The organism is Vibrio echinoideorum, assembly GCF_024347455.1.
GTDB lineage: Bacteria > Pseudomonadota > Gammaproteobacteria > Enterobacterales > Vibrionaceae > Vibrio > Vibrio echinoideorum.
The window spans coordinates 2,131,553-2,592,925 of the sequence record NZ_AP025483.1 but is presented as its reverse complement, the minus strand read 5'-3'; the positions used below and the strand labels follow the sequence as shown (position 1 = coordinate 2,592,925).

The 461,373-nt window shown below is 43.8% G+C and carries 390 protein-coding genes, 7 tRNA genes, 1 other RNA gene, 5 pseudogenes, 1 riboswitch and 1 other annotated feature (1 of these 405 running past the window's edge); of the genes and pseudogenes, 253 read left to right on the top strand and 150 right to left on the bottom strand.

The features are described from left to right. The 29 genes from fliM to OCV36_RS11520 all read left to right on the top strand — a co-directional run. On the top strand, positions 1–741 hold the 3' portion of the coding sequence (fliM, locus tag OCV36_RS11660; RefSeq protein WP_010439360.1) for a flagellar motor switch protein FliM. Its footprint begins 303 nt before the window's first position; 741 of the gene's 1,044 nt are visible here — the last part of the coding sequence; the start codon falls outside the window, past its left edge; its stop codon occupies positions 739–741. Between the two features lie 29 nt (positions 742–770). Beyond that, positions 771–1,181 (top strand): flagellar motor switch protein FliN, encoded by a 411-nt coding sequence (gene fliN, locus OCV36_RS11655; protein WP_004736208.1) that lies wholly within the window; start codon positions 771–773, stop codon positions 1,179–1,181. Beyond that, a complete protein-coding gene (gene fliO, locus OCV36_RS11650) occupies positions 1,181–1,660 on the top strand; it encodes a flagellar biosynthetic protein FliO (RefSeq protein ID WP_017073198.1) in 480 nt (159 codons plus the stop codon). Before fliN ends, fliO begins: the two co-directional genes overlap by 1 nt. Beyond that, positions 1,647–2,576, top strand: coding sequence for a flagellar type III secretion system pore protein FliP (fliP, locus tag OCV36_RS11645; RefSeq protein WP_135457936.1), 930 nt, complete (start codon positions 1,647–1,649; stop codon positions 2,574–2,576). The genes fliO and fliP overlap by 14 nt, the downstream gene beginning before the upstream one ends. An 11-nt stretch (positions 2,577–2,587) precedes the next feature. Next, positions 2,588–2,857, top strand: coding sequence for a flagellar biosynthesis protein FliQ (gene fliQ / locus OCV36_RS11640; protein WP_017073196.1), 270 nt, complete (start codon positions 2,588–2,590; stop codon positions 2,855–2,857). A 6-nt stretch (positions 2,858–2,863) separates the two neighbouring features. After that, on the top strand, positions 2,864–3,646 hold the full coding sequence (gene fliR, locus OCV36_RS11635; RefSeq protein WP_017073195.1) for a flagellar biosynthetic protein FliR: 783 nt from the start codon (positions 2,864–2,866) through the stop codon (positions 3,644–3,646). Between the two features lie 9 nt (positions 3,647–3,655). Further along, a complete protein-coding gene (flhB, locus tag OCV36_RS11630) occupies positions 3,656–4,786 on the top strand; it encodes a flagellar biosynthesis protein FlhB (protein ID WP_017073194.1) in 1,131 nt (376 codons plus the stop codon). 257 nt (positions 4,787–5,043) lie between these two features. Beyond that, positions 5,044–7,143, top strand: coding sequence for a flagellar biosynthesis protein FlhA (gene flhA, locus OCV36_RS11625; protein ID WP_017073193.1), 2,100 nt, complete (start codon positions 5,044–5,046; stop codon positions 7,141–7,143). 27 nt (positions 7,144–7,170) lie between these two features. Beyond that, positions 7,171–8,727, top strand: a complete 1,557-nt coding sequence (flhF, locus tag OCV36_RS11620) for a flagellar biosynthesis protein FlhF (protein WP_135457938.1) — start codon at positions 7,171–7,173, stop codon at positions 8,725–8,727. Between the two features lie 13 nt (positions 8,728–8,740). Continuing rightward, a complete protein-coding gene (locus OCV36_RS11615) occupies positions 8,741–9,628 on the top strand; it encodes a MinD/ParA family protein (RefSeq protein WP_017073191.1) in 888 nt (295 codons plus the stop codon). Beyond that, a complete protein-coding gene (locus OCV36_RS11610; protein ID WP_017073190.1) occupies positions 9,621–10,355 on the top strand; it encodes an RNA polymerase sigma factor FliA in 735 nt (244 codons plus the stop codon). Before OCV36_RS11615 ends, OCV36_RS11610 begins: the two co-directional genes overlap by 8 nt. Positions 10,356–10,396: 41 nt before the next feature. Then, positions 10,397–10,765: a chemotaxis response regulator CheY gene (cheY, locus tag OCV36_RS11605; RefSeq protein ID WP_016767062.1), complete on the top strand. Its 369-nt coding sequence runs from the start codon at positions 10,397–10,399 to the stop codon at positions 10,763–10,765. Positions 10,766–10,871: 106 nt separating this feature from the next. After that, positions 10,872–11,603, top strand: coding sequence for a protein phosphatase CheZ (locus OCV36_RS11600; RefSeq protein ID WP_017073189.1), 732 nt, complete (start codon positions 10,872–10,874; stop codon positions 11,601–11,603). Between the two features lie 9 nt (positions 11,604–11,612). Continuing rightward, a complete protein-coding gene (locus OCV36_RS11595; protein WP_135457939.1) occupies positions 11,613–13,790 on the top strand; it encodes a chemotaxis protein CheA in 2,178 nt (725 codons plus the stop codon). A 13-nt stretch (positions 13,791–13,803) separates the two neighbouring features. After that, on the top strand, positions 13,804–14,928 hold the full coding sequence (locus OCV36_RS11590; RefSeq protein WP_135457941.1) for a protein-glutamate methylesterase/protein-glutamine glutaminase: 1,125 nt from the start codon (positions 13,804–13,806) through the stop codon (positions 14,926–14,928). A gap of 10 nt (positions 14,929–14,938) precedes the next feature. Continuing rightward, positions 14,939–15,721, top strand: coding sequence for a ParA family protein (locus OCV36_RS11585; RefSeq protein ID WP_017073186.1), 783 nt, complete (start codon positions 14,939–14,941; stop codon positions 15,719–15,721). Continuing rightward, the gene (locus OCV36_RS11580; protein ID WP_135457943.1) at positions 15,708–16,856 is read left to right on the top strand and encodes a chemotaxis protein CheW; all 1,149 of its coding nucleotides are present in this window, start codon (positions 15,708–15,710) and stop codon (positions 16,854–16,856) included. Before OCV36_RS11585 ends, OCV36_RS11580 begins: the two co-directional genes overlap by 14 nt. 54 nt (positions 16,857–16,910) lie before the next feature. Then, positions 16,911–17,405, top strand: a complete 495-nt coding sequence (locus tag OCV36_RS11575) for a chemotaxis protein CheW (protein ID WP_017073624.1) — start codon at positions 16,911–16,913, stop codon at positions 17,403–17,405. Continuing rightward, positions 17,405–17,917 (top strand): DUF2802 domain-containing protein, encoded by a 513-nt coding sequence (locus tag OCV36_RS11570; protein ID WP_135457945.1) that lies wholly within the window; start codon positions 17,405–17,407, stop codon positions 17,915–17,917. Before OCV36_RS11575 ends, OCV36_RS11570 begins: the two co-directional genes overlap by 1 nt. 280 nt (positions 17,918–18,197) lie before the next feature. Then, positions 18,198–18,815, top strand: a complete 618-nt coding sequence (ccmA, locus tag OCV36_RS11565; protein WP_102553583.1) for a cytochrome c biogenesis heme-transporting ATPase CcmA — start codon at positions 18,198–18,200, stop codon at positions 18,813–18,815. Between the two features lies 1 nt (position 18,816). Beyond that, complete coding sequence (gene ccmB / locus OCV36_RS11560) at positions 18,817–19,485, top strand: heme exporter protein CcmB (RefSeq protein ID WP_004736228.1); 669 nt, start codon at positions 18,817–18,819, stop codon at positions 19,483–19,485. 148 nt (positions 19,486–19,633) lie between these two features. Next, positions 19,634–20,374 carry a heme ABC transporter permease gene (locus OCV36_RS11555; RefSeq protein WP_017073621.1) on the top strand — a complete coding sequence of 247 codons (741 nt, stop codon included), beginning with the start codon at positions 19,634–19,636 and terminating at the stop codon, positions 20,372–20,374. A 14-nt stretch (positions 20,375–20,388) separates the two neighbouring features. Continuing rightward, on the top strand, positions 20,389–20,595 hold the full coding sequence (ccmD, locus tag OCV36_RS11550) for a heme exporter protein CcmD (protein ID WP_017073620.1): 207 nt from the start codon (positions 20,389–20,391) through the stop codon (positions 20,593–20,595). Next, entirely contained in the window at positions 20,592–21,074 is a 483-nt protein-coding gene (gene ccmE / locus OCV36_RS11545) for a cytochrome c maturation protein CcmE (protein ID WP_017073619.1), read from the top strand. The genes ccmD and ccmE overlap by 4 nt, the downstream gene beginning before the upstream one ends. After that, positions 21,071–23,041, top strand: a complete 1,971-nt coding sequence (locus OCV36_RS11540; RefSeq protein ID WP_135457947.1) for a heme lyase CcmF/NrfE family subunit — start codon at positions 21,071–21,073, stop codon at positions 23,039–23,041. The genes ccmE and OCV36_RS11540 overlap by 4 nt, the downstream gene beginning before the upstream one ends. A 5-nt stretch (positions 23,042–23,046) precedes the next feature. After that, positions 23,047–23,598, top strand: coding sequence for a DsbE family thiol:disulfide interchange protein (locus OCV36_RS11535; protein ID WP_135457949.1), 552 nt, complete (start codon positions 23,047–23,049; stop codon positions 23,596–23,598). Continuing rightward, a complete protein-coding gene (locus OCV36_RS11530) occupies positions 23,595–24,083 on the top strand; it encodes a cytochrome c-type biogenesis protein (protein ID WP_135457951.1) in 489 nt (162 codons plus the stop codon). Before OCV36_RS11535 ends, OCV36_RS11530 begins: the two co-directional genes overlap by 4 nt. Then, entirely contained in the window at positions 24,083–25,303 is a 1,221-nt protein-coding gene (gene ccmI, locus OCV36_RS11525; protein ID WP_135457953.1) for a c-type cytochrome biogenesis protein CcmI, read from the top strand. Before OCV36_RS11530 ends, ccmI begins: the two co-directional genes overlap by 1 nt. Before the next feature lie 124 nt (positions 25,304–25,427). Then, positions 25,428–26,216 (top strand): MlaA family lipoprotein, encoded by a 789-nt coding sequence (locus OCV36_RS11520; RefSeq protein ID WP_135457955.1) that lies wholly within the window; start codon positions 25,428–25,430, stop codon positions 26,214–26,216. A 94-nt stretch (positions 26,217–26,310) separates the two neighbouring features. Here the strand turns inward: OCV36_RS11520 and OCV36_RS11515 are convergent, their stop codons facing one another. The 4 genes from OCV36_RS11515 to OCV36_RS11500 form a co-directional block, all read right to left on the bottom strand. After that, positions 26,311–27,633, bottom strand: a complete 1,323-nt coding sequence (locus OCV36_RS11515; protein ID WP_135457956.1) for an outer membrane protein transport protein — start codon at positions 27,631–27,633, stop codon at positions 26,311–26,313. 295 nt (positions 27,634–27,928) lie between these two features. After that, positions 27,929–29,182, bottom strand: coding sequence for an outer membrane protein transport protein (locus tag OCV36_RS11510; RefSeq protein ID WP_135457957.1), 1,254 nt, complete (start codon positions 29,180–29,182; stop codon positions 27,929–27,931). 297 nt (positions 29,183–29,479) lie between these two features. Continuing rightward, entirely contained in the window at positions 29,480–30,208 is a 729-nt protein-coding gene (locus OCV36_RS11505) for a DUF3379 domain-containing protein (protein WP_017073611.1), read from the bottom strand. Beyond that, a complete protein-coding gene (locus tag OCV36_RS11500; RefSeq protein WP_029224857.1) occupies positions 30,201–30,749 on the bottom strand; it encodes a sigma-70 family RNA polymerase sigma factor in 549 nt (182 codons plus the stop codon). Before OCV36_RS11500 ends, OCV36_RS11505 begins: the two co-directional genes overlap by 8 nt. A 564-nt stretch (positions 30,750–31,313) precedes the next feature. On the opposite strand from OCV36_RS11500, the gene fadI reads away from it, so the two are divergent. Together fadI and fadJ are read left to right on the top strand one after the other, a co-directional pair. Next, on the top strand, positions 31,314–32,621 hold the full coding sequence (gene fadI / locus OCV36_RS11495; RefSeq protein ID WP_135457959.1) for an acetyl-CoA C-acyltransferase FadI: 1,308 nt from the start codon (positions 31,314–31,316) through the stop codon (positions 32,619–32,621). Next, positions 32,621–34,867, top strand: a complete 2,247-nt coding sequence (fadJ, locus tag OCV36_RS11490; RefSeq protein WP_167853051.1) for a fatty acid oxidation complex subunit alpha FadJ — start codon at positions 32,621–32,623, stop codon at positions 34,865–34,867. Before fadI ends, fadJ begins: the two co-directional genes overlap by 1 nt. Before the next feature lie 431 nt (positions 34,868–35,298). Here the strand turns inward: fadJ and OCV36_RS11485 are convergent, their stop codons facing one another. Further along, complete coding sequence (locus OCV36_RS11485; protein ID WP_135457961.1) at positions 35,299–38,076, bottom strand: insulinase family protein; 2,778 nt, start codon at positions 38,074–38,076, stop codon at positions 35,299–35,301. Between the two features lie 304 nt (positions 38,077–38,380). On the opposite strand from OCV36_RS11485, the gene sixA reads away from it, so the two are divergent. Then, positions 38,381–38,845, top strand: a complete 465-nt coding sequence (sixA, locus tag OCV36_RS11480; RefSeq protein ID WP_017073606.1) for a phosphohistidine phosphatase SixA — start codon at positions 38,381–38,383, stop codon at positions 38,843–38,845. Positions 38,846–39,014: 169 nt separating this feature from the next. Here sixA and smrB read toward each other — a convergent pair whose 3' ends face one another. Continuing rightward, on the bottom strand, positions 39,015–39,545 hold the full coding sequence (gene smrB / locus OCV36_RS11475) for an endonuclease SmrB (RefSeq protein WP_029224856.1): 531 nt from the start codon (positions 39,543–39,545) through the stop codon (positions 39,015–39,017). A gap of 62 nt (positions 39,546–39,607) precedes the next feature. Here smrB and prmB point away from each other — a divergent pair, with 62 nt between their 5' ends. From prmB to hflX, 10 genes are all read left to right on the top strand, one after another. Beyond that, positions 39,608–40,540 (top strand): 50S ribosomal protein L3 N(5)-glutamine methyltransferase, encoded by a 933-nt coding sequence (prmB, locus tag OCV36_RS11470; protein WP_135457962.1) that lies wholly within the window; start codon positions 39,608–39,610, stop codon positions 40,538–40,540. Between the two features lie 239 nt (positions 40,541–40,779). Further along, positions 40,780–41,421: a LysE family translocator gene (locus OCV36_RS11465; protein ID WP_135457964.1), complete on the top strand. Its 642-nt coding sequence runs from the start codon at positions 40,780–40,782 to the stop codon at positions 41,419–41,421. Positions 41,422–41,982: 561 nt separating this feature from the next. Then, positions 41,983–43,440 (top strand): protein adenylyltransferase SelO, encoded by a 1,458-nt coding sequence (locus tag OCV36_RS11460; RefSeq protein ID WP_135457966.1) that lies wholly within the window; start codon positions 41,983–41,985, stop codon positions 43,438–43,440. A 157-nt stretch (positions 43,441–43,597) separates the two neighbouring features. Beyond that, the gene (locus OCV36_RS11455; protein ID WP_102576057.1) at positions 43,598–44,326 is read left to right on the top strand and encodes a response regulator; all 729 of its coding nucleotides are present in this window, start codon (positions 43,598–43,600) and stop codon (positions 44,324–44,326) included. 72 nt (positions 44,327–44,398) lie between these two features. Then, positions 44,399–45,844 carry an ATP-binding protein gene (locus OCV36_RS11450; RefSeq protein ID WP_135457968.1) on the top strand — a complete coding sequence of 482 codons (1,446 nt, stop codon included), beginning with the start codon at positions 44,399–44,401 and terminating at the stop codon, positions 45,842–45,844. A gap of 110 nt (positions 45,845–45,954) precedes the next feature. Further along, complete coding sequence (locus OCV36_RS11445) at positions 45,955–47,202, top strand: ABC transporter substrate-binding protein (RefSeq protein WP_135457970.1); 1,248 nt, start codon at positions 45,955–45,957, stop codon at positions 47,200–47,202. 181 nt (positions 47,203–47,383) lie between these two features. Next, entirely contained in the window at positions 47,384–48,322 is a 939-nt protein-coding gene (locus OCV36_RS11440; RefSeq protein ID WP_135457972.1) for a carbohydrate ABC transporter permease, read from the top strand. Beyond that, positions 48,319–49,176, top strand: a complete 858-nt coding sequence (locus tag OCV36_RS11435; RefSeq protein WP_102553078.1) for a carbohydrate ABC transporter permease — start codon at positions 48,319–48,321, stop codon at positions 49,174–49,176. The genes OCV36_RS11440 and OCV36_RS11435 overlap by 4 nt, the downstream gene beginning before the upstream one ends. 6 nt (positions 49,177–49,182) lie before the next feature. Further along, positions 49,183–50,295 (top strand): ABC transporter ATP-binding protein, encoded by a 1,113-nt coding sequence (locus tag OCV36_RS11430; RefSeq protein ID WP_135457974.1) that lies wholly within the window; start codon positions 49,183–49,185, stop codon positions 50,293–50,295. Between the two features lie 293 nt (positions 50,296–50,588). After that, on the top strand, positions 50,589–51,950 hold the full coding sequence (gene hflX / locus OCV36_RS11425; RefSeq protein WP_135457976.1) for a GTPase HflX: 1,362 nt from the start codon (positions 50,589–50,591) through the stop codon (positions 51,948–51,950). Between the two features lie 108 nt (positions 51,951–52,058). Here the strand turns inward: hflX and pfaD are convergent, their stop codons facing one another. The 4 genes from pfaD to OCV36_RS11405 are packed head-to-tail and all read right to left on the bottom strand — an operon-like array spanning position 52,059 to position 69,644. Then, the gene (pfaD, locus tag OCV36_RS11420) at positions 52,059–53,696 is read right to left on the bottom strand and encodes an eicosapentaenoate synthase subunit PfaD (protein ID WP_135457978.1); all 1,638 of its coding nucleotides are present in this window, start codon (positions 53,694–53,696) and stop codon (positions 52,059–52,061) included. A gap of 38 nt (positions 53,697–53,734) precedes the next feature. Further along, positions 53,735–59,743: a hotdog fold thioesterase gene (locus OCV36_RS11415; RefSeq protein WP_135457980.1), complete on the bottom strand. Its 6,009-nt coding sequence runs from the start codon at positions 59,741–59,743 to the stop codon at positions 53,735–53,737. Then, complete coding sequence (locus OCV36_RS11410) at positions 59,740–61,797, bottom strand: PfaB family protein (RefSeq protein WP_135457982.1); 2,058 nt, start codon at positions 61,795–61,797, stop codon at positions 59,740–59,742. Before OCV36_RS11410 ends, OCV36_RS11415 begins: the two co-directional genes overlap by 4 nt. Beyond that, positions 61,797–69,644, bottom strand: a complete 7,848-nt coding sequence (locus OCV36_RS11405; protein ID WP_135457984.1) for a type I polyketide synthase — start codon at positions 69,642–69,644, stop codon at positions 61,797–61,799. The genes OCV36_RS11410 and OCV36_RS11405 overlap by 1 nt, the downstream gene beginning before the upstream one ends. Before the next feature lie 720 nt (positions 69,645–70,364). Here OCV36_RS11405 and OCV36_RS11400 point away from each other — a divergent pair. Next, positions 70,365–71,198, top strand: coding sequence for a 4'-phosphopantetheinyl transferase family protein (locus tag OCV36_RS11400; RefSeq protein WP_135458020.1), 834 nt, complete (start codon positions 70,365–70,367; stop codon positions 71,196–71,198). 20 nt (positions 71,199–71,218) lie between these two features. On the opposite strand, the gene OCV36_RS11395 is transcribed toward OCV36_RS11400, so the two are convergent. Further along, positions 71,219–71,626 carry a thioesterase family protein gene (locus OCV36_RS11395; RefSeq protein ID WP_009847292.1) on the bottom strand — a complete coding sequence of 136 codons (408 nt, stop codon included), beginning with the start codon at positions 71,624–71,626 and terminating at the stop codon, positions 71,219–71,221. Between the two features lie 356 nt (positions 71,627–71,982). Between OCV36_RS11395 and OCV36_RS11390 the strand changes: the two genes are divergently transcribed. The 3 genes from OCV36_RS11390 to OCV36_RS11380 all read left to right on the top strand — a co-directional run bounded on the left by OCV36_RS11390 (position 71,983) and on the right by OCV36_RS11380 (position 75,163). Next, complete coding sequence (locus tag OCV36_RS11390; protein WP_135457986.1) at positions 71,983–72,978, top strand: TRAP transporter substrate-binding protein; 996 nt, start codon at positions 71,983–71,985, stop codon at positions 72,976–72,978. Between the two features lie 65 nt (positions 72,979–73,043). Beyond that, positions 73,044–73,799, top strand: coding sequence for a TRAP transporter small permease (locus OCV36_RS11385; RefSeq protein ID WP_135457988.1), 756 nt, complete (start codon positions 73,044–73,046; stop codon positions 73,797–73,799). A gap of 2 nt (positions 73,800–73,801) precedes the next feature. Further along, positions 73,802–75,163: a TRAP transporter large permease gene (locus tag OCV36_RS11380; RefSeq protein ID WP_102364462.1), complete on the top strand. Its 1,362-nt coding sequence runs from the start codon at positions 73,802–73,804 to the stop codon at positions 75,161–75,163. 31 nt (positions 75,164–75,194) lie between these two features. Here the strand turns inward: OCV36_RS11380 and OCV36_RS11375 are convergent, their stop codons facing one another. The 3 genes from OCV36_RS11375 to OCV36_RS11365 form a co-directional block, all read right to left on the bottom strand. Next, entirely contained in the window at positions 75,195–75,368 is a 174-nt protein-coding gene (locus OCV36_RS11375; protein ID WP_167853052.1) for a hypothetical protein, read from the bottom strand. A gap of 78 nt (positions 75,369–75,446) precedes the next feature. Beyond that, positions 75,447–76,796, bottom strand: coding sequence for a sigma-54-dependent transcriptional regulator (locus OCV36_RS11370; RefSeq protein ID WP_135457990.1), 1,350 nt, complete (start codon positions 76,794–76,796; stop codon positions 75,447–75,449). A 128-nt stretch (positions 76,797–76,924) separates the two neighbouring features. Next, on the bottom strand, positions 76,925–78,742 hold the full coding sequence (locus tag OCV36_RS11365) for a sensor histidine kinase (protein WP_135457992.1): 1,818 nt from the start codon (positions 78,740–78,742) through the stop codon (positions 76,925–76,927). A 157-nt stretch (positions 78,743–78,899) separates the two neighbouring features. Between OCV36_RS11365 and OCV36_RS25475 the strand changes: the two are divergent. The 8 genes and pseudogenes from OCV36_RS25475 to OCV36_RS11330 form a co-directional block, all read left to right on the top strand. After that, positions 78,900–79,088 (top strand): annotated as a pseudogene (locus tag OCV36_RS25475) (hypothetical protein); the annotation flags it as partial. A 319-nt stretch (positions 79,089–79,407) separates the two neighbouring features. Beyond that, positions 79,408–80,706, top strand: coding sequence for a trigger factor (gene tig, locus OCV36_RS11360; RefSeq protein WP_017073585.1), 1,299 nt, complete (start codon positions 79,408–79,410; stop codon positions 80,704–80,706). A gap of 105 nt (positions 80,707–80,811) precedes the next feature. After that, a complete protein-coding gene (clpP, locus tag OCV36_RS11355; protein WP_017073584.1) occupies positions 80,812–81,438 on the top strand; it encodes an ATP-dependent Clp endopeptidase proteolytic subunit ClpP in 627 nt (208 codons plus the stop codon). Between the two features lie 81 nt (positions 81,439–81,519). Next, positions 81,520–82,800: an ATP-dependent protease ATP-binding subunit ClpX gene (gene clpX, locus OCV36_RS11350; protein WP_017073583.1), complete on the top strand. Its 1,281-nt coding sequence runs from the start codon at positions 81,520–81,522 to the stop codon at positions 82,798–82,800. Between the two features lie 132 nt (positions 82,801–82,932). Further along, entirely contained in the window at positions 82,933–85,284 is a 2,352-nt protein-coding gene (gene lon / locus OCV36_RS11345) for an endopeptidase La (RefSeq protein ID WP_017073582.1), read from the top strand. 192 nt (positions 85,285–85,476) lie between these two features. Next, complete coding sequence (locus OCV36_RS11340; protein ID WP_004736083.1) at positions 85,477–85,749, top strand: HU family DNA-binding protein; 273 nt, start codon at positions 85,477–85,479, stop codon at positions 85,747–85,749. A gap of 220 nt (positions 85,750–85,969) precedes the next feature. Continuing rightward, positions 85,970–87,835: a peptidylprolyl isomerase gene (gene ppiD, locus OCV36_RS11335; RefSeq protein WP_135457993.1), complete on the top strand. Its 1,866-nt coding sequence runs from the start codon at positions 85,970–85,972 to the stop codon at positions 87,833–87,835. 261 nt (positions 87,836–88,096) lie between these two features. Further along, positions 88,097–88,396, top strand: coding sequence for a ComEA family DNA-binding protein (locus OCV36_RS11330; RefSeq protein ID WP_017073580.1), 300 nt, complete (start codon positions 88,097–88,099; stop codon positions 88,394–88,396). 43 nt (positions 88,397–88,439) lie between these two features. On the opposite strand, the gene rrtA is transcribed toward OCV36_RS11330, so the two are convergent. Then, entirely contained in the window at positions 88,440–88,976 is a 537-nt protein-coding gene (gene rrtA, locus OCV36_RS11325; RefSeq protein WP_135457995.1) for a rhombosortase, read from the bottom strand. A 9-nt stretch (positions 88,977–88,985) separates the two neighbouring features. Here rrtA and OCV36_RS11320 point away from each other — a divergent pair, with 9 nt between their 5' ends. Then, positions 88,986–89,585, top strand: a complete 600-nt coding sequence (locus OCV36_RS11320; protein WP_017073578.1) for a tRNA-uridine aminocarboxypropyltransferase — start codon at positions 88,986–88,988, stop codon at positions 89,583–89,585. Between the two features lie 31 nt (positions 89,586–89,616). On the opposite strand, the gene OCV36_RS11315 is transcribed toward OCV36_RS11320, so the two are convergent. The 3 genes from OCV36_RS11315 to OCV36_RS11305 form a co-directional block, all read right to left on the bottom strand. After that, entirely contained in the window at positions 89,617–90,960 is a 1,344-nt protein-coding gene (locus OCV36_RS11315; protein WP_135457998.1) for an anti-phage deoxyguanosine triphosphatase, read from the bottom strand. A 54-nt stretch (positions 90,961–91,014) separates the two neighbouring features. Beyond that, the gene (yfbR, locus tag OCV36_RS11310; protein WP_017073576.1) at positions 91,015–91,599 is read right to left on the bottom strand and encodes a 5'-deoxynucleotidase; all 585 of its coding nucleotides are present in this window, start codon (positions 91,597–91,599) and stop codon (positions 91,015–91,017) included. A 169-nt stretch (positions 91,600–91,768) separates the two neighbouring features. After that, positions 91,769–93,001 (bottom strand): pyridoxal phosphate-dependent aminotransferase, encoded by a 1,233-nt coding sequence (locus OCV36_RS11305; RefSeq protein ID WP_017073575.1) that lies wholly within the window; start codon positions 92,999–93,001, stop codon positions 91,769–91,771. A 296-nt stretch (positions 93,002–93,297) separates the two neighbouring features. On the opposite strand from OCV36_RS11305, the gene OCV36_RS11300 reads away from it, so the two are divergent. The 7 genes from OCV36_RS11300 (at position 93,298) to OCV36_RS11270 (ending at position 101,003) form a co-directional block, all read left to right on the top strand. Next, positions 93,298–94,605, top strand: coding sequence for an isochorismate synthase (locus OCV36_RS11300; RefSeq protein WP_135458000.1), 1,308 nt, complete (start codon positions 93,298–93,300; stop codon positions 94,603–94,605). Beyond that, positions 94,602–96,326: a 2-succinyl-5-enolpyruvyl-6-hydroxy-3-cyclohexene-1-carboxylic-acid synthase gene (menD, locus tag OCV36_RS11295; protein ID WP_135458002.1), complete on the top strand. Its 1,725-nt coding sequence runs from the start codon at positions 94,602–94,604 to the stop codon at positions 96,324–96,326. Before OCV36_RS11300 ends, menD begins: the two co-directional genes overlap by 4 nt. Positions 96,327–96,335: 9 nt before the next feature. Further along, on the top strand, positions 96,336–97,136 hold the full coding sequence (gene menH, locus OCV36_RS11290) for a 2-succinyl-6-hydroxy-2,4-cyclohexadiene-1-carboxylate synthase (RefSeq protein ID WP_135458003.1): 801 nt from the start codon (positions 96,336–96,338) through the stop codon (positions 97,134–97,136). Between the two features lie 102 nt (positions 97,137–97,238). Next, complete coding sequence (gene menB, locus OCV36_RS11285) at positions 97,239–98,105, top strand: 1,4-dihydroxy-2-naphthoyl-CoA synthase (protein ID WP_135458005.1); 867 nt, start codon at positions 97,239–97,241, stop codon at positions 98,103–98,105. A gap of 74 nt (positions 98,106–98,179) precedes the next feature. After that, positions 98,180–99,187, top strand: coding sequence for an o-succinylbenzoate synthase (gene menC, locus OCV36_RS11280; RefSeq protein ID WP_135458007.1), 1,008 nt, complete (start codon positions 98,180–98,182; stop codon positions 99,185–99,187). Positions 99,188–99,239: 52 nt separating this feature from the next. Beyond that, positions 99,240–100,682 carry an o-succinylbenzoate--CoA ligase gene (menE, locus tag OCV36_RS11275; protein ID WP_135458009.1) on the top strand — a complete coding sequence of 481 codons (1,443 nt, stop codon included), beginning with the start codon at positions 99,240–99,242 and terminating at the stop codon, positions 100,680–100,682. Positions 100,683–100,838: 156 nt separating this feature from the next. After that, a complete protein-coding gene (locus OCV36_RS11270) occupies positions 100,839–101,003 on the top strand; it encodes a hypothetical protein (protein WP_017073568.1) in 165 nt (54 codons plus the stop codon). Positions 101,004–101,141: 138 nt separating this feature from the next. On the opposite strand, the gene OCV36_RS11265 is transcribed toward OCV36_RS11270, so the two are convergent. From OCV36_RS11265 to OCV36_RS11255, 3 genes are all read right to left on the bottom strand, one after another. Next, entirely contained in the window at positions 101,142–102,062 is a 921-nt protein-coding gene (locus OCV36_RS11265; protein ID WP_135458011.1) for a YeiH family protein, read from the bottom strand. A 247-nt stretch (positions 102,063–102,309) separates the two neighbouring features. Continuing rightward, positions 102,310–104,184 carry an MFS transporter gene (locus OCV36_RS11260; protein WP_135458013.1) on the bottom strand — a complete coding sequence of 625 codons (1,875 nt, stop codon included), beginning with the start codon at positions 104,182–104,184 and terminating at the stop codon, positions 102,310–102,312. 17 nt (positions 104,185–104,201) lie between these two features. Continuing rightward, positions 104,202–104,792, bottom strand: coding sequence for a TetR/AcrR family transcriptional regulator (locus OCV36_RS11255; RefSeq protein ID WP_017073566.1), 591 nt, complete (start codon positions 104,790–104,792; stop codon positions 104,202–104,204). Between the two features lie 197 nt (positions 104,793–104,989). On the opposite strand from OCV36_RS11255, the gene OCV36_RS11250 reads away from it, so the two are divergent. After that, entirely contained in the window at positions 104,990–105,898 is a 909-nt protein-coding gene (locus OCV36_RS11250; RefSeq protein ID WP_135458015.1) for a TIM44-like domain-containing protein, read from the top strand. Positions 105,899–106,563: 665 nt separating this feature from the next. On the opposite strand, the gene OCV36_RS11245 is transcribed toward OCV36_RS11250, so the two are convergent. From OCV36_RS11245 to OCV36_RS11215, 7 genes are all read right to left on the bottom strand, one after another. Next, a tRNA-Tyr gene (locus tag OCV36_RS11245) sits at positions 106,564–106,648 on the bottom strand. 103 nt (positions 106,649–106,751) lie between these two features. Next, positions 106,752–106,836, bottom strand: a tRNA-Tyr gene (locus OCV36_RS11240). Between the two features lie 103 nt (positions 106,837–106,939). Then, a tRNA-Tyr gene (locus OCV36_RS11235) sits at positions 106,940–107,024 on the bottom strand. Positions 107,025–107,127: 103 nt separating this feature from the next. Next, positions 107,128–107,212, bottom strand: a tRNA-Tyr gene (locus OCV36_RS11230). Between the two features lie 103 nt (positions 107,213–107,315). After that, a tRNA-Tyr gene (locus OCV36_RS11225) sits at positions 107,316–107,400 on the bottom strand. A gap of 103 nt (positions 107,401–107,503) precedes the next feature. Continuing rightward, positions 107,504–107,588 (bottom strand) — tRNA-Tyr (locus tag OCV36_RS11220). 103 nt (positions 107,589–107,691) lie between these two features. Next, positions 107,692–107,776 (bottom strand) — tRNA-Tyr (locus OCV36_RS11215). Positions 107,777–108,326: 550 nt separating this feature from the next. Between OCV36_RS11215 and OCV36_RS11210 the strand changes: the two genes are divergently transcribed. From OCV36_RS11210 to OCV36_RS11155, 12 genes and pseudogenes are all read left to right on the top strand, one after another. Next, complete coding sequence (locus OCV36_RS11210; protein WP_135458017.1) at positions 108,327–109,424, top strand: efflux RND transporter periplasmic adaptor subunit; 1,098 nt, start codon at positions 108,327–108,329, stop codon at positions 109,422–109,424. Further along, the gene (vexH, locus tag OCV36_RS11205; RefSeq protein ID WP_054546784.1) at positions 109,424–112,537 is read left to right on the top strand and encodes a vibriobactin export RND transporter permease subunit VexH; all 3,114 of its coding nucleotides are present in this window, start codon (positions 109,424–109,426) and stop codon (positions 112,535–112,537) included. The genes OCV36_RS11210 and vexH overlap by 1 nt, the downstream gene beginning before the upstream one ends. A 198-nt stretch (positions 112,538–112,735) precedes the next feature. After that, entirely contained in the window at positions 112,736–113,962 is a 1,227-nt protein-coding gene (locus tag OCV36_RS11200) for a tyrosine-type recombinase/integrase (protein WP_123284582.1), read from the top strand. Between the two features lie 65 nt (positions 113,963–114,027). After that, on the top strand, positions 114,028–115,698 hold the full coding sequence (locus OCV36_RS11195; protein WP_261887523.1) for a hypothetical protein: 1,671 nt from the start codon (positions 114,028–114,030) through the stop codon (positions 115,696–115,698). Positions 115,699–115,700: 2 nt separating this feature from the next. Next, positions 115,701–117,854 (top strand): site-specific integrase, encoded by a 2,154-nt coding sequence (locus tag OCV36_RS11190; protein ID WP_123284584.1) that lies wholly within the window; start codon positions 115,701–115,703, stop codon positions 117,852–117,854. A gap of 2 nt (positions 117,855–117,856) precedes the next feature. Then, positions 117,857–118,264: a hypothetical protein gene (locus tag OCV36_RS11185; protein ID WP_123284585.1), complete on the top strand. Its 408-nt coding sequence runs from the start codon at positions 117,857–117,859 to the stop codon at positions 118,262–118,264. Positions 118,265–118,490: 226 nt separating this feature from the next. Next, a pseudogene (locus OCV36_RS11180) lies at positions 118,491–119,557 on the top strand (IS3 family transposase); the annotation flags it as partial. A gap of 553 nt (positions 119,558–120,110) precedes the next feature. Next, positions 120,111–121,643, top strand: coding sequence for an IS21 family transposase (gene istA / locus OCV36_RS11175; RefSeq protein WP_135459315.1), 1,533 nt, complete (start codon positions 120,111–120,113; stop codon positions 121,641–121,643). A 10-nt stretch (positions 121,644–121,653) separates the two neighbouring features. Continuing rightward, entirely contained in the window at positions 121,654–122,394 is a 741-nt protein-coding gene (gene istB, locus OCV36_RS11170) for an IS21-like element ISVch3 family helper ATPase IstB (RefSeq protein ID WP_135459317.1), read from the top strand. Positions 122,395–122,988: 594 nt separating this feature from the next. Then, on the top strand, positions 122,989–123,201 hold the full coding sequence (locus OCV36_RS11165) for a hypothetical protein (protein WP_135458998.1): 213 nt from the start codon (positions 122,989–122,991) through the stop codon (positions 123,199–123,201). Between the two features lie 59 nt (positions 123,202–123,260). Then, positions 123,261–123,524: a hypothetical protein gene (locus OCV36_RS11160; RefSeq protein WP_135458996.1), complete on the top strand. Its 264-nt coding sequence runs from the start codon at positions 123,261–123,263 to the stop codon at positions 123,522–123,524. A gap of 368 nt (positions 123,525–123,892) precedes the next feature. Beyond that, positions 123,893–125,593, top strand: coding sequence for a YadA-like family protein (locus OCV36_RS11155; protein WP_135458994.1), 1,701 nt, complete (start codon positions 123,893–123,895; stop codon positions 125,591–125,593). Positions 125,594–126,422: 829 nt separating this feature from the next. Here OCV36_RS11155 and OCV36_RS11150 read toward each other — a convergent pair. Together OCV36_RS11150 and OCV36_RS11145 are read right to left on the bottom strand one after the other, a co-directional pair. Then, complete coding sequence (locus OCV36_RS11150; protein WP_016786656.1) at positions 126,423–126,626, bottom strand: hypothetical protein; 204 nt, start codon at positions 126,624–126,626, stop codon at positions 126,423–126,425. A gap of 368 nt (positions 126,627–126,994) precedes the next feature. Beyond that, positions 126,995–127,465 (bottom strand): arsenate reductase/protein-tyrosine-phosphatase family protein, encoded by a 471-nt coding sequence (locus OCV36_RS11145; RefSeq protein WP_016786657.1) that lies wholly within the window; start codon positions 127,463–127,465, stop codon positions 126,995–126,997. Positions 127,466–128,242: 777 nt separating this feature from the next. On the opposite strand from OCV36_RS11145, the gene OCV36_RS11140 reads away from it, so the two are divergent. The 6 genes from OCV36_RS11140 (at position 128,243) to OCV36_RS11115 (ending at position 139,041) form a co-directional block, all read left to right on the top strand. Then, entirely contained in the window at positions 128,243–130,369 is a 2,127-nt protein-coding gene (locus tag OCV36_RS11140) for a GTPase (RefSeq protein WP_135458992.1), read from the top strand. Then, on the top strand, positions 130,369–132,090 hold the full coding sequence (locus OCV36_RS11135; RefSeq protein ID WP_135458990.1) for a GTPase domain-containing protein: 1,722 nt from the start codon (positions 130,369–130,371) through the stop codon (positions 132,088–132,090). The genes OCV36_RS11140 and OCV36_RS11135 overlap by 1 nt, the downstream gene beginning before the upstream one ends. Before the next feature lie 261 nt (positions 132,091–132,351). Next, positions 132,352–132,603: a hypothetical protein gene (locus tag OCV36_RS11130; RefSeq protein ID WP_135458988.1), complete on the top strand. Its 252-nt coding sequence runs from the start codon at positions 132,352–132,354 to the stop codon at positions 132,601–132,603. A 1,572-nt stretch (positions 132,604–134,175) separates the two neighbouring features. Beyond that, positions 134,176–136,338, top strand: coding sequence for an ATP-dependent nuclease (locus tag OCV36_RS11125; RefSeq protein ID WP_135458986.1), 2,163 nt, complete (start codon positions 134,176–134,178; stop codon positions 136,336–136,338). Between the two features lie 9 nt (positions 136,339–136,347). After that, the gene (locus OCV36_RS11120; protein ID WP_135458985.1) at positions 136,348–138,273 is read left to right on the top strand and encodes a UvrD-helicase domain-containing protein; all 1,926 of its coding nucleotides are present in this window, start codon (positions 136,348–136,350) and stop codon (positions 138,271–138,273) included. 447 nt (positions 138,274–138,720) lie between these two features. Beyond that, complete coding sequence (locus OCV36_RS11115; RefSeq protein WP_010439576.1) at positions 138,721–139,041, top strand: DUF1244 domain-containing protein; 321 nt, start codon at positions 138,721–138,723, stop codon at positions 139,039–139,041. A 129-nt stretch (positions 139,042–139,170) separates the two neighbouring features. On the opposite strand, the gene OCV36_RS11110 is transcribed toward OCV36_RS11115, so the two are convergent. Continuing rightward, on the bottom strand, positions 139,171–140,238 hold the full coding sequence (locus OCV36_RS11110) for a PLP-dependent cysteine synthase family protein (protein ID WP_135458983.1): 1,068 nt from the start codon (positions 140,236–140,238) through the stop codon (positions 139,171–139,173). Positions 140,239–140,367: 129 nt separating this feature from the next. Here OCV36_RS11110 and OCV36_RS11105 point away from each other — a divergent pair, with 129 nt between their 5' ends. Next, on the top strand, positions 140,368–140,841 hold the full coding sequence (locus tag OCV36_RS11105) for an Lrp/AsnC family transcriptional regulator (protein ID WP_017078855.1): 474 nt from the start codon (positions 140,368–140,370) through the stop codon (positions 140,839–140,841). 90 nt (positions 140,842–140,931) lie between these two features. Next, a complete protein-coding gene (locus OCV36_RS11100; protein ID WP_135458981.1) occupies positions 140,932–141,597 on the top strand; it encodes a hypothetical protein in 666 nt (221 codons plus the stop codon). 158 nt (positions 141,598–141,755) lie between these two features. Here OCV36_RS11100 and tesB read toward each other — a convergent pair whose 3' ends face one another. Then, a complete protein-coding gene (gene tesB, locus OCV36_RS11095) occupies positions 141,756–142,616 on the bottom strand; it encodes an acyl-CoA thioesterase II (RefSeq protein WP_135458979.1) in 861 nt (286 codons plus the stop codon). A gap of 168 nt (positions 142,617–142,784) precedes the next feature. On the opposite strand from tesB, the gene OCV36_RS11090 reads away from it, so the two are divergent. Beyond that, positions 142,785–143,225: a YbaY family lipoprotein gene (locus OCV36_RS11090; protein WP_029222253.1), complete on the top strand. Its 441-nt coding sequence runs from the start codon at positions 142,785–142,787 to the stop codon at positions 143,223–143,225. 100 nt (positions 143,226–143,325) lie between these two features. Here OCV36_RS11090 and OCV36_RS11085 read toward each other — a convergent pair whose 3' ends face one another. After that, the gene (locus OCV36_RS11085; RefSeq protein WP_102450202.1) at positions 143,326–143,628 is read right to left on the bottom strand and encodes an MGMT family protein; all 303 of its coding nucleotides are present in this window, start codon (positions 143,626–143,628) and stop codon (positions 143,326–143,328) included. A 51-nt stretch (positions 143,629–143,679) separates the two neighbouring features. Here OCV36_RS11085 and OCV36_RS11080 point away from each other — a divergent pair, with 51 nt between their 5' ends. Beyond that, positions 143,680–144,423: a VP0952 family biofilm-associated protein gene (locus tag OCV36_RS11080; protein WP_102450203.1), complete on the top strand. Its 744-nt coding sequence runs from the start codon at positions 143,680–143,682 to the stop codon at positions 144,421–144,423. A 196-nt stretch (positions 144,424–144,619) separates the two neighbouring features. After that, an RNA gene (gene ffs / locus OCV36_RS11075) (signal recognition particle sRNA small type) lies at positions 144,620–144,716 on the top strand. Positions 144,717–144,820: 104 nt separating this feature from the next. Here the strand turns inward: ffs and OCV36_RS11070 are convergent. Together OCV36_RS11070 and OCV36_RS11065 are read right to left on the bottom strand one after the other, a co-directional pair. Further along, on the bottom strand, positions 144,821–145,582 hold the full coding sequence (locus OCV36_RS11070; protein WP_004736414.1) for a transporter substrate-binding domain-containing protein: 762 nt from the start codon (positions 145,580–145,582) through the stop codon (positions 144,821–144,823). A gap of 253 nt (positions 145,583–145,835) precedes the next feature. Then, complete coding sequence (locus tag OCV36_RS11065) at positions 145,836–146,468, bottom strand: LysE family translocator (protein WP_054541729.1); 633 nt, start codon at positions 146,466–146,468, stop codon at positions 145,836–145,838. Positions 146,469–146,558: 90 nt separating this feature from the next. Between OCV36_RS11065 and OCV36_RS11060 the strand changes: the two genes are divergently transcribed. Further along, positions 146,559–147,467 (top strand): LysR family transcriptional regulator, encoded by a 909-nt coding sequence (locus tag OCV36_RS11060; RefSeq protein WP_102462573.1) that lies wholly within the window; start codon positions 146,559–146,561, stop codon positions 147,465–147,467. A 42-nt stretch (positions 147,468–147,509) separates the two neighbouring features. Here OCV36_RS11060 and OCV36_RS11055 read toward each other — a convergent pair whose 3' ends face one another. Next, the gene (locus OCV36_RS11055) at positions 147,510–147,848 is read right to left on the bottom strand and encodes a hypothetical protein (RefSeq protein WP_019350604.1); all 339 of its coding nucleotides are present in this window, start codon (positions 147,846–147,848) and stop codon (positions 147,510–147,512) included. Between the two features lie 237 nt (positions 147,849–148,085). On the opposite strand from OCV36_RS11055, the gene OCV36_RS11050 reads away from it, so the two are divergent. The 5 genes from OCV36_RS11050 (at position 148,086) to OCV36_RS11030 (ending at position 151,297) form a co-directional block, all read left to right on the top strand. Further along, positions 148,086–148,919: an AraC family transcriptional regulator gene (locus OCV36_RS11050; protein WP_135458978.1), complete on the top strand. Its 834-nt coding sequence runs from the start codon at positions 148,086–148,088 to the stop codon at positions 148,917–148,919. A 106-nt stretch (positions 148,920–149,025) separates the two neighbouring features. Further along, positions 149,026–149,754 carry an AzlC family ABC transporter permease gene (locus tag OCV36_RS11045; RefSeq protein ID WP_135458976.1) on the top strand — a complete coding sequence of 243 codons (729 nt, stop codon included), beginning with the start codon at positions 149,026–149,028 and terminating at the stop codon, positions 149,752–149,754. A 2-nt stretch (positions 149,755–149,756) separates the two neighbouring features. Beyond that, positions 149,757–150,086: an AzlD domain-containing protein gene (locus OCV36_RS11040; protein WP_108208910.1), complete on the top strand. Its 330-nt coding sequence runs from the start codon at positions 149,757–149,759 to the stop codon at positions 150,084–150,086. A gap of 50 nt (positions 150,087–150,136) precedes the next feature. Continuing rightward, complete coding sequence (locus OCV36_RS11035; protein WP_029189615.1) at positions 150,137–150,442, top strand: NIPSNAP family protein; 306 nt, start codon at positions 150,137–150,139, stop codon at positions 150,440–150,442. Between the two features lie 81 nt (positions 150,443–150,523). After that, positions 150,524–151,297, top strand: coding sequence for a ribonuclease H1 domain-containing protein (locus OCV36_RS11030; protein WP_135458974.1), 774 nt, complete (start codon positions 150,524–150,526; stop codon positions 151,295–151,297). A gap of 187 nt (positions 151,298–151,484) precedes the next feature. Here the strand turns inward: OCV36_RS11030 and OCV36_RS11025 are convergent, their stop codons facing one another. Further along, a complete protein-coding gene (locus tag OCV36_RS11025) occupies positions 151,485–152,630 on the bottom strand; it encodes a glycosyltransferase (RefSeq protein WP_016785723.1) in 1,146 nt (381 codons plus the stop codon). Positions 152,631–152,891: 261 nt separating this feature from the next. On the opposite strand from OCV36_RS11025, the gene OCV36_RS11020 reads away from it, so the two are divergent. The 7 genes from OCV36_RS11020 (at position 152,892) to OCV36_RS10990 (ending at position 158,800) form a co-directional block, all read left to right on the top strand. Further along, positions 152,892–153,818, top strand: a complete 927-nt coding sequence (locus tag OCV36_RS11020) for a glycosyltransferase family 2 protein (RefSeq protein ID WP_016785722.1) — start codon at positions 152,892–152,894, stop codon at positions 153,816–153,818. Positions 153,819–153,834: 16 nt separating this feature from the next. Beyond that, positions 153,835–155,271, top strand: a complete 1,437-nt coding sequence (locus OCV36_RS11015; RefSeq protein ID WP_065205632.1) for a lipopolysaccharide biosynthesis protein — start codon at positions 153,835–153,837, stop codon at positions 155,269–155,271. A gap of 139 nt (positions 155,272–155,410) precedes the next feature. Continuing rightward, positions 155,411–155,728, top strand: a complete 318-nt coding sequence (locus OCV36_RS11010; protein WP_135458972.1) for a hypothetical protein — start codon at positions 155,411–155,413, stop codon at positions 155,726–155,728. Positions 155,729–155,858: 130 nt separating this feature from the next. Then, positions 155,859–156,473 carry a LysE family translocator gene (locus OCV36_RS11005; RefSeq protein ID WP_135458970.1) on the top strand — a complete coding sequence of 205 codons (615 nt, stop codon included), beginning with the start codon at positions 155,859–155,861 and terminating at the stop codon, positions 156,471–156,473. A gap of 3 nt (positions 156,474–156,476) precedes the next feature. Then, positions 156,477–157,487: a phosphotransferase enzyme family protein gene (locus OCV36_RS11000; RefSeq protein ID WP_245300944.1), complete on the top strand. Its 1,011-nt coding sequence runs from the start codon at positions 156,477–156,479 to the stop codon at positions 157,485–157,487. Between the two features lie 63 nt (positions 157,488–157,550). Next, complete coding sequence (locus tag OCV36_RS10995; RefSeq protein ID WP_135458968.1) at positions 157,551–158,327, top strand: phosphotransferase family protein; 777 nt, start codon at positions 157,551–157,553, stop codon at positions 158,325–158,327. A gap of 38 nt (positions 158,328–158,365) precedes the next feature. Beyond that, entirely contained in the window at positions 158,366–158,800 is a 435-nt protein-coding gene (locus OCV36_RS10990) for a GNAT family N-acetyltransferase (protein WP_135458966.1), read from the top strand. 56 nt (positions 158,801–158,856) lie between these two features. Here OCV36_RS10990 and OCV36_RS10985 read toward each other — a convergent pair whose 3' ends face one another. The 4 genes from OCV36_RS10985 to OCV36_RS10970 form a co-directional block, all read right to left on the bottom strand. Then, positions 158,857–159,324: a DUF3429 domain-containing protein gene (locus tag OCV36_RS10985; protein WP_135458964.1), complete on the bottom strand. Its 468-nt coding sequence runs from the start codon at positions 159,322–159,324 to the stop codon at positions 158,857–158,859. After that, positions 159,321–159,866 (bottom strand): glutathione peroxidase, encoded by a 546-nt coding sequence (locus OCV36_RS10980; RefSeq protein WP_135458962.1) that lies wholly within the window; start codon positions 159,864–159,866, stop codon positions 159,321–159,323. Before OCV36_RS10980 ends, OCV36_RS10985 begins: the two co-directional genes overlap by 4 nt. Positions 159,867–159,991: 125 nt before the next feature. Further along, positions 159,992–161,314, bottom strand: coding sequence for an ABC1 kinase family protein (locus OCV36_RS10975; RefSeq protein WP_135458960.1), 1,323 nt, complete (start codon positions 161,312–161,314; stop codon positions 159,992–159,994). A 234-nt stretch (positions 161,315–161,548) separates the two neighbouring features. Beyond that, positions 161,549–161,935, bottom strand: a complete 387-nt coding sequence (locus OCV36_RS10970; protein WP_135458958.1) for a thiol-disulfide oxidoreductase DCC family protein — start codon at positions 161,933–161,935, stop codon at positions 161,549–161,551. A 162-nt stretch (positions 161,936–162,097) separates the two neighbouring features. On the opposite strand from OCV36_RS10970, the gene OCV36_RS10965 reads away from it, so the two are divergent. Together OCV36_RS10965 and soxR are read left to right on the top strand one after the other, a co-directional pair. Further along, entirely contained in the window at positions 162,098–162,655 is a 558-nt protein-coding gene (locus OCV36_RS10965) for a DUF1439 domain-containing protein (RefSeq protein ID WP_135458956.1), read from the top strand. Between the two features lie 258 nt (positions 162,656–162,913). Further along, positions 162,914–163,354 carry a redox-sensitive transcriptional activator SoxR gene (gene soxR / locus OCV36_RS10960; protein WP_017073537.1) on the top strand — a complete coding sequence of 147 codons (441 nt, stop codon included), beginning with the start codon at positions 162,914–162,916 and terminating at the stop codon, positions 163,352–163,354. Positions 163,355–163,371: 17 nt separating this feature from the next. Here the strand turns inward: soxR and OCV36_RS10955 are convergent, their stop codons facing one another. Then, positions 163,372–164,136 (bottom strand): carbohydrate deacetylase, encoded by a 765-nt coding sequence (locus tag OCV36_RS10955; protein ID WP_135458954.1) that lies wholly within the window; start codon positions 164,134–164,136, stop codon positions 163,372–163,374. 76 nt (positions 164,137–164,212) lie between these two features. Further along, entirely contained in the window at positions 164,213–165,553 is a 1,341-nt protein-coding gene (locus tag OCV36_RS10950; protein WP_135458952.1) for a 6-phospho-beta-glucosidase, read from the bottom strand. Positions 165,554–165,655: 102 nt separating this feature from the next. On the opposite strand from OCV36_RS10950, the gene OCV36_RS10945 reads away from it, so the two are divergent. The 3 genes from OCV36_RS10945 (at position 165,656) to OCV36_RS10935 (ending at position 167,524) form a co-directional block, all read left to right on the top strand. Next, the gene (locus OCV36_RS10945) at positions 165,656–166,540 is read left to right on the top strand and encodes a LysR substrate-binding domain-containing protein (RefSeq protein WP_135458950.1); all 885 of its coding nucleotides are present in this window, start codon (positions 165,656–165,658) and stop codon (positions 166,538–166,540) included. A gap of 78 nt (positions 166,541–166,618) precedes the next feature. Beyond that, a complete protein-coding gene (locus OCV36_RS10940) occupies positions 166,619–166,999 on the top strand; it encodes a VOC family protein (RefSeq protein ID WP_135458948.1) in 381 nt (126 codons plus the stop codon). Between the two features lie 120 nt (positions 167,000–167,119). Continuing rightward, on the top strand, positions 167,120–167,524 hold the full coding sequence (locus tag OCV36_RS10935; protein WP_010439685.1) for a globin family protein: 405 nt from the start codon (positions 167,120–167,122) through the stop codon (positions 167,522–167,524). Positions 167,525–167,627: 103 nt separating this feature from the next. On the opposite strand, the gene OCV36_RS10930 is transcribed toward OCV36_RS10935, so the two are convergent. Further along, complete coding sequence (locus OCV36_RS10930; protein ID WP_135458946.1) at positions 167,628–168,218, bottom strand: hypothetical protein; 591 nt, start codon at positions 168,216–168,218, stop codon at positions 167,628–167,630. Between the two features lie 365 nt (positions 168,219–168,583). Next, positions 168,584–169,351 (bottom strand): hypothetical protein, encoded by a 768-nt coding sequence (locus tag OCV36_RS10925; protein ID WP_017073531.1) that lies wholly within the window; start codon positions 169,349–169,351, stop codon positions 168,584–168,586. Positions 169,352–169,488: 137 nt separating this feature from the next. On the opposite strand from OCV36_RS10925, the gene OCV36_RS10920 reads away from it, so the two are divergent. Continuing rightward, the gene (locus OCV36_RS10920; RefSeq protein ID WP_016768515.1) at positions 169,489–169,878 is read left to right on the top strand and encodes a DUF4345 domain-containing protein; all 390 of its coding nucleotides are present in this window, start codon (positions 169,489–169,491) and stop codon (positions 169,876–169,878) included. Positions 169,879–169,887: 9 nt separating this feature from the next. Continuing rightward, complete coding sequence (locus OCV36_RS10915; protein ID WP_016785700.1) at positions 169,888–171,390, top strand: arylsulfatase; 1,503 nt, start codon at positions 169,888–169,890, stop codon at positions 171,388–171,390. A gap of 146 nt (positions 171,391–171,536) precedes the next feature. Here OCV36_RS10915 and OCV36_RS10910 read toward each other — a convergent pair whose 3' ends face one another. The 4 genes from OCV36_RS10910 to OCV36_RS10895 all read right to left on the bottom strand — a co-directional run bounded on the left by OCV36_RS10910 (position 171,537) and on the right by OCV36_RS10895 (position 176,580). Further along, positions 171,537–172,568 (bottom strand): LacI family DNA-binding transcriptional regulator, encoded by a 1,032-nt coding sequence (locus OCV36_RS10910; RefSeq protein ID WP_135458944.1) that lies wholly within the window; start codon positions 172,566–172,568, stop codon positions 171,537–171,539. Positions 172,569–172,767: 199 nt separating this feature from the next. Next, positions 172,768–173,844 (bottom strand): porin, encoded by a 1,077-nt coding sequence (locus OCV36_RS10905; RefSeq protein WP_135458942.1) that lies wholly within the window; start codon positions 173,842–173,844, stop codon positions 172,768–172,770. A 279-nt stretch (positions 173,845–174,123) separates the two neighbouring features. Continuing rightward, the gene (locus tag OCV36_RS10900) at positions 174,124–175,140 is read right to left on the bottom strand and encodes a nuclear transport factor 2 family protein (protein ID WP_004736372.1); all 1,017 of its coding nucleotides are present in this window, start codon (positions 175,138–175,140) and stop codon (positions 174,124–174,126) included. A 144-nt stretch (positions 175,141–175,284) separates the two neighbouring features. Then, complete coding sequence (locus OCV36_RS10895) at positions 175,285–176,580, bottom strand: MFS transporter (RefSeq protein WP_017073526.1); 1,296 nt, start codon at positions 176,578–176,580, stop codon at positions 175,285–175,287. Between the two features lie 348 nt (positions 176,581–176,928). On the opposite strand from OCV36_RS10895, the gene OCV36_RS10890 reads away from it, so the two are divergent. Together OCV36_RS10890 and OCV36_RS10885 are read left to right on the top strand one after the other, a co-directional pair. Continuing rightward, positions 176,929–178,470, top strand: a complete 1,542-nt coding sequence (locus OCV36_RS10890) for a sodium:solute symporter family transporter (RefSeq protein ID WP_017073525.1) — start codon at positions 176,929–176,931, stop codon at positions 178,468–178,470. Between the two features lie 43 nt (positions 178,471–178,513). Continuing rightward, entirely contained in the window at positions 178,514–179,884 is a 1,371-nt protein-coding gene (locus tag OCV36_RS10885; protein WP_135458940.1) for an L-serine ammonia-lyase, read from the top strand. A 117-nt stretch (positions 179,885–180,001) separates the two neighbouring features. On the opposite strand, the gene OCV36_RS10880 is transcribed toward OCV36_RS10885, so the two are convergent. After that, positions 180,002–180,487: an Lrp/AsnC family transcriptional regulator gene (locus OCV36_RS10880; RefSeq protein WP_004736367.1), complete on the bottom strand. Its 486-nt coding sequence runs from the start codon at positions 180,485–180,487 to the stop codon at positions 180,002–180,004. Between the two features lie 122 nt (positions 180,488–180,609). On the opposite strand from OCV36_RS10880, the gene OCV36_RS10875 reads away from it, so the two are divergent. Beyond that, positions 180,610–181,209, top strand: a complete 600-nt coding sequence (locus tag OCV36_RS10875; protein ID WP_017073522.1) for a LysE family translocator — start codon at positions 180,610–180,612, stop codon at positions 181,207–181,209. A gap of 141 nt (positions 181,210–181,350) precedes the next feature. Here OCV36_RS10875 and ahpF read toward each other — a convergent pair whose 3' ends face one another. Continuing rightward, complete coding sequence (gene ahpF / locus OCV36_RS10870) at positions 181,351–182,943, bottom strand: alkyl hydroperoxide reductase subunit F (RefSeq protein ID WP_135458938.1); 1,593 nt, start codon at positions 182,941–182,943, stop codon at positions 181,351–181,353. Between the two features lie 229 nt (positions 182,944–183,172). Further along, complete coding sequence (ahpC, locus tag OCV36_RS10865) at positions 183,173–183,730, bottom strand: alkyl hydroperoxide reductase subunit C (RefSeq protein ID WP_017073520.1); 558 nt, start codon at positions 183,728–183,730, stop codon at positions 183,173–183,175. 465 nt (positions 183,731–184,195) lie between these two features. Between ahpC and OCV36_RS10860 the strand changes: the two genes are divergently transcribed. After that, positions 184,196–184,687 (top strand): VOC family protein, encoded by a 492-nt coding sequence (locus OCV36_RS10860; RefSeq protein ID WP_029224848.1) that lies wholly within the window; start codon positions 184,196–184,198, stop codon positions 184,685–184,687. Positions 184,688–184,822: 135 nt separating this feature from the next. On the opposite strand, the gene OCV36_RS10855 is transcribed toward OCV36_RS10860, so the two are convergent. Next, entirely contained in the window at positions 184,823–186,037 is a 1,215-nt protein-coding gene (locus tag OCV36_RS10855; RefSeq protein WP_135456700.1) for a 4Fe-4S binding protein, read from the bottom strand. A gap of 423 nt (positions 186,038–186,460) precedes the next feature. On the opposite strand from OCV36_RS10855, the gene OCV36_RS10850 reads away from it, so the two are divergent. Beyond that, positions 186,461–186,952 carry a VOC family protein gene (locus OCV36_RS10850; protein ID WP_135456698.1) on the top strand — a complete coding sequence of 164 codons (492 nt, stop codon included), beginning with the start codon at positions 186,461–186,463 and terminating at the stop codon, positions 186,950–186,952. Positions 186,953–187,253: 301 nt separating this feature from the next. On the opposite strand, the gene OCV36_RS10845 is transcribed toward OCV36_RS10850, so the two are convergent. Both OCV36_RS10845 and OCV36_RS10840 read right to left on the bottom strand, forming a co-directional pair. Then, positions 187,254–188,384: a GGDEF domain-containing protein gene (locus tag OCV36_RS10845; protein WP_135456696.1), complete on the bottom strand. Its 1,131-nt coding sequence runs from the start codon at positions 188,382–188,384 to the stop codon at positions 187,254–187,256. A 423-nt stretch (positions 188,385–188,807) separates the two neighbouring features. Then, a complete protein-coding gene (locus OCV36_RS10840; protein ID WP_135456694.1) occupies positions 188,808–189,752 on the bottom strand; it encodes a metallophosphoesterase family protein in 945 nt (314 codons plus the stop codon). A 489-nt stretch (positions 189,753–190,241) separates the two neighbouring features. On the opposite strand from OCV36_RS10840, the gene OCV36_RS10835 reads away from it, so the two are divergent. Next, positions 190,242–191,618, top strand: coding sequence for a uracil-xanthine permease family protein (locus OCV36_RS10835; RefSeq protein ID WP_135456692.1), 1,377 nt, complete (start codon positions 190,242–190,244; stop codon positions 191,616–191,618). A 242-nt stretch (positions 191,619–191,860) separates the two neighbouring features. Then, positions 191,861–193,765 carry a bifunctional metallophosphatase/5'-nucleotidase gene (locus OCV36_RS10830; RefSeq protein WP_135456690.1) on the top strand — a complete coding sequence of 635 codons (1,905 nt, stop codon included), beginning with the start codon at positions 191,861–191,863 and terminating at the stop codon, positions 193,763–193,765. A 160-nt stretch (positions 193,766–193,925) separates the two neighbouring features. Here the strand turns inward: OCV36_RS10830 and OCV36_RS10825 are convergent, their stop codons facing one another. After that, a complete protein-coding gene (locus OCV36_RS10825) occupies positions 193,926–194,822 on the bottom strand; it encodes a LysR family transcriptional regulator (protein ID WP_135456688.1) in 897 nt (298 codons plus the stop codon). A gap of 219 nt (positions 194,823–195,041) precedes the next feature. Here OCV36_RS10825 and OCV36_RS10820 point away from each other — a divergent pair, with 219 nt between their 5' ends. From OCV36_RS10820 to OCV36_RS10805, 4 genes and pseudogenes are all read left to right on the top strand, one after another. Then, positions 195,042–195,752 (top strand): SDR family oxidoreductase, encoded by a 711-nt coding sequence (locus tag OCV36_RS10820; protein WP_135456686.1) that lies wholly within the window; start codon positions 195,042–195,044, stop codon positions 195,750–195,752. A gap of 411 nt (positions 195,753–196,163) precedes the next feature. After that, a complete protein-coding gene (locus OCV36_RS10815; RefSeq protein ID WP_135456684.1) occupies positions 196,164–196,616 on the top strand; it encodes a septal ring lytic transglycosylase RlpA family protein in 453 nt (150 codons plus the stop codon). A gap of 205 nt (positions 196,617–196,821) precedes the next feature. Next, positions 196,822–197,835 (top strand): manganese-dependent inorganic pyrophosphatase, encoded by a 1,014-nt coding sequence (locus OCV36_RS10810; protein WP_135456682.1) that lies wholly within the window; start codon positions 196,822–196,824, stop codon positions 197,833–197,835. A 189-nt stretch (positions 197,836–198,024) separates the two neighbouring features. Further along, positions 198,025–198,663: pseudogene (locus OCV36_RS10805) on the top strand (MFS transporter); the annotation flags it as partial. 24 nt (positions 198,664–198,687) lie between these two features. Here the strand turns inward: OCV36_RS10805 and OCV36_RS10800 are convergent. Then, positions 198,688–200,328 (bottom strand): amidohydrolase, encoded by a 1,641-nt coding sequence (locus OCV36_RS10800; RefSeq protein ID WP_245300923.1) that lies wholly within the window; start codon positions 200,326–200,328, stop codon positions 198,688–198,690. Positions 200,329–200,604: 276 nt separating this feature from the next. On the opposite strand from OCV36_RS10800, the gene OCV36_RS10795 reads away from it, so the two are divergent. Beyond that, positions 200,605–201,129 (top strand): lipocalin family protein, encoded by a 525-nt coding sequence (locus OCV36_RS10795; protein WP_135456678.1) that lies wholly within the window; start codon positions 200,605–200,607, stop codon positions 201,127–201,129. An 85-nt stretch (positions 201,130–201,214) separates the two neighbouring features. Here OCV36_RS10795 and OCV36_RS10790 read toward each other — a convergent pair whose 3' ends face one another. Then, on the bottom strand, positions 201,215–201,589 hold the full coding sequence (locus OCV36_RS10790; RefSeq protein ID WP_135456676.1) for a hypothetical protein: 375 nt from the start codon (positions 201,587–201,589) through the stop codon (positions 201,215–201,217). 84 nt (positions 201,590–201,673) lie between these two features. Next, positions 201,674–201,979, bottom strand: a complete 306-nt coding sequence (locus tag OCV36_RS10785; RefSeq protein ID WP_135456674.1) for a monooxygenase — start codon at positions 201,977–201,979, stop codon at positions 201,674–201,676. Positions 201,980–202,200: 221 nt separating this feature from the next. Here OCV36_RS10785 and OCV36_RS10780 point away from each other — a divergent pair, with 221 nt between their 5' ends. Then, the gene (locus OCV36_RS10780; RefSeq protein ID WP_135456672.1) at positions 202,201–203,121 is read left to right on the top strand and encodes a LysR family transcriptional regulator; all 921 of its coding nucleotides are present in this window, start codon (positions 202,201–202,203) and stop codon (positions 203,119–203,121) included. A gap of 48 nt (positions 203,122–203,169) precedes the next feature. Here the strand turns inward: OCV36_RS10780 and OCV36_RS10775 are convergent, their stop codons facing one another. Next, entirely contained in the window at positions 203,170–203,784 is a 615-nt protein-coding gene (locus OCV36_RS10775) for a TetR/AcrR family transcriptional regulator (RefSeq protein WP_135456670.1), read from the bottom strand. Positions 203,785–204,040: 256 nt separating this feature from the next. Between OCV36_RS10775 and OCV36_RS10770 the strand changes: the two genes are divergently transcribed. The 7 genes and pseudogenes from OCV36_RS10770 to cyoE all read left to right on the top strand — a co-directional run bounded on the left by OCV36_RS10770 (position 204,041) and on the right by cyoE (position 213,782). Then, on the top strand, positions 204,041–205,156 hold the full coding sequence (locus OCV36_RS10770; protein ID WP_135456668.1) for an efflux RND transporter periplasmic adaptor subunit: 1,116 nt from the start codon (positions 204,041–204,043) through the stop codon (positions 205,154–205,156). A gap of 8 nt (positions 205,157–205,164) precedes the next feature. After that, a complete protein-coding gene (locus OCV36_RS10765) occupies positions 205,165–208,263 on the top strand; it encodes an efflux RND transporter permease subunit (RefSeq protein WP_135456667.1) in 3,099 nt (1,032 codons plus the stop codon). Positions 208,264–208,998: 735 nt separating this feature from the next. Beyond that, entirely contained in the window at positions 208,999–209,895 is an 897-nt protein-coding gene (gene cyoA, locus OCV36_RS10760; RefSeq protein WP_135456665.1) for a ubiquinol oxidase subunit II, read from the top strand. 5 nt (positions 209,896–209,900) lie between these two features. Next, positions 209,901–211,983: pseudogene (cyoB, locus tag OCV36_RS10755) on the top strand (cytochrome o ubiquinol oxidase subunit I). Beyond that, entirely contained in the window at positions 211,973–212,590 is a 618-nt protein-coding gene (gene cyoC / locus OCV36_RS10750) for a cytochrome o ubiquinol oxidase subunit III (RefSeq protein ID WP_245300922.1), read from the top strand. The pseudogene cyoB and the gene cyoC overlap by 11 nt, the downstream one beginning before the upstream one ends. Further along, complete coding sequence (cyoD, locus tag OCV36_RS10745; RefSeq protein ID WP_004736302.1) at positions 212,590–212,901, top strand: cytochrome o ubiquinol oxidase subunit IV; 312 nt, start codon at positions 212,590–212,592, stop codon at positions 212,899–212,901. The genes cyoC and cyoD overlap by 1 nt, the downstream gene beginning before the upstream one ends. Continuing rightward, on the top strand, positions 212,862–213,782 hold the full coding sequence (cyoE, locus tag OCV36_RS10740; protein ID WP_135456663.1) for a heme o synthase: 921 nt from the start codon (positions 212,862–212,864) through the stop codon (positions 213,780–213,782). The genes cyoD and cyoE overlap by 40 nt, the downstream gene beginning before the upstream one ends. 140 nt (positions 213,783–213,922) lie before the next feature. On the opposite strand, the gene OCV36_RS10735 is transcribed toward cyoE, so the two are convergent. From OCV36_RS10735 to OCV36_RS10715, 5 genes are all read right to left on the bottom strand, one after another. Beyond that, positions 213,923–214,411: a hypothetical protein gene (locus OCV36_RS10735; protein WP_017073894.1), complete on the bottom strand. Its 489-nt coding sequence runs from the start codon at positions 214,409–214,411 to the stop codon at positions 213,923–213,925. A gap of 182 nt (positions 214,412–214,593) precedes the next feature. Further along, positions 214,594–216,570: an alkyl sulfatase dimerization domain-containing protein gene (locus tag OCV36_RS10730; protein ID WP_017073893.1), complete on the bottom strand. Its 1,977-nt coding sequence runs from the start codon at positions 216,568–216,570 to the stop codon at positions 214,594–214,596. Positions 216,571–216,915: 345 nt separating this feature from the next. After that, positions 216,916–217,905, bottom strand: a complete 990-nt coding sequence (locus tag OCV36_RS10725) for an efflux RND transporter periplasmic adaptor subunit (protein WP_102552574.1) — start codon at positions 217,903–217,905, stop codon at positions 216,916–216,918. After that, complete coding sequence (locus tag OCV36_RS10720; protein WP_135456660.1) at positions 217,905–218,441, bottom strand: magnesium transporter; 537 nt, start codon at positions 218,439–218,441, stop codon at positions 217,905–217,907. The genes OCV36_RS10725 and OCV36_RS10720 overlap by 1 nt, the downstream gene beginning before the upstream one ends. A gap of 561 nt (positions 218,442–219,002) precedes the next feature. Continuing rightward, positions 219,003–219,914 carry a hypothetical protein gene (locus OCV36_RS10715; RefSeq protein ID WP_135456658.1) on the bottom strand — a complete coding sequence of 304 codons (912 nt, stop codon included), beginning with the start codon at positions 219,912–219,914 and terminating at the stop codon, positions 219,003–219,005. Between the two features lie 374 nt (positions 219,915–220,288). On the opposite strand from OCV36_RS10715, the gene OCV36_RS10710 reads away from it, so the two are divergent. The 4 genes from OCV36_RS10710 (at position 220,289) to OCV36_RS10695 (ending at position 224,033) form a co-directional block, all read left to right on the top strand. After that, entirely contained in the window at positions 220,289–221,224 is a 936-nt protein-coding gene (locus OCV36_RS10710; RefSeq protein ID WP_017073889.1) for a LysR family transcriptional regulator, read from the top strand. Positions 221,225–221,565: 341 nt separating this feature from the next. Continuing rightward, positions 221,566–221,943 carry a lactoylglutathione lyase gene (gene gloA, locus OCV36_RS10705; RefSeq protein WP_135456656.1) on the top strand — a complete coding sequence of 126 codons (378 nt, stop codon included), beginning with the start codon at positions 221,566–221,568 and terminating at the stop codon, positions 221,941–221,943. Between the two features lie 14 nt (positions 221,944–221,957). Next, a complete protein-coding gene (locus tag OCV36_RS10700; protein WP_135456654.1) occupies positions 221,958–223,055 on the top strand; it encodes an alkene reductase in 1,098 nt (365 codons plus the stop codon). A 111-nt stretch (positions 223,056–223,166) separates the two neighbouring features. Continuing rightward, complete coding sequence (locus tag OCV36_RS10695) at positions 223,167–224,033, top strand: DMT family transporter (RefSeq protein WP_135456652.1); 867 nt, start codon at positions 223,167–223,169, stop codon at positions 224,031–224,033. 86 nt (positions 224,034–224,119) lie between these two features. Here OCV36_RS10695 and OCV36_RS10690 read toward each other — a convergent pair whose 3' ends face one another. The 5 genes from OCV36_RS10690 to OCV36_RS10675 all read right to left on the bottom strand — a co-directional run bounded on the left by OCV36_RS10690 (position 224,120) and on the right by OCV36_RS10675 (position 227,327). Next, complete coding sequence (locus OCV36_RS10690) at positions 224,120–224,548, bottom strand: MarR family winged helix-turn-helix transcriptional regulator (protein WP_135456650.1); 429 nt, start codon at positions 224,546–224,548, stop codon at positions 224,120–224,122. Between the two features lie 247 nt (positions 224,549–224,795). Then, positions 224,796–225,290, bottom strand: a complete 495-nt coding sequence (locus OCV36_RS10685) for a peptidylprolyl isomerase (protein ID WP_135456648.1) — start codon at positions 225,288–225,290, stop codon at positions 224,796–224,798. 261 nt (positions 225,291–225,551) lie between these two features. Beyond that, positions 225,552–226,151, bottom strand: a complete 600-nt coding sequence (locus tag OCV36_RS10680; RefSeq protein WP_135456646.1) for a thiol:disulfide interchange protein DsbA/DsbL — start codon at positions 226,149–226,151, stop codon at positions 225,552–225,554. 90 nt (positions 226,152–226,241) lie between these two features. Then, entirely contained in the window at positions 226,242–226,577 is a 336-nt protein-coding gene (locus OCV36_RS25470; protein WP_017073883.1) for a hypothetical protein, read from the bottom strand. A 138-nt stretch (positions 226,578–226,715) separates the two neighbouring features. Then, the gene (locus OCV36_RS10675; RefSeq protein ID WP_017073882.1) at positions 226,716–227,327 is read right to left on the bottom strand and encodes a TetR/AcrR family transcriptional regulator; all 612 of its coding nucleotides are present in this window, start codon (positions 227,325–227,327) and stop codon (positions 226,716–226,718) included. A gap of 284 nt (positions 227,328–227,611) precedes the next feature. Here OCV36_RS10675 and OCV36_RS10670 point away from each other — a divergent pair, with 284 nt between their 5' ends. Then, positions 227,612–228,568 (top strand): glycosyl transferase family protein, encoded by a 957-nt coding sequence (locus OCV36_RS10670; RefSeq protein ID WP_135456644.1) that lies wholly within the window; start codon positions 227,612–227,614, stop codon positions 228,566–228,568. A 123-nt stretch (positions 228,569–228,691) separates the two neighbouring features. Here OCV36_RS10670 and OCV36_RS10665 read toward each other — a convergent pair whose 3' ends face one another. After that, a complete protein-coding gene (locus OCV36_RS10665; RefSeq protein WP_135456642.1) occupies positions 228,692–228,988 on the bottom strand; it encodes a hypothetical protein in 297 nt (98 codons plus the stop codon). Positions 228,989–229,214: 226 nt separating this feature from the next. After that, on the bottom strand, positions 229,215–229,448 hold the full coding sequence (locus OCV36_RS10660; RefSeq protein ID WP_017073880.1) for a hypothetical protein: 234 nt from the start codon (positions 229,446–229,448) through the stop codon (positions 229,215–229,217). A 303-nt stretch (positions 229,449–229,751) separates the two neighbouring features. Here OCV36_RS10660 and OCV36_RS10655 point away from each other — a divergent pair, with 303 nt between their 5' ends. From OCV36_RS10655 to udp, 4 genes are all read left to right on the top strand, one after another. Then, positions 229,752–230,168, top strand: coding sequence for a CBS domain-containing protein (locus OCV36_RS10655; protein WP_017073879.1), 417 nt, complete (start codon positions 229,752–229,754; stop codon positions 230,166–230,168). A 172-nt stretch (positions 230,169–230,340) separates the two neighbouring features. Further along, positions 230,341–231,804: an MATE family efflux transporter gene (locus OCV36_RS10650; protein ID WP_135456640.1), complete on the top strand. Its 1,464-nt coding sequence runs from the start codon at positions 230,341–230,343 to the stop codon at positions 231,802–231,804. A gap of 152 nt (positions 231,805–231,956) precedes the next feature. Then, entirely contained in the window at positions 231,957–234,308 is a 2,352-nt protein-coding gene (locus OCV36_RS10645; RefSeq protein WP_135456638.1) for a zinc/cadmium/mercury/lead-transporting ATPase, read from the top strand. 284 nt (positions 234,309–234,592) lie between these two features. Then, on the top strand, positions 234,593–235,351 hold the full coding sequence (gene udp, locus OCV36_RS10640) for a uridine phosphorylase (protein WP_004736272.1): 759 nt from the start codon (positions 234,593–234,595) through the stop codon (positions 235,349–235,351). A 204-nt stretch (positions 235,352–235,555) separates the two neighbouring features. On the opposite strand, the gene OCV36_RS10635 is transcribed toward udp, so the two are convergent. Beyond that, a complete protein-coding gene (locus OCV36_RS10635; protein ID WP_004736271.1) occupies positions 235,556–236,722 on the bottom strand; it encodes a DUF1887 family protein in 1,167 nt (388 codons plus the stop codon). Positions 236,723–236,920: 198 nt separating this feature from the next. Beyond that, on the bottom strand, positions 236,921–238,912 hold the full coding sequence (locus tag OCV36_RS10630; RefSeq protein ID WP_135456636.1) for a methyl-accepting chemotaxis protein: 1,992 nt from the start codon (positions 238,910–238,912) through the stop codon (positions 236,921–236,923). Between the two features lie 275 nt (positions 238,913–239,187). On the opposite strand from OCV36_RS10630, the gene hinT reads away from it, so the two are divergent. From hinT to OCV36_RS10595, 7 genes are all read left to right on the top strand, one after another. Further along, positions 239,188–239,538 carry a purine nucleoside phosphoramidase gene (hinT, locus tag OCV36_RS10625; RefSeq protein ID WP_010439874.1) on the top strand — a complete coding sequence of 117 codons (351 nt, stop codon included), beginning with the start codon at positions 239,188–239,190 and terminating at the stop codon, positions 239,536–239,538. Between the two features lie 228 nt (positions 239,539–239,766). Then, on the top strand, positions 239,767–241,158 hold the full coding sequence (locus OCV36_RS10620; RefSeq protein ID WP_017073875.1) for a COG3014 family protein: 1,392 nt from the start codon (positions 239,767–239,769) through the stop codon (positions 241,156–241,158). Further along, positions 241,158–241,541: a YcfL family protein gene (locus tag OCV36_RS10615; RefSeq protein ID WP_102551552.1), complete on the top strand. Its 384-nt coding sequence runs from the start codon at positions 241,158–241,160 to the stop codon at positions 241,539–241,541. The genes OCV36_RS10620 and OCV36_RS10615 overlap by 1 nt, the downstream gene beginning before the upstream one ends. Before the next feature lie 92 nt (positions 241,542–241,633). Then, positions 241,634–242,224, top strand: coding sequence for a penicillin-binding protein activator LpoB (gene lpoB, locus OCV36_RS10610; protein ID WP_004736264.1), 591 nt, complete (start codon positions 241,634–241,636; stop codon positions 242,222–242,224). Positions 242,225–242,415: 191 nt separating this feature from the next. Continuing rightward, positions 242,416–243,270: a phosphotransferase gene (locus OCV36_RS10605; protein WP_135456634.1), complete on the top strand. Its 855-nt coding sequence runs from the start codon at positions 242,416–242,418 to the stop codon at positions 243,268–243,270. Between the two features lie 109 nt (positions 243,271–243,379). Then, on the top strand, positions 243,380–243,919 hold the full coding sequence (gene ycfP, locus OCV36_RS10600; protein ID WP_017073873.1) for an alpha/beta hydrolase YcfP: 540 nt from the start codon (positions 243,380–243,382) through the stop codon (positions 243,917–243,919). A gap of 484 nt (positions 243,920–244,403) precedes the next feature. Beyond that, on the top strand, positions 244,404–245,693 hold the full coding sequence (locus OCV36_RS10595) for an NAD(P)/FAD-dependent oxidoreductase (protein ID WP_017073872.1): 1,290 nt from the start codon (positions 244,404–244,406) through the stop codon (positions 245,691–245,693). A 128-nt stretch (positions 245,694–245,821) separates the two neighbouring features. On the opposite strand, the gene OCV36_RS10590 is transcribed toward OCV36_RS10595, so the two are convergent. From OCV36_RS10590 to OCV36_RS10575, 4 genes are all read right to left on the bottom strand, one after another. Further along, positions 245,822–246,367 carry a GNAT family N-acetyltransferase gene (locus OCV36_RS10590; protein WP_135456632.1) on the bottom strand — a complete coding sequence of 182 codons (546 nt, stop codon included), beginning with the start codon at positions 246,365–246,367 and terminating at the stop codon, positions 245,822–245,824. Between the two features lie 190 nt (positions 246,368–246,557). Then, positions 246,558–247,340: a peptidoglycan binding protein CsiV gene (locus OCV36_RS10585; RefSeq protein WP_135456630.1), complete on the bottom strand. Its 783-nt coding sequence runs from the start codon at positions 247,338–247,340 to the stop codon at positions 246,558–246,560. A gap of 63 nt (positions 247,341–247,403) precedes the next feature. Further along, positions 247,404–250,865: a transcription-repair coupling factor gene (gene mfd / locus OCV36_RS10580; protein WP_135456628.1), complete on the bottom strand. Its 3,462-nt coding sequence runs from the start codon at positions 250,863–250,865 to the stop codon at positions 247,404–247,406. 6 nt (positions 250,866–250,871) lie between these two features. After that, positions 250,872–251,441 carry a PilZ domain-containing protein gene (locus tag OCV36_RS10575; protein WP_102551558.1) on the bottom strand — a complete coding sequence of 190 codons (570 nt, stop codon included), beginning with the start codon at positions 251,439–251,441 and terminating at the stop codon, positions 250,872–250,874. A gap of 227 nt (positions 251,442–251,668) precedes the next feature. Between OCV36_RS10575 and lolC the strand changes: the two genes are divergently transcribed. From lolC to lolE, 3 genes are read left to right on the top strand one after another with little or no spacing between them, the layout of a single operon-like run. Next, positions 251,669–252,877, top strand: coding sequence for a lipoprotein-releasing ABC transporter permease subunit LolC (gene lolC, locus OCV36_RS10570; RefSeq protein WP_135456626.1), 1,209 nt, complete (start codon positions 251,669–251,671; stop codon positions 252,875–252,877). Continuing rightward, positions 252,870–253,562 carry a lipoprotein-releasing ABC transporter ATP-binding protein LolD gene (gene lolD / locus OCV36_RS10565; RefSeq protein WP_017073299.1) on the top strand — a complete coding sequence of 231 codons (693 nt, stop codon included), beginning with the start codon at positions 252,870–252,872 and terminating at the stop codon, positions 253,560–253,562. Before lolC ends, lolD begins: the two co-directional genes overlap by 8 nt. Continuing rightward, complete coding sequence (lolE, locus tag OCV36_RS10560) at positions 253,563–254,807, top strand: lipoprotein-releasing ABC transporter permease subunit LolE (RefSeq protein ID WP_102551560.1); 1,245 nt, start codon at positions 253,563–253,565, stop codon at positions 254,805–254,807. Between the two features lie 206 nt (positions 254,808–255,013). On the opposite strand, the gene OCV36_RS10555 is transcribed toward lolE, so the two are convergent. Beyond that, complete coding sequence (locus OCV36_RS10555) at positions 255,014–255,526, bottom strand: DUF2062 domain-containing protein (RefSeq protein ID WP_010439904.1); 513 nt, start codon at positions 255,524–255,526, stop codon at positions 255,014–255,016. 215 nt (positions 255,527–255,741) lie between these two features. Between OCV36_RS10555 and OCV36_RS10550 the strand changes: the two genes are divergently transcribed. The 11 genes from OCV36_RS10550 to pyrF all read left to right on the top strand — a co-directional run bounded on the left by OCV36_RS10550 (position 255,742) and on the right by pyrF (position 267,093). Next, positions 255,742–257,853: a DNA internalization-related competence protein ComEC/Rec2 gene (locus OCV36_RS10550; RefSeq protein ID WP_390903443.1), complete on the top strand. Its 2,112-nt coding sequence runs from the start codon at positions 255,742–255,744 to the stop codon at positions 257,851–257,853. Positions 257,854–257,884: 31 nt separating this feature from the next. After that, on the top strand, positions 257,885–259,633 hold the full coding sequence (msbA, locus tag OCV36_RS10545) for a lipid A ABC transporter ATP-binding protein/permease MsbA (protein ID WP_135456622.1): 1,749 nt from the start codon (positions 257,885–257,887) through the stop codon (positions 259,631–259,633). Between the two features lie 15 nt (positions 259,634–259,648). Beyond that, on the top strand, positions 259,649–260,656 hold the full coding sequence (gene lpxK, locus OCV36_RS10540; RefSeq protein WP_135456620.1) for a tetraacyldisaccharide 4'-kinase: 1,008 nt from the start codon (positions 259,649–259,651) through the stop codon (positions 260,654–260,656). Next, on the top strand, positions 260,637–260,816 hold the full coding sequence (locus OCV36_RS10535; protein WP_004736429.1) for a Trm112 family protein: 180 nt from the start codon (positions 260,637–260,639) through the stop codon (positions 260,814–260,816). Before lpxK ends, OCV36_RS10535 begins: the two co-directional genes overlap by 20 nt. Next, the gene (kdsB, locus tag OCV36_RS10530) at positions 260,816–261,562 is read left to right on the top strand and encodes a 3-deoxy-manno-octulosonate cytidylyltransferase (protein WP_017073304.1); all 747 of its coding nucleotides are present in this window, start codon (positions 260,816–260,818) and stop codon (positions 261,560–261,562) included. Before OCV36_RS10535 ends, kdsB begins: the two co-directional genes overlap by 1 nt. A 259-nt stretch (positions 261,563–261,821) precedes the next feature. Further along, a complete protein-coding gene (cmk, locus tag OCV36_RS10525; RefSeq protein WP_017073305.1) occupies positions 261,822–262,502 on the top strand; it encodes a (d)CMP kinase in 681 nt (226 codons plus the stop codon). A gap of 106 nt (positions 262,503–262,608) precedes the next feature. Continuing rightward, positions 262,609–264,279 carry a 30S ribosomal protein S1 gene (gene rpsA, locus OCV36_RS10520; protein WP_017073306.1) on the top strand — a complete coding sequence of 557 codons (1,671 nt, stop codon included), beginning with the start codon at positions 262,609–262,611 and terminating at the stop codon, positions 264,277–264,279. Between the two features lie 100 nt (positions 264,280–264,379). Then, positions 264,380–264,664 carry an integration host factor subunit beta gene (ihfB, locus tag OCV36_RS10515; RefSeq protein ID WP_017073307.1) on the top strand — a complete coding sequence of 95 codons (285 nt, stop codon included), beginning with the start codon at positions 264,380–264,382 and terminating at the stop codon, positions 264,662–264,664. Between the two features lie 129 nt (positions 264,665–264,793). After that, positions 264,794–265,066 carry a LapA family protein gene (locus OCV36_RS10510; protein WP_102551568.1) on the top strand — a complete coding sequence of 91 codons (273 nt, stop codon included), beginning with the start codon at positions 264,794–264,796 and terminating at the stop codon, positions 265,064–265,066. A 12-nt stretch (positions 265,067–265,078) separates the two neighbouring features. Beyond that, positions 265,079–266,254: a lipopolysaccharide assembly protein LapB gene (lapB, locus tag OCV36_RS10505; protein WP_029224810.1), complete on the top strand. Its 1,176-nt coding sequence runs from the start codon at positions 265,079–265,081 to the stop codon at positions 266,252–266,254. A 143-nt stretch (positions 266,255–266,397) separates the two neighbouring features. Continuing rightward, positions 266,398–267,093: an orotidine-5'-phosphate decarboxylase gene (pyrF, locus tag OCV36_RS10500; protein WP_135456618.1), complete on the top strand. Its 696-nt coding sequence runs from the start codon at positions 266,398–266,400 to the stop codon at positions 267,091–267,093. 97 nt (positions 267,094–267,190) lie between these two features. Here pyrF and miaE read toward each other — a convergent pair whose 3' ends face one another. Both miaE and OCV36_RS10490 read right to left on the bottom strand, forming a co-directional pair. Beyond that, entirely contained in the window at positions 267,191–267,985 is a 795-nt protein-coding gene (miaE, locus tag OCV36_RS10495; RefSeq protein WP_017073311.1) for a tRNA isopentenyl-2-thiomethyl-A-37 hydroxylase MiaE, read from the bottom strand. A 102-nt stretch (positions 267,986–268,087) separates the two neighbouring features. Then, positions 268,088–268,852, bottom strand: coding sequence for a hypothetical protein (locus OCV36_RS10490; protein WP_017073312.1), 765 nt, complete (start codon positions 268,850–268,852; stop codon positions 268,088–268,090). Positions 268,853–269,174: 322 nt separating this feature from the next. Here OCV36_RS10490 and cysB point away from each other — a divergent pair, with 322 nt between their 5' ends. The 3 genes from cysB (at position 269,175) to OCV36_RS10475 (ending at position 271,692) form a co-directional block, all read left to right on the top strand. Beyond that, a complete protein-coding gene (gene cysB, locus OCV36_RS10485; protein ID WP_017073313.1) occupies positions 269,175–270,149 on the top strand; it encodes an HTH-type transcriptional regulator CysB in 975 nt (324 codons plus the stop codon). 218 nt (positions 270,150–270,367) lie between these two features. Beyond that, on the top strand, positions 270,368–271,570 hold the full coding sequence (locus tag OCV36_RS10480) for a methyltransferase (RefSeq protein WP_135456615.1): 1,203 nt from the start codon (positions 270,368–270,370) through the stop codon (positions 271,568–271,570). After that, complete coding sequence (locus OCV36_RS10475; RefSeq protein WP_261887522.1) at positions 271,564–271,692, top strand: hypothetical protein; 129 nt, start codon at positions 271,564–271,566, stop codon at positions 271,690–271,692. The genes OCV36_RS10480 and OCV36_RS10475 overlap by 7 nt, the downstream gene beginning before the upstream one ends. 76 nt (positions 271,693–271,768) lie before the next feature. Here OCV36_RS10475 and ald read toward each other — a convergent pair whose 3' ends face one another. Then, a complete protein-coding gene (gene ald / locus OCV36_RS10470) occupies positions 271,769–272,893 on the bottom strand; it encodes an alanine dehydrogenase (protein WP_135456614.1) in 1,125 nt (374 codons plus the stop codon). Positions 272,894–273,049: 156 nt separating this feature from the next. Between ald and lrp the strand changes: the two genes are divergently transcribed. From lrp to OCV36_RS10440, 6 genes are all read left to right on the top strand, one after another. Continuing rightward, the gene (gene lrp / locus OCV36_RS10465) at positions 273,050–273,544 is read left to right on the top strand and encodes a leucine-responsive transcriptional regulator Lrp (RefSeq protein ID WP_004734558.1); all 495 of its coding nucleotides are present in this window, start codon (positions 273,050–273,052) and stop codon (positions 273,542–273,544) included. Between the two features lie 163 nt (positions 273,545–273,707). Then, positions 273,708–276,875, top strand: a complete 3,168-nt coding sequence (locus OCV36_RS10460; RefSeq protein WP_135456612.1) for a DNA translocase FtsK — start codon at positions 273,708–273,710, stop codon at positions 276,873–276,875. A 75-nt stretch (positions 276,876–276,950) separates the two neighbouring features. Then, positions 276,951–277,547 (top strand): outer membrane lipoprotein chaperone LolA, encoded by a 597-nt coding sequence (gene lolA / locus OCV36_RS10455; protein ID WP_135456610.1) that lies wholly within the window; start codon positions 276,951–276,953, stop codon positions 277,545–277,547. A gap of 64 nt (positions 277,548–277,611) precedes the next feature. Beyond that, a complete protein-coding gene (locus OCV36_RS10450) occupies positions 277,612–278,967 on the top strand; it encodes a replication-associated recombination protein A (protein WP_277869521.1) in 1,356 nt (451 codons plus the stop codon). Positions 278,968–279,110: 143 nt separating this feature from the next. Then, positions 279,111–280,418 carry a serine--tRNA ligase gene (gene serS, locus OCV36_RS10445; RefSeq protein WP_017073320.1) on the top strand — a complete coding sequence of 436 codons (1,308 nt, stop codon included), beginning with the start codon at positions 279,111–279,113 and terminating at the stop codon, positions 280,416–280,418. Between the two features lie 210 nt (positions 280,419–280,628). Beyond that, positions 280,629–280,895 carry a DksA/TraR family C4-type zinc finger protein gene (locus OCV36_RS10440; RefSeq protein WP_135456608.1) on the top strand — a complete coding sequence of 89 codons (267 nt, stop codon included), beginning with the start codon at positions 280,629–280,631 and terminating at the stop codon, positions 280,893–280,895. A gap of 104 nt (positions 280,896–280,999) precedes the next feature. On the opposite strand, the gene bioA is transcribed toward OCV36_RS10440, so the two are convergent. Beyond that, complete coding sequence (gene bioA, locus OCV36_RS10435; RefSeq protein WP_135456606.1) at positions 281,000–282,277, bottom strand: adenosylmethionine--8-amino-7-oxononanoate transaminase; 1,278 nt, start codon at positions 282,275–282,277, stop codon at positions 281,000–281,002. Between the two features lie 159 nt (positions 282,278–282,436). On the opposite strand from bioA, the gene bioB reads away from it, so the two are divergent. From bioB to bioD, 4 genes are read left to right on the top strand one after another with little or no spacing between them, the layout of a single operon-like run. Then, entirely contained in the window at positions 282,437–283,489 is a 1,053-nt protein-coding gene (gene bioB, locus OCV36_RS10430) for a biotin synthase BioB (RefSeq protein ID WP_017073323.1), read from the top strand. Beyond that, complete coding sequence (gene bioF / locus OCV36_RS10425) at positions 283,476–284,687, top strand: 8-amino-7-oxononanoate synthase (protein ID WP_135456708.1); 1,212 nt, start codon at positions 283,476–283,478, stop codon at positions 284,685–284,687. The genes bioB and bioF overlap by 14 nt, the downstream gene beginning before the upstream one ends. After that, entirely contained in the window at positions 284,688–285,491 is an 804-nt protein-coding gene (gene bioC, locus OCV36_RS10420; RefSeq protein ID WP_135456604.1) for a malonyl-ACP O-methyltransferase BioC, read from the top strand. It begins immediately after the preceding gene. Next, the gene (gene bioD / locus OCV36_RS10415; RefSeq protein WP_135456603.1) at positions 285,488–286,171 is read left to right on the top strand and encodes a dethiobiotin synthase; all 684 of its coding nucleotides are present in this window, start codon (positions 285,488–285,490) and stop codon (positions 286,169–286,171) included. The genes bioC and bioD overlap by 4 nt, the downstream gene beginning before the upstream one ends. A gap of 111 nt (positions 286,172–286,282) precedes the next feature. Here the strand turns inward: bioD and OCV36_RS10410 are convergent, their stop codons facing one another. Then, positions 286,283–286,450, bottom strand: a complete 168-nt coding sequence (locus tag OCV36_RS10410; RefSeq protein WP_017073327.1) for a hypothetical protein — start codon at positions 286,448–286,450, stop codon at positions 286,283–286,285. Between the two features lie 277 nt (positions 286,451–286,727). Between OCV36_RS10410 and htpX the strand changes: the two genes are divergently transcribed. Next, positions 286,728–287,591 carry a protease HtpX gene (gene htpX / locus OCV36_RS10405; protein ID WP_010439977.1) on the top strand — a complete coding sequence of 288 codons (864 nt, stop codon included), beginning with the start codon at positions 286,728–286,730 and terminating at the stop codon, positions 287,589–287,591. A gap of 313 nt (positions 287,592–287,904) precedes the next feature. Here the strand turns inward: htpX and purB are convergent, their stop codons facing one another. The 3 genes from purB to mnmA form a co-directional block, all read right to left on the bottom strand. Then, a complete protein-coding gene (gene purB, locus OCV36_RS10400) occupies positions 287,905–289,275 on the bottom strand; it encodes an adenylosuccinate lyase (RefSeq protein ID WP_135456601.1) in 1,371 nt (456 codons plus the stop codon). 143 nt (positions 289,276–289,418) lie between these two features. Beyond that, complete coding sequence (gene hflD, locus OCV36_RS10395) at positions 289,419–290,036, bottom strand: high frequency lysogenization protein HflD (protein ID WP_017073329.1); 618 nt, start codon at positions 290,034–290,036, stop codon at positions 289,419–289,421. Positions 290,037–290,084: 48 nt separating this feature from the next. Next, positions 290,085–291,221: a tRNA 2-thiouridine(34) synthase MnmA gene (gene mnmA, locus OCV36_RS10390; RefSeq protein ID WP_054546659.1), complete on the bottom strand. Its 1,137-nt coding sequence runs from the start codon at positions 291,219–291,221 to the stop codon at positions 290,085–290,087. Positions 291,222–291,425: 204 nt separating this feature from the next. Here mnmA and OCV36_RS10385 point away from each other — a divergent pair, with 204 nt between their 5' ends. Together OCV36_RS10385 and OCV36_RS10380 are read left to right on the top strand one after the other, a co-directional pair. After that, positions 291,426–291,695 carry a hypothetical protein gene (locus OCV36_RS10385; protein WP_017073331.1) on the top strand — a complete coding sequence of 90 codons (270 nt, stop codon included), beginning with the start codon at positions 291,426–291,428 and terminating at the stop codon, positions 291,693–291,695. A gap of 102 nt (positions 291,696–291,797) precedes the next feature. After that, complete coding sequence (locus tag OCV36_RS10380; protein ID WP_017073332.1) at positions 291,798–293,102, top strand: inosine/guanosine kinase; 1,305 nt, start codon at positions 291,798–291,800, stop codon at positions 293,100–293,102. 213 nt (positions 293,103–293,315) lie between these two features. Here the strand turns inward: OCV36_RS10380 and OCV36_RS10375 are convergent, their stop codons facing one another. After that, positions 293,316–293,726 (bottom strand): H-NS family histone-like protein, encoded by a 411-nt coding sequence (locus OCV36_RS10375; protein ID WP_004734569.1) that lies wholly within the window; start codon positions 293,724–293,726, stop codon positions 293,316–293,318. Between the two features lie 363 nt (positions 293,727–294,089). Then, positions 294,090–294,267, top strand: a riboswitch (Lysine riboswitch). Between the two features lie 112 nt (positions 294,268–294,379). Here OCV36_RS10375 and OCV36_RS10370 point away from each other — a divergent pair. The 9 genes from OCV36_RS10370 (at position 294,380) to hisIE (ending at position 303,654) form a co-directional block, all read left to right on the top strand. Beyond that, positions 294,380–295,972, top strand: a complete 1,593-nt coding sequence (locus OCV36_RS10370) for a Na+/H+ antiporter NhaC family protein (RefSeq protein WP_135456599.1) — start codon at positions 294,380–294,382, stop codon at positions 295,970–295,972. Between the two features lie 188 nt (positions 295,973–296,160). Beyond that, positions 296,161–296,296 (top strand) — a sequence feature (His leader region). Between the two features lie 53 nt (positions 296,297–296,349). Then, entirely contained in the window at positions 296,350–297,246 is an 897-nt protein-coding gene (hisG, locus tag OCV36_RS10365) for an ATP phosphoribosyltransferase (RefSeq protein WP_004734571.1), read from the top strand. Continuing rightward, positions 297,246–298,565, top strand: a complete 1,320-nt coding sequence (gene hisD / locus OCV36_RS10360; RefSeq protein WP_135456597.1) for a histidinol dehydrogenase — start codon at positions 297,246–297,248, stop codon at positions 298,563–298,565. The genes hisG and hisD overlap by 1 nt, the downstream gene beginning before the upstream one ends. A gap of 9 nt (positions 298,566–298,574) precedes the next feature. Then, positions 298,575–299,615, top strand: coding sequence for a histidinol-phosphate transaminase (hisC, locus tag OCV36_RS10355; protein ID WP_135456595.1), 1,041 nt, complete (start codon positions 298,575–298,577; stop codon positions 299,613–299,615). Positions 299,616–299,742: 127 nt separating this feature from the next. Beyond that, the gene (hisB, locus tag OCV36_RS10350; RefSeq protein WP_135456593.1) at positions 299,743–300,831 is read left to right on the top strand and encodes a bifunctional histidinol-phosphatase/imidazoleglycerol-phosphate dehydratase HisB; all 1,089 of its coding nucleotides are present in this window, start codon (positions 299,743–299,745) and stop codon (positions 300,829–300,831) included. A gap of 25 nt (positions 300,832–300,856) precedes the next feature. Then, positions 300,857–301,471: an imidazole glycerol phosphate synthase subunit HisH gene (gene hisH, locus OCV36_RS10345; RefSeq protein WP_017073338.1), complete on the top strand. Its 615-nt coding sequence runs from the start codon at positions 300,857–300,859 to the stop codon at positions 301,469–301,471. A 43-nt stretch (positions 301,472–301,514) separates the two neighbouring features. Then, positions 301,515–302,252: a 1-(5-phosphoribosyl)-5-[(5-phosphoribosylamino)methylideneamino]imidazole-4-carboxamide isomerase gene (gene hisA / locus OCV36_RS10340; RefSeq protein WP_017073339.1), complete on the top strand. Its 738-nt coding sequence runs from the start codon at positions 301,515–301,517 to the stop codon at positions 302,250–302,252. After that, positions 302,234–303,007 (top strand): imidazole glycerol phosphate synthase subunit HisF, encoded by a 774-nt coding sequence (gene hisF, locus OCV36_RS10335; protein WP_017060270.1) that lies wholly within the window; start codon positions 302,234–302,236, stop codon positions 303,005–303,007. The genes hisA and hisF overlap by 19 nt, the downstream gene beginning before the upstream one ends. Then, complete coding sequence (hisIE, locus tag OCV36_RS10330; protein ID WP_135456591.1) at positions 303,004–303,654, top strand: bifunctional phosphoribosyl-AMP cyclohydrolase/phosphoribosyl-ATP diphosphatase HisIE; 651 nt, start codon at positions 303,004–303,006, stop codon at positions 303,652–303,654. Before hisF ends, hisIE begins: the two co-directional genes overlap by 4 nt. A gap of 182 nt (positions 303,655–303,836) precedes the next feature. Here the strand turns inward: hisIE and OCV36_RS10325 are convergent, their stop codons facing one another. The 4 genes from OCV36_RS10325 to OCV36_RS10310 form a co-directional block, all read right to left on the bottom strand. Continuing rightward, on the bottom strand, positions 303,837–304,361 hold the full coding sequence (locus tag OCV36_RS10325) for a YchJ family protein (protein WP_135456589.1): 525 nt from the start codon (positions 304,359–304,361) through the stop codon (positions 303,837–303,839). A gap of 118 nt (positions 304,362–304,479) precedes the next feature. Continuing rightward, positions 304,480–305,697, bottom strand: coding sequence for an EAL and HDOD domain-containing protein (locus OCV36_RS10320; RefSeq protein ID WP_017073342.1), 1,218 nt, complete (start codon positions 305,695–305,697; stop codon positions 304,480–304,482). Between the two features lie 111 nt (positions 305,698–305,808). Further along, positions 305,809–306,555, bottom strand: coding sequence for a UDP-2,3-diacylglucosamine diphosphatase (lpxH, locus tag OCV36_RS10315; RefSeq protein ID WP_135456587.1), 747 nt, complete (start codon positions 306,553–306,555; stop codon positions 305,809–305,811). A gap of 84 nt (positions 306,556–306,639) precedes the next feature. Continuing rightward, a complete protein-coding gene (locus OCV36_RS10310; RefSeq protein WP_004734582.1) occupies positions 306,640–307,134 on the bottom strand; it encodes a peptidylprolyl isomerase in 495 nt (164 codons plus the stop codon). 191 nt (positions 307,135–307,325) lie between these two features. Between OCV36_RS10310 and cysS the strand changes: the two genes are divergently transcribed. Together cysS and OCV36_RS10300 are read left to right on the top strand one after the other, a co-directional pair. Beyond that, positions 307,326–308,711 carry a cysteine--tRNA ligase gene (cysS, locus tag OCV36_RS10305; RefSeq protein WP_135456585.1) on the top strand — a complete coding sequence of 462 codons (1,386 nt, stop codon included), beginning with the start codon at positions 307,326–307,328 and terminating at the stop codon, positions 308,709–308,711. A 101-nt stretch (positions 308,712–308,812) separates the two neighbouring features. After that, complete coding sequence (locus OCV36_RS10300) at positions 308,813–309,391, top strand: thymidine kinase (protein WP_017109910.1); 579 nt, start codon at positions 308,813–308,815, stop codon at positions 309,389–309,391. A gap of 135 nt (positions 309,392–309,526) precedes the next feature. Here OCV36_RS10300 and OCV36_RS10295 read toward each other — a convergent pair whose 3' ends face one another. The 3 genes from OCV36_RS10295 to OCV36_RS10285 all read right to left on the bottom strand — a co-directional run bounded on the left by OCV36_RS10295 (position 309,527) and on the right by OCV36_RS10285 (position 311,569). Beyond that, entirely contained in the window at positions 309,527–310,201 is a 675-nt protein-coding gene (locus OCV36_RS10295) for a YdcF family protein (RefSeq protein WP_135456583.1), read from the bottom strand. Further along, positions 310,194–311,048 (bottom strand): NAD(P)H-binding protein, encoded by an 855-nt coding sequence (locus tag OCV36_RS10290; protein WP_135456581.1) that lies wholly within the window; start codon positions 311,046–311,048, stop codon positions 310,194–310,196. Before OCV36_RS10290 ends, OCV36_RS10295 begins: the two co-directional genes overlap by 8 nt. 290 nt (positions 311,049–311,338) lie before the next feature. Then, positions 311,339–311,569 (bottom strand): TIGR02647 family protein, encoded by a 231-nt coding sequence (locus OCV36_RS10285; protein ID WP_017073347.1) that lies wholly within the window; start codon positions 311,567–311,569, stop codon positions 311,339–311,341. Positions 311,570–311,829: 260 nt separating this feature from the next. Here OCV36_RS10285 and OCV36_RS10280 point away from each other — a divergent pair, with 260 nt between their 5' ends. Both OCV36_RS10280 and focA read left to right on the top strand, forming a co-directional pair. Next, positions 311,830–313,137, top strand: coding sequence for an ATPase (locus OCV36_RS10280; RefSeq protein WP_135456579.1), 1,308 nt, complete (start codon positions 311,830–311,832; stop codon positions 313,135–313,137). A 362-nt stretch (positions 313,138–313,499) separates the two neighbouring features. Next, a complete protein-coding gene (focA, locus tag OCV36_RS10275; RefSeq protein WP_135456577.1) occupies positions 313,500–314,342 on the top strand; it encodes a formate transporter FocA in 843 nt (280 codons plus the stop codon). Positions 314,343–314,715: 373 nt separating this feature from the next. On the opposite strand, the gene OCV36_RS10270 is transcribed toward focA, so the two are convergent. Next, positions 314,716–315,510, bottom strand: a complete 795-nt coding sequence (locus OCV36_RS10270) for an ABC transporter permease (protein WP_017073349.1) — start codon at positions 315,508–315,510, stop codon at positions 314,716–314,718. 437 nt (positions 315,511–315,947) lie between these two features. On the opposite strand from OCV36_RS10270, the gene torE reads away from it, so the two are divergent. Genes torE through torA form a run of 3 tightly spaced genes read left to right on the top strand, consistent with a single transcriptional unit; the run spans position 315,948 to position 319,849 of the window. Beyond that, entirely contained in the window at positions 315,948–316,130 is a 183-nt protein-coding gene (gene torE / locus OCV36_RS10265) for a trimethylamine N-oxide reductase system protein TorE (protein WP_017073350.1), read from the top strand. 50 nt (positions 316,131–316,180) lie between these two features. Then, positions 316,181–317,362 (top strand): pentaheme c-type cytochrome TorC, encoded by a 1,182-nt coding sequence (gene torC, locus OCV36_RS10260; RefSeq protein WP_017073351.1) that lies wholly within the window; start codon positions 316,181–316,183, stop codon positions 317,360–317,362. 24 nt (positions 317,363–317,386) lie between these two features. Continuing rightward, positions 317,387–319,849: a trimethylamine-N-oxide reductase TorA gene (gene torA, locus OCV36_RS10255; protein WP_135456575.1), complete on the top strand. Its 2,463-nt coding sequence runs from the start codon at positions 317,387–317,389 to the stop codon at positions 319,847–319,849. 358 nt (positions 319,850–320,207) lie between these two features. Here the strand turns inward: torA and OCV36_RS10250 are convergent, their stop codons facing one another. Beyond that, positions 320,208–321,428: a putative manganese transporter gene (locus OCV36_RS10250; protein WP_135456573.1), complete on the bottom strand. Its 1,221-nt coding sequence runs from the start codon at positions 321,426–321,428 to the stop codon at positions 320,208–320,210. A gap of 201 nt (positions 321,429–321,629) precedes the next feature. Here OCV36_RS10250 and OCV36_RS10245 point away from each other — a divergent pair, with 201 nt between their 5' ends. Together OCV36_RS10245 and OCV36_RS10240 are read left to right on the top strand one after the other, a co-directional pair. Further along, entirely contained in the window at positions 321,630–322,535 is a 906-nt protein-coding gene (locus tag OCV36_RS10245) for a manganese-dependent inorganic pyrophosphatase (protein ID WP_102551062.1), read from the top strand. 140 nt (positions 322,536–322,675) lie between these two features. Then, a complete protein-coding gene (locus tag OCV36_RS10240) occupies positions 322,676–323,065 on the top strand; it encodes a DUF2750 domain-containing protein (RefSeq protein WP_004734596.1) in 390 nt (129 codons plus the stop codon). A gap of 164 nt (positions 323,066–323,229) precedes the next feature. On the opposite strand, the gene OCV36_RS10235 is transcribed toward OCV36_RS10240, so the two are convergent. The 7 genes from OCV36_RS10235 to pspF all read right to left on the bottom strand — a co-directional run bounded on the left by OCV36_RS10235 (position 323,230) and on the right by pspF (position 330,409). Beyond that, a complete protein-coding gene (locus OCV36_RS10235; RefSeq protein ID WP_135456571.1) occupies positions 323,230–324,009 on the bottom strand; it encodes a DUF2927 domain-containing protein in 780 nt (259 codons plus the stop codon). A 36-nt stretch (positions 324,010–324,045) separates the two neighbouring features. After that, on the bottom strand, positions 324,046–324,828 hold the full coding sequence (locus OCV36_RS10230; RefSeq protein WP_017078996.1) for a peptide ABC transporter ATP-binding protein: 783 nt from the start codon (positions 324,826–324,828) through the stop codon (positions 324,046–324,048). Next, positions 324,825–325,826, bottom strand: coding sequence for a peptide ABC transporter ATP-binding protein (locus tag OCV36_RS10225; protein WP_135456569.1), 1,002 nt, complete (start codon positions 325,824–325,826; stop codon positions 324,825–324,827). The genes OCV36_RS10230 and OCV36_RS10225 overlap by 4 nt, the downstream gene beginning before the upstream one ends. Next, a complete protein-coding gene (gene sapC, locus OCV36_RS10220; RefSeq protein ID WP_017073360.1) occupies positions 325,826–326,713 on the bottom strand; it encodes a putrescine export ABC transporter permease SapC in 888 nt (295 codons plus the stop codon). Before sapC ends, OCV36_RS10225 begins: the two co-directional genes overlap by 1 nt. After that, positions 326,700–327,662 (bottom strand): ABC transporter permease, encoded by a 963-nt coding sequence (locus OCV36_RS10215; RefSeq protein ID WP_135456567.1) that lies wholly within the window; start codon positions 327,660–327,662, stop codon positions 326,700–326,702. Before OCV36_RS10215 ends, sapC begins: the two co-directional genes overlap by 14 nt. Further along, the gene (sapA, locus tag OCV36_RS10210) at positions 327,662–329,284 is read right to left on the bottom strand and encodes an ABC transporter substrate-binding protein SapA (protein ID WP_017073362.1); all 1,623 of its coding nucleotides are present in this window, start codon (positions 329,282–329,284) and stop codon (positions 327,662–327,664) included. Before sapA ends, OCV36_RS10215 begins: the two co-directional genes overlap by 1 nt. Before the next feature lie 102 nt (positions 329,285–329,386). Continuing rightward, positions 329,387–330,409 carry a phage shock protein operon transcriptional activator gene (gene pspF, locus OCV36_RS10205; protein ID WP_102551058.1) on the bottom strand — a complete coding sequence of 341 codons (1,023 nt, stop codon included), beginning with the start codon at positions 330,407–330,409 and terminating at the stop codon, positions 329,387–329,389. 298 nt (positions 330,410–330,707) lie between these two features. Between pspF and pspA the strand changes: the two genes are divergently transcribed. From pspA to OCV36_RS10160, 9 genes are all read left to right on the top strand, one after another. Further along, positions 330,708–331,379: a phage shock protein PspA gene (gene pspA, locus OCV36_RS10200; RefSeq protein WP_017073364.1), complete on the top strand. Its 672-nt coding sequence runs from the start codon at positions 330,708–330,710 to the stop codon at positions 331,377–331,379. Between the two features lie 14 nt (positions 331,380–331,393). Further along, a complete protein-coding gene (pspB, locus tag OCV36_RS10195) occupies positions 331,394–331,627 on the top strand; it encodes an envelope stress response membrane protein PspB (RefSeq protein ID WP_009848775.1) in 234 nt (77 codons plus the stop codon). Further along, positions 331,620–332,006: an envelope stress response membrane protein PspC gene (gene pspC, locus OCV36_RS10190; RefSeq protein ID WP_029224819.1), complete on the top strand. Its 387-nt coding sequence runs from the start codon at positions 331,620–331,622 to the stop codon at positions 332,004–332,006. Before pspB ends, pspC begins: the two co-directional genes overlap by 8 nt. Before the next feature lie 156 nt (positions 332,007–332,162). Next, positions 332,163–333,197: an efflux RND transporter periplasmic adaptor subunit gene (locus OCV36_RS10185; protein ID WP_017073366.1), complete on the top strand. Its 1,035-nt coding sequence runs from the start codon at positions 332,163–332,165 to the stop codon at positions 333,195–333,197. 1 nt (position 333,198) lies between these two features. Then, positions 333,199–334,284: an efflux RND transporter periplasmic adaptor subunit gene (locus tag OCV36_RS10180; protein ID WP_029224820.1), complete on the top strand. Its 1,086-nt coding sequence runs from the start codon at positions 333,199–333,201 to the stop codon at positions 334,282–334,284. Further along, complete coding sequence (locus OCV36_RS10175; protein WP_017073368.1) at positions 334,277–337,387, top strand: efflux RND transporter permease subunit; 3,111 nt, start codon at positions 334,277–334,279, stop codon at positions 337,385–337,387. Before OCV36_RS10180 ends, OCV36_RS10175 begins: the two co-directional genes overlap by 8 nt. Before the next feature lie 135 nt (positions 337,388–337,522). Beyond that, a complete protein-coding gene (locus OCV36_RS10170) occupies positions 337,523–338,089 on the top strand; it encodes a DNA-3-methyladenine glycosylase I (RefSeq protein ID WP_135456565.1) in 567 nt (188 codons plus the stop codon). A 109-nt stretch (positions 338,090–338,198) separates the two neighbouring features. Then, on the top strand, positions 338,199–339,188 hold the full coding sequence (locus tag OCV36_RS10165; protein ID WP_135456563.1) for a winged helix-turn-helix domain-containing protein: 990 nt from the start codon (positions 338,199–338,201) through the stop codon (positions 339,186–339,188). Continuing rightward, positions 339,179–339,652: a hypothetical protein gene (locus OCV36_RS10160; RefSeq protein ID WP_135456561.1), complete on the top strand. Its 474-nt coding sequence runs from the start codon at positions 339,179–339,181 to the stop codon at positions 339,650–339,652. Before OCV36_RS10165 ends, OCV36_RS10160 begins: the two co-directional genes overlap by 10 nt. A gap of 91 nt (positions 339,653–339,743) precedes the next feature. On the opposite strand, the gene OCV36_RS10155 is transcribed toward OCV36_RS10160, so the two are convergent. Together OCV36_RS10155 and cls are read right to left on the bottom strand one after the other, a co-directional pair. Further along, complete coding sequence (locus tag OCV36_RS10155; protein ID WP_135456559.1) at positions 339,744–340,928, bottom strand: cystathionine beta-lyase; 1,185 nt, start codon at positions 340,926–340,928, stop codon at positions 339,744–339,746. 188 nt (positions 340,929–341,116) lie between these two features. Beyond that, positions 341,117–342,571, bottom strand: a complete 1,455-nt coding sequence (cls, locus tag OCV36_RS10150) for a cardiolipin synthase (protein WP_135456557.1) — start codon at positions 342,569–342,571, stop codon at positions 341,117–341,119. A gap of 367 nt (positions 342,572–342,938) precedes the next feature. Between cls and OCV36_RS10145 the strand changes: the two genes are divergently transcribed. The 4 genes from OCV36_RS10145 (at position 342,939) to OCV36_RS10130 (ending at position 347,978) form a co-directional block, all read left to right on the top strand. Beyond that, positions 342,939–344,372, top strand: coding sequence for a sodium-dependent transporter (locus OCV36_RS10145; RefSeq protein WP_017073374.1), 1,434 nt, complete (start codon positions 342,939–342,941; stop codon positions 344,370–344,372). A gap of 162 nt (positions 344,373–344,534) precedes the next feature. Next, positions 344,535–346,151, top strand: a complete 1,617-nt coding sequence (locus OCV36_RS10140; protein ID WP_135456555.1) for a methyl-accepting chemotaxis protein — start codon at positions 344,535–344,537, stop codon at positions 346,149–346,151. A 166-nt stretch (positions 346,152–346,317) separates the two neighbouring features. Further along, the gene (locus OCV36_RS10135) at positions 346,318–347,016 is read left to right on the top strand and encodes a TIGR01621 family pseudouridine synthase (protein ID WP_135456553.1); all 699 of its coding nucleotides are present in this window, start codon (positions 346,318–346,320) and stop codon (positions 347,014–347,016) included. Positions 347,017–347,024: 8 nt separating this feature from the next. Further along, entirely contained in the window at positions 347,025–347,978 is a 954-nt protein-coding gene (locus tag OCV36_RS10130; protein ID WP_135456551.1) for a class I SAM-dependent methyltransferase, read from the top strand. Between the two features lie 94 nt (positions 347,979–348,072). Here the strand turns inward: OCV36_RS10130 and OCV36_RS10125 are convergent, their stop codons facing one another. From OCV36_RS10125 to OCV36_RS10105, 5 genes are all read right to left on the bottom strand, one after another. Beyond that, positions 348,073–348,690: a CDP-alcohol phosphatidyltransferase family protein gene (locus OCV36_RS10125; RefSeq protein ID WP_135456549.1), complete on the bottom strand. Its 618-nt coding sequence runs from the start codon at positions 348,688–348,690 to the stop codon at positions 348,073–348,075. Continuing rightward, positions 348,680–349,330: an ATP-binding cassette domain-containing protein gene (locus tag OCV36_RS10120; protein WP_017073379.1), complete on the bottom strand. Its 651-nt coding sequence runs from the start codon at positions 349,328–349,330 to the stop codon at positions 348,680–348,682. Before OCV36_RS10120 ends, OCV36_RS10125 begins: the two co-directional genes overlap by 11 nt. Further along, positions 349,296–350,996 carry an ABC transporter permease gene (locus OCV36_RS10115; protein ID WP_135456547.1) on the bottom strand — a complete coding sequence of 567 codons (1,701 nt, stop codon included), beginning with the start codon at positions 350,994–350,996 and terminating at the stop codon, positions 349,296–349,298. The genes OCV36_RS10120 and OCV36_RS10115 overlap by 35 nt, the downstream gene beginning before the upstream one ends. 5 nt (positions 350,997–351,001) lie before the next feature. Then, a complete protein-coding gene (locus tag OCV36_RS10110; RefSeq protein WP_135456545.1) occupies positions 351,002–352,168 on the bottom strand; it encodes an ABC transporter substrate-binding protein in 1,167 nt (388 codons plus the stop codon). A gap of 406 nt (positions 352,169–352,574) precedes the next feature. Beyond that, positions 352,575–353,021: an META domain-containing protein gene (locus tag OCV36_RS10105; protein WP_029224825.1), complete on the bottom strand. Its 447-nt coding sequence runs from the start codon at positions 353,019–353,021 to the stop codon at positions 352,575–352,577. 194 nt (positions 353,022–353,215) lie between these two features. Between OCV36_RS10105 and OCV36_RS10100 the strand changes: the two genes are divergently transcribed. Both OCV36_RS10100 and OCV36_RS10095 read left to right on the top strand, forming a co-directional pair. Further along, the gene (locus OCV36_RS10100) at positions 353,216–353,479 is read left to right on the top strand and encodes a DUF1289 domain-containing protein (RefSeq protein WP_210114722.1); all 264 of its coding nucleotides are present in this window, start codon (positions 353,216–353,218) and stop codon (positions 353,477–353,479) included. A 109-nt stretch (positions 353,480–353,588) separates the two neighbouring features. After that, positions 353,589–353,756 (top strand): hypothetical protein, encoded by a 168-nt coding sequence (locus tag OCV36_RS10095; RefSeq protein ID WP_010440154.1) that lies wholly within the window; start codon positions 353,589–353,591, stop codon positions 353,754–353,756. Positions 353,757–353,808: 52 nt separating this feature from the next. Here the strand turns inward: OCV36_RS10095 and OCV36_RS10090 are convergent, their stop codons facing one another. The 3 genes from OCV36_RS10090 to OCV36_RS10080 form a co-directional block, all read right to left on the bottom strand. After that, positions 353,809–354,111, bottom strand: a complete 303-nt coding sequence (locus tag OCV36_RS10090; protein WP_029224826.1) for a thiamine-binding protein — start codon at positions 354,109–354,111, stop codon at positions 353,809–353,811. Positions 354,112–354,235: 124 nt separating this feature from the next. Next, on the bottom strand, positions 354,236–354,457 hold the full coding sequence (locus OCV36_RS10085) for a hypothetical protein (RefSeq protein WP_135456543.1): 222 nt from the start codon (positions 354,455–354,457) through the stop codon (positions 354,236–354,238). A 284-nt stretch (positions 354,458–354,741) separates the two neighbouring features. Then, positions 354,742–355,980: a DEAD/DEAH box helicase gene (locus tag OCV36_RS10080; RefSeq protein ID WP_135456541.1), complete on the bottom strand. Its 1,239-nt coding sequence runs from the start codon at positions 355,978–355,980 to the stop codon at positions 354,742–354,744. Positions 355,981–356,222: 242 nt separating this feature from the next. Between OCV36_RS10080 and OCV36_RS10075 the strand changes: the two genes are divergently transcribed. Then, positions 356,223–356,849: a LysE family translocator gene (locus OCV36_RS10075; RefSeq protein ID WP_135456539.1), complete on the top strand. Its 627-nt coding sequence runs from the start codon at positions 356,223–356,225 to the stop codon at positions 356,847–356,849. Between the two features lie 147 nt (positions 356,850–356,996). Continuing rightward, positions 356,997–357,353 (top strand): hypothetical protein, encoded by a 357-nt coding sequence (locus tag OCV36_RS10070; protein WP_017073387.1) that lies wholly within the window; start codon positions 356,997–356,999, stop codon positions 357,351–357,353. A 239-nt stretch (positions 357,354–357,592) separates the two neighbouring features. Here the strand turns inward: OCV36_RS10070 and OCV36_RS10065 are convergent, their stop codons facing one another. Together OCV36_RS10065 and OCV36_RS10060 are read right to left on the bottom strand one after the other, a co-directional pair. After that, positions 357,593–358,717 carry a M14 family metallopeptidase gene (locus tag OCV36_RS10065; protein ID WP_029224829.1) on the bottom strand — a complete coding sequence of 375 codons (1,125 nt, stop codon included), beginning with the start codon at positions 358,715–358,717 and terminating at the stop codon, positions 357,593–357,595. Between the two features lie 243 nt (positions 358,718–358,960). Next, positions 358,961–359,236 (bottom strand): nitrogenase-stabilizing/protective protein NifW, encoded by a 276-nt coding sequence (locus OCV36_RS10060; RefSeq protein ID WP_135456537.1) that lies wholly within the window; start codon positions 359,234–359,236, stop codon positions 358,961–358,963. A 317-nt stretch (positions 359,237–359,553) separates the two neighbouring features. On the opposite strand from OCV36_RS10060, the gene OCV36_RS10055 reads away from it, so the two are divergent. The 3 genes from OCV36_RS10055 (at position 359,554) to OCV36_RS10045 (ending at position 363,480) form a co-directional block, all read left to right on the top strand. Further along, positions 359,554–360,648 (top strand): NapC/NirT family cytochrome c, encoded by a 1,095-nt coding sequence (locus OCV36_RS10055; RefSeq protein WP_135456535.1) that lies wholly within the window; start codon positions 359,554–359,556, stop codon positions 360,646–360,648. A gap of 19 nt (positions 360,649–360,667) precedes the next feature. Further along, complete coding sequence (locus OCV36_RS10050; protein ID WP_135456533.1) at positions 360,668–363,115, top strand: molybdopterin guanine dinucleotide-containing S/N-oxide reductase; 2,448 nt, start codon at positions 360,668–360,670, stop codon at positions 363,113–363,115. 152 nt (positions 363,116–363,267) lie between these two features. Then, a complete protein-coding gene (locus OCV36_RS10045; RefSeq protein ID WP_017073392.1) occupies positions 363,268–363,480 on the top strand; it encodes a TIGR02450 family Trp-rich protein in 213 nt (70 codons plus the stop codon). Positions 363,481–363,545: 65 nt separating this feature from the next. Here the strand turns inward: OCV36_RS10045 and OCV36_RS10040 are convergent, their stop codons facing one another. Beyond that, complete coding sequence (locus OCV36_RS10040) at positions 363,546–364,289, bottom strand: HAD-IIB family hydrolase (protein WP_135456531.1); 744 nt, start codon at positions 364,287–364,289, stop codon at positions 363,546–363,548. A gap of 675 nt (positions 364,290–364,964) precedes the next feature. Between OCV36_RS10040 and proV the strand changes: the two genes are divergently transcribed. The 3 genes from proV to proX are packed head-to-tail and all read left to right on the top strand — an operon-like array spanning position 364,965 to position 368,259. Beyond that, positions 364,965–366,152 (top strand): glycine betaine/L-proline ABC transporter ATP-binding protein ProV, encoded by a 1,188-nt coding sequence (gene proV, locus OCV36_RS10035; RefSeq protein ID WP_017073393.1) that lies wholly within the window; start codon positions 364,965–364,967, stop codon positions 366,150–366,152. A 3-nt stretch (positions 366,153–366,155) separates the two neighbouring features. After that, complete coding sequence (gene proW, locus OCV36_RS10030) at positions 366,156–367,259, top strand: glycine betaine/L-proline ABC transporter permease ProW (protein WP_102552798.1); 1,104 nt, start codon at positions 366,156–366,158, stop codon at positions 367,257–367,259. Next, entirely contained in the window at positions 367,252–368,259 is a 1,008-nt protein-coding gene (gene proX, locus OCV36_RS10025; RefSeq protein ID WP_135456529.1) for a glycine betaine/L-proline ABC transporter substrate-binding protein ProX, read from the top strand. Before proW ends, proX begins: the two co-directional genes overlap by 8 nt. A gap of 226 nt (positions 368,260–368,485) precedes the next feature. On the opposite strand, the gene OCV36_RS10020 is transcribed toward proX, so the two are convergent. Continuing rightward, positions 368,486–368,860, bottom strand: a complete 375-nt coding sequence (locus tag OCV36_RS10020) for a YybH family protein (protein WP_135456527.1) — start codon at positions 368,858–368,860, stop codon at positions 368,486–368,488. Between the two features lie 142 nt (positions 368,861–369,002). Here OCV36_RS10020 and OCV36_RS10015 point away from each other — a divergent pair, with 142 nt between their 5' ends. The 4 genes from OCV36_RS10015 (at position 369,003) to OCV36_RS10000 (ending at position 373,504) form a co-directional block, all read left to right on the top strand. Next, complete coding sequence (locus OCV36_RS10015) at positions 369,003–369,869, top strand: LysR family transcriptional regulator (RefSeq protein WP_017073397.1); 867 nt, start codon at positions 369,003–369,005, stop codon at positions 369,867–369,869. 234 nt (positions 369,870–370,103) lie between these two features. Then, positions 370,104–371,351: a paraquat-inducible protein A gene (locus OCV36_RS10010; RefSeq protein ID WP_135456525.1), complete on the top strand. Its 1,248-nt coding sequence runs from the start codon at positions 370,104–370,106 to the stop codon at positions 371,349–371,351. A 24-nt stretch (positions 371,352–371,375) separates the two neighbouring features. After that, positions 371,376–373,001, top strand: a complete 1,626-nt coding sequence (pqiB, locus tag OCV36_RS10005; RefSeq protein WP_135456524.1) for an intermembrane transport protein PqiB — start codon at positions 371,376–371,378, stop codon at positions 372,999–373,001. Next, positions 373,001–373,504 (top strand): PqiC family protein, encoded by a 504-nt coding sequence (locus tag OCV36_RS10000; protein ID WP_135456522.1) that lies wholly within the window; start codon positions 373,001–373,003, stop codon positions 373,502–373,504. The genes pqiB and OCV36_RS10000 overlap by 1 nt, the downstream gene beginning before the upstream one ends. Positions 373,505–373,613: 109 nt before the next feature. Here the strand turns inward: OCV36_RS10000 and OCV36_RS09995 are convergent, their stop codons facing one another. After that, entirely contained in the window at positions 373,614–375,473 is a 1,860-nt protein-coding gene (locus OCV36_RS09995) for a helix-turn-helix domain-containing protein (RefSeq protein WP_135456520.1), read from the bottom strand. Positions 375,474–375,779: 306 nt separating this feature from the next. Between OCV36_RS09995 and OCV36_RS09990 the strand changes: the two genes are divergently transcribed. The 3 genes from OCV36_RS09990 to OCV36_RS09980 all read left to right on the top strand — a co-directional run bounded on the left by OCV36_RS09990 (position 375,780) and on the right by OCV36_RS09980 (position 390,786). Beyond that, positions 375,780–386,171, top strand: a complete 10,392-nt coding sequence (locus OCV36_RS09990; RefSeq protein WP_135456704.1) for a DUF11 domain-containing protein — start codon at positions 375,780–375,782, stop codon at positions 386,169–386,171. Positions 386,172–386,198: 27 nt separating this feature from the next. After that, positions 386,199–389,714, top strand: coding sequence for a hypothetical protein (locus OCV36_RS09985; protein WP_135456518.1), 3,516 nt, complete (start codon positions 386,199–386,201; stop codon positions 389,712–389,714). 73 nt (positions 389,715–389,787) lie between these two features. Then, on the top strand, positions 389,788–390,786 hold the full coding sequence (locus tag OCV36_RS09980; protein ID WP_135456516.1) for an OmpA family protein: 999 nt from the start codon (positions 389,788–389,790) through the stop codon (positions 390,784–390,786). Between the two features lie 92 nt (positions 390,787–390,878). Here the strand turns inward: OCV36_RS09980 and OCV36_RS09975 are convergent, their stop codons facing one another. The 3 genes from OCV36_RS09975 to OCV36_RS09965 form a co-directional block, all read right to left on the bottom strand. Then, complete coding sequence (locus tag OCV36_RS09975; protein WP_135456514.1) at positions 390,879–391,298, bottom strand: BLUF domain-containing protein; 420 nt, start codon at positions 391,296–391,298, stop codon at positions 390,879–390,881. Between the two features lie 231 nt (positions 391,299–391,529). Then, positions 391,530–392,270 carry a lipoprotein gene (locus tag OCV36_RS09970; protein ID WP_135456512.1) on the bottom strand — a complete coding sequence of 247 codons (741 nt, stop codon included), beginning with the start codon at positions 392,268–392,270 and terminating at the stop codon, positions 391,530–391,532. A 268-nt stretch (positions 392,271–392,538) separates the two neighbouring features. After that, positions 392,539–392,730 (bottom strand): hypothetical protein, encoded by a 192-nt coding sequence (locus tag OCV36_RS09965; protein ID WP_017073407.1) that lies wholly within the window; start codon positions 392,728–392,730, stop codon positions 392,539–392,541. A 484-nt stretch (positions 392,731–393,214) separates the two neighbouring features. On the opposite strand from OCV36_RS09965, the pseudogene OCV36_RS09960 reads away from it, so the two are divergent. The 4 genes and pseudogenes from OCV36_RS09960 (at position 393,215) to OCV36_RS09945 (ending at position 395,600) form a co-directional block, all read left to right on the top strand. Continuing rightward, positions 393,215–393,639 (top strand): annotated as a pseudogene (locus tag OCV36_RS09960) (hypothetical protein). A gap of 204 nt (positions 393,640–393,843) precedes the next feature. Then, positions 393,844–394,656 carry a hypothetical protein gene (locus OCV36_RS09955; RefSeq protein WP_135456510.1) on the top strand — a complete coding sequence of 271 codons (813 nt, stop codon included), beginning with the start codon at positions 393,844–393,846 and terminating at the stop codon, positions 394,654–394,656. A gap of 83 nt (positions 394,657–394,739) precedes the next feature. After that, positions 394,740–395,273 (top strand): GNAT family N-acetyltransferase, encoded by a 534-nt coding sequence (locus OCV36_RS09950; RefSeq protein WP_135456508.1) that lies wholly within the window; start codon positions 394,740–394,742, stop codon positions 395,271–395,273. A gap of 75 nt (positions 395,274–395,348) precedes the next feature. Beyond that, on the top strand, positions 395,349–395,600 hold the full coding sequence (locus OCV36_RS09945; RefSeq protein WP_017073411.1) for a TIGR03643 family protein: 252 nt from the start codon (positions 395,349–395,351) through the stop codon (positions 395,598–395,600). A gap of 191 nt (positions 395,601–395,791) precedes the next feature. On the opposite strand, the gene OCV36_RS09940 is transcribed toward OCV36_RS09945, so the two are convergent. The 3 genes from OCV36_RS09940 to OCV36_RS09930 form a co-directional block, all read right to left on the bottom strand. Beyond that, entirely contained in the window at positions 395,792–396,955 is a 1,164-nt protein-coding gene (locus OCV36_RS09940) for an Lcl C-terminal domain-containing protein (protein ID WP_135456506.1), read from the bottom strand. Positions 396,956–396,989: 34 nt separating this feature from the next. Further along, positions 396,990–397,940, bottom strand: coding sequence for an MBL fold metallo-hydrolase (locus OCV36_RS09935; RefSeq protein ID WP_135456504.1), 951 nt, complete (start codon positions 397,938–397,940; stop codon positions 396,990–396,992). 387 nt (positions 397,941–398,327) lie between these two features. Continuing rightward, positions 398,328–398,849 carry a type II secretion system protein gene (locus OCV36_RS09930; RefSeq protein ID WP_135455085.1) on the bottom strand — a complete coding sequence of 174 codons (522 nt, stop codon included), beginning with the start codon at positions 398,847–398,849 and terminating at the stop codon, positions 398,328–398,330. Positions 398,850–399,053: 204 nt separating this feature from the next. Between OCV36_RS09930 and OCV36_RS09925 the strand changes: the two genes are divergently transcribed. From OCV36_RS09925 to OCV36_RS09910, 4 genes are all read left to right on the top strand, one after another. Then, positions 399,054–399,716: a DNA alkylation repair protein gene (locus OCV36_RS09925; RefSeq protein WP_135455083.1), complete on the top strand. Its 663-nt coding sequence runs from the start codon at positions 399,054–399,056 to the stop codon at positions 399,714–399,716. 152 nt (positions 399,717–399,868) lie between these two features. Continuing rightward, positions 399,869–400,630: a nucleotidyltransferase domain-containing protein gene (locus OCV36_RS09920; RefSeq protein ID WP_135455081.1), complete on the top strand. Its 762-nt coding sequence runs from the start codon at positions 399,869–399,871 to the stop codon at positions 400,628–400,630. A 144-nt stretch (positions 400,631–400,774) separates the two neighbouring features. After that, positions 400,775–401,284: an RDD family protein gene (locus OCV36_RS09915; RefSeq protein ID WP_135455079.1), complete on the top strand. Its 510-nt coding sequence runs from the start codon at positions 400,775–400,777 to the stop codon at positions 401,282–401,284. Between the two features lie 30 nt (positions 401,285–401,314). Next, positions 401,315–401,713 carry an NUDIX hydrolase gene (locus OCV36_RS09910; RefSeq protein ID WP_135455077.1) on the top strand — a complete coding sequence of 133 codons (399 nt, stop codon included), beginning with the start codon at positions 401,315–401,317 and terminating at the stop codon, positions 401,711–401,713. Between the two features lie 155 nt (positions 401,714–401,868). Here the strand turns inward: OCV36_RS09910 and rplY are convergent, their stop codons facing one another. Further along, positions 401,869–402,147 carry a 50S ribosomal protein L25 gene (gene rplY / locus OCV36_RS09905; RefSeq protein WP_004734628.1) on the bottom strand — a complete coding sequence of 93 codons (279 nt, stop codon included), beginning with the start codon at positions 402,145–402,147 and terminating at the stop codon, positions 401,869–401,871. A 368-nt stretch (positions 402,148–402,515) separates the two neighbouring features. Here rplY and OCV36_RS09900 point away from each other — a divergent pair, with 368 nt between their 5' ends. The 3 genes from OCV36_RS09900 (at position 402,516) to OCV36_RS09890 (ending at position 405,272) form a co-directional block, all read left to right on the top strand. Continuing rightward, positions 402,516–403,244 carry a glycosyltransferase family 2 protein gene (locus OCV36_RS09900; RefSeq protein WP_135455076.1) on the top strand — a complete coding sequence of 243 codons (729 nt, stop codon included), beginning with the start codon at positions 402,516–402,518 and terminating at the stop codon, positions 403,242–403,244. A gap of 14 nt (positions 403,245–403,258) precedes the next feature. Beyond that, positions 403,259–404,566 carry an LssY C-terminal domain-containing protein gene (locus OCV36_RS09895; protein ID WP_135455074.1) on the top strand — a complete coding sequence of 436 codons (1,308 nt, stop codon included), beginning with the start codon at positions 403,259–403,261 and terminating at the stop codon, positions 404,564–404,566. A gap of 325 nt (positions 404,567–404,891) precedes the next feature. Beyond that, positions 404,892–405,272, top strand: a complete 381-nt coding sequence (locus OCV36_RS09890; protein ID WP_102552780.1) for a VOC family protein — start codon at positions 404,892–404,894, stop codon at positions 405,270–405,272. Between the two features lie 107 nt (positions 405,273–405,379). On the opposite strand, the gene OCV36_RS09885 is transcribed toward OCV36_RS09890, so the two are convergent. The 4 genes from OCV36_RS09885 to OCV36_RS09870 form a co-directional block, all read right to left on the bottom strand. Further along, positions 405,380–406,729, bottom strand: a complete 1,350-nt coding sequence (locus OCV36_RS09885; RefSeq protein ID WP_135455071.1) for an ATP-binding protein — start codon at positions 406,727–406,729, stop codon at positions 405,380–405,382. Between the two features lie 102 nt (positions 406,730–406,831). Next, positions 406,832–407,491: a response regulator transcription factor gene (locus tag OCV36_RS09880; RefSeq protein WP_102552778.1), complete on the bottom strand. Its 660-nt coding sequence runs from the start codon at positions 407,489–407,491 to the stop codon at positions 406,832–406,834. A 28-nt stretch (positions 407,492–407,519) separates the two neighbouring features. After that, positions 407,520–407,918 carry a PepSY domain-containing protein gene (locus OCV36_RS09875; RefSeq protein WP_135455069.1) on the bottom strand — a complete coding sequence of 133 codons (399 nt, stop codon included), beginning with the start codon at positions 407,916–407,918 and terminating at the stop codon, positions 407,520–407,522. 104 nt (positions 407,919–408,022) lie between these two features. Next, on the bottom strand, positions 408,023–409,765 hold the full coding sequence (locus OCV36_RS09870; RefSeq protein ID WP_004734668.1) for a DEAD/DEAH box helicase: 1,743 nt from the start codon (positions 409,763–409,765) through the stop codon (positions 408,023–408,025). Between the two features lie 97 nt (positions 409,766–409,862). On the opposite strand from OCV36_RS09870, the gene rsuA reads away from it, so the two are divergent. From rsuA to OCV36_RS09855, 3 genes are all read left to right on the top strand, one after another. Continuing rightward, positions 409,863–410,558 (top strand): 16S rRNA pseudouridine(516) synthase RsuA, encoded by a 696-nt coding sequence (gene rsuA / locus OCV36_RS09865; RefSeq protein ID WP_029225004.1) that lies wholly within the window; start codon positions 409,863–409,865, stop codon positions 410,556–410,558. Between the two features lie 131 nt (positions 410,559–410,689). Continuing rightward, positions 410,690–411,907 (top strand): Bcr/CflA family multidrug efflux MFS transporter, encoded by a 1,218-nt coding sequence (locus OCV36_RS09860; RefSeq protein WP_135455066.1) that lies wholly within the window; start codon positions 410,690–410,692, stop codon positions 411,905–411,907. Continuing rightward, positions 411,907–412,566: a DUF2913 family protein gene (locus OCV36_RS09855; RefSeq protein WP_017074638.1), complete on the top strand. Its 660-nt coding sequence runs from the start codon at positions 411,907–411,909 to the stop codon at positions 412,564–412,566. The genes OCV36_RS09860 and OCV36_RS09855 overlap by 1 nt, the downstream gene beginning before the upstream one ends. Before the next feature lie 101 nt (positions 412,567–412,667). Here the strand turns inward: OCV36_RS09855 and OCV36_RS09850 are convergent, their stop codons facing one another. After that, a complete protein-coding gene (locus OCV36_RS09850; protein ID WP_135455064.1) occupies positions 412,668–414,110 on the bottom strand; it encodes a DUF2867 domain-containing protein in 1,443 nt (480 codons plus the stop codon). Between the two features lie 96 nt (positions 414,111–414,206). On the opposite strand from OCV36_RS09850, the gene OCV36_RS09845 reads away from it, so the two are divergent. From OCV36_RS09845 to nhaA, 5 genes are all read left to right on the top strand, one after another. Further along, entirely contained in the window at positions 414,207–415,580 is a 1,374-nt protein-coding gene (locus OCV36_RS09845) for an MATE family efflux transporter (protein WP_135455062.1), read from the top strand. A 122-nt stretch (positions 415,581–415,702) separates the two neighbouring features. Then, entirely contained in the window at positions 415,703–416,374 is a 672-nt protein-coding gene (locus OCV36_RS09840) for an ABC transporter ATP-binding protein (protein ID WP_020477143.1), read from the top strand. Then, entirely contained in the window at positions 416,355–418,808 is a 2,454-nt protein-coding gene (locus OCV36_RS09835; RefSeq protein ID WP_029225003.1) for an ABC transporter permease, read from the top strand. The genes OCV36_RS09840 and OCV36_RS09835 overlap by 20 nt, the downstream gene beginning before the upstream one ends. Further along, positions 418,798–419,946 carry a lipocalin-like domain-containing protein gene (locus OCV36_RS09830; RefSeq protein WP_135455060.1) on the top strand — a complete coding sequence of 383 codons (1,149 nt, stop codon included), beginning with the start codon at positions 418,798–418,800 and terminating at the stop codon, positions 419,944–419,946. Before OCV36_RS09835 ends, OCV36_RS09830 begins: the two co-directional genes overlap by 11 nt. Before the next feature lie 274 nt (positions 419,947–420,220). After that, positions 420,221–421,384, top strand: coding sequence for a Na+/H+ antiporter NhaA (gene nhaA, locus OCV36_RS09825; RefSeq protein WP_029225002.1), 1,164 nt, complete (start codon positions 420,221–420,223; stop codon positions 421,382–421,384). A gap of 269 nt (positions 421,385–421,653) precedes the next feature. Here the strand turns inward: nhaA and OCV36_RS09820 are convergent, their stop codons facing one another. Both OCV36_RS09820 and OCV36_RS09815 read right to left on the bottom strand, forming a co-directional pair. Then, positions 421,654–422,265: an OmpA family protein gene (locus OCV36_RS09820; RefSeq protein ID WP_135455058.1), complete on the bottom strand. Its 612-nt coding sequence runs from the start codon at positions 422,263–422,265 to the stop codon at positions 421,654–421,656. Then, positions 422,265–423,572, bottom strand: coding sequence for a TolC family outer membrane protein (locus OCV36_RS09815; RefSeq protein ID WP_135455056.1), 1,308 nt, complete (start codon positions 423,570–423,572; stop codon positions 422,265–422,267). Before OCV36_RS09815 ends, OCV36_RS09820 begins: the two co-directional genes overlap by 1 nt. A gap of 653 nt (positions 423,573–424,225) precedes the next feature. Here OCV36_RS09815 and OCV36_RS09810 point away from each other — a divergent pair. From OCV36_RS09810 to fabV, 3 genes are all read left to right on the top strand, one after another. Beyond that, a complete protein-coding gene (locus OCV36_RS09810; protein WP_029225000.1) occupies positions 424,226–424,855 on the top strand; it encodes a TetR/AcrR family transcriptional regulator in 630 nt (209 codons plus the stop codon). A gap of 55 nt (positions 424,856–424,910) precedes the next feature. Then, a complete protein-coding gene (locus OCV36_RS09805; RefSeq protein ID WP_017074628.1) occupies positions 424,911–427,193 on the top strand; it encodes an acyl-CoA dehydrogenase in 2,283 nt (760 codons plus the stop codon). A 210-nt stretch (positions 427,194–427,403) separates the two neighbouring features. Further along, on the top strand, positions 427,404–428,606 hold the full coding sequence (fabV, locus tag OCV36_RS09800; protein ID WP_029224999.1) for an enoyl-ACP reductase FabV: 1,203 nt from the start codon (positions 427,404–427,406) through the stop codon (positions 428,604–428,606). Between the two features lie 314 nt (positions 428,607–428,920). Here the strand turns inward: fabV and OCV36_RS09795 are convergent, their stop codons facing one another. Further along, positions 428,921–430,603 (bottom strand): aspartate:alanine antiporter, encoded by a 1,683-nt coding sequence (locus OCV36_RS09795; protein ID WP_017074626.1) that lies wholly within the window; start codon positions 430,601–430,603, stop codon positions 428,921–428,923. Between the two features lie 250 nt (positions 430,604–430,853). Further along, on the bottom strand, positions 430,854–431,117 hold the full coding sequence (locus tag OCV36_RS09790; RefSeq protein WP_009847069.1) for a GrxA family glutaredoxin: 264 nt from the start codon (positions 431,115–431,117) through the stop codon (positions 430,854–430,856). A 464-nt stretch (positions 431,118–431,581) separates the two neighbouring features. Here OCV36_RS09790 and OCV36_RS09785 point away from each other — a divergent pair, with 464 nt between their 5' ends. After that, positions 431,582–432,874, top strand: coding sequence for an iron-containing alcohol dehydrogenase (locus OCV36_RS09785; RefSeq protein ID WP_135455054.1), 1,293 nt, complete (start codon positions 431,582–431,584; stop codon positions 432,872–432,874). Between the two features lie 123 nt (positions 432,875–432,997). Here the strand turns inward: OCV36_RS09785 and OCV36_RS09780 are convergent, their stop codons facing one another. From OCV36_RS09780 to OCV36_RS09760, 5 genes are all read right to left on the bottom strand, one after another. Next, positions 432,998–433,852, bottom strand: a complete 855-nt coding sequence (locus OCV36_RS09780; RefSeq protein ID WP_004734686.1) for a MurR/RpiR family transcriptional regulator — start codon at positions 433,850–433,852, stop codon at positions 432,998–433,000. A 358-nt stretch (positions 433,853–434,210) separates the two neighbouring features. Then, positions 434,211–435,854, bottom strand: coding sequence for a pyridoxal-dependent aspartate 1-decarboxylase PanP (gene panP / locus OCV36_RS09775; protein WP_135455053.1), 1,644 nt, complete (start codon positions 435,852–435,854; stop codon positions 434,211–434,213). A 119-nt stretch (positions 435,855–435,973) separates the two neighbouring features. Further along, positions 435,974–436,501 (bottom strand): hypothetical protein, encoded by a 528-nt coding sequence (locus OCV36_RS09770; RefSeq protein WP_017074623.1) that lies wholly within the window; start codon positions 436,499–436,501, stop codon positions 435,974–435,976. A gap of 174 nt (positions 436,502–436,675) precedes the next feature. Further along, positions 436,676–437,581: a lysine exporter LysO family protein gene (locus OCV36_RS09765; protein ID WP_135455051.1), complete on the bottom strand. Its 906-nt coding sequence runs from the start codon at positions 437,579–437,581 to the stop codon at positions 436,676–436,678. Positions 437,582–437,635: 54 nt separating this feature from the next. Next, positions 437,636–438,556 (bottom strand): HDOD domain-containing protein, encoded by a 921-nt coding sequence (locus OCV36_RS09760; RefSeq protein WP_017074621.1) that lies wholly within the window; start codon positions 438,554–438,556, stop codon positions 437,636–437,638. Positions 438,557–438,912: 356 nt separating this feature from the next. On the opposite strand from OCV36_RS09760, the gene OCV36_RS09755 reads away from it, so the two are divergent. Next, positions 438,913–439,494 (top strand): TfoX/Sxy family DNA transformation protein, encoded by a 582-nt coding sequence (locus OCV36_RS09755; RefSeq protein WP_017074620.1) that lies wholly within the window; start codon positions 438,913–438,915, stop codon positions 439,492–439,494. A gap of 132 nt (positions 439,495–439,626) precedes the next feature. On the opposite strand, the gene OCV36_RS09750 is transcribed toward OCV36_RS09755, so the two are convergent. The 3 genes from OCV36_RS09750 to OCV36_RS09740 all read right to left on the bottom strand — a co-directional run bounded on the left by OCV36_RS09750 (position 439,627) and on the right by OCV36_RS09740 (position 442,895). Next, entirely contained in the window at positions 439,627–440,169 is a 543-nt protein-coding gene (locus OCV36_RS09750) for a hypothetical protein (RefSeq protein ID WP_004734692.1), read from the bottom strand. Between the two features lie 292 nt (positions 440,170–440,461). Continuing rightward, positions 440,462–440,959 carry a response regulator gene (locus tag OCV36_RS09745; protein WP_017074619.1) on the bottom strand — a complete coding sequence of 166 codons (498 nt, stop codon included), beginning with the start codon at positions 440,957–440,959 and terminating at the stop codon, positions 440,462–440,464. Next, the gene (locus OCV36_RS09740; RefSeq protein WP_135455049.1) at positions 440,952–442,895 is read right to left on the bottom strand and encodes an ATP-binding protein; all 1,944 of its coding nucleotides are present in this window, start codon (positions 442,893–442,895) and stop codon (positions 440,952–440,954) included. The genes OCV36_RS09745 and OCV36_RS09740 overlap by 8 nt, the downstream gene beginning before the upstream one ends. A 183-nt stretch (positions 442,896–443,078) precedes the next feature. Here OCV36_RS09740 and OCV36_RS09735 point away from each other — a divergent pair, with 183 nt between their 5' ends. Together OCV36_RS09735 and serC are read left to right on the top strand one after the other, a co-directional pair. Then, positions 443,079–444,341 carry a DUF945 family protein gene (locus tag OCV36_RS09735; protein ID WP_135455047.1) on the top strand — a complete coding sequence of 421 codons (1,263 nt, stop codon included), beginning with the start codon at positions 443,079–443,081 and terminating at the stop codon, positions 444,339–444,341. 162 nt (positions 444,342–444,503) lie between these two features. Then, positions 444,504–445,598 carry a 3-phosphoserine/phosphohydroxythreonine transaminase gene (gene serC, locus OCV36_RS09730; protein ID WP_135455045.1) on the top strand — a complete coding sequence of 365 codons (1,095 nt, stop codon included), beginning with the start codon at positions 444,504–444,506 and terminating at the stop codon, positions 445,596–445,598. 212 nt (positions 445,599–445,810) lie between these two features. Here serC and OCV36_RS09725 read toward each other — a convergent pair whose 3' ends face one another. Next, complete coding sequence (locus OCV36_RS09725) at positions 445,811–446,623, bottom strand: AraC family transcriptional regulator (protein WP_135455043.1); 813 nt, start codon at positions 446,621–446,623, stop codon at positions 445,811–445,813. Between the two features lie 87 nt (positions 446,624–446,710). Between OCV36_RS09725 and OCV36_RS09720 the strand changes: the two genes are divergently transcribed. Next, a complete protein-coding gene (locus OCV36_RS09720; RefSeq protein WP_135455041.1) occupies positions 446,711–446,953 on the top strand; it encodes a hypothetical protein in 243 nt (80 codons plus the stop codon). A gap of 142 nt (positions 446,954–447,095) precedes the next feature. Beyond that, positions 447,096–447,788 carry an MOSC domain-containing protein gene (locus OCV36_RS09715; RefSeq protein ID WP_135455039.1) on the top strand — a complete coding sequence of 231 codons (693 nt, stop codon included), beginning with the start codon at positions 447,096–447,098 and terminating at the stop codon, positions 447,786–447,788. A 106-nt stretch (positions 447,789–447,894) separates the two neighbouring features. On the opposite strand, the gene OCV36_RS09710 is transcribed toward OCV36_RS09715, so the two are convergent. Both OCV36_RS09710 and OCV36_RS09705 read right to left on the bottom strand, forming a co-directional pair. Next, on the bottom strand, positions 447,895–448,611 hold the full coding sequence (locus OCV36_RS09710) for a 3'-5' exonuclease (RefSeq protein WP_017074612.1): 717 nt from the start codon (positions 448,609–448,611) through the stop codon (positions 447,895–447,897). 5 nt (positions 448,612–448,616) lie between these two features. Beyond that, positions 448,617–450,506, bottom strand: coding sequence for a DUF294 nucleotidyltransferase-like domain-containing protein (locus OCV36_RS09705; RefSeq protein WP_017074611.1), 1,890 nt, complete (start codon positions 450,504–450,506; stop codon positions 448,617–448,619). A 152-nt stretch (positions 450,507–450,658) separates the two neighbouring features. On the opposite strand from OCV36_RS09705, the gene OCV36_RS09700 reads away from it, so the two are divergent. Further along, positions 450,659–451,300: an outer membrane beta-barrel protein gene (locus tag OCV36_RS09700; protein WP_135455036.1), complete on the top strand. Its 642-nt coding sequence runs from the start codon at positions 450,659–450,661 to the stop codon at positions 451,298–451,300. 131 nt (positions 451,301–451,431) lie between these two features. Here OCV36_RS09700 and OCV36_RS09695 read toward each other — a convergent pair whose 3' ends face one another. The 3 genes from OCV36_RS09695 to OCV36_RS09685 all read right to left on the bottom strand — a co-directional run bounded on the left by OCV36_RS09695 (position 451,432) and on the right by OCV36_RS09685 (position 454,966). Next, a complete protein-coding gene (locus OCV36_RS09695) occupies positions 451,432–452,622 on the bottom strand; it encodes an amino acid aminotransferase (RefSeq protein ID WP_102553147.1) in 1,191 nt (396 codons plus the stop codon). Between the two features lie 202 nt (positions 452,623–452,824). Further along, entirely contained in the window at positions 452,825–454,327 is a 1,503-nt protein-coding gene (locus OCV36_RS09690; protein WP_135455034.1) for an HD-GYP domain-containing protein, read from the bottom strand. Positions 454,328–454,666: 339 nt separating this feature from the next. Further along, the gene (locus OCV36_RS09685; RefSeq protein ID WP_017074608.1) at positions 454,667–454,966 is read right to left on the bottom strand and encodes a hypothetical protein; all 300 of its coding nucleotides are present in this window, start codon (positions 454,964–454,966) and stop codon (positions 454,667–454,669) included. 218 nt (positions 454,967–455,184) lie between these two features. Between OCV36_RS09685 and OCV36_RS09680 the strand changes: the two genes are divergently transcribed. The 4 genes from OCV36_RS09680 to OCV36_RS09665 all read left to right on the top strand — a co-directional run bounded on the left by OCV36_RS09680 (position 455,185) and on the right by OCV36_RS09665 (position 459,258). Continuing rightward, positions 455,185–456,588: an aminotransferase-like domain-containing protein gene (locus OCV36_RS09680; protein ID WP_135455032.1), complete on the top strand. Its 1,404-nt coding sequence runs from the start codon at positions 455,185–455,187 to the stop codon at positions 456,586–456,588. Between the two features lie 216 nt (positions 456,589–456,804). Beyond that, positions 456,805–457,011, top strand: a complete 207-nt coding sequence (locus OCV36_RS09675; protein WP_102553151.1) for a hypothetical protein — start codon at positions 456,805–456,807, stop codon at positions 457,009–457,011. A 407-nt stretch (positions 457,012–457,418) separates the two neighbouring features. Next, entirely contained in the window at positions 457,419–458,096 is a 678-nt protein-coding gene (locus OCV36_RS09670; protein WP_135455093.1) for a hypothetical protein, read from the top strand. A gap of 1 nt (position 458,097) precedes the next feature. Further along, positions 458,098–459,258 carry a trypsin-like serine peptidase gene (locus tag OCV36_RS09665; protein WP_135455030.1) on the top strand — a complete coding sequence of 387 codons (1,161 nt, stop codon included), beginning with the start codon at positions 458,098–458,100 and terminating at the stop codon, positions 459,256–459,258. Positions 459,259–459,403: 145 nt separating this feature from the next. Here the strand turns inward: OCV36_RS09665 and asnS are convergent, their stop codons facing one another. Beyond that, positions 459,404–460,804: an asparagine--tRNA ligase gene (gene asnS, locus OCV36_RS09660; RefSeq protein WP_017074603.1), complete on the bottom strand. Its 1,401-nt coding sequence runs from the start codon at positions 460,802–460,804 to the stop codon at positions 459,404–459,406. Positions 460,805–461,373: the final 569 nt, after the last annotated feature.

The following is a 461,373-nucleotide window of genomic DNA, read 5'->3' as shown; positions in this document are numbered from 1 at the left end:
AACATGGTTCGTTTCCGTCCGTTAAAAGGTACGGCGCTGATCACCATGGAAGCACGTCTTGTTTTTATTCTTGTAGAGAATTTTTTTGGTGGCGATGGCCGTTTTCACGCCAAGATTGAAGGCCGCGAATTCACGCCGACTGAAAGACGAATTATTCAGTTATTACTGAAAATTGTGTTTGAAGATTACAAAGAAGCTTGGTCACCAGTAATGGGAGTTGAGTTTGAATACTTGGATTCTGAAGTGAACCCAAGCATGGCGAACATTGTGAGCCCAACAGAAGTGATTGTTGTGAGTTCATTTCACATTGAAGTGGATGGCGGTGGTGGTGACTTCCACGTCGTTATGCCTTATTCCATGGTAGAACCGATTCGTGAATTGTTGGATGCCGGTGTTCAGTCTGACAAAATGGAAACTGATGTTCGTTGGAGCTCAGCACTTCGTGATGAAATCATGGATGTGCCAGTCAACTTTCGCGTGAACTTGCTTGAACAAGATATTTCCCTGCGTGATCTTATGGAGTTGCGCCCAGGTGATGTTATTCCAATGAACATGCCTGAGCACGCGACCATGTTTGTAGAGGAATTGCCTACATATCGCGTAAAAATGGGACGTTCAGGCGAGAAGCTCGCCGTACAGATTTCTGAAAAGATTCAAAGACCGCATGTGGTTAAAACTGATCTCGCATTTCTAGGCAAAGACTTAATGTCTGAGCTAGAAAATAGCGACGATAACGAATAGCAAAATAGATAAAAGTATAGGAATTGGTAATGGAACCTAGTGAAGATCAAAAGTTAGCAGACGAATGGGCTGCTGCACTTGGTGAAGACCCTTTAGCACCGTCAATTGATGTCGACGACGTGCTCGCTGCACCACTTGATGAGTTAACTGATTCATCGTCTCCGATTTCTGAAGATGAGCGTCGTAAACTGGATACCATCATGGATATCCCAGTGACCATTTCCATGGAAGTTGGCCGCTCTCAGATTAGTATCCGTAATTTACTGCAACTGAACCAAGGTTCGGTTGTCGAGCTAGATAGAATTGCTGGTGAATCACTGGATGTGATGGTTAACGGTACTCTGATTGCGCACGGTGAAGTGGTTGTGGTAAACGACAAATTTGGTATTCGTTTGACTGACGTGATTAGCCAAACAGAACGAATTAAGAAGTTACGTTAATGCGTTTTTCGCCAAAAATATTGGTGGGCTTGTCTCGCGGGATAGCTGGTTTGTTTAGCGGAGTGACGGGCTTGTTTCGTGAAATCACAAGCTTGTCTCGTGGAACATTGGGAGTAGGGCTGTTGTCTGCGCCTTCTATTGCTTTTGCCGCGCCTCCTTCTCTTGATTTAGCGACCACTTTTGGGTCGCTGATTTTCGTTATCGCCTTCATCTTATTTATTGCTTGGTTACTCAAGCGAATGCAAGTGCCAGCGATGTCGAATCAACAAGGCCTAGCCATTGTTAGACAAATTCCTGTTGGAACTAAAGAACGCATTGCGATTGTTCAAGCGGGTGATGAACAGTTCTTAGTCGGCATTACTACGCAATCCATTCAGCTGATCTCTAAGCTCGATAAACCTCTTACTCAGGAGATGCTGGAAAAAAGTACGTTTTCAAGTCAGCTTTCCCAGCTAATAAAAAAAGATGCAAATAAGTAACGGATTTTCGAATTCATCTTACTTTTACCAAATCGGATCATTCCGAACGGTAAAAGTGCTGTTAGTTCAGCTCATTCTTCTCTGCTCTATCGTATTCAGTGGGTCGGTATTTGCGCAGGCCGAAGACGGCACAGTTATCCCTGCGAATACGGCTGGCTCTGAGTCGGTAACCATTAGCTCGATGGAAAAAGATCAAACCACGTCGCAAACCATGACCACAGGCAGCTTAACGGGTAATGGTGGTGGTATTCCTGCCTTTACCATGACGACTAATGCTAACGGTGGTGAAGACTACTCCATCAACCTGCAAATATTGGCCTTAATGACCATGCTTGGCTTCTTGCCTGCAATGGTGATTTTGATGACGTCGTTTACCCGTATTGTTGTGGTGATGTCTATCTTGCGTCAGGCAATGGGCCTACAACAAACGCCTTCGAACCAAGTGATTATTGGTATCGCGATATTTTTGACTTTCTTCATCATGTCGCCGGTGATCAATCAGGTCAACGAGCAAGCGGTTCAGCCTTATCTCAATGAGCAGATATCAGCACGACAGGCCTTTGATGTTGCTCAAGGCCCGATCAAGTCTTTCATGCTTAAACAGACCCGAATCAAAGATCTTGAGACCTTTGTTGAGATCTCAGGAGCGGAAGTGACTAACCCTGAAGACGTTTCAATGGCGGTTCTGATCCCTGCATTTATCACGTCAGAGTTGAAAACGGCTTTCCAGATAGGCTTTATGCTGTTCTTGCCATTTTTGATTATCGATTTGGTGGTGGCCTCGGTATTGATGGCTATGGGTATGATGATGTTGTCACCGATGATTGTATCGCTGCCGTTTAAGTTGATGCTGTTTGTCCTTGTTGATGGTTGGAACTTGATACTCTCCACTCTCGCCGGCAGTTTTGCCTTGTAGCTGGGGGAATAATGAATCCTGAAATATTCGTAGATTTGTTTCGAGACGCACTTTGGATGGTACTTGTAATGGTTTGCGCCATTATTATTCCTAGTCTGCTGATTGGTTTGGTTGTTGCTGTCTTCCAAGCGGCGACGTCTATCAACGAACAAACTCTGAGCTTCCTGCCGCGTTTGATCGTGACGTTATTGGCGTTGATGATGTTTGCTCACTGGATGACTCAGATGATGATGGAGTTCTTTTTTGAACTCATCGAACGCTTGCCGCAAGTTTTGTATTAAACCTATATGGAATACCCAACGAGCCTTGTACTAGAGTGGTTAGCCAATTATTTTTGGCCATACACTCGCATCTCAGCAATGCTGATGGTGATGACGGTAACAGGGGCACGCTTTGTGTCCCCGCGTATCCGTCTGTATTTAGGTTTGGCGATTACCTTTGCTGTGATGCCTGCGATTCCTGCCGTTCCTAAAGAGATAGAACTGCTGTCTTTCCAAGGATTCTTGACGGTATTTGAACAAATCGTGATTGGCGTTGCCATGGGGTTTGTCACCCAGTTCCTGATTCAAACCTTTGTTATGCTCGGTCAGATTCTCGGTATGCAATCGAGCTTGGGCTTCGCTTCTATGGTTGACCCAGCTAACGGGCAGAACACGCCAGTACTTGGCCAACTGTTTATGCTGTTGGCTACCATGTTTTTCTTAGCGACTGATGGTCACTTGAAAATGTTGCAGTTGGTGGTGTTTAGCTTTAAGACCTTGCCGATTGGTAGCGGTTCTTTGACGGCTGTAGACTTTAGAGAACTGGCACTGTGGCTTGGCATCATGTTCAAAACGGCATTAGCGATGTCCTTATCGGGCATTATTGCGCTGCTAACGATTAACCTTTCGTTTGGTGTAATGACGCGCGCCGCACCTCAGCTTAATATATTTTCTTTGGGTTTTGCATTTGCACTACTCGTGGGCCTGTTGCTTTGTTGGTACATCCTTGGCGGCTTATTTAGCCACTATGAACTATTCTGGGTGCAAGGCGAACAACAGATATGTCGTCTAATCCGATTAGATTGCTAGGAGACTGAAATGGCAGAGTCAGACGGTCAAGAACGCACAGAAGACGCCACGCCCAAACGCTTGCAACAGGCCAAAGAAAAAGGGCAGGTTGCAAGATCAAAAGAGTTAGCGTCGGCGTCGGTACTCATTGTCGGTGCAATTTCCTTAATGTGGTTTGGCGAATCAATGGCGAAGGCTTTGTTCGAGGCCATGCAACGCTTGTTTTCTCTGAGCCGTGACGAAATATTTGATACCAATAAACTCCTAGAAATAGCGGGTGGCGCATTGGTGAACCTATTGTTTCCTTTATTCTTGATCCTTATTACTTTGTTCGTTGCTGCAGTTATCGGCGCTGCTGGCGTTGGTGGGGTTAACTTTTCGATGCAAGCAGCGATGCCTAAAGCGTCTAAGCTAAATCCATTGAGTGGTATCAAGCGTATGTTTGGCCTACAAAGTTGGGTCGAACTACTGAAATCTATTTTGAAGGTAGCCCTAGTATCGGGCATGGCCATTTATCTCATTCAAGCTTCTCAGCACGATTTGATGCAGCTGAGCCTGGATGTGTACCCGCAGAATATATTCCACGCTTTAGATATATTGCTTAACTTCATTCTATTGATCAGTTGTACTTTACTCATCGTGGTAGCCATTGATATCCCATTCCAGATCTGGCAACACGCGGATCAACTGAAGATGACCAAACAAGAAGTCAAAGATGAATTCAAAGACACCGAAGGTAAGCCCGAAGTTAAAGGTCGAATTCGCATGCTACAACGGGAAGCCGCTCAACGACGTATGATGGCGGATGTTCCTCAAGCGGATGTGATTGTTACTAACCCCGAGCACTTTTCAGTGGCTTTGCGTTATAAGCAGAATCAAGACAAGGCACCAATTGTGGTCGCTAAAGGGGTTGACCATATGGCGATGAAGATCCGTGAAATCGCCCGTGAAAATGACATCTATATTATTCCAGCACCGCCGTTGGCTAGAGCGCTTTATCACACCACTGAGTTGGAACAACAAATTCCTGACGGTCTATTTACGGCAGTGGCGCAAGTTCTTGCATATGTATTCCAGCTTAAACAGTACCGAAAAAAAGGTGGTGATAGGCCAAAATTGCAAGATTCTAATATGCCGATCCCACCTGACTTACGTCATTAGATCAATTGCTTGAGCTCAGCTGAATGAAGGCTGATAATACCGAGATGACAAAGCCTCTTTTTATTGAGGTGATGGCAATAAATTGACGTGAGATGTTGGTACAGTGTTTGCTATATCAACCCCGAACATTATAAAGCTGATCGTTATAAAGTTGACTATTTTAAACCTGATCATTTTAAACCATTGCAACATAGCTTAGACCTGAGCCTCAATTCGCTTGGTGAGATAGCTACAACATAGCGAAACTGCCCAGATTTATGAAATTCTCCCTGCCTTTTGCGGACAAGCTGCCTAAAATCCCTAACCGTGCCATGCCTGCGATTGGCGCACCCGTTATGGTACTTTCAACGCTTGCTATGGTGGTGTTACCCATTCCAGCATTTTTGTTGGATATGTTTTTCACCTTCAATATTGCCCTGTCTATGGTTGTACTACTGGTTTCTGTATATACCCGTAGGCCTTTAGACTTCGCCGCATTTCCTACCGTACTTTTGATTGCGACTCTACTTCGTTTAGCCTTGAACGTTGCTTCTACGCGTGTGGTATTGCTTCACGGCCATGAAGGTGGCGACGCTGCTGGTAACGTTATTGAAGCGTTTGGTAACGTCGTTATTGGTGGTAACTATGCGGTTGGTTTAGTGGTGTTCTTGATTCTGATGATCATCAACTTCATGGTTGTAACCAAAGGTGCGGGTCGTATCTCGGAAGTAAGTGCGCGTTTTACATTGGACGCTTTACCGGGTAAACAAATGGCAATCGATGCCGATTTGAATGCGGGTTTGATCGACCAAGATCAGGCTCGTACCCGCCGTTTTGATGTAACCAAGGAAGCCGATTTCTACGGCTCGATGGATGGTGCCTCTAAGTTTGTTAAAGGTGATGCGATCGCCGGTATCTTGATCTTGTTCATCAACATTATTGGTGGCTTAAGTATTGGTATGGTTCAGTTTGACCTTGGTTTTGGTGAAGCAATCGAAATCTACACACTATTGACTATCGGTGATGGTCTGGTTGCACAAATTCCGTCTCTATTATTGTCTATCGCAGCAGCGATGATGGTTACGCGTCAAAATACTGATGAAGACATGGGTGAGCAACTTGTCTTCCAAATGTTCGATAACCCGAAAGCCCTAATGATCACTGCCGCTATCCTTGGCATCATGGGTATTGTTCCTGGTATGCCACATTTCTCATTCTTGAGTCTTGCCTTGGTTGCGGGCGCGGGTGCGTACTACATCGATAAAAAGAACAAGAAGAAGGCTGAAAAACCAAACCTTCCTGCTACCGTTGAGGCTAACGGTGAAAAGGGTTCCCAGAAAGAGCTCTCTTGGGACGATGTTCAACCCGTCGATATTATTGGTTTAGAAGTTGGTTATCGTTTGATTCCTCTTGTAGATAGAGATCAAGGCGGTGAACTGCTTGAACGTGTAAAAGGGGTGCGTAAGAAGCTCTCTCAAGATTTTGGCTTTTTGATCCCAGCGGTACACATCCGCGACAACCTAGAATTGACGCCAAATAGCTACCGAATTACCCTGATGGGGGTCGCTGTTGGTGAGGCTGAGATTAAGCCTGATATGGAATTAGCCATTAACCCGGGTCAAGTCTACGGGATGATCGATGGCGAGCCGACGATTGACCCTGCTTTTGGCCTTGAAGCGGTGTGGATTCGTGAAGAGCAGCGTGAACATGCGCAAGCCTTAGGTTATACGGTTGTAGATTCATCAACAGTATTGGCAACACACCTCAGTCAACAGCTAACCAACAATGCATCGCAGCTAATTGGTCACGAAGAAGTTCAGAACCTCCTTGAAATGCTTAGTCGTTCAACCCCTAAACTGGTTGAAGGTTTTGTTCCGGATCAACTGCCACTTGGTGTGGTGGTGAAAGTACTGCAGAATCTATTGAATGAAGCGATTCCAATTCGTGACATTCGAACGATAGTCCAAACTTTGTCGGAGTACTCAAGTAAGAGTCAAGAACCTGACATATTGACAGCGGCTGTTCGTATCTCATTGAAACGACTAATTGTTCAAGAAATCAATGGTATAGAGCCAGAACTACCTGTGATAACCCTAATTCCTGAGCTGGAACAAATCTTGCATCAAACCATGCAGGCATCCGGCGGTGAATCTGCTGGTATCGAACCTGGTTTAGCCGAACGTTTACAGAGTTCTCTCAGCCACGCCACACAAGAGCAAGAGCTGAAAGGGGAGCCAGCTGTGTTACTGACCTCTGGTGTATTACGCTCGACTTTGGCTAAGTTCGTGAAAAACACGATCCCAAGCTTGAGAGTTTTATCTTACCAAGAGATACCGGACGAAAAGCAGATACGCATAGTACAAGCTGTTGGTAATTAAGCCGCCTAATTAGAACGGACGATCGAATTGAAAATTAAACGATTTTTTGCAAAAGATATGCGAACTGCGCTGCTCCAAGTTAAAGAAGAACTTGGCTCAGAAGCTGTGATCATGTCTAACAAAAAGGTCGCAGGTGGCGTGGAAATTGTTGCCGCTATTGATGGTGAATCTAGTCCATCGACAGCAAGCCCAAGATTAAACAAACCTCAGCAGCCTGCGCAAAGTCAATACACGCAAATGGCAGCGCCTGCGGTTCCTGCAGGACGTCGCCAATTAGATGATGACAAAGTCAGCCTACAGTCGAATACTGAAGGCGGACGCTCAATGACCAAGCGTTTCGCGAACATGCTTAAGCAATATAGCCATGGCGCAGACGAAGATTCGCAACATCGTGCAGAAAATGAAGATTCGTTGTCAGCGTTACTTAATCGCCAAACTGGCAGCAGTCATCAGTCTCACGGTCATCAAAGCTTGCCTAGTCATAAAGGGTCTCAAAGCAACCAACAGTCACCGTCTCGTAATAGCAATATAGATTCTGCGTTTGCTCGTGAAACTGGCCTATCTAAGTTGATTGCTGAAGACCGCAGAGTAGAGCGCCCAGCGCCTCGTTTGGATCCTACTCGTTACGATCGTGGTCGTGACCCCGTTCAATCCAAAGGTTCTGACACCGAAATGGAAACGATGCGTGAAGAGATGACTTCAATTCGTCGCTTGTTAGAACATCAAGTATCAGGATTAATGTGGCAAGAAGTTGAACGTCGCGAACCTTTGAGAGCGATGCTGATAAAGCGTCTTGAGCGCATGGGTGTTTCAGCTGAGCTTGCGGACCAGATGGCCTGCTACATTCCTGAAGACACCAAACCAGCGCGTGCTTGGAAAGCTTTGCTAGCATTGGTTGCTGACCAAATCTCTGTAACACAAAAAGATATTTTAAAACGCGGCGGTATTGTGGCCTTACTGGGCCCGACCGGCGTAGGTAAAACAACGACCGTTGCTAAACTAGCTGCACGTGCCGCCATGGAATATGGCGCAGACAATGTTGCACTAGTGACAACTGACACATATCGCATAGGTGCACATGAGCAGTTATCAATTTATGGTCGAATTATGGGTTGTCCGGTAAGAGTTGCTAAAGATTCTAGTGAATTGGCCGATGTAATATATCAATTACGTAATCGTCGCCTAATTCTGGTTGATACTGCCGGTATGGGACAGCGAGATGTTCGCTTATCTGAGCAGTTAGACACATTGATGCAAGAGAGTGGTTCAGTCATTAATAGTTACCTTGTGTTGCCCGCAACCGCGCAACGTAAAGTACTACAAGAGACGATAGAACACTTTCGAAGAATCCCGTTGTCGGGATGCATCCTAACTAAGCTGGATGAATCTCTAAGTTTAGGAGAGTTCATCAGTGTAGTAATACAAAATGCATTACCAGTTGCTTACATAGCAAATGGTCAACGAGTTCCTGAAGATATCGTCATAGCTCAGCCAAAGTACATGATTGCTAAGGCTAACGAGTTATTAGAAAAATCTACAGAGAATGAACCTCATTACTGGAATAGCGATTCTGAAGGGCTCTAGGCGGCGGATAAATATGAATGAAAATATGATACATGATCAAGCTAGCGGCCTCCGTCGCTTAACCAAGCCTTCATTAACAAAAGTTATTGCTGTAACGGGTGGTAAGGGTGGAGTAGGTAAATCTAATGTGACGTTAGGTATGGCTATTTGTATGGCTCGCCAAGGCAAAAAAGTCATGGTGCTGGACGCCGATCTAGGGCTCGCCAATGTAGACATTATGCTGGGTATTCGCTCTAAACGAAATCTTGGACATGTGTTGGCTGGCGAGTGTGAACTGAAGGATGCGATTGTTGAAGGACCGCATGGAATTAGAATAATTCCAGCGACATCTGGCACACAAAGCATGACTGAACTGTCACACGCCCAACATGCGGGCTTGATTCGTGCGTTTGGTTCGCTAGAAGATGAGATGGATATCTTACTTGTCGACACGGCTGCTGGTATATCTGATATGGTAATCAGCTTCTCAAGAGCTGCGCAGGATGTAGTTGTGGTCGTTTGTGATGAACCAACCTCGATTACAGATGCATATGCCTTAATCAAGCTGTTGAGTAGAGAGCATCAAGTTCAGCGATTCAAAGTTGTTGCAAATATGGTCAGAAGCTACCGCGAAGGCCGAGAATTATTTGCAAAGTTGACTTTGGTCACAGAGCGCTTCTTGAATGTGAGCCTGGAACTCGTAGCATGTATTCCTTTAGATGATAAAGTACGTCAATCAGTCAAGAGACAGAAAATCGTAGTAGATGCGTATCCTCGCTCTCCTGCTGCATTGGCAATCAGCTCATTGGCAAATAAAGCATTGACCTGGCCAATACCAAGAACACCAAGTGGGCACTTGGAGTTTTTCGTTGAAAGGCTGCTGAACCGTACTGAATTTGTAGAGGAACCATTTGGTGAATAAAGCGCTTACTTACGACCAGCATGCTAATCACAATAGCCAACAGGCTTTTTTTGAGAAGTACTCTGTGTTGGTTAAACGTATCGCTCATCACTTGTTGGGGCGATTACCGCCTAATGTATTGGTTGATGACTTAATTCAAGCCGGCATGATCGGCTTGATTGAAGCGCAACAAAACTATGATGGTACCAAAGGCGCAAGCTTTGAGACGTATGCAGGCATCCGAATTCGCGGGGCGATGTTGGATGACATTCGTCGTGGGGATTGGGTACCAAGATCGGTTCATAAAAATAACCGAGAAATCAGCAGTGCAATCGCGAAATTGGAGGGGACTCTCAACCGCGACCCAAGTGATGCCGAAGTGGCAAAGCATATGGGACTCAGTTTAGACCAATATCATAGTGCTTTAACGGATATTAATTGCTCAAGACTGGTTGGGATCGAAGATTTAGGCGTCTCAGATGATGTAATATCTCCGAATGAAGATTCTCAAGATAACACGCCTTTTCAAGGCGTTGCTGATGAGTCATTCCGCCAAGCTTTGATCGATTCAATAAAACAGCTTCCAGAAAGGGAAGGCCTAGTGCTTTCGCTTTATTACGACGAAGAACTCAATTTAAAAGAGATTGGGGAAGTGTTAGGTGTCAGCGAATCTCGCGTTAGCCAAATACTGAGCCAATCTATGCAGCGTTTACGCACTAAGTTAAGTGCTTGGACACAGAACGACTAACAACACTGATTTACTCAGTGGAGGCTAATTTGAACAAAAACATGAAAATTCTCATTGTTGATGACTTTTCAACGATGCGCCGAATTGTTAAAAACCTACTTCGTGATCTAGGTTTCAACAACACTCAAGAAGCAGATGATGGCTTGACCGCATTACCTATGCTGAAAAAAGGCGAATTTGATTTCGTGGTAACTGACTGGAACATGCCTGGCATGCAAGGTATTGACCTGCTAAAACACATTCGCGCGGATGCGGAACTTAAGCACCTTCCAGTGCTTATGATCACAGCAGAAGCGAAGCGTGAGCAGATCATTGAAGCAGCTCAAGCGGGTGTAAATGGTTACATTGTGAAGCCTTTCACTGCTGCAACGCTGAAAGAGAAACTTGATAAGATTTTTGATCGCTTATAAGCATCAATAAGTTTTAGGCACCTCTAGGTAAACACTGACAGAAAAGTTATCTGTTTATCTCGATAGCCTAAGCGTACACAGTATGCGGAGTAAGGCCGAACTCAGGATGATTTCATTAGAACAAGCAAAACAATTAGTAGAGCTGCTTGAGAACGACGAGCAGCAAGGTGCTGATTCTCTTGTTAGAAGCATTTATGAAGACAACTTTAGTCTTCAAGACAATCCAATGCTTCAAGAAATAGGTAGTTTGACTCGTGACCTCCATGACTCTTTGACACAATTTAATTTCGATGAGCGCATCAGCGTTATCGCAAATGATGAAATCCCTGATGCAAGGGATCGCCTTCAATATGTCATTGATAAAACGGAAGTTGCGGCAAATAAAACGATGGACGCTGTCGATCGCTGTATGCCAATAGCAGACAACCTACACGAGTGTTTACTTCAAGTAAGGCCTCAATGGAATGAACTGATGCATGGCCGCATTGAGCTGGCACAATTTAAAGCTTTATGTCACCGCATTGATGGATTGCTTGTCCAAGTAGAAGGCGATAGTACCGAACTACGTGGACAACTGACTGAAATCTTGATGGCTCAGGATTTCCAAGATTTAACTGGGCAGATAATTAGCAAAGTTATTACCTTGGTAAATGAGGTTGAAGGACGTTTGGTCGAGATTCTTACTGTATTCGGTGCGAATCAGGTAGAGCCAACGCCAAAATCAGAGAAGAAAGCGTCTATTGCTCCTGAAGGTCCAATTTTGAACCCAGAAGAACGCGAAGACGCTGTTGCATCTCAAGATGAAGTCGACGATTTGTTATCCAGTCTTGGATTTTAAAGGTAACGTATGAGCTACGATTTAGACGAAGATATTCTTCAGGACTTTTTAGTCGAAGCAGGAGAAATCCTTGAACTCTTATCAGAACAACTGGTAGAGCTTGAGAATAATCCTGACGACAAAGACCTATTAAATGCTATTTTCCGTGGTTTCCATACAGTAAAAGGTGGTGCTGGTTTCCTAGCATTAACTGAGCTGGTGGATACTTGTCATGGTGCTGAGAATGTGTTCGACATTCTAAGAAACGGCCAACGCAGCGTAACGTCAGGTTTGATGGATACGATGCTACGCGCTCTAGATACAGTAAATGTACAGTTTCAAGCCGTGCAAGATCAGGAGCCTTTAGTGCCAGCTGATCAAGTTTTATTGGATGAGCTTCACCGTCTCTGTAAACCACAGTCTGCCGATGAAGTTGCCCTAGTAGAGTCCCCAGCCCCAGTAATCGCTGAGCCAGTTTTTGAGACGCCTGCTGAACCAATCGTTGAAAGCTCAAGCCTTAATGCATCTTCAGTTGATGATATCTCTGAAGATGAGTTTGAGCGCCTACTTGATGAACTTCATGGCAAAGGTGGCTCACCGACAACGGCTTCTACCCCAACACCGCCGCCAGCACCTCAGTCAGTTTCTGACAGCGGTGATATTACTGACGACGAATTTGAAAAATTATTAGATGAACTGCATGGTGCGGGTAAAAGCCCGACAGCGGTAAGTTTAGCGCCACCAGCTCCGCCAGCACCTTCTGCCGCACCAGTTTCGGCGAAGTCTGAAGGTGATGATCTGATGAGCGATGAAGAGTTTGAGAAGTTACTTGACCAGTTACATGGTTCAGGTAATGGGCCAACTATTGAAGAGCTGGATGCGGCCACTAAACCTGCCGCAGCGAAGCCTGAGCCTGTTGCTCCTGCTCCACAAGCAGCTCCAAAGCCGAAGCCTCAGCCATCTGCGCCCGTCGCTGTAAAAGCAGCACCCGCGAAAGCTGAAGTTAAAACGCCAGCGAAGAAACAACAAGCCGACGCAACGGTTCGTGTCGATACATCAACACTTGATACCATCATGAACATGGTGGGTGAATTGGTGTTGGTTCGTAACCGACTTGTGAGCCTAGGCTTAAACAGTAACGATGAAGAAATGGCGAAAGCCGTCTCTAACTTAGATGTTGTTACCGCAGACCTACAAGGCGCGGTAATGAAGACTCGTATGCAACCGATCAAGAAAGTATTTGGTCGTTTCCCTCGAGTTGTCCGCGACCTTGCTCGTAGCTTGAAGAAAGACATTGTTCTTGAGATGCGCGGTGAAGAGACGGACCTTGATAAGAACTTAGTTGAAGCACTTGCTGATCCCCTGATTCACTTGGTGAGAAACTCTGTCGACCATGGTATTGAAATGCCGGAAGACCGTGTTGCTGTGGGTAAATCACAAACGGGTAAAGTGATTCTTTCCGCCTCTCAAGAAGGTGACCACATTGAACTGGCTATCGTTGATGACGGTGGTGGTATGGACCCTGATAAGCTTCGTGCTATTGCGGTTAAACGTGGTCTGATGGACGAAGATGCCGCATCTCGTTTATCAAATAAAGAGTGCTTCAACCTGATTTTTGCTCCTGGCTTCTCAAGCAAAGAGCAGATCTCGGATATCTCAGGTCGTGGTGTAGGCATGGACGTTGTGAAAACAGCGATCAACACACTGAATGGCTCGATTGATATCGATTCAGAGATGGGACAAGGCACCAAGATTACGATCAAGGTTCCATTGACTCTAGCGATTCTACCAACTTTGATGGTCGGTGTTGCAGGTCACCCATTCGCATTGCCATTGGCATCTGTAAACGAGATCTTCCACTTAGATTTAAGCCGCACAAATGTGGTTGATGGTCAGCTGACTATCATCGTTCGCGATAAGTCTATTCCGTTGTTCTACTTGCAAAACTGGCTGGCACCTAAAGCGGGCATTGTTGAGCTACGCAAAGGGCACGGACATGTTGTTATCGTACAACTTGGTAGTCAACGTGTTGGTTTTGTTGTCGATACGCTTATTGGTCAAGAAGAAGTAGTCATCAAGCCACTTGATAAACTACTACAAGGCACGCCAGGAATGGCAGGCGCGACAATTACAAGTGACGGACACATTGCATTGATTCTAGATGTGCCGGACTTGTTGAAGCAGTACGCAGCTGCGTCAAGAATTTAATTTAAGGATAAATATGGCGATTAAAGTATTAGTCGTTGATGATTCGAGCTTTTTTCGTCGTCGCGTTAGCGAGATCATCAATTCAGAGGCTCGCCTAGAAGTCATCGATGTAGCAGTAAACGGTAAAGAAGCGGTTGAGAAAGCGAAACAGCTAAGACCGGACGTAATTACGATGGACATCGAGATGCCTGTTATGGACGGTATTACAGCCGTTCGTGAAATTATGGCCGCGTCTCCGACGCCTATTTTGATGTTTTCATCGTTAACGCATGATGGCGCGAGAGCAACGTTGGATGCGTTAGACGCAGGTGCTCTAGACTTCCTACCAAAGAAGTTTGAAGACATTGCGCGTAACCGAGATGATGCAGTCGCATTGCTTCAACAGCGTGTGATTCAGATTGCCGCAAAGCGTGCGTTTATGCGCCGTACACCGGTTGCACCAAGAGCTACGGCAACAACTTCTACGTCGACATCAACACCATTACGTCAACCGATTTCAGCGGCAGCTTCGGCTGTGAAGCCAACTGTGGCTTCAACTGCGAAGTTCAGAGCATCGGGTAAAAAGTATCAGTTGACAGCAATTGGTACGTCTACAGGCGGCCCAGTTGCACTACAGAAAATTTTGACACGCATCCCTGCACACTACCCGCATCCAATTGTGTTAGTTCAGCATATGCCAGCTACGTTTACCGCCGCTTTTGCTAGCCGATTGAATACATTGTGTAAGATTGAAGTTCGTGAAGCTCAAGACGGAGATGTGTTGAAACCTGGAGTGGCTTATCTTGCACCAGGCGGTAAGCAGATGATGATTGATGGCCGCGCAGGGTCCGCACGCCTAAGAATTATTGATGGCGGCGATCGAATGAATTACAAGCCTTGTGTGGATGTAACCTTCGGTTCTGCTGCGAAAATCTACGGTGACAAAGTCTTGTCTATGATTCTGACCGGAATGGGTGCTGATGGTCGAGAAGGTTCGCGTATGTTGAAGACCGCGGGCTCGACGATCTGGGCACAAGACGAAGATAGTTGTGTTGTATATGGTATGCCTCAAGCTGTAGCAAAAGCTGGCATTTCTACTGAAGACCTACCTCTAGACCGCATTGCGGAAAGAATTTTGGTTGAAGTTGGGTTAGCTTAGGTAAATCGAAATGATTGTTTGGAGTGTTGCAAACCAAAAAGGTGGTGTTGGTAAAACAACCACGACCGTGACCTTGGCAGGGCTACTTGCTTTGAAAGGGCACCGAGTGTTGTTGGTTGATACTGACCCACATGCATCACTAACCACGTATCTGGGTTACGACTCAGATAACGTGGAGTCAAGTCTGTTTGATCTTTTTCAACTGCGAGAGTTTACTGCTCAGACGGTAAGACCTTTGATTTTGCAAACGGAAGTCGAAGGTATCGATATTATTCCTGCACACATGTCATTGGCGACATTAGACCGTGTCATGGGTAATCGCAGCGGCATGGGTTTGATCTTAAAGCGAGCTTTGGCTGCTTTAAAAAATGACTACGATTATGTGCTTATCGATTGTCCTCCAATTCTTGGTGTGATGATGGTCAACGCATTGGCTGGCAGCGATCGTATTTTGATTCCAGTACAGACTGAGTTCTTGGCTATGAAAGGCTTAGAGCGCATGATCCGCACTTTGGCTATCATGCAAAAGTCACGCAAAACACCGTTTAAAGTGACGATTGTCCCTACGATGTACGACAAGCGAACCAAAGCATCGCTGCAAACATTAACTCAGCTTAAAGATGACTATCCGAACCAAGTTTGGACATCTGCTGTTCCTATTGATACCAAATTTAGAGATGCGAGCTTAAAACGCTTACCAGCATCTCATTTTGCATCGGGTAGCCGTGGTGTATTTGCTTATAAACAGCTGCTTATTTATCTCGAGAGGTTGGCGATAAATGAGCGCGAATAAAGAATTAACAGTGGAGCGACCAAGTCTATCAAGTGAACAAGCACTGGATGACTACTTTACTGCGCTATTAGGCGATGAAAACTTTGAATCTGATGAGTTTTTTGTTGACGAGCCTAGCGACGAACCACAATCTGAAGAGCCAGAGCCAGAGCCAGAGCCAGAGCCAGAGCCAGAGCCAGAGCCAGAGCCAGAGCCAGAGCCAGAGCCAGAGCCACAAATTACTACAAATTACTCAAGCTACGCAGAAATACGCGCGGCTGAGTTTGAGGTTCCAAACCTTGAGGATGTTCAGAAGCTACTGAGCCGTTTAGAGGCGACCAATGTTGTTGATGATCTGAACCTCGATGAATTGATGGATCAAAATACGCAGAAAATTGCGCAGCAAGCAGACATGCAAATGTTCGATGCCGCTGTCGAAACAGTTCAAGTATCTGCGGAACCTGAAATTCAAGATTGGAATCTTCCAGAACCGGATTTATCCATTACTGCAAAGCCTCAAGTAGAATTGCCGCAAGCTCAGGATGAATTGGTAGAAACTGAACAAATAGAAGCGAAAGCCGAACATCCTGATACAGAGGTTGAAGATCCTGAAATGGACGCTCAAGATCCTGACATCGAGAGTGCTATCGAGCCGGAAACTCAAGCCGGAGGCGCTGACCAGTTCACCTCGTGGGAAAGTACGGCTCGAACAGAAGATTTTCAAGTCTTGTATTTTGATGTGAACGGTGTGACTTTTGCGGTGCCACTTGATGAGCTAGGTGGTATCCATCGACTTGAAGAGTTAAGTCACATTATTGGTAAGCCTGCTTGGTATTTGGGTTTGCAAACCAACCGTGATAGCCAATTAGATGTGGTCGATACCGCAAAGTGGGTGATGTCTGAGAAACTATCGGGTGACGAATACAAAGAAAACTATCAATATATAGTCATGCTTGGAGAAAGCTTGTGGGGCCTTGCGGGCACCGAGTTAAAAGGCACCGAGCTACTTAATACAGATAAAGTACGTTGGCGAGAAATGGCAGGGAAACGCCCATGGCTCGCCGGTATGGTAAAAGAAAAAATGTGTGCTTTGATCCATGTTGAAGCATTAATCGCCATGCTAAATGCAGGGCTAGATGTAAAAGCATTAAGCTAGTAATAAGCATCAAGTTAATAATAGTGGTCGGTAACGACGGCAAGAGGATTATCTATGTCTCATATGAGTGAAATTGAAGTAAGAAAAGATCAAACGAATGATGAAGTACTTCAATGGGTGACATTCCAACTGGAAGAAGAAACTTACGGCATTAACGTAATGCAGGTTCGTGAAGTTCTGCGTTATAGCGAGATTGCTCCAGTACCGGGTGCTCCAGACTACGTTCTAGGTATTATCAACCTACGTGGTAACGTTGTTACCGTTATCGACACTCGTTCTCGCTTTGGTTTGATGCAAGGTGAAATCACGGATAACACTCGTATCATCGTTATTGAATCTGAGCGTCAAGTTATCGGTATTCTAGTGGATAGCGTTGCTGAGGTGGTTTACCTACGTTCTTCTGAGATCGACACAACTCCAAGTGTGGGTACTGATGAAAGTGCTAAGTTCATCCAAGGTGTAAGTAACCGTGAAGGCAAGCTGCTTATTTTAGTAGATTTAAACAAACTACTAAGCGAAGACGAATGGGATGAGATGGCTCATCTGTAATGTTTGAAGCGCTCCCTATAAGCCCTGTTGCTCTACTCGTTGGAGTCGGGGTTTTTACGTTATTCATTGTTGTTTTGATTAGCAAAGTAAAAAGTGCGATTCAAAAGCAGCTCGATCAGTCACGCCTGCAAGTTCGAAATTTGGACAAAGAGCTTCAAAAATCGAGTAAGCAATTACTTGAGGTTCGCTCTGTAGTAATTGGCCTTGGCCAAAAAGTGACTGAACAGCAAGATCTGATAAAACACTTGAATGAACGTATTGTTGAGCTAGAGCATGTTGATACCGACGGACGCTTGTACACACGAGCAACGAAAATGGTTCAACTTGGCGCTGGGATTAACGAATTGATCGAAGAATGTGAATTGCCTAAAGCTGAAGCCGAGCTAATGATGTCTTTGCAGAATAAGCTTGCTGGTAAGGAAAAAATTCCTTCGCTAACAAGTAATCCTTCATCGTTTGATGAACAGCCAACAGCCTCTCGTGATCGCAGAGACCCTCCTCGACGTCGTTAAATTGAGCGCTGAAAGCGTATTAGGCACTTTATGTTTATTGTGCACAACTCTTAAAAAGAAGCCTCGGCTTCTTTTTTTATACCTGTCATTTTATTTATAGAACGATGTTTATAAGTGACTGTATCTATGAGGATATCTTCTATTGGGATAAAAATGTGTAAATTGTGATGCGGTGGTAACAGTTTCTTACGGAGTTTGTTCTATCGAAAACGCCTAGTCCTGTTTTGTCACCATATTGGTGTGCTACTATAGCCCTTTCATTACTCGACTAAATTTACCTATGCTAGAAGTCTCAAATTTAACTGCTATTCGTGACGACAGGGTTCTGTTTGAATCGTTATCTTTTCAATTGAAACCGGGTGAATTGGTTCAAGTTGAAGGTCGAAACGGTACCGGGAAAACGACACTCCTTAGGATTATTACAGGGTTAGGCGACCGTGATGAAGGCACTATTTCTTGGGATGGCGATTCTATTGAATCGAGTCGAGATGTTTATCATCAAAATCTCCTTTTTCTTGGGCATCAAACTGGCGTTAAACGCGAGCTCAGTGCTTATGAGAATCTGAGTTTTTACCAGTCGATTCATAGTGACGGCACAACTAAAGAAGAGCTTTATCAAGCTTTGGCTCAAGTAGGTCTTGCTGGAAGAGAAGATGTGCCCGCCGGTCAACTTTCAGCGGGTCAACAGCGCCGAGTGGCATTAGCACGACTGTGGTTGAGTAAGCAAATGTTGTGGATTTTAGACGAGCCGCTAACAGCTATAGATAAGCAGGGTGTCAAAGTTTTGGAGTCTCTTTTTTCTCAGCATGCAGATAACGGCGGTATTGTGTTGTTAACCACACACCAAGACATGTTTGCTGATAGCCCTAAACTAAGAAAAATTAAGTTGGGTGATTAATATGATCTCTTCAATGACCACGATCATTCGACGTGAACTGCTGATTGCGTTTAGACGCCAAGCGGATATTTTTAACCCTTTGTGGTTTTTTATCATTGTAATTACCCTTTTTCCTTTAAGTATTGGCCCTGAGCCAAATCTACTTGCACGCATTGCCGCGGGTATTGTTTGGGTGGCCGCTTTACTTTCTGCGTTGCTCTCTCTAGAGCGCCTCTTCCGAGATGATTTTCAAGATGGAGCTCTCGAGCAGATGATGCTGATGCCCATCCCGTTGCAGTTGGTAGTCTTGTCCAAGGTCATAGCACACTGGTTATTGACCGGGTTACCATTAATTTTGATCAGTCCGTTATTGGCTGTGCTGCTTTCTTTGGATTTCGATACTTGGTTATCGGTTGTCTTAACGTTGTTGGTTGGTACGCCAGCATTGAGCTTTATCGGTGCGATTGGTGTTGCTCTAACGGTAGGGCTTCAGAAAGGCGGTGTGCTTTTAAGCTTACTTATTTTGCCGTTGTATATCCCAATTCTTATTTTTGCTACATCAGCGATTGATGCGGCAGCACTAGGTGTTGCGTATAACGGTCAATTAGCGGTTCTTGGTGCGATGTTGATGGGTGCGATGACTCTAACGCCTTTTGCGATCAGTGCCGCACTTAGAGTTAGTGTGAACTGATAACGATACGGTTATCGTATAGCTAATGTGAACCAAAAGCCTCGACCGGACTCATAGAGTCAGCAAAACTGAAAGCAAGACAAAATAAATTATTATAATTATAGCTTTAATAGCTGTAAGCAATATGAAGTAAGAGTGAGATTACAACATGTGGAAATGGCTCCATCCCTACGCCAAAGCAGAAACATCCTATCAGCTTGCTGGTAAATTTCTGCCATGGTTCTCGATCCTAGCGCTATTGTGTTTATCCGCCGGTACGGTTTGGGGGTTAGCATTTGCGCCTTCAGATTACCAACAAGGTGATAGCTTTCGAATCATCTACATCCATGTCCCTTCTGCAATTTGGTCTATGGGCGTGTACATGTCTATGGCGATTGCTGCCTTTATCGGCTTAGTATGGCAGGTAAGGCTATCTGACATGGCGGCATTGGCTATGGCGCCGATCGGTGCTGTATTTACCTTCATCGCACTGTTAACGGGTGCTGTTTGGGGGAAGCCAATGTGGGGTGCTTGGTGGGTTTGGGATGCACGATTGACCTCAGAGCTTATTCTTCTATTCCTATACTTGGGTGTGATTGCCTTACACCACGCGTTTGATGACCAAAAAACAGCAGCAAAAGCGGCTGGAATTCTGGCTATCGTAGGCGTAATCAACCTACCTATTATTCACTTTTCAGTAGAGTGGTGGAACACACTTCACCAAGGCGCGACGATCACTAAGTTTGATCAGCCTTCTATATCTAGTGACATGCTATGGCCGCTTCTTCTCAACATCTTCGGCTTCGCCTTTTTCTTTGGTGCTGTGACTATGGTTCGTTTTAGAAATGAAATCATCAGTAAAGAAAGTCACCGTCCATGGGTTCGCAAGCTTGCGGCCGAAAAAGCGTAGTAGGGTAGGTAATTATGTATTTTGAATCTTTAAGTGATTTCTTTGCTATGGGGGGCTACGCCTCATATGTATGGAGTGCATTTGGAATCACATTCTTCGCGATGATCGTCTTATTAGTCGTAAGCGTTCGTCGTGGTAAGCAATTACTCAGTGAAGTACAAGCTAAGATTGATCGTCAAGCTCGTATCGATGCAGCAAAAAATATGGAGAACACTCTATGAACCCAAGACGTAAAAAGAGGCTAGGTATTATCTTAGCGATCTTTTTTGGTATCAGTGCAACTGTTGGATTGATGGTTTACGCACTTAACCAGAACATGGATCTGTTCTACACACCAACTGAGCTTGTTAATGGTAAAGACGGTAAAAAACCTGAAGTTGGCCAGCGCTTGCGTATTGGTGGCATGGTTGTAGTCGGTTCTGTAAGCCGTGACAACGAATCACTACGTGTAAGCTTTGATTTGAAAGATGTTGGTCCTAAAGTAACGATTTTATACGATGGCATTCTTCCTGATCTTTTCCGTGAAGGACAAGGTATTGTTGCTCAAGGCGTTCTAAAAGATGCGACAACAATTGAAGCGTTCGAAGTATTAGCGAAACACGATGAAGAGTACATGCCTTCTGAAGTTGCTGAAGCAATGAAGAAGACCCATGAGCCAATGCAGTACTCGACAGAACAAAAAGAAGGAAGTGCTCAATGATAGCCGAGATCGGCCACTTTGCCATGATCCTGTCCTTAGGGCTGGGACTGCTATTGAGTGTGCTCCCACTGTATGGGGCCGCTCGAAATAACACGTTATTGATGAACAGTGCTCGACCGTTGTCATGGGGTATGTTCGGATTCCTAGCGATTTCGTTTTTCATCTTGTGTTACGCGTTCTACACCAATGATTTTACGATTCAATACGTTGCAAGTAACTCAAACAGCCAACTTCCTTGGTACTACCGTATAACAGCGGTTTGGGGTGCGCACGAAGGCTCTTTACTACTTTGGGTTCTAATCCAAGCGGGTTGGACGGTTGCTGTTGCGACGTTTAGCCGTGGTATGCCTCAAGAGTCGGTTGCTCGCGTACTTGCGATTATGGGTTTGATTACTGTCGGCTTCTTGCTGTTCATTATCGTAACGTCTAACCCATTCTTACGTACACTGCCTTTCTTCCCTGTCGATGGCCGTGACTTGAACCCACTATTGCAAGATCCGGGTTTGATTATTCACCCGCCAATGCTTTACATGGGTTATGTAGGTTTCTCGGTAGCGTTCTCTTTTGCTATTGCTTCTCTAATGAGTGGTCGTTTAGATACGGCATGGGCTCGTTGGTCTCGTCCTTGGACAATCGCGGCTTGGTTATTCCTAACAGTAGGTATCGCACTAGGTTCATGGTGGGCTTACTACGAACTTGGCTGGGGTGGCTGGTGGTTCTGGGATCCAGTAGAAAACGCTTCATTCATGCCTTGGTTGGCTGGTACTGCGTTAATGCACTCGCTTGCGGTAACAGAAAAGCGCGGCACGTTTAAAGCTTGGACCGTTTTACTTGCGATTTCTGCGTTCTCATTAAGCTTACTAGGTACGTTCCTAGTTCGTTCGGGCATCTTGGTTTCGGTTCACGCGTTCGCATCAGATCCAGCTCGCGGTATGTTTATTCTAGGTTTCCTAGTCTTCGTTATTGGTGGCTCACTGCTGTTGTTTGCTGTTAAAGGCGCATCGGTTCGTGTTCGCGGTAATTTTGATTTGGTTTCTCGTGAAAACGCACTACTTGGCAACAACGTATTGTTGATTGCGGCGTTAGTGGTTGTGTTAGTCGGTACGTTATTACCATTAGTTCACAAACAGTTAGGTCTGGGTTCGGTTTCTATCGGTGCACCATTCTTTGACATGTTGTTCTTCTGGTTAATGATTCCGTTCTCGTTCCTATTGGGTATCGGTCCACTTATCCGTTGGAAGCGTGACAACCTGTCTAAGCTTATTAAGCCAATGTTGGTTTCGGGTATTTTCTCGTTAGGTTTAAGCGCGCTAATGGTGACCCTGCTGGCTGACCGCTTCAGTGGTACGGCTTATACCGGTTGGGTAATGGCGTTCTGGATCTTCTTCATGCACGGCTTTGAGCTGCATGAGCGTGCAACTCACCGTCATACCTTCATGAAAGGCCTAACTAAACTGCCTCGTAGCCATTGGGCGATGATCTGTGGTCACATAGGTTTAGCCGTCACCGTAATTGGTATCGCGATGGTGCAAAACTACAGCATTGAACGTGATGTTCGTTTGGCACCTGGAGAGAGCTACCAGCTTGAAGAGTACAGCTTCTTGTTCACAGGCGTTCGTGACAAAGACGGCCCTAACTACGATGGTTATATTGCTGACTTTGAAATTACAAAAGAAGGCAAATACATCAACACGCTTCATGCTGAAAAACGTTTCTATACGACTGCCAAGTCCATGATGACTGAAGCTGCGATTGACCGCGGCGTAACACGTGACTTATACATCGCAATGGGCGAGCGCTTAGACGACAACAAATCTTGGGCTGTACGTATTTACTACAAACCATTTGTACGTTGGATCTGGGCTGGTTCTTTGATCATGTCGATCGGTGGTGTTATTGCCATCAGTGACCGTCGTTACCGTTTCCGTAAGCCAACGAAAAAATCGGCTCAAGAGCAGGAGGCTTAACTCGAATGAACAAAAAGATTTTATTCATTCCATTGATCGCGTTCCTGGTTCTTGCTGGAATCTTTGCAACTCAGTTGATGCGCAATCAGTCGGGTGATGACCCGACTAAGCTTGAATCAGTATTGATCGGTAAACAGGTTCCTGAGTTTGGTTTAGAAGACTTAGAGCAACCCGGTAAGTTTCATGATCAAGCGATTTTCAAAGGTGAGCCATTGCTCCTTAACGTGTGGGCTACTTGGTGTCCTACTTGTTATGCAGAGCACTCTTATCTGAACAAGCTTGCTGATCAAGGCGTTAAGATCATTGGTCTTAACTACAAAGATGACCGTAATAAAGCGGTAGGTTGGTTAAATGAGCTGGGTAACCCTTACCTGATCAGTTTATTCGATGGCAACGGTATGTTAGGTCTCGACCTTGGCGTATATGGCGCTCCTGAGACTTTCCTAATTGATGCTAACGGCGTAGTTCGTTACCGCCATGTGGGCGACGTGAACCCAACTAACTGGGCATCGAAGCTTGAGCCGATGTATCAAGAGTTGTTGGAGGAGGCGAAATGATTAAAAAGGCATTGATAACGCTGTTCGCCACGTTCGCCATTTCTGCGACTGTTTTGGCAGCTCCTATCGAATTTCATGAATTTGATACGGTTGACCAAGAGCAACAATTTAAAGACTTGAGCAATACGCTTCGTTGCCCAAAATGTCAGAACAACACGATTGGTGATTCGAACGCAGAGCTTGCGGTCGACTTGCGTCAAAAAGTGTATGAGATGACAAAAGATGGCAAGTCTGAGCAAGAAATTATTGATTACATGATTGCTCGTTACGGTAACTTTGTAACGTACAACCCGCCACTGACCTTAGCGACATCGATCCTTTGGGTTGGCCCATTTTCGGTAGTTGTGTTTGGATTCGGTTTGATCATTTTACGAAGCAGAAAGTCAAAGTCGAAAGCAGTAGAGTCAGATAAAGACTGGGATGCAGACAAAGAAGCACGTTTAAAAGCGTTACTCGACGAAGAGAACGACGGAGATAAACAGTAATGACTCTATTTTGGATTTCTACAATTGTCCTTTCGCTAGCCGCAGTTTTATTGATTGTTCTGCCTTTCTTGAATAAGAAAGAAAACAACGATGACGTGCTTCGCGATGAGTTGAATAAAGCCTTCTATAAAGATCGCTTAGTTGAATTAGAAGTAGAAGCGGAAGAAGGCCTTGTTGATAATCAGCAAGAACTGATCGCTGACCTAAAACAGTCGCTACTTGATGATGTTCCAACACAAGAAAAAATCAAGAAGACACAAATCTCTACGCTGGGTGTTGTCGTTCCTTCTGTGATTCTGGTTCTTGTTGTGACTTATGGTATGTACTTTCAATTCGGTGCATTAGAGAAGGTTCAACATTGGCAAGAAGTGAGTTCAAACCTTCCTGAGTTGTCTAAAAAGTTAATGTCATCAGAAGGCGGTGCGTTAACGGATGATGAACTTGAAGATTTGACTCTGGCGCTTCGTACTCGCCTTCATTATCAGCCAAAAGATTCAACAGGTTGGTTGTTGCTTGGTCGTATTGCGTTAGCAAACCGTGATGCTGAAACAGCGAAAGATTCTATGGAAAGAGCTTACAAGCTTGAGCCCAAGAATGAAGATGTTCAGTTAGGCTTTGCTCAAGCATTAATGCTTTCACCTGATGAAGCAGACCAAAACCAAGCGCGTCTGATTTTGAGCCGCTTGATTCAAAATGACTATGTAGACCTTCGAGTATTCTCGCTGCTAGCGTTCGATTCGTTTGAGCGTCAAGATTACCCTGGTGCTGTTAAGTACTGGAGCATCATGCAACAGATGATTGGTCCACAAGACAGTCGTTACGAAATGTTGTCACGCAGTATTGAAAGTGCTCAGAAGAAAATGGGCGACACCATGGGTGTTGACCAAGGCAAGAGTGTTGCAGTAACGCTTGAATTGGCCGCTGATGTGAACGCTGATCCTAAGTCTGTGTTGGTTGTTTCAGTACACAGCGCTGATGGTTCGCCAATGCCTATCGCTGCCGCTCGTTACCCATTAGGTTCTTTCCCACGAACGGTTGTACTCGATGACGGTAACAGCATGATGGAAGGATCGAAGTTGTCTAGCCTTGAAACTCTGATGGTTAGAGCTAGGCTTGATACAGATGGTAACGTTTCAACTCGCGATGGTGACTGGTACGGTGAAAGTGAAGTGGTTGAACTGGGTGCTCCAGTGACCATTAACATCAATAAGCAATATTAATCATCACTTTGCATAGGTGTTAGCTATTCCGATTTTGCGATAAACGGTATAGACTTACGCAAACAATTGAGGCCAGCGATTGCTGGCCTTTTTTATTATATGAATTCCTTATGGAAAAGGTGATATGTCTATCAGTGTTTTAAGACTCTCGAGTTTATTATTTATCGCAAGCTTAACGGTGGGTTGCTCTAGCGCACCAGAAGATAGTAATAGCGATGAGAACCTCGAAACCTCTGAATACGTCGAAGAGTCCCACCCCAATGATCCTTTCGAAGGGTTCAACCGAGCGATGTGGGATATCAACTACGAGTATTTAGACCCTTATTTAGTTCGACCTGTTTCTCTCGCTTATGTTGACTACACCCCCGTACCCGTTCGCTCTGGTATCTCCAATTTTCTAGCCAACTTAGATGAACCAGCAAGCATGGTGAATAACCTGTTTATGGGCAATGGGAATAAAGCGCTCGATCATTTCAACCGCTTTTGGATTAACTCAACATTTGGTCTTTTGGGCTTGATTGATATTGCGAGTGAAGCCGGGATCACCAAGTATGATGATAAATCGTTTTCTGATGCGATTGGCCATTATGGAGTAGGGAATGGACCTTACTTCATGGTTCCGGGTTATGGACCTATTACGACTCGTGAGGTGACAGAGCAAGTAGACAGCTTGTATGTTCCTTTGTCCCTGTTGAACTTCTGGGCTAGCTTAGGTAAGTGGGCATTTGAAGGTATGGAGACACGTGCTCAGTTAGTATCACAAGAAGCCTTGTTGGATGACTCTCCGGATCCGTATGCTCTGACTCGTGAGGTCTACATTCAACGTCGTGACTTTAAAGCCGAAATAGAACCTGAAGAAGTTGACCTTGAAGAAGAAGATTTCATTGATGGCTATCTAGAAGAAGAGTATTAAAAAAGATACGTTGAACAGTAGATAAAAGAAAGGCTCGATGTTGATAAGAACATCGAGCCTTTTTAATGTTTATTACTTTGATTCAGTAAACTGATTAGAAACGGTAGTTAGCTTGGATACCTACTAGCCAAACATTACCAGTCGTTGTGCCGATAAATTGACCGCCAACAGCTTCGGCTGCATCGTCAGATGCGTAACCACGAGATTCTGTGATCGGAGCATCTTTAGCAATGATGTAAGTAAAGCCAGCATCCAATGAAAGCTGTTCAGACCATTGGTAACCAGCACCAACACTTAACCATGTGCGGTCAGTTTCTGGAATAGTGATAGTACGGTTTTTATCGCTAACTGCAGAAGTATCGTAAGCCACACCAGTACGTAGTGCTAGTTTTGGGTCAACTTGGTAAGTTGCACCTAAAGCAAGGCGGTAGTTATCTTCCCAGTTTTCAACTTTAACTGTATGGCTGCCATATGTGTTCAGCTCTGCTTGAAGCTTCTCGAAAGAGCTCCAATCAGTCCAGTTGAAACTAGCGTGAACTGCCAATGCTTTTGTTAGTTGATGGAAACTTGCAAGTTCTGCTGTTGCAGGAAGTGCTAACATCATATAGCCGTTGTCACGTTGACCTGGTGTCATGCCAAAGCCAATGCCTTCTGCGTGACCTTCTAATTTCAGTTCAACCTCAGACTTGTAGGCAAAACCGATGCGGTGGTCTTCGTTGATCTGCCACGCTGTACCTACTTGCCAACCCCAAGCTGTATCATCGCCTTCCATATATTTCAATGTAGTACCAGCAGGAACGGAGATTGGCATTTTATTTGAGTCTAGTGCGACTGCGTTTTTTGCTGGTGCTGTCGCGCCAAAGCTACCTTCACCCATAACGTAACGAATGCCACCACCAATGCTAACTTGCTCAACAATTTGGTAAGCAAAGTTTAGGTTAGCTTCTTTAGTGATTACGCTTGCTTCGTTACCGAAATGAGATGCGTTGAAGTCGTCACCTAAATTGGTTTCCATGCCGTAGTTCGTACCAAACGCAAAACCAATAGCGAATTTTTCGTTGTAACGGTGAGAAATGTAAAGGTTAGGGATAATAGCGTCATCTGCGAAATCATTTGAAGACGCTTGGCTTGTACCTATTGCAGGGTGAGCGTGGTTTACTTCGCCTTTTACATCAATGTTAGGGTTGACGTAGATACCACCAATAGAAACTTGAGTACCTTCTAGGTAAGTCAGCATTGCAGGGTTACGCCATTGAGCATCAGCACCGTCTGCCATTGCTGCTTCACCAGCGTACGCACGACCTAGGCCTGTTGCTGAGTATTCTGCTAGTTGAAAACCTGCCGCGTGAGTCGCGGTAGAAGTCGAAAGTAGTCCAACTGCCACTGCAGCAGATAGAAGAGTCTTATTCATTTTCATTATTATGTTCGCTGAATCATAAGTATTTAGTGGCGTGATTCTACTTTTAGAGTCATTACTTTAAAAATGAAATTCGAATAAAACAGTGTTTTAGCGATTTAATTATTAAATATGTCCATTTTCTAGATAGATGAACTGAATGTTTCGGGCATGTTGCGGAATTTGAGCGTACACCTGTAGCGTCATATGACCTCTGTGGAGTACACCTGTAAGCCTAAATGTTTAGTTTTGATTAATTTTGGGCAAAGAAAAGGGCCGCAATGCGACCCTTAAATTTTTCTAACTGAAGCTTATATTAGAAGCTACGGCTGTACTGCAGACCTAGTAGGATTGCATCTGCACGAGTTGTTGCAGAGATTGATGTACCAAGAGGAGAGCTTTCACTTACGTTTTTAACGTCTTCACCTAATAGGTAAGTGAAGCCGAAATCTACGTTAGAAGCTGTATCAATGTGGTATGTGAAACCTGCAGAGAACCATTGGCGGTCTGAGTCTGGAACAGAAACTGATTTTAGGTCGTCCTGAGCTGCGATGTCGTACATATAACCAGCACGTAGATCCCAATCGTTGTTCAAGTAGTAAGTAGTACCAACGGAGATATGACCAGCGTTTTTCCACTCGTACGGAGCGTCAGGTAGTGCATTTGCTGAACCGCCAAAATCGATCTTGTCAAATGCTTTCCAACCTACCCACTGTAGAGAGTAGTGTACTGCAAACTTGGTATCTTTAAGTTTGTGGTAACCAGAGAATTCAGCCATATCTGGCAGAGGAAGAGTGATCTCCTGCCCTTTGTCATCTTTAGCTGTGATCTCAGGGCTATAACGGTAAGATAAACCAAAGCGGTTGTTTTCGTCTAGTTCGTAAACTGTGCCTACATTGAAGCCAACGCCCCAACCATCTGCACCATCGATATCAACAAGGCTGCGACCATCAAGAGGTGAATTACCGCCAGGAGTAACTGAGGTACTTGTTGTTCGTTTTAACGTACCTTTACCGTAAATTAGATCAAGACCAGCACCAAAGCTCCATTGGTCATTCAAGCGGTATGAACCAGCAAGACCGAAATTAAGGCTCATGATATCGGTTTCGCCACCAAATTCTGAAGCAGAAAAATCGTTACCAAAGTCTGTAGATGTACCGAAATTAGAGTATGCGTTTACACCCCAAGCGAACTTCTCGTTTACAGGAACGATAAGGTGGATGTTAGGTGCAACTGATGTGCCGCCAGCGTCATCGTAGTTTGATGATGTTGGGGTACCTACTGGATTCATTGCTGAAGTGTAAGTTGCATCAGATACTTTAATGTCTGTAGTGATTGTTTCAAAACCAAGAGATAACTCAGTTTTGTCAAACAGTGCCATTGCTGCAGGGTTACGTGCCATTACTGATGCGTTATCTGCGATTACTGCGTCACCAGCGAAAGCACGACCAAGGCCGGTTGCTGATTGTGCGTTAAGTTGGAAACCTGCTGCCATCGCTTGCGAAGACGCCAGTGTAATTGTTACTGCTAAAAGAGACTTTTTAAACAGACGCGTGTTGTTGGTAGTCATTCATTTATTCCTTTATATATCCGCCTCTACAGGGCGATTAATTTGAGCAATTGCTCAATGGTGGCTGATCCTATTCGCAAGTATACGATATACAAATCCGACCATTGGAAATTTTGAGGGTAAAATTATGGAAATGACGCCTATCTGGCACGAAAATGGTGTGAAATGCTGTTTTTTAGAGTTTTAACTCTAGAGGTATTGGTGTGATGAATGATTTTATGGGAACTTGATAAGTAAAGCCTAGCAATATCAAGAGTATAATTGCTGGGCCTTTAATTACGGGGCTTTAGAGGCTTGTTAGCTCATCGGTTTGATCATTTTGGTTAGCTTTTCGGCGATCTTAGAAACGTCCTCGCCATCTTCACCTACAAGGATCAGGCTGCTGTTATCGATTGGTGTTACCGAACCAGACATGCCTTCTTCGTCAAAGTCGACAGGTTTGTCTGTCGGAATCCCAGTTAAAAATAGCGTTACTTTGCCTTTTTCACCTTGGAAAACCATGTGCATTGCGTTGGACTTACCAAAACCGCAATGGTTTAGGTAATACACATGATAAGGGAAGGCTTCATCAAACTGGTAAGCAAATGGATTCATTTTTGCGTTGATCTGTTGTGATGTCACTTGTTCGTCGATTGAACTAACAAAACTTTTCTCATCAACAACATGTTTCATCGCGGTATCGACCAAACTTGCTTGAGCTGGAGCAACCAGTGCGTTTCCCCAATTAACCTGTCCAACCAATAAGCCTGCAACGAACGCAACTGAAGCAGCCATCGCCATTGCTCGTCGAGCAAAAGTAGGTCTTACGACTTTACTTTCTTCGCTCGATGTTTGATTGAATAGAATGCGATCAGCAAGATCGTCTGGCACATCAACATTCATTGCTGAATGGATCTGCTTATCAAGCGATAGTACATCGTCTAAGAAGTGACTATTGGCTTCACTGCTTGCTACAGCATCGATAATATCTGGTGTTCGTTGTTTAGGTTCCGACAAAACACGACGACGAAATTCTAAATCATCCATTATGTTGCCCCCTCTCTGCCTCTTCTGTATCCAGCATCTCTTTCAACTGATTTCGAGCTCTGAATAAACGTGTCATTACTGTGTTTTTGTTGAGATTGAGGATATCCGCAATCTCTTCACCACTAAATCCACCAATGACTTGTAGGAAGAGTGGTTCACGGTAATCGACTTCAAGTTTCATGATCTGAGCTTGCAACCACAAATGTTGATGGTGCGGGTCATCACTGACACTAGCATCATTACCATGATCGTCGATATCAACCAGATCAAACTGTTTGCGTTCAAAGCGACGTGCGTTCTCGCGCCTCAAGATAGTAATAAGCCAAGACTTAGCGGCTTTTTCATCTTGAAGGCTATCTAATGACTTCCATGCACGAAGGCAAGTTTCTTGCACTAAGTCTTCGGCAATGGTTTTGTCTTTGCATAACCAATAAGCGTAGCGAAAGAGGTCACGATGATAAGCACGCACGAGTGCTTCGTATTTTCTTTGTTTGTCCATATCAGAGTTGACCGGACGCTTGGCAGTTTTCTTTCCAAACATTTTTATTATCGACACACGAGCCTCCATAATTGCTCTGTGTATAGCTGTCTTCTATACGTTGTGCTTTGTTTTTATATTGTGTTTCGTTTTTAGAGCTACCGATTTGCAGGAAATCGTAAAATCACAATGAAAATTGATCTACTTCAAAATCTAAGGCTTCGAACAAGCTATAGTACACCTTGTCGTCTAGTTAGTCATTCGTGGCTAGCATGTTGAGCAAGACGACACTTCCTTTTGAAGGCTGACTTTACTTTCTCCTAATCAGGAAACTGATTATTTCAATTGGCGTTAAGTTAATTGCTTTATATACATTCCGACCACACAGCTTTGTGTGGTTTTTTTTTGCCTCAAGAAAACAATCCTCACACACTGCAATAACAGCGCCTACTCATAATAGTTTAGTCTCTTAGGACAACCTTTCCCCCCAAAAGGTTCGCCTGAAGGTGCAGTTAAATTTTCAAACAGTGAGATACTCGTATCACGTTTATTTAAACGCTCGTTTGATTTTATTAACAACTTCTTTACAATGCTTCAGGTCAGACCTCTTAACATTAAGGAGAAACCATGGGCAAACAGGAAGTCAAAACTCGTTCTGGAGAACGTGTTGCCGTTGTCGCTGGATTACGAACCCCATTCGCTCGTCAGAGCACTGAATTTAGTCAAGTGCCTGCGGTTGACCTAGGCAAAATGGTCGTGAGTGAAATGCTTGCGCGAACAGATATCGATCCTGCTCTTATTGAACAAGTCGTGTTCGGTCAAGTAGTACAGATGCCAGAAGCGCCAAACATTGCACGTGAAATTGTGCTTGGTACTGGTATGGATATTAATACCGATGCGTACAGCGTGACACGAGCTTGTGCAACTAGCTTTCAAGCCGCGGTTAACGTGGCCGAGAGTATTATGGCTGGCACGATTGATGTTGGTATTGCTGGTGGGGCGGATTCTTCTTCTGTATTGCCTATCGGTGTTTCCAAAAAATTGGCTGCAAATTTATTGGCATTGAGTAAAACGAAAACGTTGGGCCAAAAGCTCAAGATATTAAAAACGTTGTCCGTTAAAGATCTTATGCCTGTGCCACCTGCTGTTGCTGAATATTCTACAGGCCTTTCAATGGGTCAAACCGCAGAGCAGATGGCAAAAACTCATGGTATCACTCGTCTAGAACAAGATGCGCTCGCTCATCGGTCTCACTCTCTGGCTTCTAAAGCTTGGAAAGAGGGGAAAATCAAAGATGAAGTGATGACGGCATTCCCGGCACCTTATAAAAAGTATCTAGCGGAAGACAACAATATTCGCCACGACTCAACGGTTGAAGGCTACGCTAAATTACGTCCAGCATTTGATAGAAAGTACGGCAGTGTAACGGCAGCCAATGCCACGCCTCTTACCGATGGCGGCGCTGCGGTGATGTTGATGCGCGAAGGTAAAGCTAAAGAGCTAGGCTTAGAAGTGCTTGGCTATATTCGTGGCTATGCATTCTCAGCGATTGGTGTTGAAACGGATATGTTGATGGGGCCGACTTACGCGACCTCTCAAGTATTGAAGAATACCGGTCTAGAATTATCAGATCTAACGCTTATCGAGATGCACGAAGCATTTGCAGCCCAAGTTCTGGCTAACGTTAAAATGTTTGCAAGCGATGAATTTGCTCAGAAAAATCTTGGCCGTGAAAAAGCGATTGGCGAGATTGATATGGAGAAGTTCAACGTACTCGGCAGTTCAATTGCCTACGGACATCCGTTTGCAGCGACTGGTGCACGCATGATGACCCAAACACTACGTGAACTGAAACGTCGTGGCGGCGGCTTAGCACTGAATACAGCTTGTGCAGCTGGTGGCTTAGGTGCAGCAATGATCTTGGAGGTGGAATAATGTCTACGACTCTTGATGTGAAAAAAGAAAAGAAAGCAGTCAAAAAAACGGATTCAACTCCAGTGGCTGCATCCAAAAGTGACAAGACAGTTACAAACGATGAAGCCGTAAAACAGGCGACCGCATTTTCTTTAACTATCGATGACCAAGATATTGCATGGCTTGCGATTGACGTGCCAAACGAGAAAATGAACACGCTGCAGGCCGCTTTTGCTGAAGAAATGAAAGCAATCTTCGAGCAGTTGAAGGAAAAGCAAAGCCGCGTAAAAGGCTTGATCGTTCACTCACTGAAACCAGATAACTTTATTGCTGGTGCTGATGTGCGAATGCTTGATGCGTGTAAAACCGCTGACGAAGCACAATCTTTGGCTCGCCAAGGGCAGGAGATGTTCCAAACATTGTCTGATTTGCCTTATCCAGTCGTAGCTGCGATCCATGGCCCTTGTTTAGGTGGTGGTTTAGAGCTAGCTCTTGCCTGTGATTATCGCGTATGTACCGACTCAGATAAGACTCGCCTTGGTTTGCCAGAAGTTCAATTAGGTTTGTTGCCTGGCTCGGGCGGCACACAACGTCTTCCTCGCCTTATTGGTTTGCTGCCTTCTCTTGACCTTATTCTTACGGGTAAACAACTGCGCGCTAAGAAAGCGAAATCGCTCGGCGTAGTCGATGCTTGTGTGCCAGAAACTATCTTGCTCGAAGTGGCTAAAAGCTTTGTTGAAAAGAATGTTGGTAGCAAAAAAGGCAAACGTCTGGCGTCTCAAAATCAGGCTTCAACTAAAGAAAAGCTGATTTCACGTAATGGTCTTGGTCGTAAAGTAATTTTCGAACAAGCTTCTAAGAAAACTAATCAGAAAACACGCGGCAATTACCCAGCAGCAGATGCGATTCTAGATGTAATTCGCTATGGCCTAGAGAATGGTTTTGATAAAGGCCTTCAGTATGAAGCGAAGCGCTTCTCTGAATTGGTGATGACCGCAGAATCTAAAGCTCTCCGCTCTATTTTCTTCGCAACCACTGAAATGAAAAAAGAACACGGTGCAGACGCAGAACCTAAAGCCGTTAAGCGTGTTGGTGTATTGGGTGGCGGTCTAATGGGGGCGGGTATTAGCCATGTTAGCGTTGCTAAAGCTAAAGTACCGGTTCGTATTAAAGACGTATCCAATGAAGGTGTTCTGAACGCACTTAACTACAACTTTAAGTTGTTCGACAAGCAACGTAAGCGTCGCATTTTGAGTAAAGCTGAACTTGAAAGCAAAATGCTGCAGCTTTCTGGTGGTATCGACTTTACGAGCTTTAATCACACCGATGTCGTGATTGAAGCAGTATTTGAAGATCTCGATCTTAAGCAATCGATGATTGCCGACATTGAGGCGAATGCGAAACCTGAGACTATTTTTGCGACCAACACTTCTTCATTGCCAATCCACAAGATTGCAGAGAAGGCACAGCGACCAGAAAACGTTGTCGGTCTTCACTACTTCAGTCCTGCAGATAAAATGCCATTGGTTGAGGTTATTCCTCATGAAACAACGTCAGAAGAGACGATTTCGACAGTTGTTGCATTAGCGAAGAAGCAAGGCAAAACCCCGATTGTTGTGAAAGACACGGCTGGTTTTTATGTGAACCGTATCCTTGCGCCTTATATGAACGAAGCCGCGCATCTATTATTGGCGAATGAGCCGATTGAGAAGCTCGATAGTACCTTACTCGATTTCGGTTTTCCGGTTGGCCCAATTACCTTGCTAGATGAGGTAGGCGTTGATATCGGAGCGAAGATTATTCCGATTCTAGTCAATGAACTAGGCGACCGTTTCCAAGGCCCTGATGTGTTCGATATTCTTTTGAATGACAACCGTAAAGGTCGTAAGAGTGGTAAAGGATTCTATACCTACAAGGGTAAGAAGAAGGAAGTGGACAAGTCAGTTTACAAACTGCTTAAGCTGCAACCTGAGCCTAAGCTAAGTGACAACGATATCGCTATGCGCTGTGTACTGCCGATGCTTAACGAAGCGGTTCGCTGTCTAGATGACGGTATTATCCGCAGTCCAAGAGACGGTGATATCGGTGCTATTTTCGGTATCGGTTTCCCTCCATTCTTAGGTGGTCCGTTCCGCTATATGGATCAAATCGGTATTAAGTCATTGGTTGAGATGATGAACGATTTTGCTAAGAAGTACGGTGATCGTTTTGCGCCTTGTGATGGCCTACTGACACGTGCTGGTTTGGATGAGTCTTTTTATAAGTAACTCACTCTACAAGTAACGTTTTAGCACATTGATTATCAAGCCCGTATCAAGCGATTGATGCGGGCTTTTTGTGTCTGAAACTTTTATGGTCAGCGAATTCACTTAAGAAAGATTCCCGACTCAGTCGTTACTCTTTCTCGGGAATGACAGGGGAGATTGGTGCTGCTCAGTGAGAATGTTGATGTAAGTGGGAGAAGTTCCCGACTCAGTCGTTCACTCTGCCTCGGAGTTATGGAAGAGGGTGTTGTGTGCTGACTGAGATATGTGAGTTGGATAAGCTTGCGATGTTGGTTGTAGATCGAACCTACCGCATCTCCTAAAGCGACGAAGAAGCGTAATAGGAGATCTGCTTTTAATGTTGTATCCAATAAAAAAGGTTGATGTTTTCACATCAACCTTATGATTATTATCTCAACCGTGCAAAATAGGTGTTAACCCAGTTCGCAGTCTTTCGGACGTAACTGAAACTCATCTATAGACCCAATCTCAACGCCTGCTGACAACTTTTCTTCTTCATGGTGAGCGTTACCTTGAGCGTGCATAATAAGACGGTTTGCCGTGCGAGGTTTTAGCTGACTCACGACAAAGCGCATCATGTCAGATCGCGTTAAGCCTTTAAGATCTTCGAGTACACGGTCTCTTTGGTTGAATTCAACATCCTTATTGCCAATCGCAACCCACAAGCGCTGAGCTCGACCTCGTAAGGTGGTATCTGGTGTGGAAATCTGATTCCAAAGGCCTCGCTTACTGCTGTGCCATTGATAGTCGTTAAGTTCCAACAACACCATATAAAAGGCATTAAGGAATTCATCTATAGAAGCTAACAAGTCTGCTGGAGCTGCATTAGGTGACTGCACGTAAAGTACAATACCAGGGTGTCGGTTGAGTGGCATATTACCAGTGCCAACCATATAACCCAGCTGTTGCTTAGTGCGAATCTCATGAAAGAAAGTGGCTGACATCAGGTGGTTTGCCAATGAATACAGTGCAATATTTTTAGGTGATATATCGGGACATTGGTAGTAAACCACAATCGCCGAATCATCTTGATTACACACAACTTCACGCTGGAAACTACCGTTTTCACCAAGCATGATTAACGGACGTAATGACTCTTCGTAGGCTTGATCTTGAACACGCAGTGCATCTTTAAGTGTCTCAGCCATCTTATGAGCATCAGCTTGTCGCCAATCACCATACACAAACATTTCTACGTGCAGTTCTGCCAAGATAGCTTGAACAAAGGAAGAAAGCTCATCGACCTCTATTGTTTCTAGCGCTTCTATTAAAACGGAATAGGGCGGGTTGTTTGGCTGAAGTATTCCAGTCATTGCATTAAACAGCTGCGAAATAGGGCGATCTTGCGATGCGTTATTCCAGTTTCTGAGTAATTGATTTTTTATCGTTTCGAAGCGTGTTGGACTAAAGTTGCGTGCTTGAAAATGCTCAAGGATCATATTGAGTAATTGTGGCTGTTTCTCGCTGAACCCAGAAAGAGTCAGAGTTACGCCGCCTTGATGGGTATACATGTTGTAACCCATACCTGCAATTTCAGCCTGATAGGTGTCTTTTTCAAGCGAGTCTAAGAACATCTCAACACACAAGCGTGTTTTAACGATGTTTCTCGGACTGGCTACTGAGTGCGGGCTGTCGATGGCAATATACACCACACCTTTAGGCACTCGAAACTGATGGTCTTGCAGGTGCCACAGTTTAAAGCCGTCAAGCTCTTCCAATAGTTGTGGATGTTCAGCGTTGCCTTCGAGCTCAGCAGGGTCTAGGTCATAGCAAATAAATGGGTTTTTACTTGGGAGTTCAAACTGCCAGCCGGGATTGATGCACATAAAGTTCTGAGTTTGCTCTGTGCTAAAAGGCGTGACTGAGTAAGGCGTAAAATACCATTTCGCTTCTCTATCATACTCGAAACCCTGAGCAACGATGGTCGCTCGCATGTTGTCGACAGTTAAATAGGGAAGTAAAGAACGTTGTAATTCGTCATCGAAATGCGACATTTTATAATCGCCATACACCACGTCTTGTTCTTGGTAGTGCTGCATGTTGATAACGAGATGACTGACGACATCGAGCGGCCTTGAGGGTTCTTGAAAACGGAATGCCGATTCTAAAACGGCACGCTTCTCTAGGTAACGCCATTCCTCAATGCCTTGTTGCTCTATGAGTTTGATGTATTGGAATACCGCTTGGATGATGCTGTTCGTTTTGGTCAAACCTTCAATGGTCAATGAGCAGCTAACAGTGAAGTCACGATAGTTACTGCCGCTTGCTCCGCCACCAGCCGACAGAGAGGTAATCCAACCTTTCTCTTTTAGCTGCATCATCAAACTGCCTTCACCTTCATAGCCTAAAAGGTGTGCAAAGAATGACAATGGCTTAATGCCGTAGTGCTCATCCATGCTTGGCATGGGGAAAGTTAAGATCAGTTTTCGTACTTCTTTTATCGGTTCAACGTGGACTTGTACGCCTGTGCTTAACTCTCCAACGATTGGCACCTTGACCTTCTTACCTTGTAAGTGGTGGTTGGTGATTGAGCTAAAACGTTCTTCCACCCAGTTTTGCATCTCATCTAATGATTGGTTGCCAGACAATGTCAGCGTCATTAAATCTGCAGAGTACTGTTGCTGGTGGAAAGACAAAATCTCTTGTCTAATCGTCTCACCGTTTCGGTCGCCTAACGTATCGATATTGCCAACAGAAAACTTGGAGAATGGGTGATCGTGATTAACCAGCTCTTTGGTCACTTGGTACAAGCGTCTTGAGTCGTCATTGAGTTTCATCTTGTATTCTGAATCAACCGCTTGACGTTCTTTGTCTAAGGCTTCTTCATTGAACAGAGGAGCTGTGAAAAATTGGCTGAAGCGATCGAGTGCGATTTCAAATGCATTTAACTCAACATCAAAAAAGAAGCAGGTATGTTCTGTTCCGGTCCAAGCATTGTTGCTACCGCCATGTTGGCTGATAAAACTTTGGAATTCTCCGACCTTTGGATACTTTTCTGTTCCCAAAAATAGCATATGCTCTAAGTAGTGAGCTAATCCCTCTCGATCTGCAGGGTCATCAAAGTGCCCGACATTAACGGCGAGTGCGGCTGCAGCTTTTTGAGCGTTCTGATCGTGAACTAACAGTACTCGCAATCCGTTGTTTAACGTTAGGTAACGGTATTGATGTTCATCATTGGGGCTTAAATGCACAGAAGCATCTCCAGAGAAGGTGGTTTTTAAATTATGTACGCGATGATTTAAGGTGCAAACCTCGCGATCATATTTTGGGATATGACGAGCTTTTTGGCGACTTCTAAATCACTTTTATCGATTTTTATCAGTGATTTATTTTCTTTTAATAAGATTGTTAAGAAAGTCGAACTCTTTAGCAAGTGACTTGATATAATTATTTATATAGACTGCGGATTCTCTGGATTGAGAGCCAAACGCTAAGTAGCGTATCGCTGATATGGGATATATCGACTTTCGAAATGTTACGTAGACAGGACTGAACATGAAAATATTCATAATGCGCCACGGTGAAGCAGAACATTTTGCTAACTCGGATGCAGAACGAGCGTTAACGAAGCGCGGTAAAATGGCGTCTCTTGCAGTAGCTCAAGCTGCAAATGAGCAAGGGTTCAGCCAGTTCGATAAAGTGCTTGTGAGTCCATATTTAAGGGCACAAGAAACGTGGTTAGAAATTTCTCAGGCGTTTTCTGGAAAGAAAGTAGAAACCTGTGATGATATTACCCCTTATGGTATGTCTGACGATGTGTTTGATTTGACTTTAGCGATGGCTGAAGTAGAAAAACTAGAGACCATTTTGTTTGTTTCTCATTTACCTCTAGTTGGCTACTTAACCGCTGAGTTCGCGACAGGCATGGCACCACCAATGTTTCCGACTTCTGGGTTAGCTTGTATCGAATTCGACCTTGAGACGCAAAAGGGCGAGTTACTTTGGAATATTAATCCATAGACTAGACAAAGCTCGTTGGGCTCTTTTTTGACAAAAAAAGACAAAGTTGAAGACAAATAAAAAGGGCACCTCAATGTGATTGAGATGCCCTTTGTCATTTCTGAAACGCTGGCTGTACGAATCAATAATTGGCTAGTTAACTTCTGTTGAATTAAGAGCAAACTAGAGGTTATTTATCGGGAATGGAAAGTAAAACCAGCAGCGCGCCGTTGCCACCAAACTCCAATGGTGCTTGGTGAAAAGCCATTACATCCGGGTGCTGTGCTAACCACAAAGGCACTTTCTGTTTGAGAATGTGTTTACCGATACCATGTTGAACACAAGCACATGCGACACTTTCTTTAATGCAGTGTGCAATCATGGCTCCTAGTTCACGCTTTGCTTCCTGTTGTGTCATACCATGCATATCAAGGTATACGTCCGGCACATAAACACCACGACGCAGTCGCTTTACTTCATATTTAGAGACATCGTCACGCGCATAACGTGTTGGACCATCTTCACTAAGGTGCGGAATGAACTCATCAGAGAAATAAAACTCGCTATCACTGGCTTGTCTTGCCGTTCGAGTAATTTCTTTTTGTTTGGTATTTCTTTTTGGCGGCTGGACTATGGTATCCTGTTGCCACTTTTTAACGCCCTTTACTGCATCGTTGAACAGGGCGAAATCGTCATCAAAGTCGGTGTCTTTTTTGCTCATCAGGTTATGAATTCTAATTAGAAACGTAATTAGCAGTATTGTAGCGCTTTTCGGAGACAATTTTGGATAAGATTTTTGTAGAAGAAGCGGTATCAGAACTACACACGCTTCAAGATGTGATTCGTTGGACTGTTAGTCGCTTTAACGCAGCTGGCCTATTTTATGGTCACGGCACGGATAACGCGTGGGATGAGGCGGTACAACTTATTTTACCTACTCTTTATCTACCGATTGATGTTCCTTCGCATGTTATGAACTCTCGTCTAACGAGCAGCGAGCGTTTACGTATCGTTGAGCGTGTGATCAAGCGTATCAATGATCGTACACCAACAGCTTATCTGACGAATAAAGCGTGGTTCTGTGGTCTAGAGTTCTTTGTTGATGAGCGCGTTCTTGTACCTCGTTCTCCAATTGGTGAATTGATCGAAGCTCAGTTCCAACCATGGTTAACTGAAGAGCCAGTTCGTATCATGGATATGTGTACGGGTAGTGGTTGTATTGCTATCGCTTGTGCTCACGCTTTCCCTGATGCAGAAGTAGATGCGATCGATATCTCGACTGATGCACTGCAAGTTGCCGAGCAAAACGTTCAAGATCACGGCATGGAGCAACAAGTGTTCCCAATCCGTTCAGACCTTTTCCGTGATTTGCCAAAAGAGAAATACAACCTGATCGTATCGAACCCACCGTACGTGGACGAAGAAGATATGAACAGCCTGCCAGAAGAGTTTACTCATGAGCCGGAACTTGGCCTAGCAGCGGGTACTGATGGCCTTAAACTGGTTCGCCGTATTCTTTCTAACGCACCAGATTACCTAACTGATGATGGTATCTTGATCTGTGAAGTGGGTAACTCAATGGTTCACATGATGGACCAATATCCAGAAATTCCATTTACTTGGATTGAGTTCTCGAATGGCGGTCATGGTGTATTCATGATCACTCGCGAGCAGTTAATGGCTTGTGCAGATGAGTTCTCTATCTACAAAGACTAAGTTTCTTTGAGTGCTTTTGGTTTCTGTAGTCGATAGAATTATCTTGACGAACAAAAGAAACTTTAGCCGTATTAATTTAAACGCCATGCAGTAATGCATGGCGTTTTTTATATCTGTGATTAATGCTTTGTCATTATGATTAAGTGAATATTGTTTAATATTTAGTTGATTAATGTGAATAGCTATTACATATTGATGTTCAAAAGTTGTACGTTTTAGTGAATTAAGGAGAATTCGCGATGAGCTTTGATACATGGATTTATTATTTACTAGCGGTGCTGATACTGACGGCTTCACCCGGGCCGAGTTCTTTGTTGTGCATGACTAAGGGAGTGCAGTCTGGTTTCAAGTTATCGATATTTACTGCCTTGGGTAGCCTGACCGCAATTACCGGAATTCTTACGTTATCGTTTACCGGTTTAGGCGTAATTATCGCTTCGTCGGAAGTCGTCTTTAACGTCATTAAATGGACAGGTGCTGCCTATCTTATCTACCTCGGTTGGAAGTCATTGCGATCTAACCAGCAAGATTATGACAAGTTATCAAATCAACAAGCCGGTTCTAAATCTGTTAAAGAAAGTGCTGCGCAGCATTACCTCAGTGGCTTTATTGTTGGCGCGAGCAACCCGAAAGCAATCCTGTTTTTTACAGCGTTGTTCCCACAGTTTATTGACCCTTCAATAGCACTTCTTCCTCAGTTTTCGGTGTTTGCTTTGACCTTCGCTGTGATGGAGTTGTCTTGGCTCTTGGTTTACGCATATTTAGGTGCTAAATCATCAAATTGGTTGTTCGCTAAAGGTCGAGCTAAGATATTTAATCGTGTAACAGGTGGTGTATTTATTGGTGCTGGAGCACTGCTTTCGACGACAAGCCGAGCATAATTGATGAAGTGATTGATGGCTTGAATAGTTACAGAAATTCTTGATGCTGTAATAAAAGGTTAATATTAATGTGCTTGCTGATATCGGTGTAAAGTCGATATATTGGTGTTACACCATCACGTTCTCAGGAGAGACATATGCAGCATCAAGAAATGATTCAACACAGTAATTTTGGCGTAATCAGTCGTACTTGGATTTTCTCTACCCTTTCTCTTGTGGGTATTCTTGCTCTAATGTAGTCATTTTATGGCTCTATATTTTTAGTTTTTATTATGAATACACTTTTCAAAAAGTCTTCAAAGTTAGAACTCTTCCTCTCGTAAATGTGGCTTTTCTCATCAGGCTAGCCACTTAGCTTTTTCCTAGTAACTATTTTTATTAGCATCCACTTTCTTCTAAATAGCCACTTTCTAGTTAGTAGCGATTTTCTCTGAGTAAACTCCTTCTTTTCGCAAAGCAACCAAGTCGCCTTCTCTTAACAAGCTAGACATGTAACCTGCTCTGAAGTTGTTACCAAACTGTGATAATCTTAAGTTATCTTTTATCTACAGTGTGCCTCTCATGTCTGTCTGGGATTCTATTTCATTTAACAATCGATTTACTGCATTACCTCGATTGTTCTATACCCCAATTCAACCTACACCGCTCAGCAATGTTCAATGGCTTGCATGGAACCATAACCTTGCGAGTGAGCTCGGCTTTCCGTCATTTGAAGATGCTTCTGAGGAATTGCTTGAGACGTTATCTGGCAATGTTGAACCTGAGCAATTCTCACCGGTAGCAATGAAATACGCAGGCCATCAGTTTGGCTCTTATAACCCTGATTTAGGTGATGGAAGAGGGCTGTTATTAGCGCAAATTGTCGCTAAAAATGGCGAAACGTTCGATTTACACCTGAAAGGTGCGGGTAAAACGCCATATTCACGTATGGGCGATGGTCGCGCAGTTATTCGCTCGACGGTTCGTGAGTATCTATGTAGCGAAGCAATGGCGGGGCTTAATATCCCAACCACACGTGCGCTGGCTATGATGACCAGTGACACGCCTGTTTACCGTGAGAAGCAAGAGTGGGGTGCATTATTGGTGCGCGCTGCTGAATCGCATATTCGTTTCGGTCACTTTGAACACCTGTTTTATACCAATCAGTTGGCAGAACATAAATTATTGGCCGACAAAGTCATCGAATGGCACTTCCCAGAATGCCTCGATGAAGAAAAACCCTACGCTGCCATGTTTAATGAGATTGTTGATCGTACTGCTGAGATGGTCGCATTGTGGCAAGCCAATGGGTTTGCTCACGGGGTGATGAACACAGATAACATGTCGATTATCGGGCAAACCTTCGATTATGGCCCATTCGCGTTCCTTGATGAATACGACCCAAGATTGATCTGTAATCACTCGGATTACCAAGGTCGTTATGCCTTTAATCAGCAACCAAGAATAGGGCTTTGGAATCTGTCGGCACTGGCGCACTCACTTTCGCCGCTGGTGGATAAAGCCGAACTTGAGGCTGCACTCGAACAATACGAACCTCAAATGAATGGTTATTTCAGTCAACTGATGCGTCATAAGTTGGGGCTACTTTCCAAACAGGAAGGTGACACTCGCTTGTTTGAATCTATGTTCGAGCTGATGTCGCAAAACAAAGTCGATTATCCAAGGTTCTTTAGAACGCTGTCGAACCTAGATACCTTGTTGCCGCAGGAAGTGATTGACCTGATTATTGATCGAGATGCAGCAAAATTGTGGGTAGATAACTATTTACAACGCTGCGAATTGGAAGACCGTTCAGTGACAGAGCGCTGCGAAAAGATGAGACAGGTAAACCCTAAATACATCCTTAGAAACTACCTAGCTCAGCTTGCGATAGATAAAGCCGAGCGTGGTGATAGCAGTGATATTGAAGCATTAATGGAGGTACTGGAAGACCCATACGCAGAACACCCTGACTACGAACACCTTGCTGCGTTGCCTCCTGAGTGGGGTAAAGCGATGGAAATCAGCTGTTCCTCTTAACCTTCGATGATTCTTTGAGTCGCTAAGTACAGGTAGAGGTCACTAAGATGTGATCTTTATCTGTTCGTTCTTCTAACTTTACAAACATGTCAATAATCAAATAATCGGCCAGCCTATACACTATGTGAATAAGTTGTAAATTTAATAGGTTTGGGCGATGCCAACAAATACTCGAATTCTCGTGGTGGATGATGATCAAGAAATCCGCGAGCTGCTGGAAGAGTACCTAACAAAATCTGGTTTCGATGTATCTTCTGTGGGAGACGGTGTTGAACTAGAGACCCACCTGCAAAACCAAGGTTATCCCGATCTGATTCTGCTTGATGTGATGCTACCCGGTGATGATGGTTTTACCTTGTGCCAACGAGTACGCAAGCAATCGAATGTGCCTATCATCATGCTGACTGCAGTCTCGGATGAAACCGACCAGATCATCGGCTTAGAAATTGGTGCCGATGACTACATCGCCAAGCCGTTTAGCCCTCGTCAGTTAATGGCTCGAATCAAAGCGTTATTACGACGTGTTCAAGTGGTGGATGACAAGCCGAGTGATGCACTACCAAAGCAGATTATTTTTGGTGATTGGACGCTTGATACTCTCGCGCATCGGATCTCCCATAATGAAAACGCAGAAGAGATGGACTTGTCGGGCAGTGACTTTTCTTTGTTAATGCTGTTCTTAACTCGTCCTAACGAAGTTCTCGACCGAGATACTATCTCTTTCGCAACCAGAGGCCGAGAAGCGCTGCCTTTTGAGCGTGGAATTGACGTGCAGCTTAGTCGCCTGAGAAGCCGATTGGGTGACAGCGGTAAATACCCTCACTACATCAAAACCATGCGCGGCAATGGCTACATTCTTGCTGTGCCTGTCCAGTATGAGCACTAAGCATGACCTATTGTTAATGAAGTAATGCTGATTAAGTATTTCCAATGAAGTATTCTGTATGAAGTATCTCGTATGAACTGGTTGAGCAGGTTAAAGCCAAACTCTTTGGTCGCAAGAACCTTGTTGCTGACGCTGTTAGCGGTGGTGATCGCTCAGGGTATCGCAACGTCTATTTGGTATAGCGAATCCAAGCACAAAGAACTGGAGGGTATTCGTTCTGCCTCTTCGAGCATGGCGAACATGTTTGCCTCAACGGTGACTTTCTTCCAATCTCTGCCCGTTAAATATCGCCATATCGTGCTGGATCAGATCCGCAATATGGGCGGTACGCGCTTCTTCGTTTCTTTCAATAAAGAGGCTTTGATCGTTGAACCGATCCCCGATACCCGCTTAAAAACCGCCTCGATTGAAGCCATAGAAAGTGTTTTGAGTAGCAAACTCAATAAAGTGGCGTCAGTGCGGGTTGATTTCTCTCGACCTGAACACCTTCGCTTGCTTAAAAACGACATCTACTTAAGCGATCTCCCACGATCATGGGCGCATCATACGCTAACGCTAGAGCCTCTTAATCCACCTATCTTGGTTGTTCAGATTGAATTAGCCAGTCACGAATGGGTGTACATTGCGGCATTGTTGCCTGCGCCATACGTAAAGCTCGACGATACGATTCTTGGCAGGGAGCAGGTGATCTTCTTAGTTTCTTCAACACTCATTCTACTAGTGCTGACTTACTTGATGATTCGTCGCCAAGTGCGACCTCTCAAAAAGTTAGCAAGAGCAGCCAATGAAATGAGTATGGATATTCAGCAACCCCAATTGAAAGAAGAGGGGGCGACTGAACTGGTCACCGCAACCCGAGCCTTTAATCGCATGCAGCAACGGATTCGTCGTTATGTTGCCGACCGTGAGCATTTGTTCTCGGCTATCTCTCATGACTTGAAGACACCAATCACCCGACTCAGGCTGCGTGCTGAGTTGTTGGAAAGCGAAGTGAAAAAAGACAAGTTTAACAAAGATCTGGATGAGCTTGAGATGATGGTGAAGGGTGCATTACAAGCGGTCAGAGACACCGACCTTCATGAAAATAATGCCATTATCGATCTTAACGAGATGATGCTCTCTGTGATTGAACTACACAATCAATACCAAACTCAGGTCGAGTTTGAACCTGCAGTGATTGAGCCTTTGGTTGCCAAACCGCTAGCGATCAAACGCGTGCTTACTAATCTTATCGATAATGCTGTGAAATATGGACAATCAGCTGAGGTGGATATCAGCAGTGATTCTATGTGGGTCATTGTGACGATTCAAGACCACGGCAAAGGTATTCCTGAAGACAAGTTAGAGTTGGTTTTCGAACCCTACTTTAGGTTGGCTACGGATGACCAAGGACACGGTTTAGGGCTCGGGATCTGTCGCAATATTTTGCATGGACACGGCGGAGATCTCATTATTCGCAACTCCTCTCCAGGTGGCTTAGAAGCCAAAGTCTATATACCAAGAGGCTTAGAAGTGTAATGTAACAATTGTGTTACATAAGTCTTACCTTTTGTTTCAATCCTAAAAATCAAAGTAAGTAGACTCTTTATTGAACCGGACGTCGAGTCCGCTAAACATGGAAGATTATAATGAAAATCAATAAAACCCTACTTACTCTATCTCTTCTTGCTGCCTCAACATTTTCTCAAGCCGGTGAAGTGGAAGTGCTTCACTGGTGGACTGCCGGTGGCGAAGCGAAATCCGCAGCGGTACTGAAAGAGATGATTGAAGAACAAGGCCATACTTGGAAAGATTTTGCTGTTGCTGGTGGCGGCGGTGAAAGTGCGATGACTGTTTTGAAAACGCGAGCAGTATCGGGCAATCCTCCATCTGCCGCGCAGATTAAAGGTCATGATATTCAAGAGTGGGGTGGTTTAGGTTTTCTAACGTCTCTCGATGCAACTGCGAAACAAGAACAGTGGGATGAACTACTACCAGAAGTCGTCACTAAAGTGATGAAGTGGGATGGCGAATATGTCGCGGTTCCTGTCAACGTTCACCGTGTTAACTGGCTTTGGGCTAACCCTGTTGTTTTAGAAAAATCAGGCGTTACGGTTCCGACTACATTAGATGAGTTCTTTGTTGCTGCAGACAAGATTAAAGCAGCTGGCTTTATTCCACTGGCTCACGGTGGTCAACCTTGGCAAGACGCGACGGTATTCGAAGCCGTGGCTCTCGACGTACTAGGCAGTGAAGATTACAACAAAGCGTTCGTAGAACTTGATATGGACGTGTTATCTGGCGACAAAATGGTGGAAGTGTTCACCAAGTTTAAAAAGATGCGTGATTACATCGACAGCAACTCTCCAGGTCGTGATTGGAACGTAGCAACCTCGATGGTTATCAATGGCGAAGCCGCGATGCAGATCATGGGTGACTGGGCAAAAGGTGAGTTTACTGCAGCAGGCAAAGTACCAGGTAAAGATTACATTTGTGCACCAGCACCTGGCACTGACGGTCAGTTCACTTTCAACATCGATAGCTTTGCGTTCTTTGAATTAAGTGACAAAGAGAACCAAAAAGCGCAACAAGACCTAGCGAAAACCATTCTTACCAAAGACTTCCAAGAAGTCTTCAACCTTAACAAAGGTTCTATCCCTGTACGTCTAGATATGGACATGTCTAAATTCGACCAATGTGCGCTGGACTCAATGGCTACCTTCAAAGCGAGTGCTGAATCGAGCGATCTTGTTCCGAGTATGGCTCACGGCCTAGCGACAACAAGCTACGCTCAAGGCGCTATCTATGACGTAGTGACCAATTTCTTCAATGATAAAGATGCCGATCCTAAACAAGCGGCAGCTAAGTTAGCTAAAGCAGTGAAAGCCGCTATCTAATCTAACTTGATAAGCAACGCACAACGCACGTGAGTGACGGGATGTGTTGCTTTATCGAACCCCCAGGGTGGGTAGGCTCGTAGGGAGTCTATCTGCTCTTCACTTCTAATTCTGATATGCGTGATGCTGATGTGGTGCCGAAAGGTAAGCCATTGGCTCGATTGTGCAACAAGGATAAGTTATGGAGCATGTTTTGACTGAGTCGACTCCAAAATCCACAAGGAGCCAACCTGCGCCAAAACCAAGTTTTGCTGACAGGTTACAACATTGGTTACCTAAAATTGTACTGGCGCCAACTGCGTTAGTGACCGTGGTGTGCATCTACGGTTATATATTTTGGACGGCCGCATTGTCGTTCACCAACTCTCGATTTCTGCCTAGCTTTAACTTCGTTGGTTTAACCCAATACGAAAAGCTGATGGACAACGATCGTTGGATAACCTCAATTACCAACCTCGGTGTGTTTGGTTTTCTATTCATGGCGATTGCTATCTTGCTAGGTGTTGGCTTAGCAGTATTACTTGACCAGAACATCCGCCAAGAAGGCGCGATTCGTACCATCTATTTATACCCAATGGCGTTGTCGTTCATCGTGACGGGTACGGCGTGGAAATGGATTCTTAATCCGGGTCTTGGTATTGAAAAACTGATGCATGACTGGGGTTTTACTGACTTCAGGTTCGATTGGCTCGTCAATTCAGAAATGTCGGTCTACACCTTGGTTATCGCAGCACTTTGGCAGTCTTCAGGTTTCGTGATGGCAATGTTCTTAGCGGGGCTGCGCGGTATCGATTCATCAATCATTAAAGCGGCACAAATTGATGGAGCAAGCTTACCCACTATCTATCTCAAAATCATTTTACCTTGCTTGCGCCCTGTGGTTTTCAGTGCGGTGATCATTACTTCTCACATTGCAATTAAGAGCTTTGACCTTGTTACGGCAATGACGGCGGGTGGCCCAGGTTATTCATCGGATCTTCCTGCTCTATTCATGTACGCACACTCCTTTACTCGTGGTCAAATCGGCCTTGGTGCTGCCAGCGCCATGATGATGCTTGCCGGCATTTTAGCGATTCTCGTGCCTTATCTTTACTCTGAACTTAGGGAGAAAAAGTCATGATGAATAACATCAACTTTGCTCGAGTCTTTATTTATTCAGCACTGCTTTTCTTCTGTTTAGTGTACCTAATGCCATTATTCGTGATGGCGCTCACTTCATTCAAAACTCTGCCTGATATCAAGGCGGGCAACCTGATGAGCTTGCCGAAAGAGTGGGTGTTCGATGCTTGGTATAAAGCGTGGGATACCGCCTGTACGGGTGTGAAATGTGAAGGTATCAAAGGCTACTTCTGGAACTCTTTCCAAATGGTGATTCCTGCGGTTGCGATTTCAACATTGCTCGGTGCATTCAATGGCTATGTAGTGACGAAATGGCAATTCCGAGGCTCGAATCTGTTCTTCAGCTTGCTGTTGTTTGGTTGCTTCATCCCATTCCAAGTGGTGCTACTACCAATGGCAACCATGCTCGGCAAGATGGGGCTAGCGAACACAACTATCGGCTTGGTGATTGTGCACGTTATCTACGGCATGGCGTTTACCACTCTGTTTTTCCGTAACTTCTATATCTCGATTCCTGATGAATTGATCAAGGCGGCAAAACTCGATGGTGCAGGCTTCTTTACGATTTTCTTCAAGATTTTATTACCGATCTCAACGCCAATCATCATGGTGACGGTGATCTGGCAATTCACCGCGATTTGGAATGACTTCTTGTTCGGAGTGGTCTATTCCGGCTCAGATACACAGCCGATTACCGTGGCATTAAATAACTTGGTCAATACCAGCACTGGCGTTAAGGAATATAACGTCGACATGGCCGCAGCGATTATCGCCGCACTGCCAACGCTGTTGGTGTATGTCTTCGCAGGAAAATATTTTGTTCGTGGCCTAACGGCAGGATCAGTAAAAGGATAATTACCCATGGCAACATTAGATTTAAAACAGATCCGTAAAACCTATCGCAACGCGGACAACGAAACGTTAAAGGGCATCGACATTAGTATCGATTCGGGGGAATTTTTGATACTTGTCGGCCCTTCGGGGTGTGGCAAATCCACTTTAATGAACACCATCGCTGGGCTAGAGAATATTAGCTCGGGTGAGATTGTAATTGATGGCATAGACGTGGCGCAGGTTGAGCCCAAAGATCGCGACATTGCGATGGTATTCCAGTCTTACGCGCTTTATCCAAACATGACGGTGCGTGGCAATATCGCCTTTGGTCTGAAGATTCGTAAGATGCCTCAACAAGAGATTGATGCCGAAGTTAATCGAGTGGCAGAAATGCTGCAAATCGAACAGTTACTGGATCGTAAACCGTCACAACTTTCTGGTGGCCAACGTCAACGTGTCGCGATGGGCCGCGCTCTGGCTCGTCGTCCTAAGCTGTATCTATTTGATGAGCCGCTTTCTAACTTGGATGCCAAGTTGCGTGTTGAGATGCGTCATCAGATTAAACGCCTGCATCAGAAGCTCAACACCACGATTGTTTATGTAACTCATGATCAGATCGAAGCGATGACACTCGCTGATCGCATCGCAGTAATGAAAGACGGTGAACTGCAGCAGTTAGGTACACCACAAGAGATCTACACCAAGCCAAACAACATGTTCGTAGCGGGCTTTATGGGCTCACCATCAATGAACTTCATTAAAACCATGGTGGACTTGGATGATGAGCAAAACCCGATCATCAAAGTGGTGGGTACTGCCGAACAAGAACACCACATCCGATTGCCACAGAGTATGCGTGACCAAGATGGCAAAGAGTTGGTGATAGGGCTACGTCCTGAGCATATTACTGAGCAGCCAAGTGATGATGTTTCTGCTTCAACAAAACTAGACTTACAACTAGAGGTATTGGAACCGACAGGGCCAGATACTATCGCGATGGTCAAAGTTAACGACCAAGAAGTGGCGTGTCGTTTGTCGCCAGAGTTTGAAGTGTCGGTTGGGCAAATGGCGCCCCTGCATTTTGACCTATCGAAAGCCGTGTTCTTTGATGCTCAGACTGAAGCGAGAATTGATTTCTAACTTCTAACTTCTAACTTTTAGTTGCTGAGTTAGTTTAACAATCAAAGTTCATGTCTAAATTAAAGGCAGTATCACCAGTTAGTAATAAATAACGTGATGCTGCCTTTTTCGTTGTCTATACTTGCTTTTTATTCCTTATAAAAACAGAGGGATAAACGATATATATGCTTCTACTGCAATAATATCGTGATTTAGTATCCCTTAGCTCTATAAAGCTGACGTAGAAACGCGTAGGATCACACTACTTTAGATCAAAAACTAGGTTGCACTTTGGTGCATAAACAGAAGAATACATGAAACTAACAGCAAAACCAGCGGCGAATAACGCTTTACTTATTTCTATTACGACACCGGATTTTAAAGGTGACGAAGCAAAAGAGTCTCTTGCCGAACTTGCTCGCTTAGTGTCAACCCTAGGGTTTAAAGTCGTTGGTACGCAATCGCAACACCATAATTCATCTCAACGACAGAATGTGTTGGGTGCAGGTAAGCTTGCCGAAATTGCACATCTAACTGGTTACCAAGGCTCTATTGAAGAAGCTGAAGATTTTATTGATGAGTCGTTTGATTTTAGTTCTGAAATCGATGAGCTAGATTTTGATGATCTTCCAACGGGCAACTTCCAATACGGTGCCGCTGATGTTGTGGTATTTGACTGTGATTTAAGTCCATCTCAAATGCGTACTGTTGAGGCGAGTTTGGGTGTGGAAGTATTTGACCGTACTGGCATCATCATCGAAATCTTCAGCCGTCACGCTCGTACTCGTACTGCTCGTCTGCAAGTTGATATCGCTCGTCTAAACTATTTAGTTCCACGACTGCGTGAAACGGCTGAGGGTGATAAAGAGCGTCAAATGGGTCAGGGCGCAGGTGAAACTTCACTAGAGCTAGACCGTCGTAACGTACGTGACCAAATTGCTGCGCTTAAGCGTGAGCTAGTAAGCGTACAAGATGAAATGAAGACCAGACGCACAAGGCGCGCGGAGCTTTTCACTGTTGCTTTAGTTGGCTACACCAATGCCGGTAAGTCTTCGATGATGCGTGCAATGACCGCAACCGAAGTGGTGGGTGAAGATAAACTGTTCGCAACGCTAGATACTACGGTTCGTGCACTTCAGCCAATTACTCAGCCACGTATCTTGGTTTCAGACACGGTTGGTTTCATCAAGAAACTGCCACACGATCTGGTTGCTTCATTCCACTCAACGCTAGCAGAAGCGCATGATGCTTCACTGCTTTTGTATGTGGTTGATGCTTCTGACGTTTCGTTCCGAGCTCAGCTTGATGTCGTACACGACGTATTAGCACAAGTGGGCGTTGAAGGTAGCGAAAAACTATTAGTGCTCAATAAGTGCGATAGATTGACTGAAGAACAGCAATTAGAGCTGATCGAAGAATTCCCAGATGCGATGCTAACGTCGACTCGTGATCCGTTAGATATCACGAAACTGCACAAGTACATCGTTGGTGTTGCTGAAGAAGGCATGATCGAAGAAGAGATCACTATCCCTTATTCTGGACAAGGCATCATCGGTGAGATTCGCTCAAACATGAGTGTGGTTAAAGAAGAGTACGACTACGAACACATCAAATTAACGGTTCGTTCAAGCGCCATTGATTTAGCGCGACTGAAAAAGCGTATGCAAAACTCTTAATCGTCTATCAAATTTAGATAAGAACACCTAAAGAAAAAGCGACCTAAGTGGTCGCTTTTTTTATTCGTTGAGCCTAGCTAATTTAAGTTTAGCTAAGTCATGAGCCACTTAAGCCATTCTTTGAGTTGGCTTCCAGCGTGCTAGCTCTGGATCAAGCTTGATGCCTTGTGAGGTCAGCAAGTTAACGCGAGCCAAGTAGGCTGCGCCATGCATTAGGTGTTTTGCTAGATCAACGGCATTACGCTGTTGGTAATCGTCTAGATAGCTGTCTTTTGCCCATGCGTTGAATGCGCCAAGTGCAGGGCCTGCCCATACTTGGTAATCCATCTCACGACCTTGTTCACCTGTATTTGACCAACGGCTAGAAAGCCCTAAGTACCAACGGAAGATCAACGCCATTTTACGCTTTGGGTTGCCTTCAGCTCGTTCGATTTGTTTTGGGTCGCGCTCGTTAAAGTGCGCCACAGTTCCCGCCCAAATGTCATCCAGCGTTGAACGGAATACTTGCTTCTCTAACTTTAGGCGTTCTTCTGCTGGAATCGCTTCAATTGAATCGTAACGCGTGTATAGCTCGTATAGCTTGTTTGCACGCATTGGGAACAAGGTGCCGCGTTTAACCACTTGCAGTTTCACGCCCATTTCGAACATGTCTGCCGCCGGGGCCATAGTCACGTCAGCCATTTCAGTTGTCGAAAGCAGCTTACGTGTGTGTTCGCTCGCGCCAGCCTCAACACACGCTTGGTTGATTGAACCAGTAACAATGTAAGCCGCGCCCATGTTAAACGTCGCTAGAGCAGCGTCAGGCGTACCTACGCCACCACCACAACCGACACGTAGTGGAGTTTTGAATTGGTACTGTGCTTGGATTTGCTCTTTCAGGGCAAGAATCGTTGGCAGTAGGGTAACCAGTGGACGGCTATCGGTGTGACCCCCAGAATCGGCTTCTGCAGTAATGTCATCAGCCATAGGAACCAACTGTGCCAGTTCCATTTGTTCTGCTGTGATTCGACCTTCATTAACCAAAGCTTGCAGCATTTTCACAGGAGCAGGTTGCATGAACTTGCTCGCTACTTCAGTACGGCTTACCTTGGCAATAACCTTGTTGCCAATCTGAATCTCACCTTGTGCATCGCGACTAAGGCCTGCTGCACGGTAGTGAACGATTTGCGGTGTTAAACCTAAGAATGCAGAAGCCTCAACCGTTTTTACTTGGTGCTTCAAAAACAGCTCTACACTGCCGCGCTCTAGTGCAGGTTCACTTGGGCTGTGAATCAGGTTAAACGCGTAAGGACCGTTTGGTAGTGCTGCTTGAATACGGTTGATCGCTTGCTCAACGCGAGACGGGATTAAGCCCGCCGCGCCAAATGAACAAAGAATGCCAGCTTGACCAAGCGCAATCACTAACTCTTCAGATGAAATGCCGTTTGCCATTGCACCTGCATAGTAAGCGTATTTTACGCCGTGGCAGCGACGAAAATCTTCGTCGCCTAGGCTTTGTGTACCAAGAGCTGGAGCAAAAGCGCTAACAGGCTGGCTGTTTGCTGCGCTAGCTGAATCGCCCGATGTAATCTCAGCTTGTTGGCTTACGCCTAAGCCTTTTTCTGGGTGGTTCACTACGTAACAAGCAAGGCTTAAATCTTTCAAGATTGTCGACATTGCTGCGTTATCGAAATGAGTAGTGCTCCCTTCAATCTGCCAAGGCCACGGAGATAGCTTTTCGTTATTGATTGTAGTTTGAGTTGTCATACTAAATTCTTTCCTAATTCTTTGTCTCTAATGGCGGCTTAAGCTTTATTGATAACAGAGGCTTCTTCGATACAAATTGCGATGTCTTTCACTTCGTAAATACGCAGACCATCTTTGCTCAGGTTTGCGTCGCCAACGATGATGCGTTTGCCGTCTTCGTCTTTGATTGCAGTGATGTGTACATCCAATGACATCTGTTTGTTCAGAGGGTTAATTTGACCACGGTATTTCCATTTCACTTCAGATTGGATTTGACCAAATTTCGGATTGCGGAAGCCAGCACCAAGATCTTTGTTTAGTGCATAGGTTTGCATCAGTTCGATGATCGCTTCGACACCTAGAGAACCCGGCATTACTGGGTCTTGATGGAAGTGGAACTGGAAGAACCAATCGCTTGGGTCAATCGTACGCTCAGCGTATAGGTAACCCAGACCGTCTTTACCACCATCGCTAGTGATCTGCACAGTATCGATAAAGTTCAAACGACCGCCAGCCAGTTGGTAGTGCTCTTGCACTTCACCAGTAGAAGAAACAGGTGCATTAAAGTAACGACTTGTTTTGTCTAGCAAGTTGATGTTTACGTCTGGCGTGCGATTGTTATCAACGTGCCATGCGTGAGTCACTTTACCGTTGTCCAAACCAAGTTGGTCTTTCAGTGCTGCGCCTTTGAAGTAACCAAATACCGCTGTACCTTGGTAGAAAGGGACACCGTCAGTGCTTAGCTCGAAGCTGAAGCTCTGTACGATGTTGGTGCCCATCATTACCGTTGAAAGCAGACGAGAATCGTTGGTGATGGTTTTGCCACGTAAATCGACATTGCGTAGCATTTTGCCGCTGCCGTCTAGGTTACGGAAAAACAACTCTTCACCCGGGAAGCCCAGTGTTGTGCCCATGTATCCAGAGATAAAGCCGTTTGGCTGCAGTGAAATCTCCATTAATACCGAGTAAGGCATCAAGGTCTGGTGGCTGTTTTCATCAAAGTACCATGCGTTTTCTGGCACTTCGTATTCTGCGATACATGAAGATGGTTTCTTGAATTCACCACGTTTACCTTCAATCTCAACCACACGTGTCGTTAGCTGCAAGTCGCCACACGGAGTACGTGGTGGGATCATGCCACGGTAGATAGAGAAGTCAGGACCGAAACATTTCTCGATATCACCCGTTGCGAATTCGAACATGTGGTAAGGCGTGAACGGAACTGTGTCTGGCGTGCGGTTCGGGTAATCAGGAGTTAAAGGCGCTTCAACGTGTTGAAGTGGAACCACACCTTTGTTTGGCGCTGTTGCTAGGTCTTCAATTTGAGCCATTAATGGCGCATTAGCTGAAGCCTGTTGGTTAACCGCTGGTGTGTGACCCAAGTTTTCGATAACAGGGGTCGCGACAGCTGTCTCTGCTACAGTGTCAGCAACTAAGATCTTAGCTGTCTCTAAAGAAGGCAAGTAACGAGTACATTCGTTGTCTTCTTTGATCATTACACCCAAGTTTTGGAAATCAACAATCACTTTGCCGTTTAGCAAAATATCGATGTTAGCTTTCGCGTATGGGCGAGGGCTTAGACCAATCTCAGTTACTTCCATGCGGTAAGTCAGTTCTGCCGATTGCGGTAGAACTTGACCACGACAACGTACTTGTTGAGGGGCATTTTCAAGCGGTTGGAAACGACCATTTTGAACAAGCGTGTGCATGCCAAGGTGCATCATGAAGAATTGCAGTAGTTGACCACAACCTTCTGCCATCAAAGAGCCAGCCATTACTGAGTCATCTTTGAAGTGACAAGGGAAGTACCAGTGCTCAGGCTCTAGCTGCTTATGACCTTCAATCAGACCAAGTCCCCATGTGCCACCTTGTGGTTCAACACGGCTAACCTTTTCGATCATCATGAACTTCTCTGAGCTGAAGCATAGAGAAGGCTGGTGGCGATTAGATTGGTGAGTCGGGCCAAAACACTCTGCAATGTTGGCAGTCAGTAGATGACGTAATTCTTGGTGGTTAAACTGCGTTTTAGGGCAATGCAACATAGGGTCGAAGCGTTGCTTAGTTGCAAGCTTACGAGCCTTGATTTCATCTTCAGTGTGAATCACACCTTTGCCATCTGCTAGCTCTTCATCAGTGAAGAAGCCCGCACAGCCGTTATCCATTTTCAGGATCATCTTGTCGCCAACGAAACATTCGTACGAGAAGAAGAACAGCAGTGTGTCGCCATTGCGAGCAAAGTTGTTGATTGATATATCGTAACGCAGCGTATCGCCACCACGAGGCAAGTCACCAAGGAAAGTCAGCGTACAATCAAGCAGGCGGTAAACACGCTCGCCTTTGTTTTCGAAATCAATGCCTAAGTAGCTGATCAGCATTAGGTCACATTGACCAGATTCTACCGCAACAGCCCAAGGGATCTGACCATCGACAAGATACGGTGCATCAACTGGGATGTCGTACTCTGTGGTCATTGTGCTTGGCTTGTACTCGTTCACTGTCGCGTTGAGCTTGGTTACACGAGATACCAATAGGTAGTCAGTGGTTGGCAAGCGAACGCGGCGCGAGTAGCTATCGATGAGCGCGTAGTCAGGGCCAAATACATTGGCGATGTCGCCTTCCGCGTATTCAACCAGATCATCGTAATCCCAGATACATGGCTTACGAACAGGTTTTACTGGTGTTGGCGTCGCAAGTACGTTGACTGCTGTTGACTGAACCTGAGCTGGTTGAGCTTGAACAGGCTGAGCTGGCGTTTGTTGGCCAGTCGCTTGTTGACCATTCGTTTGTTGAATAAGGGCTGAGCTATCTAAACCAGACGTCACTGCGTTTAGCTGCGCTTTTAATAGTGCATCAGCCATCTGCATGCCTTGGGCACGAGTGTGCAGGAATGCTTTGTGTACTTGCTGCGCTGCTTGCTGGTTTTGAGCAAAAGCTTGGTTGTGTGGTGTTACAGACGGCTGTGATGCTGCATCCGTATTAGCGTCGATATTCGATACGCCATTTTTAGCGGATAGGACATGAGTCATATTGCTGTGGTTACCTGTTAGCTGACTGTGGCGCGTTGGCGCCAGAGTAGGGGATACTGATGTAGGAGTTTCGATGACTGGCTCTACCGCGTTCTGCGCTAATGCTTTCTTCTCTAACTCTTTTTGCGCAAGGGCTGCTTTAATATTTGCTGTCGTTGGAATCGACGCTACTCTTGCTGCTTGTTTACCAGAAGCTTTCTGTTGAATCGTTGCTAAGTTAGTCACTGGGGTTTGGGCAATATGTTGATAGATATCGCGACCACCAAGAGTCACTTGCTTAACCAATTGACGTTTAGCATCGCTCGCCAGTTCATTGCTTAAACGAACGGAAAGTGATTGAGATTCAACACTCGATTGGCTTAGTAGCAGCTGTGAACATTGTCCTTCGCTGATGTTGGCAACAATCGCACTCTTAGAGCTGATATTTGGATTCAGAGGAGCCAAGTTCAGGTTGAGCAGACCGTGTAGCAGGCTTGCCATACCAGAGGCTGCAGAGCAGTGACCTACACGCTGACTCGCTTGAGTCGTCTTGGAAACCCCTAAGTTGAGAGGTACAAGCTCGTGTGATGAAGACTCTGGTGCATGGTTAAGCTCAAGCAATGAAACATCGTTCGAGTTCATACCGACTTGAGTCAGTAACTCATCAGCAACGGCGTTGTTATGCTCGCTTGAACCAAAGGCTAATGCGTTGATGCTGCCGTAAGCCGTATCTTGATTGCTAGCTACTCGGTTTTCTTCAACAAGAACAATGGCACCTGCGCCTTCACCCACATTCCAATTGCCGTCTTGCGGCTGTCCGAATTTTGGTACAAGTGACACTGGGCTCACGCTGTTCTTCAGAATCACATGTTCTGCACTGCCACTTAGATCAACAGCTGCAATCACGACTGCATCTATTGATTCTTGCGACATTAGGTTTTGCGCGACGTCGATACAACGAGCAACTGACTGTTCAGCGGCTGAAATCGTAAACGCAGGGCCGTTAAAGTCCCATAGTGAAGAGATACGCGAAGCCATGATATTGCCGATGAAACTGGTGTATTGGTTCAGCTTGGCTGCGTCCATCACACTGTCCATCGCGATGGTTTCTAGCGATTGGTATTCATCTTGTGTTAGCTCAATACCCATGTTGGTAAAGCTGTCAGCCAATTGGCTATGCAGGTTTACGCGTCCACGGAATTGGTGCATCTCAAGCTCAGTTTCCATCGCTACCAGTACTGCAACCTTTTGGCCTGCCACGAGCTTGGCATCTTTGATGGCTTCGTCTGCAACTTTCATCAGTAGCAACTGCTGAGAGATCAAACGGTCATCTTCATTAGGCGGCACTTTAAAGCGTAGGAAATCGAGATCGAATTGATCGATGTACGCTCCGTTTGGAATGCCGTGTAAACCAAACTGATTCAGTAGTTCTGGATGTTGGTCTAAGCCTTTCCAGCGTTTCTTAGGCAAAGCAATGAAAGCATCGTTGTTGGTTTCAATTGCAGTGCTTAGCGCATTGATGCTTTGCAGAGAACCGAAGTGAGACGCGAGGCCAGTAATGCTTAAATTGGACGGCTGTAGGCTTGGAGACGCTGACTCTAGAGTCTGGTTTACATGACTGGTGTCTGAATACGCTTCAAGCAGTAAGTGAGCGTTACAACCACCGAAACCAAATACAGAAACACCCGCACAGCGCTCTTGGTTACCTGCTTTACTTGGCCAAGGTTGAACCTGCGTTGGCAGAGTCTGTGATCCAAATAAACCTTCAGGCGATGATAGTGGCTTGTCCAAATTAATACTTGGAGGAAGCACACCTTCTTTCATCGCGAAGATCATCTTCATGATCCCTGGCATACCTGCCGCAGTCAGCAAGTGACCGAGGTTGGACTTCGCAGAGCCAATCAATGGCGGGTTAGAACCATTCAATTTGTCAGCAAAGAAACGCTCCATTGAGGTTAACTCAACCTTGTCACCCAATGGTGTGCCGGTTGCGTGACACTCAATCACCTCAATGCTGTCTGGTGTTAGGTTTGATGCCTCGTAAGCGCGTTCAAAGGCTTGTACTTGTCCTTTGCTATTTGGGCTTAATACGAACTGGCCACGGCCATCGTTCGACAAGCCAATACCGCTGACGACTGCGTAAATGTTGTCGCCATCACGCTCTGCATCAGCTAAGCGTTTTAGGACTAAAACACCGGCACCTTCGCCAGCAAATAGACCTTTACTGTTGCTATCAAACGGAACCGACACACCGTGGTCAGGGTAAGCGTGGAAAATGGAAAAACCCATGTTGATAAAGAATGGGTCAGCACCTGATACCGCGCCTGCCAACATCATGTCGGCTTTGCCCGTGTTCAAGTAATCACACGCTAACTTCAATGAATACACTGAACTTGCACATGCTGCATCTAGGCTAAGTTGCACGTTGCCTAGACCCAATGCATCAGCCACTAACTTAGAGGCATTATGTGCTGCAGCACCATTGATAGGGTTGAGGTCTTGCACGGTTTCATTGGTTGGTAGCAGTGAAAACTGGTCATTAGCCAATTTATCTTTAAGTGCTTTCTCGACCACCGAGTGATACATCGGCAGAAACAGGTCGTTTGAACGTGTGGTTGGGAACGAAAGGGCACCCATGATCACGCCTGTGCGCTCTAAAACATCGGCATTTAAATTAATGCCTGCGTCGACTAACGCCTTACGACTTGTGTCCAAAGCCCATAGGAAGCTTTGATCTACGCCGTTAAATGATTCTGCTGTTAAGCGGTAGCCATTGCTATCGAAATTGAAGTTTTCGATGTAGCCGCCTTTGTCACAGTAAAAGCGGTCTGACTCACCTTGAACGCCCTGATAGCTTTCAGGTTTAGCACCTAACTTTTCAGCGCTTAATGTGGTTCGAGAATCTTTTTTATTCAGCAAGTTTTGCCAAAAATCTTTTGGCGTATCAGCTTCTGGGTATTGGTTAGCAATACCGACAATCGCGATCTTATTGCACTTCACTTGCTGTTTGTTCTTAGCTTGAGCCTGAGCTTGATATTGAGATGGCTTCGATTGAGAACTCATACTAGCTCTCCTTGATAATTCACTGCGCTGCCTTGAGATAAACCGCTTAATTGCTTAGCTGCGGTGATCTGTTGGTCTAGCCCTTGGATAAGAGGCTCGACAGACAATGGGATTTGATGAGTAATGAGCTGACCAATGCATTTGATGAGCGTGACAACATCGTCACCGCCTTTGGCATTGGAAGCGATTGTGCAGTATTGGTCTGCTACGTTGTCGCTACGATTGATCTTGTCGATCAATGTGCTGGTTTGACGATCGGCACCCACTTCGACAAACAGACGAGCACCTTGTTGACGTGCACTCTGGATCAACGCGGTGAAATCCAGCGTCGAACAGAAAGTGTCGGCAATCGAAAGGGCGATGCTATCGCTGTCGATATTGATTGGTGCGCCCGTCGGTAGACCTGCTGCGCTGATAAAGCGGATATGCTTTGGCAATTCGTCGAACAGTGGTTGCGTGTAAAACTCACGCACTTGGCTATGTTGGCTCAATGCTGGTGTGGTGTGCATTGCGGTAACACGATTCGCGGCAATGCCACGTTTACCCAGTTTCTTGAGTAGTGCACGACATGTGCTTTCACAACCTGCCAGTACGCAAGTGTCACCTTGGATGATAGCGAGATAAGCACGTGGAAACTCTGGTAGCAGAGCCTCAATTGCTTGTGCATCACTGCGAACCACAAAGCTATTCCATTGGATGCTTTCGTCGCTGTTCAGCTGCCAATCTTGACGTACTGCGGTGAGTTCGCCAGAAATAGCCGTGGTGAAAATAGGGCTAGTTTGAGTCATCTCAATCAGCGCATGCGGGTTCTTCCAAACATTTAAGCTGGCCCACATGGAGGCTTCACCCTTGGAGTAACCCAAAGCGAAATCTGGCTGCACTTTGAATTCATCACACAGCAGTTGTGTTAACAGATAACTACTGCCCACACCGGCAATTGCCAGCTCACTGAGCGACATTTCTTGCGAGTCTTCGGCGTAGGTTTTGTCAGCCTGCAGCATCTCTTTCAAGTTACCTTCACGTTCTAAACGAGCAAATAACTGTGGGAAATTGTGGTGAAATTCGCGCAACATGCCGGGATAAACTGTGCCAACACCAGGGTAAACAAATGCAACGCCACCTTTGCTCTGAGGCATCGGTGAGAAACAACTGCCCGCTGGGGTTTTGTATTGGCTATTGTCCGCCATTACTTTTGGCAACGCATTTTCTAGCGCAGTGCTCTCTTGTATTGCAGCCTCAATTGAAGCGGCTTGAATCACGATGTTCGCACCACGGCCAGCATTGTGCTGAACGCTTTGGAAGTGACTTAGGTTTGAATGCATTAAGGTAGCGATAGCAAGTTCACGGTCTGCCGATTCGTTAACGCATTTAAGATCTTCTCTTAACGAGGTTAATTGAGAAACCAATTCGGCTTGTTCGTTGCCTGAAATCACAAACATCAAACGTTCGCTGGATAGCAATGGTTTTGGTTCTTGTAAACCGGTCGCTTGAGTCAATATCAGGCTGGTGGCTTTTTGGCTATCGTCACTGGAAGTTAACGCAGCAACACGTGCTTTGTTCGGCTCAGTGAACCAATAAGAGCTCGGTAATGAATGGCTCGGCAATGAACGGCTCGATATCGCATTAACCATATTCAACAATTCATCAAACTGCTGCGAAGCAGATAGGGCAAAGTATTGCTGTTGATGGTTTAAGTCTGAAGCGGGGCGGCGTGACATCTCTAGAGCAAGCTGAACGCTATCTCCATTATCTAGATCGAGAGTTTCGGCAAAGCCCGCTAAATTCGCGTGTGGGTGAATCTTATTCTGAGCAGCATTCAGCGCACTTAACATCAACAATGATGGTGAGTGAGCATCCAAACAAAGCTTAACCATACTGCCTTGATTGACTGCCTCTATCGCTTGAGTAAGTGCTTGATTAAAATTGCCATCAACCACAACAGCCATTATGTCTGGGAACGAGGGAAATAAGTCGGCAGAAAGCTCAGCCGCGTTTGCTGGCTGAGCTAAAAGAGCGATGCGCAATGGCATCGCTTTATTAGTAGGAACAGTCACTATGACAATTGCTCCTTTTCTGCGTTCTTAGTCGCCTCTTTCTTCGATACTGCTGAGCTAGACTTCGGCAAAAATGCGTCGTTTAAGCTCTTGCTGATGGTGACTTTTGCACCTTTCATTACTGCGCTTAAACGACCATCTTGGTGGTAAAGCGAGATATCAGCTTGCAGCGAACGAGCCGTGCTTTTTATCACGCTCAGCTCTAGCCAACCTTGGTCACCATTGTGCATCGGTGCGTAACAAATAAACTCACCGATTGCAGACGGTAGGCTTGCCGCGCCGTATTTCAATCGAGCCCATACCAGCATTGCTTGCAACAGATAATCTTCAGCAAATGGCTGGCTATCACCAAAGCCTTGCTTAGGAATAAATGATCCGCAGTCGCTGTTTTCAATCTGAGGCAACTGGCATTGAGCCAATAAGCCTAAGTCGTCAAAGCGTTCGACTGAGGTAATACCTTGCAATCTTGGTCCATGAAACAGAGTACCGTCACTGTATAGAGCTTGTGCCGTTGTTACAGGTGCTGAAGTGTTGGCCTCAAAGCGTTTTACTGACGCTTGTTGAACATCTTCAGACACTTGCACAGAGGCAACTTGCAACTGAGCTTGATACTGTGGTCGCCCTTGGCAACTGATCACCGCTTTTAGCTGATCTTTTGATTTAGCATCAGAAGAAAGAACCAGATTCAGTTCTTGCACTTCATCAGTATCAAAAATCACACCCTTAAGCAGTTTGTAGTTGTGAACGCTAACGTTCACCCCTAACAGTTGCTCTGCCACTTCACGCATCCATTGGATGGCACACACTGTCGGTAACACTGGGTTACCGGCAATGCAGTGATCTTGAATGAAAGGCAATGCCTTTGGATCAAGATGACGTGTCACAGTGATGCTTGTATTCAGCGGACTCTTTGCAAGATGCACAGACTCCGCATTAAGCTTTTTTACAGCAGCTTCCTTGTTGTCAGAACCTTGCATGCTCGTACCAACCAGCAATTGAATGCCAGTTTCGTTCAGTAGTTGAGAGCTAAACAGCTCTGCACCTGCTTGAAGAGGAATTACGTACACACCACGTTCTGTGAACATACGTTTCAGTGCTGCGTTGACCATGCCACCGTCCCACGGTCCCCAGTTGAAGCTCATCACTTTCGCTTGAGGGTTACGCGCAGACAACTGCAGAGCTGCTTTGTTTAGGATCTCGTTAGACATCGAGTAATCACTTTGGCCTGTGTTTCCGTAGAAACCCGCCGCCGAAGAGAACATCGCAATCAGTTTTAGCTTGCTGCTATCAAGACCGCCAAGAACCGCTTCTAGTCCGCCCACTTTCGTGCCGTAAACCATGTTCAGTTCATCAAGCGTTTTGTCTTGAATGTGTTTGTCAGCCAGTACGCCTGCACCGTGGATAAGACCTGTGATGCCATCGAAATTTGCCAGCGTTTTCGCTACTGACTCATGGTTCGATACATCTAGGCTTAGGTATTCAGCGCTCGCGCCAATCTCGTTGAAAGCGGCAAGTGCTGCGTTGATTTCAAGGCTGCTCAATACCGGTTTTAGCAAGGCATCAACTTTTTTCGGCGTTGGTTTGTCACCTGTTGCTTGTAGGTGAGCGATAGCCGCTGGTTTTAGCTCTTTCTCTTGCTTGCCTTGTGCCCACTGAGGTAGCTCAGCTGAAGTAATATGCTTACTACGACCCGCAAGAATGAAGTGAGACTTACATTGCTTAGCAAGCGTCAGCGCACATTCAAACGTCACGCCTTTAGCGCCACCCGTTACGAGAACTTTGTCGCTCTTGGTGAGTTGAGCGCCTGTGTTCTTCGTTTGTGCAGCTCCTGGTGTTGCCGCAATCAATGTTGCACGACCAGATTCACCGTTTTCCGCATGGCTAAGGCCGATTTCAACCGTGTTGGTATCGATATCGAACAGTTCGCCTGTGATAGCTTCAGCTAGGTGACGAGCATCAATAGAAGCGTCAGCATCCAATGCACGGCAGAACACGTTTGACCATTCATGGCTTAGTGTCTTAGTGAGACCAGACAACGCGGCTTGGTTAAGTTCTGCATTCGCTAATTGCTTAGTATCTAAGTAACCAAAGCCACCATCGATTCGGCTTAGCGTGAAGAACACGCTGCGACCAGAAACAGCAGTCAGTTGGCCATTTAGGTGCTTCGCGAACAAGAACGCTGTGGTTAGCGAAGTTCTTGAGTCTGCATTCAAGTTAACCGCTTGCTCGTTGCTTTGTTTCGCATCAACGATAGCTTGTAAATGAATGAAGCCAGCAATCACTTTGTTCGACGTTTTAAGGTCTGCTTCGATGTCGTTAATAACTGCAGTCACACCAGCATCATCGACGCTGTTGAGTGTGTAGCTTGCGATTTCACTGTTTAAAGGTGACGCGGCAGAAAGAGCACTACGCACTACAGCAACTTGAATGCCGTTAGCGGTCAACTTTTCTGCTAGAACACCGGCGTTGTGACCATCATCTGTGATCACGACACAAGCGTCTTTTGAGAAACAATCGACGAGTTTATCTGCCGCTGGTAGCTTTTTTAGCGCTACCTCATTGTGTGGAGGAAGTTCCGCTGTCGCTGTTTCTGCGATAGGCGTTACTGATTCAGCTTTAGGAGTCGCTACGGGTGCTGCTGCGGATAGCTTGCTTTGCATGTAAGTAACGATTTCACCAAGCGTACGACACTCAGCTAAGTCTTCAGGGTTTAGCTCTGGCAGTGTTGGTAGCTGGTCTTGAACCGTACCCAGGATCTCAACACGTTTGATTGAGTCGATGCCAAGGTCTGCTTCCATGTCCATCGCTAGGTCGAGCATTTCTGCTGGGTAGCCTGTTTTGTCGGCAACCACTTCCATCATTGTTGATTGAACGTGAGCAGGGTTTAGGTCGTTGCTCGTGCTTTCTACAGTTGCTGCAGCGACTTCTGTACTCGTAGTAGCAGTAGCGCCTAGCTTGCTGTTCATGCCTTTAGTATTCATGTAAGCAACGATTTCACCCAGAGTACGACACTCAGCCAAATCTTCAGGGTTCAGCTCTGGCAGTGTTGGTAGCTGGTCTTGAACCGTACCAAGGATCTCAACACGTTTGATTGAGTCGATGCCAAGGTCTGCTTCCATGTCCATTGCTAGGTCTAGCATTTCTGTTGGGTAGCCTGTTTTATCAGCCACTACGCTCAGCATTGTGTTTTGAACTTGTTCTGCGTTTAAAGCGTTTGATACTGCTTGCGCTGATGCAGATGCTTGAGTTGCTACTGGAGCAGAAACGGGAAGCTTACTGTTCATGTAGTCAACGATCTCGCCTAGAGTACGACACTCAGCGAGATCTTCAGGGTTTAGCTCTGGAAGAGTCGGTAGCTCGTCTTGAACCGTACCTAGAATTTCAACACGCTTGATTGAATCGATACCAAGGTCAGCTTCCATGTCCATTGCTAGATCTAGCATTTCAGTCGGGTAGCCCGTCTTCTCTGCGACTACTTCTAACATGGTTTTCTGAACGACAGCCGCATCTAGTCCATTGCTAGCTGTTGCCGGAGCAACCATTGGTGCCTGTGAAGACACAGGAGCTGAAGCTGGAAGCTTGCTGTTCATGTAGGCAACGATTTCGCCAAGAGTGCGACACTCAGCTAAGTCTTCAGGGTTTAGCTCTGGAAGAGTAGGCAGTTCATCTTGAACCGTACCAAGAATCTCAACACGCTTGATTGAATCGATACCAAGGTCTGCTTCCATATCCATTTCTAGATCAAGCATTTCCGTTGGGTAACCTGTCTTCTCAGCAACCACTTCTAGCATGGTTTGTTGAACGACTTTTGCATCAAGACCGTTAGCTGCTTGAACAGGAGCGGTTGCGCTTGGCTGTGCAGCAACAGGCGCTGATGCAGGCATCTTGCTGTTCATGTAAGTAACGATTTCGCCAAGAGTACGACACTCAGCTAAATCTTCAGGGTTCAGCTCAGGTAGGTTTGGCATTTCGTCTTGAACGGTACCAAGAATCTCTACGCGTTTGATTGAGTCGATACCAAGGTCTGCTTCCATGTCCATTTCTAGATCAAGCATTTCCGTTGGGTAACCCGTTTTCTCAGCGACCACTTCTAGCATCACTTTTTCAGCATCTGCTGATTGTACTGCTACTGGTGCAGCCACAGGAACCGGTTGCGCTTTAACTGGCACTGGTTGAGCTGCAACAGGCGCTGCGGCCTGAGCTGCTACTTGTGGTGCAGGAGCTGCTTTCTGTACTGGAGCTTGCTGAGTTGTTGTATTTTGAACCGGCGCAGCTTGAACAGACTGAGCTTGTACAGGAGTCGCTTGTACTTGAGCTACAGGCTGTTGAACGATAGCTGTTGGAGTAGCTTGAATCGCTGGCTGAGCATTTACAGACGCAACGAAGGTTGGTTGTGCTGTTTCGACTGAACCTTGCGTCAGCATGTTAAGTGCTGAGTTGTTGCTGTGCGCTTGCATTTCTAGGTAATGAGCGTGAGCTTTTAGCGTTTCAGCTTGGTGCTGGTGGAACATCTCCATAGAACGCTGTAGGTTCTCAGGAATTGCTACGCCTGCTGTTGCCATTTTCGCTTGCTCAGACATTAGGGTGTTGAACGTGTCACCGTATTGCTGAGGAATCGCAAGGAACTGCTGATGTACTTCTGCTGCTTGTTGTTGAGCATTGAAGAATGATTGCAGTGAAGACTCATCAACCGTTACTGAAGCTGTTGGTTGAATAGTCGCTGGTGCAGGTTGCGCCACTTGAGGCTGCTGAGTTGCTGTTGCTACTCGTACATTTGGTGCTGCAACTGATTGTTGTACATTTGAAGCTTGAGGAGCAGGCACATGTACTTCAACGATTTCTGTTTTGATCACTTCTTTTTCCACGATTTTCTCGACTTCAACTTTCACTTCAACAATCTCAGTTTTTTCGGTGACGTTGCCCGAAGCCAGTGATTGATCCATTTTCTTACGAGTAGCAGGGCTGATGTAGTTGGTTGCATTCAGCTTGATGTTCATTGGTGATGCCTTTGCAGGTTCAGCAATGTCAGCTTGGTAAGGGTCAATGTTGTCTAATGAAACACCTGCCACGCACAGTTGAACCGCAGCCAAACGAAGCTGTTGGTCACTGTCGCCTTTAGGGCTTGGGTTGATGCTGATTGCGTAAAGCTCTTCGTTCTTATCAGCCAATGTTTTCTCAACCAGCTTTTGAAGAATGTTTTTCGGACCGAACTCAACGAATACACGCGCGCCTGCTTCATACATCGCTTCAATTTGCTCGCTGAAACGAACCGATTGCAGCATGTGCTGTTTGAATGCTTTCTTGATCGCTTTCGCGTCTTTGCTGTGCAGTTTGCCCGTTGCGTTTGAGTAAAGCGGCAGCGTTGGAGCGCTGAATGAAGCTTTATCAATTGCAGAAGCAAATGGTTTTTGAGCGTGAGCAACAAGTGGTGTGTGGAAAGCACCAGACACTGGCAGAGCAATCGCTTTGAAGCCTTGTTCTGTTAGCGCTTGTGCTGCTTGTTGAACCGTCGCAGTTGGACCTGCAATAACCAGTTGAGTCGGAGCGTTGTAGTTGGCAATGCTCACGCCTTCGAATTGGCTGATGCAGCTTTCAACGGCTGGAAGCTTGTCTGCGTCTAAGATGACCGCAAACATAGTACCGCTGTCGCCTTGTTCAGGTGTTGCTGCCATTGCATCGCCACGAGCGAAAGCTAGCTGGTAGTAATCGTCTTGCGAGATAACACCCGATGCACATAGTGCACTTAGTTCACCAAAGCTATGACCTGCGACCATGTCAGCTTTGAAGCCAGCTTGAGTCATGATGTCGAACTGACCCATAGACACCGTACCAATCGCACTTTGCGCATTGGCCGTGTTGGTTAGCACCGCTTCTTGAGCTTTGGTTGCTTCTGGTGTGAACGTTGGAATTGGGAACAGAATTTGCGACAGAGCCGTTTTCTTGTGCTGACCAAATACTTGATCCGCTTGAGCAAGCTGTTGGCGCATTTCAGGGTAATGACAAGCAAGCTCGCGGCCCATGTTCAGGTATTGCGAACCTTGACCTGCAAATAGCGCTGCCACTTTACCTGCACCGTTTTCAGCAATCAGTGCCGATTCACGGTAGCTAGTACCGTTTGGCATCTGCCAATGTGTTTTGGTTTGGCTTTCAAGCATAGAAACCGCTTGAGTCAGTTGCGCTTGAAGGTCTGCTTGGTCAGTCACGACTAAACCAATACGAGCATGCTTAGCGTCAACTTCGCGTAGAGCATGTTGTTCAGCAAGCGTTTCCAGTTTGAACGCAGCATCTGTAGCTTGAGTAGAAATCTGCTTTAGATCACTGACCAGTGCTTGGCGAGATTCAGCACTGAACAATAGCGTTTGAGGTACTTGGCGTTGACGGTATTTGTCACCGCGAGCGTGTTCTGGTGTGTATTCTTCCATTACTACGTGGAAGTTAGTGCCACCAAAACCAAATGAGCTGATACCTGCACGGCGCGGTGTACCGTCGACACGTTTCATCCAAGGACGCGTTTGTGTGTTTAGGTAAAACGGTGAGTTCTCGATATCCAACTTAGGATTCGGAGCTGATACGTTGATCGTTGGCGGCAGCACTTTGTGGTGTAAAGCCAATGCAGCTTTGATTAAACCTGCTGTACCTGCGGTTGATTTAGTGTGACCAATTTGAGATTTCACAGAGCCTAACGCAATGTGTTGCTTCTCTTCATTGTTCTCACTGAATACTGAGTTTAGGCCACCAAATTCAGCTACATCACCGGCAGCTGTACCTGTGCCGTGCGCTTCTAAAAGACCAAGCGTGTGCGGTGCGAAACCTGCATCATCGTAAGCACGCTTTAGTGCCTTTGCTTGTCCTTCAGGGCGAGGCGCGTAAATACTCTTGAACTTACCGTCCGAAGAAGAACCCACACCTTTAATTACTGAGTAGATTCTGTCGCCGTCGCGTTCAGCATCTTCAAGACGCTTAAGAGCAACCATGCCAATACCTTCACCAATCATCATTCCTTTTGAGTCGATGTCGAAAGGTTGAATCGTTTCATTTGTGGTGAATGCTGGTGTTTTCGAGAAGCTCATGTACATAGTTGGCGAGTTATCAGTACACACACCACCTGTGATCATCATTTCACTGCGGCCTTCAACCAGCTCACTAAGAGCCATGCGCATTGCGGCTAGAGAACCTGCACACGCAGCATCTACCACACAGTTGATGCCACCAAGGTCAAAGCGGTTAGCGATACGACCTGAAATTACGTTACCCAACGAACCAGGGAAGGAGTTCTCTTCCCAGTGGATGTATTGGTCTTGGAATTTTTTGATCAGCATTTCGCTGTCTTCGTCGTTGATGCCACTGCTCTTGAAGACTTTTTTCAAAACAGGGTATTGCAGACGAGCATTTAGGCTTTGAGCGATCTTTTGACCACCACCAACACCGAGCGTAATACCGATCTTATCGCGATCGTAGCCTTCAGGCAGCTTGGCATCTTCAAGCACTTCTTTTGCAACGATCAGAGAAAGCAGCTGTGATGTATCAGTCAGTTCTAGGATATTTGGCGGAAGGCCGAACTCCATTGGGTTGAAGTCCACTTCAGGGATGAAACCACCGCGCTTACAATAAGACTTGTCTGGCGTAGTACGATCTGCATCGTAGTAATCTTCTGGACGCCAGTGCGTATCTGGTACTTCGGTAATTGCATCGATCTTTTCACTGATCAAATCCCAGAACTTATTTAAGTAACGGGAGTTCGCAAACATGCTTGCCATACCAACGATAGCAACTGGCATATCTTTAAGGCGTTTATTGAGTCGAGTGTCGTCGACTGATTCCGGTGTATTTTTTTCGGGTTGGCTCATTATGAGTCTCCACTTGAAATCACTGAGGGCGATGTCGTGTTTTGAGGCTGCGTTTCTAAATGGATCGAAAATAAATCTGAAACAGACTTGGGCAAACGCAGCTGAAGAGCAAGGTTGCCAAAAGTAGGCCACCTAACTGAAATAGGGTGTGCGAAGTACATTGACTTGCGGGAGTTGAGAACGTGTTTCATGCGCGAAGAGGGCATTCGAATGTGAGGGTCATGTCCATTAAAATCCTATCCAAAGTACTGCTTTTGTGCAAAGCAGGTATCCGCAAAAAAAACGTGTGAATTTGTTTAATGGTTGAGCAGGCTACCCGAGGTGAGTAGTTGATACAATGCTCCCAGCGGCCACTATGATCTGTTCAGACCAGATGAATCGAGTGTGTTTTTAATTTTTGTATTTTTATTGTATTTAACTTATTGATATTTAATGGGTATGAATTGTTTTTTAGTGTTTATACTCTATTTTTTGGCTTGATGAGATCTATGTCAGGTTTTTGTAAGTAAGGTTTAATAGACGACTGTTTCACAAGGCTGAGTGTGATCTATGTTTTAATTTGTTATTATTTTAAAATCAAATTCCAAGCCCTCATATGAAGGATGTTTCCTTCCCGATTTCTCTATGTTTATAGCAAATCATAGGTGAGTTAAATTTGTTCGTTTTGATGTTTTTTTGATAGCTTGATGAGAGTGGTTTTAATAAATGAGTACTAGAGATATGGGAATACCGATTGTGGATTTGTGGCTTTGCTCTCTGAGTGATTTACATGATGATATCGATAGCGTGTCGTACTTAAAACAGAGACTCACGATGGATGAGATAGCCAAAGTTGATCGCTATCGAATGCCCTCATCTCAGGTGCAAGCTTTGTACGTTCGTAACTATCTAAGAAAGGTGTTGTCTTGCTACTCTGATTTGAGGCCAGAAGAGTGGCGGTTTGAATATGGCGAGAAAGGTAAGCCAAGCCTAATTACAGAACAACAAATTAAAACGGGATTGAATTTCAATATAAGCCATAGCCAAGAGCATTTGTTGATCGCTATTTGCCAAATCCAAGGGCAACCACTTCAACTAGGTGTAGATATCGAACATGTAAGAAGCTCGACCAATATCGACTCGATCATGAAGCACTATTTTTCAGATGCAGAACTTACGGATTTACTTGAACTCAACAAAGAAGAACAGAGAGAGCGTTTTTTCGATCTGTGGGCATTGAAAGAGTCGTACATCAAAGCGACGGGTAAGGGGCTAGCGACATCGTTGCGAAGCTTTTCGTTTGATTTCTCTAATTTGACGGAGCAAACATTGCCAATTCACTCTTCGGATTTTCAACCAAACTTGCAGGATGAAATTAGATTGTATAGCGAAATCAGGCTACATAGCGGGATTGGGTTGGATTTGGATCCTGCTCAAGAAGACGATATTTCTACAGATTGGCAATGTTGCTTGGGTCGATTAGATGACCAGTACCGTTTTGCCGTGACTCTTGGTGGAAATTTGCTACCCATGCAGATAGAGATGAGAACTTTTTCGTTGTCTCATCTCTTTTAAGCTAGTTTGGTGAGGTGAAGTTAGCTCGTTTCGCCAAGCATCGCTTTTAATACTTCGGCAGGTACTGGCTGCAGTTGCTTGTCTTTATCTAGGCAAACCATTTCGATATCACCAATCACCGCAGGCTTAGTTGCATCTTTGCGCCACACTTCTTGTCGCCATAGCGTTTTGTATTTTCCATCGAGTTCAAAAGAGGTTCGGATGTCGCAGATCTCAGCGAACTCAACTCCATCTTGAAAAGTCATGTTGGCTTTATACACCGCAAACCCCAGTCCATGCTCGTTCCACAAGGTTGCCAGTTTGTCGCTACCCAATACATGCTCGCGCGCACGCTCAAAGTACTTTAGAAAGTTAGGGTGATAAACCACACCTGAGTGATCGGTATCTTCATAGTAAATTTGTACTGGGTGATGGTAGATCTGACTCATTGGTATCAACTCTTGTTAAGTAGTGAAGTGGTAAATCTGGCTAAGTTGTGCAGCACTTTACAGGATAGGTTGAAATTACTTCAAGGCATCATAGCCAAACTCGCTTTTGGTCAGACCTCATTTGGCCTCATTCATTACTAATACGTTGGTCAACTCCCACCCATTTACAAATATTCTATGTGTCACTTCCCACCCATTAATTTTTGCAGCGAGTTGGCGACTACTACAGGCAGATCTCATGAAGCCTTACGGTTAAAGGCTTGTTAATGCTTTGTTTCAATGTGGCGCGCTAATTGCCTTAATGAAAGCACGCAGTTCCCATTGATGGGCTGCTTTGTTTACTAAGGAGAATAATAATGTTTAAGCCTCTTACCCTGCTGTCTGTATCTGCTCTGGCGCTCACAAGCTTTAATGCTGCTGCAAACTGTGACCCTGGTGAAATTGTGATTAAGTTCAGTCACGTAACCAATACTGATAAGCACCCTAAAGGCATTGCTGCTTCTTTACTAGAAGAGCGAGTAAACACGGAAATGAACGGCAAAGCTTGTATGCAAGTTTTCCCGAACTCAACACTTTACGATGATAATAAGGTACTGGAAGCCCTGTTAAATGGTGATGTTCAAATGGCAGCACCATCGCTGTCTAAATTTGAGAAGTTCACTAAGAAATACCGCATTTTTGACCTTCCTTTCCTATTTGAAGATGTAGAAGCTGTTGACCGTTTCCAAAACTCAGAGTCAGGCGAAAAACTGAAGAATGCAATGAAACGTCGTGGCTTACAAGGTCTAGCGTTTTGGCACAATGGCATGAAACAGATGTCGGCGAACAAACCTCTTATCAACCCTGAAGATGCGGAAGGTTTGAAATTCCGTGTTCAAGCATCAGACGTATTGGTGGCTCAGTTTGAACAACTGGGTGCTAACCCACAGAAGATGTCTTTCAAAGAAGTATACGGTGGCCTACAAACCAAGGTTATCGATGGCCAAGAGAACACATGGTCAAACATCTACGGTAAGAAGTTCTTTGAAGTACAAGACGGCGTGACAGAAACTAACCACGGTATCCTTGATTACCTCGTAGTAACGTCAAACGACTTCTGGAAAGACCTACCTGAAGATGTACGTACACAGCTTAGTACTATCGTTCAAGAAGTCTCTGAAACACGTAATGCAGAATCTTCAAAAGTTAACCTAGCGAACAAAAATAACATCATCGAAGCCGGTGGTGAGGTTCGTACACTTACGCCTGAACAGCGTGAAGCATGGGTAGCTGCACTTCAACCAGTATGGAAGAAGTTTGAAAAAGACATCGGTTCAGACCTTATCGATGCAGCGTTAGCTTCAAACCAATAACACCGCTAAGGGAGTGGCGTGCATTTCGCCACTCCTTATTAAAATAACTATAAGCGGAGTCAATTATGGATAATCCTCAAATGGAACAACCAAATTCTAGCGAATCAGCACTGGAAACCTCTCTTTTTTCCAAAGTCGGAAGAGTTACGGATGTGATTGAAGAGTCATTAATCGCATTTTTCCTTGGCGCAATGACGCTACTTACTTTTGCCAATGTGGTATTTCGATACGCATTCAATGGCAATATCTTGTGGGCACTAGAACTGACGGTGTTCATGTTCGCTTGGATGGTGTTAGTAGGCGCATCTTATGGCGTTAAAAAACACTTCCACATTGGCGTTGATGTCATTATTAACCTTGCCCCAGAAAAGCTACGTAAAGTGTATGCGTTGATCGCCGTTACAAGCTGCCTGGCCTTTTCAATCTTACTTCTTATAGGTTCTTGGAATTACTGGTACCCGTTCGCGACTGAGCGCGCTTGGTACGAGACCGATGATATTCCAATGCCCGAGATGCTTCAGTTTCTTGCTGACTGGCTGAATGAAGGCGAGCGATACGAGAAACTGCCACGTTTTATTCCTTATATGGCGCTGCCGATTGGTATGGCAATGCTGACGTTCCGATTCATCCAAATCGCTTATCAAGTGGCGACGGGCAAGCTTGACCGCATGATTGCAGGCCATGAAGCCGAAGAAGAACTGGATGCATTGAAAGCTGATGTGTTAGCGGGTTCTGATGAAGACGCGACAGCGGTATTGAATTCGACTAAGCAAAACAAGGCGAACGAGTCGGGTACAAAATCTAACGGTAAGGAAGACTAATCATGGCAATGTTATTTCTATTTTTAATGGTAATTGCTTTCATGTTGGTCGGTGTACCAATTGCGATTTCCCTTGGTTTATCGAGCGTCATATTCTTGTTGATGCACTCTGATGCGTCACTAGCTTCGGTTGCACAAACGCTGTTTAATGCATTTGCAGGCCACTACACACTCTTAGCGATTCCTTTCTTTATCTTGGCCTCTAGCTTCATGTCCACAGGTGGTGTGGCGAAACGTATTATCCGTTTTGCTATCGCAATGGTCGGCTGGTTCCGCGGCGGTTTAGCGATGGCGTCGGTTGTGGCATGTATGATGTTCGCAGCGTTATCTGGATCGTCTCCAGCAACGGTAGTGGCAATCGGTAGTATTGTTATCGCTGGTATGATCAAAAACGGCTACACAAAAGAATTCGCGGCAGGGGTTATCTGTAATGCGGGTACTTTAGGTATCTTGATTCCACCGTCAATTGTTATGGTTGTTTACGCTGCAGCGACGGATGTATCTGTAGGTCGTATGTTCCTCGGTGGCGTTATTCCTGGCCTGTTGGCCGGTGTGATGTTGATGATTGCTATCTACATTGCAGCACGTATTAAGAAGATTCCTGCACAGCCTTTTGTGGGCTGGGGTGAGATGTTCGCAGCAGCAAAAGACGCAAGTTGGGGTCTGCTACTGATTGTCATTATTTTGGGTGGTATCTACGGCGGTATCTTTACACCGACGGAAGCGGCGGCAGTGGCAGCGGTATACGCGTTCTTTATTGCCAACTTTATCTATAAAGATATGGGGCCTTTCGCTGATAAGAAGAATACAACGCCTGCTTTGGTTAAAGTGTTCCAAACCTTCTTCCATAAAGACACCAAAGACACGCTCTATGATGCAGGTAAGCTGACGATCATGCTGCTGTTTATCATTGCCAATGCTCTGATTCTTAAGCATGTACTGACAGAGGAACGCATTCCTCAGATGATCACTGAGTCTATGCTTTCTGCAGGCTTAGGTCCGATCACCTTCTTGATTGTGGTGAACGTTCTACTCTTGATTGGTGGGCAGTTCATGGAGCCATCAGGCTTGCTGATCATCGTTGCGCCATTGGTATTCCCAATTGCAATTGCACTGGGCATCGACCCCATTCACCTAGGCATCATGATGGTTGTGAACATGGAGATAGGGATGATAACGCCGCCTGTTGGGCTCAATTTGTTTGTGACCGCCGGGGTCGCGAAGATGTCGATGATGAACGTGGTAAAAGCAGCGTTGCCGTGGGTTGGCGTGATGTTCTTGTTCTTGATTATCGTAACTTACGTACCTTGGGTATCAACATGGTTACCAACCACATTGATGGGTCCCGAAATTATTACTAAATAGAGTTAATTAATCGCAAATAGGTGAGGAGGTATCATACCTCCTCATCAATATTCCTGCCGAGGTTCAAATAAGAGTCGCTCTGTTGATAGAGGGCTCTTTTTGCTTCTAATTCAGGAGTGTTTAGGTCGACATGTTGATCGATATAATAAACACCATCTATCTCCAACGTATCAGTAATTGATGGAACTTTTGTTTTCTCACCCATAACCACTTCCTTATTAACTTTATTGCATAACATCCTGTTAGCAAATTAAGTATAGGTGATCTTGCTCGCATATCTAATTTAGTTTTCGCTCTGTCGGTATGACTCTTTCGCAAGTTGATGTTTTTGCATCTTGTCATAGAGAGTTTTACGCGGAAGTTGAAGCCTTTCCATGGTCTCTTTTATGCTGCCATTACACTCAATAAGCGCTTGCTTTAACGTGTTTTTCTCAAAGTCAGAGACGAGTTCCGTTAGAGACAAATGCTGAGTTGATCCTGCGGTGTTGTCTGATAAATGAGACAGCTTGCCTAAAAGCACAAAACGCTCAGCTGTATTACGTAATTCTCGTACGTTTCCGGGCCAATTGTGGGCTAAAAGTTCGTGTAGCTCTTGTTGTGGAATCGCGGGAGCGGTCTTGCCATAACGAGCGGCTGCGACCAATAAGAAGTGGTGAAAAAGCGCAGGGATGTCTTCTTGGCGACCTCTTAACGGCGGCAAGTCTAGAGTAACAACATTGAGTCTGTAATAGAGGTCTTGGCGAAAAGTGCCTTCCTCAGAAGCTTTTTTTAGATCGACTTTAGTTGCGGCAATCACGCGAATATCCAGCGGTACTAATCCGTTCGAGCCCACTCTTTCAATGACTCGCTCCTGTAATACGCGTAATAGTCGTATTTGAGCTTGCATCGGCATGGATTCTATTTCATCTAAAAACAGTGTGCCGCCTTGCGCAAACTCGAACTTACCAACACGTTTACTTTCTGCTCCAGTGAATGCACCTTTTTCATGGCCATAGAGTTCACTTTCAATCAGGTTTTCAGGAACGGCGCCACAGTTGACCGCGACAAAGTTTTGCTCTCGGCGACTGCTTTGTTCATGCAGAGAACGTGCAACTAGCTCTTTACCCGTCCCCGTTTCACCAAACAATAAAATATCGGCATTGGTGTCTGCAACATGAGTGATGATAGAACGTAGCTCTGTCATAGATTGTGTGTCGCCAATGATTCTCGGCCCTAGTGCTTTACTCGCCTTCAACGAGCGCTTCAGCTCTTGGTTTTCGAGCGTCAACTGGCGCTTTTCGATGGCACGTTTGGTGGTTTCGATTAAGCGGTCATTCGCAAAGGGCTTCTCAATGAAATCGTAAGCACCGTTATGGATAGCTTGCACGGCCATTGAAATATCACCATGCCCTGTGATCATGATGACCGGGATCTCTTTGTCTTTATGCATGACCGTATTGAGTAAGTCATGCCCTGAAATACCCGGCAAACAGATGTCGGTGATGATCACATGGGGAAGGCCATTTTCCTGGATAGCGAGCAGCGCCGATTCCGCATCGGGAAAGAATTCAGCGTCAACATCAGCAAGCTCAAAGCTTTGCTCAATGGCCATTCTTAAATCGGATTCATCATCAATGAAATAGACGTGACACATAGTGGTTCCTTTACTCTTTTATTCTAATTATCGCTGAGTCATTTTGTGTAGCTGTGTAGCTGTGTAGCTGTTTACGTGTGTGCTTGCATGTTTTCGAGTTGGTCCGCTAGTTAGTTAACGGGTTGGTCTCAGTCTGTTGATGGACGTTTTTCATCGGGCACTATTGGGAGTTCGATACTAAAACGAGCACCGCCTTGTGGGCTTGTGCCTGTGATTAGCTTTCCGTTGATCCCACCGATTATTTGTTGAGAAATCGATAGCCCGAGTCCAAGACCATTTTTTTTAGTAGTATGGAAGGGCTCAAAAAAGTCTCCAGTCGAGGAGGACTTAAAACCGGGGCCGCTGTCATCGACGTGAATAAGCAAAATACTAGTTTGCTCATTGTCGGATTCCTTTCTCTCTAACAGGATAGCCAATTGCTTTTCGTCCTGATGCTCCATAGCCTGAATCGCATTGGTTAGAAGGTTAATGATCACTTGCTCGAGTTGGATGGCATTGGCGAACACGCAAGCATCAAATTTTTCTGGGAGCTCATTCACCTTAACTCGCTCACTCTTTAATTGTGGTTTCATGAGTTCTTTTGAGGAGTGAAGAACAGGCAATATTTGTAGAGTGTGGAGCTCTTCCGCTGTGGATTTCTTTGCGAAGGAACGAAGCTGGTGGCTGATTTTCGCCATACGATCGGTCAGTGCTGAAATCCGAGATAGGTTATCATCAACACGGTCGGGCTTCTCTTTTGCGAGAAACAACCGGCCGTTGTCTGCATAGCTACGAATCGCGGCGAGTGGGTTATTCAATTCATGACTGATACTGGCTGACATTTGACCCAATACGGCTAACTTAGCCGCCTGTATAAGCTCATCTTGTGTCTGTCTGAGCACCCGTTCTGTCTCGATACGCTGTTTGATCTCTATATGGAGCTCGGAGGTTCTTTCGAGCACTTGAAATTCGAGTTTTTGTTTGGCTTCAGATTGCAGCCTGTCGATTTGCGCACGCCTTTGTTGGCGGTGGTGGTTGAGTTGCATCGTGAGATAGATAATGGCAAACACTAAACTCAGCACCACAAGGTAAGCGATGAGATCCCACCAAACTAAGTGTGTCGGAGAAAATACTCGGACAGTTAGCTTTGGGTCATCGAGGAAGCGTGATGAAGTGAAAAAACGTTCTTTTACGAGTTGATGTGGTGACTGAATACTGCTGGTGGAGCTTTCTAAATCTCCTGAAAAATGCAGGCTCTCTATTTTGGTATCAAGGTATTGTCTGCTCTCTTGAATTCGAGTTTGTTGTGCCTTATCGAGCGGTTGAAGACTTTTGAATAGCCATTCTGGGTTACTCGACATGAAAACAATCTGATCTTTATCGTCGGCAACAAAAAAACTTTGCTTGCCTTTCCAGCTTGCCTCAATCAGTGATAAATCCATTTTTACGACAATGACACCAATGATTTCAGCAGCATAGGAAACAGGGTAAGAATAATAATAGCCTCGTTTCCCCGAAGTAGAACCTAAAGCAAAGTACTGGTTTTCATTGCCGAGAATCGCTTGTTGATAATAGGGACGAAATGCAAAGTTCCGCCCGACAAAAGAGTGTTTCAGGCTCCAGTTACTGGCTGCGATGGTGGTGCCGATACTGTCGAGCAGATAAGTGTCGGATGCTTGAATGACCGTGTTTACGTGCTCTAGATAACGATTGGTGAGTTCGATTTGCGCGGAATTACTTGGTGAGTGTAGGGCGTCGACCAACTCTTTGTCTTTTGAGAGTAGCTCTGGGATATGTGCAAACTTGTCGAGTTGGCTAGAAATATGAACGGAAAATCGGTCAAGCTTAGATTGGTGATCATTTAACAAACTTTGATGGCTTGTGCTCCATACCCAATACCCACCCACGATCATAAGTAAGCAGTAGACGACTAGCAGTAGTAAAGGGATTCTCAAAGCTCGAAACATAGAGGCTCTCCGCTAAATTCTAGGTAAAACAAACACGTCTGTATTTTCTCGTTTCTGACAACAATTAGCGGTAGTTTTTGATGAAAATGGAGAGTAAACAGACGGGAGTAGGTTAAGGCTTTGTAACGGAGATTGTTGAAAAAGTTATCGACTCTGAGGGGTAAAACAAGAGCAAGATCTCTTTTTAAGCTTTTTAGCAAAAAAAGGCCTCGATTCCCTTGAAAAAGTCGCTATTGTCCCCATTTCTGTTGTGCTAAGTGATGTTTTGATCGTCTTTTTATCATTTAGTTGTACGAATTTAGAGCATTCATCATCTAGCAGAGGTGAACGGCTCGACAGAGATTAAACAGATCGCTAGAATGTCGCGTCTAAAATTTCTGTCCTGAGGCTAATCGGAGATACCTTTCTTGTTTCTGAAAACAAGCTTTGCTGTTTTTTATAAGTGCGTGAGAACGAAGCTTTTAATTAGTATGTGAAGAACGAAGATATCGCTGATTAGTCTGGTGTTTAGTTGAATGATCAATTCAAACATCAATGCTCGATTTTAAATTAGGTGTTCGGATAGAGCACTACACAAGAATGCAGCCAACAACGTCCGCTTTTGAATTAAAGCTAAGTTACGGCTCATATGCTCAGATTACTGAGCCAGTTTTGAGGTTTATATAATGCAAGTTACTGTTGAAACGCTAGAAGGCCTAGAGCGCCGTCTTAATATTACTGTTCCTGCTGCTAACATCGAAGATGCAGTTACAGCTGAACTACGCAACATCGCGAAAAACCGTCGTTTCGATGGTTTCCGTAAAGGCAAAGTGCCTATGAAGATGGTTGCTAAAATGTACGGCAAAGCAGTACGTCAAGACGTGATGGGCGAAGTAATGCAACGTCACTTCATCGAAGCGATCGTTAAAGAGAAAATCAACCCAGCTGGCGCACCTACTTTCGCACCAGTTGAAAACAACGAAGGCGCTGACCTAGTATTCAACGCAACTTTTGAAGTTTACCCAGAAGTTGAGCTGAAAGGTCTAGAAAACATCACTGTTGAGAAACCAGCAGTAGAAGTTAAAGAAGCTGACGTTGAAGAGATGATCGAAACTCTACGTAAGCAACAAGCAACTTGGACTGAAGTTGAAGCTGCTGCTGACGCTGGTTCTCGTGCAACTATCGACTTCGTTGGTTCTATCGACGGTGAAGAGTTCGAAGGCGGCAAAGCTGAGAACTTCCCACTAGAGATGGGTGCTGGTCGTATGATCCCTGGTTTTGAAGACGGTATCGTTGGTAAAACAGCAGGTATGGAATTCGAAATCGAAGTAAACTTCCCAGAAGATTACCACGCTGAAAACCTAAAAGGTAAAGCTGCTAAGTTCTCTATCAAGCTGAACAAAGTTGAAGCTCGTGAACTTCCAGAACTAAACGAAGAGTTCGTTTCTAAGTTCGGCGCAGCTGAAGGCGTTGAAGGCCTTAAAGCTGAAGTTCGTAAGAACATGGAGCGTGAGCTTAAGCAAGCTGTTAAGAACCGCATCAAAGAGCAAGCAATCGACGGTCTAGTTAACGAAAACAACATCGACGTACCTTCTGCTCTAATCGATCAAGAGATCAGCGTTCTACGTCAACAAGCTGCTCAACGTTTCGGTGGCAACACTGAAGCTGCTGACCAACTTCCACGTGAGCTGTTCGAAGAGCAAGCTAAACGTCGCGTAGTTGTAGGTCTTCTTCTTGGTGAAGTAATCAAGACTGAAGAGCTAAAAGCTGATGACGAGAAAGTTAAAGCTATCATCGAAGAGATGGCTACAGCATACGAAGATCCAACAGAAGTTATTGCTTACTACGAGCAAAACGAGCAAATGATGAACAACATGCGCAATGTTGCTCTAGAAGAGCAAGCTATTGATGCAATCATCGCTAAAGCTCAAGTTTCTGATAAAGAAGTTAGCTTCAACGAGCTAATGAATCAGCAACCTGCTTAATATAGTAATATCTGACGTAGAAGGTTGACGTACGGTCAACAATTCTGCTAACAATGGTCCGTATGATTTAATCATTCGGGCCATTTATTTTAGGGACATAAGAATATGAGCTACCAAGAAAAAAACACAATGCCATCGATTATGGACGCACTAGTTCCTATGGTGGTTGAACAGACTTCCCGTGGTGAACGTTCTTACGATATTTATTCTCGTCTATTAAAAGAACGTATCATTTTCTTAACAGGTCAAGTGGAAGACCACATGGCAAATCTTGTCGTGGCTCAACTGCTTTTCTTGGAATCAGAAAACCCAGACAAAGATATCTATCTTTACATCAACTCACCTGGCGGCAGCGTAACAGCGGGTATGTCTATCTACGACACAATGCAGTTCATCAAGCCAAACGTGAGCACAGTATGTATGGGTCAAGCTTGCTCTATGGGTGCATTCTTACTAGCGGGTGGTACTCCTGGTAAGCGTCACGTGCTTCCAAACTCTCGTGTAATGATTCACCAGCCACTTGGCGGTTTCCAAGGCCAAGCGTCTGATATTCAAATTCATGCGCAAGAGATCCTAACGATCAAGCAAAAGCTAAACAATCTATTGGCAGAACATACAGGTCAGCCTTTAGAAGTTGTTGAGCGTGATACAGATCGTGATAATTTCATGTCTGCTGATCAAGCAGTAGAATACGGTTTGGTGGATTCAGTTCTTAATCACCGCGGTCAATAATTGCAGGGCAATTGTTTAACGCAAAGTGATTCAAATTGTTATACACTCAAACATAGAGAGTAAAGGCTAAGAGGTTAGCGAATGACAGACAAAAGCAAAGAGGGTGGTAGCGGTAAACTGCTTTACTGCTCTTTCTGTGGCAAAAGCCAGCACGAAGTTCGCAAGTTAATCGCAGGTCCTTCTGTTTACATTTGTGATGAATGTGTCGATCTTTGTAACGACATTATTCGTGAAGAAATTAAAGATGTTCTTCCTAAGAAAGAATCGGAATCGCTGCCAACGCCGCGTGAGATTCGTGAGCATCTTGACGACTATGTAATCGGTCAAGAACACGCGAAGAAAGTGCTAGCAGTTGCGGTATATAACCACTACAAGCGTTTGCGTAATGGTGATACGACAGCTGAAGGCGTAGAGCTAGGTAAGAGTAACATCCTTCTTATCGGTCCTACTGGTAGTGGTAAAACACTACTGGCTGAAACATTGGCTCGTTTCCTAGACGTTCCATTCACAATGGCAGATGCAACGACACTAACCGAAGCGGGTTACGTGGGCGAAGATGTTGAAAACATCATCCAGAAGTTGCTTCAAAAATGTGATTATGACGTAGCGAAAGCGGAACGTGGCATTGTTTACATCGATGAAATCGATAAGATTTCTCGTAAAGCTGAAAACCCATCAATCACGCGTGACGTGTCTGGTGAAGGTGTGCAGCAAGCTCTACTAAAACTTGTTGAAGGTACAGTTGCTTCAGTTCCACCTCAAGGTGGTCGTAAGCATCCACAGCAAGAGTTCTTGCAAGTGGATACGTCTAAGATCCTATTTATTTGTGGCGGAGCGTTCTCTGGCCTAGATAAAGTGATTGAACAACGTGTAGAAAAAGGTTCGAGTATTGGTTTTGGCGCAGAAGTGCGTTCAAAAGATGAAACGAAAACTGTGGGTGAACTGTTCACTCAAGTTGAACCTGAAGATCTCGTGAAGTACGGTCTAATTCCGGAATTCATTGGTCGTCTACCCGTGACAACGACATTGACAGAACTTGACGAAGAAGCTCTAGTTCAAATTCTTTGTGAACCGAAGAATGCGCTTACTAAGCAGTACGCAGCATTATTTGAAATCGAAGATACTGAATTAGAATTCCGTGAAGATGCTCTACGTGCAATTGCGAAGAAAGCAATGGAACGTAAAACGGGTGCTCGTGGTCTACGTTCTATTTTGGAGGGTGTTCTACTAGAAACTATGTACGAACTGCCATCTTCAACTGATGTAAGCAAGGTTGTCATTGATGAGTCGGTAATTAATGGTGAGTCAGAACCACTGTTGATTTACAGCAACTCAGATAACCAAGCAGCTGTTGCAGAGTAGGTCTTTTTTAGACTACACGCTCAAATTGAAAAAGGAGGTAAGCAATTACCTCCTTTTTTTTATTCTTCCATTGAATCCAGTCGTTTAAGCCCCATATACTGCTTTATAAGTTAAAGCGGAAGAGAGAAATATATGAACTTGGAACGTTCCGAGCGTATCGAAATCCCCGTGCTACCTCTACGTGATGTAGTGGTTTACCCACACATGGTTATTCCATTGTTTGTTGGTCGTGAAAAATCGATTACTTGCCTTGAATCGGCAATGGAAGCTAACAAACAAGTACTACTTGTAGCGCAGAAAGAAGCGGACACTGATGAGCCTTCAATTGACGACCTATTTAACGTAGGTACAGTCGCTACCATTCTTCAGTTGCTAAAGCTCCCTGATGGTACTGTTAAAGTACTTGTTGAAGGTCAGCAGCGTGCAAAAATTCACCAGTTTAAAGAAAGTGAATTCTTCTTAGCGGATGCCGAATACGTTGTTACCTCAGAACTTGACGAAAAAGAACAAGAAGTGGTTGTTCGCAGTGCGATCAATCAATTCGAAGGCTTTATTAAGCTAAACAAAAAGATTCCACCAGAGGTTCTAACATCTCTGAACGGTATTGATGAGGCAGCTCGCCTTGCTGATACGATTGCTGCGCACATGCCTCTTAAATTGGTAGATAAGCAGCACGTTCTAGAAATTGCAGATGTGACTGAACGTCTGGAATTCTTAATGGGCCAAATGGAGTCAGAAATTGACATCTTGCAAGTTGAAAAACGCATTCGTGGCCGCGTTAAGAAGCAGATGGAGAAATCTCAGCGCGAGTACTACCTGAATGAGCAAATGAAAGCGATTCAGAAAGAACTTGGCGAGATGGATGACGCGCCTGATGAATTCGAGACTCTGAAGAAGAAGATCGAAGATTCAAAAATGCCTCAAGAAGCTCGTGAAAAAACTGAGCAAGAACTGCAAAAACTGAAAATGATGTCGCCAATGTCTGCTGAAGCAACAGTAGTACGTAGCTATATCGATTGGATGGTTGGTGTTCCTTGGGCAAAGCGTTCAAAAGTTAAGAAGAATTTAGCGAAAGCGGAAGAGGTCTTGAATGAAGACCACTACGGCTTAGAGCGTGTAAAAGAACGAATCCTTGAATACTTGGCAGTACAAAACCGAATTAACAAGCTAAAAGGTCCAATCCTTTGTCTTGTTGGTCCTCCTGGTGTGGGTAAAACCTCTCTAGGTCGCTCGATTGCCGCTGCAACGGGCCGTAAGTACACTCGTATGGCGCTAGGTGGCGTACGTGACGAAGCGGAAATCCGCGGTCACCGTCGTACATACATCGGTTCTCTTCCGGGTAAGCTTATTCAGAAGATGTCTAAAGTTGGCGTTAAGAATCCACTGTTCCTATTAGATGAAATCGATAAGATGTCGTCTGATATGCGTGGTGACCCATCTTCAGCGCTTCTAGAGGTGCTAGACCCAGAGCAAAACGTTGCGTTTAACGATCACTATTTAGAAGTAGATTACGATCTGTCAGATGTCATGTTTGTTGCAACGTCTAACTCAATGGACATTCCTGGCCCGTTATTGGACCGTATGGAAGTGATCCGCCTGTCGGGTTACACAGAAGATGAAAAGCTGAACATAGCTAAGAGTCACTTACTGGACAAACAAGTTCAACGTAATGGTCTTAAGCCTCATGAGATTAATATCGAAGATTCAGCAATCGTTGGCATTATTCGTTATTACACGCGTGAAGCAGGTGTGCGTAACTTAGAGCGTGAAATCTCTAAGATCTGTCGTAAAGCAGTTAAGAACATTCTGCTAGATAGCAGCCTTAAGTCTGTAACGGTTAACATAGATAACCTGAAAGAGTACTTGGGTGTTCAACGTCATGACTTCGGTAAAGCGGATGAGAGCAATCGTATAGGTCAGGTAACTGGTCTAGCGTGGACTCAAGTTGGCGGTGATCTACTGACCATAGAAACTGAATCAATGCCAGGAAAAGGCAAGCTAACGCAAACCGGCTCACTTGGCGATGTGATGAAAGAATCGATTCAAGCGGCAATGACCGTGGTTCGTTCTCGTGCAGAAAATCTGGGTATTAACGTGGATTTCTACGAGAAGCGCGATATCCACGTTCACGTACCTGAAGGTGCTACACCAAAAGATGGCCCGAGTGCGGGTATCGCAATGTGTACTGCACTTGTCTCTAGCTTAACGGGTAACCCTGTGAAAGCTGAGGTTGGTATGACCGGTGAAATTACCCTACGTGGTGAAGTTTTACCTATCGGCGGCTTGAAAGAAAAACTGCTTGCAGCTCACCGTGGTGGCATCAAAACAGTCTTGATTCCAAAAGATAATGAGCGTGATTTGGAAGAGATTCCAGACAACGTTATTGCTGACTTGAAGGTAATTCCGGTCCAATGGATTGATGAAGTACTTAAGGTTGCGCTAGAACGAGATCCGTCAGGGGTCGAGTTTGACGTGAAAAAATAGTGATGCGTAGCAAAAATAAGTAAAGAATTACGCTGATAGGCTCGAAAAGGCTTGTCAGCGTTTTTTTTGGACGCTAAGTTATTCGACTAAAGCGGCAATCCCTTTTGCAATAAGGCTTGCGGCTAAATAAAAACCAAAATGGAACGTACAGTCATCGAGATGTAGTCACAGATGACACATAGGGGAAAAACAGTGAATAAAACACAACTAGTAGAATCAATCGCAGAAAACGCAGACATCTCTAAAGCTTCAGCTGGTCGCGCTCTAGACGCTTTCATCGAAGCAGTTGGTACAACTCTACAATCAGGTGACCAAGTTGCACTTGTTGGCTTTGGTACTTTCAGTGTTCGTACTCGTGCTGCTCGTACAGGTCGTAACCCAAAAACTGGTGAAGAGATCCAAATCGCTGAAGCTAAAGTACCTGGCTTCAAAGCGGGTAAAGCACTTAAAGACGCATGTAACTAATTTTTGTTGCTGAAACCTCAAACTTTAAGAGGGGAAGGCAGTAAAATGCGTTTACTGTTTGAAAAATGATGTTTCATTTTTAGACAGTATGTGTACAAAGCACATTGAACTTATTTAAATTATGCGCATCCTACTGATGCGCATTTCTTTTTCTGATAATATCGCGTGAATAGATTTTTATTTTGAAGCCAATGCTTCATATCCGGAGAGCACTTAAATTATGATGGATCGATTACGCGAAGGCGTGAATAGCATCGCGGTAAAAATTATCCTTGGGTTGATTATCCTGTCATTCGTATTCGCAGGTGTGGGCAGCTACATCACCGGTGGCGGTAACAACGCAGCAGCTAAAGTTGGCAACACAGAAATTGCCCGTGGTGAGTTTGAACAAGCTTACCAAAACGAACGTAATCGCATGCAATCTCAACTTGGCGACTACTTCGCTCAAATGCTTGCAGACCCTGCATACGTAGAGTCTTTCCGTAAGTCAGTCCTTGATCGCATGATCAACGATGTTCTACTTGAGCAGCAAGCTGAGTCTTTAGGCCTACGAATCAGTGATTCTCAAATCCGTACAATGATTCTAGAAATGCCTCAATTTCAAACGGCCGGTCAATTCGATCAAGATATTTACCAAGCAGCACTACGTCGCGCAGGTTTCAGTGCAGAAAGCTTTGCTGAGTACATGCGTCGTGACCTAATGCGTAACCAGCTTGTTACTGCGCTTCAAGGCAGCGAGTTTGTTCTTCAAGGTGAAATCGATACACAAAGTAAGCTTATTGCTCAAACTCGTGATATTCGCACAGTGACGCTTTCTGTTGCTGATTTAGCGAAAGGTATCGAACTTACTGACGAACAGATCGAGCAGTACTACTCTGAAAACCCATTAGCTTACACTCGTCCAGAGCAAGCTAAGGTTTCTTACATCGAACTTTCAGCTGAAGCGCTTAAGTCGCAGCTTGAAGTGAGTGATGAAGAAGCTCAGAAATATTACCAAGAGCACCTAGATAAGTACTCAACTTCAGAGCAACGTAAAGTTAGCCATATCCTAGTTCAAGGCGATGATGAAGCGAAAGCTCAGTCAATCCTAGACGAACTCAACGCCGGTGCTGATTTCGCTACACTAGCAGAAGAGAAGTCTGATGATTTCGGCAGTGCTGACGTTGGCGGTGATCTAGGTTGGATTGAACGCGATGTTATGGACCCAGCATTCGAAGATGCAGCTTTTGCTCTTGAGAATATTGGTGATACAACGGGCCTAGTTAAATCTGAATTTGGCTACCACATCATCAAGCTAGACGAACTAAAAGCATCTCAAGCTCAGCCTTACACTGAAGTAGCGGCAGAGATTAAGAGTGAGCTTTTAGATCAGCATGCAGTAGACCAGTTCTATGAACAGCAAACTGAGCTAGAGAAAGTGGCATTTGAATTCCCTGACTCTTTAGATGATTCTGCAGAAGCTATTAATGCGAAAATCACAACGACTGATTTCATCTCTCAAGTAGATGCGCCAGAAGTGTTGATGACGCCTGCTGTTATGCAAGCTATCTTGAGCCCTGAAGTGAAAGAAGACGGCCTAAACTCTGAAGTTATCGAAGTTGCACCTGAACACGTGATTGTTGTTCGTGTAGAAGAGACTCGTGACGAAACCGTTCTTCCTCTAGAAGAAGTGAAAGATCAAGTTGTCGCTGCATTGTCTGCTGTACAAGCTGAGCAACAAGCAGTTGAGCTAGGTGTTTCTCTAGTGAACGAACTTAAGCAAGGTAACGAAGCAGTACTTGCAGATAACAACCTTGAGTTCACTGAACTTGAAACGATTGACCGTAACTCACCACTAGCGGCGTCTGTATTCGCTCTAGCGAAACCAGAAGCAGGTCAAGCTGTGTTCGGTCAATCTAAAGACCAAGACGGTAACATCGTTGTTGTTGAGCTTTCTAAAGTAACAGCTGAAATCAACCCAGCTTACAGCACTCAAATTGGTGCACAGTTGGAGCGAGTTGGTAATCAGCAAGACCTTACTAATGTACTAAACGTACTGCGCAAAAATGCAGACGTTGAATATTACGTAGTGGGTCAAGGTCAGTAAGCTCAGGTTAGCTTGAGTTAGCTTAGCTCGGTAGTTAAGCCTGTTAGGTGACTGACTACCGAGAATCAACATGCGATGGTTGTTGTTTTGCAAATTGGGTTTATTCGATAAATCAGATTTGTGAGCCAACAAACAAGCTGATGAAAATAAGATGTATAACGAAGCGGGTCACTTAGGTGACCCGCTTTATTTTTATCTGGCGATTATGTTATTTGCCACGGTAAGTGCATAAGTTACCTTTTTTGAACAAAGGAACGGTTTATGCGCACAATATATTCAACATTACTTCTTTCACTTCTAATTACTTTAAGCGGTGGAGTGTTTGCAGATAGTCCTACCAAAGCTGAGCTTTACGATGGCATTGAGATTACGGTAAACATCAATACAGCGACGGCTGAGGAACTGTCAGCGCTATTGGTTGGTGTCGGTGATAAGAAAGCCAAAGATATCGTAGCTTATCGAGATCAGCACGGTGCATTTACAGCACCTAATGATTTGGTCAATGTGAAAGGTATTGGCGAAGCGACGGTTGAAAAGAACCGTGAGCGAATTCAACTTTAGTTTGAAGGGTTACGGCAGTTTGAAGGGGTACGGTTATGGAGGGCTACTTCCTATTCGGTAACCATAGTACCAAAGCCATGAAGCCTCCAGCGATAGCGCCTGCTAGGTGGGCTTCAATGGCCACGCGAGCATTAATCAGTTCGCCAGTGGTGCTAGAAGGGCCAACAAGCTGCTCCCAAGCTATTTTAGCTATTAACCCCAACACCAGAAGCCAGCTTGACCTCCTGCCGTTCAGCGCTTCATTGAGAGCGAATAAACCAAACAACCCATGTAATGTCCCAGATAACCCCACATAGATATGAATGTCCGTCAGCAACAACGCCAGTCCAGTGATTAGGCTAATGAAAAGCAATGCACCAATAAGCAGTTTTTTATAGGGTTGAAACAGATAGCTGATGATCCACAAGCCTGCTAGATTCATCAGAAGGTGTGAGTAGTTGGTATGTGAAAAGTTTCCTGTTAGGATCCTCCACCATTGCCCATCGGCAATTGCATTTTTATCCCAAACTACCCAAGCCTGCACAGGCTCAAGTTGGAATAAGACGCATAAAAGTGAAGTGAAAATTAAAACAGGGTACACATTAAATCCATGTCTCGTTATTGCCCCCAATGCAGTAAAGCGTTGAAAGCTTGTATTTGTCAGTGGGTTACACCACTAGAATCGAACGTTGAGCTTATCATTCTTCAGCACCCATCAGAAGAGCATCGCCCGATGGGAACTGCGCGTATCCTCTCACTATCTCTAAATAACAGCGTGACGCTTGTAGGGGAAGACTTTTCAAACAATGTACAACTTAACGCGTTGCTGGCTGATGAGCATTACCAACACGTGATTTTATACCCGAGTGAAAATTCTGTTTCTGTTGAGTCAGCAACCTGTCCAAGCAAAAAGCTACGTGTGATTTTATTGGATGGTACGTGGAAAAAGGCATTCAAAATGTGGCAAGTTTCCAATAACTTACACGCATTGAAAACCGTACATTTGCCAAAAGACCTCAAAGGTAATTATCGAATTCGCAAAGCGCCCAGTGAAAACAGCCTTTCAACCGTCGAAGCGGGTTATCATTTGTTGAGCTTGTTAGAGAGTGATGGCGATTTTAGTCCGTTGTTAACGGCATTTGACCAAATGATTCAGTTTCAAATTAATCAAATGCCGCCAGGTGTCTTCGAAAAAAACTATTTAGATTAATTCGTTACCAGATATTCAAGCGATTGAGCACTTAAAACTCTGTATGAGCTGAGAACAATTGCTGATGCATTTTCTGCGCAAGATCATCGGTCATTGAAGATATGTAATCCGCTATCACGCGCATCTTTTTTGAATCGTCTTGGTGTTGTAGCCATTGTTTTTTTATCTGTAATGGGAGTAAGCGTTCAGGATCGGCACTGAATGCCTCAAACATGTCCATGATGATTTGCTGCCCCTTGTATTCAATGACCTGAACTTGAGGGACGTGGATAACAAACTCGCTAACGAAATGTTTCAGCTTATCTAGTGTGGCGTCCATACTCGGTTCGAGCACGGCATTGTAAGCCAACAGCACATTCTCAAAGCTAGCATCCACTCGTTCAATCGAAATACTGGTTAGTAGTGCGTTAACTATCCCACCAATCGCATCTTTTCGACGATACTGCTCACCAGAGAAAAGCATCTCTGTAATTGAATCTAGGTGTTCACAAATCCAAGGATCGGCCATCTCTTTGAGTTGAGGATAAGCAGAATCGACCCATTGTGCTTTGGTCACTGAACCTAACACAATCGCATCTTCCAAATCGTGCACGCCATACGCGATGTCGTCAGCCAACTCCATGATGGAACAGTCGAGTGATTTGTACTTAGTTTTGTTGTGCTCAAGTGGTTCGGTGTGTGATTTTCTTTTTTGCTTTAGAAGCTGCTGATCGTTAATTGAAAGCGGCTCCAGTACCCAGTTGAAGAGCTCTTCATCGTGGTCGTAAATACCTTTTGCTGGCATCCAATCCCTAGCACGAAGTTGTCGTTGGTGTTTAACCGGTTGAGATTGAGTCTTAGCTTGAACTTCACTGAGTAGAGATGGGTATTTAATCAACCCTAGCAGAGTTCGCCTTGATAGGTTCATTCCGTGATTTTCGGTGTAAGGTTCCAGTTGCGTGACAATTCGGAACGTTTGGGCATTGCCTTCAAAGCCTCCATGGTCGCGCATCATGTAGTTGAGTGCGACTTCACCACCATGTCCATAAGGCGGATGGCCAATATCGTGTGCCAAACACAGGGAATCAATCAAGCTGTCTGAAGGTAATAGGTCTCGGAACTCGGGTTGTTTTTTTTTCAACTGCGCGACAATACCTGTACCCAGTTGCGCCGCTTCTAACGAGTGAGTAAGGCGAGTACGGTGGAAGTCATTTACTGTGGTGCCGTGTACCTGCGTTTTGGCTTGCAGACGACGAAATGCAGCAGAGTGAAGCACGCGAGCACGATCGCGTTGATACGGGCTGCGGTGGTCATCACGTCTTATTTTATGTTCATCATCATTTCGATGTTGCCATTCTTGTGCGAGTTCAAATGATGGTTCGAGTTGGACAGTCAAAATAGCACCTATCAATCTGATTTATTTAGCTAATTACACTCAAGTTATACCTAGCTAGCTGATTTCGTCTAGTGATAATTCAAAACTCGGTGCAAAGGTGGTGAGAAAGTAATCCATTTCTGGGCTTTTACGTTGTTCGAGAGTCTCTTCCAACCTGCGTTTAGCTTGCTCGTATTCGTGATTGCCCGCGCTGAGTTCTTCCAGACATTTTAGGTAAGCACAGATAGTGTCTGCTTGTTTCACAATGCTTTGTTCTTCTTCGCTTGCCGTCCCGGATATTAAGAATGGGGCGAAGTCATCTTGAAACTCTTCTGGCAGCATCGAAAGTAGCCTTTGTTCTGCTGCCGCTTCTATCTTCTTATACTCTTGGGCGATATCTGGATTGTAGTATTTAACCGGCGTCGGCAAATCACCAGTTAGCACTTCACTGGTATCATGGTACATACCAAGCAGTGCAATGTGTTCAGGGTTGAGTTGACCATCGAACTTTTTGTTTTTGATAAGCGCCAAGGCGTGCGCGACGAAAGCCACCTGTAGGCTATGTTCAGAAATATTTTCGCTGGAGATTGAGCGCATGAGGGGCCAACGCTGGATAAGCTTCATGCGTGCTAGATGGGCAAAGAAATGGCTTTGTTTCATGATCGTCCTTTCTAAACGGTGCTCCACTCGCAGCTGTTTTCTCATAAATAGTGCGAGACAGCGGATACAAAAAAGGCTCCTAAACAGGAGCCTTTTAAGCATAGAAGTGAATGAATACAAGTTAAAGTCTTTTAAAACAGTAAATTGTAGTCATTTCTCTTTGGGTTCATTAATCGCCAGTGAGCTCGTCTTGGCTGTAAGTCTGCAAGAAGCGCTCGAGGCGACCAATTGCTATTTCTAGATCTTCGATGTGCGGCAGAGTCACGATGCGGAAGTGATCTGGTTTTGGCCAGTTAAAACCAGTACCTTGAACCAGTAGTACCTTCTCTTGCTTAAGGAAATCGAGTACAAATTTCTGATCGTCTTTGATGTTGTACATGTTGGTGTCAATCTTAGGGAACAGATACATAGCACCCTTAGGTTTCACACAAGACACACCTGGAATCTTGTTGATCAGTTCCCATGCGCGGTCACGTTGCTCAAGTAAGCGACCACCGGGTAGCAAGAGTTCGTTGATACTTTGATAACCACCCAGTGCGGTTTGGATGGCGTGCTGCATCGGTACGTTGGCACATAAACGCATTGAGGCCAGCATTTCTAGCCCTTCAACATAGCCTTTCGCGATATGTTTAGGACCCGTTAAGAACATCCAACCACCACGGAAGCCACATACACGGTAAGCCTTAGACAAGCCGTTGAACGTGACCATTAATACGTCTTCAGCCAGTGTTGCCACTGATGTGTGTACAGCGCCGTCGTAAAGCACTTTGTCGTAGATTTCATCCGCGAAGATAATCAAGCCGTGTTCACGAGCAATCTCAACCACTTGTAGTAGGAAGTCTCGGCTGTATACCGCGCCCGTTGGGTTGTTCGGGTTGATCAGAACGATACCGCGCGTCTTTGGTGAAATTTTTGCACGCATGTCATCTAGGTCTGGATACCAATCTGCATCTTCATCACATAGGTAATGAACCGGTGTGCCACCAGAAAGCGCAACAGACGCTGTCCACAGTGGGTAATCCGGAGCGGGAACTAAGATTTCATCACCATTATCCAGTAGCGCCTGCATAGACATAACGATAAGCTCTGATGCGCCGTTACCAATGTAAACGTCTTCGACATCAAGGTTACGTAGACCTTTTTTCTGATAGTGCTGAACAACCGCTTTACGGGCTGAGTAGATGCCTTTTGAATCGCAGTAACCTTGAGATGTCGGTAGGTTGCGGATTACATCAACAAGGATTTCATCAGGGGCGTCAAAACCAAATGGGGCGGGGTTACCAATATTAAGCTTCAGTATTTTATGCCCTTCTTCTTCCATGCGCTTAGCATGTTTGAGTACAGGCCCCCTGATTTCGTAGCATACGCTGTTGAGTTTTGACGACATCCCGATATTTTGCATTGCCGATTTCCTGAAATTAATTTAAATACTTTATTAAAGTACCGCAAAATGAAGTTTGATAGAATAAAAATCTGATGAATGTCGCATTTCAGTGTCACGTTTGGTCTTTTTGTTGTCACTATTCTCTAAATTTTAATTAATCGCTTTATTGGGCATTGGTTAAGGTGAATAAGAGGGCTGAATCGCTTAGAATCACAGGAATGTTCAAAAGATTTTATACATTCTTGATCTAAGTGGGTGCTGCCCATAAAGTATCAAACTAATATAATAATAATTTAGATGTGAACGAGGTCGATTTGTCACATTTCCAGCAAACTATCTCCGCTTTGATTGAGCGAGTACAAAATGCCCAAACAAGCGAAGTTCGTTGTGTTGAAGTTCTAACGCAAAAACCATCGTTTGCATTTATTGAATGGCTTCATGCTCAACCGCTCTTTCCTAAGTTCTATTGGCAGTCACGCGATACTCGTGAAGAGGTCGTTGCGCTCGGCCAACTGCATACTTTCTCCGATCCCGCTCCTGCGTATGCAATTCTTGGTAAAGAACAACGAATCTGGGGTGGACGTTCGTTTGACGGACATACCGCAAAAAATCGTCGTTGTATGGAATCGTTCTTTTTCCTTCCACAGGTTGAATTGATTCGCTTTGACAATACATGGTCGCTAGCGGTTAATTTATCTCCTGAGCGTGTTGCTTCAATTAATGCTTTGAATAAGCTTTCTGTCGAAGCGGCAATACTGGCTCCGCTGTCTGCCCATATCGAACAGATTAACCATGTTCCAGAAAGAGAGCAGTGGGGTAACTTAGTTGATAAAGTGCTTAAAGGCATCAGCGACGAAGAGTACAAGAAAGTTGTTTTGGCTCGTAAAACCACATTACAGCTCGATGCGCCAATTTGTGCCGCTCAATTACTCAAAGCCAGTTATCTGCAGAATCACCACAGCTTTCACTTTATGTTGGTGTTGGACTCTAAACACAGCTTTATTGGTTCGACGCCAGAGCGTTTATACAGCCGACATGGTACTGAGCTTGATACCGAAGCTCTTGCTGGAACCATTGGTCGCGGGGAAAACGCAACCGAGGATATGGAGTTAGCCAATTGGCTTTCTCAAGACAGCAAAAACCTCAATGAGAATCAGTATGTGGTTGATGATATTATTGAGCGTCTGACTCCTCATTCCCAAACGGTGCACGTTGAAAAAGACGCGCGCTTGGTGCGTTTGCGTAAGGTCCAACATTTAAAACGCAATATTCACGCGCAACTTAACTCGGGTGTTAATGGTGTTCAGTTACTGAGCTCATTACAGCCAACTGCCGCAGTCGCTGGCTTACCCCGTAAAGAAGCGATGGACTTCATTCTAGAACATGAACCATTTGCAAGAGGTTGGTATGCAGGATCGGTTGGCTATATCAGTCATCAACGCGCTGAATTCTGTGTGGCGATTCGAAGTGCCTTGGTTGTAAACGATCAAGTACAACTGTTTGCGGGGGCGGGGATCGTGCCGGGATCAGTCGCTGAGCATGAGTGGCAAGAGTTGAATAAGAAGATGTCGACTCTCCTGAGTTTGATTTCAGATCACCCACCTTTAGGTGTGGCATCATGAATCACGACCAAGCCGTATTAAATAGAGTTTGGTGTAACACATTACTTGAAGAGCTTGCACGCAGTGGCGTGGAACATATTTGTGTCGCGCCAGGCTCTCGCTCAACGCCGTTAACACTCGAAGCAGAAGCTAACTCCAAGCTAACTCTACATACTCACTTTGATGAGCGTGGTCTTGGGTTTCTTGCTTTAGGCTTAGCAAAGGCAAGCGATAAGCCTGTTGCGGTGATCGTTACATCGGGTACAGCCGTTTCGAATCTGCTGCCTGCAACTGCTGAGTCAGGGCTGACACGAGAGAAGTTGATCTTGTTGACCTCTGATAGACCCATTGATTTGGTTAACTGTGGTGCAAACCAAGCGATTCAGCAACAGGGAATCTTTTCAACCCATGTTGAAAGCGCACTTAATTTACCAAGTCCAACCACACAAATTTCGTTGAATTGGCTGCTGACATCGGTTGATCACGCGCTCGCGAAACAACAAAGTGTTGGCGGTGCGATTCATATTAATTGTCCGTTCCCTGAGCCTCTCTATTCAGTGAACAGTGCTGAAATGTATGCTGATTACACGGCCAGTATTGCAGGGTGGAAAGCTTCGACGAGCCCGTATTCCAATACCTACTTGCCTAACCATTTGAATGAACAGCCAGTCGCGCCGGGCGATTACGTTGCCCGTAAAGGTGTGGTGATTATTGGCTCTATCGATAATAAAGCCGCGAAAAAAGCAAAACAGTTTGCATCAGCTTTAGGTTGGCCAATCTTCTGCGATCCTCAATCGGGCGTAAGCAGCGATTGGAAACACTATGATCTGTGGATGCAGAGTGATATAGCCAAAGAGCAACTTAACCAATGTGATTTCATTCTTCAATTTGGTGAGCGCATTGTTTCTAAGCGACTTAACCAATGGATAAAGTCGAAAGCAGCACGATTCAATTCATCACAATACATCGTTGTTTCACCAGACACGCATCGTATAAACCAAGATCACCTGCCTCAAATTCATATTGTTGGAAATATTGATTCATGGATATCGGGTCAGCATCTACCAACCTTGTTAGGCCAACATGCAGGCTGGGCTGAACCTTTGGTGGAAGTTGCGAATACAGTTCAACAATTAGCGTTGGCACAGATATCTAATAACGACCAACTGACGGAGCTAAGTGTTGCCGTTGATTTGTCGACTAGACTTAAAGACAGAGAGTTGTTTGTGGGAAACAGCTTGATGGTAAGGCTGGTGGATATGCTGTCATCAATATCTGCGAATCAAGTTTACAGTAATCGTGGTGCATCGGGCATTGATGGCTTGGTGGCGACGGCTGCGGGCGTGGTGAAAGCTAACCAAAACCCTTTATTGATGTTGCTCGGTGATACCTCTTTGTTGTACGACCTCAACTCGCTGGCTCTGCTGACTCATAATTTAACGCCAATGGTTATTGTTGTGACTAACAACGACGGTGGGGCGATCTTTGATTTGTTGCCGGTTCCTGAGCAACAAAAACAGTCACTTTATCAAATGCCTCATGGTTTCAGCTTTGAACATGCTGCTGCGCAATTTCAGCTCGGTTACGCTGTACCTGAAACTTTGAATTGCTATCAAAATATTGTCGATCAACATTTCGAGCAAGGTCAGGGTACCTTGATCGTTGAAGTTAAGACGCCTCCCGAACAAGCGTCTACTTTACTGAAACAATTCAGTTCAATGCTCACAGAGGCATTAGCCTAAGGACTTTACATGCTTTACTCCAATTATTACCCAGCTTCAAAAGTATCTTCTGACAAACCTTTGCTTGTTTTTTTACATGGTTTACTCGGAAGTGGGGATGATTGGAGTGCATGTCATCCATTTCTCGAAGATTTTCCTCGTCTTTGCATAGATTTGCCCGGGCACGGACAAAGTCGCTTTATCGACCCAGTAGGCTTTGATCATTGCTGCAAGAAAATCGTTCAGTGCATCACTGCTCAACTTGCCCTCAACGATCTTCCGGCGGATTATCCTATCGTAATGATTGGCTACTCGATGGGAGGAAGGCTCGCCATGTATGGAGTGACAAGCCCTTGCTTTGAGACGCTCAACCTAGAGAAAGTCATCATTGAAGGTGGCAACTTTGGCTTAGAGTGTGATGAAGAAAGAACACAGAGGTTAGTACATGATACGCAGTGGGCTGTTCGCTTTGCGCAGCAGTCAATTGAGGATGTTTTAGACGATTGGTATCAGCAAAGCGTCTTTTCTTCACTAAATCATGAGCAAAGACAAACTTTGGTCATAAAGCGTAGTGGTAACCTTGGAGTATCCGTAGCAAATATGTTGTTATCGACTTCATTAGCGAAGCAACCGGATTTACGTGCCACATTAAAATCTCATGAGCATCAATTGCATTATGTGTGTGGTGAAAAAGATCGTAAATTCATGGAGCTAGCTGAGAATAGTGGCTTTGAATATAGTCAGGTAGATTACGCGGGTCACAATGTTCATTTTGAGCAACCAGAGCTGTTTTCAAACCTGATAATTCAATGTATCGCCAGTCGTCGCTAAACTGATTGAGCGATTATCTCGTACAAAGCGCTATCAAAAGCAGAGCAACACCGTCACGACTATTCGATAGTTGTGTTCTCTAATAGAACAATGGGAATCACCATGGCTAAAACAGTAGGCATCACCGAAGAAGAACTTTACGCAGCCGTTAACTGGCGCGATGAAAGCAGTCAATTTGAAGATATTCAGTACCACAAATCTGACGATGGTATTGCGAAAATCACGATTGCGCGTCCTCAAGTACACAATGCGTTCCGTCCACAAACCGTGAAAGAGATGATCAATGCACTGGCTGATGCTCGTTACGACGAGAAAGTAGGCGTGATCATTTTAACGGGTCTTGGTGAGAAGGCGTTCTGTTCTGGTGGTGATCAAAGTATTCGTGGTGATTACGGTGGCTATCAAGATGATTCAGGTACTCATCACCTGAACGTACTGGACTTCCAACGTCAAATTCGTACTTGTCCAAAACCGGTTATCGCAGCAGTATCTGGTTGGGCAGTCGGTGGTGGGCATGTACTTCACATGATGGCAGACCTTACTATCGCAGCTGAAAACGCACAGTTCGGTCAGACTGGCCCTAAAGTGGGTTCATTTGATGGCGGCTGGGGTGCTTCTTACATGGCTCGTATCGTTGGCCAGAAGAAAGCGCGTGAAATTTGGTTCTTGTGTCGTTTTTACGATGCTCAAGAAGCATTGGACATGGGCCTAGTGAATACAGTTGTACCTGTTGCTGAACTAGAGAAAGAAACCGTTCGCTGGTGCCGTGAAGTTCTTCAACACAGCCCAATGGCACTGCGTTGCTTGAAAGCCGCACTAAACGCAGACTGTGACGGCCAAGCCGGTCTACAAGAGCTAGCGGGTAACGCGACAATGATGTTTTACATGACAGAGGAAGGCCAAGAAGGCCGAAATGCGTTTAACGAGAAACGTCGACCTGATTTCGACAAATTCCCGCGTAACCCATAGTCTTACTCCTATTCAGAATGAGTCGCTAATAGCGGCTCGTTTTGTTTTAATGTTCCCGCTTTTTAGGAAACCTAATGAACTCAGTGAATTCTCAGCGCCAAGCTAAACTCTACCGTTATCAATTACCTATGGATAGCGGCGTGATACTTCGTGATAATAAGTTGAGCGAACGAATGGGTTATATAATCCAACTTGAGTGCGACGGTAAAACGGGGTTTGGCGAAGTTGCTCCCTTACCCGGCTTTAGCCAAGAAGATACCGAACAAGCTGGTATTCAGCTGCAACACGAACTAGAGCTTTGGAGCCACAATAACCCTCAAACGCCGTTTGATGAACTGCACCCTTCTGTCGCATTTGGTTTCTCGATGGCGATGATGGAATTACGAGGTGATCTCCACGCAGAAGGCAACTACCAAGCTGCGCCTCTGTGTACTGGCGATCCTGATGAGCTGATTCCTGTGCTCAATGAGATGAAAGGCGAGAAGGTTGCTAAGGTAAAAGTTGGGCTTTATGAAGCAATTCGTGATGGCATGCTGGTGAGCTTATTCCTTGAATCGATTCCTGACTTAACGTTAAGACTTGATGCTAACCGTGCGTGGAAACCAGAAAAAGCGAAACAATTCATTAAGTACATTTCGCCTTCACTGCGTCAGCGTATTAGCTTTATCGAAGAGCCTTGTCTGAAGCCAGAAGATAGCTTGGCATTTGCTATTGATCACGGTGTGGCGATTGCGTGGGATGAGACTTTGCAAGAAGCGGTACGAAGCCCTGAATTTAACCTGAGTGATTTGACAGGTGTTAAAGCGATTGTCATCAAACCGACTCTGATTGGCTCGGTAGAGCGCTGTGTTGCAATCATTGAACGTGCTCAACAACTTGGTATTAAACCTGTATTGAGCTCAAGCATAGAGTCGAGCCTTGGTTTAACTCAGATTGCTCGATTGGCACAGCAATACTTACCTAATGAAGTTCCAGGGCTTGATACGATTGGCTTGTATCAGCAACAGCTAGAAGTTTCTTGGCCGGGTTGTCAGCTTCCAGTTTCAACGCTTAAACAACAGCAATTGATTTGGTCTTCTTAGGCTGATCGTTCGATTGGCTTAGACCGTTCTCAATTTATAACTTGGTTATCTTATGATGCGCCCACAATCTAATCATCACCCGCTCTGGGTACAGTGGGCGCAGCAGAACCCACATCAACCCGCGTTAGTCACTGCTAATCGAGCTTACACTTGGCAGCAAGTAACAGCGTTAGTGAGTGAGTACCAACAACAGTTGTCTCGTCAAGGCCTATCTGAAGGTGATGTACTGACGATTGTTGGTAAGAATCAGGCTGAAGTGATTCCTGTTTATCTTGCCGCACTCAATTTGGGTGTGGTTTGTGCGTTTACGATGCCTCAGCCTGTTTCTCGCCTAAAACAGAAACTCGATTCTCTCTATAGTGAAAACGATAATAACTTTGTTTGGTTGTTAGACAGCTGTGGAATAGAGTTATCTGAAGTCCTCCCTCTGAATGTTAAGTTATTGACGTTACCTTCATTGCAAAAGCTGTCAGAAATAAACACAGCTACTGGCTTTACTGAGCCTCAAACTAAAGCTGATTCTTGTTTTGAGCCTAATTGTTTAGCCACTATCGTATTCACTTCTGGTTCTACCGGAAATCCCAAAGCGGTTGCCCATACACTTGAACAACACTTGTGTTCAGCGCAAGGGTTACTCGACGTTTTTTGTTTTGAACAAGACGATACTTGGTTGCTTAGTTTACCTATGTACCATGTGTCGGGCTTGGCGATTGTTCATCGTTGGTTGGCGGCTGGTGGTTGTATCAAAATAGGGTCAGGCCAACTCGAAACGGATATTGAGGGGTGCAGTCATGCTTCATTGGTCGCGACTCAACTGCATAGGTTATTGAAGAGTAAGCAAGCACTTACTTTGACTCATGTACTTTTGGGCGGTAGCCATATTCCAGAAGAACTTGGTCTTCAAGCTCAACAGATGGGTATTGAAACCTGGCTTGGGTATGGTATGACAGAAGCGGCTTCGACTGTGACGGCTAAGCCTGTTGATTCAACTCGCACCGCAGGATTTGTGCTCAATCATCGACAATTGAAAATTGAAGACCAACGAATTTTTATTGGTGGCGATACACTGGCTTCTGGCTATTGCCATCAAGGTGAATTAACACCCTTGGTGGATGCTCAGGGTTGGTTCGATAGTAAAGATCTCGGTGAATGGGACGGCGAACAAGTGTCGATTATTGGCCGAGCGGATAACCAATTTATTTCTGGTGGCGAGAACATTCACTGCGAAGAAATTGAGCGAGCGCTAACTCAATTATCTGAGGTTAAACAGGCTTTTGTCATCCCTGTTGAAGACCGTGAGTTTGGTTTTAGACCTGTAGCGATTATCGATTGTGATGAACTACCTACCAAAGGTTGGTTCGCAGAACAGTTACAAGGGAGCCTAGAGCGATTCAAATTTCCTATCGAGTATTATCAAATGCCTGAGCAAGAACAGCAGGGGATCAAAGTATCGAGAGCAGGCTTGGCATCTTGGTTGTTTCAACGTAGGAACTAAAAAGCCGTACAGCTCTGGAAGTTGTGTGTCGTTTGCTAGATTGGAAGACGGTTAGTTAATTTAGCAATTAGATAGTTCAAAACAGAATTTATTATCTTTATAACCATCCATCATAATAAGCCCTATAAATAACGGATTATAGAATAAGGTCTTATTATGAAAATTGCCCTCATTATTGCGGTTTTGCTGCAGATAGGACAAGCGGTTACTTCGTCAGGTCTGACTCGATCGTTAGCTGAACTCACTGCATTTGTACTGGTTGTGGTACTTGTTTTGATGAAAAGAGAGAGTAACAAGAGTGATAAGCCCCTGTTTGATTAGTGACAGTTTCAATTGTAGATATGTACGTTATAAACGATAAAGGCAAAGCCCACTAGAGCTTTGCCTTTTTGTTTTTTTGTTCGCTAGTTTGTTACTAACTAAACTAGCACTAACGAATCTAAAGTACTTTTCAGCGGATTAGGCGAGCGTTAACCACGCTAGTGATCCGGTAGAAATCATCACCCACATAGTAATACCGAACATCAATGGCTTTGGCCCTGCTGCTTTCAGTTTCTCAACGGAAATACCGCAACCAATCAAGAATAGACATAACACCAATGCACGCTTAGAGACATCAAAGATACCTTGGTAGACCATCTCAAATTGTGGCAGCAAGTCACTAATCGCAATAGCGGCGCAGTAGAAGAAAATGAAGTAGGGAATCGTAATCTTCTTTTGATCGTTCTTGAAAATCATTGCACTGACCAACGCGATTGGGATAATCCAAAGTGCGCGTGCTAGCTTCAATGTTGTTGCGGTCGTTAGTGCTTCTTCGCCGTAAGCTGATGCGGCACCAACAACTGAAGAGGTATCATGAATCGCTATCGCAGCCCATGTGCCAAAGGTTTGCTGGCTTAGATCAAGCGCATGGCCAATCATCGGGAATAAGAATAGAGCGATTGAGTTCAATACGAATACAGTGGCTAACGCCAAGCCAATCTGTTCATCGTCTGCTTTAATCGCTGGAGCTACCGCTGCAATCGCGCTGCCACCACAAATTGCAGTACCAGAAGAGATAAGGTAACCCGTGGTGCGATCCAGCCCCATTCGTTTTGCTAAGAACCAACCTACGACTAGCGTGCCGATTATAGTCGTGACAATTAAACCAATTCCATCGCCGGTTACCGCCAGTGCTTTTTCAAACTGAATGCCAAAGCCCAAGCCAACAATCGAATAGGCCAGTAGCTTCTTTGTTAGTTTACCGACTTCCAAGTGCTCAGGTACTAAACCTAAACTCGCTAGAAGAAAACCGATAACGAGTGCAGTCGGTGAGCTTACCCAAGGGGTTAAGCAAAATAGAGCACCAAGATAAAATGGAATAGACTTTTTTAGGTTCATTATATTCGGTTGTCACTTTTAGTGATGGCAGCGTAGTGTGAGACTATACGCCTAACTCAATGGTAAGTAAGTCTAAATGAATTGAACAAACGTTAAGGAAAACTTAACGCTTGTTTATAGGGCTACTTTTTCATCGATATAAATGTGGCTGGATATTGTTGTGCTGAGTACCGCTTCGTTAATGTTATTTAGCGACTCGCTATTTAACTTATTGCGATGTAGTTCACACCATTTAGTTAACCGCTATTTAGCGTAACGGCCCACGAAGTTCAGCAACGGCCTGGCGCAGTGTCTCGCAATTCGCATCTTTCGGTAAAATAGGCTCTCCAGCTTCTATCTCTAGCTTAGTCCAGAAACGAGTTGGTAAGCCTTTGCATGCTCTTCCTTTAAAACGACTGAAGTAACTTCCCCACAACCCTTTGAGCGCCATTGGAATAACGGATACAGGGGAACGTCTGAGAATTAACTCCATGCCACGCATGAATTCGGCGACTTCACCGTCTGAGGTAAGCTTTCCTTCAGGGAAAATACAGACGATGTGGCCTTCATGCAGCGCCTGTTCTACTGTTTTGAAAGCGTTACGCATTGAGTTTCGATTAGTCGATGAGATAGGAATAACCCCAGCTCGTTTCAAGAAACGTCGTAATGGCGGGAGCTTGGCATAGTCTTCTTCCATTACAAAATGAATCAAGCGCGGGCAAACGGCAGTAAGTAGCAATGCATCCATATAGCTCACATGGTTACAGACAATCAACGCTCCGCCTTTTTCAGGCAAATGATGCAAGTTCTTGTGCTTAACCCGATACATAGTATGAGTTACAACCCAAGTGAAAAAACGGAAAGCATAGATAGGCACCTGATAAAACAAGCAAAACATCACTAAAGTGTTCAAAAGCGCCAACAACATAAACAATTGCGGAATTGAAAGCTTAAGTACACTAAGGCAGATGATGCCCAGAATGGCGCTTCCCACCATGAACAATGAGTTGTAAATGTTGAGCCCTGCGATCACTTGCGCTCGCTCATTTGGTTTTGCTCGTAACTGCATTAAGGAATAAAGCGGAACGATAAATATACCACCAGAAATCCCAAGTAGTAGCAGATAAGCAAACAATGGCCATAGTTCGGAATGCGTTAGAAATTCGTGGAATGATCCGAACGGAGGCAAGGATTCAGGAATCGATATCGCCATCAATAGACCAAATACTGAAATACCTAGGCTGCCCATTGGCACGATACCAATTTCAATTCGGTGATTGGATAATTTGTCACAAGCCAGGGAGCCGATCGCAATGCCCACCGAAAATAGCGCCAGCAAAAACGCGACCGAGCTTTCGGTGCCGTTCAGATGCAGTTTTGTGAAGTTAGGGAATTGAGTTAGGTAAGCCGCACCAAGGAACCAGAACCAACTGATTGACATCAATGCTTGGAAAGTAGGGCGGTCTTTTTTGGCAATCGCGAGTGTGGCACGAGTTAATTTTACAGGTTGCCACTTCACTTTTAAGTCAGGCGCATTGCTTGGTGCTTCAGGAATAAAGCAACTTGATATGTACCCAAGAACTGCAAATGAAACAATGCACACCGCTGCAATAAGCTTCGCGCTCTCTTCTGACGCGATGATACCAGCGCCGAGAGTGCCAATCAGAATAGCTAAGAATGTACCTGTTTCAACTAAGGCATTACCGGAAACCAGTTCTTTTGTCTCTAACTGCTGTGGAAGCAGGGCATATTTCACTGGGCCAAAGAAAGCGCTTTGCGTTCCCATGAGAAACAATAGTAAAAGTAATATTCCGTAGCTTTCGTAGATAAATCCGACTGCACCCAGTGACATTATCACTACTTCAAGAAGCTTAACTTTACGGATAAACCAAGATTTTTCGTATTTATCAGCCAGTACACCGGCCAAAGCAGAAAATAGGAAGAAGGGCAAAATAAAAAGGCCAGCGGCCAAATTAATGAACAAATTACTGGAAATAGGAAGAGTGTCTATGCTCGCGAAAGCAACAAACAGCAAAAGAACATTTTTGAATATGTTGTCATTAAAGGCTCCCAGAAACTGGGTAATAAAATAGGGTAGGAACCTTTTTTGCGTTAACAGCGAAGATTGGCTGCTATTGTTCATTATCTTTCCTTGGATGATTACCAGTTGGTTAAGTAGTTTGAGATTAAGTTATTAATCAACTCTTTACCATCAATAGGCTCTGACGCGAAAAACTTGTCATCAACGCTGAGTAGAGTAATTCCGTGCACACCTGACCATAACACTCGGCTCGCTTTAACCACTTCGCTTTCTGTGTGCTCTGGAGCGATCGCAATAAGTAACTGTTCTAGCATACCGGTCATTCTATCGATTCGGTTTGATTGCCACTCAGGAAGGTTTTCGCCATTCATATTGTGTTCGAAGATAAGCTGCCAGCGGTGCGGGTGCTTTTGCGCGTAGTCGTGGTAACAGTAAGCAAGGTTAAACAACGCTTGTTTAGGATTGCTCGATTGTTCTACGACAGATGCGGACTCTAACGCGAGTTCGTCTAGAGTTTGGGCAACAACATGCAGAAGCAACAAGTTGTAGTTGCCGAACACATTAACCAGAGTACTAGGCACGTACCCAATCATATTGGCAATCTTTCGTAGACTTAACTCGTGGTAGGAGTGATCGGCTAAGAAGTCGGTCACTGTCTTTAAAGTTAATTGCACCAATTGTTCGCGAGTATGATCGTTTCTTCTTGCCATGAGTCTTTTCTAGTAAATGAACATCGTTCAATATTTTAATGCTGCCCCCGATTGCCGTCAATCCTTTCGCTAATTAAGTAACCAATTAATAGCCGCAATATTATGATACATGTGTAAACGCCGTGAATATTTCATTGTTCTTTGTTAACGAGTATGATTAAGGTGTCGAAAGATAAAGAAACCTATAAAGGATAATAATGAAACGATTTTTCTCACTAGTCGCGATCCTGTTGGTAACAGTCGCGGTGACGCCAATCGCGGAAGCGAAAAAGTTTGGTGGTGGTAAGTCATTTGGCAAAAGCTTTAAAACGGCTCCAGCACCAAAACAACAAAACACGAATTCGATCCGACAAGATCAAACGGGTAAGAACACAGCAGCTAACTCCAGCCGTAAAGGGCTTATGGGCGGTATGCTAGGTGGTTTACTTGCGGGTGGTCTATTAGCAGCATTCTTTGGTGGTGCATTTGAAGGTATCCAGTTCATGGATATTCTGATCATGGGTCTGATTGCTTTCCTTGCGTTCAAATTCCTACGCGGAATGTTGGGGGCGAAGCAGGGTTCCATGAATCAGCAGAATGGACGTGGCCAGCAGCCAGCATTCGGCGGCATGGGGCAAAACAAGTTTGAACAACCTGAGCAAAAGCCAAATGTTCATAACTTCGAGCAAGCACAACCTCAATCTCAAGGTGCGGCGGCTGGCTTCGGTTTTGGTTCACAAAGCGATGTTCCGCATAACTACCCACCGGGCTTTGATCAAGCGGCTTTCATCAATGGCTCTCGTGAGCACTACCGTACACTGCAAGGTGCATGGAACCACAACGAGCTGAATACGATTGAAGAGTATGTGTCTCCAAGCCTATTTGAAGACCTAAAATCTGAACGTGACAAGCTAGAAGGTGATCAGCACACAGACGTAATGTACGTTGATGCTGAAATCGTTCGTGCAGACCATGACGGCAGCAAAGCGCAGTTAAGCCTACAGTTTAGCGGTCGCTACCGTGACACTGCAGATGGCGTTGAAGAAGATATTACTGATATCTGGCACTTAGAACGTGACCTAACGACTGACAATGCGCCTTGGCTAATTGTTGGTATTCAAGGTTAATTCTGATATTTAGCGACAGCACTACGGTGTTGTCGTTTTCAGAAATTACGCTGATTAATAGAAAGCCCCTACTGAGAAATCAGTAGGGGCTTTTTTGTTTCGGGTGGTTTAAAACTATGACGGTATGAAACGCTAATACTTGGAAATCTAGTCACTTTGAATCATAAGGGCAACGAGTTAGGGTCTAATTTAAATCTTACAGAAGAAAACTTGTTGATTGTGCTAGATAACCTTTATTGACTTGAGCTAATAGGGTTGCCATCGCGAGAAATCTTATTGGATATCTCTTGTTATTGAAGTCGATTAATCTACATGTAGGGCTATTTTAATAGCGAAAGAGACTTTCAACTGAGATCACAATGTCCTTTGAACCCATACTAGAACATGAGATGACGCTTTGTCAGAAACAGAAAATCACTCAAAGTGTGAGGAACCAGTTTCTACAAATTGCTTAGGTTGTCCAGCTGACTTGGTTTATGAACGTCATCCTGATGTATGGAATGACTGATATTGGATTGAACCCTTGCTGAATTGCAGAAGAACAATCACAACAGTTTTGGGTCGGAGTTCAAAGCTTAGAGATATCGGGATTAACATATAAAGTTCAGAAACGAAAAAAGCCAACTCAATGAGTTGGCTTTTCGATTTTCCAATTAAGGATAGTATGGTGGAGGGAGACGGATTCGAACCATCGAAGGCAGTGCCGGCAGATTTACAGTCTGCTCCCTTTGGCCACTCGGGAACCCCTCCAGGGTGTGTCTTACTCTTCACAAAGTAAGCCTAAATTGATGTTTTCCCATAAGCCCATCAATCAGGTTGTTCTCTTAACTCTTAAAAAGAGGTAAGAAGAATATGGTGGAGGGAGACGGATTCGAACCATCGAAGGCAGTGCCGGCAGATTTACAGTCTGCTCCCTTTGGCCACTCGGGAACCCCTCCAGGGTGTGTCTTACTCTTCACAAAGTAAGCCTAAATTGATGTTTTCCCATAAGCCCATCAATCAGGTTGTTCTCTTAACTCTTAAAAAGAGGTAAGAAGAATATGGTGGAGGGAGACGGATTCGAACCATCGAAGGCAGTGCCGGCAGATTTACAGTCTGCTCCCTTTGGCCACTCGGGAACCCCTCCAGGGTGTGTCTTACTCTTCACAAAGTAAGCCTAAATTGATGTTTTCCCATAAGCCCATCAATCAGGTTGTTCTCTTAACTCTTAAAAAGAGGTAAGAAGAATATGGTGGAGGGAGACGGATTCGAACCATCGAAGGCAGTGCCGGCAGATTTACAGTCTGCTCCCTTTGGCCACTCGGGAACCCCTCCAGGGTGTGTCTTACTCTTCACAAAGTAAGCCTAAATTGATGTTTTCCCATAAGCCCATCAATCAGGTTGTTCTCTTAACTCTTAAAAAGAGGTAAGAAGAATATGGTGGAGGGAGACGGATTCGAACCATCGAAGGCAGTGCCGGCAGATTTACAGTCTGCTCCCTTTGGCCACTCGGGAACCCCTCCAGGGTGTGTCTTACTCTTCACAAAGTAAGCCTAAATTGATGTTTTCCCATAAGCCCATCAATCAGGTTGTTCTCTTAACTCTTAAAAAGAGGTAAGAAGAATATGGTGGAGGGAGACGGATTCGAACCATCGAAGGCAGTGCCGGCAGATTTACAGTCTGCTCCCTTTGGCCACTCGGGAACCCCTCCAGGGTGTGTCTTACTTTTCACAAAGTAAGCCTAAATTGATGTTTTCCCATAAGCCCATCAATCAGGTTGTTCTCTTAACTCTTATAAAGAGGTAAGAAGAATATGGTGGAGGGAGACGGATTCGAACCATCGAAGGCGGAGCCGGCAGATTTACAGTCTGCTCCCTTTGGCCACTCGGGAACCCCTCCAGGGTGTTTTTTCCTATCTCATAATGGATAGGCTAAAGAGATGTTTTTCCCAACGCATCTCTCAAGTGCGGAGCGCATCATAGCAAACACGTTAAACCTGTAAAGAGTTTTTCTTATGGTTTTGTGTTAAATGCTGCCTTTTTGGGCAAAGATGGCGAAAAGTATGCATATTGCTCGTGAAGTGAACACCTACGCTCAGGTTTACGTAGTGACAGGTAACACCTTGAGGTAACTGACTTTCTGTATTGTGTTTGGTTTGTGTTATTGGCGAAGAAACGTAAATGGAATTTAACCTAGATTTACACTTCTTGACGTTACAGCATTCATCAGTTGATAGAATACGGTTAATTTCATTTATAGATAATAATACCAATCGTAGTAAGTAACTTGTCATTCTAGCTTGTTAAAATGCTCGATAACTGCGTTAGAATTTTTGATTGTAGGATAACTACTTATCGAAAATTCTGCCTTGTTCTCAAGCCTTTTCCCTACGCTATTTCTGACCACTTACTCACTGTGATTGGTACAAACTTACTTGCAGACCATTATTATGAAGCATAAATCTGTTTTAACCCTGCTTAGCTTGTCGATTCTTATGGCGTCTCCAGCCGCACTCGCAAAACGCATGGGCCCAAGTACTGTTACTGTTGTTACTGAGCAGGTTGATATTCACCAAGTTAGTCAGTCTCTTTCTTTGGTCGGTAAGTTAGAAGCCGAACAATCTGTGATCATTACTTCTGAAGTGGCTGGTAGAGTTGACTCTATCAACATCAAAGCCAACCAAGACGTCACTAAAGGGCAGATGTTGGTTCAATTAGATGATGACAAAGCCAAGGCCGCGGTTGCAGAGGCTCAAGCGTACCTAAAAGACGAAAAACGTAAGCTAGCGGAGTTCCAACGACTAGTGAAACGTAATGCGATTACGCAAACTGAAATTGACGCTCAGAAAACCAACGTTGAAATTGCCAATGCACGTTTAGCTGCTGCGAATGCCAACCTTAAAGATCTACACATCAGCGCACCTTTCTCTGGCACTGTCGGTTTTATCGACTTTAGCCGCGGTAAAATGGTGACAGCAGGCACTGAACTCGTGACTTTAGATGACTTGTCTGTGATGCAGTTAGATCTTCAAATTCCTGAGCGCTACCTTTCTAAACTTTCTAAAGGCATGAAAGTAACGGCTCACACCAGTGCCTGGGGCGATACTCAGTTCACTGGCACAGTGGTAGGCATTGATTCTCGTATCAACGCTGAAACTTTGAACCTGCGAGTTCGAATTCATTTCGATAACAACAATGATTACCTAAAGCCGGGCATGCTAGTCGCGGCTGATATGGACTTCCCACCAGTAGAAGCACCGATTATTCCAGTCCAAGCCTTGGAGTACTCGGGCACTAAACGTTTTGTTTATGTGATTGGCGAAGATAACAAAGCAACCCGAACAGAGGTGTTCTTAGGTGCGCGTATCGATAACGAAGTCGTGATTGAGAAAGGCATCGAGATTGGTCAGAAGATCGTGGTGCAAGGTATCGTTAACATGCGTGACGGTGTTTTGGTTCAAGAGTTAGCCGTTAATCGCCCCGCTAAACTTGAGGGCGATACAGCTAACCTTGATGGAAATACAGCAGCACAAGAAGGTACGAACTAATGTTGTTATCTGATGTTTCTGTAAAGAGACCAGTAGCGGCTATCGTATTGAGCCTGCTTTTGGTTGTGTTTGGTATTGTCTCATTTAATAAACTTGCTGTTCGTGAGATGCCAGATATTGAAAGTCCAGTGGTGTCGATCAGTACTCGTTATGAGGGTGCGTCGGCCACTATCATTGAAAGCCAGATTACCTCCAATCTTGAAGACCAATTATCCGGTATCAGTGGCATCGATGAAATTGAATCCACGACGCGTAACGGCATGTCGCGTATCACTATTACCTTTGAGCTTGGTTACGACCTCAATACGGGGGTGAGTGATGTGCGTGATGCAGTGGCTCGTGCTCAGCGCTCATTGCCAGATGAAGCAGATGATCCGATTGTTTATAAGAACAACGGCAGTGGTGAAGCCTCGGTTTACATCAACTTAAGTTCAACAGAAATGGACCGAACTCAGTTAACCGATTACACAGAGCGTGTATTGATTGACCGCTTTAGTTTGATTTCTGGTGTGAGTTCGGTGGATATCTCTGGTGGCTTATACAAAGTAATGTATGTGAAGCTGAAACCAGCCCTAATGGCGGGTCGTGGCGTTACTGCTTCTGATATTACTACAGCGCTAAATAATGAGAACATTGAAAGCCCAGGTGGTGAAGTACGTAATGACGCGATCGTGATGTCGGTTCGTACTGCACGATCTTACACTGAAGCCAAAGATTTCGAATACCTAGTCGTAAAACGTGCGTCTGATAACACACCTATCTATTTGAAAGATGTGGCTGATGTGTACATTGGCGCAGAAAACGAAAACTCGACGTTTAAGAGTGACGGCATTGTTAACGTTAGTATGGGGATTGTGCCCCAGTCAGATGCGAACCCACTTGAGGTTGCTGACTTAGTCCATAAAGAAGTTGAGGCGATTCAGAAGTTCCTGCCTGATGGGACTCGTTTGGCTGTTGATTATGACTCAACGGTGTTTATCGACCGTTCGATCTCTGAGGTATATAGCACACTCTTTATTACGGGTGGTTTGGTTATCCTCGTGCTTTACGTCTTTATTGGCCAAGCTCGTGCGACACTTATTCCAGCGGTGACGGTTCCGGTATCTTTGATTTCGTCATTTATTGCCGCGTACTACTTCGGTTTCTCTATTAACCTGATTACCCTGATGGCACTTATCCTGTCGATTGGTCTAGTAGTAGATGACGCCATCGTGGTTGTCGAGAATATTTTCCATCACATCGAACGTGGAGAGTCGCCACTGCTTGCGGCCTATAAAGGGACGCGTGAAGTAGGTTTCGCGGTAATCGCAACTACGTTAGTGCTAGTGATGGTATTCCTACCAATTTCATTTATGGATGGCATGGTAGGTCTTCTGTTTACAGAGTTCTCAGTGTTACTCGCGATGTCGGTGATCTTCTCGTCGGTGGTGGCACTGACGCTAACACCAGTGTTAGGCAGTAAGATCCTAAAAGCGAATGTTAAGCCGAATCGTTTCAACCTATTTATCGAACGTGTGTTTGGCAAGTTAGAACTTGGCTATAAAGCGGTACTGCGTCGTGCTTTGAATTGGCGATGGGCTGCCCCTGTTATTATTCTCGCGTGTATGGGAGGTAGCTACGGTTTAATGCAACAAGTGCCTTCACAACTGACTCCGCAAGAAGACCGCGGTGTTATATTTGCATTTGTTCGTGGTGCCGATGCAACCAGTTACAACCGTATGTCTGCCAACATGGATATCGTCGAAGAACGCTTAATGCCGCTGCTTGGTCAAGGCTTCTTGAAGTCATTCAGCATCCAATCACCAGCGTTTGGTGGTAATGCGGGTGACCAAACGGGCTTCGTTATCATGATCCTGGAAGATTGGGACGAACGTGAAGAGACCGCTCAGGAAGCGTTGAACGAAGTTCGTAAATCTTTAAATGGCATTCCTGATGTACGTGTATTCCCGTTCATGCCGGGCTTCAAAGGTGGTTCAAGTGAGCCTGTGCAATTCGTACTGGGTGGCTCTGATTACTCTGAGCTTCAGAAATGGGGCGAACTGTTAAAGCAAGCGGCTGAAGATTCACCAATGATGGAAGGTGCGGACATCGATTACTCGGAGAAAACACCAGAGTTATTGGTAACCGTAGATAAGCAACGTGCAGCCGAGTTAGGCGTTAGCGTTTCGGATATTTCAGATACGTTAGAAATCATGCTTGGCGGGCGCAGCGAAACTACGTTCGTTGATCGTGGCGAAGAGTACGATGTTTACCTTCGTGGTGATGAAAACAGCTTTAACAATGCTAATGATTTAAGCCAAATCTATATGCGAACTCGGTCTGGTGAGCTAGTAACACTAGATACATTGACGCACATTGAAGAAGTCGCGTCGTCGATTCGTTTATCGCACTACAACAAGCAAAAATCGGTGACCATCAAAGCCAACCTAATGGAAGGTTACACACTGGGTGATGCACTGGATTTCCTTGACGAGCAAGCGATTGAGCAACTGCCAGGTGATATTTCGGTAAGCTACTCTGGCGAGTCAAAAGACTTCAAAGAGAACCAATCGAGTATCTTAGTGGTGTTTGCGCTAGCGATGTTGGTCGCGTACTTGGTATTGGCTGCGCAGTTTGAAAGCTTCATCAACCCGTTAGTCGTGATGTTCACGGTTCCTATGGGTATCTTCGGTGGCTTCTTAGGCTTAGTGTTGATGAGCCAAGGTCTTAACGTGTACAGCCAAATCGGTATGATCATGTTGATCGGCATGGTAACCAAAAACGGTATTTTGATTGTGGAGTTTGCTAACCAACTTCGTGACCGTGGCATTGAGTTTGAAAAGGCGATCATTGATGCTTCGGCTCGACGTTTACGTCCAATCTTGATGACGGCGTTTACGACGCTAGCCGGTGCGATTCCATTGATTACCTCGACAGGTGCTGGCTATGAAAGCCGAGTCGCTGTGGGTACGGTTATCTTCTTTGGTATGGGCTTTGCGACCTTAGTTACTCTGTTCGTTATCCCTGCGATGTATCGACTGGTTTCGGGTACGACGCGTTCACCTGGCCATGTGGAAGCGGTTCTAAATAAAGAGCTGAGCCATGACAACGTGGGTAGAAGCTCTCACGGCTAATGAACACGCACGGCTAATGAACATGGAATAGTGTAACAATATTGAAAAGCCTGCGTTTGCTCCTAGCGAATTGCAGGCTTTTTTACAGCCAACATATCTAATAAGTTGTTGTGAGGGAGTAATAGTCACTCCCTTTTTAATTGAACTTATTAGATTGTTAGTCTAATCTAAAATTAGATTGATTTTGAAGAGGCTGTTATGGATCACTATTACCATCTCACTGCAACAAGTAAAGAGATAGAGATTGGGGATGTTGAAGAAGATATCTCAGGAGGTAAGCCTGATTTCTCTATTCACAAACCTATGCGTTTCGATGGTGTGAAATTACTGTTTACCTCAGAGGGTGAGCCTGAGTTTTATGCTAACGCTTATATCCTGAGTCGTCGTATCGTTGAAGGTATAAAGAACACTGAGCCTACCTCTTATGCTTTACTTCGTTTCTTTAGGTTTCTAGGGAAGAACAATCTCAACTGGAATGACGAAAATCAAGAGCTTGAACGTTATCCCATCTATCTGTTCCGAGCTTACTTAAATAAGCAAATTGACAGCGGCAATATGAGGCGCAGTGTAGGTTCAACAACCTTGTCCGTGACTAGAAGATTCTATGTGTTTTGTCTGCGACATGGTTATGTTGAAAACCTCCCTTTTGAAGTAACGGGTTACACCAAATATGGTCAGATGCTTACAGACATAACCATTACCAGCCCGAAGCAGGAAACCACGTTAACACCAATGAATGATATGGATATTCAGCATATAAGAGACAACTGGCATCGTGCAGGGGTGTCTGGTGAGTTTAGGTTACTCGTTGCAACTGCTATCAATTCAGGGTTAAGAGCAATAGAGGTTGCTGACTTAAAACCTCGCCATGTGAAAGTGCCGAAGGGGTTTAGGGGTAAAACGTTCACCAACATTAAGATTGGTAATTCTCACGGCTGCCGAACCAAGGGTGGTAAAAATCGAGTGATTTCAATGCCAGTGTGGCTAATGAAGCAGTTATCTAAATACTGTGAGAGTGAGCGATATAAGGAACGTGCTAGGTTGTATTTTTACAATACAGGTGATGAAGATGCCCCTATTTTCATCACTAAAGAAGGCAATAGATTTAAAGAAGAAAACGAAAAATCAAACTCAATCGACGCCCTCTGGAGTAAATTGCGAAATGCGATAAAAGAGAACAGTAATCCGCATTTTGACCATATTTTTCATGATACAAGAGTCACTTTTCTCGCCAATAAATTTGAGCTTTTGGTTAACATGGATGACATCACAACCTCCCAAGCATTGAAGTTACTCAAAGATGAAGCGGGTCATAAAGACTTAAGTGTCACCATGCACTATCTAACGCATTGGGAAGGAAATCCAACTAAGAATCAAGTGCCTGAATTAATGATGAACTTACTGGATGAGGATGGCATTTTATGACCGATAACATAGATGTTAACAAGCCAGAAAATGCTCGCATTTATCGCTCTATCCCAACGGATGAAATGCAATCGGACAACCCGTTAGCAACGATTCATCAATGGAAGTTTGTGTGGAAAAATGGCCACGGCACGAATACTACCTGTGATTTTAAAGAATTACTGCAATACAGCACCAAGAAGCATGTTCGTTTCCTTATCTCCAAGTTTGACCAGTCTGGATGGGCTGAGTCTGGGAAAGTAGCGTATTTTAGAGATATAAGAGCGATATTGTCACACGCCTTTAATGAGAAGAAAGGAAAGCAAAAGGTTGAGTTATCCGCTGAATCCGCCAGTGCCCACATTCAAGCGCAGTGGCTTTCAATAAGAACAACAGGTGTCGGCTTGCATGGCAAACCTAAAAAGGCCAAAACCCTCGGGTGGGAGGCATCGAAATACAGCTCGATGCTCAAGAAATTCGGTTTGGGCGTGATTCCCAAGGCACTTCGAAACCTTGACACTAACTCTGCTTCTCTTGATTCGAACAACTACACCAAAAAAGAGTTAAAGAAAATAGGTCGCGCTCTTCTATCCGATAGAAAAGCGCTCAATAAGTGTTATCTGGACGAATCTATTAGCGATTCTCAAAGAAGGTTGGCGTTTGATAGCTTAATAAATAATGCCGTATTTCTATACATCTATTACACGGCGGCAGGTCTGACAGAGGCTCTAAATACCTTTGTGTTAGAAGATGAATGGAAAGTCGATAACATCGGTGGAAACCGCATCTCCGTTAAGGGCTTGAAAACTCGTGGTTACAAAGAAGAAACACGTTCATTTACCCCAAGGGCTGCATCAAAAACCTTTTTTGAAGAACACATTCAATTATCAAAACTTAACGCAGAAGATTTAAAGTTGGATAAACATTACTTGTTTGTTCGCAGAAGCGGTGAAAAACCGAGCTCCATGGGCTTGTATCGATACGCTAAAGGATTGATAGAGCGCTCTACAACGTTAAAGTTGGCCGTATCGAACAACCCAAACTTTAAGCTTGGTTTCGAGCGGTTAAAGTCCTCGATTAAGCAGTATGCAGAGAGTCAATACGGTCGGACGGGAGCAATGGAAAGCTCACGTAACCAATCAGAAAGCACTTGGAATAATTCGAGATATGGCAAGAACTCGAAGGCCATCGCAAGGAGAGAGCTGGCGGTAGGCGGGGCGACATTATACGCTTATGCGCAGAACCCGACAGGTGGCGCTACGGTCGCTATTGCAAAGACAAAGGCTAAATATTGTGAGGTTTTATCCGTTGAAGAGGCTGATGCACTTAGAACAGCCTCTAAGCACACTGTTGATGATATATCCAATGGTGGTATCTGTAAGGGCGAGGACACACCTCAGAAACGTGAATTCCAAAAGACGAATGTGGATGCAGGGTTGCTAGAAGAAGACGATGTAAAGGATTTGGGATGTGGATATGTCATTAAATGCTTTATGTGTCGTAACTTCGCCGTTGTCGATGAGGTTCATGATATTTGGCGTTTTCTTTCCTTTGAACTGAGGTTCAAAGAGGCGTTAATCGCTCATAATGATTTAACGCATTTCATTAAAAACTTCAGTGAGGTTCAATCTTCCATCGTAGAAATCAAAAAACGCTTTAAAAAACGCAACCTAAAGGCAGCAGAAGCCTATCTCAAACGTCAAGGGTGTCACCCTTTGTGGGATGAAGATTCCATTTCAGATGTCTTTAAGGGGTAACTATGTTCAGTATTAGTCACGACCACGCTTTGTTTGATAAGTATTCGTTACCAACCACTACAGACTACCCTGTGCCGACGAACCGTACCGTGGTAAGTGTAAACAAAGATGGTAGCCCAGTCTCTTACTTTGAGGATGATGCTTGGGATTTCAATGATTTATTTAATACCACAAAGGCATCTGAGTCAGAGTACAAACTAGCGTTTCAAAGTGCCAAGCATAACCCCAAACTACTTATTGAACTTAAACAAAGAATGTATTGGTTAATATGGGGAGGTAAAGGGGCGTTATTGAACGTTGAAGGAGCTGATACTTTTCGTAAAATTGAGAGCTTAAGGCTAGTACAGCATTGTACTGAACACACATTAAGAATGTTTTTTGACACAAGTATTGACTCTTTTGGCTACTTGAACAATGAAATTGTTTTTTCGCAATTGGTCGAATCACTGAAAGGCCAAGCAGAGAAAACAATTGCAAATAAGCTAGATGCCTTGAGTGTCTTTACACAAGTTAATCAGTATTTTCCAGAATCTCATCGCTTTCAAATCCCATATCAAGAGGGGCAAACAGCCAGAAGTCTAGCAAAGAAAATTGCTGGCTCTGGCAAAGGGCACCACCCCACAGTAATTCCAGTGATTTATGAGCAGTATTTATCTCGTATCATTAATGACGTGGAATCAGCGTATACAGAGTTCTTAAATGGCCGTGATTTTGATGGTGATGTTGAGTGTGAATACAACGTATTGGTGGCAAGTATTGATAGTGGCGCTGAAATAAAAGCGCTATATCAGGAGATGACAACTGGCGTTGATATTAAAGAAAAGGCTCAACTCAACAAGCTCTCAGAAAATGAACTCGTTAATGATTTTATGGAAAAAGCAAAGGATGGGGTTGAAGCGATTTATCGCAATCAAGCGCATCGCTCGGTACTAGAAGCTTATAAGAAAGAGAATCCGTTGTTGGACGTAAAGGAATATGCCAAAAGCAATGGCATTACAGAACGGCAGGCAGTGAATGCGTTTAACGTTATTCGAGGCGCATGTTTTGGGGCGTGTTCAGCATTTACAGGCATGAGAAACAGTGAACTAACACAAATTGACAGTACCTCATACCAAGAGGTCGATATTGATGGCATAACACTGTGTACGATGCGGTCATGGACGAATAAGCTAGAAAAACTGGCGCGTGAGGATACGTGGGCGTGTGCACCAATTTGTGAAAAAGCATTGTTGGTGTTATCTGTACTCAATGACCACTATCGCTCAGAATCGGGGGATATTCACCTCGCGCCTCGGTTTACATTTGATGGCTTAGGTGGCAGAGGTGACAATATAAAGCGCCAGCAAAAAGATGCAGTATTAAACACTGTTAACATTAGGGGTCTATGGGCGCTTTATAGCAAATACATTGATATTCGTTATATTCCAGATGAAATGGATGAACTGTATAACCTATTAAATTCTGTCGTGCCAAAGAGATATTACCCTATCAAAGAGAATGGTAGTGGAGAATTGTACTGGCACGTTTCAACTCACTCATTAAGACGAACATTTGCCCATTTTGCTGTTGGGCATGGTTTGGTATCACTCGCATCATTAAAACATCAGTTCAAGCACATTAATCTATCTATGACTGCCATTTATGCCAGTCATTCAGAAGTTTTGACGCTCATGGGCATACAAAAACCAGCAGAAATCAAGAAGCAGATTGAAGAGCAATATAATGCACAACATCATGATTACATGAAGGATATTATTGAGCACCCTGAGGAGCAGTCAGGTGGATACATACAATCCTTTGAGGGTGATGGAGTAAAAAGTTCTGCTGAGTTTAATGAACTGGTCAGTAAGACAAAAGGCGCAAATAAATCAACAGGTTTTGGTACTTGCTTCGCAGGAGACTCGTGCAGTATGAATCACTTATTTGAGTCTTCTAAGTGTGTAGGTCGAGATTGTGAAAACCTCAATGTCAATAAAAGAGAAGCTGAGAATTGGGTTAGAAGACGTGAGGGCTGTATAGCTAAAATTGAAAAGATGAAAGAGATGAATTTGTTTAATAAAAGCTCTTTAGCCACTCAGCTTAATGACATTAGGGCGGCTGAAAAGGTGATGTCAGATCACGGCATTGAATTTGATAAATATAGAGTAGAGGTATAAGCATGGCAGCGGTAGCTGTAAAGCTAGAGAACGCTTTTAAAGCACTTTTGAAGGAAGGGAAAAAGATTAGTCCGTTCGCTGTCGAAAAACGTGCGGGTGTGGCTAACGGCTCTTTGAAGAATCATGCTGAGTTGTTGGGGAGGGTGCTTGAAGAAAAAGAAAAGTACCTTTCAGATCCAAAGAAAGTAGGTGTGGTTAAGGCGAAGGAAAATAAGTCAAAAGCTCAGGTTTCAAAGGATAAATATCAGGAAGTGTTGAAGCAAAACGAAAGGCTCAAAACTAAGAATGAGCAGTTAGAGTCGGAGCATGTTGTCATGGCAGATAAGGTGGCCCAAATGACTTGGGAGTTACATCGCTACAAAACCAAAACTAGAAAAAATTCGACGAGCGTGAAGAATTTGAAGGTGTAATCAAAAGCCTGAAATGGCAAATGTCGACGGACAATAAATTTTGCTAAGTTTTAATAAAGTCTGATCTGTTTTGAGTAATGTCAGGTCTGGAGGAGTGAATTAGCTAACACGCTTCTGCCCCATTGTGAGCCAGAGAGGGATTGAACTCAGTTTCAAACCCTGCAACTTGCCTTACTTTTCCTCATGCCTAGAGATCCAACAATGTAGCTAAATTTTCTAATCCACAACAAACTCTATGGGCGTAGGTGAAACGGCTTTACGGCGATGGGTCGACCAACTCAAAGTTGAGCGAGGTGGGATGACTCCAACGGCTAAAGCCCTCACGCCTGAGCAAAAGAAAATCCAAGAGTTAGAAGCCCGGATTAACCGGCTAGAACGAGAAAAATCCATATTAAAAAAGGCCACCGCTCTCTTAATGTCGGACGAACTCGAACGTTCTCGTTAATAGACAAGTTGAGGGAGCATGAATCGGTCAAAATGCTTTGCGAACTGTTCAACGTAGCTTCGTCTTGTTACTACGAGTTTAAGCAACGCAAGCCGGATGCCAGTCGCATTCGTCTAGCTAGCCAAATTAAAGAACTCTTCAACATGAGTCGAGGCTCTGCTGGCAGCCGTACTCTTGTCTCGATGCTGAGCGAAGAAGGCATAAAAGCCGGACGATTCAAGGTTCGCCAGATAATGCGTGAAGCTGATTTAATGAGTAAACAGCCAGGTTCGCATCGATATAGACATGCAAAAGTAGAAAGGCCAGATATTCCAAATCTACTGAAGCGTGAGTTTTCTGTCAGTACTCCGAATCGTGTTTGGTGTGGCGATATTACTTATATTTGGTCAGGTTCGAAGTGGACCTATTTAGCGGTAGTGCTTGACCTATTTAGCCGACGCGTTGTGGGGTGGTCTTTATCCGATAAGCCCGATACTGAATTAGTATCTAAAGCTTTGGAGATGGCCTGGGAGCAACGAGGATGTCCGAAGAACGTGATGTTCCATTCAGATCAAGGCTGCCAATATAGCAGCCGTAAATATCGCCAAAGACTTTGGCGATATCGTATAACTCAAAGCATGAGTCGTCGTGGTAATTGTTGGGACAAAGCTCCCATGGAGCGGCTATTTAGAAGCTTGAAAACCGAGTGGATACCAGCAACAGGTTACCTGACACAAGCTCAAGCTAAGAAAGACATCAGCCATTACCTGATGAGTTACTATAATCGGCAACGGCCTCATCAAGCAAATGATGGGCTGTCGCCAGTAAATGCCGAAAATCGGCTTAAGTCAGTGTCCGGAATTTGTTGACCACTACATCAATAAGGAGAATGGCATTGACGAAATCAGAAGAGACGTGACAACAAAAGAAACAGAAAATGGGTTAACTTACTTATAAGATTACTATCGTAACCTTATCTTGGTCTCGCTCGCCTTGAGAAAAACCTCACGGCGCTGTGCCCTTCAAACCTAATCGTACAATTTACTTAATAAAGTGGTTTCGGGCTTGTTCAACACTCGGGATTCAGTGTTGGCTACACAACACATTAATCCTTATTTGTTATACGAATTCATCACCATAGCTTAATCGGACCTGCTCTTGCATGCACTCATGAGTAAGAGGAACCTTATACTGCATATTTCGGAGCATTCCGATCAGTCATTTCGGGATTATCCGATCACCCATTTCGGTTTAAACCGATCACTGATTCCGCGATTATCCGATCACTTTTAGTCAAACTCCGAAATCGGTGATCGGAATAGCGAAAACCGCGATCGTAATGGCCGAAATCCTTCCTTTTTCTCTTTTAAATCAATAGCTCGCTATTCTTTACTTCTTAAACAAGAAGGAAAGGAAGCGACAATGGCCAAAAAGAGAACTCCAATGAACAAAATCAAAGAGGTATTACGCCTTAAATACGACTGCGGTCTCTCAAATCGTGGTATCGCTTCTTGCCTTAAACTCGGCCCGTCCACCGTATCAGAACTCCTTACTCGCTTTAAACAAAGCCAACTTGGTTGGCCTCTACCCGACAGTTGCAGCGATGCAGATCTCACACAGACGCTGTATCACGGCAAGAAAGTCAGTCGAGATAAAGTTATGCCAGACTTCACTCAATACGCAGTCGAACTCAGGCGTAAAGGTATGACAAAGATGCTGCTCTGGCAGGAGTATCATGAGCAATATCAAGAGCAAGCTTACGCTTACACTCAGTTCTGCGAGCACTTCACTCGTTGGTTCAAAACCCAAAAACGCAGCATGCGCCAGCTTCATGTTGCAGGTGATAAACTGTTTATCGATTACTGTGGGCCTCGGCTTCAGGTGGTCAACCCTGACACAGGCGAAGTGCGCGAAGCGGAGGTGTTCGTCGCGACTTTAGGCGCGTCCAATTACACTTATGTTGAAGCCTTCCCCAGCCAAGGGAAGCCCTACTGGTTAGAGGCGCATGCGAATGCGTTCGAACACTTCGGTGGCGTACCACAACTCTTAGTTCCCGATAACCTACGCAGCGCAGTCACCAAAGCCAATCGTTATGAGCCGAGACTGAACGACAGCTATCAAAAGCTGGCTAATCACTATCAAACAGCCGTGATGCCTGCTCGCCCCTACAAACCGAAAGACAAAGCCAAGGCAGAGAATGCCGTGCTCCTAGTAGAACGCTGGATCATGATGCGGTTGCGACACCAAGCCTTCCACACTTTTAAAGAGTTGAATCTCGCCATCCGTGAACTCATGAATGAGTTAAATCAGCGTGAGATGAAACAGTATGGCGCCAGCCGCCAAGCGCTGTTCGATAAACTCGACAAACCTGCATTAAAGCCACTGCCTAGGCAGCGTTACCTGTATACCGAAACTAAACGAGCCAAAGTTGGCCCTGACTATCACATCGAATATCGCCGTCATTACTACTCGGTTCCCCATCAACTTGTTGGTCACCATGTCGAGTTGGAAGCCTCTAATCGCCTGGTGCAGATCTACCATCAAGGTAACTTGGTGGCCCAGCATCCACGTAGCCAAAGAGAGCGAGGAAACAGCACCCAACCAGAGCACATGCCAAGCAACCATCAACATCAGAAGTGGTCGCCAGGGCGCTTGCTTAGCTGGGGAGCCAATATCGGCCCAGCCACACGAGAAGTCGTCAATAAGATGCTGAACTCCAAGCCTCATCCAGAGCAGTCTTATCGTTCCTGCCTTGGCTTGCTCAGCCTCAGTAAAACCTATGGCGAATCGCGCCTAGAGCAAGCCTGTAAAGATGCGCTGATGCTGACAAAATCCAATTACACCTTCATCAGCAATTTGTTGAAAAACAATCGTGAAGGACAACTGAGTAAAGACAACACGAGTACGCCAAATCTTGTTCATAGCAATGTTCGTGGCCCGAACAGTTATCACTAGGAGAAAGGATATGAATGCACTGAACGACCAACTCAAAACCCTACGCTTGAGCCATGTAGCGAAAGCATTAGAGCAGCAGCAAGAGCAACTGACCACCTACGCAGAACTGGACTTCGAGGAAAGGCTAAGCCTACTTCTGGAAAGCGAGATCTTGAATCGCAATCAGAGCAAAATCCAACGCTTAAAACGACAAGCCAAGCTGAGAGTAGATGCGCAGCCGAGCCAACTCATCTATAAGGAGGGACGAAACCTCAATCGTAAACAGATGAGCGAACTTCTGACGGGCAGTTATCTATACAAACACCAGAACATCTTGGTTACAGGCCCAACAGGCGCAGGCAAAACGTATCTTGCCTGCGCACTGGCAACCAGCGCCTGTGACCAACAACAAACGGTTAAGTACTACCGATTAACTCGCTTGCTTGACGACCTGACCGCTGGTCGTCTGGATGGTAGCTATCAAAAGCAACTCCAATCGCTGGCTAAGAAAACCTTACTGATCCTCGACGACTGGGGGATGGAAAAACTCACTCAAGAGCATGCGGGTCACTTATTAGAAGTGCTGGAAGAGCGTTATCAAAACAGCAGCACAATCGTCATCAGCCAGTTACCTGTAAGGGAGTGGTACAACATGATCGGCAACGCCACCGTCGCGGACGCGCTAATGGATCGGTTAGTACACAATAGTCATAGAATAGAACTGGGAGGTGAGTCAATGAGAAAACTGGCGCAATCCGATCACTTAGAGTAAAAATAAGAAGAGAGAAAAACGGTAGGATCAGGTGATCGGAATAAACCGAAACGAGCGATCGCAATCACCGAAATACGCATATACTTTAATGCCTCCGATAAATTTAATAAAAACAAAAAATTAACAATTTAAAGTCAGGCTCATTATCTAGATCACGATGGGATACATCGATCTCTACTTTCGCATCAATAAGAATGATAATTCATCTTAATTTAGTTAGTTAACCAAATATGACGAATTATTGGTTCCATCTCTTGTGGTTTTTATTAAACTAAATTAATTAGGTGATTCTAATAATTTGCTACCATGTATAAGCTATAATTTATACCTAGAAGGTTTAATATGGATAATGAATTATTTTTATTCATAAACATTTAAATTTTCAATATTTCTGAACTACCATCAGGATTAAACTCATCTTTTAGTTCAGTCCATTGATACATAGTTATATTTACCTCCAAATCAAAATTCGTCTAACGCCTGCTTCTTGCGAATCCCCTCATAATTAGGCGTAAAACAATGAGGTAGACGCGCATCGCCGTCTTTGAGCTAATGAATATCGCTAAACACACATTTCGAACAAGTGGACTAACAATGCGCGACACTCAGATCCCACAGAAAACCAAAAAAACCAATGCTCGCCCGTTCACAAAAAAACGCGTTAATTCTCTGATGCTTGCTACGAGAAGTGTACTTGATGGCTCAGACTTAACGCTGACTAAACTAGGTCAAAAATTGGAAATCAATACCACGGTAAAGCATACGATTAGACGCATTGATACACTGCTTGGAAATTATCAGAAATAAAATAAAAACCTTATCTATCAATGATATGAAAAGAAATATCAGGGATCCACCCATGCCCTGTGCTCCTTTTTGATTGGTCTGATGTTCGTGAACAACTTCGTTATATGACTTTAAGAGCATCCGTTGTACTTGATGGTCGAGCCACCACAATCTTTGAACAAGTTTTTGAATATGGCCAATACAACGCACCTAAAAGTCCCCATACATTCCTCGATAAATTTCAGAGTATTTTGCCGAATAAAACCAGTCCGCTCATCGTTTCTGATGCGGTTTTTGAAATACTTGGTTCCGCCAAGTTCAAGAGAAAGGTTGGTTTTGGTTAAGTCGTGTCCGAGGTGAAAGATCAAATTAGATATGCACGTAGGGCATTAAATAAAAAGGTTATTTGGAAGTGGGGTCAAAAATGAAAAATAACATTTCATAGCAAGAGGCTTTTTATTTATTTGAATCATATTTAAATGGAAATATGAGTTACGTAGTGAATGAGTTCTGCGATTTATCCCAATAATACAGTGTTAAAGCTATTGTTTTAATCACTTAATTGTGGATGTCTTACAAAGAAATCCCATTTTTAAAAAATATCCACTTTCTTCGAAATAAAAATATTTGAATTGCCGATTTATTAAGAGCATAGTCCGGCAAACCATTAGAGCATAAGCTCTAACATTTAAGTGGGGCGATAATATATATTATGAAAAATACAGCTAAACTAACTTTACTTACTGCTTCTATCACTGCAATCCTTTCTGCTCCTGCAATGGCGACAAATGCCGACGATATCGGCGGAATTAATTTCAAACTTGATCAAACAAATCAACGTATTGAAGGCGTTAACAATAACGCAAATCTAGGAATCAATACGGTTTCTAGCCATCTAAAAGTAACAAATGCTCAGGTCGCTTCAAATCAGCACCTTTTAAATTCTGTTGAAAATGGCGTTAAGTCCAATACAAATAACATTTATCATTTAGAACAACAGATTCACGTAAATGAAAGCGCAATTTACAGCCAAATGGACGACAACAAAGCGGCTAGTAATCAATTAACCATGCATGCTTTGCAAATGTCAGCGCAGAATCGGCAAGATAATGCAGATCAGCAAAAAACGATTGACGAGAATCACGCACGTTTATCAAATCAAGAAATGACGATCAACGATCAAAGTGGAAGAATTCACACAGCCGAACAAGATAGTCAGCATGCATTGGGCGCAATTGCTACGATGGATAAATCCATCACGGCTATTAACGACCACACAGCAAAAGCCGAAGCTTCTATCCAAGCATTCGCTAGCCGCACAACTGATAGCATCAAAGCAAACACACAGATCGGACTGGACGCACAAGTAGCTGCGGCTAGTGCTCAATCTACAGCAAGCAAAAACACAAGTGGCATTGTTAACAATGCAAAAGATATCGAAGGCAATACTCAGATTGGTTTAGATGCTCAAGTGGCTGCAGTAAATGCTCAATCTTCAGCAAGCAAAAACTCAAGTGACATTGCTTTGGCTAATGAGCACACTGCACAAGCCGAAGCTTCGATCCAATCTTTTGCGGGTCGCGCAACTGATAGCATCAATTCAAATACAGCCGCGATTACCGCTGCTAACGACCACACTGCAAAAGCTGAGGCTTCGATCCAAGCATTCGCTGGCCGTGCCACTGATAGCATTAATTCAAACTCAACTGCTATTGCTGATAACACACAGATCGGACTAGACGCACAAGTAGCTGCGGTAAACGCTCAATCTACAGCAAGCAAAAACACAAGTGACATTGCTAACAATGCAAAAGATATCGAAGGCAATACTCAGATTGGTTTAGATGCTCAAGTGGCTGCAGCAAATGCTCAATCTTCAGCAAGCAAAAACTCAAGTGATATTGCTATCAATGCAGAAGGTATTGCACAGAACGAATCAAAAACTGAAGTTAACGCGGAAAGCAATCAGCTCACTCGTAATGAGGCGGCTCAAGTAATCACTGCAAACGCTCATGCGATTCAGTCTAACTACGATGATATCTATGCGGTTCGTGGGCAAACTCGCTCTAACACAACTCAGATTGCGAACAACGCTCAAGATATTCACCAGAACCGTGTTGATATCAACAAAAACACGGCTGACATTAAAGATCTGCGTTCTGATTTAGAAGAGCAAGCTAAACAAACAGCTGGTATTGGTGCAATGGCAATGGCTACATCTAACTTAGTAATGCCTTACTCAGTTGGCAAGTTCTCTGTTACTGCAGGCGCGGGTAACTACGATAGCGAATCAGCAATCGCAGTTGGTTCTGGTTACCGCTTCGATGATCATCTAACAGTTCGAGCTAACGCAGCTTACGAAACTGGTTCAGAGAACGTTGGCATTGGGGCTGGTGTTGGTTACGAATTCTAAGAATTCTCGGTAAGGAACTGGACTGCTTTTGGGTAGCCCTTTTTCTTGTCTATAGGTGTGCAAAAATAGGTTGTGTCGCAAAGTTATGGGGGATACAAACATACTGATTTTCAGATGCAATTAGGCAGTTAGTGCGTACAACTGCTTCCAGCAAGATAACCCTTAAGGGTTGTCGAGCTGACCATATTTAATTATCGACCACAGTTCCACTCCTGCAAGAGTGGAACTGGCTCCCTCATCAGATCTCCATCCCAGACACTGGGTCATGACTAAAAAATCTTCACGCAGCAATAACTAAGATTGTAGATATTAAGGTTAAAAGCTCTCTTGGTTAAGTGTATGTCCTTTCTAATGAGTTTATGCTTGATACCTACAACGTAGGGTTTATGAATCGAGATCCAATTGTGCGCGCCAGTGTAGTGGCTGAGTGAATTTGGCCACTTGATTGGAGGTTTGCAATACCTGAAGTTATCCGTGAGATGCTAATTTAGGAAACTCGCTGACACGTTTCTGTCCAGAGGCTTGATAGACCTGAAGTTTTACTCATGGCACTTTTCTAAAAAGTGCCTGCTAGCTCAGTTCTGCCCCATTATTGGTTTCGGCAACATGTTAGCGTTTTTAGACAACCTGAATTTCCCCAGATACAATTCATGTGAAATCTAAAAATCATAAGGTATCAATTATGGGCGGCATGATGTGTGTAAGCACAAAGTTGAAATGTCCAATCAGACTGGACACTTCGCTAAGCGACATTTTATATATCTTGATATAGGCTTTATATAAACACCTATTTGAAATATAGAGACTTAGTTTATGGCGGTCGTCCGTCTTAGAGGTTCATGAGGCTTTCAATAGATTCCTCAATCGAATCAAAATGATAGGAGTGAATATCATAACCATCACTAGCATCGATCTTAACTTTAGAAATACCATTGTTAAATTCAGCTTCAAGAAGATCAAGAGAATGCTCGACTGATTGACAAATAAAGATGCTTTGATTGGTTAGAGTGATGCGGCATGATTGTAAAACCATAGTAGTGTGTCCCTTTTTAGCCTTGGCGACAGAATCTTTGTGTTCTGATTGCCAGTTGATGACGTTGTTAGAAGAATCCCTTCTGTTTTTAACAGTAGACTAGATTGTAAAAAAATGTAGTTTATTTTCGGATGAACATCGAAAGTGTGACTTTGAAAAGATAAGGCTCTGTTATCACGGGATTTAACACTTGTAGTGATAGTAAGGTACGGAAACGTGATGGCAGAAAGAACGCGTTGAATGAAGCCCGTAACTTAATAGTACTATGCGCCGTTTGTAACTGGGATAAGTAACATCTTCAACTTATGTTTACACTAGCCTTGTTGTTGCTTCAGCAGCTTAAGGTGTAGCCTTACATGAGAAGTTGTTCAGCTCTTTACTTGAGTGTTTGCAACGAGTTGCGACACTTCAAAGGTTATTTGCTCTACGACCTCTTTTACAAACATGGTTCTGTCATTCCCTGATAATTCTAGGGCGGCTCCAAGGTTGGGTATATTCCAGCGAAGCTTGTTTGGTATGTGTGAATAAACCACGTTTACGCATTCAACAAACAAATTACACTGCTCAATACTTATTTGGTCACATAGCGTAATCACGTAATCGAAATTTTCTTTTGTCTTTTTGTATTCAAAAACAGTTTTGCTTTCGGTCTGTATAGGTACACAAAGTAAGTTAGACAATTCGTCTAAGATAGCTTGGGGTGTTCCTCCAGTCTCAAACCCTGAGCAAGTTGCTTGTACCATCCCATTAGACTGCTGCTCTACAATTGCTTTAGCGATAGCCGCTCTTACGCCTTTTTTAACGCAAACAAACAGAATGTTGATAGGAGTTGTACTCATACTAAAAATAATCCTTACAAATTAATATCGTATATTAAACATAGATATTTTTAGGAGCTTTTCAACATGGTGATGACTTTTAGACACAAAAGAAGCTAAGAGCTTAACTCATAACTGAAGTAGTTCGGTGAATTGGGCCTGTGATTTAGATTTAGAGATTGCTCAAGACCTCAGATAATGCGCCAATCGCTAAATTAGAAACCACGCTCACCCATTCCTGTACGAGTATATGAAAAATCACAAGTGATCTGACCCAACAATATAGAACACTAAATTGAGTGATTTTCCATATCTGTAGTTATCCATGAGTTGCTAATTTAGAAAAGCCACTGACACGAAATTGTCCAGAACCTTCACAGTTGGCACTTCGTAACGCAGAAGTACCCCAATACGTGTTTAGAACGCATGAAACCATCATGAGATTTATTTGTGAAACAGGCTGTTTCCCAATTTGTGTAACAGGCTGCGCACAAATTACTCTGAATCAAAAATGCCTCAAACCTTCTCAGAACCTGCGAACGGAACACCTGACCAGCACACCAATAGACCAATAGACCAATAGATCAAGTTAATCTAATCCGTACTTTGATCTCTTGTCCGGAACTTTTCCGTAATTCACCCCCCATAACTACATGCCGATTCACATAACAGGTCGATACCAGTTGAGTTTCATAATTAATGGCAGCAGCATAGACGGAATACAAAGACGGAAAAAATCCGTCTATAAATCGTTAAGCATACAAAATTGAGTGACTTATTCATTGTGAGAATAGATATATGAAGAAGCTGGATGCTTATCGCAAAGCATTGAAGGATTGCGAAAAGATTGCTCAGGAAGAATTCAAAGCGGCAGTAAAGCTTAGTAAGCGTTGCGATCAAATTGTTAACAACCTAAACAATGAATTTAACGATATTGCATGGAAGGCAGAACAAGTTACCGCCAAGGATCAGGTTGCGGCAAAGGGATTGACTGATATTCAAAGCAGCTTGGGTGCCGGTTATGAGTTGCTCAGGGCTAAGCAAGCAAAGGCTTTAGAACAGCAGAAAGAGTCACTAAAAAGCTTTAGCGTTATGTTGTTTGGTCGCACTATGGCGGGTAAAAGCACTATACGTGAAGCCATCACTGGAGGGGATGGATCAACTATAGGGATGGGGGCGCAAAGAACGACCCGAGACGTGCGTCAGTATGACTGGAATCATCTTCGTATTATAGATACACCAGGGTTTGGTGCTTATAACGGTGAGGAAGATACAGAGATAGCACGCAGCATTCTTGAACAATCAGATGTGGTTCTCTTTTTACTCAGCGATGACAGTATTCAGGAGTCAACATTTACCGAGCTGAAATACGCCTATCAGCTGAACAAGCCTTTAATATTTGTTGTGAACGTGAAGAAAAACCTGGAGAAGAATGTTCATCGAAAAAAGGCGATAAAAGATCCCGATAGCTATATCTACAATGCTTCAGACTTGGAAGGACACAAGGAAAGGTTGCGAAATGAAGCTGCAAAGCTGGGGATGAACCCAAGATATATCCATATTGTCCCTATACATGCTCAAGCAGCTTTTTTGTCGACTCAGGAAGCCTATAGCGATCAAAAAGAAGATCTTTATCGAGTCAGTCGAATGGATAATCTTCTGACGCTATTAACAGATGAAATTACGCATAAAGGCCGTGCTAGGCGAGTTCAAACGCTATTAGGCTCGACATTAACCCATACGGATGATCTTGAGACATTGATTCGTTCCCAGAAAGAATCAGTGAAAGGGCTGCTCAAGGAATATGCTAATACCCAGAAGCGTGTTTATATATGGCACGAACGCCAGTCAAAACGGGTGCCGGACAAGATTGAAAAAGATGTCGGACGCGCTTTTGCTCCGTTAATGAAGTCAATATCAAGTTTTGTTGATGACAATATTCAGTCTAAGTATTTTGGCAATAGACTTGAAGATCACATTGCTTCTTTTGATTTAAAAGAACACTGCAAAAATGTGGCAAATAATATAGCTGAAGAGCTTGCTGCTGATCTTGAACAATTCAATCGGGATATGGCTAAGAATATAGAGCTTGGTGGCAAGCTCAATATGGAGGGAAGTAAAAGGTCATTTGATCCTTTCGATTATAAACGCATGAATGGTTGGACAGCAGCCGGGCTGGGTGCTCTTTCTGCCATTGCTTTTGCAAATAGCTGGAATCCCATTGGTTGGGGGCTAGCAGCGGCAGGCTTCGTGTTTGGTTTATTTCAAATGTTCTCTGATTCAAAAACCAAGAAGCTACAAATGGAAAAGCGTAGTCGAACTAAAGAGATTCGTGATGAAATAGCAGTGCAACGGGATAATTCGATTAAAGAAATCACAAAATGGTTTCACAAGGATATCGAACGAAAGCAGATACTTCAGGTTAAATCGGACTTAAATGAGGTCTGCATTGGGCTTGAGAGGTTTATTCAGTCTCTCGAAAAAGCGTTTCTCCAGCTTGATCAATTAGAACATGACATAAACGAAAGGTACTTGCTGCGGTCTATGGATATCGTGGCTTCAGATAAGTATCAAAAACCACAGTTTAAACGCATAGTCCGCCAACCCGGTTACGCTTGCTATTTCACCGTCACCAATCATTTTAAAGAGCCTGAGCTGCTCTCGTCGTTGCAGACACTTTTGGGTGAGCGGGTTAGAGTAGTATACGAAAACTCGGTAGAAAAGATGCTTTCTCATATGTTGGGTCTTAGGAAAGATAGGGCTCGAGTCGAAGGTGAAAATGGAGAGTATTTCATTTTTGCTAAAGAAGAAGATCTTGGACGGATTATTGGAAAGCAGGGGCGCAATATTATGTTGGCTGCTGCTATTTGTAATATCAAGTTATCTGCAAAACCAATGCATGAAATGAGTGAGGTTTGTCATTAATGGAAGAGTTGAAGTTTAATCAGGCTAAACAGATGGTATCGGCATTTATCGCTGATTTGTCTAAGAGAAATAAGTTAACTGAACTGGACCTCAGTTTTCCGAATCAAGACGAGTATCAAAATTCAAAGCTAAATATCGCTTTTGTTGGCCAATATAGCTCTGGGAAATCCTCTCTAATTAAAGGATTAACAGGACTTGATGACATTCCCATTGGCTCAGGCGTGACAACCGATCAAGTGACTAAGTATGACTACAAAGATCTGGTTGTATGGGATACCCCTGGCATACTTGCTGGTGAAAGGGAGCAGCATGATGAAGCATCATTTGCAGCGATGGATCAAGCGGATTTGTTGGTTTACGTGATTACAAATGAACTGTTTGACGATGTTGTTGGGGCTGCATTTAGAGATCTATGTTTTACAAAAGGAAGAGAAAAAGAAATTCTTCTGGTAGTAAATAAATCTCAACGCGATTCAGGTACTGTGGAGACCAAATTAAATGGGATTGCTGAGGTTTTAGAACCCAGAATACCGGAAGACTTTCCTATTGTATTTGTTGATGCAGAGTCATATTTCGAGTCATTAAAAGAAGAGGATGAAGAAGATAGAGCAGAGTTAATGGCTCTATCCAACTTTAGTGGCTTTATCGAAGCTATTGACAAATTTTCCCAAGAGAGAGGTTTGCTAGGCAAGGTGACTACACCGTTAGCCGCTATACACACTCAGTTAGAAGAGTTACTAGGCAAGTTGGCCGCTGAAGATCCGACGCAGGAAGCGCTGGTTGAACTGCTTCAGCAAAAGATGAGGATATTAAAGTCTAGTCAAAAGCAGCTTCAAGAGCAGTTTGATGGCAATTTAGCTGAAATGGAGCAAAATATTCTACTTATTGGTGATGAGCTGGCGGAGTCAGTGGATGATGGCCTCAATGAGGCGGATTTTAAGCAAATACAGCAGCGCTCTGCAGGTGATGTTCTTGCTCAAGTTAAGCAAACCCAGCTGAAACTTGAGAAAATCGTCGATTCAGCTTTAAGTACTCTTGAATCTGATCTGCAAGAGCTGGATACAAGCCCGCTAGCAGAGTCACTCAAAGCCGCTTTGAGCGATCATTTTCAAGCTACACATCAACTTAATGCTAATGCAGATATTGATATTGAAACGCATAATATCGGCGATAAATATGAGAGTTCGGTAAAAACACAGCAGACTCTTAAGTCCGCAGAGAAAGGATTCTCATGGTTATCAAATCAGGCGATCAATAAGACTGCTAAAGAAGGGATGAAAGCAGCATCGGGCAGTAACCTCCACAAAGCAGTCCTGGAGGTAGGACACTTTTTTGGCGCCAAATTTAAACCTTATCAAGCTATTAATATTGCTGAAAAAATTGGCTCAGCTGCGAAGTTTATCGGGCCGGTTATGGCGTTAATCGGCGTAATCGTACAAATCAATGACGACATTCATCAAGAGAAACGCGCTGCAGACCTAATAGCTGCTAGACGCGATATTAGGAAGAATTATCGGGAAATATTTCTTGAGTTGAAAATTGAGTTTGTTAAACGTATGGATGAGTTATCAACATCTTTCTATACGACTGAAATTCGCCATGTTTCTGAAGCATTGCAAGACTTACAGAGCACATCAGAAGCGAATATTGAACAGCGGCAACAAATTGAAAAGGCGATATCTGAACTAAACAATGTGCGCGATAGATTTGTCCTTGGGTAGAGTTACGAACGGATCTGCACCAGCAATACTGGACAACGCACTAAGTGATTTTTCAATACGAAAAGTTATCCGTGTGGAGCTAAATTAGTACATGACCAAACACGGAATTGTCCAAGAGTTTCTTAGGTTGAATTTCTACCCTTGGCACTTTCTAGCTTGAAAGTGCCCCATTGTGTGTTTTGAATAAGGTTCTACATTACGGCTAGTAGTCCATTATGTTATAAACTAATCTAATGTCATTTTCGAATCGAGAAACGACTTATGAGCAAGAAAAATCTATCAGAAAAAGAACTGCTTAAGGGTATTACACCTAATACTGCCCACGCTGATGGGCTTGCTACAGTTTCATTAGATGAAGTGGGACTAGAACCCTCAGAAAGCGACTATAAAGCCGTTTTGAAAAGAATTGAATCCTTGTTTGATGTGGCTGAACCAGGCACACCCGAAGGTGATGAGCTTGAAAAGCTAGTAACTTGGGTTGAAGGGTATGAAGAAGATCACTTCCCATTTTAAACTAGCTAACCTTCAGTTTAACCTCAATCAATTTAGATGGCAGTAAAATAATTTGTGCAAGAAGTCCTTGCACAATTGCTCTTACTTTCAGATACGACAAAGCCACAGGCTTTGTATAACAGCTACATACAGAATGTTTTCATTAATTTGAATTCTGGGTGCGGTGCCGGGTATTCCATCACCAAATATGGGAGGGAGAGTACCTTAGGCTTATCGTATGTCCTCGGTGGGCTGCTTTGCAATTACGTTAGATTCAAATTGATACCATTACTTCTGGCCAGACAGTAAATAGTAACTCAAAGAATAAAGCAGGGATAACCGAGGCTCTCGCTATTAGTGTAAAGCGAAGAACCGAATGCAGCAAGCCTACCTCCTCAAAGAAACAAGCTAACGCAGTTCATAGCTATCACGCCTCTGACCCAAGAGGTTAATTCAAATAGTCACTCGACTAAAAGGTTTAATTATCATGGTCGAACACAGCACTCTATTAGTTGATCCTTTTGGTCGAAGTTAGGATTTGAGCATAATCTCGACCAGAAAAGTAAATGTTCTTTCTTTTTCGACTAAAAAGTTTAAAAGAATTGGTCGAGAGATTGTCGGCCTTGTCGCGTCTAATGAAAATGCCAGCATTGTTAGAGTGGCCTCAGTTATTGCTCCTGAAACATTCAATATCGATAAGCATTAATCCTCCTCCGGAACGCAGAAGTGAAGTTTTTGAGATTTTCTATGTGGGCCTATTGGTGCTCACTACTTCCTGGGAAATTTCTCCAAGCTCTCGCTACTAATAAACTAGCAAACCTCTCTGTTTAGGACCGTTTTTTAAGTAATATGCTCGCCCTCTAATGCTTACTATTATCAACAATGATCCAACAGGGTTCATCCTTAAGATTATGATTTGTAACTATTAAAATCTTTAATCTTACTTTGAGAACTTTTAAGTAATCACACATCGCAAGTTGCGATGCGCAAGTTGCGATGCGGAGTGAAAACTATCTAGAGTCTTGCTCTCTGTTAGGTAGGCTACATATGGCTCTGATTAGAAAACTAGAGGTACCTATCATCGTAACTCAGAGATACCCCAATGTTTCAGGAGCCACAGTAAAACCCATAGGATTAGCTAATGAACAATTACCGAGGAATCCTCAGTAGTTGCAGAGTTTGCAACAACCCCTACATGCCCAATTTGTCCAACAACCTGTTGGACAAATTTTAATACCTAATTTTTGCAAGAGGGTCTTGCAAAAATGCGAAACAAGTTGTTTCGTAAATCGTCTTTGCCCCTTTCCTTGTTAGAGTAAAGGCCCTTTCACATTCTGTTAATTGAACCTTGCCTTATCAATATTAATGAAACGATAGACTATTACTCAATCAGTTTTGCTGTTGTTCATTCTCATTATACGCAGAGCCGTCACACAGTTTGCTGATATACGTTGAGTTGCTTACTTAAGGCGAGCAGAATAGGAGGGAGAAGCAACTATATGTTGTAAATTATTGCTCTCATTGACATTTATCCGTTCAGAATTACAGGACTGTGTTTTTGAAAGCCCCTGCTTTGTTTTTAGGTTTTGTTATATGAAAATCACCTCTTTCGCTTTGAAAAACTACCGAAGACTAGCCGACGTCAACTTGGTGCTAGATGATAAAACAACTGTCCTTGTCGGAGCTAATAATAGTGGAAAAACGTCCTGTATAGGGGCGCTACACACCTTCCTGAAAAGCCCAGACAATCTAAAAGTTCGAGATATATCGAAGCGTAATTGGAAGGAAATCCAAAAACTAGGCAAACAAATCGAACAAGAATTCCCTACTAGCGAGAAAATGCAGGAACTATCGGATGTTCTTATCAGTCTACTGCCGAGTTTAGACATAGAGATCACTGCAGAAGTGAATGAGGCATACAAGGTTCGTGACATCCTGCCAGATCTGGAATGGCGCGGTGGTGCGTTATTTGTTCGCATAACTTACGAAGCAACTGATATTTCTAAACTGTGTCGTGAGTTTGTTGATATGAGAGGCGTTGTATCCAAATATACAGGTAAGGTAAGTTTGTGGCCCAAAGATCTATGTGATTTCTTGGAGAAAGGTCGTAACCTCAGTAAATTCATTAAGCAAAAGCATTACATTTTGAGCAAAGGAGTCGAGCCTACTTCGAAAGAGGTTTTGCAGCCCCTAAAATCTGACGCTTTGAAAAAGTTAATTAGAGTCGATGTTCAATCTGAGCAACGCGGCTCAGGTGATGAAGATAAAACGGAGCAAAACGGACCATATTCGGAAAAGCAGCGGCTCAATAAGCTACTTCGAGGATATTACGATCGTATCTTGAACCCCGAAGATTTTCCTGAGCCAGAAGACCTTGAGGTCTTGGGACATCAGCAAAACCTAGAAGAGGGGTTTACCAGTAGATTGAACGCTCAGTTCAATGCACCCTTCGAAGAACTGAAAAGCATGGGATATCCCGGTATCGGCGGTAATCCGACTGTTGAAATTGCCGCGAAAATTAGCGGCACGGATGCTTTGCAAAAATCCTCATCGGTCCGATATCGTTTTGATACAAATGAAGAAGAGTTTCTTCCCGAAAGCTACTTAGGCCTTGGCTACCAAAATCTTATATATCTGACCTTTAGGCTTCTAGAGTTTCGTGACAAATGGATGCGCGTAGGAAAATCGGCTTCATCTGAGGATAAAGTCGAGGATCAGATAGAACCAATCCATTTAGTTTTACTCGAAGAGCCGGAAGTTAATCTTCACGCTCAAGTTCAGCGAGTGTTTGTATCGAAAGCTTATGATACTTTGCGGAACCACCCCGATTTGCGCGACAAGGCAACCCAAAAAGATAAGTCTGAATACCAAACACAGCTCGTGATTAGTACCCACTCAAGTCATATTATCAACGATATTGATTTCAAAGATTTACGTTACTTCCGACGAAATGATGCGAATAAGTCCATCAAAATGGATCATACATCAATTGCAAACATGTCAGAGCTTTTTGCGAAGGCAAAAGATGAGCTTTTGTTTGTTAGAAAACACTTGAAGCTAACTCATTGTGACATCTTCTTTGCCGATGGCGTTATTTTTGTTGAAGGCCAAGCCGAGAGCCTTCTTGTGCCTGAATTTATTTCCAAGAGCTTCCCGAAGTTGTCGAATCGGTACATCTCTATGCTTGAGGTGAACGGTGCGCACACGCACAAGTACAGAAATTTAGTCGAGAAGCTTGGAGTAGCAACTCTAGTGCTGACAGATCTTGATTCTGTTAATAATGAAGGGAAGTCTTGTTTCCCGAAAAAGAAGTCAGCTCAAAAAACTAATAATGATACCTTGAAGAAATGGCATCCAAAGAAAGAAGCGCTAGATGACTTGGTGGCCTTACCTCAAGCGAAACATGCTACAACAAGCGGAGATGCACCGCTTTATGTTGCCTATCAAAAACCAACACAGATTTCTGGAGAAATGATTTTATCCCGAACTTTTGAAGATGCGCTGATTTTGGCGAATTTCGAGGATGATTATTTCCAGAACATAAAAAAGCTCAAAGATGCGAAAACTGATTTTGAAAGCGGCACAGAACCGTTGTCGAAGTCACTTTATGACTATGTGCAAGGTTTAAAGAAGGGTGACTTTGCCTTCAATTGCCTCTTTCATCTTGCGGATAATGAGGCGAATAGCTTTAATCCCCCAGATTATATGAGCGATGGTCTTACGTGGTTGCAAGATCAACTGTCACCAAAAGCGTAGGGGGAAATTATGTCAGAGCAATTTTACTTGGCTGAAACCAAACCTATCGATCATGATAATAAAGTTGATGAAGGTATCCGAGAGTGTCTAAGTATAGGTTCGGGAAAAAGCTTCATCACCTTCGCAGGGGCGGGGTCAGGCAAAACCTACTCCCTGAAAAAGGCTCTAGAATTCCTGAAAGCTCAATATTCTGATGACTTTATTCTTAAGGGAAAGCAAATTGCTGTTGTGACCTTTACGAACAACGCAGCCGATGAAATAAAAGATCGGATTGAGCAAAGCCCAATCTTTGCGGTTTCGACAATTCATAGTTTTTGCTGGTCCGCTATTGCTGGTTTCAATGAGGATATTCGCAAGTGGTACTTGGAAAAAATCCCCACTGATTTAGAAGATCTTGAAGAAAAAGAACGGAAAGGTCGATCAGGCAAGGCTTCTGATGCTCGAAAAAGAGATATCATCCGTTTGACTAAAAAAATGGAATGGCTAGCAGAGCCACGATCTTTTATCTACGACCCAAATGGAGTCAACTCCTCCCCTAATTCGTTGTCGCATGCAGATGTCTTGAAAATTTTCTCAACTTTTTTGATTAATAAGCCGATGATGGCCGAAGTTATAGTAAATAAGTTCCCTTTTATATTTCTCGACGAAAGTCAGGATACCAACAAAGATGTAGTCAGTGCATTTTTTGAGCTGCAAGATACCAAATCGGATAAAGTTGTCATCGGCTTGTTTGGAGATACGATGCAGCGCATCTTTGGCGGGGGTGAACCTGAACTAGGCAACACAAAGCCAAGCGATTGGACCACTTTCAATAAGGAAATGAACCATCGGTCAGCACGACGTATCGTGGGGCTAGGCAATCAAATACGTAATGCAGGTGATGAACGGAAACAGTATGCCGAAGAAGGAGCAGCAGAAGGTTACGTACGATATTTCTTATTACAGCAAGGTGTTTTAGATAAAGATGACATCGAATTGAAAATTCGTGAGACTATGGCGGAAGTTACGGGCGATGCTGACTGGATAGATATTCAATCAAAAGAAACCGCTATCTTACTTCTGGAACATAAGATGGCTGGTCGTCGGCTTGGCTTTGATGCTCTTTGGGACAAGCTTTCAAAATCAGGCAAAATTAAAGATCGGATTTCTGAAGGTGAAAATACAGAGCTGAATTTTTTTGCTGGCATTGTTTTTCCTATTGCTGAGGCGAGTTTGAAGAAAAACCGATCTGAATTGATGTCTATCTTAAGGGAAACGAAGTCGCCGCTTCTGGAAGCCAGTGTGCTTGATGCTCATAAGGATGATCCGCTAGCGCTTGCCCGAGCAGCAGAACATGCGTTTAGATGTGTGATTTCAAATGTTGAGGTTAGCTTTCGTGAAGTTCTAGAAGTGCTTGCTGAGCATAACCTCCTAAGAATTCCAGCGAAATTGCAGTCTTTTGTAGCTACCACTGAAGAACGCGTGGTTGAATCAAAGCTAGATCAATCGGAAGCCATACTAGAGATTGAACCAGAACCTGAAGAGTGGGATGACAGCGAGATTTCTGCTTGGGCTGAAGCCTTGGAGACTAATTTCTTTCAAATTCGGAACTATAAAGAATACATTGAGGAGAACTCAATTTTTCGCACCCATCAAGGCGTGAAGGGCAACGAATTCGATCGTGTTATGGTTGTCATGGATGATGATGAAGCCGGCGGGTTCTTATTTTCCTACGAGCAGTATTTTGGCGTAAAGGAACTTTCTCTAAGTAGTAAGAAAAAGCAGGATGCGGGTGAAGAAACTGGTTTGGATCGCACTCGACGGTTGTTCTATGTTACATCTACACGAGCTAAGAGTAGTCTTGCCCATGTGATATACACTTCCGATGTAAACGGACTAAAGACAAATCTTATTGAAAGAAAATTTGCTCGAGAAGGTGAGATTATTGAGCTTTAAGGAAACAAGTCTAACGAATGGGAGCTAATCATACGTTTTTGTTTCTAGGGTTTTAACTTACTTTTACTAATCTTATATTGGCGAGCTACCACAAATAATTTAGCTCGCTTTTGTCCAAAAATGAGTTTAGTGGTTAGTGTATGATTGTGTGAACAGGTGAAATCGAACCACGATTTTGTCAGACTGAGTATGAATCAGTACATATAAAGTTAGATAAAAATATAGTAGAGACCACCAATTTTGGGTGGTCTAATTTTTTCATTTAGCACCTGAGCTCTTACAGAAAAATTAGATCTACACGTAAAAGTTAGATAAATGGCTTCTAGCCCTCGTTCTGTAAGGGGTTTCTAACTTTTAAGTCTAACTTTAAGTTAAGTGTGGTTTTTTTGTATAACGAGTACAGCTCAACGAATGAATACAAGAAAATAAATATAAAAGGAAAGTAAAGTGGCTGAATTTAAATACAAAGATCTTTCTCAAGAAGAACAAGATAAACTAGACGCAGCAACCTTTCGTCGCCTGTTAGCACATTTAGATAGCAACAAAGATGTGCAAAATATCGATCTGATGATCTTGGCGGGCTTCTGCCGCAACTGTTTCAGCAAGTGGTACAAAGCCGAAGCTGAGCAACAAGGCCTAGACTTGGATATCGATGACGCTCGTGAGCGCGTTTATGGCATGACTTACGATGAGTGGAAACAAAACCATCAGCCAAAGGCGACGCCTGAACAGCTAGCAGCATTTGAAGCGAAGCAGAAGCCAGAATAATTTGTCGATTTAGCAGCAACGATTTATAGATCAAGCAGCACTTAGAACAAACCGCATATAGCAAAAGAGCCCATCAGGGCTCTTTTTAATTTTGTACGCTAATCTTAGCTTTGAATGCTAGTGTCGAGCTTAAGCTAACTCACCCGTTTGCGAGAAAGCCTCTAACTTCGCCGCGTAAGGTTGTAGGTCACCAATATTTAGATTTACCCACTCGTCATTAAAGTAAGTATCTAAGTAACGTTCGCCACTGTCACATAATAAAGTCACGATAGAGCCTTTCTCTCCGCGTGCTTTCATTTCACTGGCTAGTTGAAGCACACCGTACATATTGGTGCCGGTTGATGCGCCAACTTTGCGGCCAAGAATATCAGACAGCCAATGCGTAGTAGCGATACTTGCTGCGTCTGGAATTGTACGCATCTCATCAATCACACCCGAGATAAAGCTTGGCTCTGCTCGTGGGCGACCAATACCTTCAATCTTGCTGAATGTATTGCCTTTCACATTCACATTGCCTGTTTGGAAGTATTCGTGGAATACTGAGTTCTCAGGGTCGACAACACAAAGCTTAGTTTCATGCTGTTGGTAGCGAATGAAGCGGCCGATAGTTGCAGAAGTACCGCCAGTACCTGGGCTCATTACAACCCAAGCTGGAACTGGGTGATCTTCCATCTGCATTTGATTGAAAATTGAGTTCGCGATGTTGTTGTTACCGCGCCAGTCGGTTGCGCGCTCAGCGTAAGTAAATTGGTCCATGTAATGGCCGTTCAGCTCTTCTGCTAAACGGCGAGACTCATCGTAAATTTCATCTGAGCGGTCAACAAGATGTGCTTGGCCGCCGTAGAATTCTATCTGTTCAATCTTCTTCTTCGCTGTGCATTTTGGCATTACTGCAATAAACGGAAGACCTAGTAGGCGAGCAAAGTACGCCTCAGACACGGCTGTGCTACCCGATGAAGATTCAATGATCGTTGTTTCTGGGCCAACCCAACCGTTACAGATAGCGTATAAGAATAGAGAACGCGCTAAGCGGTGCTTCAAAGAGCCCGTTGGGTGTGTGCTTTCATCTTTAAGGTAAACATCAATGCCTTCGATACTTGGTAGTTCGAGCTTGATAAGGTGCGTATCCGCTGAGCGTTGGTAATCGGCTTCAATTTTACGAATCGCGTTGTTAATCCATTGATGGTCAGTGCACATAAGCGTTCTCCTGATCGAGTGTAGGAATTCTTTGTAATTGGTATGGCTCTAATTTAGCTACAATCAGAGAGAAAAACTTTGCCATATTTGCTTTGTTTTGCTTAAATTGTAGAAAATAATTCTCTTTAAATGCGATTTGGTGAAAGTGTGATAGATGCCGTAGATAAAAAAATATTAGGATTACTGCAAGAAGACAGCACCCTGTCATTGAATGACATTTCTGAAGCGGTCAATCTCACCACAACGCCTTGCTGGAAAAGGCTTAAGCGCCTCGAAGAGAACGGCATTATTGAGAAAAGAGTCGCGCTGTTGAACCCAGAAAAGCTCGATCTTTCTTTTACCGCGTTCGTATTGATTAAAACCAGTGATCATTCTCACGAGTGGTATGGTCGTTTTGTGAATACTGTGTCGGAGTTTCCAGAAGTGATGGAGTTCTATCGCATGGCTGGCGAATATGACTATATGATGAAGGTTCAGGTGAAAGACATGAAGTGCTTTGATGATTTCTACAAGCGCTTGGTGAATAGCATTGACGGTATCTCTAATGTGACCTCGACATTTGCGATGGAACCATTGAAGTACACAACAGCACTGCCGCTTTAAGCTCAAACTAATCTTAGGCTACCTATCGTTTCAGTTTAACTATCTTCTCAGTTTAGATCTCGCCTCTGCGATAAAAGAAAAGGATTATTCATGTTTGCAAAAGTATCTACCGCGATCCAATTGGTATTAGCGGTCGCCATTTTTTACTTGGGCTACACCATCTATTCGTTTACTAATAAAGTAGGGGAGATCGTCGATACTTATCCGCAGGTTATCGAAGATTTATCCGGTCTCACGAAAGGGCTAAAAGTGGAAGAGCTGCTAGCATTTGCTGAACATGTTAGTGAGCTTGCTCCTCAAGTTCTGAACACAGTCGAAGAGGTCAGAAAGACGATCGATGACGTGAATCAAACCGTTTCATCGGTCGACAACAAAATCCCTGCGATATTAGATGAAGTGAAAAATGTCCGAACGGAAGTCGAGCAGGTCAGAACCGATGTTATTCCCCCAACATTGACAGAATTAAAACGATACCGTGTCGATGTAATGCCGCCAATGCTCGCTGAAAGTAAATCTTATCGAGAGCAAACCATTCCAGTGATTGTCACTGAATCCGAAATGCTTAGAGCTGAAGTGCCTGATATTTTGGTGCAAGCTAATTTGCTAGCCGATAAGAGTAGAGAGTTAGCTCAGGGAGCGGCAGAAGGTGCGGTGAAAGGGGTGGTGCTATCACCATTTAATCTACTGCGAGACGCTGGAGATGGCATTAAAATGCGAGTACAGAGTGAATTCGAGCCGACGTTAGAGGTTGAATAGACTTTACTGTTTTTGTGTGACGTTCTTTCGTCAGCGTTACTAAAAAGGGGCTAGGTATGATACCTAGCCCCTTTTGGGTTTGAACGTGCTTGTTCGCCGTTTCTAAAAATGTACGTCGCTTTTAAAAAATGCTCATAGTTATAAAAAGTGTTTGCTCGTTACTTGGTAAAGCGCATCACACCTTCTTGAACGGCTGTCGCGACTAGCTCACCTTTTTGGTTGTAAATCTCACCACGTACTAAGCCGCGAGTGTTGGCCGCGGTCGGGCTTTCAATCGCATATAGCAGCCATTCATCCATTTTGAACGGGCGGTGGAACCAGATTGAGTGGTCAATCGTCGCCACTTGGAAGTTGGGCGTCATGATTGACACTTCATGTGGGTGAAGTGCTGTCACCAAGAATCCCCAATCGGACGCGTAAGCCAGCAAATATTGGTGAATCAATTGGTTGTCTGGCATTGCGCCATTTGCTCTTACCCAAAGGTACTGCTTCGCTTCCGCCTTCTTAGGATTGAGCGGATTCACGACAGTCACAGGGCGCATCTCAATCGGCTTTTCACCACAGAAGGTTTTACGCAGTTTCTCTGGTAGGAACTCCGCAATGTGGCTCGCTAACTCGGTTTCAGATGCAAAGTTCTCTGGCCCAGGAATATCAGGCATTGAAATCTGGTGCTCAAAGCCTGGAGCATCACCGTGATAAGAAGCCGTGAGATAGAAAATAGGGCGGCCATTTTGAATCGCTTTAACACGACGTGTGCTGAAGCTTCGTCCATCTCTTAGGTTCTCAACATCGTAAATAATTGGCTTTTCAGGATCGCCAGGAAATAGAAAGTAACTATGAAACGAGTGCACACTACGGTCATCTTGAACGGTATAACGAGCAGCAGAAAGCGCTTGCCCTAATACTTGACCACCATAAACCTGTGGTAGACCTAGGTTCTCACTTTGCCCGCGGAACAGACCTTCTTCCAGCTTCTCTAGCTGAAGTAAACTTAATAATTCTTGTAAAGGTTGACTCATCGCCAGCATGCCTCTTGGTAAAATGGATGTCAGATTATTGTGTTAATCATTTAGCTTAGTCAGATATCTGTCAATAAATCATAGGGTTTCAAGACAGAATATGAAAGCTCTCTTATAATTGGTGGGTAGATTTGCCGAGTCCGGCAAACATGTTGAGAGAAATTGAATATGAAAAAGGCTCTAATTCTTATTACGTCTTTAGTATCGTTTGGCCTACTTGTTGGTTGCCAAGCAACATCAGAAACGAACGCTTCTCAGGAAGTGGTTGCAGAGAACACTCAAGTGATTTCAGGAACAGTAAGCTACCGTGAAAGAATTGCATTGCCAGAGAATGCCGTGGTGACTGTTACGCTAGAAGACATCTCACTGGCTGACGCACCATCGACGGTTATCGCAACTCAAGAGTTCACCACTGACGGTAAGCAAGTTCCGTTCGCATTCGAGCTGAGCTACGACAACAACAAGATTAAAGCTAACCACCGTTACAACATGCGCGCAACGATTCACGTTGACGGTAAATTGCGCTTCACTACTGACACTATTAAGTCAGTAATTACTGATGTAGAAAACACGCAACAAGCAGACTTGCGCTTGGTTGGTGTTCGTTAACTAGGAATGGACGCCATATCAAGGCATCTTGATTAGCTGATGAGCTGATGAGCTGATGAGCTGATGGGCTTATTCACTAGTTATGTAATTGATGGCAGCTCTAGGGCTGCCATTTGTATATTCTGAGTTTTACCTTTCCTGCGTCACTCACTTCAACCCCTTCTTCGACCAGATGCTTCTTTTGGCGATCAAACGAATCACCCTTCAAAGAGATCTCACCTTTGCTGTTAATCACTCTATACCAAGGTAGTTTACTTCCTTCAGGCAAGTTGCCTAATGCTCTACCTACATGTCGTGCATAGCCCGGAAAACCTGAAAAACGTGCTATGTCTCCATAAGTTGTTACTTTCCCATATGGAATTTGGTGAATCACAGCAAAGATTTGGAGCAAAAATTGGTCCATACTAAAAGTTCCTAGTTCATTAATACCACGGATCGGTAGAAGGAGAGGGCTATGGTATTTTCAACGTTTCAGTTCTTGATAACCACATTATTAGCGGTTGTTTGCGCGAGAGCAATCAGTTTAAGTGAGGGAGATATCCCAGTGCTTGCAATGGTTATTCCTGCTTTATGGATTTTACCGCAGGGAGGCATCGCAGGGTTAGCTTTGCTCGCATCCATGACTGCCTATGGTTTAACCCTGCCTTTACAACCCATCACGCTGTCTGTCAGTGCGTGGGTATTATTCCCACTGCTTATGGTGGTCTTTTCAAAACGCAGTAGTTTATCCGTCGTGATTATTTCTGGCTTGATTGTAGCAACTTTGCAAGTCGGGATTATGGTCACGCAGTCAGCAGGTAAGCTTGATGGCGCTCCCTGGATTACCACACTACAGACTTTGTCGATCATTGTGATTTGGTGGGCAGCGAATCACCTTAAACCAGCCAGCCGACACAGCTGGTGGTCATTAGGCTTGATACTTCCATTATGGATGGCCGATTTACCTTATGCCGCTTTGGTTGCTTTGTGTGTAACGGGCATCATGGCATCGATGGAAACACTGACGCGCTTGAAAACCTTCCGCTGGAATAAATTATTGTGTTGGACATTGCCGACGGTTGGTTTTGCGGCACTGGTGATTACCCCAAGCATCGAAGTGCCTAGTCCAGTCTTTGTGGTGTGGTTATGTCTATTAGGCACCGCGTGGATGACAGACTACATCATTCGTACAGAAGATAACGAAGACATCGATATCTAGTACGTAGATAACCCGAACCTTACAAATGCAGGTAAATGGTGAATTTACCTGCGATTTTCTAGTGGTTTGAATAAAGGATAAGCACTTAGACAGCAATTGTTCAAAAATAGGGTGGAAGGGCTTGCAATGGTTGCTGTGATGCTTAATAATCCAATCACTCTTTGAGGCAAGCCTCTTAGAAAACGAATCTATGGGGGCCTGGTCCTCCCGCAACAATAACTCGTGAACTCGGTCAGGCCTGGAAGGGAGCAGCCGCAGCGAGTGACTTGTGTGCCGGGATGTGGCTGGGTTCCCACCCCTTAAAAAAGCCGCTCTTAATGAGCGGCTTTTTGCTATCTGAAACTTTCAAAAAGTGAACAACAGTTCGTGATTGGTGGTGTTCACTCTGTACATCAGCCTACTCGTAAATGCTGTATGAAAAGTATTTACTTGCGATTTTTTGATGTTGACCATTGTCGATCAGTCTTTGTATTCCACTATCGATAAGATCTTTTAATTCGTCATCTTGTTTTCTAACAGCGACTCCAATACCACGACCAAACCACTTCTCTTCTGTAAATTTAGGGCCTGTAAAGTGATAGTCCTTACCCTGATCCGTTTCAAGAAAGCCTGCGTTGAGCCCCATTGAACCACCAAACACGCTATCTAAGCGGCCGTTGAGTAAATCGGTAAAGGCTTCATCGAATGAGCCGTAACGTTTGATATCTACATCTGGATAGATCTCAGAAAGGTACTTGTCACCAATAGTTGCTCGTTGAACCCCAATTGTTAGTTCATTTAAGCTGCCGTCATCCATATTGATTTCACGCCCCTTTTCCATGACAAAACGAGTGGGAACTTTAGCGTAAGGCATAGTGAAATTAACTTTCTTTTCACGTTCTTCGGTAATGGTCATAGCCGCTATAATTGCATCGTTTTTACGGCTTAAAAGTGATGGGATAATACCGTCCCAATCAGTTTTTGAGATGATACATTTTACTTCTAATTCGATACACAAGGCGTTGGCTAAATCGACTTCAAACCCCTCTAATTCACCATCTTGCGTTGTCCAACTGAACGGTGGGTAGGCCCCTTCAACAGTAAAGCGAATTTGTTTCCAATCTTTTGCGTATGTGAACACAGAGAAAACACTGACGAATGCAACAAGTATCCATTTCATTGGTTATTTCCTTATAGTAATAATGGATATGGATAATTAACCAATTGTTAACATTTATCAATGCAAATGCATATTGATGTGAGCAAAGGCATGCAGATCAATTAGTTTGCTCCAGTTTTATTGCCAGAAGTACTGTTAGCGTATTTAAGGACGTTAACAATACTTATCCGATTAATCCGCAGGTAGCGTTACAGCAGACGATTTTTCCCCTCGAATGAAACTCAATTTATTGTTTTTTCCTTTACAGGCTCGACTATAGGTTGGAGCTGTGACTTGTTACTGCGAGTACGATGGCTGCAGTTAAAAGCGCTGAGCCACCGATTTTATTCAGGTACGTTGGGTGATCTTGCATAAACCCAAGAAGCTTCTTGGCAGAGATGGCGTAAATCATCACCCACGTAAAATCCAACACTGCCATTGTGGGGCACATCACCAACATTTGTGATAACAGAGGCTTGGTTGGGTCTATGAACTGGGGGAAGAATGCAGTGAAAAAGACAATCGCTTTGGGGTTACCCGCTGCAACGAAGAAACCACTTAAATAGAGTCTGTGGCCTGAAATCGCGGTGGGTGAATTGGTGGTTATTTGTGCATCACACTCAGGTTTATCACGCAACATCTTGATACCCATATACAGCAATGTTGTGACTCCAAGCCACTTGATAACGGCGAACGCTAGTTCAGACGTTGACATTATGATGCCAAGTCCAACTGCAACAATGATCATCTGTATGAAGTTTGCTGAGATATCGCCTAGTGCCGTAAAAATAGCTTTATTAACGCCATATTTCATTGAATGAATGACGCCCAACAAAATGCTGGGACCTGGCGTCATGGTTAAGATAAGTGAAGCGAGGCAGAAGGTTAGCCATGTTTCTATAGTCATTTGTTTTCTCCGGGTGACTGGTATCTATTTTTCGGAAAAAGTAGTCTGCTAGCATAGAGGTAGATATCAAAATAACCTGAGGTTATATAAATGGTTGAAGACTTGGAAAGCATCCCATCATTAGTTCCCAAATTACTTCTGCAGCTACTAGCGCTCGGAAGTATCACTGATGCCGCTCTGGTATTAGGAGTCAGCCAACCTGCTGCGAGCAAAGCTCTTCGACGTGCTGAAGATGTGTTAGGTTTCGCTTTAGTCCGAAGAGACAGTCGTCCCTTATTGTTAACAGAGGAAGGGAGGTTGATTGCTGAGTTCGCGAAACAGCAGGAGTTGCAGGGAGGGGTGTTATTGAGACAGCTTCGACTTATTCAAAAAGATGGGGCTGGACAGGTGAAAGTGGCTTCTTTTGGCGCATCCGCTTCCACACATATTTTACCCAGCCTAATTCATGCGATCAGCCAACACTTACCTCAAGTTAAAATTGAAATAAGCGAGTTTACTGACGAAGGAGCATTATTAGCATTGCGAGAGGGGCGCGTAGATTTTGCAATCGCGGTTGATAAAGAGTATTTGGATCTAGATATCATCCCAGTCTTTACTGACCGTATGGTGGCTTTAGTTCATGAAGATGACCCTTTATCCCAGTTGCCAGTTTTGTCGGCTGTGGATATCGAAGATCGAGATTTTATACTGAGTAAAGGGGGCAGCGAGGCGCTCATTAGAGAATGGTTTAAGCTATCAAAATCTCGCCTTAAAGAAAAACACACCATTGTTCAATTGACCTCGATACTTGCTTTGATTAGAGCGGGCTTAGGTGTTTCTATTGTTGCAGAGCTTGCCGTTCCAGAATCTCATCCCGGCGTAAATGTTATTCCTCTTGCGCCCGAGTACCCTCGTAATATTTGTGTAGCGAAAAGAAGCGGTTGTTTTTCTTCGAACGCAGCCAGGTTAACTTGGGATTTTTTGAGTAAAAATAGGTCACTTAATTACCTAAGCAAGTGAGATCATTAAGTGCGAACAGACGTTTATCTATCATTGCCTCATTTAATTCGCAGGCAACACAACGGCAGACGCTTCTTCCTCCGAATCTTCTTTGTCTTCTACTTGGTCAGCAACCCAATCAATCGTCTTTGTTAGATAGAGCTTGTTGGTTTCGGTATCACACCAATGTTTTGATAATCCTCTTCGATTAAACTCACTGCCAATTGCTGCGAGTGTCTGGTTGCTTGATCGCCCGTAATACAAGGTGTCGCACAGTTGCAGGTTCGACATGGATTGAGGGTACGTATTGACTGGCGAGGAGTTCATGCTCAGTGCTTTTGATTGGTTATGAGTGCACCCAGTTAGGCTCAGGAAAAAGAAAAGGATTAGCGTATTTTTCATGGTGTATCAGATCTGTTGCCGATGATTTGAAGAGAGTATTGCCATGATTGCCCCACTAATTTGTCAATTTCTCGCCAACTAGTTATAGACCAAGACTTTCCTCCCAGTTAGAAGGCGTTATTAAGCCAACGATAAAAACAGAATTAACAAACAAAAGCGCAATTTTGTACAAAAGCTGAAAGAGCCTATAGAGTAGACTGATAAGTCGCTCGATAATTAACAGGCTTGGGAATTGTTATGGAGAACAAGAAACGCTCTAAAGAAAAGGCCGAATATAAGATCACAGAAGAGCTCGGTGGCCTTGAAACCCTTAATGCTGAATACGAAAAGCAGAACTTCTCGCGCCATAGCCACGAGGGCTACACACTTGGTGTTATTGAGCAGGGCGCTCAGCGTTTCTATCGAACGGGCGGGCATCATATAGCACCACAAGATGCGATTATTCTGGTCAATGCCGACGAAGTTCATAGCGGTCACTCTGCCACTGAAGGTGGTTGGGCATATCGAGCCATGTATCCTCTCCCAGATCAACTTGCCAAGATCACTCAAGAGCTTAACCTACCGAACTACGGGGCTCCTTACTTCCCTAGAGCGGTGGTTGAAGATCCTGAACTCGCCAATCAACTCAGATTAGTTTTCAACACGATTGATGAATCAGATAATCGCCTGCTAAGAGAAACCCTAATGTACGGGATGTTGGTTAAACTGATTAGCCGACATGGTAAATCGAGCCTTAAACCTCAATTAGATGGAAAAACTCAACGGCAACTTATTCTAGTGAAAGAGTTTTTAGACGATTTTCCACAAGCGGATGTGTCATTGGAAGAATTGTCGAAGCTTGCGGCTTTAAGCCCATTTCACTTGGTGCGCTCTTTTCAAAAAGAATTTGGTCTTCCGCCACATGCATATCAAATTCAATCCCGACTCAGGCTTTCGCGTAAGTTGCTAAAGCAAGGGCATTCGATCTCGGACACTGCTCAAGAGTGTGGCTTTCACGATCAAAGCCATTTTCATCGACATTTTAAGAAAGCCAACGGTTACACCCCAGGTCAGTACATTAAGATGCGTTGATTTGATCGCTTTTAACTTTGTGCTTTGGCGATAAAGCAAATTTGTACAATCGAATAAGTGAGTGCTCTTTTACAGTGGAAAACCAATGTAACGAGAACTAGAAAAAATGGATAACAACACAATGGATAAACGTACGCAGTTATGGAAAGGCGTTATGGCAGCGATGCCGTTAAGTATTGCCGTCATACCGTGGGGCATATTAGCGGGCTCGTATGCGATAGATGCTGGACTGAATCAGCTTCAAGCACAAGCGATGTCGGCTATTCTCTTTGCTGGCTCTGCACAACTTGTCGCTGCGGGTATGTTCAAAGCGGGTATTGGTTTAGGCACCATGTTGTTGACCACACTGTTCATCACCTCAAGGCACTTTCTGTACAGCGTATCGATGCGTGACAAAATCAGCCATCTTCCTGCGCGTTGGCGCCTATTACTTGGATTTTGGCTCACCGATGAGCTGTTCGCGATTTGTAGTGGGCAGTCTCAGAAAGAATTTAATCGTTGGTACGCTGCGGGTGTAGGTGGTGGTTTTTACCTCGTTTGGAATATCGCGAGCTTCGTTGGCATTGTCGCGGGAAGCCAAATTCCTTCACTCAATGAAATTGGGCTCGATTTCGCGGTCGCAGCAACCTTTATCGCCTTGGTGTTCCCATTAATCCGAACTCTACCCGTCGTAGTGTGTGTGGTGGTTTCATTGGTCACTTCGGTTGCCATGTCGGTTAACAATATTGAGGGCGGGCTAATGATTGCAGCGATTGCCGGTATGTTAGCGGGCTTTATCAGCGAATCGTTCCAAGAGCGAAACAACGGCAACAAGACAATTGTGGAGGAGAAATAGAGATGATTTGGTTAACGATATTACTCATGACTGCGATTGTTTTCTTTAGTCGGTACCTGTTTCTAGAGCCAGCAATCCCGCTTCGATTAAATCAAACCACGCGTCGCCTGTTACGCTATTCAAGCCCAGCTGTGCTTACCGCAATTTGGGGGCCGATTGTATTTGCACCAGAGCAGACATTTTGGCCAAGCCTTGAAAACCCATACTTGATAGGCGCGCTGGTCACAGGTCTGTTGATTTGGAAAACAGGCAATGTGCTGTTAACGATTGGAGTCAGTATGGCCGTGTTTTTGTTCTATAACTTAGTCGCAGTTGATTACCTTTTCTCTTGAGCTTCTACTTAGGTTTTATGTTTCTCCCATGATTTAAGGGCTGTATAGATATGATTACTTGTTATGTTCGATATGTGATTGATCCTAAGAAAACAAAGGAGTTCGAAACCTACGCTAAAATGTGGATTCCTTTGGTCGCTAAATTTGGTGGCCAACACAATGGTTATTTCTTGCCGTCGGAAGGGGCGAGCAATATTGCTTTGGCGCTGTTTACCTTTGAAAGCTTGGCTGCCTATGAAGAGTATCGGATTAAATCGCTGAGCGATGCTGAGTGTATTAAAGCGTTTGAATTTGCAGATGAAGTTGATTGCATCGTGAGTTATGAGCGAAGCTTTTTTAGACCTGTTTTTGACTGATTGACCTTGCAACGTATGACATGGTGGCATCTAATGTACCGATTCACTGTTTGTGTTTTAAGGTTCTGGTAAGGAGTTAGTTTGGCTAAGAAATATTATGTGGTTTGGAAAGGTCGTACACCGGGTATTTTTACCACTTGGAATGAGTGTAAATCGCAAGTTGATGGTTTTGCTGGCGCGCGATACAAATCGTTTCCAACATTAGGCGAGGCTGAATCTGCTTTCGGTGGTAAAACGTCGTCTGCGTCAGGTTCTTCGGCTACAAAGCCAAGCTCTGCGGGTAAGGCGACTAAAGCGAAGGTTCCGCCTCTCTCTCAACAACAAATCACTGATATGCCTTTTGATATCAAGATCTTTACTGATGGCGGTTGTGAGCCAAACCCAGGTGAAGCCGGTACAGGTTTAGCGGTGTACCTGAACAACGATTTAACTGAGTTGTGGTATGGTCTTTACCAACCAATGGGTACTAACAATACCGCAGAGCTACAAGGTTTGAAGCAAGCATTTATAATTGCAAAAGAGAAACTGCAAGCCGGCTTGTCTGTTGCAATTTATAGTGATTCAAAATACTCGATTGACTGTATTACTAAGTGGGTAACGGGTTGGGAGAAAAAAGGTTGGACGAAGTCGGGTGGTGAAATCAAAAACCTCGATATCATCAAGCCAGCTTATGCGATGTACCAAGAGCTCGCTTCTCAAATCACTATCCACCATGTTAACGGTCACGTTGGTATTGAAGGTAATGAACTTGCAGATCGAATGTCTATCGTTGCGATTGCTTCTAAAGAACAAGATCTGAATCGATATACAGAGACAGACGATCTTACTGAGATATTAGCGTTGCGAGCGGGTTAAGAAAGCTCGGCGAGCTGTTTTTTAATCACGGAAGCAAGTCTAGCCCAGCGTAGGGCGAGTTTTATCCAAACTCATACCATATTAAGCGTTACAGTGCGCATCAATGTAACGCTATGGTTTGTGTCTTTCTCTTCTAATTTTTAGTTTCTAATTCATTTCACATCTATCTGCGTGTTTTTAGATAGTCTTAAACTGGGTTTTCTATCCAATGAGACAGTTGTTGAGCTTGTTTAAGAGAGTTAAATCGCTTCTCTACTCGGGTTCTTGCCATCATCCCCATTTCTGTTTTGTCCTCGCTACTTAATTGCGCAAAACGCTCTATGCTTTCTCTTAACTCTTCGACGTTTTTTTCATTCACTAAAAATCCGGTGTCAGATGTGACAATTTCCTTACAGCCCATTATGTTGGTTGTAATCACGGGAGTCCCGACTGCCATGGCTTCTTTTAGTACTAACGGTCCAGTATCGACACAACCTGTTTCTGAAAAGCAGAAAGGAGCGACTAAACAATCGTAGCTCGGTAAGTGCTCTTTTACCCACCCATGAGGCTTTGAACCAAGAAAGCTGACATTTCGAGTTAGCCCTTGTTGTTCGACTTGCGCTTTTAACTGGGACTCTAGATCTCCAGTACCGACGATATCGAGATGAATGTCGAGAGGCTCAGCTATGGGTGCTAAGGCATCAATGAGAAAGTGGATACCTTTTTGTTCAACTAATCTTCCAAGGAAAACAAAGCGAAGCTGCTTGGTTTCGGTCTTTGGGTGTAGTTGAAATTGCTTGGTATTTACACCGCAATGCAGGAGCTTAATATTACCTTTTGCCATGTGATTAAAGTCGGTGAGCATGTCTTTACAGACCGCGACCACAAAATCGCTCGATGTAATCTTATGTTCAATATCGTAAGCGAATTCGTAAACATCATGGCCATGGGCGACAAACGAGCAAGTGATGTTGAGAAGCTTAGCGGCGACAATAGCGTGGGCAGTGGTGTGTTGGCAGAAGTGAGCATGGACATGGTTAACGTCTTTTTCTGCGAGTTGTAAAGCCAACTTAAATCCATAAGCGAAAAGTGACTTCTTCGGCATGCTAGTCTGCTTAGATACAAACGAAAGCGCTTTGACAACACCCACCCAGTTGATGCTAGTTATCTTGCCCGCCCGAACATCCTTGCCAATTTTCACGATGTCATAGTCGAAAGCTTTTTCACTTTCTTCTACTTCGAATGCCATTACGCATACCTGATGCCCACACGCTTTCACGGAGTCGACTTCTGTCTGAATGAATGTCTCGCTCAGTACAGGGTAGGTAGGCGCTATAAATGCTACTTTTTTCATTTTTTGCTCCTTTTACTGGCCACTAAAATGGATTAAGCAAGATACGAACCAAGATGAAAGAGTATTTTTTCGGCGCTTCTTAATGGTTTTCTCAAAATGGCATTCAAATTGGAGATTTGAGTATTTCTGCAGGCAGCGCTTGGTCGTCATTTTGCGAACAAGCACGTAGGCTGCTGATATAAAGCCAGTTTAATAGTGAGGAATGCTCGGCACAGGATATGCAGAAGTAGCTGTACAACGTATAAATTCGAGAGCGTCACTATGGCTAAAGTTAGTATTGTTATTCCTACTTATAATTGTTTGGACTATCTTCCGAAGGCAATCGGCAGCGTACTCAAACAGACTCATCAAGATATCGAATTAATCATTATTGACGATAACAGCAATGATGGAACATCAACTTATCTCGCATCCATACACGACGAACGTATAGTTAAAATAGCGACTCTGGGTGTAGGTGCACCTCAAGCCAGAAACCTAGGGATCGAAAAGGCGACCGGTGAATTCATCGCTTTTTTAGATGCCGACGATTTCTGGTATCCAGAGAAAATCGAGCGACAGATCGAGTTCCATCAACGAAACCCTGAGTTGGCGATGAGTTTTACCAATTACGAACATCTCACTGAAGACTACCAAGTGATTATTGACTGCTTTAGCTATTGGTCACAGTTCCAAGAGAAAGATGAGTTGTTCTTCAATATTGAAAAGCCACTAGAGTTCATTATTGAAAACAACGTGATTGGTACATCGACAGTGATGGTTAGAGCTGATGTGTTCTCTCAAACAGACAGTTTTAATGCTGATATAAAGTATGGGGAAGATTGGGAGTTGTGGCTTCGACTCAGTGAGAATCATCAGATTGGTGTGCTGAATTCAGTGCAGGTTGGTTATTTAATGAGGTCGAGTTCTGTCACTCAAACTGAAAGCTTCAAATTGAGGAATTTGCAGTCTATAGAGACTATTCTTCAGCGTTACCAAAATGGCAGTGAACGTTGGAACCTGCCTTCTTCTAGCTTTAAAATCGCAAAGGCGAGAATACTAGAAGGCTACGCTGACTATTATCGAAGTCTACACCACAACAAACAGGCGGTTGCTTATAGCTTTCGATCTTTGGTTATGGCCCCTCAAAAGCGAACGTTACGACACCTAATCGGTGACTGTAAGAGTTTCCTAACACCCGCATGGTAAGGAACAGGTGATTGCTATGGGGTCTTTAAAACAGTCAGCCTATTACGCCATTGGTATTGTGATGATGAAAGGAATATCACTAGTGATGATTCCTTACATTACTCACAAAATGACGCTAGCAGAATACGGTTCTCTAGAAGCGATTGTTTTGTTAGCCGATATTGGAACGATATTGTTTAGCTTTGGTATCGTTGAGGCAATGTACCGTTATGTGGGCGTGGCTGATGGCGATGAAAAACGGGAACTCATCTCGAACTGTTTTACGTTAAGTGTTTTGGTGTGTGTACTAGGAGGGCTATTAATTGCGCTCAGTATGCCGTTGTTACTCTTAATGTTGCCCGTCGAATTTCAACCCTACCAAATTTTACTACTGCTTATTCCTACGATGCTTGATGGGGCAATCTCTATTCCTCTTACCCTAATGCGAATGAACGCGATGGCGAAGCGATTCTGCCTGCTTAATGTATTGAAAGCGGGTGTTCAAGCCTTCATGACTTTTGCGTTGCTTGAGGCCGGATATGGTATTGATGGTGTGTTGATTTCGGCTGCAGTCTCTAGTGTGCTGCTAATGATCTGTTTAGTCCGCTATCAATGGCAAGAGATGGGAACATTTGGTTGTTTTAAATACTCCACTAAGATCTTGAAGTTTGGGTTACCCGCTTTGGTCGGGGGGGCATCAATGTACATGATCACGGGTTTAGATCGTTGGGTCATGGCAAGTTTCGTTGGAGTCGAAGAGCTGGCGATTTATGCAGTCAGTGGTAAATTTGCGTTGATTCTTGGATTGTTATTACAACCCTATGCACTTTGGTGGTTCCCAAACCGTGTCGCCATTCTTCAACAAACAGGCGGCAGTAAACATTGTGCTGATAAAGCCTTAGTCGGCGTTAATTTTGCCATCGTATTGGGTGCTTTGATGATTCTAACTGTTCCAGGTTTTATCGCTCTAATTTTGCCTAGTAGCTATCAATATGCGGGTACGATTGTTGTCGCATTACTTGCCATTAGTGTTATCAAGAACGCAGGTGACTATTTGAATCTTGGCTGTTTCAGTGGAAACTCAAGTCAATCACAAATGTGGATTCAAGGCGGATGCGCGATCTTAGCCGCTATTGGTTATGTCACCGTAACGCCCATTTATGGCGTGTGGGGTGTTATTGTTGTTCTCTGTGGCACTTACATATTGCGATTACTACTTTTATATTTCGTTAGTCAAACAATGGAGCCGTTACCCTATCAGCACAGTAAGTGGATTGTAGCGCTCAGTATTGCGGTAGTTGCGGTCACTTGTGATCGATTGCTCGGATTGGTGCTCGTTGATGTTCATGACTTTATTTTAGGAAGCTTTGTGGCAGTGATGACGCTTGTGGCCTTTATTAAATACTCGGTCATCATGATCCCTCAGGCGGTACTTGATAGGTTCACGTCAAACAAACATTCACAGGTAAGTTGATATTACCTCCTATTCAGAACTCGAATGTTTCTAAGTCAGTGAATCAAAAGTCTTAGAAATTTTAAATAAAACACTGTTCATAATGTTTATGATTAGATAGTATTTATAAGTTTGATGAATATTAACTATGGAAAGAATTATGAATAAGTGGATTGTACTTTCAGCTCTGTTTTCGACCTTCTCTTACGGTGCTTTAGACCTTTCTAACTCTGATTTATCAGCAGGAGGCTTTGATGTACCAGAAGCCATCTCGTTGGAACAACAAAACATCGTATGTGAAAGTGTTGTTTGTAATTCTGTCTCTGAACCTAAATCTGTTCCGGTTGTTGGCGACGTACCTGAACGCGAGCCGAATCAAACGTTAGAAACTCTCGCGAGTGCGATTTATATCGTCGGCGAGATTGGGGTTGCGGAAAACCTGTCGACTCCAGAATACGAGCAATTCTTCGAAAACTAATTCAAGGGGGTGGCAGAGTATTGGCACAGCTTTCAAGTGTTACTATAAAAGATTTCAAATGCTGTTATAAAAGGTAATATTGCGTTAAACGATTCAATAACCTTGGCATATTGTAACTAGGAAGCACCCAATGGAAATATGGAAGTTACTGCTGTTTATCCCTGCCTGTTTTGCGCTCAACATGACGCCGGGCCCAAATAATCTATTGTCGATGAACAACGCTCGCTGTTATGGATTTCAAGCTGCTTTAGTTGCTGGGTTAGGAAGAATTGCTGCCTTTTCTGGCATGATCGCGTTAGCTGCATCGGGCTTAGCCGTTGTGCTTTATACTTCTGAAACCTTGTTCTTTCTCATCAAGCTGTTTGGCGCCATGTATTTATTGTGGATTGCGTTTAACTTATGGCGCTCACAAACTAGCCCAGTCGCGGATATTGAACGAAATAAGGATTGGTTTGGTCTTGTTAAGCAAGAGTTCGCGCTCGCGGCGGGCAATCCAAAAGCGATACTCATTTTTACTGCATTCCTTCCTCAATTTGTCGATGTCACCGCTAATGTAAACACGCAATTCTTCATCCTCGGAAGCACATTCTTAGTATTAGAAATGCTCGCGATTTCTATCTATGCCGCTTTTGGCTTATATCTACGAAATTGGTTTTCAAAACCTCAAATGGCCAAGCGCTTCAATAAAGCCTGCTCGGTGTTTCTTGCTCTATCTGGTGCGAATCTACTGATCAGCCGACAGTAGCTAATGAAGATTTCAAAAGGTAAAAAAGACTATAGCAATATGATACGAACAGACGTTCTTTCTCATTGGCTAAAATACGAAACTGATGTTTCATTAGCGGAGGTTACTTTCGGTGCAACTAATTCTGTCTATAAGGTTGGGTCTACACCCGCTTTATTTTTACGAAAGTACCGGACTAGCGATGTTAACCGTATAAAGAATGAGCATGAATTGTTGCTATTCTTATCTCAGAAAATCTTAAGTATCGTTAAGCCATGTCTTACCTCTGATGGTAAAAGCTTTGTTAAGTTTGGATCTGAATACTATGCGTTATTTCCGGAGGCTCACGGCTCGTTGATCGATAAACATGCTTTGACGACCAATCACGCATATGAAGCTGGTATTACCCTCGCGAAGCTCCATCAACAGTTGAGTCATTGTCCTCGAACTAAGTTTTCAAATGAGGCGTTTCCAGTTGTCCAACTGTCATGGAATCGAGAGGTATGGTTACAGCGTCTTGATAAGATCATTTACCTTATTGAATCGAAAAGTGAGCAAGGCACCGAGAACGACTGGGCATTGCAAAGAGCTAAACAGAAACGTCACTTTTTATCTAGCGGTCAAAGCATTCACTCTTACGAGACTAAGACAGAAAGAGCACTCATTCATGGGGATTACCACCACTTTAATCTCTTCTTTGACGAACGCTCAAGGGTGAGTGGAATTATTGATTGGGACTTGATTCAATATATGCCACCAGCCTATGAAATTGCTCGTGCTTGCATGTATATGTTTGATATGGAGGTTAAGAAGTCGGTCGAATTCATTAACGGGTACTTATCTATTAACGAGCTTACACGAGATAGTTTTATCGATGGTGCTCGTGCATGGGGTATTTTTGCTGACCACCACATATGGGCTTTAGAAGAGGTGTACGTGAAACAGAACTTAGCCGCTCAAAAATTCATTCCTCATAAGGAATTTGAACCTTTTGAACAGCAATGGTCATTAATTGAGTCTGCACTTTTTAAATAAGTCTGTTTTTAGATAGCTAGCCCTATACGTTATTTGTTTCACTTTATTATGCGAGGACACTCAATGAGCACCAAAGATCTATCTAAAATGGGGTCTGCTCGAGTTTCATTGGGAGAGTGTAATGGTGAACCTTGTATTCGAAAGCAAGGTGCTGGTGGCGTAGAGATTTCCTTTTACCAATGTGCTGCAAAACAACTATTTGGTGTGCATAGCCCTGAGTTACTGGCTGTTGAAGGCGATAACCTATTTATCGAATACATTCCTCGTTCTTTGAACTTACCCGAACTTCAAGCCACGGCTGATGTGTATCAGCAACTCTCTTGTATTCATCAATCTCAATATGTGCCTAGTTTTAAAGTCAAAGAGCATTGTTGGACAGCGAGTGATACGAGTACTGCTTTAGCATCTCTGAAATTACCTCAAGTAACCCAAGACGGTTTGCTGTGCATTCAGCAATTGAGTAGCGATCTTTTTAAGCATCAAACTTTGGTTTCTGGTGATGCGAACGAGGGCAATTGGGGGAGAAGAGATAATGGACAGTTGGTCCTATTTGATTGGGAGCGTTTTGGTTTTGGTAGCCCCGCGATAGATTTGGCACCACTCGTTTCGCGAATGGGTTCCTTGTCTGATTATGAGCGCATTGTTGATCAGTACCTTTGCCATAACACCTTGATTCCTCGTGAAGATTTAATAAAGCAATTGATCATCGCGAAAAGCTGGATCGTAGTCGAAGTCACGAATATATTAGTCACGCGTAACAACCCTGAAGCTTCGAAATACATCAATTGGTTTAGAGAGCAATTGCCAACTTGGCTGGCTTCAGTTGAAGGCAGATTGTAGCTGAAGGGCGGTTGTAGTTAATCTATAAAGGTCTATCTATGAATATTGTCTGTGCGGAAAAACAAGAACTGGCTGATATCTACCAGCTTGAACGTGCTTTGTTTGGCGACCACGCCTATCCGCAGTTTTTCTTCCGTCAGGCCTTTGATTGCTGGGGGAAGGGCTTGCTGGTGGCGAAACAGGATTCGCAAGTTGCGGGTTATGTGTTGATGACACCAACAGACAAGCCACAAGAATATTGGATTTTGTCACTGGCCGTTGATGGTCAATTTCGAGGTATGGGAGTGGGACGTTCGTTGATGGATCAGGCGATCACAACGCTGCCTAAAGAATCCAAGGTGTTGCTTACCGTTGATCCAAATAATGCGTCGGCTTGTGCGCTTTATGTGTCTATGGGTTTTGTCACTATCAAAGAAGAGTCGAACTATTTTGGCGATGATGAGCCAAGGTTTGTGATGCAGCTCATCGTCTAGTTTCTTGCTAACGTTGTTTATTCAAAGGCGCACACCTTAATTAAAGGTTCACAGACCTAGGTCAACATCACGATACCGTGCATCAACACCACGCTAGAAGTTAGCCGAGTTCTCATATCAAAGTAGCCATCCGGGCCTTCGCTTTGGTTTTCTTCTCTCATCGACCTTTCCGCCCGCCAAACCGCAATATAGCCGATGATAAGAATCAGGGTGGTGAGAAACTCTTTTTGTTCCCCAAGTAGCACCGCTACCCACGCGACTAACACAATCACGTTACTTAGAACCAGAGCCTTGTTGCTCGATTGGCTTTCGAAGTTCTCTATCCCATTGCCCCACAAGATACCCGACAAAAAACTCAAGATAACCACACTGTAGGTGATGAAGAGCGTCTCGCCGCTGAGGCCTAGGAATTGGCTTTCGGTCAGAGACAGTAATAGGCCAAATAGAAACGGGATTAGCCCCATGTAACCTAGCTTGGCCATGGTGTTGCGGGTTTGAGTTGTCGCCATGTATTCAGATCTCATAACTGCTGCTCAATTGCATTTTTGAGTGTCGCACTTACTGGTGATGTCGAGCTAGGGAAGGTTGCTACCACTTTACCTTCTTTATTGATCAAGAATTTGTAGAAGTTCCACTTGGGTGTGACACCTGCTTGCTGCTGTATTTCTGCAAACACAGGATTGGCGCTACTGCCAGATAATGTGGCTCTCGCCATCATAGGGAAGGTAACACCGTAGTCGAGATAACAGACTTTAGCTGATTTCTCTTCGCTTCCTTTGTCTTGGCGGAAATCATTGCTTGGAAATCCGACAACCGTGAAGCCTTGATCTTTATAGGTTTGATGCAGTTGCTCTAGCTGTTTAAATTGTGGTGTGAAGCCACATTGGCTGGCTGTGTTCACGACCAAAAGGGTTTTGCCTTGAAACTCTTCACACAGCTCTATCTCTTCGTTCGAATTTAACAAACGTTGCTTGCCGTTGAGTATCTCAGGGCAACTTGCTGCAAAAGCGATAGAGCTCGTTAGGCTTGTAATCAGGGCGGTGGAGCAAAGCAGTGAAGGTTTCATAGGTTTGGCTCATTTTAGTTGGCGTAACTGTTAGTACTCTTGCGCAGCAGGAAATGATCACTCTGCTAATCACTAATCACTAATCACTAATCACTAATCACTAATCGTCACTATTTATGAACAAATCAAGTGTCATCGCTGATGAGATACGGAGCGACCAAACGACTTATGTTCACCCTTGCGTCAAGGCGAGCGGCTAACAGATACATGCCACCGATTTTACGGTGTAAGAATAGGGCGTCTGCTGGTGGCGTGTGCCAATACTCTTGTTCCATGCTGAGTATAGTTCCGGCTTCGCGTAGCTTTTGAGCGAGTCCACTGGCTTTAAAATCGTACTCTTCGTCGACCAACATAGGTTCACACGCCATTGTCACTAAGTTGAGAATGGCTTGGCGCTGATCGGGGAGAATCGTCTCGCTAAAGAACCCAATCTGCTCTAGCGCTTTGTTGAGGCCTTGTTCATCGTGATTAATCACAGAGGTAAAAGCCAAGCGATAGCCATCACTGAAGCGGTCGCTGTATTCACGGGTTGCTCCAAAATCTAACAGCCCAATCTGGCGCGTGTTTTCAACGTAAAGGTAGTTGGCGAAGTTGGGGTCGGTCTGCACCATCTTAAAGTCGAACAATTCTCTGAACATGAGTCCGAGCAAGCTGCGCATGACAAAATTACGAGTACTTTGATCGTAACCTTCTATTTTCTCTATCGAGACGCCTTCAATGAAGTCCATCGCGAGCACTGACTCTGAAGACATTTGAGGGTGAATCTTAGGTACAACGAAGTGAGCGTGTTCTTTCAGTGCATGATAGTAACGAGTCGCGTAGTCAGCTTCGCGAGCATAATCTGCTTCATCATGGAGCTGTTTCTTTGCTTCTTCTAATAAGCTTTTGTAATCGACAGACTTGGGTATTAAACCAACGATGTTAAGCAATGTACCTACGTTGTCCACATCACTGTCGATGCTTTTTCGAATGCCTGGATATTGGACTTTGATGGCAAGTTTGTCTCCCGCATCACTGTAGGCTTGGTGAACTTGCCCGATGGACGCACTGGCGATAGGTTTAAAGTTGAAGGAAAGGAATTCGGCTTTCCAGTTGATGCCGAGTGAGCTTTCTAACACTTGGTTGAGCTGCTTTGTTGGTAGTGGGTCGGCGTCTGAGCGCAGGCGAGAAAGAATGTCGGCGAGTTCCGGTTCGAGGACATCGCCCGCGTCCATTGATAACATCTGCCCAAGCTTCATGGCAGCACCGCGCAGGTGGGCGAGTTGATCAGTCAGGCGTGCAATGTTCTGCGGGGTGAGTAATAAGTCTTTTGCTTTGGGCCTGTTGCCTTGTGCGAGTTGCTTGGTACCTTCCGTTATCACATTGCCCGCGACTCTTGTTGCCAGTGAGGCAAACTTGCTGAATCTTGAAATACGATGTGTAGGAAGGTTTCTCTCTTTTGCCGACATAAAGGTTCTCTCTGGGAATCAAGGTTCACTACAAAGTTCTATCAATCATTACACAACCCAATGTTTTGTTGTGCTAACTTGTCTGTGGAGTAGTAAACAAAATAATAAGGACAAAACATGAAGTTTATTTGGTTGAAAGTGGCCGTCACTGTATTGGTATTCGCAGCCCTGTTTGGCATTGTTTATTACAAAGTCGCCAGCGGTATATCTTAATTCCAATGCAATTTAGTACAGCTATTTAGTGCAGCTGCTTCCATTGCAGCGCGACTTTCCGGTTAACCAGAACGAGACTTTATATCGGTTCTTGGCAAATCGTAAATAACACCAATCTGCCACTGGCTTGAATATCGCCCAGCGCAATGGAGCATATAGCCAACCTTTTCCTACTAAGCGCCACGCTTGGTAGGTCACGTCTAAACCCAACAACAGTTTTCCGTTCTCGTCTAAAGCATGCAAAATGGTATTGGCTGCGTCAGCATCTATCTGCGGGTAGTTTGAAAACGCTTCACTGTAGATATCGATGGTTTGAATCTTATTCTCGGTATCATGCTTGGCAAGTGCCGCCATCTCTTTTGCGCACAATGGACATGTCCCATCGTAAAATATCGTTAATGCAGTCATTGTTTTCCTTACCCTTTTCGTCAATACCAATCTATACGACATCACCAATTAGGTGGATCATTCTGCCCAGTTATCCGACACTGTCATTATGAGAACTATTTTACAGTATCATCTAGAGGTAACATCCGTTCCATGCATTTACAAATTAAGAGCCTATCTCCAATGACAACAAAGTTAATGAACCGTTTCATTATAGCTATGACTGCCCTGACGCTAAGTGGTTGTGTTAGCTACAGCGTGACTGAGCAAGAAATGACGAACTACCTTCAAGATTCGGTGATGTTAGAGCAGGAAGTGGGTGTACAAAACGTTATGTATGCGCAAGTTGCTGTCGATGACTTAGCGGTAAAAATTGGTCGAGCTGATGCCGAGCGTGTTTCTGTACTGGCGAATACCAATGCAAAAGTTCAGGTGTTCAACATGCCTAATATGGGGTTGGATTTGGACATCGAATTCAGCGCAGTCCCTGAATACGACAAAGAAAGTGGCGAGGTGTATTTAAAGTCACTGCGACTAGAGCGCTTTGAGGAGAAGGGAAAGCAGCTTTCTCCTGAAATAGCGAAATTACTCAAACCCGCCGTATCGATGATCGGCTTTGCATTGTCTCAGTCTCCGGTATACAAACTGGACAACAATAAAGTGCAAGAGTCGTTGATTAAGTCATCTGAACCCAATCTGGTGATTAAAGACAATAAGCTAGTTATTGAGTTGTTTGACTAATTCGTTTTAAATTCGAATCTGTATTATGGCTATCTTTCGGGTAGCCATTTTTTATGACCCTAGTTAATTATCACCTCACTTTATTGCCAATCACTTTATTAAAATCAGATCGTTACCATTCAAAATAATGACAGCTCAAATAGTTGATGTTCGCATTCAAAGTTCTGCCAATTCTTAATTGGTGAAGACGGTAAGCTGTGGTTATGATGAAGTTAAAGTGAACTTCATTTATTTGTGATCACCATGGACAGGGTAACAATGAGAAACATCGTATATTTGACGATAGGGCAATTATCGGAGCGCAGCGGTGTGGCTCCTTCGGCATTGCGCTTTTATGAAACCAAAGGGTTGATTGCTTCGATTCGTACTAACGGAAATCAACGCCGTTATCAGTCGGCGATGTTGAGACGAATAGCATTGATACAAGTGGCGCAGTCGATAGGTTTCACGCTGGAAGAGATTACCGAAGAGTTATCTACCTTACCTATGAACCATACCGCGACTAAGCGAGATTGGGAGCGAGTTGCGAAGAAGTGGCAAGGACAACTCGACAGCAAAATGGCGCAGATTAAATCGCTACAAGAAAACCTAACCGGCTGTATCGGTTGCGGATGTTTGAGTATGCAGAAATGCCACTTGTTGAACCCTGAAGATATTTTGCATGATCAAGGGCAGGGCGCACAACGGATCGTTGAGTAGCCCTGACTTAAGGTTCCCTATTTGAGATCGTCGAATCCAATGCACTCAATCTGATGGTCAGCTAGCCACTGTTTTAGCTCTGGGCTAGTGAGAAGCTGATACTCTTCGACGCGTTTATCACTGTAGCTTGATAGTAATTTTAGCTCTTCATCAACACTAAGTGATGGGTGGCACATCAACTCGACAGTAGCGTTAGGCGTGGCAGTTTGGTAGCTCAACAGAATATCTTGCAAGTTGCTAAGAGAGACCCCGTCATCAAAAAAGCGCATGTCAAAAGCGCTAGGTGTCGGTACTAAGAGAGAATCTTGCCCGTTCACAATGTTGTCGATGCGTCTTACAGGCAGGCCAATCGTATTAGCTGATCGAGTAAACGCCGCTTTGAGAGGTTTAAATACGCCCCCAAAATGATGGCTATCGATATGGTTGATCTTTAAACCTGCATTGATAGCCGCTTGATATTGCGCGTTGAGCTCGAGCATCACCTCATCTTCATTCACATCTGATTTATCGAATAGGGTGACGTTGCAAAAGAAGTGGCCGTGTTCGTCGACTAAGCTCGGAACCTGCTCTGGTGGCGTCAGTGGTTTGCCTGCGGTGACCGTAAAGTGCAAGCCTACTTCCGGAACCAAACCTTGGTGATAAAGCTCAATGGCGTGTTGGGTTCCAGGTTGGTTCATCATGATGGTGGTTGACTTTACTACGCCTGCTTTGAAGCACTCAACAATGCCATGATTTACCGTTTCAGTGAGGCCGAAATCATCGGCGTTCAGTATTAGTTTCATCGTGACCTCTGGTGACTAAAATGGATTGTGAACAACTTGAATTAATCTAATTTCGACTGAGTTAATGTACATAAGGTTACTGCTCACTTTGTGTTGATCGATGAGCAAACGCAGGCATGAAGTCTAGGTTCTCTCGAATTGTTTCTAATAACGCCTCATCAATGTGTGAGCCGCTATCAACAATAGGATTAAGGATCAAAGCGCGTTTAGCTAATGCAATATCCCCCGTCATCGCGGCCTTCACTGTTAAGGTTTCAAACTCTTTCATTTGTTGGATTAGGCGTAACGTATCGCTATCAAAAGGTTCGACATTCAATGGAAGGATCGCGCTGTTAGTAATAACTGAGCTGACTTCTACCGCGCAGTCATCAGGAAGCCCTTGAATCGCCCCATTATTGCGAGTGTTAACGTGCATGATAGAACGCTTGTTGTTGTGAATACTGCTCATTAGTTCACAAGCTGCTTCAGAATAATGGGCCCCACCTCGTTCTTCTAATAATTTCGGTTTGGTATCCAGCATCGGGTCTCTGTAGATTTCGAGCAATTGTTGTTCAACTTTTGCAACCAAGTCGGCGCGATTTTCGCTCTTTTCAGACGCCGCAAATTCTTTGTCTAGAATATCTCGTGATTGGTAGTAGTAACGTAGGTAAGCGCACGGCACCAGGTTCAATGAGCGAATCAACTCGGCATCCCATTCAAAGGGTGGGATGTTTTTAGGCATCATTTGGTCATTGCCTCCGAGGAGTTGGTCTATCACTTCTTGGAGCTTGTCTTCGCCGTTATGAAGTACTTTTCGGGCCCACACTAGGTGATTCAAACCTGCGATTTGCATGGTGATGTCTTCGCGTACAGCGCCAAGCATTTTTGCTGCTCCGCGCTCCATGTTCACGGGGATATTGCACAAGCCGACCGTCTTGATGGTTGAGTGCTTAATCAAGGCCTCGGTAACCATACCTGATGGATTGGTAAAGTTGAGCAGCCACGCATTGGGGCAAAGTGCTTCCATCTCTTTGGCGATCTTTAATGCAATTGGTATGGTTCGACAAGCATTAGAGAAACCACCCAATCCGTTAGTTTCTTGCCCTATCATGCGATACTTTAATGCAATTCTTTCATCACGTAGCCTTGCTTCTATTCGACCAGCCCTAAATTGAGAACAGACAAAATTCGCGTCCACAAGCGCTGCTTTTCGGTCTGTCGTGAGGTGCACTGTGATGTCACAGTTCGCTTTTCTAATCATTCGCTGCGTCAAATCTGCAATCACTTGAGCTTTTTCCATACCTTCTTCGATATCGACAAGCCAAAGGTCAGAAATAGGTAATTCGTGATAGCGTTTTAGTAAGCCTTCGATCAGCTCAGGGGTGTAACTTGATCCACCACCAATGACCGCAACTTTGAGTTTTTGTGCTTGCTTCATTTGACTCACCATTATTATGTAGATTACATGGTTTAATCTATATGATGAGTAAGTACGTCTACAAACCAGTATTGATGATTTATGAATTAGTGAGGTTAATCTATGGGGCTGTTTGAAAATCGCCAACAAACATTGTCGTTGCTGCACACCTTCAGTGTGGCGGCTAAACATTTAAGCTTCACCCTTGCCGCCGATGAACTATTTCTGACTCAAGGTGGAGTCAGTCATCGCATCAAGAAACTTGAGCAGCAGCTTAAATTTAATCTATTTGTGCGTAAAACGAGAAAGCTAGAATTGACCCCAGAAGGACAACGCGTTCTCTCGATGCTGAGTGTCTCATTCGAATCTATTTTCTCTGAACTGATGGACATTCAAACTGGAGAGCTAAGTGGGGAGTTGTACATCGCGACATCGCCTTATTTTGCTTCCTCGTGGTTAATGCCACGCTTGCCAGAATTCAGACGCTTGTATCCGAATCTAAGCATCAAATTACAAACCAAACAGAACCAATCTGACTTTCAGTTTGAACCTTATGACGTGGCAATTTTCTACAGCGAGGGTCACTATCCGAATCATTATAGTGAGCGACTATTTTCAGGAATTAGAATGCCTGTATGCAGTCCTGAATATGCGAAGAGGTTCAATCTTGAGAAGGGCTTGCAACAATTGGATAGTGTGCAGTTTATTCATAGTGGAGACGTGACGGCTTGGCAGCGTTGGTTGGAAGCGGCTCAAAGTGAGGTTGATTGTACTCTAAAGTGTGATTACTACAGTGACAACCGTATAGCGATGGACGCGGCAAGGTTATCGATGGGTGTAGCACTAGGAAGACTCGAGTTTGCGACAACTCAAATTGAACAGGGTGGGTTGGTTGCTCCTTTTATGAGTATTGAGTCGGGTAAAGGTTACGATCTTGTATGTCCGAAAGGGATGGAGCAACGGACTAAGTTTCAAGTGTTTACTCAATGGGTTAAGCAGCAGTTATGACAGAATAGCATGCCTAGACAAAAGCGAATTTAAGGTCTAGTTTGGGTGGTTCTTTCTTTCAATAAAAAGAGGTGAGTTATGTTCAGCCATGTTTTTCTCGGAACCGAAGATATTGAACGTGCGAAGTCGTTCTATGATCCAATTATGAAGATGCTTGGTTACAACGAAGGCTCAATCGATCCTAAAGGGCGTTGTGTTTACGTGAGCAAAACGGGTGTACTAGGTTTAACCAAACCGATTGATGGTCAGCCAGCGACTTATGGCAATGGTATGACGGTAGGATTCTTGGCGAGTTCACCAGAAATGGTGGATGAATGGCATCGCATCGGCGTCGAAAATGGTGGTACTAGCATTGAAGGTGGCCCCGGAGCGAGAGGTTCTGACGAGCGTCGCTTGTACATGGCTTACTTGCGAGACCCTGATGGAAACAAGATTTGTGCAACTCACTTTATGTCATAGTTAACTTTATGCCACAGTGGCGTATAATTAAGTCATATTGATTGTTCAGGGTTAGTTTATGATGCTCTGAACTAACACGTTATTTTAAAGACTGGCTGACTATTGCAAAGGACTTGCTAGATGAAACCGAATGAACTGTTTTATGAAAGCTTTGAGCGTTGCCGGATTGATCAAGAATTCTTGGAAAGCTTTCTGGCAGACTTCTGCGAGCATAACCCAAGGTTTTCAGAACGTTTTGAAAAGATAGGGTTAGAGCAGCAAACTAAGATGCTTAAGGCCTCGATCATTCTTATTTATAATTCCTCTGGTCTGCCAAGTGTGCGGAACTCGGTCAAGAAACTGGGGAAAAGGCACAAAGATTTGGGGTTGGACATTTCAGAAATTGAATTAAACGAATGGTTTAATTCGCTGCTCAATACGGTTAAAAAGTACGATCCTCATTATGATGAGAACGTAGAACGAGCTTGGGCAGAAACGCTGGATGCTGGTCTAACGATCATGAAAAAAGAGTGTGTTGAAAAATAAGATAAGCTTCGCATAACAACACGAGGTTTATCTTATTTTTAAAATGATGGCTTTTAATTCATTGCCCTAAATGGTTTTTATTCAGGGTAATGAATATGTTGGCTTAAAAGGTAAAGCCGGCTTGTACACCCCAAACTGAGTCCTTGGTATACCAACTGCTTTCACTGCCGATCTCATATCCATCAAACCCTACACGAGTCAACAGCTTGGAGTTGCCAAACAATGGTTTTGATGACTTGTACTCTGCGCCGATACCGTAAGTTAAGCCAAAATTACTATGAGAACCTTTATGAACTTCATTTCCTTTGCTAGAGCTATACACCAACTTTGTATCTGAGTGTGAATAGAAAGCACCAAACTTGCCCAAAATAGCAAAATTTTCACTGAAACTGTGTTTGTACACAGGCGTCAATGAGAGCGTTAAGGTGTCGAACTCTTGCTTTCGTTGTACTGTCTCGTTGTTGCTGTAATCAACGTAACTGTCTTTGTCATCGACGCTGGTAATAAACAATGTTGATTCTACATACCAGTTACTTTGTGCGATCTGGCTGCCCAGTGTGAACTGACCACCGACATCACCACTATCCATACCAACACCGCCCAAAACATACATTTCATTTGCTGCAATCGCTGAAGTTGACGTAATGCCCGTAACTGATGCAATCGTAAGCGCCGCTAAGACTAATTTTTTCATTTTATTCTCTAAGGTTCGTAAATTTCGGGAGAGGATTCTAGCGACATTTTAAAAATAAAAAACACTGTTCAAATAAGATGTGACGGATTAAAGAAAGATTAAAAAGGTAAAGAGGGCGGTTTTGTTATTAGAGTCTAAATATTAGATTTTTTTAGATGTGTTGAATGTTTTGATAATGATATCTAGTAATTGATTATTAATGGTTTTTTGGTTTGCTTTGCTCGTTTTTATTGCATTGATTTTAAGCTCTAGCAATTGATCCATCGCTAGAGCTTAGTACCGTTGGAATACACACTTTAATCTAAATTAAATTCTTTAAATCAAATGCGACTTCAATAGTGTTCTATCAGTGTGTGATAAGTGTTTTAAAAGTGAGCAGCCCACCCAACAAGGAAGCCTTGTGAAGCGGTATCGTATTCAAAGGTACCTTTATTCTCGTAATCAACCCAAGTGGATTTATACGCCAGATTTAAATCCGACCAGTCGTTAATTTGATAGCGAGCGCCGGTTAGTATAGAGCTAGTAAAATCGGTGTCAGCACCAAGGCCGATATCTAAGCTGGTGTGCACTGTCCAATCTTTACTGAGTTCTTTGGTCCAGCGAATACCAACAAGGTAATCGATCCAGTCTTCATTTAAAGACCGAGAGTTGATTGTTGTACCATCGTTTTTATAAAGCCTTGAGTCAATATCATTGTCCCACCAACGTATACCCACCATATAATCAATCATGCCGATATCGTATTGATAGCGTTTAAAGCCTTTCGCTTCTAAAACCCCCTGCCTTATATCGAGCTTACCGTTAAGGATTCCCGCATTGCCGATTACTGAGTCAGATTTGCCACTTAGTTTCATGTAGCTGTAGTCGAAATAGTAACCCCACTGATTGTCATAAATGCCCTCTAAGCGCAGCATTGCACCCATATCGATATGATCCATGATGAACGCAGGATCAACATCGACATCTGTGGATATTTTTCCAATCGTACTATCACCACGAATATTTAAAGCAAGCGCATAAATTTCTATGCTGTGTTGCCACTTTTTCGTGTCCGATTGTGAACTTGCTTCTTGTGCATTTACGGTTGAACTCGCAGCCAACACTGATGCGATTAGGTAATGCCATTTAGCCATATTGATATCCTTATCTGGTTTGAAGAGTGCACACTATAAATGTATGTATTAATTAGCCATTTTCTATATATGCAACTTGTATATTGCTGATTGTAGACTATGTTTTTTAAAAAGAGCCAAATTTAAAGAGTGGGAATATGAAGCTACAAAGTGTTTTCTTGTTGGTAGCGGTTTTAGGCTTAACGCCTATTGCGTTGTCTTACGGCTACGCCCCCGTTATTTCTATGGATTATCTTTTCGGAATTGATGCTAGTTCTATCAACGTGACTCATATTTTTCGAGCCGTGATGGGGCTGTATTTAGCACTGGCTTTATTTTGGGTTAGTGGCGCATTGATAAAAAAGTATCGACTGCCAGCGCTTTATAGTTTGGTGGTTTTTATGTTGGGTTTGGCTGCAGGCCGAGTGATTAGTTTAGTCTTAGATGGAATGCCGCACTGGCTGCTTTTTGTCTATCTAATTTTAGAGCTTGGCTTTGGTTTGGTCGGAATAAAAATGATTCACAAAGAACAATCTGAAACAATATAAGGACATTATATGAAAGGGATTTTTCACCTTCTTACCTTGAGCGTGTTGAGTAGCTTTTCGCTATCGGCATGGTCGGCACAAGAACAACCTAATATCTTCGTCATTTTCACCGATGATATTGGCATCTCAAACCTGAGCGCTTATCACAATGGCGTGATGAGTAGCGAAACACCAAACATCGATAGTATTGCTGAGAAGGGAATGCTTCTGACAGACTACTATGCGCAGCCATCTTGTACCGCGGGTCGTTCTGCTTTCTTAACCGGGCAATTACCAGTTAGAACCGGAATGCACTCTGTTGGGTTACCTGGTGGTCCCGTTGGTTTAAGTGCGGATACGCCAACGCTTCCAGAGATGCTCAAAACGATGGGGTATGTGACTGGGCAATTTGGTAAAAACCACCTTGGTGATAGAGATGAATTCTTACCGACAATGCACGGTTTTGATGAGTATTGGGGTTGGTTGTATCACTTGAATGCGATGGAATATACCGAAGATCCAGATTGGCCAAAAGATGGCTCTTTGGATGCCTTTGCACCTCGTAATGTTATTTACGCGAAATCAGATGGCAAAGGTGGCCAAACGATCGAAGACGATGGTGCATTGTCGATTGAGCGTATGCGTACACTCGACGATGAAGTAAATAAGCATGCTATCAATTTCATTGAACGAGCCGTAGAAGCGGATAAACCATTCTTTACTTGGTACTGCCCATCTCGTGGCCATGTATGGACGCATCTTTCTCCTGAATATGAAGCGATGCTTGGCCAAAACGGTTGGGGGCTGCAAGAAGTGGTCATGAAAGATCTTGATGACCACGTCGGGGAAATGATGGCGAAAATGGAAGAGTTAGGCATCGCCGATAACACCATTATCATTTTCACTGCAGACAACGGCCCTGAGATCATGACTTGGCCTGATGGCGGCATGACGCCTTTCCATGGTGAAAAAGGTACCACTTGGGAAGGTGGCGTAAGAGCGCCTGCATTGGTGAGTTGGCCGGGTAAAATCCCTGCGGGTAGCGTAGGCAATGGCATCTTTGATGGTATGGACTGGTTACCCACTCTGGTCGCTGCGGCTGGTGGTCCAACGGATCTAAAAGAGAAAATGCTGAAAGGTCACGATGGCTTTAAAGCGCACCTTGATGGTTACAACCAAGTGGACATGCTAACAGAGAAAGGCGAGTCTAATCGTAAAGAGATCTACTACTACGAACGAGACAAGCTACAAGCGGTTCGTATTGGCGATTGGAAGGCGCACTTTGTGGTCCAAAATCATGGCTGGAGTGGTCCGAAAGAGGAGCTAAACGCACCGTTACTCTTTAACTTGCGTCGTGACCCGTATGAGCGAGCGGCAGAAGAGTCGGGCATGTACTTGAAGTGGATGGGGCAAAAAATGTGGGCATTTGGTCCTGCACAAGCTGCTGTCCAACAACATCTAGCAACCTTCCAAGAGTGGCCCCCAGTGACACCAGATTTACCAGCTGAGAAAACAGGTGGTGTGGGTAACTAATACGCACTTGTCTCAAGTAGTTGGGGCAGAAAAGGCTGAGTAGAAATACAAAATCCCGTTGGAGACTCTAATCGTCGCCAACGGGATTTTTGTATTTTGGTTGTTTAAAAGCTTGTTTTAATCATGCAAAAAAGCTGAAGAAAACGCTATTTTGCTTTCAACGTAGTGTTACGTTCTACAAATTGAACCGGCACCATTAATTTCACTAAGCTGGTGTCTTGCTCTTGAATCTGGCTAACGACAATCTTCACGGACTCACGTGCAAGGCGTCGGAAATCCTGCTTGAAAGTGGTCAATTGGTAGTTCAGCCACTGAGTTTGTGGGATGTCATCAAACCCAATCACTTGCAGATCTTCTGGGATACGGAGCTCGAACTCTAAACGAGCCACGTCCATCACTGCCATAGCGAGATTGTCCGTCGCACAAAATATGGCTTCAGGATGAGAAGCTTCTTTGAACATGGCTCTGATGATCTCGAGTGAATCAAGGTAATCGTAGTCAGCTTCAATCACGCGAGCCTGTTTGCCAGTTAAGTCTTCAAATTCTGTGCAGAAACCCACTTGGCGCTCGCCATTGGTAAATGTCGGGACGTTACCTGTGAGGTAAGTGGCTGACTTGATACCAAGTTTATGAAAGTGCTGAGCAGCAAATTGACCTGCAGCGTAGTTGTCGCTCACCACATGGCTACTCTTAGTCCCTTCAACAACACGCGCGAACTGAACGATAGGGATGTCGAACTCTTCACACTCTTCATAAAGCGACTTATTAAAGGTCGCAGAAGCGGCAATCACGCCATCAACACGGTACTGGAAGATGTTAGGAATAGAGTGGTTATCGTTTCCATCAACTTGCCAAGGAATCAATACCGCAGAGTACCCCTGTTTTTGTAGCTCAGTAGAGATAAGCTGCAGTGTTTTCATGTGAATAGGGTAGTCGGCATCTGGGAAAACTAAGCCAATCAATTTGGATTCATTTGTCGTCAGACTGCGGGCAAAGGCATTGGGACGATAATTCAACGATTTTGCTGCATCGAACACTTTCTGCTTGGTCTTTTCAGACACTGAACTGCCCGGTACAAATACGCGAGATACAGTTGATTGAGAAACGCCAGCAAGCTTAGCGACATCTTTAGAGGTGACGGTTGGCTTTGACGCCGTGGAGTGTTTTGGAGAGCTCATAGAAGATACTTTTGAACTAAATTGACAGTGCACAGAGTACCATAATTAGGTACGTATTCAAAAATACAATATGCCATGATGGGATGAAAAATAAGGGTTAATAGAGAATGTTGGATATTATTCTGGGTATGACCCAAAAAAAGCTCTGCATTAAGAGCAGAGCTTTGTTTAGCGAATTTGTGACTCGATTAACTGGGCGTTAGAAGTAGTAACGAATACCCGCAGCGAATTGGTCATCGCTGTTTTCGTAATGGTTACCTACGGACTTGTCGTTACCATTATCGAATTGGTATTCAGTCCATACTAAGAACTTGTTCTTCTTAAAGTGGTATTCAAGACCAGGGATAATCAACTGACGATCGTAGCCATTAGCGTTGTCGTCTGTGTCCGTTAAGTAGTTAACGTTAAAGGTTGGACGCAGACCGTTTTCAAAGTGGTAGTAAGTGAAGAATTCAGCACCACGGTGGTCGTAAAATTCGGCTTTGCTGGTGGTTTCCCAATTTGAACCTTGGCTGTAGGTGAAACCAACGAATAGGCCATTATTGGTGTAGTTCACACCCAATAAACCAATACGTTGTGTATCGCCATCTTTGATGTTTTGAACGCCAGCATCGACATCGTCAAATTCATTCTGATGGTAAGCTAAACCAATGGTTAGGCCGTCAGTGATGGTGTAAAGCGTTGAAGCGCCCATACCGTTTTTCAGTGTTGCGGTTAAACCGTCAGCAAGGCCAACATCTTCACGAGTTGTCTGATAAGTGAAGCCGTATTTCCAGTTATCGTTGATGTTGTTGCGGTAAGTGATCGAGTTTTCCGCGCGGCCTGTACCAGAAGCAATACCCCAGTCAGAAAGGTTGTAGTAACCAGAACCACGTGAACCAAACACACGACCCATATCGGTAAACCAAGCTACATCGTAGAAGGTAGACCACTGTTTAGTACCCGCAGCGATCTTGCCGTATTTGTCGTGCTCTACACCTGCGTATAGAAGTCGGTCGTAAATATTGTCGCCGTTAGCACCTGAGTTGTAACCCCATTCGGCATGGCCAAAGCCAGTCCAGTCGTTGTCTAACCCCATTTGACCTTTAAGGCCGAAACGAGAACTACCGCTGTTCCATTCGCCATTATGATCGCCACCTTTATCTTGGTAACGAACGTCAAAACGGCCATCTAGAGTGAGGCTATCGCCTGCGTCATTGGTAAAAGTATGTGCAGCAAAAGCAGAACCCGACGTAAGCGCCGTCAGGATCACTGCTGAAAGAATCGACTTTTTCATTGTTATTCTCTTTATTCGAGCCGTAGAAAGCCGCCGTGCTTTCAAGCTCGTTATATTAGTAATGGTTTGGCAGGGTGTACCCCATCCATGAGGCACTAATTGGATCAATTATTGGTGGAGCAATTATTGATTGGTGAAGCAATTAATTGATTGAAGCATTGATTGGTAGAGCACTTACTAGGAGCGAGAAGGGTCTCCCAGTAAGCGTGGAAACCTAAATCAGATGTCTATTTAGGTTGCCACTATTTCGTTTCAATTTTTTGGATTAAAGCGTTTCGATTACAGCGTTGGGTTCATGATAGATGAAGTGCGTTCGAACACGTCTAGACCTTGCTGCTGTAGCCAGTAAGGAAGGTCAATAAGAACCCAGTTCTCAGACAGCTTGTCACCGTCACGGTAGTAAACGTCAACCACTTGCATGTTTGCGCGTACTTCGCCGCCAGTCATACCTAGGAAGCCACCTGTAGGGGTGTTTGATAGGTTTGGCCAACCGAAGAAACAAGAGAAGTTACCTTCAGCGAAACGACAAACGTGGCCGTTGAATTTCTTGTCTTTCAGGTTGTTACGGAAAGGAAGTTGGTGCTGTTGTTGGTAACGAGGAATCGTGTAAGACGCGCCGATACCACAAGGGCCGTACCAAATCATGTCTTTTGACCAGCTCTTCGCTAGCACTTCTGGTGGGCAACCCATTGCGCCACTGTCGTTAAGTGCAGAAAGGTCATCTACCATCTTGTTCACTAGAGCCAGTGTCGCAACGCCTTCTTCTGGAGCCGCATCTTCAAACAACAGGCCATCATGATTACGTGGGCCAGGGTAAACGAAGTGCTTACCTGTTGATGGTGGAAGTGGGTAGCAGCCCGCTTGGTCCATCATGCCTAGTAGATCTAGGAACAGGCCAGTTTTTGTGATTTTGCCGTCAACAACACAGTTAAATTCTGCATAGCGAACGTTCATGATCTTGCCAGTAGGGCGCATGCCTAGGTATTCAGCGTCGAATAGACCCATGAAGTGACCCATGCTCATTACCCAAATTTCATCTGGGTTAACTTCGTTGTTACCGCCGATGAAGATATCTTGACGACGCTGCATGCGTGTCATTGATTTCATCATTGGTGCCCAGAATACGTCAGCCGCTGCTTGTGCGCCTTCTTGCTCACGGAATGGGTAAACACCACGCCACAAGTAATCTTCAGAAGTGTGTGCTTTTAAAACTTCAGCCACGTTCTCGTGAGTAGCGTTTTCGATAGCGTCAAAGTAATCGCGAACAATGCGTTTAGCTTCTTGATATTTAGACATAGTAAATTCTCTTTTTTGTTGTCGAGCCAACATTCGGAACAGGATTCGATTTGGATTTTGTTACCGGCTGACTTCTCAGCCGGATTGATGTTTATTTCGTGTCTTTAGAGGTTTTCAACTTTTAGAGGTTTCAACTAAAGGGGATTAAGCTTTTGCTGTTTCCGCTTTTTTGCTCTTGTCGAAAATGCCGCCTTTCAATGTTTCTGGTAGAGATAGCCACAGTAGACCAGCCAGAATCCATACGATTGGTGAACCCCACATTGCTGTTGCTAGGTCTGAACGCTCTTGGATGAATACCAACACCATTGGGGCCCACATGCCGATGATACGACCACCGTGGAACAGCGCTGCACCGAAGCTACGTAAGTGAGCTGGGAACAATTCAGAGAAGTAACCACCCCATACCGCAGAAGCAGACAAACCGAAGTTGTAGATAAGGCCTAGGATAGCCAGCATGTTTAGGCTGCCGATCATCACGTCGCTTGGTGCCACGAAGAATACTGAAGCCATTACACCCGCAAGGATGAAACCAAACGCGTTCACTTTACGACCGTATTTGTCAGCGATTGCACCCCATACCCAAGCACCGAATAGCGAACCGAATGCAGAGATAGAGAAGATGATGCCGATAGTCGCACCGTCGAATTGACGCACGTCTTTTAGGTACGTTGTCACAAAACCAGAGAAGAATTGGTAACCGTAGAAATTAAGACCAGCCAATAATAGACAAGTAATCGTTAGCTTGCGGTATGGTGCGCTTAGCATTTCACCCCAAGAACCTTTCTTCGCTGGTTTATTCGATGCTTCAGCAGCGGCTTGCTCTTCTTCACCGTAGGCGATCACTTTCTTGTCGCTAGGTAGGATGAAGATCATTAATGCAGCAGCAACGAGAGGAGGAATACCACCTACCCACATTAGGCTCTGCCAAGGCGCATCAACACTAGAGATGAATGCTGCATACGCGCCCATTGCCATTAGAGCCACAGAGAACATAGAAGAGGCGAATGCTGTCAACTTACCGCGAACTGAAGGCGTGAATAGGCCGATCATCAAGCTCACAGCTACTGTGAAGTAACCACCTAAAGAAATACCGATGATGAAACGCATTGCTGCCCACATCGCGTAGTCAGTAAACATCATATTTATGATGGTTGCGCCACCGTTCAGTGCAGTGATGACAATAAGAGTCGATTTCTTACCAAAGTTTGATGCCACCCATGCACAGCTTAAGGCACCAATAAGTGCGCCAACCGACTGCCATGTATAGAACTGAGCGGTATCCGCTAAGTTAATACCATCATACGCATCAACGATGTATGGGCGTACGTAGTCAATAATTACAAAGTTATAACAATAGAAAAAATAGCCAACTAGAATTGCAAGATAAGCAGCTACCCTTTGAATCATAGGAACTTCGCTCATGTGTTTTTTAGTAGTCATGACCGATAAACCTTTATTTTTTATAGGGTGTTTTTAGTTTCGATTATTGTGTGGCGGTTATTGAATATCACCACACCATCTTCATTTCGGGAGAGATAATAGAATTTTTGTGGTTATTAGATCCGTGATCAAAGTCAATTTTAAAATGAGTGCGTACCCATTTTGTGCGTTTTAGTGATCTTGATCTCATTAGATCGTTGTTTTGGGACTTTTTGAGCATTTAGAGTGTTTAATCATCTAACTTAGTGACAATACTCACACTTACTGTGGGTTTTTGAGGGAAAATATCGATTTTTGAGTACTATTGGCGGCGAATGAATTGCGAAATATAATAAACGGAATCTAAAAATGGTTACGTACTCAAGTTTTGTGGTTATTGCTTTATATGTACTAACTACTTTATTTATCAGTTACTTAGTAAATAAGCGTTATAGCGTTGGTGGTGATTTTTCAACGGGCGGAAAACAATTTGGTTGGTTTACGGCAGGTGTGTCGATTCTTGCAACCTACATCAGCGCGATGACGTTCGTGGGCATGCCGGGTTGGGTTTATAGCTCAGGCATGGAAGCAATGAGCGTCCATTTGAATTACCCAATAGTGATCTTTTTCGCTGTGGTTTTCTTTGTCCCGGTGTTTTACAAACTCGGCCTGACTTCGATTTATGAATACCTAGAGCACCGCTTTGGCGTTGTTGCTCGCACGATCAACTCAATCGTGTTTATTGTGGTTCAGTGTATTTCGGCTGGGGTAATTTTGTATGCAGTTGCACTGATCTTGGTTCAAGTGCTGCCGGTGAGTATCTCCGAGGCGATCATCTACATCAGCTTATTTACGGCTTTGTATACTTATGCGGGCGGTATTTCGACCGTCATATGGACAGACATGCTGCAGTCGGCGGTACTGATCATTGGCAGCATTGCGATCTTTGCCCTATTGCTGATGAAGATTGATGCGGGCGAGGTGCTGTCTCCTGAACATCTAAACATCATCAATCTCGATTTCGACTTGGGAGTTGATACTACATTGTGGGCGGGTGTGGTTGCCGTGAGTTTCTTACACCTGAGTGTGTACGGCACTAACCAATTGATTATTCAAAGAACATTGGCAACAAAAAACGTTGAGACGGCACAGAAATCGATGCTGCTATGTGGTTACGGCGCCTTCTTTATCTACTTGTTTTTCTCTGTAATGGGCGTTCTTCTGAGTGTCTTTTATCAAGACCAAAGCTTTGAAAACAGCAATGAAGTGATTCTCGATTTTGTGTTTAACCATACCAATCCCATCATTGTTGGTTTGGTGATATCCGCACTGTCTGCAGCAGCGATGTCGACCTTGGATTCGACTTACAACTCGATGGCGACAGTGGCAACGTTCGATTTCTATAAGCGCTTTTTCCGTAAGAAAGCCTCTGATGCACACTATGAATCGGTGGCAAGAAAAATGAGCCTTGTCGCGGCGGCTTCGGTTGTTGTGCCCGCTTTATTGGCCGTTTCAAATGAATCTGTGCTCAAGACTATCGCTAGCCTGACTTCCATTTTTGTCGGCATTCGTCTTGGCTCTTTCATCCTGGGTTTGTTCTTTAAACGAGCTAACGAGAGCGGCGTAATTGCGGGCAGTATTGGCAGTGTGATTGTGGTGTTCATTGCAAAATACTATGGCATATCTTGGCCTTGGTTCGCCTTAATCGGCACTGTGGTTTTCTTAGTGCTAGGTGTTGTCGTTAGCCATTTCTATGGGCAAGTAACTGAACAACAAAACGAATTTATCGCCAAGCAAAAACACTTGTTTGCAAAACCTACGGCAAGCCATTACGGCTTGCTAGTGTTCGCTGTCGTTACGATTGCAGCTTGTACTGTTATTCCTGATTGGCTTTATGCCGCTCTTTCTTAATGAGTAAATTTTCTCAACTGGCTAATTTTTAACAGGTAGATGTATGCTGTCCATTTTTGATATCTATAAAATTGGTGTTGGGCCATCAAGCTCACACACTAACGGCCCAATGATTGCGGGTTTCCATTTCACTCAATTAGTCGCGGATAAAATCACGGAAGTGGTTCGTGTTCAGGTCGATCTTTATGGTTCGTTATCGTTAACCGGAATAGGGCACCATACCGACAGAGCAACCATCTTGGGTTTGCTTGGCAATAAGCCTGATACGATTAAAATCACTAGCGCGAATGAAGCGATGCGCCTTGCTATCGACAGTGGTGAAATGCAGCTGAGTGGCCATCACACCATTGGCTTTAATTACCAAACAGACATGCTATTTCACGAAGATAATCTGCCTTTACATGAAAATGGCATGATGATTACCGCGTTCGACCAAAGTGGAAATGTGATTGTAGATGAAACCTATTACTCGATTGGTGGTGGTTTTATTGCTACAGCGGATGAACTGGAAAATGGCACTCAAACCCAAGCCGTAGAAGTCCCTTATCCTTTTAAGAATGCCGATGAAATGCTGAAAAAAGCAGAAGACAGCGGCATGAGCTTGGGTGGCATGATTCTGAAAAATGAAGCGGCTTTCCAAGGCGCTGATGTTATCTCAGAAAAGGCCGATCAAATCTGGCGAGTGATGACTCGTTGTATGGAACGCGGCTTTGAAACAGAAGGCATTCTTGATGGCGGTTTGAACGTGACACGTCGTGCGCCGAACCTGCTGAAAAAGCTGGAAGCAAATGCGGCCGTTGAAAACGACCCAATGGAAATCATGGACTGGATTAACTTGTTTGCTTTTGCGGTGAGTGAGGAAAATGCAGCGGGCGGCCAAGTGGTGACATCACCCACTAATGGTGCAGCGGGCGTTATCCCTGCGGTGTTGATGTATTACCATCGCTTCATTAAAGAACTCGACACTAAGCAACTGAAAGACTTTTTGGCAGTATCGGGTGCGATTGGTATTTTATACAAAACCAATGCTTCTATTTCTGGTGCGGAAGTAGGGTGCCAAGGTGAAGTGGGCGTGTCGTCTTCTATGGCGGCAGCGGGTTTAACAGCGTTACGTGGTGGCAGCAATGAGCAGATCTGCATTGCAGCCGAAATTGCGATGGAACACTCATTGGGTATGACATGTGACCCAATTGGTGGCTTAGTACAAGTGCCATGTATTGAACGAAATGCGATGGGCTCGATGAAAGCGATTAATGCTTCGCGAATGGCACTCAAACGTAACAGTAAAAGCCTGATTTCATTGGATAAGGTTATCGCGACTATGTATCAGACGGGTAAAGACATGAATAAGAAGTATCGTGAAACGTCTCTAGGTGGTTTGGCGCTGATTCATTTAGCTCACCCTTGTGAATAGCAAGAGTAAATAAACGATATCTGTTTCAAAATAACAAAGCCCAGCCCCTAAGTTTTAGAAATCTAGGGAGCTGGGCTTTTATTTTGCTTAAAGAAAAGGGCTGTCAGGAGAAGTGAACTAGTCCCCAAGAGGCAACTTATAGCTGTTTTTCAACTCTTTAACCGAGATATTCGACTGAATCGCACTCACGCCTTTGACTCGTCTGATCGAGCTAATACGCTCAAAGTACTCTTCTAAATCTTTCGCTAGCACTTGAATCATATAGTCGGCGCCGCCTGCAATACAGTGACACATAGGAATCCAATCGGTTACTTCGACAAACTCTTCAAACGGTTCCGTGTTTTCAACCTCGTGGTTGCCCAGTGTCACTAGCGTAAAGCCTGCAACATGAAAGCCTAACTTTTTACGATTCAGCTTAGCGGCGTAACCATCGATATAGCCCGTCTCTTCCATGCGTTTCCAACGGCGCCAGCACGGGGTTTCGCTGAGGTTGACCTTCTCTGCGAGCTTACTGTTGCTCATGCGTCCGTCTTGTTGGATATGTTCTAAGATGGCGATATCTGTGTCATCTAACACTTCTTTGGTGGATTCTTTCTGTTTCATGGTGTTTTTAGAAAAGTCTTGCTCAAATTTGGATTAATATTAGCCTATATAGCAATTTAATTCCTAGTCGAATCTGTAAACTCTCTCCGTATAAATACTTTACTTATTAGGAGTGAGAGGAAATGAGCTCTCAGTTAATGCTGGCGTTCTTGCTGTTTTCAATATCTATCGCAATTACACCTGGGGCAGGCAATATCGCATTACTTGGGATTTCAAGTCGTTATGGGTTTGCTGCGACTTTACCTTTTATCTCTGGGAACGCTGTTGGCATCATCATCGTACTGGCGGGTTCCAGTGTCGGTTTGGTGAGCCTATTTACCCTTTATCCAGAGCTGTACAATATTTTGAAATACGCGGGCGCGGCTTATTTGCTGTTTATGGCGTGGTCGATTGCTAACATGCAAATCGAAGAAAGCACCACTGATAATCGCTCGGGCTTTATGTCTGGCGTATTGGTGCAGGTGTTAAACCCTAAAGGTTGGATTGCGTCATTAACTGTATTCTCACAGTTCATCACTCCAAACGCAGACTACCTGATTCAAGTCGTGACCATTATCGCGGGTATGGTTATTACCGGTGTGCCGTGCATGTTGGTGTGGGCGTATTGCGGCACCATGCTTAAAAAGTTACTGCAATCACCAAAACAGATGATGTTTGTGAACCGTTGCTTGGGCGGAAGCTTAGCGATGGTGGTTGCCTTTATGCTTTATCAACCAGCATAAAGCCTCTCTACAAATAAAAAAACCACTCCTAAATCCATAGGAGTGGTGTCTAAAAATCGACTAAGTGGTTAACAATAATTAGTAAGTTACTAATAACTCGCAAGTTAACAAGAACGTTTTAAGGAATGTTTGCTTAAAAGATTAAGCGGTTTCAGCTTCTTTAACCGGAGCTGAGTTACGGATTAGGTGGTCAAATGCACCTAAACTTGCTTTAGCACCTTCACCCATCGCAATGATGATCTGTTTGTAAGGTACTGTTGTTACGTCACCCGCCGCAAACACACCTTTCATTGACGTTGCGCCATGAGCGTTAATTTCAATTTCACCGCGTGGTGAAAGCTCAACTTTCGAACCCTTCAACCATTCGCTGTTTGGCATCAGGCCGATTTGAACAAAGATGCCGGCAATGTCGACTTGCTTCAGCTCATCGGTGTTACGATCTTTATATTCCAAAGCCGTTACGCGGTTGCCATCACCAATCACTCGCGTTGTTTGCGCCATCTTGATGATTTCGATGTTTGGTGTTGCGTTCGCTTTGTCGATCAGCACTTGGTCTGCACGTAGTGTGTCTGCAAATTCAAGTACGGTTACGTGTTCAACGATACCCGCTAAATCAATCGCCGCTTCGATACCGGAGTTACCGCCACCGATAACCGCTGTTTTCTTACCTTTGAACAGTGGGCCGTCACAGTGTGGGCAGTAAGCGACACCTTTATTGCGGTACTCTTGCTCACCCGGAACGTTCATTTCACGCCAGCGTGCACCGGTACTGGTGATTACCGTGCGAGATCGTAATGTTGCGCCGCTCTCTAGTTCAACGTGGATGTAGCCGTCTTTTGTGTCTTCTGCAGCGATGATGTTAGCCGCGCGCTGCTCAGTCATTACTTCTACACCGTACTCTTTTACGTGTTCCTCTAGGCTAGCTACTAGCTTAGGGCCGGTGGTTGCTTTTACTGAGATAAAGTTTTCAATCGCCATGGTATCCATTACCTGACCGCCGAATCGATCAGCAACCACACCTGTGCGAATGCCTTTACGTGCCGCATAAATTGCCGCTGAAGAACCTGCAGGGCCACCGCCTACAACCAATACATCAAACGGTGCTTGTTCGTTTAGGTTTGCCGCTTTCTTTTCTGCTGCGCCTGAATCGACTTTGTTGAGGATTTCAGCCAGTGACATACGGCCTTGACCAAATAGCTCACCGTTAATGAATACGCTCGGTACCGCCATAATGTCGCGAGACTTCACTTCGTCTTGGAATGCGGCGCCGTCGATCATGGTTGTCTTAACTAGAGGGTTAATCGCCGACATCATGTTGAACGCCTGAACTACTTCTGGACAGTTTTGGCATGAGAGTGAGATAAAGATTTCTACATTAAGTTCTTGATCTAATTCTTTAATTTGCTCAATTACGTCCGCTTCAAGCTTAATAGGGTGACCACCACTATGGAGCAGTGCGAGTACCAGTGACGTGAACTCGTGACCCATTGGCAAACCCGCGAAACCGATCGCAGTGCCTTTCTCTTGGTTCACTACCTGCATGATAGGGCGGCGAGTGCTTGCGTTATCATCTCGAATTACTTCAATTTTGCCGGTGAGAGAGGCGATATCGTTCGCCAGATCTTGAAGTTTGTTCGCGGTATCGCTGCTATCAAGGCTCAGCACTAACTGAACATTGGTTTTTAGGTTTTCTAAGTATGCTTTTAGCTGCTGCTTCATTGCTTGATCTAACATAATCGTGCCTGCTCTTAAATTCTGTGTCTTGGTATTGACCAATACCTTCTTGCTGAAAAAGGAAAAATAAAAAGGGGGCGCAAGTCGGCAAATATTGTGGTGTTGATGGTTTGAAAGGGTGGCGCGCAACTGCCCTTTAGGAGGGAGGCCGAAGCGCGCCTGTAGAACCGTTTAACTGTTCTGTTTTACTTGTTCTTTCTTAGCAGTTCTTGTTTGAACTCGGCTTTGATTAAATCTTGCCTACTAGATCTAGAGATGGCGCTAGAGTCTCTTCGCCTTCTTTCCATTTAGCTGGGCAAACTTCACCTGGGTGAGCGGCGACGTATTGTGCTGCTTTAACCTTGCGTAGTAAGTCTTCAGCGTCACGGCCAATACCTTCAGCCGTGATTTCCATTGCTTGGATAACGCCTTCAGGGTCGATTAGGAAAGTAGCACGGTCTGCAAGGCCTTGACCCTCACGCATAACGTTGAAGTTGTTTGTGATGTTGCCTGTTTGGTCGCCTACCATGAAATATTCGATAGTGCCGATTTTGTCAGAAGTATCGTGCCATGCTTTGTGAGAGAAGTGAGTGTCAGTTGATACTGAGAAAACTTCTACGCCGCGAGATTGAAGCTCTGCGTATTTGTCTTGTAGGTCAACTAGCTCAGTTGGACATACAAACGTGAAGTCTGCTGGGTAGAAGAAGAATACAGCCCACTTGCCTTTAACGTCTTGCTCAGTGATTTCTACGAACTCGCCGCTTTTGAATGCTGTTGCGTTGAATGGTTTGATTTCTGTGTTGATCATGATTCGACTCTCTTTCTAATTTGTAGTGTTTAACGCTATCCCGCGTCGATGGAGATATATTGCATTCGCACCGGAAATTAGTGAAATCGGACATTTCTATAGATTCAATAGGTAAATCCTATCTTTGAAAGAACAAGACTATCGATAAAAGCTATCAACAAGAATTATCAACAGAACTTATCAACAAAAGCTATCAAAGTGGGCAGGGCTCTATTTGGGTAGCTATGCTCTTTAGGTTGTTATCTATTTAGGCTTACCTCTATTCACGTAAACATCTATGTAGGCATGGCTTCTTTAAGTGAGAGGAGGTTTCATGCTAATTGGTAAATAACGAAATATTATCATTAATATAATTTATGATAATTTCAGTTAATCACTGTCTCTCCCTATACTCTCTTCATCGAAACGAAACATCGAAGCCAGTCTTCGAAGCACACAGAATTAAAAACGAATTTGGAGCAAGTTATGAAAATGAATCACGTAGGCCTAATGGTTGGCGATATGGACAAAGCAGTTGAGTTTTACACGAAAGCTTTAGGTCTAAGAATCGTAATGAACAACACTAAAGTGATGGAAGAGCGCGAATCAGCAATCGGCCGTATGTGTATTGCAGTATTTGGCGAAGGCTTCAAAGGCTTCAACATTGCACACTTAGTAACATCTGATGGCATCGGTGTTGAGCTGTTCGAAATGAAAGAGCGCCAAGAGCGTCACGACGTTGATTTCTCTCGCTTAGGCATTTTCCATTTCTGTTTGCAACTTCCAAAAGAGCAGTTTCATTCAGCTATTAAGCGCGTTGAAGAGTATGGCGGAAAGGTTCGTATGGACATCATGCGTTACCACCCAGAAGACGAACTAAAACAAGCACAAATGGTTTACCTAGAAGACCCGTTTGGTAACCTATTCGAATTCTACTCGCACACATATGAAGATACGTACGCGACTGATTACGAGTAATAGCGTTACCTACCTGTCATCAGGTAGAAATACTGAAACACCCCCTGAAGAGGATTGGTAGAGATACCAATCCTTTTTTTGCTTGGGGGAAGGTAACTTGGATTTGGACACATTATGAGATTCAAAGAGCTAAGATCAATAGCTGAGGTAATCCATCATTTGAATTAATTGTATGCGGATCTCATTGCTTGTTTGACTGTGCCAATAACCCAATGCAAAAGACAATAAAGGGATGCCGAACATAATTATTAGCACTAAAACGAGGAGGTGCTTAGATGACAGTTGCCAACCATTACGCGTTTTTAGTCCAAGAGCTTGTTTATTTGGACAAGCTGCAACACAACGTAAACAAGCTTGGCATTCATCCGTTCGAATTTGTTTAGTGGTGTGAATAATAATATTAGAAGGACATGCACGAGTGCATTTGCTGCAATTCAGATTATCTTTTTCATTTAAACAATGTTTAGTGTCTCGACGAATTTTAAATGGGCTGAATAGGCTTGTTATCCCGAGTAGTGCGCCATAAGGACAAAAGTAACGACAAAAAGCACGTTGTCGCCATGCCGACATTAATAGAATGACTGCTAAAACACCAAGAGTGATCATTCCTGGTTCAACGAATACCCAAGCGGTTTTTACATCAGCGATTTTATGATAATTGCCATTAAGGTAATAAGTCAGGCTCGCGACAGGCATTCCGACTGAAATAAAGGTAAAGAAAGCTAACAATAAGTACTTCATCATACGTAATGGCCAGTCGAGCCAAACCGGTGGTAAATACGCTTTCTTCACGAACTTTAAGCGTAATTTATACAGATACTCCCCAGCGAGACCTAACGGACAAATCCAACCACAAAATGCACGTTTGCAAGCAATACCAGTCACTAATACAGTCACGAGCATAACGGCACCTGCAGGATGGGTTTGATCCCAAAATCCAATAGAGAAGATCGCTTTAAGTTGAATGGCTGCAGCAATAGGCAAGAAAGCATCTGTAACATCCGGTCGCATGAAGCTTGGAGATATTTGATGAACAAGAAGCCATGTGTGAAGGGTGTATTGGATCGCCACTAAAAAAAATGAAAGTGCCATCGCGTGTTGGCTGACTTGACGCAAAACATTTGTCTTAGATGAAGCCGTAATGATGGTCGGTTTAAAGTAAAAAACGGAAGAGATAACAATCATCGCTAATGACAGAGCAATGAGTAGAGGCCAGTAGGCTGCGCTCAATACAGCAATAATGATAATGCAGGAAGTTATCATGCTACCGAGCTTTTTACCGCTAGTGTAGAGAACACAAATGCTATAAATCAATGCAAGCATTAAGGTAAAAGATTCGATAAAAGTCATATAGCCACCGTTTAATTGCAGAATGGCACTATAGATTGCATGTAAGAGTATGTCTGACGATTAATGAACTAACTTACCTATCTTTGATTTGAGTTAATTTTCATCAATATATCGTATAACCATTAAGGGTGGTTTTTTAAGAGGGTGGGCTGGTTTTTTTAATAGAGTGAACTGGGATTATTAATATCGAATTCAGTTAACCTTGGTGTTTGCTTGTAAGCTTATGTCCTGCCCTAAACCCTTTAGATAACAAAAATTGTAAATAACTAAAAATTATCATTAATATAAATTATGATAATTTCATTTAATTAACGTGTCTCCCTATACTCTCTCCATCGAAACGAAAGACCGAAGCTAGCGATCTTAAAGCACAAAGCTAAAAGCGCTTAAGGCACAAAGCTAAAAACGAATTTGGAGCAAGTTATGAAAATGAATCACGTAGGCATCATGGTTGGCGATATGGACAAAGCAGTTGAGTTTTACACGAAAGCTTTAGGTCTAAGAATCGTAATGAACAACACCAAAGTGATGGAAGAGCGCGAATCAGCAATCGGCCGTATGTGTATTGCAGTATTTGGCGAAGGCTTCAAAGGCTTCAACATTGCACACTTAGTAACATCTGATGGCATCGGTGTTGAGCTGTTCGAAATGAAAGATCGCCAAGAGCGTCACGACGTTGATTTCTCTCGCTTAGGCATCTTCCACTTCTGTCTACAGCTTCCAAAAGAGCAGTTTCATTCAGCTATTAAGCGCGTTGAAGAGTATGGCGGAAAGGTTCGTATGGACATCATGCGTTACCACCCAGAAGACGAACTAAAACAAGCACAAATGGTTTACCTAGAAGACCCGTTTGGCAACCTATTCGAATTTTACTCGCACACATACGAAGATACGTACGCGACTGATTACGAGTAATAGCGTTACCTGCCTGTCATAAGGTAGAAACCGAAACACCCCTGAAGAGGATTGGTAGAGATATCAATTCTCTTTTGGTCGCTTTGGGGAGGTAACTTGAAGTTGGACAGCAGTGAGTCAGAGCAATTGCCCATTCAGAAATATATGGATTAGTTTAAATATTTGAGAATCATATTCTGTCATCTACTGCGAACAATGATAACGCAGCCTCAGTGTTACTTTGATTGAAATAGGGATAAATAACCGCCCTTATTTCTTCTAAAGAGCCAAGTTTTATGTATTACAGCCACTCCTTTTGTTGTTAGCAATATGGCCTAACTAAAGGACGGTTATTCACTATTTTGTTTTTCCCCGTTTCCTTTGCTGTATACAAAGCTTGGTCAGCCATTTCTAATAGTTTCCTTGGTGTTTCTTTCGCTTTCGTTAACGCTGCGACTCCAAGGCTTATTGTAATAAGCAATGAAGTCTTCGTTGTTTTAAAAGGGGTGTCTGAAATTTCGGAACGCAGACGTTCGCCAATAATAAAGGCATCATTTAAATTTGTCTTCGGTAAAAAAACGACAAACTCTTCTCCGCCAAATCGTCCTAAGATATCGTCATCCCGCAAAGCGTTACGACAACGTCTTGCAACATCCAGTAATACCTCATCACCAACAGCATGACCGTAGGTATCATTCACACTTTTGAAGTTATCTACATCAATCATAATTATCGAGTACTCGTGACCACAATTATTCGCATTATCGATGTCGTCATCACCGAGTGCGAGTACTTTGCGGCGATTGTATATCTGAGTCAGTCCATCAATTTCTGCGTTTCTTTTTAGTTCTTCAAGGGAGCTGTATTCACGTCGACGCATGATAGAGAACTGAAGGTACACATACGCACCAAAAACATTGACAACAATAAAATATAGCAAGGTGGTATATATATACTCGGGAGACGCATGGCCAAGCAAAATGCTAGTTATCGAGAAAGTCGCGCAACCTATTAAACAAACCGCCAAGATCCATATAAAGCGCGGTGGAAAGCTCAGGTAGAACAATAAAATAAGGACTGGCATGGCCGGGATGCCAACATAATCCATTATTTCACCTTTGATCGCCAATTCACCTGATTCGCCAAATAGAACGGAAAATAGAAGTACACAAACTCCTATATTTAATGCTCTCGTATGCTTCTTATGTAAAATTCCTAATAAAGATACCGCTAAAGCGATTAACAGCACCGATGATCGCATAATCAATAGGTTTCTAAACATCGGTTCAGAGGTAATCGTTAGAAAATCGCCAATTATAGCTAAAAAATAGGCCGTTCCTCCTACTAAACTGGCAAATATCATTCTTTTACGGAACCCATTCCATTCACTTTTTCGGAAGGTGAGTTCCATTACAGGGTCAATAAATTCGCCCATCCACCCAATTTTTTTCATACTACAACACCTGTATTAACGGTTTAACATGAAAGCCTAAATTAGATTGTTAACGGCTTTGTAGTTCTTTATTAGTAAGTAGAATTATATGGTTATTCTAAGTATGGAAATATACCGTACTATAAGATAACAACGTAATACCCTTGTTGTCTATGTGGTATTTATACTGGTTTGTTATTAGTCACCACAGTTGATGTGATAGGAAAGGGGCAAACCCACGTTAAGCCGAACAAAAATATCTTAAAAAGGATTGGTAGAGATACCAATCCTTTTTTGTTTAGGGTATGTCTGAATTGACGTTGGACAGAAGAATGTTCGCGGCTTTACTCAATTAGCATTTAGGGGATTCGCTAGAATGTTGCCAAACCTCGATTTTAGTGGCTAAGCACACTGAACTCACTGAACTCACTGAACCCCTCAAGCTCATTCATCCGCTATAGTGGTTAAAATCGGCTTACCATATTTATCCATTAATCCCTCTAGCTTTAGATTAATAATTTTTGGTTCTTTATCGTCAATGGATATCCACATGATATGGTCCATATGAAATCCTCGACTAGAAGGTGTCAATGCGCCTCCTGTTGTCGCTAGTTGAATGTAATCCCGACCTTTTTTCTCTTCATAATAATAGGTATGTTCGTGACCGTTCATTACGGTGTATGAGAAATCTTGCAGTGCATGCTCTAACCTCACGAAACCTGATGATGTATCACTCCATAATGGCTTGTGCATTAGAACAAATACCCATTTCACATCTTTGTTCTCTTCAAGTGCGTCTAAGAAGTATTCGAGTTGCTCATCACTTATTTGGCCATACTTACGTTCTTTTAGTCGTGCGTATTCGGTGGCTGCGAAGGCTTCTTTCCCTTCTGTTTTATAGAGCTCAACCGCCTCATTACGCAACGTTTTGATTTCATTGAAACGCTTGGCGGTAAAGTCTTCGGAATCAAGCATTAAAAATAATAGATCTCGGTGACGGAAATGATAGTAACGGGGGCCGATGGTTGACTCCCACCAGTCACGCATCTTTGTGTTGGAGATGTCATGGTTGCCCACCACAGGGTAGAACGGAATCTCACTACGCTTGGTTATATCAGCAAACACTTTCCATTCTGAGTTCATGGTCACTACCTTTTCCGTACCACCCTCAATTAAATCTCCTACGGAAAGAATAAAATCTGGCTGCATCAGTGTGAGAGCATTAACTGCATCAGAATATACGCCAGTACGCTCTCCGCCGGTTAAGTCTCCAATAATGGCAAATTGCACGGTGTTTTCATTCACTTCTGGTGCGTCAAATTTAATATTTGATTGTGCGAGTACATTGGCTGCAAACAGACAACTGAGTAGGTAAATAGTTGATTTCATATTTGTATCATCTTAGCTCATGGAGTGTTCGATTGATTTGGGATCGACTTGATGGGGTATGTTAATTAAGGCAACGCCATCTTGATCATTAATGACATGATCAAATGTAGGTCAAATATTACTTTTGTGCGTCGAGCAACGCTAAGTTGAAATATCATAATGTGACAAATCCACGTTCACCTAAACTAAAACCCTCTTCTTAAACTCCCGTTAATTTACAGCTTCAATCTGTTTCGATAATGGAAAAGGGGAGTAATAGAATACCGACTCTCTTTTCATTTGAATCTCACGAGCGAACCAAGAGGAAGTGATCGGTTTGTTTGTTCAACTCTTGCACCAATACAAACCGATGATGTTAAGCGATAGTGCAACACATTGTGAATGTTGTATTTAACTGGTTGATAATTAAGGTATAAAGCATTGGCATACATGTTGCTAAGTTACCTTTATGTAAATTGTATACAATAAAAAATACATTAAGGAAGTCACATGGAACATAACAGTGAATTGATTTACGGATTGGATGACCGACCATCAGCCAAAGCAGCCAGTTACGCAGCGCTGCAACATGTTTTAGCAAGCTTTGTTGGCATTATCACACCCACGCTCATTATTGGCGGTGTCTTAGGGTTGGGGGAGCACATCCCTTATTTGATCAGCATGGCACTGATGGTGTCTGGCGTAGGTACGTTCATACAAGCTAAAAAAATAGGGCCTGTTGGCGCTGGAATGATTTGTGTCCAAGGGACCAGCTTTGCATTCTTAGGGTCTGTTCTTGGGGCGGGCTTTCTAGTAAAAGCGAACGGAGGTGGCCCAGATGAAATGCTTGCAACCATCTTTGGGGTTTGTTTCTTTGGTGCGTTTGTCGAAATCCTGCTATCGCGCTTTATCGAAAAACTCAAAGTGGTTATCACTCCTGTTGTCACCGGAATCGTTATTACGACGATTGGTGTCTCTTTGATTAAAGTTGGCGTCACTGATATTGCTGGTGGCGTTGGCGCAGAAGATTTTGGCTCTGGAAGCAACTTGATGTTAGGTGCGATTGTTCTCGGAACCATAGTGGCGCTTAATCTTAGCAATAACACCATGGTTAGGCTTTCATCAATTTTAGTCGGGTTGGTTGTCGGGTGGGGCGTGGCCATTTTGATGGGCAAAGCGTCAATGATTCCTTTTGCGTCTCAACCGCTATTGAGTATTCCAATCCCATTTAAATATGGCTTTGCTTTTGATTGGCAAGCGTTTCTGCCTATTGCTTTTATTTACCTGATTACCGTTATTGAAACGACGGGCGACCTTACCGCCAACAGCATGTTTTCAGGGCAGCCAGTTAAGGGGCCAAAATACATCAATCGACTCAAGGCTGGAGTATTAGGTGACGGCGTGAACTCGTTGATCGCCGCGGTATTCAACACCTTTCCGAACACGACTTTTAGCCAGAACAATGGTGTGATTCATTTTACGGGGATAGCGAGTCGCTACATCGGCTATTTTATCGCTGCGATTCTTTTTCTATTGGGGTTATTCCCCATCTTAGGTGCGGTACTAATGACGATTCCAAAGCCAGTATTAGGGGGAGCGACACTGGTGATGTTTGGTACGGTTGCAGCGGCGGGCATTAAGATTATCGCTAGTGAAAAGCTAGATCGCCGCAGAATTATGACGATTGCTATCTCACTAGGTTTAGGGCTTGGGGTAATGCTAGTACCGGATTTATTGAAAGAAGCACCTAAGTTAGTGCAAAGCATATTTGGCTCGCCAGTGACGATGTCGGGTATTGCCGCACTTGTGATTACAGGGCTGATGTCTCTGGTTCCAGAAAACAAAACCAAGCCGATGACGAACTCGGTACAAACCAGTAAAGCGTAACTGATTTAATAGAGCTGATGTTGAGAAGCTTAATCAGAGCCACATGACTTGATATGTGGCTTTGTTTATTCACTTGTTGGTGTGAATCACATAGTCACTTAAGCTGTTTTAAGGTTGTTATTAATCACGTTTATTTGAAACATCAAAACCTTGTATCATTAAAAGTATGACATTAGTCACCCATGAGGAGGCGTCAATTATATATGGTGGCGTCATACCTTAAACCCTATGTGAACATACCGATGAAAAGACATATATTATCAAGCGCAATCCTACTCTCCCTCACTTCTCCACTCTTTGCTGCTGATGGCGACATTCATGATGTCACTATACTTGGAACTTCAGATATCCACGGCCATTTTATGGCTTGGGATTACGCGTCAGATAAACTCAACACTCGTGGCAGCTTAAGCCAAATAGCGACTAAAGTGGGGGATATCCGCAAAGAGCAATCGAATATTATCCTCGTAGACGCTGGCGATACCATCCAAGGTAACTTCGTAGAAACATTCAAAGATGAGCCTGTTGATCCAATGATGCTTGGCTTTAACCACATGAAATATGATGTGTGGGTTTTAGGTAACCATGAGTTCGATTTTGGCCTCAAAACGCTCAACAGAGCCGTTACTCAATTTAAAGGTCAGTCTTTAGGCGGTAACATCAAGCACAAAAGTGGGAACCCATTCCTACCCGGTTACACCATTCTAGAACGCGGTGGAGTTAAGATCGGTGTGATAGGTATGGATACCCCAATGACAGAAGTCTTTGCACAAGGTACCAACCGTTTAGAGGGCGTCACTTTCACTAATCCAACATTGGAAGTGAAGAAAATAATTAAAGAAATTGATGACAAGGTAGATGCCATCGTATTGGTTGCCCATATGGGTATTGAAAACGAGAATGACATTGCCAATACAGGTGTTACCGACATTGCCAATGCAAACCCAGAGCTTGATGCTATCGTTGCTGGTCACATGCACACTCGTATCGATAAGGCCGTTGTGAATGGTGTTATTATTACGGAACCTGACAAATATGGCCGAGCTCTATCTCGTATCGATCTTCAATTTGAAGAGCGCGATGGCAAGTTTACTCTCGTCAATAAAGACAGCTTCACCTACAAGATTAAAGGCGTAGATTCTGATGAGGATATGGACGCACTGTATCAGCCATATCACAAACAACTCCGAGAAATGGCGAATCGACCTGTTGCTGAGCTAACTGGCGTTGATTTAGTCCCTGAAAATGAAATCCGCGGCATACCTCAAGTTCACATTCAAGATACCGGTATTAGTGCGTTGTACCAAGAAGCGAGCTTTTTCTATGCACCCAAAGCCAATGTTATCGCACTCCAAATTGATAATGACAATGCAGAGCTGGATGTTGGCCCAATCAAAGCGAAAGACATCGCTTACAACTACCAATATGCAGGTGGCGAAATCACTGTCTACGACATGACAGGCAAAGAGCTCAAAACCTACATGGAATGGTCTGCTGGTTACTTCAATTCCGTACAACCCGGTGATGTCACCTACAGCTTTAATCCAATTCGTAGAGCATCTAAATACTCGACTAATGATTTCTTTGCGGGCGTCACTTACACAATTGACCTAACTCAGCCTGCAGGTGAACGTATCACCAAACTTGAATTTGCTGACGGTACTCCTGTTACCGATAAAACAGAAATTCGAATTGGGATGAATAGCTATCGAATGGGCCACCTCACTAAAAAAGGTGGCGTTCTAGAAGGCGAATCATTCCCTGTGTTATTTGATACAGAAGAAGCGTATGGAGAGGAAGCGGGTACAATCCGTAACATGACCATCAAATACCTAACAGAAGAAAGGAATGGCCAATATGAAGGCAAGCCTCAGCAACGTTGGACTCTTTCTGGTTTAGATAGTTGTTACAGCGAACAACGCGATATCGTAAAGTCATTGATTAATGATGAAACCATATCAATCCCAACAAGCGCTGATGGTCGTTACACTAATATTGCTTCTATCAATGTACAAGGCCTGATGTTCGAAACCGACGAAGCCAAACAAGCAGCCATAACCACACGTGAAAACAAACTGGCGCAAGCTACAGAGCAAGAAGGTAAACAGATCAAACGTGAAATCACGCTCATTAAAGCTCTGAATTAACGTCCAATCGATACCATTCACACTAATAACTAATAACGACTTAGCGACGCTTGGAGCGTGGTTAAGTCGTTAAATTCGTAGTTTAGTCTTTAAATAGCAGTATCTTGTGTGTTCACATTAGAGCTACTTACCACTTGAATTGATGGCCGAAATACACGAGCTAAACAGCTTGTCCGAAATGCTCCGCAAGAAAATCCAAAAATACTCGAACCTTGCTTGGCACTAGCTGGCGATTTTGATAAATCGCGTATGTGCTGGTTTCATAGTTACACGGGCTAAAAGTAAACTCGGGAAGTAATTGCACCAATTTCCCTGTATTAAGTTCTTGTTCAATCGCCCATTGTGGGAGCAGAGCAATACCACCATCGTTCAGTATCAATTGCTTTTGCCCGTTCACAGAATCGACTTCCATGTAATAAGAGATACCAATTTTTTGCGGTTTACTATCCAATACAAACCAATCGTGCCAACCCTTATAGCCATAAACCAAGCAGTCGTGTTTTGCCAAATCTTCAACGTGTTGAGGAACCTTGTTTCGTCTTAAATAGTCAGGGCTGGCGCAAAGCGCAAAGTTGTTTTGGACGAGCTTCTTAGCGATCAAATTAGAATCAGGCAATCGGCCACTGCGGATAGCGATATCCACATTTTCCTCGATTAAATCGACCACTCTTTCTGTTATTTCAATTTCAACGTTTACCTCAGGAAAAGCAGCCCGAAAGATAGGAAGAAGGGGCAAGATTTTGCTCTCCCCAAACGCGACGGTCGTGCTTATCTTGAGGCTTCCTCTTGGCGAGTGGTGCAATGCGCTGACGGCTCGTTTCGCTTGATCAAATTCGCCTGTAATGCGCTTGGAATATTGATAGAACAATTGACCTGCTTCAGTGACTCCCACGTTGCGCGTCGAACGCTCTAACAGCCGTACATTGAGTTCTTCTTCCAGTGCAGAGAGCTGCCTTGAAATAGAAGAAGGCTGAATATCAAATATCCGACTGGCTTTGGAGATACTGCCCTGTTCAACCACGCAGTTGAAATAGGCAAGACGATTGAAAAGGCTCATGTGCATTACTCATTAAACGATGGTTTCGATTCTTCCAAAGCGGAGCTTTCTGATGAGTCCAGTTCATGCCCGAAGTGAAAGTGATATTGATGTCTTTGCTGTTCTTTAATTATAGATTAATTGCTTTTAAAGCAAAACTGAATTGCCTTTCGGCAGATTCAAACCTCTGGTTGTTGTCTCTATGATTCCCCACATCATCACTAACAACGAGCAATAACCATGAATACAATTAGAACAGCCACTATTGCAGCCTGCTTTTCGGTAACAGCCCAACACCTGATTGAAAAGCTCATTACGAGCGGAACCCGAGTCGTGGCCTGTGGGCGCATCGGCGATGAAGCAAGAGCAAAAATCCTAGAAGAAAAATACTCGGGTCATCTAACCGTGTTACTGGGAGATCTTACTGATGAAAAGCAAAGCCAAGAACTTGCTGCCAAGGCATCTGAAATCTTAGGCCATATAGATGCTCACTTTCATTGTTCTGGCATCTATACCTGGAGCTATTGGACTGACGTGGAAGTGAGTAAAATGTCTGACTTGTGGAATGCGAACTTTATGACGGCGTTTGTCTTCGGAAGAGAAATATTCAAATTAATGGAGTCGCAGGGAGGTGGTTCACTGATGTTTGTTTCTGCCCGTGATACCGCGCGGAATATACCCGCAGGATTTGGCCCTTACATGGCGTCTAAAATGGCATTAAACGCGTTGGTAGAGAGCCTAGCGGCAGAGGGATCTTCATCCAATGTTCAAGTGAATGCGGTATTGCCGACCATTGTTGATACTGAAGTGAATCGACAAGCACTTCCTGAGGCTGACCACTCTACATGGGTAGATCCAGCCGATTTGGCAGAGTTAATGATTGAGCTGACTCAACCGAGTAAAACCTATCTAAGTGGCTCGCTAATAACCGTCAACAACAAGATGCATTAACAGTAGATTAATAGATTAGTAGATTAATAGTAATAGGTTTGGATGGCGTTGTGCTATCTGCAACAAATTAGAAAGCTGAAACAGCTTCTAAAAAGGATTGGTAGAGATACCAATCCTTTTTTGCATTTTTTGGGGGAGAGGAGGACGGCACTTCATTCGAAGTGGGACACAAATGATCTTGTCTTCGATTGCTGTTTGAGTTGGGGTTATCTGCACTGTGTGGTCAATAAGTAACAAAATTTAAGGCGTTGTTAAAGCTGACGTTTTGACGATAAAACCTTTCAGGAATATGACGGAAGAAATCATCGTTCATGAAAACATTGGTAAATCATACCGAATGGCAGCCTTGACTGAGTAGCGACTATACTCAGAAACATACGGCTGAACCAACAATAACGAAAACAGAGAAACATGCAGAGATTAGCGCAACCAAATTACATGAAAAAATTACATATTATCTTTACCGCTCTTATTCTTATGATATTAGCCGGATGCACCTCAACGTCGGCTGTCGGCGGGTCAAAAACAAAGGATTACGCCAAGTCACATGCTCTTGTTGGTAAAGCTTCTTGGTATGGCGATAAATTCCATGGAAGGCTAACAGCAAGTGGTGAGACGTATAATATGAATGCGAATACTGCGGCTCATAAAACCTTGCCATTCGGCACTATCGTGAGAGTGACCAATACAAACAATAATAAGTCTGTCGATGTGAAAATTAACGATCGAGGCCCTTATGTAAAAGGCCGCGTTATCGATCTTTCGCACAAGGCGTTTGCAAGAATCGGCAATGTTAAGCAAGGCACCGTACCTGTCAAAATCGAGATTGTTGATGACAGCAATACCTTTAGGTACAAACACTAATTGTCTCTAAACCTGTATTGGTTTGTGAAACTCAAAGGATTGGTAGAGATACCGATCCTTTTTTGTTTTTTTGGGCAAACCTAACGAGATCCAAATTACATTTCGTTACTTACTGAAGTAAATCTGAAACATCGCTGACATGGTTTTGAAATTTTTAATAGCTAGCTTATTGGGTTCTAAAACGAATCCAGAAAAGGAAATACCCGTGAAGCTAACACCTGTCGTTGCTGCCGTAATTATGTCTTTCAGTTCAGCAAGTTTTGCTTTCAGCTTGCAGCAATCTGCCAACGAAAACAGTGAAGATCTCGTATGGACGGGGCACCTTAGCCCAGACAGCGACACGGTAATGTCTGCGATGCTCGCGGCTCATATTTATGGTGGTACGGCGACAGTGCCTGAGCCTATCAACCCTGAATCGACGTTTATCTTGAACTACTGTAATGCAGAATCGCCACGAGTAGAGACAGATTACTCTCCATATAGAGTAGGGCTGGTGGACTTCAACCAAGTGACTCAACTAGCGCCAACCATCGACCAAGCATCTATTGTTGCTGTGGTCGATCACCATGCGATTGGTGGCTCACCGATTAATACGCCACAAATTGTTGAGATGGATATTCGAGGCTGGGGGTCGGCTGCAACTATTCTGGCTGACAACGCTGAAAAGCTTGATGTGACTTTACCTAAGCACCTTGCTTGTGTCGGCTTAGGCGCGATTCTTTCTGATACCGTGGTGTTCCAATCATCAACCACCACTGAACACGATCGTGAATACGCAGAGAAACTGGCAAAGGTTGCAGGCATTTCAGACATCGAAGACTTCGGTCAACAGATGTTGATTGCTAAATCAGACCTTAGCCACCTTTCATCTGAAACCATCCTGACACTGGACTACAAGAACTTTAAGTACGGTGGCAAACAAGTGAGCATCGGCGTTGCTGAAACACTAACCGCTCAACAACTGATTGACCGTAAAGATGAGCTTTTGGCAGCGATGAAGTCTTATAAAGAAGAGAACGGCTTAGATCATCTGTTCTTCTCAATCACAGACACGAAGAACAAAGAAGCGAATCTACTGTGGGTGGATGAAAGCGACTATCAAGTCATTAAATCGGCTTTCAACGCTGAACCAACAAGCGATATGCTGACCCTAGAAGGTGTCACTTCTCGCAAGCGTCAGATTGGCCCAGCGGTTCAAAAGGCAATTGAAAGCTTGTAGAGAGTAAGAGCCGTTATTTTATAAATAAATTCTGAAAGGGATTGGTAGAGATACCAATCCCTTTTTTGTTTGGGTGTCTAAATGGGATTTGGACAGAAATGAGTATCGGAGAACCAAGTATTAGCAAATCACGAATTAGCATAAGTATGGAAAGTCACTAAGCTCACTGTCCAGTATTGATGGTGCACATCAATGTTATTACCAGCCCCAAAGCTGGACAGTAAAAGATTGAGTGAAAAAGGCGCATTGTCTTGGTTACCTAAAAAGATATTGTGGCCTTTTCTGTCTAGTGGTTTATTGCTGTGTGCGGCGGTGGCGTTGTTACAATACAGCTTTTCACCGTTAATCTATTCCGTTACTCATTGGTCAACAGAACAACTAAGTGATGCGATTGGGATCTTGTTAACCATTAGTGCCGCGTGTACTTTTATGGCTCAGATTTTGGTTATTAAGAAGGGTAAGCTAACGCCTGCAGTAATGTATCGTTGGGGGGCGTTTGGCTTAGTCGCTGGTTTTCTGATGTTTTTGATACCTAACATTTGGGTGTTTGGCGGCGCGATGGTATTTGCAGCTATTGGTGCGGCATTACTTGTTCCCGCCTACACTTTATTAGCCACTGAAAAGCAATCTGATTCACCTGGCGCAGCTGCAGGATACATTTCGATGTCACACACACTTGGTTATGGGGTGGCATCGTTGCTTGCGTTTACTTCAACTTTGCACCCGCTATATCCTATTTATCTGTGTATTCTGTTTTCTATCTTGATTCTAGCCACGGCCTATTTTGTAAAAAACAACGAAAATACAGATACAGTTGAATCAATCTGATTTGCACTATCGGCTACCAACAGGTTATTGCGTATCTTCGTATACAATCTCCCCCCGCAATACTGTCATCAGAATTTGAGTTTTAGCGATTTGTCTTGCTGATAAAGTCGTTATGTCTCGTTCGAGAATGGCAAAATCCGCTGACTTTCCGACCTCAATAGAACCGGTAATGTCCTCAATGCCAAGGCTCTTAGCTACATTGAGCGTGTAAGCATCTATTGCAGTGTAGATATCGGTTAGGCCTGTTTTGCCCATGATTAAGCTGTTCGCGATGCCGACCAATGGGTTGATGTCGTGTACGTTCCAGTCACTGCTCAAGGTGATATTGGCGTCCGTTTTGAGTATCGCATCGAGGTTCATCATGGCTTTAGCACGGCGAGCACCAAGGAAAGCTTCGGCCCACTGGTGTTGGTGTTTGGCTACGTAATCGGAACCGACTTGGAAATCCGCCGAGACATTGAGTTGTTTGAAGCGGGGAACATCTTCATCATTGATTAATTCGACATGGGTTAGGGTGTAGGGTTTTTTCGAGCCTTGTTTTCGGATACTTTCGATTGCATCAAGGGATTCACGAACGGCGCCATCACCAATAGCATGAATGTGAGCGCTAAAGCCGATTTTATCGAGCGCGGTGAGCCACTCTTTCATCTGTGCTGGTGGAATATAGTTTAGGCCATTGGGAGACTGTGGCAGATAGGTATCTAAATAGGGCGCGAGTGTTTTTGCTGTACCGTTAATGAAGATGCCATCGCTGTACATTTTTACCTGATCGACAAGCAGCAAGCGGCTTTTGTCATCGGAATACATCTTCTCAAAGACTTCTAATTGAGAGGGAATCGCCATTGATGGGTAAACCCAAGGGCGCAATGACACGCGAGCAGTCAAATCTTGGTTTTGCTCGGCTTCTAGCCAAACGTCATACCAGCCTCGTTTCCAATACATTCGGCCGTCACCTATGGTGGTAATGCCGTGCGCTGCGGCTTCTTCAAGCCCGAACATTAAGCCTTGGTAGCTCTGTTCAAAGAGCTCGCTTTGACTGTTCCACCCCATCTCCATGATTTGGTCACCAGCGTTATCTAGTAAGATGCCGTTAAGTTTTCCAGTGCTTGAGTCTTTTAAATACGCGCCGCCTTGGGGATCTGGCGATTGCTGGCTGATTCGTGCGATTTTCAGTGCTTTCGAGTTGACCCACATCGAGTGGGAGGTTTGTTCCATGATCACCACTGGGCGGTCTGGAAAAACACTGTCGATGATCTCAAGTGGCGTGTATTCCGAATCGCTGTCGAGTGTCGATTCCAGAGAAAAACCATAACCCATTAACCAGCCTCGACCATCGGTCTCGGCATTGATTTTACACGCTTCTAAGTAAGGAATTTGTTCTTCGAGTGTGGCTTCAGAATCGAGTTCGCAATTACCACCTAGCTCTGAGGCGGCTTCAAAAACATGGTTGTGATTATCAATGAAACCGGGTAAGACAAAGCGTTGTTGAAGGTCGATGATATTGGTATCGGTATTCGCGTATTCCAACGCACTTTGTTTCTGACCAATAAAGATTATTTTCCCGTTCTTGATAGCGATACTATCGGATTCGTAATGACTATAAATAATGGCGTTTGTAAAAATCTGATCGCTCGACGTTTCGGCCATAACCAACGAACCAACCATTGATGTCCCTAAATAAAGGGCGCCTACCAGTACAGAAAACGGCAGTGATTTTTTCAATAAATGTTTAATCATAGTCATTCACGTTGATTATCTTATTTTCAATTATAGGGAACAGATGAATAGTCTGTGATGCGTTCTGATATTTATAAATTAATTGAGGCTTTTTTGTAACGTAAATGTTAGATAAGTCACTGATTCGACGAATAAGTAGAGATCTATTTCTTAGTGGAAACGTATAGAGTATTAGAAAGACATAAAACGTGAGTTGAGGTTAGGATGAAAAGGTTTTTATTATTACTGAGCGTAATCTTATTGGGTGGATGTGTTGGTGTGCCAGACACAGTAAAACCAGTCAAAGAGTTTGAGTTAGATAGATACTTAGGAACTTGGTACGAAGTGGCTCGTTTGGATCATTCATTTGAACGTGGGTTGAATAACATCAGTGCCGATTACAGCCTCCGTGAAGATGGCGGTGTAAAAGTGATTAACCGTGGTTATTCAGCTGAGAAGGGTGAATGGAACGAAGCGGAAGGCAAAGCTTATTTTGTAGAGGGCAGCGACCAAGGTTACCTGAAAGTGTCATTTTTCGGTCCATTCTATGGTGCGTATGTGGTGTTTGAATTAGATAAAGAGGGCTATCAATACGCGTTTGTTTCTGGCCCTGATACTGACTACCTATGGTTACTTTCTCGAACACCAGAGGTTGCTCCAGAAGTGATGGAGAAGTTCAAAGCGATGTCGAAAGAGCGCGGCTTTAATACCGATGAGCTAATTTTTGTTGAGCACAACGATCAACAATAGCGAATGAAACGTTTTTGACGATGACAAGAAAGGGACAGTGAATAAACTCATCTGTCCCTTTTTTTGTTCTGATTTTTTATATTAGCTAGCCTTGTCTACTAACTTGCAAAACGCTGAGAATTGAAAGCGAGATAAAGAAGGCGGGGTCACTCCAACCAAAGCCAACAAAGATACCAGTGACAGCCGCATACAGTGTGATGATAGCCCCCAACATATTGGTGATAACCAGTCCTTGGATGAGCTTTTTGGCGCTAATTCCCGCTTCAATATCTCGCAACAACCAAGTTATGGCTGCGATACCACCAAGAAAGATACTGGTGTGTTGAGATAGAAAGTAAGCGTACTTATCATTAATTTCCACGCCGTACATGGGCCACATCACCGTTGGTAGAAAAAACAGTGCGATGGCAAACCCTGCGTAAATGATGCCGTGTAGGCTTAAAAACGTTTTATTGTTCATGTTGTATCTCTCTATCTCGTGCCTTTTGCTGTTTCTATTTTCATTTCAATCGCTTTGTTTTCATTCAGCGAACGAACGACTTAACTAGTCGTTGATTGGGCCTTTATTAATGGTCGTTAATGGCTGATTAACATCAAAAATCACACCACGTACTTCGGCTACACCCATATTTTTTAAGCGAGCGGCATGCATCGCTAGGTAAGTCTCAGCACTCAGCTGGTCTTCAAAAAGATAGACACCACCGCCCAGTTTTTCGGCTTGGTTTTCTGTCCAGATTTTCCAGATCATGCCAGGTTCGTTGTTAATAGACTTTGCTAGGTCAACGAGTGCGTTCGACATTTCTTCACCAAATGGGCCGTTAAATTCAAAATCAACTTGTAGTAGTTTCATGGTTATTTCTCCAAACTGTTGTTTAGTGTGACGTTAGGAATAAGCTAAAAACTAAAAACTAAAAACTAAAAACTAAAAACTAAAAACTAAAAACTATACGCCAAACATCAGAGGCTTGATTGCCTGTTGAGCTAGATATTGCTTGCTGAAATAGATATTACCTGTAAAAAATAAACAGAAAAGTTCATAATATCGCCATTAACTGTCAGGATTTTAGACCGATGAGATTAAAGACCACCCTAGACCAATGGCAAACACTCTATGAAATAGACCGTGCTGGCAGTATTCAGGCGGCGGCACTGCAATTAAATAAGAGCCACACCACGCTGATTTATGCGTTGAGAAAGTTGGAAGATCAACTGGGTGTGTCTTTGGTTCAGGTCGAAGGTCGTAGGGCGGTGTTATCGGAAGACGGTAAAGCGTTACTTCGCAGGGCGAGCAGCATGCTGGAACAAGCTCGGGAACTAGAGCTGATCAGTGAGCAGCTAGCAAAGGGTATGGAGTCTGAAATTGTGGTGGCGGTTGATCATTTGTGTTGTCTTGAGCGCCTTTATAAACCTATGGCTGCGTTTATGGCAGAGAACAACACCACATCAATACAAGTGATTGAAACTTCATTGTCTAAGACCACGGAAATGGTCACTCAAGAATTGGCTGATGTTGCCATTATCAACTTACCGATCACCAATTATCCTGCTGAAGCCTTTGGCTTTACAAAGATGGAGCCTGTGGTAGTGAGTTCACATCCGTTAGCTAAGGCGACATCGATATCGCTCAATCAGTTATCGTCGTTGCCACAAATTGTTGTCAGAGATTTAGGTGCTCAAGTTAGTCAAGGCAGTAAAAAACTAGGAAACAAAAAAGATGTGGGTTGGCTGAAGTCGAGCCAGCGTATTACGGTGGATAATTTCGACCATGCCTTTAGTGCGGTAGAACAGGGTGTGGGGTATTGCAGGCTACCCAAGCATCTTGTCGATAGCCGAGGAAGTGAGAAACTCACTGTGTTGAATGTAGAAAATGGCAGTGGTTATCAAGTCCCGCTTCATCTCACTTTGCCAAAAGGGGCAAAGACAGGCCCTGCTGCAAAACGGTTCTACGAATTACTGCTAGAGTCAGCACCTCCCTTGCCTTTATCTTCCTGATAAAGTTTGAACGCAAGCTCTGGCTCTCACTGAAATTGGGAACTTGAACTAGCTAGGTTGGTTACCGTTCAAGAAAAGCGCGACACATTCACGAGTGTAGTGCAGCCTCTCTTCATCAGATTCGCCGCTATCATGCCCGAAAAATGCCCAATACGCCGATTTACCATGGAACATAAGCAGTAATTGTTGCGCTGCCATGGTTGGTGAACTTGAGGTCGAAAGTGTTAAATCACCAGAATCTATCTTGGTCTGCAAATAATCAGCGAGTAACTTGGTGGTCTTCTGTGGCCCAGTTTCTAAATAAATAGAGGCAATCTCTGGGTGTGTGTTGGCTTGGCTGACTGCGTTTTGAAAGGTTTGCCTAGATTGATCATCAAGTAATAAGTCTTGAAACTTCACGCCAAATTTCACCAATTCATCACCCACTGCAGCATTCATATCAAACGCAGCAGGGCTAAGTTCGCGTTCTGCACACCTAGTTTGCATGCAGGTTTCGAAAAGTTCGTCTTTGTTTTTAAAGTGAGAGTAGACCGTTTGCTTAGAAACGTTTGCCGCTTTCGCTATCTGATCCATGTTGATCTTGAAGCCATATTCAGAAAAAAGTTGGCTAGCTGCGGTTAAGATCTGCGATCTCTTCTGTTCACTCTTGATGATTTTTGTCACGTGCTTGCTTCTCGTTACTTGGTGTTGGGTCGTTACCTAGTGTTGTCTCGTTACTTAGTTCTGTCTCGTTGCGTTTGTATCTTTAAATATTTGTCTGAGTGTTTCTCGATACAGGCTAAGCATTATGCTTTTTGTGATGGTTTTATCAATCATTAACGATGAAACTTATTTTTAACACAATCAAACTAGACAGTCTAGTTTGATTTGGTTAGTCTAAAAAAAGAACATAATTGAGTACCGCATAGGAACAGTACGTATGTATAAATTGATGAAGGGAAGCGCAGTAGCAGTGGCGTTGTCGGCTTTTCTTGTTGGATGTGGTGAAAAGGAACAAGCCCAAGAGTCGGATGATTCAACCGCTAAAACGACTTCGAGCGTCCAAACCATTTTAACCGTGGAAACGATGGCTTTGGCGCTGTCTTCTTCTTATGCAGTACAACGCGAATATGTCGGTGTCGTTAAGGCGGGACAGCAGGCTAATTTAGGTTTTGAATTGGCAGGTAAAGTGCGAGAAATCTTAGTTGATGTCGGTGACACAGTAACCGAAGGTCAACCGCTAATCAGATTAGATATCCAACTGTTGCAGACCGAAGCTAGCCAACTGAAAGCGCAAGCCGACGAAGTGGAAGCTCAATTGAGCTTGGTGGCGGCAAACTTGAAACGCCAACGTTCATTAAAAGCCAAAGGTTTCAGTGCGGAAGCTGAAATTGACTCGCTGACCAGTGAGCAACGTGTGTTGCAAGCAAACTTGTTACGCATTGATGCGTCTGTGAAAGGTAATGACCTAAAACAGGTTAAATCTACGGTTCGTGCCCCATACTCTGGCACTATCGCGACACGTTTTGTCTCACTAGGAGATGTGGTGAATGTGGGCAACCCAACACTGACACTGCTTGCCTCTGAAGGTAAAGAAGCGTTCATTGGTATTCCTGCACATCAAATGCAAAAAGTGACTTCACTTTCCTCACCAAGTATTCGAGTCGGGCGTAGTGAATACGCGGTGAACTTGCTGAATCCTGGGGCGATGGTTGATACTCGGTCTCGCAGTGTCGGTTTACGTTACCTTTTTCCTGATCAAGCTTCAGTATTAGAAGGGCAGCTTGCTTATCTTAAGTTTGATGAGCAAATTGATGACCAAGGTTATTGGGTTCCATTAACCGGTTTGATTGATGGTCTGCGCGGTGTGTGGAACATCTTTGTGGTTGGTGAAGATAATAAGGTGGAACGCCGAAGTGTTCAGGTGCTGTTTGCCAACAATCAGCAAGCTTATGTGAGCGGTGCGATTACCGAAGGCGAGCAGGTGATAGCCAGTGGCTTACACCGTTTGGTTCCGGGTCAAACTGTTAATCCAGCAAGCGTTTCTGCTGAATAGGAAATAGTATGAAAATCATAGAGACTATTTCCAACACTCGACTACTTATTTTAATGACCGCGCTGCTCATGGTGAGTGGTATTTCTGCGTTCATGACGCTGCCGCGTGCAGAAGATCCAGTCATCATCAACCGTTACGCGAACATTACTACGAGCTTCCCTGGCGCCAGTGCCGAACGTGTTGAAACTCTGGTCACGGAGGTTATAGAAAACAAGCTGCGTGAGTTAAGTGAAGTTAAGTTAGTGAGCTCGACTTCAAGACCGGGCGTGTCTATTGTCACGCTCGAATTGAATGACACCATCACCGAGCCAGAACCCGTCTGGTCTCAAGCTCGTGACAAGCTATCTGACATCGAATCCATTTTGCCAGCGGGCTCTCATTCTCCCGATCTCGACAGCGACCACACCTATGCCTTTACCACGATTACCGCGCTGACTTGGTCTGGTGCAGGTGAGCCGGATCGACTGACGCTTGGCCGTTATGCCAAAGAGTTAGCCAAACGGTTGAGAACCTTATCGGGTACTGAATTCGTTGACGAATACGGGATGCCACAGGAAGAGATTCAAATCAGTTTACGCACCGCAGACGCTGCTGCCCTTGGGCGTTCAAGTGCCAATATTGCAGAGTCTCTTGAAGGAGCGGATGCCAAGAACTCTGCCGGTGAATTAGTCAGTGCGTATTCTCGCTTTGGCTTAGAAATTAAATCTGAACTCGATTCTATTGAGCGCATTAAGCAAGTGCCAATAGCCACTGATAGCAAAGGTCACATCATCCGTATGGAAGACATTGCTTCTGTGAAACGTGGTGAGAAAACCCCACAAGACCAGATTGCCATTATTGATGGTGAGCCGGGTGTGATTGTCGCGGCAAGAATGCATCCTGATTTACGAGTCGATAACTGGACGTCGCGAGCCAACGCGCTCATCAGTCGATTTGAGCAAGAGCTGCCGAGCAATATTCAGGTCAACGTGCTTTTCAATCAGCAAGGCTATACCGAAACACGCTTGGACGATTTGGGCAAAAGTTTGATGATCGGTTTCGTGCTGATCTTGATTGTGTTGTTTGTCACTTTAGGCGTGCGTGCCGCGATCTTAGTGGCGATTTCTCTGCCGTTAACCTCATTACTGACCTTGTCGATCATGAAAATGACCGGTGTGCCGATTAACCAAATGTCTGTAACTGGCTTGATTGTGGCATTAGGCATCATGGTCGATAACGCGGTGGTGATGGTTGATACCATTCAAGCTTACCGATTGAAAGGGCAACAGCGAGCAGAAGCAACCATGAACGCGTTGAAGCATTTATGGGTACCGTTGTTAGGTTCCACTTTGACTACCGTTTTGGCGTTTGCACCAATCATTTTGATGCCGGGCGCATCGGGTGAATTCGTTGGCGGTATTGCGATTACGGTGTCTTTCTCGTTGATCGGCTCTTACATAATCTCGCACACCTTAATCGCAGGCTTAGCGACCAAGCTACTGCCGGAACAGCTCAGTGATGTCGACAAGAAGGGGCAGCACCATTGGTACATGACGGGCTTAAGAATTCCTGCACTAACACGTTGGTTCTCGTCTTCTGTTCGCTTTGGTGTCACGCATCCAATCATCACTATTGCTTTGGTGTTATTGGTACCGTTTACCGGTTACTGGAGTATGTCCCAATTAACGGAGCAATTCTTCCCGCCATCAGACCGAGACATGTTTGAGATTCAGGTTTACATGCCGCCGCAAGCGAGTGTTTATGCTACGAAGAATACCTCTGAAAAAATAGACGATATCATTCATCGCTACCCAGAAGTGGAACGCATTGATTGGCTAGTAGGAGCGAACTTCCCATCGTTCTATTACAATCTACAAGCAAGGCAAAATAACGCGCCGTACTTCTCACAAGCGATGGTCAAAACAGAGAACTTTGATCAAGCCAATGCTTTAATTCCTGAGCTCCAGAAAGTGTTAGACGAAGAAGTGCCGCAAGCTCAAATTTTGGTGAGAAAGCTTAACCAAGGCCCTCCGTTTACTGCGCCTGTTGAGTTGCGCGTTTATGGTGAAAACCTCGATACCTTAAAAGCGATTGGTGAAGATGTACGCTTGATTCTTGCAGGTGTTCCTCATGTGACTCATACCCGAGAAACATTGCAACCGGGTACGCCGAAGGTGTGGTTGAAGGTCGATGAAGACACCGCAAAACTTAACGGTATTTCGCTCAATCAGTTTGCTGGCATGTTGCAAACCACGTTAACTGGTCGTGAAAGTGGTTCGGTAATTGAGGGCAGTGAATCGGTGCCGATTCGTGTTCGTGTCGCGGATGAGGCTCGTGAGGATCTTTCGCACCTGAGTAATATTCGTTTGCCGATCAGTTCAGATGTCTACTCAACCGGTATCAATGTGTCTACCTTAGCCGAGCTTGAACTGACGACGAGTCGTGGTGCGATTACTCGTCGTAACGGGCAGCGTGTGAATACCATCGAGGGTTACATTGAAGCGGGTGTTTTACCTCAAACCGTGCTTAACGAATTCCAAAAACGCTTAGAAAGCTATGAAATTCCGTCTGGTTACACGGTTGGTTTTGGTGGCGAATCCGCTGAACGAGACAATTCAGTCAACAGTCTCATCTCAAATGTCGCAGTCGTGGTGGTATTGATGGTGTTAGTGGTGGTGATGTCGTTCAATTCGTTCCGAATGAGTAGCATCATCTTCATGGTAGCAGGGCTGGCTGGTGGCCTAGGGTTGCTGTCGGTGTGGATCTTCGGTTACCCATTTGGTTTTACGGTGATCATCGCCATGCTTGGGATTGCGGGCTTAGCGATTAACGCCGCCATCGTAATTCTGACGGAATTGAAACTCGATGAACAAGCTTCATCAGGCAATGTGGATGCGGTGGTAGAGGCGGTGATGTCGTGTACTCGACACATCAGTTCAACAACGATTACTACGGTTGGGGGCTTTATGCCGTTGATCATCGCGGGCGGTGGTTTTTGGCCTCCGTTTGCGGTCGCGATTGTGGGCGGTACCGTGTTAACCACGCTTATCTCGTTCTATTTTGTGCCTGTGGTTTATCACTTGATGACTCGAAATCAGCGAAAAACCATCGCTAATCAAGCCGTGTAAGTTATCTTTAACTCGCCATAATCGAGCTGTGTTTAGCTTGATTATGGCGTTGTTTTCTCTTTGAATTCACCTCAAACTCTCCATTTTTCTTATCTTTTTACGCTTATAAGACTATCGACTCACCACAATATTGCATCGGCTAACACTCAGATATCTCACTGATGAATGATTGGTGATGTTAAATAATCTTACGGGTGAATACCATGTAAATGGTATGTGAATTCATAATTTAGATTCCGATCACACTTCTCTTTATTCGCTCTTTCTAATGTACCCCGGATTTTCCGTGTATCTTGTTCTTGGATTAGCGTTTGTCGACCTCTTGTAAATCCCTTACCAGCACTGGTTTTATCCGTGTGGTACGCCAATGTCGTGTGTCTGAATTGCATTCTTTTTCTGATCTTTCGCCTTCATAAATGAAAGGTTAGTTTCCAAGTTTGTTTGGTGAGCTTTCAATTTTAACTCCTCATAATGCGCCAAATGTAACAATGTGTTTCAAAGTGTAACAATTAAGTCATGTTTTCTGTGTGGTTTTAACCTTGTGGCTATGTTTTAGCTTAGCAGCAATGCTGTTTTGACTCGCTGCAATCTTGTTTTGACTGCGCGTGACCAGACTAAATTGGACTTCCCTTTGAGGTACGGTGTTTCACATGCTCAACACATAAATATTCTAATGACCATGACAACCAGTACTCGGGCGTTCGTTCTGAGGCTGGATAACCATCGAGAAAGTTAATGGAAGCTTCAAGATATAAACGCATTTTATCGAGAGCAAATCTGTCGAGGATTGGTTTGGTGGGAACCGTCCTGATGCTCGAAGGATGTAACTCCGCATTGCTCGACCCAAAAGGTAGCGTTGGCGTTCAGGAAAAAGAGCTGATTATCACGGCTCTGTTACTGATGTTGATTGTCGTCATTCCCGTGATTCTGATGACCATCTATTTTGCTTATAGATACCGCGAAAGCAACACCACAGAAGAGTATGCACCTGACTGGGCGCACTCAACCAAGATTGAAATAGTGGTATGGACGATTCCAATCATCATTATCGCGATTCTGGCCACCATCACTTGGCGTTCAACACACGAACTAGAGCCTTCAAAGCCTCTGGTGAGTGACGTTAAGCCTATGGTGATCGAAGTGGTCTCTCTGGACTGGAAGTGGCTGTTCATCTATCCGGAGCAAAACATTGCGACGGTTAACTATGTTGCGTTCCCGAAAGATGTACCGGTGACGTTTAAGCTGACTTCAGACAACATCATGAACGCGTTCTTTATCCCGCGCCTTGGTTCGCAGATCTACGCGATGCCGGGAATGGTGACCAAGTTGAATTTGATTGCAAACCACGAAGGCGACTTCAAAGGTTTTGCATCGAACTACAGTGGTAAAGGGTTCTCTCAAATGAAATTCACTGCGTCAGCGATGCCTGATCAAGTAGCGTTTCTAAATTGGGTAGAGAAAGTGAAAGCTAGCCCAGACCGTATTGAAGATTGGGAGCAGTTCCGTTCATTGGCTGCGCCAAGTGTGGCTGAACCTGTGACTTTTTTCTCCAGTATCCCACCATTTTTATTCACTGATGTCGTGACCCAGCACCCTGGTTCAATGAACTGTCTGCCGGAAACCCAAGGATAATCGTCATGTTTGGAAGATTAACTCTAGACTCAATTCCCTACCACGAACCCATTATTTTGATTACCTTAACCATGATCGCTTTAGTGGGTAGTTTAGTGGTGTATGCGGTAACAAAAGCCGGTAAGTGGCAATACCTATGGAATGAATGGTTTACGTCTGTAGACCACAAAAAAACTAGGCTTCATGTACATTGCGGTCGCGATGGTGATGTTAGTTCGTGGCTTTGCTGATGCGGTCATGATGCGCAGTCAGCAATTGCTTTCTGCAGCCGGTGAGACAGGCTATTTACCGCCACATCACTACGACCAAATCTTCACGGCTCACGGCGTGATCATGATTTTCTTCGTAGCGATGCCTCTGGTTATTGGTTTGATGAACATCATCGTACCGCTGCAAATAGGTGCTCGTGATGTTGCATTCCCTTACCTAAATAACTTGAGCTTCTGGCTGTTTGTGGTGGGTATCATCCTAACCAACATGTCACTGGGGTTAGGTGAATTTGGCCGTACGGGTTGGTTGGCGTATCCGCCGCTGTCTGGCATTGAGGCCAGCCCAGGAGTTGGGGTCGATTATTGGATATGGGCACTGCAAATATCCGGTGTGGGTACCACGTTAACGGGTGTGAACTTCTTCGCGACTATTTTGCGCATGCGTACTCCGTCTATGCCAATGATGAAGATGCCAGTATTCACGTGGGCGTCTCTGTGTGCCAACATCCTGATCATCATCTCTTTCCCAATCCTAACGGTCACTATCGCGCTACTGACGTTGGATAGATACATCGGCACGCATTTCTTCACCAATGACCTTGGTGGCAACGTGATGATGTATGTGAATCTGATTTGGGCATGGGGACACCCTGAGGTGTACATCCTGATCTTGCCTATCTTCGGTGTGTTTTCCGAAGTGACTGCAACCTTCTCACGCAAAAAACTGTTTGGTTATACCTCGTTGGTATGGGCGACGATTGCTATCACTATTTTGGCGTTTGTGGTTTGGCTGCATCACTTCTTCACCATGGGTTCTGGCGCCAATGTGAATGCCTTCTTCGGCATCGCGACCATGATTATCTCTATCCCTACCGGGGTTAAGATCTTCAACTGGCTATTCACCATGTACAAAGGACGCATCCGTTTTACCACACCAATGATGTGGACGGTCGGTTTCCTAATCACCTTTACCGTGGGTGGTATGACGGGCGTATTGATGGCAGTACCGGGGGCAGATTTCATTCTGCATAACTCAGTATTCCTGATTGCTCACTTCCACAACGTAATCATCGGTGGTGTTGTCTTCGGTTGTTTTGCTGCGATTGGTTATTGGTTCCCGAAAGCAACCGGCTTCACTTTGAACGAGCTTTGGGGCAAACGCGCATTCTACTGCTGGATCATCGGTTTCTTGATGGCGTTCTTGCCGCTTTACGCTCTGGGCTTTATGGGGATGACGCGTCGCTTGAGCCAAGACATCAACCCTGAGTTCTTCCCTCTACTGGCGGTTGCGGCTGCAGGTACAGGCGTAATTGCGATGGGTGTGGTGTGTCAGTTCGTTCAGATTTACGTGAGTGTTCGTGACCGCGACCAAAACCGAGATCTAACCGGTGACCCATGGGGTGGACGTACATTCGAATGGGCGACATCGTCACCACCACCGTTCTACAACTTTGCAAAATTGCCTAAGGGCGATGAGATTGATTCGTTCTGGTATCAAAAGCAAAGTGGTGAATTTGACCCCACTCAGGAAGAAGAATACGAACGTATTCACATGCCGAAAAACACACCAACAGGCATTTATGTGTCTGCATGGGCGTTGGCATTTGGCTTCGCGATGATCTGGTACATCTGGTGGCTAGCAGCAGCAAGCTTGGTGGGCATCGTGGTGACGTGTATTCAACACAGCTACAACGACGATGTGGATTACTACGTGGAAGTTGAAGAGATCAAAGTGATTGAAGCGGCTCGACGTGCACAGCTTGAAGAAGCAAAGAAACAGTCAGTGAAAGGCGACCATTCTGGTCGTGGTAACAGTGCTGACGGTGACAGTGATAACAACGACAATAAAGATGACTTGGAGACGACGTATGCAAGCTAATACTCCGTCACACACTTATGATCTTGCACACTCGCATGATCATCACCACGAAGCGGCGGGCAACAAGTTGTTTGGCTTCTGGGTTTACTTGATGAGTGACTGTGTCCTGTTTGCCACGCTTTTCGCGACTTATGCCGTGCTTGAGAGTGGATCAATTGCAGGGCCGACAGGTAAAGACATCTTTGAACTGCCGTTCGTGTTTGTCGAAACCATGATGCTGCTGTTCAGTAGTATCACATTCGGTTTTAGCATGATTGCGATGAAGCGCAAAGACGTGACCGGACTGAAGCGCTGGATCAAAGTGACTTTCGTATTGGGCTTAGCCTTTATCTGTATGGAAGTGTATGAGTTCCATCATTTGATTGCTGAAGGATATGGCCCTCAAGAAAGTGCATTCCTTTCTGCGTTCTTTACCTTGGTTGGCACACACGGTTTGCACGTAACGTTTGGTCTGATTTGGATGGCAGTGGCTTATCACCAGCTTTCAACTAAAGGTTTGAACGACAACATGTCGATGCGCTTCCAGTGCTTGAGCTTGTTTTGGCACTTCCTTGATATCGTTTGGATTTGTGTATTTACCATCGTGTACTTAATGGGGGTGATGTAATGGAACAGCATCTAGACAGTGGTGCAACGGACTATGTGAAAGGCTTTATTGCGTCACTGATTCTCACCATTATTCCGTTCTACATCGTGTGGGCGCATGTGTTACCAAGCACAGAAACTTACGTGATCTTGTTCGGCTGCGCGCTGGTGCAAATCTTTGTGCACTTTAAGTACTTCTTGCACATGGAAGCGAAATCTTCCGATGGGCGTTGGAACTTGGTGTCATTGATGTTTACCGCCATTGTTGTATTGATTCTTATCGCTGGCTCGGTATGGATCATCTACAACATGAACGTCAACATGAAGTTGTAGGCCAAGGTATGCTGAAAAAATATTTGTCTATTACCAAACCGGGCATCATTTTCGGCAACCTGATTTCTGTTGCGGCGGGGTTCTTCCTCGCCGCAAAAACAGAACCAGCCAGTGCGATGTTGTTACTGACGACATTAGCGGGTGTAGGGCTTGTGATTGCATCAGGTTGCGTGGTGAACAACATCTTTGACAGAGACATCGACCAGAAGATGAAGCGCACACAAAACCGAGAATTGGTTCAGGGCAACATCAATATAGACGTCGCGTTCGTCTATGCTTTGGTTTTACTGCTAGCAGGCACAGCGCTGCTGTTTCAGTTCGCTAATCCGATCTCTGCGGTCATGGTGTTGCTTGGCTATGTGTTTTACGTCTTTTTCTACACCATGTGGTACAAGCGTACATCGGTTTACGGCACTTTAGTCGGCAGTATTTCTGGCGCGGTTCCGCCGTTAGTGGGTTACTTGGCGGTGACTAATTACATCAGCCTTGAAGCGGTTTTGTTGTTTGCGATGTTCTGTTTATGGCAAATGCCACATTCGTATGCGATCGCGATGTTTCGTATTCAAGACTATCGCGATGCGGGTATTCCCGTGTTACCGGTGAAAGAAGGCGTCGACAAAGCACATCAGCACATGAAAGCGTATGTGGTGGCGTTTGGCGCTGTTGCACTGGCGTTGTTCTTACTCGGAGAAGCGGGTTATGAATACCTAGCGGTGTCGGCGGCAGTTTGCTTTATGTGGACTAAAGTGACATTCCGTAAGGTCGATTGCCTTAACTACATTCAGTGGTCAAAGACAGTGTTTAAAGTGTCTTTGCTGGTAGTGATGAGCATCAGTGGTGTGCTTGGTTTAGAGCTGATTCCTTTGCCTGCAATTTTTTGATTTAAGTTTGTCGTTGAACCTTCAATGTTTGAAGTCCGAGGGTTTGACGACTTTTTATTGTTTGTTTTTGTCGTCTGTCTTATTTTTCTTTGTTGCTCCCCTTTTAACTATTCAGCCTTGAATTACTTAGGTTTTCGCTATTACCCTTCAAAAATATCATTGAACCAAGCTTCTAATTGCTCGCGTTTATCTTGCGGTCCGTTGATGACGATTAAACGTTGTAAGCTTGCTTGATCCCAAGAAATGGTTCCTGTTGCTAGCGCATCGAACACGTCTAACTCTGTGATCAGAAGTAAATCTTCCTCGGTTGGCAATGTATCTCTTCCTGAAACTTTGACACCTTTAGCAAAGTTGATTTCGCTGTAGTGGCCTTTAATCGCTTCAAATAGGTTGAACTCAATCTTGTTTGGATGCTCTTTGCCAAGTGCTGCTTGGATTGCAAAAAGGCGGAAATGGTCAGGCTTATTTAAATTGCCAAATTCGTCATCTTGTCGTGCATTAATGATGTTGCCAAATACTTCGAGTGAGCCCGGTTCGGTGATCAAGCTAAGCCCAGTATCCTGATGTAGGCCGCAGGCAAAAACCAGAGATGAACTAAGTGAAAGTAGCAGAGCGAAACGTTTTAGCATCTAGAAACCTTAAATTGAACGAGTAAATTTCCCATCACGTCATCATTAAAGTTGATGTGAGCAGATGAGATTAAAAAATACACAATAAGCAATAAGCAATAAGCAATAAGGAAAAGGGACCACGAGGGTCCCTATATTTATCCGCTTGCTATCCTAGCGAGCCTTTAACTAACGTGCGTCAGTTAACGAACGATAAGCATGATCTCTTCAGGAGACATTGATTTATCGAAGTAGCTCATGAATAGGCCAAAGGCTTGAATGTCGCCATTCGAGAACTTAAACGCGCCAGACTGCATGTTGGTACCAATCACTTGTTGAGCATTTGGACCAGCCATCAAGATTTGGTTCAATACTTGACGAGAAGTGTTGATTTGAACATCAGCGCCTTCTAGTGCTGTTTCATGAAGCTGTGCAATGCCGTTACGAACTTCGATAGTGAATGATTCATTCGTATCAGAGAAGTTGTACGTTAGCGCAGTGTTCACATCTAGCGTGTTTTCTGCAATTAGCGTCGACGTCATCATATCGAAGATTTGCTTACTTGGTAGGGCAGTTAGTACGTCTACAGAAGCAAAGCTGATCATGTTAGAGAAATCACGAGTACCTTCTAGTTCAGCTGCAGCATTCAATGCCCAGTTGCGCCAGTTGATGTTCACTTGATCAGCAGACCATGCTTTGTAAGCTTGTGCTTTCAGTAAGCGTGCTTCCATGTCATCTTTGTTTACCGTGATTGGGTAAGAAAGAATCTCTGCTGCAAAGGTGTAGTTCTCTGCTTTCATCGCCGCTTTTGCTGTGTCGATGATGTTGTCACGACCGCCCATGATTTCTACGAAAGCTTTAGCACGCTGCTCATAAGCCATTGGCTCTAGTTGCCACGGATCGGCTTCGAAGAAACCGTTGTAGCCTACGTAAATTTGGCGAACAGCGTGTGCAACGGTACCGTAGTGCTCACCTAACCAAGGGTGGTCGGCAAGGTGTTTAGGTAGCTTAACGACTTCAACAAGCTCGTCAGGTGTTAGACCCTTGTTCATGTGACGAATCGTTTGGTCATGCGTGTATTGAATCGCATCGCGATAAGCGGTTAGTACATCTGCTACCGCTTCTTTACCTTCAACAGGACGACCATGAGAGTTGATCATGATCTCTGTATCGAATTGACGCATTACGTCGATGCCTTTGAACCACATGCTCGGATCGCGGAACTTAGTACCACGAATCGTGTGTAAGTTCGGGAAGTTTTCACCTTGTAGAACCTCTGCTGCGTGCAGAATTTTCTGTTCAGGTAGGTAAACCACGACTTCATCTTTAGTTTCAGACGGTACGTTCACGATTTGCATACGTACGCCAGAGATAGTGATGTCTAGCGTAGCATTTGCTTCAATAAGTGTGTTTGGTTCGATGAAAGAGATATCGCCTTGCATGAAACGTGGACCAAGACCATCGTTTACTGTGCCGTGTTCACCTTCTTCAACGTGTTTCGCGCCAGTGTAAGAGGTGCGGTGACCAAATAGCGTACCTAGGTTTGAAGACCAGTTTGCTACTGCTTCAGTTAGGCCTTCTTGAGCGATGATCTTAACTTCACCAGAAGCTACTTTCTCATCGGTTGTCCATGCACGAACACCAGAGATGTGGTCAATGTGGTTGTGAGAGTAAATAATCGCAGTGACAGGTTTATCGGTAATCTGGCGGAATTGCGCTTTTGCTGCTTCTGCCATTTGAACAGATTCGCCTGGATCGACAATGATGATACCGTCATCGCCTTCAATCATGACAGGAGTATCTAGGCCGAAACCGTAAGCTAAATAAACATTGTCATCGACTTGGATAACCGCTTGGTCCATTTTACGACCGTGTTTCGTTAGCGTTGGATGTACGTGATCAGATTCTTCAGTGTACGCTAATGTGTCGCCTGTTTTTGAAAGGACTTTGATACGTTCGCCCTTTCCCCAAAATAGGTTTGATTCATGTTCGAACAAAACATCGCTTTTGTAGCGCGCGTTCAAATCGATGTTTTGGTATTGAGCTGCTGAACTTGTTTGCAACTCTTGACCTACTTTTGAAGTCGCTTCTACCACTGGGGTCGCTGAGGCAAAACCAGAGACGAATAAAGCGCTCGCGATAGCAACAGGAAGTGCCATTTTTTTGAATGTGTTAGTCATGAATTGACCTTATATTTGGATACAGGAATTAGATTTCTTGGTTGGAATGATAGAGGGGAGAGAGTGGCGTATCTACGCGATAAATCGATTTCGATTTATCGTTTTAACGATGATTATTAGCTTGGTAAATCGTATTATCGATTTTTGTGATCTAACTCAAATTATGTGATTTAAATATTTTGATACAAAAATGCCCCGATAGTCGGGGCATTTCTTGTTATATAAGTGACTGGTAATCAAACTTTTTTCTAGAGCTAGAGCTAGAGCTAGAGCTAGAGCTAGAGCTAGAGCTAAAGTCATAGCTAGCTTCTGTTTAAGTTTATGGCGCCATCATTGTCACAATGCCTACCAAGCGCCTAGGTATGATTTGTACGATTGTAGGCGAACGGTCGCTGCACCAATTACGTCAATGAATCCCCAAAATGGATGTGGCTTCTCAGCTGAAATCCAAGCTGCGCCTGCTGCACCAATTGGAATGTTGTAGCCTTCTGGTTCAAAGATTTCTAATACAATCGTACGACCTAAACCATTGCCGTTTTGAACGACGTGTTGGCCAACACTTTGTGGTCCTTGTAGTGGTGAAATGCTTGATTCACCTGTACCTGCATTAAAGCTGTGTACTTTTGCTCGGAACACGTGGCCTGGGTATGCATCAACGAAAAACTCGGCAAAATCACCTACTTGAACATATCCGTAAGTTTGGTCAGAAATACGCATCTCTAAGAATTTTTTGCTGGTGTTGTACAGGTGCATATTACCCATGACAGAACCTTCAGCAATATTCACTATCGATACTTGGCCATCAAATTCAGCTCTAATGGTCTTCTTCTCTTGTGCCCAGTTGACTTTTTGAAGGTCAGCTTTTAATGATGTAAGTTCGGCATGCAGTACTCGAAGATCGGAGTCGTACTTTTCTACGTCACGCATATTGAAGATTTCAGGTGACGTTTCAGCACGCTCTAAGTCGCGATTCATTTGCTTGATCTCTTCTTCTTTCTGAACAATTGAAGATTCGATCTTTGCTTTGTCTGCGGCAGAGTCAATGTCGACGAGTGTGTAAATTACGTCGCCTTCCTTAACCATTTGGTTATGGTCTACAAACACTTCATCAATCTGTTGGCCAAAGATAGGAGACATTACCGCGTGTGGCGCTTTTACGGTGGTCGAATTGGTCATATCTACGGGAGCCCATAGGCGAGAGACGATAGCCAAAAGACCAAGAATGACAACACCGCCAATGGCAGCCCATGTGTAGTTTTTAATGCTCTTCTTTAATGCGCCTGTTGCGAATAGTGACCATACAATCAGAACATATGGGATCATCATTTCTTTCATTATGCGGCCTCTTTTCCAGTGATAGTGTGTTCAGGAATCGCTTTGTTGACTGGCGGTTGATCGTTTGGTGTTGCGTCCTTAGGTTGAACACCACGGCGGATCACATCACTAATGGATTGACCAATGTGTTTCCAGTTTGCAAGGGCGATAACTAGAGCGATAACCCAGAAGGTCTTACTGATGAACAGACCACAAAGAGAGAGTGCGAATACAATTTGAACGTGAGCACTTTTGTGTTCTTTCGCTTTATGCACACCGAGTTCGTGGATTTGCCACATACCATATATTGCAGCGAGCACAACAGCCATTGTCACGGAAAATAGGTAGCCCGAAAAAAATTCAGTCTGGAAGAACGTCATCATCATTTCGTTCGGGTGGTTATTGAACTGAGAAAGATCGATGTCTTTTGAGTGGATTTTACCCATTGGAGCCAGTGCCCAAGCACCAGCGAGCATGAGTGCCATGAATAGACAGAACTTGACGAGAACCATCACGACAGCCCCAACTTTCTGCAGAACAATTTTAAAGAGTTTCATATCTCAACCTATAGAAATAAGGAGAGAGAAAGTGGAGTCTGAGTTCAAGGTTTCTAAATAACATCTGGAAAAATGATGAATATCAAATGAGCAATACTGCTTACTGAAATCAAAAGTATAAGATGACACTTAAAAATCGATTTGCCCAAATAGACAACGCAATCTCGCGAATTCAGGGTTAATAACACCCGGAGAAATCAATCTTAAAGTAACGTTAACCAATGTGATGTTCGCTGCTGCATTGGGTTTAAGGCCGTCGTCCGTGATGTTTGCAACACCATTATCTACACATTTTCAGGTTTTTTGTTTAAGGTAAGAATTGATTTGTTGGCGGAATGATAAGAAGTGTCACTGATGCTATCTACCCAATATTACGATATTACAATATCGTAATTACGATGATTGGCAGGTTTGGTCGGTTAATTAAATGGTTTATTTGAATAGGCTCAAACTAGGGGGGGAAGTATTGATAATAAAATTGGCTTGGATCATGGAAGTGGCCAGAAAAGCATCAGGAAACTGGTCAAAAAAATATAAAAAACTTTGACCAGTTTATAGATGTTATTTGAATGGGTTCATTGTGACGGGAGCCACGAAGAACTTTAAGTTCCAATCGGGTGAGTATGGAATGTATTCCGATGGATTAGCTGTCCCTACGTTCGCATCAGGCTTCATGACGTAGTATTGAAGTTCAACACCCCAACGAACAGGCATAGGTCCAACTTTGAACATATCGATGTAACCAAGGCCTACTGGTACGGTAAAACGGTCAGACCCATCTTTTTCCCAATCAACTTGAATATTTGGTGTCATACCAATTAGTGCGGTGTTGTTCAGTCGGTAGTTTAGAAAGTACTGAATATCCGCTTGGTTTGTTGATTCGGTTACGCTATCGCTGCCACCTACATCCCACCATTGTTGTGCTAAGAAGCCCACGTTCCAGCTTTCAATGCTTGTTGGTGCACCTGTTTCTTTACCTAAGCGAGCCACCATCGCTGCTGGACCAACTTGCCATTTGTCTTGAGTTAACCCATCGGTACCGGTTGGCATAATAACGGTAGGACCTACACCCCAGATCCAGCCATCGTCGCGGTTGGGAGCTGCAAGGGATAAGAACACTGTATCACCCATACCGTTTGTGCGACCTTGAAAGAAATCACCATCTTCACGATCGCCGGGTGCGCTGTAATGGTTAGCCACTAGGCGGTTCACCAAGTTCCATTCACCATCCATAATTGGCACTGGCATAACGGGTTGGAAGCTGAAGCGGTTTTGCATTTCATGATGACCATCTTCTTTCTCGAGGAAGGTATAGTCATTTTGAGTGATTAACATCCAAACATCAGATACTGGGTTAGCCGATTTTTTTGCGGCTTCTTGAACTGACAACTGTTTTGTTTCAGCAAGTGTACTTCCTGAGTAAGCCACTGCCATTCCACTGAGAATTAGTGAAAGTAATGTTTTATTTTTCATTTGAATACTATTGGTCGTTTTAATTGCTTGCCATTGTAGTGTTCAAAATTTGGATGTATATATACCGTACGGGAACACAGTGTCACGTTAAATGAGACAATAGAATAGACTGCTGCTGAAGGTATGCTTGAATATACTGAAATGTTCGTTTTGATTTTGAAGCGGAGCATGATGCTTTTATTGAGTGGTGTTGTTACGTATCACTAGAGATAACGGTGCTTGCGGGTCATGTCTTCCTAATAGAGGTGGCAAAGAAAAATAGTGAATCTCATCCCATTTATTTCTCTGTTCGATCCTTTATCTGACATCGATAGTTTTATTCTATCGTTTTTACGATAAAATAATATCACTTATCGCCTATTGAGCACTGAATCATGAGTAATGATATTCCGAACTTTAACTTACTCGCTGTGTTTTCTGCGGTGATGGAGCAGGGCAGTTTGAGTAAAGCTGCTGATCATTTGAATACCAATCAATCGACGATAAGTACTGCTTTAGGACGATTGAAGAACGAAATTGGGCAAGAGTTGTTTGTACGCAGTGGAAGGGGCGTAGTGCCTACCGCTTATTCTCAGAGCTTGTATGAGCAAGTCAAGATACCTATACAAGAGCTCAATGGTGTGTTCCAAGGAATGACATCGTTCGATGAAAGCACTACCGAACGTAAATTTGTGGTTTCAGCTCCTGAGCACTTGCAATGGTTGTTACTCAATCGTTTTGCTCAACTGCCAAATCAAGGGATCTCCTTAGAGGTCTATGATCAACCGGTTACCGATGATCAAGTTCATGAAGATCTGTTAACTCAAAAATTTGATGCGATGATCGATATCGTGTTGCCTGAACACCCAAGCACTGTCAGTGAGAAGTTATACGATGGTGAGTTTGTGATTGTCTGCCGTAGTGGACATCCCAGAATTAAAGGCGAGATCACTGAGGCTCAGTATTTGAGTGAAAAGCATGCGGTTCTAGATCGAACCCGTCGTCAGTTGAGAAGCCTAAGCCATTACACTTCATTGGATTTGTCGCCGCGTAAGATTGTTTTTCATGGGAGTTCTTTGTTTAGTAACTTATTACTGTGCAGTCAATCTGATTACATCACGGTTGTACCACTTTCGATGGCAATCCAATTTCAAGAACGCCTAGATTTGCAGTTGTTCAAGCCGCCTTTTGATTACCAACCCATCACTCACTACCTAATCTGGCTGAAAAAACAAAATCACGACCCTGCACATAAGTGGTTTAGAGAAGAAATCATTAATACCTCTGACGAAATGTCTAAGGTGTTACATAATCGAAGGTTGGCTTTCTAAGCTGCACGCGCACGCGTTTTTGAAAACGAGAATAGATGAAAACTAAGGAGGCTTCGGTCTCCTTTTTTTATGTTATGAGCTGTGTTGCCAAAACATTTTGTCAAAGTTGATTCGCCTTTCTATTGAACTCATTTTTATTTACTTGTTTTTTACTCATTAGAGAACATCAATAATAAGCTAGTTAGGTAACAAGCTAGATAGGTTTGATAACAAAACGTTATCACAATGAGAATTTATGATAATTTCAATTGCTTCACATTCGCCCGTATATTAGTCCCAAGAGATAAACGGATGACCTCCGTTCAGAATTACATCGGCCCACGGGCTAATAAGGGCGAAATATGAAATTCCTACACACAATGATTCGAGTTGCTGATTTAGATCAGTCTATTGAGTTCTACACCAAAGTATTGGGAATGAAAGAACTTGAACGTCATGACAATAACGATTACCGCTACACATTGGTTTTTGTTGGTTATGAGCAAGGCGGTACGACTATCGAATTAACGCACAACTGGGATACCGATGAATATGAAATGGGCAACGCTTTTGGCCATTTAGCATTGGGTGTGGAAGATATTTACGCAGCATGTGGCAAAATTAAATCCTTGGGCGGCAACGTGACTCGCGAAGCAGGCCCTGTGAAAGGTGGTTCAACGCACATCGCTTTTATCACTGACCCAGACGGCTACCAAATCGAACTGATTCAACTAGGTTAATCGAGGAAATGACAATGACAAACGCACTATTTCAACCCATTCAACTGGGTAATATCGAGCTTAAAAACCGTATTGTTATGCCTCCGATGACTCGTTCTCGCGCAACGCAACCTGGTAATTCAGCAAACGAAATGATGGCGGCTTACTACGCTCAACGCGCTTCTGCTGGTTTGATTGTGGCAGAAGGCACACAGATTTCTTCAATGGGTCAAGGCTACGCTTGGACGCCTGGTATTTATTCAGATGAGCAAATTGCAGGTTGGAAAAAAGTAACCGACGCGGTACATGAAAAAGGCGGTGTTATCTTTGCGCAGCTTTGGCATGTTGGCCGTGTTACACACCCAGATAATATCGGTGGTGAGCAACCAATTTCGTCTTCTGCATTGAAAGCGGAAAACGTCAAAGTATTCATCGATAACGGCACAGATGAGCCGGGTTTTGTTGATGTGGTTGAACCTCGTGAGATGACTAAAGAAGACATCAAAGTAGTAGTTGAGCAATATCGCCAAGCGGCTTTAAACGCAATAGAAGCCGGTTTTGATGGTATTGAACTTCACGCCGCGAATGGCTACCTGATCAACCAGTTTATTGATTCTGAAGCAAACAATCGCACCGATGAATACGGTGGTTCAACTGAAAATCGCTTACGTTTCTTAGGTGAAGTGGTTGAAGCGATGGTGGAGGCAATTGGCGCTGACCGTGTTGGTGTTCGTCTTGCACCGTTCACATCATTGAATGGCACGGTTGACGCGACGCCTGTTGAAACTTACACAGCGGCAGCGGCGCTACTTAACCTATACAAAATTGTTTACCTGCATATTGCAGAAGTCGATTGGGACGATGCGCCTGAAACACCAAAATCATTTAAGGCTGCCGTTCGTGCAGCTTATGAAGGTGTGCTGATTTATGCAGGTAAATACGATAGCGAGCGCGGAGAAAAAGCGGTTATTGAAGGCGTAACCGATATGGTTGGTTTTGGCCGCCCATTCGTTGCTAACCCTGATTTACCCGCTCGTATTCAAAATGGTTACCCGCTTGCTCCGCATGATCCAAACACCTTGTTTGGTGGCGCTGAAAAAGGCTTAACCGATTACCCAGAATACGCAGGCTAAAAACAGCTGCCTGAAACAGAGTATTGAGATAGTATCTTGATCCTGTTGAATGTTTATAAAAAGCAACCTTGCAGAGTCAGGTTGCTTTTTTTGTTATTGGATCGAGTGAAAATGATGAACGTAAAAGCGATGCGTGGCGAGCTTTACCTGTTGTGTGCAACTTTACTGGCTGGGGTTGGGTGGATAGCATCTAAGCTGGTGGTATTGGAAATGCCAGGGCCAGTGTTTATCGGTGTACGATTCTTTGTCGCGAGCCTGATTCTATTGCCATTCTGTCTTCATCATATTCGTAAGCTCTCTTTTAAGCAGATTCTGTCTCTTTGTGGTGTTGGATTATTGCTGTCTGCTTCATTGCAAGTATGGGTGTTTGCGGTATCGGTGACGGAAAGTTTGTCGGAAGGAGCGTTTATCATGAGCTTAGCCATGATCATCGCGCCGTTTGTTTCTTGGATTATATTTCGAGTTAAACCTAATCGCGCCTTCTGGATGTCATTTCCAATTGCGATTCTCGGTATGTTACTGCTGACCCTAACTAACGGCTGGCACGTTGAGCAGAGTCAGATCTATTTCCTATTAGCATCGATGTTGCTCTCGGTTCACTTTGTCATGAATAAGCGTGTGATTACTAACATCAAACCTATAGCTTCAATCTGCGTGCAGCTTTTTGTGGTGGGTGTTAGTGGGTTAGCGTTTGCTTCGATGACCACTCAACCAGAGTTTGAAATAAATCAAACCTTAATATTCTGGTTTATCGTCTCAGCGGTTGTCGCGACATCGATCCGTTACTTATTGCAAACGGTGGGTCAACATTCCGTGAATATGGAAGTGGCAGCGCTGATCATGATCCTTGAGCCTATTTGGACGCTGTTACTGAGTGTGAGTATGCTCGGGGAAAGTGTTGAAATACAGAAACTGTTGGGCGGCGCTGTGATCATTGCCTCGCTCTTTTGTTACATCAAATGGTCGAGAAAAAAATAAAACCCTCGCTGCTGAGGCGAGGGCTTCGTTTCTGTTTTCTGTTGGTAGCCCGGAGCTGACAAGCCTTTAGCTTTAGCGTGAATTTGCTAGATAGCTGCGACCAATTTCTTTAGTAAGCTGATCATTTGTTGTTGCTCTTGTGGGTCAAGCGCACTCACCAGTTCTTTGTTTAATTTCATCGGGATCGGTATTAGCGTTTCTTGAAGCGCCTTGCCTTTCTCTGTGAGATAGATTCTAAAGGAGCGACGGCTGTTTGGATCGGCTCTGCGCTCAACTAGCTCAAGCTTCTCCAATTTGTCTAAGGTGCGCGTCGTCGTAGAGTTTTCTACTTTAGACTTCGCGGCAATATCACGCTGCGTAATGCCTTCTTCTTCCCATAGGCACATCAATGTTGGCCACAATGCGATGGTTAGGCCGTGTTTCTTCAACTCTAGGTCGAAATCTTTGCTCGCTTTGTTGGCGATGACATTGATCATCCATCCAAAGCTATTTTGTCTATCAAATTCTTCTGACATCTGTTTGCACCTAATTCTTACGATGACATTACAACTGTTGTCATCGTAACTAATATGAATGCTGTTAGCATCAACAACGTTTTTCTATTTAAGGGAAGTGGTGACTAACGACCATTTTTGGAATGTCGTTCTGATAAGGATTGACATTATGTCTTAGTCGCCCATTACCGTCTCTTAGCTAAATACTGTGGTTTCGTAAGTTCGTTTGGGCAAACATTATTTTTCAGGAGCCAGCTTAGGATGAGTGTTAGTCGTTGATGGTGACTTTGGTAATAACGATATCTTCACATGGCACATCTTCGTGTCCCCAGCGAATGGTCGTTGGGGCAGCAGCAATTTTATTTACTACATCCATTCCCGCCGAGACTTTACCAAATACCGTGTAACCCCAACCTGCGTTTGTGGTAGAGGTGTGGTCTAGGAAGTCGTTGTCATCAAGGTTGATAAAGAACTGTGCTGTCGCTGAATGTGGTGCGTCAGTACGTGCCATTGCTACTGAACCAATAACATTTTTCAAGCCACGGTTAGCTTCGTTGACAATAGGGGCACGTGTTGGCTTTTCTGTCATGTCGATAGTGTGCCCACCACCTTGGATCATGAAACCTTTGATAACACGGTGAAACGTGGTGCCTTCATAAAAGCCATCTTGGCAGTATTTAAGAAAGTTTTTAGCGCTTACCGGCGCTTTTTCGAGGTTAAGTTCAATTTCGATGTCGCCAAAGTTCGTGGTCAGAATGATCATAAAGGTGCCCAATATTTGAGTGCTAATATTTTGAATGTTATAGCGTAGTGGATGACTTGATAGGGTGCAGTATATGAGAAATGAGGGTGGATGCCAGTCAACAATCGTTCTGAGTGTTGGCGTGAGTATAAGTGGTGAGAGGAATGAGCGGTTTTTCAAGATGTATAGGCAAGAAAGCCAGCGATAAAATCACTGGCTTTGAGCTATTTAAACATGTCAGACATTTAAACTCGTCAGATAGTCAAAATAGATGAGCGGTTGCTAAAGTGTCAGTAAGTATTTGACTAGCTGGTTGTACTCTTCATAACTGGTGATGGTGTCTGGCTTGACAATGTACTTGTTATTTACGAGTACGCCTGGAACGCCAGTTAGTGTGCTGGCATCAAATTGCTTATCAAAACGTTTCTGCATTGAATTAACGGCAAAGCCGTTGTACGCGGCATCAAACTTCTTCGCATCGATTCCGTTATCAATGAAGACTTGGCGTAATTCTGCCTCGTTTTTTGGTGTCTGTTTCATCTCGTGAATTTGAGTGAACATTGCTGGAATCATGCTTTCTTCAGTGTCGAGTGCAATCATGGTCGCATAAGCTTTCGCCATAGGGACTGCCATGTCGTTACCCATAAATGCAACGTGTACTTTCTGGAAGTTAGCTGATTCTGGTAAGTCTTCTTTCAGGTATTTAATTACGCCTTCAAACTTGTAGCAATGAGGGCAGTAAAACGAGAAAAACTCAGTCACGACGGGCTTGTCGGCTTTTGCTACATCAAGGATCTTATAGTGAGTGCCTTCTTCAAATTGAGCAGCATTAATTGAAGCGCTCATGATCAGAGCTGCGAATAGGCTAAATAGCTTTTTCATGTGTTTATTTCCTAAATTTGGATGTCATTGTTTACAGCGATAGGGCTGTTTTTATCGTGGTGGCAAGTATTGCCAAATAGAGACAAGCGATTAAGAAATAGGGGGGCGATATGGCGCTTGAGGTGCAACAATCGCTTTGTGCGAAGGTTCTCTCTCGATCAAAGCTAAAGATCCACTTTGAGTATCGAAGGACTCCGACACAATCAATGGTGGCATTTTTAGCAAACAGACCGAACCACAACAATGGTGTTCAACATTGGGTTGGGCACTTGAATAAGGTGTTGAGATGCTATTTGAGGACATTGATAGATTTTGAGTAACCTGCATAGCATTGGCGTTCGCTATGTTATCCACACTTATGGTGGCCATTAACATAGCGAATAGCATGAAAGCGTGTACCCAAATTTTTCTGATCAATTTTGGCATGAATTCTTGGTCTTGGTAAACGAGCTAGGGCTTATATAAAGTTCCGCGTCGAACAATTAACTAGAGAGCCACAAATGATACATCAGCCTAGTGTGCATCTCTAATCAAACTCAGTAAAACTTATTTAAACTCAAACTTTCATTCCGCTTCATACTGTTTGAGGAACATCTCGACACTGGATTTTATAATTACTTGTTTCTGCTGCTTATCTGGAGAGGGAGTATGACCTATGATCTGCGGCCAGAACGCAAAAGACTTGAGTAGAGCAATGAACTGAGTGGATGCAAATAGTGGGTCTAATTCAACCAAACGGTCGTCAGCCAACGCAGCTTTGATCCAAACCGTTAAACCGCTCTCGGCCTGAGAGTATTTTTCCATGGCCTGATGTGCGAGCTCTGCATTATGAAAATACTCAGAAAATAACACTCGAGATAAGTCGATAAAACCTTCGGATTCTAAAAGCTCAAGCTCTTGATTGGCAATCGAAGCGAGTTGTTCAGCAAGTGGTTGTTCCGTTTGATATGGGAAGTGGGTCGCCGTGAGCGTTTTGGCCCAAATGCTGTCTAGTATCTCGTCCAATAACAGTTCTTTACTCGCAAAGTGATTGTAAACCGTGCGCTTAGACACTTCTGCTCGGCTTGAAATTTTATCCATACTGGTGGCTTTATAGCCGCGCTCGGTAAATTCTGCGATAGCAGCAGCAACGATCGATTCACGTTTCTTTTGGCTCAGAGTTTTTCTTACAGTCATTTGATACTACTCAGTAGGTCGCGGTTAGCATTGCATGCGGCAATTTTACACCAATAAGTTTACTTTTAGAATGCTAGTCAGTTTCCTGTTCGAATACCAATCAGTTTTTTGTTCGGGTACCAATCAATGTCATTTTTGAATCCTCATCGATTTACTGCTAGCTTGGTTGTTCTCAATGGATAGTCGTTGATAGTACCCGATTCGCTTTGCAATGCGCTGTGGGTGTCATAGAATCGAAGGCGTATTAAATTTTATTGATATTTACGGAAGAGAATTAATAGTCAATGAGTAGTATTTTAGAGTGTATTCGTACTGTTGGACGAGGTGAAAGGGGGCGCAAGCCTTTGTCGTTCGAACAAGCCTATCGCATCATGGATGAGTATTTAAGCGGTGAAGTCGGAGACGACCAAATGGCTATGCTACTGATGTTAATTCGTGTGCAGAATGAAACTAATGAAGAAATTGCAGGCTTTGTAAAAGCGTTTCAATCTCGAGTGCCGGATTTGGGCGCAGATATTGATTGGCCGTGTTATGCCGGAAAACGCAATGATACGGCGAGTGGTAAACCGTGGAATTTGTTGGCAGCAAAAATATTAGCAGACGATGGCTACAAAGTGTTGATGCATGGCTATATGGATAAGCCAAGTGGTCGCACGCACGCAGAGACTCATTTAGATCTTGTGGGTGTTCGCCTTGCTGCAGACCCACAAGACGCGAAACAAATCCTTGAAGCCGATGGTATTGCCTATTTACCTTTGGCGAACTTTGCACCTGAAGCTCAGACTATGATTGGCTGGAAACATCGTTACGGTTTACGTACCCCGATTAATACCGTGGTTCGAGCGCTAAATCCTGGTGGTGGGCGTTTGGGGTTACGTGGTAGTTTTCACCCAGGTTTCCCGCAGTTGCATGCGGAAGTTGAGCAGTTCATTGGTAACAAGTCCCACTCAGTGATTTCATTTAAAGGTATGAATGGTGAGTCGGAATACAACCCGAAAGTAAGCCAAACCGTGTGGATGAGTTCTCCTGAAAAAGTAGAGTCATTCTACTGGGAAGGAACCATGAATACGGAGCTTCCTCTTCCTAAGGAGTGTGTATTAGGCACGCCAGAAGATGAAATGGAGTTGATGGCGAATAGTGTCGTTGACAGCATGACTGCGATTTTATTCGCAGAAACGCACGACAAGGCTGAAGCTTATGCAAAGGCTCTGCGTTTATGGGAAGCGTATTGTGCTCGCTAGCAGACAGCTAACGACATGAAATGAGAGAAGGTCAGCGATTGCTGGCCTTTTTTGTGTCTATTTTTTGTTACTGGCCTTTTCTGCCAATGATCAAATGCTATCAATGATCAAACAACATAAAGGTTACTTCACTCGCATCAAACGGTGCATCTTGTCTTCAAATTTAATCTCAATGACTTGTGAGATTTTCATCTTCTCAACTCGTTCAAGCATCTCGGTTTGATACGCTCGTTTCTTCATCCACTCTAACGGCTCTTTAAAGCTGTCTTCATTAATCACAAACGATTGATCGGTAATCGAGTCTTCAAAGATGTGCACAACCCAGATACGTGATTGGAAATCCAATAACTCACTAAAGTAGCTTGTCAGTTTAAATATATAGCTAGATAAATAAGTTTGAGGTGAACGTTGCGAAGTCATAGCGGGCCGTATTTGGACATTGAAAAGCGATAAGGCCGTTTGTTTATCTGGGTCTATCGCTTATCGATTAAAACAGGTAATCATTGTCAATGTGATTACCTACCGAAAGCTGGTCACAAAATACGGCATTCATGCGTCATTAACAATATTTGCTAGATAATTACAAGGCTTGGCGTCTAATAACAAGTCTTGGTAACTGGTCAATACCGACATGAGTAACAAGTCACTATTTCATGAACAAGCCGAAGTCGATCTCTTGCTCTCTATGATATTTAACAAGCTTAACTTTTAGGTTGTGCTTAGCGGCAAGATCAATAGCTAGGCTCGACATGCGTTTAATCTCATCCACACAGCTAGATATAAGTGGTTTTTCTTCATTATCAACAATAGCAATAAGTGTATTTTCCGTTCCATCGTTGCCTGAATAAATATACGCGTACATGTTGTTGTCGTGTTGCATAAATTACCTGAATCTGACTTTTTCGTTTTTTGTGCCGTGAAGATTACAGGGTTTATCTATCTAGGCTAGTACGGCTAAGTAAGCCTAAGCAAGGGAAAGTAAGGCTTTGTAAGCGCACTGTTTTTTCTTTTTTCGATGACGTAAAAGTGCTCGCAAGCCTTTTGAAACCTGGTTTTTTCTTCTTGGTAGGTTTTACCTATCAATAAAATTGTTGAAATCCATTTAGTAAAATCAAGATTTTAGACAACAATTAACTTAACAAGATAGAGAAAGACATAATGAAAAGTCTTTAGGGAGAACGCAATGAATTCAATAAAAGTGAAAGATTATATGACGCCGCGGGTTGTCACATTTACACCCGATATGGCGTTAAGTCTAGCGCTAGACAAAGTGATGCGTAGTCATCATATGGGGGGGCCTGTAATTGACGAGAATGAGCAAGTTATCGGTTTTCTTTCGGAGCAAGATTTACTAGAGAAATTGGTTAAGGTTAGCTATTTCTGCCAGGACACGCATGTTGTGGGTGATTGCATGTACCAAGAAGTGCTATCGGTATCGCCTGAGTTATCCATTATTGAACTGGCGGATATGATGCAAGTTGGAAAACCAAAAGCTTACCCAGTGATCGATAACAAAAAGTTGGTGGGTATTATCACCAGGACCGATGTTTTGAGAGCAATTGGCAAGAACTTAGATGAATGCTTCAAACATCAGGTATAGTAGCGTGTTAAGAACGATTGTTCTTCTCAATACCCTACAATTAGAAAAGGCGCACTAGCGCCTTTTTTCTTTTTAGAGCTTTTCTTCGTAGAGTTTGTCTTTGTAGATCTTTTTTAGAAGGTCTAAAACTTATGGAGATTTAGCTTGTGATGTTTCAGTTTTTGGAGGTTTCATGTCAAATCAAACTGCAAAGTTTGTAGAAGGTTCAACGATGCGCCACATATTGGTGATGTCGGGAGCAGGCTCTGTAGGTTTGATGGCCTTATTTGTTGTCGATTTACTCGATATGTTGTTCATCAGTATGTTAGGGCAAGTTGAACTGGCAGCTGCAGTGGGCTTTGCTGGGACGCTGACTTTCTTTTCGACTTCCGTCTCGATAGGTACTTCTATTGCAATGGGCGCTCTGGTTTCAAAAGCAATTGGTTCCAAAGATAAGGATCAAGCTCGAAACCTCAGCACCAGTATTATGTTAACCGCGTTTGTTATTAGCTCGACGATCACTGCGGTGATGTTTGCGTATATTCCTGAGTTGCTGGCTGCGATTGGTGCAAAAGGTTTGGCCGCTGAACGTGCTCAAGCTTATCTACAAATTCTATTACCTAGTGGGCCATTTTTAGCGTTGGCGATGGCGGCAGGTGCAGGTTTAAGAGCCGCGGGTGATGCAAAGCGTTCAATGTGGGCGACATTGTCGGGTGGTATCGTCAATGCGATATTAGATCCTCTCTTTATTTTTGGCTTTGGGTGGAACATCGAAGGGGCGGCGATTGCTTCTGTTGTCGCTCGTTTCTCTGTACTTTTCTTCTCTCTTTATCCTTTAATTCGCAGTCATCAGCTCGTTGCACCTCCCTCTTTGGTGCAGTGGCGTATTAACCTTCGTCCTATTCTAGCCATTGCCATTCCTGCGATTATCACCAATACAGCAACACCGATCGGTAATGCGATTGTGACGACGGGTATCGCACAATACGGTGAGGATTTTGTCGCGGGCTTTGCCGTGATTGGTCGGCTAACGCCGGTTTGCTTTGCGGTTATTTTTGCCTTGTCTGGCGCTGTAGGCCCAATCATTGGTCAGAACTTTGGTGCTGAACGTATGGACCGAGTTAAAGAAACCTTGAACAACTCTTTGTTGGTTACTACGGTTTATACCATTGCGGTTTGTATTCTTTTGTACTTTGTCCAAGACTACGTGATCCAAGGTTTTAGTCTCAAAGGGGATGCGGCCACCCTTGTTGCTGCTTTTTGTACTTATGTTGCTTTGACTTTCACGTTTAACGGCGCGTTATTTGTAGCGAATACTTCTTTTAATAATCTAGGCAAGCCACTTTATTCTACCGCTCTAAACTTGGGTAAAGCGACACTGGGTACTCTGCCATTCGTATATTTAGGCTCGCAATGGTATGGCGCGCTGGGTGTACTTTATGGACAAGCTTTTGGTAATGTTTTGTTTGGATTATTGGGAATCTTGGTACTTCGTTATCATATTGCCGAAATGATGCAAGGCGCAGAAGTTGACCATGGCGAAGAGGACGTATCTATTGTGAGTTTGAATACACAACCTTTCTGTTCTCATGATGCGGTTTTGATTGATGATGTGTCTGCAAATAGAGAAGAGTGCGCTGAAGTTAAACCGCGATAGCACAACTACTTTATTAAAAAATTGGATTGTTTGGTTTTTTCTTCTTGACCTTGGAGTTACCTCCAAGGTTTATACTTCTGATGAACTTAAGGTTTTTTGCTGTCATTGGTCAGCAGCAACCTCAAGGCTTTTGAGTATTAAGGAGATACATTATGTGCGCAAAACACGCAGCGTGCCGTTCTACAAAAGTGGACGTTCAACCGCAAGCGACTGGGGCGACCTGTTCTAGTCCTAAAATTACCAGTATTACAGCCGCAAGCTCTTCATCAACATGCTGTAGTTCTACGACGGCTTCTGCCCCAGCAGATGATTGTTGTGGTTCAGACAGTGGAGAAGAAGACCGGCTGCCCTTAACTGAACCTCTTAACGCCCAATTTTCAAAAAGTTGGTTGGTCTCGGGAATGGACTGTCCAGCTTGTGCTCGAAAAATAGAAAAAGCGGTCAGTAACATCAAAGGTGTTATTGAAGCTAAAGTGTTATTCGCTACCGAAAAACTTGTTGTTAAATTCGATAGTGAAAACCTTGCTGAAACGATCGAACAAGTCTCTATCAAAACAGGCTTCCCTTTGACGGAAGTGGGTTCCAAGAAACAAAAACAAGAACCAGAGACTTTTTGGCAAGCTTACATTCAACCGAATTGGCAAATTCTAGCGATTGCAGTCTCCATGTTAATCGCCGCCTTACTCAAAGGTTCACAGCCTCAACTGAGCGAAGGCTTATTTGTTGCTACCTGTTTACTTGGGCTTTATCCCGTCGCCAGAAAAGCGGTTTTACTTGCTCGTTCAGGGACGCCTTTTGCGATAGAAACACTAATGAGTGTTGCAGCACTGGGTGCTTTGTATCTTGGTGAAACCGCAGAAGCAGCCATGGTTTTACTGTTGTTTTTGATTGGTGAACGCTTAGAAGCTTTTGCCTCATCAAGAGCAAGAAGTGGTGTTCAAGCGTTAATGGCACTCGTCCCTGAGAATGCGACCAAGATTATTAACGGCGAACGTGTTGAAGTTGAAGTTTGCGATCTTGTCCCTGGCGATGTCATCGAAGTTGCAGCAGGTTCTCGTTTGCCCGCTGATGGCCAGCTCATCACCGATTCCGCAAGTTTTGATGAGAGTGCTTTAACGGGCGAATCTATCCCAGTTGAGCATATCGAAGGCAATAGCATTATGGCAGGCGCCGTGGTTGTCGATAAAGTTGTGCGCATTGCGATAACGTCTAAACAGGGCGAAAACGCGATTGACCGTATTCTTCACCTGATTGAAGAGGCAGAGTCACGTAAAGCACCTCTAGAACGCTTCCTAGATAAATTCAGCCGTTGGTACACACCGTTAATGATGTTCGTTGCATTGTTAGTGATTATTACGCCACCGTTGTTGTTTGCCCAACCTTGGGAAACATGGGTATATCGTGGTTTGGCCTTACTATTGATTGCGTGTCCTTGTGCTTTGGTTATCTCAACGCCAGCAGCCATTACCTCTGGTTTAGCTGCAGCGGCAAAACGTGGTGCTTTAATCAAAGGCGGCGCCGCGCTAGAGCAGCTTGGTAAAATTCAAACGATTGCTTTCGATAAGACGGGTACATTAACTGAAGGTAAGCCTCAGGTTACGGATATTCAGGCTCTATCTGGGTGGCAGAAAGAGGCGATGCTACGTGTAGTCGGTGCTATTGAAGTTGGCTCTACGCATCCATTGGCTCAATCGCTAGTGGCGAAAGTAAAAGAACTGAATGTTGAGATCCCAGAATCGCACAATAAGAAAGCATTGATCGGCAGTGGCGTTGAAGGCGATGTCGACGGAATTAAGTATCAGGTTCTATCGCCTTCTAAGGTGACGTTCGATCTTGGTGCCGATGTTGTTTCTCAGGTTGAGGCATTAGAAGGCGAGGGCAAGACGGTTGTGATTGCTCTTGAGTTTAAAGATCAAGATGAATCAACCGAGCAAGCTGCGACTGTGATTGGTCTGATTGCTTGGCAAGACACGTTACGTAGTGACGCTAAGCTTGCGATTGAACGACTTAATGACTTGGGAATTCAATCTATCATGCTTACTGGGGATAACCCGCGAAGCGCGGCAGCGATCAGCAGCAAGATTGGTATGCAGTATAAGGCAAGTCTACTTCCAAGCGATAAAGTGACTTACGTTGAACAGTTATCTAAACAATCACATGTGGCGATGGTGGGAGATGGCATCAATGACGCGCCAGCGATGAAAACCGCTAATGTGGGTATAGCAATGGGCGGTGGTACAGATGTGGCGTTGGAAACGGCAGACTCTGCACTGACTCACAATCGCTTAACGGAATTGCCAGCGATGATTGAGTTGTCGCAAGCGACTATGAATAATATTCGCCAAAACGTCGCACTCGCACTCGGTTTGAAAGGTGTGTTCTTAGTGACGAGCTTGTTTGGAATTACAGGCTTGTGGGTAGCTGTATTAGCGGATAGTGGCGCGACGGCATTGGTGACATTGAACGCATTGCGTCTGCTTCGATTCAAATCTAAAGCCGATTAAATTCAGTTTACTGATATCGAATGCTCTTCTTATAAAAGCGCCTTTAGCGGTAATACGTTAAAGGCGCTTTTTGTCTCATTAGTATGCAACGTAGGCGTATGGATTGCTTATTTTTGTGATGCCAATCGGTTTTTCGTGAAACTTGAAAACTTGTTGCGATCATTGGTGTGACGCTCGTCACTTCATTTTGTAATGAGCTTGGTTAGAGTGTGTTCGTACCCCACGAATTTACTATGAGCTTAAATAAGGGTTAACAAAGCCCAATAAGCCAAAAGGAGCGAACTATGTCTCAAGCTGTTTTCCATTTAGGTGTTACTGAAGCAGATCTTAACGGTGCTACTCTTGCGATCATTCCTGGTGATCCTGCTCGTGTGCAAAAAATTGCCGAAGAGATGGAGAATCCTGTATTTCTTGCTAGTCACCGTGAATACACGCTTTACCGCGCAGAGTTAGACGGCAAGCCAGTTGTTGTATGTTCAACAGGTATCGGCGGCCCATCTACTTCTATTGCAGTTGAAGAGCTTGCTCAACTTGGTGTTCGTACTTTCCTTCGTGTTGGTACTACTGGTGCTATCCAACCACACGTAAACGTGGGTGACATGATCGTTTCTACAGGTTCTGTTCGTCTAGACGGCGCTAGCCTGCACTTTGCTCCAATGGAGTTCCCAGCGGTAGCTGACTTCGAAGTAGCAACTGCAATGAAAGCGGCAGTTGACGAATCAGGTGCAACAGTTCACATGGGCGTAACGGCATCAAGTGATACGTTCTATCCAGGTCAAGAGCGTTACGATACGTTCTCGGGCCGCGTTGTTAAGCGTTTCCAAGGTTCTATGCAAGAATGGCAAGACATGGGCGTTCTAAACTTCGAAATGGAATCTGCAACGCTATTAACTATGTGTGCAAGTTCTGGTCTGAAAGCAGGTTGTGTTGCTGGTGTAATCATCAACCGTACTCAAAAAGAGACGCCTGATCACGAAACGCTAAAAGTAACAGAAGCTCGTTCAATCAAAGTGGTTGTAGAAGCTGCTCGTAAAATGCTTTAAGTCTGTTTCCAAGATTTAAAAATGGCCGCATCGAATGATGCGGCCATTTTTTATGAGGCAAAGAAATTAAAGGCATAGATAGTTGAAAGATGAAAATAGAGCAAAACAGACGAATAGCTGGAGAAAAAAAGGCGAGTGACTCAATAGTCATTCGCCTTTTTAGATTTACTTAAGAGCGTTCAGCTCTCAAGAGTCTATTTATTTTTAGCACTCTAAATCTTCATCACCACCGGCGGCGGTAAACCATGCCGCTAGGTGTGTTTTAAGATCTTTTAATTCGTCAGGGCCAATCAATGCAAGGCCAAGATCTTCTGCTCGTGTGATGTCGTTATGACGAAGAGGACGGAAGCTCACTAACATGGCACGTGCTTGTAGGCCACCCAGCAGGTCTCTAAGCGATTCCAGTTTGTACAAGGTATCATCGCCATCATCACGCATACCTTTGGTCTTACATTCGATGATATGCAGCTTATTGTTCACTACAGAGGCAACATCAAGCTCATTACGAACCTCACGTTCACCTAATTGGCGATATACCTGAACATTCAAAGAGCGATCTTGAATGGTCGGCATGTCATCTTGGATTTGTTTAACTGTGCTGTGAACCAAAGTCTCTAGCCATTCACCGTTTGAGAAGCGTCGTGCGTCTTCATTGGCAAACGTCAAAATACCATTGTCATAAGTGGCAATCTTAGCTTCCACCAAATCGCTCAACAGCATGTTTAGTTCGCGATAACCTTGTTGCTTCTCAGACAACCCTACATCAAGCCTCTGTTCTTTACGGCAGGTCGTTGCAAGGTAGTTCAATGTAGCAAGGCCTGGGCCGAGTTCTAGTGCATTACTTGCCCAGCGTTCACCCAGTTCATAAAGCTTCTGATCAAGTTGCGGAGACAACTGTACATCGCTGAATTCACCGCGAGCGCCGAACACAGTCAGGTAGTCGTCGATAGTGATGCGGTCTTGAACTTGTGCATCTTCTTTACCATTCGGGTAAAGCCAGCACAGCTTGTCACTGTTTGGTTCAACAACAAAGATTGGCCAGTGGTAAGTACGAAATACTTCGTAGACAGAAAGTAGGCGGTGACGAAGGCCACAACTTGCGTTGAGTTTCACTTCTTCTCCACGAGCTTTGAGGTCTTCGGCAAGGTTTTGGATAGATTCTTTAATCGCGGACGTATTTACGAGGGTTGGGATCTCGAAAAATTCACTCGTAATGTCGCGTTTTTGCAAAACGCTGTCTAAGCGTTGGTAAATACTGACTTGATTCTTGTCACCGATGAACACGATATGAGTGCTGATCGTTCGGTTATCGAGTAGTGGGGTGATCAAGCGAATGGGATCTTGATCGATAATGCCAACATGAACAGCCATATAAATTCCTTAATAGCGGCTCGCTCATAAAGGTGAAAGAAAAAAACGGGAAGCAGCAAGCCTTAATAATCATATAATGACAAAGATCATAAAAAACAAGGGCAACCCTTGATAAAAGTTGCCCTTGTTCAAATAGTTACCACTATTGGGTAATAAGTCCCAATATTCGCACTAAATATCTATCAATGTCTCAGCTATCTATAGCTTGAACTGATGAACCAAATCACCTTGCTGGTTTGCGAGAATTGTTAGGTTTTGGCTTGCCTCCGCAATTGAAGACATCGCTTGGTAACTCTTATCAGCGATGTGGTTGATGTCTTCGATATTACGCGCGATATCACCAGAAGTTTCACTCTGCTCAGCGGCTGCTTGAGAGATGTGCGTACTCATGTGACTGATCTCTAGAATCAAGGCTTGGATCTCTTCCATCGCACTGTTGGCACTTGAAGCTTGTTGAACCGACATGTCCATATCGCTCATACAACTTTCAATCACGTTGCTTGCTGTTTTAGAGCTTGATTGCAGGTTGCTGATCATGGTCTCGATTTCAGACGTTGATTGAGTGGTCTTCTGTGCAAGCACTCGAACTTCATCGGCAACCACTGCAAAACCACGACCTTGCTCACCGGCACGCGCCGCTTCGATTGCCGCGTTGAGTGCAAGTAGGTTGGTTTGTTCAGCAATACCACGGATAACATCTAGGATGGAGCCAATCTGGCTACTCATTTGTTGCAACTCACCTACAGCGCCAACAGATTCAGTAAGGCGAACCTCGAGCTGGTTAATGGTACTGATGTTGGTGTTCATTATCTGACGACCAGACTCAGAAGCCGATTCTACTTGTTGAACCATGGTTAGTGAGCTTTGCGCGCTGTTCGCCACTTCTTGTACAGAATGAGACATTTCTGTCATCGCAGTCGCAACAGTTGCCGTTTGCTCACGTTGGCTGTTCAGTTGAGCTTGGGTCTCTGTAGAGGTTTTCTGGTTTACGCTTGCGGTCTTAGTTAAGTCATCGGAAGCGTCATTCAGTTTCACCAGAATATTGCGTAGGTTGTCGGCTAAGGTGTTGATGTGGCGGCTCACACGGCTGAATTCGTTATCATAACGAATGTCGATACGTTGAGTCATATCGCCTTCAGTTAGTCCTTCCAGTGTACCTAGAATGCGAGTTAACGGCTCTCTTACGCTATGTGCAATATGGTAACCAATTGCTGCAGCGAATACGGTGACAACAATACCAATGGCAATCGCATTGAACAGACCTTTATCGTAGATGCTGCTTGCGTCTTCAAGTGAAGCGTTTAATTGCTCTTCTGCGGTGACATTGAATGAATCAAGTACCGCCATCGCTTGGTCAATTTCAACCGCTAAGTTAGCAATGTTGATGTACAGAGCTTGTTTCGCTTTCAAGTAGTTGTTGTGCTTGTCCAACACACCGCCTTTTTGACCAACGTCTTTGGTGAATTTCTGAACCGATTCATCAAAGACATTTTTAAGAGCTGGCAGTTGCGTGGATAGGCCGCGATAAGCGTAATTAAGGTGAGTAACGGCCTTTTTATTTTGGTTTACTGCTTTTTGTACGAATGCCACATCAGAACTTGCTAATGCATCTGAAGTGATCACTTCAGCGTCTTGCAGTTTAATGAAGTAGCTTTTCGCCATTACTTTTACGGAGATGCTTTTTTGGTCGGCAACGTACTCTTTCATACCAACAGTCAACTCTGAATGCAGACGTTGAAAGTCGCGCGATGCTTTTTGTACCTGTTCTTGTGCTTCGAACATCGCAACGTAATTGTCCATCGCTTCATCGGCTTCGGCGAAGTAACGCTGTTCCATGGCTCTTAACTGGGCAATTCGCTCGATGAGCGTGGCGTTGTTCTGACTTGCACCTTCTAAGCTACCGAGTACTTCAGAAAAAGAGTTTTGTGATGCTGTAAACTCTGTGCGCATTGCAGACATGCGTTCAGCGTTTTGTGTGGTTAAGTAATCTTTGAATGATTTATCAGCAGAAAGCAATTGAACACTTGTTTGATTTGAAAGCGCAACAAGTGGTAGTGAGGTTTCTGAAACACTCTCAAAATTGCTATGTATCTGATTCATGCTGTTCATCATGATGGTTATCGTGACTGCGAACATGATGATGATCAGTGCGAAACCAGCGTACATACGCTTGATCACAGATCCCTTCATGGCTTTCTCCCTAAATAAAATGCGACCTAATGTCAGGTCAAAGTAAAACTAACAAAATTGTCAGCATTCTATTGAGCTCGACTTACGCATTTTATGACGCACACGTCAAAAATAACCCTCAGTTATAATCAACATGCCATTCTTGAGAGCTAAGGCTCGTTTTCTTTGATTTGAACGGTGTTTTTTATTATGCTTTAAAGCGGATTTATTGTGGTTTGTTGCGGCATAGCGCATACTCAAAACATTAAAAAGTAAATGTTTTATCGGAGAAAAACATGGCTGAAGAAACCATCTTTAGTAAGATCATTAATAAAGAAATCCCTGCAGATCTGCTATATCAAGACGACTTAGTAACGGCGTTTCGCGATATCAACCCTCGCGCTCCTAGTCATATCCTAATTATCCCGAACAAGCTGATTCCTACAACTAACGATGTTGAAGTGGAAGATGAAGCGATGATGGGACGCATGTTTACTGTTGCTCGTAAGTTAGCAAAAGAAGAAGGTATTGCCGAAGATGGTTACCGTCTTATCGTAAACTGTAACTCTCACGGCGGCCAAGAGGTATACCATATTCACATGCACTTAGTCGGTGGTCGTCCGCTTGGGCCGCTATTGATTAGCTAGTTGAATAATCAGTTGGTTGAATAACTAGCTAGTTGAGTGATTAGTTAGTTGATTACTTAGCTAGTTGGATAAATTGTAGGTTGTATGCCAACTTTAAACTTCATTTGTTGTCTGAATACTGGCATCAATTGGGCGAAGTGATTTTTTTAAACGTATTAAGTTATAAAAGTATCGTTTTGCCATTAATCGTACAGAAGTTGGCATTTAAAACATGCACGGAGACGTTAAGTGAAGCAACAGTTTAGATTCGCTTCTATTGCCCTGTTATCGGCGCTGACCGCAGGTTGCGCGAGTATGTCGGCAGGAAGTCTGTTCAGCCATTACAGTGCACAAAACCAAGAGATATACCAAGCAGTAAAATCTGGAGATTATTCAGAGGCTCAACAAGAGTTACCAGATTATGCGGCAGGAGATATTCTTGATAATTTTGAAAGGGGCAGAATTAACCTGCTTGATCAAAAGTATCCAGAAAGTAAGTCTTCGTTTGAATTGGCTGATCAGGCAGTAAAAGATCAACAAAGCAAAGCAGTAATTTCTATTTCAGACAGTGCAACCAGCGTGGGTGCGTTGGCTGTGAATGACAATATTACCGAGTATGCGCCGCCTGATTACGAGTTGGGCTTTCTTCATCTCTATCTCGGTTTAAATTATCTTAAGAAAAATGATTTAGAAGGTGCGGTGATAGAAATGCGTCGCGCCAACCAGGTACAAGAACAAGCAAAGAAACAGCGCGAAGCCGAGCTAGAAAAAGCAGCTAGCGATGCTAAATCTCAAGGTTTGTCTGCCAATGTCGGTAGCATCCTTGCGAATTACCCTGATGCGGGTAAAAAGCTGCAATCTGTACAAAATGCATATTTGATGTTTTTGTCGGGGCTGCTTTATGAAGCGTCCAATGACTTAAACAGCGCATATGTTGACTATCGACGTGCTCTGGCCGTTATGCCGGAAAACCAAGAAATCATCGATCGAACGATGGCGACAGCCGCTCGTTTAGGAATGCGACAAGATTTAGCAACACTTGAAAAGCGCTATAAGCAATCTTCTAAGTTAGGTGGTGGGCAAGGGCGAGTGATTGTTCTTCAAGAGCAGAGTGCTGTTCAAGCTATGGATAGTTGGCGACTAGATTTACCTATTTATGACAGTCGCGATCAGGGGGCAATATACTCTTTGGCGTTGCCATACTACCCAAGCCAAAACGTAGAACGCTTTTCTGCTTTACGAATCAATGGGCAACCATTGTCTGAAAGTTTAATTACTGACGTAAATGCGATGGCTCAGAATGACTTGTCTGAACGTATGACGAGTATCGTGATTCGCCAAGCGCTACGTGTGGTGGCTAAAGACCGTATCCGTAAAGAAGCGACCAAAGGCAACGATGTGGGTAATATTTTGTTCAACGTGTGGAACGTATTCACGGAGCAACCAGACACTCGCAGTTGGCAATCATTGCCTGCAGAGATTAAGAGCAGCACATTTGTAGCAAATAGCGGTCAATATACGTTGGAAGCAGGTACTAAAACGTATGATTTTGATATTCGAGAAGGGCAGACCACCTTGGTTTGGATTTCTCGACAAGGAAACAACGCAACAATGTGGCATAAACAGCTAGGGAGGCTGTAATGAAAAAGTGGTTAGTGAGCTTAGCAGCGGTTATGGCTCTGGCTGGTTGTGCTGATAATACAGCTGGCGTAAGAGTTGATAGCCTGACTCAGAACGTTTTCTTTGGTGACAAGGTATTGGGTAGCCGTCTATTGGTTGAAGATATCCGCACTGACCAAGTCGATGGTCACACTAGAGGGATTGTTCGTTTAAACAGTAACTATAAAGGCGATCAAAATATCCTTTATCGTTTCTACTGGTACGACGATGCAGGCCTGGAGGTCAACCTTAAACAAGGTCCTTGGAAGCAAGCGATTGTTCGCGGTTTTGAAAGTATTTCGTTGTCGGAAGTGTCGGTAAACCCGAACGCAACTCAGTTTAGAGTTCAGTTCCGAGAGCAGTAAGCTAGATTTTAAGAAGCGGACCCTTTTGGTTCGCCAATATAAGCATTTAAGAGTGAGGGTAACCCCACTCAGTGATAAGTTGAGGAAACAAAATGAAAAAGAGTGTCGTTGCGCTACTAGGTTTAGCGGTTATTTTAGGCGGTTGTTCAAACAAGGTAAGCTACGGTGATGCACAAGCAGTAGAAACCACGACAATCGATTTCGGTTCAACTGACCTTCAAACGATTGCGGGTGAAATGGTCGATAGCATGATGGCGTCTGGTTCAGTGTCTTACATCACTCGTGAGCAACGTCCAATCGTGTTCGTAGAGCGAATCAAGAACAAAACCAGTGAGCACATCGATACTGAGTCAATCACTGACACTATCAGTACTAAAATGCTGAACTCTGGTAAGTTCCGTTTCGTTGATATGGACCGCGTAGAGTCTGTTCGTGACCAATTGAACTTCCAAAACAATGATGAGCTTGTAAACCAAAGCTCAGCGATTCAGTTCGGTAAGATGGTTGGCGCGCAGTACATGTTGTACGGCAACCTATCAAGCATCGTTAAGAAAGACGGTAGCGACGAAGACGTTTACTACAAAATGACTATGCGTCTAATGGATCTTGAGTCTGGCTTGATTGAATGGGCTGATGAGACTGAAATCCGTAAGCAACAATCTAAGAGCCTATTGGGTCTTTAATTTCGCTTACTTGCCAACTATGCGCAGCCAGTATTGACAATGTCTAGTCTAGTCTTGACTGCGCTTAATCTTGGCAGCGTATAGCTTGGCCACGCGCGAAGGCAGTACATTGTGCACTGTTAATGAAGAGACACTGGCTTTTGGTCAGTGTCTTTTTTGTAGGGAAATGAAGACGTTTATAGGGATGAATAATGGCAATTTTTTCTTGGTCTGAAGCTAAGCTTCTTGATACCAGTCTGAGTTCGCTTGATAGTCACTTTTCTGAGCCGCCAATTAAGGCACAGACTCTGACTGGAGGGTTGACTAACCGTTGTTGGAAATTGGTTTCAGTCGATGGCAGCGAGTATGTTTGGCGTCCGATTACATCAATCACCAAAGCGTTCTTCATTTCTCGTCATGAAGAGTATCAAGTGCTCTCTGCGATTGAACGTCTTGGTCTTGGGCCTAGCCCTATAGTCGTTAATGAGAGCGGGCTATTGGTCGAATGGATTGCTGGCGATACGCTCTACGAAGGTTTAGATCTTGATGATTTGTTGAAAACGCTGATCTCTGTGCATTTGGTTAACACTAAGCGATTACCTCTCCAGCCATTTAGTTTCACGTCGCGAGTCGACCATTATTGGCTCCAACTTGATGCTATTCATAAAACTGACGTCTACACTCAAATTTATCAACAATGGCGCGTGGCTCCGAGTATCCCAAATCTAGGCTTGTCTTTATGTCACTTTGATTTGGGTGGTTACAATCTAGTGAAGAATAGCGACGGGATTAAGATTATTGATTGGGAGTATGCAGCGTTAGCCGATCCTAGGCTCGATCTAACATTGACAATTTCGGTTGCTGGCGTTCCAGTCACTGAATCTGTTCAGAAGTATTGTCAGTTGCGAGGTATTCATGATGTTCAGCCTTGGCTCGACGGTGTAGAGGCCTGGTTGCCACGCAGTAGAATGATGGCCATGTTGTGGTATTTACTTGCACATCAACTGTGGGGCGATGAAAGTTACCTACATGAAGCAGAGGCTCTGAGTCACACTTTCTGTAGTTAGGATCACGTTTAGGAAGTGAAAAATATAATTTCGGTGCTCTTCCCTTTAAAACCTTATTTTTCATGTTAGATTAATCTAAGCGTACCAGCATTCAACGGGGGAGGTACAAATGATTATTTACTTGCACGGCTTCGATTCTACAAGCCCTGGCAACCACGAAAAAGTACTGCAGTTGCAATTCATTGATGATGACATTCGTTTCATCAACTACAGTACTTTGCACCCAAAACACGATATGCAACACTTGCTCAAAGAAGTGCATAAAGTGATTGAACAATCAGACGATCCGCATCCAATTATTTGTGGTGTAGGATTAGGCGGTTTTTGGTCTGAGCGTATTGGTTTCTTGTGTGGTATTAAGCAGGTGGTGTTCAACCCCAATCTGCAGCCTGAGAACAATATGGTTGGCAGAATTGACCGTCCAGAAGAATACGAAGATATCGCAACTAAGTGTGTGGCTCAGTATCGTATGAAGAACAAAGGACGCTGTTTAGTGGTACTTTCTCGTGAAGATGAAATCCACGATAATACCAAAACTGCCGCAGCGCTCGAAGACTACTACGATATTATCTGGGACGAAAAAGAGAGTCATAAGTTCACAAAAATTTCTCAACATCTTCAAGCAATGAAAGCCTTCAAGAACGCTTAATTATTGGTTTATTTTATAAAAGCAGCACTCATCGAGTGCTGCTTTTTTTATATCTGAAACCGAAAGACGATGACTGATAAATCTGTTGAATGTGTTTTATCGACGAGTTTGCGCAATCGTTAACTAATTAGTGGCGAATCCTCATTAAGGGTTAGGATTTTTGTTGCGGTCATCTTTTTGCTATATATAATGTTCTGAAGAAAAATATTTTGATAAATATCAAGAAAAACTGAGAGCGAGTGATAAACTTGCCCACTATTTGTGCTCTACCTCTCAGGTAGTCACCTTTTATCCATGTAAACAGGACCTCAAACCTAAGTTTGTTGTTCGTATCCCTCTAACTACTCGTGAGTTGCTGTTATTCATTTTCGCAGTTATCAGATAAGCCATAGCCTTTAAGCGCAAGGCGAGTAGATACATAGAATTTATCGGCTGGAGTATTCGAGCTGAACCCCATTTATTCATTTTGTAGAGGATTGTCATTTTGACAAAAATTATCGTAGTAGGCGGCGGTGCTGGTGGTTTAGAACTAGCAACTAAGCTAGGCCGCACTTTAGGTCGTAAAAAGCGTGCCCAGATTACTCTGGTAGACCGTAAAGCGAGTCACCTATGGAAACCATTACTTCATGAAGTAGCAACCGGTTCATTGGATGAAGGCGTGGATGCTTTGAGCTACCGCGCTCATGCAAAAAACCATTACTTCGATTTTCAAATGGGCAGCCTAAACGACATCGATCGTGAGCGTAAAGTGATTGCACTGAGCGAGCTTACCGATGATCACGGTGAACTGCTTATGCCAAGTCGTGAGCTTGAATACGATATTCTAGTGATGGCTCTCGGTTCAACGTCAAACGATTTCAATACTCCTGGCGTTCGTGACAACTGTATTTTCCTTGATAGCCCAGAACAAGCACACCGTTTCCGTACTGAAATGAACAACCAGTTCTTAAAACTGCACGCTAAGAATGGCCAAGGTACAGTCGATATCGCGATTGTTGGTGCTGGGGCGACAGGTGTAGAGCTTTCTGCTGAGTTGCACAACGCGGTTAAAGAGCTTCGTACTTACGGCTTCGGTGATCTAGATTCAAGCAAGCTGAACGTTAACCTTGTTGAAGCGGGGGAGCGTATCCTTCCTGCTCTACCACCTCGTATTTCGAGCGCAGCACACTCTGAGCTTACTAAGCTTGGTGTTACTGTGCGTACGACTACAATGGTTACACAAGCTGATGCTGACGGCCTAACGACTAAAGATGGTGAGAAGATCCCAGCACAAATCATGGTTTGGGCTGCAGGTATTAAAGCGCCAGATTTCATGAAAGATATTGGTGGTCTTGAGACTAACCGTATCAACCAATTAGTTGTGAAAAACACGTTGCAAACGACGCTTGATGACAATATTTTTGCTATTGGCGACTTGGCGCAATGTACACAAGCTGATGGTTCATTTGTTCCACCTCGTGCACAAGCCGCTCACCAAATGGCAAGCTGTGCATTTGGCAATATTATCGCCAAGCTAAACGGCCGTGACCTTAAAGATTACATCTACAAAGATAAAGGCTCGCTTGTTTCATTAAGCCGCTTCTCTACGGTAGGTAGTCTGATGGGTAACCTGACTAAAGGTTCTATGATGGTTGAAGGTCGTATTGCTCGTATCGTTTACATTTCTTTGTACCGCATGCACCAAATGGCGCTGCACGGACTAATCAAAACATCGTTGATGATGCTGGTTGGTCGTATTAACCGTGTACTTCGCCCAAACCTAAAGCTTCACTAATCAGTTAAGCCTTATAAAGGTGGTTACGCTGATGATAAAAAAGAGCTCTTCGGAGCTCTTTTTTGATCGTGTCGATTAAGTGATATTTGAATTTTTAACTGCTTATCATCTTTGTTAGCGGATTCGGGCTAAGCTGTTGGCGGTAATACTGAGTAAACCACGCCATCTTTTGGCTTACCGTTAAAAACAAAGCGATTCTTCGCAATCGTTTCTCGTTCGGCGCCACATTTCTCTATCAGTCTTTGGCTTGGTCGGTTTTCTGTATCGCAAACAATTTCCAAGCGCGTTAATTTCAGTTGAGCAAAGCAAAACTCAAATAGGGCCTGCATCGCTTCTTTCGCGATCCCTTTTCTTTGAAACCGGTCACCTACCCAATAGCCTAAACTCGCCATATTAAAGGTGTGGTATAGCTCATTAATGGCAACCATGCCGACCAGTTTATCGCTGTTGCGTTCGAAAATACCAAAGCCAAACGCATCAGATTTAACCCAATTTAAACGAGTTGCAAGAATGAATCTTTCTGCTTCTACGATAGAAAATTCGTCGTGGCACCAATCAACCCATGGAAACAAGCTCGGAGATGATTGAACCAGTTGAGAAAATTGTGGAGCGTCAGAAGCTTCAATAATCTTGAGGCTGAGGTGTTGGGTATTGATTTGAAAATCAGGGCTCATAGGACGTACCAATTAACATTGTAAGTACTAATAAAACGCCCTCACAATGGAGGGCGTCTTGAATCATTAATCCATACAACTCAGTATTTATCTAGCTCAATATCTATATAGATCAGTACTCATGTAAGTCACTATTTATATAATCAAAGCTGAGTTGTTTACGAATGAATTCTTATTCTTATACAGCGACTTACTGCGCTACGCGTCGAACTTGAATCACCATACCAAGCAGAGGGTGATCAAGGTAATGAGTCTCTGTACTACGCATGCGACGTTTTTGGTCCATACGGTAGCTCTTTAGGAATTCTTCTACTTCAACTGTCGGAGAAATCTCAGTTAAGTTACCGACTTGAACGTTACTTTCTGCACCACTTACGGGTGAATCTAGCTCAATTTGTTGTTCTTGTAGAGTGACTTCACGAACGCTTGGTGCTTTTAAATCCAGTGTGGTTTCAGCGTATAGGTAGTGCTGCACGTAGATTTGTAGTTTGCCGTCTAACTCGTAAAGCGGTTTATCGATGGTCTCTTCTTGGAAGCCATCAGCACCTGTTGTTGTAGTTGTTGTCGTAGTAACGGCTCCTTTTTCTGAGCCGTCGGCATTAAAATCTTTAGAGAAGTCTTTACCTGCTTGAATGTGGAAGACAGGCGCTGAGCTCTTACCTTGATCACCTTGACGCCAAGCTGTATGCATTAGAACTTCAAAGCCAGCGTGTTTACGTAGCTTATCTTTTTGAGGCGTTAGCTTGTATTCCGAGTAAGGAAGCATCTGGACGCCTTTCTTTGCTCGGTATTGGGTGTCTTGAAATGAACCCACGCGCTCAAGTGAAATCTTAGGCTGTGTGTTTGGCCAAGATTCATTCACTTTTTCTGCATCAACTGCGCGCTTAAAAATGATCACTTCTATATCAAATTGTCTCTGCGCCAAACTTGGCAATGAGACGAACAATAGTAGCAGTGGGATCAGTCTTTTCATTTTTACTCCGTCTTCCAGCCGATCTATCGGCTGGATAATTTATATGTGCAAGTGGATTGAGTCTTAAGCTGATGGCAGCAAGTTTTGCCTGAATTCGCCCAATAAATCACTAACAAATTGAATTCGTTTCCGTCTGTCGACCAATGGTATCGTAAACTTGAACTTTGTTGGTCCTTCCATTGAAAACTTTTGCGGTTGAGATTGCAATAGTTTAACAAGGTAGGCTGGGTTTATGTCAGCATCTGGGTAGAATTCTAAGAATCCGCCCTTGTCGTGAGCTTCAATTTTCTTCGCTTTAATTGACGCAGCCGCTAATTTTAGCTCAGAAACTGATAATAAGTTCTTGGTTGCATCAGGAAGACTACCAAAGCGGTCGATCAGCTCAACTTTCAGCTCTGCCAGTTCATCCGTGTCACTGACGCTCGCAATACGTTTGTAGGTCGATAATCGAGTATTGATGTCTGGAATATAGTCGTCTGGTAATAGCGCAGGCAGACGCATTTCAATTTCAGTTTGCTCACGCAATAGGTCATCAAGAGATGGCTCTCGGCCTTCTTTTAGTGCCTCAACTGCTTGTTCAAGCATTTCCATGTAAAGGGTAAAACCAACCGATTGGATTTGGCCACTTTGTTCATCACCTAACAACTCACCCGCGCCACGAATTTCTAAATCATGGGTTGCTAAGGTAAAGCCCGCACCGAGATCTTCCAAAGAGGCAATCGCGTCTAAACGCTTGATCGCATCTTTAGTCATTGCCTTCGGGTGTGGCGTCAGCATGTACGCGTAAGCTTGATGGTGTGAACGACCCACACGACCACGTAATTGGTGCAATTGTGCTAAACCGAGGTTATCGGCTCTGTCCATCAAGATAGTGTTCGCCGTAGGAACGTCGATACCTGTTTCGATGATGGTGGTACATACCAACAAGTTAAAGCGCTGGTGGTAGAAGTCATTCATGATGCGTTCTAGTTCGCGTTCACGCATTTGACCATGAGCCACCGTTACTCGAGCCTCTGGAATCAGTTTTTGCAGTGATTCCGCCGTTTTCTCAATGGTGTCAACTTGGTTATGCAGGAAGTAAACCTGACCACCACGCATGATCTCACGGAGTACCGCTTCTCTGACCATGGCATCGTCACTTTCGCGAACGAAGGTTTTTATTGCTAAGCGTCGTGCTGGTGGTGTTGCGATGATCGACAGATCACGCATGCCGCTCATAGCCATGTTCAACGTACGCGGAATCGGTGTTGCGGTTAGCGTTAGGATATCGACATCCGCGCGCATTGCTTTCACTTTTTCTTTCTGTCTAACACCAAATCGGTGCTCCTCATCGACAACCAATAAGCCAAGATCTTTAAACTTAATGTCGCTAGAAAGTAGCTTATGGGTACCGACCAAGATATCGACCTTGCCGTCGGTGACATCTTGCATAATTAACTTCTGCTCTTTGGCGGATTTGAATCGAGACAGAACTTCGACACGAATCGGAAGGTTCGCAAAACGGTCTCGGAAGTTTTCAAAGTGTTGCTGAGCAAGCAGGGTGGTTGGTACTAACACCGCTACTTGTTTGCTGTTGTCGGTACACACAAACGCCGCGCGCATTGCGACTTCTGTTTTACCAAAACCAACATCACCACATACCAAGCGATCCATGGCTTTAGCTTGGCACATGTCAGACATCACCGCGTTGATAGCCATGGCTTGGTCGTCAGTTTCTTCAAATGGAAATCCAGACTTGAAGGTCGCGTATTGATCGCGGTCGAGTACAAATTTGTAGCCAGGTTTTAGCTCACGCTTGGCGTATACATCAAGCAATTCCGCTGCAACATCACGTACTTTTTCAGCCGCTCGTTTACGAGCTTTCTGCCATGCTTCACCGCCAAGCTTATGCAACGGCGCAGAATCTTCAGCACCACCAGAGTAGCGTCCAATTAAGTTTAAAGAAGCAACAGGCACGTATAACTTGGCATCGTTTTGATACTCAAGCGTTACGTATTCGGTTTTCATGCCGCCGGCTTCGAGCGTTTGCAGGCCGATATAGCGACCAATACCGTGGTCAATGTGAACAACAGGCTGACCCGGTTTAAGTTCAGCTAGGTGACGGATTACTGTGTCGCTGTTAACGCTTTTCTTATCTTTCTTGCGACGTTGAATAACGCGATCGCCCAACAGGTCGCTTTCACAAATAAGGGCTATATTTTGTGCTTCATGGATAAAGCCATGCTCAGCTGAGCCTAATATCAGGCTGAACTTATCTTTAGCTTTAATTGCCGCGTCGAGGTTTTTAACCTCACTTGGTCTTACCTTGATGCCTCTAAGCAATTCACTAAGTGCTTCACGACGACCTTCAGATTCTACAGAAAAGACGACTTTGCCATCGAAGGCCTCGGTGAATTTTCTTAGATTAGCGAGAGGTTCTTTATTCTGATGTTGAACACTAAGATCAGGCAGAGACGCAACCGGTAAATTGACACGCCCAGCTTTCTCTTCAATCGAGTCTAAGCTCAGGTTGACCTGAGGCTTCTGTTTGAAGTGTGCGAATAGTTCGTCTTTCTTTAGCCAAAGTTGTTCTGGTGTTAGCAGAGGGCGTAATGGGTCAACACCCCGTTGCTCGTATCGGTGAGCAACGTCGGTAAGGAAAGAATCAACGGCGGTTTCTACGTCACCAAGAATTAAGATTTGTGCTTCATCCGCAACATAGTCGAATAAGGTTTCGGTATGTTCGAAAAACAGCGGCTGCCAATATTCTATACCAGCAGGCCAAGTGCCTTTAGAAACCTGCATATAGATAGATTCTGGTTCACGGCGCGCATCGAATTGCTGACGCCAGCGAATACGGAAATCTTCGATTGCGCTTTCTGAGGTTGGAAACTCATGAGCAGGCAGCAATCGAATCTCAGATATGTCTTCGATAGAGCGTTGATTCTCAGGATCAAACGTTCTAATTGTATCGATCTCGTCATCGAAAAAGTCGATACGATAGGGATCTTTGCTACCCATAGGGAATAGGTCAAGAATAGAACCACGGCTAGCATATTCACCCGGGCCAAATACTTGATCAACATAACGGTAGCCAGATTTTTCAAGCTGAAGGCGCAGTTTTTCTAACGAGTACAGATCGCCCATTTTCACCATTAGAGTGTGCTGTAACAAAAAGTCGCGAGGTGACTGACGTTGCAATAGTGTACTGATCGGTACGATTGTGATGCCGTCTTTTAGAGTCGGCAGTGCATAAAGACGCGCGATCCTATCTGAAATGATCTCTTGGTGCGGCGAGAAGTTGTCGTATGGCAACGTTTCCCAATCGGGGAATAATGCAACTTCATGGGCTGTAAACTGTTCAATTTCAGATTGAAGTTTCAGCGCGATTTGTGGGTCCGTTACAGCCAGTACGGTATGGCTGTTATGCTGCTCCGCAAGTTTAGCGATAGCAAGCGCGAGAGATGAACCAACTAGGTTACCGATGTGTTTTTTATCACCAGCGCCTTTGAGTTTAGGTAGTGTGAAAATGGATTGTTTTGTCATGTCTATTTACTTGTTATCTCGTTCTAAAGAGCGTTGACGTAAGAGCTTTTGTTGTTGATGAAGGGCTGCCTTGATTAACAAATCTTGGTCAGTATCACGAAGATGAGCATATTTAAATTTGATTTCGAAGCCTGAATCTTTAGGCTCGCTAGCGAAAACTTCCGCATAGCAATAAATAGCAGCGGCAGGGTGCTCGATAAAAAGCTTGGCTTTTACTAAGCGGCCCAGCTCTATGTCTGTTTTTGAAAAACAGGAAAATTGACTCGCACCAAATGAGTAGGTGTGGGTACGAAATTGCTCATCATCTTGTTGCGACAACATAAAGCTCAACAAGAGGTTTAATTTAGAGTTTTGTGCATCCAATAAACTAATGACATTCTTCAAGTCGCTGTTTTTCAGTTCGTTGCGAGCACTGTCGGCCAATAGATCCAATTGGCTAAATTCACTTGCCACAACAAACGGGGCAGGGATCTCGGATTCAAATTGAATTTGAGAGGGTAAAGTGAAGTTACTTTCCATTGGTTCTATATTAGCGGTAAGGCTGTGGTGAACGGTGAAAAACTCTTGTTCTGTCATGCGTTAGTTCCTTGAAGTGATCTATTGATTATCGCTATGTGGCCGCAGTAATCAAGGTCAGTTAATTGAAAGTCTCAAATAGTTGTTTGAAATCTCGCAATTTAACAAGGTTCTGTTTTTCAAGCCTAACTAATTGAGTTAATTCACTCTATATTTTCAATTACCCCCTACACAGTAACAACAATACCCGTTACATTAACCCGCATCCCTTTTTGATGGTTCAAAGTATGTTTCATCCTATTTCAATGTTTGTTGGCCTGCGTTATTTGAAAGGCCGTTCAGGTGATCGCTTTAGCCGTTTTGTTTCTTACATGTCGACGGCAGGCATCACCATTGGCGTACTGTCTTTGATTACTGTTTTATCGGTAATGAATGGATTCGAAGCGCAGTTAAAAGACCGAATTCTTGGTGTTCTTCCTCAAGCTGTGGTTTATGAGCACGGAGGAACAACCTCTCTTTCTGAACAAGCCCCAAGCTTTGCAGAACAAATGTCTCTTAATGGTCACGTTGAACCGATTGTGCGTAGTGAGGCAGTGATTCAAAGTCCGGCTCAACTGTCTGCAGGCCTATTGATTGGCATCGAACCTAATTCGGACGACCCACTTCAAAACCACTTAATTGCGGGCAGATTGTCTTCACTGAAAGCAGGGCAATATCAGTTGTTTCTCGGTCATACTTTGGCGAGAAACTTGAAAGTATCAATGGGTGACAAAGTTCGTTTAATGGTGACCAGTGCTAGTCAATACACACCTCTAGGACGTATTCCAAGCCAACGAAACTTCACAGTAGCGGGTATCTTCAATACGGGATCTGATATCGATGCTCAATTGATGGTGACAGATATCCAAGATGCCGGGCGTTTGATGCGTTACAAGTCTGACACGATTTCAGGTTGGCGACTGTTTTTTGATGACCCATTTGAAGTGGCAGAATTATCAAACCAGCCTCTGCCTGAAGGTTGGGTATGGAGCGACTGGCGTGACCAACGCGGTGAGCTATTTCAAGCCGTTCGCATGGAAAAAAACATGATGGGTTTGATGCTTGGGTTGATCATCGGTGTTGCTGCTTTCAATATTATCTCAGCGTTGATTATGGTAGTGATGGAGAAGCAATCTGAGGTTGCGATTCTTAAAACCCAAGGCATGACCGATGGTCAAGTTATGGGGATCTTCATGGTCCAAGGAGCAAGTAGCGGCGTGATTGGTGCTTTATCTGGTGGCGTATTAGGCATTATTTTAGCCATGAATCTCAATACTATTTTAGAAGCGATGGGCGTTGCTCTGTTCTCGTTTGGTGGGCAACTGCCAATTTTAATTAACCCAATTCAAATCGCCGTTGTTGTGGTTCTGGCTATTGCACTTAGCTTGATTGCCACTGTGTTCCCTTCTTATCGTGCATCGTCTGTGAAACCTGCTGAGGCCCTTCGTTATGAGTAATTTTCTTCAATGTAATGATATCCGTAAAACGTACCGTGAAGGCTCGTTAGATACAGAGGTGCTCAAGGGAGTCAGCTTCGAAATCGATAAAGGTGAGCTGGTTGCAATCATTGGTACCTCTGGTTCTGGTAAAAGTACCTTACTTCATATCTTAGGTGCTCTAGATGATGCTTCAGCGGGAAGTGTGAGCTTTCTCGACCAAGATTTAGCGTCTTTGAGCTCGAATAAACAAGCGAAGCTTCGCAACCAACATCTTGGGTTTGTTTATCAATTTCATCATCTTCTTTCAGACTTTTCAGCGTTAGAAAACGTGGCGATGCCTTTGCTTATTGGTGGTGAAAAGCCAGCTAAAGCAAAAGAAGAAGCGCAACGCCTGTTGGATAAAGTTGGATTGAGTCATCGTGTTGACCACCGACCTTCAGAGCTTTCTGGTGGTGAGAGGCAGCGTGTGGCGATTGCTCGCGCGTTGGTTAACAAACCGGCGTTAGTGCTGGCCGATGAGCCAACCGGTAACCTTGACCACAACACGGCACTGTCTATTTATGACTTAATGCGTGAGTTGAACCGTGAATACGACACTGCCTTTTTGGTCGTCACTCATGATGGGGAACTTGCAGGCAAGATGGATCGTCAATTGCACATGCAAGACGGATTGTTGGTCAACGTAGAAAAAGAGGAGAGCTAAGTGTTTTCTTCTTTATCCTTATTGATTGGCGGCCGATTTAGCCGAGCAAAACAACGAGACAAGATGGTGTCGTTTATCTCTTTGTCATCGACGATTGGTATTGCAGTTGGTGTGGCTGTGATCATCATTGGCTTATCTGCCATGAATGGCTTTGAGCGTGAACTGCAGTCACGAGTGCTTTCTGTTATCCCACATGGTGAATTCGAGGGAGTGAATGAGCCAGTTACTCGCTGGGAGCATGTGATTGAGCAATCGGTGAAAAATGACAAAGTCGTCGCGGCTGCGCCTTATGTTAAAATTACTGCGCTTGCTGAAAAGGGCAAAGAGTTAAAAGCGATTGAAGTCAGAGGCGTTGATCCTCAACTTGAGAAGCAGGTATCTAGCCTTTCTAGTTTCATAGACAAACAAGCTTGGAGTGAATTTAAAGCGGGGCAACAACAGATCATTCTGGGTTCTGGTGTGGCGAATGTGCTTGGCGCGAAAGTCGGTGACTATCTGACTTTGATGATTCCCACAGTTAATGGTTCAGTGAAGGTGCAAGCACCGAAGCGTGTACGCGTTAAAGTGGTCGGTTTGTTGACGCTTAACGGTCAGATAGATCATAGCTTAGCTTTAATCCCTCTTGGTGATGCCCAAGTTTATGCCAACTTAGGTGAGGGTGTTACTGGGGTTTCTTTGAAAGTCACCGATGTTTTGAACGCGAACTCCATTGTGCGTGAAGTGGGTAATCAGCTTGATGTTTATGTCTACCTGCGCAGCTGGCAACAGAAGTTTGGTTTCTTATATCGTGATATTCAATTGGTTCGCACTATCATGTATCTAGTCATGGTATTGGTTATTGGCGTGGCTTGTTTCAACATTGTCTCAACGCTGATGATGGCAGTAAAAGACAGAGCCTCTGAGATCGCCATTTTAAGAACCATGGGCGCATCGGACGGTCTTGTGAAGCGTATCTTTGTTTGGCAGGGTGTATTTTCGGGCGTACTAGGAAGTTTAATTGGCAGTGCGATAGGTGTCTTAGTGGCACTCAATCTAACGACTATTATCAAAGGACTTGAAAAGCTGATCGACCATCAGTTCTTATCGGGCGACATCTACTTTGTCGACTTCTTGCCATCACAGCTCGACATGATGGATGTCGTTGTAGTTTCAGGTACGGCGATTGTTTTAAGTCTACTGGCTACATGGTATCCAGCATCACGAGCGGCGAAGTTAAATCCAGCCTCGGTGCTTAGCTCTAAATAGCGATTTGTTATTAATTGTATTAACTTTTAACAAAAAATAAGTCGCGCTTCGATAGATACAAAAAAAGGATCCCTGATGGGATCCTTTTTTATTGAATTCAAACTGCATTTTTTACGACTTTGGTTACATACCAATCTTGCACAGGCCTATGACTCGTCTGATTTTTACTGTTGTCCGTTTAAAATAACGAGTAGACGAGTATAGATTCAATACCTTGCTTGTCGTTTCTTCCAGCTTCTTACTACTGAGTAGCGCCATAAACCGCGAATACCAAAATAGCCAATCATCGCTGAAACCACGCCACAAATTAGACAACCTAATAGGAATGGAGGTCCTATCGTACTCATTTGCGCCAAGATGAAGTCCCATGACAGTTCGAAATGAAATGCTTGAGGTGGCACATGCATAACAAAAGCTCCGACTTTATAAGCAAAGTAGAAGAGCACTGGCATGGTGACTGGGTTGCTTATCCAAACGAGTGCAACAGCCAGTGGCAGATTTACACCACATGCAACAGCAAGGCCTGCGGACATAATCATTTGACTTGGTAGAGGGACAAACGCCATGAATAACCCAACAGCGAACGCACCAGCCGCAGAGCGACGATTAAGGCACCATAGATTGGGGTTGTACAAAACATTGCCAAAAACTTTCAATGCTTTCTGACGCTTGATGAGCTCATGGTCAGGCATAAATCGTTTGATAAACTTTCTTGGCATAGGAGGAAGCTACTCTCTTGTTTAACACTTGGTTCTTGATTTCATTCGCTGCGACAGTTGTGTCAGCCAGCTTTTGGCCTGTGATGCCACATTGGGTTTGGGCACCATTGATGCTGTTATTACTTCTAGCATCAACAAAGTATAGCGTTTTCCGGAGTGGAAGAGGTTCAGTAACAGCATTGATACTGGTTATCTGCCTAGGAAATATGATTGAAATGCAGACAAGTCGATTATTTCAATCAGGGCAGAATACTACCATAAATGCGTCAGTTGTTAGCCTTTTTAGTGAAAATAGCCATGGTTTTGAAAGTGTAATAGTAGCTAGATCAATTGGCGGTGAAAAAATAATCTTTCCTCAATTGATAAAACTGAGACTATTTACACCTTTCAAGTTAACGCTTGGAGACAGTGTCTACTTATCAACTTCAATAAAACCCGTTTTGGGCAAATTAAATGAAGTGGGCTTTGATTTGGAAAAGCACCTGTTTAGTGCAGGCATTGTTGCTAACGCAACTTACAGGGCTGACACTAAGTATAGAATTCACTCTAGTACGAATTTGCGTTCTCTGTGGTTCGAAAGCAGCCTAAAAAGGCTAAGTCGGCTGGTGAATGCCGACCTCATTATTGCTTTGAGTTTTGGTTATCGTGACCTTATAGACACTCAGCGATGGGATTTGCTCAAAAGTAGTGGCCTTATTCACTTGATGGCTATTTCGGGGCTGCATATTGGTATCGCCTTTGGAATAGGTTATCAATTGGGGAAGTTAGTCAGATTGCTATCACCTAGACTCCTTTGGTTACCGACATTATTTGGGCTAGGGTTGGCGTATTTCTACAGTTGGTTTGCAGGGTTTACGTTACCGACATTAAGAGCGCTAGTGATGTGTGTTATCGCGAGCTATTTCTTGTGGCGAGGTCAAAATATCAGCTTGATTCGATATGTGGTCTTGAGTCTTTGTGTCGTGTTGTTAATTTGGCCATTTTCGGTACTTTCGAGTAGCTTCTGGCTCTCATTTGGAGCGTTAGCAGCCGTTCTTTATATTGCTTCTAATACTCATCTTTCTTCTTACAAAAGCCCTCTAGTCACAAAACTCTTCAAGCTATTCAAAATCCAGTTAATGCTGACGTTGTTACTGGCTCCTTTTTCAATGCTGTTCTTTCAGGGGGTTAGTTTGGTCTCGGTGTTATACAACTTTTTTTTGCTACCTTGGATTTCGATAGTGACGATTCCTTTGTTGTTCTTAGCGATGTTTATCAGCTTAATATTTGAATCCATCTGGGCAGAGAACAATATCGTTGGTTATTTGTGGACTCTGGTGGATTTATCGCTTACGCCCGTTGTTTTGGCTCTGCCTTTCTCTGAACGCTTTTGGATCACGGTTGATGATGAACTCGCTGCCTTGTTTGTGTTTTTCATTTTTCTATTGGGTCTTTTACGTCATTACTTCCATCGCAAAATGCTGTTTTTCGCTAGTGCTGTATTTGTTTTGTGGTGGGAATTTGGCAAGTTGAAACAAGACGTATTGAGAGTCGATATCTTGGATGTTGGACATGGTTTGTCGGTTGTTCTTCAAAAAAATAACCGGATTGTTGTTTATGATCTTGGTAATGCTTGGCCGGGCGGGTCTGTGGTTGAGTCGCTATTGATACCTACGATAGAAAGAAGGGGAATAAAGGAACTTGATGGGGTGATTGTCAGTCATTTCGATTCTGACCATGCAGGTGGATATCAGGCATTGCTTTCTCACTATAACCCTAAATGGATACGCGCTAGCCAAAGACTTAAACCGCCAGTCTCACTCAATAGTCCGTCTACGTTTAATGATCAAGCTTGTGTGATTGGAGAGTCTTGGTACTGGCAAGATGTCGAATTTGAGGTCTTGTGGCCCCCTCAAAGTGTTGAGAGAGCATATAACCCTCATTCATGTGTTGTCCGCATCTATGAGCCAAGCACTGAGCTTTCGATGCTTCTTACCGGAGATATTGAATTAGTCAGTGAGTGGTTACTTGCACGCGAAGCTACGCGACTCAAAAGTGATGTAATGTTGGTTCCTCATCATGGTAGCTCAACCTCTTCTATTGCTCGATTTATCGAGGCTGTTTCTTCACAGTTGGCTATCGCTTCATTGTCTAAAGGAAACCAGTGGGGTATGCCAAGCCAGTCTGTAGTAGAACGTTATCGAGAAGCCGGAAGTACGTGGCTAGATACGGGTGAAAGCGGGCAAATAACCATCACTACCAGTAAGGAAGGTTGGAAATATCATACGATTAGAGAACATCAGGGGAGGCAGTGGTATAGGCAGATGCTTCGTAAGGGAGTAGAATAGATAGATTATTGTGAGAAAATTAAGCGATTCTATGTCAACAGAAACAGATGAAACCACTTGGGTCACATTTAAAAGACTTTGGACTTATATTCGACTGTATAAGGCAGGCCTTGGTGTTGCGGTAATTGCGCTTATTATAAATGCCGTCTCTGATACCTATATGATTTCTTTACTAAAGCCTTTACTTGATGAAGGCTTTGGTAACGCTGAGTCTGATTTTTTACGCACTCTCCCTATTATTATCTTTGCCATGATGTTCATCCGTGGTGTGAGTGGCTTCGTCTCAACCTACTGCTTGAGTTGGGTCTCTGGCAACGTGGTGATGGAGATTCGTCGTAAAATATTCAGTCACTTTATGCACATGCCGGTATCTTTCTTTGATAAAGAGCAAACTGGTGCATTACTCTCTCGCATTACTTACGATTCAGAACAAGTTTCTGCAGCAACCAGTAAGGCTTTGGTCAGTATTGTGCGTGAAGGTGCTAGCATCATTGGCTTGTTGACGCTGATGTTCTGGAATAGCTGGCAGTTGTCTTTGGTGCTATTTGCTGTCGCCCCTTTTGTTGCGTGGGCAATCAGTATCGTATCTAAGCGATTCAGAAAAATCTCTAAAAACATGCAAACCAGCATGGGTCATGTTGCTTCTTCGGCAGAACAAATGCTGAAAGGCCATAAGGTGGTGCTAACTTACGGTGGTCAAGACTTAGAAAGAGGTCGTTTTGATACTGTCAGTAATCAGATGCGCCAACAGAGCATGAAGTTGGTAACGGCTCAAGCGGCTGCAAACCCGATTATTCAGATGATTGCCTCTATCGCGATTGTTGTTGTTCTTTATCTCGCCAGTGTTGAATCGATTAAAGCAGAGCTAACGGCAGGTACATTTACGGTTGTATTCTCGGCCATGTTTGGCTTACTACGTCCACTAAAAGCGTTAACCAATGTAACGTCGGAATTCCAACGAGGTATGGCGGCGAGTACCACTCTATTTGGTTTAATGGACTTAGATACTGAGCAAAACAAGGGTACGCTGAAACCTGAAACCGTAAATGGTGAAGTTGCGGTAAAAGATGTGACATTTACTTACCAAGGTGCTGAGAAACCAGCGCTTGATAAGGTCAGTTTTAATATACCGAAAGGTAAAACTGTTGCCCTTGTTGGTCGTTCAGGTTCAGGTAAGAGTACGATTGCTAATCTGTTTACTCGTTTTTATGACGTGGATTCTGGTTCTATCGAACTGGATGGACACGATATTCGTGATTACGAATTGAGAAATCTACGTGAGCACTTTGCGCTTGTTTCTCAAAATGTACACCTGTTTAACGATACGGTAGCCAACAACATTGCTTACGCAGCAGAAGCTAAATATTCTCGCGAACAAATCGAACACGCGGCTAAGCTTGCTCATGCTACTGAATTTATCGAAGGCATGGAAAACGGCATTGATACGATTGTTGGTGAGAATGGGGCAAGTCTATCTGGCGGCCAAAGGCAACGTATCGCTATTGCAAGAGCGTTGTTAAGAGAGGCACCAGTGTTGATTCTTGATGAAGCCACATCGGCATTAGATACGGAATCTGAACGAGCGATTCAGTCTGCACTTGAAGAGCTGCAAAAAGACAAAACGGTATTGGTTATTGCTCACCGATTGTCGACCATCGAACAGGCTGATGAGATCTTAGTGGTTGATGATGGTCGTATTGTAGAAAGAGGTGCACACGCGGAGCTAATCGCGCATGATGGCGCTTATGCACAACTCCACCGAATTCAGTTCAGCGGATAAGATTAGGTCTTTGTTGTGATCGAAAAGATTTGGTTTAACAATCATCCGTTAAAATACCTTCTTTGGCCGCTGCTGTGGCCATTGAGTCTGCTTTTCAAAATGATCAGCGGTCAAAGACGTGACGCCTATCTATCCGGTAAAAAAGAGACCTATCGTCCACCTATGCCTGTGATTGTTGTTGGTAACATAACAGCTGGAGGCAATGGAAAAACGCCTGTCGTGATTTGGTTAGTTGAAATGCTTCAAGCTCATGGTTTTAAGCCCGGAGTCGTTTCTCGAGGCTACGGAGCGAAAGCACCAAGCTACCCATTAGTGTTGGACGAAAATACACCAGCTGAGCATTCAGGTGATGAGCCTCGTTTGATTCGCAAACGGACTGGTGCGCCTGTCGCGGTCGATCCTGTACGAGCAAATGCGGTGAAGGCTTTACTGAAAGAAGGCGTTGATGTCATTATTACTGATGATGGTCTTCAGCATTATGCCCTTGAACGCGATATTGAGTTTGCCGTTATTGACGGTGTTAGACGCTTTGGTAATGAGAGTCTTATTCCTTTGGGTCCATTGAGAGAACCTGTATCTCGTTTGGATAGTGTGGATTTTTTGGTCAACAATGGTGGTAAAGCACAAGGGCGAGAGTTCTCAATGTCTTTGCTACCGAGCAAAGCAGTTAACCTAAAGACTGGCCAGAAAGTGTCGGTAACAGATTTGCAGAAGCTCGTGGCCTTTGCTGGTATTGGTCATCCGCCACGCTTTTTTAAAACATTGGAAGATCTTGATGGTGATGTGATTTTTACACAAGGCTTTGCCGACCATCAAGATTTTGATAAAGATGAACTTCATGCCTTAGCAAACAAAGGTATGAATATGATTATGACAGAAAAAGACGCTGTAAAATGCGAAGAATATGCTCAAGATAACTGGTGGTATCTTCCTGTTTCCACGCAGTTTGATGAATATTCGCAACAGCAAATTTTAAAAAGAATAAAAGAGGTTATGGAATACTATGGATCACCGTCTACTTGAGATCGTTGCTTGCCCTGTATGCAAAGGTAAACTAACTTTTGACAAGGATAAGCAAGAGCTTGTTTGTAAAATTGACCGCCTTGCTTACCCAATTAAAGAGGGTATTCCTGTTCTCTTAGAACCTGAAGCTCGCACTGTTTCAATGGACGAGGGTAAGTAATGTCTTATACGGTTGTTATACCTGCAAGATACCAATCGAGCCGCCTACCAGGTAAGCCTCTTGCTGATATTGGTGGAAAGCCGATGATTCAATGGGTATATGAGCAATCAATGAAGGCGGGTGCAGATAAGGTTATTATCGCGACCGACGACGCTCGAGTTGAAAAAGCGGCTAAAGCATTTGGCGCGACCGTTTGTATGACATCACCGAATCATGAGTCCGGTACCGAACGTCTAGCTGAAGTGATTAAAGCGATGAACATTCCTGATGACCATATTATCGTGAATGTTCAGGGGGACGAGCCACTTATTCCGCCTTCAATCATTAATCAGGTGGCAAATAACCTCGCGAACAGCACAGCACCAATGGCAACATTGGGTGTGGAAATCACTCATGCTGATGAAGTGTTTAATCCTAATGCTGTTAAAGTTGTGACCGATAAAGACGGCTACGCTCTGTATTTTAGTCGTGCAACGATCCCTTGGGATCGTGATGCTTACGCTAACAACGGTACTGCCGCTGAGTCTCCTTTACTGCGTCACATTGGCATCTACGCTTACCGAGCTGGTTTTATTAATACTTACATTAATTGGGAACCGAGCACTTTAGAACGTATTGAGTGTTTAGAGCAGTTACGAGTGTTGTGGTATGGTGAAAAAATCCATGTAGACGTCGCTATGGAAGCTCCTGCTGCAGGCGTTGATACTCCAGAAGACTTAGAAGCGGTTCGTGCCATTATTGGCTAAGCTTGTCTCAGTTACCTCTACAAGATCTTTAAGCCTCGTTTATTATGAGGCTTTTTTGTGTCTATAAAAGCAGGTGAGAGTCTTATTGACTTAAGATGATTGATATTGAGTCGGTTGCATTCATCTATGTATCACCAAGTTTGAATTATCTGAGATTTACCTCGCTCGAGTTTCAATTTTTCTTTATAATATGCCGCCTATAAAGTAGTGGCTAATCGCTAGTACAGAATAAAACTTACGACAAAACGTGGAGTAAAAGATGCCTTCTCAAAGCCCAGTGATTACGGTTGATGGACCAAGTGGTGCAGGTAAAGGTACCCTGTGTATGTTGCTAGCAGATAAGCTAGGTTTTCATCTTCTAGACTCAGGAGCGATCTATCGCGTACTGGCTTTAGCAGCAATTCACCACGGTGTTGATACTGAATCAGAAGATGCTTTAGTACTGCTTGCTACCCACTTGGACGTTCAGTTTATTGCTGAAGGCGACTTAGTTAAAGTTATCCTTGAGGGTGAAGATGTGTCTAGTGAACTTCGTAAAGAAGAAACAGGCATGGCGGCTTCGAAAGTTGCAGCTTTACCTCGTGTTCGTGAAGCACTACTTCGTCGTCAACGCGCATTCAGCACAGCTCCAGGTTTAGTTGCTGACGGCCGTGATATGGGAACGGTTGTGTTTCCTGAAGCTGAAGCAAAAATATTTTTAGATGCAAGTGCTGAAGAGCGTGCGAGCCGCCGCCTTAAACAGTTGCAACAGAAGGGGTTAGATGTTAAATTTGACGACCTTTTGAGCGAGATCCAAGAGCGAGACGACAGAGATCGTAATCGCCCAGTGGCGCCACTTCGCCCTGCAGAGGATGCTCTAGTGCTTGATTCCACCTCAATGAATATTGAGCAGGTAGTAGAAAAAGCACTACACTATATTGAATCGAAACTGGCTGGGTAATTTCGCCGAGCTAGTACGAGCGTTGGTCGCAAGGATGATGACCGGCGAATTTATCAACCCCATGCGGTAGGATACCCATGGACGTTTAATTATTGAAGATTAAATAATGACTGAATCTTTTGCTCAACTCTTTGAAGAGTTTCTATCTGAAACTGAATTCCAACAAGGCAGCATCGTTAAAGGTACTGTAGTAGCTATTGAGAACGGTTTCGTTCTTGTAGATGCTGGTCTTAAGTCTGAATCTGCTATCCCTGCTGAACAATTCAAGAACGCTGCTGGCGAACTTGAAGTTGAAGTTGGTGCTGAAGTAGACGTAGCTCTAGACGCTGTTGAAGATGGTTTCGGTGAGACTCAACTTTCTCGTGAGAAAGCTAAGCGTCATGAAGCTTGGATCGTACTTGAGAAAGCTTGCGAAGAAGCTGAAACTGTTGTTGGTATCATCAACGGTAAAGTTAAAGGCGGTTTCACTGTTGAACTTAACGGTATCCGTGCTTTCCTTCCAGGTTCTCTAGTAGACGTACGTCCTATCCGTGACACTGCTCACCTAGAAAACAAAGAGCTAGAGTTCAAAGTAATCAAGCTAGACCAGAAGCGTAACAACGTTGTTGTTTCTCGTCGTGCTGTTATCGAATCTGAAAACAGTGTTGAGCGTGACGAACTTCTTGAAACTCTACAAGAAGGTACTGAAGTTAAAGGTATCGTTAAGAACCTTACTGACTACGGTGCATTCGTTGATCTTGGCGGTGTTGACGGTCTTCTACATATCACAGATATGGCTTGGAAGCGTGTTAAGCACCCATCAGAGATCGTTAACGTTGGTGACGAAATCCTAGTTAAAGTTCTTAAGTTCGATCGTGAGCGCACTCGTGTTTCACTAGGTCTTAAGCAACTAGGCGAAGATCCATGGGTAGCAATCGCTAAGCGTTACCCTGAAGGTCACAAACTTTCTGGTCGTGTTACAAACCTAACTGACTACGGCTGCTTCGTTGAAATCGAAGAAGGCGTTGAAGGTCTAGTACACGTTTCTGAAATGGATTGGACTAACAAGAACATCCACCCTTCTAAAGTTGTTAATGTTGGCGACGAAGTTGAGGTTATGGTTCTTGATATCGACGAAGAACGTCGTCGTATCTCTCTAGGTCTGAAACAGTGTAAAGCTAACCCATGGCAGTCATTTGCAGAAATGCAAGCTAAGGGCGACAAAGTTACTGGTAAGATCAAGTCTATCACTGACTTTGGTATCTTCATCGGTCTAGAAGGCGGTATCGACGGTCTAGTACACCTATCTGACATTTCTTGGAACGCTGCCGGCGAAGAAGCTGTACGTGAATACAAGAAAGGCGACGAAATCTCTGCTGTTGTTCTAGCAGTAGATGCAGAGCGTGAGCGTATTTCTCTTGGCGTTAAGCAAATGGAAAACGACCCGTTCAATGCATACGTTGCTGATAACAAGAAAGGTGTTCTTGTAAACGGTACTGTTACTGCAGTTGACGCGAAAGGCGCTACTATCGAGCTAATCGAAGGCGTTGAAGGTTACATCCGCGCTTCTGAAGTTTCTCGCGACCGTATCGAAGATGCATCTCTAATCCTAAGCGTTGGCGACAGCGTTGAAGCGAAGTTCACTGGTGTAGACCGTAAGAACCGCGTAATCAACCTATCTATCAAAGCTAAAGATGAAGCTGATGAGCAAGAAGCAATGGCTTCACTGAACAAGTCTGAAGACGGCGGGTTCGGTAACGCAATGGCAGACGCATTCAAAGCTGCTAAAGGCGAATAATTTAATTTTTCGCTAAGAAAGGAGCCGTAAGGCTCCTTTTTTTTTGCTTATTTTTCCGATAGGTCTATAATTTCTAAAAAGAAAACCAACGAGGGTAACTATGACTAAGTCTGAATTGATTGAAAGACTGTGCGCTGAGCAAACGCATCTTTCTGCAAAAGAAATTGAAGACGCTGTAAAAGACATTTTAGAGCACATGGCTTCAACACTAGAAAGTGGTGATCGAATCGAAATTCGCGGCTTTGGCAGTTTTTCTCTGCACTTCCGTGAACCTCGTGTTGGACGTAACCCTAAAACTGGTGACAAGGTTGAGTTGGAAGGCAAATACGTTCCTCACTTTAAACCAGGTAAAGAGCTACGCGAGCGAGTAAACTCAGGGCTGTAGACTACTTATCGGAATTAAGAAAAGCGGCATACATTGTAGTATGCCGCTTTTTTATGACCATAATATGGTGGTCTGATTAGTAATTTTCCTGCATAATCGTACAGCTAACTAACCAATGAGTGATGAACTATGAAAATTATAAAAATAGTCGCCGTTATCGCACTTTTCCTAATTGCACTGGCCTTAGGCTCTCAAAACCAAACGACTGTGAACTTTAACTATCTGCTAGCGCAAGGTGACTTCCACCTATCAAGCCTACTGGGTGTTGTGTTTGTTTCAGGCTTTGCTCTTGCTTGGTTAGTCTTCGGCAATATGCACATGCGATCTCAACTTAAAATTCATCGCTTGAATAAACAACTCAATAAGCAATCAAAGCAGGTAGCTGCTGATACCAAAGCTTAAAGGTCTTATTTGATGTTAGAGTTACTGTTCTTACTTTTACCTATTGCAGCCGCTTACGGTTGGTATATGGGGAATCGTAATGCTCAGCAAGAAAAGCAAAAACAATCACACCAGATCTCCCGTCAATATGTGACGGGTTTGAACCTATTACTGTCCGATCAATCTGACAAAGCAGTCGATCACTTTATTGAACTGCTTCAAGTCGACAATGAAACCATTGATACGCATTTAGCTTTGGGTAACTTGTTCCGCTCAAGGGGCGAAGTCGACCGCGCTATTCGTATTCACCAAAACCTTATCTCTCGCTCGGGACTTACTCTCGATCAGAAAAACCTCGCCTTACAGCAATTAGCGAAAGACTATATGGTCTCTGGCTTTCTTGACCGCGCCGAAAAAATCTTCGAACAGCTTGTAGAAGAACCTGATCATAAAGAGGGCGCTTTACAACAACTTGTTGCGATTTATCAGCAAACTCGTGAGTGGAACAAGGCTATTCATTACGGAAATATCCTCGTTAAACTGGGTAAGAAAAAGATGAAGATGCGTGCCACGGTCGCGCATTTTTGGTGTGAGCTTGCGATGCAAGAACAAGCCGATGGCAATCGTTCGAAAGCTCTACAGCATTTTAAGAAAGCACTTTCTGAAGACCCGAAATGTGTTCGTGCCAGTATTGCTTTAGGTAAATTCCATTTAGCAAACGAAGATTATCAAAAGACAATCACTTGTTTAGAATCCGTTCTCGAACAAGATATCGATTTTATCAGTGAGGTGTTACCAACCCTTGCTGAGTGTTACCACAAGCTTGGACAAGAAGCTCAACTTGTCGAGTTCCTGAAAGCCTGTATTCAGAAGAAGGCTGGTGTATCCGCTGAATTGATGCTCGCTCAATTAGTTGCTCACCATGAAGATGTTGGCTCTGCCCAAGAATTACTGACGAAGCAATTGGTTAAAAACCCAACCATGAAGGGTTTTTATCGATTAATTGATTACCACCTAGCAGAAGCTGAAGAAGGTCGAGCAAAAGAAAGCTTAACCACACTTCAGTCCATGGTTGGCGAACAGTTGAAGGTTAAGCCTCACTACCGTTGTCGTCAGTGTGGCTTCTCTACACATTCAATGTATTGGCACTGTCCATCATGTAAAGGATGGGGAACGATCAAGCCTATTCGTGGGCTGGATGGTGAATAGATTTATGGTCCTTGATAGACCAAATTATTAATTGCAGCTTTCGGGCTGCATTTTTATGGCTGTTATTTGTCGCTATTATTTATATTGATTATTTAAAGTTTATAGTGATTATTTAAAGAAAGTTAACTGCGTTAGGAGATGAAATGAACGACCAAAAAATCATTGTAGCATTGGATTATGATAACCAAGCGGATGCGTTAGCCTTCGTCGATCGTATTGATCCAGCATCTTGTCGCCTAAAAGTTGGCAAAGAGATGTTTACCCTGTTTGGCCCTGAATTTGTTCGTGAATTGCATAAACGTGGTTTCTCAGTCTTCTTAGACCTTAAGTTCCACGACATCCCGAACACATGTTCAAAAGCAGTACGCGCTGCTGCTGAGCTAGGTGTGTGGATGGTTAACGTACACGCAAGTGGAGGTGAGCGCATGATGACCGCTTCTCGCGAAATCTTAGAACCGTATGGTAAAGATCGTCCGCTATTAATTGGTGTGACAGTACTAACCAGTATGGAGCAGTCTGACTTAGCGGGTATTGGTTTAGATCTTGAGCCACAACAGCAAGTTATGCGCTTGGCGTCTCTAACTAAAAACTCTGGTTTGGACGGTGTTGTATGCTCAGCACAAGAGGCTTCTTTACTTAAAGGTGCACTTGGCCAAGAGTTTAAGTTAGTGACTCCAGGTATCCGTCCTGTAGGTGCTGATGTCGGTGACCAGAAGCGTATTATGACGCCTTCTAAAGCGATTGAAGCCGGTTCAGACTACTTAGTTATCGGCCGTCCAATTACTCAAGCTGTTGACCCTGCAACTGTTCTCGCTGAGATCAACGGCACGCTAGTTTAAGCTTACGTTAAGGTAGTGATATCAATAAGAAGGCCAGCAAATTGCTGGCCTTCTTATTTATGGATTGGATTGATTTGAACTAGATTTACCATTCGGCTTAAATCGGAGCACCACTATGGAATTTGAAATCACTGTCTTCTGAAGTGATGAGTTCTGCTTCTACTTGAGCGAAGTGGGCAATACGCTCAGATATATCTTTCCCTGCGATTTGCTCCGCTAGTTCGAGGTAATCTTGATAGTGGCGAGCTTCTGAGCGAAGTAGAGACACATAAAACTTCTCCATATCCTCTTCTAAGAAAGGAGCCAGTTTAGCAAAACGTTCACAAGAACGAGCTTCTATAAAGGCGCCGATGATCAGTTTATCAACCAGAGCATCAGGCTCGTACGTCTTAACTTGCTTAATTAAACCTCTAGCGTAGCGACCAGCTTCAATTGGTTGGTAGGTCACTCCCTTCTTTTCCATTAACTCCATCACCTGATAGAAGTGATGCAGTTCTTCTTTTATCAGAAGTACCATTTTATCGATGAGATCAGCACCGTAGTTACAGCCTTCTTTCGCTGTGATTTGCTTTGATACATTACTCTTACCACGAAGTGATTCTAAGTCTCCGATACGACGATAAGCGAATTGCTCGTATGGCAAAATCCATTCGTTGAGCTGTTTCGCACTTTCTTTATCAACCGCGTACTTACGGATTAAGAACAAAGCACTTTGTGCAGCTTTGAGTTCACAGAGCATGTGGTCGCGTAAAATGATGTGAAGGTTTTCAGGCTTCTTGGCTTCATCTATCCATGAATCTGGCGTTTCAGCTTTAAGAAAAGAGTGAATTGGATCTAATAGTTCTTGATACATGGTCGAGGAAAGTTCGTTGATAATACGAAATGTTATCACAGCTATCGAGATCTCCCTATAAGGAGAAAGGAAATTCACCAGACATAAAAAAGGCCACCTATTTTGAAAATAAGGTGGCCTCTAAACGTTTGAATTAGAGTGTTACCATTTTTTCTTCTGACCGAAGAGGGCATCCATATCTTCATCACGCTCTTTAGATTCCATTTGCTGCAAGTCTTGCGCATTTTTATCTTGGCGTTTCTGATCAAGGTCGTTGAGCATCTGTTGAAGCTTTTCTTTTGCTTGATTAGAGTATGAGTCGTTTTTGGTTGCTAACGCATCTATGCCTTTACGCAATAACTGAATCGCGGTTCCCGGTTGTCCACGAGATATCGAGTCGTTCGCACGCTTAATAACGTTCTCAATGTTGATGCGAATTTGAATGGTTTCTAAGCGAGCATTTTCAACCACATAAGCTTGAGTTTCAAAACGACCTTTATTGTGTTCGTTACGAACTGTATCACGTAGGCGTTTAACGAGCTTAAGCATCATGATAGCTTGCTTATCACTGCTTGGTACTCGGAATGCAGTACTTTCACCACCTTGGTAGTTTTCTTTAAGCTGAGTGATTTGTTGCTTTACGCTTTCGATTCGTTGGGCAAGTTGCTTATTTCTTGGATCGAGTTGATACATATTTTCTAGCGCATCAAGAATTCGATTGTTTAAGCATACAAGAAGATCTTGGCTAAAAGGCATGTGATGCGCATTACCAATCAACTCCTCTGTTCCGTCAATAATGGTTAGATAACGAGAAGCTTCCTGTTTCTTCGCTGTTTCTACCTTAACTTTGTATTGAAGCATGATGTTGTAGCCTAAAACTAACACCAAAAGAACGGCTACTAAGGCAATTATTAAACCAATATTCATATGTTTGTGTCTGCTTGTTGTTTTCTATAGCTAACTGGAGAGAATACACGATTCCATTGTGTATCGGCACTCGTAAATTGCAATTTCTAATTATCTCTTGTTGAGCGCAATCGGCAATCAAAATTTACTAACTAATGTATGAGAATGAGGAGTGGGTTGCAAAGCGTTAGTGATATTTATGTTTGTTAGTCTGTAAAAGCTCAATTTTTCTGTCATTTTTGTGCTTGAAGCGTTATAACTATTAATTATATTACACAAGACTATAACGCTCGCTTTGCAAATAAGTTAGCACAGAAATGAGTAAAGGATTACGAGGTTAGATATGAAGTTACAACAACTCAAGTACATTGTTGAGGTTCTCAACCATAACCTAAATGTTTCTGCGACGGCAGAGAGTTTATACACATCTCAGCCTGGTATTAGTAAGCAAGTTAGATTGCTAGAAGATGAACTAGGTATTCAGATTTTTGAACGTAGCGGGAAGCATTTAACACAGGTTACCCCTGCCGGTGAAGATATCATTCGCATCTCTCAGGAAATCTTGGCGCGTGTCGAGAGTATTAAAGCGGTTGCTGGTGAGCACACTCATCCTGAAATGGGCACATTGAACATTTCAACGACGCATACTCAAGCGCGTTACGCGTTGCCGGACGTGATCAAAGGTTTCACTGCGCGTTATCCGAAAGTATCACTTCACATGCACCAAGGTACGCCTAGCCAAATGTCAGAAGCGGTGGCTAAAGGGACGGCGAACTTTGCGATTGCAACGGAAGCACTACACCTTTATCAAGATGCGATTATGCTGCCTTGTTATCACTGGAACCGTTCGATAGTCGTTACTAAAGACCACCCTCTGGCGCAAAAGCGAAATATCACGATCGAAGATCTTGCTGCTTACTCTCTAGTGACTTACGTATTTGGTTTCACTGGACGTTCAGAGCTTGATACCGCGTTCAACAAGGTTGGATTGACGCCTCGCGTTGTGTTCACTGCAACCGACGCGGATGTAATTAAGACATATGTACGAATGGGTATCGGTGTCGGTGTCATCGCAAGTATGGCCATCGATCAAGAACAAGATACTGATCTAGTTGCTATCGATGCTAGTCATCTATTTGGTGCCAGCACCACAAGCATTGGTTTTAGAAAAGGCACTTTCTTGCGTTCTTACATGTTTGATTTTATGGAGCGTTTTGCACCGCATTTGACTCGTCCTGTTGTTGAGCAAGCCATTTCTCTAAAATCAAATGATGAGATAGAAGAAATGTTTAAAGACATTGAGTTACCTGTTCGATAATTATCAGAAGCTCAGAAGCTCAGAAGCTCAGAAGCTTAGACATTTAGAAGGGTTTCTCTAGATTCCGAATCGGTCTGTTATCAGGCCGATTTTTGCTTTAACCAAGCGTGACTTCCATACACTCACGTCTTGTATTACCTCTCTTTATACCGTTCCTTATATAGCTTCTTTCTATTTCGGCCTCTAACCCCTACAATCCTCGCACCATAGGGGGAAGCATGCATTCACGATTTAAAATACTCGACTCATTTTTGTTAGAGCACCAAGTCTACTGGCGCTCAGAGCCTTTCCACCTATGCCAAACTCTCCAACAACCATGGTTAGATGTGAATCGCCCTCTTATTGATTGGTTAGAAAGCTTGAGTCTTGAGAGCATCCAGTATTTAAAAGATCAGCCTCAGATATTAATAGCAGAGCTTGCACGTTTTATTCCGCAACTAGAGCAAGTAAGTCAAAGTATCCAGTTCAATAGCACGAAACTTGCTGGATTAAAGCTGGATCGAGGAACGGAAGAGGGTATTCCGGGAAGGAAGTTGCAACAAATTGTTGCGATGGGAGAAGTTGCGCTCGAACATCATCATGGCAAAGAGTGGTTGGAGTGGTGTTCGGGGAAAGGTTTTTTAGGGCGAATTCTGTCACAACAATCTTGCCAAAAAGTCACTAGCTTTGAATGGCAACAGTCTTTGTGTGAGAGCGGACAAACAATTGCAGATGCTCAACATTTAGACATGACGTTTGTTCAAGGTGATGCATTTTCACAGAGGGCGGATGAAGTATTCAATTCAAATCAACATGCTGTAGCACTGCATGCTTGCGGCGACCTTCATGTTGAATTAGTCAAAAAATCAGTTTCTCATGGATTGCCAGCGGTGACCATTTCACCTTGCTGTTACCATCTTATTCGTGGTGAGACCTATCAAGCGATGTCTTCCGTTGCGAAAATTTCGGCATTAACATTGAGTAAAGGTGACCTAAGAATCCCACTTCAAGAGACCGTAACGGGTGGGGAAAGAGTAAAGAGGCACCGCCAGTTGGAGATGACTTATCGATTGGGTTTCAGTCAATTGCTTAAAACTGAACTTAATATTGGCGAATATGTGCCTGTGCCTAGCATCAAAAAATCAGAATTGTCCGAAGGTTTTGAATCATTTTGCCGTTGGGCATCTGAGATCAAGACATTACCGCTTGAAGCTAATATCGATTTTGATTCATATTTTGCTCAAGGAGAGGCTCTTTTTTGGGAAATGGAAAAATTGAGTTTGGTTCAACAAGTCTTTATGCGCCCTTTGGAAGTATGGTTGGCGTTGGATCGCGCCATCTATTTACAAGAACAAGGTTACGAAGCATCTATTGAGGAGTTTTGTGAACGTAGTATTACGCCAAGGAATCTGTTGATTCATGGCTTTAAGGTGAAATGCTAGCTCCAAGAACCAAGAACCAAGAACCAAGAACCAAGAACCAAGAACCAAGAACCAAGAATAAAGAGATCACGGTACTTGAGGTGTATGGTCATAAATACAAAAAAGCCAGTCGACCAAAATGAGTCGTACTGGCTTTTTAGTTAGCGAGCAGTGCTTTACTGACTGTTGATCACTAAGGCACTAACTGGCTAAACGCAATTAGTTAAACATTGCGATTGCTTTAGCTGGCTCTACGTATTCTAGGTCAAAGCTTTCAGCAACTTCTTTACAAGTTACTTTACCGTGAATGACGTTTAGACCTTCTAGGAAACCTTCATCGGATAGAAGAGCTTCGCGGTAGCCTTTGTTTGCTAGCTTAACAATGTAAGGAAGTGTTGCATTGTTTAGTGCGTAAGTTGAAGTACGAGCAACGGCACCTGGCATGTTAGCAACACAGTAGTGAACGACATCATCAACAATGTAAGTTGGATCTGCGTGAGTCGTCGCGTGTGAAGTTTCGAAACAACCACCTTGGTCGATCGCAACGTCAACAACTGCTGAGCCTGGCTTCATTTTCGCAATGTGATCTTTTGTAACAAGTTTAGGAGCGGCTGCACCTGGGATTAGTACTGCACCAATCACTAGGTCGGCTTCTAGAACATGCTTCTCGATAGCGTCTTCTGTAGAATAAACCACTTTTGCACGGCCTTGGAATTCTTCATCAAGACGACGAAGTGTATCTACGTTACGATCAAGAATGGTTACATCAGCGCGAAGGCCAACAGCCATACGTGCTGCATTAGCACCAACAACACCGCCGCCAACAACAACAACTTTTGCTGGCTCAACACCTGGTACGCCGCCAAGAAGAAGACCACAACCACCGTTAGATTTCTCTAATGTTTGTGCACCTGCTTGAATAGACATACGACCAGCCACTTCAGACATTGGTGCTAATAGTGGCAAGCGACCCATATTATCTGTTACAGTCTCATAGGCTACGCAGACAGCTTTGCTCTTGATTAGCTCTTCCGTTTGTGGAAAATCTGGTGCAAGGTGTAAATAGGTAAATAATATTTGCCCTTCACGAAGCATAGCTCGCTCGACAGCTTGAGGTTCTTTAACCTTTACAATCATTTCTGCTTTCGTGAAAACGTCAGCAGCAGTAGGAAGAATGGATGCGCCTACAGCGATGTAATCATCGTCTGAAAAACCGATACCAGTACCGGCATTGGTTTCTACAAAAACTTGGTGGCCGTGTGGGATTAGTTCTCTCACGCTAGCTGGGGTCATACCAACGCGGTATTCGTGGTTCTTGATTTCCTTAGGTACGCCAATGATCATCCTGACTCCTTATTTTATTTTGGTTGTTTTATCTATGTGTAGGGTAATTCTGTCGAATTAATATCTAGTATAGATAGGTTCAGGTAGAATTTGATACTGAATATTAAAAAGTTGTAGTATATTTTTTTGCAAGGAAGTAATAAGGTGGAATAAAAAATGGCAGACAATTATAAGAAGCCGTCCAAGGAACTAGATCGTATTGACCGCAACATTCTTAATGAGTTGCAAAAAGACGGTCGTATCTCAAACGTAGAACTATCAAAACGAGTAGGACTTTCTCCAACTCCATGTCTTGAACGTGTTCGTCGTTTAGAACGTCAAGGTTACATTACTGGGTACACAGCGTTGCTGAACCCACAGTACCTTGATGCTTCACTTTTAGTGTTTGTTGAAATTACGTTGAACCGTGGTGCTCCAGATGTGTTCGAACAATTCAACACCGCTGTTCAGAAGCTTGATGACATCCAAGAGTGTCATTTAGTGTCGGGTGATTTTGACTATCTTCTAAAAACACGTGTATCGGATATGGGTGCTTACCGTAAGTTGCTCGGTGATACGTTACTGCGTCTACCAGGCGTAAACGACACTCGAACTTACGTTGTAATGGAAGAAGTGAAACAAACTAATCAACTTGTGATTAAAACTCGTTAATCGCAATTGGTGAAATGAAAGAAAGCGGACATTTGTTCCGCTTTCTTGCTTTCTGGAATTGGGTTTTTCTGTTTGATATGGTTAAATCAACAGTAGTTTCATTTAAACGAGCGGCTTGGGCCTCTCGCGACGTTTTTATCCCGTTCAATTATTAAGTTGGTTTATGTTCAAGCAGAGCAGTAATAAAGTAGAAACAATCATTAAAACGAGTGAAGAGCCTCAGTCTCCCCGTTTGAATGGTTCTCAACGTCTAAAAGAGTGCAGTCTTATTCTGGGTGTTCTCTTCTCTATTCTACTTGCCGTTGCGTTATTAACTTTTAGTCCTGCAGACCCATCATGGTCGCAAACGGCGTGGGGTGGTGACATTCAAAATGCGGGTGGCTACCTAGGTGCATGGTTGGCGGATACGCTTTTCTTTGTGTTTGGTTCTTTGGCTTACCCTTTACCTATCTTGGTAACGGTTGCTGCGTGGGTATTATTCCGTAAACGCAATGAAGACGAGCCAATAGATTTCATGCTGTGGGGCTCTCGTTTACTTGGTCTTACCGTTCTTATTCTTACTAGTTGTGGTCTAGCCGATATCAACTTTGACGACATTTGGTACTTTTCATCAGGCGGTGTGGTTGGTGATGTGCTCACAAGCCTTGCACTTCCAACGCTGAATGTTTTGGGTAGTACTCTTGTTCTTCTTTTCTTGTGGGGGGCGGGTTTAACCTTATTAACGGGTATTTCTTGGTTAAGCATTGTTGAATGGTTGGGTGAATGCGCGATTAAGTTCTTTACGTCTGTTGTCAATAAAGTTCGTGGCCAAGATCAAGAGCTGCTTGAACCTGAGTTGCAGGAGTCAGCAGATCGAGATTTGTTATTAGAAGAGCGTCAACGACCAACTTACCGTGACGTACCTGCTTTAGAAGACAATCTTGTAGAAGGCAGTGCCATAGAAGACAGCGCTATAGAAGGGCGTAAAGAAGCAGAGCATCTTGATCCTGCTATGAGCTTTTCTGCGACTGCAGGAGCTTCAGATGCGACCGACAATACTTTAGACAATACCGTATCACCGAAACGCCAGTATAATATTCATATGCCAGTAGAGGCTCCAACTAAACAAGAAGCTTCTGCTCATACACAGATTAAAAATGAAAATGCACCAGTAGAGTCAGTCCCCGCTGTACCAATTTATCAAGCGCCCGATGATTCATTGGAAGAAGGTATCGATCGTTCGAAGCAGTTGAACGCGACTATAGAGCAGTTAGAAAATGCAGCTATGTATGAAGATGATCTTGCTGAACAAAATCAGGCCGATGCTCACGAGTCTCAAGTAGCGTATCAAGAGTACATGCAGAGTGAAGAGCCGCAAGTTAGCTCTGTTAATGATGTTGACATTGATACCGCCAACTCAGAAATTGATAGTACTGCAGAAGTAAATGCTGAGTTCGATACAGAAGATATTCAGCCTGAGTCGTTGTACGCATCACCAATGGGTGAACAAGAAGAAACGCCACAAGAGTTCTCAGCACAAGATTCACCTTTTGAGACAACGCAAAACCAGAGCTTTGAACCGAGCTCAGAGTTTGACGCTGAAGTTACTGATGAACAAAACACCGAGCAACCTGAACCTTTATCTGATGAGCAAGAACATTCAGAATTTGTGCAACCAACGGAACAGCCCCAACAGCCAATTGTTGATCTTCCTTGGGAAGAGGTAATAGAAGAAGAACCTTTAAATCAAGACCAAGATGTAGCCGCATTCCAGAACATGGTTTCTGAAGCTCAAGCGAACATGGCTGCAACACAAAATCCGTTTTTAGTTCAGCAAGACGTTAACTTGCCGAAACCTGCGGAACCATTGCCAACGCTTGAGTTGTTATTCCACCCTGAGAAGCGTGAGACCTTCATTGATCGTGATGCACTAGAAGCCATCGCTCGCCTTGTTGAATCTAAATTAGCGGATTACAAGATCAAGGCTGAAGTTGTTGATATTTTCCCTGGCCCAGTGATCACTCGATTTGAGTTAGACCTTGCACCAGGTGTCAAAGTTAGCCGTATCTCAGGTTTGTCGATGGACTTAGCGCGTTCACTATCAGCGCTAGCTGTGCGTGTAGTTGAGGTTATTCCGGGTAAGCCTTATGTTGGTTTGGAATTACCAAACATGAGTCGCCAGACTGTGTTTTTCTCTGACGTAGTGGGTAGCAAACAATTTATTGAAGCTAAATCTCCTACGACTGTCGTTCTTGGGCAAGATATCGCAGGTGAGGCCGTCATTGCTGACCTATCTAAAATGCCTCATGTACTGGTTGCGGGTACTACAGGTTCAGGTAAGTCGGTTGGTGTGAATGTCATGATCTTGAGTATGCTTTACAAGGCATCGCCAGAAGATGTTCGTTTCATCATGATCGATCCGAAAATGTTGGAATTATCTATCTATGAAGGTATTCCACATCTGTTGTCTGAAGTTGTGACTGACATGAAAGATGCGTCTAACGCCCTTCGTTGGTGTGTAGGAGAAATGGAACGTCGTTACAAACTTATGTCGGCTCTTGGTGTTCGTAACATTAAAGGCTACAACGACAAATTGAAGATGGCCGCGGAAGCGGGTCACCCAATCCATGACCCACTGTGGAAGCCGGGCGACAGTATGGACCCTGAAGCGCCATTGTTGGAGAAACTGCCTTACATTGTGGTTGTCGTTGATGAATTCGCCGATTTAATCATGGTAGTGGGTAAGAAAGTTGAAGAACTTATTGCACGCTTGGCGCAAAAAGCGCGTGCGGCTGGTGTTCACTTGATCTTAGCAACTCAACGTCCTTCGGTGGATGTTATTACTGGTCTTATTAAAGCCAACATCCCAACGCGTGTTGCCTTTACGGTATCAACCAAAACGGATTCAAGAACTATTCTTGACCAAGGTGGTGCAGAATCATTATTGGGTATGGGTGATATGTTGTACTTACCACCGGGTTCAAGCCACACAACTCGTGTACACGGCGCGTTTGCTTCTGATGACGATGTACACGCGGTAGTGAACAACTGGAAAGCACGCGGTAAGCCAAACTATATTGAAGAGATTACGAACGGCGACCAAACCCCAGAAACACTGTTACCGGGTGAGAAGATGGAAGGAGATGAAGAAGTTGATCCTCTATTTGATCAAGTCGTTGAGCACGTAGTTCACTCGCGTCGAGGCTCGGTTTCTGGCGTACAGCGTCGATTTAAGATTGGTTACAACCGTGCAGCACGAATTGTAGAGCAGCTTGAAGCTCAAGGTATCGTAAGTACTCCGGGCCACAATGGTAACCGTGAAGTCTTAGCACCAGCTCCACCAAAAGATTAGTTCCACTAGGAACTCATGCCCATTAAGTCGGTCAAACCGAAAACATGACCGACTTATGTTCTAACAGGATTATTGATGAAAAAAGTATTCGCACTTTTATTTATGAGCTTCTCAGTATTTGCTTCTCCGAAAGAAGAGTTGAGTAGTCGCTTGGCATTGAACGCCGGTTTTAGCGCTGACTTTAAACAAGTCGTAACCAGCCCTGACGGTGATGTTGTGATGGAAGGCGAGGGCACGGTAGAGATAGCACGACCTAGTTTATTCCGTTGGGAAACGACATTTCCTGATGAAAACTTGCTGGTATCAGATGGCCAAAGCTTGTGGTATTACAGCACGTTCATTGAGCAGGTAAGTATTTACTGGCAAGAACAAGCGACATCACAAACACCTTTTGTTTTGCTTACGCGTAGCCAAGAAAGTGATTGGGATAATTACAACGTAGTGCAATCGGGTAACCAGTTTACGTTAACGCCAACGGCTGTTGATTCTAATCAAGGCGACTTCCAGATTAACATTACTGAAAAAGGCATTGTTCAGGGCTTTAATGTGATTGAACAAGATGGTCAGAAAGGTGAGTTTACCTTTGAAAATGTTGACTTAGGTAAGCCTGCTGCAGACCGTTTTACTTTTGTGGCGCCGGAAGGTGTCGAGGTCGACGACCAAAGAAACTGATCTACATCAGCAGATCGTTTGGTAATAAGTCGATTGGTATTGATGCCATCAACGAATCAAGAGATTGCAATTGAGTAATTACAGCTTAGATTTTGCGGGGGACGAAGATTTTCGTCCCCTTGCTGCTCGTATGAGACCTGAAACTGTCGAACAGTATATTGGTCAACAGCATATATTAGGCCCAGGTAAACCACTTCGTAGAGCGTTGGAAGCGGGTCATATTCACTCGATGATTTTATGGGGGCCTCCGGGCACCGGTAAAACTACTTTGGCGGAAGTGGCCGCTAATTATGCCAACGCCGAAGTTGAGCGCGTATCAGCGGTGACCTCGGGCGTAAAAGATATTCGTATCGCCATTGAAAAAGCGCGCGAGAACAAACAAGCAGGGCGTAGAACGATTCTGTTTGTAGACGAAGTCCATCGCTTTAACAAAAGCCAACAAGATGCCTTTCTGCCTCATATTGAAGATGGAACGGTGACTTTTATTGGTGCGACGACAGAAAATCCATCCTTTGAATTGAACAACGCTTTGTTGTCACGAGCACGTGTTTACAAACTTACGTCACTAAATACCGATGATATCGCGTTGGTGATACGCCAAGCCATTGAAGATAAACAGCGCGGGCTTGGTGATGTGTCGGCCGACTTTTCAGATAATGTCTTAGATCGTCTCGCTGAACTGGTTAACGGCGATGCTCGTATGGCGCTCAACTACCTTGAGCTGCTGTATGATATGGCAGAAGACAACGACCAAGGTGAGAAATCGATAACGCTGCAGTTATTGGCGGAAGTCGCCGGAGAGAAGGTTGCTCGCTTTGATAATAAGGGCGATATTTGGTACGACTTGATCTCCGCTGTTCACAAATCGATTCGTGGATCTAACCCTGATGCAGCTCTGTATTGGTCGGCGCGAATGATTGCAGCAGGTTGTGACCCTTTGTATATCGTAAGACGCTTATTAGCGATTGCTTCTGAAGATATTGGAAACGCTGATCCTCGAGCCATGCAAGTCGCGATGTCGGCGTGGGACTGCTTCACGCGTATTGGTCCTGCTGAAGGCGAGCGTGCGATTGCACAAGCCGTTGTCTATTTAGCGTGTGCGCCAAAAAGTAATGCAGTTTACACCGCTTGGAAGCAAGCCTTAACGGATGCTCATAATCTTCCTGAATATGAAGTGCCTCATCATTTGCGAAATGCACCCACAACTTTGATGAAGGACATGGGCTATGGGCAAGAATACCGTTATGCTCATGACGAACCAGGTGCCTACGCGGCTGGCGAAAAGTACTTGCCTCCTGAAATGGGAGAAAGACAATACTATTTCCCAACAAAACGAGGCTTAGAGACTAAAATTGGCGAGAAGCTAGATTATCTGGCGGATTTGGACACAAAAAGCCCACAAAAACGCTATGAAAAGTAGTCTTTTTTGGATATCGTTACCTTGTCATAAAAATTCAATTAAATCGTTTAAAATTGGTCGAAATAGCACCAGTTTTAGGGGTTTAGCAGTGATTCAGTAGTCAAGCTACTGAATATTCAAATAACTAAAGCATAGGATTAGCAATGCTGGATTCTAAATTACTTCGAGCTGAGCTGGATGAAACAGCGGCAAAATTAGCACGTCGAGGCTTCACCCTTGATGTAGAGACAATTCGTGAACTTGAAGAAAAACGTAAGTCCCTTCAGATGAAAACTGAAGAGCTGCAAGCGTTACGTAACTCTCGATCGAAGTCCATTGGTCAAGCGAAAGCAAAAGGCGACCATGAAGAAGCTGAGCGTATCCTTGCTGAAGTAGGCAACTTAGGCGCAGAACTAGACCAAGCTAAAGTAACATTGGCTGAGCTTCAATCTGAGCTAGAAACGATCACAATGTCTATTCCTAACCTACCTGATGCAGAAGTGCCAGATGGTAAAGATGAAGACGACAACGTAGAAGTTTCTCGTTGGGGTCAACCTAAGACTTACGACTTCGAAGTGAAAGATCATGTAGATCTTGGCGAAATGTCTGGCGGTCTTGATTTTGCTAGCGCAGTTAAAATCTCGGGTTCTCGTTTCATCGTGATGAAAGGCAAATTTGCACGCCTACACCGTGCTATTGCTCAGTTCATGCTGGACCTTCACACTGATGAACACGGCTACACAGAAATGTACGTACCGTACCTAGTGAACCACGATAGCCTATACGGTACTGGTCAACTTCCTAAGTTCGGCGAAGACTTGTTCCACACAAGCCCGCTAACTGAGCAAGTAAGTGACGTACCTCTTAAGACGCTATCGCTTATCCCTACTGCGGAAGTACCGGTAACGAACATGGTTCGTGATACGATTACTGATGAAGCTGATCTGCCACTTAAGATGACAGCTCACACGCCATGTTTCCGTTCTGAAGCGGGTTCTTACGGTCGTGACACTCGTGGTCTTATCCGTATGCACCAATTCGACAAAGTTGAACTAGTACAAATCACTAAGCCAGAAGACTCAATGGCAGCGCTTGAAGAGCTAACTGGTCACGCTGAGAAAGTACTTCAACTTCTAGAGCTTCCTTACCGTAAAGTGATTTTATGTACTGGTGACATGGGCTTCGGTTCTGCGAAAACTTACGACTTAGAAGTATGGGTTCCAGCACAAGAGACTTACCGTGAAATCTCTTCTTGTTCAAACATGTGGGATTTCCAAGCGCGTCGTATGCAAGCTCGTTTCCGTCGTAAAGGCGAGAAGAAACCTGAACTTGTACACACACTAAACGGTTCTGGTCTTGCTGTTGGTCGTACTATGGTTGCTATTCTTGAGAACAACCAAGAAGCAGATGGCCGTATTGCTATCCCAACAGTACTTCAACCATACATGGGCGGCGTAACGCACATCGGTTAATCAGTAAAACTGTTATACGAAAACCCAGTCAATCGGCTGGGTTTTTTATTATCTGTTACACCGGAAAGCAGTGAGTCGAGGGCCAATTTCATTACTCATTTGTAATAGTGTTTCTCTAATTTTGGTTATTATTACATCACTAAAAATGGTTATAATGCGCTCTTACCGCGGTAGGTACAAGTTTTCTCATGCAAATACAGAGGAGGACTTATGGCCGTAGGATGGGCAGGTGACGATAACGTCAGTCAGCAAATTCAAAATACCATTGATGATGAGATCTCTCGTGTAAGAGGGAACATTCAAAGTGGGGAAAGCTTGCATTATTGTGACGAGTGCGGTGATGAGATATCAGAAAAGAGACGGCTAGCAATTAAAGGCGTGCGTTTCTGTATTGGATGCCAGTCCATGTTTGAACACGTTGCGTATCGTCACTCATTGTTCAATCGCAGAGCAAGTAAAGACAGCCAACTTCGTTAGAAGGCGGTCGTTCTCTATTGTCGAGAATAATGAACCGACCTCTCCTTAACTTCAATATTGCAGATAGCAAATGAACCAGTAAGGAGAGGTAATAGCTTTACCTTCTATTTAAAGCAGTGGCGATCTTTTAATGCGCAATCAATAGCGGAAACAAGCTTCTCTATATGTTCAGGCTTGCTAATGAAAGGAGGCATCATATAGATCAACTTACCAAAAGGACGGATCCAAACACCTTGCTCTACAAAGTGAGCTTGGATGGTTTCCATATCGACAGGTGTATGTGTTTCAACAACGCCAATAGCGCCTAACCAACGAACGTCTTTGACAAGATCATGCTCTCGCAACGGTGGTAATAACTCAGAAAAGAGTTGTTCAATCTGTTGAGTTTGATTTTGCCAGTCGCCTTTTTCAATTATGGACAAACTTGCTGCACCCACAGCACAAGCTAAAGGGTTACCCATAAAGGTTGGCCCATGCATAAAGCAGCCCGCCTCACCGCCACATACCGTGTCGGCGACTTCTTTGCTCGCAAGCGTCGCTGACAGCGTCATATAGCCGCCAGTTAAAGCCTTGCCTACGCATAAGATGTCCGGTTGAACATCGGCATGCTCACAGGCGAACAGTTTGCCTGTTCGGCCAAATCCGGTCGCAATCTCATCCAAAATAAGTAATACGTTGAATTCATCACACAGTAAGCGAACCTGTTTTAAGAACTCAGGGTGGTATATGCGCATGCCGCCAGCGCCTTGAACTATAGGCTCCAAGATTACGGCGGCAACCTCTTCATGATGGGTTGTTAGCTTTTCTCGAAAGCTATTGATGTCACTTGAATTCCACTCATCCCAAAAGCCAGTCTTTGGTGAATCAGCAAAAATATGTTCAGGTAGGAAGCCTTTGTAAAGGCTATGCATCGAGTTATCCGGATCGGTCACTGACATCGCTGCAAAGGTATCACCGTGGTAACCATCTCTTAGCGTTAGGAACTTTGAACGAGGTTGCCCTTTAGCATGCCAGTATTGCAGTGCCATCTTAAGGCTAACTTCTACGGCCACTGAACCTGAATCAGCCAAGAATACGTGTTCTAGATTACTTGGCGCTAGATTCAACAACTTTTTACACAAATCGATAGCGGGCTGGTGGGTGATACCACCAAACATAACGTGTGAAACCTTATCGATTTGGCTGTGAGCTGCAGCATTGAGCTCTGGATGATTGTAGCCGTGGATGGTTGACCACCAAGATGACATACCATCAATAATTCGCTTTCCGCCTTCTAATTCTAGGTAAACACCGTCTGCGTTGGTGACTGGGTAGCAGGTCAGAGGTGTTAACGTTGATGTGTAAGGATGCCAGATATGCTGGCGATCAAAGGCGAGATCCATAGTAACTTCCATTTTTGATGTGATTAAAAACTAACCAGATGTAAACTTTTGATATTATCAATGTGTTGACAGTCTAAAGCTTGTCGGTAGACTAGCCAAGCATAAATGCAATCTCTATTAATAGAGATGCAACATCAAATAATAAAAAAGGATCGACACGTGGAAGTTCGTCATGACTGGACAGTGGCTGAAGTAACAGCACTGCTTGAAAAACCGTTTATGGATTTAATGTTTGAAGCTCAAGTCGTTCATAGACGGTACCAAGAGCAAAACCACGTGCAAGTGAGTACGCTTTTATCGATAAAGACGGGTGCTTGTCCTGAAGATTGTAAGTACTGTCCTCAAAGTGCTCACTACCGAACGGATGTCGACAAAGAACGCTTAATGGAAGTCGAGCGTGTTTTGGATGCTGCGCTAAAAGCCAAGAATGCGGGCTCAACTCGCTTTTGTATGGGCGCTGCATGGAAAAACCCGAAAGAGCGCGATATGCCTCACCTTACCGACATGATCAAAGGTGTGAAAGGCATGGGCTTGGAAACCTGTATGACACTGGGCATGTTAACGCCCGATCAAGCGGGTGAACTAGCGGGTGCGGGTTTAGATTACTACAACCATAACCTTGATACGTCTCCTGAGTTCTACGGCAGCATCATTACTACTCGTACTTACCAAGATCGTTTAGATACTTTATCTCATGTACGTGATGCGGGTATGAAGATTTGTTCTGGTGGCATTATTGGTATGGGTGAAAGCACCAATGACCGTGCAGGTCTACTTGTAGAACTAGCTAACCTTCCTGTACACCCTGAAAGTGTGCCAATCAACATGCTCGTAAAAGTGAAAGGCACACCGATGGAAAACGTTGATGATGTTGAGTCTTTCGATTTCATCAAACTGATTGCCATTGCTCGTATCATGATGCCAATGTCTGCGGTTCGTCTATCAGCGGGCCGTGAGAACATGAACGAACAGATGCAAGCGATGTGTTTCATGGCGGGTGCGAACTCTATCTTCTACGGCTGTAAGTTACTGACTACGCCAAATCCAGATGAAGACACGGATATGCAGCTGTTTAAGAAGTTGGGTATCAATAGTCAACAAGTGGCTCAAAAGCCAGACGAAATTCAAGAAAATGAACTGTTAGATCAAGTGGTGGAGCGCGTTGCTGCTCGTCCAACGAAAGATGACATTTTCTACGATGCCACTGTTTAAATCTCGCATCAAAGAAGCCCTTGTTCATCGTCGTGAGCAAGGGTTAACCCGTCAACTTAAGGTACTCGAAAACAGTAATAGCCCTTTGCTTAATAGCGAAGGTTCTAGCTTCATTAACTTTTCGAGTAATGATTACCTAGGCTTAGCGAACGATCCTGAATTAGTGAATGCATGGCAAGTGGGGCTTTCTCAGTATGGCGCAGGCAGTGCGGCATCCCCATTGGTTACTGGTTTTAGTTCTGTTCATCGAAATCTAGAAGCTCAGCTGTGTGAGTGGCTTGGTTTTGAACGCGCCATTCTATTTAGCTCTGGGTTTAGTGCTAATCAAGCTCTGTTGTTCTCTCTGCTCGAAAAAGACGACTCTCTGTTGCAAGACAAACTTAACCACGCCTCTCTGATGGAAGCGGGGATGCTTTCTCCTGCAACAATGAAACGCTTTAAGCACAACGATACGCAGCACCTAGAGTCTTTACTAAGCCGCTTTCCACAATCGTTAGTCGTGACTGAAGGTGTGTTTAGCATGGATGGCGACCAAGCGCCTCTTAGCCAGATATCTAACCTGACTAATCAATACGACAGTTGGTTAGCGGTTGATGATGCCCACGGTATCGGCGTATTAGGTGATAAAGGAGCAGGGAGCTGCAACGCGGCACAAGTAACGCCTGATATTTTGGTGGTGACCTTTGGTAAAGCATTCGGCCTTTCTGGTGCTGCGATTCTTTGTACGTCAGAAGTGGGTGATTACTTAACTCAGTTTGCTCGTCATCATGTTTATTCGACGGCGATACCTCCTTCACAAGCCGTCGCTTTGTCTCATGCGTGTCAGATGATCCAAACGCAAGAGTGGCGTCGTGAAAAGCTCCAAGAACTTGGTGCTATTTATTCAGAGCAGATGAGTGGCGTGAAAGGTTTTATTGATACTCAGACTCCTATTAAGCCGTTTATCGTTGGCGAAGCTCAAGCTACGTTATCTATTGCCGAAGAATTGAAGCGTAACCAAGTTTGGGTAACCGCAATAAGACCGCCGACGGTTCCGGCAGGGACTGCTCGCCTGCGAATTACTTTAACGGCCAATCACAGTCAGAAACAGATTCTTCAGTTAATTGACTCGTTGCTTCAAGCAATAGAGCGAAGCAACGAGTCTGGAAGCAAACCAAGCATAGAATCATGCTTTGAATTAAAGAATGAGGCTCAGTAAATGTCACAAGAAGCAGCAGTGCATAATTACGTAGGCCAAGATAAGAGTGCGATTGCAGAAGCTTTCGGTAAAGCAGCCACAACCTATGATAAACACGCTGAGTTTCAACGTGACGTCGGCCATCGTTTATTGGATAAACTACCTAACGATCTCTCAGGTTTGAAGGTGTTGGATTTAGGCTGCGGTACCGGCTATTTTTCTGAACAGATGGTGAAACGTGGTGCTGAGGTGGTGTGTGCCGATCTATCTATTGGAATGTTGAAAAAGGCGAAGCAGCGTTGTGGTACATCGGTCTCTTTATATCAGCAAGCTGATGCCGAGCAACTCCCGTTCCAAGATGGGTGCTTTGACGTTGTTTTTTCTAGCTTGGCATTGCAATGGTGTGACGACTTATCGTTACCTTTAAGAGAAATGAAGCGTGTAACCTGTGACGGAGGGCAAGTAATTTTCTCAACTTTGCTTGAAGAGTCACTATTTGAGTTAAAAAAATCGTGGAGCAAAATTGACACACATCAACACGTTAACCATTTTATTACAATCAATCAGGTAAAAATTGCGTTAGCGCAATCTAGCTGTACGGCTCATCAACTAGACTTGCCAACCATTATCGTTTGGTACGACACTGCGTTTGAACTGATGCGCGACCTTAAAGGTATTGGCGCTAATCACGTAAGTGGTCGCTCACAAGGTTTAACAAGTCGCCGAATGCTACAGCTTGTTGAACGGGAATATAGAGAGTTTAAAAACCATCAAGGTTTCTTACCAGCAACATATCAAGTTTGTTTAGGGGTTATTCAATTATGATTGATGCATTATTTATTGCAGGTACGGATACCGAAGTGGGAAAAACTGTGGTTTCAAAAGCAATTCTTCAAGCTTTGGCCGCACAAGAGTTATCAACGATTGGTTACAAACCAGTTGCTGCAGGTTGTGACCAATATCCTGAAGGTCTACGTAACAGTGATGCGTTGCATCTTCAAGAGGCTGCAACGCAAGATATTGCTTACGAAGACGTTAACCCGTACGCATTGTTGCTACCATCATCACCTCACATTGCAGCAAAGCATGACGGTGTAGTGGTTGATGAAGCGGTATTATCCGCGAAGCTAGAAGCGCATAAGCAAAACTCTGACATCGTTCTAGTTGAAGGTGCTGGTGGCTGGCGTGTTCCGGTTTCAGATGACGAATACCTGTCTAGCTGGGTCAAAAAAGAACAGCTTCCCGTGGTGCTGACTGTTGGAATAAAGCTGGGCTGTTTGAGCCACGCTTTGTTAACCGCAGAGGCAATTCGCGCTGATGGCCTAAACCTAGTAGGTTGGGTTGCAAACCGTATTAATCCAGGCACTGAACATTATGCTGAGATTATTGCGATGCTTGAAGATAAGCTAGGAGCGCCGAAGTTAGGTGAAATCCCATACGTACCAAAAGCGAAGTCTAAGAACATCGGTAAGTACATTAATGTACAGCCACTGCTTGATCTTTGATTGAACAATAGACGTTTCAAATAAGAAAAGGGCTGCGATTGCAGCCCTTTTGCTTTATTAAGCCTTTTGACCGTACGTTTATAAAAACCGGTCTTTTGAACAAGCTTGGGGTTAATGTTCTTTTGTCAGTCCCATTAGTGCTTGCTGTGTTTCTGTGATTTTTACCTGTGCCGTTTGCGGTGTTAGGATTCCGATCTGTTTTTTTGCTTCTTCTTCAGTAATCCCTAGGTGACAGCACAGTAAATCGATAGCCATTTGAGTGTTAGTACCTTCAACCATGATTCTTCCCTTTTTGTACATGGACTAGCCAATAAATCATCTGAGGTCACTGTAAACGGATTGTTATATCGACACCATACGACTTAGGTCTAATAGACCATGGCTAATTCGAATACAGTCTCGTAATCAAATGTTGCAATTTAATGCTTAACCTTGTTTTCTTAATCTAAGACTATATGTATAAGTAAGTATAAGTCTTCAAGGTTGGAATAAATTGCTGTCTGCCTTGTCTATAACAATAAGTTTTATAAAAACAGCTTTCATGCGGAGATAAGTAATGAAGCGAGTAATGTTGTTCCTTGCAACCAACCTTGCGGTTGTATTGGTACTAAGTGTTGTTCTTAATATTGTATACGCCGTCACAGGTATGCAACCAGGAAGCCTTTCAGGCTTGTTGTTAATGGCTGCGGTCTTTGGTTTTGGTGGTTCATTCATCTCACTAATGATGTCTAAGAAAATGGCATTGCGTTCAGTTGGCGGAATGGTCATCGAAAGCCCTCGTAACGAAACAGAACATTGGTTGATGGAGACGGTAAGTCGTCAATCTCAACAGGTTGGTATTGGTATGCCAACAGTGGCGATCTACGACTCGCCAGACATCAACGCATTCGCGACGGGTGCTAAGCGTGACGATTCATTGGTAGCAGTATCAACAGGCCTGCTGCACAACATGACGCGTGATGAAGCTGAAGCGGTATTAGCGCATGAAGTGAGCCACATCGCGAACGGCGACATGGTGACCATGACGCTAATGCAGGGTGTTGTGAACACGTTCGTTATTTTCCTATCTCGTTTCATCGCCAACATTGTTGCGTCGAATGACAACGAAGAAGAGGGTGGCAGCAACATGATGGTGTACTTCGGTGTGTCTATGGTGTTGGAATTGGTATTTGGTTTCTTAGCAAGCTTCATTACGATGTGGTACAGCCGTCATCGTGAATTCCATGCCGATGCAGGTGCAGCGAACCTAGTGGGTAAAGAGAAGATGATTGCAGCGCTAGAGCGTCTAAAGGTGAGCCACGAGCCACAGTTAGAAGGTTCTATGATGGCATTTGGTATCAACGGTAAGAAGTCTCTAACAGAGCTTCTAATGAGCCACCCACCGCTAGATAAGCGTATTGCGTCTTTACGTAACATGTAATTTCTAACACAAGCTACTTTCGTTAAGCGGCAATATGTATTTGAAAGGCTTCCTTCGGGGGGCCTTTTTTGATCATGGCATTCAAGACAGTAAGTATCTGAGAGATATGTGTTTGGTGATAGAAAGGTACTGGTGATAGAGGGTTACGATATTGAATGGTTTATATCGAAATGACTAATATGAGTAGGGTAATAAGTAGGGAGTGCTTAGTGTTCTTTTGATGACAGACCATGTTCAATACACTTGGTTCCGCTCAACAAAAAGGCTTCCACATGGGAAGCCTTAGTCTATTCTGTGATTCGAAATTCGAATTTTACAGCTTGTCAGTTAGCTCGATTGCTTGACCGATGTAGTTCGCTGGAGTCATCTCTTTTAGACGTACTTTCTCGTCTGCAGGGATTTCGAGACCATCGATGAATTCACGCATGCCTTCGCCGTCCACACGTTTACCACGAGTTAGCTCTTTTAGCTTTTCGTATGGCTTCTCGATGCCGTAACGACGCATTACTGTTTGTACTGGCTCAGCCAATACTTCCCAGTTTTTGTCTAGCTCAGCAAGCAGCGCAGCACGGTTAACTTCAAGCTTGCTAATACCTTTCAGAGTTGAAGTGTATGCAATGATAGCGTAACCAACACCAACACCTAAGTTACGAAGAACCGTAGAGTCAGTAAGGTCACGTTGCCAGCGAGAGACTGGAAGTTTTTGTGCTAGGTGGCTAAATACTGCGTTAGCTAGACCAAGGTTGCCTTCAGAGTTTTCGAAGTCAATTGGGTTAACTTTATGCGGCATTGTTGAAGAACCGATTTCGCCAGCAATAGTCTTCTGTTTGAAGTGACCAAGAGCAATGTAGCCCCAAACGTCACGGTCGAAGTCTAGAAGGATGGTGTTGAAACGCGCAACCGCATCAAATAGCTCAGCGATGTAATCGTGAGGTTCGATTTGAGTTGTGTATGGGTTCCAATTTACGCCAAGAGATTCAGTGATGAACTCTTCGCTGAATTCGTGCCAGTTAACTTCTGGGTATGCAGAAAGGTGTGCGTTGTAGTTACCTACAGCACCGTTGATTTTCGCAAGGATCTCAACGTTTTCGATTTGCTTGAATTGACGTTCCATACGGTACGCAACGTTAGCCATCTCTTTACCCATAGTAGAAGGAGAAGCTGGCTGACCGTGTGTACGAGACAGTAGAGGGATATCACGGTACTCGTTCGCAAGTGCCTTGATAGCATCAATTACGTTACGAATTTCTGGAAGAATCACTGTGTCACGAGCTTCTTTAAGCATCAGCGCGTGAGATGTATTGTTGATGTCTTCAGAAGTACATGCAAAGTGAATGAATTCATTTACTGCGTGAAGCTCAGGAACGCCAGCTACTTTCTCTTTTAAGAAGTATTCAACCGCTTTAACGTCGTGGTTTGTCGTGCGTTCGATCTCTTTGATACGCAGAGCGTCTTCTTCGCTGAAGTTAGCTGCTAGTTCATCAAGAAACTGGTTAGCTTCTGCACTGAACGCTGGTACTTCTACGATTGCATCAGTTTGTGCAAGCTTTTGTAACCAACGAATTTCAACGATAGAGCGGTATTTTAGTAGGCCAAATTCACTAAAGATGCTGCGTAGTGCAATAGTCTTACTTCCGTAACGGCCGTCTACTGGTGAAACAGCACTCAATGCTGACAGTTCCATGGTGTTCTCCTGAATTGAGTTTTCTAAATTTTGAGAGGTTTATACCAGTAACAATCTCAATTGTCACGCATATTGCGCAATCGTTTGCGTGAGAGTTGTGTTGATACAAAAAACAAGCTCGCGACGAGGCGCGAGCTAATAAATTACATTCGAGCTAATAGGATTTGAGCCTGCTCGATCATCTTCTTACGACCGAAAATAAGGTGGCGGCGTTTGCCGCCAACTTGACGCCATAATACAGCGCTTCGAATCCCTGATAGAAGAAGTGCACGAACCTTATGCTGGCTCGATGTCTGTTGAAGTACTGCTGGCGTACCAGAAACCTGAATACGAGGGCCAATAGGGCTCACTACATCTAAGTAGATGCTCGCAAGGTTGCTGATCATTTGCTCGTCAAATAGATCAAAATGCTCAGTTTGACGCTCTGCAGTTTGAATGCGATCACCCAGTTGAGACATCGAATCGTTGCGAGAAGATAGCTTACGTTCAAGCGCCATCAAGCTGATAATGTAGCGAGTAATATCGCTACCAGCTGGAGTACTGTCGATACCTTTTACTAAGCATTCAAGGCCTAGCTTTAGGTTCGCCTCACGGCCAAATACACCCACAGTGTTCGCTGGGTTAGTATTTAAAATGGCATTGAGTGAAGCTTCGAAGGCATCTTTATCACAACGGCCGTCTTTCGCTACTTGTTGAACCAAAGCTACAGCTTGGCAAATTCCAGCGAAAGCAATAGTACGGTCATAAAGTGTATTAGCCACGTAGTAACTCCTAGTTGTTTTCTATCGTTTGTTGTTCGTTCGATTAGATTAGATGCGTTTTTCGATGATACCACCACCAAGACATACCTCATCTTGATAGAACACAGCCGACTGGCCTGGCGTTACAGCTATTTGTGGCTCATCGAAGATAACCTTAATGTTATCATCGTCAATTGGGATGATTGTACAAGGAATATCGGTTTGACGGTAACGTGTTTTTACCGTGCATGTCATAACTTCAGTAATTGGTGTGCGATTAACCCAATGAAGCTGAGAAGCAAACAAACCCTCTGATTTAAGAAGCGGGTGATCTTTACCTTGAACCGCGATCAGAACGTTACGCTTAAGATCTTTTTCACCAACAAACCATGGTTCTTCGTTACCGCCGCCACCTTTAGTGCCGCCAATATGAAGACCTTTACGTTGACCCAAAGTGTGGTACATCAAGCCTTGGTGTTGACCAATCACTTGACCGTCTGGCGTCTCGATATTACCTGGTTGAGCCGGTAGGTATTTGCCCAAGAACTCAGTGAACTTACGCTCACCGATAAAGCAGATACCGGTGGAGTCTTTTTTCTTCGCAGTGATCAAGTCTTGCTCTTCAGCAATACGGCGCACTTCAGGTTTCTCTAATTCACCCACAGGGAATAGGCTGCGTGCCACTTGATCTGAACTTAGCGTGTATAGGAAATAGCTTTGGTCTTTATTGCCGTCTAGGCCACGTAGCATTTCTGGTTTCACGCCAGCGTCTAGCTCTTCTTGAGTAGGGAAAGTACGACGAACGTAGTGACCCATTGCGATGTAGTCTGCGTCTAGCACTTCATCAGCAAATTCTAAGAAAGCTTTAAATTTGATTTCTTTGTTACAAAGAATATCTGGGTTTGGTGTACGACCTGCTTTGTATTCTTCAAGGAAGTATTCAAAAACGTTGTCCCAGTATTCAGCAGCAAAGTTGATAGTGTGAAGGTGGATACCTAATTTGTCACATACCGCTTGAGCGTCAGCAAGGTCTTCAGCAGCTGTACAGTATTCTTCGTTATCGTCTTCTTCCCAGTTTTTCATGAAAAGGCCTTCTACCTGATAGCCTTGTTGCTGAAGAAGATACGCCGATACTGACGAATCTACACCGCCGGACATACCGACAATTACTTTCTTTTCGCTGTTTCCAGAGCTGATATCTGACATGTCTAAACACCGTTACTAATACTTGGTCGCAGATTCTAACAGAAAGAGAAACGCCGTGACAGATCCGAGACCGGAATCACAGTTTCATTTGCACAAATAGTGCGCTGACTTTGTTAGAGAATTGCATGAGAGCGAGGTGACTCACTAGGATGTCAGAAGTATATGTGGCATAGTCGCTCGAAATCCAAGCCCTGAGATGAAAAAATGTCTGAACAAAATGAATTTATGCAAGAAGCCGAGTTAATCGAAATTATTGAAAATCAACTTGAAGATGGCCAACCAGCTAAAGTGAAGGAAACACTGATGCGTTTGGTAATGACAGGCACGTCTCGTGAAGACGCTGTAGCGGCTATGGCATGTGCACTTGCGCTTGAAGTATTTGATGTAATGAAAAATGGCGCCGAGTTCAACCAAAAGCGTTATGCAGAGCATTTGGGTATGCTGCCTGATTTAAGCTTTATGGAAGGCGAATAAAAAAATAGTACAGCAAACGTTTGCTATAGTTTGAAAGATTGCCGCGTTAAATATTGCGCGGTAGAATCCGCCACCTATTTCCCCTTGACTTAGACTAGCCTTATGAAATTCCCTGGACAACGTAAATCAAAGCACTATTTTCCGGTTCACGCTCGTGATCCATTAGTGAGCCAAGCTCAAACAAGCAAAAGAATGTCACGCACTCATATTATAGGTATTGACCAAACGTTGGTGGATATCGAGGCAAAAGTGAATTCTGAGCTGATTGAAAAATATGGCTTAAGTAAGGGACATTCGCTAGTCATCGGCGATGAAGCTGCAGAGTCTTTATATCAAGAATTAAAAGAGCAGTGCTTAATTACCAATGAATATGCTGGTGGCACTATCGGCAACACATTACACAACTACTCAGTATTGGCCGATGACCGTTCAACACTACTAGGTGTAATGAGCCAAGATATTAAGATTGGTAGCTATGGTTACCGTTATTTATGTAATACATCAAGCAGAATGGATCTGAACCATTTACAAGGGGTAGATGGCGCAATTGGTCGCTGTTTTGCATTAATTACTGAAGACGGTGAACGTACTTTCGCTATTAGTGAAGGGCAAATGAACCAACTAAAACCAGAGAGCATTCCTGAAAAAATCTTCAAAAGTGCTTCTGCTTTAGTTTTAACAGCTTATTTAGTTCGTTGTAAACCAGGCGATCCAATGCCTGAAGCAACAATGAAAGCTATCGAATACGCGAAGAAATACGATGTACCCGTTGTATTAACGCTAGGTACTAAGTTCGTTATTCAAGACGATCCTGAGTTTTGGAAAGACTTCCTTGAGCAACACGTAACCGTTGTAGCAATGAATGAAGATGAAGCCGAAGCGTTAACTGGTGAGAGCGATCCACTTGCTGCTTCAGACAAAGCGCTAGAGTGGGTAGACTTAGTTCTATGTACTTCAGGCCCGGTCGGCCTATTTATGGCTGGTTATACTGAAGACGCCGTGAAGCGTGAAACCTCATTACCGTTGCTACCAGGTTCTATTGCTGAGTTTAACCGTTACGAGTTTAGCCGTCCTGCGCATAAAAACTTATGTGATAACCCAACGAAAATCTATTCGCACATTGCACCTTATATGGGTGGCCCAGAAAAGATTAAGAATACCAATGGTGCAGGTGATGCCGCGTTATCTGCTTTATTGCATGATATGGCTGCAAATAAATATCATAAAGAAAACGTGCCTAACTCAAGTAAGCATCAACATTCCTTCTTGACGTATTCATCTTTCTCGCAAGTTTGTAAATATTCAAACCGCGCAAGTTATGAAGTGTTAGTTCAACACTCTCCACGTTTATCTCGTGGACTTCCTGAAAGAGAAGATAGCCTAGAAGAAGCTTACTGGGAAAGATAAGACGTCGTACTTATCAAATGAACTTCTCTGTTTATTAAGTACGCTGCTGTGTTTATCAAAGCCAGTAACGAATAACAAAATATAAAAAAGGCTCCGAAAGGAGCCTTTTTTGTTTCTGAATATATTGAAGCCGTAAATAATACTTTGGTCGACTTAAATATTAATTCTATTGCTTAGTGTGTTATTGATTATTCACTTAGCAAACTTGATGCCTTAAAGAGCAAACTCTTCTAGAGATTTACCAGCATCTAGTTGTTCTTGGATAGCTGAAGGCGTACGACCTTGACCTGTCCAAGTTTTCTCGTCGCCGTTTGCATCTACATATTTGTATTTAGCTGGGCGAGGAGCGCGTTTAGCTTTTGTTGTTTTAGATTTTGCTTCACCAGAAAGTGCAGCAATAAGATCTGCAACATCAATTCCGTCTTTTGCAATTTGTTCAGCGATAGCAGATAGCTTAGCTTCTTGCTCTGCTTTAGCAGCACGTTCTTCAGCTTCAGACTCTTGACGCTCTTGTACAACAATAGTCAGCTTGTCTAGCGCTTCTTCAAGTTGCTCAAGAGTTAATTCACGTGAGAATGCACGAAGGCTACGGATATTTAATAAAGTTTTTGTTAATTCAGACATGATATTTCCCATCAAGGTAAACTAAATAATCCTCCTAATAATAAACAGAGCCTAGGAATAAAACAAATAGTATTTCTTCTATTAGATACTTAAATAAAGAAGTGAGATGAATAGTTGAAAATCAAAAGGCAAATTTCAGTGAATTTATAATAATTATTAAGATTATCTAAAAAACTGATATGTGACTGGTGGAGTAATTGCCTTTTATTGGCTATTCTTCTATTGATTACTTCATTAACAAAAAACTATTTTTGTCGGAATGATATGTTGCATTGTTGCTCTTGATGGGTACAATTGCGGCTACCTGATGCGAGGCTTTGGTTGATTTGTTGTTAAACTTTGGTTTCAACGGTTAATAATGTTATCGCACGTAGAGGTGCAATTATAAAGAGTAGTTTTCGTTGGGGTGATGCCAATGAACGGGAATGAAAGGTGTAATTGCCGAAGTAAATTGTATATCTAAGCAATTTGCTGGGGTTGTACTCAATAGGTACAACACTGCCATAGTCTTAATTTTAAACTATGGAGCGCTACTGTAGGGTTGGGTGAAGTGTTCACTTCCCTTTCGCTTAGTTCAACATGGGCTTGGTAATTCGTATCAAGTTTGTCTGCAGTAGATCTCTAGCCAAATAAAAAACTGGTTTTTGAAGATCATGAATTTAATAGATTTTGCAACATCGCCTTTATCTTTACTTCCGCCCCTTGTGGCCTTAAGTCTTGCTATTGTTACCCGCCGTGTATTGGTTTCTTTGGGTGTCGGTATCATCATGGGTGCGATTCTACTTGCTGATTACTCAGTCGGGAACGCAACTAGCTACGTGTTTACCAAAGCATCTGGTGTTTTCATCGAAGATGGTGGTATTAACACTTGGAACATGAGCATCGTTGCTTTCCTAATTATCCTTGGAATGACAACGGCATTATTAACACTATCTGGCGGTACTCGCGCATTCGCTGAGTGGGCTCAGTCTCGTGTTAAGAGCAAACGTGGTTCAAAACTACTTGCTGCCTTCTTAGGCGTATTCATCTTTGTTGATGATTACTTCAACAGTTTAGCGGTAGGTGCTATCTCTCGCCCTGTAACAGACCGTTTCTACGTATCTCGCGCTAAGCTTGCTTATATCCTAGATTCTACTGCTGCTCCTATGTGTGTGATCATGCCTGCATCTAGCTGGGGTGCTTACATCATTACTATCATAGGCGGCATCTTAGTTACTCACGGCGTTACAGAGTATTCTGCGCTGGGTGCTTACGTTCGCCTTATCCCAATGAACTTCTACGCTGTTTTTGCTCTGTTAATGGTATTTGCCGTTGCATGGTTTGGTCTAGACGTTGGTAAGATGCGTGAGCATGAGATCGAAGCGTCTCAAGGCCGTGGCTTTGACGGAGATAATGATCAAAAGCAAGCTCACGATCTGAACGAAGAGCTAGACATTAAAGAGAGCGAAAACGGTTCAGTTTCTGATCTTGTGATGCCAATTGTATCGTTAATCGTAGCAACCATTGCTGCAATGCTTTACACCGGTGGTCAAGCGCTCACAGCTGATGGTCAAGCTTTTAACCTTCTTGGTGCATTTGAAAATACAGATGTAGGTAAATCTCTTGTTTACGGTGGTGTTATCGGTTTACTAGTTGCATTAGCGACAGTATTCAAACAGAAGCTGCCTATGGCTGATATCGCAAGAACGATGTGGATCGGTGCAAGCTCTATGTTTGGCGCTATCCTGATTCTTGTATTTGCATGGACGATCGGCTCTGTAATCGGCGACATGAAAACCGGTTCTTACCTATCATCTCTTGCGACAGGCAACATTGATTACCACTGGCTACCCGTTATCTTGTTCCTTCTTGCTGGCCTGATGGCATTCTCGACAGGTACTTCATGGGGTACGTTCGGTATCATGCTTCCTATCGCGGGTGACATGGCTGCAGCCTCTGACATCGCGCTAATTCTGCCTATGTTAAGTGCGGTTCTAGCGGGTTCTGTATTTGGCGACCATTGCTCCCCAATCTCAGACACAACGATTCTATCTTCTACAGGTGCTCGTTGTAACCATATTGACCACGTATCGACTCAGCTTCCTTACGCGTTGTCTGTGGCGTTCGTATCGTGTATCGGCTTCATCACTCTAGGTATGACATCATCAACTGGCATTGCATTCGGCGCGGCGTCTCTAACGTTTGTTGCTGTATGTTTTGCATTAGCTTATTTCTCTCGCTGTAAAATGGCGACGTGCAAAAGCTAATCATCATCTGATTGAATAATGAAAAGGGAGGCTGCGGCTTCCCTTTTTTGTGCCTGTTAAATTAATTTGAACTTTAGTGAAAAAAGTTCGAATAAATGGTTGAAAAAGGATGCCAGCTTAGTTAGTGTGGAGACAAGACAGCAAACAACCTAAGAGCCGATAAGTATGCGTAAATTAGTAATGAACATTCATCACCATCATCACCCTATCTAGTCTTTCGGGGAGATTTACGTATACCCGGGAGCAAGAATTCTCCCGGAGGTTAAGTCAAAGAATTTAGATTTAAACCCTCGGGATGACAAAGTCTTCCGAGGGTTTTTTAGTTTTAGCACTTTTAAATAATCAATAAATTCAAATATTTGCACAGGGATACAGCAATGCAGACACAACGCCTAAGAATCGCAATTCAAAAGAAAGGTCGCTTAAGTAAAGAGTGCCAAGATCTACTTAAAAAATGTGGTGTTAAATTTAACATCATGGGTGAGCGTTTAGTTGTTCATTCACTAAATATGCCAATCGACTTGTTATTAGTTCGTGATGACGACATCCCAGGTCTTATCATGGATGGTGTGGTTGACCTTGGTTTCATCGGTGAAAATGAACTAGAAGAAGTTCGCCTAGACCGTGTTGCTTTAAAAGAGCCATCAGAGTTTCGCACACTACGTCGTTTAGACTTCGGTGGTTGCCGTCTTTCTATCGCGATTAACAAAGACGAAGAATACAACGGCCCACAAGATCTAGCGGGTAAACGTATTGCAACAACTTACCCACAACTACTGAAAGCCTACATGGACGAGCAGGGTGTTGAATTCAGCGCTTGTATGCTAACGGGTTCGGTTGAAGTTGCGCCTCGCGCAGGCCTAGCAGACGCTATCGCCGATTTAGTTTCTACAGGTGCGACGCTAGAAGCAAATGGCCTAAAAGAAGCAGAGGCTATCTTCCAATCTAAAGCAACATTGATTCAGCGTGTTGGTGAGTTCGATGCAGACAAAACTGCTCTGATTGAAAAACTACTGACTCGCATGCAGGGTGTTCAACAAGCGAAAGAGTCGAAGTACATCATGCTTCACGCGCCAACATCTCAGCTAGAGCAGATCAAAGCATTATTGCCTGGCGCTGAAGATCCTACTGTTCTTCCACTATCAACAGACAAAGACAAAGTTGCCGTTCACCTTGTAAGTACCGAGAACTTGTTCTGGGAAACTATGGAACAGCTGAAAGAGTTGGGTGCAAGCTCGATTCTAGTATTACCAATCGAAAAAATGATGGGGTAGTGACGATGAGAACCGTTGTTTGGCAATCTTTAAGTGAATCACAGCAAGACTCGGTACTAGAGCGTCCAGCTATTACTGAAGGTGCAAACATCACAGCGACTGTTTCTGATGTTATTGCAAAAGTACGAAATGAAGGCGATGCCGCACTTAAAGAACTGACTGAAAAGTTCGATCGTGTGACTCCAGAATCCATTCGAGTCAGCTCGACTGAGATTGAAGAGGCATGTGCTCGTTTAACACCAGAAATGAAGCAAGCGTTAGAACAAGCTTATAGCAATATTGCTAAGTTTCACGAAGCTCAGAAGCCGCAGCCAATTAAGGTTGAAACACAGCCAGGCGTTGTGTGTGAGCAAGTGACACGCGCTATTAATACTGTTGGACTCTATATTCCGGGTGGCAGCGCGCCACTTCCGTCAACGGTTCTTATGTTAGGTGTACCTGCTCAAATCGCGGGTTGCCGCAAGGTTGTGCTTTGTTCACCTCCGCCAATCGCGGATGAAATCTTGTATGTCGCTAATCTTTGTAAAATCGATGAGGTTTACAATGTAGGTGGTGGTCAAGCCGTTGCGGCGATGGCTTACGGTACGGAGAGTGTCTCTAAAGTAGATAAAATTTTCGGTCCTGGTAATGCGTATGTAACGGAAGCTAAGCGCCAAGTGAGTAACGACTTCCGTGGTTCTGCGATTGATATGCCGGCAGGCCCATCGGAGGTGATGGTGATTGCAGACGAAACTGCGGATGCTGACTTCATTGCTGCTGATCTACTGAGCCAAGCTGAACATGGCCCAGATTCACAGGTTGTATTAGTAACACCATCGCCAGTTATTGCCGACCAAGTAACCGATGCGGTTCAGAAGCAACTGAAAGAACTGTCTCGTGCGAACATCGCTCAGCAAGCATTGGCTTCAAGCCTAATCATCATTGCTGAATCGATCACTCAAGCTATTGCGATTTCTAACTTCTACGGTCCAGAGCACTTGATTGTTCAGACCAAGAATCCACGTGAATTGCTGCCGTTACTAGACAATGCAGGTTCAATCTTCCTTGGTGACTGGTCTCCAGAGTCTGCAGGTGACTACGCATCAGGTACAAATCACGTTCTTCCTACTTACGGCTATACCAAAACCTATTCAAGTCTAGGTTTGGCTGATTTCTCTAAGCGTATGACGGTACAAGAGTTAACGGCTGATGGTTTGAAAGGCCTAGCGCCAACGGTAGTCACAATGGCGGAAGCCGAAGGTTTGGATGCGCACAAACGTGCTGTGACCATCCGAGTTGAAAAATTAAATCGATTTGAAAAGTTAAATAAAGCGAAATAAGGGTAGGGCATGGAAAAGTTAGCAAGAAAACAAGTTCAGGCTCTTACACCTTACTTGTCTGCAAGACGCATTGGTGGCAGCGGAGATGTGTGGCTAAACGCTAACGAGTCTCCGTTTGATAACGAGTACAACCTAAACTTGTCTCGTCTTAATCGCTACAGCGAGTGCCAGCCTAAAGAGCTGATCGATGCTTACGCTCAATATGCAGGCGTGAAATCAGAGCAAACGCTGACCACTCGTGGCGCTGACGAAGGTATCGAACTTTTGATTCGAGCTTTCTGCGAGCCGAACGAAGATTCGATTCTGTACTGCCCTCCGACTTACGGTATGTATGCCATCAGTGCCGAGACGATTGGTGTTGAGCGCAAGGTTGTGCCTTTAACGGCTGAATGGCAATTGGATCTTCCTGCTATTGAAGCGCAACTCGACAACGTAAAAGTGGTGTTTGTTTGTAGCCCAAACAACCCAACGGGTAACTTGGTTGATCGCAAAGACATCATCAAACTGCTTGAAATGACACAAGACAAAGCGATTGTGGTGATGGATGAAGCGTATATCGATTTTTGTCCAGAAGCATCAACCGTTGATTTACTGGAGCAATATCCAAACCTAGCGATTCTGCGCACTTTGTCGAAGGCCTTTGCTTTGGCGGGCTTACGTTGTGGTTTTACGCTAGCCAACAAAGAGCTTATCGATGTACTGTTGAAAGTGATTGCTCCTTATCCTGTGCCAATCCCTGTTGCTGACATTGCTGTTCAAGCTCTTTCAGAACAAGGGCTTGCGAGAGCTAAGTTTCAAGTTCTCGATTTAAGTGCTAATCGTGCTTATTTACAAGCCGGCTTACTCGGCATGCCTCAAGTAACGGTATTTGATGGTTGGGGTAACTACCTGCTGGTTAAATTCCCGAACGGTGATGAGTTGTTCAAAGCGGCATGGGACACTGGCATCATCTTGCGTAATTCGCCAATTGAAGATTGTGTTCGTATTAGTATTGGTAATCGAGAAGAGTGCGAAAAGACACTTGGATTCATTCGTAACTTTTTTCAGTAACGAAGGCTTACCAGTAATCACATTGGTCAGTTGTGTTTAATCAACATGACTGGCAAATGAATCAGAAATTTGGGTTAGCGGTTGATTTTAGCTAGGCCACCAGATTTAAAATTAAAAGGAAGTTCAAGTGAGTAAACAACAGAAAATACTTTTTATAGACCGTGATGGCACCTTAATTGTTGAGCCGCCAGTCGACTTTCAAGTAGACCGTTTAGACAAACTAAAATTCGAACCTCTCGTGATTCCTAGCTTGCTGGCATTGCAAGATGCGGGCTACCGCTTAGTGATGGTGACTAACCAAGATGGTCTAGGTACGGATAGCTACCCACAAGAAGAGTTTGATGCTCCGCACAATATGATGATGGAGTTCTTCGAATCTCAAGGCGTTAAGTTTGACGATGTACTTATTTGCCCTCACTTTGATGAAGACAACTGCTCTTGCCGCAAACCGAAGTTGGGTATGGTTAAAGACTACCTACAGGGCGGCAAAGTAGACTTCCAACACTCTGTTGTGATTGGCGATCGAATGACTGATCTTCAATTAGCTGAAAACATGGCGATCCGTGGGATTCAATATGGCCCTGATGCGGAAACGGAAGGCACGCTGAATTGGCCACAGATAGTTAAAGATCTTACGGTCAATGCTCGTGTTGCTGAAGTGGTTCGTACTACTAAAGAAACCGACATCAAGGTTGCAGTCAACCTTGATGAAACAGGCGGCAATAAAATCGATACTGGTATGGGCTTCTTTGATCACATGCTTGATCAAATCGCGACACACGGCGGTTTCCAAATGAACCTGACTGTGAAGGGCGACCTACACATTGATGATCACCACACAATCGAAGACACCGCTCTCGCTTTAGGCCAAGCACTTAAAGATGCATTAGGCGATAAACGTGGTATCGGCCGTTTCGGTTTCAGCCTGCCTATGGATGAGTGTTTAGCTCAGTGCGCGTTAGATCTCTCTGGTCGTCCGTACCTGAAATTCGATGCTAAGTTTAGCCGCGAGCAAGTGGGTGACCTTTCTACGGAGATGGTGGTTCACTTCTTCCGTTCTTTAACCGATACACTGGCTTGTACATTGCACCTTTCTTCAGCTGGCAATAATGATCACCACATTATTGAGAGCCTGTTCAAAGCGTTTGGTCGTACTCTTCGTCAAGCAATCAAAGTTGAAGGTAATGAGTTACCAAGCAGCAAAGGCGTCCTGTAAGGCTAACGTTAGCAAGGAAAAAACAATGAAAGATCAAAAAGTCGTTATTATTGATACTGGTTGTGCCAACGTTTCCTCAGTGAAGTTTGCGATTGAACGTCTGGGCTACGCAGTTGAAATTTCGAAAGAACCAAAAGTTGTTCTTGCTGCCGACAAGCTATTCCTACCAGGAGTAGGTACAGCAAGTGAGGCAATGAAGAACCTGCAAGAGCGTGACCTTGTTACCCTTGTGAAGCAAGTAGAGAAGCCTTTGCTTGGTATCTGTTTAGGTATGCAATTGCTTGGCAAACTGTCTCAAGAGAAAGGCCAAAAAGCTGACGAGTTAGTTGAATGCTTAGGATTGTGTGATGGTGAAGTTCGTTTACTTGAAACGGGTGATTTGCCATTACCACACATGGGTTGGAATACAGTAACCGCGACACCTAACCATCCTCTATTCAAAGGCATTGAAGAGGGCGAGTACTTCTACTTTGTACACAGCTTCGCAATGCCAGTGGGTGGCTATACCATCGCACAATGTGATTACGGCAATCCGTTCACTGCCGCAGTGCAAAGTGGCAACTATTACGGTGTTCAGTTCCACCCAGAACGTTCGTCAAAAGCTGGCTCTAAGCTGATTCAGAACTTCTTGGAATTGTAATAAGGATTAGGCAGCGGCTACCGTTGCCATATAAGGAATGTAAATGATTATTCCCGCGTTAGATTTAATTGAAGGCCAAGTTGTTCGCTTATTCCAAGGGGATTACGGGCAAGTAACAGAATATAAAGTCGATCCAGCAGAGCAGTTCAACTTGTACCACCAAGCAGGCGCAGGTTGGCTTCACCTTGTCGACTTAACTGGCGCTAAAGATACGACTGCTCGTCAGTTGGACTTAATCGCTAAGCTGCTTGCAAGCACACCAGCAAATATCCAAATTGGCGGTGGCGTTCGTAACGAGCAAGACGTGGTCGACCTACTTGAAGCTGGCGCGCAGCGCGTTGTTGTTGGTTCAACGGCGGTTAAACAACCTGAACTTGTTAAAGGTTGGATGGAAAAGTACGGCGCTGAAAAAATAGTGCTTGCTCTAGACATCAACATTGACGAAAACGGCACACGTAAAGTAGCGATTTCAGGCTGGCAAGAAGACTCCGGCGTGACTATTGAAGCACTGATTGAAGACTATCTGACCGTTGGTCTAAAACACGTTCTGTGTACTGATATTTCTCGCGATGGCACGTTAGAAGGATCAAACGTGGAACTCTACGTTGACCTTTGTAAGCAGTACCCACAAGTGCAATTCCAATCATCGGGCGGCATTGGCAGCCTAGCTGATATCGAGGCACTAAAAGGCAGCGGCGTTGCTGGTGTGATTGTTGGTCGCGCACTACTAGATGGTAAGTTCACCGCAGAGGAGGCATTTGCATGTTGGCAAAGCGAATAATCCCTTGTTTGGATGTCCGTGACGGACAAGTGGTTAAGGGCGTTCAGTTCCGTAACCATGAAATTATTGGCGACATCGTTCCGCTAGCACAACGCTATGCAGAAGAGGGTGCTGATGAATTAGTATTTTACGATATCACCGCATCAAGCGATGGCCGTGTGGTCGATAAGAGCTGGGTGAAACGCGTAGCAGAAGTGATTGATATTCCTTTCTGTGTGGCTGGTGGTATTAAGTCAGCAGAAGATGCAGCGCGCATTCTTGAATTTGGTGCGGATAAAGTATCCATCAACTCGCCTGCATTGGCTAACCCGCAACTGATTACTGACCTTGCTGATAAATTTGGCGTGCAGTGTATTGTTGTTGGCATCGATTCATACTTCGATAAAGAAACCGGTAAATATCAGGTTTACCAGTTCACTGGCGATGAAGCGCGCACTAAAGCAACCAAGTGGGAAACCAAAGATTGGGTGCAGGAAGTACAAAAGCGTGGTGCAGGTGAAATTGTGTTGAACATGATGAACCAAGATGGCGTTCGCAACGGCTACGACATTGATCAGTTAAACATGGTACGCGAAGTGTGTAATGTACCTTTGATTGCGTCTGGTGGCGCAGGTGCAATGGAGCATTTTGCGGAAGCTTACAAAAAAACAAACGTGGATGGAGCACTAGCGGCATCGGTATTCCACAAACAAGTCATCAATATTGGTGAACTTAAACAATATTTAAAACAACAAGATGTAGAGGTGCGACTATGAGTTTTGAACCAGTCAGTTTGTCAAAAACAGAAGTAGGCGCATTATCAAAGCGTATTGATTGGGATAAAGTAGGTGGTTTAGTGCCTGCTATCGTTCAAGATTACCAATCTAGCCAAGTGTTGATGATGGGATACATGAACCCAGCAGCGCTTGAGAAAACAGGTGAAACAGGCCAAGTGACGTTCTTCTCTCGAACAAAAGAACGTTTATGGACCAAAGGTGAAACGTCGGGCAACGTATTACAACTGCAAAATATGTCGTTGGACTGCGATAACGATACTTTGCTTGTTAAGGTGAATCCCATTGGCCCGACGTGTCATACCGGTACAACAACGTGTTGGGACGCAGACAAGCAAGATGAAACACAGATGGTGTGGCTTCATCAGCTTGAGCAGCTATTGGCTGCCCGCAAGGACGCAGACCCTGAGTCTTCTTACACTGCCAGCTTATATGCCCGCGGCACCAAGCGTATTTCGCAGAAAGTGGGTGAAGAAGGCGTTGAAGTCGCGCTTGCGGCGACGTCGGGCGATAAGGCGGAATTAGTGTGTGAATCAGCAGATTTGATTTACCACTTGATGGTCCTGTTGCAAGACCAAGGTTTGTCTATGAACGATGTGGTGAATAAGCTTAAAGAGCGTCATAAGTAAGCTCTTTTTAGATAAATAGACCATGTAAAAGACAAATAAAAGCCCCGTAAACGCTAACGTTTTCGGGGCTTTTTAATGCTTGAACTTCCTCAGTTACTCTTTGAATTTATGAGTTTTTTATTCCGAAGAGCCTAGGTGAGAGGTGGAATCTCTTTTCTTAATCCGACTTGCGAATCTGCGTCTTAGCCGCAACACTTCTTATATTTCTTACCGCTACCACAAATACACGGATCATTGCGGCCGATTTTGAAACTCTCAACCGTTTGGTTTAGACGCGGATCAATCTCTGGCGCTGCGTTTTCTTGTTGCTCATTTTCTTGCTCGGGGAAGGTGCCATCAATGTAGTACCAAAGACCGTCTTCACGAACGAAGCGCGAACGTTCTTGCATACAGAATTGCTCAGCACCGTCATTAAAGTAAGCTTTAAACTCAACAAAGCCTTCGTTCTCATGTGAACCTGCGGCAGTCTCGATGATTTCTAAGCCCGCCCAATCACTATCTATGGATTCGGCAATACCCTCTCTCTGCGCTTTTGCATTACAGCTTGGATGGTAAGTTGCAACCACGTAGTCAACTAACCCCAACACGTGTGCAGAATAACGTGAGCGCATCAATTGCTCCGGTGTTTCAACAGCACGATGATTAAGGTGTCCAGATTTGCAGCACAGTTGGTAAGTGTTTTTGCTATCGCATGGGCATAAAGGCATAGTCAGATCCTGTAAAAATGGCCTCTATTAAGAGGCCATAAATGAATGCGTTGGAGTTTAACAAGAAACAATCGCTCACCAAAGCTTAGTTTCTATTGACGCAGCAATGTGAAGTGAACTATTTCAACGAAGGTGATAACAGCTCTTGAGCCCAAGTAGTCGCTTCATCATAAGCTTGACCGAGTTCCGCTTCACTTAGCTTGAGAAGTTTACGAATGCGCGTTGCTTCGTCCCAGCGAGCTTGTTCATACGCAATGACCATTGCCATAATGGCGCCTAAGACACCTTTTCGTTGAATCAGAGCTTGCTTGATCTCTTCATCGATTGGTACTGAGTCCAAGACCTGCTGTAACGGTTGGTCAAAGAGTGAATCAAGTAGAGAGAACATACCGGTCAAAAAGGCTTGTCCGGGTTCTACTTTTACATTCATCTTTTCTACTAATAGTTCACACTGACGAGCACGCAGTACCGCTAAACCATAGAGTGAATCGGGTTTATCTTCTTTCGCAGATGCAATCGCTACAAGTGAAACGAACTTACGTAGCTTTTGTTCTCCAAGGTAAATAAGCGCTTGGCGAAATGAACGGATAGTCGTTGCTGAGCCGCCTGCGGAGTTTACATACGCAAGTACTTTATAAGAAAGCGTCACATCGAGTGTGATCAGGCGTTCCACTTCACCAAAATCAATGGGATCGTGAGCTATTTCTTTTAACAGCTGAACGATGGTCAAAAAGGCAGGGTTTAGAGCGCGAGTTTGAATCATTTCCGGCTTGCTGAAGAAATACCCTTGAAAATAGGTGAACCCGGCTTGTTTAGCCTCTTGATACTCGTCGTAAGTTTCAACTTTCTCGGCAAGAAACTGGATATTCAACTCTTTCATAGCGCTCATGAACATCGACGCTTTGGTAATTGAGATCAAGCGAATATCAAATTTAATGATAGACACGTACGGCAAGAAACGTTTCCATGCTTTGCTCGGCACAAAGTCGTCCAATGCGATGGTATAACCCGCATCGTAAATAGTTTTGATCGCTTCAAGCAATTCGTCCGTAGGCTCGCAATCTTCAAGAACCTCAACAACGAGGCTTTCTTTCGGAAATAGGGTAGGGACTAAGTTAATCAGGCTTGCATAGGGAAAATTCACGAATCCTAGCTTATCACCAAGAGTATTATAGTGAGTCGATAGGAAGTGATCGGAAAGCAAGCGGCTTGTAGCGAGTTCCGGTTCTACTTCAGGGAAAGTATTCTTAGGACCATCCCTGAATAGCAACTCGTAACCTATGGTTTTCTTGTCAGCATCGAGTATTGGCTGACGCGCTACATATGAATATTTCAACTTGGTACTGTGTTCGGTTTAGTTCTGATAAAGAGATAATAGCTAATTCGAGGGAAATTACCATCTACAATCTCAGAAAGTCTGACCCATCATAATAATCAATGTGAAACTTTAAGAGTGATGCTGAAAGCTATTGCTAAACTCGCGATTCTGTAGTTCAAAACTTTGCGGAGTGAACACCAGCACTGAGCCTTGAGTGTACCAATCGCCCAGTACGATACGGGTTTTAGTGCAATGGTTAGCAGTGAAAGTGTGGATGTTTGGACGATGTGTATGGCCATGGATCATTAAATCGACATTGTTACGTTCCATCACATCTTCGACTTCTTGTTGTGTTACATCCATGATGTCCAAAGACTTAGTTTGCTTGTCATCTTTGATATCAGACTGAACCTTAGAGACGATTTTCTTTTTGATGAAGAAAGGAATTCGATTGAAGACCCATTGCAACCAAGGTTGGTGTACTTTTTCACGGAAGGCGAGATACTTTACATCTTCGGTACACAAGGTATCACCATGTAACACGACCGCTTTTGTTCCGTAGATATCGATAGTTGATACTTCGTCTAAGAGTTGCACGCCAGTTTGTTTTGCAAATTTTTTACCGACTAAAAAGTCACGGTTACCCTGAGTGAAATAGCAAGGCACGCCGGATTTAACTAAATCGATAAAGGTTTGGCGAATAGAAGTGGCGAAATCACTGGTATCGTCATCACCAATCCAGAATTCGAAAAGGTCACCTAATACGTAGAGTGCATCCGCTTCTACCGCTTCGTTCTTCATGAAAGTGAGGAAGCAGTCGGTGATGTCTTGTCGTGACGGTGCAAGGTGCAGATCTGATATAAAATATGTTTTCATAGGTCTAAAAAAAGGGAGCGATTCGCTCCCTATATCCTGATTTTATCGGGTCATCAATTATTAATACTAATCGAAAGCGATGAATTAAGCTTCGATTGTAGTACCAGTGATGATCACTTCTTCTAGAGGTACATCTTGGTGCATACCCATAGAACCAGTGCTAACACCTTTGATCTTGTTTACGATGTCCATGCCTTCAACAACTTCTGCGAATACACAGTAGCCCCAACCGTCTAGGCTTTCGCTACGGAAGTTTAGGAAAGAGTTGTCGTTAACGTTGATGAAGAACTGAGAGCTCGCTGAATGCGGTTCCATAGTACGAGCCATTGCTAACGTACCAACTTTGTTCGCTAGGCCGTTGTTTGCTTCGTTCTTGATAGTCGCACGAGTTGTTTTTTCTTTAAGGCCAGAAGTCATGCCGCCGCCTTGAACCATGAAACCATCGATAACACGGTGAAATAGCGTGTTGTCGTAAAAACCGTCACGGCAATACTGTAGGAAGTTTGCGCTTGTTTCTGGTGCTTTTTCTTCGTTAAGTTGAACTTTGATGTCACCAAAATTTGTGTGAAGGATGATCATGATTGTTACCTTACTGTCTTTTTAATATGAAGTTCGAATTCTAGCGCATGTTGGCGGACTTTCAAATCACCAAATCATTAACTTAACTTGGTTGTTTGAGGTAATTACTGCTTTGGGGGATTACCTAATAACGCATGAATTGATATACTTGCCCTCTTATTTTGATTAATACACAAATATAGATAGAGATCATGCTAAAAATTTATAACACACTCACAAGACAGAAAGAGGAATTCAAACCAATTACAGCTGGCAAAGTCGGCATGTATGTCTGTGGGGTAACCATCTACGATCTCTGTCACATTGGTCATGGCCGTACGTTCGTTTCTTTCGACGTAGTAACTCGTTACCTTCGTTACCTTGGTTACGATTTAAACTTCGTTCGTAACATCACTGATATCGATGACAAGATCATCAAGCGTGCTAATGAAAACGGCGAATCTTGCGATTCTCTAACCGAGCGTCTGATCGGTGAAATGCACGCAGATTTTGATGCATTGAACATGAAGCGCCCAGATGTAGAGCCTCGCGCAACAGAATTCATTACAGAGATCATTGAGTTAGTAGAAAAGCTGATTCAACGTGGCTTTGCTTACGTAGCAAGTAACGGTGATGTGATGTTCGAAGTTAAAAAATTCGACGAATACGGTAAGCTTTCAAAGCAAGACCTAGATCAGCTTCAAGCTGGTGCTCGTGTTGATATCGATTCTGCAAAACGTAGCCCGTTAGACTTTGTTCTTTGGAAGATGTCTAAGCCAGGTGAACCTACGTGGGAATCGCCATGGGGTCCAGGTCGTCCAGGTTGGCACATCGAATGTTCAGCAATGAACTCTTCGATTCTTGGTAATCACTTCGATATCCACGGTGGTGGTTCCGATCTACAGTTCCCACACCACGAAAACGAAATCGCACAGTCTTGCTGTGCACACGGCACTCAGTATGTAAATACTTGGATGCACAGTGGCATGGTGATGGTCGACAGAGAGAAGATGTCTAAATCTCTAGGTAACTTCTTCACTATCCGCGATGTACTGCAGCATTACGATGCAGAAACCGTGCGTTACTTCTTAATGTCTGGTCACTACCGTAGCCAACTGAACTACAGCGAAGATAACCTAAACCAAGCTCGAGCATCGCTAGAGCGTCTGTATACATCACTTCGCGGCTTAGACCTAACAGCAGCTCCGGCTGGTGGTGAAGAGTATGTAACTCGTTTTTCTACAGCGATGAACGATGATTTCAACACACCTGAAGCTTATTCAGTGCTGTTTGAAATGGCTCGTGAAATTAACCGTATCAAGACTGAAAGCATTGAAAAAGCAAGCGCTCTCGGTGCATTGATGCGTGAACTTGCCGACATCATCGGTATTCTTCATCAAGATCCAGAAGCTTTCCTTAAAGGTGATGCTGCTGGTAATGACGATGAAGTAGCAGAAATCGAAGGCTTTATTAAGCTACGTAATGATTCTCGCGCTTCTAAGGATTGGGCTAACGCCGACCTTGCACGTGATAAGCTCAATGAGCTAGGCATTGTTCTGGAAGATGGTCCAGAAGGCACGACTTGGCGTCGTAAGTAAACTTTATAAAAAGGGCTGATTTTCAGCCCTTTTTTCTAGCAAAAATTCTTTAGTTTCACCTTTGCTTTTATCTTCAACTTTTAATTAACAGGAATATTTCTGTGGCTCAGATGTATTTTTATTACTCGGCAATGAATGCGGGTAAATCAACAACGCTTCTTCAATCTTCTTTTAACTATCAAGAGCGTGGTATGACGCCAGTGATCTTTACCGCAGCGTTAGATGACCGCTATGGTATTGGTAAAGTGAGCTCACGAATTGGTCTGCAATCTGAAGCTCAACTGTTTAAAAGCGACACTAATATGTTTGACGCTATCCAAAAACTTAATGAAGAAGAAAAGCGTCATTGTGTTTTGATCGATGAGTGTCAGTTCTTGTCGAAAGAACAGGTGTACCAACTAACAGAAGTGGTTGATAAACTGCATATCCCTGTGCTTTGCTACGGTTTGCGTACTGATTTCTTAGGTGAGTTGTTTGAAGGTAGCCGTTACTTATTATCTTGGGCAGACAAATTGGTTGAGCTTAAAACGATTTGTCACTGTGGCCGTAAAGCTAATATGGTAATCCGTACCGACGAGCATGGTGTAGCGATTGCTGAAGGTGATCAAGTGGCCATCGGTGGTAATGACCAATATGTTTCTGCTTGCCGTCTGCACTACAAAGAAGCGTTAGGTAAATAAACGGCTCTTTGGTTGATTTTGCTTAGAGAGCAAAACAAAGATTAGCAATCTAAAGTAAAAAGCTAAGAATAATAAACGGTGGCCAAGTGCCACCGTTTTTGTTTTCTGAAACGGACTATTACGTTACTTAAAGCTTTATTCGAAACCCAGTTTCTTCAATGCTTGGTAAGCATGGTCTACGTCATCAGGGATTGGCATTTCAATCTGAAACCCTTTGGCTGGGTATGATTTGATTCGTTCAAAATCAGCAATTAGAGCGCCTAGCACCATGTCTAACGGTAACTCTTCATTAAAGTAATCGACCCAGTCTTGCCATTGTGAAGTGACTTGAATCTCGGTCACTTGATCAGGCCACTGTTTACTGAATGTCGCGTAGGTACGTTTTTCCATAAAGGGCTTTTGTACTAAGGTCAGTCGCTTTGGTGACAGTCCACGTTCTGTAAGCAGGTCATAGGTAAAACGTACATTTTCACCGGTATTGGTCGCATGCTTCTCAATAATAATGTCTGAGTTTGGTACGCCACTGTCTCGTGCGATCGCTGCGAATGTTTCGGCCTCTGAACGTTCGAAACTCTCTTCAGTAAAGCGTCCCACACCGCCAGAAAATACGATGTAAGGCGCCACTCCTTGGTGATAGAGCTCGGCTGCGTATTCAGCAACTCGAGTATCGTTACTGCACAATACAAAAATACAGTCTGAAGGCACAATCTTGTGACCCATCGACATGAAGTTCCAAAGGGTGTCGACCGAGCGATGTAGCTTGGTCGTAGAGTTCTTTACAGGTTGCTTAGTGACAGATTGTTTAGTCATAAAGAGCGTCCAATGTAGAATCGAATTTAAACGAGTAACCTAAACCGAGGATCTTTTTAGAAGAGATCAGCTTGTCTGGGGTGTCGACAACCGGAGGGAGTGGCTCGCTGCTATTGGCACTTTTTAGCGCTGCCGCATAGAACTCCGCCTTACTCACTGTATTGGGTGTGGTGACATTAACGATTTCATTGTGTAGTTGATTGATCGCGAAATCGACCGCACCAATCGCATCATCAAGGTGAAGTATGTTGGCTGGTGCTTGAGAGCTGACCTGCTTTAACTTGCTTGCGAACCGAGATGGGTGACGACTAGGGCCTATTAGCCCACTGAAGCGAAGAATGGTGTAATCGATGCCTGAATCCATCACTAATTGTTCAGCTTGAAGCATTACTCGTGCATTGTCCGAAAATGCAGATGCTTGCTCGTTTGCTGAAGTCGAAAGAGTGAGTGATGCATCTTGCTCGCACAGAACTCCGGGCTTGGTTGGGTATACCGTCGTTGAACTGACCATGATGAGCTTTTTCACGTTTGCCTTTTGACAAGCATTAGTGAGTTGCTGCCAATAATCGGCGTACTCCGCACCAGCACCTTTTCTAAAGCCGGGAGGAAAGCTACCAATGACTATTTCAATGTTGCTTTCTAGTAGGAGTGAATAAAGTTGGCCAATAGAGTGTTCAGGTTGTATTGAATCAAAACTGAATACTTCACAAGGAATGCGTTCATTACCAATAGCGTCAGCGCCAGTTTGGGTGGTTTTCGTCACGACGACTTGGTTACCATGTTTGACGAGATGTTCAGACAAGGGGGCACCAACCCATCCTGCACCAACAATAAATATAGAAGCCATGTGTTCCTCACAACTGCAAATGATGGATTTATGATAATACCAATCGTAGTAACTAACTGGTCATCCTAGCTTGTTAAAAATCTTGATAACTTCGTTAGAATTTTTACTTGTAGAATAACTACTTATCTAACCTACTTGGAGAAAAGAGCTTCCTTGTTCTCGAGCTTTTTTCCTACGCTATTTCTGCTCAGTTACTCACTGTGATTGGTATAAGCCTAACAAACCTTTGGCCAAAAATGAAAAAACTCCACGGCCGAAGCGAGTGGAGTTTTTACTAGAACAATGGAGCTTTAATTTAGTACGCGAAGTAGTTTGTCTGCGCGCTCTGCCATCTGTATACCTTCATCTGTTAGGTAGCCGCCGTCTGGCTGAGTGCAAAGGTTCTTTTCGAATAAGCGCTTAACAGCGTCTTGAGTTTCTTGAGCCGCTTCTTGATGTACTTTAATACCAGTAGCTGCGCTACTTACATCAAATTTAAGAAGAAGATTTAAATCAGCAATATGTTCAGCGTTGTACTTCATAAATTAACCTATATATTCATAACGTTCTCTACCTTCACCTTAGTGTGCATTCACAGCTCAATCAATAGCAAATAAAGAGAATTGATAAGTGATACCAAATTGAATGATTAATCATCGAATGATAAGTTTATTTTGGTTGTGCTGGGTGATTTGTGCCCACTTAAATCATGAATGATGTTTATTGCTAAGAGGTTGTAATATATTGTGTAAAGAGAAATATATTGCATTGAGCGAATATTGACAAAAAAGGATATGCATCAGTGAAAGCGAACAAAGTAGCATTAGTTATTAGTATGCTATTTGCTATCGCAGGGTGTCAGAGCACACCCTCAGAGCAGACAGACGCGAACCAAACAACAAACAACAATAATGAATCTACAACCGAGGTTCGTTCTTTCCAGTCTGTTCAAAGCGTTTACTCCCAATGGGAAATTAAGCTAGAAGATCATGCTAAGTTGTCTCTCTATGCACCTGAGAATTACCACGAGTTGCTAGACGCGTGGGATGATGCTGAAAATATTTATGCAGATTTGTTGAAAGACGAGAGCCGACTTACGAAAAGCTATTCGATCTTTTCGAGCTTAACTTATGCAGAAGCCTTTGATGAAAAAATTGCTTTGATCAAATCAAACTATGATTCGATTTTGGTTTTGAAGAAAAAGGCCGACCGAGTGCTAGCCGATTCTATCGTGCAAATGGATTATCTTAAGTACCTTGGCGCTGACACCATGTTTACATCGAGCTATAAGAGGCTGTATTCAGAGTACAGCGAGTTGTTCGAATATGTGCTTGTCGATGAGCTGGAAGATGCACAAGAAGCTCAGATCGAATTTCTAGATAATGCCCGCTTGTTAGAGGTTAAAGTTGCTCATAAGAAATACATTGAACCTTTGAAAAATGAGCTGGAATTCTTGGAAGACGAAGACTTTGATGATGTGGTTCCATTGACGTTTGCGAAGGCGGCTTCTCAAATCGCATTGGCAGAAAGCCAAGTGAAAGCGAGTCCTCGTAAAAAATCGATTATCGAAGATGCCGTTGATGCTGCAGAATTTGAATTGAACCATGTGCGTAGTGTTGCTCACGAAGTAAGAGTGCTTGCGAGCGTAAAAGGTGATCGATTTGAGCAATCGGTTTTGAATGCCGAGAATCAATTGTTGAGCATTTCGCAAGTGATCAATGATGAAGATTATCGTGACGTTGTCTTGCGCTTACAATCTCAGAAAATTGTGACGAGCGTTAAAGCATTAAAAAGCTCCGATATGACCGCACTATTGAAGTCAGAGATCGAAGCGTTGACTGAACAGTTAGCTAAGTTGGATAACGAGAATCAGAAGCAAGCACAACAGTTGTCTGAGGCGACCAAGCGCGGTGAGTTTTTAAATGAGCAGGTTACCAAGAGTGATGCTCATATAAAGAGCTTAGAAGACCTGGTGGATAGTTTGAAAGGTTTGGGTGGCAAGGTTGCCAGTGAAAGCGATTCTGATCTAACTCCTTCTGGCGTTGAATCTAACCTTGAAGATTCGGCTTTAGAGCAATCATCAGAAGAAGTGATAGAACCTTCGGTTTAGCATAACTAATGTCTTTATTTGTGACTGACTTAAAAGCGCCTGCGGGCGCTTTTTTACGTTCTGTTGATCTATGTCAAAATCTGAAAATAAAAGCCTTCCAAATCCCACTATAGTGTACGCTACTCTTTTGGTTTTAACGTAACTTATTGATATTTATAGATGTGTTGTTTTTGTTGTTGATAAGTTCTCATTCATCAGAGTTTTCTATTTACTACTAAAGTCGTATGAAATTTGAATATCATTGAAGGTTTGCTGTTTTATGCGTTGTTAGAGAGAATTGGGGCATAAAATAGCCCTTGAATTCAGAAATGAAAGAGAGGATTATCGCGCTCCCGACAACATGTTTCAAAATGTAAACCATCATGAATCTAAACCAATTTGACTCATTATTACCGCCACAAATGGCTGAGCGCGCTGCAGATATCGGCGTAGGTAAAGCAACTAAAGATCCAATCAAATCTCTTCTCCTCGCTATTTCAGCTGGTATACATATCGGCATTGCGTTTGTGTTCTACACCATAGTAACCACTGGTGCCGGTGATTTGCCGTGGGGCATTACTCGCTTATTGGGTGGCCTTGCCTTTAGCTTGGGCTTGATCCTCGTTGTTGTGACTGGTGGCGAACTATTTACAAGTTCGGTTTTAACGTTAGTGGCGAGAGCGAGCGGCAAAATCAGCTGGTATACCCTAATGAAGAACTGGGCAACAGTTTATATAGGTAACTTGATTGGTGCTCTGCTGTTGGTTGCATGCATGCTTCTGACAAAACAGTATATGTTTGATCACGGCCAAGTGGGTTTAAATGCGATGGCTATATCCCAACACAAAATGCACCATGATTTTATCCAAGCCGTCGCGCTAGGCATCATGTGTAATGTTTTGGTTTGTATTGCGGTATGGATGACATTCAGTGGTCGAACACTGACAGACAAAATTGCGGTGATGATTTTACCTGTAGCGATGTTCGTATCGGCTGGTTTTGAGCACTGTATTGCGAATATGTTCCAAGTGCCATTGGCTATCGGCATCAAAACATTTGCTCCAGCTGAATTCTGGACAATGACGGGTGCTAACCCAGCGGATTACGTTGATTTGAACATGCTGGACTTTTTGATGAACAATCTGCTACCCGTTACTCTAGGTAACATTATTGGTGGCGGCATCTTTGTTGGAATGTGGTATTGGCTGATCTACTTGCGCGATTAATCCAGTTTATGCGATAGGTCTAGTTCACGCGACAAATTCAATTTACGCTACTAAATCATATTACGTGATTCGTTTAGACTCAGTGATTACGCTGAACTGACTTATTACATTCAAAAGACGGTCTGCATTGCAGGCCGTTTTTTCTTTGTGGAAAACCGCTGCTTTGACGTCTTAATTTATCACGTGAATACTCAATAACACTGGTTTGGTAAGTGTGTATATGTCTTTGAAATTGCCCAAAGATCATTGTGAATGATCTTTTGTCGAATCTAAGTGGCCAAAAAAGGATCTATATTGATTTGGTTATCCACAGTTTCTGTGGATAACCTGTCTCAAATTCAGTGAGTAACCAGATCTTAATGAAGGAAAGAGGCTAATTAGATGGCTGTATTCGAGCAAGAACTCGACCTTCTTTTGTCAGGGATGTTTTCAACGCTAAGTGAAGTGAGAGTGCCAAAGAACAACTCATCATCACGAAAATAGCCAGCATGATCATCAGTTGGTATTTGATCGCAATCATCGGTGAAGCGCCCCCGAGAATTTGTCCTGTCATCATGCCAGGTAGCGTCACTAAGCCTGTTGTTGCCATAGAAGCCATAATAGGAGACATCGCCTTTTGTATTGCATTACGTACAAAGGGAGCCGCCGCGTAGTTTGGAGAAGCGCCTAACGCGATTGCTGCTTCGTATTCTGATTTCTGTGTATCAAAAGCCCCAAACAAGTTCTGCAATGCCACAATATTACTGCTCAAGCTATTTCCCAATAGCATTCCTGCAATAGGGATAAGATATTGCGCGTTTAAAATCGGTGTTGGTTTAATAATAAAGAAGCAGATAAACATGACTACGGGTACACACGTCACAGCAAGACTCACCGCTACAGGGGCTAAAAGTAGATTTTTCGGTAGCTTTGATTTTTCAACAATTGAGCTTGCTCCTACGATTATCATCGCGAATAACCACAATAAATTGATCCACAAACTGTTCAGAGTGAACAAATACTCTAGATAAAGTCCGACAAGAAATAGTTGCACAGCCATGCGGAAAATACTGATAAAAGCTTCTTTACCAAGGCCGAGTTTCAGCTTGTGATTTATCCCTACGGGAAGTATGAGAAGTGTACTGAATAACAACAACTGCCACCAAGATATATCAATAACGTCTTGCATAGTGCTTCCTTTTAAGTGGATAGACATCATATCTGAAAGAGCCAAATGATGCATTTCGGCTTCATCGCTGCCTACTCAAAAATCATTCAATTCTTTAACAAATAAAACACAAAACATTGGTGGTTTTAGGTCTTTTTAGCTACTACTTAGTAGGTAAAAGGTTAAATTTAGTTACCATATGGTTACTTAAATGTTGGTTTTTAACATTTGTGAAATATACTTAATTTTTCACATTTGTTAATACTTTTTAATAACTTTGTTTAACTGAAAACAAGTTTGGATGACCTCAAAAAAGTATTGATTAGCAAGGGTTATAACGGGGGATTTGATTGAACCTTACTTTGTGTATGGTCTAAAATTTGTTGTTAGATACTCAAGAACTTTAGCCCCTTAGAATGGGTTACTCGAAATTACTAAATACAAAATAGGCAAAATGTATGAGTGATGTTAATAAAATTGAAACTGGCGAAAAACACTCGCTGGAGTGGAAGTCTTTCCTCTTCATTGCGGTGGTTCTCTTTCCAATATTAAGTGTGGCTTTTGTAGGCGGTTACGGCTTCCTAGTTTGGGCACTGCAAGTGTTTGTATTCGGACCTCCTGGTGCTCACGGCGGCATGTAATGCCCTCTAGTAACAACATTTTTTAAAATCAATATTTAAGAGAGCTAAACATGAAATCATTTTTAGTTAAATTATGGCGCACAATGACTCGCCCTGCGGTACACATCAGTCTTGGTGTACTAACTATGGGTGGCTTTATCGCCGGTGTTATTTTCTGGGGTGGTTTTAACACTGCGTTAGAACATACAAATACAGAAGAGTTCTGTGTGAGCTGCCACACTATGCGTGACAATGTTTACGTAGAACTGCAAGAAACGGTTCACTGGAAAAATACCTCTGGTGTACGTGCAACTTGTCCTGACTGTCACGTTCCACATGAATGGACAGCTAAAATTGCTCGTAAGATGCAAGCATCTAAAGAAGTATTCGCTCAAGTCTTTGGTGACCTAGACACACCAGAGAAATTCGAAGCGCGTCGTATCGAACTGGCTAAACATGAATGGGATCGTTTCTCTTCGAACAAATCTCTAGAGTGTAAAAACTGTCACAACTACGACTCAATGGATTTTGACAACATGCGCCCAACAGCGCGTATTCAAATGAAGAATGCAGCAGAGCGTGATCAAAGCTGTGTTGACTGTCATAAAGGTATTGCTCATAACTTACCTCTAGATATGGCATCAGCAAGCGGTATTGTTGGTGAGCTAGAAAATGTTGCGGGTAGCACTTCTTACGCATCAGGCAATAATGTTATTTCAATCCGTCACCTACCTATGTACACGGATGAAACAGCAGAAGTTGAAGCGGGTCTATTAAGCCCTGCAAGCCAAGTTGCCGTGATCGAAGAAAAAGGCGACATGATCAAGATTCAAATCGACGGTTGGCGTAAAGCGAAAGGCTTCGGACGTGTAATCCAAGAAGACTTCGGTATGAACATCTCGACTGCAATCTTGACGAAAGAAGTCTCTCAAAGTGACGTAATCACTATTGGTGATAAGAAAGAAGATGAGCTTACTGGCCTTCCATGGGAAGAAGTTAACCTAGCACTTTGGATGAAGAAAGAGTCTATGGTTGATAACTTTGATCCAATCTGGAACGCAGCGGGTCAAGCATACCAATCTAACTGTTCAACTTGTCACTCACAACCAGATGAAGCTCACTTCAGTGCGAATGGTTGGGTAGGCATGCTAGACGGTATGATTGCATTCGTTAACTTCGACACAGATACAGAAGCTCTTGTTCTTAAGTATCTACAGAAGCACTCGTCAGATTTTTCTGAAGGCCATCACTAATAAGACGTCAATTGGAGTAACACAATGGCAATTACAAGAAGAAGTTTTCTGAAAGGTGTCGCTACAACAAGTGCGGCATCGATTATCGGTCCTAGCTTATTGGCGTCGGCATCGGCTTCAGCAGCAGAAACAGACGGCGCTTGGAAAGTCTCTGGCTCTCACTGGGGTGCATTCAGAGCTCGTGTTTACGCGGGTAAAGTACAAGAGATTAAACCTCTAGAAATCGATCAACACCCAACTGAGATGTTGAAAGGTATCAAAGGTATTATCTACAGCCCATCACGTGTGCGTTACCCTATGGTTCGCCTAGATTGGTTGAAGAAGCACAAATACAGCGCTGATACGCGCGGTAACAACCGCTTTATTCGTGTGACTTGGGATGAGGCACTAGACCTTGTTTACCGCGAACTAGAGCGCGTACAGAAAGATTACGGCCCATGGGCGCTTCACACAGGTCAAACTGGTTGGAGACAAACAGGTCAGTTCCACAGCTGTACAAACCACATGCAACGTGCAATGGCACTTCACGGTTACTCTGTGAAGAAAATCGGTGACTACTCAACAGGTGCTGGTCAAACGATCATGCCTTACGTGTTAGGTTCTACCGAAGTTTATGCACAAGGTACATCTTGGGAACTTATCCTAGAAAACAGTGACAACATTGTTCTTTGGGGTAACGATCCAGTTAAGAACCTTCAAGTAGGTTGGACATGTGAGACTCACGAGTCATTCGCATACCTAGAACAGCTGAAAGAAAAAGTTGCTAAGAAAGAGATCAACGTAGTTTCTGTTGACCCTGTTGAAAACAAAACAGGTCGTTATTTAGAAAACGAGCAAATGTACATCAACCCACAAACTGATGTGGCGTTCATGCTAGGTGTTGCTCACGTTCTTTATAACGAAGACTTGTACGACAAAGAGTTCATCAAGACTTATTGTTTAGGTTTTGAAGACTTCATCAAGTACGTTCAAGGTGAAACGAAAGATAAAGTTGAGAAGACTCCTGAATGGGCTTCAGCTATCTGTGGCGCAAGCGCGGATTCAATCCGTGACTTCGCTAAGATGCTGGTTAACGGCCGTACACAGATTCTTGTGGGTTGGAGTATCCAACGTCAAGAGCACGGTGAGCAGCCTTACTGGATGTGTGCAGTTATTGCAGCAATGGTTGGCCAAATTGGTCTTCCAGGCGGTGGTATCTCTTACGGTCACCATTACTCTGGTATCGGTGTATCTTCAACTGGTTTCGCTGCTCCGGGTTCTTTCCCGTTGAACATCGACCAAGGTCAATCGCCTAAACACACCAACACAGATTACAACGGTTACAGCCGTGTAATCCCTGTTGCTCGTTGGGTAGATAGCTTGCTAGAGCCTGGTAAGAAGATCAAAGCGAACGGTTCTACAGTAACACTGCCTGACATCAAGATGATGGTATTCAGTGGTAACAACCCGTGGCACCACCACCAAGATCGCAACAAGATGCGTAAAGCATTCAAGAGCCTACAAACGGTAGTAGCTGTTGATTTCGCTTGGACTGCAACTTGTCGTCACTCTGATATCGTGCTTCCAGCATGTACTCAGTGGGAACGTAACGATATTGATGGTTACGGCGCGTACTCTGGCCGTGGTTTGATCGCAATGCATAAGCTAGTGGATCCTCTGTTCCAGTCTAAGACGGACTTCGAGATCATGTCTAGCCTTACTAAACGTTGGGGTCGTTACGACGATTACACGCGTGGCATGGACGAAATGCAGTGGGTTAAATCTCTGTATGACGACTGTCGTTCTGCTAACGAAGGTAGCTTCGAAATGCCTGAGTTTGCTGAGTTCTGGGAGAAAGGTTTCCTAGACTTCGGTAAAGGTAAGCCATGGACTCGTCACGCTTCATTCCGTGAAGATCCAGAGATCAACGCTCTAGGTACACCTTCTGGTTTCATCGAAATCACAAGCCGTACTGTTGGCAATATGGGTTACGAGCACTGTCAAGAACACCCAATGTGGTTCGAGAAATCTGAACGTTCACATGGTGGCCCAGGCTCTGACAAACACCCGTACTGGCTGCAATCTTGTCACCCGGACAAGCGCCTTCACTCTCAGATGTGTGAATCTGAAGAGTGGCGTGCGACTTACGCTGTACAAGGCCGTGAGCCAATCTATATCAACCCAGCAGATGCTAAGAAGAAAGGCATCAAAGATGGCGATGTAGTCCGTGTGTTCAATGACCGTGGTCAACTACTAGCTGGTGCTGTTCTAATGGATAGCTACGCTCCTGGTGTTGTTCGTATCGAAGAAGGTGCTTGGTACGGTCCGATCAACGAGAAAGTGGGCGCGCTAGATACTTACGGCGATCCAAACACACTAACTCAAGACATCGGTACGTCTGAACTTGCTCAAGCGACTTCAGCAAACACATGTTTGGTTAACTTCGAGAAGTTCCAAGGCAAACTGCCTCCAGTAACTTCATTCGGTGGTCCAATCGAAGTTTCTTAAGTTCTTGTTAAGCAGCCTAGCTTCTTAGTTAGGTAACTTAAGTACGAAAGCTTGAATTAGAGCCCCTGTAAGCATTCTTACAGGGGCTTTTTGTTTTTCTAGTGTACGTGTTGGGATTTCTAACTAAGCATTGTAACAGCGCCAAGATGGGCGTTTTTGAGACAGGTTGTAACGTGTTGTTTGAGATAGGCTGTAGAAGCATGAAGGAAATGTAAAAAGAACCTGTTGTAAGGACTTAGGTAGACGGAAACAAAAAGGCCGATACAAAGTACCGACCTAATAGAAACCTATGGAGTAACGCTAAAACCTCGAATATAAACTTAAGTCTCAATTATAAACCTAAGCTTCGAACGTAAGTCTAAAGTTCGAACATAAACCAGTAACCGTATGCACAAATCAAAGCAGGCACACTTGAATATAAGGTAGCAACAAGAGCCGCCTTTGGTGCCATCGCAATTGCAGGGAATAACGCGTCACCATCATTTGAAATTGCGTTACCTACCTGAGCTGAAAGTGGCAGAGCTCCTGAAAGGTAAAGGCTAGTGACCAATAATTGAGGACCACAACCCGGCAGCAGTCCCATCAGCACACCCGCCAGGGGGAGCATGATGCCCCAACTTGAGAATAGTATCGCAAAATCCACGTTTGCTAGCACAGAACCAAATTCAAAAAAAAGAAAGGCAACCACAACCCACGCCGTTACGAAGTTAGTATCTTGAGCCGTCTTTTGTAACGGGTGAGATCCGACACATTTTTCGTCTTCACTTACGGCTGATTTGTAATCTTCAATCTCACGGGTCAACCCCCAAAGAAACATCGAGCTGATCAGCAAAATCGTTCCAATCCACTCCATCGACATTTCAGGCAACGTCAGCAACTCGTTTACATCAACTTGAAAAGAACCAAGTAGGGCAACCGCAGCACCCGGAATAATCAATACTGACCATAAGTAGCCTTGCAGGTTGATTGCTTTTTTAGATACTGCTCCTTTGTCTTCCTCTTGAGATTGAGATGAACAGCTACGAGCTACTTCATTTTTCTCTGACTGCTTTGGACGTAAAAAATCATCCGCGTGAAACAAATTAATGATTCGACCTGATGCCGTACCGACAATCACACCCATTGCCATCATAGCCAAGCCAGTTTTGGGTTCGCTAGCGATTAATAGGAAGGCTGCATCACCCATGGTTGAGACCAACACCGCAACGACCGCTCCAAAACCAAGCTTGCCGGAAATGAATTGGGTCGTCACTACGATAGCACCACCACAACCGGGAAGCGCTCCCATCAATGCAGCGAACACAACTTGGTTCGAGCGAGACTGATGTACAAGCTTATTGAAGACGTTGTCTTTATTGATATATAGGCTTAACCCGTGGTAAATCGCCAAGGTTAAAGCGACATAACATGACACTGCCCAGAATGCGTCTGACAATGTGGTGACCGTCAATTCTCGCGTGGCAGGAGCCGCAACTAAAGCTGCAAGTGAGATAGGTAAAAGCAGTCGCTTAAATGACAGTGAAAACTGAGTTGTTTTCGAAGTACGACTGCTTGGCAAAAAAGAGATTAGTCGATCCATAGGTGTTACTCAAAATTAGTGGCTTAAGATAAATATATACGAATGATAATAATTATCAATTGCATTTGTTGTTTTTTTATCTATTGCTACCATTGGTGAAACCTACGAAACATGACCAACCTAAAAAAATGAGGTAAAGTATGCCTAATAAAGAGAGGCTCTAAAGGTAGAGTCATAATTGTTAGTGTAATAGGAAGAAACATGATTTTAGTTGTTGGTCACAAAAACCCTGATAGTGACAGTATTTGTAGTGCGTTAGTTGCAACAGAGCTTCTTAAAGCTCGTGGCGAGGAAGCGACACCAATTCGCCAAGGCGAGATCAACCGCGAAACTCAACACATTCTAGAAGTAGCTGGCGCTGAATCTCCAGAACTTCGTACTTCTGTTGCTGGTGAGAAAATTTGGTTAGTAGATTACTCAGATCTAGCACAAGCACCAGACGATGTTGCTGAAGCTGAAATCGTAGGTATTGTCGATCACCACCGTCTAGGCGATGCGATGACAGTTAACCCAATGGAAGCTTGGATCTGGCCTGTTGGCTGTACAAACACTGTACTATTCAACATGTTCAAGATTGAAGGTCACTCTATCTCTCAACAAATTGCTAAGCTGATGATGTCTGCAATTCTTTCAGACACGGTTGGTTTTGCTTCTCCAACATGTACTCAGAAAGATAAAGATGCCGTTGCTGAGCTTGCTGAAATTGCAGGTGTAACAGACATTGATGCATTCATCAAAGCGCTTCTAATCGCTAAGACAAACATTGAAGGCCTATCAGCTGCTCAACTAGTAGAAAAAGACCTTAAAGCCTACCCATTCAACGGTCGTGATGTTGTTGTTGGTCAAGTTGAACTTGCGACTATCGAGCAAGTAGACGGCATGATTGAAGCGCTAGAAGCTGATCTTGAAGAGCGTTGTGAGAAAGATGGTCTAGCATTTGCTGCGGTAATGCTAACGGACATCACTACTGCACAAACTCGTCTTCTTTACAAAGGTGAGTGGGCAGAGAAATTGGTTAAGCACGAGCAAAACGGTGTATTGATGATGGAAAATACATTAAGCCGTAAGAAGCAAGGTTGGCCTTGGCTTCAAGGCGAGCTTGTTTAATTAAATCGCCTAATTATAAACGCCTGCTAATTTAGCAGGCGTTTTTCTTTGAAGTAGACTTTCTTCTTATTAGAAATATTTGAAGTTAACACTACTCAGCATAAAATGAACAAAGTTACTGACTAACGTAGGAAATTAAGATGACTACACAGCTAGACGATAAAAAAATCGCTGAAATCAATAAGTATACGGGCGAGCAACGCCTTAAATACTGTGTGAAAGAAATCGTAGCGAACCGTGAAGTATGGATCTTAACCGATGAACACGGTTGTGTAATGCTTAACACAGAAGATGAAGATTGTGTTCCAGTATGGCCAAATCAAGAGTTTGCTGAATCTTGGGCTACGGGTGATTGGTCTGAGTGTAAAGCTGAGTCTATCTCGTTGAACAAATGGCACAGCCGTTGGACTAACGGTCTAGAAGATGACGAGCTTGCAGTGGTTGTGTTCCCGAACGAACAGGAAGAAGGTGTTATCTTGTTCCCGGATGAATTCGACTTCGAATTGAAAAAGCAGGCTGCTAAGCGCTAGTGTTTTCGTAACATTGTTATATCGTTACATGGTAAGTCAGCGTTGCCTTTTCTTAGGCAGCGCTATCATTCTATTTTCCCATCTAAGCTGTTCAGACAAACAAAGTAACGTCCCTGCCTATTTCCGTTAGTACTCAATATTTCAGTTTGTAGCCGGTTATTCCATTAGTACCCAATTAACTGATACAACGGTGCTTGCTGCGCGGCTTTTGAAGCTTGTTGGAGCACGCCAGTTTCGCTGTATTGCTTTAGTATCTTTCGAACAATAGGTTTTACTTCAGGTTTTGTCATTCCAGCTTTCAATTCAGGCTCATACAGTAGTTTTAGTAGCACCACATCTAAGGGTGACAATAAGTCTTCTGGCGTATGGTCATTAAAAATAGAAGGGTAGGCTTTATCTGAATCATTCGGCAGGCCTAAAACCTGTGTGATTTCTTCCACGATACAGGCGACGAGCTTACCTCGCGATCTTGCTTGATCAACGGGAATAACAATCCCAGCGTAAACAATCTCACCTTTAGAATTTGTTCGATAACCCGCCGTGCAAATAGCGTTGTTTAAATGCTCAGTTGATTTGAGTTTGAGTACTGATTTCGCCTCAGATACCCACTGACTTTGCCTCGTGTATATCCATTTTACGTTCGCTTCAGACTCTTTGTTGACGATTGTTATCGGGTGCTGAGTGACTTCGGATAAGTGTCGGATATGAAGCTCTGTGAGCTCTTGATGCAGTTCTTCATCGCCCACTCGATGATCAACCCATATCTTGATCGGTTGTTTCCATTTAGCGAGTGGCTTGTTGCCTTGGGAATATTCGTGTTGAAGTGCGATGTTATAAAAGGCAGTTTCGACGAAGCTTCTATCTAGCCAGGTGAGGGGTGTGCTTGCTGCGTTAAAGGAAAACAGCGCCAACAAAAGGGGAAGCATTGAAGCTCTTAAAAACATACCTTTCCCCTTTGTTGAACGTAGCGTGATTCGAGATTAGTGGTTCGGCGCTTTGGAGAAATGGCTCTCAACCAATCTTTGGGTGATTTGGTGAGTTGGATTGGTTAACACTTGATCTGTTTCCCCACTCTCAACCACATTGCCTTCGTGCATGACGATGATTTTGTCGGTAATGTGTTTAACAATACCGAGGTGTTGAGATACATAAACGAACGATACGCCCATCTCTTCTTGTAACTCTAAGAACAGGTTGATGATTTGCGAGCGCATTGCCATGTCCAAACCATTCAACGCTTCGTCTGCAACAATGATTGATGGTTGAAGGATTAACGCACGAGCCAAACAAACCCTTTGTTTTTGGCCTGCAGCCAGCATCTGCGGGTAGAAATAAGCATGTTCCGGTAGAAGGCCCACACGCAACAGGGTGTCTTTCACACGACGCATACGGGCTTCTGGTGGCATATTGGTGTTTCGCTTTAATGGACCTTCAAGAATTCGACCAATCTGAATACGCGGGTTAAGCGAGGTGTTCGGATCTTGGAAGATCATTCGAATCAGCTTACAGCGAGTCGAGTAATCCTTGTGCTCTAGCTTTTCACCGTTCACAAGAATCTCGCCCGCAGTTGGCTCTACCATGCCCGCTAGCATTCTTGCTAATGTCGACTTTCCTGAACCATTCTGACCGATAAAACCAATCGTCTGTCCCGCCTCAAGCGAAAAGCTTACTGGTTTCACTGCCTGATGAATCTTTTTACGGAAAAGACCAGAGCGAGTCGTAAAGTCTTTAGATAAATCAATGACTTCTAATAAGGCACTCATGATTTCTTTTTCTTCTCCATATTCAAAGGGAAGTGACAATTGAACTTATGATTTTTGATACGTGTGGTATATGGGATCTCCACACACTGTCTTTGTGCGTATGGGCAACGCGGCCCCAATCGACAGCCAATCGGCAAATGCTGCAATGGCGGAATCGACCCCGGCAATGACTGTAATTTTTCTTTATGAGGAATCCAGTCGTTGAAATCGGGCATCGCTTTCAACAAAGCGACTGTATAAGGGTGCTTTGGTGCATCCAATAGTTTATGCGTATCAGTAGATTCTACAGATTGACCGCAGTACATAACGGTAATGCGAGTTGCCCACTGAGTAATGGTGGTTAAGTCATGCCCGATTAGCACAATGGTCGTGTTATTAATCTGATTCATGCGGCTTAATAGGCGCAATATTTGAGACTGAGTTATCGGGTCTAAATCGTTAGTTGGTTCATCGGCTATCAGTATTTTAGGCTTAGCGGTAATGGCCATTGCGATCATAACCTTTTGACACTCACCGTCAGTTAACTCGTAGGAGTAGCTGTCCATTAAGCGTGAATGATTTTTGATGCCGACTTTATGTAAGAGCGCGATTGCTTGTTTCTTACGCCATTTAAATCGTTGCCACCAGCGACCGTCAAATGCATACGAAGGAATGGCTTCAATGAGCTGATGTCCCACTTTTTCAGAGGGATCAAGACAACTGGATGGCTCTTGGAAGATCATTGCAATATCACGAGCAATCACGCGACGTCGCTCTTTCGGAGTCAGTTGCAGTAGGTCGATATTGCCAAGGCGCATTCGGTCGGCTGAAACCTTCCAGTTTTCCTTACAGACACCCACGATGGCTTTCGCAACTAAGCTCTTACCAGAGCCCGATTCACCTACGAGGCCACGAATTTCCCCTTCATTGAGGGTAATACTCATTCGATCTACAGCTTTAACCATCCCTTGAGGCGTTTCAATTTCGATGGTCAGATGTCGAATATCAAGTAACGGCATTATTCGATTCCTGCATTTAGCGCTTGGCGAACACCTTCACCGACGAGGTTAATTACAATTACGGCAAACATAATCGCGAGGCCGGGTAGGGTTACTGTCCATGGCGCAAGGTAAATCAGCTCGACGGAGTCACCTAAGATCGAGCCCCATTCAGTACTGGGTGCTTGAGCGCCAAGGCCTAAGAAACCTAAAGCGGTGATATCGAGAATTGCCACTGACAGTGCCAGCGTAATTTCAAGTGCGACGACGGTGAGAATATTGGGAACAATGGAGTTCCATAATAAGTAGAAATCATTAGCACCATCAAGGCGAGAAGCCAAAATGTAGTCTTTCTCTACTTCGGCGTGCACAGCAATGTATACCGAGCGAATAAACCGTGGTATCAGCGCCAAACATATCGCCAGTAAGATGTTAAATTCACCGAAGCCTAAAAATGCCACAAATATAATCGCAAGTAGCAGAGACGGAATCGACATAACGGTATCGAGCAAGTGGTTGAGTGTGCTTGATAGCAGTCCGCGTGTCATACCAGCAAGTACGCCAATCAAACAGCCAACCACAGCGGCAATGAAGGTGATGATAACAGCGGCACCGAAGGTCAACTGAGAACCAATAATTAGGCGAGAAAGAATGTCTCGCCCTAAGTCATCGGTGCCTAGGAAATATTCAACCGTACCTGCTGGGTCCCAAGAGGGTGGTATTAATAGGTGCCCTGTTTGTTCTTGAGAGTCGTGTGGTGCTAACCACGGTGAAGTAACAGTGACTAGTATGATAAATGCTAAGCACCACAACCCAAACATGGCCAGGTTATTGGCACGGAAACTGCGCCAGAAACGCTCAAACTGGGTGGGAACGTGTTCTTCTTGGTAGACGTTATTTGTTAGCATACCATTCCTTCCTTACCAGTGGGTTGACCATTGCGCCAAGTAGATCGGACAGAATGTTTGCGGTTAAAACCAGTGTTGCTACCACGATCACGCCCGCCTGAATCGACACGTAATCTTGATTCGACAGAGCATCCAGTAACCAACGGCCAATACCCGGCCAGTTAAAGATAGATTCGGTGATGATAGCGAGCGTTAACATACTCGATAGCTGAACACCGACTTTCGGAATGATTGGTGGAATTGCGTTTCTTAATACGTGTTGCATCACGATCTCTCTGGTAGATAGACCTTTAATTCGCGCCGCGCGGATGTAGTTTTGCGTCATCACTTCAGCAACGGATGCTCTCATCAACCGGATAACTTGAGTCGTTGGGGCCAGTGCCAAAACTAGACAAGGCAACGCCATATGTTCGATGACACTTTGCAGTGCGTGTGCTCGGTATCTACCTTCAGCGAAAAAGGCATCAATGATGGCGAAACCAGTCACGTGTTCAATTTCGTAAAGTAGATCGTATCTGCCGCCCACTGGAAACATTTCAAAGTGTAAAGAGAACACCATGATCATTAGCAAAGCGACCCAAAATATCGGCGCAGAGTAACCCGCCATTGAGGTAAATGAGATCGTCGTATCAACAAATTTCCCTTGTCTCATGCCAGCGATAGTACCGAAAGGGATACCGATAAACAGTGCAAGAACGAAAGCAAAGAAACACAGTTCTAAAGTTGCTGGGAATACGATGACGAGTTCATCGATGATAGGCACACCATGTTTGCTCAAGCCGAAGTTAAGCGTCGATAACTCCGTGATATAGCTAATCCAACCGGGCCAGAAGTCTTGAATTGCCCAAGGAGAGGTTTGGTCTAGTCGCAATAAACAGAAGCCAACTAAAGTCAGGATCGCAAGTGTAATAACGAATAAGTTTACACGTCTTAATGTATACCAAAACATCAGTTCACCTCCCTTCTGACTTGATCAAAAGGTTGAGCATTGAACGGGCTAGGTTTGAAGCCGGTCAGTGAACGATCGTGTACGCGAAATTGCACACCGTGAGCAAGAGGGATTACGGGAACCTCTTCGTTCAGTATGTTTTGGGCTTGTCGATAAAGATTCACACGGTGCCTTTGTTGATTGATTTCCAAGGCCAAATCCAGAAGGAAATCAAAATCTGAATTACACCACATCGAGACGTTTAATCCTGCGCGTTCAGAACTACAAGAGAGTAGAGGACGCAAGAAGTTATCAGGGTCACCAGTGTTGCCTATCCAGCCGGTAAGAAGCAGGTCAGTTGAAGCTATGGATGAAAGCTGAGTACGATCGAAGCGGTCGTCGGTATAGAGTTTTAAAGTGATACCAATATCAGCTAAGTTCGCTTGGATTAGCTCTGCCGTTTTTCTCGGGCTTGGGTTGTATGCTCTTGGCTCTAGTGGCACCCACATTGAAAGCTCAAGCCCCGGTTCGACACCGGCTTCTTTAAGAAGAGCCACTGCGTAGTTTCGGTCATAGCGTACTTGAACGATGTCTTTTTGATGGGCCCAAGAGGTGGGAGGCAATAATGTGTAGGCTTTTGTTCCCGTACCATAGTAAACAGAGTCGAGAATGTTTTGACGGTTGATTGCCAAATTTAATGCTTTACGGACTCGTGAGTCACGCAGTGCCGGGTGTTCAGTGTTAAGCGCGATGAAAGAGACATTGACCGCAGGGGTAGCGTCGATCTTCAACTCTTCATGGGCTTGAATAATAGGGATCTGACTAGAAATCGGAGAGTTCAATACATCACACTCATTACGAAGAAGCTTAGCGAGTGTGCCTGTTCCTCGTTGTGAAGTGTCGAACACGACTTGATCCATCTGCACGTCACTTTTCCAGTAATGCTTATTCTTTTTAAGGCGCACTAGGTCGTTGATTTGGTATTCATCTAGATAGAATGGACCGGTGCCAACCGGTTTGGAATCGATTTCATTTTTCTCGTCGGCCGCAATAAGCTTATTAGCATATTCTTTGGAATGAATGACAGCGTAGCTGGTGGCGATATTATTGAGAAATGAATTATCTGGGTGGCTTAATCGGAATCTTACGGTGAGATCATCAACCGCGGTAATATCGACAATCAGGTTTTGGAAGTCGATGCCTGCAAACCAAGGATATAAGCCACCACCCACATAATGGAATGGATTCGAACTATCAATGATGCGTTCAAAACTAAAGACTACGTCTTGCGCGTTCATGCTGCGAGTTGGGGTAAACCAGTCTGTGGTTTGAAACGCAACATTAGGGCGAAGAGTGAAAGTGTACTCAGTACCTGATTTATCGACAGACCAACTTGTTGCCAAGTTTTCTTTAGGTCGATACGTCATTGGATCAAGTGTTAGCAGCGTGTCGAAGATTTGAGGGCTCAACGATTCTGAAGTAATGCCACTATCAACGAGTTGAGGGTTGAAGGTGCTAGGATTACCTTGGCCGCAATAAATGAAGCCTTTTTCACGGATTTGCTCGTGATCCACACTCTCACCACATCCAGCTAAAAAGCTCAGCGTGCAGATGCTCAGTGATAGTCTTATTAGTGCTTTCATAAAAAGAAATACTTTTCGAAACGAGGCGTTAGAGGAGCCTCAAGATCCGGATAATTTAACATTTTATTTATTCGGCTCCAAATAATAATCAAGTGTGAACAGCTATTTATCGTTGGCTTGTCCGACAATCGCGTACTTCCTCACCATTCCACGTAATTGGTTGTAGGTTAACCCTAGTAATTCTGCTGCTTGTTTCTGATTATACTTGCTCTGTTTTAAGGCTTGGTTGAGAAGCTTAATGTCTTGTTGTTCTTGCCATGCTTTGTAGTCAAGCGGCAAAGAAAATGAGCTTTCAGATGAAGTATGGCTGTTGGCTGGATCATTGCCAATTTCTAGTGTGGAATTTTGCTCAGTTTGCCATGCTGGCTTGAATGGGTTAAATACCAAAGATTCAATAGGATATGGATTCTTACCATGCTGATAGATAGCACGTTCGATGACGTTTTTGAGTTCTCTCACATTTCCCGGCCAAGAGTAATCTAACAATGATTCAACGGCGGAAGGGGCGAAGCCAACAAATAACTCAAGTTCCAATTCTCGACACATTTTAATGGCGTAGTATTCGGCGAGTAGTGTGATGTCTTCTTTACGCTCACGAAGAGGCGGGATAGTAATCACGTCAAACGCCAGTCTATCTAATAGGTCGGCTCTGAATTCGCCTTTTAGCGCCATATCTGGCAAGTCGGCATTGGTCGCGCACACCAGTCTTACATTCGCACTTAGCGCTTTTTGGCCGCCGACACGTTCGTACTGACCGTACTCAATAACACGCAATAGCTTCTCTTGAACAGCAAGAGGAGTCGTAGCGAGTTCATCTAGAAAAAGAGTGCCACCTTCAGCTCTTTCAAAGCGACCTTGATGACGCCCTTTTGAACCAGTGAAAGACCCAGATTCATGGCCAAATAGTTCCGAATCAATAAGTCCTTCGCTCAGTGTTGAACAGTTCAGTGAGATCAAGGGTTGATCCCAGCGTCTTGAAAGGTAATGCAGCCTTTGAGCGATCAGTTCTTTACCTGTACCACGCTCCCCGATGATCAGAATGGGCCTTTCAATGGGTGCTAACTGAGAAACTTTATCCAAAACAGAGAGAAAGCTAGGTGATTCACCAATAAGATTCTGCTGCATAGCGGGTCCTTGTGTGGTTTGAGCGCTGGTTGATGTTATTAGAGAGCTCTATTTAAATAGCTTAAGCAAGAGAGTAGTGGTGAAAAATACCAATACTTGGCTAAATTCATCATAGCATGTATGAACTCAATCACCATTTTATTGTAAGTGATTGATAATAAATGGCTTAAAAGTTGGCACGCTACTTGGATTACTTATGGTAGGTTTAACAACAAACGTAAATTTTTGAGCAGGTGGATTGAGAAGTCGAACCACGATTTAAAACACATTTGCCATCATTGTAATTAAGGAGTTCCTCATGGGTATTTTTTCTCGCTTTGCAGACATTGTAAATTCAAACATCAGTGCACTATTAGATAAGGCTGAAGATCCTGAAAAGATGATTCGTCTTATTATCCAAGAAATGGAAGACACCTTAGTTGAGGTTCGCACTAACTCGGCAAAAGCAATCGCTGATAAGAAAGAACTGGCACGTAAAGTAGAAGCCATCGAAAATCAGATTTTAGATTGGCAAAATAAAGCGACACTAGCTCTAACCAAACAACGTGAAGATCTTGCTAGGGCAGCGCTGATTGAAAAGCAAAAACTGGAAGATATTATTAAGAGCCTTCATACCGAGCAAACTTTGGTTCATGAAACGATCGAAAAATTAACCGGCGAAATTGGCAAGCTTGAAACAAAAATCGCTGAAACTCGCGCAAAGCAGCAAGCATTAATGATTCGTAATAATGCCGCTAGCAATCGCCGTGATGTTCAAAAACATCTTCATTCAAGTAAAACCCATGAAGCAATGGCGAAGTTTGAGCAATTCTCGCGTAAAGTGGATGAATTAGAAGCTGAAGCGGACGTTTACGCTAAAACAGGTAATGCAAAATCTTTAGACCAAGAATTTGCAGAGCTACAAGCTCAAGATGAAATTGAAAAAGAGCTGGCGAAACTGAAGCAACAAATTGAAAATCGCGATAAATAATTTAGGAGTTGTCTATGTCAACATTTCTAATTGCGGGCCCACTGATTGTTTTTTTAATTTTCGTGGCGCCGCTATGGTTATTCTTACATTACCGCAGCAAGAAGAAATCCAGTAATGGTCTTTCAGAAACCGATCTTCAGCGTCTTCATAAGCTTTCTGAGCAAGCGGAATCTATGCAAGATCGTGTAAAAACACTGGAAAAGATACTGGATGCGGAGTCACCTAACTGGAGACGAAACTATGAGTAGAGAACTGTATCGCGATCCGATCAACGGTAAATTGTCTGGCGTGTGTGCCGGGTTAGCGAACTATTTTGGCCTTGAAGTTTGGTTGGTTCGTATCTTGGTTATCTCTGCTGCATTACTTGGTGGCAGCTTCTTGGTCTTGTTAGCGTATTTAGCTTTAACGTTTATGCTTGAAAAACAACCACCTCAGTATGTCGATGAGATGAAAGCCAAGCAAGAGCACACGTTGAAGCAAAAACCTTGGGAAAAAGGGCAAACGGCAGAATCGTTATTGGGCACTTTAGAGGGTGATTTCCAGACGTTAGAGACCAGTGTACGCAACATGGAAGCTTATGTTACTTCTGACACATTTAAAGTCGATCGCGCATTTAAGAACATGTAATTTGTGACCCTAAAAATAATAGAGAACGGTTTAGGAAAATTTATCCCAAGCCGTTATTTTTTTTAATAATTTTGTCTAAATAAATATTACGATAACTGGTAACTTACATGTGATTAATCTATGTTAATAAGATACTTATAGATATGGAAGATCACCATGTACAAAGCCTCCCTAGTCCTATTGGTAACTCTGTCTGGGTTATCTGGGTGCGGTAAGGAGCTACCTCCGGTTCCAGAGCCCGAATCAAGACCTGCCAAGCTTTTCACTGTCTCCGTTGGTAATAATGCCTTTGAACGAAATTTCCCCGCCACCACCGAAGCGGGCGATAAAGCCGTGTTGGCGTTTCGTGTTCCCGGCTTGCTACAAACGCTCGATGTTACTTCTGGACAACAAGTATCAAAAGGCGAAAAACTCGCTATGCTCAACCCTGATGAATATCAGCTGCTAGAAAAACAAGCCAAAGCTAATTTCAAACTTACCGATGTACAGTACCAACGTGCGATTAAACTGCGTAAAGACAGAGTTGTCTCAGAACAAGACTTTGATCAAGCGAAAGCCAATCACAACTCTGCTCGAGCAGTACTTAATCAAGCCAAAGCAAACTTACGCTACACCACGTTAGTTGCGCCTTATGACGGCACCATTTCTATTATCCCTGCTGAAAACCATGAGTATATTGCAGCAAAGCAAGGGGTAATGAATATACAAACCAACCAAATCCTCAAAGTCGTCTTCTTATTACCTGACCAGTTAATTACTCGCTTTTCAGCAGGCTTTGAAACAGACGCAACTATGGTATTCGATGCTTTTCCTGAACATTTTTACGAACTGACTTTTCAAGAGGTCGATACCGAAGCGGATCCAAAAACAGGTTCTTATAAAGTTACCATGATAATGGAGAGACCGACTGATATTGGGATACTGCCGGGTATGTCTGGCAATGTTAACCTTGTTTCTGCACAAGCTGCCGCAACCAAAATTCCGACTTCAGCCATGATGATGGACGGAGACGATGTCTCGGTATGGCGTGTTAACAACGATGGTATCGTTGAAGAAGTTGCGATTGTTATCGATGAAAAACGTCATATTGTGTCGGGTTTAAATGACGGAGACCGCGTCGTGACTTCTGGTGTTAATGGACTCGAATCTGGCGTTAAGGTTCGTGAGTGGATCAAGGAAAGGGGGCTATAATATGAAGACAATTCAAATGGCCGTTGGTCTATCCTGTCTGGCTTTACTTACTGCTTGTAAAGACAAGGACACCACTGAAGTTGCAAAGCTTCCTCTCGTCAAAGCGATTGAAATTTCTGTTCTCGACTTTAATGACAAACTTTATTTTCCAGCGGTCGCAAACGCTGCGGAAAAAGCGCACCTTAGTTTTCGAGTTGCAGGTGAGATATTTCAGCTGGATGTTAAAGAAGGCGAGCGAGTTAAAGCTGGCGACATCATTGCGGAATTAGACCCTACCGATTACCAATTAGATGTCGACAACGCTCAAGCGCGATACACAGTAATTGATAGCCAATATAGGCGTTCGAGCCCGTTGGTCAAAAAAGGCTTATTGGCTAAGTCTCAATTTGATGAAATTGCCGCTCAACGCCAAATCGCGTATGCCGAACTTGAATTGGCAAAACTGCGTTTGTCGTTTACTAAACTGCGCGCCCCTGTCGATGGGATTATCTCCCGAGTCAGTGTTGACCAATATGAAAATATTCAAGTCGGTCAGCAAATCGTGAATATTCACAGCGTTGAAGATGTCGAGGTGATTATTCAACTTCCGGATCAAATGTACGTAAATCAACCCAGTGAGACGATCTTGGCAAACATTGAAGCTCTAGTGAGGGTGCCAAGTGGTAACGAATACTCAGCTGGGATAAAAGAGTTTACGACTGAACCCGATCCAAGCACTGGAACATTCACCGTAACGTTGGCACTGCCTATGCCCAAAGATGACTTGATTCTTGATGGTATGGCGGTTGAGGTCACTTCGCATGGCAGAGATATCGGCCTCGAATTGAAAGCTGGCGTTCTTATCCCAATTGAAGCGGTGTTTAATGCCGATGGGGATGATCTCACTCGTACAAATTCTTACGTATGGGTTCTCAATGATGACGACACGGTCTCTAAGCAACAAGTCGTGTTAGGCAAAGCAAATCAGAAAACATTACAAATTATCAAAGGATTAGAAATGGGGCAGCATGTCGTTGTTGCGGGCGTATCGCGATTGCGTGATGGGATGACAGTGGAAGTATTGTCTCAGGAGACGAACAATGAGTGAAGTGAATAACAAGCCTCAAAATGACGCTCCACAAGGTGATGACCAGATCACAGGTGTTGCGTCGTACTTTATACGTAACAAAGTCATCAGTTGGATGCTCTCGCTGATCTTTCTGATTGGTGGCGTTTCTGCGTTCTTTGGCTTAGGTCGTTTAGAAGACCCAGCCTTCACCATTAAAGATGCAATGGTTGTTACCTCGTATCCCGGTGCTACGCCACAACAAGTGGAAGAGGAAGTGACCTACCCACTAGAGAAGGCGATACAACAGCTGACTTATGTGGATGAAGTTAACTCTATTTCAAGTCGTGGCCTATCACAGGTTACGGTCACCATGAAAAACAACTACGGCCCCGACGATCTTCCGCAAATTTGGGATGAATTGCGTCGTAAGGTAAACGATCTCAAGGTGGAATTACCGCCCGGGGTGAATGATCCTCAGGTCATTGATGACTTCGGTGACGTTTACGGTATTTTGCTTGCCGTGACCGGTGATGGTTACAGTTATAAAGAGCTTCTCGATTATATTGATTACCTAAGGCGAGAATTAGAATTGGTCGACGGAGTCAGCAAAGTCTCTGTTTCTGGCCAGCAACAAGAGCAAGTATTCATTGAGATTTCGATGAAACGAATAAGCTCTTTGGGTTTGTCTCCAAGCACTGTTTTTAATCTTCTTTCGACTCAAAACATTGTTTCAAGTGCTGGTGCCGTACGAATTGGCGACGAATATATTCGTATCCATCCAACGGGTGAGTTTCAAAATGTTGAACAACTCGGTGATTTGATTCTGACTGAAGGTGGTGCTCAAGGGCTTATTTATTTAAAAGATGTTGCTGATGTGACGCGCGGTTATGTTGAAGTACCCACTAATATTATCAGTTACAACGGAAAGCTGGCTCTTAACCTCGGGGTGTCTTTTGCTCAAGGCGTGAATGTGGTTGCGGTAGGTGAAGCCTTTGACCGACGCTTGGCGGAGCTCAAGTATCAACAGCCCGTAGGAATAGACATTTCTGAGGTTTATAACCAACCAAAAGAAGTAGATAAGTCGGTCAGTGGTTTTGTTGTCAGCCTCGGACAAGCGGTTGCCATCGTAATTATCGTATTACTTTTCTTCATGGGTATTCGCTCCGGTTTGCTGATTGGTTTGATACTGTTGTTGACTGTTTTTGGCACCTTTATTTTCATGCAGTACTTCAAAATCGATCTACAACGTATCTCATTGGGCGCGTTGGTTATCGCCTTGGGGATGCTGGTGGATAACGCCATTGTGGTGGTGGAAGGGATATTGATCGGCACGCAAAAGGGACGATCCCGGATGCAGGCCGCCACAGATATCGTCACTCAAACAAAATGGCCACTGCTTGGTGCTACCGTTATTGCTGTAACTGCTTTTGCTCCAATAGGTCTATCTGAGGACTCGACGGGCGAATACTGTGGCACCTTGTTTACGGTTCTACTTATCTCGTTGATGTTGAGCTGGTTTACGGCAATTTCGATTACCCCGTTTTTCGCGGACATTTTCTTCAAAGGCCAGAAGGTTGATCCTGAGAACGAAGGTAAAGATCCATACAACGGGATGGTTTTCGTTATCTACAAAAACTTCCTAGAGTTTTGTATGAAACGAGCTTGGTTAACCATGTTTGTTCTGGTTATCGGTTTGGGTGCGAGCGTATACGGTTTTGGCTTTGTGAAACAAGCTTTCTTCCCATCTTCTACAACACCAATGTTCCAAGTCGATGTATGGATGCCGGAAGGGACGGATATCCGAGCGACCAACACGAAACTTAAAGTGCTAGAAAACTGGTTATCGGATCAAGATGAAGCCGAGCACATCACAACCACTGCGGGTAAAGGTTTACAGCGTTTCATGTTGACCTATTCACCGGAGAAAAGTTATAGCGCGTACGGCGAAATAACCGTTCGTGTGAAGAGCTATGAAGTACTTGAAGCGCTTATGCTTCGTTTCCGTGAACATGTTGATACACAATTCCCTGAGATCGATTACAAGCTTAAACAGATTGAATTAGGTCCAGGCGGCGGTGCGAAGATTGAAGCTCGTATTGTCGGCTCCGATCCAACGATTCTTCGTTCTATTGCCTCTCAGGTGATGGATGTGATGCGTGCGGATTCAGGTGCTTATAACGTTCGTCATGACTGGCGTGAAAGAACGAAGGTGTTAGAGCCTCAGTTCAATGAAAGCCAAGCTCGTCGTTACGGTATCACTAAGTCAGACGTTGATGATTTCCTTGCGATGTCATTCTCAGGTAAGTCGATTGGTGTGTACCGTGATGGTACTACGCTGATGCCTATCGTGGCGCGATTGCCGGAAGATGAACGTATCGACATTCGTAACATTGAAGGAATGAAGATTTGGAGCCCTGCATTAAGTGAGTACATTCCGCTACAGCAAGTGACGTTAGGTTACGAGCTAGAGTGGGAAGACCCGTTGATCATTCGTAAGAACCGTAAGCGTATGCTAACGGTTATGGCTGACCCGGACTTATTGGGCGAAGAAACAGCATCAACGCTTCAAAAACGTTTGCAGCCACAAATCGAAGCGATCGAAATGCCGCCGGGTTATTCACTCGAGTGGGGTGGTGAATATGAATCGTCGGCAGATGCGCAAGCATCATTGTTTACGACCATGCCTTTGGGTTACCTGTTCATGTTCTTGATCACTGTGTTCCTGTTTAACTCAGTGAAAGAGCCGCTGATTGTTTGGCTAACGGTACCACTCGCCTTAATAGGGGTGACGACGGGTCTATTGGCATTGAATACTCCTTTTGGTTTTATGGCGCTGTTAGGCTTCTTGAGTTTATCTGGAATGCTGCTCAAGAACGGTATTGTACTGCTCGATCAAATCGGGATTGAAATGAAATCAGGTAAAGATCCATATGTAGCGGTAGTGGATGCGGCATTGAGTCGTGTTCGTCCGGTATGTATGGCGGCGATCACCACGATTCTAGGTATGATCCCACTACTGCCTGATATTTTCTTCAAACCAATGGCGGTAACCATTATGTTTGGTTTGGGCTTTGCTACCGTACTGACACTAATTGTTGTTCCTGTGCTTTACCGTTTATTTCATAAAATTGAAGTAAGGTAATATCAGCAACCCTAAGAATGAATGCCCCTTCATGGGGCATTATTTTTTGCTAATTGCTAATTGCTAATTGCTAATTGCTAATTGCTAATAACTAATTGCTAAAGGTCAAAAGACCCTAAATAAAAGAGGCTTAAAATGGAAATGAATGCATCGGATCGAACGTGTGCATGGGCACTCAAGCATGAACTTGAAAGGGAATATCACGATAAGGAATGGGGCGTACCTGTTTACGATGACCAAGTCCTTTTTGAGTTCATTACCTTAGAAGGTGCGCAAGCGGGTCTTAGTTGGATTACGATACTTAAGAAGCGCGAAGGGTATCGCGCCGCATTTGATAACTATGACCTCAATAAGTTAGCGGCAATGAACGAAGACAATGTGCCACACATTATTGAAAACTTCGATGTGGTAAAGCACAAAGGCAAGATAGCTTCGGTATATAGCAATGCTCGTGCAACGCTTGAACTTCAGAAAGAGTTTGGTTCTCTATCAAATGCTTTATGGCAATTTGTAGATAACAAGGTGATCGAAAATCAATGGACAGAGATGTCGCAAGTCCCGGCTTCTACAGAGCAGTCTAAAGCGATGAGCAAATTTTTGAAGAAGAAAGGCTTTAAGTTTATCGGAGAAACAATCTGTTACGCGTTTATGCAAGCAACAGGTATGGTGAATGATCACGTACAAGGTTGTCCACATAAATAAAAATGTTATTTCACGATGAAAAATAATTGTTCAAAAATTGGAAAATTCACTAGCCATTTAGAAACTATTCAATATTATATGCGACCGAATTTAAATGTAGAAAGCGATAGTGAAACAACAAAACTACTCAATATGTGATGCTACTTATGATCCTTTACTTAGGCAGTTTGTGCGTGAAGATGGCCATGTAGAAACTATCGCGCCACTGGAAGGGAAGGTGTTCTTATACCTTCTAGAAAATGTCGGCGAATGCATTGAAAGAGGCCTGATATTTAACCAATGTTGGGGCAATGTGATTGTCTCAGAGCAAGCCCTCACTAATGTGATCTCTAAGTTGAGAAAGACTCTGAATAGAGTGACTTGTGGTTGTGCGACGATTCGTACCGTAAGTAAGACTGGTTACTCGCTGGAAATCGATGAGTCGATAAAGTCCGCGACAATTGACGCTTCATTTTCTAAGGTGAGGGCAAAGGAATTTGAAGTCAACTCTCTGTCTGAAGACTTAAATTCTCCGTCTGAAGCGTTAAACTCTAGGTCACAAACTTCTGTGTCCCAAGATGTGTCAGTGACAAAAGAAATCTCTACCGAAGTAAACTCGTCCAAGATAATTGAGCCAAAGCTAAACACGACCTCAAACCAAGAGTCAAACTCCGCTGAGTTAGATCTTTCAAAAACAAAAAGTAATACGTATTTCGTTAAAGCAGGTTGTCTGCTTGCGTTACTCTGTTTAGTTGTAACGGCTTTCAACCTTTACAACACTTACTATCAGCCATCGCCTTATTTCGTTGATAAAGCGGAATATAAAGATAGCTACACAGACAATACTAATCACTACTTCTTCCATATTGTTCGCAATGAAGCCTATTCGTTACCTGCAATTACTCAAAAACTCACCGATGCTATCCCTAGCCACTGTAATGTGGATGTCTTTGTTCGTATTTACCCATCGGTCGACCAGCCTGAGAATGACGCGTTATACATGTTGGTTCAAAGGAAGGATGGTGAGGCTTTCAATTATGGCGCGACGATTTTCAATGTAGAGACGTCTTTTGAGTCATTTGCAAAGCATATGGAAAAGAGGAGTAACTTTTGCGATTAATTGGTTTACTCATTCTATTGGCAATTGCTGCGGCGAGTTTTTTGTTAGAACAAAACTCATTGGCGGGCACTCGATGGCATTGTAAAACGCTCAAAACGGACTTCTTATCTCAGGCATTCCAACCGTATCAATCGCTTTATGAGCGCATGAGTATTACTTTTCAGTCGGATCAAACATTTAGTATGAGAGAGTTTGTGACGATCATAGAGAAAGACGGAAACGAAGGTACAATGGAAAATCTTTATTCCGGATATTACGGTCTTGATGGGAATCATTTATCGATGAGCATTATTGATATGAGAACCGCGACACCTTTTCATGACCCAATCATTAATCAGGAATACAGCGAGTACAAAGGGGTGACTATTGATTACTCTATCTTGGCCAAGGATCAGTCCCTGTATTTGTTCAATGAGCACCGTTCTGAAATCTTCAACTGGGCATGCTTTAAGGTTCAGAAATAGTATTGCTGATGACGCTTTATATAAAAAGCCAAATAAATGAAAGGCAGGATATACCTGCCTTTTGCGTTTCTAGATGAATTGTCAACGTAGATTAAACTAGAGCGTTGTAACGTTCCAGTCCGGCCTCTAGATCAGCAATTAGATCATCGACGTCTTCCAAGCCGATATGAACGCGAATCAAGGTTCCTTCGAAGTTAGGGTTTGCTACCGTTCTTAAGCTATCAAAGCTGCTCGGTTCGTTAGCCAGAATCAAGCTCTCAAATCCACCCCATGAGTAACCCATGCTGAAATGTGTCATACCATCAAGTAATGCTGTTGTGGCCTTAGTATTTGAGTTTTTTAAAACAAAAGAAAACAAACCATTACCACCCGTGAAATCTCTTTTAAAGAATTCATGGCCAGGGCAAGACTCAAGCGCAGGGTGACGAACATGGTCGACTTCAGGGCGGGTTTCTAACCACTTCGCGACTTTCAAGCTGCTTTCAGCATGTTGACGTAGTCGAACGTCAAGAGTACGGATACCACGAAGGGCAAGGTAAGCGTCATCTGGTGATACACATTGCCCCATCAAATAGCTCTGTTCTCTTAGTTGATCCCAGCATTTCTCGTTGGCAACAGCAGTACCTAGCATCACATCAGAGTGACCAACAATGTATTTGGTTGCAGCTTGTATCGAAATATCAACACCAAAATCAAAAGGTGAGAAGTTAACACCAGCCGCCCAAGTGTTATCTAACATAACGATGATGTCATGTTCATGAGCAATACGCGCTAGGGTTGGGATGTCTTGAACTTCCATAGTGACTGAACCTGGAGATTCGGTAAACAACACTTTCGTGTTTGGTTTGATAAGGTCTTGAATACCTTCGCCAATGGTTGGCGCGTAATAAGTGGTTTCTACGCCCATCTTTTTCATGATGGTGTCACAGAAATCACGAGTTGGTTCATAACAGGTGTCGACCATTAAGATGTGATCACCTGTTTCAACAAACGATAAGATTGCGTTTGAGATTGCTGCTGTCCCGCAAGGGTATAGTGCACAGCCTGTCCCCCCTTCAACTTCAACCATTGCATCTTGAAAAGCGAAATGAGTGTTGGTTCCACGACGTCCGTAAAAAAGCGTTTTGTTAGCGCGATTAATTGTAGCTTTGCGTTTTTCTTCTACTGAGTTGAACACGACAGTTGAAGCGCGTTGTACTGGTGGGTTAACGACACCATTAGTCCACTTCTTATCACGACCTGCAGTGATGAGCTTAGTGGTTTTGTTCTCGGACATGCTGTGAATTCCTTATCAATCGGTTATGTCCTATTTAAAACATGCGAGTAGCCATCAAAGCAAGAGGAGAGAGGGAGTTTTTACGGTTTTCTTTCGCTTTTTAACATTTCGTGTATTGGTGGTGAAAGGTTAAAAAGCGAAGGTATGACGTTATCCGTAACCACCAGTGGTCGGTGAACTTGAGCGGATTAAAGCAATGGGTTGAATAAATAGAACAATCTCTCAAAGAAGCGGTTGCGTAAGTTTCTTTGTTCCCATTGTTCTAATTCCACGGGATGAGAAGACTCAATATAGGATTGCTGTAAGTCAAACAACTGCTTGGTGAAGTGCACATCATCAACAGCAAGGGTGACTTCAAAATTGAGCCACAAACTACGCATGTCGATATTGACGGTTCCGATCAAGCAAAACTCTTCATCAATTACTACCGATTTGGTGTGAAGAAGCCCACCGTAAAACTCGTAGATTTTCACTCCAGCTTCAAGCAGTTCAGTATAGAAGGCACGAGAAGCCCATTTAACCATTAATGAATCGTTGTTATGTGGAATGATCAGTTCTACGTTCACACCACGTTGTGCGGTCATTTTAAGTGTTTCGAGTAAATCGGCACTTGGGACAAAATAAGGCGTTGTTATACGCACTGAACGATTCGCTTGATTAATGGCGATGGTCAGAACTTGTAAGATCAAATATTCCGGCATACCAGGGCCAGACGGAACCACTTGAACCGGGTGATGTGTCATGATTTCTTCAACTGGGCACTCAGGTATATCAGGGAGAATGCGTTCACCAGTCTCAACTTCCCAATCCCAACCGTGAATCGCGGATAACACGTTAACGGTTGGCCCAGTCACTCGGACCATCACATCAATCCATTGACCAACGCCTGAACTCTGTTTGAAGTGAGCAGGGTCGACCATGTTCATTGACCCGGTATAGGCGATGGACTCATCAATAACGATGATTTTACGGTGTTGTCTTAAATCTAGGCGACGTAAGAAAATACGCCATGGACTCACTTCTAACGCTTGTATTACTTGAACGCCCGCATCCCTCATCATTGAACGCCAGTGGCTTTTGAAAAAGCGTGGACTACCTGCTGAATCAAGTAAAACCTTAACATCAACCCCACGTTTTGCTGCGCGAATAAGTGCAGAAGCGACTGAATCCGTCAGGCCGCCAGGGTGCCAAATATAGAAAACCATCTTAATACTGGTTTGTGCATTTTCTATATCTTCGATAATTGAGTGCAGGATCTCATTAGGTGACGCTTGAAGTGAAAGTGTATTACCACTGAGCGCAGGGATACCCATCCTATTGTTACAAAGCTCATCAATTTTGTGGATAGGGGAGCCGACTTTGCCGGGAAGATGAAGCTGGCAATCATTTAATTGGCGGAACCAATCACCAAAGGGAGTAAACATACGGTGCGCGCGTTCAGCTCTTTTTCGGCCTAGGTTTAGCTCGCCAAAAAGGAAGTAACAAGCCACGCCAACAATTGGGATAATGTAGATAACCATTAGCCACGCGAGAGAAACGCTGACAGAGCGTCGTTTTAGTACGACACGAAAAGTCACACCGGCTACAAGAACCCAGTACAAAGCAACAGAGGCTAAAGTCAAAAAATGGTAGAGCTTTTCCACATTGAATACTCGAAAAAAGAGACACTTAGATAGTAATGCTATTTTACGGATATGGGAATTTACGGAATCAACTATTTACAAAATAGAGCAAAAGCTGTAAACAGGTTAAAGTTGTTAAGTTTTGGTTAACTTAAGAAGAAAACGATTGTTTTGTATGAAAAGTCGGCATTTAACCATAAAAATTTACATTGGTAACGAAATATGTACGGTTCGGACTTCCAATTTTATTCTTAAACTGGTTTACTTGCCATACAACGAGCGTCAATCAAATCTTTTAGGTGTGTAAATTTATTTGTACACCTTATCTTTTAAAGACGCCACCCAAAGCAAAACACAACATCACATAACACAAAAGTTTGGAGTACACGTGGCTACTAGTAATACAACCACAACACCCCGCGATACCTGGGGTTCGAAGTTAGGATTCGTAATGGCTGCAGCAGGTTCTGCTGTTGGCTTAGGTAACATCTGGAAATTCCCTTACACAGCAGGCGAAAGCGGCGGCGGTGCATTCGTTGCAATTTACCTGTTTTTTGTAATCTTTATTGGTTTCAGTGTCATGCTGACTGAATTTGCGATTGGCCGTCATACGCAAAAATCAGCAGTAGGTGCATTTAAATCGACTGACCGTCGTTGGACGTTCGCTGGTGTTATCGGCGTAGTGAGTGGTCTACTGATCATGGGTTTCTACCCTGTAGTTGGTGGCTGGTCTATCGCATACATCGGTAAAATTGCTGGTGGTCTACTAGACGCACCTGAAGCAATTGGCGACAGCTTCGGTGGCTTTATCTCAAACCCAGTTCAACCACTTATGTGGATGGGCCTATACCTACTGCTTAACGTTGTAATCGTTATGAAGGGTATTTCTGGCGGTATTGAGAAGGCAGGCAAGATCCTGATGCCACTTCTTTTCATCATCCTTATCGTGGTATCAATCAAAGGCCTAATGCTTCCGGGCGCGATGGCTGGTCTTGAATTCCTATTCAGCCCTGACTTCTCTAAAGTAGACAGCGGTGTAATCCTAGCTGCACTAGGTCAAGCATTCTTCTCACTAAGTCTGGGTATGGGTTGTATGTTGACATACGGTTCTTACCTTAAGAAGAAAGAAAATCTAGTTCAAACTACAGCAATGGTTACGGCGATGGATACAGGCGTTGCAATCCTAGCGGGTGTTGCAATGTTCCCTGCAATGTTCGCATTCGGTATGGAACCTGCAGCTGGCCCTGGTCTAGTATTCGTTGTTGTTCCTCAGCTATTCGCTGAAATGGGCGGTGTAATTGGTCTTCTATTTGCTCTTATGTTCTTCGTTGGTCTAAGTGTTGCGGCACTTACTTCTTCAGTATCGTTACTTGAAGTTGTGGTTTCTTACCTAATCGATGAAAAAGGCATGAAGCGTGTAACAGCGGTACTGTCTGCAAGTGTTGTAATGGCGATTCTATGTATCTTCGCTTCTCTATCACTTGGCGGCTTTGGTCCAACATTGTTTGGTACTGGTGCATTCGATATCTTCGACTTACTAACGGATAAAATCTTCCTAGCAGTTGGCGGTATGTTGGTATGTATCTTCGCAGGCTGGAGACTAAACCGTGCTGACCTAGAGAAAGAAATCACTAACGACGGTGAAGTCTCTTTCCCACTGTTCGGCCTATGGTACACACTCGTTAAGTACATTATCCCTGTAGCTATCGCAATCGTTGCGTTCATGGGTATCTCTTCTGGCTTCGACAGCGGTAAAGGTGCAATCATGCTACTAGGTATTGGTATCATTGCTGGCTCTGCGATAATTTCTAAGAAATTCTAATCGTAAGCTAAAATGAATTGATAAACGGGAGCCATTGGCTCCCGTTTTTTTATGCTACTAACTTAATTATCAAAGAAAAATAAATACTTAAAGTTATTGGTCTGGTAGCCGATATAATCAAAAGTGACAGCTGATTGAGCTGTTTTATTAGGTAGGTTTAGTGTGAAATTGTCAGTGAGAAAGAAACTTTATTTAGGCTTTGGCTCTATATTAGCTGTACTCATAATGTTGGTTGGTATCGTATGGGTTGAGGTTATCAATGCGCATAAGAGTGCCGATGAAATCAGGTTGGACGACGTACCTGGTACGGTGACCTATCTCGTGTTAATTGATGAGGCTGGAGATGTATATCGAGATGCACTGGGTTCGATTGTGCGGGTCGATAATGCACTTAATGATTATCGAACCAATAAAAACGAGTTTGCTCAAGCGATTGCTGAAGCAAAACGTTTAGAGAGCAGAGGGTCTGAAGATCATCGCCGTATTCAGCGTATTGAAGATTTGATGGGACGCTTTACTCAAGAGTTTGAATCGAAACTCGTGCCTAAGATCAGTGATGATCGAGCGCTACTGTCCAACATACAGCAGCTTCGATCTTTGTATGAACAAAATCTAATACCAATTGAAAACTTGCTTGATCAAGCGTCTGCAAATGAGCGAGCCGATACGGAACAATCGCTGCTTACTTTAACGGATTCGTTTACCACGATTGAACAAACCATCATGGTTTTGTCTGCCATTGCGATTGTCTTCGGCGGTGTTATTGCTCTTATCTTATCGAGCTCTATTACTAACCGTTTAACTCGTCTCGAACAAGTTGCACGACGCGTGGCAAATGGCGATCTGACGGCTGGAGACATTGTTGATGATTCTGGTGATGAGTTAGCGGATCTGGCTAAGTCGATTAATCAGATGCAGAAGTCGCTTGTCGATCTTTTAGGTTCAATATCTTCCGTTACTCACCAAGTTCAATCGGTGACTGGCGAGTTGTCATCAATCAGTCAAGACATCGTTTCTGGCGCTTCTGCTCAAGCGGACAAAGCAAACTTGATTGCGACTGCTGCAGAAGAGCTAAGCTTAACCATCTCTGAAGTAGCACAGCAGGGCACTTCTACCTATGAAGAAGCTCGTCGCTCAGAAACCTCCGCAGAAGATGGCCGCAATGTGATTGTTGAAATGGTAGCGAGCATCGAACAGGTGTCGGCTCAAATGAGTGATATGTCGGTGCAAATGAACACGCTCGGTTCACATGGTGAGCCGATTGGTAGCGTGATCAAAGTGATTGAAGATATTGCTGGGCAAACCAACTTATTAGCCCTGAATGCTGCTATTGAAGCCGCACGTGCAGGCGAATTTGGACGTGGATTTGCCGTGGTTGCTGATGAAGTGAGAGCGCTAGCAGAAAGAACGACGAAAGCGACACAAGAAGTGTCTGGCATTATTCAGTCGATTCAATCGGGCACTCAAGAAGCGGTTACTTACACTCAAGATAACTGTCGTTTAGTTGAGATTGGTGTAGAGCAAAGCTCAGGGGCGGTATCTGCACTTGAAGCGATTGTAAGTGGCGCAGCTAACGTACAAAGCATGGTGAATTCCATTGCTACAGCGGCAGAAGAGCAGACCGCTGTAACTAAAGAAATTGCAGCGGATATCACGGCGATCAGTGATATCTCTGAACAATCTTTGCAGCTAGCGACTCGCAGTTCTGAAAATACTTCAGGTCTGAACGCTAAGGTCGCTGAACTAGAAGCATTAGTCGGCAAGTTTAAACTGGCTTAGCGCTTAATGCGTGTTGGTTAAGGATTAAATATCCAGCACAGAAAGCAGATAGATAAAAGATAAGCCCAATGATTCAATGTTTATTGAGTCGATTGGGCTTTTTCGTAGCTGGAATCTGGGTTCAGACACGGTATACTCCCCGTTCTACAATGGAGCTAGCTTTTACATGTTCGATATCCTTCTGAACCATTCTGATTTTTTACTTATTAACAAGCACCCTGGCGTCAGCGTCCACAAAGACGATGGCGATACCATGTTGCTTCAAGAAGTTGCTAACGCGATTAATGAGCCTAAGTTATATCTCGTGCATCGCCTTGATAAAATGACTTCAGGTATTCTACTGCTAGCAAAGAATGCCTCGGCAGCAAGCGAACTTTCGCAACTGTTCGCAAAGCGTGAAGTGGAAAAATACTACCTTGCGATTGGTTCTAAGAAACCAAAGAAAAAGCAGGGCTTGATTTCGGGTGATATGGAACGTTCAAGACGTTCTAGTTGGAAGCTACTTGCCACCAAAGTGAACCCGGCGATTACCCAGTTTTTATCCGCAACGGCAGAACCCGGTGAGCGTTTACTGTTATGTAAGCCCTATACAGGAAGGACTCATCAGATCCGTGTCGCGATGAAATCGATTGGTTCGGCCATTGTGGGTGACCCTATTTATAATCCATCGAATGAAGCTGACAGAGGCTATCTGCATGCTTTCGCGATTCGGTTTACCTATCAATCACAAGCCTATGAATATGTCTGCGATCCAAGGAGCCTTGATTCCTTGGGTGAGAAGTGGCATCAAGGAACCGTGTCTAATGGTTTAGACAGTTGGCTTGAACCTTGGTCATTAACTTGGCCAAAGCTAAATACTAAGTGAGTGAAATAATGGAAGCATCAGCTTTACCTCTGTTTTTTGGTCATATTGAACAGCAACTTAATGAAGTGCCGAATGAACTGCGTCGTATTTTTCATGGTCGAGGTAAGTTTTGGCCAGGTCTAGAGCAACTGACATGTGATTGGGTTGATGGACAGCTATTGGTGAACGTATTTAAAGAGGTTGACGACGAATTCTTGTTACCTCTTAAAGCCGGTCTTGTCGATTTAACCAATAAAGATATTTGGCAAACTAAACAAGGTACTAGCATTGTATTGCAACACCGTTATGCAGACGGTGCGCCTTCAGAAGTACTTTGGGGAGAGCTAAACGACTCACCAGTTGTGGTTGAACACGGGCTGAAATACCAATTAGACATTGGTCGTAACCAAAATTTCGGTCTGTTTCTAGATATGCGTAATGGCCGTCAGTGGGTACAAGACAATGCTGAGGGTAAGAACGTTCTTAACTTGTTCGCATACACTTGTGGCTTCTCTGTCGCAGCTATTGCTGGTGGTGCTCGTCAATGCATGAATGTTGATATGTCACGTGGCTCGCTGAATAAAGGCCGAGATAACCACCGTTTGAATGATCACGATATGCGCTCGGTAAGCTTTCTTGGCTACGACATCTTTAAGTCATGGGGAAAAATCAAGAAGGGTGGTCCATACGAATTGGTTATCATCGATCCGCCATCTTTCCAAAAAGGCAGTTTTGCTCTAACCAAAGACTACAAAAAGATCCTACGCCGTTTGCCTGAACTTCTAACGGAAGGTGGTGAAGTGATTGCTTGTGTTAACTCACCCGTTGTATCACCAAACTTCCTTATTGAAACGATGGCAGAAGAAGCGCCAAGCGTTGAATTTATCGAACGTCTAGACAACCCACCTGAGTTTGTTGACGTTGACCTTGATTCAAGCCTGAAGGTGTTGAGATTTAAAATCGTGGCTTCTGCTGAAGCTTGATTCCATAATCTAATGGGTATTATCCGATACCAATATAGAAAGCGCCGCTCACAATGAGCGGCGTTTTTATACAAACAATAAACCAAATTACTTATCAGCTATCTTGAGTTTTTAATGTCTGAAACCCAAAATAAATACGCATAAACGTAGTCAGCCAACACGCAGCGCCAAAGATATACGCGATAACCGAAAAATGCTGAGGCCAAATACAGAAAGCAATAAAACAAGCGATGGTTTCTGTGCCCTCGGTTAATCCCGACATGTAATAAAGGGACTTATGTTTGTAGACGGGATTCTCGATACCACGTTTACCTGCCATCACTGCAAACGCTAAAAAGCTGCTGCCTGTGCCGATAAATGAAAAGATCAAAAACGCCCCTGCAATCGCGTTGTGTTCTGGGTTGGCAATGACAAAACCAAAAGGGATGAGTGAATAGAATAAAAAATCCAAGCTGATATCGAGAAACCCGCCAGCATCACTGATTCCTTGAATTCGAGCCAAAGCCCCATCAAGCCCATCGCACACTCTGTTAAATACAATGAAGCCTAAAGCCCAATCATATTGTTGTAATGCCAGCGCAGGAAAAGCTAAGCAACCAACTAAAAAGCCAAATAGAGTCGTTTGGTTTGCCGTGATGCCTGCTTGATTCAATAGCTTAGCTGATTGGTTTAGTGGCCACTTGATGACCTTGATGGAATACTTATCTAGCATGATGACTTCTCCATGGCCAAGAAAGCACTTGGGCTCCTTCTGGAACATCGGTTTCGTCGTGCGTTACCATTAGTGTAGGGATATTTGCTTTACTGAGCTGATCGAATACCCAATCGCGAAACTGCGTTCTTAACTCTTGGTCTAGCTTACTGAACGGTTCATCAAGCAGGGCCAGTTTGGGTTTGGCTAGCAGCATACGAGCTAAGCTTATTCTTGCTCTTTGGCCTCCCGATACTTGGTCTGGGAATGATTCGGCCAAGTGTGTTAACTCAATGTTTTTGAGTGCCTCCATCGCTTGATGTTGGCGAGCCGAGCCCTTAATTGAATTCGGAAGTGAGAACGCTAAGTTTTCCCATACTTTGAGGTGTGGAAACAACAGATCGTCTTGAAACAGAATACCGACCTTACGTTGATGTGAGGGAAGCTCATCAAGTTGAATGTCGTTTAAAACCACACTTCCTGTATAAGAAAACTCTTCATTCAAGTGCCCGGCAATAGCATCCAATAAGGTTGATTTTCCGCAACCACTTGGTCCCATTAAAGCCAACACTTGGCCTGATTCTAAAGTTACGTTTAGCGCTGAAAACAGCGAATCGCCCCCATTTTTATGAATGGCGAGGTCGTTGAGGTACAGACTCATTGGTTAGAAAACCTTTAAAAGTAAGACGGCGATATCTAAGTTGAAGTCGGCTGACTACTATCGCTAAAGAGAAAAAGAACAAAGGCAATAAAGCCTGCCAGATGGCGTAAATAGCGGTTACCCTGCGGTCGAAACCGCTGGTTAGGGCGACGGCTTCTGTGGTGATGGTGCTAATTCTACCTGCGCCTAGCATTAAGGTTGGTAAGTACTGAGCCAAACTCACACTGATTCCGACTGCCCACGCAAAAGTGATAGCAGGGAGCAGGATTGGGAGTTTGATGGAATACCAACTTTGCAACGGTGACTTTCCTAGGCTAAGTGAAGCTTTTATCAACCCATCATTGAAGCTTTTCCATGGGCCATCCAAAGACAAGTAAACAAACGGGAAGGCAAAGAAAACATGAGCCCAAATTACCCACAATTCATACGCACTGCTGCCGATATAAAGTGTCGTAACCTGTAACCCGAACAAGACAGAAAGCTGAGGGATTAACATTGGAATCGCGATAATAAAGCCAGGCACTTGCCATCTATGTTTGATGCGATATTCATGAGCAACCAGCGCCAACAGTAAAGCAATAGACGCGGAAGCAAGAGCAATCCATAAGCTTTGGCCAACGGTACTTAAGATGCTGTCCCATTCATATTCCCAAAATTTCAGGCTGTAGCGGCTCGGCAATAAGTCAGGAAAGCGCCAGCGTTGAGCAATGCTCCAAATCATCATCAAAGGAATAATGAACAATGACAATGCAGCAAGAATCGTAAATACCGTTTTTCCTGGTAGGTTCATTCCTGTTCTGCCGGAATACTGCCAAGATCTAAAGTGTTTGAGTAATGACCATTCAATCAGTCTTGCTGCAGCAATGATAAGCGATGCCAAAACAAATAACACAATCGCTCCGGCAGCAGCTCGCGGTAAAAGGTTGAGGTCAGGATCGCTAAACCATTGCCATACTAAGACTGCAAAAGTAGGAGGATTGGTTGGGCCAAGAATTAGCGCAATGTCGACAACGGATAAGCTGTAGGCGAGCACTGCCAACATTGGGAATCGTAGCTTAGTAAACCATTGTGGGAAAATTACCTTCCACCAAATTTGAGAACGGCTATAGCCCAATGAAGCACTGACTTTAGTAATACGTTCTACATCGATTTGTTGAAGTATCGATAGGCTCATCAGCAACAAAAACGGGATCTCTTTGAGCGCGAGCATAATGATCAACCCCAACGCGTAGGGGTCTTTAACCAGTAACGCGAGTTCAGAGCTGTTGCCAACTTCTCCGACCAATTGATGTACAGCTCTGGCACCAAGGCCGGTAGGGCTAAACAAAAAAGCAAACCCAATAGCAAAAGCAACATGTGGAATGGCGAGCATTGGGGATAATGTTAGCTCAATTTTTTTCCAAAAAGGCTTTCCCCAAGTCGCTTGAATAATACAAAAGGTCAGAAAGCAGGCGATGTAACTGCTCGCAAAAGCAGAAGACAAACTCAAACCAATAGAATGCCAAACGCCTTCCCATTGAAAGACTTGTTCAAAACCGTTGAGCGAAGGTTCCACTAAGCCTAGGGGCGGGATAAAGCTCAGTGACGAAGCCACCACTCCCGCAACCCCAGGAATCGTTGGGATTATGCACACTGCTATAACAACAAAATATAGGGCGTGTAGCATGAAATTTAGTTACCGTATCGCTTAAGCCACTCTTTCTCGAGTGCGGCTTGCCAGGTTGGGTGAGGTTCATCAACCGATTTAAATTGCTGAGTGTTTTTAGCGCTGCCGGTTAAGTATTTACTACTTAACACTGAAGGGTCACCCCAAATATTCAGGTCACCTTTACGTGATTGTGCTTCTGGGCTAAGCAAGAAATTGATCGCCACTTGTGCACCCGCTGAAGAGTTGGCATTCCAAGGAATTGCTAAGAAGTGAATGTTAGAGAGTGCGCCACTTTCAAGAGCATAAGCCTTGGTGCTTTCTGCCAATTTTCCGCTAGATTGTGCAGAGAAAACAGCATTTGGATTGAACGTAATCGCAAGGTCGATTTGTCCGTCATCAAGAAGTTGAATGCTCTCTGAGGTACCTGCTGGGAACTGCTTGCCACCACGCCAAGCGACTTTGTGGAATTTATCTAAATAATCCCATAATGGAGCGGTCACCGTTTGGAAGTCATCTTCTGAGACAGGCTTAGATAGCGCAGGGTTATTGTTGGTTAGCTCTATGAGTAGAGACTTAATGAAGCTCGTGCCATGAAACTCTGGTGGGCGAGGGTAGCTTAAGCGATTAGGGAACGCCTGAGCATAGCTCAACATTTCTGAAAACGATTGTGGCGGGTTGTGTAGCGTTTCTTGGTCGTGGATGAACACAAGTTGTCCCACTCCCCAAGGTGCTTCTAAGCCTTCTGTAGGCTCCGAGAAATCGACATCAATTGGCAAGGACTTATCGACATACTGCCAGTTTGGAAGTGATTGAGTAAAAGGTCCAAAGAGTAGCTCGTTGTCTTTCATTGAGCGGAAGTTTTCACCGTTGATCCACACAATATCAACGCTGCCTTCACTGTTTTTGCCTGCTGCTTTTTCAGCAATCAAACGTGTGGTTGTTTCTGCGATATCGGTTACTTTTACGTGTTTTAAAGTAACACCATATTCACTTTGTAACTGCTTGCCTGCCCACTGTATGTAACGGTTAATCTCTTGGCTACCGCCCCAAGCATGAAAATAGACAGTTTGTCCCTCTGCCTGTTGTTCAGTTTGGTTCCAGCTATCTGTTGATGTTGCTTCATCAGCATAAATGGTTGCACTGTATGCAACGGTTGCCATGATTCCTAACGTACTTACTATCTTGTTCATAAACTTTTCCATTTGGTAGTGAACGGGCAAGAGCATTGTATTTTCGAACTCCCTAACAGTTATTCTATCTGTTTCTGAAATAATTTCTAATTCAATAGTAAATTCAATCAATTACTAAGGGGGAGTTGGGCGTTCATGGTTAAGTTTTATTCGATATGAAATCATCTCGAAAGCTCAACAGATTCTAGGCTCTTACCATCCTAACAACAGACCGTTAAACCCGTGAATTAATTGCATCTAAATGAGAGATTTTTGATGTTTATTGGAGGTTGGTATGGAAAATTGGTGATAAGTGCGATTTTGAGGGGAGTCGGGGACTATTAAGTAATTAAGTCAGCAATAAAAAAGGAGCCACGAAGGCTCCTTTAATCAATTTCTGGTATCAACAGTGGTGTTGATAGCTAGACTAGTTTACCCAATCACGAATTGTGTACGTTAGCGTGTGTACATCGTTTTTCAGTACTAGCGTATCTTTCGTTAGCGTTACGTCGCTCCACTCACTAAGAGTTGCAGAAACCGACTGTTCGATTTCCATTGCTGAACCGTGACACATCTTCATTGTCATGCCCATTTGCTTGATTCGGAATTGTCCGTCTTTCAGCTCGCCTTGACCAAAGAAGTTGTTACAACCAGCGATGCCGTTAGCTGTCATCTTTTCGCCGATTTCTAAACGAGGGGTCGCTTGATTTTCGCTTTTCTCAATGTCCTTGCCATCAATTTGCGCAAGTTCCCAGTTATGGTGCTGTAGATCGGTTGGTGTTACTTGCGTCGCGTTATCACCTGTTGTTGTGCATGCTGCTAGCATCATAGGTAAAGCGGCTACTGCTAGTAATTTTTTTGAACTAAACTTCATATTAAAAGGCTCCAAAGGGAAAACGAAGTTACTGAATAAGCGTAACTTGATGGTTCAAAGTATAGTTTACAAAACACTATATGTGTCAGTATAAGGTCATAGTTTAGTATGAATTATATGAGCTCTTCGACAAATTAATCGCTTATTTATTAATTAGTAAGCTTGATTTTTAATAGGTAAGGAAGTGAGGAGGCATGGTGGAGCAGTTAGAGTTTTTCCAAGTTCCAAGCCCTTGCGTTGGGGTGTGCTCAAGCGATGAAAAAGGCTATTGCAATGGTTGTATGCGTAAAAGAGAGGAGCGCTTTAACTGGATGTCGATGACGTCCTCTGAGCAATTGCATGTCATTAAGTTATGTCGTCAACGTTATAGAAGAAAAATAACGAAGAAAAATCATTTAGTTGGTAAGCCAATTGAAGAAGAGGGAAGTACCAGTCCCCAAAGAGATCTTTTCGGCTAAGGTTGAAGTATTATGATTTTATTTAACTCCGAAGTAACTATTACTTTACATAATGGTTGGTGTGTAATATTAAGATAGGTACCTTTGTACCAGAAGGAGTGATGTCGGTATGAATAAAAAGCACGCGAAACTCAAAAAGAAACCAATCAAAGCATTGGATAGAAAACCCATCGGGGCGAAAGATGACCCTGAACAAAGTGCGCGTGATTGGCATTCGATGACAGAAGAAGAGCGAATGGAAATTCTTTCACACCTTTCAGACATGCCTTTTCAATAACATCACAGATTCTTCAGAGCCTCTTCGACAGATTAAACTTGTCTAAAGCTACTTATACAAACATGTGATTCGCTTTCGTTACACCACGATGGTAGGTACAGAATGTATCTTCTGCTTCGATGGTTTTACTGTGAATTTTAATGTTTGTAATCACTTCAACAGCGCCTGCGTCGTAACAAGCTTGCTCAGCGTTTTGAATGATTTCGAGTAGCTGATTGAGCTCACCCTTCATCGTGGTTTCCATCGCGCCAACTTGGAAAGGAACATCGGCTGCTTTTACCACTTCAATCGCTTTATCAACGACTTCGAAGTTGTTGCCTTCTTTGACACGAGGTATTACTTGGAAGGCAACCATCACTTCTTTTTCTCTTTTTAGCTCAGACACTTTCTGCTTACTCAATGAAGGGGAATTGTTGCAGATAATAGGTTAATGCGGAGATAAATTCTACAGCGGTTATGCTGGCTTATGAGCTTATAGCCTACTTGCTACCCCAGTGGTCGCTAACCCAACCGCCTATGTGTTCATCGAAATGACTACCACTGAACCTGTGGTTGCGTTCAACAGAACAGTCACTCTCGTCTTTGTTATCTATTAGGTTTTGTATGTAGTTTGCCATCGGGTCATTGGAACACTGACGATCTCGGCGAACAGCCACTTCTTTAATTAGTTGTAATCGGTATGTAGAGCTTGCACGTTTCATTTCGATGACCTCCCGGTTTTTAGACACTAATAGAAAAATCTAGTTGCCAGATATAGGGGCGTCAACGTGATCTGAAAGTATTTTTTTTGAGTAACCAAGAATCAATGCCTTGGCATCATAATTCATAAAAATGTCATTTAGATTGGCGTGTAGGGGGCTTTCGTCGATGAAATTGACGTGGTGTTTCATCTTAAAATGCATTTTAGGACGGGACAAAGACAAGATATAAAAAGCCCAGAAAGATCTGGGCGTTTTTATGGGGATAATCAGTTTAGAACAAGAAACTATTTGGTGTGGTTGGGCTTGCTCTTAAATTGTTTAGCGCTCTTCTTCTTTGCTGTTCTTCGATTAGCCATTTTGTCTTTAGGCGGGCGCTTACGCTCTGTTGCTTCTGAAGCGGGCTTATCTGTGACAGGGAAACCTTCCAGTGATTGTAACGGCAGCGGTTTATTCGTAAGAGAACGAATCGCGTTTAAATATTCATTCTCACTGTGGCTGACCAGAGATATTGCGACTCCGGCATTTCCCGCTCTTGCAGTTCGTCCAACGCGATGAACATAAGTTGCCGAGTGTGCTGGTAATTCGAAGTTGACCACGATTGGTAGTTGATCGATATGAATCCCTCTAGCCATCACGTCGGTTGCGATGAGAACGCGGGTTTCGCCATTCTTGAAGCTCTCTAATGCTAAGGTACGTTCTTCTTGGTTCTTGTTTCCATGCAGTGCGCTAACACTGATTTTGGCTTTATTTAACCGTTTAGTTAGTGCGTCGGCATTATCTTTTGCTCCGATGAACACTAAAACCTGCGACCAATCGTTCTGATTAAGCAGAGCAATGAGCGCTTGAGCTTTACTGCCTTTGTTCACGAGATAGAGCGTTTCATCAATGGTAGAGACAACGCTGTTCTCTTGGTGCGCCGCAATCTTTACTGGTTCAGTGAGAAGCGCTTCCGCTTGGCTAACCAGATCTTTAGGAAGCGTTGCTGAAAAAAGTAGTGACTGTCGTTTTGCTGGAAGGGTATCGATAATGCTTTGAATATCAGGCCAGAAACCCATATCGAGCAGACGGTCTGCTTCATCAAGTACCAAAGATACGCAATGAGCTAACTCTAACTCCCCACTTTGAATCACAGCAAGTAAGCGGCCTGGCGTGGCAATAGCAAGCCGGGGCTTTTCTGATAACAGTTGTTGCTGATTATCTGTGTTTACACCACCGGTTAATGTAATTGTTTTAATAGAGAGCGCTGTTGCAATGGGTTCGAGAGCCTCGGCCACTTGTGATGCGAGTTCACGCGTTGGAACGATGATGACAGCTTGCAGTTCATTCAAGTCGCTATTGATGTTGTTCAATAAAGGTAAGCCGAACGCCAATGTTTTCCCGCTACCCGTCTGCGCTAGCGCAAGAACATCCTGGCCCGCAATAATCTCCGGTATGGCCGCTTGCTGTATCTCAGTTGGTGTATCGAATTGAGAGGGAATGGCTGCGACAGTTTTTGCGTTAAGGGTTAGGTTATCAAATGACATAAATGAACCAAGTATCAAAATGGATGTGGAGTCTAACAGGGCTACAAAAGTTAGAGAATGAATTTTGCCAATTTCCGCGGTAAACGCGTTGATTACAATACGGGCTTATTAAAAAAAGAAGGTGATCGCTCAGTGTATAAAGGGTTGAGTAAAAGGAATTATTAAACGTTGGTCATATTGTAATGGTATCGAATGGACGTACAATACCCGCCCTTAAAAACGACAACTAAAACGAGAGTATCATGAGTTGGGATAGCATTTGGCTGTTCATTGTCATCGTGTTTTTTATTGCCATTATTCTAGGCCCAAATGCTTTGCTGGTTTTGAGCACAGCATTGACCCAAAGAAAGCTATTCGCGTTTGTGAATGTGCTGGGCGTTTGCTGTGGTTTCTTTTTTCACGCCTTTATTTCTGCAAATGGAATGAGCCTATTGCTATCGAAAACGCCAATGGCATTCGAAGCTCTTAAGTGGGCAGGTGTTTTGTACTTAGTTTGGCTCGGATACAATCATTTTAGGGCCGCACTAAGAGCTCAAGATGGCGTGCTTTCCGTGGTGAGTGCATCGGGGAGTAAGCTTTACAATCAGTTCTTCAAAGGGTTGCTCACTAATCTTCTGAACCCTAAAATTGTGTTGTTTTATCTCTCTATATTCCCTCAGTTTGTTTCAATGGACAAAATTGTGTCAGACAGTTTAGTACTCGGTGGCATTCAGGCGGCGGTTGTATCGACATGGTTTTTGGTTGTTATCTTAATGGCCGATACGTTCAAACGCTTGTTGACTCAAAAACGCACATCGCAATGGATGAATGTCGTGTGTGGGGCATTATTCGTTGGCTTCAGCATTCAGTTAGCCTTGTTCTCTTTGTAGTTGGACCTCAATGAGATCTAATTCTCAATTTGAAATGAATGATGGTCGATGAGTGTTTTATTTGACATATAACTAAAGTATCAAAATATGATGCCGATATAATTACTATCTATATATCTGACCTACTTTAGGCAAGGAGACGCCGTAATGAATGGTGAATTGTTCACCCAGAAACGCCAATATTATCGTTTAAAGTACCCTAAAAGGGCACGTCCGGTGATGCGAATTAAGGATGAGCTTTTTCATGTCAGTGAAGTTTCTGAAAAAGGTGTGCGTTTAATGATGCACAACGTGATTCCTGTTTATCGCGGCTTTTCAATGGTAGGAACATTAAGACTGCATGACAACAACAGCATTGATATTAACGGTGCCGTGTTGCGACAAGAAGGTGATGAAGTGATCGTTCAGTTATCTCAAGGTCCAAGCTTCAAAGATATGGTGTCTGAGCAGAGACACATTCGTCAGCGTTACCCGGTCTTCTTTGCTAATCTAAGAGTTGCTTAAGGTATTCAATAATCCAGTTTGTTGGCGTTATTATTTTTAGGTGGGCTGGTCATACTAAGTAGATAAGTAGATAAGTAGATAAGTAGATAAATAAACAGATAAACAGATCAAAAAAAGCCCGGTGCATTCTAATTTGAATGCACCGGGCTTTGTCACTTCTGGATAGCTGTATCTTTAAATAACGGTTCTAACCAATGAGCTGAACAAACATGCCCTTGGTTCGCGTAGTGCTACGCGAATTACAGTTTACCTGCTGTCGCCCAAACTGCCGCTAGCATGTCGTGACCAAACGCAACGCTACGCTCTGGAGACCAACCGTAAAGTTCGTCAGCGTGGCTGATGTGATCTTTAAATGGCATCTCTACTGTGTAAGCCAAACATTTGAACTGCTCGCTTATCCAGTTTGTGCCGACGGTCATATTCGCTTTGCCTGGTTCGTCTTTATCGTAACCAAATTCATCTTGGAATTCGGGAGTGATAGTCAGAAGGGCTTGCTTGAAGTGGTTCTCTAGTTTTTCAATGCGCTCATTGTATGACGGCGTGCCTTCGCTACCTGCAACGAAGTTATATGGGATTGCTTCGTCGCCGTGAATGTCTAGACACATGTCAACGCCAGTTTCTAGCATACGCTCACGCACAAGGAAAACTTCAGGACTACGTTCTAGAGATGGCGATTGCCATTCACGGTTAAGGTTAACGCCAATCGCGTTGGTACGCAGGTGACCACGGATGCTGCCATCTGGGTTCATGTTCGGTACAACGTGGAAAACAACGCTATCTAGAAGAGATCGACCTACTGTGTCTGTTTCATCAAGTAAACGTTGCAGCAAGCCTTCGATCAACCATTCAGCCATGGTCTCGCCAGGGTGTTGGCGACCAATAACCCAGATGTTTTTCTTCTCTTCACTTGGCTCACCAATGGTTAGCAAAGTGATGTCATTGTTGTCTAGCGTGTGACCCAGAGTTTCTAGCTTACAAGCAGGGTGCGTTTGAGCACTGTGCAGGAGATCTTGGTGACGATCATATGAGTAAGGCGCGAAGTAGGCGAAGTACATTGAGTCGTGTTCAGGAATGATATCAAAGCTTAGTGTGTCGCCATCAAACTGAGATGGAATACGGAACCACTCTTCACGGTCATAAGATGCAACCACATCGTAATCTTTCCAGCCTTCAGGATAGGCAGAGGTTGCTAGTTGACCTATTTCAAAGTGGTGAGCTTGTTGAGCGTCACTTTCTAAGCGGAAGTGGAACCATTGAGAGATTTCAGTTTGGTTGTCTGCTGGGATAGTCAGTTGAATGTTTTGTGGTGAATCTGCTGAAACGACGTGAATGTTGCCGCTTTCGAAATTGCTGAAAATTTTCATTGTAGTTTTTATCTCGAGTTTGAGTTGCCGTAAGACTAGCACATTTATTTTCGAGCAAACCACTAACTAAATCGTAATGAGATGTTATTTCAACTATCAATTGTGTCGCTATCTATTTGGCTAACTATCTCTTTTTGGAACTGCCTATTTTTGAGTTGTGATTTTCAAACGGTCTGTTTGAGAACTGTCGGTTGGTAGGCAGTCAATTTGTGAACTGTCTTTGGTGAATTGTCGTTTTGTGAACTAGCGGCGCTGACAGCTTGTACAGCCACGACACGCGGATCGTGTATAGCGATCCAACTTACTCCGCTGTACCTTGCAGTATGCATTTTTCAGTGCTCTTCGCCCAGAGAACCAATCATCTGGTTTTGACAGAATCAGATAACCATTAAAGCGTTTCACCAGTTCGGTTCTGTTTTGGCTAATGAACTTGCTATCAAACCCAATTTCAAAGTAATCAAGCGCTTGTTCGATAGAAGTGAAAGTAGCGATCTTCTCTAGCGTAGTTGGTTGGGACATATTTATTTCAGCACTATTAATTTGCAAACATTATAAGTGCACTCGTTACATTTTATCTTGATTCTAGTGCGCTTTTTGACCTGAAAATCCATGGCGTTTTTCGTGTCTATTTTATAAATAATCCCACCTTTATTTCCTCTGTGAATATTAATCTAATTGATTGCGTACTCATGGTTATAAGAAGGCCGTATTTTGTTCTCATTGTTAGTAATCCTTACTATCAATAAGGGTAAAGTATGATAAGAATCAATAAAGACTACCCCTAAAGTATTAATGTAATCACAATTGTTACTAAATGTTGAAGATGATTTCTAAATATGTCTATTAAAAAGCGATATGTCGCTCTTATTGCTGCTGTGGGTATTGGTATCGGGTGGTTAACACTTGGTGGGACTGCCGCAGTTATGCATTACACCTCAAGTACTGAGTTCTGTGTTTCTTGTCATACGATGCAAATTCCTTATGAAGAGTATCAAGGTTCGATTCACTTCAGTAATGCAAAAGGCATTCGAGCTGAATGCTCGGACTGTCATATTCCTTCTGATCCAATTGACTACGTAATCACGAAAATTCGTGCATCTAAAGATATTTATCATGAGTTTGTAACCGGCAAAATTGATACAGAAGACAAGTACGAAGAACATCGTATGGCGATGGCAGAAACGGTGTGGGCGCAATTGCGTGAAAGTGACTCTGCTACTTGTCGTTCTTGTCATACTTTCGATGCAATGGATAGCTACGAGCAATCGGAAGACGCAGCCAAAATGCACGAGTACGGACAAGAGAATAATCAAACTTGTATCGACTGCCACAAAGGTGTTGCGCACTTTGCTCCGGAGCAAGAAATGGACAGCGAAGCTTTTGATAATTTGATGGCATTCACTGAGAAAACAGATCCAAATGCGAAAGTCGTTTACTCAGCTGAAACGCTAAGCATTGGCGACCTTGGAACTATCAATCCAACGGCACGCTTGGATGTGAAAAAAGTTGAAGGTACAGAGCGCACCGTTGAGTTACATGCTTACCAAATGAAAGGTGCTGAGCAAGTGCTTTACTGCGGCGAAGGTCAACGCTCAATTGTCGCGATGCTGACCGATCAAGGACAACAGAGCCTTGAAGTTGGCAGCTTTAAAGCGGATGCGTACGGCAATGAATGGCGAACGGCAGTGCTAACAGCGCAAGTTGATGCTCCGGTATTGGGTTCACTAGAGCCAATCTGGGACTACGCAGAGGAACTCGATAACGTTTACTGCTCAACATGTCACGCGAAAATTGGTTCGAACCACTTCACAGTGAATGCTTGGGGCCCGGTGGCTAAAGGCATGGGCGAGCGTACTGATATATCAGACCAAGATCTCGAACTGTTAACTAAATACTTCCAGAACCACGCGAAAGATGTGGCTGGCCACTAAGAAACAAAGGGAAATAATTATGACAGATATTACTCGTCGCGGATTCCTCAAAGGATCGGGCATGGCTGCCGGTGCGCTGGCATTTACATCATTGACGCCAATGACAGCATCAGCTGCAAATAAGCGTGGTAAAGGTGTATTAACTGCAGGCCGCATGGGGCCGATGTTGTGTGAAGTAAAAGATGGCAAGTTGGTTTCAACGACTAATGCTTTAGCACAAACGGTTCCAAACAGCTTACAAACGACTGGTCCAGACCAGGTTCATACAAAAGCACGTATCAAGTACCCAATGGTACGTAAAGGCTTCTTAGACAACCCATCGGCGCCAACTGGTTCTCGTGGTGGCGACGAATACGTTCGTGTGTCTTGGGATGAAGCTTATAAATTGATTCACGAACAGCATATGCGTATCCGTCAAGAAAACGGTCCTGAATCTGTATTCGCAGGTTCTTATGGCTGGCGTTCAAGTGGCGTGCTGCATAAAGCACAAACGTTGCTTCAGCGTTACATGAGCTTGTCTGGCGGCTATTCGGGTCACCTTGGTGATTACTCAACAGGTGCTGCACAAGTCATCATGCCCCACGTAATGGGTTCTATTGAAGTTTACGAACAACAAACCACTCACCCAGTGATACTTGAAAGTTCAGACGTTGTTGTATTGTGGGGTATGAACCCTATGAACACGCTTAAGATTGCATGGAGTTCAACAGATTGTTCTGGCCTCGAGTTTTTCCACAAACTTAAAAAATCTGGCAAGACAATTATTGCTATCGATCCAATGCGCTCAGAAACGGTCGATTTCTTTGGCGATGCAATTCAGTGGATTGCCCCTCGTCCTATGACAGACGTAGCGATGATGATGGGTATCGCGCACTCTTTGGTTAAGAAAGGTAAGCACGACGTAGAATTCTTAAACAAATACACGGCTGGCTACGATAAGTTTGAAGCTTATCTAATGGGTAAAGAAGATGGAGTAGAGAAGACTCCTGCGTGGGCTGAAGAGATCACAGGCGTTCCTGCGAAACAGCTTGAGTTATTAGCTGATATCTTTAGTCAAAACCGTACCATGCTAATGGCGGGTTGGGGTATTCAGCGCCAACAATACGGTGAGCAACGTCACTGGATGGTGGTGACACTAGCGGCAATGCTTGGTCAGATTGGTCTTCCTGGCGGTGGCTTCGGTCTTTCTTACCATTACTCGAACGGTGGTAACCCAACACGTGATGCCGGTGTATTACCAGCAATCTCTGCGTCAATTGGCGGTGGTTCTTCAGCAGGTAATGACTGGGCTGTATCAGGCGCTGTGAACAGCTTTCCTGTTGCTCGTATTACAGAAGCGCTGGAGAATCCGGGTAAAACGTACATGCATAACGGTCATGAGTTGACGTTCCCTGATCTGAAAATGATCTGGTGGGCGGGCGGTGGTAACTTTACTCATCACCAAGATACAAACCGTTTGATCAAAGCGTGGCAAAAGCCTGAGCTAGTGGTTATCTCTGAGATCTATTGGACCGCTGCGGCTAAGCACGCTGATATTGTATTGCCGATCACAACGTCATTTGAGCGTAACGACATGACGATGACGGGTGACTACAGTAACCAACACCTAGTGCCAATGAAAAAAGCGGTTGAACCTCAAGGTGAAGCACGTAACGACTTCGATGTATTTGCAGACATGTCTGAGATGATCAAAGCGGGCGGCCGTGATGTCTTCACTGAAGGCAAAGACGAAATGGCATGGTTGAAAGGCTTCTACGATGCGGCACAGAAAGCGGGTAAATCTGCACGTGTTCGTATGCCTAAATTTGGTAAATTCTGGGACGATAACCAGCTTATTGAAATGAAATACAATAAGAAGACGGCACAGTTTGTTCGTCATGCTGACTTCCGTAAGGATCCTGTGATGAACCCGCTTGGTACGCCAAGTGGTAAGATTGAGATCTTCTCAAAAACCATCGAAGGCTACAAGCTTGCTGATTGTCCTGCTCATCCTACATGGATTGAGCCTACAGAGTTCTTTGGTAAAGCGAAAAGTGATGAGCTTCAATTGATGACGGCGCACGCAGCACATCGTCTACACAGCCAATTTAACTATGCGAAATTACGTGAAGAATATGCGATCGGTAACCGTGAACCTATCTCTATCAACGTTGAAGATGCGAAAGCTCGCGGAATCAAAACCGGTGACTTGGTTCGTGCTTACAACGACCGTGGTCAAGTGTTGGTAGGTGCTTTGGTAACAGATGGCATCAAACAAGGCGCTGTATGTGTCCATGAAGGTGGTTGGCCTGACTTAGATAAAGATACAGGCTTATGTAAAAATGGCGGCTGTAACGTTCTTACATTGGATATCCCGACTTCTCGTTTGGCAAATGGTTGCGCTGCAAACTCGGCGCTTGTGAAAATTGAAAAATACACAGGTCCTGCATTAGAGCTGACAGCATTTGATCCACCCAAAAATGGTTAATCTTTAACGAAATACGACCAATTGAACCAAGCCAGCTTATTTGCTGGCTTTTTTTATGATCTTTTTTGCGTGAAGGAGACTATTAGCTTGTGTCTAGCCTGAGTCGATTAGACAACTCATGATAATTAACGACATTAGAGCGAGAGATATCCATGAATCGGATCAACCCAAAGAAATTATTTCGTAGTAAATGGACTGCAGTCAGCCCGGTAAAGAAAGAAAAACACTTTATGATCACAGAGGTAGAGTTTGAAGAAGGAGAGGTGATTCGTTGCTTAATTGAGGCGGTGATGACCAAACGACAGGAAGCCATCAATTGGCGAGATCTCACCGACAATCAACATTGGCTCCCTGGTTGGAAGTAGGAAGAAGAGAGATAGGTCATAAGCATTCTTCTTTCTCGTTAGTTTTTGTTTCATTTTCTCGCGAACTAGAAGGTACTCGTTTGAGAAGCTCGTTTTTGCCAGAACTTGAGCCCTTCTAACACTCCCTCTGCGTGTGATGCTGTGCTGGTGTATACATTATCTCTTTCGGTCAGGTGAGCAACCTCTGGGTAATGGTTAGCCACTAATATCGAGTTTACGCCCTCTATCGTCAGCATAGAGGTGTCGTTAGCTGAGTCACCGGCAACGCACACTTCCTCAACACTCAAATCATGCTGTTTGAGTAGATGATGAATCGCAGTGGCCTTATTGACTCCCTTTGGCGTGATGTCTAAGTACCAGTCGTGAGAATAAGTGAGATGAACGTCTAGGCCATGCGACTCTAAGCTCGATTCAATCAGCTCGTGTTGAGGCTCAGACAGTTTCCCTTCAAAAGTAATCTTGTAGTTGCCCTGATGGCTTTCCAAGCGTTCACCCATGAAATCGAGTGGCTCCAGTGCCAACTCTACTTTCGATTTGTTCCAAGATGCTTCTAATTGGTTATGCCACATATGATCAGGTTTTTGGGAGTGATCGTGATGGATTCTTGTTCCCACATCACTGATAATACTGTGTGGTTTCGGGTAGTTGTTTGAAGCCAATCCCACCCTAATGGAAGATAAAGTTCTGCCTGTTGCAATGATAAAACGGATATCAGGTTGCTCAGTTAAGTAGTCAAATAACTGATTTACTCCGTGAGATGATCCTCCATCAAGCGTCCCGTCAAAGTCACACACCAGCATTTTTATCATCAGAGTTCCCTGTTGTTTTCTTAAAGTGATTGGTAGAAATAAGCCCATGTCCTGCTTAAAGAATGGCTCAGCAGGGAGCACTCTACAAGTGGTCTTTTGCTTCGAGCTGACGTTATTTAATAGTTTGCAGCAAGTCTCACAGTCGGTGCTATTTAAGTCATAAAGTTAAAGTTCAACCCTTATGGAACTTTGCCTCGTTACCTGAAAGTAGGTGAAATTAAGAGTGCTATTTTCAGTTAAATTAGCCATCTCTCATGTTGCGAGGTTGACTACGAATATCTTGAAACACGTAAAATTAGTTTGTATTCAAATTATTTGTACACGAACTATTGGTGGGTAATTTTAGTTTGTTTAGCCTATTAATTGTTCTAATGTGAAATAAATATTCAATAATCTATCAGTAAGTAATATATAATTTTGCTTACATTTTGTGCGGGTTAATTTTGATTATTATCAATGATTTGTTTGTTTTATGCTTGATTTTTAGTCTTGTTTTTATGGTGTTGACTGGTGGTTTTAAAAATGGTTTACAGTATGTAGCCCCTTGATTTACATCTTCATATTGCTTAGAGTGCTAATTGTTTTTCGGGTTTAAATAACCGTTTTTAAGTTTAAACGACCGTTTTTACGTTTAAATAACTATTAGTTTAAACAACTAAGAAAGGATTAGATTACATGGATCCCATACTGGAAGTTAAGGGACTGTACAAGGTGTTTGGTGACGATACCGACCGTGCTTTTACAATGATCAATGAAGGCGCGAATAAAGATAAAGTTTTTGAAGAAACAGGTCTAACGATCGGCGTTAACGATGTTTCTCTTAGTATTCAGGAAGGCGAGATTTTCGTAATAATGGGACTGTCAGGATCTGGCAAATCAACCCTAGTACGCCTTCTTAACCGCTTGATCGAACCTACCAAAGGCAGCGTGCTTCTAAGAGGCAAAGACATTGCCCACATCTCAGAAGATGAACTTCGTGAAGTTCGCCGCAACAACATCTCGATGGTTTTTCAAAATTTCGCACTGATGCCACACATGACTGTTATCGAAAACGCGGCATTTGGCCTTGAATTGGCAGGTGTTGAGCTAAGTAAGCGGAAACAATCTGCATTTGAAGCGTTGGAACGAGTCGGTCTCGGGCCGTATTCAGAATCTTACCCAGATGAATTGTCTGGTGGTATGAAGCAACGTGTTGGCTTGGCTCGTGCCCTAGCTTGTGATCCTGACATTTTGTTAATGGACGAAGCGTTTTCTGCGCTCGACCCTTTGATTCGTACTGAAATGCAAGACGAATTAATTCGCCTTCAAAACGATGACAAACGTACGATTGTGTTTATTTCACATGATTTGGATGAAGCAATGCGAATCGGTGATCGAATTGCGATTATGCAAAATGGTGAAGTGGTTCAAGTTGGTACTCCAGACGAAATCTTAAATAACCCAGCGAACGATTACGTTGAAGCCTTCTTCCGAGGCGTGAATGTAGCAAGTGTTCTTACTGTGAAAGATATCGCACGTAAGAAACCTGCCGCTGTATTTAAGAAATCAGAACATGATGGCCCAGCTTCTGCTCTGCAAATTCTGATGGATAACGACCGTGAATACGGCATCGTTGTTGAGAAGAGCAGCCATTATTCAGGCATCGTTTCTGTTGAGTCTCTTCGCAAAGCTCACAAAGAGAACAAATCATTAGTGAGTGCTCAACTTGATGATGGTTTAACTCTCAACCCAGATTTACCAATCAATGATGTACTTGGCCTTGTTGGCGGTGTGCCTTATTCAGTTCCTGTTGTGGACGATAAAGGCAATTACTTTGGCGTGGTGACTAAATCACGACTGTTACAAACCTTAGATAAGGGGTAGATCATGTCATCAGAACAAACGAATAATGACCCATGGTCGCAATCTACTGTTTCAGAACAATCTACCCAACCATCAAGTGATCCTTGGGGTCAAGCGGCAGACACTTCACCATCAGCGGATTGGTTAAGCAGTGAAACGGTAGAAACCATACCTTTTGATCCACTCAACCCTTTTGCTGAAGCAGTACTGCCAGTGGACACTTGGGTTGAATCTGGATTGAATTGGCTAGTTGAGCACGGTCGTCCGTTATTTCAGGCCATCCGCGTTCCTATCGATTTCATTCTAAGTTCATTTGAAACGGCATTGGTTTCTACACCAGCTCCGTTCATGTTGATCATCTTGTTTCTAGTCGCATGGCAGTTTTCAAACCTGAAGCTGGGTGTCGCAACTGCGGTATCTCTGACTCTTATTGGTTTGATTGGTGCTTGGTCTGAAGCAATGACCACGCTTTCATTGGTTATGACATCGGTATTCTTCTGTTTATTGATTGGCTTACCCATGGGGATATGGCTTGCTCGAAGTAATACTGCCGCAAAATTTGTGCGTCCGATTCTCGATGCCATGCAAACCACGCCTGCCTTTGTTTACTTGGTACCCATCGTAATGTTGTTTGGTATCGGTAACGTACCGGGCGTAGTGGTAACCATCATCTTTGCATTGCCACCGGTGGTACGCTTAACTATTTTGGGTATTCAACAGGTGCCTGAAGAACTAATCGAAGCGGGTCACTCCTTCGGCGCTAGCAAAAAGCAGATGCTCTATAGAATTCAACTGCCGTTGGCATTGCCAACCATCATGGCGGGTGTAAACCAAACACTAATGTTGTCACTATCTATGGTGGTTATCGCATCAATGATCGCGGTAGGTGGTTTAGGCCAAATGGTACTGAGAGGTATTGGCCGTTTAGATATGGGACTGGCCGCTGTCGGCGGTCTAGGCATCGTTATTCTCGCCATCCTGCTTGATCGAATTACTCAAGTTTTAGGGGCGAATGCCGGTAATACAAAATTACGCTGGTACCACATGGGACCTGTTTCCATTGTACTTAATGCTTTAAATCGCGGTAACAAATCAGAACTACAATTAAGGAAAAACACCAATGAATAATTCATGGAAGAGCAAACTCGCTGTTAGTATCTTTTCTACAATAGCCGTATCTACTAACGTGTGGGCTGCAAGCTTGCCGGGTGAAGGTGTATCAGTTCAGCCAGTTCAATCTTCTGTCGCTGAAGAAACGTTTCAAACGTTGATCGTTAACCGCGCGTTAGAAGAACTTGGCTATGACGTAAAAGCAACACAAGAAGTGGACTACAACGTAGCTTACACCTCTATCGCAAAAGGTGACGCAACGTTCTTAACTGTAGGTTGGTTCCCGCTTCATGCTGATAAATACAAAATGGCTGGTGGTGATGAAAAATTCTACCGTGAAGGTCAATATGTAAGTGGTGCTGCGCAAGGTTACCTGATTGATAAGAAAACGGCAGAAAAGTACAACATCACCAACATTGGTCAGCTAACCGATCCAAAAATTGCGAAACTGTTCGACGCAAACGGCGATGGTAAAGCAGATCTAACGGGTTGTAACCCTGGCTGGGGTTGTGAGATGGTTATTGAACACCAACTTTCAGCATTCAAACTGGACAATACAGTTACTCATAACCAAGGTAATTATGCTGCCATTATTGCTGACACTATTTCACGCTACAAAAAGGGTGAATCAATCCTTTACTACACTTGGACTCCATACTGGGTGAGTGGCGTGTTGGTTCCAAATGAAGATGTAGTTTGGTTAGAAGTACCATTCTCATCTCTTCCTGGCGATCGTGCGAATGTTGATACAACGTTGTCTAATGGCAAAAACTATGGTTTCCAAATGAACTCAATGCGCATTATTGCGAACAAAGAGTTTGCTAAAAACAACCCAGCTGCGGCGAAACTTTTCGAAATCATCAAACTTAACATCAACGATGTAAGTGCTCAGAACATGATGATGAGCAAAGGTAAAAACAGCTCTGCTGATATCGAAGCGCACGTAAACGGTTGGATCAAAGCGAACCAAAATACGTTTGATGCTTGGATTGCAGAATCGAAGAAAGCAGCACTTTAATAGCACCTACTTGTATTCGTCCAGGTAAGATCTGCACTTTAATTTGATATTATGAGCGTGTTCAGCGCCTGTGTAGAGTCGCTGAATCACTATCAAATTAAGTGAAGTGACGATAAGTGTTAATCACTAAAAAAAGCCAGCAGTCTTATTTGGACTGCTGGCTTTTTGTTTTCTGTTTTTCTGTTTTTATGCTTGAGCTTCTAGCTTCTAGCTTCTAATTATAGCTCTAGCGTTCGCCTTGAACTTCGAAGTCGTCGCTAACTAGGCGAGCGCAACCATCAGCTTCTAATGCCCAATGTTCACGATGCACAACACCAAACGCTTTGTTCATTGTCCAGCTAGCCGTAAGAATGTAGCCACCTTCTGGATGCTCTTCCCACTTAACATCGGTGTAATCAACGTCTTTGAAGCCTTGGTCGATGATGTTTTGCCAAAACGCTTGAATTGCTTCACGACCTTCAAAGGTACCAAATGGACGAGCTTCCATCACACATGCTTCAGTGTACTGATCTGCACAACCTTTCGCATCTTGGCTGTTGAATGCTTTCTGCCATGCGTTAATACTTTGCTTACATGCTTCTAATACTTGGTTGTTTAACATTGCTTTTCTCCATAGCAGTCTTCTTTCAAACACTGTGTTTTTGATTTGGGTGTCTCGATAAGTTGGATTCAGTTTAGTCTTGGAAATCGATCTGAAAAACAGAGATAATAGAAAATACTGTATGTAAAAAGAGAACAATGGAATGAGCAAGCTAAAGCAGATGTCGATTTTCGCTCACATCGTAGAGCAGGGTTCAGTATCAGCTGCGGCTGAAAAGCTTGAGTTATCTAAATCTGTCGTCAGTCAACACCTCAAAATTCTAGAACAAGAGTTAGGCGCTTCTCTTCTTAAGCGCACAACACGCAGGCAATCTCTTACCAGTATGGGTGAGCGTTTTTATTTGAGTTGCAAAGACATTAACGTGATTGCCGACTCGGCTTGGGATATGGCCAAAGCTGAGCTAGAAGAGCCACAAGGTCGGATTCGTATCACGGCTCCGAACGCGTTGATGGATTTATTGGTCGCGCCCGTTGTTGCGGAACTGATGAAGCAATACCCCAAGTTAAAGCCAGAACTGATCAGCGATGATCAGCACTTAGATTTCATGGAACACGATATTGATCTCGCGGTACGTGTGGGAAGCTCGCGTGACAGTAATCTTAAGCAGAAACGCTTAGGTGAGTTTAAAGACGTGTTGTGTGGTGTTGAAAGCATGCGAGATAGAGAGCTTGAATCTATTCCTTATATTGCAAACTCTTGGCAGGGAAAACAGGTGACTCATCATTTTAGTTCTCAAAATGAGCAAGACTTTGTTTATCAACAACAAGCAAGCTGCACCACGAACTCTTTTCACAGTTGTCTTGCTTTGATCAAATCTGGCGTTGGTATCGGTGTGATTCCAGATTTTTGTCTTCCTCAGTTATCCAATGAAATTGTCGACGTGATGCCAACTTACCAATTACCGACCAATACGGTTTATGCGTTGAACCCATTCGCTTCAAATACACCCATCGCCATCAAACTTTGTGTTCAAGCGTTGGAAGATAAGCTGAAACAGAGCTTCATTTAGTTGATGTGAGGCTTTTAGCAAAAGAACCCGTCAACTAAGTCAATTAAGGCAACTAAGGCAATTAAGGCAACTAAGGTGAGATGGTCAATCGGCCATTTCATCTTCTATCTCCCCACCTCTCATTTCTACCTTGTTGTGTTCGTTTAATTGTGTGGATATTGGCGAAAAATCAAACCCTTACTTATAGTTAGTCTTAGTGTCTAGTTGCTTATCAAACGCTAAGAGGTTTAGTTATTGTCTGATCTTTGTACCAAATCATGCATCGAATGTGGGTTAGTCAGCCAGTTCCGTGAATTAGCTCCGGGAAGTGAGGCATCGTGCCCTCGCTGTAAACATACTTTATGCAGTATTGGAGCGAGCAAAGGGCAGGGTGTGATGGCTTACGCATCGGCCAGTTTGATAACGCTGGTGATGAGCTTGATCTTCCCCTATATGTCTTTTAGCGTGCAAGGTATCAGTCAACAAATAACCCTGTATCAAGCTGTCGAAATGATGAATCGACTCGATAACACTTCGATTGCCGCGCTATTGTTTCTCGCTGTTATTTTCCTACCTGCTTATTTTCTTATAAGTGTGTTCTGGTTTTATGCATTAACAGAAAGGAAATCAAAGCACTCAAACGCACCAAGCCGTTTAGCTATCTTTGTATTAAAAACATTGAGCTGGGTTAAACCATGGTTGATGGTCGATGTATTTTTGATTGGTGTGCTTGTCAGTTTGATTAAAATTTCTGCTCTTGCCGATGTCTCGATGGGCATCTCTTTTTGGGCATTTGGCATCTACGCCATGTTAGTGGTTAAGACGATGTCATTAGTCGATTTTGATTGGATTTGGGATCAGTTAATACCACTAAAACCGTTGAATGGAACCGTCACTGGTAGCCTTTTTCAAAAACATGATCATTTGGTCTGCCATGTCTGTGGGCAAGTCCATCTCTATGATGACAATCTGACTCAATGTTCTCGTTGTCATGTTCATCTACATCGATTTAATCCAACTAAAAACCTTCAGATAGTGTGGGCGCTATTATTCACATCCATCATTTTCTATATCCCGGCAAACCTATACCCAATGATGTATACGTCTGCGTTCGGGACGAGTGAAGGCTCAACCATCATAGAGGGGGTAATCATATTGTGGGATATGGGCTCATACCCTGTAGCTATGGTTATTCTTCTTGCAAGTGTGTGTATCCCAATGGCCAAAATGGTCGCCCTGGCTTATTTGTATTGGAACGCTAAAAGGGTTGAGGGGCTTCCACCGCATGAGGCAAATCGTTTCCTCAAAATATATCGTATCACTGAGTTCATTGGCCGTTGGTCGATGATAGATATTTTCGTTGTCGCTATTTTGGTTGCGTTGGTTCAACTCGACGGGATCATGGCCATTTACCCTGGCCCAGCCGCGTTGTCTTTCGCGTCGGTCGTCATCTTCACTATGTTGTCAGCGATGATTTTCGATTCTCGAATTATATGGAAGTAATCTCCCCTAAGAGGTGTGGGACATATGGATAAACAAAACGTTTCAGATGCAGAAGTATCGATAAAGAGTGAGATTTCACCTGTTTGGATAGTGCCGATTATCGCAGTATTGGTTGGGTGTTGGATGTTGTTTCAGTACTTCAATAACCGTGGCCCGGAGATAACCCTGATCTTACCTGATGCCTCGGGCATTGAAGCGGGAAAAACAGCGATTAAGTCTAAAAATGTCCATGTCGGAACCATCACCGATGTGGCGCTAAGTGAAAACTATGAATACATCATAGCGAAAGCTCAGATAGATAAAAAAGCCTCTCGCATGATCAATACGGAAACTCAATTCTGGGTGGTTGAGCCCCATATTGGTACCGATGGTATTAGCGGGTTAGAAACCATTTTGTCGGGTTCGTATATCGAATTAAAGCCGGGTAAATCGAGTGAGTCTAAATTGAAGTTCGATGTGCTAGAAACGCCTCCGGTTGCAGGGCCAGACACCAAAGGAATGCGGGTGGTTGTTTCACACAACAAGGCGAATCAACTCAATGTTGGCGAGCCTGTGTTGCACCATGGTTTTGTTGTAGGTCGTGTTGAAAAAACGAGTTTCGATTATCAAAAGAAAGAAGGCAAATACCAACTGTTTATATTTGCGCCTTACGATGGGCTGATTTTCGAAAAGACTCAGTTCTGGTTATCTTCTGGAATTGATGTGAGGTTTGGTGCGAATGGCTTAGACGTTAACTTCGCATCGATAGAGAGCATATTGACTGGCGGTGTGAGTTTTGATGTCGCGGAGAGCATTAAACCGGGGCTACAAATCAAAGAAAACTTGCACGAGTACACGCTTTACGACAACTACGATGCGGTAGTACAAGGCAAATACACCACTTCAATTGACTACGTGTTGCTGTTCGAAGAATCGGTTCGAGGTCTAAAGAAAGGTGCACCTGTCGAATATCGTGGTGTCCGGATTGGTACGGTGGATACGGTGCCGCTTCAGATTCGTATGGATAAAGATGGCAAAGTATCGAATCGTATTCCAATCCTAATTAAACTAGAAATAGAGCGTGTTTCCGAAGTGTTTAAAGGATTGAACGAGGATAGCTTTGCCAAACGAGTCGATCTTCAAATGGGAGAGGGGCTCAGAGCGACTTTGAAGACGGGTAACTTGCTCACGGGCGCATTGTTTGTCGATATTAACTTCTATGAAGACGAAGACCCTTACGAGCCGAGAGAGTTTGATGGTTATCCTGTATTCCCCGTCGTGCCAGGTGGCTTCACCGAGACTCAGAAGCAGATCACTGATTTCCTAACCAAGATTAATGAGCTTCCGTTGGATGCGACTGTTGCTAACTTAAATGGCTCACTTGCCTCTTTAGACACTACCTTAAAGAGTATGGATGAATTACTGGACAGCGAAGGCGCAAAAGCGTTGCCTCAAGATCTGAGCGAAACCATGAAGCAACTTGAAGCGACCTTAGAAAGCTACGACGATGATTCCGACGCCTACAAGCAATTGATCAGTGCATCTGAAGAGTTAGAACATGTGCTTAATGAGCTTCGCCCGTTGATCAAAGTATTGAATGACAAACCGAATGCGTTGGTGTTTGGCAGCGATGTGGAAGAAGATCCGATTCCAGTTAAGGGAGTGGAATAATGAGAAAGCTATTTATATCACTGGTTATGTCGGTCGGGCTTTTAGGGTGCGCAACTCCCACTGATGGTACTAATGCGTATCTCTTGCCTGAAAGCACACTGGATAAGCCCGTCTTTAAGGTAAAAACGAGGGTAGAACTGCCTGATTACCTCGACACGATAGGCATCGCGTATCGAAAGTCTGAAAATGAATTGGTGTCTGCCCGTAAACACGTCTGGGCCGAGAATCTTGAGGGATTACTTGAAGAGCGGGTCAATACTTCTGATACATTAGGAGAGCCCGAAAGAGAGTTGACGATCATCTTTGAGCAGTTCAATGGTTCTTATACCGGAAACGCAGAAGTGAAAGGAACTTGGATATTGAGCGATCAAGGCTCAGAGCTAGCGCGTGCCGAATTCGAATCAAAGATACCTTTGAAACAAGCAGGTTATGAAGCGCTTGTTGAAGCCTTAGGTGAGGGGCTTGATGAGGTTTTGTCTGATATTCAGTCGCAGCTGCCTTAGTTTCTAGTTGTGTATCTGGTTAACGGATTCGCTACTATTGAGGAGTCCGTAGAGAATTACAAAGCCACCTATTGGTTGGTGGCTTTTTATATCCAATAACTTTTTATAATTAACCGTACTTATTAATGAACGATATAACATGCTTATTACTAAGTAATTCGATCTTGTCGATAGTTAGCACGCAGTAGCGATAGTTTTTGTTTTTGAATGTGATGTTCGACTTTTCCTCTGTTGGTTCAGAAAACTTATAGATTTCAAATCCGATATTCTTCATAAGGTCCAATGCACTGGGGTTTTTTATGATCATGGAATACTTTTTAATCTTAGTGTTTCTTGCAAGAAGCTTCATATCGGAAATTAGGTTCGCAATAGATTGTTCGCGCTTCTCAGAATGACCGCTAACCACAATGTAATTTAAGTTATGATTAGATTCTAAAGAACAGGCTTGCTTAATATGTAGGTTCTTATTCTGGTATTGGGCGAATATATCTTCGTTGAAGAAAAAACCTAGGCTATGACTAACAATATCGCCATTAACATTGACCATTTTTCTGCCATGCGCCTTTTTTTCACTGCAATAGAGAAACAGATCGATAGTATCAAGGGCTGAAGAATCCACCTTTGTATATTGTGAAATCAGCTTTATTCTATCTATTACTGCTTTGTCATTCTGATCTGTCATTAATGGCATGATCTGACAGTCGCAGCCTTCTTCTATCTCCCCTTTAGTGATAGACGATATTCGGCTTTGAAACGAAAAGAATCTCTCACGAAGGAAGTCTTCAAGTAGTGCACTGTCTTCGTTATCTTCTGAATCAAAGGATTTCAACGTTGTATACAAGTCCAGACCAAGGCAGTCCAATAACTTTAGGGCTTTGTAATTACTTGGCTTTACTTTGCTATTTTCCCATCGATTTATCGTTACGACATCTACAGAGCTGAATTCATCATCTAAGTGATTAGTGTATGCCGCAAAATCCTTTTGCGTTAACTTCAATTTCTTGCGCGCTTCGCGCAGTAATTGCGGAAATTTCATCATGGTAGAATATTCATCTTTGATTAGTGACATTACATTCCGATTAGTCAGATAGTCTATTTTGTCAATCGTTAATATACAGTAGCTATAATGTTTATTTTTGAATGTGATATTACATTTTTTAGCAGAAGGTTCTGAAAATTTGAATACTTCAAATCCCACGCCTTTCAAGAGTTTCATCATGTTGGGATCTTTTACTAAAACAGAGTATCTTTTTATATTTTCATTCTGAGAAAGTAACTGTATATCTGAAACTATATGCTCAATAACATGATGTTTTGTCTCTGAGTGTGAGCTTATATTAAAATAATTTATGCTTTTGCTTGAATTTAAAGAGCAAGCCATTCTTAGATCTAGCTCTTGAGTCTTTAAATTCTCGAATTGATGCTCTTCAAAGAAAAAGCCTACGTTGTGACTCACAATGTCGCCATCTGTATTGATGAGCTTGTGACCGTGTGCTTTTTTTTCACAGTAATAGAGATATAAATCAATTTGGTTCAGTGGCGAAATATCGACTTTTGTGAATTTAGAAAGTAGTTTGATTCTGTCGATAACGCTAGTGTCACAAGGCTCTGACATTAAAGGCTGTGACTTAAAGCTGCGACTGCCTTGTTGTTCATTCAGGCTTGATAGAGCTGAAATTCTACTTTGAAATGAACCATAGGATTCGTTTAAAAACAGTTCGATTAGTGTGTCTTTTTGTTCGGATTTAAAGCTCTTTATTGTCTCAAACAAATCTCCGCCAAGGTACTGTAAGATCTTGAGTGCTTTGTATGCACTAGGCTTTACCTTACTGTTTTCCCAGCGATTTATCGTTACGACGTCTACCGCATTAAACTCATCGTCTAGCTGATTTAAGTAGGTTGCAAACTCTGTTTGTGTAAATTGAAGTTCCTTTCTGAAGTTACGTAACAACTGTGAAAACTCACTCATTAAAACATTAACCTTCTGATAATTAACTCAATGTCTTGATTCTAATTTAGACATCAGACTCTCTATTTAACATCTTCAGTAATTTGTTTTTTACGGATGTTAATTGTTCGGATTATTTGAACTGTATGTTGCGCATGTCCCTATTAGGCTAAGTGCCAAATTGGTGACGTCAAATCTATGGCTTTTTGCCTAGACACTTGTCAATCTACTGTGAAGTGCGCGTTAATGTTCAGATACAATCTTGCCTTTTTCTTATTCATTCTATTGTTTCCATTTGCCTCCCATGCGGACACAACGGGTCTTGTTATGGATCTGTCTGTTGACAGTACGTCTTACGACAACGACCAGCAGGTGGCTTATACGCTTGTTTTAACGAATGAGTCGGATAAAGCTATCACTGAGTTGGACGTTAAAGATGAGCTGTTAAATATCTTAACGACAGATGACCAAGGGAATAATGTAAGTGCGTTCTCGCAAGTCTCGACTCAAGCGCAATCCTCCTTCCTTTCATCTCCAGGTGATTACAGTCGCTTCGGAAACTTAGATGCATCAGGTGTACGTATTGCGGCTGGTGGATCGGTGACCTATACCATGGTGGCTACCGTTTCTGGTGACGCAGCCGGTACGATCGATAACGTCGCAAGTGCGAGCACTGGATTGTTGGATGCTGTTGAATCAAATACAGAATCCATTCAGCGTGGTGTGTACCAACATGATGTTGTGGTGTCAATAGACAAGACAAACTACCAACTGAAGAATGAACTCACGTACTCGATCAAGGTGTCGAATACTGGCGATTCGGTGATTAGAACGCTTGATGTTCAAGATGCTATTTCAGATATCAAGGCATTCGACATCGATGGTGTTCTTCAACAGGCCTTCACTGACAACGTGAACTCTGCCGAGGTCCAAGGCGGCGAAAGTGATGCGGGTACCTATAGTTCTTCAGGAGACTTGTCAGTCGCTGATGCATCGATAGATATTGGCGGATCTATCACCTACACAATTCGAACGACTGTTGCCGACAAACTCGTCGGCGACATTGTTAATGACAACATAACCGCAGAAACGCGAGATGCGTTGGTCACTGGGGACGTAATTACCACGCCACCCACTGCGCCTAATATCACTCTGAAACACACCTTGAATCAATCGGATAACTACCTAGTTGATGATGAGTTCTCTTACACGGTTACCGTAGCCAACCAAGCAAATTCCGGTATTGCTTACCATTATTCTGTTCAGCAATTTCTTGCGGATCTTGAAACCGATCTAGGTAACGATGTCAGCAACGAAAAAAACGCAACTGACACGGTTGGTAACCCTTACGACTTTTGGACCAATGAAGTGACCTCGATTGGTTCTAATAGCCTTTCTGAACTCAATACGTCTGGAAAGGAGTCGAACAAGTCACTAGAAGACAAAGTGTCTATCTATCCCGGGGAGCAGATTGTTTATTCCGTTGTGGTGGACGTGAGCCCCGTGTCTATTGGTCAAATTCCCCAAGTTGTTGCCCGAGTGATTGATGCTGATGGCCTCGCGGATTCTGGCGATGCTTTGGCTAATATTCTTGATTCAAAAGACGTTCTGACGACGTCATCAAGTCAAATTACACGTAATAAGAACACCACTGATACTACTTATGTTCCGGGGATAGTCGGTGATAACGAAGTGGTCTATGACATTATTATTTCTAACAAGGACACAGAGTTTTTCGCTAACGATGTTGAAGTGATCGATAAGTTCGCTTGTATTGTGACAGAGCAAGCCGATGGCACCACCGCTTCTGCATTCTCTGAATGGAAGCTAGAAGTGGATGAGAGCAGCGGTGAGGGTTCTAACTATGGCTCATTTAATTATGGAGCTTGGACTACGAACGACATCAACCTAAAAGTCGATCTGGCACCTGAAGGTTTTGTTCATTACAAGTTAACAGCAAAAGTAGCAGATACCAGTGTGGGTCAAATTGTTGATGATGGTACTGATGCAGGTTTGTGCTTAGGAGATAACCTTGGTGAGGCTGGTTCAGGCGTGCAAATGCCAAATTCCAAGTTAAAAGTACAGAAGGAAGTAGATTCACGCTACTACTCTGCAGGTGGCGATCTTAATTATGAAATTACTGTAGAAAACAACGGTGATGGCTACGCGATCGATGTGCCAGTATACGATGACATTGCATCAATCATGACCAAATCAATCACGGATGAGCCGACCAAAGCGTATTTGAGCTGGGTTGTGACGGCGAAATCTTATGGTTCGGATGACTTAGTCTCAATAAACAGTGATCCCGGTTTTAGCGGTGAAATTTCAGGTAATCAGAGCAATAAGAACATTTTGGATGTGGAAGCGAAGCTAGCCCCATACGACAAAATCATCTACAGCATTGCAGCGGTGGTAAACCCGATTGCCGATGATGAGATTCGAAATGAAGTGACGGTAGACAGCGTGCTTTATTCCGACAGAGGTTCATACCCAAGAGACTATTACCTAGTCTTGGATAAGCGTGTCGATGGCAACAATGAACAAAACGCTTACACCGATACGACAAAGGAAGTCACTTATACAATCAGCGTTACCAACCCAGAAGGGAATGGTTTCGCGTCTAACATCAATATTAAAGATGAAATCAGCACGATAGAGGCTGAGTTACTGCATGAACCGGGTGAAACCAAGCCTGTGTTCTCATCGTGGACGATCAGTGCAGAAAGAGAAGCAGACTCTCCGTGGGTGAAAGCCGTAACCGACCCTGGATCGTTCTCGGATAATAATGATTTGGATGCCACCGCTCAGATCCCGTCAGGTGCGACGATTACCTATACCATTGTTGGGACACTCGATCGCAGTGTCGACAGCGAGATTCTTTGGGGAGCGTTCACCAATACCGCAACAGTGACGGGACCAGATACTAACCTATCGGATACCGTTCGCACCTACCCAAATGAACCTAATCTTGTTGTCGCTAAGACAGCTCGTAATACCGATTTTGTTGTAGGTGAGCGCGCTACGTTCGATATTTATATCTATAATCGTGGCATCGGCTACGCAAATGACGCAACGGTACAAGATAGCATTTCAGCACTTAATTTCTTTGATAGTTGGACTGTTGTTGGTTCAACCAACACTGATAAACCAGGTTCTCGCTACGGTGATATTGCTAACGACACTGACATCAATACCGACGTTGATATCACTCCTGGAGGGTGGGTTCATTACGAAGTGAGCGGCATTGTTAAGTCTGACTATGAAGAAGAACAAGTATCGAATCGTGTTGATGTTTACGATCCTATCACGGATCGTGACCACAGCTCTTCCGCTCAAATAGATAACTCACACAGTACTTATGACATCAATGTTTCACTAGCCAAAACGACCGATGTTGTTCGTTACACGCCGGGTGAAGATCTCACCTATACCATCGTTATTGGCAATAACAGCGACACTGATGAGACCGATCTTATCTTCATGGATCGCCTGAGTGAGATCACTACTACGCTAGCGAATGATAAAGATGGTGAAGTAGAAGATGTTCTTGAGCAAAACCCGTTTGACTATTGGTCTGTTGATACTGGTTCTGGTTTCGGCCCTCAAACGAGTGAAGATGTGGAGTTTCCAGTTTCAATTCCCGCGAAGAGCTTTGTCACGGTGCGTATTAAGGCGCATGTCAAAGACAATGCGGTATCTAACGGTGTCGCTGACAGAGACGGCGGCATAATCCGCAACGAAGCGGTGCTGATACATGATGATAATGCAGGTTGTACTGACGATTGTGAGTATGCCAAACGTGCCGTGGCTGAAAACCATCAGGTGCATAACAGTGGCGACGTAGTTCGTACAACCAATATTAACCGTTACTCCCCGGGCGATGAGCTGACTTATACCATCAAATACAACTCTCAAGATGGACACGGTTATCGAAATAACGTTGACGTCAACGAACTGATTAATGACATATCAGTGGAGCTACAAGATGGCAGTTCAGGTAATCCATTTTTCGATGATTCAGTTGGTTTAAACAAGTTTACGGTTGCGGTAGTTAAGAGTGACCCTGCAAACGCGGGTACGACCGATGGGACAAAAGACGGTGATGTTGCGAACGACACTGACATTGTGACCTCTATTGATATTGATGCTGGCGAAGACGTTACTTACACCGTAATCGGTACAGTAAGACCTGATGCGGTCGGCGATATTCATTATCGAGATACCGTCGTGATTCCCGATGACTACCATCTAGATTTTGATAAAACCACCGATGAAGTGGTGTACGAGCCCGCTCAAACCGTGACCTATCATTTAGTGATTGAGAATGACGGCAAAGGTAACGCTCACGATATTCCAATCGTTGATAACCTCAAAGATATTACAGTCGGTCTCGTAGATGGTACGACTGGATCTGCTTATTCAACGTGGACCATTACCTCTATCGCAACGGGCACTGATTCTGAATACGTGGATGCAGGTGCGGGTGCGGGCAAGGTTTATACATCAACAGACAGTAACTTAGATCTAGAAGCCGATATTCCAATGGGAGCCACGCTTGAATATCAAGTGGTCGCGACTATTAATGATAAAGCCAATGGTGATGTTGTTAACGTTCTAACCGTTGATGGCGACACGATATCTCATGATATTCGTCAAGAAGCTCGAAAAGTTGATTTTGAAAAGAACATTCTGGCGTATTACGACACGGATGAAAACGAACTGGTTGGCGCAACTAACTACATGCCAGGTGGTTATGTTGAGTATGAAATTTTAATTGAGAACATTGCGAGCGCCCACGTTGATGATATGAGCTTGCGTGATGACATCGACCAAATTAACACTCAATACTTTGATGGAACGCGTGGCCCTGCATTTGATAGCTGGACGATTGAAACATTCACTGATAGCTCAGGTATTTCCAACCCAGATGTTGATAACTCAATCCAAGACAATAAGCCGATTGATACTCACTTCGATATCTCGGCAGATAATTTTGGTCGCGCAATGTCATCAGCTTTTGTACGTTATGTTATCAAAGCCAAAATCAGCCCGAAAGCGGTAGGCTCTTTTACCAACAAAGCTTATATCGATGAAGATGATGGCAACCAGTTTATCGCTGTGTCTCCACCTACGTCGATGTCAGAACCTGAGATAACATTCTCGAAAAAGGCGTTTTATGATGCTGGGTTCTCTTCGCAAAAAACTGAATATTCTCAAGCCGCTGGTGAGAGTGAGGTTTACTACCGAGTTCAAATTAAGAACACGGGTAACGGCATTGAGTATGGCTCTCGCCTCGAAGATACTATTTCTGCAATCCAGACTCGCATTGCAGAAGATGCCTCGACTGCTGGCACTGACCCTGTCGGACAACCGTTCTTGGCTGGTTGGGAAGTTAGCCTAGATAAAACCGCAGCGACAGGTTCTATAACGGACGCCGTTGACTTTGTTTCTGGTAACAACATCGATATTGATAACGACATTGTTATCGCGCCTCAAGAAAGCCTAACGTTCACCATCCATGTTGTGATTCGTGAGGATGCGTTGGGTGATATTCAAAACAAAGCGAATTATGACGGTATGGTTCGCACTGCGACTCTAATGCCTCTTGGCAATAATATCAGCGTTGAAAAACGCGTGGTGTCGATTAATGGTAACCCGTTTAACGATGGAGATACTTATCTGCCGGGTGATGAAGTTGAGTATGAATTTGTGGTCACTAACCCTGAAAACGGTTGGGCAAATGACATTCAGATCAAAGACACGGTAAAGGATATTCAAGTTGAGGTTATTGGCGGAACAATGGAATCTGCCTTTGTTTCGGGCGATATCATTCACGAAGTCAGCAATGGTATTGATGCAAACGCCGATACTTATGTTCCTAGCTATAACCCAAACAGTAACCTGAATATTGAAACCGATATTGCCGCAGGTGAAGTGCTGACGTTCAACTTAACGGGTGTAATCCGTGATGACGCTTTAGGGACTATTGAAGCCAACCGAGTGACGGCAGAAAATGAGTCAGCAACATCAGAAACGATTCCACCACAAGCGGCTGAACTCGACTACTTCAAAACCTTGGTATACACCGATGGTGAATCGGCTGGCTGTTCAGTTCCTTCAAACGATGGCAGCAGCTGTACTTATGCACCACGTGGTGATGTTGAATATCAAGTCACGTTAGATAACACGGGCGATAGCATTGCCAATGATGTACGTGTTATCGATGCTATCCATACCATCAAAACGGAAGATGGCGATGATGCGTTCTCTGATTGGGCAACAGCGATTGCAGTTGAACCGGTAGGATCTTATGACGTACAGGGCGACTACAACGGAAGTGTCCCGTTGGATGTGACTGTCGATCTTCGCCCCGGCGAACGCATCGTGTTCGATGTTAAAGGCACGGTTTCAACATCGGCAACAGGTACCATTACTAACACAGCACAAGTGAACGGCGATGACACCAACGACATCGTACTTGACCCCGGTCGCTCGAATATCTTAATCGATAAGTGGACAGATACACCCACGTACGTACCGGGTGGAACGGTGAATTACTACATCGACATCACTAATGACGATGTGGATTCTGGCCTGTTCTCAATCCGCGACATCATCAGTGGCTTCGAAGTCGAAACGGTCGATGGTTCAATGCAAACCGCACTCACAGAGTGGAGTGTCGATTACGATGTTTTATACAACTCTGCACCATCTGATCCTAACGCGAATGATTTCTCAGAGTTAGACAAGCTCGTTGAGCAAAGCAGCCCAGACATCGATTTACCTGCAGAGTCAGTCAAGATGGCAGGGCGTGATGATGCGGGCACTGGCGGCGGTGACAAGTACACGGTTGTTCGAATCCATGTTGAAGGCAAGGTTCGTGATGACGCGATTGGTCGCTTTACCAATACTGCATATCTGCGACATGGCTTGGACGATTCGAAAATAGCTCGCTTAAGAGAGGGGTACATCACGCCTCAACCGGGACAGTTGGTGTTAACCAAAGAAACCACCCCGATTGCCGAACCTGATGCTAAGTACCAACCGGGTCAACCTATCTCCTACAAGATCACTGTGGCTAACACAGGTAAAGGTTACCTTGTGGATCAAGTCCTGACGGATCGTATCGATACCATCATGACAGAAGTGGCGAACAGCCCAGATCAAGAACAAGCCCTTACTGGCAACTGGATCATCAGCGATGAACAGATTGATGGTAGTGGTGACCCAGCATTGAATGCTCGCAAAGATGTGTCTAATACCAATCAAGGTTACAGCGCCACTTACAGTATTCACCCCGGCGATAGCTATTCGTTTGTTGTCACCAATACCGTGAATGACAAAGCCAAAGGCGAGATCACAAACGTTGTTAAAGTGGCTGGCGATGATGGTGAATACACCGCAGACGCGACCTACATTCCAGAAGACGCACAAGTAGAGATCACGAAAGACGTCGATAAAGCGGAATACCTTCCGGGAGAAACACTTCAGTACACCGTGACCGTTAAAAATAACGGCTTAGGTTGGGCAGAAGATGTTGTGATTGAAGATGCGTTGAAATCGGTTGAAACCACGATTGCTGGTGGTGAGATGAATCAAGCCTTTGATCCTGCTTCAATCCAAATTTCAGCGGTATCGACGACGGGTGAAATGCCAGTACCAGACGCAACCAGTGGTGAAGACCTCAAGGAGACGCTCGATATCGCACCGGAAGACAGTATTGTTTTTACGATTCAAATAGCGACGAATACGCTTGCGACTGGTGATATCACTAATGCGGCATCAGCGACCTTTGATGGCACAACTTTAAATGACTCGGCAACCAGCACACCAGTGTTGGCGACGGTTTCGGTCAAGAAGACGGTTGATACGCCATCTTATGAAGTAACCAAACTGATTAACTACGACATCACCGTAACCAACAGTTCTGAGGCGTTTGCATCTAGCGTTCAGCTGCAAGACATAATCAGTGACATTGAAGTGGATACCACAGCAGACAAAAAAGAATCGGCATTCCTAATGTGGGAAGTGAGTTTTGAAACTTCAGATGACCGCACGGTTGTGAATCCGAAGACTTTTGACCTGAGTGAAGATATCGACGTCAATATGGATGTTGCGCCACAAAGTGCGGTGACATTCCACGTTAAGGCGTTGATTCGCACCACGGCGATTGGCGATATCAGTAATACGGCAACCATCACTTACAACGGCACACCACAAGACTCGACGGTAATCATGACGCCGAAAGACTCGGAGTTTGTTGCGACGAAAACCAACGTACAAACCGAGTATGAACCGGGTGGCGAGCTGGAATTCTTGATCACTATTGAAAACACCTCAAACAACTACATCAGTGACCTAAGCGTTGTCGATGATATGAGTGCCATTGAGGTGAGCTATTACGATGGTACCACTGGGCCTGCTTTTGTTGACGGAACCACTTCTTTGGTTGTTGACTCAACCACGGTCGGGACTACGACCGAGCAAGTTAGCCCGATTGAATACAGTGTGGATATTGCTCCGCACGGTACGGTTGTATTCCGCTCAAAAGGTACCGTAGTCGATACTGCGACTGGGCGTATCATCAATACAGCGCAAGTCGACGGCGGCGATGTGGTTAGCCCTCCGGTTCAAACTGTTGCCGCGGTTGTTCAAGCCGATCTCTTTACAGACGCACCTTATTACGTGCCGGGCGACCAAGTCGAGTATCACTTAGTGGTACAAAACATTGGTCGTGGCATCGCTAAAGATGTCGCGCTTTACACCCAGTTCTCTGAGTCAATGGGTGATTACATCGACGGTTCTCGCAGCAATGCTTTTGATGGTTGGACACTTACCGCTAAATCGGAAGGGGCTGAAACGCAACCGGGTACGTTTGATCATGACAAAGACTTATTCACTTTGGTCGATATCGCGCCGGGCGGCAAGATTGATTACACCTTCACCCTGACAGTTAACGAAGACATGCTGACCAACATCGATGTGCTTGGCTACTACCTTGATTTAACCGGTAGCCCAACGATGCGTGCTCGTTCTAAAGGCATGTTGGCATCAGAAACCTCGATGCAGGCAGTCGCCGATCAAGTATCAGCTCTCGATTTACCGCCAGTGGGTGCAGATCTGGTTGTCGAAAAGCGTTCAGACAAACCTGAATACACTGAAGATGACGACAGTGTCACTTATTACCTAGCCGTGACCAACAATGGTCTAGGTAATGCAGCGAACGTGCGACTAACTGATAAGATCAGCGAACTGCAAAATAGCGTTGGCAATAAAGTGTTTACTGATTGGACGATTGAAGGTGTTGAAGTCGATGATACAGGCGCGGTTATTCAGCGTCATAGCTTCCCGTCGAGTAAAGACCTAGACACTACCGTTAACCTGAAGTCCCAAAAGCGAAATGCCTATGCGTTTGAAGTGGTCGGTACACTAGGTAAAGGTTTGGATGACGACATTACCAATACCTTTACGGCGACCGAATCTGACGGCACCGAAACCAGCGACAGCGTAACCACTCACATCAAGAAGATTCCAGATAACTCTGGGGAATTGGAACTGACCAAGTCTGCGTTGCAAGATACCGCGCAAGTCGGTGATGCGGTTGAGTACGAGATCATCGTTGAGAACAACAATGAATCTTACTTTAAGAACGTGGGGGTAGAAGATCGTTATCCGGGGGGCTTGAAGTATATCGTGGACACATCAGAAATCGTGTTGAGCGGTATTGATGGTGAGTTTGGTACGGAAGACGATCAGGTTCTTTCTCAAGAGCCATCAGACACTGGCAAGCTTATGTTCACTTCGTTGAACTTTGATCCGGGCGAGAAGCTACGTATTCGATACTTATTGCGTGTATCGGTAGGTGCCACCTTTGGTGACTACATCAACACCGCAGTCGCGAAAGTGGATGGCTCGGCTGTTTCCAATGAAGACACCGCTAAAGTGACCGTAGAGCCGGACAAAGTGTTCGATACCTCATCAATCATCGGTAAAGTTTTTGAAGATCACAACAAGGATGGATTCCAAGCTGATGCAACCGCTTTTGATGTTGAGTTAACTGCGAACCTAGCAACGCAAGGCTACATTGTCGACTCGACACACATCATCCGTGATGGTCAAGACGTTGCTGTTCAAGATGGTGCGATAACCACTGGGCTTGAGCAGGGCTTGGATCTTGGCGATCTTTGGGGGCATTCAGTAAACCGAACACTGCCAGAAACCAGCAAAGTGGTGATTCAATTTAAGACTCGCACACAGCAGAGCTTTGATTTCTATGTCACAACCGATTCGGGCTCTCGTATTGAGTTCGACACAAAAGGTCAGATTCAGTTCAAGCATGAATCAGATAAGAAGAAGGGACTGAGCGCGGAAAACCTCAACGTAACCAGAAACCTATATCGCGATGGCGAGGATTACCTGTGGGAAATCGTTATCGAGAACAAAGGTATTTACGAAGATGGTATTCCGGGCGTTAAGTTGATGACGGTTGAGGGAATCGTTATTTACACAGACCAGTACGGTCGTTACCACGTGCCCGACCAATGGGTACTCAATAAGAAAGGTAAGAACTTCCTAGTGAAGTTGGACACTGATTCGTTATCCACCTCTATGGAAGTGGTGAGCGAAAACCCGAAAGTGTTGCGAATTACCCCGAACAAGCTCACCAAGTTCAACTTTAGCGTTCATCGCAAAGATCAACAAAGTGAACAGAAGTAAGCCATTGGAACCGTATCTGGAAATTGTATGAAAGTATTTAGTAAGTCTCGTTTAGCGACGTGTGTGTTGACTGCCATCCCAGTGATGGCGGTAGCGAAAGACACAGGTAAGCTTGAAAAACTCGGTTCTGAGACGACTGGCATTGAAATCACCAAACCGAATCAAGACCAAGACAGCTCACGTATTTACCTAGAGCAAGGCGCTATTTGGGCAAGCCGTGACATCACTCGCTTTGACCCAGTATTAGATGTCAGTGTCAGTGATGAATTAGAAGTCGAACAAGGCACACTGCGTGACAGCATCGGTTTCACCATCACCACCAACTATGGTTACTACATCAAAAAGTACCAATTGGAAGTGTACCGTGTGGGTGACTTTGGCTTGTCTGAGCCAATCGCTGTGCTTGATGGCGATAAACTGGCAAACGATTCTGACATCAACTGGGATGGTCAAACTGATGTCGACTACCAGTTTGCGGTTGGTGAGCAGCTGATGTTCCGCCTAAAAGCGTGGGACAAAGATGGCAACATGGATGTGACTACCGTTGGTGTGACGGACCTAGTAAAGCCTGATTCTGAAGTCGATATCGATCGCAACGATAACGACGATGAAGAGAGCAAAGACAAAAGCTACGGCCAAGCTAAGTTGATGCGTCACAACATCCCGACCAATGCAGGCTTAGCCAAGTTCATTGGTACCGGCTTAAAAGGCGTTGATAAAGTCATCATCGGTGAAGACGAATTTGACGTCGAAGATGGCAACTTATACGCAGAACAGTATCTACCAACAGACTCTTACATTTTTCCAACCAAGGTTGTGTTTGATAACGGTGATGAACGTCGTTACAAGCTGTACGTTCGTATTCCAGATACGTACTACGCACAAACCGGCTTGGCTGATCTTTATGTTGGTAAGAACAATGTGTCTGGTAATAGCGATGCATTAAGTGTCGATGACCAGTACCAAGATAACATCTATAACCAAGGTCGTTTAGCGTACTTTGGTCAGGGTAAATTTGGCGACAAACTTCGCGTGACCACTCACTTCGATACTCGAGAAAGTGAGATCAAAGACATGTTCAAACATCCGTTCGCATCAGACGATTCGGATGTATTCGATATCCTCGAAGACGACGATGAGCTGTATTACGGTAACTATGGTGACAGCTCGAACATCGAAAAAGTGGTCAACACTAAGGGTAAGGTTTACCTCAATGTGGAATACGATAAATCGCAATACTTGTGGGGTAACTACAACACAGGTTTAACCGGTACTGAGAACAACGACTACAACCGTAGCTTATATGGTTTCAAAGCTGATTACCGCACTCGCGATACCACCCAATACGGTGAAGACCGCTTGAACGTGGTCGGATTTACGGCAGAAGCTGACTCCTTGTATGCGCATGATGAGTTCTTAGGTACGGGCGGTTCTCTGTATTTCCTTCGCCACGGCGAAGCGGTACCGGGAAGCGACAAGGTTTACGTAAAAGTAAAAGATGAATATGGCCTAGTACAAAATGAAATCCCACTTGAGCCGGGCGTCGACTATGACTTTGACCCGTACCAAGGTCGCATTATTTTGACCAAGCCACTCGACAACATCCTATCCGACAGCTTTGGCAGCGTGATTGAAAACGGCGACGACTACGAAAACTTTCTGGTTGTCGACTATGAGTACGTCCCACAAGGTTCTGACTCGTTAGATGCGATGTCTTACGGTGGTCGTGCCAAAGGTTGGATCAACGACTACGTTGGTGTTGGTGTGACGTATGCGACTCAAGAAAAGGACAACCAAGACTACGAGTCTTACGGCACCGACTTAACGTTACGTGCAACAGAAGGCACTTACATTAAGGCTGAATTTGCACACAGTGAAGGTACTCAAACAGAGTCGAACTTTGTTTCTGTTGATGGTGGTTTAACCTTTACGCCAATTGGCGACACATTAGAAGATCGTGAAGGTGACAGCATTCAAATTACTGCTGTGACGAGCCTTTACGATCTTGCCCCAACTATCTTTGGTGCCGTAGGTAATGACCTGAAACTTTGGTATCGAGACAAAGATGCAGGATACAGTTACGCAAGCAGTAGCGATGACCTAGAACAAGAAGCCTACGGTGCAGAACTTCGTTTGCAAGCGACCGATCGCTTGGCGGTTCTATCTCGTTTCTCTACCAATGAAGAGCGTGATGTCGACGGCAATTTAGAAGCGGATACTGAAACCATTGAGGTCGAGACTCAAGTTAAAATCACCGAGCACATCAAAGTTTCGGCGGCAGGGCAACAAACTGAAGAGCTTAACCAAAACGACGAGCACAGCGATGCGACCTTGGCGGGTGTGCGTTTGGAATACATGTGGGACAGCGACAATAGCGTCTACATTAAAGGCCAAACCACAGTCTCTCAATCGGATGACTACGACGAGAACGATAGCGCATCGATTGGTGCGGAGTTCCAAGTATTGGAAGACTTGTCGTTGGGTGGTGAATACACCGACGGCGACCGTGGCCAAGTTGCTGAAGCGACCGTGACTTACGATGTGTCTGATGACCACTCTACATACGTGACCTACGTTGATGATAACTACGAAGGTGAAAACAACGTGATTGTCGGTCAGCGTGCGGACCTCACCAGCAGTGTCGATTTCTACCAAGAGAACCAGTTTGTTGATGAAAATGATGGTCACGGTCGTATCGACTCGTATGGCTTTGGTTACGATGTGACGGAAGATGTCGAGATGGGGATTGGTTATCAGCTTGGTGAAATTGAAGATGACGAGAACATCACCACAGAGCGTGAATCCATCAGCTTCAATGCATCGATTGATCTGGATGACATCACCTTAAGCCACAAATTTGAATATCGAGTGGATAAGAGTGAAGACGATCCAGACATCGCTCAGCGTGAGCTTCAACAAATCGTGACGACCAACCGTTATACGCATCACTTAACGGAAGAGTACACATTGTTTGGCAAGTACAACTACTCCATCACCGAAAGCGAAACAACGGGCGAAACCATGGCGCAATTTACCGAAGCAACGGGTGGACTAGCGTATCGTCCGATCTACAACGATCGATTGAACCTACTGAGTCGCTACACCTACATTGCAGATTTCGATCAATTGGATCGCGATGTGGATTATCAAGACGAAACCAGTCAGATCATTGAAGTAGAAGCGATCTATTCGATCGACCAACACTGGGATGTCGGTACTAAATACGCACATAAAGATAAAGAACAAGCCTTCGAGCGAGCATCTGGTGCGAATGAGATGGTTAAAAGTGACATCGACTTGTACGGACTTAGCGCCTCTTATCGTGTGATGAAGGAGTGGGACGTCACGGGTGAGTATCACTGGAAAACAGACACACTCAATGATGAGTTAGAACACGGAGCGTTAGTTTCGGTGAACAAGCACATTGGCGAGAACCTAAAGATAGGCATTGGTTATAACTTCTCTGCGTTTGATAGCGATTTAACCAACGATGACGATTACGATGCTTCAGGCGTGTTCATTAACTTGGTCGGTAAGATTTAAGCCAGCCCCCAAGAGGGTGAAAGTAGAGACTTAAAAATTGAAAACGAAAAGTAAGTTGAGAACGAAAAGTAAGATGAAAATAACAATTGGCCTAATCAGCGGTGTAATGAGCGCTTTGCTGCTTGTTGGCTGTGCAACAGACACCTACGTGAGCCAGGAAAACCGAGACAAGTTTACTGGCTTAGATGTGTCTAAGTTTTTAATCAGTGAATGTTTGGCTCCTGAACGTGAGGTGCATGTTGCTATCGCAGAGCATTTTGCGTTTGATAAATACAAAATACGCGACTTAGATGCGATCAACTTAGATGCCTTTGTAGAAGAGATCAGAGGTCTAAAAGGGCGTATCACAATTGTTGGTCACACCGACTACAAAGGCTCATTGGAATATAACCAACGTCTTTCACAGCGTCGCGCTAAATCCGTCGCAGACTATTTGACAGCGCACCTCGATCCAACGAATTACGATTGGGAAGTGAAACACCTTGGTGAGACTCAACCTCTGTTGTTTGGTAAAACTGATAAAGACCGAGCGGAAAACCGCCGTGCATTTATCGTATTTGAAGAGGCTCAAAAGTACGAAGAGATGCCTTTCTGTGAACCACCAAAACCAGAGCGTAAGGTGTACATGGCAATGACGCCGCACTTTGATTTTGATAAATCAGTGCTTAAGCCAGGAGACTTAACTCAGTTGGATGATTTCACGGCTCAGTTGAGTGGCTTGCAAGGCAGTATCATGGTAGCAGGGCATACCGACCAAGCGGGTTCGCTCTCTTATAATGAGAAGTTGGCCGAGCGCCGCGCCGAAACGGTGGTTGAATACCTCAAAACCAAACTCGACCCTAAGCAGTTCATTTGGGAAGTGAAGTCGTTTGGTAAGTTACAGCCAGCGATTAATGAGCGAACAGAGCAAGCCGATGCGTTAAACCGTCGTGCATTTATCGTATTTAAAGAGTCAGGTATTACTGCGGAGCAGCAAATGCTTTCTGGTAGTCAGCAACAGGCCATTTCTGACAGCGAACAGGAAGTGATGAGCATCGAGAGCAATCAGGAGCCACAAACTAATAGCCAATAGATTGGTGTTAGAATTAGATATACAAAAGCCCCATACATTGGGGCTTTTTGCTCTGTGGATTTTTGATTTATGAACTTGTATTAGTATAGTTATTACTCAGAAGGCAGATTCTGTTTCAGTTCTAACAACATTTGATACGCACTTTCCCCAGACATTTCATATGGATTAAATTGATCAGAGGATGAAAACTGTAAATTCAATAATGCGGTCAAACTAGATTGTGGAATGCCACCCATTGACCAATCACCAAACTGTCGGCTATCAATTTCTTTGTAATAAAGAATCGTCACGTTGCTGTGGCGTGGGTCATTGAGAATGTGATTATAGGTATTATTGACCGCATCTCTTGAACCTTCAATACACTGAAGAAAGTACTTTTGATTATGGCTCAGGAGCCCCGTTAGATGGCTTTGCTTATTGTGGTCACGGGAAATATCCAAAATATCGTCCAAAGCTTTAGAATCGCAACTTTCACAAAGCGTGCTGACATAAATCAACCGAGTTAGGAACATAAACACCACTTCACTTTTTGTTTAAAGGTTACTTACAAATATAAGCCAAGTTGATGGAATTGCTAATCTAACCCAAAATATTGAGCGTTCTGATGATTGATTAGTCAGACGATATTCGAATTTGTTTGATACGTTATTGCGGTATTTAGTGAACAAGATGCCTCTTAGCAATGCTCCTTGTTCACTTATAATGACGTTTACGCTGCTTTTATTGCAATAGGAATACGTACATTAATATTGGTCAGGAAATGTTGGGCTAAATACAGGATAGAGTGCTCGTAACTCATCTTGGCTAAGGTAGCCTCGTTGAGTATTGATAACTTCTCCATTTTTCCGGTATACAGCCATGGCATTAGAGTAGGTGCCTGTTTCTAACCAAGATGTCTTGAGTTGGGCACAGTATGCGTCTACACAATCTCGTGGATTTTGAGTAGCCCAGCTACCGAACCCAGTTTTCCAACCTAGTAATGTAGAGCCTTCACTTACTATTTTATCGTCGCTTACATAACTAAAAGTTGATGAGGTGTGCTCAACTTCGATATCGGTACTTCCAATTAAATCACTGTAAAATACGTAAGTAGGCCACAAATCAGCGTTGTTATGAGAAAGTGTGAAGGTCACTTTAGCTGAGCCTTCTAATAATTGCGTTTCACGCTCTATAGTAAATGTGATTCTTTCTTGTACCTCTGCAAGGTTGCAGGTCCAAAGTTGACATGCATTATACATTTCGTCATAAGTTGTGCCCCAACGTTGGGCTGCTTCAATGATTAAAGGATCTTTTGAAGGATTGAAGTCAGTATCCTCATCAGGGTCTGTTTGATCACCTGTTGAACCATCACCGTCCCCAGGTGGCAATATTGGGGTGCCCGGATTATGAGGCGCTGTACCACCGGTCGAATCTGAACTATCTGAACTGTTGCATCCGGTAAGCAATACTGCGATTAAGGCGACAAATAAGGCTGATTTTTTCATTCTGAATTTACTCTCTACTTTAGAAAAAAGTATCCTAACTATGTGACAAGCTTTATTTTTCAATGATGGCTTATCGATAACTTTCCGTTTATAGAGGCATAGTATTTGTGATGTGGGTAACTGACTAACTAGTGGTTCGAATATCAATAATAAGTATTGCTTATCATTAGAGGAGGAGGTCAATCGCGGAGTATTTACTGCTCGATTTAATAAGTAAACGGTGAGTCATATTGTTATAGCTCACCATTTAAGTAACTGAATCTAATATCTAGTTTTTTACTACCGAGATTGACTCAACATTTGAAGATAAGTCGAAGTGAACATTAACGAGTACATCTTCACGTTTAAAAGTCACATCATCAAAATCAGTTGTCGCTATTTTGAATCCGTTTCTTGCGAATAAACTCGTCACAATTGTGCGTTGTTTTTGTTCCATTGCGTTTGTTAGTAGCTTGTCCATTGTTATTTCCCATAAGTGACCGTGTGCATACCTTAAAGATACAGACTCCAGATTATGAGATCAATTGCTTAATCGATAGTCATGGCTAATGTGTTCCTCGGTCATTATTTATGGATACATAATGGTGATAGAAAGGCGTGTTGCTCTCGAGTTTGTTTATCAAACCTCAAACATTTTGTGATGTGGCTTCAAGGGGATTTGTGAACTTGAATAATCAATGCACTTCTTCGCGAAACACATACTTACAAAGTCGCAGGTTTTGTAGGCTAACTTTGGTTGTTTATTGGACTGGTTGCTATCGGAGACTCGGGTAAGTATTGAAGTGAGAGGCATTAATACTGAAGGCTCTCCCTAATAATGATAAATGTTATTAACCCTAGAAACTTGATTTTAACATAGGCTTGATTTATAAGTTCACCGTTCATTAATAACTTCATGATTATATTAGTTTTTACTAACCTTTAAATAACATGGAGAAAAGGCGATGAATAAGAACCAAACACGCAACAGGTTAGCGAATTTAATGCGATTTCGTAAACCATATAAGGCAACGGACTTCCTTGTCAGTTCTAATGAACTACGAGTTAAGAAAGATGTTTATAGCTTGCGTAAAATTAAACAGTTAGAAATTCGTCAATTGGGCTTCAAGAAAACGCTATCAATATCGTTTCATTGGCTTTGGTACTCTCCGCTGCGACTTGGGCGTTTGTTCCTCAGTTTGGCCTGCCTATGCTTGCGCTGACTTTCATTTTGGCTTTTGTATCATGGCGAAAATACGAGTTGCGTGCAGAATTTAAAGGGGTAGACGAAACGGGTGATCATTGGGTGTCTGTAGCTCGTGGTTGTACTTTAGATGAGTTCAAAACCATGAAAAACGTCGAATTGACGTTACGAGACCAAGTTTCTTAGTAAGCGGGGTGTCGTAATAAGTTAGGTTCAATAATAAACAAGGCTCGTCACTCGTTGGCGAGCTTTTTATTTTCTGAAAAACATAGATAGAGCCGGTTACTTTTATACGTCACTGACGATGTTGGCAAGGGTGACCTTTATGAATCTTAAGTCACGGCATTTATAATGGTCTTTAGAACTTTAGAACTTAGGGAGAGGGTGGCGGTGAATACACAAGTAAATAAGAGTTTCTTCAAAAGGCTCAGCCTGTTAGTTGGTTATGTTTTGATTATAATGTTGAGCTTTAGCCGATTGACCAATGCTCAAAGCATCGAGTTTCCTACTTGTGCACAGAGCGAGGTTTTGAATACAGAGATCCACCTTTATGTTGATGAATCGGTGTTAGCCGAATATTCCAAAGCATTTGTAGACTCTAAAATAGCGACATGGGAAAGCTATTCGAATCTGGTGTTGAAGAACTCCTGCATTCCTATGACGAGAAAAGTCACCAAAGTGACTTATACGCCTGTAATCGATAGCCTCTGGTTTCAAGATTTGAGCGCAGCAGAGAGGTTATTAAAGTTATCGATGGAAGAACCGATTCCTGAAACTACAGAAGAAGGTGTTCCCATTTTTACAGGGATGGTATTTTCTAACTATAATTCTAGTTTTAAGTCTGATTATTGTGGTATTTCATCTTCAGCATCCTACTTTTTTTCTTTAGCGATAAACTGTCCTGATTACTTGATGGAGCATGAAATTGGCCATTTGAGTGGTGCTAATCACGACTACAAAACGTTATTGAAAGACTCTGATAGCATCGAAAGTTACATTTCTGGAACGTATCCAACAGCTCCTCAATATTCCTTTGGCGCAATTTGTGCTGATAGAGGAACAGTGATGTCTTATGAGCGAGATGTTATACCTGCTTATTCCAGTCCGGATATCAGAGTGGATGGCATAAAGTGCGGTGATAGCAAACACCACAACAATGCGAAAGTGCTTAGAGAATTCGCACAAGTTTATTTAACGCCATGATTTCCTCGTTGCTAGATTGGTAGTCATCCGATTTGGTTACATCATTATTAATCTGAATTCGAGCGCCATACCAAGGAGATAAAATGCAAGTAAGTATTAGGCCCGCCATGCCAAACGAATTGGCAATTATTTATGCTCTGGTTGTCTCAAACGATGAGTGGACGAAGTTTAACGGCCCTTATTTTCCATACTCACCTCCATCACTAGAAGAGTTTGGAAGTTGCTCGTTTCAACGGTTACTCAATGGATCCGACTTACAGTTGGTGGTTGTAGACGGTGTGCCTGTTGGAAGTGTGAGTAGTTACTGGGAATGTGAGGAAACTCGTTGGCTAGAAGCCGGTGTTGTTATTTATGATTCTAAATATTGGGGTAAAGGTATTGCTGCGCTGGCTCTTCCGCTTTGGGTTTCTCACCTATTCGAAAACAAGCAGATAGAGCGTGTAGGATTGACCACTTGGTCGGGTAATCCGCGGATGATGTCACTGGCGTTGAAGTTGGGTTTTCAACAAGAAGCGAGACTGAGAAAAGTACGATTTTACCAAGACGAGTATTATGATTCCGTTAAGTATGGCCTGTTGCGTTGTGAGTGGTTGGAAAGCAATTCACTTATTATTTGAGATAACAGATAACTCTTTGATCTAAAAATTGAGAACGAGCGTATTTCTATCCAGTTTATCTAGGATGGGTGTGCAATGAAGTTATCGAAAGAGAGTGAATCAAGAATTATTGAAATGGCGTGGGAAGACAGAACGCCATTTGAAGCCATAGAACTGCAATTTGGTTTGAATGAATCTGAGGTGATTCGCTTTATGCGTGGCAGATTAAAGCTGGGAAGCTTCAAGTTATGGCGTTCACGTGTTTCTGGGCGATCAACAAAGCATTTAAAGCTTCGTAGCTCGGATGTTTCGAGAGGCTATTGCCCGACTCAGTATAAGCAGCGTTAATTGCGTGGGCAGATCTTGGGATTGCTTTCACTGTGTCCTGATCCACTTAATAGGTGATGATATCACCACCCATTAAGTGACCGAACTTTGGTATAGATCCGCCTTGCTGTGCACGTCACCATTTTTGTTTAATATTTTTCAAAGAAAATTGAACAAGTCACTTCTCCCGAGTTGTATTTCCTTAGCTCTAACTAAGATAAATCACGAACAGCACGAACGTAGTTTTCAATACGAATGACATCACCTTGAGGCCCGTGCCCATTCGGATAATCTTTCGCATTGCCTGTTTTAGGCTCGGCTCGTTGAGCGCCTGCGCCATGTACATCAAGTAGGGTGCGAGCCTTTGAGTTTGGTCTCTTCATATATCCTAAGCATTCGCCGAAACAGAAGTAGGCCGCTTGTGATTGAGACTTCGGTCCAACACGGAGATGGGTGGTGCTACTCCAAAATGCAGGATAGTTCAGGTCTCCCTGCTCATCTTTGATTGAGGATATAGAAAATACAGGGCTAATCGCAGCAGAATCTGTTGCTTGAGGCGAGCGGGTATAATCGACAATCGTTTGAAGTTCCTTAATATTAGGTAAACGCCAATCGCTATGACCCAAGTATTCCTCAGTGTTGAGTTGGCCTATCCACTCTTTAGCCTCTGACCAATCCATAGCTTTTTTACTGTCTTGCTTTGCCCACATGAGTTGTGTTGCAAAATCAGTGACTGTTTGGTCGTTGTTCTCTTGAAAGTTGTTTTTGCCGTAATCGGTATTTCCACGAACTAAACGCACCGTAAACTTGTTATCTTGCTTGGTGCGCGGGTGAACAAGTGGATACCCTTTGATTCGTCCATCTGCAAAGTTAACGCCAAAGACCGCTTTGTCTTTGCCCATAACTTTACCGGTATAAACAGATGTGGTTATGTACTGTGAATCAATTACTCGCTTTCCATTCGTACCGTAAGCAAAATCAAAGGAATCGATATCAATGAAAGGCTTTGCGCCATCAGGAACCTTATACATATCTCGATTACTTGCATCGATGCCTGTAAACAATATTAGTGAATACAATTCCTTAATATTGGGGACTCGCCAATCGTTATAACCACCAACATTCGCCGATTCTGCATATTCAATGGCTTCTTTAAAGCTCAACACTTTATAGTCTTTCTGCCACATTAAGCCTGTAATCTTATCGGTGACAGTGTTGTCGTTGTTATTCTTATACTGAGTGCTGTCTATCGAAACGACAGGGTAACTTGCTCGATCATTTGACGTTGTTGTTGTTGTTGGCGCTGTTTGGGCAAAAGGAGCAGTCGCTGTACAGCAAGCTGCCGTGATAAGAACTTTTTGGATTAAAGTGAACATAAATATCCTTATAAGTGGGGAATTGTGGTGGTGTTTATTGCTTAGCCTTTGTGTTTCCGCAATCTAACGACATAAGGTCAGATCCGAAGATCACTTCGCCCTTATATTGCTTCTCGATAATTCCCATGCTCGCAGGTTTATCAATTTCACCACGTACAAAATGGGTATAAACAAGTTTATTAATATGGGCATCTGCTGCTATTTGACTGGATTCTTTTATATTTAAATGAGCATGTTTTTTCTTGCCCGTTTTATCTTTAGTTTTGTTCTTCCCTTCCGATTTTATTGTTTTATCACGTTGTTTTTTCCTACTGTTATTCATGACCATGCCACCTGAATCGATGATCAAACAGTTGGCTCCTTTGGCAAACTCCACCATTCCTGGGCCTGAACTCAGGTCTCCTGTTACCACAACAGATTGATCGCGATAATCAAATCGATATGCGATTGATTCGATGGTATGTGGCACGGAAAGGGTCGATACTTTTATCTCATCAATATTAAAACTGTCACCGCTTTTTAGCTCACGGACAGTGAGGTGATTCATTCTTTCGTCTAGGGAACGTTGAGTCTTACCAAGGCGGTAATCCAAGTCTTGTTCATATAAGCTAATGTTATTGCTAACAAATTCTTTTGTTTGTTTAGGGCCGGCAACAAGAAAGTCACCACGACCAAGTAATGCGGTCGTGAATACAGAAGAAAAGTCGGCGTTGTGATCCAAATGATGGTGAGTGAAAAGAATAGCGTCCATCTTACGTCCGTCGGTACCCTGTTTTTCTAAATTACGTTTAACGCCGTCCCCCATATCAATCAAGATTTGAGTATCCCCTTGAGTGATCAACACACCAACACTAACTCGTTCCGGATTATAATCCGGAGAGCCTGAACCTATAATTGTGGTATTCATTTGGGGAGATTGCGCATACGCTATATTGGCTAAGCCATATGCGGCAACGAGAATTATATTTCGCTTCAGTTCATCCATGAGAGCCTCTAATTTTGGGTTAGTAAACTCATTACACTTTAGGGTTTGCTATAAGGAAATAACACACTCTTTACTGAACATTACGTATCACTTACTCGCCTTTACAGAAGCCATTATTTTTAATAAACAATGATGAGTATATTTTCTAGGTTTTGAGTTATGATTTTTTTGGGGGGGGGGGGGGGGAAATGAAACCTAACGTCATATCAATGTATGGTTACAGACGATATAAGTGATATTGAGAATCTCGCACTGTTTAATGGTGCAGTGCTGAAAGTTAATCAGAAGTACTGTTACTAGCTGTTAGGGCTTTAAAAGATTAGGCATCCTAATTTCCCTTGAGCGCGCATCCGAAATTTAACCTTTTAACATACTGTCATTTAGGGCTTAGTTATCCGGTTCATCGTCTACAGTGACGTCACCATCCATTGAGTTGTAGTCAATGGATACTCCCGGTACGACTCGATAATGATAGATACACTGATCCGTCTGTATATACTCTGCTATGTAGTCGGTTGCTTCTGGTGAATTGAAGCTCGAAACACTAGGTGGATCGAGGAGCAGTGCGCCCCATACCGAAATGCAGTCTTCAGCGTTATCTAATCTTGGAGATTCTTCGGGTAAGTGCCATTGTTGGGCTGGATATCCCCATTCATTGAAGTCAAGCTGGCCGGTCGCGGAGTTATCATAGATAGGGACGTTCGTGGAAGCACCACCACCGTTTGAGATTAAATTTTTTGAATAGGCAAGATCGACACCTGTTTTAAAAGAAGCGCCAGTGCCTTTCACAACTGCAATATGAGAATCAGTACTTACGTTGAGGAACCTTGGAGCAGCAGTTACGGCGAGTATTCCAAGGATCACAATAACGACAACAAGCTCAATAAGTGTAAAACCGTTCTTTTTCATTTAGCACCTCTTTTAAAGGCCGCCAGTATGCATTATAAGTTACTCTTACCAAAGGGAATATCTTCGTTTTAGTGGTAATTTAAATGCTCAATAATGAATGTTGTGATTGAGGTAACTTGTATTTTATAAATTCAATGCGCATGGCTTAAGTGCTGTGTATCTCACTTTGATATTAATTTTAGTTCTATGAAGGTTTTGCAATTAATGAATATCGTTGAAACGGTAAAGCTTCATCTTTCAGACGTTGGTTATCCAGAGGCCAGTGTTAAAACAGGGCAGGTTCGATCTATATCGGCACTCGTTTTTAAAACCATCAAAAACAAAGACATCTCCAATGTTTTGTCCTTGTGTACTCAATTGCTTGAAGAAATGGATTGGGCGTTAGGCGTTATTGCTTACGACTGGGCTTTTAGAGTAAGAAAACAATATTCAAAAGAAACGTTCTCCATATTTGAACATTGGTTATTCCACTACGTTACCGACTGGAATGATTGTGATGACTTCTGCACTCATGCGTTTGGTGAGTTATTGTCTCAATACAATGAGTTGTTCGAGATGACAACTAAATGGGTCGACCATTCTAATTTCGCTGTGCGACGAGCAGCAGCTGTTGTCTTAATTTATCCAATCAATAAGAATAGGTACTCAAGTTTGAACCCCTTTAAAGTGGCTGATTTGTTGATTAAAGATGAACATGATCTTGTGCAAAAAGGCTATGGTTGGATGCTAAAAGTGCTCAGTCAAAAAGAGCCTGAATTGGTTATTCGTTATTTAAAGGCCAAGCATATCGTAATGCCACGAGTCGCTTTGCGTTACGCGATTGAAAAATTGGATGATAAAACTAAGCGAGAGTTAATGTCACTTTAACCACTGGTACTCGAAAGCTGCCTTAACCACACTACAGGAGAGAATATGAACGCTCTCAACCAACTTTATCTATCGAATGATCAGATGGCCCGTCTCATATCGTCATCAGAATCCGGTGAGATTTATTAGACCTATTCAAATAGGAAAGCGGTATGCAGGAGAAATCTAGAGGGCTCGATAGAGAAGGGTTTATCCAAAATCTTTATTCGCCAAAGAACATAGCGCCAGTATTTCAAGACGTGGTGTCAGCAGTCGTTGATTCGTTGCTAAGAGAGCTCCCAGGTCAAGTTGATGGTATCTACCTGTATGGAAGCGTGCCTAGAGGAACTGCCATTGTTGGTAGCTCTGATTTGGATGTTTCTATCGTACTCGCTACGCCTGTTGGTCAGAGAGAAAAGGAAGTATTTAACCGAATTTCCGACACCATTCCCAAAGCATATACTCAAGTGAGCAAGCTTGATATCGATCCTGGCTTCCTGAGGGATGTTCTGCTGCCTCAAGAAAAATACCATTGGCACTTTTGGCTAAAGCACTGTTGCTGTTGTATTTGGGGGAATGATTTATCTATAAAGTTTCCACGATATAAGCCCAGTAATGAAATAGCCCAAGCTCTTAATAGCGATTTATCGACTTTTCTTAAGCAAATGACCCTGAGTTTCAAAACAATGACAGATGCGGATGTTGTTAAGGTGATTGGCAAGAAGCTAGTTCGAGCGGCGTATTACTTTGTGGCTGAGAAAGACGGCAGTTGGTACACCAACTTGACCCTATGCGCTGCAGTCGCCAAGCGCTACTACCCAAATCAAAGCGACGATATTGAGCTAGCTTATCAATACGCTCTCGGAAATTTGATATCAAAAACAGAAGCTTTTGAATTGTATGAAAGGCTGAGCAAAGAGCTGACTCGAGAGTAAGTGAATCGGCTAGTCAATGGATGAATGATGGGGATATGCATACCACTTCGCATTTGTTTTATAAATTATAGTCAGCTTAATGTTTTAAAAACTGATGTGTTGTAGTTTATCCGCATCATTATCGATAAATGCTTGAGGAACAAAATGTACGCCAATAAGTATTCAAATTTTTGGAGACGCTTCTTTGCTATCTGGATCGATTCCATTGTATTTTTGCCATTGGAGTGGATAGACGATTATGTGCTTTCTGGCGTGATAAGTTCGGGTGGAGTGTTTGCTTGGGGAGCTGCGTACTCACTCATTGGTATTACTTACTACGTTGGTATGCACGCTAAATATGGACAAACGATCGGCAAGATGGTCACCCGAGTCAAAGTAGTGGATGTATCTGAAAGCAGAAACCTAACCCTCAAACAATCTTGTATGAGAGATATTGTCCCAATCATGCTTATACCTTTTAATCTCTATACTTATACGCAACTGTCGTTCTACGACCAAACCTGGGAAAGCTTAGAGCAAGGCCGAGCCTTTATTTTTGTTGGTTACGCAATGATAGGTTGGGTTCTTTTAGAGTTCATCTCTATGTTGTTTAATCACAAACGCAGAGCGATTCACGACTTCATTGCGGGCTCTGTTGTCGTAAAGAAAGTCTAAATATATAAACTATGGCCTAAGGCACCCCCGATGGATGTACATGAGTGTGTCTCTTTTATCTTGCTGAACGAATCACAAGTATTGCTAGAAAAGCGTAGTGAGTCTAAGGAAACGGATCCCGGCTTAATCACTATACCTGGCGGCCATATTGAACACGGTGAAAACCAGGTTCAGACACTATTTCGTGAGATCGATGAAGAGCTTAATGTTGTTCCGATTGATTACCAATACTTGTGTTCGCTTTACCATCCTACGAAGGAACTTCAGTTGATTCATTATTTTATCGTGAGTGACTGGGAAGGAGATATCACCGCTCAAGAGGCTGATGATGTTAAGTGGTATTCACTAGGTTCAGCTCCTGTTGGTATAGCAGCCGATGGTATTGCTTTGAAAGAAGTAGGGCGAGTAGGTTTAGGTATGTGGTGTTAAGAGGCTTTACGACGTTTTTGAGGGCTCAAAAACGGTGAAACCCCGATGTTGGTAGCATCGGGGTTTCGAATTTCTAGATTTCTCGACTGGTAAGATCGATTATCTTTTCTATGCAGAAGGCTTGGATTAATCCAATCTTATTCCTTGGTAGGGAATTAGATACGGATGAAGTCCATGTGCTCAACTTTAGGCTTGAACGCGTGACGTTGAACGTCTTGCGGCTTAACCTTAACTTCTGCGCCGTCAATCAGTAGAGTGATTGCTTCGTAGAATTCAGGCTTATCCATTTGGTTGATCACTTCAGCGTGAACAAGTTCGATAGCTACAGCTGCTGCTTCGCCACCGTAGATTACTGCTGGGAATTTACCAGTGTGACGTAGGCGGCGGCTCGCACCTTTACCTAGTTCAGTACGTACGACTGCTTCAAATTTCATAGTTTTACTCTCAAATTAGTAAAAATTAACTTCACACCTCAATGCGACCTTGAGTATGTGGTAAAGCTTATGCATAAACGAGTTCATGCTTAAGCGAGCGCGGATACTAACATCACATTCAAATCTGAGCAAGTCAGAAGCCCATCACAAAGGGAATTTCCTTAGATAATGGGTTCGTTTGTAGATAAAACACTCACTGACCTTTATTTGTCCCTTTCTATACCCTTTGCATCGTTGCTCTCGTCTATTTATACCACCAAGAAATCATCAAGTTAATGAACGGAAAATGAATGTTCAACTAAGGCTTGGTTAAGACTCAGTTAGTTAATCTTAGTGTTAATTAAACAGCAGAATAAATAGGTGAACATATGGAACCGGTTAGCATTATCGTTATTACTTTAAACGAAGAGAAACGCATTGGACGCTTGATGGAAGAGTTGAGCGTGCAAACCCATCAGGAATTTGAAGTTATCGTTGTCGATTCAAACAGTGAAGATAACACAAGAGAAGTGGCGCAAGCCTATGAAAGCGCACTGCCAAACTTAACTGTTCACCACATGGAAACGCGTGGTGTGAGCTTGGGCAGAAATACGGGTGCTTCTTTGGCTCAGTACAACAGAATCCTTTTCTTGGATGCTGATGTGAGCTTACCTCGAAACTTCCTTGCGAAAGCACTTTATGAGTTGGACGAGAAGAAACTTGAAGTTGCAGGTGTATACATGAGCTCGAAAGGTTTGCCACTCGTGCACAAGTTTGGCTACGGGTTGTTTAACGCAGGGCTATTTGCTACTCAGTTCTTTTTCCCGACAGCAATTGGCGCGTGTATTTTTTCGACCAAGCGTGCACATGATGAAATCGGCGGCTTTGATGAAGAGATCGTACTGTGTGAAGACTGTGACTACGTGAAGCGTGCGAGTAAAACATGGCGATTCAGATTCCTTAATATGACCTTCGGTTTTGATCCTCGTCGGTTAGATCAAGACGGTGTTGTAAAGACGGGTTCAACTTACCTTAAAGCTAATGTAAGACGTTTCTTTAAGGGCGAAATGCGCAACAACGAGATGAACTATAAGTTTGGTCATTATAAAGAACAGTAAGCGTTGAGGTTGTTATGTTTGATGGACTAGGGTTGTTTTTGGGTGCGTTAGGTGATGCACTCATTGGCCCGAACCTATTTATACCGGGAGAGCCCTTTTTTATCGCTGCGGGCTTTCAATTGTATTCAGGTGCATGGATGGCGTTGGTGCTAGTGATGCTAGGTGGTTTCATCGGCGATCAGCTGAGTTACTTTATTGGTTCTAAATGGGGTGCAACAGCACAAAAGAAACTCATAAAATTTCGTCCTAAAACCAGAAGGTTAATTGCACGGTGCCGTTACTTAATCGCAAAGAAAGGCAGTTACATTATTGTGGTTGCACGCCTTCTTGGGCCTATTGCCTGGGTAGTCCCTTTTATTGCGGGCTCTCATCGCGTTAAGTGGAGCAGTTTTACGCTGTTTTCATCGATAGGTTTGTTGCTTGGTGGTGGGCAATTTATCGCTTGGGGTATGTTGCTGGCTCATGGTGTTGAACAGTTTCCATTATTGAGTTCGGTAAAGATATTTCTTACTGAGCATCAAAGCCTAGTAGTTGGCTTAGTTGTTGTTATTGCTTTTGTCGCCATCGGATATAAGCTCAAGTGGCGTAGACTCACGCTAAAAACCAGTACCCTTTTGGTCGCTTGGTTATGCTACGCAAATTACGCGCATTTTTTCTGGAAAGCCGATGATTTTAAAACTCAACAAGCTTCAGCTGAAATGGTCTCTATTAATTTAGAAGAAGTGACTTATAAAGCGTTCCCTGGCTTATCTCCGGTTTACGATGCACAAGCGATCAATGTTGTGTATGTCGGGGAATCCCCCCGTGAATTGATGAATCAGCTTGGCTGGATAGAGAATCAAACTTTTTCTCGAAATGAGATTGAATGGACACATTATTTAGCTTTGTTAAAGGCGAATACGCCACCGGTTTCTGACTTGTATTGGCGAAATCAGCCTCAAGATATGGCATTTCAATTGCCTGGGAATCTGATGAAAAGAAGCCACATACGTTGGTGGAACGCAGGGCTAGACAGTAATAGCAATCAACTTAAGTGGTTAGGGGCAATCAGCTACGATGATGGGCTTAAAGTGACGCCGTACTCAGGTATTGTCACCATACTTCATAAAATTGACCCTAATGTTGATGAAGAACGGGATAGGTTTGCTGAACAGATAAAGTCGACCTACCCAAATATTGGAGTAGTAAACCTGCCACTCGCCAATGCGGAAGCTCTGAATGATAATCACGATTACTATACTGATGGTCAAATCTTGATGATTGGGGCGACGACATATGGCACTGAATCGCCAGCTTTAAATGTGGCGGTGAACGACATATAGGAGAGTGGTACAAAGTTGATTGAACGAAACCTATCGCTTTGGTTTTGGCTCATTATCCATAGTTCTAGTGAGATGACTTCAATAAAGTCGTTACCTATCTATTTACTTACCTATCTTTTTTTCTCTTCTTTCTGGTCTGCTCATCCTATAACAGCCAATGAATAGGAGCCTTGTTTGATGTTTAAATCGAACAAGGCTTTGCTACTTTTCGGCGCTCACTTTTACTCCAAGTAAACACCCTCTTAAGCCACTTCCAGAGATAACTCGTTTTTCTTTGTCTATGCTAATTAAGGGCGAGTAAGCGGCGAAAGCTAAGGACAACGTTATGCAAATGAATCCGATTGGTTGGTTTGAAATCTATGTTGATGATATGGCGAGAGCGAAAGCTTTTTACGAGGCTGTCTTTAAAGTGACGCTTGAAAAGTTGGATAATGAAACTGGAATCGACATTGAAATGTGGGTATTTCCTTGTGAGATGGACAGTTACGGCGCAACAGGGGCGCTGTGCTCTATGTCTGGTGTCAAAGCGGGTGGCAACAGTACTATGGTTTACTTCTCTTGCGAGGACTGTGCGACTGAAGCAAGCTTAGCTGCGGAGAATGGTGGTGTCTTACAGGTGCCGAAAATGGCCATTGGTCAACATGGTTTTATTAGTGTTGTCAGTGATACTGAAGGCAACACGATAGGGCTGCATTCGATGAGTTAATGTTGAGCTCTAGGTGATTCAGAGAAAAAAGCAGGAGTTTGCACATGATAGGCAAACTCCTGTTTTTTCTTTAGATGCTTTCTTTAACTTAAGAGGTTTGCTTTAGCCTAAGAAGCTTGAGAAACCTTCAGAATGAGAGATGCCTTCAAGCCACCCATTGAGCTCTTGCCGAGTGTTAAACTACCTCGGTAACTGTGGGCCATTTCGTTCACGATATTGAGCCCTAAACCTGTACCTGGCGTTGTCTCGTCAAGTCGAACGCCTCGCTTGGTGACTTGCGCGAGTTTCTCTTCTGGAATGCCTTTTCCATCATCTTCAATGACCAATTCAATATTACCGTCTGCAAGCTCGTTAGCGTGTACCCGAATAATACTGCTCGCCCATTTGTAGCTGTTTTCAAGCAGGTTTCCGACCATCTCATCGAGGTCGGTTTTTTCTACGGCCACTTCAAGCTCAGAGTCCAGCTCATTGATCATGGTGACGTCGTTAGCGGCGTAGACTTTATCAAAAGCCATCGCGATAGCTTCGACACGTTCACAAGGTGATGACTTCACCGAAAGGATGTTCATTGCGCCAGCCATACGAGCACGGCCAAGATGATAGTCTATTTGGCTTTGAATCTGATGAATGGGTTGTTGTAGGAGTTTTTTCTCGTTGTCGGGAAGCATCTCTATTTCATTTTTCAGAACAGATAGCGGTGTTTTTAACGCGTGAGAAAGGTTACCTGCGTGGTTACGAGCTCGTTCCAACAATTCTTGGTAATGGAAGAGTAGGGCATTAAGGTCAGAGACTAATGGCGAAACCTCTTTCGGGTAATTGTCGCTTAACCCTTGTTGTTCGCCTTTTCTTAACATAGCTAATTCACGCTGCATTTTACTCAGCGGCAGTAGTGACCAACTGACTTGAATCCCGATCAGCAGAAGAACACCCACAAACAACAACATCAAAATAAGCCAAACTTGGCTTGTTAGTTGATGAAGTGTCGATTCGAGTGGATCTTCATCAAGACCAATGGTGATGGTAACGGGCTCATTTAGTTCAGGTAAGTAGATGTCTTGCTCAATGTAAATCAGCTTCTCATCTTGTGGCCCTTTGACCGATGTGTGGATAGGTGATCGCTTGATGGTGAGATCTTTATCCCATAGAGAACGAGAACGAATGATCTGGTCTTGGGTAGCTGCTCGCCAATAAATACCACTGTAGGGTTGGTTAAACCTAGGGTCAGACAGACGCTCAGCCATGACTAGGCTGCCACCATTACTGGTTTCAATATTGGCGGTTAGCTCGTCCATGGTTAGGCTTAGTTGCTGCTTAACGTCATCGACCAAGTAATCGTTAACCAACTTAGGTATTCCGACGCCTGCCGCTAATATCATCGCACCTAGCCAAAAAGCCGCGGCGAGGAGCAAGCGGCTTTTTAGACTGACGTTTTTAAGTGTTCTTTTTTTTAGATTCATACGTTACCAGCCTGTCTTTGCTCATCTTGATATGAGAACAACGATGATCAGCACAGGCTGTCCACTAATTGGAGATTGCTCTTAGCTTAATTAAATACAGCATTATTCAGCATTCAGTTGGTAGCCAAGGCCACGAACGGTTTTGATGATCTTTGGTGCGATTTTCTTACGAATACGACCGATGAAAACTTCAACCGTGTTTGAATCGCGGTCGAAATCTTGTTTGTAGATGTGCTCAACCAACTCCGTACGTGAGATAACCTTGTTTTGGTTATGCATGAAGTACGCAACCACTTTATATTCTAGAGCCGTTAGGCTAACAGCTTGACCTTGCCACAGTACTTTTGAACTGCGCGTGTCTAGGCTTAGGTCGCCAATTTGTTGAATAGGAGCGGCACTGCCAGATGCACGGCGCAACTGAGCGCGGATTCGAGCAATCAGTTCTACCATCTCAAATGGCTTAGTTAGGTAATCGTCAGCGCCTGCATTCAAACCTTCTACACGCTGAGTCAGCGTATCTCTAGCGCTCAAAATTACGACCGGTGTATTGATGTTTTCGTCTCGAATACCTTTCAATACGGTTAAGCCGTCTAGCTTTGGTAAGCCTAGGTCGAGAACAATCACGTCCCATTCTTCTGATGTTGCACGGTAGAGTGCGTCAATACCATCTTGAGAAAGCTCTGGTACCCAGTCTGCTCCCTCAAGTGTTTCAATAATTTGTTGGCCTAAACGAGGTTCGTCTTCAACGACTAAAATTTTCATGTTTTACTCTTCTTATTGTTATGAATTATTAGTTGGTGTTTTTTATGGCGTCTTTAAAGTTTCGGCCTTTTATCATCAACATTTCTAACGTTTCAGCGTTGTATTCGACTTTAATGATGTTGTTTTGATGATTAATTTTGAGCTCGTAAACCCAAATATCATCGTCTTCTTCTAGTTCTACTTTAATTATTCGACCATGCAGATCGTTTTCAACTGCCGCATACATTTCTGAGAAAGGGCGAATATAGCCTTCGCGTACGGCTTCGTAGACTTCGTCTTGATCTTCTTCAAATTCGATACGAGTTCCTGCTTTATGAACATCTTGTACAAGGTCATGACCGTTATGATCTGAGTCAGCCCAGACATTGGCAGAAACCAATAAGCCTAAGCTGATAGAAAACAAAGAAATCATAGCTTTACTAAACATAGCGAATCCTAGAGAAGGTTGATAGCGTTCAGTATAAAAAAGTGATTCTGAACAGAAAGTGAACCTGATTAATAATGAGATTTAGGTTCTCGAAAAGTGAGACGTTAGCGCTGTTGAAGCTCGTCTTCGAATATTTTATCTCTCATTTTCCAAAAGCGTCCGACTTTACGTGCAATCACGAATTGAGGTGGCCGGAATCGATGTTGGTGAGCGACTACTTTCGTTGGTGAAGCCTCTTCAAAAGGGCGATGCCTGTCTGCAAGATGAGGACGAACAAATTGATCTTTGAAGTTTTGTTTTTGCTTCTTGGTAGTTAATGACCAAAATTCATGAACTTGCGCTTGGTTCTCGCCACGATAGGTGACTTTAAGTTGTGATTTACCTTTATCGTCTTTGAGAACGTTAAGGTCCATCTCTAAGCATTCAAACACTAAGGCATCTTTCAGGTTCAGCGCTTCTTTAAGTTTTTTGTCTGGATCGACTAAGGTGGCATCACACTCATGACAAATACGCGCGGCGATGTCGTTGTCAGCGCCACATTCACCGCAATACTTCGCGCGGAAACGATAGTTGCAGTGTTCACGTTCGCCTGTGTCTTCATCGGTAAAGTAGCCTTGGCATTTACGGCCAAAGTGCTCAAGTAAAAATCCGTTGCTGTCTAGCTTGCCCCAAAAGTTATTATTGAAGCCGCAAGCAGGGCAGGGGATGGTGATGATTTCACTGTCGGAATCGGGTTTTGGGTCGCCCACTTCAGGTTGATAAAGATCGTAACTGTTGCCTGCATAGTCGAGCACTAAACACTCTTTTTTGCCCGGAGATAAACGTAAGCCACGGCCAACGATTTGTTGGTACAAACTGATGGACTCTGTCGGGCGTAAAATCGCGATTAAATCGACATGAGGGGCATCAAAGCCTGTGGTTAATACCGATACGTTGACCAAGAATTTAATTTTACGCTCTTTGAAATCACTGATGATTTGGTCGCGTTCGAGTGTTGGTGTATCTCCAATAACGATGGATGACTCACCTTCCGGCAATAAACCAAGGATCTCTTGTGCGTGTCTAACGGTCGCAGCGAACACCATGATGCCGAGCTTGTCTTTGGCCAGTTCAATGATCTGGTCGACAATTTGCGGCGTGGCGCGTTTCGATTGCTCGATCACCATATCGAGTTCTGCTTCTTTATAGCGACCAGTGCTTGCTGGTTTTAACTGCGAGAAGTCATAGCTCAGAACTGGAGCATCAATCATGCGTGCTGGTGTGAGGAAACCTTCGTCGAGCAGGTAGCGAATCGGTAATTCAAAAATACAGTCTCTGAAAAAACGTGGCTCTTCAGAACGCACTTGGCCACGGGTGTGATATTGGTAAAGCCAACCCATACCAAGGCGATATGGTGTTGCAGTAAGCCCAAGCACCTTAATACCCGAATTGTTCTCACGTAAGTGTGTGATCACTTTTTGATAGCTACTGGTCTTTTCATCGGGAACGCGGTGGCATTCATCGATAACCAACAATGAAAACTGATTAGAGAATGAGTCGAGATTTCTAACCACAGATTGAACCGATGCAAACACCACTTGTTGGTCGGTTTCTTTGCGGCCTAAACCGGCGGAAAAAATCGAACCTTTTAAGCCATAACCTTCATATTTTTCATGGTTTTGCTCTACCAGTTCTTTTACGTGAGCAAGCACTAAAACACGACCTTTAGCAAGCCTTGCCAGTTCAGCAATCACAAGGCTTTTTCCTGCGCCAGTAGGCAGTACCAAAACCGCAGGAGTTTGGTGTTTTCTGAAGTAATGAATCACTGATTTTACGGAGTCGGCTTGGTACGGGCGGAGTGTATACATATCGAGTCTTGTATGGTGAAAAACAAATAGTGTGAAATAGCTCAACTAATTGAGCAAAGGTGACTATAATACCCGACTTAGATTAGTTGAGGTATTCATGCGTTTAGATAAATTTCTGTGCGATGCGTTAGGCGTCACTCGAAGAGAAGCAACACACTTATTAAAATCAAAAGCAGTGACAGTTAATGATGTCATTCAAAAAAGCGGCTCACTCAAGGTAACTGAAGAGTGCGTTGTGGAATGGCAAGGCAATGAACTGCATGTTCACGGCCTGCGTTACATCATGCTTTATAAGCCAGAAGGCTTTGTTTGTTCGCATGAAGATAGCTCAAATCGCACTGCGTTTGAATTACTTGATGAAATCAAAATGGACAAGCTGCATTTTGCAGGTCGCCTTGACGTTGATACCACCGGTCTTGTTTTAATGACTGACGATGGTAAGTGGTCTCACCGTATCACGTCGCCAAAGCACAAATGCGAGAAAACATACCGTGTGTGGTTGGTTGAACCTGTTGAAGACGATTACGTTGAAAAATTCAAAGAAGGTATCCAGCTTAAGAGCGAAGATGGCCTAACACTTCCAGCACACCTTGAAGTACGTGCGGAGCGCGAAGTGCTTCTAACGATTCACGAAGGCAAATACCACCAAGTTAAACGCATGTTTGCGGCAATTGGTAATAAGGTTGAAGCGCTACACCGTGAGCGTATCGGCGAAATCGAGATGGACGAATCTTTGGAGTTAGGTGAATACCGTTATCTAACACAAGAAGAAGTTGACTCTATCTGGAAGTAATTCCTATCTAGTGATGTAGCCGACCAAGGATAGCGTCGGCTGATTATTTTGACTGGTACTAGGACAGTTTCAGCCATTATTGCTGTGCGCATGTTCGTGCTCACATAAACCTAGTACTTAGTCGGAGAGTTATGCAAACGTCTACCTCACAGACCCCAAGCTCACAACCCCAAACGCCTCAGTTAGGTTGGATGCTATTTTTGGTTCTGGGCGCTATTGGTGCTTTAACACCTCTCGCAATCGATATGTACCTACCCGCTATGCCAACGATCGCCAGAGATCTAGGTGTAACTGCAGGTGAAGTGCAAATCACACTCACAGCGTACACTGCAGGCTTTGCTTTAGGTCAGTTGTTACATGGCCCGTTAGCCGACAGTTATGGTCGCAAGCCTGTTCTGTTGATTGGTGTATTCCTCTTTGCGATCGCATCTGTAGTGAGTGCTACCACTCATGGCATTGAAGCGCTCACGTTAGTTCGTACCGCTCAAGGCTTTGCCGGTGCGGCGGCCGCAGTAATCATTCAAGCGGTTGTGCGCGACATGTTTGACCGTGAAGACTTCGCAAGAACGATGTCTTTCGTTACTTTGGTGATGACGGTTGCGCCACTTATCGCACCTATGATTGGTGGTTACTTAGCATTGTGGTTCGGTTGGCGTTCAATTTTTTGGGTGTTGGCTATTTTTGCAGTGATCGTGATTATAGCGGTATTGATTAAGATTCCTGAGACATTGCCTGTCGAAAACCGTCAGCCATTGCGCTTTAAAACGACGATTCGCAATTACGCGCGTTTATGTAAAAACCCGACCGTTATGGGCCTGATTTTCTCGGGTGCATTCTCGTTCTCTGGGATGTTTGCATTCTTAACCGCAGGCTCTTTTGTTTACATTGATGTTTATGGCGTGCGTCCTGACTTGTTTGGCTACCTTTTTGGTCTGAACATTGTTGCGATGATTCTGATGACAACAGTCAATGGTCGAATCGTTAAAAAAGTCGGTTCTCACACTATGTTGAGAGCAGCGTTGATCATTCAATTGCTGGCTGGCTTAGGTTTACTCGTCGGTTGGGCATTGGATCTCGGGCTTTGGGGAATTGTGCCATTTGTGATGTTATTTATTGGAACCATCTCTACTATCGGCAGTAACTTGATGGGTTTACTGTTAAGTGGTTATCCAAACATGGCAGGTACAGCCTCTTCTCTGGCTGGAACATTAAGATTTGGTACTGGTTCTGTCGTTGGTGCTATCGTTGCGATGCTGCCAAGTGACAGTGCTGGGTCTATGGCTATGGTAATGGCTGCGTGTGCAGTAATGTCAGCATTACTATATTGGACATTAGGAAAGAAGGCATAATGTCAAAATACTATATTGAAATTCAGAAGTTAGTGAATGACGCGTTGGGCGAGCTTTACGCTCTGCATAAAGCAGGTAAAGCGATTGATGCGCCTATTGCGAATAACCTTTATTTAGTTCGTTGGGTGACGAAAGCGATTAAAGCTCAGTCTTATGATCGTGTGATTGTTCCCGATTTGGTGCGTTGGCAGAAGCAGGGACGTTCAAAAGGCAATAACTCTGATTTGACCTTTATCTTCAAACGTATTTCTACGTTTTACGGTAAATTCTTCCCTGAAGGCGAAGAGCCAAAAGCGCTGAAAGACAGTGACGTTGAAGCCTTTATGGACAAGATGTATGAGATGGGTTGGAGCGTTTCAAGCGAAGATGAGCTAACCACTGGTGGAAAAATTCAATTCTTTACGGATGGCGAACACTCTTTTGCACTTTGTGGCAAACAGTGTGATGACTCTTTCGACGGTGAGTTGATGGTTAAACCGATGAACTGGTTTGTTCGTGGTAACCACGCTGAGTTTATTCAAGCAGCAATGGAAGCGGGTTTCATGCTTCATAAAGTTACTGACTATAAGTCAGCGGTGAAGTACCACGGTGAATATATCGTGTATCCTGCTAACCAAGGTAACCAACTGGCTGAAATTCCAATCAGTATTATTGGTTAATAGCAGATTTGGATTAGAAGAGCAGGCCATTTGAGCCTGCTCTTTTTGTTTGTACCTGCTTTTAATCCCTTCGCATCTGCTTTTATTCTTTTCGCGTCTTGTTACTCTGAATCTCGCATCTGTTCTTTAGCCTGCTTCTCTATCGCCTTAACCATACCTTTAAAGATGAAAAGATGCGCTGGCATCATTGCGAACCAATAAAGGAGCCCTAAGAAGCCTTTTGGGTGCCACCAAGCTGAAATGTTCAGTTCGCGAGAGTCACCGTGGTCAGACACCGTAATTTCCAGTCGACCTAAGCCAGGGCCTTTCATTCCGAAAAGCAGAGATAAAAACTGATTTTTTTCACAACGAATGACCTTCCACGAATCAATCTTGTCACCGACTTTTAGGTTTGGTCCTTCTGGCATTTGTCGAACGGGTATACCGCCACCAAATAGAACATCTAACCATTCACGTGTGCGCCATAAAGTGTTGGCAAAGAAGTAACCTTGTTTGGGGCTTCCTATCTGCTGAGCAACATTCCATAGTGATTCTAGTGATGCTGTTGAAGTGATACTTGCACCGGTTTTCTTTGGGTAGTAGCCGTATCCAGCTTGCCAGCGTTTGAACGCAGTTTTATCAAACCCCCATACATTACTTTTGACGAAGTTTCCCTCAGCGTGAATGGCTTGCTCAACCATGCTCTCGAACGATATGAGTTTTTGAGGGTACTTCTCTCTGATAGTGGTAGAACTGGCAATGAAGTCATGCTTTAAGCCTGCGAGAAGCGCTCTACCGATGTTAGAAGGGACGGAGGTCACGACGCCTAGCCAATATGATGCGATTTTAGGTGTTAGCAGTGATGTTGCCCAAAGCCTGAGCGGACGGTCGGCCGTTTTCGCAATATGAGCAAACTGATTTCGATAAGAGACGATATCTGGCCCGCCAACTTCAAACGTTTGGCTTTCGCTTGGCGCGTCTTGTGCAAGTTTCAGTAAATAGTGGTTAAGGTTCTGCAGTGCAATAGGGTTCGCTTTGGAGTCTACCCATTTTGGCGCAATCATGATTGGTAGGTTGTAAACGAAATCTCGCATGATCTCGAATGCCGCAGAGCCGGGGCCGATGATAACACCAGCTTGGAGTTCGGTTACTGGAACTGGCCCTTTTCGAAGTAGCTGTCCGGTTTTTTTTCTGGCTTGAAGGTGTTCTGAATCGCCCGTTTGAGGCTGAAGAGAACTGAGATAGATAACATGTTGATTCTTTGGCCCAAGCGCCGAAATAAAGTTACGCGCTAAGTTGAGTTCGTAATCAATGAAGTCATGGCCTTCCGCCATCCCATGAACTAGAAAGAATATCAGATCAAAATCGGGTACTAATGCCTGCGTCGCGGCTTGATCTGCGAGATCAAGATACTCAAGCGATAAATTATCGTGAGGTTCGGTTCGTGCCTGTAAATAATCGATATGCCTTGCTGCTGCAGTGACTTGATACCCTTGCTCAAGCAGTAAAGGGAGGAGCTGCGAACCAACATATCCAGAAGCGCCTAAAACCAGTACTTTCTTCATTGTTACTCCATTTATATCTGTGGTTAAAAACCGAACATTGATATAATAGCGCGATATTTATCTTTATTCATCAATACGTTCCGTTTAGGTATCTCTATGTTGCTCTCTTCCATTATTCATCACACCCGAGGTGACTTTGTTCGTAGGCTTATTGCGATTGCTTTGCCTATCACTTTACAGAGCATTATGTTTTCAAGCCGAGGCTTAGTGGATGTGTTGATGTTAGGTCAGCTTGGAGAAGCAGACATCGCGGCGGTAGGGGTAGCAAGCCGTGCGATGTTTGTGACGACTATTATGCTAGTTGGTGTTACCACAGGTGGTGCGTTGTTGACGGCACAATACTGGGGGGCGGGCGACAAACAAGGAGTCAGAGAAAGTACCGCACTGACCTGGTTGGTTTCGACACTGTTTGCCTTGCTTACGATTGTGTTCTTTATCTCTTTTCCCGCGCAAATCATGGGTGTGACCACAGATTCTCAAGAAGTCATTAATTTGGGTATGGAATACATCGTTATCACCTCATTTAGCATGTTGGCGGTATCGTGTGTGAGCAGCATGGCTGTTGGTCTAAGAGCAATGCATAAGCCGGGGCTCAGTACTTTCTTTAGCGGAATCGGCATTCTTTCTAATGTGTTTTTAAACTGGGTGCTGATCTTCGGTAATTTAGGTTTTCCTGCTTTGGGCATAAAAGGCGCGGCGATTGCTACAGTAATGAGTGGCGCTATTGAAGTCGCGACCTTGTATGGTTACCTCTATTTTTCAAAGCATTTATTAGCCTTCAAATTCTGCGATATTCAAGCGGCGGCAACCGTCGAGAAAGTGGTTCGTTTTTTGAAATTATCGCTGCCAACGACGTTCAATTTCTTAGCGTGGGCTGGTGGCCTATTTGCTTATCACGCAATCATGGGACAATCGGGTGTACAAGGGTTAGCAGCGCTTTCGGTGATGACGCCAGTTGAGTCTATCTCGCTGAGCCTATTGATTGGTATGTCGAATGCGGCTTCTGTCTTGGTTGGCAACCAACTTGGCGCGAAGAATAATGAGGCAGTCTATTATCAAGCTCTTGGCCTAACTATTTTGTGTTTCCTGACCAGTATTGTTGTGGCGATCTTCCTTTATTTTGTGCAAATGCCAATATTGAATGCGTTCAGTGCGTTGACTGAAGAAACCAGAGCTCTTTCCGAGAAATTTATTCTGATTTTAAGTGTCGGAATCGTTATCCGTTCAATCCCAATGACAGTGATTGTTGGCGTATTGAGAGCGGGTGGCGACGTTAAGTTCTGCCTCTATCAAGACCTAATTGCTCAGTGGGTGATTGGTATACCTTTGGCTGCGGTTGCCGCTATTTATTTCAAATTCCCGCCAGAATGGGTGTATTTGCTGTTCTTGACTGAAGAGGTCATTAAGTGGGGTGGTTCGCTCTATCGCATGAAAACCAGAAAATGGATTAAAAACTTAATAGGAAATTGAAGTGGGGCGCATCGATCGCACTACTTTATCGTTGGCGTGTGATCTATCTTTCAAAATACTTCCTCCTAACAGGGAATTAGTGTAGATTCTCCTTCCAAATTCTATCTAATGTGAGCTGTTTAATGTTAAAGCTGTCAGACCTATGTAAAGGCTATGTCGACGGGGGAGAATTTCACCCTGTTTTGCAAGGTGCTGAGTTAACATTAAACCAAGGCGACCAACTCGCATTAATGGGAGAAAGCGGTTCAGGAAAGAGTACATTATTGAATCTTATCGCGGGTTTAGATTTGGTAGATTCTGGTGAAATCGCTTTCCCAAACTTCAATATGCACGATTCGACAGAACGTAATCGCACCGCATATCGTCGAAATAATATTGGTCATATTTTCCAGCAATTCAACCTACTTCCAACGCTTAATATTGCCGACAACATTCGTTTTTGTCGCCAATTAAAGGGTTTGCCTGAAGATAAAGGGCTCTGGAGACAGATACTGTCGGCTTTAGACCTTATGCCTTTACTTGGACGTTACCCTGAAGAGGCCTCTGGTGGTCAACAGCAACGTGCGGCGATTGCTCGTGCATTGTATATGGAACCGAAGATTTTGTTGGCCGATGAGCCTACGGGAAGCCTCGATGAACGCAATGCGGAAGCGGTGATGCGTTTGCTGACCTCTTTAACCCGTCAGCTAGAATGTACCTTGTTACTGGTTACGCACAGTGAAAAAGTAGCGCTACATATGGATGGTCGTATCCGCCTACAAGGAGGGCAACTGCATGTTATGGCCCGTAGTTAAGGCACTACTCGGTCACTATCGACGTTACCCACTTCAGATTATATTGGTATGGCTTGGTTTAACCCTTGGCGTATCACTTTTGGTTGGTGTTACCGCTATTAACCAACACGCCAAGCAAAGTTATGCGCATGGCGAAAAACTCTTTTCGAATCCTCTTCCTTATCGTATTCGACCAAAACACAACGCCAATAAAATTCCGCAAGGCTTTTATATCCAACTTCGCCGTGAAGGCTTTCAACAGTGTTCTCCTTTTGACCATCACCGTATCACTGATGAAAACGGCGCGAATTTCATGCTGATTGGCTTAGACCCCGTGTCTATGCTTCAACTACAGCCGGGTGTTGCGTTAAAAGATCTCACTACCTTAAATCTCATGAAGCCGCCGTATCCGATCCTTGTCAGTGATGACCTTGCTGAACATATGGAGTGGAAAAGTGGCGACTATATTCATCTATTAGACGGTTCTGAGCTAGGCCCCGTGGCTGTCGATCAAAACAATATTATTGATGGTACTCGCCTGATTGCGGACATTTCATTGCTCAGAATGCTAAAACGCAGCGCTGGGCTTTCGGTCATTGCTTGTTCAGACATGCCTCCTGAGAAGTTCGAGCGTCTTAAGAACATATTGCCAAATGGTTTGACGATTACTCGTAGCTCAAAGGCGGAGCTTGAATCACTCACTAGTGCTTTTCACTTGAACTTAACCGCGATGGGTATGCTGTCGTTTGTGGTGGGCTTGTTTATCTTCTATCAAGCGATGTCACTTTCATTTATTCAGCGTCAACCATTAGTTGGAATCCTAAGACAAACGGGTGTATCTGGTTGGCAGCTTACGAAGGCACTTTGTTTAGAGCTGCTTATCTTGGTTTTATTAAGCTGGATATGCGGCAATATATTTGGCGTGATGTTAGCGAATCAACTGTTACCGGCAGTGTCTTCAAGCCTAGGCGATCTTTATGATGCTAACGTCGGTTTAACGTTGAGCTGGAGTTGGCGTTGGAGTGGTTATAGCTTATTGATGGCATTGCTTGGTGCATTCTTGGCGTGCGCTTGGCCGTTGGTTCGTTTACTGAAATCCCAACCTATTCGTTTGACCTCTCGATTGTCCTTAATGCGTTTTGCCGGCACTGAGTTTACTTGGCAAGCATTGATAGGTTGTGGTTTCTGTGTCGCTGCAGTAGCGGTGTATCAAGCTCCTCAAACCCAAGAGACGGGTTTTGCTATTATCGCGCTGATGCTGGTGAGTGTGGCGCTGTTTACGCCGTTCTTGATGTGGAAACTGTTCAACAGTTTATCTTATTCATTACGTTGGGTTCGTGCTCGTTGGTTCTTCTCCGATGCAGCCTCAAGCATGAGCTACCGTGGTGTTGCGACGATGGCCTTTATGTTGGCGTTAACGGCTAATATTGGTGTTGAAACCATGGTCGGAAGCTTCAGGGATACTACGGATAAATGGTTAACGCAGCGTTTGGCGGCTGATCTCTATATATACCCAACCAACAATGCGGCTGCTCGTATGAGCAATTGGCTGTCGGACCAACCCGAGGTTGATTCGGTTTGGTGGCGTTGGGAAAAAGACGTCGCTTCTCCTGTGGGCAGCATTCAGGTTGTGAGTACAGGCCCATCTGAAGGTGAATTAGAAGCTCTAACGATTAAGTTAGGTATTCCGAACTATTGGTATCATTTACATCACTCTAAAGGTGTATTGATCAGCGAATCCATGTCTTTAAAACTGGGTATTCGCCCCGGTGACTATATTGATCTTTATGACAGCCTAGGTTCCGGTTGGCAAGTTGTTGGGGTGTATTACGATTATGGCAACCCTTATCATCAAGTGATGATGTCACATCGTAACTGGTTGTATGGATTTGCCGGAAAAGGCAATGTGGGGCTTGGCGTAACATTGAAAGATGATGTGAATGCCATCGGTTTACGAAGCCGATTAGAGAGCGTATTTAGGCTCGGCTCTGAACGTATTTTCGATAATAATAATATTCACAGCCAAGCAATGCGTGTGTTCGATCGAACGTTTGCTATTGCCGATACGTTGGGCAATATCACCTTAGTGATTGCGGTTTTCGGTATCTTCTTTGCTACCGTTGCGGGTGAAGTGTCGCGTCAAAGGCATATTTCACTGCAACGTTGTTTAGGCGTTTCGGCCAAAGAACTGATTCTCACCGGCAGTTTACAATTATTTGTATTTGGGCTTATTTCCTCTTTAATAGCCATTCCGCTTGGCTTAGCCTTGGCGAGCTTAATCGTTGATATCGTCATTAAGCAATCTTTTGGCTGGTCTCTCGAGTTACAAGTGATTCCATGGGATTATTTAGTGACATTTGCGTGGGCAATGGCAGCATTAATGCTCGCTGGAGCTTTACCAGTGATGAGAATGATTCGGAACACGCCGATGAAGTCATTGAGGGATGCACTTTAATATGTTTCAACGCAATGGTTCAATTAAACTCAAACACCGACTGATATCATCTGTTTTATTAGTTAGTTTCTTTGGTGCTCTTTTAGGTCTCTGGGCTTATTACTCCTATTTCGTTGATGTCGGTGAAAAGGGCGTCAATGAAGTTAACTCGGTGCTGGTCAGCGAGCACTTTAATGTGTTTGAACCTGTGCTGCCTGATAGAACCGTTTCTCTGCCGAGAGACTTCCAATTCCACCCTGATTTTCAACACGAATGGTGGCACTACTTTGCTTCTCTAAAAGGGGATGACGGTAAGAAGTACTCGGTTCAATGGAGCTTCTTTCGTATAGCTACAGACGAGCGCGAAACTCCGGGATGGCAAAGTCCACAAATCTATATTTCAAATGTAGTGATTTCTTCTGACTCTAAAGTCTGGAAAGAACAGCGTTTAGCGCGTGGTGGAATTGGCCAAGCGGGGGTGACGAGTCGTCCGTTTAGAATTTGGATTGATAACTGGAACTGGCGTGCATTGGGTAATACCCCGTTCCCCGGTCGCCTCCAAGTAAAAACGGATACGTTTGGTCTTGAGCTGGACACTGTGGCGAAAGGGCCATATGTGTTGAATGGAGACAATGGTTATCAGAAAAAACACGATTTACTGCCTGTTGCGTCTTATAACTTCAGCGCTCCCTTTTTATCATTGACTGGTGTGCTGAATCTCGACGGTGTTACTAAGGAAGTTGAAGGGACGGCATGGGTACATAAAGAGTGGGGAAGTGGCTTACTCGGAGTAGGGCAACAAGGTTGGGATTGGTTTGTGTTTAACCTTGATGATGGCACGGCGTTAAGTATTAACCGCTACCGTCACAATCAACAGTTACCTTATGTTTTCGGGACGTTGGCGACCCGCTCTGGCAAAGTTTATCAGTTGACGGATTCGGATATCTCTATCAAGCCTCTGCAGAACACAACGTTACTGAATGGCAGAAGAATGCCACTGCAATGGATAATCAACGTGCCACAACACAATATCAATCTTACGACGCGCATCAAACGCAGAGATATGTGGCTGCCATTTGTCATACCATATTGGGAAGGCCCCATAATGGCGAGCGGAAGTCATGAAGCGACAGGCTTTATGCAGCTAACTGGCTACTAAAAAACACCTAAGGCTATCATTTGATAGCCTTTTTTTATATCTGCGCAAATTTGATTCTAAAATTAATTCTGCATACAGCATCCAGGTTCTCATCTATACTTAATTCATCTTACGTAACAACATTATGGAATATACGACGTATTGTTTAGTATTTGTAGGAAAAACCGAAGTTAAACATCCGAAGAAGTGATTATCTATCGATTGGGCTTGTCTATACACTCGTGGTTATTCTTTGTTATTCGTTTATTTAAATAATAAATATAAGGGCGAAATCATGACCGACGTCATCCGTGACTTCTTTAAAATGGAATCTGCTGGCGGCATCATACTAGTCATCGCTGCGGCGATCGCAATGTTTGTAGCAAACTCACCATTGAACGAAATGTATCAAGGGGTACTTCATAGTTACGTTCTTGGTATGTCTGTGTCCCACTGGATTAACGATGGCCTAATGGCTGTGTTCTTCCTTCTAATCGGCTTAGAAGTTAAGCGTGAGCTTTTAGAAGGCGCATTAAAATCTAAAGAGACAGCAATCTTCCCTGCTATTGCAGCTGTTGGCGGTATGCTAGCTCCTGCACTTATTTATGTGCTGTTTAATTCAGGTAACCCTGAAGCGCTTCAAGGCTGGGCTATCCCGGCGGCAACTGATATCGCATTCGCATTAGGTATAATGGCTCTTCTTGGTAACCGTGTACCGGTTAGCTTGAAAGTATTCCTATTGGCTCTAGCAATCATCGATGACCTTGGTGTTGTTGTTATCATTGCATTGTTCTATTCAGGCGATCTATCAACGCTTGCACTAACGGTTGGCTTCATCGCAACTGGTGTGCTGTTCATGCTAAATAACAAGCATGTGACTAAGCTGACTGTGTATCTCATTGTTGGTGCAATTCTGTGGTTCGCAGTGTTGAAATCTGGTGTTCACGCAACATTGGCTGGTGTAGTGATTGGCTTCGCTATCCCATTGAAAGGTAACAAAGGCGACTATTCTCCATTGAAACACCTAGAGCATGCTCTGCATCCTTACGTGGCATTCGCAATCTTGCCAGTCTTTGCATTTGCAAACGCAGGTATTTCGTTGGAAGGTATCTCAATCTCAAGCCTAACAGGCATGTTACCGCTAGGTATCGCTATGGGTCTATTGATTGGTAAGCCTCTAGGTATCTTTGCATTCAGCTGGGGTGCGGTGAAACTGGGTATCGCTAAGCTACCTGAAGGTGTCAACTTCATGAACATCTTCGCAGTATCTGTGTTGTGTGGTATTGGTTTTACAATGTCTATCTTTATCTCTTCACTGGCATTTGGTCCAACGAACGCAGAGTTTGATACGTTTGCTCGACTAGGTATCCTGATGGGTTCGACAACAGCTGCAATTCTGGGTTATTTCCTGCTACGTATTTCTCTACCGAGTACGAAGCAACAAGAAGTAAAACTTTAATCGTGAGTAGGCTCGTTTAATTGCGAGCCTACTCATTGAGTAACGAGAATTTAGTCGCAGAATCGTTCCCCCGATTCATGTGACAACAAAGAACAAAAAAGCCGTGATAGGTAACCTTATCACGGCTTTATTGATTTTATGTCCTAGCTAATATTCATCGTCTGATGACCTGATAATATTAGTTCTAATATCATCAGGCCTAAACGCGTTACCTGTATATTCCCCGCACTACCTACAACTCCTTTTACAAACAAGGTGACAATGTCACGTTATTTTTCTAGCGTGGTAAATATGGTCCATTCTTCAACGATCTCTTGGTTTAGCCCGACAACCGTAGCCGTTACTTTACGGTTCAAAGCGTGTGATGTTGGGTCGTCACCATCACTTTCTAGTCGCTCTTCACCATAACCGACAATTCTCACTCGACTAGGTTCGATGCCATTTGACAACAGTTCATCTTCAACACGATGGGCTCGTTTCTTCGACAAATCTAAGTTGTAATCGTTAGCGCCCACTTTACTCGCGTAGCCTTGAATCTCGATTGACGCGCTTTTGTATGTTTCTAAGAATTCAGCCATCGTACTGATTTGATCTGAAAAGATGGGGTTAACTTCATAAGAGTCATTTGCAAAGAGGATTTTCAGTTGTCTGACTTCTTCCGAGCGAATGGTTTCTCCGCAGCCATCATTATCGACGAGCGATGCTTCTGGTGTGCCAGGGCATGTGTCTCGAGCATTCACCACACCGTCTTTGTCGTTATCTTGCAGATCAGAAATCTGTTCAGCTTCAGGTATTTCTATGTAAGGCTCTTCTTGTTGGCTAGAGCATGCACATAAAGATATCGTTAATGTTGAAAGTAATAAGTAAGGTATCTTCATCATTAATACTCCACGGCCGTTGTCCACTCTTCTGGAATGTCGACCAGTAGAGCATTCAATAAAGAACCTGTTGCATTCATTACGCGATATTTAGCGTATTGTTCTGAGTAATGTGCATCTAAGTAATCTTTACGGGCTTCAAACAATTCGTTTTCTGTGTTGAGCAAATCAAGCAACGTACGTTTACCTATTCGATATTGTTTCTCATATGCGATAACAGTTTCTGAGGCTGAATCTACGTGGTCGGATAAAAAGTTCTTTTGTTGCAGTGTTAGATCCAATGCACTCCAAGAAAGGCGAAGTCCTTCTTCTACCTGACGATAAGCTCGATCTCTCAGATCCTTTGCTTTATTCAGCTGATAAGCGGCTGCTTCTGAGTTAGCACTGTCTGTGCCTCCGTTGTAAAGGTTATAGCGCATTCTCAGCATAGCTAACGTTTCTTGACTTGAGCCTTCATCGCCCCCTGCATCATCTCGCCATGATTGAGAAGCTTCAATGGAGAAAGTAGGATAATTAACCCCTTTCGATTGCTTGTATTGGAAGTGCGCGGAATCAACATCTGCGGCCGCTATCTTGATTACAGGGTGTCTGTCTAACGCGTCAACGATAGCGTCAGTTAAAGATAGGGGGATCTTAGAAATATCTGCCCTTGGGTAAACTAAGCCGAGAGGTTGTTGACCAACAATTCTTCGGAATTGGGTGTGCGTATCGATTAAATTATTTTGCGCAGCCAATAAGTTACCATGAGCTTTTGCAATCCTAGCTTCTACTTGTGATACATCAGCCGTTGAGCCTATGCCCGAAACTGCTCGTCTTTTTATGTCTTTATATATCTTTTTGTGCACGGCAAGGTTACTTTCCGAGAGGGCGAGTACTTCAGTTGCTTTTACTGCGTCTAAGTAAATTTGGGTAACCTCTAAGGCTTTATCTTCGGCATCAGCTATTAATTGTAAACGAACCGATTCTGCTTCTGCGGCAGTACGATCAATGTCGTTTAGCGTTGAAGAACCATCCCACAACAACTGAGTGAGGGATATTGTCGCTTCTTTTCGCGTTAGGTCTGTATCAGGGCCGTTATTTGGCGCTGGGTTTATACCTTCGTAACCGATACCAGCATCAAGGTCGATACTTGGTCTGTAAGCACCACCTGCTGCATCATTTCGTTTTTTGACGCTCACATAGTCATTGAAGATGCTTTTGATCTCAGGATTTGTAGCCAAGGTGATAGCAACGGCCTGCTCTAAAGTTTGAGCAAAGACGGGTGCAGCTGCTAAGCAGCAGCTTAAAATCGATAACTTAAACAATCTCAAAGTAGTTCTCCTTCTACTTGTAACTGTCTTCTCTATGGATAAGAGCAATTAGTGAAAAATTGTTAACCTTGTTAAACGAAGCTTAGGCCATTTGTTTGAAAAATGAGAAGTTTAATGAAGAAAATTACTTAAGTTGGTATTTACGATAATCAACCTGTATACATGACGGTAAATTTACAAATGGGCCTAAATTAGTCGCCGTTCTTATTGTGTTTTAACTCAATAGCTTGATTTGCGATTGTTGACGCATAAAGAAAGATCGGTAATTTTGATGTTCTAACGGCTTAAATAGGCAGGAAATGTACAGATATAGGCAAAAAAAAAGCCCAAACCAACACGGTTTGGGCGGATACAAGTATAGGAGTTAATAAGGAAAAATGCAGTAATTAAGAAAGCAGGGAGAAACAAGTTTGACGGCCTGTTAAACTTCTAAATACTCTGTTTTCTACTTAATTTATGACCCTCCATTTCTATTTCAGTTCCCAGAAAATTCATTAATTTTTCCTTTTTTCGTAAACACACATTTATTCAATCGGTTAGTGTCTAGTTTTATCAACTGGTACGACCAATTTGTGAAAATGTGATGTTGCTTGCTTGTTAAATAAATGTGCTAAGGGTATATTTCAAACAGTTGTTTAATACGAGTGATTGAAATGGCACCAAGAAGTACAACCAAAGAAAAAATCTTAGATGTTGCTGAAGGCTTATTTGCTGAGCATGGTTTTAATGACACCTCTTTACGCACTATTACGGGTAAAGCTAATGTCAATCTTGCTTCAGTGAACTACCACTTTGGCGATAAGAAAACTCTGGTTCGTGCAGTACTCAATCGATACTTAGAAGCATTTATGCCTGCGCTGCAAGACGCTTTAGTGAACTTAAACTTGAACGAAACGTATTCTATGAATGATGTGTTTGAGTCTTTAAGGCAGCCATTAAGAGCGCTTAATGATGTTAGGCCGAATGGTACTAGCCGATTCATGTTACTTATTGGGCGTGGTTACACCGATGTACAAGGGCACTTGCGTTGGTTCATTACAACTCGCTACAGCGAAGTACTGACTTTATTTACCAACTCAGTAATGAAAGCCAACCCGAACCTCACTCAAGAACAGTTATTTTGGCGATTACACTTCACCTTAGGGACTTGTGTATTCACCATGGCTTCCAGTCAGGCTCTCGTAGAAATCGCAGAGAATGATTACGGCAAGCGAATAGATGCTAAAGCAGTGGTCGATATTCTTATTCCATATTTAGCCGCTGGCATGTCAGCAGAAGAATAAAACAATAAAAAGCGAAACATTCACAACCAATATAGTGAACAAAAGGATCTGAACTATGAGCTCTCTAAGACAAAAATGGGTAAGTGACCCAGCTTTTAAACTCTTTAAAAAAGTACTACCACCACTATCTAGCACCGAGAAAGAAGCAATGGAAGCAGGTAGTGTGTGGTGGGACGGAGAGCTGTTTTCTGGTAAACCAGATTTCACTAAGCTGCATCAATATCCAAAACCTCAGCTAACAGCGGAAGAGCAATCGTTCATGGACAATGAACTTGAAACCTTGCTTGCTATGCTTGATGACCACAAAATTGTAAAAGAAGACCGAGATCTTCCTGAGGAAGTGTGGAACTTCTTACGCAAAGAGCGTTTCTTTTCCCTAATTATTGCGAAATCGTACGGTGGTCGTGAATTTTCAGCGCACGCAAACTCTACCATCGTAACTAAGATTGCGACTCGAAGCATCAGTACTGCGGTTTCGGTAATGGTTCCAAACTCTCTTGGCCCTGGTGAGCTCTTGTCTCACTACGGTACTCAAGATCAAAAAGATTACTGGTTACCTCGTCTTGCTGACGGTACCGACATTCCATGTTTCGCGCTAACAGGCCCTGAAGCGGGTTCTGATGCGGGAGGTATCCCTGATGTTGGCACTGTTTGTATGGGAATGCATGAAGGCAAAGAAACACTAGGTATCAAACTGAATTGGAACAAGCGATACATTACGCTTGCACCTGTCGCGACTGTTCTGGGTTTGGCGTTCAAACTGCACGATCCAGAAAAGCTGCTTGGCGATAAGGAAGACATTGGTATCACTTGTGCGCTTATCCCAGCTGATCACGAAGGTGTTGTGATTGGTGAGCGTCATGATCCACTTGGCCTTGCATTTATGAACGGTCCTACACGTGGTCACGATGTGTTCATTCCAATGGAGTGGCTAATCGGTGGTGCTGACTATGCAGGTAAAGGTTGGCGTATGCTGGTGGAATGTCTGTCTGCAGGTCGTGGTATCTCATTACCCGCACTTGGCACGGCGATGGGCCACCTAACAGCGAAAACGACCGGCGCGTACGCTTATGTTCGTAAGCAGTTTGGCATGTCGATTGGTAAATTTGAAGGTGTTGCTGAGAGCTTAGGTCGTATTGGTGGTTTAACGTATCTGTTAGAAGCAACTCGTACGTTGACAACTACGTCGCTAGATATGAAAGAGAAACCAGGTATCGTAACGGCTATCGCTAAATATCACATGACAGAAATGGCACGTACTATTTTGAATGACTCAATGGATATCCATTCAGGTCGTGCAATTCAAGATGGCCCAATGAACTATTTGGCTGCGCCTTACCTAGGTATTCCAGTTGCTATCACAGTAGAAGGTGCGAACATCCTAACTCGTAACCTGATGATCTTCGGTCAAGGTGCGACACGTTGTCACCCATACGTATTGAGCGAAATGGAAGCGGCAGCGAACCCAGATGAGAAACAAGGTGCAAAAGACTTTGATAGCTTGTTGTTTAAGCACATCTCACACGCAACTAAGAACACGTTTGGCGCGTTTGGTGCAGCACTTACGGGCTCTAAATTTATTAAAGCCGACATGAGTGGCCCAACAAAACCTTACTACCAAGACCTAACTCGTTTGAGCCGTGCGTTAGCGGTAAGTGCTGATTTCGCAATGCTTACGCTAGGTGGTGAGCTGAAACGTAAAGAGCTTATCTCTGCACGTTTGGGCGATGGCCTAAGTTACCTATACATGGCTTCGGCTGCGCTTAAGAAGTATGAGGATGAAGGTCGTCAACAAGCTGACCTAGACTACGTACACTACGCGGTTCAACACTGTTTCCACAATGCGGCTAAGTCACTACAAGAAGCGTACCGTAACTTCCCGAACAAGATGGTTGGGAAAGTGCTGAAAGGTTTAGTTTTCCCTGTAGGTAACCACTTCGAGAAACCAAGTGATAACCTAACGGTTCAACTGGCAGAAAGCTTGATGACTCCAGGTGCACACCGTGAACGTCTGACTCACCTTTGCTACATTGGTAAGGAAGAGGATGATAGTGTTGGTCTTATGGAGAACGCTTTCAATGCGATGTACAGCATTAAGCCTCTGGAACGTAAGATCTTCAAAGCTGTGAAAGAGGGTAAAGTCGCTCGTAAAGGCTTGCTAGCCGATAAACTGGCTCAAGCACTTGCTGCTGATGTGTTGACTCAAGAAGAAGTAGACCAAATCGTAGCTGCGGATAAACTGCGTTACGCTGCGATTCAAGTTGATCACTTCAGCCATGACTTTAGTGAAACTTTGACGCGAAAAGAGTTAAAACCTAAGCTAAATAGCGTTGCTTAGATAAAGAAATGATAAAAGGCACCTTATAAGGTGCCTTTTTTTGTTTTTGTCGTAGAAATCGCAATAGATGCGTTAACAAATGGTGACTTAGTCAGCAAATATGACCTGAGTGCTCCAACCACTTGCATTTTCACCACATTTTTACAGAAATTAGATGCCATTTGCGTACGAAACTCTTATCCTTAACCTGATTTTTTAAGGAAGTTGAATATGATCATCAAACCTCGAATTCGCGGATTCATCTGTACTACAACACATCCAGTCGGTTGTGAAGCTAATGTAAAAGAACAAATTGCTTACACAAAAGCTCAAGGCCCAATCGCAAATGCACCTAAACGTGTACTCGTTGTTGGCTCTTCAAGTGGCTACGGCTTGTCTTCACGTATTGCGGCTGCATTTGGTGGCGGCGCTTCAACTATCGGTGTTTTCTTCGAGAAAGCCGGTACTGAGAAAAAGACTGGCACAGCTGGCTTTTACAACTCAGCAGCGTTCGACAAGCTTGCTAAAGAAGAAGGCCTGTATTCAAAAAGCCTTAACGGCGATGCTTTCTCTAACGAAGCTAAACAGAAAACTATTGACCTGATCAAAGAAGACCTAGGTCAAATCGATATGGTTGTGTACTCACTGGCATCTCCAGTGCGTAAAATGCCTGAGACTGGCGAAGTGATTCGTTCAGCTCTAAAGCCTATCGGTGAAACGTACACATCTACAGCAGTAGATACGAACAAAGACGCGATTATTGAAGCAAGCGTTGAGCCTGCTACTGACGAAGAGATCAAAGACACTGTTACTGTAATGGGCGGTGAAGATTGGGAACTTTGGATCAACGCACTTTCTGAAGCGGGTGTTTTAGCTGACGGTTGTAAGACGGTTGCTTACAGCTACATCGGTACTGAACTAACGTGGCCAATCTACTGGGATGGCGCGCTAGGCAAAGCTAAGATGGATCTAGACCGTGCAGCGTCAGCACTTAGCGAGAAACTAGGCCAGACTGGCGGTACAGCAAACGTTGCTGTTCTTAAGTCTGTTGTGACTCAAGCAAGTTCTGCTATTCCTGTTATGCCTCTTTACATCGCTATGGTGTTCAAGAAAATGCGTGAAGAAGGCATTCACGAAGGTTGTATGGAACAAATCTTCCGTATGTTCAGCCAACGTCTATATAAAGAAGACGGCAGCGCAGCAGAAGTTGATGAAGTGAACCGTCTACGTCTAGATGACCTAGAACTTCGCGAAGACATCCAAGAACACTGTCGCAACCTATGGCCTCAAATCACAACTGAGAACCTAAAAGAACTGACTGACTACGTTGAGTACAAAGAAGAATTCTTGAAGTTATTCGGTTTTGGCATTGAAGGTGTTGATTACGAAGCTGATGTTAATCCAGCTGTTGAGTTTGATGTAGCTGACATCTAATTCAAATGATCAAATCTAAACGAATAGGTGCTCATTGAGTGCCTATTTTTTTGCCTGCAGTTAGAGAAAAGAGATTAATGCAGATACGGGATTGAGTAGCGATGCGAAGAGATCTAAAAGAGGCGAGTAGCAACATGAGGAATACGAAATACTAAGAGATCGAAAGAGAAAGTTTGAAGGTTGATATACGAGAGGGCTCAAATCGAGAGACCGGGAAAAGAGTAAAAGGTTTCGGGCAATAAAAATGCACTAACCCCAAGATGAATTAGTGCATTAAAAATTCCTAAGCTAAGGCGCTCTTAACGCCTAAGAGGTTAGCTAATAATAATGATGAAAGTACCCGCTAAGGTCATCAATATATTGGCTATCGCGTAGGTACCAGCATAACCCAACGCAGGGATCGTTGAACGAGCGTGGTCATTTACGATGTCCATGGCCGGAGCACAGGTTCGCGCACCAATGATGGCACCAAACAGCAGAGCACGGTTCATTTTCAGAACGTAAGCACCAACTAAGTAGGCGAAGAATACAGGCAGTACACTTACAACCAGAGCAATACCAATTACTTGTGGGCCCACTTGGGATAAATGTTCAACTATCTTGCCGCCGGCACTTAAGCCAATACCAACCATGAAAAACATCAAACCGAGGTCTTTGACCATGTTTAGTGCACCCTGAGGAACATAACCGAAAGTAGGGTGGTTTGCTCTTAAGAAGCCTAGCATGATACCTGACAGTAGCAGGCCAACTGCATTGCCCAAGCCAAAAGAAACTTGGCCAAACGTCATGGTGATTAAGCCAAACAAGATGCCCAAAATGAAGAAGCTACAAAAAGCCATCAAGTCTGCCATTTGGCTGTGAATTGAGATGAAACCAATTTTCTCAGCTAAACCGTGAACACGACTCTTTTCACCACTGACCTGTAAAACGTCACCTTTAGACAATACGATGTTTAAGTCCATCGGCATTTCAATTTGAGCTCTTACTACGCGGTTAAGGAAACAGCCGTACTCAGATAGATTTAGATCTGAAAGGCGCTTGCCTGCGATGTTGTCACTTTTAACGACGATCTCTTCTTCAACGATGCGTAAGTCGAGAAGGTTACGATCGAAAACTTCTTTACCATTACGGAAGCTCGGGTCGAGACGAGCATGGCTGTCAGGGAAGCCTACCAATGCAATCTCATCGCCTTCTTGCAGAATCGCGTCACCATCGGGGTGGGCAAGAATACCGTTACGACGAATACGCTCGATGTAGCAACCCGTTTGGCGATAAATACCTAACTCACGTAAATTCTTACCATCGGTCCAAGAGATAAGTTCCTGTCCTACGCGATAAGCACGGATGATTGGGAGGTAAACTTTACGTTGCCCAGAAGCACCTAGGCCACGTTCTTGAGCGATTTGCTCAGCTGAATCGTGCAAGTTTACTTTCTGAAGCTTTGGAATAAGGCGAGCAAACATAATCATACTGATTAAGCCAACTAAGTAAGCCATCGCATAACCAACAGAGAGGTTCTCGATGATCAGGCCTAAATCCATATTTCTTGGTAATTCTGCAAGCCCGGAGTTCAGAGCATCTTGAGCACCTACCAGTATTGGCGTTGCCGTTAAGGCGCCTGCCATCATACCTGCAGATAAGCCAAAGCCTAACCCGAGGTAGTGGCTGCTGAAATACGTCAGGGCTATTGCCGTGGAAAGGACGACAAGACTAAGAATGAGATAGTGCTTACCGTCTCTAAAGAAGATACCAAAGAAGTTTGGTCCAGCTTCAATGCCCACGCAGTAGATGAACAGCATGAAACCAATGGTGAGCGCATCTGCGTTAAAGGAAAAACCAAGATGCCCCATGACTAGGGAAGTAATCAGAACACCGATTGAATTGCCGAGCTGGAGGCTACCGAAACGAATTTTACCAATGGCTAATCCAATCGATAACACAACAAAGATGAGGAGAATGGGGTTTTGTTCTAACAGAAAAACAACGTCGATATTCACAGTGGTCGCTCAATAATTGGCGTGAAACACAGGGTAAGTTTGTGAGGTGAATTGTATCTAAATATAAATAAATTATAAGCGATATTTTGTTATTTTACTTGATTTTAACCTTATTCTTATTCCGTACGAAAACTGGTCATAAAAAAAGCCCGCTACAATGAGCGGGCTTCACATAAATAGTACAGACTAACTCTAGAATTGGTTAGCTGTTTAAGGCTTTAGCCTTGGTTCCCGTAAGAGAAACCTTAGCTTAGTCGAAAAGACCTAGGTTTTCTTTTGCGTATGCTTCAAATTCTGTACAACCGCCAATGTGGTCTTGGTCGATGAAGATTTGTGGCACTGTATCTACAGGCTTGCCAACTGTTTTCTCTAGGTCAGCTTTGCTGATGCCTTCAGCGTGAATATCAACATAGCGGTAGTTGAAGTCATCACGCTTAGCTTTAAGAGTTTCAGCATGCTCTTTTGCACGAACACAGAATGGGCAAGCAGGGCGACCAAAAATAACTACAAACATTTCATTTCTCCTAAATACGGGATGAGGCTCGTTAACCTAAAATACGTCAACTATTCTTAATTGAATATGACTCAAAAATTCTTGAAACCAACTATGCCCTAATGCCCTAGGGAAATAAAGATGGAATTGCCTCTTAATACCATAGGTTTTGCCTATCAGTGCAAATAATGTTCATAAAAAAGAACACGGTCGTTTTCTTGTGAATGTCGACAACGAATACCCCTAATATAAGAGTGTGAATTACCCCTAAGAATACGACTTTAATCTGCTTTTAATGCGACAAGTTGCACCCCGTCAAGAAAATCAGGTGCAGAACGCGGCATCTTAGAACTAGATATGGAACCATACTCTGTAATCTACGCTGATGTTACTACGTCAATATCGTGGTTCTGTTTGAAATACAAACGTCATATATACCAAGAGTTCGCAGTTTTGTTTCGTCATACATAGGCGCAGGAGGCACCATGTTTCAATTTATGACATCTACAAAGATCATCTTTGGTGATGGGGCATTGAAGGCTTCATTGTCTCTCTTTAATCAATACGGCTACAGCGTGTTATTGGTTACAGGCAATACGTTAGAACGTACTTCGTTAGTTACTGATTATTTCGATGCACAAAGCATGCGTTATCAACACATTGCTGTTTCAGGTGAACCTAATATCAAAATGGTAGAGGAAGCGGTCATTTCTGCGCGTCGATTTAAGCCCGATATGGTGGTAGCGATGGGAGGAGGCAGCGCTATTGATATGGGTAAAGCGTTAGCTGCCATTCTGCCAAACCAAGGCAATCTATACGATTATGTCGAAGTGGTAGGTCGTAATGTTCCTTTGAAGACCAAACCTATTCCATTTATAGCGATTCCTACGACAGCCAGTACAGGCGCAGAAGTAACCAAGAACGCAGTGCTTAAATCCGGTCAAGACCAAGTCAAGATAAGCCTTAGAAGCCCAGACATGTTGGCAGATGTTGCGATTGTCGACCCAACATTGACTCATGGTACCAACCTTTATTTATCGGGGCGTGGTGCGATGGATGCATTTACTCATTTAATGGAAGCTTATGTGTGTGGCGAACCCAACCCGCTAACCGATATGATCTGTGAAGAAGGGTTGCGCAAGCTCAGTGGCTCTGTCATTCAGGCGTGTATCTATGATGAACCTCAAGCGCGTTCTAATCTTGCCTTCGCTTCTATGCTTGGAGGAATGGCGATAACCAATGCTAAGCTCGGCGCTGCGCACGGGCTAGCTTCGGCGTTAGGAGGTAAGATTTCTGCGCCGCACAGTGTGATTACAGCGCGCTTGGCGCCATTTGTGATGTTAGAAAACATAGCAGTAGCGAAAGAGCAGCAAAGAAACGGCATATTAGCGCGTTATCAGCGAATCGCGCAGATAGTGACAGGTAACTCAGAAGCAAAAGAAGAAGAGGCGATTGCTTGGTTATCTGAAGTGTTGGATACACTCAAGCTACCAAGCTTACTTGAGTTTGGCGTCTGTGAAGCTCAGTTTGATGAGGTGTCTGCCGATGCGCTCAAATCAGTGGCTATTAAAGGAAACCCTTTACCGTTGAATCAAGAGCGGCTTGTACATATTCTGAAGCAGGTTTGCGAGGAGTGCAGTTGTGGAGAGGGGGATCATGAGGGAGCTTCAATGAATCAAGTTGTGCAAGAACCTGCTGCCGAGTCGAGTTTTACCATTATCAACTCTTATGCCTCAGAGAACAGTGTGGTAGAGAAGGGTAATAGCTGGACTATCTAGCGGGCTCTAATCTGTTCTCTGTATTAACTATTTTTAAACAGACAAATAAAAACGGAGCACTAGGCTCCGTTTCTTAATTCAGCTTGTTTCAGGTCATGTGCTTTCAGTTCATGTCTTTGCAGGTTAGAACTGAGAGTATTTCTCGTAACGTGAATCGCGAAGTGACTCTTTTACGCGCTTTAGATTCTCTCTGAAACCAGAACCGCGGCGAAGAGTAAAGCCTGTCGCTAACACGTCAATAACCGTCATTTGAACCACACGGCTTGCCATTGGCATGTAAACGTCAGTGTCTTCGGGTACATCCAATGAAATAGACAGAGAGCTTGCTTTGTCTAATGGAGAGTCCTTCGCGGTAATTGCGATAACGGTTGCACCATTCTCACGAGCTAAGTTCGCAATCTCAACTTGGCTTTTGGTACGGCCAGTGTGAGAGATAAGAACAATAACATCGTTATCACTGCAGTTAATGCAGCTCATTCGTTGCATCACAATGTCTTCGAAACAAGTGATAGGGATATTAAAACGAATAAACTTGTTTTGAGCATCTTTCGCTACCGCTGAAGAGGCACCTAAACCGAAGAACGAAATGCGTTTAGCTTGAGTCAACAAGTCAACCGCACGGTTTACTTGCATCGCATCTAGACTGTTTTTAGCAACGTCTAAACAAGCCATAGTCGATTCGAAAATCTTATGCGTGTAAGCATCTGGGCCATCATCTTCTTCAACATTACGATTCACATAAGGTGTACCGTTCGCCAAGCTTTGTGCTAGGTGAAGTTTGAAGTCAGGGAAGCCCTTTGTGTCTAAACGACGACAGAAGCGGTTAACTGTAGGCTCACTTACGTCAGCCATTTTAGCTAAGGTAGCAATGCTAGAATGAATTGCAGTTTGAGGGGAAGCCATGATTACTTCGGCTACCTTACGCTCAGACTTGCTGAAATTTTCCAGGTTTTTTTGTATTTTTTCTAATGTATTCATAGTGTTCACAAGGGTATAGAGAACAACTTGCTAGTTAATATCTTTTTACCAGGGGGTATGGCTGAAACAAATATCAGTAAAACAATACTCAAAATATTTTTGGTCTGTAAATACTGCTGCGTCAAAGAGATATCAAGCTAACTAGCACCATAGAGTCAGTATAAACCCAACATACTATTTACTAATACAAAAACACGGCATGAATGCTTAAGAATATGACAAACCTCAACAAAATTTTAGAAAACTACAGAACTGGAAGAGATTTTGAATAAAAAGAATGCAAATTGAGTATGAACTGACAGCTTAGTTACATCAAAAAGAAAGAAATTTTCAATTTGATGCAACTAAAATTGAATGGTTAGGCGTTTATTTGCTCTACCAGCTTGGTGATTTTACTCATCAAATTAGGTGCTAGTGTAGAGATTTCACGCTGTTCTTCAAGTACGGAAGAAAGAATGTCATTGCCGGTTAGTGGATTGGCTAATACGACACGGAAAACGATGATCGGTTGGTGTGCCCAATCTTCAGGGTTCAAGCGAGTTCTTGAAACAAAAGATCGACCCGTTTCACGCTGCTTTTTCTGAATGAACTTAGTGAGCTCATTCAATAACTCATTCAGGTCTACACGATCTTTCGCATTAGCTTTCTGCAGAGCGGCTTTAACCGATTCAGGAACATAGCGGTAAGTCAGTAGACAAAGTTCAGGCTCTGATACCAACTCAAAATCGCTTTGTTGTTTAATCAGGTCGGCAAAATAGCGTGCTTTGTTGATGCTCTGGTCGATCAACAGTTCATAACCAGGACGGCTGATGATATGCATCGAAGCGTAAACAAGCATGGCCATGCCTGAACGAGAGCCTTCTAAAGTGTGGCTGCCCAGATCTTTAGAACCCTTACGTAAAATATATTGAGCGTGATGTTCGATGGCTGTCATCGCGTCTGGTTTCTTGAACAGAACCATACCAGCACCCATCGGGATATAGAGTTGTTTATGCGCATCAATCGTAACTGAATCTGCGAGTTCAATGCCATCAAGTAGGTGACGGTGATTGTTCGACATCAGCGTCGCGCCGCCCCAAGCTGCATCCACATGGAAGTGGCAATCAGACTCAGCACATACTTCTGCAATATCCCTTAATGGGTCGATATTACCGGTCTCTGTTGTACCAGCCACACCAATAACAGCAAAAGGCTTAATCTTATTCTGCTTGAGCTGCTCGATCTTGATTCTTAAGTCGTCAGTACAAATACGGTTGTTGTTATCTGTCTTAACAGACACTAGGCCTTCTTGGCCAATACCGAGCACATCTGCGGCTTTTTTTAGAGAGTAGTGACCACGTTCAGAGACTAAGATGGCCAGGCCTTCGTAATCATAGTGCTTCATGGCTTTGAATAAGCCTTCCTTCTCGACACCTTTGAACGAACCTTGTGCTTTCAGTGCATTGTTACGTGCCACCCAAAGTGCGGTGATGTTCGCAATGGTTCCACCAGAACAAAACGCACCTAAAGAGTGGTTTGCACTGTGCATCCAACGCGAATAAAACTGGTCGTTGTCTTGATAAATCAAGCGGTGAAGCATACCCAAAACTTGACGTTCTAGGGGAGTAAAAGCTTTTGAGGTCTCGATTTTTACTAGATTCTGATTCAACGCAATCATGATTTTAGACAGCGGCATCAAGAAATACGGCAGAGCAGACGTCATGTGACCAATAAAACTTGGCGACGACGTATGTACCGAATGAGACACGAGAGTATCGAGGAGATGTTCAGTGTGTTCAGAAACAAACTCAGGCTGCTCGGGAATATGAGCATTTGAAAAATCTTTCTCAATTTCACGTAGTGGCTTTTCTTCAGCCACAATATGTTCACGTAAGAATTGATTCAGGTTTCGTGAAAGTTTGTCTTCAATTTGAGTGAGTGTTGAATCTGGGCCTTCTGGTACTGTAAATATACGTAGAAGACTGTCGAAGCTAACATCTGCAGTTTTTTGTTCCGTAACCATAGCAAGCGAGTTATTTTTTTTTATATTGACGCGAGCGGGATAATCTAAACGAAAACGGGAACAATGTCCCGTCTTAATTATGAAATCCAACTTCTCAAAAAAGCATACTAAATGAGGGGTTAATTACACTTAATTGCTTCAAGTTTAGTAATCGACTGATTGTAGCGTTGTAATGCTGTGTCGATTTGCTTTGGGTGGCTAAGCAATTCTGCAAAGGCTGAACGTAGCTCGTAGTTTTGAGCATGAGGCGTTGATTGACGGTCGTCGAACGTGGTTTTAGCGATTTTTCCAAGCTCATCATCACGCGTTGAAAGCGTCTTAATGTCGTGTTGTTCTAGTTGCAACCAACCTTCAACAGGCTGTTCAGTTGCTACTTTGCTTGAATCGTTTACTAAGTAGTAGTTTACCGCGGCACGATTAAGCTCGAAGTGGTGCTTACGGCCTTCCAGGAACCATTCACTTACTTCTGTTAACTCTGGGTATTGTTCCGAAGTTAAAGCAGCAAGGTCAGCGTACCAATTCAAAGAAGCGTCGATGTACGCGTCATATTTTTTTGCTTGGCATTGGTTTGTTTCAGACATTGAATCTGCTGCAAAAGAGAAAGTAGAAGTTGAAGCTAGCAGTAATGCGACGCAAAGGCGTTTCATAGTGGTTCCTTTTGTAAGTTTATTCTTTTTAGAACTTAGTCGTTACAGAGTACCGTGATCATTATTTGTTGAGCAATGACACTTAGTGTCTTTTTATTTCGGTAACTGTATCGGTATCTTGGGCATTGGTATTCGAGATGCATTCTAATCTAAAATAATCGCTATTCCTGCGATCTAGTTAGCAAGAGATACAAAGAACAGCATCAAAATAGGGACAAGCAGGCTTAATATAAAGCCACTGACAATCGCGATAGGAACGCATCGAACGCCGCCTGTGGTTTGAATGACCGGTAGGGTGAAGTCCATCGCTGTAGCACCAGCATAGCCAATAGAGGTGCATGGATAGCTGCGAATCAGCACTGGAATCAGTACTAAGGCAACCAACTCTCTTAACAGCTCAAGCATGAAAGAAGCGCCGCCATAAACCGGACCAAAGGCGTCACCCATCAAGATACCTGCCAGAGAATACCAACCAAACCCAGAAGACATTGCCAAGGCTTTGAACAGAGGTATATCCAGAATGTAAGCCGCGATAACGCCACCTAGCATTGAGGTGATGATAATCGTGATTGCGATGACCATGCCGTGTTTGTTCAGCAAAATTTGTCGAAGTGTTAATCCGCTATTACGCAGTTGAATACCAATAAAGAACAGAAGTACAAACAAAATCCATTCGCTTGCAGTATTGACCCAACCAAGACTGATAGGCAGCACTAAACCAGCGATAAGGCCTGAACCCACCACTAGGATTAGTTTGGCAGACTCCATCGCCATAGAAGAAAGGGGAAGTTTCTTTTTACTGCTGTCTGTTTTGAGTGGCAGTAACTTATCGATAGCAGGTAACGCCATTAGGTTACAAACGCTCAAACAGACAAAGAAAGTGACGGTGTAAAGAAGTATTGTCTGCAGATTACTGCCTAGGTTATCGAGGGCGGCTAAGCTTAGCCCCATTAACGCTAGAATTACGTAAATCAACCGCGACGTAGAGCGGTTGATGAACTCTAGCGTTTGAGCGTTCGAAATAGAAAAAAGATACCCCACGACGAGTGGTGCAAATATAAAGATCATCCCTGTAAACATGCTTTCCCCATTGCATTTACTTCATATTACATTTACTTGTCACTTAACAGTGACTTAGAAGCCACTAGTATTGATCACGTCGCTTAGCTTTGCATTAAAATCATGTTTGCTCAAGTTGCTTAATTTATACAGCACCTCTGCACCTGTCACGTTAAGTTCAACTTCGTGTTCATCGATGTTCTCATCCTTATTTCTGAACATCAGTAGGTGGTTAGCGATTCTTGCGATATCAAGGTAAGACACCTCGCGTTCTTCTTGTTTATTGATGGTGTTACTACATACATCAATGAAGTCGCTGTCGAAGCCCCAACGTTTTAAAACTAGCTTACTCGTAGCTGAACATTGGCCTTGGAATATCTGCAGGGCGATATCGTGGTTTAAGTAGTTGCCGTTTTCGAGGTATAGGTGATATTCGCTAACCAAACAAAATAAACCAATGTCAGCCAATAACCCAACAAGCAATGACTTTTCATGCTCAAGATAGCGGTATTCGATAGGAGATAGCTCTTTGAAGCCGTTGGTGACCAGTACCATGGTCGCACCAAGTTCTTTAGAAACAGAAGCACTCTGAACCAGTAGTTGGTTACATTCGTTGCTAAGATTTACAGAATGCTTGAGCTGTTCTATCGCTTGAGCCGTAACAATGTCACGTACTCTCAATATACCGAGACGAGAAACCGCTGTCATAATATCGACACAGGTAATGTTACGCCTGTTAAAAACGACAGAGTTAGCAACTCGAATTACTATGGCGGTAAGGCCAGGGTCTTCCAGTAAGCACTCTGCAACTTCAGCAATCCCAGTTGAATCTAGGGTGCAAAGCTTTTGAATTTTCAGCACGACGTTAGGGATAGGAGGAAGTGTGATTTTTCCCGCTGAGATAGAATGTCCAACAAGTTGGGCAAACTCTGATTCTAAACCCTTTAACAAAAGAGCCTTATTTTGTGGTAGCCAGAAAAACGATAAATGATTCATATAAAAAGTAAAAACATGTATGTCGTACCATTTTACAAGCCACGATGCTGCGAGGCAATACTGATCGGGCCACATAAGCTCCGAAAACTTGAACCGATGTATCATCAAATGTCAGAATTCTAGCTGTTTTTGATAGTTTACTGTGACGTCAACCATGAAATCATGGAATACACAATTGATTGATGTGAACTAAGTCCAGACTTATTTTTCTTTTCAAAGTATCATTTGTTTCAAAGGTGAGAGACGAAACATAATATTCACCTAAATAATAAAGATAGATTAAAAATTTTTCGCATAAAAAGCTGCTTGTCTGGTGATCAACCTAATCGGGGTAATTTGATTAAGGATCAACGGATATGACCGAGACAGCATTTATTAATTACGTGAATCAATTTGGTGAGCATCAAAAACGTTCTATGTTTGGGGGTATTGGCCTCTTTCAAAATGACGCTATGTTCGCTTTGTTGAGTGAAAGTTGTTTATTCATTAGAGGTGGAAACTCATTAGATAAAAAACTGACGGGTCTTGATTGTGAAAAGTATCGTCATGTAAAAAAACAGACAACAGCAACCGTAAACTATTACGATATTACTGACCTGTTTACATGTGAACATCCCGAATTGGATAGCATTATTCGTACTTCGATCGATAATTCAATTCAGCAACGTAGCTTCAAAAAATCATCAGCTAGCCGTAGATTGAGAGATCTTCCGAACATGCAACTTACATTAGAACGCATGGTTAAGAAGGCTGGTGTAGACGATGTTTCAATGTTTATGCAGTTAGGCGCACCTGAAGTGTTTAATAAGGTTCGTGAAGCGTACGGCAATGACGTTGACCTAAAACTACTTTGGAAATTTGCAGGTGCAATTGATGGTATCCATTGGAAACTATTACAAGAACCACGCAAGCAGCAATTGCTAAAAAGCTGCCACTAAAGAAGTCGTCCCTATATGCTTAAGATTACTGTTAATAAATAAAAACCGAGGAATATCCTCGGTTTTTTTGTTTTTGTTTTAGTCCTATCTATTGAAAGACTAAGTGCTCATTGAGCGCGGTCTCGTTAAGTTTTAGTACTTGAAACGAGCCGTGAACATGAGTTGATCACCATAGAAGTCGTTGATACGAGCTTCTGCACCAAGAGAGAATAGCTCTGTAGAGTGGAAACGTGCGTAAACAGAGCCAGTCCAATCATCATTATCATCGATTGAAACGTAACCACCTTTACCACCCACTTCCAGTTGTGGACCAAGCCATTGGCGAACACCAACGTTGATTTCCATACCGATATCAGTCGAGCTTGAGTTTTCAGGCTGTACGATGCGCGCTAGCATTTCACCTGTTAAATCTGCCCAGTTGTTTAATGGAGCGTGGAAACCAAGACCTACCGCTGAATCGTAATCGCCTTCAAATTCTGAATCGATACGTGCGATAGCGTGAGCGTTCGGGTGAATTGACTTACTGAACGCGCCACCAAATGTTACTGGGCTAGCACCGATACGTGCTTCAAAGTAATCGTAGTTAAAGTTGCTCATTACTTGTGGTTGTTCATCAACAGCTAGTGCTTGGCTAGAAGCCAATAGCATAGCGGTAGTAAGTAGAATTTTGCGCATAACGACAGTAAACCTTTATTTGTGTTAATTCCTTTGGTTTGAGAAAAATCAGGCAAACCATAAACATTGAGACAGTTTAATCTAACTCACGGAAAAGTAATCCATAAAAATGCCAATCATTTGTCAATTAACTAAAAAATGACCAAATCAAGGGTTACTCTGCAACTGAGATCTCATGTTTTAGAGACAGTTTGCCAAAATGTAAGCGCAATTAAGCAAAATCTAAGTCGAAATTAACAAAATCTAAGCGTAATTAGACAAAACTTAAGTGCAATTAAATAAGGTGTAAGAACTACTCACCAAAGCTTGTACGTTTGTCTGCCATTGAGGTCAGTATACGTTCGGTATCCAAGATCGCCGTCCAGTTTAGCAATTGCTTGTCGTTTGCAATGACATAGTCAGTCAGTTGTTGAGTAATCGTGTCTCTGAGCTGATCGCCTTTCCAAGGCTTAGAAATATAGAAATCCAGCGCTGCGTTATTAATTGCCGTCACGGTATCTTCTAACCCAGCTTGCCCTGTGAGTAGGAGTTTACGCGTTGGCTTAGTGTGATCGTGCTGGTTGAGTTCAATGAGAAAATCAATCCCGGTTTTATCTGGCATGATGTGGTCACACAAGATTAAGGCGAGTTTAATGCCATCTTGTCCCATCTCTTTAATCACTTGTTTGGCTTCATCTACCGATTCTGCACCTTCAACGATAAAATTTTCTTCAAATACCGCTAAGTCTTGAAGGACACTGTTAAGAACTTCCGGTTCATCGTCGACACATAAAATTAGGTACTTATTCATGAGGTGCTCCTTCTTGTTTGAATGGGAGCCAAACCTGCATGTGAGTATGGCTTCCTACCTCAGACTCCACCAAAATAAACCCTTGATGAGCTGAAACAATTTGTTGAGAGATGGATAGCCCAATCCCTAGACCAAAGTTACCTTCTTTTTTAGTCGTGAAATTTGGGTCGAAAATAGTGTTGATGTGTGCTTTATCGATACCTTGACCTGTGTCGGATATTTGCACTACCAGAAAAGCATCGCCACCTCTTGTTTCCTGAGAGGTTGTGATCGAAACTTTCCCTTTCTCAGAAAGGGCATCGAGCGCATTGGAAAGAAGGTTAGTCCACACTTGTTGCAATGCGAGTGACTGGCACAACAAAGGTGGCAAGTCGGTGTCGTAATGTTTTTCAAGTTGATGATGTTTAAGTCTGTTTTCAAAAATAACGAGCGTGTCTTCAAGCCCTTCGTGAATATCGGCGTAGTGGCGAACTTCTTCATCTTCTCGGGCATAACTTTTTAAGCTTTTCACCATGTCAGCAATGCGTTTGCTGCAAACTTGAATAGAGCGAATTGAGTTTCCAACATAGTGGTAATGTTCTAAGTCGTTGAGCAGCTCTCTGCCTGCGACAGGTGACTCTTTTAAAGTGTTTAATACTGCAGTGTCTTGGCTCAGATTTAGCCTTACTGTTTTTTTTGCCAGAGCACGATCATCAATGGTCGACGAGAGATGCTTCACCAACTGTCTCTCTTGAGCTGTTGATAGCGGCTTCGCTAATTTCGAATGCGCTAATACGTCCGTCCCTTTGTTGGAGTCAGGGAGTGATGAGTTATTGAGTATCTGATCGAGATGTTCAGACAAGGTTTCGATGCTTCTCAAAATAGCTGCAATTGGATTGTTCAGTTCGTGCGCTACGCCCGCGACAAGCTGACCCAACATTGCCATCTTTTCTTTCTCGATTAACTGTTGATGTGCGGATTCCAATGACTCGAGTGTTTGTTGGAGCTTAATCTTATTGGTGATGCTTCTTTGCAAGCGTCGGTTAAAGTGACGAAGCAACAGGTTAGTAAAGAGTGGGAGCAGGGTACTGTTTGAATGCATGACCTGAGCAAAGCTATCTTTATCAAGCTTGATCACTCTTGTCTGGGTTAGGGTAATTGCCGTTGAGAATGAAGGCTCGCCAGTCACGAATGACATGCCGCCAACAATGTTACCTTTTGAGTGACGTACTACTTCTCGTTGCTGTCCTAGCTCATCTTTTTTGTAGAGTGCCGCTTCACCTTCGATGATTAACCACAAGAAACGATTGTCTTCACCTTCTACAGTAAGCAAATGTTCCGGTGAGTAATCACGAATGGCTTTGGTTTTATCGTCTTTAGAGAAGACATCTTGTAAGGCACTGACCACGCGTTCTGCAAGGGCATTGTCAGAAAGTTGGTGGTAGTCGTGAATGAAACCCGATTGAAAAGAATGAATCTTTTGTTCGATGTGTGCTCTGAATAAGCGCTGTTGATCCAACGCGTCGCTGTAAGATAACAGGTTTTCTGAGTCGTATTGGATAACAAAAGAGGTCAGCTCTTTTTGCGCCGATTTGAAGAGAACTTGATCTTGAACGGGTTTGGTTAGGCAGTGATTGAGCCGGCCTTCATTCACCGCGGTCAGAATGGATTGAATGTCTGACGAAGCGCTGACTAATATCGTTCTTGCGGTATTACTATGGGGCAGCTGTTCCAGTTCAATAAGAAATTGCACACCATTAAATCCAGAATGATGATGAGTGATCACTAAAGCAACGGTTTGGTGGTGATCATGGATATCTTCTAATGCGTGATGCGCGTCTTCTATGTTCTCGGCAGTATAAATATCGAATACAGAAGCTAACGGAGCCAGCTCCGAACGTATTCTTTCAATGCTAACCGGATTATTGTCCAAACAGATAACAGCGTATTGATTCACAGCTCAACCTTAATAGTAACGACGTCTCTAGCCTAGCAAGAACCGCTGAATAAGGATGAGAGCTAGCCGTTAATTTATTGAGGCAATTGAAGTATCGAGCAATAGACTGATTTAACTCAATGTTTCTTGTTTGCTACTGATGGGTTAGACTAAAAAAAACAGACTAGTGTAGAAAGAGAACTCATGGAACAGTTAAGAAAAATTGGTGCAATTGGCGGAGCAATCTCATTGGCACTTTGTTGGCCATTAGCGGTTGGCCAAATTGGACAGAATGCTATTACTGATGGTGTGGCAAACCTTAACAATTCGAGCATTCAAGCTGAGATCGTGGAATACGATAGAGGTTACTTATCTTCTAATGTCAAAACACGTCTAACTGTGACGGATGAAAATCTCAAAGAACAACTGGCGCTTGATGGGATTCCGAGTGAGTTTGTTATCAACAGCGCGGTTAGCCATGGTCTGTTAAGCCTAAATGCACTGTCGACGTTTGAAAATACAGATATTCTTCCTCTGACTCTTACTACCAGTACTGAGTTAAACGGTAACACCGATTTCAACTTCGAGTTAAGTCAGTTTAATTATCAAGGATCTGATGACAATGGTACCTCGGTATCTATCACGAAATCGAATCTGTCTGGCCATGCCACGGTATTAGGGCAAGTCGATTACAAGCTTACTATTCCTTCTGTTCAAATTGATTTTGAAACAGGCGAAGAGGTGACACTGTCGAACCTAAATGGTGTGGGTTCTGGTCAGCAAGCTAAAGGTTATTGGTTGGGTTCACAGAACTTTACTATCGATAGCTTCCTTGTTTCAGATTCGACAATGCAGCCATTCATGACTATCGAAAACTCAAAGTACGATTTTGAATCGCACCTTGATGAAGCGACTAAGCGTTTGCGTAGTAACCTTAAGTTGGATATCGCTAATATCGAGACCAACGAGGGCCAAGTGAACAACTTAAATGTTGATTTCGAAATGGCAAAACTGGATAGCGAGTCGTTCGAGAAAATCTTTGCGATCTATCAATCGAGCCCGGTTTTGACTCAGGAAGACGTTGCAGAGATCATCCCATTCATCGATATACTGTTTGCTAAAGGGTTCGACCTTTCAATGAATAATATGTCGTTAGAGCTAGGCAAGGGTGAATTCGACTCTAAATGGTTGGTGAGCGTACCTGAAGGCACTGAAAACATCAGCAGTAATCCTTCTATGATTGTTCCTGCACTGACGGGTAATATTCACTCGAGTTTCTCAAATGGGCTTGTTGAGGAGTACCCATTCATTCGTGAAGGCATCAATGAATTGCTGGTAATGGAAATGATCAAAGAAACGGAAAGTGGTTATGAAATCAGCGCTGACATTAAGAATGGGAATCTAGTGTTTGAAAATGGACAAGAAATTCCATTAATTGCACTTCTAATGCCTGCTTTTGTTCAATAAAAAGAATAAGACTGAATACTGATAAGGTGTTCTAACGGGTTAAGTTAAACATTTTGTACGGTACGAAACAAAAGAGGTCTTAAGACCTCTTTTGTTGTTTTTATGTTGGTTAAAACATGGTATTACTTGCTTAGTTATTATTTAGCAGGAGCAATTATCCCCATGGAACTTACATTAGATAACGTATTCAATTTTAGTGCTGGCCCAGCGGCGCTACCTAAACCAGTAATGAAACAAGCACAAGCTGATTTTATTGACTGGAATGGTTTAGGGACTTCCGTTATGGAAATCAGCCATCGCAGCAAAGAGTTTATTAAAGTTGCCGATGAGTCTGAACAAGACCTACGTGATCTTCTGAATATCCCAGACAACTATAAAGTTCTTTTTTGTCAGGGGGGCGCTCGTGCTCAATTCGCTGCTGTGCCTCTAAACCTTTTAGGTAATGCAAAGAAAGCGACTTACATTGATGCGGGTTACTGGGCAGAAAGCGCAGTGACTGAAGCGAGCAAATATTGTGAAATCGATGTATTTAACGCGAAGACGTCTATTGATGGCAAAGCGGCGGTTGTTCCGGCTAAAGATTGGAAAATCGACCCAGAAGCTGCGTACGTACATTTCTGTCCAAACGAAACCATCGATGGCATTGAAATCAGTGAGCTACCGCAAACTGACAAGCCAATCGTTGCTGACATGTCATCAAATATCTTATCTCGTCAAATCGATGTGTCTCAGTATGGTGTTATCTACGCGGGCGCTCAAAAGAACATTGGTCCTGCGGGTATCTGTATTGCCATCGTGCGTGATGATCTACTAGACCTTGCCAACGATGTGTTGCCGAGCATTCTTAACTACAAAGTGCTTGCTGAAAAAGACTCAATGTTTAATACGCCACCAACGTATGCTTGGTATTTATCAGGCCTTGTATTTAAGTGGCTGAAAGCTGAAGGTGGTGTTGAAGCTATAGAACGCGTCAATCAAGAAAAAGCGGCGTTATTGTATAATGCGATTGATGATTCTACGTTCTATAAAAACGATGTTCACACAGCAAACCGCTCAAGAATGAACGTGCCGTTCCAACTGGCGAAGCCAGAATTGGATAGCAAGTTCTTAGAACTAGCTGATGCTGCTGGTCTTAAATCATTGAAAGGCCACCGAGCGGTAGGTGGAATGAGAGCTTCGCTTTACAACGCAATGACGCTCGAAGGTGTTCAAGCATTAGTCAGCTTTATGAAAGAGTTTGAAGAAAAATACGCTTAATCAGCAGAATTCAATATTTACGATTAGAAAGAGGAGCTAATGCTCCTCTTTTTTGATCTTGCTGAACCGATGAGTTTGACTTCCCAGCCCCAATCTCGGTTTTAACTCTTGTAACGCCAGGCTATAACGAAGTAAAAAAGATCACATTACTTGTTCTTACTCAGCGTTCTTACCTAGTGTTCTTACTAAGCCGCTACCACCATACGTGCTTACTATCCTTGTCGACCATTAACGCGAAACTGCTGCGGAGTAACATCAAAATATGCTTTAAATGCTTTGATGTAAGAAGAGTCGTTTTGATAACCCACTTTGTCGGCAATGCTTTGAATAGAGGCTTCTTCATCCAACAAAGACAACGAGTAAATCAGCCGTATTTGCTGTCGCCACAACTGAAACGATGTATTGAACTCTTTGGAGAATAACCGCGATAAGGTTCGCTCTGATGCTCCGACTTTCTTTCCCCATTCGTTCAGCGACCAATCTAAAGCAGGTGTGTCTGTGAGCGCTTCGAATATCAGTTTCAAGCGACGATCTTCAGGTAATAATAATTGAAAGGTCTGTACGTTGTCTTTCATTACTTGATCGTGCAATACCGCCAGTAATCGCGATATTTCTTCGTCATTAGGTCGTCCTTCACATTGCCTGCGGATTTCTTGTAACAGTTCATTTAAGAACGGCGTGAGCGCAATGGTGCGTACTTCGGGTTTATAAGTTGTGCCAAAGGCAGGGTTGAGATAAATGCCGACAAATGTCGTATGGTTAAGTGCGATAGATTCGTGTGGAATACCGGCAGGCACAAACAGAGCAGAAGTATGCGGCACAAGGTGTTGATAGTGATCGGTTTTGGTTTGCAACAGCCCTTTGATGGGGAAGATAACTTGATGCCACGTGTGTTGATGCAGTTTGTCGATGTACCCTTTAGGCATGTCGATGGTCTTCACCAACGCGGGTGAATTAAAATTGGCAACCATCATCTCATTTGAAGTCATGACACCGGAGTGAGAATTAATTTGGCGGGTTGGCATTGTTAACTGTCCTTATATCTCTACTCTGACATGAGTTCGCTAGGCTATCATGCTCGGTAACGTGAATGAAGTCATGAGGGGAGACGTATGCGATATCAAGTCGAAATATCCAAAGAAAACCAACTCTTATTCAAAATAGACATTGATAACATCAACCAAGAAATATGTGAAATATCACTTAAAACCGTGTTAGCTAAATTCCCTCACTTAGAAGGTTATCAGCGGCATGTATTGTATTCTGACAGTGAAACTCGCTATCTAAAAAGTACAGAAAAACGTATAGAGGTATTGGCTTCGATTCCGATGTTCAGGTCATTGGGACAGCGATAACTTCGCTTTTCGTCGCGTGAAGCCAAACAAACGGCAAGGTTAAGCAAGTGACAAGGCTGTGCAAACGATAAAGTTATATAAGCGGCAAGGCTAAGCAAGCGATAAAGTTAAGCAGACAAATCTCAGTTAAAGAGGAAGGGATATGAAAAAGTTAGGCGTAGTGAATAACGTATTAGCAGGCAAGACTGTGGCCTTTGCACACGGTGCACAAAGTGCCATTGACAAACAAGTTGTGTCTGGTCGTCAACACGCTACAGAGCTTGGTTTTATCAACGACGAGCAAGGTGACCCTCGCTTTCATGGTGGTATTCAAAAAGCCCTTCATATTTATCCAAGTGAACACTACCCAGTTTGGCAGCACGAATTGGGCGATAAGGCGATCTTTCAAACCGCAGGCGCATTTGGTGAGAACCTCAGTTCAACTGGCGTGACGGAAGCGTCAATTTTTTTGAAAGATAAGATTCGTATTGGCTCAACATTATTGGAAGTCTCGCAAGGGCGTATGCCTTGTTGGAAGTTGAATGTACGATTCGACCAACATGACATGGCAAGAAGGTTACAAGATACTCTTCGTACAGGTTGGTACTTCCGAGTATTGGAAGACGGTGATATTGGTACTGGTGATGAGATTATTTTGTGCGAAAGACCTTATCCTGACTGGCCTCTAGCTCGAATCATGGGCGCGGTTTTCACTGGTTGTCTCGACAAACAAGAGCTAAGCGAGCTGGCTAGGCTGCCGTTAGTCGAATCTTGGGGCAACCTTGTCGAGCGTCGCCTAGAAACTGGAGAGATTGAAGATTGGGAAATGCGATTGGTTGGTCCGACAGCAGAGTAATACTCGAGAAAGCCCACAATTTTTAAGAGTGTGGGCTTCTTTATGTTTGCGATCTTTCATACGGCCATCGCGATTACTATTACTATTACTATTACTATTACTATTACTACAGCCAGAAATCCTTCAAGGGCATATCAGCGCTATAGTGATGGGCGATCTGCGCTTGGAGTAGTTCTGCGGTTGCAATGGCATCCACTAGCGCATGGTGTGGCGTGTAGTCCGGTAAGTGGTATCGACGACGGCTTTGCCCAAGTCTTACTGACGCGGGTTTCTTACCTTTTAGTTTGTTCCACAAGCCACCAGCCAATTTATGCTGAATCTGAGATTCGATTTCTAGTGTATCTAATACTGGAAATTCAATGCCTTCGCCTAGCCTTACTTTTAACGCATTGTCTAAGAAATCACGTTCAATACGGCGGTAGTGAACTACCGGAATATGGCCAGCCATTGCACCTAAGATCTCTTCGAGCACTTCATTTAAGTCTGGTGCATCAATGATGTCATTGTGCGTGATACCGTGGATGACCACCGATTCTTCTTCCAGCTTTTGCTTAGGCCTTAGCGTCCAATGCCTTGCTTGTCGTAGATAAATACGATTGAGTGTAAAAGGCACTAAGCCAATAGTAATAATGCCATCTTTTACCGGATTTAAGCCTGTAGTTTCAAAGTCCACGGCTAAAAAGGTCACTTCAGATAATGGCGTTTCGGGATCGGGCAGCGGTTCGCCATAGAACTGCTTCAAACGTTCATCCTTCGAACGTTCTAGCTTTTGAGCAAATTTAAAAGGCCAATCAACCGCAGGGGAGCTAAAGAGTCTATTCATGATCACTACTTAAACTTGTTGCTAGCTTGATAACGGAACTTAAGGAAATTTTGTGCATTGCTTAGAATTTGGAATGCGTCCTTTAAGTTACGACGTTCAAAATCGGAAAGGTTTTCGGGTTCGATGTTGTTATCAGGTTCAATATTGTTGTCGACATCGTGTGCTTGGTGTCTGATCCGAACCAGAGAGATGAACTCCATTGCATCTTTGAGATCTTGTGCTCTACCTTTAGGCAAAATACCGGCGTCGATAATGTCATCCAAACGTTCGAATGAATTTTTCGAGCGAGAAGCCACCGCTAAAGAGTGTACACGAATCAGATCTGCAAGCGGCGCAGTACCACGTCGCTTAAGGTTGATTGAGTTGTTATGGCGACCATCTTTTTCCATAACGAAGTCTTTGAAAAAGCCTAATGGTGGTGTGCGGTTGAGTGCATTTCGAGCAAGACACGCTAAGAAGCGGTTGTTCTTACGAGCACGTCTTATGATAAAGCTGTTTAATTGTTCTGCCCATTTTAATCGGCCATACACGCCATCCAAATCAAAGAAGATCGAAGCATTCAATAGCGCTTTCGGGTTTGGATCATCAATCCAATCAGCAAAGCACTCTTCCCATTGTCGACGAGTCATACGCCAAGTGGGGTTAGTCGCCATGATGTCGCCAGTACAGTAAACGTAGCCACACTGGTCTAAACCATCACAAATGAAGGTTGATAACTCTTCAAAGTACTTACCGTGCTTTTTCTCGTCGTAGGTATCGTCGAGAATGATGGCATTATCTTGGTCTGTTACGAGCAATTGCTCATCGCGCCCCATTGAACCGAGCGCAAGGAAACAATAGGGAATGGGTGCTTTACCCAATTTTTCTTCACCAAGCTCGATAATACGCTGTTTAAAGCTACGGCCAATTACCGACATCGCCGTACCAACCATGTGCGCGTTGGCATCTTCGTTTACTAGGCGAACGAAGCTGTCTTTTACTTGCTCAGAAAGTACTTTGAGATCTTCAATACTCTGTTGTTGGAAGATACTGCTTACCAGTAACAAGGAGTTTTGAGATTCGTAACGCACGATATCAGTTGCTTCGATAATGCCAATTGGCTTCTTATCTTTTAATACTGGTAGGTGATGTACGTTATAGCGAAGCATGGTCATCATGGCTTCGTATACATAAGCATTATGGTCGAGTGAGATAACCTCGGGCGTCATTACGCTAGAAACTTCATCTGATGGATCGAGCCCTTCAGCGAGCACTCGTGTACATAAATCACGGTCAGTAATAATGCCAATAACAGGTGTTGAGTCGTCTTCGTCATCTTCAACGATATCTGGGTCGATGATCAGCAAAGAAGACACATTATCCTCAGCCATCATGGTGGCGGCTTGTTGAATCGTACGCGTTTTCTCGATCATCGGAGCTTCGCTAGTGAGCAGCGTTTTAACCTTCGATGTTGATAAGTCGTTGGCATCGTTACTATCTGAGTTGGCTTGACGAAGGCGGGCGTTATCTTCCACTTCAACGAAATCGGCAAAAGAGTCGTAGTTGTCGTAGAGTTCTTGGAAAATCGGTTCAGGGATGCAATAGAGTAGGGTGTCTTCGGTCGCTTTGACCGGGAAACGAACTTTGTTGTTGGTCAACAGGCCCATTTGGCCGAACAAATGCCCTTCATCAAGGCGGTTATAGAGTTCGCCTTTACGACGGTAGACTTCTACTTCACCGCTTCGAACTATATAGAGGTCATGGATTTGGTCACCAAAGTGAATGATAGGTGTATCTTGGCGGTAATAAGAAATTTCCACGCTACTGGTCACTTTCATCAAGATCTCTTCAGGGAGCTCCGTGAAAGGTGGGTATTGTGCCAGAAAGTTCTGAATCTCTAATAACTCAGCATCCATAATGATCATCCATTAGTTTGTATGATTTCATGGTACAACATTTGATAATAATTTTCCGTGACAAATCAATCTGTGAGCTAAAACCTTTTTAAAGTCTTATGGATAGACTAACCTTTTAATAAATCGGAGAGCGTTTTTAAAGGATGATATGAATGTCGATGTGGAAGCTAAGTTTAGTATCAGTAATTGCAGTGTTTTCTTCGAACTCATGGGCAGTGTCTGGAGATGTAAACATTCTGGATTATGACCACATATACGCGACCGCTCATTCGGGTAGTTTGAATGAAGATGCGGGTAGTAATAATAATGCATCATCGTACGGGTTGGGTGTTAGTTATACGATGACTGATGATTGGTTGTTATTGGGTGACTACAGCGCACGCTTCATTCATCCAGATGAAACTACCACTCGTATTGATACTTTAATGACAGGTGCTGGTTACCGTTATAGTATCCGAAAAGATCTCGATCTCGTTGCTTCCTACTTGCTTGGTATTACTAAAGGTAAGGTTGAAGACAATGATACGAATCAAACTGAATCTTCAGATACGGAGTTTATCCAAGGTCTAAAAGCTGAACTCAACTATGGTTTTGCGAAACGTTGGATTGCTAATGGCAGTGTGCAAGTTAACCGAAGTGACCTGTTTGACGAAGAGATCTATCACCTAGGTTTACGCTATCTAGTGACCAACAAGTTTGCGATTGGTGGTTCTTATCAACACCGAGATGGCGAAGGTAAGATTCGTAGTGAGCGTACTAACGAGCTAGGGGTGGAGTTTTTCTTAGAGTACTAACTTGTTAACTTATCAATAATCTTGTCAACTTATCAAAGCAACTGAGATCATAATTTTAAATACAAAAAAGCCAGCTTATTCGCTGGCTTTTGCATATCTATCGGTCTGCACGTACAGGTTTCGCTTTACGATTAAAGAACCGCAGCAAGACCTTTACATAGAGGGCCCATGTTTGACTTAGTCATGCCAGCAACACTGATACGGCCAGAACCAACAATGTAGATAGCGAATTCGTCTTTCAGGCGGGTTACTTGCTCTTTGCTTAGGCCAGAGAACGAGAACATGCCGTTTTGGCGCTCGATGAATGTGAAGTCTGCATCAACACCTTCAGATTTCAGTGTTGTTACGAATAGCTCACGCATCTCTTGGATACGGTCACGCATTTCTGCCACTTCCGCTTCCCATTCAGCACGTAGATCAGCATCACCAAGGATGTGAGTTACTACAGCACTACCGTGCGCTGGTGGGTTAGAGTAGATAGAGCGGATGATGCTCTTAACTTGAGAAAATGCTGTAGTAGCTACGTCTGCAGATTCTGCAACTAGAGTGAATGCACCCACACGTTCGTTGTACAAGCCAAAGTTTTTAGAGAATGAGCTAGCAACAAGGATCTCTTTGTTGTATTGAGCAAAAATACGCAGGCCAGCTGCATCCTCTTCAACGCCTTTTGCAAAACCTTGGTAAGCAAAATCGAATAAAGGAAGCAGTTTCTTCTCAGCAACCAGTTTAGCTAGCACTTCCCACTCGTCAGTTGTTGGGTCGATACCTGTTGGGTTGTGACAGCAGCCGTGAAGAAGAACGATATCGCCTTCAGAAGCTTTCTCTAGGTCAGCAACCATGCCTGCGAAGTCTTTGTCTTTTGTTTCAGCATTGTAGTAGCTGTATTGAGCTGTCTCGATACCCGCAGCAGCGAAAACGCCGTTGTGGTTAGCCCAAGTTGGGTTACTGATCCAGATTTTTGCGTCGCCTAGTTGGCGCTTGATGAATTCACCCGCTACGCGAAGTGCACCTGTACCACCTGGAGCTTGTGCTGTTTTAGCGCGTTGAGACGTTACGATCTCTGCGTCTGAACCGAAAAGAAGTTTCTGAACCGCTAGGCCGTATTCAGCTGTACCTTCAATTGTTAGGTAAGATTTGGTTTTTTCGTTTTCAAGAAGTGAAGCTTCTGCTTTCTTTACTGTTTTAAGAACAGGCGTTTGACCATCTTCATTTTTGTAAATACCAACACCAAGGTTGATTTTTTCTGCGCGAGAGTCTTTTTTAAACTCTTCAGTAAGGCCGAGGATAGGGTCGGCGGGAGCAGCTAGCACTTTTTCAAACATAATCTTCATCCATGTCAATTGAGAGGGGATAGTATCTATTGGTAGTTATACCTGTATGAAATTTTTAAGACAATACGAAGTGAACAGAAAGACCAAAAAAAATCCATTTCAATCAGATTAATTGACTAGAGAGGGTATTTGATAACAAAACACCCTACGGATTAACCTATAGGGCGTAAGAAGTTAGTGCTTTTTGACAGGATTATGCAGGTTGAGCAATGAAGCTTTCTCGCTCAAGTTCGCTCTGAACATTTTTGCCATCTTTGTAGATCGCGGCAATCTCTACAAATTGCGATTCAACGGCAAGAAACGCGAGTACAACTTGCGGGTCAAAATGCGTCCCATTGCCCTCTAAGATGATCTGCTTGGCTTGCTCATGAGTAAAGGCTGGCTTATAAACTCGTTTCGATATTAGCGCGTCATAGACATCCGCTAATGCCATTAATCGACCAGACAAAGGGATCGCTTCTCCAGACAGTTGATTGGGGTAACCGCTGCCATTCCATTTTTCATGGTGAGTCAGTGATATTTCTTTCGCGACTTGTAAGAAAGAGCAGCTTCCCAACTGCTTTTCTGCAATAGACAAGGCTTCAGCGCCAATTGCCGGGTGGCCCTTCATTATTTCAAATTCTTCGTCGGTTAATTTCCCCGGCTTTAATAAAACATTGTCAGGGATACCCACCTTGCCGACGTCATGCAGGGGAGCCGACTTATAAAGCAACTCGATATAATTTGGTGTTAACAAAGCAGAGTGCGTTTCAGATTTGCTGAGTTCTTGTGCGAGTACCTTAACGTATTCTTGAGTTCTCAGAATGTGGGCACCCGTTTCATTGTCTCGAGATTCAGCAAGGGCAGACAAGCTAACAATCGCTACGTCACGTGTGGTTTTTACTTCGTTTTGTGCGGTTTCAAGGCTATCTAACATGGTGTTGGTCATTGACGCCATGGAACCCAGTTCGTTATAGCCAAAAATAGGCAAACGAACGCCGTGCTCGCCTTTAGTTACCTTGTTCAATGCATGTTCTTGGCTCAGGAGAACGCGTTTAATCAACTTGCTCCACAATGTCATGATGGTTATTGCGTATCCACCAAGCACCAACGCAAGGTAGATGAACTCTTTAATCACGCTGACTTTACCTGTGCCGTCCAGTAAGCGAGCTGGGTTATATTCTAACCAAAAGATATCTTTAACGGCAACCATAGTCAGCATTGTGGTCAGCGTGATCAGAAGTACGATGACTAAACCGACCATTTGTTTAACCAATGAACTTCGTTCGCCAATCAGTTGGAAGTCAAACTGCCCAGACTGTTCCATTTTGTCCATTTGCGCAAGCTTAGCTTTCAACTGAAGAATGCTTCCAGTAAAGAAGCCAAATAACGTCATTCCAAAGAGCACTTTTAAATTGCTATCGATGGTGAAGTCATAGCTTAAGTTGTAATAAAGCGCAAAAGGGACACTAGCAGCAAAAAACAACAAGGTGTCGAGCTGCGCAAACCGACCTTGTTTAACTAAAGCATGGCGGGCTAATAGGTAATGGCGCACAAACCAGACTAAGGCAAAAACGACACTCACTTGAGTGAAAATTTCTAACGTCGTTAAGGTGTCGAGCATAGGGCATACCCGACTGCCATAGGTGCCAAAAAGCACACCAGCGATGGCATATAGCTGGGTTGTTAGCGATTGATTATAGTTTGATGTATCCATCGATAAGCCTTTGTTCAGTTTCGTTTCTGGTCTGTATAATTCTTACTAGATTCACGAGTTTTAAGTACGCATATTTTACTTTGCAAGACGCATTGCTTGCTTTGAAATATACACAACTTGAATGACTTGCGTAAATAGGACCAGAAATTCTATCGATAGCTTTCGCTGAATGATACAAGAAATTGGTGTGTGTAAGTGATTTGTTAACTAAGTGGGGATTATTGCAGCATTACTATGCGTATATGTGAATAGCCTCGATAGAGATTCGAGGCTATTCAGTTATCGATCTTGGCTTGCTCGTTCGTGAAAACAGTCAAAGCCGATACGCCTCATTGCGTATTATTTTTTTAGATTGATTTCAGCTTCAATAGAGCTTGTTTCAATATCAGGGTGAGACGCCAGTTTGTCGGTTGCCCACTGGTTTAGGTGCTTAAGAATTGCAGATACCGCGTGTTTCTGAGTTGGAGCTTTATCTTGGTCGATGTCGATTTTCTGCTTTGGATGTGAACCTGTTGCATCTTCAGCGATATGTAGCCAATCTGGGTGCCAGTAATATGGCTGGCCACTCGGTGTTGTCCAACTATGAACACCGTTTGACTCTCCTTTATAACTTAACTGGTCTGCTTCTATTTTTTTCATTGTTATCTCGCATGTTTTTTGGGTTACATCAAATTATAGAGGCACAGAGCGAACTTGGCTCCCGCCTTGAGTACAAACTTAGCAAAGCTTACAAAGTTATCTGTGAACCAATTCACACAATTATAGAAATCAGGGGTAATCATATGGATAGCAGCAATAGTTGTTAACGTTAGTGATAAAATCTCCGGCTTATAAATTTATCTAGGTAGTACAATTAGATGGCGCGTTATGAAGAGCTTGCAAAGGACATTCGAACTCAGATTGCCAACAACACTTGGCGATCCGGGGAGAAGATCCCTTCTGTGCGCATGAGTTGTCGAAATTACAACGTCAGTAATAGTACTGTTCTACAAGCCTATCAATTGTTAGAAAGTGAAGGCTGGATCATCGCTAAGCCTCAATCGGGCTATTTTGTCGCGCCCAGAATAGATGGTGTGGAATGCCAAGTGCCGTCAGCGCGTGAGAAGAAAGCGATTAACGACCGTTTGTTTGACTTTTTGAAGTCGAGTTCCGCAGAAGGTGTGATTCCTTTTGGCTCAGCATTCCCAGACCCTGATCTGTTCCCTTTACCTACCTTGACCCGAAATCTCGCGAGTGCTGGCAGAAAAATGACTGGCGCGAGTGTCATTAATAATTTACCTCCGGGCAGTGAGTCACTGAGAAGGCAAATTGCGCAGCGTTATTTACAGCAAGGTATTACGGTGAATCATCAAGACATCGTGATTACTTCGGGCGCAATGGAAGCGCTCAACTTGAGTTTGCAAACGGTTACCAAATCAGGTGACAATGTTGTTATTGAGTCCCCCGCATTTTATGGTGCATTGCAGGCCGTTGAGAGGTTAGGGCTTAACCCTATTGAAGTGGATGTATGCCCTGTTAATGGGTTGAATCTCCAACAGTTTGAACACGCGTTGAAAACTCAAAACGTGAAAGCGTGTTGGTTGATGACAACCTTTCAAAACCCGACGGGAACAAGTTTGTCTGAAGAGGCGAAGCGTCGTGTGGTAGAGATTGCAGAACAACACGAAACCTACATTATTGAGGATGACGTGTATGGTGACCTCTACTTCGAAGGCTATAAGCCTAAGCCACTAAAAGCCTTCGATAAGACCGATTCTGTTCTGCTTTGTGGTTCGTATTCAAAAAGTTTATGCCCAGGTTATCGTGTGGGGTGGGTTGTTAATACTCGTTTCAACGATGCCATTCAAAAGCTTCAGCTCCTTTCTACATTATCAAGCAGTGCGCCTGTTCAGCTTGGTGTCGCACACTTTCTAACGCATGAAAGCTATGACAATCATCTTCGTAAATTGCGTAAAAACCTGTTGATGAGAAAAGAAGATTTTATCAGCGTGATCAAGCAGTATTTCCCGCACTCTATCCAAATTGAACAGCCCGTCGGTGGTTATTTTGTTTGGATTCGTTTTACCGAGAGTTTTGATAGCCAAAAATTCCATCAATTGGCGATTGCTCAGGGGATCAGCGTCGCTTCAGGCGATCTGTTTAGTGAACAGGGCAGAGTGGATAACGCCATTAGACTGAATTTCTCTTATGAACTGACGCAAGAGAAAGAACAAGCGCTTATCCTGCTTGGAAAACTGGCGCATAAGCTTACTCATCAATAGGCTGCTTATGACTCATCGCCTAGCTTGCGGTTGATCTAGCGGTATATAGGTATAGCGCTAGATAAAGATGTAGCGATATAACCGTCCAAAAGGCTAAGTCACTCATAAAACAGCGAATGATTTCAACTGTACGGACTGATTCCTCTGTAACTGTACGCCTTATTGATCAAAGAGTTGTGCTTCAATAACGGTAGACCAAATTTTGGAGATACCGTTATGTTGAGAGTGACTATGGGAAACGAAGTTAAGCTAATTATAGTGGCTATTGTGTGCGCACTTCTGCTTATTATCGGCCATGTATTACTGGCAAAAGCATTCGCAGATATGGCTTGGGCTGAATATACAACGGCAGCGATCCCATTCGTTATGATGGCAATCTGTGGTTTCGCCATCAAATACGCAATCGACCAAGATGTCGATTAAGCGGATTATTCAGTCGAACTATTTTAAGCCCTGCCAGAATTTGGCAGGGCTTTTTCGTTTTAAATGGCCTGAATTTTTGAATAGCTGCATTAAAGCTTAGCTCTGAAGACTATCTCATACCTTAATGCCACAGGCTTTGTAAGTCTTTGTAAGCGCGAAATGGTGATTATTTGGAATATGCATCACCTTTAGTCAAAAACTTGGCTTATTGGTTGTGCTAGGAAATAACCAGAGCCCACCTTTCATTGTCATACATTCATGTCAATTATTGGTCGTTATACGATAAAAGTGATTTAAATAAAGGCTTACAGTACCTTACAGGTTTAAATTTCCCATTTATTACAATTGGTTATAACTAATTGGGATACGGGATGATGAGATTGAAATATACAAAAACAAACCTGTGCATGTTGGCTTTGTTAGCCACCAATGCTTCAGCAAGCGAACTCCATGTTGATTTGAATCGACTAAGCAATTTTTCGGAAGTTGGCACTAATAGATTGTCTATTTACAGTGAATTTATCGGCTATGAGCTTGATGAGGGAAAGTATCGTTACGCAAGAGAGGTGGATCTAAATGGTTTGGATTGGGCATTTTTGTATGGTGATCATCAAAGAGTTGAGAAAGAAAATATTGATCTGATAAGCGATGTAACCGTTAGTGGTGAATTAAAGCAGATCATTAATTCAGATAGTAAAAACGCCTTTGGCAATCGTTATTACTGGCAAGGCGGTGACTCTAACGATTATAAACAGGAACTATCTTTTGCTGGTCTAATTCAAGGTACTGGTGGTTTTGATTTTCATGTTAAACCGGGGAAACAAGGGCGTTTTTCAGTTGAACTGTACACGCACAACTGGCTGTCTTCTTCCAATGTGACGGCGTGTATTAAAAAGCAATGTAACACTATCAAAAATGATATTTCCTTTCACATGACCAGTGTAAAAAACATCGTCACCTTTGAAACCCAATCTCCAGATGACATCGTTGAAATCTCATATTCACGCCAATATAGGCAGTTTGATTTTGAATCGAGACAAGGCTATCACGCTATTGAGGCTATCCAGTTGAGAGAGGTTGAGTAACATGAAAAGAATCATTCTAGCATCAGCAATTGTAGCGACCTTTTCTGCGCACGCGGGTCTCGGAAAAATGGATCGTTCGGTCACTCAACACAAAACGTTCGCTCTACAAACTCAATTCGATTTTGCATGTCACATGAATGCCGGCTCGGCAACGTTGATTGACCCATATTGGGTGATTACTGCTAACCATGTATCCGGGTCTAAAAGCGAAGGTTATGAGAATGCGGTAACTTGTTCTTCTTATGAAAAAGATGAGAACGGTAAGTACAACGTTATTCATACATCACGTGCGACCACCGACCCTGATGGAGAGTGGGGCGAATATGAATTCACCGATGGCATTTATGATTTCGCTCTGGTGCGCTTAGACACGCCAATCACCGGTATTAAGCCCGCGAAGTTACCAGAGAAAGGGATGTTTGACCATTCTGAAATCTATGAAGTAAACAGTGTTGGCTTTGGTAACTATAACGGACGTAATGGTGGCAAAAAGTTTGTTAAGTACAACGACGCAGATAAGAAATGGTTAGCTGAATATAAATATGACCCGGTGATAATGCCTCAAAGCAATCTTCAATGGCTGATTATCCATGGGGATTCGGGATCTGGTATTACGATTGAGAGAGAAGGCGAGCTTTACATTATTGGGGAGATAGGCCTTCAATATTATGGTGAGCTAGGCTGGCAAGATACATTCGATGATGTTTTGGGGAGATTAGACTCTCTAAAAAGCGATATGAGAACGCATGGGTTTAGTTACTCGAAGCCAATAAATCTTGGTGACGTAAGATGGACGCCAACGACCCAGAACAGTATCGAAGATCTTCATGCCTTTTACAGTTACTGGAAAGCTGGAAGTATGGACTTTAATGGTACTTATTGGACGAAGGATGGCGGTATTTACAACACCGCTTATGCGCTAGAAGGTGAAACGTACACTTTTGAAACTGTCATTCCTGCAAACCCAAAAGCGCCCGCTTTTGATGTGTTTGTAAATGGTCGTCAGGTTGCTCATAACATTAGGGCGGATAAGGATAGTTTATTCTTTAAAGTGAATGCCTTTGAGCAAAAGGGTGATCAGATGGTGATTGAATTTAAGCCGCTAGAACAGACGGGCGAGAAGATACTTTTAGATCACTTTTTGGTTCGTACTGTCGAGTAGATTGAGCTGTTAAGCTTTTATCAGTAGGCGCTTATGAACATGCCCTTATAAATAAGCGCGTATAAAAAAACCTCCGTATATACGGAGGTTTTTATCTATTTAATTATCTATCTATACTGACTTCTATGAAAGAAGAAAGCTGAGATTAGAAGTTAGCAGAGCGTGGCGTACGTGGGAATGGAATCACGTCACGAACGTTGCCCATACCTGTTACGTAAGATACTAGACGCTCGAAGCCAAGACCGAAGCCTGCGTGTGGCACGGTGCCGTATTTACGTAGGTCGCGGTACCAGCTCATGTGTTCTGGGTCGATACCCATGCCAATCATACGCTCGTCAAGAACGTCTAGACGCTCTTCACGTTGTGCACCACCGATGATTTCACCGATGCCTGGTGCAAGTACGTCCATTGCTGCAACTGTTTTGCCGTCGTCGTTTAAGCGCATGTAGAAAGCTTTGATGTCTTTCGGGTAGTTCTTAACGATAACCGGCGCTTTGAAGTGTTCTTCAGCTAGGTAACGCTCATGCTCAGAAGACATGTCGATGCCCCACTCAACGTCAAATTCAAATTTCTTACCAGAATCTAGTAGGATTTGGATTGCGTCAGTGTAGTCGACTTGTGCGAAATCAGCGTCTACAAATTGCTCTAGACGAGTGATTGCTTCTTTGTCGATGCGAGAAGCGAAGAACTCAAGGTCGTCGCGGCGCTCTTCAAGAACAGCAGCAAAAACGTACTTAAGCATGTCTTCAGCCAGTTTCGCTACATCGTCAAGGTCTGCAAACGCAACTTCAGGCTCAACCATCCAGAACTCAGCTAGGTGGCGGCTTGTGTTTGAGTTTTCAGCACGGAACGTAGGACCGAACGTGTAAACCTTGCTTAGTGCACAAGCGTAAGCTTCAGCATTAAGTTGGCCAGATACAGTTAGGAAAGTCTCTTTACCGAAGAAATCTTCGTTGAAATCAACTTTGCCTTCGTCAGTGCGAGGTAGGTTTTCCATGTCTAGCGTAGATACGCGGAACATTTCACCAGCGCCTTCTGCATCAGATGCAGTGATAAGCGGAGCTGAAGTCCAGAAGAAACCTTGCTCGTGGTAGAAACGGTGAATCGCTTGCGATAAACAGTTACGTACACGTGCTACTGCGCCGATCACGTTTGTACGTGGGCGTAGGTGAGCAACTTCACGAAGGTATTCGATAGAGTGACGTGTCTTAGCCATTGGATAAGTGTCAGCGTCTTCAACCCAGCCTACAACTTTAACGTCAGTTGCTGCTAGTTCGAAGTCTTGACCTTTCGCAGGAGACTCAACAATCTTACCCGTTACTTCAACAGAGCAGCCAGTTGTTAGCTTTAATACTTCGTCTTCGTAATTATTAAGATTATTAGGAACCACGGCCTGAATCGGGTCGAAACAAGAGCCGTCATAAATGGCAAGGAAAGAGATTCCAGCTTTGGAATCACGACGTGAACGGATCCAGCCGCGAACAGTTACTTCACTGTCTACCGCTAGCTTGCCGCCAAGTACGTCTGTTACAGGCGCGTAAGTCATGTTGGTTTCATTCTCCATAGAGGGACAAATTCAGCTCAAAGTTACTGGCATTAATACAAATAAATAGACTTTTGCACAATAATTAGCCGAAACATTGAGTTGTATAAACTTTTTAAATCGATTGAACATATTACCTGTCATACGGACAGCTTCAACCTTTATTCTTGCTCGACGAAAGAAATATTGTGTCTACAGACAATAAAAACCACTAAGGGTTGTTTTTTTGTTCGATTTCATGCGGTGTAATTGCCGTTAGACGTTTATAAACGTCATGCCGAAGTTAGGTTATTAAACTAGGTTAGTAACGGATTTAGTGAATAGCAGTAACCGTTTTAATGAATAGCCGTAACCGTTGACGAGCTGGTATGGGTTTGGAATCTTTGTTTGCAATAATGAATGTGTGATTGCATCAAGACTCACTTTATATTGGCGCGGCTCAAGCTAGCTCAATGCTTACGATCCAACTTAATACTTACGATCTAGTCTAATGTTTACTCGCTAGCTTAATTTTTACTGTTTACCTTACGTACCTATTATTAATCGGCTTGAGCTTACTTAATCAATAGCAA

Bases quoted from the DNA above. Each gene is read 5' to 3' on its own strand.
- OCV36_RS10080 (WP_135456541.1), bottom strand. From the start codon at position 355,980: ATGTCATTTGATAACCTAACCCTTAACGCAAAAACTGTCGCAGCCATT.
- clpX (WP_017073583.1), top strand. From the start codon at position 81,520: ATGACAGACAAAAGCAAAGAGGGTGGTAGCGGTAAACTGCTTTACTGC.
- OCV36_RS10250 (WP_135456573.1), bottom strand. From the start codon at position 321,428: ATGGATCGACTAATCTCTTTTTTGCCAAGCAGTCGTACTTCGAAAACA.
- hisG (WP_004734571.1), top strand. From the start codon at position 296,350: ATGCAGACACAACGCCTAAGAATCGCAATTCAAAAGAAAGGTCGCTTA.
- OCV36_RS11260 (WP_135458013.1), bottom strand. From the start codon at position 104,184: ATGAACAATAGCAGCCAATCTTCGCTGTTAACGCAAAAAAGGTTCCTA.
- OCV36_RS11535 (WP_135457949.1), top strand. From the start codon at position 23,047: ATGAACAAAAAGATTTTATTCATTCCATTGATCGCGTTCCTGGTTCTT.
- OCV36_RS11270 (WP_017073568.1), top strand. From the start codon at position 100,839: ATGAAAATTGCCCTCATTATTGCGGTTTTGCTGCAGATAGGACAAGCG.
- cysB (WP_017073313.1), top strand. From the start codon at position 269,175: ATGAAGTTACAACAACTCAAGTACATTGTTGAGGTTCTCAACCATAAC.
- OCV36_RS11600 (WP_017073189.1), top strand. From the start codon at position 10,872: ATGATTTCATTAGAACAAGCAAAACAATTAGTAGAGCTGCTTGAGAAC.
- proV (WP_017073393.1), top strand. From the start codon at position 364,965: ATGGATCCCATACTGGAAGTTAAGGGACTGTACAAGGTGTTTGGTGAC.
- ycfP (WP_017073873.1), top strand. From the start codon at position 243,380: ATGATTATTTACTTGCACGGCTTCGATTCTACAAGCCCTGGCAACCAC.
- nhaA (WP_029225002.1), top strand. From the start codon at position 420,221: ATGACCGACGTCATCCGTGACTTCTTTAAAATGGAATCTGCTGGCGGC.
- menD (WP_135458002.1), top strand. From the start codon at position 94,602: ATGAATCACGACCAAGCCGTATTAAATAGAGTTTGGTGTAACACATTA.
- OCV36_RS11035 (WP_029189615.1), top strand. From the start codon at position 150,137: ATGATTACTTGTTATGTTCGATATGTGATTGATCCTAAGAAAACAAAG.
- gloA (WP_135456656.1), top strand. From the start codon at position 221,566: ATGAAATTCCTACACACAATGATTCGAGTTGCTGATTTAGATCAGTCT.
- OCV36_RS11405 (WP_135457984.1), bottom strand. From the start codon at position 69,644: ATGAGCCAACCCGAAAAAAATACACCGGAATCAGTCGACGACACTCGA.
- proW (WP_102552798.1), top strand. From the start codon at position 366,156: ATGTCATCAGAACAAACGAATAATGACCCATGGTCGCAATCTACTGTT.
- OCV36_RS10880 (WP_004736367.1), bottom strand. From the start codon at position 180,487: ATGAAACAGAAAGAATCCACCAAAGAAGTGTTAGATGACACAGATATC.
- OCV36_RS11140 (WP_135458992.1), top strand. From the start codon at position 128,243: ATGAAGAAGCTGGATGCTTATCGCAAAGCATTGAAGGATTGCGAAAAG.
- OCV36_RS11365 (WP_135457992.1), bottom strand. From the start codon at position 78,742: ATGTTTCGAGCTTTGAGAATCCCTTTACTACTGCTAGTCGTCTACTGC.
- OCV36_RS09695 (WP_102553147.1), bottom strand. From the start codon at position 452,622: ATGTTTGAAAAAGTGCTAGCTGCTCCCGCCGACCCTATCCTCGGCCTT.
- OCV36_RS09670 (WP_135455093.1), top strand. From the start codon at position 457,419: ATGTTGGCTTTGTTAGCCACCAATGCTTCAGCAAGCGAACTCCATGTT.
- OCV36_RS10480 (WP_135456615.1), top strand. From the start codon at position 270,368: ATGCATTCACGATTTAAAATACTCGACTCATTTTTGTTAGAGCACCAA.
- OCV36_RS10830 (WP_135456690.1), top strand. From the start codon at position 191,861: ATGAAAAGACATATATTATCAAGCGCAATCCTACTCTCCCTCACTTCT.
- OCV36_RS10785 (WP_135456674.1), bottom strand. From the start codon at position 201,979: ATGAAACTACTACAAGTTGATTTTGAATTTAACGGCCCATTTGGTGAA.
- OCV36_RS09855 (WP_017074638.1), top strand. From the start codon at position 411,907: ATGTCAAAATACTATATTGAAATTCAGAAGTTAGTGAATGACGCGTTG.
- lpxH (WP_135456587.1), bottom strand. From the start codon at position 306,555: ATGAAAACATATTTTATATCAGATCTGCACCTTGCACCGTCACGACAA.
- OCV36_RS10940 (WP_135458948.1), top strand. From the start codon at position 166,619: ATGTTCAGCCATGTTTTTCTCGGAACCGAAGATATTGAACGTGCGAAG.
- OCV36_RS10065 (WP_029224829.1), bottom strand. From the start codon at position 358,717: ATGAAAATTTTCAGCAATTTCGAAAGCGGCAACATTCACGTCGTTTCA.
- OCV36_RS10575 (WP_102551558.1), bottom strand. From the start codon at position 251,441: ATGACAGAACAAGAGTTTTTCACCGTTCACCACAGCCTTACCGCTAAT.
- OCV36_RS11195 (WP_261887523.1), top strand. From the start codon at position 114,028: ATGCAATCGGACAACCCGTTAGCAACGATTCATCAATGGAAGTTTGTG.
- udp (WP_004736272.1), top strand. From the start codon at position 234,593: ATGTCTCAAGCTGTTTTCCATTTAGGTGTTACTGAAGCAGATCTTAAC.
- OCV36_RS10770 (WP_135456668.1), top strand. From the start codon at position 204,041: ATGTATAAATTGATGAAGGGAAGCGCAGTAGCAGTGGCGTTGTCGGCT.
- istB (WP_135459317.1), top strand. From the start codon at position 121,654: ATGAATGCACTGAACGACCAACTCAAAACCCTACGCTTGAGCCATGTA.
- OCV36_RS10780 (WP_135456672.1), top strand. From the start codon at position 202,201: ATGAGATTAAAGACCACCCTAGACCAATGGCAAACACTCTATGAAATA.
- OCV36_RS11460 (WP_135457966.1), top strand. From the start codon at position 41,983: ATGTCTGTCTGGGATTCTATTTCATTTAACAATCGATTTACTGCATTA.
- torA (WP_135456575.1), top strand. From the start codon at position 317,387: ATGGCAATTACAAGAAGAAGTTTTCTGAAAGGTGTCGCTACAACAAGT.
- OCV36_RS11000 (WP_245300944.1), top strand. From the start codon at position 156,477: ATGAAGATTTCAAAAGGTAAAAAAGACTATAGCAATATGATACGAACA.
- OCV36_RS11210 (WP_135458017.1), top strand. From the start codon at position 108,327: ATGAAGCATAAATCTGTTTTAACCCTGCTTAGCTTGTCGATTCTTATG.
- OCV36_RS11305 (WP_017073575.1), bottom strand. From the start codon at position 93,001: ATGCAAAATATCGGGATGTCGTCAAAACTCAACAGCGTATGCTACGAA.
- flhB (WP_017073194.1), top strand. From the start codon at position 3,656: ATGGCAGAGTCAGACGGTCAAGAACGCACAGAAGACGCCACGCCCAAA.
- OCV36_RS10170 (WP_135456565.1), top strand. From the start codon at position 337,523: ATGGAAATGAATGCATCGGATCGAACGTGTGCATGGGCACTCAAGCAT.
- OCV36_RS25470 (WP_017073883.1), bottom strand. From the start codon at position 226,577: ATGCCAAAATTGATCAGAAAAATTTGGGTACACGCTTTCATGCTATTC.
- OCV36_RS10120 (WP_017073379.1), bottom strand. From the start codon at position 349,330: ATGAGTCTGTACCTCAACGACCTCGCCATTCATAAAAATGGGGGCGAT.
- OCV36_RS09760 (WP_017074621.1), bottom strand. From the start codon at position 438,556: ATGAATCATTTATCGTTTTTCTGGCTACCACAAAATAAGGCTCTTTTG.
- OCV36_RS11090 (WP_029222253.1), top strand. From the start codon at position 142,785: ATGAAAAAGGCTCTAATTCTTATTACGTCTTTAGTATCGTTTGGCCTA.
- OCV36_RS09805 (WP_017074628.1), top strand. From the start codon at position 424,911: ATGAGCTCTCTAAGACAAAAATGGGTAAGTGACCCAGCTTTTAAACTC.
- OCV36_RS11255 (WP_017073566.1), bottom strand. From the start codon at position 104,792: ATGGCAAGAAGAAACGATCATACTCGCGAACAATTGGTGCAATTAACT.
- sixA (WP_017073606.1), top strand. From the start codon at position 38,381: ATGAAAATATTCATAATGCGCCACGGTGAAGCAGAACATTTTGCTAAC.
- OCV36_RS09870 (WP_004734668.1), bottom strand. From the start codon at position 409,765: ATGTATACACTCCGCCCGTACCAAGCCGACTCCGTAAAATCAGTGATT.
- ppiD (WP_135457993.1), top strand. From the start codon at position 85,970: ATGATGGATCGATTACGCGAAGGCGTGAATAGCATCGCGGTAAAAATT.
- OCV36_RS11125 (WP_135458986.1), top strand. From the start codon at position 134,176: ATGAAAATCACCTCTTTCGCTTTGAAAAACTACCGAAGACTAGCCGAC.
- OCV36_RS10385 (WP_017073331.1), top strand. From the start codon at position 291,426: ATGTCTGAACAAAATGAATTTATGCAAGAAGCCGAGTTAATCGAAATT.
- proX (WP_135456529.1), top strand. From the start codon at position 367,252: ATGAATAATTCATGGAAGAGCAAACTCGCTGTTAGTATCTTTTCTACA.
- OCV36_RS09770 (WP_017074623.1), bottom strand. From the start codon at position 436,501: ATGAAACGCCTTTGCGTCGCATTACTGCTAGCTTCAACTTCTACTTTC.
- OCV36_RS10605 (WP_135456634.1), top strand. From the start codon at position 242,416: ATGGCAATTTTTTCTTGGTCTGAAGCTAAGCTTCTTGATACCAGTCTG.
- OCV36_RS11505 (WP_017073611.1), bottom strand. From the start codon at position 30,208: ATGGATGATTTAGAATTTCGTCGTCGTGTTTTGTCGGAACCTAAACAA.
- OCV36_RS09970 (WP_135456512.1), bottom strand. From the start codon at position 392,270: ATGAAAAAATCAGCCTTATTTGTCGCCTTAATCGCAGTATTGCTTACC.
- OCV36_RS09790 (WP_009847069.1), bottom strand. From the start codon at position 431,117: ATGTTTGTAGTTATTTTTGGTCGCCCTGCTTGCCCATTCTGTGTTCGT.
- OCV36_RS10590 (WP_135456632.1), bottom strand. From the start codon at position 246,367: ATGAGCCCTGATTTTCAAATCAATACCCAACACCTCAGCCTCAAGATT.
- OCV36_RS10020 (WP_135456527.1), bottom strand. From the start codon at position 368,860: ATGTTAAACAACCAAGTATTAGAAGCATGTAAGCAAAGTATTAACGCA.
- OCV36_RS09920 (WP_135455081.1), top strand. From the start codon at position 399,869: ATGCAGGAGAAATCTAGAGGGCTCGATAGAGAAGGGTTTATCCAAAAT.
- OCV36_RS11390 (WP_135457986.1), top strand. From the start codon at position 71,983: ATGTTTAAGCCTCTTACCCTGCTGTCTGTATCTGCTCTGGCGCTCACA.
- lapB (WP_029224810.1), top strand. From the start codon at position 265,079: ATGTTAGAGTTACTGTTCTTACTTTTACCTATTGCAGCCGCTTACGGT.
- OCV36_RS09685 (WP_017074608.1), bottom strand. From the start codon at position 454,966: ATGAAAAAAATAGAAGCAGACCAGTTAAGTTATAAAGGAGAGTCAAAC.
- smrB (WP_029224856.1), bottom strand. From the start codon at position 39,545: ATGAGCAAAAAAGACACCGACTTTGATGACGATTTCGCCCTGTTCAAC.
- hisH (WP_017073338.1), top strand. From the start codon at position 300,857: ATGAAAGATCAAAAAGTCGTTATTATTGATACTGGTTGTGCCAACGTT.
- OCV36_RS09885 (WP_135455071.1), bottom strand. From the start codon at position 406,729: ATGAATCTAAAAAAAAGAACACTTAAAAACGTCAGTCTAAAAAGCCGC.
- OCV36_RS10050 (WP_135456533.1), top strand. From the start codon at position 360,668: ATGACAGATATTACTCGTCGCGGATTCCTCAAAGGATCGGGCATGGCT.
- ccmA (WP_102553583.1), top strand. From the start codon at position 18,198: ATGCTAGAAGTCTCAAATTTAACTGCTATTCGTGACGACAGGGTTCTG.
- OCV36_RS11200 (WP_123284582.1), top strand. From the start codon at position 112,736: ATGGATCACTATTACCATCTCACTGCAACAAGTAAAGAGATAGAGATT.
- OCV36_RS10840 (WP_135456694.1), bottom strand. From the start codon at position 189,752: ATGAAATCAACTATTTACCTACTCAGTTGTCTGTTTGCAGCCAATGTA.
- OCV36_RS09665 (WP_135455030.1), top strand. From the start codon at position 458,098: ATGAAAAGAATCATTCTAGCATCAGCAATTGTAGCGACCTTTTCTGCG.
- OCV36_RS09875 (WP_135455069.1), bottom strand. From the start codon at position 407,918: ATGTTTAGTAAAGCTATGATTTCTTTGTTTTCTATCAGCTTAGGCTTA.
- rpsA (WP_017073306.1), top strand. From the start codon at position 262,609: ATGACTGAATCTTTTGCTCAACTCTTTGAAGAGTTTCTATCTGAAACT.
- rsuA (WP_029225004.1), top strand. From the start codon at position 409,863: ATGCGTTTAGATAAATTTCTGTGCGATGCGTTAGGCGTCACTCGAAGA.
- lolA (WP_135456610.1), top strand. From the start codon at position 276,951: ATGAAAAAAGTATTCGCACTTTTATTTATGAGCTTCTCAGTATTTGCT.
- OCV36_RS09860 (WP_135455066.1), top strand. From the start codon at position 410,690: ATGCAAACGTCTACCTCACAGACCCCAAGCTCACAACCCCAAACGCCT.
- OCV36_RS10130 (WP_135456551.1), top strand. From the start codon at position 347,025: ATGGAAGCATCAGCTTTACCTCTGTTTTTTGGTCATATTGAACAGCAA.
- OCV36_RS11025 (WP_016785723.1), bottom strand. From the start codon at position 152,630: ATGAAAAAAGTAGCATTTATAGCGCCTACCTACCCTGTACTGAGCGAG.
- tig (WP_017073585.1), top strand. From the start codon at position 79,408: ATGCAAGTTACTGTTGAAACGCTAGAAGGCCTAGAGCGCCGTCTTAAT.
- OCV36_RS09915 (WP_135455079.1), top strand. From the start codon at position 400,775: ATGTACGCCAATAAGTATTCAAATTTTTGGAGACGCTTCTTTGCTATC.
- OCV36_RS10110 (WP_135456545.1), bottom strand. From the start codon at position 352,168: ATGAACAAGATAGTAAGTACGTTAGGAATCATGGCAACCGTTGCATAC.
- OCV36_RS11100 (WP_135458981.1), top strand. From the start codon at position 140,932: ATGTTTGCAAAAGTATCTACCGCGATCCAATTGGTATTAGCGGTCGCC.
- ahpC (WP_017073520.1), bottom strand. From the start codon at position 183,730: ATGATCAACACAGAAATCAAACCATTCAACGCAACAGCATTCAAAAGC.
- OCV36_RS11520 (WP_135457955.1), top strand. From the start codon at position 25,428: ATGTCTATCAGTGTTTTAAGACTCTCGAGTTTATTATTTATCGCAAGC.
- OCV36_RS11045 (WP_135458976.1), top strand. From the start codon at position 149,026: ATGGATAACAACACAATGGATAAACGTACGCAGTTATGGAAAGGCGTT.
- OCV36_RS10945 (WP_135458950.1), top strand. From the start codon at position 165,656: ATGGGGCTGTTTGAAAATCGCCAACAAACATTGTCGTTGCTGCACACC.
- OCV36_RS10955 (WP_135458954.1), bottom strand. From the start codon at position 164,136: ATGAAACTAATACTGAACGCCGATGATTTCGGCCTCACTGAAACGGTA.
- fliP (WP_135457936.1), top strand. From the start codon at position 1,647: ATGCAAATAAGTAACGGATTTTCGAATTCATCTTACTTTTACCAAATC.
- OCV36_RS09835 (WP_029225003.1), top strand. From the start codon at position 416,355: ATGTTATGGCCCGTAGTTAAGGCACTACTCGGTCACTATCGACGTTAC.
- OCV36_RS10980 (WP_135458962.1), bottom strand. From the start codon at position 159,866: ATGAAACCTTCACTGCTTTGCTCCACCGCCCTGATTACAAGCCTAACG.
- yfbR (WP_017073576.1), bottom strand. From the start codon at position 91,599: ATGAAACAAAGCCATTTCTTTGCCCATCTAGCACGCATGAAGCTTATC.
- OCV36_RS10825 (WP_135456688.1), bottom strand. From the start codon at position 194,822: ATGAGCCTTTTCAATCGTCTTGCCTATTTCAACTGCGTGGTTGAACAG.
- OCV36_RS10710 (WP_017073889.1), top strand. From the start codon at position 220,289: ATGAGTAATGATATTCCGAACTTTAACTTACTCGCTGTGTTTTCTGCG.
- OCV36_RS10555 (WP_010439904.1), bottom strand. From the start codon at position 255,526: ATGCCAAGAAAGTTTATCAAACGATTTATGCCTGACCATGAGCTCATC.
- OCV36_RS09780 (WP_004734686.1), bottom strand. From the start codon at position 433,852: ATGAATACATTAGAAAAAATACAAAAAAACCTGGAAAATTTCAGCAAG.
- OCV36_RS10000 (WP_135456522.1), top strand. From the start codon at position 373,001: ATGAGAAAGCTATTTATATCACTGGTTATGTCGGTCGGGCTTTTAGGG.
- OCV36_RS09745 (WP_017074619.1), bottom strand. From the start codon at position 440,959: ATGAATAAGTACCTAATTTTATGTGTCGACGATGAACCGGAAGTTCTT.
- OCV36_RS09725 (WP_135455043.1), bottom strand. From the start codon at position 446,623: ATGCCAACCCGCCAAATTAATTCTCACTCCGGTGTCATGACTTCAAAT.
- ccmI (WP_135457953.1), top strand. From the start codon at position 24,083: ATGACTCTATTTTGGATTTCTACAATTGTCCTTTCGCTAGCCGCAGTT.
- lpoB (WP_004736264.1), top strand. From the start codon at position 241,634: ATGAAAAAGAGTGTCGTTGCGCTACTAGGTTTAGCGGTTATTTTAGGC.
- OCV36_RS10650 (WP_135456640.1), top strand. From the start codon at position 230,341: ATGTCAAATCAAACTGCAAAGTTTGTAGAAGGTTCAACGATGCGCCAC.
- OCV36_RS10920 (WP_016768515.1), top strand. From the start codon at position 169,489: ATGAAGCTACAAAGTGTTTTCTTGTTGGTAGCGGTTTTAGGCTTAACG.
- OCV36_RS10815 (WP_135456684.1), top strand. From the start codon at position 196,164: ATGCAGAGATTAGCGCAACCAAATTACATGAAAAAATTACATATTATC.
- OCV36_RS09675 (WP_102553151.1), top strand. From the start codon at position 456,805: ATGTTGAGAGTGACTATGGGAAACGAAGTTAAGCTAATTATAGTGGCT.
- OCV36_RS10015 (WP_017073397.1), top strand. From the start codon at position 369,003: ATGAGCAAGCTAAAGCAGATGTCGATTTTCGCTCACATCGTAGAGCAG.
- tesB (WP_135458979.1), bottom strand. From the start codon at position 142,616: ATGAGTCAACCTTTACAAGAATTATTAAGTTTACTTCAGCTAGAGAAG.
- OCV36_RS09985 (WP_135456518.1), top strand. From the start codon at position 386,199: ATGAAAGTATTTAGTAAGTCTCGTTTAGCGACGTGTGTGTTGACTGCC.
- OCV36_RS11615 (WP_017073191.1), top strand. From the start codon at position 8,741: ATGAATGAAAATATGATACATGATCAAGCTAGCGGCCTCCGTCGCTTA.
- torE (WP_017073350.1), top strand. From the start codon at position 315,948: ATGAGTGATGTTAATAAAATTGAAACTGGCGAAAAACACTCGCTGGAG.
- lon (WP_017073582.1), top strand. From the start codon at position 82,933: ATGAACTTGGAACGTTCCGAGCGTATCGAAATCCCCGTGCTACCTCTA.
- OCV36_RS10790 (WP_135456676.1), bottom strand. From the start codon at position 201,589: ATGAACAATAAAACGTTTTTAAGCCTACACGGCATCATTTACGCAGGG.
- OCV36_RS11400 (WP_135458020.1), top strand. From the start codon at position 70,365: ATGGGAATACCGATTGTGGATTTGTGGCTTTGCTCTCTGAGTGATTTA.
- fliQ (WP_017073196.1), top strand. From the start codon at position 2,588: ATGAATCCTGAAATATTCGTAGATTTGTTTCGAGACGCACTTTGGATG.
- OCV36_RS11145 (WP_016786657.1), bottom strand. From the start codon at position 127,465: ATGAGTACAACTCCTATCAACATTCTGTTTGTTTGCGTTAAAAAAGGC.
- OCV36_RS11250 (WP_135458015.1), top strand. From the start codon at position 104,990: ATGAAACGATTTTTCTCACTAGTCGCGATCCTGTTGGTAACAGTCGCG.
- fadJ (WP_167853051.1), top strand. From the start codon at position 32,621: ATGTCTACGACTCTTGATGTGAAAAAAGAAAAGAAAGCAGTCAAAAAA.
- OCV36_RS10215 (WP_135456567.1), bottom strand. From the start codon at position 327,662: ATGTTTTGGTATACATTAAGACGTGTAAACTTATTCGTTATTACACTT.
- OCV36_RS10925 (WP_017073531.1), bottom strand. From the start codon at position 169,351: ATGGCTAAATGGCATTACCTAATCGCATCAGTGTTGGCTGCGAGTTCA.
- cyoE (WP_135456663.1), top strand. From the start codon at position 212,862: ATGGATCATCTACAACATGAACGTCAACATGAAGTTGTAGGCCAAGGT.
- OCV36_RS11380 (WP_102364462.1), top strand. From the start codon at position 73,802: ATGGCAATGTTATTTCTATTTTTAATGGTAATTGCTTTCATGTTGGTC.
- purB (WP_135456601.1), bottom strand. From the start codon at position 289,275: ATGGAACTGTCAGCATTGAGTGCTGTTTCACCAGTAGACGGCCGTTAC.
- asnS (WP_017074603.1), bottom strand. From the start codon at position 460,804: ATGACTTACGCGCCTGTAACAGACGTACTTGGCGGCAAGCTAGCGGTA.
- pspF (WP_102551058.1), bottom strand. From the start codon at position 330,409: ATGCAGCAGAATCTTATTGGTGAATCACCTAGCTTTCTCTCTGTTTTG.
- cyoA (WP_135456665.1), top strand. From the start codon at position 208,999: ATGGAAGCTTCAAGATATAAACGCATTTTATCGAGAGCAAATCTGTCG.
- fliR (WP_017073195.1), top strand. From the start codon at position 2,864: ATGGAATACCCAACGAGCCTTGTACTAGAGTGGTTAGCCAATTATTTT.
- OCV36_RS11050 (WP_135458978.1), top strand. From the start codon at position 148,086: ATGGAGAACAAGAAACGCTCTAAAGAAAAGGCCGAATATAAGATCACA.
- OCV36_RS09995 (WP_135456520.1), bottom strand. From the start codon at position 375,473: ATGAGTGAGTTTTCACAGTTGTTACGTAACTTCAGAAAGGAACTTCAA.
- OCV36_RS09680 (WP_135455032.1), top strand. From the start codon at position 455,185: ATGGCGCGTTATGAAGAGCTTGCAAAGGACATTCGAACTCAGATTGCC.
- OCV36_RS11435 (WP_102553078.1), top strand. From the start codon at position 48,319: ATGATGAATAACATCAACTTTGCTCGAGTCTTTATTTATTCAGCACTG.
- OCV36_RS11385 (WP_135457988.1), top strand. From the start codon at position 73,044: ATGGATAATCCTCAAATGGAACAACCAAATTCTAGCGAATCAGCACTG.
- OCV36_RS10075 (WP_135456539.1), top strand. From the start codon at position 356,223: ATGAGTTGGGATAGCATTTGGCTGTTCATTGTCATCGTGTTTTTTATT.
- hisC (WP_135456595.1), top strand. From the start codon at position 298,575: ATGGAAAAGTTAGCAAGAAAACAAGTTCAGGCTCTTACACCTTACTTG.
- OCV36_RS11595 (WP_135457939.1), top strand. From the start codon at position 11,613: ATGAGCTACGATTTAGACGAAGATATTCTTCAGGACTTTTTAGTCGAA.
- OCV36_RS09720 (WP_135455041.1), top strand. From the start codon at position 446,711: ATGCGATATCAAGTCGAAATATCCAAAGAAAACCAACTCTTATTCAAA.
- fliN (WP_004736208.1), top strand. From the start codon at position 771: ATGGAACCTAGTGAAGATCAAAAGTTAGCAGACGAATGGGCTGCTGCA.
- OCV36_RS10270 (WP_017073349.1), bottom strand. From the start codon at position 315,510: ATGCAAGACGTTATTGATATATCTTGGTGGCAGTTGTTGTTATTCAGT.
- OCV36_RS11120 (WP_135458985.1), top strand. From the start codon at position 136,348: ATGTCAGAGCAATTTTACTTGGCTGAAACCAAACCTATCGATCATGAT.
- OCV36_RS10660 (WP_017073880.1), bottom strand. From the start codon at position 229,448: ATGCAACACGACAACAACATGTACGCGTATATTTATTCAGGCAACGAT.
- OCV36_RS10175 (WP_017073368.1), top strand. From the start codon at position 334,277: ATGAGTGAAGTGAATAACAAGCCTCAAAATGACGCTCCACAAGGTGAT.
- OCV36_RS10735 (WP_017073894.1), bottom strand. From the start codon at position 214,411: ATGCTAAAACGTTTCGCTCTGCTACTTTCACTTAGTTCATCTCTGGTT.
- mfd (WP_135456628.1), bottom strand. From the start codon at position 250,865: ATGACAAAACAATCCATTTTCACACTACCTAAACTCAAAGGCGCTGGT.
- OCV36_RS10665 (WP_135456642.1), bottom strand. From the start codon at position 228,988: ATGACTTCGCAACGTTCACCTCAAACTTATTTATCTAGCTATATATTT.
- OCV36_RS10970 (WP_135458958.1), bottom strand. From the start codon at position 161,935: ATGACTGCATTAACGATATTTTACGATGGGACATGTCCATTGTGCGCA.
- OCV36_RS10225 (WP_135456569.1), bottom strand. From the start codon at position 325,826: ATGCCGTTACTTGATATTCGACATCTGACCATCGAAATTGAAACGCCT.
- serS (WP_017073320.1), top strand. From the start codon at position 279,111: ATGCTGGATTCTAAATTACTTCGAGCTGAGCTGGATGAAACAGCGGCA.
- istA (WP_135459315.1), top strand. From the start codon at position 120,111: ATGGCCAAAAAGAGAACTCCAATGAACAAAATCAAAGAGGTATTACGC.
- OCV36_RS10975 (WP_135458960.1), bottom strand. From the start codon at position 161,314: ATGTCGGCAAAAGAGAGAAACCTTCCTACACATCGTATTTCAAGATTC.
- bioA (WP_135456606.1), bottom strand. From the start codon at position 282,277: ATGGATCTCGCCTTTGATCGCCAGCATATCTGGCATCCTTACACATCA.
- OCV36_RS10915 (WP_016785700.1), top strand. From the start codon at position 169,888: ATGAAAGGGATTTTTCACCTTCTTACCTTGAGCGTGTTGAGTAGCTTT.
- OCV36_RS09735 (WP_135455047.1), top strand. From the start codon at position 443,079: ATGGAACAGTTAAGAAAAATTGGTGCAATTGGCGGAGCAATCTCATTG.
- cheY (WP_016767062.1), top strand. From the start codon at position 10,397: ATGAAAATTCTCATTGTTGATGACTTTTCAACGATGCGCCGAATTGTT.
- OCV36_RS11570 (WP_135457945.1), top strand. From the start codon at position 17,405: ATGTTTGAAGCGCTCCCTATAAGCCCTGTTGCTCTACTCGTTGGAGTC.
- OCV36_RS11155 (WP_135458994.1), top strand. From the start codon at position 123,893: ATGAAAAATACAGCTAAACTAACTTTACTTACTGCTTCTATCACTGCA.
- ihfB (WP_017073307.1), top strand. From the start codon at position 264,380: ATGACTAAGTCTGAATTGATTGAAAGACTGTGCGCTGAGCAAACGCAT.
- OCV36_RS11510 (WP_135457957.1), bottom strand. From the start codon at position 29,182: ATGACTACCAACAACACGCGTCTGTTTAAAAAGTCTCTTTTAGCAGTA.
- OCV36_RS10965 (WP_135458956.1), top strand. From the start codon at position 162,098: ATGACAACAAAGTTAATGAACCGTTTCATTATAGCTATGACTGCCCTG.
- OCV36_RS09810 (WP_029225000.1), top strand. From the start codon at position 424,226: ATGGCACCAAGAAGTACAACCAAAGAAAAAATCTTAGATGTTGCTGAA.
- OCV36_RS11370 (WP_135457990.1), bottom strand. From the start codon at position 76,796: ATGTGTCACGTCTATTTCATTGATGATGAATCCGATTTAAGAATGGCC.
- OCV36_RS11430 (WP_135457974.1), top strand. From the start codon at position 49,183: ATGGCAACATTAGATTTAAAACAGATCCGTAAAACCTATCGCAACGCG.
- bioC (WP_135456604.1), top strand. From the start codon at position 284,688: ATGTCACAAGAAGCAGCAGTGCATAATTACGTAGGCCAAGATAAGAGT.
- OCV36_RS09965 (WP_017073407.1), bottom strand. From the start codon at position 392,730: ATGGACAAGCTACTAACAAACGCAATGGAACAAAAACAACGCACAATT.
- OCV36_RS11020 (WP_016785722.1), top strand. From the start codon at position 152,892: ATGGCTAAAGTTAGTATTGTTATTCCTACTTATAATTGTTTGGACTAT.
- OCV36_RS10055 (WP_135456535.1), top strand. From the start codon at position 359,554: ATGTCTATTAAAAAGCGATATGTCGCTCTTATTGCTGCTGTGGGTATT.
- OCV36_RS10635 (WP_004736271.1), bottom strand. From the start codon at position 236,722: ATGGCTGTTCATGTTGGCATTATCGATCAAGATCCCATTCGCTTGATC.
- OCV36_RS11330 (WP_017073580.1), top strand. From the start codon at position 88,097: ATGCGCACAATATATTCAACATTACTTCTTTCACTTCTAATTACTTTA.
- OCV36_RS11060 (WP_102462573.1), top strand. From the start codon at position 146,559: ATGGTTGAAGACTTGGAAAGCATCCCATCATTAGTTCCCAAATTACTT.
- OCV36_RS11530 (WP_135457951.1), top strand. From the start codon at position 23,595: ATGATTAAAAAGGCATTGATAACGCTGTTCGCCACGTTCGCCATTTCT.
- OCV36_RS11580 (WP_135457943.1), top strand. From the start codon at position 15,708: ATGAGCGCGAATAAAGAATTAACAGTGGAGCGACCAAGTCTATCAAGT.
- OCV36_RS10460 (WP_135456612.1), top strand. From the start codon at position 273,708: ATGTTCAAGCAGAGCAGTAATAAAGTAGAAACAATCATTAAAACGAGT.
- OCV36_RS11375 (WP_167853052.1), bottom strand. From the start codon at position 75,368: ATGGGTGAGAAAACAAAAGTTCCATCAATTACTGATACGTTGGAGATA.
- OCV36_RS10715 (WP_135456658.1), bottom strand. From the start codon at position 219,914: ATGAAAAATAAAACATTACTTTCACTAATTCTCAGTGGAATGGCAGTG.
- OCV36_RS10890 (WP_017073525.1), top strand. From the start codon at position 176,929: ATGGTTACGTACTCAAGTTTTGTGGTTATTGCTTTATATGTACTAACT.
- OCV36_RS10875 (WP_017073522.1), top strand. From the start codon at position 180,610: ATGAGCTCTCAGTTAATGCTGGCGTTCTTGCTGTTTTCAATATCTATC.
- OCV36_RS11320 (WP_017073578.1), top strand. From the start codon at position 88,986: ATGTCTCGTTATTGCCCCCAATGCAGTAAAGCGTTGAAAGCTTGTATT.
- OCV36_RS09950 (WP_135456508.1), top strand. From the start codon at position 394,740: ATGCAAGTAAGTATTAGGCCCGCCATGCCAAACGAATTGGCAATTATT.
- OCV36_RS10900 (WP_004736372.1), bottom strand. From the start codon at position 175,140: ATGTCTAAATATCAAGAAGCTAAACGCATTGTTCGCGATTACTTTGAC.
- hflX (WP_135457976.1), top strand. From the start codon at position 50,589: ATGAAACTAACAGCAAAACCAGCGGCGAATAACGCTTTACTTATTTCT.
- OCV36_RS10410 (WP_017073327.1), bottom strand. From the start codon at position 286,450: ATGGTTGAAGGTACTAACACTCAAATGGCTATCGATTTACTGTGCTGT.
- OCV36_RS10100 (WP_210114722.1), top strand. From the start codon at position 353,216: ATGGTGGAGCAGTTAGAGTTTTTCCAAGTTCCAAGCCCTTGCGTTGGG.
- OCV36_RS10585 (WP_135456630.1), bottom strand. From the start codon at position 247,340: ATGAAAAGACTGATCCCACTGCTACTATTGTTCGTCTCATTGCCAAGT.
- OCV36_RS10180 (WP_029224820.1), top strand. From the start codon at position 333,199: ATGAAGACAATTCAAATGGCCGTTGGTCTATCCTGTCTGGCTTTACTT.
- OCV36_RS11575 (WP_017073624.1), top strand. From the start codon at position 16,911: ATGTCTCATATGAGTGAAATTGAAGTAAGAAAAGATCAAACGAATGAT.
- OCV36_RS09880 (WP_102552778.1), bottom strand. From the start codon at position 407,491: ATGAAAATTTTAGTCGTTGAAGACGAACCTCGTTTAGGCCAACAAATT.
- menE (WP_135458009.1), top strand. From the start codon at position 99,240: ATGATGCGCCCACAATCTAATCATCACCCGCTCTGGGTACAGTGGGCG.
- OCV36_RS09820 (WP_135455058.1), bottom strand. From the start codon at position 422,265: ATGATGAAGATACCTTACTTATTACTTTCAACATTAACGATATCTTTA.
- OCV36_RS11585 (WP_017073186.1), top strand. From the start codon at position 14,939: ATGATTGTTTGGAGTGTTGCAAACCAAAAAGGTGGTGTTGGTAAAACA.
- OCV36_RS10155 (WP_135456559.1), bottom strand. From the start codon at position 340,928: ATGTCCGAGAACAAAACCACTAAGCTCATCACTGCAGGTCGTGATAAG.
- OCV36_RS09910 (WP_135455077.1), top strand. From the start codon at position 401,315: ATGGATGTACATGAGTGTGTCTCTTTTATCTTGCTGAACGAATCACAA.
- OCV36_RS10370 (WP_135456599.1), top strand. From the start codon at position 294,380: ATGAATTTAATAGATTTTGCAACATCGCCTTTATCTTTACTTCCGCCC.
- sapC (WP_017073360.1), bottom strand. From the start codon at position 326,713: ATGCTAACAAATAACGTCTACCAAGAAGAACACGTTCCCACCCAGTTT.
- OCV36_RS11540 (WP_135457947.1), top strand. From the start codon at position 21,071: ATGATAGCCGAGATCGGCCACTTTGCCATGATCCTGTCCTTAGGGCTG.
- OCV36_RS09990 (WP_135456704.1), top strand. From the start codon at position 375,780: ATGGATCTGTCTGTTGACAGTACGTCTTACGACAACGACCAGCAGGTG.
- OCV36_RS10090 (WP_029224826.1), bottom strand. From the start codon at position 354,111: ATGGTTGCCTTCCAAGTAATACCTCGTGTCAAAGAAGGCAACAACTTC.
- ald (WP_135456614.1), bottom strand. From the start codon at position 272,893: ATGATCATTGGCGTACCTAAGGAAATCAAGAACCACGAATACCGCGTT.
- OCV36_RS11110 (WP_135458983.1), bottom strand. From the start codon at position 140,238: ATGTGCACTGACCATCAATGGATTAACAACGCGATTCGTAAAATTGAA.
- sapA (WP_017073362.1), bottom strand. From the start codon at position 329,284: ATGAAAGCACTAATAAGACTATCACTGAGCATCTGCACGCTGAGCTTT.
- OCV36_RS10670 (WP_135456644.1), top strand. From the start codon at position 227,612: ATGAGTAGTATTTTAGAGTGTATTCGTACTGTTGGACGAGGTGAAAGG.
- OCV36_RS10040 (WP_135456531.1), bottom strand. From the start codon at position 364,289: ATGATAAAAATGCTGGTGTGTGACTTTGACGGGACGCTTGATGGAGGA.
- OCV36_RS10720 (WP_135456660.1), bottom strand. From the start codon at position 218,441: ATGAAACTCTTTAAAATTGTTCTGCAGAAAGTTGGGGCTGTCGTGATG.
- bioF (WP_135456708.1), top strand. From the start codon at position 283,476: ATGCCACTGTTTAAATCTCGCATCAAAGAAGCCCTTGTTCATCGTCGT.
- OCV36_RS10070 (WP_017073387.1), top strand. From the start codon at position 356,997: ATGAATGGTGAATTGTTCACCCAGAAACGCCAATATTATCGTTTAAAG.
- pfaD (WP_135457978.1), bottom strand. From the start codon at position 53,696: ATGACAACTCAAACTACAATCAATAACGAAAAGCTATCTCCGTGGCCT.
- OCV36_RS09765 (WP_135455051.1), bottom strand. From the start codon at position 437,581: ATGTTTACAGGGATGATCTTTATATTTGCACCACTCGTCGTGGGGTAT.
- OCV36_RS11445 (WP_135457970.1), top strand. From the start codon at position 45,955: ATGAAAATCAATAAAACCCTACTTACTCTATCTCTTCTTGCTGCCTCA.
- OCV36_RS10125 (WP_135456549.1), bottom strand. From the start codon at position 348,690: ATGCTAGATAAGTATTCCATCAAGGTCATCAAGTGGCCACTAAACCAA.
- OCV36_RS10695 (WP_135456652.1), top strand. From the start codon at position 223,167: ATGATGAACGTAAAAGCGATGCGTGGCGAGCTTTACCTGTTGTGTGCA.
- OCV36_RS09710 (WP_017074612.1), bottom strand. From the start codon at position 448,611: ATGAATAGACTCTTTAGCTCCCCTGCGGTTGATTGGCCTTTTAAATTT.
- OCV36_RS10680 (WP_135456646.1), bottom strand. From the start codon at position 226,151: ATGAAAAAGCTATTTAGCCTATTCGCAGCTCTGATCATGAGCGCTTCA.
- menC (WP_135458007.1), top strand. From the start codon at position 98,180: ATGAACTCAGTGAATTCTCAGCGCCAAGCTAAACTCTACCGTTATCAA.
- OCV36_RS10930 (WP_135458946.1), bottom strand. From the start codon at position 168,218: ATGAAAAAATTAGTCTTAGCGGCGCTTACGATTGCATCAGTTACGGGC.
- OCV36_RS10490 (WP_017073312.1), bottom strand. From the start codon at position 268,852: ATGAATATTGGTTTAATAATTGCCTTAGTAGCCGTTCTTTTGGTGTTA.
- ahpF (WP_135458938.1), bottom strand. From the start codon at position 182,943: ATGTTAGATCAAGCAATGAAGCAGCAGCTAAAAGCATACTTAGAAAAC.
- OCV36_RS09900 (WP_135455076.1), top strand. From the start codon at position 402,516: ATGGAACCGGTTAGCATTATCGTTATTACTTTAAACGAAGAGAAACGC.
- OCV36_RS09705 (WP_017074611.1), bottom strand. From the start codon at position 450,506: ATGGATGCTGAGTTATTAGAGATTCAGAACTTTCTGGCACAATACCCA.
- OCV36_RS11265 (WP_135458011.1), bottom strand. From the start codon at position 102,062: ATGAACCTAAAAAAGTCTATTCCATTTTATCTTGGTGCTCTATTTTGC.
- cysS (WP_135456585.1), top strand. From the start codon at position 307,326: ATGCTAAAAATTTATAACACACTCACAAGACAGAAAGAGGAATTCAAA.
- OCV36_RS10295 (WP_135456583.1), bottom strand. From the start codon at position 310,201: ATGACTAAACAATCTGTCACTAAGCAACCTGTAAAGAACTCTACGACC.
- OCV36_RS10905 (WP_135458942.1), bottom strand. From the start codon at position 173,844: ATGAAAAAGTCGATTCTTTCAGCAGTGATCCTGACGGCGCTTACGTCG.
- OCV36_RS10630 (WP_135456636.1), bottom strand. From the start codon at position 238,912: ATGAAGGGATCTGTGATCAAGCGTATGTACGCTGGTTTCGCACTGATC.
- OCV36_RS09690 (WP_135455034.1), bottom strand. From the start codon at position 454,327: ATGGATACATCAAACTATAATCAATCGCTAACAACCCAGCTATATGCC.
- OCV36_RS09845 (WP_135455062.1), top strand. From the start codon at position 414,207: ATGTTGCTCTCTTCCATTATTCATCACACCCGAGGTGACTTTGTTCGT.
- clpP (WP_017073584.1), top strand. From the start codon at position 80,812: ATGAGCTACCAAGAAAAAAACACAATGCCATCGATTATGGACGCACTA.
- OCV36_RS11070 (WP_004736414.1), bottom strand. From the start codon at position 145,582: ATGAAATGGATACTTGTTGCATTCGTCAGTGTTTTCTCTGTGTTCACA.
- OCV36_RS11415 (WP_135457980.1), bottom strand. From the start codon at position 59,743: ATGAGTTCTCAATCGAAGCCATCTCAATATCAAGCTCAGGCTCAAGCT.
- OCV36_RS09850 (WP_135455064.1), bottom strand. From the start codon at position 414,110: ATGAAGAAAGTACTGGTTTTAGGCGCTTCTGGATATGTTGGTTCGCAG.
- rplY (WP_004734628.1), bottom strand. From the start codon at position 402,147: ATGAAATTTGAAGCAGTCGTACGTACTGAACTAGGTAAAGGTGCGAGC.
- OCV36_RS10045 (WP_017073392.1), top strand. From the start codon at position 363,268: ATGAATCGGATCAACCCAAAGAAATTATTTCGTAGTAAATGGACTGCA.
- OCV36_RS10095 (WP_010440154.1), top strand. From the start codon at position 353,589: ATGAATAAAAAGCACGCGAAACTCAAAAAGAAACCAATCAAAGCATTG.
- hisA (WP_017073339.1), top strand. From the start codon at position 301,515: ATGATTATTCCCGCGTTAGATTTAATTGAAGGCCAAGTTGTTCGCTTA.
- OCV36_RS10950 (WP_135458952.1), bottom strand. From the start codon at position 165,553: ATGAAGCAAGCACAAAAACTCAAAGTTGCGGTCATTGGTGGTGGATCA.
- pyrF (WP_135456618.1), top strand. From the start codon at position 266,398: ATGAACGACCAAAAAATCATTGTAGCATTGGATTATGATAACCAAGCG.
- fliO (WP_017073198.1), top strand. From the start codon at position 1,181: ATGCGTTTTTCGCCAAAAATATTGGTGGGCTTGTCTCGCGGGATAGCT.
- OCV36_RS09750 (WP_004734692.1), bottom strand. From the start codon at position 440,169: ATGCGCAAAATTCTACTTACTACCGCTATGCTATTGGCTTCTAGCCAA.
- OCV36_RS09930 (WP_135455085.1), bottom strand. From the start codon at position 398,849: ATGAAAAAGAACGGTTTTACACTTATTGAGCTTGTTGTCGTTATTGTG.
- OCV36_RS10795 (WP_135456678.1), top strand. From the start codon at position 200,605: ATGAAAAGGTTTTTATTATTACTGAGCGTAATCTTATTGGGTGGATGT.
- panP (WP_135455053.1), bottom strand. From the start codon at position 435,854: ATGGTTACGGAACAAAAAACTGCAGATGTTAGCTTCGACAGTCTTCTA.
- cyoD (WP_004736302.1), top strand. From the start codon at position 212,590: ATGGAACAGCATCTAGACAGTGGTGCAACGGACTATGTGAAAGGCTTT.
- menB (WP_135458005.1), top strand. From the start codon at position 97,239: ATGGCTAAAACAGTAGGCATCACCGAAGAAGAACTTTACGCAGCCGTT.
- OCV36_RS09715 (WP_135455039.1), top strand. From the start codon at position 447,096: ATGAAAAAGTTAGGCGTAGTGAATAACGTATTAGCAGGCAAGACTGTG.
- OCV36_RS09890 (WP_102552780.1), top strand. From the start codon at position 404,892: ATGCAAATGAATCCGATTGGTTGGTTTGAAATCTATGTTGATGATATG.
- OCV36_RS09830 (WP_135455060.1), top strand. From the start codon at position 418,798: ATGCACTTTAATATGTTTCAACGCAATGGTTCAATTAAACTCAAACAC.
- menH (WP_135458003.1), top strand. From the start codon at position 96,336: ATGCTTTACTCCAATTATTACCCAGCTTCAAAAGTATCTTCTGACAAA.
- OCV36_RS10700 (WP_135456654.1), top strand. From the start codon at position 221,958: ATGACAAACGCACTATTTCAACCCATTCAACTGGGTAATATCGAGCTT.
- cyoC (WP_245300922.1), top strand. From the start codon at position 211,973: ATGCAAGCTAATACTCCGTCACACACTTATGATCTTGCACACTCGCAT.
- OCV36_RS10765 (WP_135456667.1), top strand. From the start codon at position 205,165: ATGAAAATCATAGAGACTATTTCCAACACTCGACTACTTATTTTAATG.
- kdsB (WP_017073304.1), top strand. From the start codon at position 260,816: ATGTCTTATACGGTTGTTATACCTGCAAGATACCAATCGAGCCGCCTA.
- torC (WP_017073351.1), top strand. From the start codon at position 316,181: ATGAAATCATTTTTAGTTAAATTATGGCGCACAATGACTCGCCCTGCG.
- OCV36_RS11500 (WP_029224857.1), bottom strand. From the start codon at position 30,749: ATGTTTGGAAAGAAAACTGCCAAGCGTCCGGTCAACTCTGATATGGAC.
- OCV36_RS10885 (WP_135458940.1), top strand. From the start codon at position 178,514: ATGCTGTCCATTTTTGATATCTATAAAATTGGTGTTGGGCCATCAAGC.
- OCV36_RS10845 (WP_135456696.1), bottom strand. From the start codon at position 188,384: ATGAAAAAAATTGGGTGGATGGGCGAATTTATTGACCCTGTAATGGAA.
- OCV36_RS11150 (WP_016786656.1), bottom strand. From the start codon at position 126,626: ATGGTTTTACAATCATGCCGCATCACTCTAACCAATCAAAGCATCTTT.
- hisF (WP_017060270.1), top strand. From the start codon at position 302,234: ATGTTGGCAAAGCGAATAATCCCTTGTTTGGATGTCCGTGACGGACAA.
- OCV36_RS10910 (WP_135458944.1), bottom strand. From the start codon at position 172,568: ATGAGCTCTCCAAAACACTCCACGGCGTCAAAGCCAACCGTCACCTCT.
- OCV36_RS10440 (WP_135456608.1), top strand. From the start codon at position 280,629: ATGGCCGTAGGATGGGCAGGTGACGATAACGTCAGTCAGCAAATTCAA.
- OCV36_RS11450 (WP_135457968.1), top strand. From the start codon at position 44,399: ATGAACTGGTTGAGCAGGTTAAAGCCAAACTCTTTGGTCGCAAGAACC.
- OCV36_RS10230 (WP_017078996.1), bottom strand. From the start codon at position 324,828: ATGAGTGCCTTATTAGAAGTCATTGATTTATCTAAAGACTTTACGACT.
- OCV36_RS09755 (WP_017074620.1), top strand. From the start codon at position 438,913: ATGACCGAGACAGCATTTATTAATTACGTGAATCAATTTGGTGAGCAT.
- OCV36_RS10475 (WP_261887522.1), top strand. From the start codon at position 271,564: ATGCTAGCTCCAAGAACCAAGAACCAAGAACCAAGAACCAAGAACCAA.
- OCV36_RS10535 (WP_004736429.1), top strand. From the start codon at position 260,637: ATGGATCACCGTCTACTTGAGATCGTTGCTTGCCCTGTATGCAAAGGT.
- OCV36_RS10730 (WP_017073893.1), bottom strand. From the start codon at position 216,570: ATGACTAACACATTCAAAAAAATGGCACTTCCTGTTGCTATCGCGAGC.
- OCV36_RS11065 (WP_054541729.1), bottom strand. From the start codon at position 146,468: ATGACTATAGAAACATGGCTAACCTTCTGCCTCGCTTCACTTATCTTA.
- OCV36_RS11135 (WP_135458990.1), top strand. From the start codon at position 130,369: ATGGAAGAGTTGAAGTTTAATCAGGCTAAACAGATGGTATCGGCATTT.
- OCV36_RS11465 (WP_135457964.1), top strand. From the start codon at position 40,780: ATGAGCTTTGATACATGGATTTATTATTTACTAGCGGTGCTGATACTG.
- OCV36_RS09975 (WP_135456514.1), bottom strand. From the start codon at position 391,298: ATGTTCCTAACTCGGTTGATTTATGTCAGCACGCTTTGTGAAAGTTGC.
- OCV36_RS10235 (WP_135456571.1), bottom strand. From the start codon at position 324,009: ATGTTTTTAAGAGCTTCAATGCTTCCCCTTTTGTTGGCGCTGTTTTCC.
- OCV36_RS10800 (WP_245300923.1), bottom strand. From the start codon at position 200,328: ATGGTTGGTTCGTTGGTTATGGCCGAAACGTCGAGCGATCAGATTTTT.
- OCV36_RS11005 (WP_135458970.1), top strand. From the start codon at position 155,859: ATGGAAATATGGAAGTTACTGCTGTTTATCCCTGCCTGTTTTGCGCTC.
- msbA (WP_135456622.1), top strand. From the start codon at position 257,885: ATGTCAACAGAAACAGATGAAACCACTTGGGTCACATTTAAAAGACTT.
- OCV36_RS09785 (WP_135455054.1), top strand. From the start codon at position 431,582: ATGTTTCAATTTATGACATCTACAAAGATCATCTTTGGTGATGGGGCA.
- hisIE (WP_135456591.1), top strand. From the start codon at position 303,004: ATGAGTTTTGAACCAGTCAGTTTGTCAAAAACAGAAGTAGGCGCATTA.
- OCV36_RS10990 (WP_135458966.1), top strand. From the start codon at position 158,366: ATGAATATTGTCTGTGCGGAAAAACAAGAACTGGCTGATATCTACCAG.
- OCV36_RS11185 (WP_123284585.1), top strand. From the start codon at position 117,857: ATGGCAGCGGTAGCTGTAAAGCTAGAGAACGCTTTTAAAGCACTTTTG.
- OCV36_RS09895 (WP_135455074.1), top strand. From the start codon at position 403,259: ATGTTTGATGGACTAGGGTTGTTTTTGGGTGCGTTAGGTGATGCACTC.
- bioD (WP_135456603.1), top strand. From the start codon at position 285,488: ATGATTGATGCATTATTTATTGCAGGTACGGATACCGAAGTGGGAAAA.
- OCV36_RS10935 (WP_010439685.1), top strand. From the start codon at position 167,120: ATGAAACCGAATGAACTGTTTTATGAAAGCTTTGAGCGTTGCCGGATT.
- OCV36_RS11440 (WP_135457972.1), top strand. From the start codon at position 47,384: ATGGAGCATGTTTTGACTGAGTCGACTCCAAAATCCACAAGGAGCCAA.
- OCV36_RS10855 (WP_135456700.1), bottom strand. From the start codon at position 186,037: ATGACTTTTATCGAATCTTTTACCTTAATGCTTGCATTGATTTATAGC.
- lrp (WP_004734558.1), top strand. From the start codon at position 273,050: ATGGCAGACAATTATAAGAAGCCGTCCAAGGAACTAGATCGTATTGAC.
- pspA (WP_017073364.1), top strand. From the start codon at position 330,708: ATGGGTATTTTTTCTCGCTTTGCAGACATTGTAAATTCAAACATCAGT.
- OCV36_RS10240 (WP_004734596.1), top strand. From the start codon at position 322,676: ATGACTACACAGCTAGACGATAAAAAAATCGCTGAAATCAATAAGTAT.
- lolC (WP_135456626.1), top strand. From the start codon at position 251,669: ATGTTTCATCCTATTTCAATGTTTGTTGGCCTGCGTTATTTGAAAGGC.
- OCV36_RS10615 (WP_102551552.1), top strand. From the start codon at position 241,158: ATGAAAAAGTGGTTAGTGAGCTTAGCAGCGGTTATGGCTCTGGCTGGT.
- cmk (WP_017073305.1), top strand. From the start codon at position 261,822: ATGCCTTCTCAAAGCCCAGTGATTACGGTTGATGGACCAAGTGGTGCA.
- hinT (WP_010439874.1), top strand. From the start codon at position 239,188: ATGGCTGAAGAAACCATCTTTAGTAAGATCATTAATAAAGAAATCCCT.
- OCV36_RS10060 (WP_135456537.1), bottom strand. From the start codon at position 359,236: ATGTCCCAACCAACTACGCTAGAGAAGATCGCTACTTTCACTTCTATC.
- OCV36_RS10135 (WP_135456553.1), top strand. From the start codon at position 346,318: ATGTTCGATATCCTTCTGAACCATTCTGATTTTTTACTTATTAACAAG.
- OCV36_RS10285 (WP_017073347.1), bottom strand. From the start codon at position 311,569: ATGAAGTACAACGCTGAACATATTGCTGATTTAAATCTTCTTCTTAAA.
- OCV36_RS09980 (WP_135456516.1), top strand. From the start codon at position 389,788: ATGAAAATAACAATTGGCCTAATCAGCGGTGTAATGAGCGCTTTGCTG.
- ccmD (WP_017073620.1), top strand. From the start codon at position 20,389: ATGTATTTTGAATCTTTAAGTGATTTCTTTGCTATGGGGGGCTACGCC.
- pqiB (WP_135456524.1), top strand. From the start codon at position 371,376: ATGGATAAACAAAACGTTTCAGATGCAGAAGTATCGATAAAGAGTGAG.
- OCV36_RS11190 (WP_123284584.1), top strand. From the start codon at position 115,701: ATGTTCAGTATTAGTCACGACCACGCTTTGTTTGATAAGTATTCGTTA.
- flhA (WP_017073193.1), top strand. From the start codon at position 5,044: ATGAAATTCTCCCTGCCTTTTGCGGACAAGCTGCCTAAAATCCCTAAC.
- OCV36_RS11455 (WP_102576057.1), top strand. From the start codon at position 43,598: ATGCCAACAAATACTCGAATTCTCGTGGTGGATGATGATCAAGAAATC.
- OCV36_RS10310 (WP_004734582.1), bottom strand. From the start codon at position 307,134: ATGATCATCCTTCACACAAATTTTGGTGACATCAAAGTTCAACTTAAC.
- OCV36_RS10550 (WP_390903443.1), top strand. From the start codon at position 255,742: ATGCAGACAAGTCGATTATTTCAATCAGGGCAGAATACTACCATAAAT.
- OCV36_RS10995 (WP_135458968.1), top strand. From the start codon at position 157,551: ATGAGCACCAAAGATCTATCTAAAATGGGGTCTGCTCGAGTTTCATTG.
- OCV36_RS09925 (WP_135455083.1), top strand. From the start codon at position 399,054: ATGAATATCGTTGAAACGGTAAAGCTTCATCTTTCAGACGTTGGTTAT.
- pspC (WP_029224819.1), top strand. From the start codon at position 331,620: ATGAGTAGAGAACTGTATCGCGATCCGATCAACGGTAAATTGTCTGGC.
- OCV36_RS09840 (WP_020477143.1), top strand. From the start codon at position 415,703: ATGTTAAAGCTGTCAGACCTATGTAAAGGCTATGTCGACGGGGGAGAA.
- OCV36_RS11515 (WP_135457956.1), bottom strand. From the start codon at position 27,633: ATGAAAATGAATAAGACTCTTCTATCTGCTGCAGTGGCAGTTGGACTA.
- lolD (WP_017073299.1), top strand. From the start codon at position 252,870: ATGAGTAATTTTCTTCAATGTAATGATATCCGTAAAACGTACCGTGAA.
- OCV36_RS11165 (WP_135458998.1), top strand. From the start codon at position 122,989: ATGCGCGACACTCAGATCCCACAGAAAACCAAAAAAACCAATGCTCGC.
- OCV36_RS10245 (WP_102551062.1), top strand. From the start codon at position 321,630: ATGATTTTAGTTGTTGGTCACAAAAACCCTGATAGTGACAGTATTTGT.
- OCV36_RS11395 (WP_009847292.1), bottom strand. From the start codon at position 71,626: ATGAGTCAGATCTACCATCACCCAGTACAAATTTACTATGAAGATACC.
- OCV36_RS09700 (WP_135455036.1), top strand. From the start codon at position 450,659: ATGTCGATGTGGAAGCTAAGTTTAGTATCAGTAATTGCAGTGTTTTCT.
- OCV36_RS10105 (WP_029224825.1), bottom strand. From the start codon at position 353,021: ATGAAGTTTAGTTCAAAAAAATTACTAGCAGTAGCCGCTTTACCTATG.
- OCV36_RS11555 (WP_017073621.1), top strand. From the start codon at position 19,634: ATGTGGAAATGGCTCCATCCCTACGCCAAAGCAGAAACATCCTATCAG.
- OCV36_RS10985 (WP_135458964.1), bottom strand. From the start codon at position 159,324: ATGAGATCTGAATACATGGCGACAACTCAAACCCGCAACACCATGGCC.
- OCV36_RS10675 (WP_017073882.1), bottom strand. From the start codon at position 227,327: ATGACTGTAAGAAAAACTCTGAGCCAAAAGAAACGTGAATCGATCGTT.
- OCV36_RS11010 (WP_135458972.1), top strand. From the start codon at position 155,411: ATGAATAAGTGGATTGTACTTTCAGCTCTGTTTTCGACCTTCTCTTAC.
- OCV36_RS10685 (WP_135456648.1), bottom strand. From the start codon at position 225,290: ATGATCATTCTGACCACGAACTTTGGCGACATCGAAATTGAACTTAAC.
- OCV36_RS10860 (WP_029224848.1), top strand. From the start codon at position 184,196: ATGAAAATGAATCACGTAGGCCTAATGGTTGGCGATATGGACAAAGCA.
- OCV36_RS11040 (WP_108208910.1), top strand. From the start codon at position 149,757: ATGATTTGGTTAACGATATTACTCATGACTGCGATTGTTTTCTTTAGT.
- OCV36_RS11015 (WP_065205632.1), top strand. From the start codon at position 153,835: ATGGGGTCTTTAAAACAGTCAGCCTATTACGCCATTGGTATTGTGATG.
- OCV36_RS10690 (WP_135456650.1), bottom strand. From the start codon at position 224,548: ATGTCAGAAGAATTTGATAGACAAAATAGCTTTGGATGGATGATCAAT.
- OCV36_RS11080 (WP_102450203.1), top strand. From the start codon at position 143,680: ATGGTATTTTCAACGTTTCAGTTCTTGATAACCACATTATTAGCGGTT.
- OCV36_RS10850 (WP_135456698.1), top strand. From the start codon at position 186,461: ATGAAAATGAATCACGTAGGCATCATGGTTGGCGATATGGACAAAGCA.
- fabV (WP_029224999.1), top strand. From the start codon at position 427,404: ATGATCATCAAACCTCGAATTCGCGGATTCATCTGTACTACAACACAT.
- OCV36_RS10290 (WP_135456581.1), bottom strand. From the start codon at position 311,048: ATGGCTTCTATATTTATTGTTGGTGCAGGATGGGTTGGTGCCCCCTTG.
- OCV36_RS09945 (WP_017073411.1), top strand. From the start codon at position 395,349: ATGAAGTTATCGAAAGAGAGTGAATCAAGAATTATTGAAATGGCGTGG.
- OCV36_RS11055 (WP_019350604.1), bottom strand. From the start codon at position 147,848: ATGAAAAATACGCTAATCCTTTTCTTTTTCCTGAGCCTAACTGGGTGC.
- OCV36_RS10895 (WP_017073526.1), bottom strand. From the start codon at position 176,580: ATGACTACTAAAAAACACATGAGCGAAGTTCCTATGATTCAAAGGGTA.
- soxR (WP_017073537.1), top strand. From the start codon at position 162,914: ATGAGAAACATCGTATATTTGACGATAGGGCAATTATCGGAGCGCAGC.
- ccmE (WP_017073619.1), top strand. From the start codon at position 20,592: ATGAACCCAAGACGTAAAAAGAGGCTAGGTATTATCTTAGCGATCTTT.
- OCV36_RS11590 (WP_135457941.1), top strand. From the start codon at position 13,804: ATGGCGATTAAAGTATTAGTCGTTGATGATTCGAGCTTTTTTCGTCGT.
- focA (WP_135456577.1), top strand. From the start codon at position 313,500: ATGAATCTAAACCAATTTGACTCATTATTACCGCCACAAATGGCTGAG.
- mnmA (WP_054546659.1), bottom strand. From the start codon at position 291,221: ATGTCAGATATCAGCTCTGGAAACAGCGAAAAGAAAGTAATTGTCGGT.
- fadI (WP_135457959.1), top strand. From the start codon at position 31,314: ATGGGCAAACAGGAAGTCAAAACTCGTTCTGGAGAACGTGTTGCCGTT.
- OCV36_RS10375 (WP_004734569.1), bottom strand. From the start codon at position 293,726: ATGTCTGAATTAACAAAAACTTTATTAAATATCCGTAGCCTTCGTGCA.
- vexH (WP_054546784.1), top strand. From the start codon at position 109,424: ATGTTGTTATCTGATGTTTCTGTAAAGAGACCAGTAGCGGCTATCGTA.
- OCV36_RS10510 (WP_102551568.1), top strand. From the start codon at position 264,794: ATGAAAATTATAAAAATAGTCGCCGTTATCGCACTTTTCCTAATTGCA.
- OCV36_RS10085 (WP_135456543.1), bottom strand. From the start codon at position 354,457: ATGAAACGTGCAAGCTCTACATACCGATTACAACTAATTAAAGAAGTG.
- ccmB (WP_004736228.1), top strand. From the start codon at position 18,817: ATGATCTCTTCAATGACCACGATCATTCGACGTGAACTGCTGATTGCG.
- htpX (WP_010439977.1), top strand. From the start codon at position 286,728: ATGAAGCGAGTAATGTTGTTCCTTGCAACCAACCTTGCGGTTGTATTG.
- OCV36_RS11130 (WP_135458988.1), top strand. From the start codon at position 132,352: ATGAGCAAGAAAAATCTATCAGAAAAAGAACTGCTTAAGGGTATTACA.
- pspB (WP_009848775.1), top strand. From the start codon at position 331,394: ATGTCAACATTTCTAATTGCGGGCCCACTGATTGTTTTTTTAATTTTC.
- OCV36_RS10325 (WP_135456589.1), bottom strand. From the start codon at position 304,361: ATGCCTTTATGCCCATGCGATAGCAAAAACACTTACCAACTGTGCTGC.
- OCV36_RS10115 (WP_135456547.1), bottom strand. From the start codon at position 350,996: ATGCTACACGCCCTATATTTTGTTGTTATAGCAGTGTGCATAATCCCA.
- OCV36_RS09940 (WP_135456506.1), bottom strand. From the start codon at position 396,955: ATGTTCACTTTAATCCAAAAAGTTCTTATCACGGCAGCTTGCTGTACA.
- OCV36_RS11085 (WP_102450202.1), bottom strand. From the start codon at position 143,628: ATGGACCAATTTTTGCTCCAAATCTTTGCTGTGATTCACCAAATTCCA.
- OCV36_RS10820 (WP_135456686.1), top strand. From the start codon at position 195,042: ATGAATACAATTAGAACAGCCACTATTGCAGCCTGCTTTTCGGTAACA.
- OCV36_RS10185 (WP_017073366.1), top strand. From the start codon at position 332,163: ATGTACAAAGCCTCCCTAGTCCTATTGGTAACTCTGTCTGGGTTATCT.
- OCV36_RS11105 (WP_017078855.1), top strand. From the start codon at position 140,368: ATGCGATTTGGTGAAAGTGTGATAGATGCCGTAGATAAAAAAATATTA.
- OCV36_RS10835 (WP_135456692.1), top strand. From the start codon at position 190,242: ATGGAACATAACAGTGAATTGATTTACGGATTGGATGACCGACCATCA.
- OCV36_RS10380 (WP_017073332.1), top strand. From the start codon at position 291,798: ATGAAATTCCCTGGACAACGTAAATCAAAGCACTATTTTCCGGTTCAC.
- OCV36_RS10655 (WP_017073879.1), top strand. From the start codon at position 229,752: ATGAATTCAATAAAAGTGAAAGATTATATGACGCCGCGGGTTGTCACA.
- OCV36_RS10645 (WP_135456638.1), top strand. From the start codon at position 231,957: ATGTGCGCAAAACACGCAGCGTGCCGTTCTACAAAAGTGGACGTTCAA.
- OCV36_RS09935 (WP_135456504.1), bottom strand. From the start codon at position 397,940: ATGGATGAACTGAAGCGAAATATAATTCTCGTTGCCGCATATGGCTTA.
- OCV36_RS10725 (WP_102552574.1), bottom strand. From the start codon at position 217,905: ATGAAAGAAATGATGATCCCATATGTTCTGATTGTATGGTCACTATTC.
- serC (WP_135455045.1), top strand. From the start codon at position 444,504: ATGGAACTTACATTAGATAACGTATTCAATTTTAGTGCTGGCCCAGCG.